The sequence below is a fragment of the Paenibacillus xylanexedens genome (assembly GCF_001908275.1).
Taxonomy (GTDB): Bacteria; Bacillota; Bacilli; order Paenibacillales; family Paenibacillaceae; genus Paenibacillus; species Paenibacillus xylanexedens_A.
The window spans coordinates 6,168,774-6,630,146 of sequence record NZ_CP018620.1 but is presented as its reverse complement, the minus strand read 5'-3'; the positions used below and the strand labels follow the sequence as shown (position 1 = coordinate 6,630,146).

The window sequence follows — 461,373 nt, the reverse complement described above, 5'->3', positions numbered from 1 at the left end:
GTTGCTGTATTTGAAGGGTTATTCATACACCATGATCATTACGAGAGAAGTTAACTCATTTGAAATACCGGTGGAAGAGGTTATTGAGAAGCTGCCAGAGTGGCTTAATACGTATGAGTTACCATCGGATGAAGATTCTCTCAGACTGGCTGAGAAGTACATTCGGGATACGTACAGGGATAGTACGGTGAACTTCTCACGTGGAGCAAGATTTGGTAAAATTCTAATTCAACTTGAACAGCCAAATATGAAAACTGTCCGCACTAAGGATAAGCGATAAATCGCATAAGCTTGGCACGAGTAATGATAATCAGGAATTGAGACGGAGACAATGTAGTCTAACGTCTAAGATGGCACTAGGAAGCATCACAACGCTGTGCCAAAAGATGAACGGTTGAAACATATAAGTTAAGATTGCAGAAGTGAAGATGTAAGTGAAGGGAGCAGGTTATGTGCTCCCTCTTTTTTTAAGCCACTAATTCATCAACCGCTATGAACCAGACCTCGTTTATTTAGAGATGTTCGATACTTCTGCTTTCTGCTTACGCTCCCGATACTGGCCGGGGGTGATTCCTTCCCATTTACGGAATGATCGGATAAAGTTTTGCGGATTGTTGTACCGAAGTCGTGCTGCGATATCTTTAACGGTTAGATCACTTTCGTCCAGCCATTTTTTAGCGATATTAAATCGGTACTTGGTCAGATATTCACTAAATGCACAGCCTGTCTCTTTGCGGAAAACACTACTTAAGTAGTTGGCATTGTAGTGAAGCTTAACAGCGCATTCCTCAAGCGTCAGATCCTTATCATAATCTTGATGAATCATGGCAATCATTTTCTCAGATATATACTGATACTGGGCATATTGTCTTGCTTTAAAAACCTGAATGACGGGCAAGATGACTTGATGGTTAAACCAATCTTCAACTTCAGCAGCGTACTGCAAACTATGAAGTTCATGAAACATCGAGCCACGACCTTGGGAGATCTGTCCGAGTCGTATGCCGGATTCCTGAGTCATTTGCAAAATATGTGTGAGTAGCCTCGTAAGAGCCACCTCATACTCCTCGGGTGTAACCTCCATAGCAAAGATCACTTCAAGCAGTTGTTGCAGAAGAGCAGAGGCCTGGACTTCGTCCGCACTTTGAATAGCTTGGATCAATGAATATTCCAATGATTCCGGGTAGGTCATGGACCAAGTGGGAGCGTAATGATCTATGTTCTCATATTGAAAAATAATGCCTGTTCCCAGCTTCATCCGATGCCTTAGTGCTTCCATGGCTTCTGTGTAAGCTTGAGAGATGTGATATAGAGAGCTGTGCGGCTGGCTGAATCCTATACTGACTTGAAGAGTTAGAATCTTATCCATCTGTTGTTGTAACTGGTCTGTTAATACATATAGCTGCTGTGAAAAAATAAACTGATCCTGTTCAACGCTCCCAATCACCGTGACTACTGTATGTTCCAGCACAATGGGAAGCAATTGTTGGTTATGCACAACTGTTTCCTCCAATATATTTTGAATAGCGAATAATAAGAGATCACGATCACTAGTTCTATATTTTGTATGATTAACGAGATCGGCCTGTAGTGTAATAACAGCAATTTGTTGCCATTCCCGAACCTGATGCGTGTAGCCATATTCATTCAGGGCGTCATGAAGAGTATGAACAGGGATCTTACCCTGGAACAGATTCATCATAAAATGATTGCGAATCTGCAATAGATGCACATTAAGTGTGTTCTCTAATTGGGAGTGAGAGGCAGATAATTGTGAGACCCCTGCTCTGATCTGTTCGAACTCATCAGAAAATGGTGGTGATTGCTGAGCTACCGTGTTTCCTTCTTTGGACAGGTGGTTGTCACCAAGTTGGGTTAAAAGTTTACGAATCGGGACATGCATTCGCTTGGAGCCGAGCCAGGCGAGTAATAATGAAAGTAAAAGTAAGCAGATACTGATATACAAGGTGTGTAATCCGATATCGATATATTCTTGTGTCAGAATATTGGTAGGTGAGATTAGAACATAAGTCCATCCTTTTAAGGTAGAAGGGCTATACGTCAGAGAATAATGTGTATCGGCGATCTTAACTTCCCGTTTTTCAAAGCCTGTTGAAAATGTGATGGGTGATAGTTTGGTTATGTTGGCTTCCGTATCCCGATCCTGTAATCCAATGGCAGACAACGGTTGTCCAATGTATATAGGATCGGGATGCACCAAGATACGTTGTTCCCGATTCAAAATGATCAGTCCTGAGGCAGCATTGCCTAAGGACGCTTCTCCTAGTGTGTTTTGCAAAGAACAGGCAGGGATTCCGGCAATCAGGGCAGCATCGGAAGACGTATTCAGATTCGGAATAGATCTCGCAAGGGCAATATGATAAATACAGCCTGTACCGGGTGAGCGCTCGTCATTACTGAACACCGATGAAGGGGAGAGCTGCCATCCAGAGGTTAACGTATCCGATATCAATTCCTTCATGGGAAGAGCCAGTGGAAAATCCGTATTACGATATAATCCGGCATGATCAATAAGCCAATTCTGAGATTGATTCACCAGAGTAATATCCAGCAAAGGTTCCCATGACCTCATATTCTGAAATTCGCTCTGTAGTTTGTCGGCAAGCAAAGGCCCTTTCCCTTCTAGTGAAGAAGAAGCAGACAGGGAGCGGAGGGTTACTGGAGAGCGAACGGCCTGATCAAGCATATAACTAACTGTAGCGAGTTTGTGTTCTACGTTGGATTGCATTTGTTCCAGCAACTGTCTGTTAGCCTGCGTACGATGCAGCTCTGTTTGGTTTGATGAATAGATAAATGCGGCAATTCCCGTTAACAAAATGGGCAGGGTGCTTAACAGGATTCCGAAGATGATCATTTTATGGAGATAGCTGATTGGTCGCACAGTTTCAGTTCCACCCCTGACATTAGAAATAGTAACACTTTCTATTTTAGTAAACGCTTACATATAGAACAATCTAAATTTTGTTTATTTGGATAAATAAGTAATTTTATGAGAGGGTATAGGAGCAGAGATAAGGGATTGCTGATAGATGAACTTGCAGAAAAGGCTAGAGAAACGGCTTGGACTGACTATCCAATACGGAATCATGAGAAACGAAATTGCAGTGTGAACGTAAATAGAGACATGGACAACATTCTCTCTACAGGTCGATATCTGCTAAAGGGTAGCCTGAATACGGGTAATAGAAGGTATCTGGAGTGCTATTCAGCTTAGGTGGAACGTTGGTCTTATATAGGGACAGTCAAAGGTCCAACTAGATCCCCGACCTGAGTCTAGGATGAAAAACCGTCCACGGTCTGTTTTGAAAAGTCGCGGAATCCCCTAGAATAAGGACATAAGGTTAAACAAGAAACACGGAAACAAAAAACAAGAAACACGGAAACAAAAAACAAGAAACAAACGAACAAATGACTCAACACATTAAAAGGAACGAATGGAAAGGGCGGTGAACAACAATTATGAGATTGAATAAGGGAAATGGCTGGGCGATTGTATTGATTGCGCTGGGTGCACTACTCCTCTTCGGAAAGTTAACTCCACTTCTTGGACACTTAATGGGTTATCTGATTCCTGTCCTGATGATTGCACTGGGATACTACGGAGTTAAACGAGGGAATGTGATGCTTGGCTGGATTGTTCTCATCATCGGTATCATCTCACTGATGGGTAAACTGGCATGGTTGATCGGACCGATCATCGCGATCGGGTTAATCATCTTTGGTATCTCATTGCTAAGCAATAACCGCAGTCGTCGTGGTCGGTACTAAGCTTTCACGATTATGAAAAGGAGGGACAGAACATAATGAGTGTATTTCGTCGAATGCGGGATATTACCGTAGCTAATCTGAACGAACATTTGGAGCAAAGTCAGGACCCAGTCAAACTGATTGATCAGTTCCTGGTCTCGACCCGCCAAGACATCGGTGAAGCCGAGAAACTTCGTCATCAATATGCAAGCCATACCAGACAAATGAAACAACAAGCCGATCAGGCAGCAGGTATGGTGAACAAACGGGAAGAACAGGCATCCATGGCTCTGAAAGCAGGGGAAGAACATCTTGCTAAGCTGGCCTTGCAGGAGAAAATCCTCCACGAGGAAAAAATGGAACAGTACAATGAATTGTATGCACAAAGTTATGCGGCATTACAGGAGCTGGATGAACAGATCGATCAGCTGAAGGTTGAATATCAGAATGTATACAGCAAACGCCAATATTACTACGCTCGTATGCAGACGATTCAGTTACAGCAACGTATGAACCAGAGAGGCAATCACAACGGTCAGAATGTACCCCGTATGTTCAACCGACTGGATGATCAAGTCTCTGATCTCGAATATGAAGCACAAAGTCTCCGCGATATCCGGCGGATGAATCAAGATGGTTCAGGAGTGACTGGCAGCATGTCATCCTCTACGCTGGATAAGGAACTGGAACGCTTAAGACAAAAATTGAACAATGACAGAAAGGAGTAGTCACAATGAATAAATTATACCGCTCGGCGCGTAATCGAAGGCTAACAGGTTTGATCGGCGGCATTTCTGAAAATCTCGGATTGAGTACTACGCTGCTACGTATCATTTTCTTCATCAGTATTTTCGCTACGGGAGGTACATCATTGTTGATCTACTTCATCGCTGCGTTGGTGGTACCCAAGGAATCCAATCACGTTGATCCATATGCTTATGATTCCAACGTAAGAGGATACAAGTAAACGAAAGGAGCAAGCACATGAGCAAATTATACCGCTCAACGCGTGACCGGATGTTAACCGGCTTGTGCGGCGGAATTTCCGAAACCATCGGAATGGATTCCACCCTGCTGCGTATCATCTTTGTTATCAGTATCTTCGTAACTGGCGGCACGTCGTTGTTAATATACTTTATTGCAGCACTGGTGGTACCAAAAGAACCGTATCCGCCTTATGATCCATATGGCTACGGTCCGGGCCAAGGCCCTGGTCCTGGCAGAGGATACGACAACTATGATCATCAGCCACCAAGAGGTCCTTTTCAAAATAATCACAACCAACAAGGTCCTGGTAACTTCGGTCCCGGCCCTGGATTCAACGGCAGACCTCAATCTGGTCCCCGTTCTTATGACAACAACGCCTACGGAGCAGGAGCACCGCAAGAAAGTGAACTTGATTCCATGATGAAAGATATCGAGAAAAAAGCACTGAAAAAAGAAGTTGAAGAGCTTCGCCAAAAATTATCTCGTTACGAGAAGGGAGAAAAGTAAAATGGGAGTATTTAAACGGATTAAGGATATGACGAAAGCATCGGTAAATGATATGTTGGATAAAGTAGAGGACCCGATTGTAATGTTGAACCAGTACTTGCGTGATATGGAGGCTGAGATTCATGAGGCAGAGGTAACTGTTGCTAAACAAATGGCAAATGAGCGCCGCATGAAACAACGTTTGGATGAAGCGGAGCGTACTTCGGTACAACGTGAGTCCCAAGCAGAAGCTGCTCTGTCTAACGGTCAGGAAGAAGTGGCACGCAAATTGTTGGAAGAGAAAATCTACTTTGATCAAAAAATTACGGAGTACAGCGAACTGCATGCACAGTCCGAAGCACAAGCAAAAGATCTGTTGCAACAGTTGCATGATATGAAAGATGAGTTCTACAAAATGCGTAACAAACGTAATGAACTTGTATCCCGTGCACAAATGGCAAAAGCTAAAAAACAAATGTCTTCCATCAACAGCTTGCATTCGATCGAAAGTGGCGGCGCATCACTTGGATTCCACCGCATGGAAGAGAAAATCATGCAGCTGGAGGCTGAGGCTGACGTAGCTCGTGCACCTTATCGCAACACATCATCCACGTATACGAATCCTGTAGATGTGGAAAAACAATTCAAAGTGGATCAGCAATTACAAGCCCTCAAAAATAAAATGGGCAATGGTTCCAAGAATGAAGCGAACGGAACTTCAAAAGAATAACTGTTCGCTTAGTGGACAATATGATATTCTATAAATCGTGTATAATGTACGGTTGGTAGAACAAAAGTTAAGCCATACAGGACTTCATTGCCTGGTATGGCTTTTCCGTTGAATAAAGAGAGATTAACTTACAGAGGAGGTGCGGCGGGGATGAATCAAAAGAGTAAATGGCTTGCAGTTGTCATTATGATTATTGGCACAATGATGTTATTGAATGACAATATTAACTTCCTGACCGCTGCCGCACTGATTCTGTTAACGGTTGGAATGCTTCAAGTCCGCAATGGGGATACCCGCAAAGGTCATCGGTATCTTGGCATTGGTGCGGCACTGTTATTGCTGGATAATTTAATGATTGTATTTTTGATTGTACTTGCTTCTTTAGCTTATTTTTATTCAAAAAACAAAAAGATTCATCTGGACGAAGGCGTTATGAAGAAACAGAATTTCATGGCTCGGTACTACTGGGATCAATCATCCTGGACGTTACGTAGTATGAGTCTGTGGCATGCCATAGGTGAGGTTAACGCGGATCTATCTCTTTCGATTCCGGAGGAGAAACAAACAATTGTGCTACTGCAAGGAGTTATGGGTAATGTTCGCCTTACACTACCAGAAGATTATGGTGTGGAGATTGAAGCATCGGTTCTTTTCGGCCGGATTAATCTTCTTGGAGAACAAGATAGCGGCATGATGAACAAATTAGTATGGAGAACGCCTGGATATGAATCCAGTGAACATAAAGCAAAATTTGTCATTTCTTATATTGTTGGCGACCTAAACATCAGTAATCCGTAGTAAAATAGATGAAGAGAAGGAGGAGACCCCGATGAAGACAAAACGACATACCGACATGGTAACCCGAAGTATGGGTGAAGGGATCCTCCTGGTTTTCATTGTGCTCGCTGTTATTTTGTATGTATTGTATACATATGGTTATCTTGCTCCGTTTACAGGCTGGCGGCATCTGATTCAATCGGGTCTGGCCTTATTGCTGCTTCTGATTGGAATCGGTGCGGTCTTTGGGTTCTATCAGAGTTACCGGGTTAAACGCCGGCTCGAACTGCTGCGGGAAACACTTCTACTGTGGGAGAAGGGCTCTCTATCACGCACTGTACCTGATCTGGGCGATGATGATGTGGGCCGTTTAAGTGAGCAACTCGGACGAATCGGCAAAAAGTGGGAAGATCAGATATCTACGCTCCAGCGATTGTCTACTCATAATGCACAGCTTGCTGAACAAGCCAGAATTACGGCTATTGTGGAAGAGCGGCAACGTTTGGCACGGGAACTGCATGATGCGGTATCGCAGCAATTGTTTGCGATATCCATGACAGCAACGGCCGTTGGACGGAAGATGGAGAAGGATTTTGAACGTGCTCAGCGGCAGGTGGCTTTGATTGAGGAGATGGCTTCGGTAGCCCAGTCCGAGATGCGTGCGTTACTGTTACATCTTCGTCCAGTCTATCTGGAGGGTAAACATCTCGAACAAGGTCTGCGTGATCTGGTGATGGAACTGAAAACAAAAGTACCCATGGACATTGTGCTCGAAATGGACGAAGACATTGATCTGATCAAAGGCATCGAGAATCATCTGTTCCGGATCGTTCAGGAGGCTATGTCCAATACGTTACGGCATGCAAAAGCGGAAAAAATGGAGATACGGATCCAGCGCCGTACTGATGCGATCCGGGTATTGATTCGTGATGATGGGCAAGGCTTTGATCTGGATGAGAATAAACAAGCTTCTTACGGTCTGGCTAACATGCGTGAACGTGTTACGGAGATTGGCGGGGCCATACATTTTGTAACAGCGCCTGGTAAGGGAACGCGGATTGAGATTACGATACCTTTGATGAACGATGAAAGCGAGGAAGAACATGTCAATGGAACCGGAAGTCGAAACGGAGACGGAAACGTCGATCAAAGTATTGCTCGTGGATGATCATGAGATGGTACGTATTGGTCTTGCAGCGGTACTGGATACCGAAGATGGAATTGAAGTTGTTGGTGAAGCAGGTAGTGGAGAGGAAGGCATTCGGCTCGCACAGGAATATAAGCCTGATGTTGTTCTGATGGATCTGGTTATGGAAGGAATGGACGGCATTGAGGCTACTCGTCAGGTACTTAAAATGTATCCAGAGTGCAAAGTCATTGTATTGACCAGTTACTTGGATGATGAAAAAATGTATCCTGTCATTGAAGCAGGTGCATTCAGTTATCTGTTGAAAACATCAAGAGCCAATGAAGTGGCAGATGCAATTCGCGCAGCCGCTCGCGGGCAATCCGTTCTGGAGTCACAGGTGGCTTCGAAAATGATGAATCGCTTCCGGCAGCCACAGGCAGCAGCTCCTTTGCACGATGAATTAACAGACCGTGAAATGGATGTGCTCCGGTTGCTCGCCAAAGGTAAATCAAATCAGGACATCGCTGATGATCTGATCATTGGTATCAAAACAGTCAAGTTCCATGTTACAAACTTACTGGCAAAATTGGGCGTAGACGACCGTACACAGGCCGCGATCTATGCTTATAAAAATGGACTTGCAGAGTAAAAACAAGAACTAAATGCAATAACATAATTAAGCCAAAGAACCGTGCATTAATGTGCGGAAGTTATAGATAAGAGATGATTTATATAAATTGAACTAAAGATTTACACAAAACGGAGAGGACAGAAGGAACCTGAAGAAGCGAAGCTAAAAGCTTTCTGAAAGAAAGCTACTTCGGAAGCATAAACTTCGCCTTTATCCCCAGATTTTCACCTTGAAAAAGGGAATCAAAAAATCTGGGGATAACAGCGATCAGAAGGTTGTTCTGTCATCGGAGTGGCGAGTGTAAATATTGTGTAGTTCAATTTATATAGAAAAGATGAATGGAAAGCTCTGATCTGCCATGCAAGTGGCGGGTGGGGCTTTTTTGTTGTGTGCAGAAGAAGTATAGCAAATATGCGAAAGGGGCATGCTGTTGATAGATTCATAGAATGCAAGAAAGAAGCGGGGGATTCAAATGTTAAATCGATGGATGACAGCAGGTATCTTGGCAATAGTTATCATAATTCTTATTGGTGTGACACAGGTATACGCAGAGAAGAACGAATCCAAAGCTACCCAACTGGAACAGTTAATCTATACTGCTGACAGTGTGATTGATAATGTGGATCGTCTAATTATTAAATGGCAAGGAGAAGGCAAGGGAGATGCACAAGCGCAGGCCGTGTTACTGGCAAGTCACTTGGGACTTGAACCACCTGTGCGGGTACGCCAGACGGGTCATGATGTTTACCGCAGTGAAGAGATTGTCGATACGGCTACTGGAGGTGCAGGCATGTTGGTCAATGTCGTCGATACAGGAGACAACGGATACTACGCCATCGTACAACTCTCAGGGGATGCACACACGGATCGGAAGGCATTAATGACATTACATGAAGAGGTCGATCAACTGCTTGTAGACTCAGGGATGAAGGCAACCTGGAATATGTCTGTGCAAGGTACAGCAGTTACTGCTACGGAACATGATGCGAGTCAGCAACTGGAACTGATCGAAAAACAGCTGTCCACAAAGGTGGATATCGCCTCCGTCGAACGTTATACAGATGCAGGCACTGCAAGTGTCTCTTATAAGGCGACTGAGCTGCCCTTGTCGATTAAGAGTGGGTCGCATATGTTGAATATGCAACTCGCAGTTCACCAGATTGGTGATGAAGTCGACAATCGAATTACAGTGGGGTTTCCGGTGATTACGATTGAATATTAAGGATGAATTTTTTATGAACTTGGAGCCGCTAGTGAGAATCTTTATCAGAAAAAAGAGTTTGAAATAGTGCATCCATTCAGTTGATATGCTAAAATGGCATCACATCCAAGAAGGAACTTGCTGGTAATTGACAGTTGTATGTCGTGCATATATAACACCATTACATAGCTCGGGGAGAGCGTGAAGGTTATCTTCCCGGAAGAAAGAGGAGCCCATGGTCGAAAAACAATCGCAAGATGAAGTACAGACACCAGGCGCAGTATTTTTCATTTTTGGAGCAACGGGTGATTTGGCCCGCCGGAAGCTGTTTCCGGCCATCTACAGTCTTTACCGTGAAGGCAAGCTTGCCGAAGACTTTGCGGTTATTGGCGTAGCACGTCGTCCGAGGTCCCCAGAAGAATTCCGGGAAGACATCTATGAATCCATTAAAGAGTTCTGCCGTTATCCAGCTGGGGAACCTGATGAGTGGAACGCTTTTGTCGATCATTTTGAATACAAAGCACTGGATATCAATAATGTGGAAGGATTCAAAGAGCTGCGTGCGCAGACGGAGCATCTGGAATCGAAGTTTAACACGCCGGGTAATCGGCTGTTCTATCTGGCATTGGCACCTGAGCTGTTTGGCAGTGTCTCGTACAGTTTGCGGGACGGCGGTATGTTGGAAAGTCAGGGGTGGAACCGTTTAGTGATCGAAAAACCGTTTGGTTATGATCTGCAATCGGCCGAACATCTGAATGAGCAGATTCGTGAGGTATTCCGTGAAGAGGAAATCTATCGGATTGATCATTATCTGGGCAAGGAAATGGTGCAAAATATCGAAGTCATTCGATTTGGAAATGCTTTTTTTGAACCGCTCTGGAACAACAAACATATTGCCAACGTTCAGATTACGCTGGGTGAGACAGTAGGCGTGGAAGAACGTGGCGGTTATTATGATCACTCTGGCGCACTGCGTGATATGGGGCAAAACCATATGCTTCAGATGCTGACGATGATTGCGATGGAACCGCCGAGTCGCCTGTTCCCGGAGGACATTCGGGATGAGAAGGTGAAGGTATTGCGCTCATTGCGAGCCTTTACTTCGGATGAGGAAGTGAGCAACAACGTTGTGCGGGGACAGTATTCCGAAGGGGAGTACCGTGGCAAGCAGCTTCCGGGGTATCGCCAGGAAGACAAGGTTGATCCGCAGTCGAATACGGAGACTTATTTTGCAGCACGTGTATTCGTGGATAATTTCCGCTGGGCGGGTGTTCCATTCTACATTCGGACAGGCAAGCGTCTTCCGGTGAAAACGACTGAGATCGTAGTTGAGTTCAAGTCGATGCCAAACAACGTGTACCTTGGGAAAAAATATAAGCTCGAACCGAACTTGCTGGTCATTCGGGTGAATCCGATGGAAGGCATATATATCAAAATTAATGCCAAGAAACCAGGCTCGGATTCTGAGATTCAGCCGCTCGCAATGGATTTCTGTCAGAGCTGCATGATTGGAATTAACTCGCCTGAAGCGTATGAACGTCTGCTGCACGATGCAGCAGAAGGGGATTCTACGTACTTTACCCGTTGGGATGAAGTGGCAACAGCCTGGTCTTTTGTGGATCGGATCGCAGCAGCCTGGGGACAGAATCAGGGAGAGCTTCATACGTACCCTGCTGGAACGTGGGGACCAGAAGCGACAGATAAGCTGCTGGAGCAGGATGGATTCCACTGGTGGCCGGTGAATGGTCAGGACGAGGACAGCGTGATCTGGCAAGTGAATGATTAGGTTAAGGGAATTAACAACATAAACAACATGACTAAGCCTGGGGATATCGCAAATTTGCGGTGTCTCCGGGCTTTTTAGCGGGGAAAAGGGAGGTATCCATCCTAAGGAAATAAGTAATTTAAATTAAGTTGTTGACAAAAAGTAAGTATGTAACTTATACTCAACACATGAGTTAAAGAGTTACGCAAATGACAAACTTCATTCGGGCAAACGTTTCGGATAAGTTATCATTCATGAGATAAAATGTAAACCAGTTGAAGGGGTTTGCGTCACAGAGAATCATGAAGAAAAAATGTGCATAATATCTTTAATCTAAGAATACTATTTTGTATATATCGAATGGAGGAAAAAGAAAATGATGTTGGATGTAGGATTGTTGTTGATTCGTTTGGTGATTGGATTGTCGTTCATGGCGCACGGGGCTCAAAAGCTGTTTGGTTGGTTCGGAGGTTACGGGATCAAGGGTACAGGTGGCTGGTTTGAGTCGATGGGCATGAAGCCCGGTGCATTGGTGGCGTTACTGGCTGGACTCGCGGAATTCGGGGGCGGATTGCTGCTGGCCCTGGGTCTGCTTACACCGGTAGGTGGCATTCTGATTGCATTGACGATGGTCATTGCGATTGTGAAAGTCCATGGCGCGAACGGATACTGGTCCACACAGAACGGATTCGAATATAATCTCGCGATTCTGGTGATTGGTGTAGCGCTGGCCCTGACTGGTGGCGGACAATACGCGCTGGATGCATTGATTTTCTAAAACCGATAAATAAAAATGAATGAGGAGTGCCTGGATGCCATGGAAATGGCTGAAGGGTGCTTTTTTTTGCAAGTGAAAAGAGAAGAATCTGCGGTAGTAATCGGTTATTTTCGGTACAGATTATGGTACAATAGGAGAGTTGGGTTAAGAAGCAGTTCACGGTATGCATGAAAGCACAGATTTGAGGAGGATGAACTCCATTGTAAATGTGTAAAATTAATCTAGTGTGTAAATACCTAGTACGTAAAAACTTGTGTACAATCAACCGGCCTCGCCGGATTGCATAAAGATTGAATGATGGACCGGCCATGCCGGATTAACGTGAATGAACGGACGAAAGGGATTAAACCTATGAGCAAAGCTGCAAATGATATTCTTCAACAGGAAGTGGACAAACGCCGGACGTTTGCCATTATCTCTCACCCGGATGCGGGTAAAACCACACTGACCGAGAAACTGTTGCTGTTCGGGGGCGCGATTCGCCTTGCGGGAACGGTAAAAGCTCGGAAAGCCAGCAAACACGCAACAAGTGACTGGATGGAAATTGAGAAACAACGGGGGATCTCGGTTACCTCTTCCGTAATGCAATTTGATTATCTGGATCATCGCGTCAACATTCTGGACACACCGGGTCACCAGGACTTCAGTGAAGATACGTATCGGACACTGACGGCTGCCGATAGCGCGGTAATGTTGATTGACGTGGCAAAAGGTGTCGAGGCACAAACGATCAAGTTGTTCCAGGTATGTGCGAAGCGTGGCATTCCAATCTTTACGTTTATCAACAAACTCGACCGTGAGGGTAAAAGCCCATTTGACCTGATGGAGGAACTTGAAAATGTACTGGGTATTCGTTCGGTTCCGATGAACTGGCCTATTGGTACAGGTCGCGAGCTGTGTGGTGTCTATGACCGGATGAAAAATCAGGTCGAATTGTTCCAAGGGGACGATCACTCCACGATCAAAGTACAAAAGGTAGATGGCTACAAAGATCCGATTATCCGTGAGATGGCAGGAGAATACCTGCATGATCAATTGTGTCAGGATCTGGAGTTGCTGGATATTGCGGGCGACCAATTCGACATGGAGAAAGTTCAACGCGGCGAATTGACACCTATTTTCTTCGGTAGTGCGATTAATAATTTCGGCGTACAGACTTTCCTGGAGAACTTCCTGGAACTGGCACCGAAGCCTGAACCACGTCGCAGTACGGCAGGAGAGATTCAGCCAACAAATGAGAAATTCAGCGGTTATGTGTTCAAGATTCAGGCAAACATGAACCCGGCACACCGGGATCGTATTGCGTTCCTGCGTATTGTGTCAGGCAAGTTCCAACGTGGAATGAGTGTGAAGCATACTCGTGTGGGCAAAGAAATCAAGCTGTCACAGCCACAGCAATTCCTGGCACAAGACCGGGATATTGTCGAAGAGGCATATGCTGGCGATATTATCGGTTTGTTCGATCCGGGTATCTTCCGGATTGGCGATTCACTGAGCCAAGGCAGCGAGATTGTCTTTGAGGAGTTGCCAACGTTCTCACCAGAGATTTTCGCCAAAGTTACCGTAAAAAATGCATTGAAACATAAACAGTACCAAAAGGGAATTGATCAGTTGACGGAGGAAGGAACCATTCAGGTGTTCCAGACGGCAAGTTTCGACGAGACAATCCTCGGCGTAATTGGTCAACTTCAGTTCGAGGTATTTGAATACCGGATGAAAGGCGAGTATGGGGTAGATGTGCAATTGCAGCGCATGCCTTATCAGTTCGCTCGTTGGATCGTGGACGAGAATCTGGACCCAAGCAAATTCCGGATTAACTCTGCGCTTGTAAAAGATAAAAAAGGGAATTATGTAGTGCTCTTCGAAAATGAGTACGCAATGAGAACGGCTATGGATAAAAATCCTACAGCTCAATTCCTGGAGACTGCGCCTTAAGTGAAGACAGAAGTCTTTCGTGGGAATTGTTAAAAGATTAGTTAAACGTGACAAGTTCATGTGATGAGATAGAGCTTGTTAAAAATAAGATCCCTCCGCCAATTGGCGGAGGGATCTATTGCTATACACCTTACCTGGAGGCGGGTATGATCCAGCCGAATAAGGGAAAGCTTTCTTTTGCAGACAGAACAAACGTAATGATGGTTACCTTACCCTCCACTGCTTCGATTAGCTAAGCGGTTGAACGGGAATGGTGTGCAGATGCTCTTGCGCGATTTGAATCAGTTCTTCCTGCTTGGCAGGTTCTGTGTTCTTCCAGATCATCTCGAAAATGGCGCCAAGTCCAGGTAATGCAGCTTCCGGTCCATCTACTGAACCTTCAATCATCTCCCGGAGCTGATCATCACTCTTGTCATGAACTTTATGAACAATCGCTTCACGCAGGCTTAATGTAATGGGCATCGCAATTCCCTCCTCGTATATTCGGCTGCTCTAATACTGTTCCCTGGGAAGCGCGAGCGCATTCAAGTTTATCAGGCTTTGTGGTATACTACGAAGGATTATTTACGTTAGCATGGGTATCCGTAATGATGCGTCATGCTGAAGTGCAGCGGGAGGTTAAGACCCTAATGGCCAAGAAACAATATGCCGTAATTGGCATGGGACGGTTCGGATCAAGTGTTGCCAATGCACTGAGTGGTATGGGATTTGACGTGCTGGCAATTGATGCGGACGAGCAGCGGACTCAGGAAATGTCCAATGTGGTGACCCATGCGGTATCGGCAGATTCAACAGATGAAGAAGCGCTGCGTGCGCTGGGCATACGGAATTTCGACGTTGTCGTTGTGGCGATTGGTGAAGATATTCAGGCGAGCATTCTGACAACCCTGATATTGAAAGATATGGGTGTACCGGTTCTGATCGTAAAAGCTCAAAATGAGCTTCATGGTAAGGTATTGCAGAAGATTGGCGCAGATAAAGTCATCTATCCTGAGCGGGATATGGGACTGCGCGTAGCCCATCATCTGACCTCGCCTAATATACTGGATTACATCGAGTTATCTGAGGATTACAGCATTTTGGAGATGAGAGCCTCCGAGCAAATGATCGGTAAAAACCTCATGGAATTAAACATCCGTGCACGTTTTGGTTGTAACGTGATGGCGATCCGCACTGGGAATTCGATGAACATCTCGCCGTACGCGGAGGACCGAATCGAAGCTGGAGATGTGCTGATCATTGTAGGTCACAAGGATCATTTGACGAAAATGGAACTTGCGTATCCGAAGTGATGGATGCAGATGGGAAGGATGGTAAGATGGATATTGTATCACCGCAAAATACACGTGTAAAAGAATGGGCGCAGTTGCTGGAGAAAAAGCATCGTACCCGTCAACATAAATATATCATTGAAGGCATTCATCTGGTACAGGAAGCACTGCGTGCCAGAGCAGATCTGGAGTGCATCGTGTACGATGGAGAGCAAGGCGTACCTAGCGAACTGGCTGGACTTGAGAACCCGCTACAGCGTGTGGAGTGGGTTAGTGTATCTCCAGCGGTTATCGCCAAATGTACGGATACGATGACGCCACAGCCTGTATTCGCGATTGTGCGTAAAGGCAGTGAGCCACTGGAAAGCCTAATTACCGGAGCGCGTGGGCTTGTTGTTGTGCTGGATGGGGTGCAGGACCCAGGGAATGTCGGGACAATCATCCGTAGTGCGGACGCAGCTGGAGCCGCGGGGGTTGTACTTGGTGCTGGCTGTGCTGATGTATATAACCCGAAGACGATTCGTTCGACGATGGGGTCATTGTTTCATTTGCCCATTGTGGAGGGCCAGTTGGAATCCTTGCTTCCCGAAGCGAAGGCTGCGGGCGTGAAGCTGGTAAGTACTTCTTTGCAGGCAGAGCATTCATGTTATAGTTATGATTTTACGCAGTCGGTATGGCTTGTCATTGGTAACGAAGGCAAAGGCATCTCGGATGCTACGGCACGTTTGGTGGATGATGCGATTACGATCCCGATGCAGGGACAGGCAGAGTCGCTCAACGCGGCGATGGCGGCAACGATTTTGTTATTTGAGGCGATGAGACAGCGGATGTTGTAGGTAGTGATATAACTCAAATTTTGTGGTTTATATCATCGAATGAGACAACTTATAACATAAAATGAGACAACATAAATACCTGGAAACCCTGTCAGGACGGGGATAAAGGATAAATCTATTCTCAAGTTCTGTTAATCGTCTAATTAAATATTTATTGTATTTGTACAAAAAAATCTCCTTTTTTTTTATATGATTTAGGTAAGATAAACTTCCTGCTGATAACAAACTTAATAACTAACTCGAACAGTCCCCATGAATAGTAATAATTCTTCGGGGACTGTTTGTTCTTTACATGTATTTATTAAATTTATTAATGAGTAATGAACCTTATCTGCCATAAGTAGCACATACGTGAATTATATTTACTTATACAACTTTAAAGGTAGTCTTATTAAAGATTGTCCTGCGGCAGAAGGAGTAAGATTATCTTCTAGTATGAATCCATCCACTGGCTCAATTTTGTTGAAAGTTTTTAAAAATGTAGTCAGTACAATTTTGCCCTCCAAGCGTGCCAAGGGTGCTCCCAGACAGAAGTGCGTACCAAAACCAAATGCAAGTTGTTTGTTATTGTTTGAGCGATGAATATTAAGTTTGAACGGATCTTCGAACATATTCTCATCCATATTGGCTGCGCTCATCCATGCTACGATGGCGTCTCCTTTTTTCATCTTAACTCCAAGCAGATCGTTATCCTCTTTGACCATGCGGTCCATTTTACTGATGTGAAAGCGATATCTCAGCATTTCTTCTACCGCAGCAGGAACCAGCTCAAGGTTATCCCTGAGTTCGACATACAATTCCGGTTGATCATATAAAAGGGCATAGAAAGAGTTGGCTAGCAAATTACTAGTCGTTTCGATGCCAGCTCCCAAAATGAACATGGTGGTACGTACAATCTCTTCATCTGTAAAGTGTTCGCCATCGTGCTCAACCTGGATTAAGTCTGATATGATGTCTTCTCCCAGATTAGATCGCTTGGACACGACGAAAGGATATAAGTACTTAAAATATTCTTCACCAGCAATTTTTTTTAATTGGTTAATTTGATCAAAGGTGGCATCGGTAGAGGGCATAAACATGGTATCCACCCAGCCCTTGAATAGATGATGATCATTTGATGGAATGCCAAGTAGATCAGACATGATAATGATAGGAAACGTACTAGTGTATGCTTTGATAATATCCACTTCCGATTGATGTTCAAATTCTCTGATCAACTCTTCGGCCACGGCTTCAATTCTCGGTTCCCAAAGCTTCAGACTTCTTGGCGTAAATGCACTTGCAAGTAAGGATCGCCGCTTGCGATGTTCCGGGGGGTCTACATTGTGTATATCTAGCTTGTCCGGTATATGATGCTCGCTATCCGTGCCTTCTTCTTCACTACTTGAATATCCCACGCTAGAAATAGATCTTTTTCTCACACTGGAGAAGTGCTCATGATCATTAAGCACGGTTTTTACCAGATCATACTTGAATACATGCCAGGAATCGGTCTCTTCATTGTAGATGACAGGTTCCTGATCCAGCATTCTTCGATACCAACGGTAGGGACTGAATTCTTCTTCTTTTGATTGGAAATTCGTGATTTCGGACAGAGAAATAATAGAACTCTTCGTCACTCGTTTCGCCTCCTTGGTTGGTCTCATTTACCAATATAACAAATAAAAGTACTTTAATTCAAGTATTGTGATTATTGTTTGAATACAATCCCAAAGATACAGAGTCTGTACATCAACCCGTTATGATATAAAATAGAACTCATGTGGGTAAGCACTACATAGAAGCCATACATAGAAGGGGGGCAGTCATAATGTCGATTCAAATATTTATACTTGGTGCACTTAGTGAAGGTAATTATTATCCCTATGATATTAAGAAACGAATTGGCAAACATCTGGATCAAACGGATGCTAAGATTACCGAAGGCACCATATATTATAATTTTGAAGTATTACTGAAGAAGGGTCTGATTGATAAGGTAGAAACAATACAATCGGAAAATAGACCAGACAAAACAACATATGGAATTACTGAGAAAGGACGAATATTTCTGGAAGAGAGTATATACAAGGCGTTCCAGAAGTTTACGAACGTGGAATCCTTATACGCTGCATTGGTACATCTGGATAAGGTGGATAATCAGAAGCTCGCTTATTTAATTATGGATATCATTGAAAAGTTGGATAGGAAGCTTGAATATATCGATCTTCATAGGCATGATGAGATTGATGCGCAAGAGGACTTAAAAGATGCACTGTTATTGATGAGAGATCATGCCTACCACTCAATTCATAATGATATGCTCTGGCTTAGGAAACTGTTGGATCATGTTCAGGGTAGAGTATTAAAAAGCACATGATGAACGGTATGCTGGGTCCTTGGCTTGTCTGCGCTCACAGGAACAAGCCGAGGCTCCTTACCGTTTCCCAAGAAATAGAATGCTCTAATTGTTTTACCTCAAAGAATAAGTCATTCCTCGGAATGGCTTATTCTTCGTCTCCCTCTCTGGGCTCCGCAAGCTCTGGGAAAAGAGCGGGGAGCATCAACTCACTTACGGCACCGTTATCGTTATAAAATCTCCAATGGGCCTTTCCTTCGTATAATAAGGAAAGACGTTGCACGGTGTTTCGGATACCAATATGCTCGCCGTCTCTGCCGGCTATAATTTTACCCTGATTTAATAGCTCCAATTGGTTTATGGGGTAACCGTTTCCTGTATCTGAAATGATGATTTTGGCAAACGGATAGAAGTCGATTTCGAAGTAGTCCACATTCACTGCTATATGAATGCACTTATTAGATTGCACAGAATACTTGATTGAATTTTCTACAAAGTTTTGAATCAGCATAGGGGGAACAAGCATATCTGCTATCATTTTGTTGATGTCAAGAGAATAGGTGAATTTATCCATGTAACGAATGGATTGAATCTGAAGATATGTGTCAACGTGTTTGATTTCTTCATGAAGCGGGACAAAATCGTTATCTACTTTGATCATGTACCGATAGAAATCAACGGAATGAACAATAAGCTTTTTGGCCGTCTGTGAATCTTTGTTCTCAAGCAGATTGTAAACCATATTCAGTGAATTAATAATAAAATGAGGTTGTATTTGCATTTGGAGACTTCGAAGGAGGGACTTCTGAAGCTTGATTTCCTCTTCGTATACGCTTATTTTTAAATGCTGAACTTCATCCATCATCTGATTAAAGGTTTGATTTACAATAGCAATCTCATTTGACACCCGGTAAGGTGAGATCCGATACTGCAGGTCTCCGCGTTGAATATGTTTCATCGCTTTGTTCAGCTTTTGGAGCGGTTGAACCACAGTCAATCTTACTAGGAAGAACAGGAACGGAAGCAGCGCTGCTACAATTATAGAAATCGCTAGCGTATACTTTTGCATAAAAGGAAGGGCCTTCAAAATGGTGTCTTCAGGTATAACTTCCACGAACGAGATTGGAGCCGAAGAAGAAGGGGCTGTAATAATCAGGTTGTTCTTAGGGATATCAGAAATTGCACGTTGTAAGTCGTTATTCGGTATAAGATATAAGGTGAAATTCGGATTATTTTTCGAATAATAGTTTAAAGATCTGTCTAGATTAACGTAAACTCCGGTTAGCACGCCATTGTCACCTTTGCTAAAGTGAATCATACTAGAGTGATTATAGATCTTTATGAATTTCCAGTCTGTTTTTAAGGATAAGTCACTTGTCTCCAAAGATGCTGCGGCTTGCATAACGTAGGATTTAACGGCGTTCCGCTCTTCCGGATTCTGGCTGGAGCTGGCTGATATATAAGCATTATCGGTATAGACAAAAAGAGTGTCGACTAGGTTAGTGCCATAAAGAATTTGCTTAGAGAGATTCAAGGATATTCTTTGCTTGGCTAATTCTGAATCGGATTCGTCGTTGCTTAACGTGAGTTGAAGATCACTTTCGAACCAGGCAGTATTGACAGCAAAAGTTACCGCATTATTGAGCTCGTTGTCTATTTGAATCCAATAGGACTGCAGCATATTCTGGTGGGTGTTCTCGACCTGCTTAACCAGCGTAGACCGGGCTTGATAGTTGGTGTAGATAAACATCGCAATCACAGGAATTAAAATAGCGAATATTCCTAATAACTTTATGAATATTGAGTTGTAAAATCCTTTGTGTCGAAGTCGTTTCATAACCAAGCTCCATATTGTAAAATTTAACCCGAACGGGCTATTATGATTATACTCTTAGATGAATGGATGTCAAAACGGCAGCAGGAGGATACAGACATGAATGTGTTAATCGTAGATGACGAAATAAGTGCGATTGAAGCTGTGAGAAATGGAATTCAGTGGGACAAGGTAGGGGTCCAGAATATTTATGTAGCTGCCAGTTTACAAGAAGCGATTCATAGATTCAGCGAATGTCTAATTGACATTTTACTTAGCGATATTGAAATGCCAATGGGTTCAGGCTTGGAACTGTTGAAATGGGTTAATGAGCACCACCCGCATGTAAAATGCGTTTTTATGACATGCCATGCTGATTTTCAGTTTTTGCAAAATGCCCTGCAACTGGGCAGTGTAGATTACATTCTGAAGCCGTTGGACTTCCTTAGAGTGACGGTTGTTCTTGAAAATACAATAAAGAAAATCCGAATGGAGAGAATTTTAAAAGAGAATAGCAACTCTTGGATTCAAAACAAGAAATCAGTAATTAAACATTTTTGGAAGGATTTTTTTCTCGGGGATATTGCACCCAATAAAGACAGCTTGACGAATTACTTGCGCCAGAAACGACTTGATATTAATCTCGAGAATTTCTACCTTCCCATCTTAATTGTTACCAAGAAATGGACTGAACAAGTTACGAAGGAAGATCAGAAGTTACTGCAGTATGCATTGAGAAACATAACGGATGAATTTCTCGTTATTCCGGAAACTGAAAAAGAAGTCATTCCTTTCACGGATACGTCAATTCTGGTTATGCTGAATATGGAAGCGAGTCTAGAGGAACAGTATCTATTTAAAAAGATTGACGCATCTTGCCGCAAATTAACGGATATGGTAAAAGGGCATATTAAAGAAATCATCTGTTGTTATATAGGAGAAATAAACAATATTTACGAAATGCCGGCTATTATTGAGTCACTGCAAGAGATGGATTTTAACAATATGATTCAAACGTCGGATATATTCTTTCTATATCAAGTACGCGACCTAAATGGCTTTATACTCACCGATACACTTATCAATCGATGGAGAGATTGGATGCTACAAGGCAGATATGTCCAGATTTCGAATGAAATAAGGGAAAAATTATTATCTCATGGTCAGAGAATCACACGTGGTTTTCTTAAAAAATTTACGATGGAATTTCACTTTTTGATTTTTGAATTTGCCAGAGGCCGAAATATTTTTGTGAACGAACTGTTTGGTGATGAGCTATCAAACCAAATATTAGGTGAAGCTTCAGAGTCGTTGGAAGCCCTCCTTCATTGGGTGACTTACGCCATGGATCGTATGCAGAACTTTGATAAGATGAACACAAACTGGGTTAATCCAGTCGATAGAACGAAGGATTATATTCATCTTCATTTATCGGAGGAGCTTTCGATGGAGCATATTGCTAACAATGTTCATCTGAATGCAGATTACTTAACAAGAATATTCAAAAGAGAAGTTGGCGTATCCATTAGTAAATATATGATTAATAAAAAAATGGAAGTAGCCAAAGAACTCCTCATTCATACGGACAAAAGTATTGGTGAAATTGCCATGCTGGTCGGTTATTATAATTATTCAAGTTTCAATCGCATCTTTACCAAAGAGACGGGAATGTCTCCCCAGAAGTTCAAAATTAGTAACGTCACACAGTAATTAGTCGGAATTCGGAATCCATTAAGTCGGATCATGTATAACGTTAACTGCCACCTGTTTTCTATAATAAAGACAAGATTGGAAAGAGATTTTGCCACTATAAGGGGGAACTTAAATGAAAAAGAAAATCACTCCAGTGTTATTGGCTGCATTACTAGCGGTGTCTTTAGTCGGGTGCAGTAGCAGTAACAACGGGAAAACATCGGCTCCCAATAATGGAAGCGCTTCAAACGGGAGTGATAGTGAATTATCCGGGAAAATTGATTTTAATGAAGAACCGTATACGATCAAAGTTAACTATGCGGTTCTGGGGCAAGAGCAACCAGACCTTCCGAAAATTGAAGAGAAGTTAAATGAGGTTACCTTAAAAGAGATTAATGCGAAAGTCGATCTCGAAGGCGTTAGCTTATACAACATGGCGAATGCCTACGCTCTCAAAGCTTCAAGCGGAGAGAAAGCAGATCTTTTGATGCTTATGCCGGGCAACCAATATCTCGCTCCTTTTGCTAACAATAAAATGATTCGTCCGATTGACGAGGAGCTTGGGAATTGGGGACCAGCGCTGAAAGAAACACTTGGCGACCTACTTGGTGCCGGCCAATTTAACGGGAAACAATTTGCTATTCCTCAAAAAATGGATCAAAAAAATACAATTGGCTTCAATATGAACAAAAGCATCCTGGATAAGTACAACATCGATATTAACTCGATCAAATCGATCGCTGACATGGACCCGATTTTTGCGAAAATTCATGAAGGCGAACCCGAGATGAGCATGATTGCGTCAGAAGTAAGCTCAGGCAATATTGCGAATAACTTAGTTTATTTCGATGGATTCGGCAATCAATATGGCGGGCTTATGGATGACAGTGGTATGAAGATCATAAATGAGTACGAGTCGGAGCAATGGATCAATGCGGTGAAAAAAGTTCGGGAATGGTACCAGAAAGGATACATTTCCAAGGACGTAAGCACCTCGCAAGACGATGGCGGCGCTTTGCTGCTCAATGGAAAGGTTTTTGCAACGGCGGCTAGTTCTGTGGGATTTACTGGCGGTCTTTCGAAACCAATCGAGCAAAAAACTGTAGCTTTGCATCAGCCTGTTCAAACTACCACTGACTCGCAGCTGTTCCTTTGGACAGTAGCATCGTCCAGTAAACGACCTGATAAAGCGATTCAACTTCTTAACCTGCTGAATTCCAGCGCAGAGCTATCCACGTTGTTACAATTTGGCATAGAAGGTGAACATTACGAGCTTAACGCAGATGGGACCGTGGACGAAAGCAAAAATGCGAATTACAATCAGAACAACTGGCTGATGTTCGGCGATTATGATAAAAAACCACTCAGTGCAGCATTTGTAGAAGCGAGTGGACTTAGCCCTGAAGATTTCAAGATTAAGCTGAAAGAATGGAATGACAATACCTTGAAATCTCCAGCGTATGGCTTTCTATTCGATCCGACACCTGTAAGAACAGAAATCGCGGCATTGGATGCGGTCTCTGAACAATATTCGAAGGTGATCGGCAATGGTTCTGTAGATCCAGATGAGTTGATAAAGAAATTTAACGACAGTCTTTATTCTGCAGGCCTGCAAAAGGTTATTGACGAAAAACAGCGTCAATTAGACGCCTGGCTCGCTGAGAACGGTAAGTAAAGGGGAATAATCCCTTCCTAAAATGAAGAGGCATGGAGCTGTCTTCCTGTAGTGTTTAATGCAGGTGGGGCAGCTCTTTTCTGTTCCCGCAAACGGAGAAATCAGCAAGTCGGAAAAGGATATCTTTTGCGTCGTCATAGGTATAACGTCAGGTTACGTTCTTTGTGTAAGATACAATTGAGAAGTCCAATAGTAGAACAAAACTTCAGAGAAAGCACGAATTGGGAGGCGGAGTGAGTGAAAGCATCAACAAATGTGAACTTGCCGAAAGCGCGTAAAAAAAAGATAAATTGGAAGTCTTATATTCCTTTGTATCTTATGGCTTTACCAGCGTTAATCTACTTATTCATTAACAATTATATGCCTCTGTACGGCATGCAGATCGCATTTCGGGAACTTGATTTCTCCGGCAGCATTTTCGATGGGAAGTTCGTATGGTTCGATAACTTTAAGTTCCTGTTCACGACTGACGATGCTTGGATCATGACACGGAATACAGTTCTGTACAATCTTTTATTTATCGTGGTGGGCACGATTTTCGCAATCGTGGTGTCGATTCTCTTCAATGAGATCATTAGCAAAAAACTTGCCAAGGCTTATCAGTCTGCCATACTGATTCCTTATTTTATCTCCATGGTCATCGTTAGTTATTTAGGCTTCGCGTTTCTCAGCAGTGAAACCGGGTTCATCAATCATTCCATCTTAAAACCGCTCGGAATCGATCCTGTCTCCTGGTATTCCGAACCTAAATACTGGCCATTCATTCTTTTGTTTGTGAATACATGGAAGGGTATTGGATACAGCTTATTGTTATATACAGCGAGGATTCTTACCATCAGCTCCGATTATTATGAGGCTGCCAAAATAGATGGAGCGACGAAGTTTCAGCAAATCATGAATATTACCTTGCCACTTCTTAAGCCGGTTATTATCTTGATGACAATCTTGGCCATCGGCAGAATATTCTATTCCGATTTCGGTTTATTTTATCAGGTTCCAATGAATTCGGGTGCACTGTATGACAGCACAACAACAATTGATACTTATTCATTCCGGGCGCTTATGAAGCTTGGAGATATTACGATGTCAACAGCAACGGGAGTATACCAGTCGTTTGTAGGTTTCATATTAGTTGTGGCCTCGAATATGGTGCTTCGCAAATATAGCAAGGAAGATTCCCTATTCTAATAATGGAGTGATCAACAATGATAGATATCAAAGAAAGAAAATGGTCCATTGCTGGACATATTCTGATGATTATCTTATCCGTACTGGCAATAGCACCTTTCATTTTGTTATTAATGTCCTCCATAACTGATGAAACTGCGGCGCTGAGAAATGGTTATAGTTTTTTTCCGGAAAAATTCTCATTGGACGCTTACAAATATATCGCCGGGCAATGGGAAGTCATCGGCAAAGCTTATCTGGTTTCAATTTTCGTCACCGTAGTCGGTACGATAGTCGGCGTGCTTATATCGGCAATGCTTGCGTATACCCTAAGCAAGCCTGATCTTCCGGGGCGTAGTTTACTGATGTTCCTGTTAATCTTCACAATGTTGTTTAATGGCGGATTGACTGCTACTTATATTGTATATACACAAATTTTTCATATCAAAGACACCATATTCGGCTTGCTACTTCCAAATTTATTAATGAATGCCTATTTTGTCGTCATGTTTAAGAATTACTTTGAGTATACCCTGCCGGCAGCGCTCGTGGAATCCGCACGAATCGATGGAGCTACCGAATTTAGAGTATTTCGCAGCATTGCGATTCCCTTGTCCATGCCAATGTTCGTCACGGTTGGGATGACAACCGCTTTGACATATTGGAACGATTGGACGAACGGGATGTATTTTCTCTCGACGAACAGTAAAATCCAAAGTGTTCAAACGATATTAAATAACATAAACGAGAATATCAAGTTCCTACAGCAGAATAATGTAGGCACTGCAGTCAGTACGGCGGATTTGCCTTCAGTTACCATCCGAATGGCCATTGCAATTGTGGGAATCTTACCGATGCTCGCGTTGTTCCCGATCTTCCAAAAATGGTTCGTTAAAGGGGCTACGGCCGGAGCAGTCAAAGAGTAAATGTGCCAATAACCAGGAGCATAGGAGATAATGCCTGGATTTCGGGTTCGCCATTACCCATGGCGATGCCGAGTCCAGCCATTTTTAAACGAGAATATGACAATTCAAGGGAGTGAATATAATATGTACGTTTGCAATCCTATTAACATGGAATATAAATATCAGTTTATCAAAGGACAAGGAAAAATGCTTACTTTTAGGGAAGCTGCTGATCCGTCTATGATTCTATTTCATGGAAAATACTTTATGTTTCCCTCAATGACAGCGGGATTTCTTGTAAGCGATAATCTGCATGACTGGGAATTTTATCCTTTGAAGGGTTTGCCCGTTCATGATTATGCTCCGGATGTGCGGGTTATCGGGGAGTATATGTATTTTTCTGCATCAAGTCGATCGAAGAATTGCTCTTTCTACAGAACAAAAGATCCGATTCGCGGTGAGTTTGAGGAAATAGAAGGGACATTTCCATTCTGGGATCCAAATCTATTTGTAGATGATGATGGTAAGGTTTATTTTTACTGGGGATGTTCCAGTCAAACGCCTATCTATGGGGGCGAGCTGGATCCAAGGGATATGAAACCCAAAGGGGAGCCGCTAGAACTGATCTATAGCAATACTACGGTTATTGGTTATGAGAGAAATGGCGAAAATCATATCCCGAAAACGCTTGAGCAAATTGAGGAGATAGTGCAAGGCTATGCAAATGCAAATCCGGGTATTACTGATGAGCATCTGAATATGATTAGGCAGGCGGTAGGGAATGATCCATACATTGAAGGCGCATGGATGGATAAGCATAACGGAAAATACTATCTTCAATATTCTAGCCCTGGGACGGAGTATAACGTTTATTCGGATGGGGTCTACGTATCCAATACACCATTAGGACCGTTTACGCTGGCGAATAATAATCCTTTCTCCTACAAGCCGGGGGGGTTCATTCCAGGTGCTGGGCACGGATCAACAATGGAAGATAAATACGGGAATCTTTGGCATACCTCAACCATGAGAATCAGCGAAAATTATATCTTAGAAAGAAGATTGGGGTTATGGCCTGCAGGTTTCGATAAGGACGGAGAATTATTCTGCAATCAGCGATTTGGAGACTGGCCTTTCAGGATCGAACAGGCACAGATGAATCCATGGGACAATCCGGAATGGATGCTGTTGTCTTACAATAAACCTGCTAAGGCATCTTCCTTTATAGAAGGAAAAGAAGCTTCGAAAGCGACGGATGAGAATGTTCAAACATGGTGGCAAGCAGGCTCTAATGCTTCTGGAGAATGGATCGAAGTAGATTTGAAGCATCCATGCGATGTACATGCCATACAAATCAATTTTGCCGATGATCAATTAGATCTTTCGCTTCCAGAGGGAGCGGCTATGATAGAAGGGCGATTCATCGACGAACGTCAGCATTATACCAGATGGATTCTCGAAGGATCAGTGGATGGAAAAGAATATTTTGTAATTGAGGATAAGTCGGATGCAAATACTGATTTGTCACATGATCTCATAGTGAAAGAAGACGGAATAAAGGCAAGGTATCTCCGGTGCATTGTAAAGGAGCTTCCTTTTAACCAACAGGCATGTATTTCGGGTCTTCGCGTGTTCGGGATTGGCGTAGGAACACTCCCTGATAAAACGAGCGAAATTCAACTCGAACTTTTAGGTGAACTTGATCTTTCGGTTTCATGGAAGAGTGTTGAAGCGGCTGGTTACAATGTGCTCTGGGGATTTGCTCCAGATAAACTGTACCATAGTCACATGATATTCGAAAGAAATCAGATGGTAATTAAGGCATTAATCAAAGGTCAGCCGTTATATGTCCGGGTAGATAGTTTTAATGAGATCGGGATAACTGAAGGTGAGGTTTACAAGGCGATCTAATAAGTCTAGCCCGAAAGGAGATGCTTAATATGAATAGAGATCTTAAAAAAATTATCTCACGGATGACCTTGGAAGAGAAAGTAAGATTATGCTCCGGAGTAGGCGCTTGGAATACAGCTACTCTTCCTGAACACGAAATACCAGCGCTAATGCTCACAGACGGGCCGCATGGTCTAAGAAAACAATCGGGAGCCCAAGATCATATGGGGCTCAACGACAGTGTGCCAGCAACTTGTTTTCCTACAGCAGCAGGACTAGCCAGTTCGTGGAATAAGACTTTAATAGAACAAGTTGGAGCTGCACTTGGCGAAGAATGTCAGGCAGAAGATGTTCACATTCTCCTTGGACCCGGGACAAATATCAAACGATCGCCGCTGTGCGGAAGAAACTTTGAGTACTTCTCTGAGGACCCCTACTTATCATCTGAATTAACGACCAGTTATGTTCAAGGCGTTCAAAGTCAAGGGGTAGGAACGTCACTTAAACATTTTGCAGTAAACAACCAGGAAACGAAACGGTTTAATATCAATGTCATTCTTGATGAGCGAACGTTACGTGAGATTTATCTTGCGAGTTTCGAAAATGTAATAAAACAAGCACAGCCGTGGAGTGTAATGGCCGTTATAACAAGATTAATGGTGAATATTGCTCACAGAACGAGAAATTATTAAATGATATTTTAAGAGAAGAATGGGAGTTTGAAGGAATAGTTGTCTCTGACTGGGGGGCTGTTAGTGAGAGGGATGTTGCACTGTCAGCAGGTATGGATCTGGAAATGCCCGACAGCAATGGTGTAGGTAGCGAGAAGATTATTAACGCCGTGCGCAGTGGTAATATGTCTGAAGAAATCTTGGATGTTGCTGTTGAAAGAATTCTTTCAACTATATATAAAGCGATAGACAATAAAAAGGATCACTCCACCTATAATCAAAAAGCTCATCACCAATTCGCTAGATCCGTAGCAGCAGAGAGCATGGTGTTATTGAAAAATGACGATCAGCTTCTCCCACTTCAAAAACAAGGAAAACTCGCAGTAATCGGCGCCTTTGCAAAGCATCCAAGATACCAAGGCGCAGGGAGTTCACGAGTAAATCCTACACAGGTAGAAGTTCCAATGGACGAAATAGCTAAAACAGCGTCGCAAGCACGAGTACAATATGCTGAAGGTTATTCATTGGACTCAGGCGAGATTAATGCTCAATTGATTCAGGAAGCTAAAAAGGTTACTGGGGAATCGGAAGTAGCAATTCTGTTCGTTGGACTGCCAGAGAAATACGATGCTGAAGGTGTGGACAGAGAGCACTTAAAGCTTCCAGATAATCAGAATGCTTTAATAGAAGCAGTTACCGAGATTCAGAGCAACACTGTCATTGTTCTATTCAATGGTTCTGCTGTTGAAATGCCATGGATTCACAAGGTAAAGGCGGTGCTTGAAGCATATTTGGGTGGACAAGGGATGGCCGGTGCTGTAGCTGATATTCTTTTTGGTGATAAGAACCCATCCGGAAAACTCGCGGAAACCTTCCCGGTTCAACTGAGCCAAACCCCATCTTACATTAACTTCCCGGGTGAAGGTGACAAGGTAGAGTATAGAGAAGGCCTATTCGTAGGTTATCGTCATTACGATAAAGTTGAGATGGAACCTCTATTCCCGTTCGGGCATGGTCTCTCCTATACCACGTTTGAATATTCTGAGCTTCAATTGAATAAGAAAGAAATTACAGATTCCGAAGAAGTCATCGTCTCGGTAAAGGTGAAGAATACAGGAGGCAGAGCAGGGAAAGAAATTGTACAACTCTACGTGCAGGATGTTGTGTCTAGTGTGATCAGACCTGTTAAAGAATTAAAGGCCTTTGAAAAAATCGAGTTGGCTCCAGGAGAGGAAAAGCGGGTTATTTTTAAACTGGGGAAACGTGCGTTTGCTTATTATAACGTTGAATTAAAGGATTGGCATGTGGAAAGCGGTGACTTTGAACTTCTTATTGGTAAATCCTCTAGAGAGATCGTTCTGCAAGATACAATTCAGGTCCATTCATCAGTTAGATTACGCAAGAAATATACCTTAGATTCTACCTTAGGCGATATTAAGTCTGAACCAGCTGCTGCTTCCTTTATTTCATCATTATTGACAGGGATGGGCTTCGGAAGCTCTGGATCTGAGGGGCCATTTGGAATGGACATGGAATCTTTACTGAACAGTATTAAGCTCAGAATTATTGAGAACCAAAGAGCAATGCCGCAGGAACAGCTGGAGCAATTTCTTGCACATTTAAATGAGGACTAGAAGGCTGGAAAATTAGATAAGCCCAGAGAGGGGTATTGTGATGATTGGAATTTGGAACAGTAAAATTGAAACGGAACTAGCTAGTATGAAATTTATCTTTCAAATTGAGGACCTGAACGAATTGCAGCTCCGTGTCTGGTCTGAGCCCGTCCCTATGGTTGAGATAGATGAGACGGTTATAGAGGGAAATCATCTTTTTGCTAAGGGACATAATAAATATGCGCCTGGTATCCTTACGTTCGATTTATATTTTGAAGAAAACTCTTTTACCGGAAAATTAAATATGATGGGTCAAGAACTTGAGCTGATTGGTGAAAAAGGTAGAGGAACCGCTCTGTCCGAAGAGTTCACAGCTCTAGCGGAAAAGATCCGTAAATCTGATCTAAGTCCCCGAACAGATGCGGAGATAAAAGAAGAAGTTGATAAGCTGCTAAGCAAGATGTCTCTAGAAGATAAAATTGGGCAAATGAGCCAGTGTTTATCGTCCAATCACTCTTTTGGCGGTGATGTGGAATCTGCACCACCTGAAGTATTAGTTGCAGAAGGAAAAACAGGCTCTATTCTTGGAGCATTTGATCTAAAGCGTATATATGAGCTGCAGAAGATTGCGGTAGAACAGTCTCCTCATAAAATTCCGTTATTCTTCAACGCGGATATTATTAATGGATTTCAGACTATTTTTCCTGTTCCGCTGGCATGGTCATGCAGTTGGGACATGGATTTAATTAAAGATGCTTGTTCCATTGCAGCAAAGGAAGCGACAGCTTCTGGCAATACTTATAATCACGGTCCTATGGTTGATTTGACCAGGGATCCACGTTGGGGACGTGTCGTAGAAGGAGCGGGAGAAGATCCATACCTTGGAGCTCAAATCGCTAAGGCTCAGGTTGAGGGATTTCAAGGAGATAGTTTGTTTAGCGACGAAACCTTGATTGCTTGCCTGAAGCATTTTATTGGCTACGGAGGGACTGAAGGAGGACGCGACTACAATACTGTGGATATCTCCGAGGGCACACTCCGGAATTTCCATTTGCCAGCATTCCAAGCGGGTATAGAGGCAGGGGCGGGTTCAGTGATGAATGCCTTCAATATTTATCAAGGTGTGCCTGTAGCCGGGAATTCATTCTTGCTTCGTGAGTTGCTGCGTGAAGAGCTTGGATTTGAGGGAATGTTAATTTCGGATTATGGTTCCGTGGAAGAAATACAGATTCATGGAGCAGCCCGGGATAAAAGAGAAGCGGCTGCTATGGCCATCAATGCTACGATGGATATTGAGATGGTCACAAGAGCGTATGCTGATGAGCTCCCTCGCCTAGTAGAAGCTGGTACTATTAAAGAGGAACAACTTGATGACGCTGTTCGTCGGATTCTAACTTACAAATATAAAATAGGAATTATGGATGATCCCTATCGTTATATCCAGCCAGAGAAAGAAGCTCAACTCCATCTTCATCCAGATCATTTGGAGAAGAGTAGAGAATTAGCTCGTAAATCGGTTGTAATGCTCAAAAATAACGGAGTGCTCCCTCTGGAAAGAGAACAAAAGGTTGCAGTAATTGGGCCTTTTGGTGCGAGCAGAGATTTGCTTGGACCTTGGCAATTCTCCCAATATGCTTACGAGACCATATCCTTATTACAAGGGATATCGGCTAAAGGGTTGGACAAGAGCCAGCTGAAATACGTGCAGGGATGCGGTGTAGAGGCTGGTATTGAGAACGGTATCGAGGAAGCCATTATGGCTGCCAAGGAGTCAGATGTCATTGTTCTCGCATTAGGTGAACACAGCGATATGAGTGGAGAAGCAGCTTCGCGGACGGATATTACACTCCCAGCGGTTCAGATGAAATTGGCTGAAGCGGTTGTAGCAACAGGAAAGCCAGTTGTTCTGGTATTAACTAACGGTAGGCCTCTTGCGCTTAATTGGTTTGAACAGCATACGGATGCGATTGTTGAAACGTGGTTTTTGGGTTCCCAGGCAGGTCATGCCATAGCCGAAGTTTTATTTGGTGACTACAATCCATCTGGTAAACTCACAATGAGCTTTCCACAGAACGTAGGACAAGTGCCGGTGTATTACAATCATTTTAAAACTGGACGTCCAGTGACGAATGTAACTCGGGATCAGAAATATATCTCAAAATATATTGATTGTCCTAATGATCCGTTATACCCGTTCGGATACGGACTTAGTTATTCCAAATTTGAATACTCGAATCTCCATATAGACTTACCAAAGATGACCCGGAAAGAAGTACTTCATGCGAGCGTGACAGTGACAAATACGGGACATTATGCCGGTGAAGAAATTGTACAGCTTTATATTCAAGATCTATACGGCAGCACCGTTCGTCCGGTCAAAGAACTTAAAAACTTCCGCTCTATCCGGCTGGAGTCGGGTCAAAGCCAAATGGTAGAATTCCAAATTTCGGAGCAAGATTTGATCTACTACACAGGCAATCATAGATACGAAGCAGAGCTCGGAGAGTTCAAACTTTATATTGGCTCAAATTCAGTTGATGTAATGGAAGTTGCTTTCGAACTGGTGTAGGTATCGGGAAACAATACGGAAGATGATCAACAAGAGTAAAAGTATGAATCAGGAGGTAAAAGAATGAATATCGAAACACTGGTCGGTACATTGACGCTTGAAGAAAAAGCGGGAATGTGTTCCGGAAAAGACGATTGGTTGACAAAAGCGGTAGAGCGGTTAAACATCCCTTCCATCCGTACAAGTGATGGACCTCATGGTCTACGGACGTTTGATGATCAGCCTGGTACAAATAATAGTAAGCCAGCAGTCTGCTTCCCGGCAGGGTGTGCCACTGCAGCCAGCTTTGACCGAGCGTTGCTGAGTAGCATGGGGGAGGCTTTAGGGAGAGAGGCTCAGGCGATGGATGTGCAGGTGCTGCTTGGACCTGGTATCAATATTAAACGCAGTCCGCTTTGTGGCCGTAACTTTGAGTACTTCAGCGAAGACCCTATGCTCTCCGGAGAACTTGGTGCTGCATTTGTAAATGGTGTTCAAAGCCAGGGTGTAGGCACAAGCCTTAAGCATTTCTTCGCCAACAATCAGGAGTACCGCCGCATGGACGCTTCTTCTGAAATGGATGAGCGTACCATGCGTGAGATCTATTTGCCGGCATTTGAACGGGTAGTCAAGCAATCCCAGCCGTGGACCATTATGGCTTCTTATAATAAAATTGGCGGCACGTACTCTACAGAAAACAAACAATACCTCACCGATTTGTTACGTGAGGAATGGGGGTTTGAGGGTCTTGTTGTCAGTGATTGGGGAGCGACGCACAACCGGGTCAAAGCCGTGGCCGCAGGAACCGATCTTACAATGCCTTCAGCTACCAAAACAGATCAGGAGATTGTAAAGGCTGTGCAGGAAGGTGAGCTATCGGAAAGTGAACTGGACAGAGCCTGCATTCATTTATTGGAGCTTGTCTTTAAATCAATGGATAACCGTAAAGAAGATGTTACCTTTGATTACGACAGCGACCATGCATTGGCGCGTAAGATCTCAGCTGAATCAATGGTGCTTTTGAAAAACGACAATAATGTATTACCGCTAAAGAAGAATGCAAAAATTGCATTTATAGGTGCGTTTGCCAAGGCGCCCCGCTATCAAGGCGGTGGTTCCAGTCATATTAACAGTTATAAAGTTACAAATGCTTTCGATGCTGCTTCTCAACTCATGTCTGGTAACTTAACCTATGCTCAAGGTTATCACTTGGACAGTTTGGAGCCGGATGCGAATTTAGTCCAGGAAGCAGTTGCTGCAGCCAAGGATGCAGACGTTGCTGTAATCTTTGCCGGATTGCCGGATGCGATGGAATCGGAAGGTTTCGACCGTGGTGACATGCGGATGCCACACAATCATAATGAACTGATTGCTGCTGTAAGTGCTGCCCAGCCCAATACTGTTGTTGTGCTGCATAACGGCTCGCCTGTGGAAATGCCATGGGTTAAAGCACCGAAAGCCATTCTCGAAGTATACCTCGGGGGGCAAGCGGTCGGCGAAGCAACAGTCCAGGTGTTGTTTGGTGAGGAGAATCCCTCTGGACGGATACCGGAATCGTTCCCGGTTCGTCTGGAGGACAACCCTTCCTATCTATTTTTTCCGGGGGAAAATGGGGTAGTGGATTACAGTGAACGGATGTTTGTTGGATACCGTTATTATGAGAGCAAAAAGATGGACGTGCTGTTTCCATTCGGTCATGGGTTGTCCTATACGACTTTTTCGTACAGTAACCTAAGGGTTAGTACAACAAACATGACGGAAGATGATACGGTAACTGTCTCGGTTGACGTAACTAACACTGGAAGTATGACAGGGAAAGAAGTAGTACAGTTATATATCGCACCTCATAAAGGGGGGATCATCCGCCCGGTACGTGAATTAAAGGGCTTTGAGAAAATTGAACTGAACCCACGGGAAATGAAAACGGTGACCTTTACACTGGGTAAGCGGGATTTTGCTTATTGGAACATGGCTGCGCAAGACTGGGCAGTAGAAACAGGTGAATACACTGTGCAAATTGGGTATTCCTCTTATTCGATTGCACAAGAAACCACATTGCATATCGAAGGGAAAGAGAACCCCGAAGGAATGGAATACACAATGTTCACACCTATAAAGGACTTTATACGTCATCCGATTGGTAAAACCTTTTGGGAAGCGAACTTTGGCAAGATGGCAGAAGGAATGGTGCGAACCGGCTTAGTCCAGGAAGAGGCGCTTGCAGCGGGTATGCAGCTTGGAAATAACGACTCAGCATTAATGATCCAGCCTATATCGATCATGACGGCCTTTGTTCCAGAGCTTGATGGCCAACCTATCAACGAAATATTAGAGCAAATGAACATCAAATACTCAGCTCACAAGGAGAAGTGATTCGTATGTATAACGCAATGGTACAACTTCTCGGAATTCGCAAAGAACGAATAGGATTGATATTATAACGTCCCGGCAGGGAGAATGTGCTATAGCAGCTCATTTCTCCTGATGGGCTTATTTTTTGTGCTGCTACTTTCTAATGCACAGACTTCCGGTAAGCGCGAGGCGGGATGCCATATTGATCTTTGAACGATTTCTGGAAGTGGCTTTGGCTTGAGAAGCTGAGATAATTACTGATTTCACTGAGACTTTTATCCGTAAATGCCAATAAGTCCTTGGCCTCTTCTAACTTGCAATTCTTAATAAAAGTACTCAGGTCAAAGCCAAGCTCCTTTTTCACTTTCCGTGAAAGGGAAGGGCGGCTGAAGCCTACGTAATCAGCTATTTCAGCAACGGTTAAATTCCTGTTGGTATTCTCACGGACATATTGTACGACCTGATGGAGAACTTTGTCTGCCGTGATGGGAACGATAGAATTAGCAACACGGTTCGTATAGTCCATCTGGACTTGGGCTAAAAGTGATTTCACATCTTCCGCATCCGTTAATCGTTCCGCCTGCTGCATATATATATTGGAGAGCTGGTAAGCAAGGCTGGGTGTAAGGCCGCCCTTCATGGCCGCACGGGAGGATAGAGTGACGGCTACTATGAATGTATTCTTCCATTGTCTGAGATTGTTATGAGCAATGGTGCCAAGCTTTAAGTTTCTGGCCCGGCTTGAAATTTTTTTCAAGCCTTCGACATTTCCTGTTTCAATGAAACGGACCAATTCTTGTTCAATAGCATAGTTGTTATATAAGAGTCCTTCTTCTTTCGCCTCATAAGATCGCTCTGTATACTTCTGATCTATGGGCTTATCTGTCTGGTGATCTGCCGCATGCTCAACCTCTTGTCTAGTAAGCTGGGTATGGTTCAAGGCGTAATGGAGAAATATCAGTGTCTTAATGAAATTATCCAGATTCTGTGTAGGAATGTTCCGGAAAAACTCAGCAAAATCATCAATATCGGATTTTGCAATGGAAAACTCCTTACTCATGGCTAACAGTGAATCGGAAGAATAAGGGAAGTCGTTGACAGGGCCGATGACGATACAGGCGTTACTGTCTTTCAACCGGAGGCATCCGTAATAGGAATAAAACTGGGTTAAAGTATAGGTTGCCGGCTTGTCTGATTCCAACAGTTTGGACAGGTAGGAGGAGGGTGGTAAGGTATTCAGATTCTGCTCCGGGTAGCTCGCAGTCAATTCCATATCATTATATAAATAAAGAGGGATATAGGAAGAAGCATATAGATTTTCACAGAATACGTTAATGTCGATCATAGATGATACCCCTTTTTAAAAGATAATACAATCTTATAATCCAAGTTACAAATATGCAATGCTATCTATTGTTATGGCATGATTTTGATTTATCTGTAACCCCTTTCAATGTGTTACCAATATATATTATAAGGTACACAAATGAAATATTATTCTGTTATTGTTTTTTAAAATAACAGTAGTACCTATTTATGCAGTTTATAATCACGAAAGGTGTTGTGAAATATGATTCGAGTTTCTTTCAATGAGGGCTGGACCGTTGGTCCGAATAGTGGATTCTTTAACATGGCTCCAGATCAAATGCCGGAGCAGGTTACTTTGCCCCATGATGCTATGATCTCTAAGTTAAGAAGTGAGAATGCCGTGAGTGGAGGCAAAAAGGGATATTTTCCTGATGGAACTTACGATTATGTAAAGAAATTTCATGTACCAGAGACCTATAAGGAGAAGAGAATCACCATTGAATTCGAAGGTGTATATATGAACGCCATGGTATACATCAACGGGGACTTCGCAGGACAGCATCCTTACGGGTATTCCAGTTTCTATATCAAAGCAGATCGATTTCTGAAATATGGGGAAGACAATGAGATTAAAGTGGTTACCAAGAGCAGTGACGATTCACGATGGTATACAGGAACAGGGATCTACCGTGATACAAAAATGATGGTAGCGAATCTGGTGCATTTCCAAGTGGATGGCCTTCAAATTACAACACCTGAAATTTCTAACGAGTATGCTATTGTGAACGTGGCAACGTTTGTAGAGAATGAGGGTGTGAATCCGCAAACGACCCGGATATCCACGGAAATCCTGGATGCTGAGGGCAACGTAGTAGCTTTTGACCATTCCCCATTAACTGTTTTTGCGGGAGAAGTTACAACAATGCGCCAGCGCCTGGTTGTAAAGCTGCCAAAGCTGTGGAGTGTAGAGACGTCGTATCTATACACCTGCAACAGCAGAGTAATGGATGGGGACAACATTCTGGATGAGGAGATGAGTACATTTGGAATCCGTTCTCTCTCTTTAAATGCTGAACAAGGTCTATCGATCAATGGAGAAATTGTAAAGCTCCGCGGAGCTTGTATCCATCATGACAATGGTGTGATTGGAGCAGCCACGATCGGCCGTGCTGAGGAACGCCGCATTGAGATTTTGAAAGAAGCCGGATTTAATGCCATTCGTAGCTCGCATCAGCCTTTGAGTAAGGCCATGCTGGATGCATGTGACCGTCTGGGTATGCTGGTCATGGATGAAAGTTTCGATATATGGACGAACACGAAATCAGATTTCGATTATGCCTTGAATTTCCCTGTATGGTGGGAACGGGATATCGAAGCTATGGTGAATAAGGATTTTAACCATCCAAGTGTGATCATGTATTCCATTGGAAATGAGATCAAAGAGACAGGGAGTGCCAATGGTGCGGCATGGGGCAGAAAGCTTGCAGAGAAGATTCGCCGTATGGATAGCACAAGATATGTAATTAACTCGATTAACGGCTTTGTTTCTGTCATGGATAAATTGAAGGATATCATGAGCAGCCAACCCTCAGGTGATGTCAATTCGGCCATGGCCTCTGCCGGCGATATGATTAAATACGTGCAAGGTTTGGAATTTGTTAAGAATGCAACAGCTGAATCCTTTGCGGCGGTGGATATCGCGGGATATAACTATGCGGACAATTGCTATGTACCTGATAAAGAATTTTATCCGAACCGGGTGATCTGCGGAAGTGAAACCTTCCCTAAAGATATCGCCAATAACTGGAAGTTAGTGCAAGAAAATGGACACGTCATTGGTGATTTCACTTGGACAGGATGGGATTATCTAGGGGAATCAGGTCTTGGCAGGGTTGAATATGGAGAGGTCAGCCGAGGGCTTGGGGCGTCCGGAGCATTTCCATGGCTGACAGCACATTGTGGCGATATCGACATTACGGGTCATCGTCTTCCTGTTTCTTATTATCGTGAAATTGTCTTCGGATTGCGCAAAGAGCCGTATATTGCCGTTCAGCGTCCTGCACATTACGGTGAGCAGCCTACAATGATGCCTTGGAGCTGGAGTGACGCCGTTTCCAGTTGGAGCTGGGAGGGCTTTGAGGGTAAGCCTGTTAAGGTAGAGGTATACTCTGACGCGACGGAAGTTGAATTGTTGATCAATGGAAAATCAGTTGGCAAGGCAGACGCCGGTGAAGCGCATGACTTTAAAGCATTGTTTGATACCGTATACCAACACGGTGAAGTGGTGGCAATCGCCTATTCGGATGGAAAGGAAACCGGACGTATGACCCTGGTTTCGGCTGAGAGCGAAGTGAACGTCCAGCTTGAGATTGACCGCAAGCAAATTAAGGCAGATGATACTGACCTGGCCTTTGTTACGATTTCGCTCGTGGATGATAAAGGAGTGGTGAAACCCCTTGCCGACCGGAAAGTATCCATCACCGTAAATGGTGCGGGAATCCTTCAGGGTCTGGGGAGCGCGAATCCCAAAAATGAAGAAAGCTATGTAAATTCTACGCACTTTACCTACGATGGAAGAGTCTTGGCTGTCATTCGTCCTACTGAGACCGGAAGTATTGAGATGAGGGTTGAGGCTGAGGGCTGTGCGACAAAAACTGCGAAAATTGAAGTTTGTAAATAGGGAGGTTTTGATATGAGACATTACCTACTAAGGACGATCATAGCAATGGGCGGGAGCCGCCTGTCGCGGGAAGAGTTATCTCAATTAGATTCACGAGGAGCTATATTATGAGCGATAATAGTAAAAAGTTAACCATGCAATATCAATTCCCAGACCAATTTTTATGGGGGGCTTCAACAGCCGCCCACCAAGTAGAAGGTACTAACACAAATAGCGATAGCTGGGTGATGGAAAACCTGAATGGCACGATGTACAAGGAGCCATCAGGAATTGCAGTAAATCATTATCGACTCTACAGAGAGGATATTGAACGTTTAGCTGCACTTGGCCTCAATTCGTATCGCTTTTCCATCGAGTGGGCCCGGATTGAACCGGAGGAAGGCCAATTCGATGAAGCAGCCATGGAACATTACCGGGATGTATTAAGAACTTGCAGCAACTTGAATGTAACCCCGGTCGTAACGCTTCATCATTTCACCTCCCCGCAATGGCTTATTAGCGCCGGAGGTTGGGAATCTGAAGGTACGCCAGCAAGGTTTGCACGTTATTGTGCTCATGTCATGAGCCAATTAGGAGATCAGATTCCTTATGTATGTACAATCAATGAGGCAAATATTTCTATTGGAATTGCAAAAGTTATGAAGCAGTATCAGCAGGGGGGATCTGCAGCAGTACAACTTGGCATGAACATGGATTTTCAAGAACAAATGCGGGACTACTATGCTGAATTGTCCAAAGCATTTGGTATACCACCCATGGAGGTGCATACCTTCCTGTCACCACGTTCCGAAAAAGGCCTGCACATCATCTTCCAATCGCATGTGGAGGCAAGGGCGGCTATCCGGCAGGTTAGTCCGAACACTAAAATCGGATTAAGCATGTCGCTCTTTGATTTTCAGTCCGTCCCTGGTGGAGAAGAACAGGCTGCTCATGAATTACATGAGGAATTTCTACAATTCCTTCCTTATATGGAGGACGATGATTTCCTGGCCTTACAGAACTATTCACGTGAGATCTACGGACCGGATGGTCTCATCCCTGTACCGGCTGATAGAGAGCATACCCAGATGGGTTACGAATTCTATCCCGAAGCTCTAGAGAATGTTATTCGTTGTGCTTCGAAACATCTGAACAAGCCGATTATCGTAACGGAGAATGGTGTTGCTACGGATGATGATACACGCCGTGTTGCTTTTATTGATCGGGCTTTAAAGGGTGTAGCTGCATGTATTGCTGACGGGATTCCAGTTAAGGGGTACTTGCATTGGTCACTACTTGATAATTTTGAATGGCAGCTTGGATTCTCCAAGCGTTTCGGGTTAATTGAAGTAGACCGGCAGACACAGGAGCGCACTCCTAAGCCTAGCGCTTATCATCTTGGAAAGATTGCCCGAGCTAATATTATTTATTAGTATGAAAGAGGGAATTTAGGCTTCCCGTTTTGTTAACGGTGCCGTGATTGACGCGGACGGCGGCAAGAAGGCATATTATTTTACATCTAACAAATCCACACCTGAATTAGGGGTGTGGATTTTCTATAACCTTACTAGCGGACGACATAGAAATAAACGGTAACCCCGCTGGAATGATGTGTTCTTGATTTGAGTATTCGAGATTTTCTGAACTATATTTATAATACATACATTTATTCATATAACTCACCTCAAAATAATGTTTAATTCTCGCTAGTATGGATCGCTATTTTTCCTGCTTATGTATGCATTAATATCAGATTTTTCTTGACGCCTTAAGTTTGTTATAACAACTTCCAGGGCTTCATCGGTAATGTTATTTTCATTTATAAAAGCTTCGTGTATTAGAAACCAGTATTTTGTCCGGATTTCTCTGAGTTCAAGATCCTTGATTTGAGCTAGCTCTTCTTGGTTCAATGTTTCTTTAAACTGTGCTTCATCACTCAAAAAGTCCAAATGGAATCAAGATTCGGAATACAATTCACAAGAATACTCGGATGTGTGTCTATATGTGGGAGCAGCCCAGGGTAATAAAGAAACGTTAAGAGAAAGAATCCTGTGCCGTTATAATGGTTCAATTCAAACATCTGCATTAAAATTGATTGGCTCAACATTAGAGAAGCAAAGGAAAGCTAATTCGTTAATTAAAGAATTTTTGGCAATAGAGTCAGAGCTTATTGATGACTTTAGTTTTGATATTTTGAGCTTTGTCCCTTGCGTTCTGTCTTATTTTTACTTCTTAAAATATTTTTATAACACCCGATTAATAATTATCATCAATCTCCCATTAACTACTCTCAAACCGGCTGAATACTGAATCGGCTAATCATCCGATCAATTCCAGTCTTTTTGTCTTTCTATTTGAAGCACCACAGCAGGGAATTTCCATTCAAATCCCGAATAGGTGATATAGTTTCTATCTCTTAAGCTGATGGGTAGGTGTTCATTTTGGAAATGAATAATGGAAAAGGAAACACTCTCTTTAGGGAATTTATGACTTGGGCCGGGGAAAGGGGCTGGGACATAATGAGTAAATCCGGTTCGCAGTCACATGTAAACAGCAGCATTACTTCAAGATATAAAGGACTTCCAGATGAATATTTAGAATTTCTAAATGTAGTTGAAAAATGCGTTGCACCGGATGAGCAAACCTGGTTTATTTGTGAGGCTGAGTTCAACAATAGCACGGAGACCGCATTCCAATGGAATGAATTTGAAATGCTTAGTTTGGAGGCAGCAGAGGGTGATTCTATTTGGCAGTCAGAGATAACGGCTTGGTGGGATCATCACTTACCGATCGTAATGTCTGTGGAGGATGGATATTCCTTCTATGCCATTGACTTAACAACCGACAGTGGAGCTATTGTCCGTGGATGTGAGCCTGAATTTGAAGAGGTTGAAAAGGTATCCGATTCGTTTGGAGAATTTCTGGGATGGATGATGTCGAATTCAGATTAGCGTAGCTAGGAAAGGTTGATGGTTATACTTGTGGCAATTGGCCTGACATTAGAATATTCAATGAAAGAAAAGTTAGTTCTGCTTAATTTATGATATAAAAAATGGCTTATATATCGTGATTTTAGTCTTATTTAAGTGTGTTCCAAGCATATTTTCTACATATAAAATAATTCTTTACTGTTCGTTCTAAAAATGATATGCTAACAGCAAGTTAGATCTAACTACTTTTTTTTACACATTAAAGAATGATCATTCTCAAAACTAAAATTACACTAATCTAAAGAATATAAGGGAGAGAATATGATGAAATACACAGTAATTACAGGAGCAAGTTCAGGAATTGGATATGAAACAGCATTGGCATTTGCATCACGGGGTAAAAACTTGATTTTGGTAGCTAGAAGATTGGATAAGCTTGAAGAACTTAAATCGACTATTCAGGATATCGACCCTAAAGTAAATGTTATCGTTCATACAAGCGACCTGTCTGTTAGCGCAGAGGCGTACACGCTATATAACGATTTGAAGGAATATCAGATTGAGACTTGGATCAATAATGCAGGGCTCGGAGAAGGCTCGTTCATTGCTGAACAGAATTTGGATAAAGTGGAGACCATGCTGCGTGTTAACATTGAATCTTTGACCATTCTCTCTACATTGTATGTGCGAGATTATGCAAATGTCGAAGGTACTCAATTGATTAACGTCTCATCCGCACTTGGATATGCCATTGCTGTAGGCAGTGTTGCTTATTCTGCATCTAAATACTACGTTAGTGCCTTCACAGAAGGTCTTGCCAAAGAACTGGAACTGAAAGGTGCAAAACTGAAAGCGAAGGTGCTTGCACCAGCGATCACGGAAACAGAATTTGTACAAAAATCAATAGATGCTGAGGGATTTGATTACAAAGCGAATATGCCCAAATACCATACAGCTAAAGAAATGGCAAGCTTCATGATTGATCTGTATGATCACAATGAAGTGGTCGTAGGAATTGTAGACCAGAACTATGAGTTCCAACTGACAGGTGCAATCTACCCGGTGATTTCAGAATTGAATTAATACAGCAGAATCTAGAGGATACATCTACAAAATCTCAAATAAGAAGAGGAGTACATCCCATTGGAAAAGATTTGGAGTAAAACAAAGATTGGCAACATGGAATTGCCTCATCGACTAGCGATGGCACCTATGACACGCAGTCGAGCACAAGAAGATGGTACACCTGGAGAGTTGGCGGCACTTTATTATGCTCAGCGTGCAACGATGGGACTTCTGATTACGGAAGGAACGCAACCTTCCGATGATGGACAGGGTTACTTATGGTCACCGGGCATCTACACCGATAAGCATATTGATGGATGGAAAAAGGTAACGGATGCGGTGCATGAAGCTGGCGGATATGTATATATCCAATTAATGCATGCGGGTCGCATGTCACATCCGGATAATACCCCGCATCATCGTCAACCGGTTGCTCCATCTGCAATCGCACCGGGTGTAGAAATGTTTACGGCTACAGGGATGCAGGATATCCCCGTTCCCCGGGAATTGAGTCAGGAGGATATTCAAACGACCATCTCCGATTTCCGAAAAGCAGCTGCCGCAGCGATCAAAGCGGGGGCAGATGGCGTCGAAATTCATGGAGCCAATGGCTATTTGATCAATCAATTTTTAGGAGGAAATTCGAATACACGCACAGATGAGTATGGCGGATCTATTGAAAATCGTACTCGCTTTGCGATTGAAGTAACCAAAGCCATCGTGGAGGAAATAGGTGCAGAACGGACAGGCTTCCGTATCTCACCAGGCACACCGCTGGGTGGAATTCAAGATGGCGAACAAGGTCCGCAACTCTATCGCTATCTTGTAAAAGAATTGGTTCAATTGGATTTGGCTTACCTTCATGTTATGCATCTTGGAGATGAACAACTGCTCCAAGACATTCGTTCGATCTGGCAAAATCCATTGTTGGTCAATCGGGCTGGAAGAACGTTGGAGGATCTCAGTGTAGATCTAGATCGTGGTCTCGCTGATCTGGTACCAGTGGGTGTATGGTCTTTAGCCAATCCGGATTTGGTGGAACGACTTCAACAAGGTGCGCCACTCAATGAAGCAGATCCGAAAACATTCTTTGGATTGGGAAGTAAGGGCTACACGGATTATCCTACGTTGGAAGAATTAAAGTCACATGAGGGACAGCACTAGCACAAAACATGGAGCATGGCGTACAACTGAATACTGCGCGCCATGTTCCTACATAAGTTGAACTAATCATTTACACATTAACGGAGAGGACAGAAAGAACCTGAAAAAGCGAAGCGTTCGCCTTTATCACCGGATTTTCCCTTTAGAAAGGGGATCAAAAAAATCTGGGGATAACAGCGATTGGAAGGTTGTTCTGTCATCGTAGTATCAGTGTAAATAATCTTTAGTTCAACTTATGTAGTCTATAAGCAAAGGAAGAGGATAAATGATGAGAGCAGCTCAAATAAAGAAATACTCCAAAGAAATCCATGTGGAAATTAATGATATTGCGACACCTCAGATTCAGAGCCATGAGGTTCTTGTCAGAGTAAAAGCAGCGGGTGTAAATCCACTGGATATCTTGAATATGAATGGCAGTGTTCGGATGATTGCCAACTATACGTTACCTTTAACTTTAGGGAATGAATTATCGGGTGTTATTGAAGCTGTCGGTGATGATGTTTTGAATTTTAAAGTGGGGGACTCGGTTTATACAAGGTTACCTCTGAATAAAATTGGTGCTTTTGCTGAATATGCGGCTGTACATGTGGATGCTTTATCCATGATGCCTGAAAATCTGTCTTTTATCGAAGCTGCTGCAGTACCCCTTACTGCCTTGACCGCGTATCAAGCATTGCATGATGTGCTCCGAGCGGAATCGAATAAAAAGTTGTTTATTCCTGGCGGAACCGGGGGATTCGGTGCGATGGCTATCCCGATTGCCAAGTCTATGGGATTAACGGTGATTACAAGTGGCAGTGAAAGGGGCAGAGCACGTAGTTTATCCATTGGAGCAGATCAATTCATTGATTATAAGACCGAGCAGTATGCTGATATTCTGTCCAATATCGATTATGTGATCGACACTTTGGGTGCGAACGAAATCAAAGCTGAACTGAGTATTTTGAAACCACAGGGGAAATTAGTCTCTTTGAAGGCTGGACCCAATTATCGCTTTGCAGTGGACAGTCAATTCCCGTTGTGGAAAAGAGCATTGTTTGGTCTCGTAGGTGCACGCCTGGATTCTTTAGCGCGTAAGAATCAAAATGAATATCGTTTTTTATTTGTGCATTCCAGTGGGATCCAATTGCAAGAAATCACTTCTCTTGTAGAAAAAGAAGACATTAAACCTTCGATCGATTCTACGTATACGTTTGATGACATTGAAAAGGCATTGATCAAAGTATCAACGGGTCACTCCCAGGGCAAAGTCATTGTTACCTTTTAAAGGCTCGTTAAGATCATGCTTATGCTATTCAATGTTCGTTTTCTGAACAGGAGGGAAGCCAATGGCGAGAAGCAAAGAGTTCGAAGAGTCTGTTGTACTGGATAAAGCGATGAGACTTTTTTGGGAACAAGGCTATGAGAAGACGTCTATGACGGATCTGGTTAATCATATGGGAATTCATCGTAAAAGCTTGTATGACACATTTGGCGACAAACATACCTTGTTTCTAAAGACAGTAGATCTGTATGATCACAAAATCAGCTCCGCCCTTGCAGCAGGTGTAGAGCGTTCTCAAACGGCAACGGAAGCACTTCAGTTTATATTTATTTCTTTAATTCATGGAGAGGAATCTCCAGCATCAGGCTGCTTCATTGTCAATTCGACGGTAGAATTGGCGGCACGGGATAAAGACATGAACCACCGATCGACGGAGATGTTTGCAAATACGGAGAAACTAATCAAGGACATTATGGTGTGGGGACAGCAAGAAGGTAAATTCACAACGGAGTACAACGCCGAGGTATTGGCGGAATATCTGCATAACGTAAGCATTGGGTTAAGGGGGATGGCCAAGACTTCGATGACCAAGGAAAAACTTCTTCGTATAGCGATGCTATCCATGGATCTTATACTAAGATAGTCTATTTTTTTCACTTTAAAAGAATGTTCATTCTAATATTGATGTTCCAGATGAAACATATGTTATAGAAAAGAGAGGTAGGCAACAACATGAGAAAGACAGTTCTAATCACAGGCGTATCGGGTGGGATCGGTAAAGAGTTAGCAGATCGGTTTGCCAAAGGTGGACATCATATTGTGCTGGTAGCACGAAGCAAGGGTAAAATACAGGATCTAGCTCAGGAGTATCAGAAAAAGTATGGCATTCAGGCGACGGTTATTGCCAAAGATGTAGCAGCACCTGGGGTACCACAGGAGATTTATAATGAGTTGAAGGAAAAGGGGATTGCTGTTGACTATCTTGTCAACAATGCAGGCTTCGGTCTGTTCGGGACGTTTATGGAAACGGATCTGGAACAAGAAGTTAATATGATTGACGTGAATATAACGGCTTTAACCGTCATGACAAAGCTATTCTTGCCGGATATCATCCAACGTGGGCACGGTGGTGTGATGAATGTGGCTTCGTTGGTAGGTTTTTTCCCTGGACCGATGATGTCGGTATATTATGCAACAAAGGCATATGTGCTATCGTTCACCGAGGCTTTGGAGAATGAAGTAAGCGGAACTGGCGTTACGGTAACGGCACTGTGTCCAGGCCTGACATCCACGGGGTTTGTTGATCGTTCGGGTATGGGTGTCTCGAAGATGTTGCAGGGCCCGATCATGGAAGCCGGACAGGTGGCCGAAGAAGGGTATCGAGGCTTTTTGCGTGGCAAGACGTTGATTATGCCTGGTGCTCGAAACCGATTCATCGCGTTTATACCGCGGTTGTTGCCGCGTAAGATGATGACCCGCATGATTAGATCCTCACAGGACAAGACAGGACATTAAACATTTATAGAGTGTGTCCTTCATCTTGTCTTTTACGACAAACATACACAAATACAGGAGGGAAGCTGAAAGGCACAAATTGAATTTTCTCCATCTCAAATAACTCAGCTAATTGTTTCCTCATATGAAGGGAGTACTGGTATAAAACTAACGTGCCTCCAGGTCGGAGCGCTGTATGGATCTGTGACAGGATGTTTTGTCTCATTTCTCTGGAAAAATTAAAAAAGGGCAGTCCGCAAACGATGCTATCCAACTGATGCACATGTTCTTGGTTGATCCTTTTTAAAAGATAAGATGCATTGGAATGGAACATGAATTCAGGATATGTTTTCTTCAGATTACTTCTCATTTTGGTGTCTCTTTCAAATAAAAACACGGTTGCCGATTTCGGTAATTGTGATCTTATGAGCCGGGTGATGGCCCCTGTTCCTGGCCCCAGCTCAGCAATGGTTCTTACCTCATCCCATCGTACAGACTGGACAATTTTCTTAGCCAAATATTTGGAGCTGGGGAGGACACTGCCTACTCGTTTGGGGTTTCTCAGAAATCCTTGCAGGAATAGAAGTGGTTCGGATGTTTTCATTGCTGTATCCTCCATTATCAATGCTATTGATGTTTCACTGGATGTTAGAAGGCAAGCTTAGTTGGAATATAAATACGTTACGCGTATGTTTTAGTGTTAAAGTCCCCTGATGTAAATCCGCAATGTTTCTCGCAATAGAAAGTCCCAGACCGGATCCTGATTGAATACCTTCGCTATTCCTCGAATAATCCACCTTATAAAAGCGATCAAACAATCTGTTTTTTTGTTCTATCGTTAGTGGTATGCCTTTATTCTCTACTTCAATGGTAACGTGATTATGCTGCACACTCATTCGAACATGAATCGTGCCCGGTTTAAAGGAATACTTGAGTGCATTCATGAGGAGATTGTCGATGGCTCGAGCGATCTTATTACTATCCAGGGAAACCATGATTGGAGCATTAGCGAGTGTTTTTTCAATACGAATCCCATGCTCCTGAGCTAAAGGTTCGAATTCAAACAACAATTGGTTCAATAGCTGACAGAGGTCAACATTTTTTAAATCCAATTGGGTGTTCACTTCGTTAAGACGCGTATATTCAAATAAATCATCGAGTAACTTCTTCAAATGCGTTGCTTTGTTATAGGTGTTTTGGATGAAACGGTCATACTCCGCTTTGTCTTGAAATGATTCTGATTTGAGAAGCTCAATATAGCCAATTATGCTGGTAAGCGGTGTACGCAGGTCATGTGAGATGCCAGTGATTAGGTCCATCTTGATTGCTCCAATTCACGTTCTTTAGCAATCTGTTGCTTTAACTGTTCTGTCATGTGATTAATGTTGGAAGCAACGCGTCCAAGTTCATCTTGTCGATTAACGGGCACCCTGTAATTCAAATTTCCTTCAGATATGATTTGAAGCCCTTGCTCTAATGTAATGAGATCTCTCACAATTTTTCGTGTGAAAAACAAAAAAATTAACGTGAAAATTACGATGAAGATTGGTGTTAGAACATAAGGAAAGATGTAGAGAAGCGAAGGCCAATCAAATCTTTCACTAATTTTTGCGGCAGCTATGATCAACATATTATTTACACCCACAGAGCCAACAAACGAAATCAATAAACTGATCAACATTTGATATAGGATGTTAATCTGTATCTTTTTTTTAAACTGTGGTAATAGTTTAATCAATTTTATATCCCACTCCCCATACCGTTTTAATGTACTGAGGTTCCCGCGGATTTACTTCCAATTTCTCTCGCAGGTTACGAATATGAACCATCACCGTATTATCCGAATACCCATAAGGTTCTTTCCATACGGTTTCGTAAATTTTCTCGGAGCTAAATACTTGTCCAGGATGGCTGGCAAGCAACACCAGAATGGAAAACTCCAGTGGTGTAAGCGAAATGTCATTATCTTTGAGCTTCACAGAATGTTTATTTGTATCAATGACAAGGTCTTTAATCAGGATAAGTGAATTGAATTCGGCTTTGCCAATCAGTGTTTGACGTCGTAACTGAGCTTTAACGCGAGCCAGTAACTCTAATGGATTAAACGGTTTGACCATATAATCATCAGCCCCGGTAGTCAGGCCCGTGATTTTATCAATGTCTTCTTCCTTGGCGGATAGCATTATAATCGGAGTGGCTGATACTTCTCTTATTTTGAAGCAGGCTTTGATTCCGTCCATGATGGGCATCATAACATCCAGTATTACGAGTTGGACCGATGTTGTTTTGATAATATTTAGTGCTTCCTCACCATTGGCTGCTTCAATGACCTGATATCCTTCGTTACGTAAATAGACATGAATGACATCCCGGATATCGGGTTCATCATCAACAACGAGAACGGTATTCATAATTCAACACTCCTTAAAAATTAGGATAACATCAGTGTAAACGATAGTCCGGAATGTTTAAATTGTTTCCTTTTTGCGACAGACATAAACGAACGCAGGTGGGATATTCAAAGGCACTAATTCTATTTTTTCGATGATAAAGTGTTCGGATAATGTTTTTTTCATTTGAAGTGAATATTGAAAGGCGATGAATAATCCTCCAGGTTTGAGTGCCTTATAGATCTGGTCTACCAACGTATTTCTTAATTCAGGCTCAAAGTTGAAAAACGGCAATCCGCTAAAAATGTAATCCAGTTGCTGAACGCCCTCTTGATTCATGGATTCTACCAATCGAGCGGCGTCTGGATAACAGGAGAACTCCGGGTATGCCGTCTTAAGAGTATTCCTCATCGTTTCGTTCATCTCAAACAATAGGACTTTGGTGGAATCCTGTACTTGTTGATGAATATAGCGAGTGATAGGACCTGTACCCGATCCAAGCTCGGCGACTGCTTTTGCCTCTAGCCAAGAGGCTTGCTTCACCATTTTACTGGCGAGAAATCGGGAACTGGGTATGATACTGCCCACATGTTTTGGGCTTTGCAGAAAGCTTTTCAGAAATAAAATGGGTTCATTAGAATTCATATTTGTGGTTCCTCCATATATGTGATGGTATGTTATCAAACCAGTTAGAAATGGAATAATTGCAGCGTAGATAGAATGGGACCGCCGAAGTAAGTTCCTGCTGTAAAATAGGTGATGGTCCATAACAAAGCACTGGAATATGAAATGAGAGCAAATTTCCGATACTGCACGCCGCTCATTCCAATAAGCAAAGGGAGAACATAACGCACAATTGGAATGAACAAACCGATGCACATCGCCCAATTGCCACTCTTATTCAGAATCAGTTCAGCCTTGACGAAGTATTTATGATGTTGAAACTTGTGTTTTATCTTGCTTCCAAATAACTTCCCTGCAAAATAAGCAAAGGTAATGGCCGTTAATAGTCCAGATAAAATACAGAAGTATGTGATCCATGAATTGATAACTCCTGTGTGACTCAGAATGGCACCGCTGATAATCGTGATCTCATTTGGAATTGGAATCCCGAAAGGCCCTAATGAGAAGGCAAAATAAAAAATCAGATATCCATACTGATGAAGTAGCTCTAAGATCGTATTACTGATCATTGTTTTGCCTCCTCTCTTGTTGATATAGCAATCTTAATGAAAAAAACTAAGGAATTAATGAGCATAAATCTGAAGAAAATCTAAAGAATACATAAGTAAAGCTAAACAACTTACGTTTAAGAGAAAAAAGCCTTGCCAACTTACTGGCAAGACTTGAACAGGTAGAACTATTCAGACTTCCATTTCTTCTAAATTCAACTGGGTATCATGGGAAGAGAGTCGGGCATGCTGGATTAGATTATTTATTAACTTTCGTAATTGAAAGGCAGCTGTATATGTTTCTTGTACAATTCGTCTATATTCTTTCGGGTTCGTAACTGAGTTGGTCTTTAACAACTCCACATTTTGAATGATCCCTTTGAGGGGTGCGTAAAGTTCATTCGATAAACCTTCGATCCATTCCCTTTTGGCAGTCTCGCACTCATGTTCTTCGATCATCTGTTCTTGTAATTGCTCCACTATGGAATGAAGTTGAGACGAAAATTTTCTTAATTCAACAAGTTGCAGTGAAGGCACTCGATAGCTCAAGTCTCCTCCCGAGATGATGCTTATCGCGTGATCCAAAGTGGCAATTTCCTTAACGATGCGATGAGTCAGAATGAAAAAAGATATCACAAAAAACGTAGTAAAAAGGATAAGAACAAGGTATGCCAGATGCAATTGTAATAGATGCAACTTGGCTAGACGATGAACTGCGGCAAGCGGAAGCGTGCATATGAAGGTCATGAGCAAGGCTATCAGAAAACTCAAACCAGAACGGATAAGGATATGGAAACGAATACTATGTTTTTGATAAAACCAGGGGGAATCTGTCAATGTTTATCTCACTCCAATCGAGTTGATTTAACACGTGATGAGAGAGCGTGGAGGGTTGTTCCAGTCAAACGGAAACAAAGCTCTCCCACCAGAATGCCGCCTGCAATATCTACGACGACATGTTGTTTCACCAATACGGTAGACATCATAATAAGAATGGAGAGGGTGGAAGTCATCGCCCATATCGCTCGTCCAAATACATGTGTTCCTCTAAGGATCAGATAACTGGTTAGCACATGAATGCTCGGAAAACAGTTGTATGGTTGATCGTTACGGTAGATGTAATCAACCATGGTGAAAAGAAAGCCTTTCTCACCCTGGATGTTCGGGCGCTCAATCGCTGTCTGGAACAGAGCGAAGAAGATGTACGAGATCACCAGACCGCTGCAAAGTGCAATGAGCGTTTGAAAATAGGTTCGCTTGTCCTTAAAAGCAAGTGCTATTAATGCACCTGTAATGAATGGGTACCATAATACATAAGGAATGATAAAGGCCGGGATAAAAGGGATCATGGAATCCAGGGATGTTGCAAGACTATAGACATGATCCCCAGACCGATTTAGTACACCATAGAAGATATTTAAGATTGGAACGGCTGCAAGCCAAAGCAGGGAAAGCCAGGCTGATTTGGTAGAGGACGGACTGTAAAGCTTCAAATGCTCAACTCCTATACGGATTTATCAATGTATCCATAGTAGAGATAAACTCTGAAGAACTTGAGAGGGATTTTCTAAAGAATTTCTGAATATCAAGTAAAGTTTGTCTCGAAAAAGAGTGGTATGAACAGATAGCATAAAAGAAGAGCCAAGACGTCATTATGACGTCTCGGCTCTTTTTTATGTCCCATGGGAACGGATTTTTCGAAATCAGATTAATTTAGGAAGTAGAACCATCTGAATCTGATACCAGCAACAAAAAACAAAACAATCCACCCCCACAGAAACAACAAACGTAGAGGTCGTGGAATCAGTAGATATTCTGAGTACAATTTACTGAAAAAAATCATCACAGTAATAACCACCCTTACTAAGTTAATCCCTTATATCTGCTTTCGAAAGAAAAAGAGACGATAAGATAACCAATATCCCAATAAGTCTGTATATCGTGGCGTAGGCCGCGAAGTAGCTTCTGGCGATTACCAATCCGATTATCGAAATAAGATAATAGCAAAAGACCAAAGGGGATCTTATAACTCAGATGCAGAACCTCCAATTATATCAAAATTAGGTATATTATATCATTATAAACACCAGAGGACCTTTTTGTATCAGATTCAGCCATACCTACTCATTCAATAAATAAATCGAACGATATGATGCTGGCATGCCAATATATAGTGTAAGGAGGAAGGGGATGGATAATGAGTGAGCAAGATGAGTACATAGAACTTGTAACGTTAATACGGGCTGGGCATGAAGAAGCGTACGGTGAATTATATGAGAAAACAGTGACGGGGGTATATCAAACTGTGCGATTTCTCATCAAGGACAAGTCTGATGCGGAGGATGTAGTACAGGAGATTTACATTCAGGCGTATCGATCATTGGCGCGATATGATGCGGAGCGTGCTTTTCGTCCCTGGTTGATGGGGGTGACGATGCGACAGGTTCAGAGTTATCGACGCAAAAGATTGATGCAGTTTCGGTTTGGCAAGCGGATCGAAAAATCTGACGTGGGACTAGAATATGATTTTTCCACTGATCTGGTCAACAAACTGGCAAATCGTCCTTTGCTGGAACAGGTACGCCGTTTGCCGTACAAGCTGCAGCAGGTGGTCACACTTCATTATTTGAATGAATATACGCAAGAGGAGATTGCTGACATATTGGAGATTCCGCTTGGAACCGTAAAATCGCGCATACATGCGGCGCTGGCGAAGTTGAGACAGAAAGAGAAGATGAATCCAAGATTGCGGGGAAAGGTGGAGGATCTGCATGAAACTCGATGAACAGTTGCGAACAGCCTACCAGGAAGAGACCAAAGACTGGTCCGTTCCTGTGAGAATTAAACATAAAATGATGGATGGTATTCGAAGTGATTCACACATCAGAAGAAATCGAAAAAAATGGCTGGTAACTGGGCTATTGGCTGTTGTACTCATTGTTCCCACCGGAGCCTACGCAGGATACACCTATCTCGCAGACGGAATATATGGTTCGCAGGAGAATATCAAAGCTATGGGGGGAACAGCTGAGGATTATATGAGGTTGGAAGCAAAGCTGCAGACGGCCAAGGCCCATTTCAGCGAAGAAGAATTTGTTCAATATATGGACTTGCTGAAGCAATTAGGGCAAATGGCCGTGAAGTATGCCGATTCTCAGGGCAATATGCATCCAGAGCAGTGGAGTACAGTAGAGCAAGAACAATATAACCTTCTTGTAGCTGAGCTGGAACCATTTTTTGAGAAGCTGGAAGCTGTGGGTGGAAGTTCCTCCAAAAAATTGATGGACGAGGAGCAATTTTGGAAGGAACAGTTGGAACGGGCAGAGAAAACATTTACCAAGGAACAATATCGTGAGTTCAAGTCTGTCTATGAACAAATGAAAAAATACAAAGTTATGGTGATGGACAAGGATGGAAGTACCCATGAGGAACGATTGTCAGCGGAGCAGAAGGATGATTTAAGGTATCTAGAGAGACGCCTAATTCCCTATTTGAAACGCTTGGAGCTCAATGTGCGTTGAGTCTGGTGAACTGTGAAAGAGGAGCAGAAGCGGAGAAGTGAATTCTTTCGCTTCTTTCTTGTTGTTGTGATCCCATTACTTCCTCCCCTGCACCTTCAGCCGATATTGATGTGGTGTAGAGCCTGTGGTAGTACGGAATACTTTGCAAAAGTAGGAGGGGCTTGTCATACCGACACGGTGACCGATTTCAGGAACGGTGAGCGAGGAACGGGTGAGCAACACACAGGCATGACGAATGCGGGTGGCTTGAGCATAAGCAACGATGGTGGTGCCAGTCGCTTTTTTGAATACATGAGATAGATGATAGGGGGACAGATGAAGTGTATCTGCGATATGCTCCAAACGGAAAGGCTCCTGGTAGTGCTGTTCAATCCACTGCATAATGGCTTCGGCATGAGGGTGGAGTACATTTGGACTGGACGAAAGTACATCTTGGGAACGGATTTGCTGCCCGTCTTGCCACAGATAGCGAAGTTGTGCGAGCAGATCCAATACAAAGAGGCGTGTATCCTCCTCTACTTCGTGGGGAAGCAGACCTGGATACGTATCTGCATATTGTTCCATTCGTTGAACGAGTGGGGATGTGGCAGCAAGTCGGATGGGCTGAATGGGGGATTGCTTTCCCAGCAGATCCTGTATGAAGTGGTGAGTAACTCTAAATTGCGACCAATGTGTCTTCAGTAGATCAAGCTCAACCATGAGTACATTTCGAATGAAAGGCTGCTGTCTGGATACTTGAATCTGGACGTGGTGCAATTGGAAAGGTCGAAAAACCATGAGCATACCGGGTTCAAGGGAGAAAACCTGACCTTCGGTTATCAACTGCCCATATCCTTCGTGGATATAGGTTATCTCCAGCTGCGAATGAGCATGGAACACTTCGCGAGACGTAGTGTTGGATGTACGACGACAGACCAGATTAAATTGTTCTCCCAGAAAGATGGACTTCATGAATGCCTCCCTTATCATGCGCAAGATAGTTTTATTTTAGCACAAGATGAACGCATAAAAGCGCTTTATTATTGTGTATTGTGAGGGGAATAAAGGAGGTATGCAACGATGTTAAAAGTAGCGATTATCGGAGCAGGTGCAATTAGTGGAGCACATATCTCAGCATATTTGGCGTTCCCTGAGCGATGTCAGATTGTTGCTGTGGTCGATATGTACGTGGATAAGGCAGAGAAGCAAATTAACGAATATGGACTGGAAGGTGCACAAGCCGTTACGGATTACACAGAGTTACTTGCCCAAAATATTGATCTGGTATCAGTCTGCACGCCGCCGTATACACATGCTTCCATTGCGTGTGATTTTATGCAAGCAGCTGCACATGTGTTGGTTGAAAAACCGATGGCCTCATCCCTGGAGGAAGCGGATCTGATGTTGAGAGCAGCGCAAGAAAGTGGCAAGCTACTATCCGTAGTAGCACAGAATCGGTTTACAACACCGATGATGAAGCTGAAAGGTGTGCTGGACAGTAAAAGGATGGGCCCCATCGTCCATGTGCAGGTTGATTCGTTCTGGTGGCGGGGCCACAATTATTATGATCTGTGGTGGCGCGGGACATGGGAAAAAGAAGGCGGAGGCTGTACCCTTAATCATGCGGTGCATCATATTGATGCCATGCTCTGGATGATGGGACCTCCAGTGGAACTACAGGCGATGATGGCAAATACGGCACATGATAATGCCGAAGTTGAGGATATATCCATGGCGATGCTTCGCTTCCAGGAAGGGGCGCTTGGCATGATTACCAGTTCCGTCGTACATCACGGAGAGGAGCAACAGTTAATTTTTCAGGGCAAAGAAGCCCGGGTATCTGCACCTTGGAAAGTGGTTGCTTCTACCGCGCGGAATAACGGATTTCCGGAACCAAATCGAGAGTTGGAACACCAGATACAGAAGCTCGCTGACGAATTACCGGATGTTACTCATGTCGGTCACGCTGGGCAAGTTGAGAATGTGTTAAATGCTATTGAGACAGGATCTCCCCTTCTGGTGGATGGCCAAGGCGGTCGGAATACGCTTGAACTGATTGTGGGTATCTATAAGTCGGCAAGTACGGGAGAAAAGGTTGTTTTTCCACTTGGGGCGGAAGACGCGTTTTACACAAGAGAAGGAATTATGCAACATGCCGTACACTTTTATGAAAAAAAGACGACGGTGGACAACTTCGAGGATTCGAGTATTACACTCGGGAGGAAGTTGGATTCGTAGTGTTTTCCGTGAAAAGGATGCCCCTCACATAAGTGAGGATGGGCATCTTTTTTTGTACTAGGTCGATTACACCTACATCATCATAAAAAATCAATACACTTGGTTTTTCCATCCATGTAACTCGTATTCGCTTCAAGATCATAATCTCCATAGTCAGGGATTGGATCAACAGAAAGAGGGTGCAAATGTAGCGCTTTCACATTTAGCGGATTCACGTCATTTTAGACACTTGGAGAAGATGATGTGGTGGATTGAAAAGCATTTGGATTATGAGATCAGATTGGGCAAGATGGCGGCAGATGTTCACCTGTCCAAATCGTATGCTTCCCGCATTTTTCATCAAGAGACAGGTAGCAGCATTACGGATTACGTCACAGCTCGAAGGTTGAAGCAGGACTACTTACGCCTTGATATAACAACATTTTCGGTGGAGGAGATTGGCAGACGTGCCAGATTTCCGAACGGATGTATTTCATCCAATTATTTCGCAAATCTGCCGGGACGAGCCCGTTGTATTATCGGCAACAATTTGAACGGTGCAGCAAGCATTATTTTAGTTTGCAAAATAATAGCGTTATTACGTCTCTATATACACAATTAGTATTTACCGTTTGAATTAAAAAAATCCCGGCTGTGGATTGCACTAGCCAGTTGCTAAATGCGAAACTCACCTCCGGGATTACACATCGGTAACCTTCAAGCTAAATAAACATTAAGGTTTTCCTCAAGCTGTTACAGCCACTTATCAGCCCAACGTTCCACGGCGCTTAGCGCTCTCCCCAGTTCCGTGCCTTTTCGTGACAACATATATTCAGTCCGAACTGGACGTTCCGTGACCACATGGCGAACCACAAGTCCTTCTTCCTCCAATTCCTTCATTCGCTCATTTAACACACGTTTGCTCAAGTCAGGGATATAAGCGTGAATCTCACTGAAGCGTTTGGGTTCCTCCATCAACGCATGGATAATGAGGGCTACCCATTTTCGGCCAATGATCTGATAAGATTGTTCCACTTTTGTACATATTTGCTTGGCATTCTCATCATCGCTCATGATTGTACTCCTTTGATTTAGTATTGCTTGTAATATCATTAGTATACTTATTGTAACCTACTTGTCCACAGGCCATATGTGTAAAATGTCACATACCAATTGTTCTTAATGTTACCATATAAAGCGTTATCATCAAATAAAAACCCTATAAACACTGGAGTTCACAGGTTCGACACGATTATTGACGAACTGTGACGACAGGTGTAATATGGGTAACGTTAATTCAAATGGTTACAATTTATAACCTAAACACAGGTTGTGGAGAGAAGGAATGTTCCATGGTTGAATTCAGGCGTGTTATATAAACGGAGGCAAGGCGGGGAACACACCCACTTATTCCGTCTTTTGTCATGCTTGGATTTGAACATTTTGCAACATCATATACTATACTGCACAGATCACAGGAGGCACTCCAATGGATGCAATGACATTTGTCCTGTTCGGGGCAACAGGCGATTTAGCCAAACGCAAGATTTACCCTGCATTATATAACTTGTACATGGATCAGAAAATGCCGAAATCCTTCTCCGTTATCGGTTTGGGACGACGTGAATTGTCGGATACAGACTTCCAGGCGAATGTGGAAAAGTCACTTCATGAATTCTCTCGTCAGACCCCTGAAGAAGCATCTCAGGTTCGTGATTTCATTGGAGCTTTCCGTTATTGTTCTTTAAATAATACGAAGCTTGAAGATTACACCAAACTGTTGGAGTTGGTTCAACAGCGTGAACAAGAGCTTAACATTCCCGAAAACCGCATGTTCTACATGTCGGTGGCACCGGAATTCTTTGAGCCAATCGCATTAAACATTCAAGAAAGTGGCCTGGGTAACACCAAAGGCTGGAAGAAACTGATTATCGAAAAACCATTCGGACATGACCTGCAATCGGCTCGTGATCTGAACGAAAAACTGAGCAATACCTTTGCGGAAGAAGAGATCTATCGCATTGACCATTTCCTCGGTAAACCGATGGTTCAAAATATTGAGACGCTCACCTATGCAAATCCGGTAATTCAGGCGTTGTGGTCTAACCGTTATATTGCCAATGTACAGATTACGGCAAGTGAGACGGTGGGTGTTGAAGAACGTGCCGCGTATTACGATCAAAGCGGTGCCCTTCGTGACATGTTCCAAAACCATATGCTTCAGTTGCTGATGATGATTGGTTTGCATTTGCCAAAACGTTGCACACCTGAAGAAATTCAATTCAAAAAGCAAAAAATTGCTGAAGCACTTCGTCCGTTGACAAAAGAAAATATCGCTTCTGAAGTTGTTCGTGCGCAATATGCAGCAGGTGAGCTGCAAGGTTCCTCGGTTGTTGGATATTTGGACGAGCCTGGCATTCCAGCCGGATCTCAGAACGAGACCTATGTTGCCGCAAGACTTTGGATCGATGATCCATTCTGGAGCGAGGTTCCATTTTATATCCGTACAGGTAAACGCCTGGCTGAGAAATCCACCAGAATCGTTGTTGAATTCAAGTCTCCACTCAAAACGGGGCATGAATCCGAGAATACAACGGAACCTAACCTGCTTACGATTGAAATTGGTCCGGGAGAAAGTATTTCCCTTCAATTAAATGCGAAGAATCCATTGAACCATGGTGAAGTGGAACCAATGCATATGACCTTCAACTCAGGTAAACGTAACATCCCTGAGGCTTACGAGAATCTGATCTTTGATGCGATGCGTGGAGATTCCACCTTCTTCGCTCACTGGAACGAAGTGGAGCTGGCATGGCAATGGGTGCAACCGATTCAGGAAGCATTCGAAGCTGGCAGCGTGCCACTGGATACGTACAGTGCAGGTTCGCATGGACCAGAGTCAGCAGATCGTCTGACCGCAGCAGACGGCTACCGTTGGTGGTAAGTGAAACGAAAGAGTGAGCATAAGAGAACACAACAGTAAAAACAACAGTACAATCCGTTCTGCTCACCCATGAACATTTTGCACAATCCAAATGAGTTTTCCAAGTCAGCAGGATATAGAACGAGATGTTTTATTACCTTAGAGCTTGTACTCAGAAGCGAGTTGGATCGAAGGTGTAAATTGTTGATATAACACAGTATCTATTACGAATATACCGTTCCAATTTTGCATAAGCCCTTCCGGTTATGTGGCCGGAAGGCCGTGAAAATTTTTGAATATAGATTAGCTGTTCAGTTTTGAAAATGGGTTGGCTTAAACGCTGAGAATGTAGTGTAAAGGACGAAATCGATTCTGTAGAAGCAAAGCGTTCGCCTTTATCCCCGGATTTTCTCCTATATAGGAGATTCAAAAAAATCTGGGGATAACAGCGATCAAAAGAACGATTCGTTACCGGAACGGTTACTTCGCCAAACGTTAAGCACTTATTTTTAATATTGAACGCAAATAAAATTTAAACATTGTTCATAACAGGAGGATTTTGAAATGAAACTTGGACTTGTCGGATTAGGAAAAATGGGATTGAACCTGGGTAGAAACTTGATTGATCACAAACACGAAGTGGTTGCTTTTGACCTGAATGCTGAAGCAGTAAATGAAATGAAAGAATACGGCGCTGAAGGCGTATCTTCATACGCAGAGATGGTGGCTTCACTCGAATCCCCACGTGTATTGTGGATCATGGTTCCCCACAACGTAGTAGACGCTGTATTGGCAGAAGTTAGCCCATTGTTGTCCAAAGGTGACATCATTATTGAAGCGGGTAACTCCCACTACAAAGAATCTATCCGTCGTTACGAAGAGATGAAACCTAAAGGCATTCACTACATGGATGCAGGTACATCTGGCGGTATGGAAGGCGCACGTAATGGCGCATGTTATATGATCGGTGGAGACCCGGAAGCTTGGGCAATCGTTGAACCGGCATTTAAAGATACTTCCGTGGAGAATGGCTACCTGTATGCTGGTAAAGCGGGCAGCGGTCACTTCCTCAAAATGGTTCACAATGGTATCGAGTACGGTATGATGGCATCCATCGGTGAAGGTTTTGACGTATTGGAGAAAAGTGGATTTGATTTCGACTTCGAACAAGTGGCTCGCGTATGGAACAACGGTTCCGTTATCCGCTCTTGGTTGATGGAGCTGACAGAACGTGCCTTCTCCAAAGATGCAAACCTCGATGAAATTAAAGGTGTAATGCACTCTTCTGGTGAAGGACGCTGGACGGTAGAAACGGCATTTGATCTTCAAACCGCTACACCGGTTATCGCTTTGTCCTTGTTGATGCGTTACCGTTCCCTGGAAACAGATACATTCACAGGTAAAGTGGTAGCAGCATTGCGTAATGAATTTGGCGGTCACGCTGTAGAGAAAAATTAATTTTATATATAACTGTTAACATATGATGAACATCGGGTAATGACTTATACGTGTTTACGAATTCATCAAGTGGAGGTAACATATCATGAAATTTTTCTTGGATACAGGGAATGTGGAAGAAATCAAACGGATCGAACGTTTGGGTCTGGTGGATGGAGTCACGACTAACCCGTCTTTGATTGCCAAAGAAGGTCGCGTATTTAAAGAAGTCATTCAGGAGATCTGTGGCGTGGTTAAAGGCCCGGTCAGTGCTGAAGTCATCGGTCTCAAAGCCGAGGATATGTTGAAGGAAGCTTATGAAATTGCAGAATGGGCACCGAATGTAGTCATTAAATTGCCGATGACCGAAGATGGGCTGTACGCTTGTCATGAGTTGACGCAAAAAGGGATCAAAACCAATGTAACGCTGATTTTCTCCGCAGCACAGGGCCTGATGGCGGCGAAAGCCGGTGCAACATACATCAGTCCATTCGTTGGGCGCTTGGATGATATTGCGGTGGATGGTATGAAATTGATTCGTGATCTGCGTCTTATTCTGGACATGTATGATCTGCCTTCCGAGATTATCGCAGCAAGCATTCGCAATATCAAACATGTAGAGGATGCAGCCCTTTCCGGTGCGCATATTGCCACCATTCCAGGTTCGCTTCTGCCGACACTTTGGAAACACCCACTGACGGACAGCGGGATTGAACGTTTCCTGAAAGACTGGGAATCTGTTCCGAAATAAAAGGATAGACATTACCTGAATCTTTGGGTAGTCTGAACATAAAGCCTTTTGCTTTGCAGAGTAATCTGCGGGCGAAAGGCTTTTTTTATCTCTGTTTACCTAGTTTCCGATTTGCGGTTAGGTTAGCCAATGAGGAGTAATTGTCCCTTTAATGTTGTTGTTACTTTCTGTCCGGTGTCCACGTACTGTCCTTCTTTTTCGGGACAACGGTGCATAAGGTTAACATATAGCCTATAGCTCATCCCGCAGGGGAGGGACACTTCGATGATGAGAAGAAAATGGCGAAGCCGGAGACGCCGTAAGCCGCCAAGCGGCAAGCGCAAAATGTGGTTGATCATTTTATTGGTCACTGCGTTTTGTTTGATGCAGGGCTTTGCTTATGTGGATAAAAAGATGAAGCCCCCCATCATGCACTTGGCCAAGATCAGAGTGAAGCAGATTGCAACTGAAGCGATCAACAAGGCGATTACAGCACAGGTTGCAGATGGCAAAACCAACGAAGGGCTGATTGACTGGAAGACGGATACCGCAGGGAAAGTGTCCGGTTTCATGCTGAACTACAATGAGCATATGCGAATCACAGCAAGTACGATGAATATTGTGCAATCCACGCTGCAGAATGTACACATGTTAAAAGAAAAAATCCCACTGGGGCAGGCGCTGGGCAGTCCGGTGTTGGCTTCATTTGGCCCGAGTATACCGGTTCGTATTGAGCCCCAAGGTGCTGTCAAAGTGGATCTGAACACCCGTCAACAGAATGCGGGTATTAACATGATTTTGGTGGAAGTGTACATTCACATCATTGCTGAGGTCGCGGTCGTGGTGCCCTTCGACATGGAACCCGAAACGGTCGATACGGAAATCCCGATTTCCTACCTTTTGGTTGTCGGGGATGTGCCAATGTATTATTACGATAATCAGGGCAAGCCAGTGGGCAGTAACGGCAGTAATGCCCCAGCTATTGCGCTGCCATCAGGTCATACGGGTGTATCAAGCGGTAATGGAGTAACTACGAATCCCCCTGGCCAGAATCAGCAACAGACGCCGTCAGACCATTTGCAAGGGAATGAACTTGAAATTGAGCCGGATGATCTGCCTGATGTGAATGGGGGATTGCAGCTCAATAAGGACGCGCACCCATGATACACACAAATTTGAATTACTAAGCAAAGAAAGGGGCTGTCTCATAAGTCATAAAAATGGCTAGGGACAGACCTGTTTTCCAAATTGTAAAACAAAAAGAAGCCTTTCCTTGGTAAAATGGAAGTGTCGAGCAACCATTTCTAAGGAGGGCTTCTTTTGTACATTCAATATACCATGGATCAACTTTTCTTGCCAATGGATTTGGAGACAGATATCCCCGAAAATCACCTCGTTCGTGTTGTAAATGACGCAGTCAATCGCCTGAGCGATTCCATTTTCTACTCGGCGTATCCTGGCGGAGGCCGCCATAGCTATCATCCCAAAATGCTCACCAAAATCATCATCTACGCCTACACTCAGCGCATCTATTCATCCCGGCAAATCGCCAAGACTGTTCGCGAAAATATCATGTTCATGTGGCTCGCTGGGTGGCAACAACCGGATTTTCGGACCATCAATCGCTTCCGTTCCGAGCGGATGAAAGAGGTACTGGAAACGGTGTTTACCCATGTGCTGGAACTGCTGGTTCAGGAGCAATACGTGTCCATGGATCACTACTTTCTGGACGGAACCAAGCTTGAGGCGAATGCGAATCGGTACACCTTTGTCTGGAAAAAGGCTGTCGTCAAGTACCAGGCCAAGCTGCAAGAAAAAGTACATACCCTGTTCCAAACCATCGAAGCGGCCGAAAGTGAAGAAGATGCGCTCCATGCGGGTACAGACCTCCCTGAGCTCGGGGAAGCGTCTGCACTCACGGCAGAAAAGCTAGAAAAAGCCGTTGAGCAACTGGAGGAATCTTTACAAGAAAAACAAAATCGTAAAGAAAGCCGTACGCCAGTTACGCAAAGACTTGCTACCGCGGCTGCAAAAGTATGAGCACCAGATCCAAACCGCAGGGGAGCGCAATAGCTATAGCAAAACCGATCCAGACGCAACGTTCATGCGAATGAAAGAAGATCATATGCGAAATGGTCAATTGAAGCCTGGGTACAATGTGCAGATTGGAACGGAAAACCAGTTTGTTTTGGGTTACACGGTGCACCAGCGACCCACAGACACGAAATGTCTGAAGCCCCATCTCGATCATTTCGAAGAAACGCTCGGCAAAAGACCGAAGACCGTCATTGCGGATGCAGGATATGGAAGTGAAGAGAATTACAGCTATTTCGAAGAGCAAAACATCCAGGCAATCGTCAAATATGGGACGTACCACAAGGAGAAAACCAGGGCGTGGAAGCAAGCGATTGGCAAGGTGGACAACTGGAGCTATAACGAAACGGAAGATGCATGGACCTGTGCAGCTGGGAAGACGTTACATTTTCGGTATGAAAGCGAGACGGTCACGGAAAGTGGTTACACGATTCGTACCCGCCATTATCGAAGTGAAGATTGTAGTACATGTCCTCTGAAAGCAACATGCACCAAAGCCAAAGGCAATCGGGAGATCGCGATCAGTCTGACCTATATGCGGCAAAAAAACGAGATGCGGGAACGACTGCGCAGCGAGGAAGGATACACCCTTTCTGTTCAGCGCATGACGGAGCCAGAGAGTGTATTTGGACAAATCAAAAACAACCGGGGATTCCGAAGATTCCTGCTTCGCGGCTTGCAAAAAGTAAGCCTGGAGGTCGGGTGGCTTTGCCTTGCCCACAATCTGCTTAAAAAAGCCGCAATGACGGAAAAACGCAAAAAGGACAAAGCAGGATAAACCTCTGCTTTGTCCTTTTTTGAACCTATGAGTGTTATTTCTTTTTGCCGATACGCTTTTAGGGGCTTTTGAGACAGCCCCTTTTTCGCTTTGCTGATCGTGCATATCCTCGTCTCACTTGCTTTTCTTGTTCTTTTGTTTGCGTTCATCCTGTTCCCAATGTTTCAGTTGTGGATAAGGGTCGAACGACCATTCGTGCAGTCCGCTATCCCGGTAGATTCCATAGTGCAGATGTGGAGGGAATTTACCCTGTGTCCCAGGTTTCCCGTAACCCGAACTGCCAACCCAACCTACGACCTGACCGGGGATCACAACTTCACCGATGCGTGCACTTTTGTCAAAACCCGAAAGGTGGGCGTAATAGTGATAATGATTGTTCAAATCACGGATTCCGATGCGCCAGCCGCCAAACGGATTCCAGCCTTTGATTTCCACGACCCCGTAACAGGTACTGCGCACAGGTAGGCCATGCGGAGCGAAGATATCCGTTCCCTCATGAATGCGATAACCGCCCCAGCTTCTTTTTGTCCCCCAGGTACTACGATAGGAGTAGTTGGTTCCGAGCGGGACCGGAAAGGCATGTCCGAATAGATCCAGATTGTCAAAATGCTCATATAACTTCGCGAATTGCTGAATCCGTTGCACAGCACGGGAGTTGTGATAATATTCCCACAAGGCAATGTTGAAGTCCTCTTGTTTGTTTCCGTAACCTTGAATAACAGAAGCCATGCTGTACAGCACATCCTGATCATTGTTGGCATCCGCTATACCGTCTCCTGAACCATCACGTCCATATCCTTTGAAAAAAAGAATGGATTCCGGATGTTGATCCGTCTCATCGGGATTTAGCCATCCTCTCCAGGCCGGAGGGGTCATGAAGATACCCGTAAGCCGCTCCGGATGCTTGCGATCCTTTGGATGTGCACGAGTAATCGTTCGTTCATACTGATCAATGGCAGCAAGCCTGTACCAGGGAATCTGGGTCATCTGACCGATGGTTTCATATAAATGGCGACGTGCAGCGAAAATTTCTGCGGGTTTTAACTCGGCAACCTGTGGTTTGGGAGCGGCCTGGGCGGGTTCACCGTAAACTTCAACAGGCAAGAATGGGAGAAGCAGAGTACCTGCAAGTAATGTTTTGATCCAAAAGCGGCACGTGTGCCTGAAGGTCAAGCGTTGTTGCACTGGGAAGCAACCCCTTTCCATTAGAATGATACAAGGTACCCGATGAACCAAGCTAAAGGTTAGCGTTCTTCAAAAGTTCTCATTTTATCCATGTAAGCTCTTGGGGGGGAATCCAATTATACAAATTGTCCATATCGGGCATGAATGCACAAGATGTGACAAATGGGGGTTTTTCCAGCGCTTTCATGGTATAATATGTTCCGAGCAACAGCCTAACTTCAGTAGAAAGAAGGTTTATGCATTGGCAAAACGTGTTAAAGAACCGAAGCCGGATTGGATTCGGATCAAATTGACAACCGGCGATAACTATCAGGAAATGAAAACGATGATGCGTTCCAAAACGCTGCATACGGTATGTGAGGAAGCACGGTGTCCGAATATTTATGAATGCTGGGCCAATCGAACGGCCACTTTTATGATTTTGGGCGATATTTGCACAAGGGCATGCCGTTTTTGCGCGGTGAATACAGGCTTGCCAACGGAGCTTGATTTGCAGGAACCAGAACGTGTGGCGGAAGCAGCAGAGCAGATGAATCTGCAACACTGCGTAATTACAAGTGTAGCCCGTGACGATCTGAAAGACGGGGGAGCTACGATTTTTGCAGAGACGGTGAAGGCCGTACGGCGGCGGTTGCCATTGTGCAGCGTTGAAGTACTCATTCCAGACTTTCTGGGCGATCGGGAATCTTTGCAGATTGTAATGGATGCCAAACCGGACATTCTGAATCACAATATTGAGACGGTTGAGCGGTTGTCAGACAAAGTGCGTGCCAAGGCGAAATATAAACGTTCACTGGAATTGCTTGCTCGTGCCAAAGAAATGCAACCTAACATCCCTACGAAATCAAGCATTATGCTTGGTGTAGGTGAGGAATATAATGAAATTTTATCAACAATGGATGATCTTCGTGCGGTGAACTGTGATATTATGACGATTGGTCAATATTTGCAGCCATCGGAGAAACATCTGTATGTTGAAAAGTATTATCCGCCAGAGGAGTTCGCTGCATTGAAACAGGAAGGATTAAAACGTGGGTTCAGCCACGTCGAATCCGGCCCGATGGTTCGCAGCTCCTACCATGCGCATGAACAGGTGAAATCGGCTACCAAACATGCTGAACAGGCGGCAACACACGCGTGATGGAGGATACCGGATTGGAAGAAGAAAAAATCACAGAACAGATTCAGGAACAACTTCAGGAGCAGATCCAGGAGCCGGTTCAGGAATCGGTTGTTGAATCAGTTGAGGAAAAGCCCAAAGAACCGGTCATTGTACAGATCGGCGGCAAAAATTATGAAATCGTCCAGAACCACAAAGAGGGCTGGAATCCAGAGGTCTTCCGCGATCGTTACAGTGAAGTGCTGGAGCGTTATGATTATATTATCGGGGACTGGGGTTATAGCCAGTTGAGGTTAAAAGGTTTTTACCGTGATAACCATCCAAAAGCGACGAAGGATTCCACAATCGCCAGTATGGTGGATTATATCAATGAATATTGTAATTTTGGCTGTGCGTACTTTGTGCTTCAGAAGAGCAAGGATCAGCCTCAAGCCAAAGCAAAAAGCGGTTCCTGAGAAGGACCGCTTTTTTGGTGTGTTTATTTTAGTCAAGAAATGCCGTGCGAACCCGGTTCCAGAATGGATAAGGGCGGAAACGTGCGAAACTGACCTTGTGACTGGATACCTGACAACGGACGGAGATCAGATCCTCCACCATCACGTTCACATGATCAATCGTCATCAATAACCGCTGATCCTTGCGGGAGAAAATATCACAATGATGATGCTTGGGCAAAATAACCGGTGAACCAAGTGTCCGATAGACCCGATTATTAATCGATGCAATCTCCGCAATCTGAATCGCCTCGATGGTTGGATGAACCATGGCACCGCCAAGGGCTTTGTTGTATGCCGTGCTGCCTGATGGCGTGGATACACAGATGCCATCTCCACGGAACATTTCAAATGTCACATCGTTAATATCGACCTGCGCCACAACGGTACCGTCTACACCTTTTAACGTAAATTCATTAAGGGCGATGTAAGAGGAATTCCCCGACTTTTTGCGAATCTCAAGCTCCAATAGCGGATATTGTACAATGCGTGGTTTGAGACGCTCCGGATCTCCTTTGCCACTCATCAGCCTGACTAATTCACGTAATTCTTCCTTCTTCCAATCGGCGTAAAAGCCGAGATGGCCTGTATGAACCCCAACAAAAGCAATATCCGGAATGCGGTCGATGAAATTGTGAAATGCCTGTAGCATCGTACCATCGCCCCCGATGGAGATAACAATCTCCGGCGATTCTGCATCCAGCTTGAACCCTTCTTCCTTCGCCAGCGCATGAAACTGCTGACTGAGATCAATCGATAACTGGTCTCCGCGGTCTTGAACATAGTATCTCAAGATGAAAGCTCCTTTGTGGTCATTATACTACCGATGATAATCAATTCCGCGGAAGAACACAACGTTTGGGCGCATATTCAGTTAAATATAGATGAATCGTTCACTTATTTTTAGCATGTCGTCTAGGCTTGAGAATGGAAAATAATATCGCAAGGAATAACAACAATACGATGAGGCTTACAAAAACAATCATTCCGGATAAGAAAATCAGTCCCCAGTCCGGTGTATACGTTGATAACGATGGGATGAAACCGGGCTCCATGAGAACGGGTGAAGAGGAACGCCCCATCATAGGTGTCCACAACATCAGGACAAGCACAGGTGCGATTAGCGCATGAATTGCTCTGGCAAATAGAAATGGACCGTATCTCATGGATGTGTTGCTCAGAATACTCATAATCTGTGCATGGACGGATAATCCGCCCCAGGAGAGAACAAAGGCTGCTGCTGCGACTTTATAGACGAGAGGGATGGATGCACCGGCACTTCCGGCCTCTTTGTTCCCCAGCGTTACTTCAAATAACCCCCCGACCAAGCTAGGAGATAAGGATGGAGGAAGCCCGCTATGTCGAAGCAATTGCTCGGTTATCCCGTATAATCCACCAAGCCAACCAGTCTGTACAAGCAGCTCCATCATGACCGAGAAGAATACAACCAGCCCTCCTACGATAATAATAAGGCGAAGGGATGAGGAGACTGCCTGGCGCAGCAGTTCACCGAATGCCCGTCCGTCAGCCTTTCTTGCCTCATGCATTGCATAGATGGCCCGGACCAGTCTGTTTCTATGTATTTCCCTCGGTGGAGATGCAGAAGAGATGTCTGGCTGTGAGCCTTTTGCTGTACCCCCGTGAAAACGCATGAGCATACCCACCAGAAAAGCTGCAGCGTAATGGCTCGCAACCAATACTGGGGCGATGGCGACATTATGGAAGAAGCCAACCGATACCGCTCCAATCATGAAGATCGGATCGGATGATGTCGTGAAGGCAACGAGCCGTTCTCCTTCTTCCCGGGTAACCAGCTTTTGTTCCCATAACTGAGCGGTCAGTTTCGCCCCTGTTGGATAACCGGATGCACAGCTCACGGCAAATACAAAACCACCGCTTCCGGGAACACGAAACAATGGACGCATCAGTGGATTAAGCAAGGTACCTAGAAAATGAACAATGCCAAAGCCGAGCAGCAGCTCGGACAGCACCAAAAAAGGAAAAAGGGAGGGAAACAATACGTCCCACCAGATGGACAGTCCGCGTACACCTGCATGCCAGGTTTCCGCTGGATACAAGACCATTAACACACAAAGGATCAGGAGAGCGAGTGTGACCAGGACATGGGTGAGTCGTTGTGAAGCAGCCATGAATTCTTCTCCTTTATTTTTGGAATGGTCGGTGTGCGGAAGTCTGTGATGCCTATTGCCATCAATATATGAAAAAAAGTGGACAAACAGTACAAAATTATACGTAGAAAGCGCTTGCAAAAGTGGCTGTGTTTTTGAGTGATGTATGCTAAAATGAGAAAAACGCCTGAACGTCACCTAATTGTCTCCAAGGTGGAATTCAATTCGGATGGAGTGATGATCATGAGTCTTGTCACCGGAATCCTGGTCTGTGCTTTTGTATATGTGATACGTGCCTCGCTGGTACGCTCTGAGGAAGAGGACTGGCGGAGTTATTAATGGAATATCTAGTGCGCCAACCTATGCGGTTGGCGCTTTTTTTTGTTATTTTTTGAAGAAGGTCCTATATACAGATGGTCAGGTTACATGTCCTGATGATTTCATGTTATATAGGACTTTTTGGTTTTTTTTGATAGAATGGAGATAAAGGCTTTTGGGGTCTTGATATTGTTACTGTTTTCACAATGTTCACGGAACGTGTAATATATGGCAAAATTCGACATCAGAAAGGGGAATCAGACGTATGAATCCCAGTTTGAGTATTTATGACAATCTTGGCGGTGAGAAAGGTGTTCGCGCACTGGTCGAGGCTTTCTATCCAATCGTTCAGCAGAATGAGCAACTGGCTCCGCTTTTCCCGGAAGATATTCAGCCGGTCATCGACAAGCAGTATATGTTTTTGTCTCAATTTTTTGGAGGACCAGGGCTGTTTTCCGAGGCATTTGGACATCCGATGATGCGTGCCCGTCATATGCATTTTGAAGTGACGGTTGAACGGGCCGAAGCTTGGCTTGCATGTATGGATCAAGCCTTAACACAGATTGGTGTGGAGGAGCCCTTGCATTCGTTTATCCTGCAGCGTTTATCCGGGCCTGCACATCATTTTGTGAATACACCGTAGATCCGAATATGATTACAAGCGTACGGGAGAGGGATGGAAGAGATTGGAATTAGAGCCGCTGTATAAGGTGAAAGTGACCTGTCATTATTGCGAAACCGAGTATGAAACCTCACGGGTAAGACCGAGTTTGAAAAGGCCCTACCGGACGGATTCGGATTTTTGTGCGTACTACAAGCTGGAGAATCCAGATTTTTATGTGGTTCGCATCTGTCCGCAGTGCGGGTTTGCCTCGACGGAGAACGCAACGGAGCATTTGAATGATGCTCAGCGCAAGGCTTTTAAGGAACAGGTCGGTAATCGCTGGGTAAAACGTGATTATAGCGGAGCACGAACACTGGAACAGGCTTTGGCAACGTACAAGCTTGCCTTGCTGTGCGCACAGGTTATCCGGGAGAAAGATCGTGTCGTTGCTGGTCTGTTGCATCATATAGCTTGGTTGTATCGTTATATGGAGGACCATACACAGGAACATCGTTTTCTTGAATTTAGCCTGGAAGCCTATGTGAAGGTGTTCGAACGTGAAGGAACGGGTGGCAATGAAGCGAAACTATTGTATTTGCTCGGGGAATTGAACCGCAGGGTAGGACGGTTTAATGAAGCAGTGCAATGGTTCAGCAAGGTCATTCATGACAAGCGGATCACAGATGCGGCCATGATTCGTGCTTCAAGGGAACAGTGGGCCGTGCTGCGTGAGCAGATGATTTCAAGTAAGTTGGAACTCCCTGAAGAGATGCTGGAAACAGACAAAGAGGCTGCAAAGCGCAGCCCCCTCTAGGTTGATTTTACATTAGTTACGGACAGGACGGCTGGATAACAAATAGTCACTGTCGTTGTCGATCACGGTCATGCTTGTATTACAGCAGGGAAAGACCAGTAATTTCTTTTTGCCTTCGCGAATGAGCACAAGCTCTTTGGGTTTGAGGGGGAGCAGCACGTTGCTTGCATGACAGTAGGGACATTGCTGTACATAGATGTCTCCCATCACAATATCGTAAGGCCAGCTGTTCTCAAACGGAATCATTCTTGTTCGCCTTCTGGTGCGGAAGGTTTGGAGGTTTCTTGTTTGGCGAGTTCCGCAATCTTCTGCATCAGGATATGTTGGGGCATGTGCATCAGGTGCTCCAAAGGTACGCCCAGGGATTCTGCTAATTTGACGGCTGTATCAGCCGATACTTGTAAAGGTTTCATACGTTTACCTCCTGAAAGTTACTATGAATACATGTTCAAAAAGTCTGGTTTTCAGTACCGAGAAGATGGAATGAAGCTAGAAATGGAGTAGCGGAGCGTAGGCAAACTACGTGAGCAACTACATTGTTTCCAAAGGAAACAACCTTCGTAAGCATCCGCTTATTTCGGCTGAATTTCATATTCGATGCTGATGATGCCGTTAGGCATGATTCGTAATCAAAAGTGGACTTTTTGAACAACCTCTGTAGCTATTTCTCTAGTATAGAGATATGGCACGCATAAAACCAGTTTTTAATTCAATCCTAACCATCCAATTTATAGAGAGAGGTGCCTTATTAAATGAAAACGCCATTACACCCCGTATGGGATCTGGAGTCCATTTTTAGTGGAGGTTCTTCCTCCGAGACATTTGCTGCGTATCTGATTGAACTGGAAGAGGATGTTCGTAAACTGCAACATCTGTTGAACGAAACAGCTGCACCGACTTCATTAGAAGAGACGGCAGCTTTTGATCCGATTTTGGAACTGCTGCAAAGCTGTTATATCCGCATATCGGAAGGATCTGCGTTTGTATCCTGCCTCTCATCGCAAAACCAGAAGGACAAAAAGGCAACGCAGCTTCAAGGCGCTATCAGTTCCCTTGGTGCGATGCTGAACGGCAGCAAATCGAAGTTTGATAATACACTCAGTCAGACATCGGATTCGGTGTGGGACGCTTGGATTGCTCGGGAAGATATTCAGCCGCTGGCATTTGTACTGAACGAGAGTCGCACGCTGGCTCGTGAGAAGCTGTCGCCTGAACTGGAAGGCCTTGCACTGGATCTGGGTGTGGATGGTTACCATGGTTGGGGCAAATTCTATAACACCATTGTCAGCAAGGTGAACATTCCATTTGAGCAAGATGGGGAAACGGTGATGCTCTCCGCAGGACAGGCTGCCAACAAGCTGAGCGATAGTGATCGGAATGTACGCGAGACGGTATTCGCAAACTGGGAGCAAGCTTGGACTGATGTCGAAGATTTCTGTGCTGACACGCTGAATCACCTCGCGGGATTCCGTCTGAAGTTATATGAGAAACGTGGCTGGGATGATATCCTCAAAGAACCTCTGGCCATCAACCGGATGTCACGTCAGACATTGGATACGATGTGGGATGTGATTAATGGTGCCAAACCTGCACTTGTTCAATATCTGGAGCGCAAGGCAGAACTGCTGGGGGTAGACAAGCTCAGCTGGAGCGACGTAGATGCACCTGTAGGTAAATCAAGTGGCAAAATCACTTACGATGAGGCAGCCATCAATATTGTTGAACAGTTTGCCAAGTTCAGTCCTAAACTTTCCTCGTTTGCAGAGATGGCTTTTGAGAAACGCTGGATCGAAGCAGAAGATCGTCCTGGCAAACGTCCAGGCGGATTCTGTACGTCTTTGCCACTTAGCAAAGCAACCCGGATTTTCATGACCTTCTCCGGGACACCATCTAATGTGTCGACTCTTGCGCATGAACTTGGGCATGGATATCATCAGCACATTATGGAAGAGTTGCCTGCATTGAATCAACGTTATGCGATGAATGTGGCTGAGACAGCGTCCACGTTTGCTGAACTGATTGTAGCAGATGCCCTGGTGCAGGCGGCAACAGATGAGCAAGAGAAGCTGGCTTTGCTGGAAGACAAGATACAGCGAAGTGTGGCTTTCTTTATGAACATCCATGCCCGTTTCCTGTTTGAGAATCGTTTCTATGAACAACGCAAAAAAGGCTTGGTCAACGCGGATGAATTATCCAAATTAATGGTGGAGGCCCAGCAGGAAGCATTCTGCGGTGTACTTGCATCAGATCATCCTCATTTCTGGGCATCCAAACTGCATTTCTATCTGACTGGTGTGCCATTCTATAATTTCCCATACACGTTCGGTTATATGTTCAGTGCGGGAATCTATGCGAGAGCACAGCAAGAAGGAACGGCATTTGCAGATAAATACGATGATTTGTTGCGGGATACAGGGCGTATGACGGTTGAAGAACTTGCTCAGAAACATCTGGGTACGGACCTGACACAACCGGAATTCTGGCAAAATGCTGCGGACTTGGTTATTGCCGATATTGAGCAGTTTCTGCAGATGACAGCAACCGAAAAATAGGTTGAATAGAATAGGTTGAATATACATGAAAAGGCTGCAATTCCGTGTTAACAGACACAGGATTGCAGCCTTTTTTTGTACAGAATCCTCATTTTTTGATTCTCGAAGATTTTGTCGTAATTAAGTGAAAAAGCTCAGTTTAAGGAAGTGAAATGGCAATTAATTGTGCAAATCATAGTTAGAAATACCCAACTTTGCCGTTCTTTGTTGAATGAGCACATATGATGTCATATAATGAGTCGTAAGTCCTTGCTGTATAGGACTATAAGCATATAAGGAGAGTGTTAATATGAAAATTGATGAGCTTTCATTAGCGAGACAGTTGGATCTGGTATTCAAAGAACTTGATCATGAGTTATCAGGGTTAGATTCAGGGGTAGTTTTTGTGCAAATACGAAACAACGTAATTGGGAAATTCGGTATTCGACATAATCCGATAGCTGGACGAGATGGGCAGATGGATGTGGAGGAAGGAGGGCTAAACGAAACCCAGAGAACTTCTTTCCGGGCAATGGCACTGGAGACGTTGAAATTCAAACGTAATTGGACACATGGCGAAATATCGTACGACTTCACAGTAAGACAAGGTATGATTTTGGTAGATGCAACGATGGAGTCTAATTACAATATGGCGAGCCTGATGATTCGTTACCCTAGAACCAATACATACAAGGATTCAGATATGGAGTCGACCTCCTAATTAGTTGCACAAGAGAAAGCGGCACTTCCGAAGAAGGCCGCTTTTACTTTTGGATTCTGCTTAGGCTCAAGCAATAATTACGAGCTTACGAACGACCCGATAATTGCTGCTCAGCGATTTGCACCAGACGTTTAGTGATGTATCCACCCAGAGAACCTGTCTCACGGGAAGTATAGTTACCGTAGTAACCATCTTGTGGAATAGTTACACCCAGCTCTTGAGCAGCTTCAATTTTCAATTGTTGCAATGCTGCTGTTGCTTGGGGAACGACCAGGTTGTTGGAGCGGCTACCGCTACCTTGGTTTTGACTTCCGTACATATGTGTCACCTCCTTATGGGTTGGTGATGTTAGTATGGTTAGAGAATACGGAAATATACATGATATGGCGTAAGGGAAAATATGGATAACTATCAGTGCGCAGGACACATAAAAAAGCCGACCCAATGCGGGTCGGCAAGTTGTATTTGGATATCAAAATAGAGGGTGATATGCGTAAAAGCAAAATAGAGAATGATCAGCTCGCTTAGTCTGTGGGAGGTATAACCTCAATACGTGTAAATAACTCAACAGGCTGTTCCGGTTCCAAGCGAATCAACCCGGTTTGTTCATCCGATAAAGCCAAATTAGGTGCATCCGGGAGCCAAGTGTACGGTTCAATGCACAAGAACTGATCGGATTCACCTTTGGTAAAGAGAACCCAATGTTTGAAAAATGCTTCATCTGCTGAATATTTCAATGTATACCCATCTTGCCTGCGTAAGTAAGCCGTAGCCGGTTCACCTTCGGTAGCTTTCAACAGGGTATCCCAGTTACGTCTCTGCAAATTGATGCCTTCGTTCAGAGCAGACCATTCACCCAGGGATTCCAATTCACCTGTCGGTAGTTGTTCTTCATTCTGTCCGTATATTCCGGAAACAGGCAGTTGCAGTGTCCAGTCGGCAGGTTTGCCGTCTAACAAAAACCATGTATGATATCCCATCCCAAAAGGAGCAGGTGTTGAGCTCAGATTGGTGACTCGCAGACGCTGGCTAAATACAGCGTTTTGCAGACTGAACGTCATCTCAAGTTTTAGGGGAATCGGGAATTGGGCCATCCAATGCTCTTCATTTTCGGTCAGTAATTCAGTCGTAATTGCACAGCCGTCTTCATCTTCCTCAATGTCACTGACACACCAGGATTGGGTACGGTGGAGACCGTGAATATGGTTGTCATTCGCCGTGTTCTGATCAAACTGGTAACGAACGCCTTCATATTCGAATTGTCCACGATGAATGCGCCCTGGTGGAATCAGGAGAGGAACGCCAAAATGGTACGGCTTCTGCAGATAAAAGGCAAGATCGTCTTCATCCGGACGGCGGACGACATCTCTGTCCTGCACTAAATCGCGAATAGAAATAATATTATTTCCAAGACGCGGCAGCAGGGTGATTTCCAATTCACGGCTATGTAGGATATACGTGTCGTAACCATTCCATTGGCCTTTGGTCACTTGTTTCATATCGATGCTCCTTTTCCCACTTGAAATCTGTCTGCAAGCAGTTGTGATGAAGCTACTGCTGCAGGCGTGTCGTTGTGTACATGCCAGCGATTTCCTGCGCTATTTCGTGTGAAGCAGGCAACAGGATAAGCAATTCCATCATAACAGATTTTGATGTCTCGGGTAAAAAAGTTCAACTCATTTTGACATTCATGCCTGTGCGCATTAAGATGGAACTCTGAAAGCATTTATTAGAATTAAATGACATGAAATCGATGACAGGGATAAGTAGGCCAAGAGAATCCTCTCCAGAAAGCCGGTGGTTGATGTGAACCGGTGTGAGCTCTTTACCGAATGGACCCTTGAGTGTAGGTTTGAACAGGCTAAGCCAGAGATGGGCTTGCCCCACTAGAGTCTGCCGTATAATCCACGTTACGGAACAATGAAGGCATTTCTTCAGCTTGACTTGATTTCAGGGTCAGGAGCAATCGAAGAAAAGCGAATAAGGGTGGCACCACGGTCTCACGTCCCTTGCGGATGTGGGGCCTTTTTGCGTTCGCAGAGAATGGCAGGAGTTTTTTATATACAATCAGGGAGGCGTTATGTGTAATGAAAACAGTACTTTCAGGTATTCAGCCAAGCGGTAAGCTCACATTGGGCAACTATATTGGTGCAATCAAAAATTTTGTAAAACTCCAGCATGACTATCAATGTCATTTCATGGTGGTTGATCTTCATGCCATCACCGTGGCTCAGGAGCCAGCAGCATTGCGTGAACAGTCTGAAGCGGTAGCCGCACTGTTTATTGCAGCAGGTATTGATCCGTCGAAATCTAACGTATTTCTGCAATCCCATGTACCGCAGCACGCGGAATTGGGCTGGTTGATGACAACGCTGACCTCCATGGGTGAGCTTGAACGCATGACTCAGTTTAAGGATAAATCATCCGGTAAAGATTCCGTTGGTGCCGGACTGTTTGTGTATCCATCATTAATGGCGGCTGATATTTTGTTATACAATGCTGACCTTGTTCCCGTAGGTGAGGACCAGAAGCAGCATCTGGAACTGACACGTGATCTGGCAGGACGTTTTAACCACCGTTATGGGGAGTACTTCACCATTCCAGATCCGTATATTCCGCAGGTGGGTGCACGGGTAATGTCACTTGATGATGCCTCTTCGAAAATGAGCAAAAGTAACCCTAACGCTGGCAGCTATATTGCCCTGCTGGATCCGCCGGATGTGATTCGCAAAAAAATCAGCCGTGCCACTACAGATTCGGGACGTGAAGTCGTATATGATCCGGCAAACAAACCGGAAGTCAGCAATCTGATGAGTATTTATGCTGAATGTGCAGGTATGACGCTTAAGGAAGTAGCTGAGCGTTATGAAGGCAAGATGTATGGTCCGTTCAAAAAGGAACTGGCTGAAGTGGTTGTATCTGTGATTGAACCGCTGCAACAACGATATAATGAGATTCGTGAGTCTGGCGAATTGGCGGATGTTCTGGATACGTCAGCCCGTCGTGCAGAAGAAGTTGCTGCTCAAACGTTGGATGCAGTTAAAGAACGTATGGGATTTGTTCCGAGACGTAAACAGTAGTCCTGAACAAAGATCTTCATTTCATGCAATGAATAGTTAACACAAATAAAGAGGAGCCCTATTGAAGGACTCCTCTTTATTTGTGCGTTCATTATTGAACTATCAAATGACCTGCTCAAGAAGTGGGCTCTGAAGCAGCCGAGCGAACTTCCTGACGTTCTTTTTTGGCACGAATCACAAATCCCCAGCCAATGTTGGCAATGGACAGGACAAACAGTAGTGCAGCAAACCAACCGGAGTAAGAGATCATAATTGCTGAAACCGTTAACAAGATAATCGAAGAGAATGCGAACCATAAAGACAAGCCTTTACTCATTGGGAAAAACCTCCATCTACAAATTTAGTAAAACTCCGTATAACCTGTAGCCTACGAGCCATAATAATCTTGCAAGCTTGCAATTACATTACAGACACAGATTGAAGGGAGATTATAAATATGGCTCAAGGATCTCGTTCTAACAACTTGGTGGTACCTCAGGCAAATTCAGCACTGCAACAATTGAAAATCGAGGCTGCACAGGAACTGGGTGTAACTATCCCACAAGACGGTTACTATGGTAACTACACTTCCCGTGAAACAGGATCTTTGGGTGGATATATCACCAAACGTCTGGTACAAATCGCTGAGCAGTCTCTGGCTGGGTCTGGCAAATAATTTATTTTAACCAACAGCAACAAAACAGGATAAACGGAAAGCCCGGAGCGGAAACGCTCCGGGCTTTCTCGCGTATCAGTTCCTATGTCTGATTGTGCCTTGCCATGCTCACTTCGTCAAGGGCGTGCAGATAAAAGTTTTTTATCCATTTTCTCATCGCTTAACCAGCCTACATACGTATCAATCGTTTCGAAATTCCGATCCATCACAATTACAGCGACAAATGGATATTGTTTCCGGTGTCGATAACGTACATCTGCCCAGCGGACCTTGTAACCGGCAGGCAGTTCTTCAACCTCTGCCACCGCATAGGAGGTGAAATAGAGGAAGGCACTGACTTCCGGCGATTTGCGTGAAGCAGCAACGGCCGCATGAGTAGAAGACGAGGCGTGCAGACTCCATACCAGATTAGAACCATCCATTTTACCGATCACATAACTGCCGTCCTCAACTCGTTTAACCACATGCCAGCGGTTCCAGGATATCGTTGGAATGACGATGTATCTTGCCTGCTCTGGGCTGTTGTCGAGACGTCTAACTTTTCTGACCGCTTGTGCACGAGCAATCGTTCGCCATATATAATATAAACCGGTCAAACTATACAACGTAACGAAGAGTGGTGCAGGGGCGATCAGATCAAAGGCCCATAACAGGATAGCTATGACATGTGTAGTGAATAGAAACGGATCAAAAATATGAATGATGTTCCAGGCGATCCAGCGTTCCGTAAAAGGCCGGGCGGCTTGGGTTCCATAGGTGTTGAACAGATCGGTGAATACGTGAAAGCCTACGGCCACAGCGGTCCAGGTGGCAACGTGTCCAATAGGGACACCAGGGAATATCAGTGCAATGACGCCGGTGATGAGCAAAACCCATAACAGGAGAAATGGCAGAGAGTGTGACAAGCCCCGATGATTCCGAATGTAAAGCGAATTGCTTTTGAGACGTAACGCAGTATCAATGTCAGGGGCCTGGGAACCGGCGATCGTGCCAACCATTACCGCAGCTGCAAGCATGGGACTCGCCGCGACGACAGGATCGACATAAGCCAGACCGGCTAGACCAATCCCCATGACAAAATGTGTAGAGGTATCCATAAACGTCTCCTTTGTGTGGTATATCGTTCTAAGGCATATTACTTCTCTATCTAGGTGATACCCATATATAGTGTATAATATCCGTTTGTCAGGATGCAAAACATCCCTAATTTCAAAGTTATGACAATTTCCTGTGCCATACCCAATAAATGTACGTAGTTTGTCAAACTATTTTGGCATTTCCTATGATAAACTTTATATCGGATACTGAGAAAAAATGCGGCAGACAATGTGGGGTCGGTTATATTACATAAATATTTATGGGCATTGTTCCTTTAAACCGTTACAATAATATAGAATCTCATAAAAAGTAGGTTTCTTTGAATACATATGTCACAGTAGATGGATAAAGCGAAACGAACGTGATTTTGGATTCACATATGTATGCGTATTCATAAGAAAAGATGCAGAAGGGACGAGGAAGATGCTTAAAAAGTACAAATGGACATGGATGCTGCTTGGGCTCGCACTTATTATGGCTGTGTATCTGATGTGGGGCACTGTATTTGCCAGTAAGGAAAAATTACCAGAGATTCGTGAAATCCAATCCTTTTCTATGGAAAATGTAGATGGCAGTACAGTATCACTGGAGGATACTCAAGGGAAAGTCCGATTGTTCTACTTTTATTTCACCAGTTGTCCGGATGTCTGCCCTATTACGACCTTTACGTTATCCCAGGTGCAGGATCTGTTGAAAGAGGACGATACCTTTGGTAAAGATGTCTCATTTGTATCTATTTCATTCGACCCCAAAGTCGATACAAGAGAGAAGATTAAGACGTTTGCAGACCGTTTCCACGCGGATTATTCCGGATGGTACTTCTTGCGAGGGGACATGGACAAAACCAAACAGTTTGCCAGGGAATCATTCCAGATCCTGATCGATGGGGAGAGTAAGGATGATTTTGCCCATATGAATATGATTGGTCTGGTGGATGAGAACAACCAGCTACGCAAGGTATATAATGCATTTAATACAGAGGACGTTGTGCCAGCTGTCATTGCCGAGGATATTCGCAATCTGATTAAGGAATAATCATCTGATACTCATATTGTAAAGGCTGCCTTAAGGTTGGATATCAACCCAAAGGCAGCCTTTTGGTATTTCATTTTAAAAGGAAGGATGTTCAGGGTATTGGATGTATGTCTCTAACCCGGCTTTCTCCAGCTGGGCAATGATATACTCATCAGGTGTTCCTTCCACACCCGCATATCCTCGTCGTGTATACATCTGTACTGCATTCGGGAAAGCATCTCGAAGGACACCTCTAATTTTTTTGCCGGAACTGTCATTATCCATAAATAAAAAGACTTCATCGTAACCGACTTGCTTGCGCAGGGTCTCCAACTTGAGGGAATTAAGTGTTCCAAACGTACATAGAATGTTGATTTCGGGTCCAACCAGACGTTTCAGTTTGCTTCGGTCATTCTTACCTTCCACAATGACATGAATAGGCATGATATTCACCTCTTGTTCGAGAGCTTATGTCGACATTCCCCGGGAAATGTTGCAGCGAAAATCGACTGATTATATAAAATGGACTCCTTTCTTTACACTATTCACCACGCGGACAGGAGCACCTCTGATTTCTAAATTCTTTTTCACGTACATCAGGAATTAATTCTGATCAGTAGTGGCCGTTACGGTTACGGATCGTTCCTTCGATCGCTGTTGTCTCCAAATTTCTGATTGATTTTATTTTTTATAGGTTGAAATATGGAGACAAAGGCGAACGCTACCGCTTCTTCAAAATCGATTCCGTCCCCTTCACTACTTCCAATGATCGTCCATACCTAATGATGATAATCAAGAAAAGATGAAATCTTAAAGACGGCGCTGATGATTCCTAGGCCGCTCCGTTCGAGTGTAAAACGTTAGTCCATTTTATATAGTTTAGCTGTAAATGGGGGAATGATGCAAAGCTAATGAAAATACTGGCCAGCCTAATTCAATATACTTTTTGGATCGGACAGGGAAGCTTCGCGTCTGGATGTATAGTATGGAAGCAGTAGCATACCAATCATTAACAAAAGAAACGCGATGAAATAGGGTGATAACCCGACACGAAGTTGCCCGGCTGTGATGGGGCCGATGAAAGAGCCGATGGAGGTGGCAATGGATTGCAACGAGAATATGCGGCCCAACTTGCTTCCTCCGCTCAGACGGATAAATAGGGTAGCCATAGCTGGAAAGATGATGCCTTTAGACATTCCGAGTACAAATAATACGGTGGACAACGGAATTTGCGGAATGGCTGCCATCACAAAAAAACACAAGGACATTAACAGCACGCCCGCAACCAGACGCAGCTTGGGGGAATACCGATTGAGAAATAACATGCTGAGTGTGAAGAGTGCCCCAATACTGATAATAGAGAACAGCAGTCCGGTAGACATGATGGACGATTGTCCTCCGCCCCGCAGGGGTAATTCGAAGAAGAGAATCCCTTGGGCACAGGCAATCACCAGAGGCAAGGCAAAGTATCGCCAGGACACCGGCAGGAAGGCACTTGTGGCATCTGCTGGTGAAATAGCAGGTTTCGCAGGTTCCGTTACTTTCTCATGCTGCTTGATGATGCCGCGAGGCATCGTCATGAAAGCAATGACACCTGTGAGAATAAGCAGATAGCCCAATCCTGAGAATGTAGCAGAAAATCCCATGGAACCCACAATGATCGCACCGGCTGCTGGTGATACCACAGACGCGAGGGTATGTACTACCCCGTGACCCGACATATACTTTCCCTGTTTCACCGGATCGCTGGATAACTGTGCAAGCAGGGCGAGACATGCAGGAGACAGGAAGGCCAGTACAAAACCGCTGATGGAACGCAGCGCCAGCAGTTGCCATGGTGTTTGGACATAGGCTTGTAAGAGCAGGATGAATCCTGCACCGAGCAGACTGAATACAATGTAGCGGCGACTGCCATGTTTATCGATTTGTGTTCCAGCAATCAGATTGCCAGGAAGATGTGTTAAGGAATAGATGCCCATCATCCAGCCAATGAAAGTAGGGGCGGCTCCCAGCGAGATGGCAAAAGGGGTCAGAATGGGATACTGAGCGTGCAAATCAAATACGGCAAGGAACAAAAACAGGTATAGCCAGATGGCCGTTTTCACATAAGCCCCTCCTTGTTAAGCGATGCATGTTCAAACTACAGGTCTTGAACGTGTTCCCCGTTCGCCCGGGAGAACCTCATGGTACTACTTGTACGCCCGGCGGGACGAACTTAGACCGTTTATTTTTAAGGGAGAGGGCTTAGCTGACAGCAGCTTCGGAAATCATGTATAATATTCGGGAGTGTTACGAATGAATTCTAATACGGAAGGTGTAGTCATGAACATAGAAGTAATCAAAGAGTTTGTGATGCAGAACTGGCTGGTGATCGTGGTTGCATTGATCATATTGTTCTTTGTTCTGAATGTGGTCAAAACCGTATTGAAATGGGCGATTGCCATCATCATTATTGCGGCTCTACTGATATACAGCGGCATCTCCATTGATCAGATCAAACAGACAGTGACAGACGTACAATCCAGCACGATGGACACATTGAAGAAGGAAGCAACCAGCATGATGCTGAAGGAGGCTTCCAAAGCAAAATACGTCAAAGGACAGGATGGAGCGTTCACCATCACAAGTCCCAATGTGGAGATTAAGGGCAGAACTCAATCGGATAAAGTTGATGTGACCTTCCGCGGAATTTCACTTGGCGAATGGAAACTCGACAATGAAACTATACGTACGTTTGTCGAACAGGCACAGGAGAACAAAACAGCACCAGCATCGTAGTAAAGGGGGAATCGGTACGTGCTGCAGAATTGGCTGGACAGCCTGAAGGAATTGAATGGCATCACGATTATGCTGTTGCTGATTGTGGCTGCTTCATTATTGCAGGGTTGGTCCAGAGGGGCTTCGCGTTCAGCAGGCAGACTCTTTGGGTTCCTGATGGATGGCATTATGGCGGTCATTGGTATTCTGTTGTCGATCGGTTTAACGTTGTGGCTTGCGCCATATGTACAGCAGTGGCTGTCTGAGTATGCTTCAGCCATGCCTAACCGTGAGTTGAACCGGTGGGAACAGATGTATTATACGTTGGTTACGGCGATTGCAGATTTTCCGCTGATGCGGTTCGCTGTATTATTTGTACTTAGCTATGGACTCATCCGACTGATTCTCGGGTTTCTCTCTTCATTTATTTTTAGCAACAGGCAGAGGTCAGCCGAGGAAAGTGCGCCTAAAGGTATGTTTAGTCGCTTGACGGGTGCATTCATTGGCACGATCATAGGCTCCGTCCGCGGAATGATTGTCATCGCAGTTTTGTTCATGATTGTCAGTCTTTACCCTGGAAGCATGTTCAGCCGATATGTGGAAGCATCCCCGATCTATATGCAAGGGGCCAAATCGGTTATTGAACCGTTGTCTGGCACGTTTATTAAGGACAAGCTACCCGTCTTTACGCAGGCTGTGCAGAAGGAACTGGGCGGCATCCTGCAACGTAAATATGAAGTCATCGACCACAATATTCCGACGGACATTGAATCAGCAGCGAGTGAGATTGTCAAAGGCCAATCGACAGATGAAGCCAAAGCAAGAGCGCTATACGACTGGGTAGGTTCACGTATTCAGTATGACTATGGTAAAGTGGATGACTATGAGCAAAAGGGCATATGGCATGAACAAAATCCACAGAATACATTTGATACACGCAAAGGCGTATGTATTGATTATGCCCGTCTTTACGCCGTGATGGCCCGTTCACAAGGACTTGAAGTCAAAGTTGTTACAGGACTTGGTTATAACGGCCAGGGAGGGTATGGTCCGCATGCGTGGAATGAGGTGTATTTGAGTGATTCCGAGAGCTGGGTTCCGCTTGACCCGACATGGGCGATCAGTGGAGACTGGTTTAATCCTCCGAATTTTGCCGACACCCATCTAAAGGATCAATCAGCTTAGCAATACAACGGACATGGGTCCGGAATATGACGACGTTGCCAGGTTATCATGCCGCGAAGAATCAGTTTGAGCGGTATGCATCAAGTCATGAAAGAGGTAGGATGGATGAAAAAACATTCCAATGAGAAGGATGAACTTACGGACAAACGGCGCTTCAGTTACCGAATGAACGTATTTTTCTTCGCTTCCTTTGTTATTTTTAGCGTTATTATTGTACGCTTGGCCTTTTTGCAATTCGTGGAAGGGCCTGAACTTAGCCAGGAAGAAGCAAGTAACATTACCAAGGATGTACCACTTCCTCCTGTGAGAGGCACGATCTATGATTCTACAGGTGAGGTGAAGTTGGCTTACTCCAAGCCCATTCAGTCTCTCTACCTGACACTGTATAAAAACTATGGGGATGTTGATGGGAAACCGAGTCCTAACATAGGGGAAGTGCAGGATATTGCAACCCGGTTGCATGATGTGTTTGAACAGTACAAGCTGAAGGACTCAGAGCCACTTACGGTGGAGAAAATTATTGAAGAGATGGACTTGAACTCCCGCAAAGCGAACGGTTTTATGCCACGTCTGATCAAGAGTGATCTGTCCGAGGAAGAGGTTGCTTATTTCCTACAGCACAAGGACGAGTTCAAAGGTATTCAGATCGTCGAGGAGAGTGTACGATTCTACGATCCGGATACGGTAGCGGTTCAGACCATCGGTTATCTGAAGAAGTTCAGAAGTTCGAAGTCCTTGAACAAATACAAAGAGGTGGACGAGGCCAATAAAACGCAAACGGATCCGGGCCTGGTGTATACGGAGAATGAATTTGTAGGCTTTGATGGACTGGAACTGCAATATCAGGATGCTCTCCGCGGCAAAAGCGGATATACATCCGTTGATGTTGATTTGCGTAACTTGCCTGAAGGTGTAGCAGGTTCTACCCCGCCGCAGAAAGGTTACGACCTGATTTCCAGCATTAACAAGAATGTTCAGGTGAAAACAGAACAGGCCATCCTGGATCAGTTGAGTTGGCTTCATCGGAATCAGGTTTCCGGTCGATTACATCCGAATGCCAAGACCGGATTTGCAGTTGCGATGGAAGTGGATACGGGGAAAATCGTATCTGCTGCCAGTATGCCAGATTATGATACCAACATCTGGAGAACAGGCAGTATCACAAATGATCAGTATGATGATATCAAATATGTGTATCAAAATGGTACGATTCGTTCATTCCCTCCGGATGACTCTAAAAAGCGAGCTGAATCGATCGTGCTACTCGGTTCCACCATCAAACCGCTTAGTGTCTTGATCGGTTTGAAAGAAGGTTTCTTCACTACCAATACGGTTTATTCGGATAGAGGTTCAACGACCTTTGGTGGGGACAATCGCAGAGTGCAGAACTCATCAGGGCATGTGTATGGTGCAATGTATCCTCGTGATGCGATTCGTCATTCCTCGAACGTATTCATGATTGATGAGATTGGGAAGAAGATGTACTCAAAATACGGTGCGACCGGAATTGACAAATGGGATGAATACATGAAGCAGTTCGGCCTTGGGGTATCTACAGGGGTTGATCTGCCGAATGAATTCCTTGGCATACGGGATTACATGAACGACACGGAAAGCTCGCTGACTCGTCTCGTGTATGGTTCCTTTGGACAGCAAGGGAAATACACAACCATGCAGTTAGCACAGTACACGACAATGCTGGCGAACAAAGGAAAACGGATGGAGCCACAATTGGTTAGAGAGTTCCGGGATTCGGAAGGCAACGTGGTCGAGAAAGTAAAACCGAAGGTACTCAGCACGGTGGAGTTTAACGATGCCTACTGGAATGAAGTACAACGAGGCATGGCAACCGAGGTATCTGCATTTAGCGGATTCCCTTATGACTTTGCTAGAAAAACAGGAACATCGACACAGGTAGTAGGCGGTAAACTGGTGGATAATGGTGTATTTATCGCCTATGCACCACGTAATAATCCAAAGCTTGCTGTCGCTGTGGTTATCCCCGAAGGGGGCTTTGGATCGAGCAGTGCGGCTCCGGTTGCACGTGCGATCTTCGATGCCTATGACGAGGAATTCGGTCTCGACGGTGTACCTAAGAAAGACAAAAATAAAGATTCAGATTCGGAATCAGGCACACAGTAATGTGAGGCATTGGTTACAGAGGGGACCCTTCGTGGGTCCTCTTTTTTGTTTTACGTGGAGCATGGATCGTAAGAGTGAACTAATTAATTGCATTAATATGTAACCATATGAGCTGTACCACGTTTATATAAGGGAAGGGTAAACGCGATCCGGAGAACGGGATGACGTTGATATGTCAGTGTTTACATTGAAATCGGTAGATGGGGTAGTGTAAAAGTTCTGTTTACGAAAATGTAACCAAATATTGAAAGACGTGACAGCTAACCTTTGGTAGACTTGTATGAGAAAGGATTAAAAATCGGATTGAACGCGTTCACAAGACGGATTAAATATTTTATTTTTATAGAGGAACGGGAGAGGCTTAAAACATGTTTAACCGATTGAGGAAGAAACCCATGACTGAGGAAGATACACCCGTCAACAAGCCTTCCACCGCAAGGCTGAATCTGTTTTTTTTCGCGGCATTTGTCATATTTAGTATCCTTATTTTCAGATTAGCCTTTGTGCAATTTGTGGAGGGTCCTGAACTGACGTATATGGAAACGAGTCGTAATACCAAAGACATTCCACTCGCGCCTGTTCGTGGTCCCATCTATGATGCGACAGGGGAAGTCGCGCTGGCTTATTCCGAACCTGTACAGTCCCTCTATGTGTTGTTATACGAGGATTATCGGAATGATGAACGTAGACAGGAAGCGGAGGAACTGGCTCATGATCTGGCGGCTGTGTTTAAGCAGTTTAATCCAGGGGACAAAGAGCAGCCGGACGGGGAAGAGATCATCAAACGATTGGATCTGGATTACCAGAAAACGTTTGGGTATGTGCCGAGGCTTGTGAAGTCGGATCTATCGACCAAAGAAATTGCCTTTTTCATGGAGAAAAAAGCGGAATATCCAGGCGTTATGGTGCTGGAAGAAAACATAAGAAAATATGACCCGGATGGTGTAGCGGTTCAGGTTGTGGGTTACACAAGAGAGTTCAAGCGAGCACCAGATTCCATTGCCAAATATAAGGCCATCCGTGAAGGAGCAAGTACCCAGCGTGATCCAGGGCTTGTCTATCATGAGGAAGAGAAGGTTGGCTTCGATGGGCTGGAGCTTCAATACCAGGAAGAACTCCGTGGACGAAGCGGATATCAGTCCATTGATATTGACGCACGTAATCTGCCAGATGGGACGATGTTACAAACACCACCAGAGAAAGGCTACAGTCTGGTTTCCACCATTAACAAGGAAATTCAGATGGCTGCACAAGAGGCGATAACGGACGAATTGCGCAGACTGCCTAAAGCAATTACCGGATACGCAGTAGCCATGGAAGTGGATACGGGGAATGTGGTAGCTATGGCAAGTATGCCAGATTATGATCCGAACGATTGGGATTATGACAAAATTAAGTTTGTATTCCGGAACGGAACCACCGAGTCGTTCCCACCGAATGATGCCAAGCCTAGTCGGGCGGAATCCGTTATACTTCTTGGATCAGTAATCAAGCCGCTAAGTGTGCTGATTGGATTAAAAGAGGGATTATTTACAGCAGGACAGACCTATCACGATCAGGGATATGCTATCTTGGGGAAAGACGGACGACAAGTGAAGAACTCGCATTCTGCGTATAATGGTTCTATCACGGCGAGAAGAGCGATCGAGAAATCCTCCAATGCGTTCATGATCGATATGGTAGGTAAACGTTTGTTAAGCAAATATGGCTCCACTAAGGGTATTCAAATCTGGGACGAGCATATGAAAGAATTCGGATTGGGTGTGTCCACTGGTGTAGATCTGCCTAATGAATTTTTGGGTAGGCTAGAATATAATAATGATGACGAATCAGCTCTAACACGTTTGGCATTTGCCTCCTTTGGACAGCAAGCCAAGTACACTACAATGCAACTCGCACAATACACGACGATGCTTGCCAATAAGGGCAAACGGATGGAACCACATCTGGTGAAGGAAATCCGTGACGCGGACGGCAATGTGGTGAAAGAGATCAAACCTAAGGTGCTTAATGAAGTTGATTTTGCCGAGGCGCACTGGAATGAAGTGCACAAAGGAATGGTTACCAAAGTAAGTTCATTTGACGGTTTCCCATACGATTATGCACGGAAAACAGGAACATCAGAGCAGGGGACCGGACCGAACAAAAAAGAGAACGGTGTGTTTATTGCCTTTGCACCACGAGATAATCCGAAGCTTGCTGTAGCTGTTGTTGTACCAGAAGGTGGATTCGGGTCAGTCAGTGCTTCACCAATAGCACGAAAAATTTTCGATGCATATGATGAAGTGTATGGTCTCGATGGAACGCCGAAAGGTAAGAAAGACGAAGGGAAAGACAAAGAGTAATGCAAAAGAACCTCGCGGAACTTGGCTCTTTTACCATCGTGACCAGAAAGTTAATGAAGTGAATTAAAAATATTTGGACAGGCAGGGGAAATAATCCCTTGCCTTTTTTTTTGGCTTCGGATAAAATTTGCACAAGGGAAACATTATTAGTCTTGATTAAAACTTAATACCTTGTACAACAAAATTAGATGCAGACAAGTATTTTAGGAGAGGGAAAGGGGACGGTTGAATTGTTAATGGTGAAAATGAGGAGTATTCAGAGGGGGTTCATCACGCTAGCGGCTCTGGTTCTGGTTGTTGTACTTACGGCATGTTCCAGTGATGCAGAGACAAGCAGTGGTGGCAAGCTGCAAGTAACCGCTACAACGGGAATGATCGCTGACGTAGCACGTGAGGTAGGCGGGGCATATGTTGATGTTACCGGGCTAATGGGCCCAGGAGTTGATCCCCACTTGTACAAGGCATCCCAAGGTGATATTCGCAAGCTGGAACAAGCAAAAGTCATTTTTTATAATGGACTGCATCTTGAAGGCAAAATGACAGACATTTTGGAGAAAATGTCCTCAAGCAAGCTGGTTACTGCTGTTACAGAGACTATTCCAGTCGAGGAGTTACACTCAGGCAAAGATACAGGCGGCACCGAATATGATCCACACGTCTGGTTTAACGTCAGCCACTGGATGCATGCGGCAGAAGCCGTACGCGATACGCTCGTGGAGGCGGACCCGGACCATGCTGAAGAATACAAGGCTCAGGCAGAGGCGTATCTGGCGAAGCTCGAAGTACTGGATGCCGAGGTGCGTGAGAAGATTCTGGAGATTCCGGAAGCAAGCCGGGTATTGGTTACGGCGCATGATGCATTTGGATATTTCGGGCAGGCATATGGCATGAAAGTGATGGGGCTTCAGGGCATCAGTACAGCAGCCGAATACGGAGCAAAAGATGTTAGCGAACTGCGGGATTATCTCGTAGATAACCATATCAAAGCAGTATTTGTTGAATCGAGTGTACCCGCAAAAGCGATGGAAGCCATCATTGCTGGAGCAGCTCAAAAAGGACATACAGTCAGCATTGGTGGAGAACTGTTCTCGGATGCCATGGGGGCTGAGGGAACGGAAGAAGGCACATACATCGGTATGATTCGCCATAATGTTGAGACGATTGTAGAAGCCCTGAAATAATGAATCACATGAAGAGAGGAGTTACAGGATTATGGAAGATACAACTTTATTGGAACAAACTCCTACGAAACTGAACAACAGTCACTTGCAGGGAACGCAGCCAACATCGGCTCCTCTTAGTGTGAGGGATCTGGCTGTTGCATATCACAAAAAGCCTGTGCTTAGCAGCGTATCCTTCGATATTCCGGAAGGACAGCTCATCGGAATTCTCGGACCAAATGGTGCAGGAAAATCCACCCTGATCAAAGCGGTTCTGGGACTCGTACCGAAGATGCATGGAGAGGTACGGATCTTTGGACAATCGTACAGGGAACAACGTCGCCGCATCGGTTATGTGCCCCAACGGGAATCGGTGGACTGGGATTTTCCAACGCATGCACTCGATGTGGTGATGATGGGACGGTATGGTCATCTAGGATGGTTCCGTCGTCCGGGGAAAAAGGAGCGAGACCTGGCGGCACACTGCCTGGAGCAAGTCGGCATGGGTGATTACATGTACCGCCAGATCAGTCAGCTGTCCGGTGGACAGCAGCAACGTGTCTTTCTGGCGCGGGCACTCGTGCAAGACGCGGATCTGTATTTCATGGATGAGCCATTTGCAGGTGTCGATGCCACCACGGAGAAAGCGATCATTTCGCTTTTGGAACAGTTGAAGAAACAAGGCAAGACGGTACTGGTTGTTCACCATGATCTGGCGACAGTCGAGGAATACTTCGACCATGTGCTGCTGCTCAATGGACGACTGGTGGCAGGTGGGCCGACAAGTGAAGTATTTGTACCGGATACATTGCAAGAGACGTACGGAGGCCGGATTGCGATGATCGGAAGCCGGACGGAGAAAGGCCAGGTGTAGTGCATGTGGAACTGGATCGTTGCCATCTTATCTGACCCCAATACACGTTGGATATTACTTGGCTGTCTGTTGCTGGGATTCAGTAGCGGAATTATTGGCTCCTTCACCTTTCTTCGCAAGCAGAGCCTGATGGGGGATACCCTCGCTCATGCTGCTCTGCCCGGGATCTGTATTGCATTTATGTTGACGGAAACGAAGTCGGTCGGATTGTTCCTGTTCGGTGCTCTGGTGGCTGGCATTGTTGCTACCTTCGGAATCTCGTGGATTACGCGCTACTCCCGAATCAAGCAGGATGCGGCGATGGGAATTGTGCTGACCGTCTTTTTCGGGGTTGGTGTAGTGATGCTGACGCGCATCCAGCATGGGGCGAGCGGAAGTCAAAGCGGACTCGATAAATATTTGTTTGGGCAGGCGGCATCCATGGTCATGACGGATGTGTATGTCATGGGTGGCGTATGTCTCGTATTACTGATTGCCTGTCTTGCCTGGTTCAAGGAATTCAAACTGGTGAGTTTTGACCCAGGCTTTGCAAGAGGTATGGGTCTGCCAGTTGCCATGTTGGAGCAGCTCATCCTGCTCTTAACGGTAATCGCGGTGGTGGCCGGAATACAAGCCGTTGGTGTCGTGCTTGTTGCGGCCTTGCTGGTAACCCCAGCAGCAGCGGCACGTTGCTGGACCGACTCACTCGCACTGATGGTGGTATTGGCTGGCATATTTGGTGCATTGAGTGGTGCAACAGGGACTATCTTCAGTACGCTTGTACCTAATCTGCCGACAGGACCTGTAACCGTTCTTGCGGCTACGGTGTTGTTTGCCGGGTCAGCCTTACTGGCTCCGCGTCGTGGATTATTAGCTCGACGTTTGCGTAGTATTCAGGCAAAATCGGCGTATATGCGTGAAGAGCGGGCTACACTCCAGACTCTCGCCACACAACGAAATCAGCAGGAACGGGGGGAGATGTAATGGCAACGTTTTGGATTATCTTAACGGCCGTATTGGTTTCTTCCGCCTGCGCCATCCTCGGTTGTTTTCTGATTCTGCGGCGAATGGCTCTGGTCGGTGATGCGATCAGCCATGCGGTTCTCCCTGGTATTGCGATTGCTTTCCTGTGGAGCGGTTCCAGAGATTCATTGTGGATGCTACTTGGTGCAACGGTGTTTGGACTACTGACGGTGTTCTTCATACAGAGTTTGCAGGCGGGAGGACTCTCGTCTGATGCCTCGATCGGAATTGTGTTCACAGCACTCTTCGCAGTAGGGGTCATTCTGATTAGTCTGAACGCCCAGCATATTGATCTGGATCTGGACTGTGTTTTGTTCGGTGAGATCGCTTATGTACAGTGGGATACGCTAACCCTTGGGGGTACGGATGTCGGGCCGAGGGCGGTCTGGATGCTAGGTATCACTTTACTAGTCATCCTCGTCGTCATTGGGCTGTTCTACAAACAGTTCAAGTTATGTGCCTTCGATCCGGCGCTGGCTGCGGCCTGCGGCATTCCAGTAGTGTTGTTCCACTATCTGCTCATGGGACTCGTTTCGATGACGTCCGTAGCTTCATTTGAGAGTGTTGGTTCGATTCTCGTTGTGGGCATGTTGATTGTACCTGCGGCAACGGCTTACCTGCTCACAGATCGTCTGGGCAAAATGATTCTGTATGCCGTCCTAATCGGAGCAGCATCCTCGGTTGGAGGTTACATCATGGCATACGCCCTGGATGCTTCCATTGCGGGCTGTATGGTAGCTGTTGCTGGAATTTTGTTTGTTCTTGCACTGTTGCTGTCACCGAAACATGGCATTGTATTCCGTTACGCTCGTCGCAAATTCGCGGCAAGGTAATGGAAGTTTAAGTGAATAACAGGTGAATAAATAAAATTATAAGAAGCCGTCTGCATCGCAGGCGGTTTTTTTGCGTGTCTGGTCGTATTACTTTGACAAGGGCAACCGGATATAACATATGCAATATAAATTGATAATGTAGCGTCATCCTGCCGATTACGGGTTATTTTGTTGCATACAGATGATCTGTGGTAAAATGTCGTTAGCTGTGACGTCCGGAGCGTCCGTTGTTACGGGTGCCGGGCGATCTTGTTGTGAGAGAATGTTTAAAATTAGGGAGAAATAGAGAGACAACTTAGGAGGAACTACTGTATGAGTGAACTGAAATACAAATTGCTTGCATTGGATATGGATGGAACATTACTTAACGATAATCATGAAATTACACAGGAGACCGCCAAGTGGATTCAAATTGCCATTCGTCGGGGTGTACATGTGTGCCTTTCTACGGGAAGAGCCGTATTCCACGCGATGCCTTATGCTGTCCAACTTGGACTGGAGACACCGATGGTTACCGTTAACGGTAGTGAGGTCTGGAAAGCACCACATGATCTGCATATGCGTCATCTGATGGACCCGGCATTGATTCGCCAAATGCAGGAGATTGGTGAGAAATATAACAGCTGGTACTGGGCATACTCCGTGGAAGAACTCTTCAATCGTGACCGCTGGACGGACAATATTGAAGGTCTGGAATGGTTGAAATTCGGCTTCAATACGGAAGTGGATGAAGTGCGTCACCAGATCATGATGGAACTGCAACAAATGGGCGGTCTGCAAATGACCAACTCCTCACCCGTTAATATTGAGATCAACCCTGCCGGCGTATCCAAAGCCAGTGGTGTAGCTGAAGTCTGCAAGCTGCTGGGCATCGAGATGTCCGAAGTTGTTGCTGTCGGAGACAGTTTGAATGATCTGGCTGTCATTGAGGCCGTGGGTCTTGGTGTAGCGATGGGTAATGCGCAGGAGCAGGTGAAGGAAGTGGCTGATCTGATCGTAGCGAGTAACAATGAAGACGGCATCGTCGAAGTGATCCGTGAACATATTTTGAAGGGGGAGTAACCTTTGCTCGCAACCGTTGCCTGGATTTTAATTGTGCTGCTGTTTGCAGTGGGGATGGCTGGAACGGTATATCCCATACTGCCTGGTGCTGTAGCGATTTTCTTCGCGTTTCTGGTCTACGGCTGGTTCTTCAGCTTTGATCCGTTTGGTGTGTGGTTCTGGATCATTCAGATTCTGATTGTTGTTGTGTTGTTTGTGGCTGATTATGTCGTCAGTGCATGGGGCGTGAAGAAGTTCGGTGGCTCCAAGTTATCAACAACGCTGAGTACCATTGGTGTTATCATTGGCCCATTTGTCATTCCGGCATTTGGACTGGTGCTGGGACCATTTATCGGTGCATTTATCGGGGAACTGATCGGAGGTTCTTCACCTTCCAAAGCGTCGAAAGTTGGATTTGGTTCCGTTGTGGGGCTATTTACGAGTACTGTGATGAAAATTATTTTGCAAATCGTCATGATTGTTCTCTTTATTATCTGGGTGGTAAGATTCGCCTAAACGTTCAGGATTAGCTTCAACGGGATGCACGTCCGGTGTGGAGGAAAGAAGGGGAATTCGTTTGTCTAAGAAAGAAACATTCATTAGGGGTACGCTCATACTGGCGGCCGCTGCACTGATCGCAAGAGTACTCGGATTGGTTCAACGGGTGCCGCTGGAGCATATCCTCGGCGATATCGGTAACGCATCTTTTACCATCTCCAATACGGTATATTTAATGCTGTTAACTGTAGCAACGGCGGGCATACCGAGTACACTTAGTAAGATGGTATCGGAACGCTATGCGCTCGGACGCGCGAGTGAAGCCCAACAGATCTACCGTGCAGCCCTGATCTTTGCCGCTGTGGCCGGGGTAGTCATGTCTGCTTTGTTGTGGTTCGCGGCACCTTATTATGCTACGTATGTGTCCAAAGTACCGGAGTCGGTCAGTGCCATTCGCGCCTTGGCTCCAGCGTTACTACTTTTCCCGGCTATTGCGATGATGCGTGGATATTTCCAAGGACGCGGCAACATGACAGCGGGTGGTATTTCACAGATTGTTGAACAGTTCGCCCGTGTAGGTACAGCCATTATCGTGGCTTATGTCATGCTGCAATGGAATTATGATGACCAGACGATTGCTGCAGGTGCTTCATTTGGTGGGGTATTAGGAAGTGTGGGTGCCTTCGGTGTCATGCTGTACTTCACCTTGAAGCTACGTCGTAGCGACCGTGCGGCCCAATTGAATTACGAGCGTGCAGAGCAGTTACCGATGCGAGGTATCTACAGTGATATCTTTAAGCTGTCTATTCCAATTGTGCTGTCTTCACTTGCGGTTCCAGCCATTAACTTCATCGATTCATCCCTTGTGGTACCACTGCTTAGTGGCCAGATCGGACTCGAAGAAGCGACTGGTGTACTTGCGATCCTGGGTGCGAAAGCCCAAAGTATTGCGGGTATTCCTCCGATTCTGGCTATCGCTTTGAGTCAATCGTTGGTGCCTGTCATATCGGCAGCATTTGCCCGCAAGGATGAAGCGCATCTGAAGAGTCAGGTTACACTTGCGTTGCGCATTTCGATTCTGACAGGTATGCCGATTGTCATTGCACTTTGTGCGGCAGCATATTCGGTTAACGGATTGCTGTTTACCAATCTGGATGGAACGCCGATCATTGCCTTGTTAACATTCGGTACCATTTTCCAGATTACGATGATGACCACCAACTCCATTTTGCTCGGGGTAGGGAAACCGCGGATTACGATGATCAGTGTCGCAGCAGGTGTTGTGATCAAATTGATCGCAAGTCTGATTCTGGCGCCGATCTTTGGCATTTACGGCATCATTATTGCAACGGCCCTTTGTTTCCTGGTTATCACTTACCTGAATCTGCGGGTCCTTCGCAAAATCGTTGATTTCTCCATCATGGGAGATCGTTGGAAAGGATTTATCATTACAGTGTTGCTTGCAGCAGGTGTAGGATTTGCAACGAACTGGATTGGCAATACGATCTTTGGACTGTTCCTGCCAGCGCGTGTATCCTTCTTGCTTACCTGCCTTGTGGTTGGTGTGCTTGTTGTGGTGGTGTATCTGGTTCTCATGGTTGTGCTGCGTGTACTGCGCAAGGACGAGCTGGGCAGTTACCCCCGTATTCTGCAAAAAATTCTTCGTCCACTTATGCGTCTTCAACGTGGAGCTGGGCAAAGAGGTTAAAAATGCAAAAAGCATCATCCATGCTCCAGAATTTTTTGTGAAAATAGGATACAAGCTCTGTCTGCTATTGAAGCAGACAGGGCTTTTTGTTTAGCTAAGGAGAGCTGAGCGACTGAACTCGACATTAGCCCAGCAAGCGAGGATTAGCGGTACATCGGATATCACATCATCCGTCTTTGCCTGCTCCATATAATCTTCAACATTAGTGTGTGATGGCTTTAGCATCATGAGCCAGTGCCGTTTTCAGCATGCCATACCGGTGTTCGTGACTCATCTCAAACAGCCATGGCCGACGCGGTGCCGTCAGATAACCGAGACTATCCCGAGTCTGAAGCCAGTCATGTCTGGTGATCGGTTCATAAGGCGTGTCCCCCCATACGGAAAGTAGTTCAGGACTATATAATCGTTGCCCTTCTGGAAGCCATTCCTCATCCAGTAACGCCTGAGCGTATAATGTATATTCACCCGCCTCGTCTTCACGAGTGGTAAACAAGCCAGGCCAATATTCAGCGCGCGAGCCACGATGGGGAACCAAACGTGCGAACTCCAACACTTGTGTGTGTACTTGCTCCACGCCAAACAACAAGGCATATAGCCCTTTGCCAAACATGATTCGCTCATCCAGTTTGCCAAAATGTTCAATGACGCGTCCTGCGAGTCCTGCTCCCCGTCCAAGAGGAAAGACGATATGATTCAGACCGGCCAGATTATGCAGATGGAATGCGGGTTTGGAAAGTGCTTCTTTTTGAAAATAAGGATGCTGCACCACCCGGCTCTCGATATAGTTCTGCTCATTAATAATTAATGCCACACTGAGCAGTGAACTGCAACGTTCCAGCCAAAAGCGTTCCCAAAACGGCGTCATAAACGCCGACACGTGAAAGTGCGACAAGAGATGGAAACAGCTTCGTCCGATCCGGCGACTGTTCATATACAGCAGAAGCTGGGGATATGCATCCTGGAAAATGAGTGCATTGCACCGCTCCAGCAGCCGATACATATGCTCGCGATCGCTTTGATTCTGTAGATTATGCATTAAGTCACTCTGAAGATCTGTCATGTGATATCCGCCGTTGCGAGAGACCATATGGGCCAGTAGTGCCCAATGCAGTTCGGGATATTGCTCATAACATTCCAGATAGGCTGTCGTGCGGGTGATATTACTCCGATTGTGCTCCTGAGTCAGTGTCTTAATCTCTTCCAGAATGATGCAATCTTCTTCGCAGACGAGTGCGCTTTGAACCTGGTCCGTGCGTGTAAAAGATTTGTTGCTGGTAGGTAACAAACGCTCCACCTCAGACTGTAAGGTAGCTGCCGTATCGGTATCCCACTCGATGTCACGCAATGGGTGACGAAGCTGTGCAGAAGCTTGCCATGCAGCCTGTTTGCCACGCCAGATTTCCCGGGCAGCACCCGGAATGGAACGGACCATCTGCAGGAGGGACCCGTGATGTTGTTCGCTGGAAGAATCGGTTCTGGTGGAAGTCATGATGTGACATCCTTTCATGATGTTCTGGGTTTAAATTCACAGACCATGTGGTTTATTCTAAGTATGCGCTGATTATTTGACTTCCACTCGCCAATTTGCTTCACTTAGGGTAAGACAAGGTACAGAAAGGGAGATGAACCGAATGGAACAGATTACTTCCAAACCGGCTTTTGATGTAGCCATCCAATCCCCACGTTTGACGATTGCCGTATTCAAGGCAGACTGGTGTGGTGACTGCAAATACATCGATCCGTTTATGCCTGAGGTTGAAGAGAAATATGCACGTGAACTGACCTTTATTGAGGTCGACGTGGATCAGGTTGGAACCGTTAGTGAAGAGCAGAATATTCTTGGCATTCCGAGCTTTGTGGCATATACAGATGGCCGCGAACTCGTGCGGTATGTGAACAAGCTGCGCAAGTCGAGAGAAGAGATTGAGCAGTTCCTGGATCGCGCAGTTGAGGTGTACAACACGATTCATAAATAATGTTATACAAGCTCAACTTTTACACAGGCACTCCGATGACAGAATAACCTTCCGATCGCTGTTATCCCCAGATTTCTTTGATCCCTTTTATAAAGGGGAGAAATCCGGGGATAAAGGCGAACGCTCCGCTTCTTCTGGTTATTTCTGTCCTCTCCGTTATTGTGTAAATGTTTCATGAACTTATATAAAAGTATGACAGGTTCATGTTGTAAAAGGGTATAATAAAAAGAACGCCATTTCTCTTGAAATAGGGAAATGGCGTTTGTGTGTTCGACACGTTCTATGTAAGAAACGTTTCTGTACATATCCTCAATGACCTGCGGGTCATTATTTCACCAGACGTTAACATTTTGTCACAAAGCGCGACGTCAATGAACATTTTATCCGGTATAATGAATTTAGTTGTGAAATAAGTGTCAAAGTACCGAAACAAGCGGAGAATATTCTTCGCCATCTTAAACCAACAGCGGGTGAGAAAAAATTGAAACACTTAACTTTGTTTAAATGGTTAACCGTATTAACCTGTCTTGTCATGTTTCTGGCCACTTTTGGTGGAGGCATCGTAACCAAAACGGAATCAGGCCTTGGCTGCGGAACAGAATGGCCTTTATGTAACGGAAAACTCGTTCCCGCACATACTGTGGCTTCACTCATTGAATATTCCCATCGCGCTGTAAGTGCACTGGCTGGACTGTTGTCCATTGCCTCGTTTGTTGCTTTTCTGCGGTTTGGCAAGTCACGCCGTGACCTGCAATTGTTTTCTTTCTTAACTCTGGTATTTGTTATCGTCCAGGGAATTATGGGGGCATTTGCCGTTGTCTTCTCCCAATCTTCAGCAGTCATGGCACTGCATTTTGGCTTTGCACTGATTGCTTTTGCCAGTTCTCTAATGATGGCGCTGGGCATAAGGCAAGAGGCAAAAGATGGCGGATTGGAGCGCCTGAATAAATACCCTCGGGTTAGCAAAAAATTCAGGAATCTGGTCTGGTTCTCCACCATTTACACATATCTCGTGGTATACACAGGTGCATTTGTGAGTCACACGGATTCTGCCGGCGGATGCTCCGGATTTCCGCTCTGTAACGGTCAGATTATTCCTGAGCTTTCGGGTGGGGTAGCGGTTGCCTTTGCTCATCGTGCAGCAGCTGCGTCGCTCGTGATTGTTATCGCGATCCTGGGTCATTTCGCTTACCGAAATCATCCAGATAACAAGGAAATGCGTAACCTTGGCGTGATATCCGTTGTTCTCATTTTGATGCAAGTAGTCATTGGTATTTTCATGATGGTGACAATGAGCCGTCCGGAAGTATACATGTTCGTAGCTCTCGCTCATATGCTGGATATCGCCATATTGTTCGGAGTCTTAACGTATATGAGTTTCCTGGTGTACAAGCTACATCGCCCGGCTAATCGTTTTTAAATATGAAAGTCCACCATCTAGTGATGTACATCATTGGGCAGGTGGACTTTGTTTGATGTCAGAGGGATCAGGGCAACCTATGGCAAGCAGCAATTACACGGAATGAATGATGTTACGTTTACGGTGATGAATTCTTGTTGATTTGGAAAAGAGGAGGTTAGATATGCTGCGAACGTTGTTGGGGGAAAAGCCACGTATAAACGAAGGTAAATTGAAGGCAGCGATGGACGCAATGGCGCATACGCTTGAGCTATTTCAACGACAAATGCATGTGGACCATGATCCCACGCATGACTATCGGAAGCTGTATGTGTGGACTCAGGGACTCATCTCCTCACTGGATGAACTGGAGCAAAGCTGTTTCGCTGCTGCTCATTTTCGCAAAAAGGTCGTTGCAGGTTCAACGGATGATATGACGCCGACTGAAAAAGCCGAGTATGCACGGTATGTGTATTTCTACAAAGATGGCTTTATCCGCTGCTTTGCCATTCTGGATAAAGTGGGCACGGTATTAAATGAAATATTCCAGTTGAATACTTCAAATACCAAAGCGCATTTTTCTTATTTTACTGTGTTAAGGCAGTTTGACTATGCGAGGGAACATCATGATCTTGCGTTGCAATTAATACAGATCAAGGACTCTTATCGTGAGCCGATGAGCAAGCTGCGCAAACGACGTAATATGGAAATTCACTACATGAACTCAGAAATGCACGATGACCTGTGGCAGTTACACCAGACCTTGCAAGGTAAAGTGAAATTGGAGGATCTGAATCAGCATGTGCAGGAAATGCGTCAGGGCATCGATATGGTCTGTGAAACGTTAACAGCCTCTTATAGTTATATCAACAAAATATGGAAAAGAAATAATTCCCTTTGACAAATCGGAATACTTGGAATATACTGAGTTTCAATCGAATGTTACATGGATATAACTGATAATTCGGAAGTTACGTTCACATTATAAAGCATAAACTACATGAACTTATAAAATCCTACAACAACATATTTCTTATCGAGAGCGGCGGAGGGACAGGCCCGATGAAGCCCGGCAACCGATTTGTAATGACATGATACATGTATCATTCGTTATAGATGTTAGGTGCTAATTCCTACAAAATGGTGCAAGACACGATTTTGGCAGATGAGAAGGTATATTCTTTCACGTGAAGAGCCCTCTTTGTATCTGCAAAGGGCTCTTTTTTTGTACTTTAAGGGGAGTTTTCCTTTAGATCGGGTAAAGATACATGTAGGTGGTTGGAAAGGGGCAAGTGCGATTGATTGAATTAAAAGGTTTAACGAAAACGTACGGCAAAGGGAAAAAATCTACAACAGCGTTATCCGAGCTGAATTTGAGCATCCAAAAGGGTGAAATCTACGGAGTGATTGGCCATTCCGGAGCGGGCAAAAGCACATTGATTCGCTGCATTAATTTGCTGGAACGGCCTACGGAGGGTGAGGTATGGGTTGACGGAATCAACCTGACTGAACTGAGCAAAACCGAATTGCAGCAACAGAGACGCAAGATCGGGATGATTTTTCAACACTTTAATCTGTTATCTTCGGCAACGGTATATGACAATGTAGCTTTTCCACTAAAGCTTGTGAATACACCCAAGGAAGCCATTGATCGCAAAGTGAAGGAAATGCTCGCACTGGTTGGTCTGGAGCACCATAGCAGCAAATATCCGGCTCAATTATCGGGTGGACAGAAACAACGTGTAGGGATTGCGAGAGCACTTGCAAGTGACCCGAATGTACTTCTCTGTGATGAGGCTACTTCGGCACTTGATCCGCAGACGACAAATTCAATCCTGAAGTTATTACTCGACATTAATGAAAAGTACAACCTTACGATTGTGCTGATCACACATGAAATGCATGTCATTCAGAATATTTGTGACAAGGTGGCTGTCATTCATCAAGGCGGCATTGTGGAACAGGGACCTGTAACAGACGTGTTCCTGAAGCCGCTGCATGCGATTACGCGGGACTTCATGATGCGTGACCATGAAGCTGGACTTGCTCTGGAAGAGACCGCTCTGGCAAATGCAGGCGTTGAATTGCAGGCAGGTGCTGCTTCCAAACTTGTGAAGATATCCTTTCTGGGTAACAAAACGTATGAAGCGATTTTGTCTAGAACGGTACGTAAGACAGGAGTGGATTTTGCCATCCTGCAAGGTACAATCTCTACGATCAAACAGGTTCCTTATGGGCAGCTGACCGTTCGGTTCGAGGGTGATTCAAATGCGATTGATCGGACGATATCAGAATTAACCGCTGAGGGACTTGATGTGGAGGTGCTTCGTTAGATGGATTTTTCAACAGTTCGCTGGGAAGAGGTTGGTAAAGCCTCCATTGAGACACTGCAAATTTTGGGTGTATCAGGCTTGTTCACCGTAATTTTTGGTTTACCGCTCGGAGTGCTGCTGTTCATGACAGCCCGATCTGCTTCGATCAAGTCACGGACGGTGTACATTATATTGTCCTTGATTGTGAATATTTTGCGCTCAGTCCCATTTATCATATTGATTGTTGCTCTTATACCGTTCACTCGTTCACTCGTCGGTACTGCTACAGGTGTGTTAGGTGTTATACCACCTTTAGTTATTTCAGCAGCTCCTTACTTTGCTCGATTGGTGGAGACGACGTTGCGAGAAGTTGATCGGGGTGTCATTGAAGCGGCACAGTCGATGGGTGCATCGACCGGACAAATTGTAAGACGGGTATTACTGCCTGAAGCGTTACCTGGTTTGGTTGCTGGTATTACCATTACCATCGTTACGCTTGTCTCTTACACGGCGATGGCGGGCATGGTTGGTGGTGGAGGTCTAGGAACGCTGGCAATCAACTATGGGTATTATCGTTATCAAAATGAAATCATGATTATATCCGTAGTATCGATGATCATTCTTGTGCAAATTCTCCAGATGGCTGGAGATCGCTTGGTTACATTTTTCACCAGGAAATAACACATAGATAACATGATGGTTATGCAATAATGCGGACGCCACATGACAAAAATGATTAGAGAAGGGGTTTTACACATGAAAAAATGGTCTTTTGCTCTACTTAGTCTTATGTTGATTGCGGTTCTCGCAGCTTGCGGAAACAACAAGGACGCCGATAGCGGCGCAGACAATTCAGCAGGTGCACCTCGTACAGTTGAATTGAAAGTTGGAGCTTCACCTACACCACATGCAGAGATTCTGGAAAGCATCAAGCCTGAACTGGAAGCACAAGGTATTCGTTTGCAAGTCGTTACGTTCAATGACTATGTACAACCCAATCAGCAACTTGCTGATAAAAAATTGGATGCGAACTTTTTCCAGCACCAGCCTTATCTGGACACAGAGAATAAAGAACGTGGATTCAACCTCGTTTCTGTAACACCTGTTCATGTTGAACCTTTTGGTGGATACTCCAAAAAGATTAAGTCTTTGGATGAATTGGCAGACGGCGCAAAAGTAGCAATTCCAAATGACCCATCCAATGGTGGACGTGCACTGTTGTTGCTCGCGAAGGAAGGTATCATTACGCTGAAAGACAACACAAATATTACATCTACGATTCAAGATATCACAGCCAATCCGAAGAACCTGGATATCATCGAGTTGGATGCAGCCATGATGCCACGTCAATTGGATGAAGCGGATCTGGTATTCATCAACGCTAACTATGCGCTCGAAGCGAACCTGAATCCGGCGAATGATGCTTTGCTGATCGAAGATCTGCAAGGTAACCCATACGCAAACATCCTCGTTTCCCGTGAGGACAACAAGGATGCAGATGCAATCCAAAAACTGGCTGCTGCTCTGCACTCCGAAGAAGTAAAAACATTCATCAAAGAACGTTATAAAGGTGCAGTTGAACCTGCAACTGAATAATTCACGATATGTATGATATGATGTGAAGCTATTAAGAATAAGCCGTATATCTCTTCTGAAGAGATATACGGCTTATTTTATGTTTCCTAATCTGCGCTGACGTGGCGATCAATAAGGGAAGGGTTAGGGCTTATCTTGTTTCTCCGCGTTGGATGGATGCCCAGATTGGCGGTAGTAGGGTAATTCATTCTGATCAGCATACTGCTGCTCATCTGCTTCTTGCAGGTACGTCCTCTCGGAGGGAGAAAGTTTTTCTTCTTCTCCATTTGAGCTTTTGATTTTGTATCTGATCCAACCGATTAGCCCAAGGACGATAACCAGGATCAAGGCCCATCCTTTTTTGAGCAGAAGAAGAGCACTGAATTTCTGGGAAGCCGTGTATCCGATCCCGCCCATCAGAAGACTGTTGAGCCCTATGGTGGATGTTTTGTCAGTCGAAGCATTGTACTCCTCGTAGGTATATCCTGCATTGATGCTAAGTTGATTAAGGACGGTTTCCTCGAATGCCTGGCGGCTCTGTTGAAAGTTGGCCGTATCTGTAACCAGAATGGCTGTGATGTACCCTTCGCGTGTCAGGAGTTTTACATTGTAATTGACCATGGCTTGCTGATCAGCATTCTTAAAACCAAGGGAGTAAACCAACTGATGTTTGGTACTGTCATATGCCGGTTCGATTTCCCACCCCGTTATGTACGTTCTATATTCAGGATCAAGTTCTCTGTTATCTTCTTCTGTGCCTCGGATATAACTGCTTAACAGTTCTTCGGCACTCAAATTTTGATCGTCATCGTGGATGTGACCTGTCTTCACGTACTCGAACACAACATACCACGAGCCGAATTCGCTATTGCTGGTTAGGCTTCCGATTTCATTCCCGTTAGGCTTCCCATCACTGTTAAGTATCGAGCGTTGGGTATTGGGCTTATCCAGATAGGAATGGCTTTCAGGGACTTCCAGGGTGGCCTTACCGTCCAGAGAGACAGATGCTGGTCCAGTAATCCAATCGTACTCATCAGGCGCTTGCTCATTCTCACTTGCCGCTGATACCTGTAAGGCACTAGAGATTGTGAATAAACTCAACATTAAAAGTGTAAGAAATGATATCCATCTTTTGTTCTTCATATTCATGTAGAGGTCCTTTCAGGTTATATCCTCGACAGTACCATAGGTGTTTGATTTCGATCAAGATATATTTGGAATTAAAGGTGGATAATCCCTTGTGAATAAGCGAGTTGTAGGAGGACGATAAATCTTTTATACTGGATAGTGACTGCTCTTTGAAGAGGGGGATGAACGTGAAGGGAAAGATTGCCCTCATAACGGGAAGTGCCAAAGGTCTTGGTAAAATGACGGCCCTCAGTCTGGCAGATCAAGGGTGCCATATTGCCCTGAACTATGTACACAGCAGAACAGAAGCTGAGGCTTTAAAGGCTCAGATTATAGCCAAGGGTGTGCGGTGCATTGCCATCCAGGCTGATATATCCAAGGTGGAAGATATCTCTTCATTGGTTGAGCAGGTGGAAGGTAACTTGGGCAGCATTGATATTTTGGTGAATAACGCAGGTCCATTTGTCCGTGAACGACGATTATTTGCGGATTATTCTGAAGCTGAGGTCCAGATGCTTGTGCAAGGAAATCTGCTGGGACCGATGTTGCTGGATCAGCGTGTATTGCCAGAGATGAGACGCAAGCAATGGGGACGCATTATCCATTTTGGCTTCAGTCATGCTGGAGAAGCGAGATCCTGGCCTCATCGCGCCGTATATGCGGCTGCCAAGGTAGGTCTGGTTTCGTTCACAAAGACACTTGCTGTGGAGGAAGCTCCTTATGGAATTACGGTTAACATGGTATGTCCAGGTGACATTCGTGGTGCGAACAAAGAGAAAACGATTGATGAAATGGCAGGCATCACCGACGAGGAAACGCCAAGAGGGCGCCCAGGCAGCGGTGAAGATATTGCACGAGTGATTACGTATCTGTGCCTTGATCATTCCGATTTTATAACAGGTAACATTATGGATGTATCTGGAGGACTTGATCCGATTCGTCCGACCATACAGCGTGAGGATACTTAAAAGGTGAATTGAAGGATTGTACGTGGAAACGGGTCAAGATGACTGTGAACATGGACTCTCTGCATATGCACACAAAAAAAGAGCCCTCCGCTTCATGCGAAGCGAAAGGCTCTTGAGGTTTATTTCGTGAAGGATTGATTAGAATACTTGTACGACTTCTTGTACACCCTCAACTTCTTCGAGAAGGGCACGTTCAATCCCGGCTTTTAAGGTAATGGTGGAGCTTGGGCAACTGCCGCAGGCACCGACCAGTTTCAGCTTAATAATGCCGTCTTCCACGTCGACCAGTTCCACGTCACCGCCATCGCGCTGCAGAAACGGACGAAGTTTGTCAAGCACATCAATTACTTCATCATACATGGTGCTTTGTGCGTTTTCGCTCATTTTTTTCAACTCCTTTCCCCTATATTATATTACAAATGGCCACAAATTAAAATGGTCAAACAAAGCAGGTGAACCTATATGAGACCGATTATTGAATTTTGTGCCAATAATATGCATTTTGGCACAGATGAAGTCATGGATCAACTGGAAGAAAATCCAGACTATGATGTGATTGAATACGGCTGCCTCACCAACTGCGGCCAATGTTCTATGACTCCTTTTGCACTGGTGAATGGTGAAGTTGTCATCACGGACAAAGTGGAAGATCTATATAACGCCATTCTGGCCAAAGTTGCCGAAGCCGATGTCTGGGACGAGCTCGATCTCGACTAACCGAGATGACGCTTGGACATCCAGAGCACACCACTTTTCAAAATACGAGGTACACGTCCCATCATGGACGTTTTGCCCATCAGCCCAAACCCAGACTTCTTGCCGAGTGCACCCAGTGTGCCACGAAGCTTGAGTGGATGTGGATTGGGCTTTTCGCCTTTCCAGAGGGCATGCTGAATATGGGCGATCTGCTCACCCTGTACTTCCGCAGCTTGACCGCTAGGTGCATAAGGTACACTGGCACAGTCACCAACGACATACACATCGGTATATTCCGGGATTTGGTAGTATTCATTCAAGACGACACGTCCTTGAGGGTCTTTGGTTACGTCCAGATCCTGTACCACTTTTACTGGTTGAATGCCTGCAGTCCATACGACAGCATCCGTTAGAATCTGTTCATCCCGGTTATAGATAGCATTAGGTTCAACGCGTGAAATGGCGATATGTCCGCGTGTCTCAACTTGATGTTCGTTGAACCATTCATGCACATACACGGATAGACGTTGCGGGAAGGCTGATAATACACGTTCACCACGATCCAAAATGCTGATGTTCAGATCTGGTCTGCTCTCACGAAGTTCGGCTGCTATCTCGACACCACTTAATCCGCCGCCTACGATATGCACATTGCCATAGGCTTTGACTTCATTAAGCCGCAGGTAGGTCTCGCGTGTTTTGCTAAAGCTCTGAATGGTACAGCTGTAGTCTTCGGCGCCTGGCGTGTTGTGGAAACGGTCTGTACAACCAAGTCCAATGACAAGTTTGTCGTACACGAGCGGGTCTTGGCCTTCAAATTCAATCTGACGCTGTTCCAGGTCAATCGAAGTAACTTCTCCATAACGGTAAGTGACTTTATCGCTCACTGGAAATTGGATACGCAGGTCATAATCAGATACGGTTCCTGCTGCGAGTGCGTAATATTCTGTCTTTAATCCCTGAAAGGGGCTGCGGTCTACCAAAATAATTTGTGTATCGGATGGAATTTTACCCTCCAGAAGTTCCTTGATGATGGTGAGGCCGCCATAGCCGCCTCCAAGAATGACGAAATTTTTCATGACTCGGCTTCCTTTCTGCATCAGTCCCACTGAAATGGGGCTGTAAACTGTGGAGCAGCTATGCAATAACATAGCTGCTCCTTTTGTTATGATTTGAATAATTGAAAAGTAGACATTGAAAATTGAAGATATTATTCAGCAGTTTGCACCACTCGAATTCAAACGTCTCCCTATAATGAAAGCTGCGTTCTGGAGTGGTGCTGGTGCAATATTGGTTGTGGATGGAATTATATCCTATTCGTACACTTGAATTTCATTGTAGAACGTATCACGTTCTACCGGAATACGTCCTGCACCCTTAATGAGCCATATGAGCTCTTTACGTGTAAGGCCTTCAGGTGTGAGTGCACCTGCCGCATGACTAATCCGTTCGCGAACGATTGTACCGTGTGCATCCGAAGCACCAAATCCAAGAGCAACTTGAGCCAGCTGTGGACCGATGTTAATGAAGTATGCTTTGATATGGTCGATGTTATCCAGCATCAGACGGCTGATCGCAATTGTTTTGAGATCTTCATAAGCCGAGTTACGACGCATAATGCTTGCGTTTTTACTTTTTGGCTGCATGGAAAGTGGGATAAAGACCATGAATCCGTTGGTCTCGTCTTGCAATTCACGGATCTGCACCATATGGTTGACGCGGTCCTCATAGGATTCAATTGATCCATACAGCATCGTTGTATGGGTACGCATGCCCAGGTTATGAGCAGTACGGTGCACCTCAAGATAACGATCGACGTTCGCTTTGTCTACACGCATTTTTTTGCGATATTCATCCGACAGAATCTCAGCGCCGCCACCAGTCAATGTTTTCAAACCTGCTTTTTGCAGCTCTTGCAGAACTTCCTTAATACTGAGTCCGCTGATGCGAGTGAAGAAATCAATCTCGGCTGCTGTGTAAGCTTTCAGTGTAACATCCGGATATTTCTCGTTTAAAGCACGCAGGGAATCGACATAATATTGAAAAGGAACATGGTTGTTATGTCCGCCTACGATATGGAACTCACGTACGCCTGGATGAATATGCTGTTCCACATAATCGATCATTTCCTGACCGGATAATGTATAGGAGCCTTCTTCACCCTGGTCTTTACGGAAATTACAAAAAGCGCAGTGGGCTTCGCATACGTTCGTAAAATAAAGACTCATGTTTTCGATGAAGTATACTTTCTTACCATTTTTCCGCAAGTTGGCCTCATTGGCCAGCTGGCCCAAAGTTAGCAGATCATCTGTTTCATACAGATATACGCCGTCTTCTACGTTCAGCCTTACGCCGTTCTGCACTTTCTCAACGATTTCAGCCATTCTTTTGTCTGTGAACGGTGTTACCAATGTAGACATACTGTTTCCTCCTGTTCTTAACCGGATTTGAGTTGTGTGTAGGATCTGTATACAGAACTACATAGCAAAGATGCGGTCAACTGCCGCCTTCTTATATGGACTAACTCTTATTTACCCGGTGCAGCGTGTGCTGCGTACGTAAAGCTAATTTTTTCATTAAAGTGAGTCTTGTGACTCTATATGCATTGGGGACTGCGGACAGTCTCGAAATGTGAAAAAAATTACAACTCTATATATGATCGTCACCTGAATTAGTCATGACAAAATATCGACATTTCAGTGCGACCACCTATTCATTATAAACCTCGTGTCGCGGGGGTTCAATACACTGGGAAGAAAAAGGAGTTCAGGGGGAACGCGGAAAGAGGCAAACATGACTTGAGACCCTTGACGGGGTGGAGTATAATTTAAAGAAGAGTTAATGAAAGGTAGTTCAAAAAGTCCGCTTTTGATTACGAAGGATGCCTAGCGGCATCTCAGCGTCGAATATGGGATTCAGCCGAAATGTCCGTTGCTCACGTAGTTTTGCCTACGCTCCGCTACTCCATTTCTATCTTCATCCCATCTTCTTGGTACTGAAAAGCGCCCTTTTTGAACATGATTTTATATGAAAAAGGAGAGTGACCTGGCATGATTAACATCAGCGAAACGGCTGCTGACAGATTGAAAGAGATGCTTGCACAGCAAGAGACACCCGGTATGTTCCTGCGTCTTGGCGTAGCACCGGGCGGTTGCACCGGATTTTCGTACGCCATGGGCTTTGACGATAAAGAGTCCGATGAGGACCTGTATATGGATATTCAGAACATGAAGGTTGTAGTCGAGAAGGAAAACCTGAAGTATCTGGATGGTCTCGAAATTGATTTTGAAGAGTCCGGTATGACGGGTGGGTTCACCATCCATAATCCTAACGCGGTAGCGACTTGTGGCTGTGGATCTTCTTTCCGTACGAAGGAAGATGCGGGTGTGCCTGATAAGGATTGTTAATCTGACGCGGGTTTGAGCGCATTCGATAACGGATGACGGACGCAAGCCTGTAACGGTAGCCTTAACGGTGCAGATTGTGAATTGCGCAGGTATTTCGGTAGGTTAACAACCCCGGACGATGAACGTTATCAATCCTTGAAATGGCATTTCAGGGTTGTGAATCACGGCCTCTATGGCGTATTAGTCTCGTACTAATTACGCTATGGAGGTCTTTTTGTTATGGCATTAAAGAAACGAGAAAGACGTGCTCCGGTCGGCGCGCGTGATGTAAAGTTGTTTCCGGAGCTGACATTAGAGCAAGCACTGGATTTTGTAACCAACGCGAAGAAAGTGGAGGGTTTACGCGAAAGCACCCTTAAGGATTACACGAAACATTACGGTTACTTCGTGAAATGGCTTGAGGAGTTTCATCCGGATATCACGCTAATTAAGCTCATACAGAAAACATGATGAAAGTTTTTATTGAGGAAGAAATCCTAAAAGTGTTGGATGGGGATGGCACCTCCGTTGCTCAGCAGATTGAATTGACTTCCCGCCTTGGGGCTACAGATGCAGCAAATGTTAGTATTGCTAATTTGTATGGCACAAATTTTCTTACCGTTGACAATAAGCTAGTCAGAAATATGATTTCATGTTCTGATGAATTAAGCAAAATTGAGAACGTTTACTATACCACACCTCTTCACAGAACTGACTAAAATTGAGTAGAAAAAGTTTTACATAAAATCAGTTTCTATAAATTTAAAATGTCCGGTATTAATTGATTCGATTCGTTAACCTCATAACGCAAACCCTAGCGCTCATCTCTTCGGAGGTGGGCGCTTTTTTTGTCTATGCACGCAGTATACACGGAAAAGACGCAGCCTTAAGTGACTACGTCTTGGGGTCTTGCGAGTGATCCCTATAAAAGTTATGATAAAACTGTTAACACGATGCGGTAGCAACTCTTGGTCGGGGACGCTACCGCTTTTTAATGAAAGTTAACATAGCCAAAATAAAAATGCCAAAAGTAAGCATAACGATTAGTGCCTCATACGTACTGATAAATATCACCTCCTCGATTCAGTGTAACTTAACCTGCCTAGAGTAGTCATTAAATTTTAGTAGCCGACTAAAAGTTGTTGACTTTTCGAGTAGGCCCAAAAAGGAGTAACTTCTACTAAGCAATTTGAGTATATGATTATCGAGGCGAGTGTGCAAATTCCATATTCGGCGATTTCGGTTTTGATTGCGAGTAAAACCGGATTCCCTGAATTATGTAAATAATATCTTTTAAAGTTATTTTATATCTAATAGCGATATTTTGTATCTTTATTAGTTATTTAAACCCTTCTTGTGTTAGTCCTCGTGCATAGATGGTGGCTCTCCAGTTCAAAATAAACTCTCGAATTCTCTCGTTCTCTCATTTTTTCAAAACATTAAAAAACCGTAGCCCGCATGCAAGGTTAACGGTTCTTTCACACTCGCTCCTTCCGCGCGTCCTCATCGCATTCGAGCGTGACATGGCGCGAATGCGGTGAGGACGCTTAAGACGCCGACCCTTTACGTCAATGTTATCGTGGAAGCCCAGAGTAAACTTACCGCAGACAGCTACGAGATCCGCAAGCAGTTTTGGATACGCGATATTAAAGTCTAAGAAGAGTTTTCGGACGGGGACAGTGTGGTTGCGCGCTATAAATGTCGCGGATACGAGCTCGAAGAAGTTCGTAGACCCGTCGGTAGCGGAACGGTTGCAATGTAGATGAAATGAAAGGACTACCGTGAATGTATTGTAAGTTGTATAATTTGGTATTAATTACTACTAATTGGAATGTTTTTAGGAGATATGTTATGAAAAATAAACTTAAACCCTCACTAATAGACTTGATTTATAAATCAGAGTCAGGAATCCACTGCATTGCATTCAAGTGAATGACTTAAATGAACTTAATACCGTTTTTTCACTCACTGTGCAATGGAATTTGATCTGGAGAGGACAGATGCTAAAAGATTGGAAGTTGGAGTCAACGTTATCAAGAGTAGTGAATCCCTTACCTGCTACTACCAATCTTGATGAAATTTTGGATAAGCACTTAAATAATTTCAAGTCTTTTTCAAGAGGCAGGAGAGGTTCCAATCCTCCTCTGGATATTGTGGATGATGAGTGGTGGGCTCTCGGGCAGCGCCATGGTTTAGCCACCCCTTTGTTGGGCTTTTTCTCCCTATGTTGCAGCGTTCTTTGCTTTCAGTAAAGAAATCTAGGAAACTAAAACTGAAAATAACTTGCGTGTAGTGTATGGGTTAGATAGGGCGGTTGTAAGAGAACTGTCCTCTTTTGCTGTTGAGTTTTATCCAGTAAACCATACTCAAACGAGAATGCATGTTTGATAAACCAAAATGGTTTGTTCTCATTCAATCCTTGGACTGTAGATTTGGAGACATGGATAACAACCCTATACGAGAAACTTTTTAACAATAAAACTATCCCAATTCTATATTGCCAAAGCCAGTAATGTATAAAATACTCATCAAGGATGATTTAAGAGAGCAAATTTTAATTAAATTAAATCGGATGAATATCAATTTATCTAACCTTGTATCCAGATGTAGAAGGGGCCTCTTTGCATGGCAACATGTCACTAAGTATCAAAAGATATATTCTTGATTAAAGATGATTATTACCTACGAATGGGCTACGTATATATGCGCTCTAAATCCGCTTCATACGCGCCGAGTCGCGTTTCATGCGTCCGCTGACATTCGATATCCAACTTTATACTGCGCAAATTTATCAGCGCGGAACTCGTCGGCAGCGACGTGATCGAAGATATTACGGAGGCCAGTGTTGTAGTGAAGGGCGAACTTTATATTCGCGGAGTTAAATATGCGGGATGAGCGCAAAAAAAGACCGGATCATCTCCGGCCCCCTATTAGTATATCTACTAATATTCTACGGTTTATTTTCGTCAGCGCTACATCTCTACGTAATGTGAATGATTATTTGTATCATTAATCGTTCTTTATTTTTGCATGAATATTATTTAATTCTGTACCTAATTCTTTTTGGTAACTTTCTTTTCTATCTTTTTCATAATCTTCCTCTAAAATTACTAAAATCGCTTCTTTAACTGGCTCAAAATATGAGAGACACTCTTCCTCGCTAAGCTCATGTATCCCTTTACTTAATATATTGTATAAAAAGCTGTTGTTAACTAAGAATTGTGGAAGAAGATGACTTACAGCGTTTATTTTATCTTCTATTCTATATTTTTTCACTTCCTGTAACATTGTATCGTTTGATACAAATGCTTTATGCAATTTGTCATATAAAAGTCTTTCGAATACGCGCCTCAGGTAGACATACGCTCCCACGCCGTTACCATGAGATTTTAATCCGATGGCTTTGTTAAACTCTCTACGATTTTCCTTAGTTAATATTTTTTTATAATGATGAGCTTTATTGTCAAATGAATACACTGCGGGGAATTGCCCGATTTTTTCTATATACATATCGGGACTTATACGGAATGTCACTGTAATTTTATGTCTTTTGGAAGCGGTACAGACAAGATGTCTAGTGAATGTATTACTTTCATCAAGATATTTACCGAAAAATTCTCTTATATGTTCTTTAAAATCTTCTTCTGCTGCTCCATTATAGAAATAATCCTCATTGTGACTAGTTGGTCTAGGAAATGAACTTATAATATCATTATCAAATTCTTTGTCTAATTGGATTTTTTCAGAATTTATGTACACTTCTTTTTCACATTCTGGGCAGTAATAATATGTGTTTATTTTTCCTGTTATAAGTTTTTTTAAGAAAGTTATGTCTTTGTTTTGCAAATAGTTAGTCAATGAATAGACATGGATTGGTTCTTCTCCAGGTTCGTCATAAACTGTTTCATAATCATCTTCAAGGGACATTTTTGTATTGATCTTAATTTTTCGGTAGAGAGGCTCCAAAAAAAGAAGATCTTTTGGTTTGGCCTCATATAGTGAAGTCATATGTATGTGCTCCTGTCTTTTAAAATATAGATACATAAGATCAGTATTTTAGCCCCCCCTATTATTTTCCGGTATGTATTCAATCAGATCTCCAGGAAGCACATCCAGCTTTTCGCAAAGTGTGTTTAGCGTTGGAAAGTCGATACGGGCGTTAGCATTAAGTGCTAGGGCCTTTACAGTGTTGCGGTTTATGCCGGTGATCTGAACAATATCCTTTTGCTCAAGTCCGCGCTCTTTCATTATCTTGTCAAGCGAAAAACGAATAGCCACAAAAACCCCTCCGAAATAATGTAGTAAACTAGTTGACAAGATTACCGATCATGAGTATATTGTTAAGTAAGTAATCTAGTTGACTAGATAACATATCAACATTTTATACATAATCGTAACAAAACGTTTCATAATTATCAAGCAACATCGTACTGTTCCGCAACAATCTTGAAAGGAGGAACGTAACAATCGTTACCAACCAGAAGACTGCGACGGACTATTTTTTGTCGAATTTTCCAATATGATGATAACCACCAATACGCGAGTTATATTGACAATGACATCGAGCGTGTTAGCTGTGATGGAGTGGAATACGTGACTACTTATTGGCTTGTCCTAAAAGTCAGGTCCCCCATTTTCATTGATAACATCCGTATATGAACATGATCGAACCAACATCTGAATTATTTTAAAAAGGAGATGCACAATATGAAACTCACCGTTAATAAGCCAGATATTTCATCTAACAACTTGAAATCAAGTCGATATCGTTGGAACTTCATACGTATGCTCAAATTCGTCTATTCGCTTATCATCTTCATGAAAGAATTTGAATCATGAACGGACATGACCGCTTCGAACATGCCTCAGTTGCTATCGCACCATTTGATGATGAGTACTACCATTACGATGGATGTGTTCTAAACAAACGCTACATATTTTTCATCGACGAGAATGTATTATGGCTTCGCGAAGTACAGCCGGACCCGAATGATCCAAGTCAATACATGGATGGAGAGAGTGGAGGGATAGCAATTGGGAATATTGTTAAAGACAATGTGCTTAATCTGACGACCGAGCTTGTTACTCACTTGCGCAGCATGGACGCATTGGATTTCCTGACGAAAATTCTGTTATGTACGCCTGAGCGATGTGACTTTAACTTGCAACTGGACCGTCTTATCTTAGATCAGAACCATCACCCACGTGGACAAACTGTACAGAATGTACTTTTAAAAAAACAAAGTCAAGAGCCCTTTTACTATCACAATAACTCTAACAAAAGAGTTCGCAGCTGAATACGCATTCCTTTTGGAAAGAGAAAAGGTTGACAAACTTAGTTGTAACAACTATAGTTACAATATAAAGTTCAAACATAAACAATATCGATAATTACAAAGGAGAGATCATGATGAACATTGCAATCATTGGTGCAACAGGCAAAGCAGGAAGTGTAATTTTGAAAGAAGCAGCAGACAGAGGGCATAAAGTAACGGCAATCGTTCGTAATGCATCCAAATTGGAAGATAAAAGCCTGAATACGCTGGAGAAAGATGTATTCGATCTTACAGCTGAAGATCTTAAAGCATTCGATGTGGTTATAAATGCATTTGGTGCTCCAGCTGGTAAAGAAAACCTGCATGTGGAAGTAGGACAAGCGTTGATCAACATCCTGAAGGATGCACCAAACACTCGTCTGATCGTGGTGGGTGGAGCAGGAAGCCTGTTCACAGACGAGTCCAAAACATTGCGTGTCTTTGAATCCCCAGGATTCCCTGATGCTTACAAAGCAACTGCAACGAACCAAGGCCAAAACTTGCAGGATCTACAAGCATCCTCAGGTATTCAATGGACATTCTTGAGCCCGGCTGGATTCTTTAATCCAGAAGGCGTACGCACCGGCAAATATCAAGCAGGCAACGACGTTATTCTCGTGAACAGTGAAGGTAACAGTTACATCAGCTATGCAGACTATGCGATTGCTTTGGTTGATGAGATCGAGAATCCACATCACAAAAACGAGCGCTTTACCGTTGTTGGCGAAGTGAAGTAACACTTTCAAATAATAATATGTAATATACAAACGGACGCTGATCTCCAAAGATTGGTGTCCGTTTTTTTTATGTTATCGAAGAGGGATGATCTGCAATAACGTTAGACATTAGATGATTATAGTTCAACTTCCAACTACTCCTTTGAATATATGTTATATTATTCTAAAGATGGGAAGGAAATGTGATTATATGAAAACCATCTTCTCTTCATTGGAATTTCTGCTAGTTCAAAAGTATGAGGGAGTGAACAGTTGTGAAGATGTATTCTAATGGAGTTATACTATTGATCTTTGTGGTTTTTATGATGAATGAATCGAGTGGTTCAGGGTTATCCCAATATCCAAACGTTAAAAATGCGCTGAATCAAATTCACATCTCTTCTCTTTATCCGAAAAATAAGAATGGACAGACATACGGTTCTAACATATATGCGACTTCTCCAGAAACGGAACCTGATTTAATCTTGGCTAGTGGTGTGGATGGTACAGAAGGATATCTGCTGAAAAAAGACTTGGATGGCGAGCAACCAAAAACACCTGAAGAAGCTATTACGATACAGAACAGCAGATCACCAGAAGGTCGTGATATTCCCCTGTATGACAAAGATGGTGAAACCGTAATTGGTGTGTTTCGTGTTGGAGGAGAGTAAAAGTAACCAAAATAGGATCAAATGTGACGCTACCATACATAGACGATTCTTTTCTGAATGGCTTCCTACTACAGGATATGAACAGGTCGACGGAATGGAATTTGAAATTACTGGAGTTAAAGATGGACTGAATTTTGTTGAGCTATGGTTTGCTGTAAGAAAAATATCTTAGTTTTATTTCTTTTAAATTATTCTGGGTGATAACTTAATAAACACAAATGGAGCAACCAACTGTGTCCGATTGGTTGCTTCGTTGTTTATTCACCTAACGGCCAGGGAAAATGCAACATTTTTCCTGTTAAACAGGTCAATAAAGATATACCAATTAACATTATGAGAAGAAGGTGGAAAAACTGAAGCTTCGTATATTCACGTTAATATGTTTTATATCTACCGTGTTTTTTATCTCAAATGCACAAGATGTTAACGCTTTGTCATGTGCTGTATCGGGAAGCCCCCAAGAAGAGTTAGAAATATATGATGGAGCTGTTTATGGTGAAGTAAAGCAAGTAAAGGTCGACTTGAAGCAAGAGGGATTTACGGGGACCAAAGAGAAAATTAGATATATTTTAGTGGAAGTTGAGAGGAGTTGGAATACTGAAGTTGACTCTCAACTAATTATTGCAACTAACTTCACATGGGGATTTGATTTCAAGGAAGGTAACAAATACTTAATATACTTTAGCGAAGTGGATGGTGAATTAAGTAGTAGTCCGTGCAGTTCAACCATCGAAATGAACAATATTAATCAAGCAACTGAATTATTCGGGGAAGGCTTTCCACCAAAACAACAAGTAAACTTAGAACACAAAATGTGGTTTATGTTTGAGCAAGATATGGATTTGTTTATTGTAGGTGTGGTCGTATTTGCGGCGATCTTTACCTTCATCATGAGAGTAAGAAAGAAAAAGCACAAAGTATAATTTGGTAGCGCTAAACGGGGAGTTTTGCTCAAAGAAAAAGTCATTTGAACTAGGGATGGATTCCTGTATGACCTATTACCCCCTTTACTTAAACGAGGATCGAGGCGTATAATCCGTTGAGATATCAGAGCAATAAGAGGGGATACAGTTATGAATAGTGGATTAATCAACGCGATCATTGCGTATATCATGTGGGGAGTTCTCCCGCTGTATTGGAAGTTGTTTGAAAATGTACCGGCAGGCGAGATTTTATCGCACCGGGTTGTCTGGTCATTTGTCTTTATGGGGATTTTCGTTGCCGTCCAACGTCGTTGGAGTGACATGAAGCGCATTCTGACCAGTCGTTCGACCCTGCTGTCCCTTACCGCGAGTGGGCTGCTAATTGCTATTAATTGGCTTATCTTCATCTGGGCGGTTAACAACGGTCATGTCGTTGAGACAAGTCTGGGCTATTATTTAAACCCGTTGCTGAACGTGTTACTGGCAGTTGTCTTCCTTCATGAAAAGCCAAACCGTGGACAATGGCTCGCGATTGCCATCGCTGGTGTCGCGGTGCTTATCATCGCTATCGACTACGGACGTTTCCCATGGGTTGCAATCTCACTGGCCGTGTCATTTGGCTTGTACGGTCTGGCAAAGAAGAAGATCAAACAAGACGCTTCAGTGGGGTTATTTTCGGAGACAGCTGTAGTTCTGCCCGTCGCACTCGGCTACTGGATCTACTTGGCCGTTGTAGGAAAAGCAACAGCATGGACGCTGCCTGCACCGATGTTCTTCGAACTGCTGCTTTCCGGCGTGGTGACGGCGCTGCCGCTGCTGTTCTTTGCACGGGCGGCTGCTCGAATGTCATTGTCCACACTAGGCTTCGTACAGTATATTGGGCCGACAATCATGCTGATCCTGAGTGTGTTTGTGTTCAAGGAAACGGTCTCGCCAGTTCTGCTCGTTGGTTTCGCACTCATCTGGACAGCGCTCATCGTATACGCTACCGCATCGATACGTGCTACGAGACTCGCTAAGGTAAGCTGAACAGAGGTATCTGGTATCGCCATAATTGCCCTTTCTGCCAATGAGGTGGAGAGGGCAATTTTTGTTTGTGGGGGAGTGATAGGTCGATAAAAACTAAAAAGGAAGGCTGATCAACGTTATGGTAAAATACAGGAGTAGTAATCAAAAATAGTAACCAAAAAGAGTAATAGAAAAACGAGGAGGCGACAGATATATGATGGTTAATAACAGTTACCGCAAACGTGATCCATTCTTTGTAAAGAAGGCTGTAGTTCAGATACTATTTCAGTTTGCAGTTTCAGCGATAATCGGTAGTATATATGGTTTCATGATGGTCAACGAGACGATAGGTGGATATATTAATAAACTATTACCGAGCACGGATGGTCCGGATCTTCATTTATATCTGCCCGTTGTGATAACAGTGTTCATCTACTCGTGTTTAATTCAAAAGAGACAACGGATTTTACTTGAAAAAATCTCATTTAGTTGTCTCCATATTTTGGTTGCCCTGCTAGGCTGTATTTCTTCAGTTGTTGTGTTACTGGTGATCTAAACCAAATCCTACGTATCTACACCTTCAGCACCATCAACTGCATCAATGAAACCGACAGCGAGTGTTGTTACCGCAGCAGCAGCTAAAAGATTCTTGGCACCAAGCTTGACTCTGTCCTTATCTTCCTCTTTCATGCCCACAACAACATCTTTACCGCTGTTATATACATACTTGGCTGATATCGCTACACCTTTTGCAGTATTGGTTACAGCACCTCCAATATCGGCAAGCCCCGCGTCTATGGCGGTATCATCTTTTCGAATTGCACCACTGGCAAGATCATATGTACCACTAGCCAGTTGTCCAACGGTTTTGCCTGTATTAATCGTAGCTTTCTCTACGCCGTTTCCGATTTCTTTGATAAAGGGGCTTCCCGCGATTTCACCAACAACCCTCACGCTGCCGCCCAACACTTTTCCGGTAACTTCCCCAGCTAACTGACCGATCCCTTTTAAAAAACTCATCCTTATGCCTCCTCTCCAATTAGAAGTTGATCCTATGTGTTATCTCAATAAACTTATTATATTCATATGTAAGCCAAAAGAACATCAGTCTCCAGCCCGAGTGATGAACCCCTCCTCGATTGATTGCGACACGCTTTAGGAGTGCCCGATCAGGAGCAGCAAGGTAGTGGAGGGGGCGGAATCGATTCTGAAGAAGCGGAGCGGTCGCCTTTATCCCCGGATTTTCCCCTTATCAGGGGAATTCATAAAATCTGGGGATAACAGCGATCATAAGAACGATCCGCCCCCGAGCGCCCAGCACGCTGTCCGCAAACACACAAAAGGCGCTACTCCCACCAGGAATAGCGCCTTCCGCTCTTCATTACCCTAATAACTTGCCTACACACGGTTTTAGAAGTGTCTCAAGGAGCAGCAACGTAGTGGAGGGGGCGGAATCGATTCTGAAGAAGCGGAGCGTTCGCCTTTATCCCCGGATTTTCCCCCAATAAGGGGAATTCATAAAAATCTGGGGATAACAGCGATCATAAGAACGATCCGACCCCGGAACGCCCACCACTGCTCCCACCAATACACTTCTACCCACCGTACCTAGTCAATAAATCCTTCCATGACAACAGTTGGCATCATATTCGACTGCCAAGCGCCCTTACCATATCCACTGTTATAACCTGGTGTAGCCTGAGGCTCCCAGTAGAATACACCTTTACCTTTGCCATTTGGCAGATTGCGGATTTGGTTTTTCATCGCGGCAACAAAACTTTTACCAGCGGCTGCCTGGTTATTGTCCATGCCAATTTCGGAGATGATGATCTCTTTGCCATAACGGTTGATCATATCCTTTGCGTTGTTTACCGTATTTGTCACAGCGGTGTTCCAGCCGGAAGCTGAAGGATAGAGAGACATGGCAATCATGTCAAAGTTAGCTCCGTTATTAATCAGACCACCAATGTTCCATACATAGAGGGCGTTATCATCTCCACCTGCCAGATGCACAATGGTTTTGGTACCGCTGCTCAGGGATTTCACTGCGTTATGGCCTGTATTCACCAGCCACGCATAGTTTTTCATGTTGGTGGATGCTTTACCATCTTCCCATAACATGCCGTTGCTTGTTTCATTACCGATCTGTACCCAGTCCGGGGTAACGCCTTTGCTTTGCATCGCCGTCATAACTTCACGAGTGTGGTTCCATACCGCATCCATGAGCTGTTGGAACGTATAGTTTTTCCAGGCAGCTGGTTTGGTTTGTTGACCAGGGTCTGCCCAGGAATCGCTGTAGTGCAGGGTAAGCATTACACTCATGCCAGCATTCTTGGCACGTTGTGCGAGTGCAGCCGCACGATCCTTATTCATGTAACCGTTCCCATAATCATTCGAAGGATTAACGAATACCCGAATGCGAACGGAGTTGATTTGATAGTCTTTTTTCAAAATATCAATGATGTCGCGCTGTACGCCGTTTTTATCTTTCCATTTGTAGCCTTGAGCTTCCATTCCGGGAACCCAACTGATGTCGGCTCCTTTGGCGAAACTTGGTGCTGCGCTAGCATGCTGACCTGCGGGCAACATGATGGAGGTGAATAACAAAACAAAAGCCAACATGATGGATATCTTGAAACCCCTTACATTTTTGAACATTACAAGATGCCTCCTCGGATTTAGGTTGAGTTGCATCTTCATTATAGCCATCCTGGTTTGCTCTACTAAAGGGTCTATTTCCAATATTTTGGGTGTTTTCTCAACCTCTCTACAGAAAATGAGAAAACAAAAAGCCGTCCGAAGACGGCTTTTCTACCCGTGGCGCTTTTTGAAACATTGATCCGTATCCCGCGCCTCCACCAGACTCTTTTAATTTGAGCTAGTGGATCGGGTAAGGGACACGTTCAACATGACATTAGAAATGTTGACGCACCTCCTTTCCTTGTGGCAAGAGTATACAACACCTTGTTTCGGAAAGCTAGTCTTTTTTTCGTATTTAAGCCAAATTATTTTTCAGTCTGGAACATCGTGATATCTCGTGCATAATGGCTCTTGGTTCCGTCATTGTTTCGAATGCGCACGCTGTCTTCACTGATCCGCTCCACAATGCCACAACCGACCTCGCAATAGACGCCAGCCGGGTCTTCCTGCCATGCGCTTACCATACATTGGGATAGTGCAGCCGTGAAAAACTCTATATTTTTTTGTAATGTTCTAGGTTTGTTGGATTTCATTATATACTCCTTTGATCAACTATATTTGGAATGAGAACAAGCAACCGGACCAAATCACACTGTACTTCACTTTACTCTGTCTATTGACCTTTGTAAAGGGATGGAAAAAGTTGCGCCCATGAGGTATCATTTACATAAATTTTACGTAGCGTTTACACTGCGCTGACGCTTGATGTTGATTACGAATAGTACAATTATAGGAGAACTTCTAACCAAGAATAGATATGCAACACATTCGGAGGCCATACATGCATAGAGACGTCAAAACAGGTAACTACGTTAATCGTGATTTGAGTTGGGTTGAATTTAATCGGCGCGTACTTCAGGAGGCCCAGGATCCAACAACGCCTCTGCTGGAACGCATGAGATTTCTCGGCATTGTCGCTAGTAATCTGGACGAGTTCGTCAGTGTAAGGGTGGCAGAGACAAAAGAGAAGATCAAAGCCGGATTCACGCAAAAAGATTTTACAGGATACACGCCTGCAGGGTTGTACCGCAGATTGATTAAACGAACCGGGACCATGGTCGCCGAACAGTATAAAACGTATCGTGAACTCATTCGTCTACTCGCCAAGAAAGGCGTGAACATTCAGGAATATACAGATCTTAATGTGACACAGCAGCGCGCAATGGACCAGTACTTTCATGAAATTATTTTTCCGGTACTCACACCGATGGCGATTGACCAGAGTCGTCCGTTCCCACTGGTACACAACAAGTCTGTCTATCTGTCCGTGATGTTACAGAAGGAAGGGGAGCAAGAGGGCGAGCCGTTTATGGCTATTGTTCAGGTACCTTCCAATCTGCCGCGGGTAGTTCAGGCTCCCATTCGGGCGAATAGCAAAAAGAAAACATTCATACTGATTGAAGATCTTATCAAACATCATATCCATACGCTCTTCAGCGGATATATCTCGCTTGCTGCACAGGAATTCAGAGTGACCCGTAATGCGGATCTGTTCATTAATGAAGAAGAAGCGGAAGATCTGCTTGAGGCTATTGAAAAAGAATTGCGACGCAGACGCCGCGGGGCTCCTGTACGACTGGAAGTTTGTAAGGATTTTCGTCCGGATGCCTTATTGGAATTGCAGGATGAATTTGATATTCAGGACCCGGTATACGAAATTGATGGACCACTTGATTTGAGTTTTCTGGCTGGATTCGTGGACAGTCTGGAAAGTTTCTCGCATCTGAAGTACAGTCCGGTGAAACCTGTGTATCCACTGGAGTTCCTACCCAGAGAAAGTCATTTTGAGCTGCTGCGCAAACGCGATGTACTGGTGCATCATCCATACGAATCGTTTGAACCAGTCACTGATTTTATATTGGAGGCTTCGGAAGATCCAAGAGTTCTGGCCATCAAGATGACATTATATCGGGTCAATGGCGATTCACGCCTTATTCCGGCACTTGCACTTGCAGCTGAGAGTGGTAAGCAGGTCACGGTGGTGGTGGAACTGAAAGCACGGTTTGATGAAGAGCGCAACATTGCTTGGGCGCGTAAGCTGGAGAAAGCCGGTTGTCACGTGGTTTATGGACTGGTTGGACTGAAGACCCATGCCAAAATCATTCTTGTTGTACGCAGGGAACAGCAGGGGCTGAGACGTTATGTTCATGTAGGAACCGGTAACTATAATGAGAGTACAGCCAAAGTGTATACGGACGTGGGACTGTTCACCTCTAATCCAATTATTGGGGAAGATGCATCCGAATTGTTCAATGAGATTACCGGATACTCCGGTCCGAAGGCATTGCAGGCGTTCCGTGTAGCTCCGGATGGTATGAAGGATGAGTTGTTTGCACTGATTCGTAGAGAAACAGAGCACGCGCTGAAAGGCAAACCTTCCAGAATCATTGCCAAGATCAACTCCTTATCCCATCAGGAAATGATTGATGAATTGTACGAGGCTTCTCAAGCCGGCGTGCAGATCGATCTGATTGTGCGTGGTGTATGTTGTCTGCGTCCGGGGGTAGAGGGGCTCAGTGAGAATATTCGGGTCATTAGCATTGTGGATCGTTTTCTGGAGCATTCACGGTTGTTTTATTTTGAAAATAGCGGCAACCCGGATGTATTCATCTCCAGTGCAGACTGGATGACACGTAACCTGAATCGAAGAATTGAACTGATGTGTCCCGTATTTGATCCAGAGCTGAAGAAAATGCTAGTGGATATCCTTAATCTGTCCCTTATGGATAATGTCAAAGCGAGACAACTTATGCCTGGTGGCAATTATGTATTTGTAGAAAATGAAAAGCCCCCGCTGAGAAGTCAGACGGAGGCCATGGGTATTATCCCTTGGAAGCCTGCTGAATGGAGTGCGTTAACGTAACTCCCCAGGCTTCCTTCAGATCCTTGACGGCCTCTTCCAGGCCATCAAGTTCCAGTAACGGCTCAGCTGTACAGGTGAATTGCACCTTCAGCGAGTCGTTTTCTTTTGTTGCTTTGATCGCAGCGATGCTCTCGGATCGATTGATGGCTTCAGCTACGCGGAGCAGAGAGCCTAAACGATGAGCATGCCGCTCATCCGAGTTTTTCAGAATGTCCCGGTGCTTATTCAGCAGCTGGGGCGTTCTTTTTTTGGGATGATAATCAGCTGCACTGGCACTTAGAATGGTCTCCCGATGAGAAAGTCCATAAATGCTTGAATTCATGATCCAATAGGCCGAGTGCTGTGTATAACGGAAATAGTTAATCTGTTTACCAGCCATGTGCAGCATGGAGGATGCATACAGGATTCGGGCATCTGCTTGATCAGGAGGGGTACCTTGTAATGCTGTATACAGGGTAACCATATCCTGATGAATCCGTTGCAGACGATTCTCTGGAATAGGTGGACCAAAATGGATAAAGTTGCGGATACTGTCCTTCAGCGCGTCTGGAACGACCGGCTGCCCTCCAGCCATGTAATCACGCAACAACCCGTCTCGTAGACCCGCGCCACTAACCACATAACGATCTCCCTGTATTATCTGGAAGACAGTTCGTAGGATCAGTACGCCGGGCACAATGATGTCAGCGCGATCTTTGGCGAGCCCAGGTACCTTTTTGCGCTGTGCCGAGGTGAGATGTGGCAAGGAGCGAGCGATGTTCTCCATCGCTTCCTCACTGATCTCATAATGATGGCTGACAGGCAAAGAATACTGGGTGCGCTTCTGTTCCACTTTGGCGAGTGTACGCATTGTGCCGCCAAGTCCGATGAGTGGCAGACCAGGATGCTCACGAATCCAATTCTGTCCACGGAGAGCCTCAGTGACTTCGTTGCATAATGCATTTGCATTCTCCTCAGTCCACTGATCTTCGCCCCCGTAACGGGCATGTGAATTCACAGCACCAATAGGGAGGGAGATGCTATGTAACCTTTTCCGATCCCGAAAGACCGTGATCTCTGTGCTGCCGCCTCCAATATCCACGACGTAACCGTCTGCCAGATCAATGGATTGAGTGACACCAAGGAACCCATAATAGGCCTCCCGATCTCCCGATACACATTCAATGGTAAGCCCCGTCTCGGTCTCCAGCCATTCAATAATCTCCAGGACATTGCTTGCATTACGAATAGCTGCGGTAGCTGCTGCGCGAATCAGTTTGGTCTGATACGCTTCACAGGTCGCTTTGAATTGACTCAAGATGGTGATGGCTTTATCCAGAGAATGGCGCAGAATGGTTCCATCGGACTCAACAACGCTGCTCAGACGAGCGGCGTATTTGTCTTCATGAATGATGCGATAGGCTTCGTCCTGGTCCAGTTCATAGATAACCAGACGAATGGAGTTCGAGCCGATATCAATAATTCCTAAGGTTTCATTAGTACGTGTCATAAGCATCTCCTTCTACAGAGGTTCAACTACCCGAAGTGAAGAAGGGCAGCCATGGCTTCCGGTGAACCCGGCGGTGTGGCAGAGAAGGGCGTAGTTAACATAACAACAATGATAAAGACGATGAAACAGGCAAATATAAGACAACTCACGGCAAAGCCGCGATTACGCTTTTGCATAAACAGTCGAATACCTGTGACAAAGAGAAGTACCGTAACAGCTACCAGAACGATCGACATTGCAAAATAGGCTACGCCATAAAGTGATTTGAAAAATGCTTCCATTTGTTCTTAACGCTCCTTAGATCCTCATATTTAAGCCCTTCCAAGCCATTCCTTAGTAGCATACGACAGATTGACTTGTTTGAAAAGTAAACCGGGCGCGTGTTCCCGTTTCCGCCATCACCCTGGGACAGGTTACATGGAAAAGGGGCCTTTGCCGTGGACAGACATCCAAGAAAGCAAGGCTTCTGTTGAGTATGTATAAGGAAGGACTATTGTTTCAAGGAAGGAGATCAACCCATGTCGAGACAACTTGCAAGCAAATGGCGGAAGACAGCGGCTCTGATGAAATACCCGGTAGCTGCTGTCCATATCCCACAGACCAAGGCATTCAACTCGGGTAATCTGCTGCAAATGCTCAGTCGTTATGGAATGGTGTATGTCAAACCTATTGTAGGAGGCGGAGGTTACGGTGTTATCCGGGTATCGGCCAGCGGTGGGGCTTATCGATACACCCATATGAAAACAACCCGTTCTTTCGCCAGTTTCAGCCAGATGTATCGCTCTCTGGTGCGTGTAAAGGCTAGACGCAAGTACTTGATCCAGCAAGGCATTCATCTGGCAACAATTCAAGGGAGACCTGTTGATTACAGAGTCAAAGTTGTCAAAACCCAACGAGGCTGGGTATTCCGTTCCTTAGTAGGACGACTCGCTCGTCCCGGACTCTGTGTGACGAATCTGAGCAAGGGTGGCACCATGTTATCAGGAAGGCGAGCTCTTGGTTTATCCCTGCCACATATATCCGGTCGGCACAAACGCCGGGAGATGCGTTCCCTTACAATGACATGTACGTACATTATGGAAAGTCAGTTCCCTGGTGTAGGTCAGCTTGGATTTGATTATGGACTGGATTATTCAGGCAAGATCTGGATTCTGGAAGTGAATACCAGACCCCAATAGAAAATGAATGGGAAAACTCAAGAAAATTCAAGAAAAACCGATAATATATAAAAGAAAACGGTATGAAAACCGTTTGAAATTTTACATTACCGGGTAATTTACTCGCAACAAGTCTTGAAACTATGAATTTATTCCGAAAAAAATACGCTGATAAACGTTCTGACAGTAGTACAAACTCCCTGTGCATAAATATTGTCCACACTATACACGTTGATTACTCTACATTTTTTCCATTTATCAACAAACTATGCACAGGATTTCCACATATCGTTGTGGATAACAAGAACGCTTGTTCTCTATATAAATCTCTGATATGATAGTTTTGAGGAAAAAAAAGGAAAGGTTGTGGCGGGAAATGGCTATGTTATCCGATGAGATGTTGTTGGATTCCTACCATAAAGCGATTGAGTTGAATCTCGAAAGAGATTTCATCGCACTGCTGTTGGCAGAAATCCATAAGCGCAAACTGGGTACCGACGTATCTGCCATTCTTCACTAGAGATCCTCATTGCAGGCAATGTTACAGGTTTCCGGACAAGTCCCATAGTGAGACTGGCCATGGCGTGCTCGTCTGACAATGGTGACAGTACATCACATGATTGCAAACGTTTTCGACTTCGTCTGCCGTGTCAGAGGAAGGTTGGAATACGTAGGGGCTGTATGGTCCGGTGTAATCATCCAATTTGCCGCATTCTAACAGTCCCTGAAGGCAGTGGGGGCAAGCCTGCTCCGGTACAACCAGACCGTTACACAGCGGGCATATATAAGACAAGGGTATCCCTCCTGATATGGATTCACTCAGGAGTAAGATACCCTTTTTTGTATCAATATATGTTATTTCAGCAAAACTAGCGTTTCATGTTACTGCTGTGTCCTGGGGACAACTTGGCATCCGGATCGAAGTATACCTTCGCATTGTTGACGGCTGTTGGAGCTTCGCCGAATCCGACAGCGATCAGCTTCAGTTTACCCGGATATGTTGTGATATCTCCGGCAGCGAAGATTCCTGGAATAGATGTTTCCATGCGGGAATCAACAACGATGGAGTTGCTATCAATTTCGATACCCCACTCGGCAATCGGTCCGAGAGAAGAGACAAATCCGAAGTTAACGATCACGTCATCTACTTCGATTTCCTGAGTTTCTTTGGTTTTCACATGAGAAAGGGTTACCTTGGTAATCGTGTCATCCCCATGAAGTTCCGTGATTTCGGTCGGTGTAACGACATTCACCTTGGAATTCATCAGGTTTTCGACACTGTGCTCATGTGCACGGAACTTGTCCCGGCGATGGATCAGTGTCACTTGCTCAGCGATAGGCTCCAGCATGAGTGCCCAGTCTACCGCGGAGTCACCGCCGCCACTGATCAGTACTTTTTTGCCAGCGAAGGCATTCAGATCACTGATGAAGTAGTGCAGGTTGCTCTTCTCGAACTTGGCAGCACCTTCAAGCTCCAGGCGACGTGGTTCGAATGCACCTACACCAGCTGTAATAATGACGGCTTTGGCATGATATTCATTCTCATCCGTCTTCACGACGAAATGTTGCTCATCCTTTTTCTCCACCGATACAACCTTTTCTTCAAGGCGGATGTTCGGGTTAAAATGACTCATTTGCTCAACCAGGTTATTCACCAGTTCCTGAGCTGTTACTTTCGGGAATCCGGCTACATCATAGATGTATTTCTCCGGGTAAAGAGCGGCAAGCTGTCCGCCAAGCTGTGGCATACTTTCAACCAGTGTAACGGATGCCTGACGCATCCCACCATAAAACGCGGCGAACAGACCCGCAGGGCCTCCACCGATAATAAGTAAATCAGTCATATCATGACTGGAATTTTGTGCAGTCAAGAATCAACAACACCTTTCATATTTTAATAGGTAGTTAACAGAAAGAATGTGCAGGCTACGTATCGTAACCGGCATTGGTGCTGAACTGTCTTTCCTATTATAAACGGTGTATTCAGGGTTGCAAAGTTAGCGGCGTCACGAAACTGGGAACAATTGATGAAGATCAGATGAGAATAGGATGAAATTGGAAATGAAAGGTTATGAAAAATAACAAAAAAAACCTTGATCTTTACTAGAAATACAGATATCCTTGACCTGTACTATGTGTTTTTTTGTCTAATTTAGAGTCAATATGTAATATGAAGACAGATCCCGTGTTTTGTAGAATCTTGTGGTTAATTTCACAACTTGAAACGATAACTTGCGTGCAAACGTATCAATTTCATAAACCCTTTAGTTGCTTCAATCAAGTCTAGATATAGATCAAAACGGTTCGATATGTCGATATCTAGTTTCATAAAATCCATTTTTAGTGAGTTATGAAATTGATGCAAACGTTTAAATAAATTCGCGAAGTTAACATTTGTCGTCATAATGGGCAAGACCTCATCAATATTTGTAAGTATGTGCATTTTGCATCTCACCCAAGATCGGGCTGATGCAAGTGAAACCGGAAGGGGTATAGACATGAGCAGTATTCCCAAAATCGTCATCCTCGGCGCGGGCTATGGCGGGATTCTGACAGCCCAGCGGCTGCAGAAGGAATTGAACTATAACGAGGCCGATGTCACATTGGTGAACCGGCATGATTATCATTATATTACTACACATCTACATATGCCGGCAGCCGGCACGGATACCATTGAGCATGCAAGAGTCCCTATTTCGAAGCTGATTGATGAGTTCAAGATTGATCTGGTCAAGTCTTCCGTGAAGGAGATTCGTCTGCAGGATCGAAAGATTATTCTGGAGGATGGCACGTTATCCTATGATTATCTGATTATTGGACTAGGCGGTGAGCCTGAGACCTTCGGCATTCCGGGGATGCTCGATCACGCCATGACGATCCGCAGCATTAACTCGGTCAGACTGATTCGAGAACACATCGAATATCAATTTGCGATGTACAAAAACGATAACAAACGAAATCGTATTCGGTTTGTCGTAGGTGGAGCGGGTTTCAGTGGCGTTGAATTCGTAGCTGAACTTGCAGATCGCATTCCACAGCTGTGCAAGGAGTTCGACGTGAATCCGAAACACGTGCATATCTACAATGTAGAGGCAGCACCTTCGGCTTTGCCTGGATTTGATCCAGAACTGGTAGAGCATGCGATGAATGTGCTCAAGAAGAAGGGCGTTACTTTCAAAATTGGTGTTCCAATCAAGCAATGTCTCCCGGACGGGGTTATTGTGGGTGAGGGTGAAAAGCTCGATGCGGCTACAGTCGTATGGACCGGCGGCATTCGCGGTAACTCATTGCTTGAACAGGCAGGTCTTGAAGTGATGCGAGGACGTGTGAAAGTAGATGATTATCTGCGTGCCCCTGGACATGAGCATGTTTATGTCATTGGTGATAATTCACTTGTGTTCAACGCGGAAGGGCGGCCTTATCCGCCAACAGCCCAGATTGCGATGCAGCAGGGTGTGAACTGCGCCAAGAACGTCGTGGCATCCATTCGCAAGAAACAGCCACAACCTTTTGTATTTACGAGCAAAGGCACGGTTGCATCACTGGGTAAAGGTGAAGCTATTGCCGTTGTAGGCGGCAAGAAATACAAAGGCTGGAAAGCGGCTCAGCTGAAGAAGCTGGTTGATCTGCGTTATCTGTTCATCATTGGTGGTATTCCGCTAGTCCTGAAGAAAGGGCGGTTTTTTGGATGAGACATTGCAGTGTTCAGGTCCGGGGACTATTAACGCGTGAAGAGCTGGATCGATACAACGCCCTGATGCAGGTCGGTGGTTATCTCGAGGAACAGGATCAATATGATCTGGCCTACATCGTGCAGAAAGAAGTGGATATTCTCATTATGCCTGCGATTGAGCGGCTTAAAGAGAAGGGTCGTGACCGTGACCGGGCCACAGCCGAATTCCTCGAATCGCTGAAAGCGGTAGATGATGAGGACGAGGATTAGAGACATAACCTTCCAATCGCTGTTATCCCCAGATTTTTTTGATTCCCTTTTGTTAAAGGGAAAATCCGGTGATAAAGGCGAACGCTTCGCTTTTTCAGTTTTTTTCTGTCCTTTCCGTTTTTGTGTAAATAAATAGTTCAAACAATATAGATCTAAATCAAGCTTGAGGTATTAGAATATTGATAGATAATAAAGCACCGCAGACAGTATCCTTTACAGGAGATGTCGCGGTGCTTTATTGTGCTTTGTGCTATTTCTACAGCTTAAGCATGTCTTCCAGTGTTCCTTCGTTCAACAGACTTCCCACATAGAACGAACCGAATTCGCCATAACGGGCGCTAACTTCATCGAAACGCATCTCATAGACAAGTTTCTTGAACTGAAGTGCGTCATCCGCAAATAGCGTAACGCCCCATTCCCAATCGTCGAAACCGACAGAGCCGGTAATGATCTGTTTTACTTTACCCGCATAGCTGCGGCCAATCATGCCGTGACTACGCATCATGGTGCGACGCTCGTCCATGGACAGCATGTACCAGTTGTCATTCAGCTCACGTTTTTTGTTCATCGGATAGAAGCAGATGTATTGTCGTTGTGGCAGAACAGGTTTCAGACGGGCGATAATATCCGGATTCTGCATCGGGTCTTCGCCTTCTTTGCCAAGGTAGTTGCTCAGTTCCACTACACTAACGTAGGAATACGACTTAGTTGTGTACTGGGCAAACATCGTTTTGTTAAACGCGTTCTCAACAGCCTTCAGATCTTCCAGCGTTTCACGCAGGTGCATCATGACGAGGTCTGCTTTTTGACCTACAACCGTATATACAACGGTACTTCCTTTGGATGAATCCTCGACTTCTTTCCATTCTTTCCAGAATTCCTGAAGCTCGTCCAGTGCTACAGCGCGTTCTTCATCATCTGCTGCTTTCCAGGCGGCCCAGTTAATCGAGCGAAAATCATGCAGGGCGTACCAGCCCTCCAGTGTTGATGCGGCTTCGTTCATTGGTTGTGTTCCTCCTGCAAGGTATATTTCCAAATCCCTATAAGAGGTTGTTCAAAAAGTCCGCTTTTGATTACGAATCATGCCTGGTGGCATCATCAACATCAAATATGGCATTCAGCCGAAATAAGTGGATGCTTACGAAGTATGTTTCCTTCGGAAACATTGTAGTTGCTCACGTAGCTCTATCTACGCTCCGCTGCTCCATTTCTAACTTCATTCCATCTTCTCGGTACTGAAAACCAGTCTTTTTGAACACGCACTATAAGGGACGGGTGATTGCTTTATCGTTTACATTGTATCCCAACATGAAGCAGAAGGGCAAATGAACAGAGTATAAATATAGGGAAATTTGTCCAGAAAGTTCGTTGCTTCGCCACATTTTTTGCGGTACACTAACTACTATCCAGAAGTGAAACCTGAATGTGTGAAAGAAGAGGTGAATGTCGCCCGATGCAATTTATACCTGTGTTGGTATTGATGGTATTATTTTTCGTTATGATGTTTGGTATCGGTTTCATTCTGAACATGCTGATGAAGACAACCTGGTTTCCTTCCTATCTGTTCATTATTGTAATTTTGCCTGTCGTCGTGTACTCTCTATGGGATCATTCGTCATCTCTGATGTCACATCTGGGTTCTTTCCAGCTTGTAGACTATATGACGGGCATCGCTGGACTGGCTGGTGCGGTAATCAGTGGCTGGACGATCCAGAAGTTGCGTTTGGGTGGGTACAGAATGTTTTAGATTGTTGGAAAGAGGTAGAACATGCCACTGTAATCGCGTGAAAGTCTTGTCTTTGTCGTAAACGCTTACGAGTACAAAGGGAAGGCTTTTTTGCTATTCATTTATATTAGAAGGATTATTGTACAGTTGTACTTCATATACATCTGGAGAACATTCTCTTCAGATATTCCCTTGTATTCTGCGGCTAGAGCTTTTATAGTATTCTAGCGGCTCTCGACATTTTTATTTTAGAAATTGCTGAATTCGGCGAAAACGTGAATGATGTCGACCTAGGATGAAACGGAGCGAGAACAGGCCATCTTTTTACCTGTTTTTGAGCATTTGAGGATCAGACATTTATGATAGAATAGATAAACATACTTTTGGGGAGAAGGAGATCAGGCTATGCGCATGAAGAATCTGCACCATTATACTGAACATCATCGCTACTGCGTATACAGGGAGTTTGGACTTAGCGCCCTGGATGACCGTATGCTTACAGGAGCATATCAGCCCATGGTAGGTGCTTTTGCGGTTGGCTTGTATCGGCTGTTGTTTCAGCATCTTCCCGGTGAACAGGTCGGTTATTCGCCGCTTGAACAGCAACGGAGGCTGTTCATGACGCTTGGCTTGGAGCCAAGTGAGAAGGGGCGCAAATATATGTTAGAGCAGACATCCAAGCTTGAGGCAGTGGGGCTACTTCAGACTTCACGGTTATATATACCGGAAAATGATGATTACATCTACGAATATGAGCTGCAACCGCCGCTCTCTCCGGCAGAGTTTTTCCGGACACAGCATTTGACACTGCTGCTTCGTGACAAGATAGGCAAATTCGCCGTCCTTTCCCTGCGTTCGGGTTTCTCGGCAGTGGAAAATGGGGACGCACCTTATCCGGCAGCCAATAAAGAGAATATTTCCGTTCCCTTTTACGATATATTTGAATTGAATACCCATGTGATTGATTACGAGTTGGAGCAGGCTTTGTCGGAAGTATCAACTACGGCTCAGCGGACAGGCACGAATGATGCAGCGGAAGAAAACAGTTTGAACTATGCCGACATTATTTTGCGTTTCCCGCGGGAGTCGGTCAATCGTCGTCATGTGGAACAATTGCGATTCGATCATGAACAACTGGGCATTGTAAATTATGTAGTGAACAAGTTTAATCTCAGTGTGCAGGATGTATGCCGACTCCTGGACGAAGATGATATCTTCAGCCCACAGGGCCAGCTGATTCTGGATGATCTTCAGCATAAGGCGAGCATGCAGTTCAGGCAGACCAAGAAGCGCCATGAGCAACAGACTGTACAGGCAGCCAAGGTCGTGGCACTGAGACAGCATATGGAGGAGCCTGAACGGAAAGAGGACTCTGGTGAACCACCTGTTGAGCATGGAGTGCAGATGGAATATTACGTCGAAGTACCTCCGCAATTTATGACCAAGTGTGATATTCATCAATACAATATGATGTTGCGGAATGAGCCGTATACGCGTCTGCTGCAGACGTTCTTCCCAGGTGCAGTACCAGACAATCTGATCGATATATTTGAGAAAATTGATCTGAGCTACAAGTTGCCTGGTGAAGTCATCAATGTATTGATTCATTATTTGATGGCATTGCTTGTATCCGGCGGAGAGCAGCGGATTAACCGTAACTTTGTTGAGGCAATCGCCTCCAACATGCTGCTTAAACAGGTAAACTCATATGAGAAAGCTGTTCAATATATTCGTGATCAGGCCAAGGTCAAAGGCAAACAGGCTGCTGGTGCAGCTGGAACCCGTACCCGTACATACGGCAAAGGAACCAAAGCCAAGCCCGAAATTCCGATTGTACAAGACATAAGCACCGATGGGGATGCCGTATCTGAGGAAGAGTTCGAAGAGATGATGAGATTTGCCCAGCAGATGCAGGCGAGTAAACAAAAAGGAACTTCTTAAATATTTATTATATAGCAAAAAGGCGAGTCCCCCGATTAATGGAGACTCGCCTTTTTGCTATATAAGTTGAACTGAAGAAACGTATTTTACGTTTAATCCATTTTTTTTATTATTTTGTAGGATATTTATCTAATTTAAACCACTGCTGAAATTCTTTTTTTGTGATTTTTTTTACAGGCTTAACTTTTTTGCTTTCTGTATCGTATCTGAAAAGAATCCATTGATCTGAAGGATACTCACTAATATAATCAATACTTTTTCCGTTCTTATGCCATAATATTAGACCTGTACTAATATAGTTGGTTGCCCGAGGGAGATAAACAACACTGTCTTTCTTAGTGTCGTATATTGCTAATGTGCTTTTATCCGTACTTCCATAAGAAAATGCAATGATGTCTTCTTTTGGTGACCAATTATATGATGAAATGGTTTCTACATTTTGTTTACCTGCTTTTTCAAGACGTTCGTTTATAATCGTGTACTTTCCTGTTTTAAGGTTCATGAGAATGAGGTTGCTGCCAGCACTTTTTTCTACTTGGATAGTAATCCATTCATTCGATGGAGATTCAGCAACACTAGTGATATCCAATAATTTAACTTCAAAATCTCCCGTTTGTAGGGTGTGCTTTTCTTTACCATGAGTAACTACAATGGTGTCAATGATGTTTTGCTCAAAATCAGCTGCAACATCTAGCTTTAAGGTGTTCGCGGTTATCGTGATGTCGTCACCTCTCCAGACAATTTTGTTTGAGCCTTTTGTTTTTTCAAACTTAGATATACTCTGGTATGTCGAAGAGTTCACAGATGTTGAGTTAGCAACAATATGTGCTATTTTATCTGAAGTATGAAGTGAAGATGATGCAGTTGATAACGTGCCTAAGCTACCTAAAACAATGACGCTTGATAATAAAACATTAGTGTATTTCATTATTATCTCTCCTTCATTTTGGGAAGGCGGGTACATGATGTGATTCCCTCCCGAACTATTCCAATCTTTGCTTATCATTATAAATTTGTAAAGATATGAAATCATAGAGATGATATGAAGTGAGATTTCAAAAAGGTGATTAGTCCTGTAAGTAACAAACCTGAAAGATTGAATACATATTTATTTTATATTTATGTGGCCTTCTGACTCTCTCTGGTGTCTAATTCATTGTAAATCAAGAGGAGGTTCTTACCATGTCAGGAGCTCATGACACAAAACCTGTTTATCCGGATAAACAGGAAAGTATCACTAACTTTGAAAACACTTATGAGCTGTATCGTCAAAGAATTTGCAACTACTTTTCCCTGAAATTGAACCCGATGGTTGCAGATGATTTGACTCAACAGGTGTTTTTAAAAGCAGTCGAGAATCTTCACCGATTCCAAGGGAAATCAAATTTATTCACGTGGATATTCAAGATTGCTCAGAATACAGTGAAAAACGAATATCGAAGATTATCGCGAAAAAAAGAAACGCCGTTTGATTTTACGGGATATGAATCACAGTCGATCTCCCTTGAATTTACGAAGTATGTTGATTTTCGAATTGATATCGGAGTTGCGCTGAAAAAGTTAAATGAAACCGACCAGGAAATCATTGCATTACGCTTTTTTGTGGACTGTACATTGCTTGAAATTTCTAAGATTGTAGGGATGCGTGAGAGTGCAGTCAAGAACAGACTCTATAGAGCTTTGGAAAAACTTAAAAAGGAACTGAAAGAATGGGGAGGCGTTACGATCATGTCTATTCAAGATTTGATTTCAATTGTTAATAAGGGTGAAAACGAGGGATTGAACAATACGCCTAATAAAGTACACCATGATTTGTTCAATGAACTAAGTGATCATATTGAACGAATCTCGTTAAAGTACAATTATCATCCATCGCGAAAAGTAACGATTGAAGTATATCCTGATATGCCATCGTTTCACCAAGCGGTCGGAGAGGCAGATGCTCCGAATTGGTTCATGGGTACCTATGAAGGGAGTATTCTTAAAATTGTATCTCCATTAAATCCAGGACCGGAGCATACCTATCAATCGATTCTTAAAGGTACGGTTCACTTGTTCACCATGTGGCTAATAAGTGAAATCAATCCGAAGGCTCCGAAATGGATAAGGCAAGGAATTGGTGGATATGAAGCCAAGGGGATGACTCAGGACTTTATTGAAGGTTCAACAGAAGAGTCTATTCACAATTTAGAGATCCCAACGTTCGAACAATTAGATAATGATACCTGGGAATTCGAAACGATGAAGGGTTTTCAGTTTTCGTTCCTATTTGTGGAGTTTGTTGTTCAACAATATGGAATAGACCAGTTAAACAAATTGATCCGTAACCCCCAGGATTTTAATGGTATCTTTCAATGTTCCGAGAAGGAATTGCATCAGAAGATGGTAGAGTTTATAAGTAAATGACTTATACAAAAATGTATGTTGCCCGGGGGAAGAACCGGGCTCTTTTTAACGTGGTTATAGCTATGGTAAATGCACTATCAATAAATTGGGTTATTTTGTATAATGTATATAAAAAGAGGTTGTCTATGAATCCTATGGATGAACGTAAAGAATACATATGGAGGTAATCAAGTTTGAAAACTCACTACTATTTCAGTTGGTTTAATCATTTCTTTCCTGAGAAGCTGGTCCATTATTTGCAGGAGGATATACAAGAGAGAAAATCGCTTGTTATGATTAGTGCTGATCCGTCTGGTTATACAGATGAGCAAATTAACATGGATGATATTTCTGAATGGACCTGGTTGAATCAGGCTAACATTATTTTTGATGAATATCATTTCATTGATTACCGCATGCAGAAAGAAGATGCTCAGCGATTCATTCAGAACGCTTCTGTCATTTTTTTATGCGGTGGATATCCTGTTCTGCAGAACGATTTTTTGTTGGATTATGAATTATCGAATGCGATTAAGAATAGCAATGCCGTTATCCTGGGGGCCAGCGCCGGTGCGTTAAACATGGCTGCAAAATGGTTAAGCTTGAATAACACTGATGAAGTTGAAACAAGTATTATTTATGATGGTATTGGCTTTGATCATTTTGCCTACGAATCTCATTCTCAACGCGATTACGCCACGTTTGTTCAAGGCTACCTGTTCCCCTTGTCTGAAGAGATTGATGTTTATGCGGCAGAACAGGAGAGCGCTATACGTGTAAAGGACGGAAAAATAGAAACAATGGGTCCTGTATATTTAATTTCCCACTCAAAGATTCAGAAGTTGGTTGAGACGCTCTAATTAGGGTGAGTGGCTGTGACCTTACATAAGTAATTCCTTTTGATGTATAAAATCAAGGCTAACAGGCGAATCATCTCAGGTCTCCTTTCTATGATTAGAATACTGTTTGTAAACAGATGCAATCTTAATATCCCTAGGACTTATAGTCGGCAGGGTATCGAAGTGATCAGTTGCTTATTTCAACTAGTGGACTGACAATAGGGATCGTTGCCAAAATGCTAACGATTCTTATTGGTATAGCTTTATAGAAAGTAGAGAACAGGAAAATTATATTAGGATGATGAGCTCCTTATTAAGCTAGCGGGCAGATTAGCTTAGCCATACAAGAAAAAATTAGCATTATGGGAGAAGGAGTAGCAGTATATTTTTGGAATATATTATTATTGGGAATTACTGAGATGGGATGTGTATAATATGGACAAGCATTACCAAAACCTTCTGTTAGCTTTTGAAGAAGCAGAAAAGGCTAGAGATGAGGGTACTTTTTCTATCGGTGCAATTATTGTTGATGCAGATGGTTCAGTTGTAAGCCGAGGTAGGAACAGAGTTTTTTCAAGCTGTGATTCTACAGCTCACGCCGAAGTGGACGCTATAAGAAAAGCTGGAAATGTTATACTTCATCTTGAGAGCAAGAAATTCATTCCTAAGAACGAACTTACCTTATATACTACCTGTGAGCCTTGTCCCATGTGCACAGGTACAATCGTATTGTCTTTGATTAAAAAAGTGGTTTGGGCTGCAAATGATAAGGATATAGGTGCATTTAAAAAATTCAAGGAATTAAATAGCGAATTACCTATTTATAATGATTTGTTCCACGACATCGAGTTTGTTGCAGCCCCTTACAGAGATTTAGAATTGAGACAAAGAAAAATGTTAGCAGAATGGAACAACAGCCGTGGGTATACCGATAATCATTGGAATGATGAATTAGTAAATGAAATTGTTCAATAATAAATGAAACTTTGCGCCTGATGTATTAAGCTAACGGGAAACGTTAGCTCAATAACAACAAGAAAGCAGCTGATCATTGTGATTAGCTGCTTTTACTCAACTAACGGGCAGTTTTGCTGAATAGATCTGCTGAGTATGTGGAGCATCTGGCCTCTCACGGTTGGTGGCGGACAAGAAAGATAAAAATCGTAAGGTAGAGGAGAAATCTGGCAGATACAATTGCGATTAAAAACTACCCATGACGCATATGCGTCATGGGTAGTTTTTAATCATTTCCATACGTTCAGGAGGGGGCCGTGTGAAATAGCGATGACCTAATCACTTCGTTGGACAGACAGAGTTTTGTGTAAAAATGGCCACCGCCCGGGAACGACTATTCTTCGTATACATTTCCGAACTGACTTACTTGACCGGCCCCATCCAGGTTGAAATCGTCTTCTGCTGGTGCGGCAACGGCGGTTTTAACTTCCCGTTATCGATCAAATGCTTCAAAATATAAGCGACAAGCCGGCCTCCGCCGGTGTTGCCTCTCACCATGTAAGCAAGCTGCGGCTCCAAATGCTTCGGCTGATTTTGCAGGAACAGCTTGAGCATTTTATCGTAGAGCTTGCCGACAGCAGGCGCATACAGAGCAGACAAATCCGGCATTGCCTTGTTCAACCGATCCAACGTTTGCGGAGAGTCGATCCAGACCGCATTGAACTTGTACCCCTCCTCCGTCTTGCGGATGTACCCCTTCTCCAGCAGGAACGAATATTGCTCGCTGTTCTCTTCGTTGTCGGGCAGTTCTCCTTGTTGGAACGCATGACAAATCTCGACATTCCGGTATTCCAGGGAACGCCAATCCACCTGGCGGTCGCTCCAGTACGTATTGAATTGCCACAAGTATAAGGGGCTGTCTTCGACGTAGCGGAGCGACGGACCGAAGGTGATGTAACTACTCAAATCAAAACCCGGATCGGCATTGCTGCTCGTGTTCAACGCCGCATAGGCAATATACTGACCTCCGTCCTTTCGCATTGGTGCGACCGCATCGAAGTTGTCGCCCGCCGGCATGCTCCGCCAAGATTGCTCCTCGACGTTCTTGGGCAGCAAGGTCCAGAGCAGGAAGTTATAGTCGCCGTCCGGAACGTACACTCCGCTTCCTCGACTTGCCGGCGAACTTCCATTAACGCGTCGAAATGAACATCGGCCACTTCGGCGGCGCAATCTTGCCAGAATTGATGACCAGCTACGGCTAACTCGAAGAGGTCCCAGACGATGGTATTGCTTTGATATTTGCCGGGAGAGGTTTGGATGAGAAAATTGTAATCGGCCAGGTGCCGGACTTCGCCTTCCAGCAAAGACGGCGGCATTCCGAGCTCCTCCGCGATTTGATGTACGGTACGCGCCTTATGATAAGCCGTGTAAACGATATTTTGCGCCAAGGCGCGTCCAAGAAAATCGTTGGTTTCGCCCAGGCTGCCGGCCGAACCGGAATGGCCCATTTCCCCCATGCTGACCGGATTGACACTTAAAGTTCCTGTTGCACGCATACGTTTCATCCCTTTCCGTAACTTCTTTTTGGCCTCGCTCAAATGCCACTTCACCGTGTTGACAGGAATGTTCAGAGCAATCGCGATATCGCCGATTTTAAGCTCGTCGTAGTAATGCATGACCACGATCCGGCGATGGATGTCGGACAGAAACGCGACTTCTCGGCGCAGCTCGCGGTAAGCTTCGGTTACCAGCAACCGGTCAAGCGGCTCCCGAGAAGGGGCGGCCGACAGTTCGGACATGCCGTTGATTTCGATCGCTTGGGGAGCGTGTGCACGCTTTTTCAACCAATTCACCCAAGTGTATCGGGCAACCGTCCATACGTAAGCGTCAAGGCTTCTAATGTCCCGCACCCCGGAGAAGGATTTCAACAACTGCAGCATAATCTCCTGAGCCAGATCCTCCGCCTCGGCCCGTTGCTTGACCCGGTTTAACGCAAAACCGAAGATCGGTTTGACATAGCTCCGAATTGCTTCCGCCGCTTCTTTTCCGTTTTTACCAATTGAATCCATCTTTTGCCTCCATAGTTGCATCTGTAATTCCTGACAATTATATAGTGTGCCAGGCGAAATAAAGGTTGGGATTATTTTAAAAAAAATTTGGACGTCCTAGCGGATCGCTCATACATGTATAATTACAAACATCATGAATAGATCATTTGAATGGTTAAAAAGACGTTATGAACTTTTTGTTAAGTATATTGGAAAAGAATTAAACAAGTTGAAGATTACTTTAGATGTAAAGGTCTCACTTTTAGTATATAAGATACTTTTTTTCGTTCAACTATGGGAGGACACAAACTAGGAGCTCGAGCCGAAGTTCTTCTTCGGGTACTTGGGGTACTCCTTCGTTCCGTAGTTAACCAGGAGTGGTCTCGATTAATTATTCAAATGCATAATTGAAATTCATTATACTAACGAGAAACGTTAGCTTAATGCTCAAAGAATCAACGTAATCAACTGCGGTTTACAACTAACGGATGACAATAGGGATCGTTGCAAAAATGCTAACAATCCTTATTGGTATACCTTTAGGGGGGATGTACTCCAGAAAATACGGACAAAAAAAAGCCCAAAAGGGCTACTTCCATAATTGTCATAATAAACTTTTCCTAGCACTCTCGTTGGTAAAAGAAATTATTTCCTTTAACTTTCCCTTGTAGGAGTATGAGTAGCAACTTTCCATTTACCTTCCTCATAGGTTAAAGTTATTTTTGCAGAGAGCGACCCCTCATTGGCACGATACTTACTGACCTCTATGGCAATGTTATTATCTGATTCATTCTCCTGCTTTTCAATTTTCAGTAAAATCCCTTTTAGCGTATTATCAGACTGTTCAGACAGTCCTTCTTCAATCAATTCTTCATAGGTTAGGTTATAAATTTTTACGTTATATTTGCTGTGAAGGTAATCCTCAATGCTTTTCTTATCAGAATCCTTTAATGGAATTCCTTTATCAAAATCTAATGAGATATACTCCATGTTTTCATTAAGAGCCGTATCTGTTGAAATTAACTCCTCCAACGCCATACGATAAGGTTCACCTAGTTCATTCTGCTGACTAGAGCCAGTAACACCACCTGCGCAAGCTGATAGTAAAAATAACGCTACAACACTGAGAATAAAATGCATTTTCTTTAACTTTATGACAATACCCTCCTTGGTACTCGTTTCCTAAATAAACGTAATGATAACGAGAAATGTTGGATTTCAGTTTAAAAAGCAGCCCAATTTGATCTGCCTAATTAAGCTAGCAAGGAGGTTAACGGCAAGGATCGTCTGTGGGCAGAACTGTAATATCAGCAGAATTTATGAGTTTAATAGGGGATAATGATTACTTATTATTCCAGATATATGCTACTCTCTTTTTATTCCATAGTTTTCTTAACGGAGAAATGGAAATTTAAATGTTGGGGGTAATTGCTTGCTTCTATCCGAACGATTGCCAATTGCAGCAAGTCTGTACCCTGAGGAACCTGCGTTAATGCGACATGGGCAAACGATGAGTTATGGGGAGCTTTACGGTCTAATTGAAAGACTCAGTCATGCCCTGTATGTTGAAGGACTCCGGGCCGGTGATCGCTTTGCCCTTTTAGGTGATCCAGATCCCCAGCTCGTTGTTGCGTTTTATGCAGCAGTTGGGATCGGCGCTATACCGCTCGTGCCGTCTCCTTTGCTAACAGTGCCTGAACTCGCTGCGATATTTCAGGATGCAGAACCCCATATGGTTATTCATGATGACCAACATGCTAAAGCAGCTATTGCCACGGTAAAGCTTCTTGGGTATTGTCCAAAACTGTTCACGACAGACGAAGAAGCGACGAATAACAGTTCGCTCGCTGCTCTTTTACAGCAGGAACCCGCGTTCTCTCCAAAAGACCATTTCAAACGAAGTGTAGACGATACGGCAGTCCTGATTTATACGGGGGGGACAACTGGTCGGCCAAAAGGGGTCATGCATTCGCATCGTGGTATGGCTGCTTGGAATCAACTTACGCCTTCTGCAGGCTTCGGTCATGATCTCAAGCGTCGTGTGTTAGTGCTCAACTTATCCCATCTGGTGGGTCAGTTCCAGCTGTGGGCGACCATGGCTGCCGGAGGCTGTCTTGTATTTCTAGACGAATACCCAGCGGATGTACACCGCATTATGGAAGCTATTGAACGTGATCAGATTACACAACTCAGCACAGTAGGCCAACTGCTTTGTGATCTTACCCGCGAGGCATCCGTAGGAGGTAGAAACTTGAAGAGTCTATCGCTTATTGGCTGCGGAGGGTCCATTATTTCTCCGGATACACTACAGGAGGTCGTATCGCAATTTCCTGAAGTTATCATTGTGAACAACTACTCACAAGCGGAATGTGGAATGTCCATAAGCCGCCTTTTTCCTGCTCAGTATATGGGCGATCCTCATCGCCTTCGATCCGTAGGTCGTCCTGCTGACTTGGCTAGCCCAAGGTGAGCAGGCCTTCGAAGTTCGGATATTAGATACGGACGGAAGTGAGACAGTTACGGGCGAGGCTGGAGAAATCGTTGTTCGGGGTGCACAGACCATGCTGGGGTATTGGCTCCAGTTGGAGGCTACTGCCGAGACCATGTCCGATGGCTGGATTCGAACTGGGGATGTCGGTTGTCTGGATGCCGAAGGTTACCTTTATGTGTTTGATCGCTTGAAGGATATGGTTATTGTGGGCGGTTCCAATGTGTTTTGCGCCGAAGTGGAGCATGTTATTGTGAGCCATGAGTCGGTAAGCGAGGCGGCCGTAATCGGACATTCTCTTCCTGACGAAGGAGAGGAACTCGTCGCTTTCATAGTGTTACAGGATGGTGAAAGTATGGATCTGACGCGGATGCGGGCGTTTTGTGAGCCACACCTTGCTCCGTACAAATGGCCGACTCAACTGTTCATTGTGGATACTTTGCCGAGAACAGCCGTGGATAAAATAGACAAAAAGAAGTTGCGCAAGCATCTATCCTCAATTTTATCCGAAGGACTATGCTAACGGGAATGCTGTTTAATAGCTGTTGGGCAGAATATTTATTGTTAGATCAACAAGAACAGCCCTTCAACTTCCTTTTGGAATTGAAGGGCTGTACGTTTTTATCTCAATTGGTATGCAGGCGGGCGAGAAAATACCTTGTAGTGTTACCTCAAAATCGTACTGGCCTGATTGCCTGCATAATCCTCAATGACCAGCTTCAAAGAGCTGTTGCTGGAAGCTGGCGTGAAAGTCAGTTCGCTCAGCTTTGTTCTTCCCCGAATGATATACGGGAATTTCTGCGAAACGTAAGTGACTCCGAACTCGCGTGGCACCCCGTTTTCATATACATAGATCTTGTACCAGTCCTCCAGATCCGGGAGGGCCAATGTGTACTTTCCATCTTTTACCGTGACCTTTTCCTTGGCGTATGGTGTAATCTGAAGATCTGCGAGCTGTCCGGTATGGGTTACCGGGTTCTGCCCGCCAATGGCGATGTTCAGCACGTAATGCTCACCGTTGGTCGGAAGTCCGGTCAGGACGGCAGATTGTTTTCCTTTTTTGACCTGAAGCGACTTGGTGAAGGGCTCTTTTGTGTATTCTGTTTCTAGTGTGAGCTGAATTGACTCGTTACCTTTGTCTTTATTTTTATCCTTGTCTTTACCGGTATTCTTATCTTTATCTTTGCCCGTATCTTTCGTTTTTTTCGGGTTTTTCCAGCTTACAATAGCATCGCCATTCTTTTTGAATTTCACATCAATATTCTGAACAGCTGTATTCAGATCGTAAGGCAGGACGGTTGCTTCACTTTCGGTACCATCTGCACCAACAGCACGAATGGACAGTTCACCAGAAGGCTGTTTTAGCGATTTGATATAAAAAGTGGAATCATACACGCCGCCAACATAGGCACCATTTTCATATAAATTGTATTGTTTGACCTCTGAATAGTCCTTCATGTCCCATGCAACAACCAGTTCATCGGTGTTGGTCAGTGCTTTGGCAATATGGAATCCGGTCGGTGCATCCGGTACAGCCGCTGAACCGTCGGACATACGGATCTCGCCTATATTCATCTGGTAATTCTCAATCTCCTTGCCATTCGGGTCGAAGGATAATCCCATAGCGGCAATGGTTTTGCCATGATATGCACTCAAATCCAGCGAAGTTGTCTTCCAACCTGTAGTATGCTGGCCTGACTGAGGCACTTCCACATTGACCACGTTGAATGGATCATCTTCGAAGATCAACCCAACATGCAGGGAGGAAGCGTCACTAGTCGACGGTTTGTTATACGTCAGTTCCAGTTTCGATTGTCCGTTGACGGACAGGTCGGTCTTGTACAGGCGCAGGAAGTTCTCCGCGTTCAGTGTGCCGTTCACCACGAGAGAGCTGCCGCCATTAAACGCACCAATGGAGTCATAGTTGTACCTTGCGCCTTTCTCATAAGAGGGACCATAGTCAAAATCAACACTGAGCTGGTCTCCTTCACTATCCATCCACCATTGCCAAGTGATAGGGATATCCTGAATGTTGATATTTGACCATTCTTTATCGTTCGAGACAGCCCCGTCTTCATAATATTTCAGGCCGTGGCCCGTATTGAAGTTGGTCGCAAAATTGGAGCCGTTGATGACGGATCGCTCGGTAAGATAAGCGGCGATTCCATCCCAATTTGCACCGGAAGCATACACATCCAACAGATCGGCAGACGCATTACGACGTGCATCTGTCGGGTCTTGATTTGGACCAGACCACCAGGCACGATCACGTACAAAGGTCATCCACTGGTACTCATCTTCCGCACGATGATTGGTGCTGCCATCGCCCATCTCTTCATCCAGAGCGTTGTGGGTGAAGTCGGCACCTAATGTCGCGATGCTGTTCATGGGTTGACCGTTCTCATCCAGGTTATGGCGCAGGTCATAGGATTGCTTCCAGCGGCCGAATTTGTCATGTCCACCTTCGACACCAGCAAATACGGTTTCCAGTGGATCCAGTCCCAGGCTAAGGGCATGATCACGGGAGTCGCGGAGCATCTTGTGGTTCCACACATAGTTCAGGAAGATGGAATCCGAGACTCTGCCGAGAACGGAATCTTGTACAAAGGGGCTGTTGAGCCCATTGAATTGGTTCTGGTATTGAATTTTGCCTGTTGTATTGATGGTGGAATCATACCACTGAACGTACAGGCCTTTATCTCTTAGATATTTCATGAATTTCTTGTAGGATGCGATATCTTCAGGGGCTACACCCCGGGCAACTTCTTCCTGATTGAAGAAATATCCATCGTAGTTGTAGTATTCTGCCATCTCGGCCAATTTCTCGGCCACAGGAAAATTACCGTTTTCATCCTGGATCAGCATTTGTTTATAGGTTTGTGGGCCACGGTCATTGTCCGAGAAAAAGATGTTAGCAATGGACTTAACGCCGTTCTTGTGGGCTGCATTGGTGTAGGCCGGATTCGGAATGTTCAAAATGCCAAACTCGAAGTATTTCTCCGTCCACTCTTTACTCGGATCGTACAGCTCCTCAGGTACTCCCGCAGAGGCCATGCCGTGCCAATAGCTGTAGTAGTCTGTATATTGCCAATAATTAAATAGATACTGGCTGAATTCATTGGTATAAGGTGTGCTATCGAAGAATGCATTGCCGTAATCGCCACTCATTGTGAATAACTGGGTGTCCGGACTAAGCTCAGGATAAGCCTGTGTGGCAGCGAACGCTTCATTACGGGGCTGCAAGGGAACATGGGCACGAAGTAAATCGCCATGGATATCACTTTCCGGTGTCCAGTTCAGAATCTGGGCCGAGGTGTATCCATGTTGATAGGGCTGATTCACCCCTTTGGCACTTTCACCGGTGTAAGGGAGCGTGTCTCCGGCATAAACGGATGATGCAACAACTTGTCCAAGCAGAGCCGTAGTCAGGATCATGGCGGTTACCTTGGGAATGAGGGCTTTTCGTTTGAGTTTGCGTGTCATGCTGTTCCTCCTTCAAGTGGAATGAATGTAAGGTATTCTTTTACACAAAGCTAAACTTATGGTTAACGATAGTGGATGAAAGCGTTTTTAAATAGGGTGAAATTAAAGAAACACAGATATAAACTAAAGAAAAGTTGCAGGTGACAAGTTAATGTCAGAAGCCTGATGGTATAATTCAAGTCAGGAAAACAGCATCGGAGGGAACATGCGAATTGAAAATTGTTAGCGTTTACAATAATTTCTTCAAAAATAATATGTTTATGAAAATGCTCCTGATTTTCTCGATGATATCCATTGTCACGATCATTACATTGTCTTATATCATCTTCCTGTCGGTGTCCGACTCCACGATTCGCCGGGAACTGGCGATCCAGAAAGCGGCGATGGAACATGTGGACCGGTACATTCATCAGCAGTATGAATCGGTACAAAACATGGTGAGGGACATGCATCAGAATGAGGCGCTGTCCGCCAACATTACGTACCTGATGAATCATTCGTACGCTGAATATGTTCAGCACATGACCAATGGATATTACGCCAATCAGGATGACTATTCGGCCGATGTATTGAAACATTTTCAAAATATTATGGATCGCAATTCGCAGATTAATCAACTCATGTTGTATAGCGCCGAACAGCAGGATCTGTCTACCTTTAATCAACACAAGCAGTTCCGCAAGCTGGACGCCAATGTAGCTCATTCCTATATTCCGGACGTGATGGCGATGGAAACGCCCAATATCAGTGCACCCAACTACTGGATTCGCAAAGAGATTAATCAATGGGACCCTGCGCTCTACTCCATCCGCGTACCGATTAACAATACACAGACTCTTCGGAATCTGGGCCAATTTCTTGTCTTCTTTGACTCAGAAGGAATCGGTAATGCGCTGGATAACTACGAGAGTAATCTCAAGGGAGACATCGTGGTGTTATCGGCGAAAGGGACAGTGTTATTTGACTCCAACAATCATTATTACGGGAAGAAGTATCCCTACGTGAATGTGGCCGATTCCCTGTTTGATCAGACGGATATGGATTCAATGAAAAAGGAGCAGAACATGTACGTGAACAAGTTTGTCTCCGCCGATCAGGGGTATGTGGTCATTGGCACCGTTCCGGTAGAAGAGATGGCTGAAACCTATGCGGGCATTCGCAATACCATTATCTCGATCAGTATCGTATGTATTTTGTTTGCCGTGCTGGTTCCGGCATTTTTCATTATTAACTTTGCCAAACGAACCCGTCGAATTATTCGCTTCACCCAGAAAGTAAAATACGGCAACTTCACGGCTCGCATCGACGATCCGCGTGATGATGAACTGGGGCAGATCTCACATAGCTTCAACGACATGCTGGACGAGCTGAATCTGTATATTGAACGGGTCTACAAAGCCGAGATCAAACAGAAGGAGACCGAGCTGGTTGCATTACAGGCGCGTATCAATCCTCACTTTCTCTACAATACACTTGAGGTGATTCGGATGAGGGCCATATCCCAGGGGGCGAGAGATGTTGGCGAGATGATCTATAGTCTATCCGTATTGTTCAAGAGCCTGGTACAGCAGAAGAAAAATTATACGCTGAAGGATGAGATGGAAGCTTGCCGTTTGTATCTGGAGTTATTCCGAATCCGCTACAAGGATATTTTTATATATACGATCCAGATCGACGCTGCTTATTATCAACACCCGGTGGTGAAACTTTCGCTGCAACCCATCATTGAGAACTATGTCGTACACGGCATTCAGACAGAACGTTCGGATAACCGATTATCGATTGTTGTGGAAGAGACAGATGATGTGGTGCAAGTGGAAGTCAAAGATAATGGCAAAGGCATTGATCCGGCACGCCTGACGGAAATCCTTGAAGAACTGGAACGTCCTGAAGAGTCTGGTCAGATGTTTGGGCTGCGCAGTGTCCATAGTCGATTGCGCTTCCTGTACGGGCCAGAGTTCGGTATCACCATAGAGAGTACCCTTGGAGAAGGAACACGGATCAGGGTGCGTTATCCACATACAGAAGGGACAGGTGTTTAACATGTACAAGGTGTTTATTGTGGACGATGAGCCATTCATCATTGAAGGTTTATACGATATTGTGGATTGGTCTTCATTTGGTATGGAAATTGTGAGTCATGCAGGTAATGGGCAAGCAGCGTTACAGGCGCTCTCTTCTCAGCCTGTGGACATTCTGATTACGGATATATCCATGCCACTCATGAATGGTCTCGATCTGATTCGGGAAGCAAGGCGTGTACAACCTGAGATTAAGGTCATTATCCTGAGTGGTTTCAATGAGTTCGAATATCTGAAGGAAGGCATGCAATTGGGGATCGAAAACTATCTGCTCAAACCGATTAATGTAGAGGAACTGGAATCCACGCTGAGCAACACCGCGTCCAAGCTGGATCATATGGTATCACCTCAAGCCGATGATGCGTATGGCATCCAGATTCTGAAAGATAACATTCTTCATCGATGGCTTACGGGACAGATTGCAGCTACTGAATTTGAAGAACGCGCCCAGTTTATGAACCTTTCGCTGGATGCACCGGACGTTGCTGTGGCCATTCTACGTGACAAAGGACAAGTACCCGGTATGTTTGAACGTGTAGAAGAGATGCTTAGAGACAGACGCCATCTGAACGTATTTCATGATATCGATGGAGACATCGTCATTATTGCCAATATTCAGGGTACGAGTGACGAGGAACAGAAGTTGATGGATGGCTTGCAGGCATTATCTGATGAGATAACCGTAACCCATCCGGCGGCACGCATTGGAGCAGGCAGATTGATGAAAGGGTTATACCAAGCGCCGACCAGTTATGCGGAGGCCAAAAAAGCACTCCAGTATGTGATGATTTATCCCGACCTTAAAGTGATCGACCATGCCATGTTGGAAAGGTGCGGAAATTCAACGGCGACCTTTTTCATTGAATGGAGGGAGTATGCCAAACTCATTCTGTCCCGCAATACAGAACAACTTGCCGACCGGATTCGCATGGATTTTGAACAGCATCGCGATGGGCTTACACCTGGGGAGTTACAGAACACCGCATTGGAAGTTGTGATTCGCTTCAAAATGGAGCTGGAAAGCATCAAACACTCGGATGAGTCTGCGATATACCAACAGGGGCTTCAACTTGTGCTGGACAGTGGCACTTTTGATGAGCTCGTGCTGGCACTTCAGCAGGTTGGGTCACAGACCATCCAATCCCTATTGCAGGATTTGAAAAATCCGATTGTGAACCAGGTGCTTCAGCATATCGACAAACACTACGCAGAAGAGCTCTCCTTGAAGCTATTGGGTGCCCATTATCATCTGCATCCGGTCTATTTGGGACAATTGTTCCATAAGGAGACAGGGGAGACGTTTGCCGAATATATCAACAAATACCGGATTGAACGTGCGAAGGAGCAACTACGCAATTCCAATCTGAAGGTACATGAGATCGCCCGAAATGTAGGGTATTGGGAGACGGGGTATTTCTATAAACAGTTCCGCAAATATGTGGGGATTTCACCGACTGATTTCAAGGTGTTTGGTTAATTCGGTGACGGGTAGATCCAACCATGCGGACAGAGAGCCAAGAGACATATCGGGAACAGGAATGGCATGGATGAAAATCATGGCATACGTTACCCGGCATGTCTCTTTCATGTAAGCGATTTATTTAAATAGGTACAAAATAGTTGCCCAAGGACGATTTCTCTTTAATTTGTACCTCGAAAACTTAAGTTTATCTTCTTTTTGTAAATGCTTTCATTCGATAAGGTTAAAGCAGTTAGTAAGTAGAGCCTAAGGGAACACGAAAAGGGAGGATCAAAGAAATGAGTAAACAAAGAAAACGCTTCTCACTCGTTCTTGCATTGTTAATGGCCGTTACACTTGTTCTTAGTGCCTGTGGAGGAAGCAAAGATGCTTCAGAATCGGGGGGAGCTGGAGATGACGCGGTAGAGTTGATCTGGTATACCATCGGTACCCCTCAGAAAGACGTCAACAAAGTGATGGAAGAAGTGAGCAAGTATACCAAAGAGAAAATTAATGCCACGGTAACGATGAAGATGGTTGACTGGGGTGACTACCCGCAGAAGATGCAGGTTAACGTAGCATCCGGTGAGCCAATGGACATTCTGTTCACTTCTTCTGGTGGATTCGATTATGTACAAAATGCCAGAAAAGGTGCATTCCTCGAACTGGATGACCTGCTTGCTGAATACGGTCAGGATCTTACCAAGACCATCGATCCTGCATTCCTCAGCGGTTCCAAGGTAGATGGACACAATTACGGAATTCCAGCCAACAAAGAGTTGCCACAACAAGAGGTATGGCGCTTTAACCAAATGCTGGTTGATAAATACAAGCTGGACATCTCTGGCGTTCGTACGTTAGACAGTCTGGAGCCTCTGCTCAAAACAATTAAGGAAAACGAGGCGAGTGTAACACCATTTGCCATGGATAAAAACTATGTTCCTTACGTGCCTTATGACTATGTCATTCAGAATCTGCCAATGGCAATCAAGCTGGATACAACAGACTATAAGCTTGTAAACATACTGGAAACACCTGAAATGAAAGAAGCACTTACCACAATGCACAAATACTACAAGGCTGGTTATGTATCGGCAGAAGCGGCAACAACAGGTTCCACGAACGACCTGACAACATCGGGCAACTGGTTCCTGGATCGTGCACAGACTCAGCCGCTCGCGGACAATCAATGGTCTGCAAGTTACGGTTATCAAGTCGTTTCAACACCTGCAAGTGAAGCAATTATAACGAATACATCTGTACAAGGTTCCATCATGGCCATCTCGGCCAACTCGGAATATCCGGAGAAAGCGATGGAATTCCTGAACCTGCTCAATACAGATCCTGTGCTGCGTAATATGGTGGACTCCGGTATTGAGGGCACACACTACAAAAAAGTGGATGACACGCATATGGAAAATCTGCCTGAATCGAAAAACTACGATATGCCTTCATACTCCCTTGGGAACAACATGCTGCTCTATCTGAACAGCAATGACCCGGATAACAAATGGGATGAGTTCAAGAAGTTTAACGCTGAAGGTGTCAATTCCCCGATCCTCAGCTTTAACTTTGATGCAAGCAATGTATCGTCCGAACTGACGGCGGTACAGAACGTGAAAGAGCAATATTGGGCAGCACTGATGACAGGTACATTGGACCCGGCAGCCAATCTGGATCAAGTGATTGAGAAGTTCAATCAAGCCGGACTGGAGAAAGTAATGGCTGAAGCCCAAAGCCAGCTGGATGCCTGGAGAGCGGAAAACAAGTAACAGTACATCGTAAGGATCGGGCGGCTGCTTATCGCGTCCGGTCCTTTTTCATTCAAGCCTGAAGGAGGATCTCCACAATGACTACATTTTTGAAAAACCTGATTAGAAACCGAGTCATGCTGCTCATGGTGCTGCCAGGCGCCATCTGGTTCTTCTTCTTCTCCTACTTGCCACTCGTGGGTACAGTGGCTGCTTTCAAAGAATATCGGTTCAGCCGTGAAGGGTTCTGGGCAAGTCTGATGAAGAGTGAATGGGTTGGCTGGGACAATTTCAAATTCCTGTTCAGCACAAGTGACGCATGGCTCATTACACGCAACACCCTCTTTTATAACATCGCCATTATCTTCCTGGGACTGGTATTTGCTGTGGCATTGGCAATCCTGCTCTCGGAACTAGTGAATAAACGACTCGCCAAACTGTATCAAACCGGCATGTTTCTGCCGTATTTTCTATCCTGGGTTATCGTTGGTTACTTCGCATTCAGCTTCTTGAGCATGGACCGCGGGATGTTGAATCAGATTATCGGCTGGTTTGGGATGGAACCAATTCAGTGGTACTCTGAGGCGAAATATTGGCCGTATATTCTGGTATTCGTAGCGTTATGGAAAACCATCGGTTATAGCAGCGTTGTCTATCTGGCTTCCATACTGGGAATTGATAAATCACTGTATGAAGCAGCCATGATTGATGGAGCAAGCAAATGGCAGCAGATTCGCAATATTACGATTCCGTTGCTGTCACCCATCATCACGATTATGACCTTGCTGGCCGTAGGCCGCATTTTCTATGCCGACTTTGGACTCTTCTATCAGGTGCCAAGGGATTCGGGTACGCTTTATTCCGTGACAAATGTTATTGATACGTATGTATATCGAGGTTTGAAAACTAGTGGTGAGATTGGCATGAGTACAGCAGCGGGATTGTATCAATCCGTGGTGGGCTTTGTGCTTGTTATTATCTCCAACTATGTTGTTCGCAAAGTAGATAAAGACAGTAGCCTATTCTAGGACAGGGAAAGGAGTGAACCACTATGGCTCAAGCAAGGCTCGTTAAAAAACGCGACTTCCACCACGTATCCAGCGGCTGGAACGTGATCATGAACATCATCGCCGGTCTATTCGCTCTGATCTGTGTATTTCCTTTTATATTTGTAGTTATCATCTCGTTTACAGACGAGAAAGCACTGGCCCGTGATGGGTATCGTCTGATTCCGGCAGAATGGAGTCTCGCGGCATATCAGTTTGTCTGGCAGAGTGGGGACACGCTGCTGCGGGCGTATGGAGTTACCATCCTGGTGACGGTACTTGGTACCATCATCAGTCTGATTCTCATGTCGCTGTATGCGTATGCGGTTTCCCGCAAGAGCTTCAGATATCGAAGATTTTTCTCCATCTTTGCAATTCTTACCATGCTGTTCAACGGCGGGATGATTCCAACCTATATGGTCGTATCCCAGCTGCTTGGGTTGAAAGATACGTTATGGGCACTGATTCTGCCGCTGGCGATGAATGCCTTCTATATTATGATCCTGCGTACATTCTACTCCACCAGTGTACCGGATGCAGTCATTGAATCGGCGAAGATTGATGGCGCCGGTGAGTTCTATACCTTTATGAAAATCGTGGTTCCACTCTCCTTGCCGGGGCTTGCAACCATCGGGTTGTTCAGTACACTCGGTTACTGGAATGATTGGTTCAATGCGTTATTATACATCGATAATCCGAATTTGGTACCGTTGCAATCCATGCTGATGCGGATTGAGTCGAGCATCCAGTTTATCCAGCAGAACTCTGCTAACAGTTCGATGAGTCTGGCAGCCATGCAGTCCATTCCGCAGGATACGTCCCGAATGGCGATGGTTGTGCTTGCTACGTTGCCAATTATATTCGCTTATCCGTTCTTCCAGCGTTATTTCGTACAGGGTCTGACGGTGGGCGCGGTCAAAGAATAATCGGATCACGTTATAGGATTGGAGAGATGCAGATTGATGACTTATAAGGACCAAAGCAAATCCGTAGAGGAACGGGTACAACACCTGCTTAGCCTGATGACTACGGAAGAAAAGGTAGGCCAACTTACGCAGCCATTTGGCTGGCAAACATATACGAATGATCAAGGGAACATCACGTTAAATGATTCCTTTAAACAGCAAGTGGAAAATGGGGGCATCGGCTCCCTCTATGGTGCACTTCGCGCAGATCCGTGGACGGGCGTTACGCTGGAAAATGGACTATCCGCCAGAGAAGGCGCTGAGGCGGTCAATCTGATTCAACGTTATGCAATAGAACATTCCAGACTGGGGATTCCCATTCTGATCGGGGAAGAGTGCTCGCATGGTCATATGGCTATTGACGGAACGGTCTATCCTGTCCCCCTTTTACTGGGGAGCACCTGGAATGTGGATCTGTATCGGGAGATGTGCCAGGCAGTAGCAAGGGAGACACGTGCTCAAGGTGGCGCGGTCACCTATTCTCCGGTACTGGATGTTGTGCGTGATCCGCGCTGGGGACGTACCGAGGAATGTTTCGGTGAAGATCCGTTTCTCATTGGAGAGCTGGCAGTTGCTTCCGTGGAAGGGCTTCAGGGTGAAAGTCTGGACCGTGGAGATACAGTAGCGGCAACGCTGAAACATTTTGTTGGTTATGGCAGCTCAGAAGGCGGACGTAATGCAGGGCCTGTACATATGGGCTGGCGCGAACTGCTGGAAGTGGATCTCTATCCATTCCGCAAAGCGGTGGAAGCTGGCGCTGCGTCGATCATGCCAGCATATAACGAAATTGATGGCACGCCTTGCACCGTGAATACGGAATTGCTGGAAGATGTTTTGCGTAAGGAATGGGGCTTTGACGGTCTGGTCATTACGGATTGTGGTGCGATCAACATGCTGGCAAGTGGGCATGATGTCGCGGCGGATGGAATGGCAGCTTCCGTACAGGCGATTGAGGCAGGCATCGATATGGAGATGTCCGGTGAGATGTTTGGGCAATATCTGGTGCAGGCGGTGGCAGAAGGCAAGCTTGATGTGCAGGTTCTGGATCAGGCTGCTTCTCGCGTGCTGGCGTTGAAGTTCAGACTGGGCTTATTCGAACAACCTTATGTGGATGCCGATCGGGCAGCAGAAGTAATTGGAAGTGAAGCGCATATTCAACTGGCACGCCAGTTGGCTGCGGAAGGCATTGTACTTCTCAAAAATGAGGCTGACACGTTACCTCTATCGATAACAAATGTGGGCCGGATTGCCGTCATTGGTCCCAATGCAGACCAAGCTTACAATCAACTGGGCGATTACACATCACCACAACCTAAATCCAAAGTGTCAACGGTGCTGGATGGTGTTCGTAGTAAGCTGGCTAGTCGTGTGCTTGAGCAAGCAAATGAGGTCGCTGATCGTCATGGTCATGGAATGCAGGATGAGGATAGCCACCCGGCTAGATATGGAGATCATCATGCTGCGATGAATGGGGCAAGCGATATAGAGCGTGATGCTTCCGAGGTACTCTATGCACCAGGCTGCCGGATTAAAGGTGATTCGAAAGAAGGATTCGAGCGTGCCCTTGAAGTTGCCAGCCAGGCAGATACGGTCATTATGGTGGTTGGCGGCTCCAGTGCACGTGACTTTGGAGAAGGAACGATTGATCTGAAGACGGGCGCTTCCAATGTATCAGATAACTCCTGGAATGATATGGAGTGTGGCGAAGGGATCGACCGGATGACGTTGGGGCTTGCCGGAGTACAGTTGGAACTCATTCAGGAGATTCACAAGCTCGGCAAGAAACTTGTCGTTGTTTACATTAATGGTCGTCCCATCACTGAACCTTGGGTGGATGAACATGCCGATGCCATTCTGGAGGCGTGGTATCCGGGTCAAGAGGGCGGGCATGCCATTGCAGATATTTTATTCGGTGATGTGAATCCATCGGGTAAATTGACGATCTCCATTCCAAAGCATGTCGGCCAATTACCGATCTATTATAACGGCAAACGTTCCCGAGGCAAGCGTTACCTCGAGGAGGATTTGCAGCCACGTTATGCATTTGGATACGGACTGAGTTATACCACATTTGAGTACAGTGAACCGCAGCTGAGTGCTGCATCCATGACAACTGATGATTCAGTTACGGTATCGGTGAATGTGACCAACACTGGCCGTTATGCAGGTGCAGAAGTTGTACAGATGTACATCTCTGACGTGGTTAGCTCTTTGACTCGTCCGGCCAAGGAACTGAAGGGGTTTGCAAAAGTGAACCTGGAGCCAGGAGAGACACAGACCGTGGAATTCCACATCGGGGCCGAGCAGCTGCAGTATATTGGTCGTGATTTGAAGTCTGTCGTTGAACCGGGACAATTCCATATTCATATCGGCAGCAGCGTAAACGATACGCAAATAACCGAACTGACCGTAAGGGAGGCGTAAGACGTTGGAACGTATCAGACGATTTATTCGCGAGTTGTCCGAACATCAGTGGCTGGAGCAATTACAGCTGCGCAGCTGGGGCATTACCCGCGCTTATTATCATGTGCCAGGACAGTATGAGGATCAGGGTGAGTACCCCGAAGGGCAAGATTTTGAGCGTTTTCCGAGCAAACAGGGAACGACTTATTTTTTCAGAACACGTTTGGAGATCCCTGCTACATGGCAGCAAGCACCTTATGGGCTTGTATTTGAGACAGGCGGAGAAGGCTTGCTTCGGGTAAATGGGAACTCTTATCAGGGCCTTGACCGCAATCATACCTACGTCACGCTTGATCCATCCAAAGTCGGAAACGCTCCAGAACTGGAGATCGAGATGTTTGATCCGGTACCTGAACCTGTAGACCCGTTGAATCAACAGGCGGTTATTCAGCCGCCAATCACATCAATTACGAGCTTGCTGGTGAGACCCAATGAAGCGGTTCGTAGTCTGATGTATACCGTCATTATTGTCCGTGATTCGGCTGTGTTGCTACCGGAAAGTGACTTTCGGCGGGTTCGCCTGTTAGAACTGGTGTATCGTGCGATGGATCAATTTGTAGGCATGTCAGCAGAAGAGATTGAGCAGGGAGAGGGTATTCGTCAGATTGAAAATAATCTGAAGCATCATGTGCGTGAGATTGGCGGAAACGCGGAAGGTCTGGAGCATATGGTAGGACAATCCCATATTGATATTGCCTGGCTGTGGCCTGTACGTGAGACGGTACGCAAAACGAGCCGTACTTTCTCCACCGTGGATGCACTCATGAATGAATATCCGGACTATGTTTATTCCCAGAGCCAACCCTTACTATATGCATTTCTGAAGGAGCATGATCCCGAGCTGTACGCGCGGGTGAAGCAGCGGATTGTAGAAGGTCGCTGGGAGCTGGTGGGCGGCATGTGGGTTGAACCCGATCTGAATATCCCAAGCGGGGAGTCCCTGATTCGCCAGATGTTATATGGTCAGCGTTTCTATATGGAGGAGTTTGGCAAGACATCACAGATTGAATGGCTGCCGGATACGTTTGGGTACTGTGCCTCCCTGCCGCAGATTTTGAAGCATGGCAATGTGGAGTATTTCATGACAACAAAGCTCGGATGGAATGACACAAATGTGTTTCCATATGATCTCTTCCACTGGGTGGGTATTGACGGCACACCGATCCTGTCCTACCTCAATCATGGTGTTAACGAACACACCCTGCCGAAGGACATTCATGATCACTGGCAGTCCTACCGTGAGAAAGCGGCTCATCCGGAGCATATGCTTCTATACGGACACGGAGATGGCGGCGGTGGCGTAACACGCGAGATGCTGGAGTATGTGGATCGCGCAGACCTGATGGTTGGACAGCCTGCGAGCCGTTATAGCACAGCTGGAGCTTTCTTTGCCGGAATTGAAAAGGAGCAACCTGTACTTCCGAAGTGGCATGGCGATCTGTATCTGGAGTTACATCGGGGAACCTACACGACACATGCGCGCAATAAGCGCAACAATCGGAAAGCGGAGGTTCTGTATCGTGAAGCTGAGCTGTGGAATACACTTGCTCAACCAGATATGGAGACGGACGCCGAAGCTGAAGTACGTTCGAATCTGCATGACGGCTGGAAATTAATTTTGCTGAATCAATTCCACGATATTATACCGGGATCGGCGATTACGGAATCCTACGTGACTTCAAATGAGGAATATGTACAGGTATTTAAATTGGGTAGAACTGGATTGAATCAAGGCGTTGCAGCATTGACAACGGGTATCAACACACAGGGGCCAGAAGGTTCAGTAGCCTATGTTGTATTCAACAGCTTGGGCTGGAAACGCAGTGCAGTCGTTCAACTTCCTGTGCAGGATGGCTTTGATCGTTACGGCATTGATGAAGAGGGCCAGCGCTTGCGGATGGATCGGGAGGATGGCAGCATGTCTATTCTTGTGACAGACATTCCGGCGTTTGGATATAAGACGATTTGGCTGGTACCGGAAAATACAAGGGAAACGAATGTACGGGAAATGACCACCCTTGCCGCACAATCAACCTTTAATGATACATGGGATACCGCCTTTTATCATGTGCAGTTCAACAAACGTGGGGAGATCATCCGCCTGTGGGATAAAACCGCGGAGCGTGAGATGCTGAAGCCGGGTGAACGTGGCAATCAACTTCACTTCTTCCACGATCGACCAACGCTCTGGGATGCATGGGATATCGACAGTCGTTATGAAGAACAGATTGCTGGCGAAGTGGAACTGTTGGAGAAAAAGCTGGTATTGGCGGGTACAACGAAAGATGTCTTGCGCTTCCGCTGGAAGCTTCATCAATCGGTGATTACACAAGATATCGTCTTTTATCATGACTCACGGCGAATTGACTTCCAGACACAGGTGAACTGGAATGAAGATCACAAACTTCTGAAAGTTGGTTTCCCAATTGATGTGGTGACCTCCAAGGCCACATTTGAGATTCCATTTGGCGCACTGGAACGTCCAACACATCGCAACACAAGCTGGGAGCAAGCCCAGTATGAAGTCTGTGGACATCGCTTCGCGGATGTATCCGAATATGGATACGGCGTGAGCCTGCTCAATGACTGCAAATATGGGTACGACGTGCAGGGAAGTACCATTCGTTTGTCCCTACTGCGTGCACCCAAATGGCCTGATCGTACAGCCGATCTGGGAGAACATGAATTCACCTATTCCCTTTATCCGCATGACGGAGACTGGCGAACTGCACACACCGTACGTCAGGCTGCCGAGCTGAATCATGAGGTGACGGTACAGCAGGTGAACCAAGGGCAACAGTCGCAGCAAGTGCAACAGATGGAGCAGGTACAACAGAGGCATCAAGTACACCAAAGTCTAGGAGCTGGAGTCGATCCAACCGCAGATGCAACTACTCATGCGGCACCTGTACGTCCAGCAACAGGCTCCTGGATTAACTTTAATAGTAATCACGTCATTCTCGATACGATCAAAATGGCAGAGGAGGGGCACGGAACAGTCCTTCGTTTCTATGAATCATCAGGCAAACGCGAAACCATCACATTGCAATGGCCGCATGCCTTTGAGCAAGCGTACCACTCCAATGCACTGGAAGAACCCGTCCAACCACTGGCCCATACCAATGGCCAGATTACACTATCTTTTAAACCTTACCAAATACAAACCGTGCTACTGCGGTAAACCTTTTTGAAATATTTTTGAGCTATACATGTTCAACTAAAAATTTACACGATAACGGAGAGGACAGAAAGAATTCGAAGAAGCGAAGCGTTCGCCTTTATCCCCAGATTTTACCCTTTAGAAAAGGGAATCAAAAAAATCTGGGGATAACAGCGATCGGAGGATATTTCTGACCGCGCAGTGGTCCCGTGTAAATTTTTTGTTTCATCCTGTATAGCTACACCATTCAATTTGTTTAAGGAGTTGCACTCATCCATGGAACAGTTCAGATTACCCAAAATACCCATGCCACCTGTTGCTTTGCCACAATCCATTCAGGCTGTGCTCGAAGAAGCAGAACAGAAACTGGCTCACCGACCAAAACTGCTTCAATTATTCAAAAACTGCTTCCCCAACACTATCGAAACAACAACCAAGTTGATGGAGGACGGTACGACTTTTGTTATCACAGGAGATATTCCGGCTTCCTGGCTGCGTGATTCCGTGGAGCAGGTAGTACATTACATTCCGTTTGCAAAAGAAGACGAGGACCTGCAACGCATCATTGGTGGGCTGATCAAACGTCATATCCAATATGTTCACATCGATCCCTATGCCAATGCCTTCAATGAGACGGCGAATGACTGGCACTGGAATACCACGGACGAGACCGAGATGTCGCCTTGGGTGTGGGAACGCAAATTTGAGATTGACTCATTATGTTTTGTTGTACGTTTGGCTTATTTATATTGGAAGGAAACCGAGCTGACCGACATTTTTGATTCAAGCTTCAAAGCAGCGATGCGTAAAATTGTGGACCTGTTCAAAGTCGAACAGCATCACATGGAACAATCTCCATATCGCTTCACTCGCAATAACGGTATCCCAACAGATTCCCTGCGCAATCACGGAAAAGGCATGCCAGTCAACTACACGGGTATGATCTGGTCCGGTTTCCGTTCCAGTGATGATGCGTGTGATTTCCACTACAATATCCCTGGCAACATGTTCGCGGTTGTAGCTCTGCGCCAAATGCAGGAGTTTGCCGAGTGGGTGTTCCGGGATATGGAACTTTTGCAGGAATTGAAGGATCTGGAGCAGGACGTAGATCACGGCATTCAGCTGTACGGGATTTATCGTCATCCCGAATTTGGACCGATCTATGCGTACGAGACGGACGGTTATGGCAACCACTGTCTCATGGACGATGCGGGTACACCAGGACTCATGTCCATTCCATATCTGGGTTACGTCACAGCGGATGATCCGATCTACCAGAATACGCGCCGTTTTGCCCTGAGCAAAGAGAACCCGTTCTATTATGAGGGCAAGGTTGCCAAAGGAATCGGTAGCCCGCACACACCACCAGATTATATCTGGCATATGGGCTTATCCATGCAGGGACTGACTGCGCAGTCTGCCGAGGAGAAACTGGAGATTATTCGCATGCTTGAAGCGACGGATGCGGATACAGGTTATATGCATGAAGGCTTCCACGCTGATGATCCGACGATTTTTACACGAAAATGGTTTGCATGGTCCAACAGCCTGTTCTCCCAGTTGGTCTATAAATCCATGAAGGATGGCCTGTTATGAGTATCCAACCTAATGATAAAAAGCTGATTATCTTCGCTGATCCTGCGTTTCCAATGGAAGGTGCTTCTCCAACTCAGGAGGCCCTGAATACATGGAAAGCAGTCGAAGAGATCACCGTTGTAAACGCCGAAGAACTCGCAGAGACTTTGAAGACTACAGCAGGTGAAGGATGTCTGGTCAATCTGCATGCACCCTATTTTCCCAAGTCCGCCTGGACGGAGATTGCAGCTTACTTGCATCAGGGCGGAAGCCTGATCAGTGTGGGGGGCGCACCCTTCAAACGTCCGGTTCGATATGAGAATGGGGCTTGGGTTGTAGAGTCCGAGCAGACCGCGTATCATCAGGAACTCTATATTCATGAGGCGTTGAACGTATCTTCTGCTGGCGTACAATCCTACACTTCATCCGAACAGCTCCCGCTTCTCACTGGGAAAGAGGGGCTGTTTGAGAAGGCAGATACATGGAATCTGGTTCCACATACAACCAAAACAAGTGATCTGCCTCATCAGATGGGTTCATCCGGCCCGATGAGTACGCAGATTTACCCATTACTTTGTGGCATGAGTAAGGACGGACGCAGCATCGCCGCTCCGGTCGTTCTGTGGGAAAACTCCCGCGGGACTTTCGTTGGTTCACGCTGGATGTTTGTGCATTTACCACTGACCACCTCATTCTGGACGCAGGATGGCGCTGCTGAGATTGTGAAGTGGGCGCAATTCTGTGCGCAAGGTGTAACTGAGTTATCCCTGAAAACGAATTATGCTTCGTATGAGCCAGATGAACGGGCTGTACTCACACTTCAAGTCCAGATTTTACAGCGAGCAGGCAATAGACTTACCGAATCCGAGCTGTGGGCATTCGACATAACAGTGGAGCATGAAGATCGCACAAGTGGCACGACGGAGAAGGTATGGAGCCATCGACTGGAGATGGAACTTTCCGGTGAGCAGCGTTTCGAACGTATACTTCTCCCGGTTTCCATTGAAAGTGGGCTGTATCGGATCATATGCCAAGCGCAGGCACCTGATGGAGAAGTTCGAACCTTGCGTCAAGGCTTCTGGGGACAGGATGCAGCATTGCTGGCAGAAGGGGAAGTGATTACCCGCAGCAGAGACTATTTTGTAAAAGACGGACGTCCTCTGCCTGTTGTGGGCATGACCTACATGACCTCCGATGTGGCACGGAAATTTCTGTTTTTGCCGAACGCTGATGTTTGGGATCGAGATATGGCTCAGATGGCGAAAGCCGGTATTAACTGGATTCGGACGGGAATCTGGACCGCCTATCGCAACATGATGCAGGTGGACGGACATATGGCAGAGGATGTGCTTCGTGCCATTGATGCATTTATTTTAACGGCGAAACGGCATGGCTTACAGGTCACGTTCACCTTCTTCTCCTTTACACCGGAGACATGGGAAGGCACGAATCCGTATTTGGACCCGCAGAGTGTCGAAGCACAGAAACGTTTCATCCGCAGCATCGTCAGTCGTCACACGCATACAACCCATGTGGACTGGGATCTGATTAACGAGCCATCCATGTTTGATCCGATGCGCATCTTCTCGGCTGGCCCACGCTCGGCAAGGGATTCATATGAACAGCAGGCTTATATCACTTGGCTTGAGCAGCGGCATCAGACGATTGAAGCGTTGCAGGAGGCATGGAACATGTCACCGAAGCAGCTTCCGAACTTTGCAGCCGCGGTCATCCCTGAGCCAGAAGAGATTAATTTTGATGTACAGGACATGCACAAGGCCAAAAAAGGAACGCGCTGGCTTGATTATTGTCTTTTCTCCATGGAAATGCACAATATATGGGCTGGAGAGCTTGTAAGTACAATCAAAGATATAGTTCCCGATCATCTCGTTACCGTTGGGCAGGACGAAGCGCTTGGTGCGCAGCGTCCGTCACCGTTCTTCTATGAACGTGAAGTGGATTATACAACCGTGCATTCCTGGTGGTTAAACGATGATCTGATCTGGGACGGCATTTTCGCTAAAACGCCAAACAAACCAAATCTCATTCAGGAGACGGGCATCATGTATGTGGAAACCCCGGATGGGCGAGCCAAACGTACGGAAGAAGAGCTTCGTGGCATTCTCGAACGCAAGTACGCGTATGCTTTCTCGACAGGCGGCGCAGGAGCGATGCAATGGATCTGGAACACCAACTTTTATATGGATAACGCCAATGAGTCTCATATCGGAGCCCTTCGTGCAGATGGTACGGAGAAGCCAGAGGCGGATGTGTCTTATGATTTTGGCCGATTCATGCATGGCATTCGTGATCTCTTTGAAGACCGCGAGCTGGAGGATATTGCAGTGGTGTTCCCGTATTCCAATGACTTCTCCAACCGTGCCCTGGCCTATGATGCCACAATAAAGCTTACTCGCGTGATGTCCTATGATCTGAAATTGCCATTCCGTGCGTTATCCGAATATCATCTGGAAGCGTTGGAGCAGCAGCCACCTAAGCTGATTATCGTGCCGAGTCCGCATAATATGGACAGCGATGCACTGCATCAATTGCTCACGTTTACAGAGAAGGAAGGCACAAGTCTGCTCATCACTGGACCGCTGGGGCTGGATGCATACTGGAAGGCAACTGACCGGGCAGATCATATTGTAGGCAAACGCAGTCTGGGTAACGTGCAGCGGGAGGAATTGCTGAATATTAATGGAGTGAATCACCGAGTGACCTATGGACGGCGACGTATCGCCGAGGTGGCGAAGGAGACGTTGCTTCATGGCGATATTGGTACACCAGATGAAGTACACGTTCTGCCTTTGGGCAAAGGGAAATTAATCTGGACCCCGCTGCCGCTCGAGTTAAACGGACGGGATGAACCACTCGCTGAATTGTATCGTTACGCCACTGAGATTGCTGGCATCGAACAGGAGTTGGAATGGATATCTGGCGGGGATGTCGCAGGAATCTACGGGCGGAAGCTGAGTTTTCCAAGAGGAAATCTCTATGTATTCGTATCGGAGTTTGCCTTGAACCATGAGGTTCACGTGAGAGATCAACGTACAGGTCTATCGTATGCGTTCCAACTGGAAAAAAATCGTTCGGTGCTGTTTGCCACAGATGCTTCCGGAAAGTTGACTGCGGTGTATCGCCCTGATGAGGTTGAGATTGTACAACAAGATGAAAGAGGTGGGATCACACGATGACCAAGAAAAAGAGAGCACATATTATTTCGCATACCCACTGGGATCGGGAATGGTACTTGCCGTATGAGAAGCATCATATGCGTCTTGTTCAGCTCGTCGATTCACTGTTGGATCAGCTGGATGAAGGATCAGACTATAAAAGCTTTTATTTGGATGGACAAACGATTATCATCGATGACTATCTTCAGGTTCGCCCGGAGCAGAAGGAACGACTGGAGAAGCATATCCGCAATGGACGGATTGTGATTGGACCATGGTACATCTTGCAGGATGCGTTTCTGACGAGTGGAGAAGCCAATGTGCGCAACATGCAGGTTGGACATAAGGACGCCAAGCGTCATGGAACCCCTTCGAAGATTGGTTACTTTCCCGATACATTTGGATTGGTTGGGCAGACTCCGCAGCTGATGCAACAATCAGGCATTGATAATGTATTCTTTGGGCGTGGTGTGAAGCCTACGGGATTTAATAATACGGTATCGGATGCCGGATATGAATCAAGCTTCTCGGAGCTGATGTGGGAAGGACCAGACGGATCGAAAGTGCTCGGCGTATTGTTTGCCAACTGGTACTCCAACGGAAATGAAGTTCCAGTAGGTGAGGAATCGGCCCGCAAGTTCTGGGAAACCAAGCTTGCAGATGCCGAGAAATATGCATCAACCAATGAGCTGCTGTACATGAACGGATGTGATCACCAACCGATTCAGCGAGACCTGCCAGAAGCTATTCGCATGGCTGAACAATTGTATCCCGATATCGAGTTCATTCACTCGAACTTTCCGGATTATCTGGAAGCTTTGAGAGCATCGTCTGAACATGAACTGTCCACGGTCAAAGGCGAACTGCGCAGCCAGCGTACCGATGGCTGGGGAACTCTGGTGAACACGGCTTCGGCTCGTGTGTATCTGAAACAGATGAACCAGCTGGGCCAGACGATCCTGGAAAAAGTGGCTGAACCCCTGGCAACCTATGCCTATCTGCTTGGGCATGCCTATCCACATGATCAACTGACCTATGCCTGGAAAACGCTGATGCAGAATCACCCGCATGACAGCATCTGTGGATGCAGTGTGGACGAGGTGCATCGCGAGATGGTGACACGGTTTGATAAGAGCCGTCATGTAGCAGAGGCTTTAATTGAAGAGAGCACCAGCCAGATTACTACAGCTGTCGATACCTCCATATTTGAGCGTTACGGCGAGCAGGCTCGACCTGTTGTGGTATTTAATACAACGGGTTGGGAACGCAGCGGTGTAGTTCAGATGGAACTGGACGCGGCTCGGTTGTATTTCCGGGATGGACATACGTTGGAAGAGATGGCGACGCAGATGAAAGCCGTTGACCTGTCAGACCGCGTACTTGTAGATGAAAATGGTAACCACATTCCATGTACGGTGGAGGATCTGGGTCTGCAATTCGGCTATGATCTGCCGGATGATCGCTTCCGCCAACCGTATAGCTGTCGGCGCGTTCGTATTCGTTTTGAAACAGAGAATGTAGCTGCATTTGGCCTGAAAACCTATGCATTGGTCAACGTTGCGGATGATGCTAAGAGTGGTACTCCGTCGAAAACGACTACGCTGTTGCGTGGTGAACGTGGTATGGAAAATCAATATATGATCGTCACGATTGCAGACAACGGTTCATTCACAATCACAGACAAACGAACAGGCCGGACTTATAAGGACCTTGGCGTGTACGAAAATGTGGGTGATATCGGTAATGAATACATGTTCAAGCAGCCAGAGAACGAAGTGGCACGGACAACTGAAGCACTTCAGGCTGAGATTCGAATCCTTGAGGATACATCGTACTCTGCCTCGTTCGAAGTGATTCATCATTGGGAAATACCGGAGTCTGCGGATGAGATGCTGGATCAGGAACAGCGAGAACTGATTTATTATCCACATCGCAAAGCCCAGCGTTCAACTAAAATGATTCCGCTCCAGATTCGTACAGTGATATCACTGAGTTGTAATGGAAAAGGAGTACAAATGGAAACAACCTTCAACAATCAGGCGAAGGATCATCGGGTGCGTGCTCTTTTCCCAACGGATCTTGTATCTGCTGTTCATCATGTGGATTCCATGTTCGAAATTGCAACGCGTGATAACAAGCCTGCACCGGAGTGGCAAAATCCAAGCAATACACAGCATCAACAGAATTTTGTGGATGTGAGTGAAAAGGACGCCGGATTGGTCGTTGCCAATCTGGGCCTGAATGAATATGAAGTCCTTCAGGATGGTCGCAACACCATCGCGGTTACGCTGCTTCGTGCTGTAGGCGAACTCGGAGACTGGGGTTTGTTCCCGACACCTGAAGCACAATGCCTTGGTGAACATACATTTCAGATCGAGATCATTCCGCATGATGGCAATGGTGCAGCGTCAGGTGCATATATCGAGGCCTATCAGTTCCAGGTTCCTTGGACGCTGGCACAAACCGAAGTACACACGGGTTATCTGACACCTAACAACACACCGTTTGCATGGCAAGGAGACGGTTTAGCATTTTCCTCACTCAAGGTAAATGAGGATTCCGGCGATGTCATGCTACGCTGGTTCAATATGACCACCGACTCTGCCACGTTGAAGCTTGCTGCTTCGCAAGCGAATGCACAGTCATTCGAAACGGCGTACAAGAGCAACATACTGGAGGAAGAGGGCGAAATACTTCATCTCAACAGCATAGAAGAGGCATCAACATTATCATTTGCCAGCAAGGAATGGAACATACAGACAGGTTCATGCGAGATCGTTACTGTCGGCTTGCGCCGCTGATAAAAGTTGTTTGAAGAGCCGAAAAACAGACTTTTGAACACACAGTAAAAGGTACAGAACTGCAAGTATGCTCTAAACTAGGCATTACGTACGGTGGCGGAAGGGTTACGCTATTTACCAGATCTATGAGTTGAGTTATTGGTTGTTTTTCTATAGAATGAACAGTAGAATTGCAAATGATCGAAAGTTCCTATGCCATCAAGATGGTCAGGGGTACACTTCATTGTTCATTCTATATTGAAACATTAAGGGGGCTTGAAGCCATGGAATCCTTGGGAGGACTGCTTCAGCAGCTGAACCCTGCCTTTCGTGAGCAATCGCGGCGGATTGCGGCGGAATTGATGGAAAATCCGTACGTACGTGAATTCCGCGCAGGTCATCCTGAACTGCAAGATGCACAGCTCATGACCGATCTGAGCAAGCTGTTTCAGTACGCTAAAGACTCTAAGAACTGTGCGAATTGTCCGGGACTCGACAACTGTCCTAACGATTTTCAGGGCCACTTTTGCAAACTGGAAGTAGAACATTTTAACGGTAAACCCGAAATCATAGATATAAAAGCACCTTGTTCCAAACATATCGCCCGGCAAAATGAACATATCATTAAGCAACGAATTCGCAGTTTCTATGTGGACGAGCGTGCGCTCAGTGCCGGATACAACGATGTAGAGATTATGGGCAAGGATCGGATGCGTGCTCCGGCAGTAAATCAGGTGCTTCGTTATATTAGCGAGACCAAGGAGAATGGATTATCTCCGCAAGGACTGTTTCTGGAAGGAACATTCGGGACAGGCAAGACGTTTCTGATGTGTTATCTGCTGCATGAACTGGCGGTTGCAGGCCACACGGGTGTCATTATTTATATGCCTGATTTTGTGGAGGATCTGAAATCCATGATCAGTGAAGGGCAGAAGCTGAAGGAAATGACGGATATTTTGAAAAGTTGTGATCTGCTTATCTTTGATGATATCGGGGCAGAGAATCTGAACCCTTGGGTTCGGGATCATGTGATGGGGTCCATTCTGAACTATCGGATGAATCGTAAACCTACGTTCTATACGTCCAATTACAATCTGGATGGGCTTGAGAAACACCTTAGCTTTACCAACCGGGACGGCGAGGAAATGAATAAAGGCCAGCGTCTCATGGACCGGATTCGTCCATTCGTGGATGTTATCTCCGTTCGGGGTGAGAATCAGCGCGGCAAACGTTGAACCGATCTAATTGAACGAAATGGTTCTGGACAAGGCTAATCTTCAAATTATCGGTGGAGTTTACGATTTAGAAGCTGAGCTGATTGCAATCAAAAGCTAAAGTAGTCCCAAAAAAAGCCTGGCTTTCGCATTGTTGCGAAAACCGGGCTTTTTTGGTCCTGCGTGAGCCTGGAAGCATCCTATTCAGTGAGGAATTTGAAGATAACCATACCGAAAAAGATCACTGTCATCAGACCGGCCATGCCGGCAACACCCGCGATCAGATCAAATAGATCGTTGCGGGGTTCCTCGTTCACATGTTCACGCGGGTCGTTGATCCGCACATTTGCATCCATGTTATTGCCTCCTTATGGGGAAACAGCTTGCCCGTATGGGGGCTGAAACCCGGAGTAATTTTAGTATACTTGGAAAAGAAAGCGTTTGTAAAGATTTTGCAGTTAGTATCCCACATCCTGTAATTGTGAAGATTTGATGTTGGGAAGATGAACATTACAGCGTTCAATTCACAAGTTTGACGTACCTGTGTTATACTGGAAGTGTCGTTCACGACGTTACAGGTTAAAATAAACCGTAAGTATATATAAGGAGGACAATTTCATGGCTATTGTTAACGTATCCGATCAATCCTTCAACGCTGAAGTAGAAGGCGAAGGAACGGTTCTTGTTGATTTCTGGGCGCCTTGGTGTGGTCCTTGTAAAATGCTCGCTCCAATCCTGGAAGAGCTGTCCACAGAAGTTGGCGATGCAGTGAAAATTGCTAAAGTTAACGTGGATGAAAATCCGGAATCAGCTTCCCGCTTTGGCGTAATGAGCATTCCAACTTTGATCTTCTTCAAAGACGGTCAACCGGTAGATAAAGTGGTTGGTCTGAACTCGAAAGATGCGCTCAAAGGAATTATCGCAAAACACCAATAATTTACAGGCTTACACATACGCCTCCGGTTTACATGCCGGGGGCGTTTTGCGTCGAATACCTTTATATAGGACAATATAAAGTATACTATTTATATAAAATGAAACTGGAAATTTACATGTTTAACGAAGAAGACAGAAATGAACTGTAGAAGCATAGCCGTTGCAATTTTTATCCGAGTTTCACTTTTAATATGTATTGCACTAATTACTCACACAATAGCGGAGAGAACAGAAAAAACCTGAAAAAGCGAAGCGTTCGCCTAAAAGCTTTCTGAAAGAAAGCTGCATCGGAAGCATAGGCTATCACCGGATTTTCCCCTTAAAAAGGGGAATCAAAAAAATCTGGGGATAACAGCGATTGGAAGGTTGTTCTGTTATCGTAGTGTTCGTGTGAATTATCTTTAGTTTAACTGATAAAAAGGTATCAAAATTCTTGTATTACAGCGATCAAAAGGTCATTCTGTCGTCGGAGTATTTCATGTAACGTGAGGATTTCAGCTTTTTCGGGAAGGAGGATTCACAGAATTATGGATCAATTCATGAATGATTTGCAGGATCAGGAGAAGGCATTGGAGCAGATTCGTCACAAACTCGCTTTGCTGCCAGACATGTCTGGATGTTACCTGATGAAGAACAGTGAAGGCACCATTATCTATGTAGGTAAGGCTAAAGTGCTGAAGAATCGCGTACGCTCTTATTTTATCGGCAGTCATAACGGAAAGACCCAGCGTCTGGTGTCCGAAATCCGTGATTTCGAATATATTGTGACGGGCAGTAACATGGAAGCACTCATTCTGGAATGTAACTTGATCAAAAAACATATGCCGCGTTATAACGTGTTGCTCAAAGATGACAAGACATTCCCATATCTTAAAATTACAAATGAAAGGCACCCCCGGCTGGAAGTAACCCGGCGTGTGCTGAAAGATAAAGCCAAATACTTCGGACCTTATCCGAACTCGTATGCGGCACACCAAACGAAAAAATTGCTCGACCGGATGTATCCACTGCGCAAATGTGGTGTAATGCCCAAAGAAGTGTGCCTGTATTATCATATGGGACAGTGTCTTGCCCCTTGTGTGAAGGAAGTGGAGAAGGAGCAGTACGACCAGATTTCCCAAGAGATTGGTTCATTTCTGAGCGGTGGTCACGAAGAGATCAAGAAGGATTTGCAGCGTAAGATGCAAGAGGCTGCGGAGGATCTTTATTTTGAACGTGCCAAGGAACTGCGCGACCAGGTAATCGCCATCGATGCGATGATGGAAAAACAGAAAATTACGATGGCCGATGCCAGAGACCGTGATGTATTTGGTTTTGCCATTGATAAAGGCTGGATGTGTGTCCAGATTCTATATATGCGTCAGGGTAAAATGATCGAACGCCATGTCTCCACCTTCCCGTTTTACGGTGAGGCGTACAGTGATTTCATGTCTTACGTAACACAGTATTACAGCGATAATCCGGCATTGCCACAAGAAATTTTGTTACCGGAAATGCCCAAGGATCTTGCAACGGATAACGACAGTTTGGATACAGTATCTGATACTGATGGATCGGTGCCTGCCGCAGTTACGCTAGAGTTCGATCGGACGGGACCTGTAGAGCACAGTAACGCTCCCCAACCAATGGTTGCTGAGGCTCGTGCAGCTTACGGAGGTTCCGCTGAGGCAGAAGGTGAACAACCTGATACTATGCAAGAGGATGCTCCAATAACGGATACAACTGCTTCAACTGAAAAGCTTCCATCAGGACTGGAAGATCCAACTCAGGTTGCTGCTGCTTTACAGGAGTGGTTGGAGATCAAAGTGCTCATCCCGCAACGTGGATTGAAACGCCAGATGATCACGATGGCCGTGGATAACGCACGAGTGGCATTGGAAGAGAAGTTCCGTTTGATTGAGCGAAATGAAGAACGTACATCCAAAGCTGCCGAAGGACTGGGACGTTTTATTGGATTGGATCAGCTTCACCGTATTGAAGCGTTTGATAACTCGAATATTCAGGGTACAAACCCGGTATCTGCCATGATTGTATTTACCGATGGTAAACCAGATAAGAAGGAATATCGGAAGTACAAGGTCCGTTCGGTTGAAGGGCCGGATGATTATGAAACGATGAGAGAGGTCATCCGTCGCCGTTACGAACGGGTATTAAAAGAAAACCTGACCCAGCCTGACCTGATTGTGGTCGATGGTGGTAAAGGACAGATTTCGGCTGCGGTCGATATTTTGGAAAATGAGCTGGGGCTGTTTATTCCGGTATGTGGTCTGGTGAAGGATGCGAAGCATAAGACTTCACAGTTGATGATCGGTAATCCACCGGAAGTCATCTCCCTGCCTCGGGATAGTCAGGAATTCTACCTGTTGCAGCGGATACAGGAAGAGGTCCACCGTTTTGCGATCTCGTTCCACCGGGAACAGCGTGGAAAATCAATGGTGACATCACGTTTGGATGCCATTCCGGGTATTGGAGAGAAGCGGCGTAAGCTGCTGTTGAAGCATTTTGGCTCTTTGCGCAAAATAAAAGAGGCCAGCGTCGAAGACTTCCGGCCTCTATCTATTGGTGACAAGTTGGCAAATCAGATTATTGCAGCACTTCGTGATGAGGAGTCGTAACATACGGCTTCTCTTTTTGTTTTGGATTGAATTTGTAGACCATATATCCAACGATGGCCGGCAGTACAATCCAGAAGAGTCCGGCAGCCATATTCAGGGCATCGCCCATAAATACCAAGCTGAGTCCCATCAGCAAGCTGTCGAAGATCACATGAGCGAATACAACGGCAATGAAGCCGTGACGCAGCATGATCAGACTAAACAGCAATCCAATCACCATCAGCTCAATGGGACGGGTGATTACTGGATAGATCGGATACAATGTATGTCCAAGTGCCCAGATGATGGTTGGGATCAGACATGCGATAAACGTATTACGCACAATCTTCTGCATCATACGAATGCCGAACAGTCGATAGACGGCTTCTTCACCAATACCGGCCATCCAGGCCATAATCGGGAAGATCCATGCGTAGCTCATATTAAATGTAGATTGATCTGCTGACGTCGTTGACCATGTGCCAATGCTTCGCTCTAGTATGAAGAACAGGATGGATTGCACACCCAGTAGAATGAATGCCCACAGGTAACCAGCATACATACTGTGAAGTACATATTTTCCGTATCCCGGTTCTTTGGCACGAGGCCAAGGGTTCAGACCGATTTTACGCCACATGCCGTCACCGGCAACGAGGGATAGATAGATGGTTGCACTCATGACCAGAGTAATGCCTATCTGAAATAACATCAGGAACGCTAACATGAAGTTGGAGAATCCCTGTGCCTGGAGCAGAGGAATCATGTTCAGCGTGCCAATCACCGAAGCTGCGAAATACACCACCGAGAGAATGATCCCGCGTTTGAAAGACGTATGTGTTCGGGTCAGAATGCTATAGATGATTGCCAGCACGCCCAGAACAAGGGTCAGGAACGCATAGCCGCCATAGGTCATCCAGTTGGCTTGACGCGTCTGAGCTTTCACATAATCGGTATGGGATTCAGGGACCGAGAAGCCAGGATCGAAGGATCGTACCGCACCCTCTTCAAACGTAAAATTCAATTCAAGCTTAGAGTCTCCAATGGCTTTTTCAGAATCCACATACTTCAGTCCCGCTTCACCATCGCGAGTCTCCAGTTGAAGTGCCGGCACTTCATAACCGAATTCGGTCAGAACGCCAGCCGCGAGCTGTTGTTTCTCGTCCAGAGATATATTGCCTTCAGCAAGTACTTGCGATGTGGTCACTCGTCCACTAACCTGCTCCGCCTCAATGGCGGTATAGAGTGAAGAAGGCAGTTCCCGTTTGAAGCCGACGACTTTTCCTGTTTTCATATGTACGTCAACATTAAGATATCCGCCTTTGTCTTGATCAGGCAAACGAACGCGGAATACATCGTATGGATAGCTTGTTTCCCATTTCTGGTTATAGGTATCAAGTTGTTTGGTTTTGGCCATATACCCGTAGATATCCGAATGTGTCTGGTAGGTTACCAGCGTTTTTCCGTCATCATTTGGCAGTTTATAGTCATTCACAGAAGCTGCGAATGATCGTGCGGATTGCTTCGCCTGCTCCTTGGTTATGAAGGACGTGGACGAAATCTCTGTCGTTTGTGATGAGGTAGCAGGAAAGATCTGAAATACAAAAAATAGAATCAGGCCAATCGCCGCAAGCAACCCCAGCCGCTTGAAGTTAGCCTTGAGTAGCAAAGGCTGCCCTAAGGGATTCATGTAATAGTGTTCCTCCTTAATCTAATATGGATATTAAAGTTAACATAGCACAGGCCAAGCACCGAATGCCAATGATGTAACGAAAACAGGTGTGAATCCTTGAAAATGAATGAAAAGGACCGAAAGAATCTGATCCATCCGTCGCCATATCTGAGTTCTTCCCTTTTTGGCTGAATTCGATCCGATTTACACAAAAAACGTTTTGTCTACAAACGTCGCAGCGCTTATAATTTTGAAACAAATGTGCAATGATTCGCATGTCTTTCGCCCAACAAGGGAACGAATAGGATATATTCCAACTTCATTATATATGTCGTTTTAATCTGAATCATACTTGTTTAACGTTTGGTAACAGCATTTCAAATGAAGAAGGCTCCACGGGGTGTGGAGTTATTTTCATTTTAGAAGAGGTGGAAGATACTCAAGTGAAACTGAATGTTCAATGGATGCGATTATCGCCACCCCGTATTCTTGTCTTAGGGTTTGCTGGCATCATATTGGTAGGCACACTGCTGTTAATGCTTCCGGCATCCAACCGTAACGGTGACAGTCTTGCATTTATTGATGCGCTCTTTACAGCAACTTCGGCTGTTTGTGTCACTGGGTTGGTTGTGGTCGATACAGGGACTCATTTCTCGGTGCTGGGTCAGATTGTGATCGCGATTCTGATTCAGATTGGCGGACTGGGCTTCATGACAATGTCCACATTGGTTGCCATTGCGTTCAAACGGCGGATCTCGCTCAGGGAAAGGTTGATTCTACAGGAAGCGATGAACCAGAGCACGATGGAGGGCATCGTCCGGCTGATCCGTAAAGTTGTGATCTACTCACTCATTATCGAAGGCATATGTGGCACACTGTTTGCCATCCGCTGGTCGTTCGACATGCCAGTCGGACAGGCGATCTATTATGGCTATTGGCATGCGATCTCCATGTTCAACAATGCGGGCTTTGATATGTTTGGGGATTTCCGCAGTCTGACCGGTTATGTGTATGACCCGTTGGTTAATTTTACAGCAATGTTCCTGATTGTCTCTGGTGGTATCGGTTTTGTGGTGTTGTCAGACCTGGTGGATTACCGCAAAACGCGGAAGCTGTCTCTGCACTCCAAAGTTGTACTGTTAATGACTGGATTGTTGATTGTGTTTGGTGCACTTGTCATTTTCGTATTTGAATTCAGCAATCCACGGACACTGGGTGGCCTGAACTGGGGTGGCAAAATTCTCGGTTCATTCTTCCAGTCCGTTACGCCGCGAACAGCAGGAGCCAATACGGTAGATATTGCCGGGCTCAGACAGGCAACACAGTTCTTTATGATCATTCTGATGTTTATTGGTGCTTCGCCAGGTTCTACCGGAGGCGGGATCAAAACAACGACATTTATGATTATGGCTGGCGCGGTCATCGCCATGATGCGAGGACGTGAAGATATCGTATTTTTCCGCTACCGGCTCGTACAGGAACGGATTTTCAAGGCGCTTACCATTACATTGCTTGCACTCTTGTTGATCATAGCTGTAACGATGGCACTGAGTACCACAGAAGACGCCAGTTTTATGATGATCTTATTTGAAACGACATCAGCCTTTGGTACTGTCGGATTATCGCTCGGACTGACGCTGAAGTTGACTACTTTGGGCAAACTCCTGATCTGTTTTACGATGTTTGCAGGAAGGCTTGGACCGATCACATTAGCGTATGCACTTGGGCAGAAAAAGGGTAAAGAGTTATACAGGTATCCGGAAGGCAAAATGATTATTGGATAAGGGGTTCGTGAAGAACAATGAAAACACAGCAGTTTGCGGTGATTGGGCTTGGGCGGTTTGGCTCCAGTCTGGCACAGGAATTAATGGAACTCGGCTACGAGGTACTCGGGATTGATAAAAATGAAGAAGTCGTCGAAGACATGAGTGAATTGGTCACCCATGCCGTTGTAGCCGATGCCACAGATGAGGAAGTGCTGCGCTCCCTGGGTATTCGAAATTTTGACTGCTGCATCGTTGCCATCGGGGATGATATCCAGACGAGCATTCTCACTGCGATTCTGTTAAAAGAGCTGGGTGTCAAGACGGTCGTGGCCAAGGCCATATCCGTCCTTCACGGACGAGCATTGGATAAACTGGGGATCGATCGTGTCGTTTATCCTGAGCGGGATATGGGCATTCGGGTTGCCCACCAGCTGGTTACCCCAAACTTGCTGGATTACATTGAATTATCCAATGATTACAGTATTGTCGAGATGAAGGTTCCCGCCTGTCTGCACAACAAAACCCTTTCTACCCTGAATGCACGTGTACGTTTTGGTTGCAGCATTGTAGCGTTACAGAAAGAAGCTGGTGTCATTATTGCTCCAACAGCACTGGACTCGCTTCAAATGGGGGATATCATGGTCATTATTGGTAATAATGCAGATATCGACCGATTTGAAGAAGAGGTTATCAGCCAAGAGAGCTGATAATTATCGTGAGTTAAATATGGAAGCCAGGCGCTGGAACCTGGCTGATTCAGATCAAGGCTAAGGCGTCGTAGTCCTCCGTGAGGGCAATGGCGCCTTTGCTGTAAAGAGTGCAGCCGTCTCCTTGACCCATTGTCTGGAGGTCTCGCTGAGGTCCTCTTTTTCCCCATAGATCATACAGGTTGTTCTGCGGGTCTGCTGTAATTGAGGCAAATGAACAGAAACAAGATCATTGTCCGCGAGCAATTGTGGACGAAGATATGACTTGGGCAATAGAGCAGCAGCTTTGGCGGAAGGCAGAAGTCGGATGATCGCTTCGAAGGAATCAATCTCCATGCGAATATCCGGCATCACGGCACAGCGCTGGAAGAGGTCGTCCGTTAATTTGCGGTACCAGGTGCCTTTGGAGAACGTGATCATCGGCAGATCCTGCAAATGCTCCATCCCGGCTTCCTTACCGGACAAGGGGTGTGTAAGTGGCACAACCAGTTCCAGGTGATCGTCAAAGAGCGGCACACAGTTAAGCCCCACTTCGCTGATGGAGGAGGCGACAATGCCCACATCGGCTTTTTTATCACGCACAAACGAGACAATCTCATGTGTTTTTCCCGTCAACAGTTTCAGTTCGGCATTTGGATGTTTCTCCATAAAGGCATTGACGAGAGGTGGTAACGTAGTTTGAAGTGTCGTCAGACTGGCTCCGAGTGTAATGGTGCTCTGTTCTTCGTCTTTATACTGGGCCAGCATGGTGAGGAACTTCTGTTGCTGCTGTTTCTGTTCTACAGCGTAGGTATAGGTGAACTGGCCCACACTTGTTAACTCCAGCCGTTTGCCACGGCGGTGGAATAGGGCAACCCCGAGTTCATCCTCCAATTTGGCAATTTTGCGTGAGAGTGCGGGTTGGGACAAGTTCAGTAACTTGGATGCACGGTTGAGGCTGGACTGCTCCACGACCGCTGCAAATGCATTTAACTCCTCAAACATGAACAATAACCTCTTTTCAATGAATGTGATTCTTGCCCTTGCTCAATCGTTTTCCATGTTGTATAGCCCGTAAACCCAATGTTTCACTGCTTATACCTATAGGTTATAACATTTAATAATTATATTGCAATTCCCTTATAAGAAAAAAAGGAGTAACATGAACCGTGACACAAGTTGTTCACACCTGGGGAAAACGGAACAATTTGTCGAACCTTTTCATGGAAAAGGATTCGTGTCATGATAAGTGAAATCATTTATGAAAACGTTGTATTTAGCGAAAGGGGATCGACATTTTATGAAAGGGTTTTACTCCAGAAAGCTGCACTCCTTGCTTGGCGTCATTCCGCTCAGTTTGTTTTTTGTTGAGCATTTGGTGACGAACTTCACGGCAGTTGAAGGCGGCAAAGAAGCTTTTTACGGTGCCGTTGCATTTCTGAACGGTTTGCCTCTTGTTATTGTGATCGAGGCATTACTTATCTGGTTGCCGTTGTTCTATCACGGTGTTTATGGTCTTTACATTGCCTATCAGGCCAAGCCTAATGTTGGGCGTTACGGTAATGAGCGCAACTGGCGCTACACGTTACAGAGGGTAAGCGGTATTATTACGTTTGTATTCGTCATCTGGCACGTATGGGAGACGCGAGTACAGATTGCGCTGGGTAATGTATCCCATGAAGAGATTGGCGGCGTCATACATGATGCGGTGACGAATCCGATAACCTTTGCGATATATATGATCAGTGTGGTTGCGGCGTCATATCACTTTGCCAATGGTCTGTGGTCGTTCCTCGTTAGCTGGGGAATTACGGTTGGTCCGCGTGCGCAACGTGTATCCTCTTACGTATGTATGAGCTTGTTCGCTATTGTTTCCATCATGTTTATTGCTTCACTATTTGCTTTCCGGAGCATTGATTTCCAAACGGCTACTTCGATGATTGACGCAGTAAAAACAGTTCTAATTTAAGCATTTAGCGTATAAATGCTGACTTATAAGGGAGTGAACAGCAATGGCATCAACGAATGTAATTATTGTGGGCGGCGGTCTCGCGGGATTGATGGCGGCGATCAAATCGGCTGAAGCCGGAGTCCATGTTCATTTATTTTCACTGGTTCCTGTTAAACGATCCCACTCTGTATGCGCACAAGGCGGCATTAACGGAGCGGTAAATACCAAGGGTGAGGGTGACTCCCCATGGGTACACTTTGACGATACGGTATACGGCGGTGACTTCCTTGCGAACCAACCTCCTGTTAAAGCGATGTGCGAAGCAGCACCTGGCATCATCCACTTGATGGACCGTATGGGCGTAATGTTCAACCGGACACCGGAAGGTTTGCTTGATTTCCGTCGTTTCGGTGGAACGAAGCATCACCGTACGGCGTTTGCCGGAGCGACAACAGGACAACAATTGCTCTATGCATTAGACGAGCAGGTACGTCGCTGGGAAGCAGCGGGCCTGGTTACGAAATATGAGAACTGGGAGTTCCTGCAGGCGGTTTTGGATGATGAAGGCGTATGTCGCGGGATCGTGGCTCAGGATCTGAAAACGATGAAGGTACAGACCTTCCCGGCAGAAGCGGTTATTCTGGCGAGCGGTGGTCCGGGGATCATCTTCGGTAAAACGACCAACTCTGTAATTAACACAGGTACAGCGGCAAGTGCGGTTTATCAGCAAGGTGTAAATTACGCCAACGGGGAGTTCATTCAGATTCACCCAACAGCCATTCCAGGGGATGACAAGCTGCGTCTCATGTCTGAATCCGCGCGTGGTGAAGGTGGACGGATCTGGACGTACAAAGATGGAAAACCTTGGTACTTCCTTGAAGAAAAATATCCATCCTACGGTAACCTGGTTCCACGTGATATCGCGACTCGTGAAATCTTCAGCGTCTGCGTGGATATGGGTCTGGGTGTGAACGGCGAGAACATGGTTTATCTCGATCTGTCGCACAAAGATCCGAAGGAACTGGATGTTAAACTCGGCGGAATCATTGAGATCTATGAGAAGTTCATGGGTGATGACCCGCGTAAAATCCCAATGAAAATCTTCCCGGCAGTCCATTATTCCATGGGCGGCATGTGGGTAGATTACAACCAAATGACTAACATTCCGGGGCTGTTCGCAGCTGGTGAATGTGAATATCAATACCATGGTGCGAACCGTCTGGGTGCAAACTCACTGGTATCTGCGATCTATGGTGGTATGGTGGCTGGACCAAAAGCGGCTGAATATATCAAAGGACTTAAAAAATCGTCCGCTGATATCCCATCTTCCGTATTTGAGAAACACACCAAACAACAAAGCGACAAGTACGAAGGCATCTTGAAAATGCAGGGCACGGAAAATGCCTATGTCATTCATAAAGAGCTTGGCGAGTGGATGACAGCCAACATGACGGTTGTGCGTTACAACGACAAGCTTGAAGCCACGATTGGCAAGATCAAGGAATTGAAAGAGCGTTATGGCAAAATCAACATGTATGATAGCTCTGGTTGGAATAACCCGAGCGCAGCATTCACTCGCCAACTGTGGAACATGATTGAATTGGCAGAAGCAATGACACTGGGCGCACTGCTGCGTAACGAAAGCCGCGGCGCGCATTACAAACCGGATTTCACGGAACGTAATGATGAAGAGTTCCTGAAAACGACCATCGCAAGCTGGTCGAAGGAAGGCCCGAAAATCTCGTACGAGCCAGTAGACGTATCCCTGATCCCACCACGTATCCGGGATTACTCCAAAGATTAAGAAGTGTCACACTATTCATGCAATGAATAGTTAAACACCTGAACGGAGAGGCAGGAGAACTTTGGAGAAGCAAAGCTTCTTCAAAGTTACTGCCATCAAAGTGATGGAGTGAAGGTTCTCAGCGAAGGTACTCTGTGTGCACAAAGCAGCAGAGGAAGCCAAAATACCTGTTCATAAGCAAGCAACGCATTTGCAAAGCTTGCATATTTAAAATTACCGCAATCCACAATGAATTGGAGTGCAGTTTCCAGCAAAGTGACCCAGTGCACAACGTAGCGGAGGAAGCGGAAATGCCCAGAAGAAGCGAAGCGCTCGCCTTTATCACCGGATTTTAACCCTGGGAAGGGTTGATCAAAAAAATCCGGGGATAACAGCGATCAGAGGGGCATTCCGCTGACGGAGCGCCACCCGTGCACCAAAAGATTAACTTTGCGCATCAGCAACACCAATCATCGTCACCAGAGGAGGGGACTACGATATGGCGGAACAAGCTACAGCCAACAAAACCGTCAAGTTTATCATCACCCGTCAGGATAGCCCGGAGTCATCTTCGTACAACGAAGAGTTTGAGCTTCCGTACCGTCCCAACATGAATGTGATCAGCGCCCTGATGGAGATTCAGCGGAACCCGGTCAATACAGATGGCAAATCCATTGCTCCCGTGTGCTGGGATTCCAACTGTCTCGAAGAAGTCTGCGGTGCCTGCTCCATGGTCATCAACGGCAAGCCACGTCAAGCATGTGCAGCCCTGATCGACAAGCTCGAACAGCCTGTTCGTATCGAACCGATGAAGACATTCCCAGTGGTTCGTGACTTGGTCATCGACCGTAGCCGGATGTTTAGCGCCCTGAAACGAGTAAAAGCATGGATTCCGATCGATGGTACCTATGACCTCGGTCCAGGTCCACGGATGCCTGAGAAGAAGCGTCAGTGGGCATATGAGCTGTCCAAATGCATGACATGTGGTGTATGTCTGGAGGCATGTCCGAACGTCAATGAGAAAACAGACTTTATCGGTCCAGCAGCACTGTCCCAAGTGCGCCTGTTCAACGCTCACCCAACAGGGGAGATGAACGCCGACGATCGTCTGGAAGCGTTGATGGAAGACGGAGGCATTGAGGGCTGTGGTAACTCACAGAACTGTGTGCAATCCTGTCCAAAAGGCATTCCACTGACAACCTCCATTGCCGAAATGAACAAACAAACGACCAAGCATATGTTCAAACGCTGGTTGGGTGTATAGTCTCGTCATAACATGTGCAGAAGTGTAATCTGCAACTTAGAAGAAGTCGTGATCCCGTGCAGCAACATGCCGGAGATCCCGGCTTCTTTTTGTAATGAAGCAGAGGAACCGGGCTACCCATGCAGAATATGATATACTAAGGGGATGGATTAAGAGCGTAGAAGGAGGGGGAGATATGGCAGAGACACCGCGTCAGGGCAGCAACAACTCGCCGTCCCAGCGCTCGCACAAAGCATCAGGTGCAGAAGAGTCTGTGTTTCCTGGGGAAGAAAAGGATCATGATCCCTCTCGCCGAAGTTTCTTATTGCGCATGGTTTTGATGACGGCGGGTGCCAGTTTGCTTACAGGAGGTTATGCCTGGTTATGGGAACCGCGTCGTCTGGAGATTAAGCAAGTGGAGTTGAAACTTCCGAAGTTTCCAAAGGCATTTGACGGTTTGCGTGTCGTTCAGTTCAGCGATGCCCATCTTGGTTTTCATACCGGGGTGAAAGAGCTGAAGAAGCTGGCAGCAACGATTGAGGAGCAGCGACCGGACTTGATTTGTTTTACCGGAGACATAGTTGAGAGGGAAGCAGAGCCGATGCGTGAATGTATTCCGGTACTCGCCTCCATGCAAGCGAAGTATGGCAAATTTGCTGTTTTGGGGAATCATGATTATCGGGGCGGACAGCAGAATGAAGTGACAACCATGTTCCGTGAAGCTGGATTCACTTTGTTACGGAACGAACATGTGGTGATTGAACAAGGGGGCGAACGTCTGGCCATAGCTGGTCTGGATGACGCACTTACGGGCAGGCCTGATCCTGCCCAAGCCATTAAGGGATTGGATCATGATGTGTGGAAATTGTTACTTATGCATGAACCGGATTATGCCGACATTGCCACTCCCTATGGTTTCGGATTACAACTTTCCGGTCATAGCCATGGTGGACAGGTACGTTTTCCCTGGATCGGGGCACTGACAACTCCGCGAGGTTCACACAAGTATGTTCAAGGATTGTATTACACGGATGTCCAGGGGGTATATTACACCACCCAGACACAGATGCCTGTGTATGTGAATCGTGGTTTTGGCATGACTCAACTGCCCATTCGTTTTCTGTGCAGACCAGAATTAACGATTTTTGAGCTTAAAGGATCAACCACATAAAAGAATATAAGATGAATATAAAACATAAAGGATTCAACATGAATGGAGGTTATCCAGATGGAACGAATTGCGATTATATCCGACATTCATGGCAACATGACTGCCTGGGAAGCAGTGTTAAAAGATATCCGAAGTCGTGGCGTGGAGCGAATCTTTTGTCTTGGTGACCTCGTGGGCAAGGGGCCAGAACCGGTCAAGGTTGTGGATCAGGTGAGAGCGACGTGCGAACTTGTTATCCGTGGCAATTGGGATGAACTGGTTGCGGTTAACCAAGACAACGAGAACTTTACGTGGCAAGCAGAGCGGCTGGGTGAGGAACGATTGGCGTACTTGGCGGGCCTGCCCTTCAGCCATCAATTTCAACTGAGCGGTCGCACCATCCGTCTGGTCCATGCTTCACCTCAAAGTGTATACCATCGTGTACAGCCGTGGGACGCGATGGAAAAGAGGTTGGCAATGTTTGATCCTCCGGCTGATGAGCCTGAGCAAGGTGTTGCAGATGTTGTAGGTTATGGGGATGTGCATAACGCATACTTGCAGTATATGAACGGTAAGTTACTGTTTAATGCAGGGAGTGTTGGTAATCCACTCGATCTTCCCCAAGCTTCCTACTGTATTCTGGAGGGTGAAGACAGCAACGATAACAATACCCCGTTCAATGTTCAATTCGTGCGGGTGCCTTATGATATTGAGCGAGAAGTACAGGTTGCACAGTCGGCGAATGTTCCTGCATTGGATTTCTATATTCGTGAGATTCGTACGGGTATCTATCGCGGGCTGCAGGAGTAGTCAGCATCTGGACCTTTTAGCGTGAGGAATTGAATGATGCAATATATTAATACTAAAATGCGAATACTAAAGTTCGTGGATCAGTTCAAATGGTATTACGCCGGATCATCATCAGAGCATGCTTGTCTTACCGGACTAGAGCCCGTTTAGGCAAAAGGAGCGATTGTCATGCTTACCCGAAAAATGCTGGTTCAAGGTCTGCCGGCTTTGTGGACAGAGCGGCTTGTCCTGCGATCATTACGTCAAAGTGATTACAGCACATTATCGGAACTCTTTTCCGATCCTCAAGTCATAAGATATGTGAATAGGGGAAGCCAGCCCACGCCAATCCGAGCGAGACGGTTATTGAACCAGATACGGAGCAGCAGCGCCAAGCTGGATTCGTTACATTATGGGATCTGCTGGAGAGGCAAAGAACAGGTGATTGGGATCACCTCATTCCAGCACTGGAATGATCAGAATGGTACCGCACAGATTGGTTATATCCTGAACAGGTCCTGTTGGGGCAGGGGTGTGGCTACCGAGGCGGTACAGCGGCTGCTGCAGTTTGGATTTGACGATCTTCATCTGGGGAGGGTGGAAGCACGTTGTTATGAGGCCAATGTATCTTCACAACGGGTGCTAAGCAAAATAGGGATGTCCTATGAGCGGAGTCTTCCCTCGTTCGGACTAAATGATGAGGATGACGAGGGATCAGAATCCCTGATGGATGTTAAAGTGTACAGTATGTACCGGGAACAATACGTCAGACCGCTTCAGGAAAAAGACCTGCAAACCCTGGTATCTGACAAGCCGCAATGACATAGAGTAGTCAAACGTGAATGAATCGAACTTCAATCATTTGTTACACAATTGAAATATAGCTGCAATTGAACTCTAACAGACAGGGGGTAAACTTATCTCATGACCCCCTTTTTGATAATAGATAATGCTGTTGGGACCCGCGCGAGCGGGTTCATTTTTTTTGTCCATATAAGTTAACTGTGGAATATTTACACTGGCCACTCCGATGACAGAATAACCTTCCGATCGCTGTTATACCCGGATTTTTTTGATTCCCATATTTTAGAAGGGAAAATCCGGGGATAGCGTATGCTTCCGATGCAGCTTTCTTTCAGAAAGCTTTTAGGCGACCGCTTCGCTTCTTCAAGTTATTTTTGTCCTCTACGTTATCGTGTAAATGTTCAGTTGAACTTATATAATATTTTTTTATTTAGAATTAAACCCAAAACCCCCACTGCGCTTGTTAACGCTGTGGGGGTTTCTCTGTGGTTCTATATTTTTTACAGTGGCACAACCTGCATCTGTTTCTGCTTGAAGTACACCCAGTCGGTGAATCCGATCTCCTTGAGACGTGTACGAACGTCATCCAGCTCGTCTGCCACCCGCTGTGGTTTATGCGCGTCCGATCCAAATGTCACCTTCACTCCATAATGATGGGCGCGTTCCAGAATGGCATCCGAGGGATACCAGCCACCGCTGAGTTTGGTTTTGCCAGATGTGTTAATTTCGATCGCTACGTTGGATTCTGCAATGACCTGCAACGTTTCATCAATGGCCTGATCAGCGATAATTTCGGAGAAAGGTGGATAGTTTCCTTTCATCGCATCAATATGTCCAAGAATCTGGAACATACCGCTGCGAGCCGATTCCCGAATTAATGAATAATAGCTTTCTTTCACTTCAACTTTGCGAGCATTGCTTAGACCATTCCAACGGGTTTTGTTGAAGATACTCACATCCTCGGTATGATGAACTGAACCAATAATATAGTCAAAAGGATACTGTCCCAGTGTGGTACGGTACAATTCTGCATAAGCAGGGAAGTAGTCGGATTCAATGCCGAGCAGTACATCGATTTTACCAGCGTACTCTTCTTTCAAAGCAAGGACTTCTTCCACATAATGCTGCAATTCAGACTTACCCATTGCGATCCGGGGAAATGCCTGCTCAAGCTCACTGCCAAAGTATGGCGTATGATCCGAGATTCCGATGGCCTGAAGTCCTACCTTAATACCTGCCTCTATATAATCGCGGATGTTGCCGTCTGCGTGACCACAACGAAAATGATGTGTGTGAAGATCGAATTTCATATGGAATCCTTCCTTTCTCATGGCTCATTGTCATTCTGAACTGATGAATTGGGTTTCCGGCATACCTTTGAGGTCACTTATGAATTGCTGCATCGCTGAGTTAAGGTACCGACTGGACTTATAGATAACACCTACAGGGTGACTGACCTCCAGCTCACTTAAGGGTATCATTCGCAATGTACCTTGACGCAGCTCATGCGCAACAGATTGTTTGGAGATGACAGCTGCCCCGAGATCAATCTCGACCATCCGTTTCACTTCTTCGCTGCTCGACAACTCCATTACAATATTAGGTTCAATATTATGTTTCTTGAAGATGGTTTCCGTAAACCTTCGTCCTACGGTATCAGGGGACAGCAGAATCAATGGTGTACTGCGGAGCACATCCACTGCAGCATGTTTTTTCTTCGCCAGCGGATGGGAAGGAGATACCACGAGTTCAAATGTGTCATAGTACAGCACAGATGTATTCAGGTTGGGATTACGCTCAGTGAGATAACCGATACCAATATCAACCAGACCATTTTCGACCTGGGTATAGATCTGTGATGACGGAAGGGATTGGATACTGGTTTTGATCAGCGGGAATTGATCTTGGAAATAGGATAACACCCTTGGCAAGATCTGAATAGCAATGGAAGTTGTTGTGCCTAATACGATACGTCCCTGAGGCGTTTCATCAAGATCGGACAATTTTTGTTTTAACTCATCAACGATGTCGAGCATCCGTTCAGCGTGCTCCAGGAATACCTGCCCACGATCTGTCAGGGTAACAGGTTGGTTCCGATCCACAAGAACGGTGCTGAATTCGTCCTCCAGACTTTTGATCTGGGCCGAGACGGCAGGCTGGGTCAGGTTCAGAAGTTCTCCCGCTTTGCGGAAGCTCATCGTTTTGGAAATGGTAATTAGTGTCTCCAGTTGGCTTATGTTCATAGGTGACCTCCTTGCAGGCAAAATTTCTTGATTATGTAGTGTTTGGTGTGATGTAATCCCGTAACTGGTTATTGTTCCGTTATCTTAAATTATAGGTGATTCAGGACAGCAGAGCAATGAAGGTAATTATCAGGATCAAAAGTAGTTCAAGAGACTGTGAAAAAAACGCGAATACAAGAATTTGATTTTTTTTACAATTGTGAAAAAGCAGTAATAAAGTCCTAAATGCCTTTTGCCACGCACAATGAACGAAAAGCTTTCTGCAAAAGAAGTGAAAAGCGCTGTTTATTCGCTAGAATCAGCTATAAACATTTGCCCCACGGATGACGATAAATTATAGTACACATGGTTTAACGAATTCTTAATGAATTCTTGTACGTGATAAAGTATAATAAATTTAATGAATATGGGACTTTTGGTGTGTGACCAATAACCCAGTGCGAGGGGGACATAGACAGTGAAAGCGGAAGTGATTAATCCTTTCCTGGAATCGGCACGGAACGTATTCGAACAGCTCATCCAGGTTTCGCCTTCCACCGGGAGTCTTGGCGTGAAAAATGTAGAGTACATTGCAGACCATGTCTGGATCGTAATCGGAATGACCGGACAACTTAGCGGAAACATTGTATTTGGAATTAATGAAAAAGTTGCATTGAAAATTGTATCTGCGATGATGGGCGGTTTTGTCATTACAGAAATGGATGAAATGAGCAAAAGTGCGATTTCCGAACTGGGGAATATGATCAGTGGTAATGCCAGCACCATCCTGTCAAACCAGGGTGTTGTGGTCGATATTACACCTCCACAAGTGATGAAGTCCGAACATTTGACTACATTTAGTGCAACGAAAGCACTGAGCATTCCTTTGCTGATGGACGGCATTGGTGAGATGGATATTCAGGTCATGATCTCGTAGAATAGAACCATACGCCTCAAAAGGCAATATGTGTTCAATACGGGAGGACATCACGGATGCTGAAAGATCAGGTAGTGTTTATCACAGGTGCATCGAGTGGTATCGGTGCGCTGTGTGCGCAGATGCTGATAGAAGAAGGAGCCATCCCAATTCTGGCTGCCCGTTCACGGGACAAGCTGGAAGAGATTGGTGCCTCGCTGAAAGGGCCGCATGAAATACTCACACTTGATGTTACGGATAGTGAGCAGGTTCAGGCAGCTGTGGATGCGATATTGCATAAATACGGACGAATCGACATTTTGCTGAACAATGCAGGTTACGGGAAATTCGCAGCGATGACAGAGATGTCTGTACAGGAATTCGATGAGATGATGGACGTTAATTACATGGGCATTGTCCGCTGTACCAAAGCAGTGCTTCCACAAATGCTGGAACGTGGCAAAGGTCAGATTGTGAACGTGGCCTCCATGGCTGGCAAAATCGGTACAGCCAAATCTGCTTCCTATACAGCTACGAAACATGCTGTACTCGGATTTAGTAATGCGCTGCGTCAAGAGCTTCGCAAGACTGGCGTCCTGGTGACAACGATTAATCCGGGTCCGATTGATACACCATTTTTCCATCGGGCTGACCCTTCTGGCAATTATGTGAATAATGTACGCTGGATGATGTTGAAACCGGAAGACGTTGCGGGTCATATGATTCGGGCGATGAAAAAGCGCAAGGAAGAAGTGAATCTGCCGAGACTTGCTTCTGCTTGCATATGGTTATACCAGCTATTTCCTCGTCTTGCAGATCGATTGTCGCACGGTGTAATGAATCAGAAGTAAATGTGATACGAGGCATCATATACGGAATGAAAGAAAGGCTCCGCCGAGGGGCTTTTCTTTTTTTTGGCGTGTATACATACAATTCTGGAATAAGATTTGGTACACAGGCTTTTTTCGCATATAATGAAAGGTAATGTGATGACAGGCTTCGGTAATATACAAGCAACTTATATGTTCAACTAAACTTTTACACAATAACGGAGAGGACAGAAATAACCTGAAGAAGCGAAGCGTGCACCTTTATCCCCGGATTTTTCCTTTTGAAAAAAAGGAATCAAAAAAATCTGGGGATAACAGTGATCGGAAGGTTGTTCTGTCCTCGTAGTGTCAGTGTAATTACTCATTAGTTGAACTTATATAACATCAAAATGAATAAATTAAAAGGATGGACATACATGACGAATCAAACATTTGCTTCAATTGGCGTGGAACAGGATCTGGAGGCCGTTTTGGCGAAACATGGCATTAACGAACCTTCACCTGTACAGGCTCAGACGATCCCGGTTATTTTGGAAGGCCGAGATGTCGTATCCAAATCCCAGACGGGAACAGGAAAAACGCTGGCATATCTGTTGCCACTGTTACAATCCATCAAAATGGATATCAAAGGCACGCAGAAACTCATTATTGCACCTACACAAGAGCTGGCGATGCAAATTGTACGTGAAGCGCAGCGTTATGCGGAAGAACGTAAGATCGGCGTATTGGGTCTAATTGGTGGCGCTGCGGCTAAACGTCAGATCGAGAAGCTGCGTGAGCATCCCCAATTGGTTGTGGGTACACCGGGACGACTGAAGGAATTGATTACACTCAAAAAACTGAAAATGCACAACGTCTCTACGATTGTTATCGATGAAGCAGACCAGGTGTTCCAACTTGGCGGCGTAAGTGACGTGAACTTTGTACTTAAGAGTGCATTGCGGGACCGTCAGCTGATCTTCCTGTCAGCAACCATTGATGAGCACACGGCTGGACTTGCAAAGCGTGAGATGAAAGAGCCTGTTCAGATCGGAATTGAACCGGATCGAGCTACGGCTGCGGGCCTTGAGCATTATTATTTTGTAGAAGAAAACCGCAACAAAATTGACATGCTACGTCGTCTGGTTAGACAGTACAATCCGGATCGGGCAATCGTATTTGTGAATGCAACCGAAGATATTGGTGAAGTTGAAGCAAAAATGAATCATCTGGGCTTGTCCGCTGCTGCGCTGTATGGAGATGCTGACAAAGTGACCCGTAGTAACGTATTGTCTGCCTTCCGTAATGGCAAACTTCAGTTGCTGATTGCCAGCGAAGTCGCTGCCAGAGGTTTGGATATCGAAGGATTGCCAATGGTCATTAACTATGACCCTGCCTTTGACTCGGAGCACTATGTTCACCGTGCAGGTCGTACAGGCCGGATGGGACGTTCGGGTATCGTTTTGTCCATTGTGGATGAAACACAGATCTTTATTATGCGTAAATTCGCACGCGAACTCGGAATCGAACTGTCAGAACGTGTACTCTTTGGCGGTAAAGTACTGGAGGCTGATCCGCGTCCGGACACGCGGCCTGAGGGACATTCGTTCTCCAGAAAACCAGGACAATCCAGAGATCGCAAACCAGGTCAGGGCAATCGTAATGGGGGAACCAGAGCTACAATCTCCAGTTCGCGTCCAGCAGGTAGCAAACCAACGGGTAATACAGGCCGTACGGAGCGCGACCAGGATCGTAAAAACAAAGGAGCACCCAAGTGGAGTAAAGACAAAACGCCACGCTCCGAAGAATAGAATCTGACGAAAGGGGTGCAGGGATAGATGGAAAACGTTCAATCGCCTGTTCTGCAAATCAGCGGGTTAAGCGGAGGTTATAGTGCCAAAAGGCCAGTCCTTCACGGCATCGATCTGGAAGTTGGACGTGGAGAGATGGTCGGACTAATCGGCTTAAACGGTGCTGGCAAAAGTACAACCATGAAACATATCCTCGGCTTGATGACCCCTCAACAGGGCGAAGTACGAGTGATGGGCAAAAAGCGGGACGAGGATGCGCAGATCTACCAATCGGCTATGGCCTTTGTACCGGAATCACCCGAACTGTATGATGAGATGACGGTGATGGAGCATCTGGAATTTACGGCAAGAGCGTACAATGTGTCGGAGGCTGACTTCAAACAACGTACGGAGAAACTGCTGGAACTGTTCCGTATGAATGAGAAAAGTACAAGTTTGTCGACTCACCTGTCCAAGGGGATGCGGCAAAAAGTTATGATCATGTGTGCTTTTGTGGCAGGACCACCACTGTATATCATTGATGAGCCTTTCCTGGGACTGGACCCGCTGGGTATTCGCTCTTTGCTTGATTTTATGCTGGAGATGAAAGCTTCGGGATCATCCATCCTGCTCAGTTCACACATTCTGTCCACGATTGAAAATTACTGTGACCGTTTTATCGTTCTGCACCGTGGGCAGGTTATTGCTCAAGGGACGCTGAATGAACTGCGCTCCCAATTCGGGGAATCGGATGCCACGCTGGAGCACATGTTCTATTCCCTCGTACAAGGCAGGGATTGAGCATGGATCTCAAGCTGCTATGGAAGCAAAGACGCACAGGATTCTGGAACGGAATTCTTCCTTATCTGGGTTATGTGATCCAGAGCGGTGTAGCTATGGTCTTTTTATTTCTCGTCATTGCGTTCTCCGCCTGGTATACATCGTTTGTCCAGAACATTCCGGCAGAATTTCCGATTCGCTGGGTTGCATTACTGCTGCTGGCACCGCTAGTGCTGTTTAGCAGTTATCGTACATATCTGCTTCCGGCAGATATTGTGTTCCTGCGACCACAGGAATACCGGATGCAGGAATATTTGAAGAACAGCTTTGCCCGGGGCATCATCTATAAAACTCTGGGATTGCTGCTTGTATTTGTTACACTGTGGCCGCTCTATGTCAGAGCAGATCTGGATGCACGGCCATTTGGCTGGTTCATCGTATTCCTGTTGCTGTGGAAAGGGTTGTCCAGTTATGGAGCGTGGCAAGAGCTAAGAATGGTTCAGGTCGGGGCAGCAAGAGGATACCGTCTCTTGCGATGGGCACTGGCTGTGCTGGCGGTTGGCGCCTGGTTATGGCAACCACCGCAGCGGAGCGTATGGTTCCTGCTGCTGCTGGCTGTTGTCTACATCGTCGCCTTGCGTATACCGGTGAAACATCGGGTAGCGTGGGAACGACTGATCCAGGTAGAGCAGGGTCAGGCTGGCAGGGTTATGCGGACGCTTGGCTGGTTTGTGGATGTGCCTTCATCTGGGCAGAAAGTAAGTTCGCGTCGCTGGCTTAGCAAATGGGGGAGCGGTCTTCCCTGGAATGCAGGGAAAGCTTACCGTTACTTGATAACCAAAACGTTTATTCGAACCGAAGTGTTCTCAATCGTGTTACGCTTAATTGTACTGGGCATGTTGCTATCCTGGTGGACAGCAGGCAGCTACTTTGGTGTCGGGGTGTATCTGTTCTTCCTGTTGCTTGCAGGTGTTCAGTTAGGTGCGCTGCGTCGCAGTCATAGTGAATCGTTCTGGATTATGATCTATCCAATCTCGGGTGAGAGTCGTCGTTCTCAGGTGTTGGGATTCATATTCCATCTGCACGCACTGGCTGCATTGCTTATGTGGTTGCCTATGCTGGCTGCCGGAGCAAGTGGACTGACTGTCACCGGAGTAGCACTTATTTTGGGTATACTGGTGATTGTGATCATGCGGCGTTCGCAAGGTAACAAGTGGTTGAAGGAAGAAGAGGACGAGTAAACGATCGGACACCTGACCAACTCGGATTATTACATTGGGTTCATCAGTGAGAGGTACAAAAAATAACAAAAGAAGGGTATGCCGGGCTGTGTCCCGGAATACCCTTCTTTGTGCTGTAATGGAATCATGCAATCAGATCACTTGGTTCTCTCGCAAGTGTGTATTGGTACTAACAGAGGAACGATTTAGTGATGATCACGAGCAAGATGAACAGAACGAGAATGGCACCTGTGTTTGTAAATCCTCCGCCGTAACCGCCGCATCCATAACCGCCTCTTGTATCTTCAACTCCAGACATGGTCATTCCCCTTTCAAGTGGTTGTTTGGCACGCCCTTGCGTACATCGTATATTATGTGCCGTGGGGGTAGGCTGATTGGGCCGATGCCCGGTAAAGTCAGAAATTAGAGCTTTTGGGCAGCTGTCCGGGGGAGTGGAGTAGTATCATGCGAGTTGCAAAACACAAAAGAACCCTTTGTATATCCAGAGACATGAAACGTCGCCGTTATACAAAGGGTTCTTATATCATTCAGGGTACAGACATGATCCTGTTTCCCCTGAGCTACTGAGATTGTTGTAACTTTGTTACGGTATTTTAACTAAGTCGTCTGCAGATCCTGAACTCCACGATAGATGGTTTCATACAGATCTTCCAATCCGGATTCTTCAATACAGGAGAAGGCGATTCGCAGATCCGATTCACCCAGCGCGATTGTACCCACACCATATTTGTGCAGCAAATGGCTTCGAAGTTCTTCAGCGCCAACTTCTTTTAGCTTCAGGCACATGAAGTAACCAGAGTTGAACGGATAATAGTCCCATGCATCTCCATACTTGCCGCTATCGAGAATGGCTTTTACCTTATTGGCGCGGCCTTTCATAATCTCGAACTTCTCCTGTTTCTGTGCTTCAAACTCCGGTGCTTTGAGCGCATCCAGTACAAAAGTCTGGGAAGGATGCGGGCCACTGGAGATCGTTGCCCGGATAATACCGAGAGTTTTTTGTTCCAATGCATGCAGAACGGCTGCATCTTCATGGGCATACGTAATGAATCCAACGCGGAAGCCCCATACGAACTCCTCCTTGGTTGCACCATCCACTTTTACGGTCAACACACGTGGATGAATGTTGGCAAGTTTGCCAAACAGGGATTCATGAATGGAATCTTCGAAGAACAGTCCAAAGTAAGCATCGTCTGTTACAGCAACTACGTTAACGCCGGCTTCAGCTGCCTGAAGAATCGTGTTCACAATTGCATCTGCTTCTTCGGCTCCAGGCGTATAACCTGTTGGATTATTCGGGAAGTTGAGCAGAACGATCGCTTTACCTTTGTCCTTTTGATCAAGTAAAGCCTGAAGCAGACCCTCACTGTTGAAGTTCAACTGATCATCAAACAGGGGATAATGAACCAACTGGCCATGACGACGAATTCCGAAGGTCAGCTCGTAATTTTCCCAGTTTTTATCCGGATATATGACAGCGTCCCCTTCATCGGCGAACAGGTCGGCTACGATACTTAGTCCATGGGTTAAAGCATTGGTTACAATCGGATTGCCAAACGTTTTGCCTTCCAGAGAAGGCGTTTCCTTCAGCATCTTGTCTCTCCAGACGGTCCGCAATTCAGGTTTACCTGCAGGTGGAGCGTAAGGATACAGATCCTTTGGCTGGAATGCAGATAGCTTCTCCTGAATAACCTGAAGATGCATCGGCACACCACCCTCCAGGGCGATACCAATCGTGGCATTATGGGTCTTGGCCAAGCTTGCTGCTTCAGCAGATTGACTCAAGATCCCCTCTTTAGGAAAATAAATTTCTTTGCCAAGCTGTGACAGCATGGAGTAGACGTGACTGCTGCCTGTCTGAATACTTTCGTTCAACTGTTCAGCCAGTGGATTCATTCTTTTCATCCTTCCAAGTCTTTGTGATTCAACTGCCTAACATTATATCACCTTGACATGCCCCCGTCACGGAAATTACGCAATATGACAGTTATATCGCTTTACCGCGTTGTTGCAGAGGGTTTTCGGGTGGGTTATCGTTGAATTCAACCTTGGAGTAATCCTCAAGAAATGAAACTTATTGCTGATGAAATGGACAGTATTTCCGCATCATTTCAGCAGTTTCGGCATCTCTTCCTTCATTGCGCTGTTCCAGTTCACCACTGATATGATCGAATCGTTCACTCGAGAGGTTTTGTCCAAATTTAAATTTGGCGCTGATACGTTCAGGACTAATTCGGACTACGGCTACAGCTTTGAGGTTTCCTGTGTAACGCGAGTCAGTAGCGTCAATGGGTACATATCCGCCTTGCGGCTGGAGTTTCTCCATGAATCGTTGCAGTACCTTACCTTTGATGTCCAGATCTTTAACCGGTTCAGCCTGACCAAAGGCCATAACACTTTTGAAGAAAGAAGTCGCTGGACAAGCAAGCTCAGGATCACTGAAGTAGGATGGAATCAGGGAGAACTCTTCAGCTACTGTGAAACTGACCGACGAATCCTGTTTGATCTGTTTCATCTTCTCGCCAGCCAGACTGCCGTGGAAATAAAAGCAACCGTCCATATATACGAAATTCAGCGGTGTAACCCGTGGTTGTCCGTCCGGGCTGACCGTGCCCAGAAACCCGAAGGAGCACTGATCCAGAAATGTGGTAATTTCCTGTTCTTCGTCTACTGTGAATTCTTTCCGTCTCATGTGTATTCCCCCATCATTGAATGTATAATAGAACGCCATATCTTATGGATAACAATAGTTCATACATTGACAATGAAATAGATCCAATTTACATTCACTTTAGTAGGCCAATTAGTCGGGGATCACAGATGAAGACAAATGAAGAGAGGTGCATGATGGAATTGTGGCTGCCGATGGATACCTATGAACTTCAGCATCGATACAAGTATGAGGCATTGTACCATGCGTTACGTGATGCTATTCATGCAGGCACATTGGTGGGGGGCACGCGGCTTCCTTCCACACGTGAGTTGGCAAAACAATATGAGATGTCACGTGGTTCGGTAGCTCAGGTATACGACATGTTGCTTGCGGATGGTTATGTCCATGCACATCGGGGAAGAGGTACATTTGTCACCGAAACATTATCCACTCAGGAAAATGAGAAACAGGAAGCCGTTCTCAAGCTGTCTGCCTGGGGCGAACGAGTACAGAGGTTGAATACACAACATGAAGTCCTGCGGACTCAGATGTCTTCTCTGAAGTTGTCCGTCATTAATTTTCAAATGCAGCGCATGCCTGCCGAACATTTCCCGTTAGGGGAGTGGAAGAGTGCACTCGCTGCGGTTCATCGCAGTGGTTGGCGAGAATCGAGTGGTGCAGCCGGTGATCCGGAACTGCGTGAGGCCATCGCCTCCCATCTCAGATGGACACGTGGTATCCAGGCTGAACCATCTCAGATTGTATTGTTCAGCGGTTCAATGCAAGGCATCACCTTGCTATCTCAATTGCTGATTACGGAGAATACAGCAGTTGTATTAGAGAATCCGGGATATCCGGGCATCGCCCATGCCGTCAAGTCCTGTGGTGGGAAAATCATCCCGGCAGAGGTGGATGCCGCAGGCATTATACCTCAGCCTTGGGAGGCACAGACGTTATTTGTCACCCCTACCCGGCAGTTTCCAACAGGGGCCGTGCTGGGATTGGATAGAAGACGTGCCTTGCTTGCGTGGGCCTCAAAGCGGAATGCGGTCATCATTGAAGATGATTATGACAGTGAATTCCGATGGGGCGGAAGACCAATTGAACCCCTCAAAGTGCTTGATCGTGAACAGCGCGTCATCTACGTTGGTTCATTCTCACAAACGATGGTTGCTTCGTTCCGACTTGGCTATGCCGTACTGCCGCCTGGCCTGGTAGAACCTCTCCTTTCCGCCAAGGCGTTGTATGAACCGGTACCTCCGGCGCTGTTAGAGCAGCGCGCACTGGCAAAATTTATGACCAGAGGAGGTTACCTGAGGCACTTACGACGGTTAACCCGGTTATATGGGGAACGGCATGATTTTTTTGTCCGCGAGATGGAACTACAGTTGCCGGAGGCATTCACAATGCAGCTTGGTGATGCAGGACTGCATATCTACGCTACCTGGAATGGCGATGTGGACAGTTATCAGCGATTTAAAAAGCTTGCTCAGGAGGATGGCATATTGTTCCGTGATGCAGAGCGATATCGGTTGACTTCAGGTCATCCGGCGGCCTGTTTTGCTTTTGCACATCTGGAGAAAGAAGAGATGACAGAGGGAATCCGGCGAATGCGGCTAGCCTGGGAGAAGTGCACATTTTCGTTTCGGTGAATTCCGCTGTATAATGGGATAAGACATTTCGCTCCTGTAGGAGCAGAGATTATATATGAGCAAGTTGTATTTAATCATGCTATACAAGTTGAACTAATTATTTACACGAAAACGTAGAGGGCAGAAATAACCTGAAGAAGCGGAGCGTTCGCCTTTATCGTCAGATTTTCACCTTTGTAAAAGTGAATCAAAAAATCTGGGGATAACAGCGATCGGAAGGTTGTTCTGTCATCGAAGTGGCAAGTGTAAATGTTCTTTAGTTCAATTTCTATAGATACTGAAATACATATGGCCTGGATTGAAGAAGTGAGATTCAGATCAGAATGATGCCATATGCAGAGAGATTAACTATCAAGGGGGAGTGGCGACATGCTGCAGGCATCGCCGTCATCATTTGTTATTTTGCCCGCTGTCGCCAAAATTGTCTGTGAACCGGGCTGGAAGTGGCAGAAACGGGAAAAACCGATGCAAAACTATGATTTATTTTATGTATGGAGTGGTGAAGGAACGCTTGTACTGAATGACCAGTCGTATGAAGTTGGCAAGGGTAGTTGTTTTTTGTTCAGGCCAGGAGATCATCCTACTGCAACACATAATAAGCAAAAACCGTTGGTACTTACGTATATTCACTTTGATGTGGACGTGCCTGTTGCTGACGTTCCCCAGTCCTATCGCGAGGTACAGGAAACGGTGGAGTTTGAGCACTTGCTGGCACGTTATGTAAGACTGTTCTTATCGGATGTGTACGGACGTGATGAAGAGAGTCGATTGATTCTGAAACAGCTGATGATTCATTTGCTGCGCGCCGATACGGAAGAACCTGTGGAGAAAAAGGTGAGCAATCAGTTGTCCGATGTCATCCAGGAGGTCGCCAATTATGTGCGTCAGCATCCGGGGATTACGCATCGGGTGGAAGACCTGGCTGCGCGGGCTGGCTTATCGCCCCGATACTTCTCGATCAAGTTCAAGGAACTGGTGGGATCATCGGTGCAATCTTATATTATCCGCATGCGTATTGAACGGGCGGAACATCTGCTGGTGCATACCGGCATGAATGTGACCGAAGTGGCGGATGCTCTGGGTTACCGGGATATTTTCTTCTTCAGTCGTCAGTTCAAGCAATATACCGGCAAAAGCCCGTCCGAGATTCGTTGAAATTCTGATGAGAAAAACAGGAAACCGTTTCAAATCTGGAATGCAAGGGTAATTATCTAGCATTCCAGATGACCAAAAGGGGGAACTTGTGATGAACGGAAAACGTCGGGTCCGCAACCGGGGATGCTCTACGAAGGGATGCAATATTTTCCGGAACCGTCTGCGTCGCTTCAAACCGGCAGAGGACTTGCAAGATGTGTGGTTTTGAGGAGAACTCAGCAGACCAATAACGACGGAGCGAAGCTTCGTATTGCATGTATATATGGATGAATATGAATTCATAAAGAGGATGGCGCAATACCTGGTTACAGGTGCTGCGCCATCCTCTTTATTTGCGTATGGACTCATTAGTTCTTCGGTTTCAAACGACCAAGCAATGCGCCCATTTTGACCGAATCGCCTGGCTGTAAGCCCGGGTTTGGTTCGAATGTGCCACTCTGCGTCAGCAGAACAACGGTGGAACCGAATTCAAAATAGGCCAGATCATCGCCTTGTGCCCAGGTACTTGTGTCCGTATCAGCATATTGTATGCTACTCACGTTCATCGCACCTACTTTGACAACCGCCACTTCACCGTAATCATGTGCGATATACGTAATGAGTCGTTCGTTTCGACTAAGCACGGATCTCATATGGGTCAGGCCAAAATCATTCACGGGATAAACTTTGCCTTTGATGTGCTCGCTCTCTATTTTGCGGCCGCTGACAGGTGCATGAATGCGGTGATAGTCGCGAGGGCTGAGATAGAGGACGAACCCGTACCCGTGCTTGTACTTCTCCAGATGGGGAGAATGGTTTAATAATTCAGCAAGTGTATAATTTTGTCCCTTAACATTCAGGAGTGTCCCTGCAGATATTGGACCGGCTGCCGTAATCTTGGCATCTACCGGGCTGATCAGTGCATGCTCTGAAAGTTCCAACGGGCGCATGCCCGGCTTTAATTTGCGGGTAAAGAAATCGTTCAGTGAACGGTATTCCTTCCAGTCTTTCTCGGCCTCCTGAACAGGGATGTCGTAGGTCCGGACAAAATAAGGGATAAATGCCTTACTTCCCCGGCTTTTGGAGAAGGCTCCCACGGTCCGGGAGATCCATTTGCGCGAAGAAAGCTCGGTCATTAATCGCAACAGCGTTTTTGCCATGAATATCCCCCTTAGGGTTAATGCGAACTTCAAGGCCGGCAAGACCGGCCGTTCTGCATAATATTGACACAGAATGCACACGAAATCAATATAGTCTCCTATCGTATGTCTGCGGTTGTCTCGGAATTCTCGAATTCTGTTCCAGCAGCAGACGCCCATAAGCCATCGGTTTGCTGTACGTTGCCTTCCAGTGTTCCGACATTCCCGCCTTGCGAAAACCGTAACGCTGATCCCGTCCATTGCATTCAATAAAATAGATCTGGCCGCTGCGCGTTATCCCGAGATCAAGACCCAGATCAGCCAGATGTGGCAGACTGGCCGCCAGGTTCTGGGCAATACGAAGTGCAACGAGTCCGATTCTGTATTCCAGTCGAGCCAGGTCAAAGCCAGATTCTCCTAATCCAAGGGCCTCTGCGAGCTTCATGACTTTACCGCCCTGGGCGATATTGCTGACAAACGTATGGGCAGGAGCCGCTTTGGCAAACATGCCTGTTATTCCCCAAAGACCATCGCTGCCCCGTTGTACAGATACCCGCAAATCTACCGGCCTGCCCTCATAACGTACCAGTGGGATACGCTCTTCAATGAGGTAGGCATGGCGAAAGATCCGCCTTAGGGTGGCGGAAGGAAGCTGTCCTTTGCTCAATCGGAAGGTAGCCCACCCTTTGCGTGCCGCCTTCGTCTCACAGGTTAGTTTCCACTGTCCATCTCGCTCAAAGACTCGCATAATCCCATGACCGATGCTACCGCTGCATGGTTTGATGACGAGGTCATCATATTGTTCCATCATATAGGCCAGAGACTCTGGCGTAGCTTTGACTGCACGGGGCAGGTGTTCTCGCAAGGCGAGGTCCTGATGAAGCATGTCATGAATGTGATCTTTACGGTACCGGTTGCGAACGTTGAATACCTGGATACCCTGCAACATCAGCTTGGTGATCTGATGCTGTTCCGTCCGGCGAAGCTGGAGTGAGCGGTTATGAATGACGGAGGGCAGTGGCATGCGCTCGCGAACATATCTGCCTTCTTTTTTTACATAGGCAAGACATGTTTTTTGATCCGAATCAATATCTTCCAGCCTCAAAAAGCAGGGAGTTAATCCATAACTGGCCGCTGCCTGTTCATAATTCGCGAGTGATTCCTGACCGGTCCTTCCGGCCGGTATCCCCCGGTACATGCGTGAATCGAACATAATGCCGATCGTTTCTTGGAGCATGACCGTTCCTCCTTCGATGTTATCGCGACCATGGAGCGTCCATTCATGGAATGCCGGCCTGTCACCGCATGGCTCAGACATCGCGATAACGCAGACCGGTGTGTAAGATGCATCGCCAAGCACTAGTGCTTGCTCAGGGCGTGTCTAAAACTCTGAAGGAAGCAGGTTTTGCCGAATTTTCGTTCCAAGCAAGGAAGTTTTCCGCAGGCGTGCCGGGGCACGTCAAGGGAAAGTGACACAGCAGGGGGCAAAAAGACGGTGAAAGATGCACTTCAGCGAGTTTTCAGACACGAACTAGATATAATATCCTATGACATGACTGGGACGGGGGCGTGGACAGCCGCCTTTCCTCTGCTGCCCTGACACGCCTATTTCCACGAAGATCATCGAACCTTCCTGTCTTGACGCCCGTACATTCGTGCTCTGGAATCCGCAAAAGTCATAAATGAAGTGGCAGATGCCCAGATGGAAGCATATGATGCCGGAGACGAACGTTAGAGGAAGGAGCAAGCTGCATGAGTAAAAATGGCAAAAAGAAGGTTCCGACGCCGAAACTGCGGCATGTGAGCCCGAAATACAAGGAATTGGAACTGACTGATCGCCGGGCAGACAAGATGAACTCAGGTTTCACTGTGAATAGGGAAGAACGCTTGAATACGAATAAAAGGGATTCGAGAGCTGTTCAGGAGTCGGAAGAATTCCTATTCGACTCAATGGAGCTACCTGCTTCAACAAACGAGCTGGAAGAGTTAGAGATCGAAGCCGAAATCAAGCCGGAACCCCTAGAGTCTGATAGCAAGGAAATCGAGACAGAAGATAGCTCGGATAAGCAGATTCAGGTTAGCAGCGTGGCTCCGCTTGTTCTGGAAGAAGAGGTGGGTATCATCAAACAAGAAACAACAAGCAAGGACCGGCTGCAGATCCTGAACCAGAACCAGATGCCGGGTCATACCGGACATTACATCTACACGGACGACTTAAGTGAATTTGCTGTTACGGAGAGCAAGTTGGCTCCTTTCTCTGTAGATGCCTCCAAGCTGAAACCGGATGCGGTCGGCAGTGAAGCATTACAGGATTATGCGGTGACCAGCATTCACATTGCAGACGGGGCCATCGTTTCAGCGAAACTTGCGGAAGCATCTGTATCTGAGGAGCACCTGATTGACGGTTCTGTGTCTGGTCACAAAATACGAAATGCTTCTATTGCAGGCGAGAAAATCAGAGATGGCAGTATTACTTCTCAGAAGCTTGGCAACCAGGCCATCGATTCGGCCAAAATTGCCGACGGTTCCATCAGCACAAGACATCTCAGCCGCATGCTGGTAACTGAAGAATTAATCAAAAATCATGCCGTAACTGGAGACAAGATCGCGATTAGCGGGGTGGATACAAGGCATCTCACGGGAGGAGCTGTGAATACCTCCAAACTGGCTGACGATGCAGTGACTACAACCAAAATTCGTGAAGCTGCTGTCACAGGCAGCAAAATCGAAGAACACTCCATCGAGTCTCACCATATTCAGGCAGGTGCTGTTAAACAGACACATCTGGCAGAAGGGTCTGTCGGTCGTTCACAACTATTAAATGGCAGTATTGGAAGTGACCAGATAGAGGATGGATCCATACAAACGAGACATTTAGCTGAGGGTTCATTAAGTGGAAGACATCTACTGGACGGTTCAATCGGTTCAAGCCAGATTCGAGCTCATTCCGTTGGCAAGGAGCAGATTGGCAATGGAGAAGTGGGCAGTGAGCATTTGACAGAAGGTGCAGTAACCAGCAGCAAACTGGCAGACCAGTCTGTTGGAACAGCAAAATTGCTGGAGCAGTCCATTACGGCATCCAAGATCTCTGATCAGAGCGTCATTTCTTCCAAAATTGCGGATGAAGCCGTACAGGGTAAACATCTTGCCAAAGGGTCCATTCGTGCGGAACACATTGCAAATCGGGGAATTACGCCGGTACATGTGGACAATTCCGCAATTCACTCTATTCACATTGCAAGTGGAAGCATCGAGGCAGCTCATCTATCTGCCGGAAGTGTGTCCGGAGACGCTCTTGCAGACGACGTGGTGTGTGAGCGGCATCTTGCAGAGTCGGCCGTGGGTACGTATGAATTGCAGGATGCTGCCGTTACAGACGTTAAACTCGCGGATGGAAGTGTGACAACAGAAAAGCTTGGAACGGCATCGGTGAGTAGCAGAGCGCTTGCCCCGGGAAGTGTTATATCCTCGCATCTTGCGAGTGGTGGAGTCACAGGGACACATCTGGCTCCAGGCAGCGTGGGTTCCGAGGCCCTGAGACCTTATGCAGTGAAATCGGAACACCTGACAGAACATGCCGTAAGTGTACCTCATCTTCAGCCGGGTAGTGTTGAAACGGATGCGATTGCACGGGCCGCGGTCACAACAGACAAATTGGCTATTGATAGTGTAACTTCAGCCCAGCTGGCTGGTGGGTCCATTTTTCCGCCTCATCTAACAGATCATGCGGTTACCTCCCCCAAGCTTTCACCAGAGAGTGTTGCAACAGATAAACTGGCGGATTTTGCTGTCACATCAGCTAAACTGGCAGACGGCAGCGTGACTTCTTCCAAGATTATGGCAGAGAGCATTAACGCCAAACATATTCCATCAGGAACCATTCGCGGATATCACCTGAAGCAGCATTCCGTTTCCCTGGAACATTTGTCGGAAGAAATACGCTCGCCCGAGTTATTCGCTGATGGCAGTATTACCGGCAACAAACTTCGGCATGGCTCCATAAGTGCGGACCATTTGACAGCAGACTCGGTATCCGGAGCAGAACTGCAACAGGCTGCTGTAGGTAGCGAGCACTTGCAGCCATCCGTTGTACAATCCGTCCATCTGGCTGAAGGCAGCGTGAAATCTGACCATTTGGGAACTCAAGTAGTGAGCTCAGAGCATCTGAAGGCAGACATCATTCATGAGGAGCATATTGCTGAACAGGTGGTCACATCGCATCACTTGGCACCCGGATCTGTCGAAACAGACCATCTGGCACCTTTATCCATTACAGCGGCTCACCTTCAGCCAGGTTTGATCAGTGGTTTGCATCTTCAGGCAGAGTCGACAAGTGCTGTTCACCTGCAGCAAGGAGCTGTGCATTCCCGTCATATTCAAGATGGTGAAATTCTTCCTCATCATATCCATGAACGCAGCATCGGAACATCTCATCTGGAAGAAGAAGCGGTAAGTACGATTATTTTGCAGGATGAATCTGTAACACGCTCCAAACTAGCAACGGGTAGTGTGGATGGCAGCAAATTAGCTGCAGGAACCGTATCCGCTACTCACATCGCCAATGAAAGTGTGCAAACCCGTCATATCCAAGAAGGAGCAATCCTTGCTGATCATATTCAAGAGTGCAGTATAGGCTCAGTTCATCTGGATGAGGAGTCTGTAAGTGCGGTTCATTTGCAAAATGGATCTGTAACGAGTGCCAAACTGGCGGATGGCAGTATCAACGGAAGCAAATTGCTTGAAGGAACCGTATCGGGGATTCATATTGCGTCCGAAAGTGTGCAACCCGGGCATATCCAGGCTGGGGCTATTCATGCTGACCATATTCAGGAGCGGAGCATCGGCACAACCCATCTGGAGGAGGAAGCAGTAAGTGCGATTCACCTGCAAAATGGGTCTGTCATCAGTACCAAACTGGCCGACGGCAGTGTAACCGGCAGCAAGTTGATCGAAGATGCGGTGTCGGGAATCCATATCGCATCGGAAAGTGTGCAATCCCGCCATATTCAGGAAGGAGCAATCTTTGCTGACCATATTCAGGAGCACAGCATCGGCATGCTTCACTTGGAACAGGAAGCAGTAAGTGCCATTCATCTGCAAAATGGATCTGTAACAAGTACCAAGTTGGCCGACGGCAGTGTAACCGGCAGCAAGTTGCTTGAAGGTGCAGTATCAGATATCCACATTGCAGACGATAGTGTGCAATCCAGTAAGATTCAGGCAGGAGCCATTCATGCTGATCATATTCAAGAGCGGAGCATCGGCACAGCACATTTGGAAGAGGAGTCTGTAAGTGCCATTCATTTGCAAAATGGATCTGTAACGAGTGCCAAACTGGCGGATAGCAGTATAACTGGCAGCAAGTTACTCGAAGGTACGGTATCGGGGGTTCATATCGCATCGGAAAGTGTGCAATCCGGGCATATTCAGGCAGGAGCTATTCATGCTGGTCATATTCAGGAGCGAAGCATAGGCACAGCCCATCTGGAAGAGGAAGCCGTAAGTGCGGTTCATCTGCAAAATGGGTCCGTCACAAGTGCCAAATTGGCTGACAGTAGCATTAGCGGCAGCAAATTGCTCGAAGATGCTGTATTGGGGAGCCATATCGCGTCGGAAAGTGTGCAAACTCGCCATATCCAGGCAGGAGCAATCCTTGCTGATCATATTCAGGAGCATAGCATTGGTGCGTCTCATCTGGAGGAGGAAGCAATAAGTGCGGTTCATCTGCAAAATGAATCTGTAACGAGTGCCAAACTGGCGGATGGCAGTGTGAGCAGCAGCAAACTGCTTGAAGATGCAGTGTCGGATGTCCATATTGCCAATGCAAGTGTACAATCCCGTCATATCCAAGAGAAAGCCATACATGCTGACCATATTCAAGAGCGAAGCATTGGGATCTCCCACCTCAAAGCGGAATCGGTAAGTGCGATTCACCTGCACAATGGTTCCATAACAAGTGCCAAAATGGCTGACGGCAGTGTAAACGGTAATAAATTGCTCGAAGGTGCGGTATCGGCTATCCACATAGCAGACAAAAGTGTGCAAACTCGTCATATTCAGGATGGAACCATTCTTGCTGATCATATTCAAGAACGCAGTATTCGCACAACTCATCTGGAAGAGGAAGCAGTAAGCGGGGTTCATCTGCAAAATGGGTCCGTCACAAGTGCCAAATTGGCCGATGGCAGCGTGAACGGCAGCAAACTGAGTGAGCAGAGTATTACCTCTAATCATTTGAATGCCGGGATTGTAGGTCCAGCGCATTTGAGCGAAGAGATATGGAATGCGATTCGTCAGTTCAGTGGAGAAACGCTGGAGCAGCTGGCAGCTATCAAAAGACAAGAGGGATTGCTTCAACCAGAAAATGAGGTTGTACAGCAATCACAGCAGGTAATCGTCGAGGAATTACCGAGTGCTGGTCTGGAGCAACAACAAGAGCTGATATCCCAAACAGATCAGCTTGGCGAACCATCGGCAGCTTTGTTCACAACTGAGCAGGCAGTGCAGGCAGATCAGGAAGATCAGGCTCAGCAACCACAGCTTGAACGGTCACAGGAGATCGTTGGAACTACGGAGTTTATGTTGAGTGAACAATCGATTACACAGGAGCATCTGTGTGATGATGCCGTGGGCAGCAACCAGTTGCAATCGGGTGCAGTTCAGGCCAAACATCTGGCCTTCCAACCCGTTCGCAGCGTAAGCAAGCAACCGGTTGTACAACAATTCGGGATGGAAGCTTTTGTACTGCCAGAGAGTGAAGTATGCACAGAGGTAACTGTTGTTTTTGAAGAACCATTTGCTTCAGAACATTATGTGATTGTGGGCATGAGTAATGATCGGGGATTCCAGATTTCCCTGCTGTCGCAGAGTGAGGATGAAGCGGTACTTGAAGTGTCACGTACAGCAGATTGCAAGCATACGTACGGGTTGTTGTCATGGATTGCTGCGGGACCTTCGCAAGGATAGTGCAGGATTGTATCCGTAATAAACAAATGACAAAAGCGGTGTCCAGAGTTGTCCGGGACACCGCTTTTGGTTGATCTAAGCTTAATCCGTTCGGACGGTGAGGGGTGTCTGAACGTTTTGTTACCATTATGATGAGTACATTATAAGTTCAACCACAATAAAATAAGATTTTACAGGCCTACAGCTTGATACGCTTTGGTAATAGCAGTAGCTTCAGCGGAAGTTGCTCCGTACAGATCTTTGGCTGCTTGAATGGTAGCAGTTTTGGCAGCGGCAAATTTGGACGTTGGTGTCAGGTAGTTCACCAGTGTGCTGTAGAAAATCTGGATCGCTTTATCCCGGCCGATTCCGGTAACAGTCACACCATTATGTGTTCCGCCTTGAGCAGCAAGGTAGTAAGCTTTGTTGATGATACCACTGTTGGTATGGACACCGCCGTTGTCCTGTGTGCCTGTGTAGCGATCGCTGTATTTGTCAGGTTGACCATACAACGTAGGATTGGAGAGGGAGCGTAGCGCATCTCCTGGAATGTTAGGTGTGTAGATATCATCACCGAGCAGCCAGTTTTTGCTTTGGATCGTATTACCGAAAATATCGGCGAAAGCTTCGTTGAGTGCACCTGGTTCATTGCGATATTCCAGATTGGCTGTATATTCAATAACACCATGCGTCAATTCATGACCCACAACATCCAGATCACCAGACAGGGATCGGAACGTCGTTCCGTCTCCGTCACCAAAGACAATCTGTGTCCCGTTCCAGAAGGCGTTATTGTAATTGGAGCCGTAGTGAACGGTCGATCTGATCAACAATCCGTTACCATTAATACCGTTACGGTTGAATTTGTTTTTGTAGAAATCATACGTAGCAGCTGCATGGGCGTGGGCATCTACACCTGCACGATCGGTCCATACATTATCCGAATCTGTGAGCAAGGTACCAGGCAGTGAGGAGCCATTGTTCGCCGTGTACGTTTGGATGCCATTGCCGCGAGTGGTGTCTTTCAGTTGGAAGGTGCTGCCGGATTGGGTGGTTGTCAGGGTTTTGGTATCTCCAAGCACGCCTGTACCTGTTCCAGTGGCAAAGTTAATGAGGTCAAACTGGGATACGATACTGCCATCCACTGCGTTAATGAAATATTTGGTCCGTAGAGGGGCAGGTTCCAGTACGTTTACTTCCGTAATGTAAACCAGATACGTCTGACCATCTACTTCATGATGATAGATGTTCAATTCAGCTTGAGGTGTGATTTCCGCGGCACCAAGCTCTCCAATCCGGGAAGTTGCTTCTTCGGTTGCAATACGGATCGCGTCTTCTCCGCTGATCTCGGCTACACCATCATTCGGAATGGACTGCTCTTCAATCGGTGGAAGATCGCCAAGTGCGGAGCTCACGGCTCCGGTTTTGTCCAGGTGCACCGTCTGTTCTGCACCATAAACCGGGATACCTTTAATATATTGTTTCAGGCGGAAGTGTCTTACGCCAGATGTATCTGTGTTTCTTTTAACAATTTTGAGCTGGGATTTCACATCGGTATTCAGAAATTGTTCCTGCTGTCCAAGATAATTAAAGATAGTGTCATCTGTTCCACTGTTCAATGGAATACCCTCCTCAGAGGCATAAGGGGCCTGAAGTGGAATGGATTGATCAGACACTGGAGCTGCAGTAGCAGAGGACACGGAAGCGAGCAAAAGAGCTCCTCCAAGAATTGTTGGCATAACTTTGGCGAATTTCATAGTAAACTCTCCCATTCTTAAATTATTTTTTTGTTGGAAAATGTTTATGCCTATCTCGGTTGGATTTCCGTCTGCAACTTGGGCAGCGCGGAGCGTGGGGCTGAACCTGAAGCGTGGAATGAGACAAGAAACGATTGGAACAAAATCGGCTTGGCCTTAGCTCGGGAAGTGTTAAGCACGACACCAAACAAAAAGGATAACCGTTTATTCAGCTCAGCCCGAAGGTTTAATCGTCTATTGTGTTCCTCTTTCAGAAAGCCGGGGGTTGTCCAATTGCGCAGGTAGAAGATACGTTCACGGAAAACTGGGGTGTTCAATCCGGGTTTGCGTAAATGACAAAGGCAGTGTGTTCTGAACGGCATCACTCCTCTCAAGAGTAGAATGAATCTGTTTAACAGGTTCTGTGAATGAGGTCATAATCTAATCAACCTAAGGTCAATAAATTGATTTAAAAAACATGTGGGAACTTATGTTCACCTCAAGGTTATTTTTGTAAATAAAACTGCTTGGAACGTATATTATCACAATGTAAAACTTTGGAAAAGATACAATTTTAGATTTTTGTTAAATTTGTGTCTGAAGTAGGGGAGAGGTAGCGTTTTTCACATATTTTGACGTATTTTGTCTAAAAGCAAGGCCTGTACCCTCGTGTTCACAGGGAGAACCTGCTTAGTGCAAGGACAAACGCCGTTTCCACTGCTCCACGAATACATAGAATAACGTGTACTCCCTTGGCATGCCGATGATCGAATGCGGGAGGTGAAACTGTTGCGCAAAACCCGTACCACAGCACGTTATGCAACCCGATCCAATGTGACACGAAGAAAAACAGTGCTGAAGAAACGAAGATGGAAGTCTGGACACAAAAAGGGTACAAAGGCCTATACGTTCGTTATTTCATCCAAACAGCTGATGTCACAGGCTAAGGATGGAGTAGAGAATGGCGCGGAAAATGGCATGAGTGATGCTCCTTCACACAGGGATGTTTCTCAGCGACCGATGCTCTCGGTCATTATCCCTGCTATGAATGAGGAGAAAAGGATTGGTGCAGTTGTACGTGAAGCGCTGCGGATATGCCGTGAAGCTGAAGTGCTTGTCGTTGTGAATGGTTCAACAGACGGTACAGCTAAAGCAGCCAAACGGGCTGGAGCACGAGTGCTCACGTATGCAGAAGCGCTGGGGCATGATGGAGGACGAAAAGTAGGCGCAGCGGAGGCGCGCGGTCAGGTGTTGCTATTTACTGATGCAGATATCGCAATTCCCGCAGAGCATCTTGCACCTTACGTGAAGGCTGTGCTGAAGGGAACGGATGTGGCGCTTAACGACTACCATGGGCCGGTCACTCATCATCCCGTTCATCCGGTAGTGGAGGCCAAACACATGTTGAACAGCATACTCGCAAGATCCGATCTCCGGGGGGCATCCATGACAGCAATTCCACATGCAATAAGCCGAAAAGGGCTTGAGGTCATGGGGATATCCTCACTGGAAGTTCCGCCACTCGCACAAGCGAAGGCAGTGATCGGCGGACTTCGGGTACGCGCTGTTCATCACGTACCTGTGGGTAGAATGAATGCAGTACGAATCAAGAAGCGAAGAGGACCTGATCCGCTCAGTCAAGTGGTACTGAATGATCATATGGCAGCGATTAAGTGGATTACGGATACGCTCGGTCCCCGCGGAGGTTATACCGATCTGAAACGTGTTCGCAACCTGGCGAGGTAAGCATGTCGCATCGGATGATGCAACATGCTGGAGGTGAGGAAATGAAGGGACGTTCAGGGGTTGTCCGCCGCAGGCGGACAACAAGTAGACAAATGACAGCAGGAAGAACAGTAATGAACAAGCGTCATAGGAACAAGAAGCATGTAGATATTCAAAAAAAAAGAAGAAGCCGAGCAAAGTCTGGCCCAGTAAATCTGCACTTGATGTGGAAAGCGGGGCAAGTTGCAGGAAGCGAGGCAGAGGCAAACAACACAGTATCAGAAGAACATGCACGTCTCGTATGGAATGCACACGCGGCGAACGTTGCGGAGCTAAGCAACTTCGAGCTAGCCCTGAAAGCGGGTAAGGCATTTATGCAGGGTTATGCTCAGGCCTCGGGACATTCATTCCAGATCGTGCCATTACCTCTTCGTCATTCAGCTGCTGCCATTGTCTGTGCCTGTAATGAAGAACACACACTGGGGCAGGTGTTATTGCAACTAAAGCGGTTGCCTCTGACGGATATTATTGTGGTACTGAATGGAACGACAGACGACAGTTTGAAACAGGTACTAAGGCAGCCGGGACTTACAGTAATCTATGAACCGGATCGTGCAGGACATGATGTGGGCCGGGCACTTGGAGCCAAGATGACGGATGCGGAGACGGTACTTTTTGTGGATGGAGATATGGTCGTCTCGGCTGAACAGCTTGCACCCTTTCTGTTCGCGGTTGATCGGGGACAGGATGTGGCGTTGAATAATCTGACGTCTTTGCTGCCTGCGTTTGCAGGGCAGGATGAGGTAAGCCGGATCAAAGCATATCTGAACCGGACATTAGGCAGGGCAGATCTTGGTTCCAATTCCATGACAGCCGTGCCTCATGCATTGTCTCGTCGTATGATTCAGACGGTGAAGCCAGCATCACTGGCCGTTCCACCTAAGGCACAAAGTCTAGCTATTCAGCATGGAATGAACGTCTCGGCACCAAGTCAGGTGGATGTTATTCGTTCCAATCGGTTGCGTCCTGGTAACACGGGAAGTGGGAATGATGTCGCCAGATTGATCATCGGAGATCATCTGGAGGCACTGGCTACATTGCTGGGTACAGGTTGGAATCCAGCCCAGGCACATACACTCTCCCGTGTAGAAGTGGCTTACAGGAGGAACGCCAGATGACACTGACGAGTATGATTATCCCAACTTACAATGGGCTGAATCTGATCAGGCCCTGCATCGATGCCATACGTCAATACTCGGGCGATCCTGCGTCATATGAAATTATCGTAGTAGATAACGGTTCGACGGATGGAACGGCTGAATATTGTGCGCTGGAGCGAATTCGATTTGTAAGGTTCCCGGACAATCGGGGGTTTCCGGCAGCGTGTAACGCTGGACTTCGTGCAGCTTGCGGGGATGAGTTGTTGCTGTTGAACAATGATGTTACGGTCACGCCCCGTTGGCTGGAGAACCTGCGAATGGCTCTGTACAGTGACGCAAGTATTGGGATCACGGGTCCTGTTACGAATTATGCAAGCGGCATCCAGCAGATTGAACTGGCGTTTCGGGATATGGAACATTTTCAGGAGTTGGCCAATTCCAATAATGTTGCGGATTCTTCAAGGTGGAGGGAAGTACGCCGGATCGTCGGTCTGTGCATGCTGATGAAACGAGATGTCGTGGAATCGGTTGGACTGCTTGATGAGGCATATTCTCCGGGACACTATGAGGATGACGATTATTGTTATAGAGCAAGATTGCAGGGATACCGCCTGCTGGTATGTGGAGATGTTCTCGTGCATCATCAGGGAAGTGCCAGCTTCCAGAAGACAGATCCGGTAGCGTGGAAACAGCTGCTTGAGCGTAATCGTTCGATTTTTATGAGCAAATGGCATGTCGATCCGCTTGAATATATGGACATATCCGATGAAGGAGGGAACGTGGAATGAAAGGTGTAATTCTTGCCGGCGGAACAGGAACTAGACTGTATCCGCTGACCCGGCTCATTAACAAACATCTGCTTCCAGTCGGTAAACATCCGATGATTATGTATGGCATCGACAGGCTCCGCCAGGCAGGCATTGATGAACTATTGATTGTGATCAACAAACATTCCGCCGGGTTATATACAGAGTATCTTGGTGGCGGAGCAGATCATGGCGTGAAGTTGACTTATCGCATTCAGGAAAAGGCAGGCGGGATTGCGGAAGCGTTGGATCTGGCGACCACTTTTATTCTTCCTGGCGAAAAATTCGTTGTGCTTCTCGGAGATAATCTCTTCAGCGATGATCTGAAGCCTTATGTGGACCGTTACATGCAGCAACCTGCTGGTACAGCGCGAGTTCTGCTCAAAGAGGTGGATGATGCTCGACGTTACGGGGTGCCTGTTTTTGATCCAAAGCATCCAGAGCGAATCTCGTATATTGAGGAGAAGCCAAGCCAGCCGAAAACCTCTTATTGTGTGACGGGCATATACATGTATGACGATCATGTATTTAACCTGATTCGCAACATTGCGCCGTCTGCGCGTGGAGAACTTGAAATTACGGATGTGAATAATCACTACGCGTCTGCTGGCGGACTGGAATACGACATTTTGCAGAAATACTGGAGTGATGCAGGTACATTTGAATCGCTCCAGGAAGCAGCTGTCCGTATGAAAGGACAATTGCCCTAAAATATATGCGACTGATGCTGCCGCTGTGCGGTGCCCCATGGGAGCAGAACACTCTGCGCCGGAGCTGGAAGGATGCTCCGGCGCTTTGCGCAGCGACAATCCTCGTGCATGCCAAAGGAGGGAATGGCGTGAGAGTAGTGACACGCACCGGGGCCGCTAAGGCCTCCGTGTCGGGTAAGCCCCGGGGCATCCACCCGGCTGTATTTATGGGCAGTGGCACTCCGGCAGCAGCAGGTACAGGGTCTGCTGGAGTCAAAGGTGTGAAGTCAGGGAAACGTAGTACCCCGACCAAAGCGGGTACATCTGCCGGCGCAGCGCATAAGGCTGCTGCAAGGAAAGCTAGCAGCACAGGCAGTGTTGTTGGCAGAGCAGGCAAAGCTGGCTCTGCGAGTGCGAGCAGAGCGGCAAGAGCCAGCCGCACCGGCAAAGGCAAAGCCGGCCTGCGCCAGGCCACTGCTGGGCGCAGGCCGGCATCAGCGCGGGGCCGGCGTGCCGCTGCCCGCGCCAAGCAGCGCACGGCGATGCGCCGTGCGCCCTTGCCAGCACCGCAAGCCAGCACGCCACAGGCGATGCCTGCCAGCGGTGCTGGCCCCGCCCCGCGCCAGGCGACACACCCGAAGGGTGTCGCCCCCGCGGGGCGGGGAGGCGCTGCCGGCGCGAAGGCGGGCAGCGCGAAGGGTTTGCCGCCTCCGCCCGCGGAGCACGCAGTGCAGGCGGAGGCCGTGCCCGGCGGCTACGCCGAGGGCTACCGCGACGGCGTATTCGCCGGCGGGGAGGCGCTGGTGGCGCAGCACATCCCGCCGGATCACATTCTGCCTGCCGTGGCGGCGGCAGATCTGATCGCGGCGGGATTCCGCCAATATGCGCCCAGCCTGGCCCGGCTGTCCAGCCCTCATGAGATGGCTGGACACATCACGGCGGCGCTGGATGCGCAGCGCCCCTTGTCTGTCGTTCGCCTCGGAGATGGCGAACTGCTCACGCTGGCAGCCGATACGGTGCTGCCAGGCCAGGAAGTGCAGGAGCTGGCACCGTTTCTGCCCTATGCAGGGGTGCCATGCTCAACGCCAGACATCCGCGCGATGCTTGCGGAAGCCATACAGGCCGCCGACTGGGTTGGCGTGCCGATCTCACGGGCACCGACATTCCAGGGGTTGTTATTCCCGGTATTGCGCCACTTCGGGATCGACTGGTCTCGGCTGAAATTGACCAGTTCCACGATCAATTACAGTCTGCATCAGTCCGGCCTGGTGTTGCCCTTGCTACAAGGACGGCGGGTTCTGCTCATAGGCAGCCAGGCACCAGAGCTTGCGGCACTGCTGCATAACCGGGGGATTCATGTCACAGGCATTATTGGTTCTGTGGCGGGAGTCATGGATATTCCAAAGGTGATGCAGCAAACCGCAGAACATGCTTTTGATATCGCGTTGGTGGCGGCGGGAATTCCGGCGGTCATTCTGTGTCGGCGAATTGCAGGTGAACTCGGCAAGGTCGCTCTGGATTTTGGACATTTGGCTGACAAACTGGTAACAGGAGAGCTTCAACTCTAGTGGACCGTCCGGGGGCTGGTTATGTGCGTGTTGGCCTCACGGACAAGTGGAAATGGAGGGAGCAACATGAACACACCCGATCAACATCGCGGGGAAGGACGTCATGGTCGTAACAACAAGGTTAATGCTCGAAATGTTGTCCGTCGAAAAGGTCACAGTCATCACAACATCACTCCAAATATCAGCACTCACAGTGACAACAGCCGCAGTGAAAACAACAGGAATGGCAGCATAAGCAGCGAAAAAAAAGCGGCCCGCCGTGCCACACAGCACGATCTCTCGCGACCTGACATGGCAGTCCTGCATGCAGCAGGTCGTCGCTCAATACGGAAATCCAGACGTAAAGGCAAAAGCAGGCGCACAGCCAAAGGCGCCAGGCTCTACAAACAGGGGTATACCAGAGGATACAACGAAGGTATCCGCCAGGGACAGAGCTCGTTTGGTCTTGTTTTTGAAGGGGTCAGCATCATTATCCCCACGTACAATCAGCGGGAGTATGTGCTGAAATGTGTGTCCAGTATCGAAAAGCATACCCCTGCCCCCTTCGAAATCATTGTCGTGGATAATGCCTCCAAGGATGGAACTGCCGAGGCGATGCTCCGCAAAGGCGGCATGGTGAGGGTGGCTGCCCTGGATAAGAACCGGGGGTTTGCTGGAGGTGTCAATCATGGGCTGATGATGGCGAGAGGACGACATATCATCGTGCTGAACAACGATACGCTCGTTACTCCGGGCTGGCTGGATAACATGATGACTTGTCTTGCCAGTGATCCGAAGATTGGTGTGGTGGGTCCGGTGACCAACTATATTGGCGGGGATCAGCAGATTCAGGTTCCGTACCGTGAGGTAGAAGAGATGTGGTCTTTTGCCGCCACACATAATCGTCCGGATGCAGACAAACATCGAATAACCGATCGCTTGGTCGGATTCTGCTGGCTGTTCTCACGGGAGCTGCTGGAACGGGTAGGTTATCTGGACGAAGGGTACGCGGTGGGCAATTTCGAAGATGATGACTGGATCATCCGGGTGAAGCTGGCAGGATACCAGCTTGCGGTAGCCGGGGATGCTTTTATCCACCACTTTGGAAGTGTCAGTATGAAAGCCTTGGGTGAGCAAGACTTTGCTGTAGTGAATAAGGATAACGAGCAGTTTTATAGCCAAAAGTGGGGAGATCCTCATGCGCTGGTTGCCGAAACCTCCCGCTTGGCTAGACAACAAACCTCTGGTACCCCATCCGGTCAACAAGAGGAGGGTGATACAAACCCAATGGATCCGCGTCAGCGAATCTCAACGCAGGGCAGCCAAGATCCAGCATTACATTTCAGACACAGTTATGACTTCTACCCGGAAGGTTCGTTCCTGTCCGATGCCAAAGGAGATGTCTATACTTTAACCGGCGGTCGGCGGCGGAAGCTGAATATCCCTGTACCGCGTGGAATATCTCCTGTTCAGGTTGCCAAACCGGACCTGCTCGCCATTCCTGCCGAAGAAGCACTGATATCAGCGGGGGACGTGCAAGGATGGCCGAGGGAATCACAACAGGTGCATACGACAGCGGTTCATGGTTCTCACCATGGTTGGGCAGAAGGAAGTATTGTTGCCGCAGTGGACGCACCCGAGATTCGATATCAGATCAGCGGAGACAAGCGGAGACGATTTGTATCGGTCTATGCGGCAGAACGTTGGGGTGTACATTCTGGGCATATTATCAGCGTGTCTGCGGACCAACTGAATTCGATGGAAGAAGGCTGGCCCATTATCGCCCCACCTCAGCTCTTGAACCCAGATCTGTAATGTCAGGCGATCTGTTTATGCGAATCAGCAGCATGATGCGGAATGGAAAATGTAGCGGTGTCCTGTTTAATCGCTCTGATTCATTCCGCATCCGAATATTACATATGAGTTGGTAGCTAGACTACTGAAGCAATAGCGATTAATTCCTGTAAAATAAGCGATCTTTCAAATTTATAATTTAATCTTTCTATTTGGTTATAGGTTTATTCTATTAGCAGATCCATTGACGCAGGAAGGGCACAGGAGTACATTTAGAGCCATAATTCTTATTTAACAGATGGGAATTGAAGGTCTAGGGCGTTCATATTCAATCGCCCAGATCTTGATCTTAAAACTAATCAGGAGGTATGTCGATGTCATCATCAACCAAAAAAGTCGTGCTGTGGAGCAAAACAGGCTGTCATTTCTGCGGGGAAGTGAAAGCATTTCTGACAGAGCGAAACCAGCCTTTTGAGAACATTGAAGTGCAGGGCAATGACGTGCTGCGTGATGTGCTTGAAGCAAAATATGGCATTCGGCATGTACCCGTTATTGAAGTGGGAGGGGACGGCAAGTTTGAAGCCTTGCTGGAACCTGATCTGGAGAAGCTGGCGGAACTTCTGGCACGAGCGGACGAAGCGGCAGCAGTCTAACGGGAGTGGATATATACCTTTGAAGCAAGCCGTTCCGGCTGTTGTATGATGCACGATCGCATTTGTACAGCAGCTGGAACGTTCATAAGTTATAGCTCTCTTGGGATGTAAATGGTCTTATTTACATCTTCAATGTTCATATAGAAAAAATCTATTAGTCACGCTGTTGACCCTTTTACGGGGCAGTGATAAGATTTGTGAAATTAAAACAAACCAAACTCATAGGAATAGTTAACTTTTAAGTTATTTTGCATACGTAATCAGTTCAGTTGGCCCTTGATCATTCTTTTGAAGATTCTAATCCAAGGAAGGCGGAGTGCATATGACAGCGAAACGCAGTTTGAAATTTGGAGCCATTATTCATGGGGTTGGAGGAAGCAACACCACATGGAGACACCCGGAGGTTCTGTCGGATGCCAGCGTTAACTTTGGATTCTACAAACGTCAGGCACTGAAAGCGGAGGAAGGCAAGTTCGATCTGGTCTTTATCGCAGACGGTCTGTATATTACCGAGAAATCCATTCCGCATTTCCTCAATCGCTTCGAACCAATCAGTATCCTCTCCGCTTTGGCTGCCGTTACTTCACATATTGGACTGGTAGGCACCCTCTCGACATCCTATAGTGATCCGTTCACCGTAGCCAGACAGTTCGGTTCCCTCGATCAGATCAGTGATGGCCGTGCAGGCTGGAACGTCGTGACTTCTCCGCTGGAAGGTACAGCGAAGAACTATAGCAAGAGCAGTCACCCTTCGCATCCGGAACGTTATCGCATTGCCGCGGAATATTTACAGGTAACCAAAGGGTTGTGGGACTCTTGGGAAGATGATGCCTTTGTGAGAGACAAAGAGAGCGGTGTCTTCTTCGATCCATCCAAGCTGCACACGCTTAATCATGAAGGAGAGTTTTTCTCCGTACAAGGTCCGCTCAATATTGCCCGTTCACGGCAAGGACAGCCGGTGATTTTCCAGGCAGGTTCATCGGAAGATGGCAAAACGCTGGCGGCGCAAGAAGCGGATGCTGTCTTTACTGGACACGATACGATTGAAGATGCACAGGCATTTTATAAGGATGTGAAAACACGAGCGGCTTCCTATGGACGTTCTGCACAGGATATTGTTATTCTGCCAGGCATCAATCCTATTGTTGGACGGACGGAAGAGGAAGCTGAACAGAAATATCAGGAGATCGCAAGTCTGGTTACCATTGATAAAGCGCTGGATTACCTGGGACGTTTCTTCGAACACCATGATTTCTCCCAATATCCGCTGGATGAACCGTTCCCGGAGCTGAATGGCATTGGAAGCAACAGCTTCCGCAGTGGAACCGACAAGATCAAGAAGGATGCCAAAGAGCAAGGATTGACGTTGCGTGAAGTGGCTCTGCGGGCAGCAACACCGCGTAGCAAATTCCTGGGCACACCGGAGCAGGTTGCTGACAAGATTCAGGAATGGTTCGAGACGGAAGCGGCGGATGGTTTCATTATTGCTTCGGAGCTGCCAAGTGGATTGTCTGATTTTGTGGAACTGGTTGTTCCGATTCTGCAAGAACGCGGTTTGTATCGTACGGACTATGAACACGATACATTGCGAGGTAACCTTGGCGTGCAAATTCCGGTTAACCGTTATACGGCTGCGAAGAAGCAAGTTGTATCTGATTTGGCATAACGGATAGGGAGCGAACGAGCATCTGATTTTGTCTGGCTGTTTTCTCCAACCGGTAATAAAATCAATTACTACGTTTCGTACTGTTTTAAAACCGACTTAACTCATAGGATATATAGAGTATTGGTATAAACATTAATTTAATGACACCTGTATACACAGAGGGGGAAGCGATATGAACAGGTCTATCTCATGGATGAAATATATGGCATTGGCAGCAGTATTGGTGATGGTATTATCCGGTTGCGGAGCGACGGGAGGCAGCACGAACAGTACGGCACAGGCATCAGGTGGGGGGCAGGCCGGGCAAGCCGAAGGAGGCAACCTGACTTTTGCACTTGCCACTTCACCGGATACGCTTGACCCTCATCGTAGTGGGCTTGCCGTAACGGTACGCGCCATCCGGACGATCTACGACAATCTGGTAGTACAGTTGCCGGACGGTTCCATCAAACCTTGGCTCGCCACGGAATGGAGCGTATCCGAGGATGGCAAGAGTTATACGTTCAAGCTGCGTGAAGGCGTGAAATTCCACGATGGCACACCGTTTAATGCGGAAGCCGTGAAATACAATCTGGACCGGGTGATTGATCCGGCCACCAAAGCTGCCAATTCTCTGGCCCTGATTAGACCGTATAGCTCCTCCGAAGTCATTGATGAATATACCATCAAGGTAAATCTGGAATCACCATCGCAAGCCTTTCTCGGTAACTTGAGCCAGGCACTTCTGGGGATCGTATCCCCTACAGCTGCCCAAAAATATGGTGACCAGCTAGGTAAAAATCCGGTGGGCACAGGTCCGTATACCTTTGTGAAATGGGATGAAAATGCGGATATCGTCGTTGCCAAAAACAAGGATTACAATTGGGGACCTGAGACGGTTGAAAATAAAGCCGCGCCCCATGTGGATACGATCACATTCAAGATTGTACCGGAAGAAGCAACGCGTATCGGAAGTGTACAGAGTAGTCAGGTACTCGCTGCCGAGACGGTTCCACCGCAGAATATCGCTGCATTGAAAAACGATCCGAACCAGCAATTGCTACAGGCCAATACGGTTGGACTGCCGTACACACTCTTTTTCAATCTGCGTAAAGCGCCTTGGGATGATGTGAAAGTAAGGCAGGCAATACAATCCGCTGTAGATGTGGAATCGATTGTCAAAACATTGTATCTGGGCAACTACGAACGAGCGTGGTCCGCACTGTCTCCTGGAATCCTGGGTTATAATGCATCGCTGGAAGGTAGCATTAACCCGGACATCAACAAAGCCAATCAGCTGCTCGATGAACAAGGCTGGGTGAAAGGCGCTGACGGTATTCGTGCCAAAGACGGCCAGAAACTGACCCTGCGTTATGTCGATGGTTCGCCCAATCGGGAGAAACGCAATGACATTGCCGCCATTATCCAACAACAGTTGAAACAGGTTGGCATTGCCGTTGAAGTCGAGATTACAAAAGATATCGCAACAGTCATCTATCAGAACTGGGATTATGATCTCTATGGCAACAGTCAGGTCAATTCTGATCCCAATGCCTTGTACGCTTTCTACCATACGAGTGCAGAGGGCGAGCGTCCCACATTATCCGGTTTGTCTGATCCAAAGATCGATGAACTGTTAGAGCAGGGAGCGGTTGAGAGTGACGCGGATAAACGTGTCGAGATCTACAATCAGATCCAACAATACCTGATTGAGCAAGCGGTAATTCTGCCGACCTATGTATTCCCTTATACTGTCGCAGCATCCAAAAAGGTCGAAGGCATCAAGTTTGATTCATTGGGTTATCCACTCTTTAACGATGTTCGCATTCAGCCCTAACAGAGGTTGTTCAAAAAGTCCACTTTTGATTACGAGTCATGCCTAATGGCATGATCAGCATCGAATATGAAATTCAGCCGAAATAAGCGGGAGGCTTACGAAGTATGTTTCCTTTGGAGTCATTGTAGTTGCTCACGTAGTTTCCTACGCTCCGCTACTCCATTTCTAGCTTCATTCCATCTTCTCGGTACTGAAAACTGGTCTTTTTGAACACGCACTATAGGAACGGTCAATCCAGATTCAGGAAGGAGATATCCCGGTATGGTTCAAACGATACTGTCACGACTCTCAACATCGCTTCTGGTTATTTTCGGAGCTTCGGTGCTGGTGTACTGCATCATGTATCTTCTGCCGGGTGATCCGGTTCTGCTCATGCTGGACCCGTCCTCGGCTACCCCGGAGATGATCGAGAATCTGCGGGTCCAGCTTGGACTGGATCAGCCGTTTTACATCCAGTTTGCGAACTATTTCGGTGATATGCTGCGTGGGGATTTTGGCAAATCAATGATCAATTCGGATCCGGTTTTGCCAAAAATACTGGAACATTTTCCAGCGACACTGGCTTTGACCGCACTCAGCTCAATTATTGCCATCACGATCGGAATTACACTTGGTGTATTGTCTGCGATTCATCGCAATGGCGTGATTGATTTCGTTGCTCGGCTGGTTGGACTGTTCGGCATTTCTATGCCAACCTTCTGGACGGGGATACTGCTCATCCTGTTATTCTCGGTACAGCTTGGCTGGTTCCCGGCGATGGGGTCCGACGGATTCAGTTCACTGGTTCTTCCCGCAGCTACGCTGGGTCTCGTGGGTGCAGGGTTTATTGTACGGATGGTGCGGAACAGCATGTTGGAAGTGATCAATGAACCGTTTATCGTGGCGTTACGGGCCAAAGGGCTTTCGGAACGTGCCATCATGTATGGTCATGCACTGCGTAATGCCCTTATTCCTGCTGTAACGGTAATCGGCATGCTGATTGGTGATCTGCTCGCGGGAACCGTTGTGGTGGAGACCGTCTTCTCCAGACAAGGAATCGGCCGAATTATTGCGGATGCGCTAATGGCTAAGGATCTGCCCGTGGTGCAAGGCGTTGTTTTCTTTACATCAATTATCTATGTGGTCTTGAATTTGCTGGTGGATATCTCGTATTCGTACATTGATCCCCGGGTTCGGCGTGCAGTCCGAACATGATGACAGCTGGAACAGTCAGAAGTGTCCTGACGCGGAGTATGGAAGGAGGAGTTGTTGCTCATGAGCATGAAACCTTTGGTTGGTGACAAAAAAGCATGGGCGGGCGTAGGACGTATCCGTCTGTGGAATCGCCGCCCTTGGCGCTATCGCATCTCATTCGCGGTATCCCGATTATTCTTTTATGCAGCATTGCTGGTGGTGGTGTTTACCGTGGCATGTGCGATTGTACCAGGCTGGATTGCACCCTATGATCCAACTCAGATGATGACGGATGCTATCGTGCAGGCTCCTTCTGCTGCGCACCTGTTCGGGACGGACTATTTTGGCAGGGATATCTTCAGTGTGGTTGTGCATGGGAGCAGAGATTCATTGCTCATTGGATTCGCCTCGGTACTTGTAGGCGGTATTGTTGGCAGTGCTCTTGGTATTATCTCCGGTTATGCCGGAGGTATTGTTGATACCATCACGATGCGGGCTGTTGATATTCTGATGGCTGTACCTGGCGTGCTCCTTGCATTGTCTGTTGCAGCTGCTCTCGGGCCAGGACTGATGAACATTGCACTGGCTGTTGCGGTTTCCTCCATTCCGGGCTACGCACGGGTGATGCGTGGGCAAGTCATATCAGTTAAAGGTCTGCCTTTCATTACAGCGACACGTTCACTGGGCGGTTCCAATACACGTATTTTCTGGAAACATGTACTGCCACATTCGTTGTCACCCTTGCTGGTCATGGCTACGCTTGGCGTAGGGACATCGATTCTGACGGGCTCCGGACTCAGCTTTCTGGGACTTGGGGTGTTGAAGGAAATTCCGGATTGGGGCGCCTTACTCTCGCAAGGTAGAGGTTATCTGACGGTTGCCTGGTGGATCTGTACGTTCCCGGGGCTGGCGATCACGTTGTTTGTACTGGCGGTTAATCTGATTGGAGACGATATTCGCGACCGGTTGGATCCCAAAGTAAAAGGAGCGGCTTGACCGCTATTCCAAAATATAAGAATTTATAAGTTTCACCTTATCCATTTTTATATTTCACTGCGAAACGGTAGCTGTGCCACCAGAGGACGGCGACAGCCGTTTACGCTTGAGGAGGAGAAATTCATGTCACATGTTGTCATTATTGCAGGATCACCATCCAAGCGTTCGCGTTTGACAGGTCTGACGGATTACAGTAGCCAAAAATTAACGGAGGCAGGCATCACCGTTGAAGTCATTCATGTTGTGGATCTGCCTGCTGAGGATCTGGTGCAAGCTCGGTTTGACAGCTCATTCATTCGTGATGCACTGGCTGTCGTGGAAGCGGCGGATGCAGTTATTGTGGCTACACCGGTATACAAGGCATCGTACTCAGGAGTACTCAAGCTGTTCCTGGATCTGATTCCGCAAGAAGGGTTGCGGGGCAAGTTGACACTTCCGCTCGTTATCGGTGGCTCTATAGCTCATCTACTCGCGATTGATTATGCATTGAAACCTGTTCTGGCAGCCCTTGGTGGAAGACATATCTTGGGTGGGGTGTACGCTGTGGATCAGGGGATTGAACGACTGGATGATGGAAAGTTCGTACTCTCGGCGGATATTACTACACGTCTGGATCGCTCGCTGGATGAATTGATATTGACACTGGAAAAGGATGGGATTACGATATCATAAAACCAAGTAAATATATTGGATAAATCAATATAAGATCAAACGTCTGCGGACGTGGATACGGAGGCGCTCATGAATATCGAGAATATTGAAGCATTTGTATATATCAATCATTATGGAAGCTTCAATAAGGCTGCCGAAGTACTCTTCTTGTCCCAACCTTCGGTCACAGCTCGCATTCAGTCACTGGAAAGGGAGCTGGGCTGCAAGTTGTTTGATCGGCTTGGCAAGCAAATTGTGCTGACAGAAGAAGGTCGGAAATTCCTTCCATATGCGCAGCAAGTGCTGCAAGTGATTCAGAAGGGCAAGCAGAAGATTCAGCAACGGCGATCAACACCGGATGCTCTTCGGCTCGGTAGTACAGTATCGGTATCCAATTATGTCATTCCCGATTTTCTACCCAAGATCAAGGATGCTTACCCCGAAATTAATATCAAATTGACTACAGCAACGACGGATCAGCTGATTGCCAAACTGCTTGGTCAGGAGATCGATCTTGCTTTTGTGCGCAAGGTCATGCATCCTGCGATCCGTACGGTTGCTTTTTATGAAGATCCGATCCAGCTCTATGTGTACAAAGGACATCCATTCATTGAGAGCGGGCATGTCAGCATGGAGGCGATCCGGAATGAGCAACTGGTCTTTTTCGAATGTGGTTCACTGGACTGGCTTCGCATTCACCGGGCTTTCGACTCGCTGGAACATCCGCCGAATATTACATATCATGTCGATAATTCGGAGACGGCGAAGAAACTGGTTATGCAAGGGGCAGGCATTGCCTTTCTCCCGGGACTCACGGTGAAGAAGGAAGTGCAGAATCAGGAGTTGTTCCCCATTCAGGTACATGAGGTGGCAGGTGTATCGTTGCAGATCAGCGTCGTTACTTTAAAGGAAGAATATTCGCCATTGGCAGAGCCCTTCGGGGAACTGCTGCGGCAACTATAAAGCGTCTAACGTTGAATCTGACTTTTACACCAAAACGGAGAGTGCAGAACCAATCTGAAGAAGCGAAGCGTGATCGGAAGATGGTACTGCAATCGGAGTGATAAAGTGTAACATCTCCAGTTCAACTTAATAGTGATTCAAGAACAGCGGTTCAGCACAATCAAGGAGGAGAAGCATATGAGTATTCGTGTTGGCATTTTGGATCAGACCCCGATCTATGAAGGGGAAACGGCGGTGGATGCTTTTCGGCATACGATTGAGCTGGCACAACGGGCAGAGCAGCTTGGATTCCATCGGTTCTGGGTATCGGAGCACCATGATGGACAGCATGTTGCAGGTTCCTCCCCGGAGGTACTCATCTCCCACTTGCTTGCGCATACGAAACGGATTCGTCTGGGGTCTGGCGGGGTGATGCTCCAACATTACAGCCCATATAAAGTCGCCGAAAATTTCAATATACTCGCAGCGCTCGGACCTGGAAGAATCGACTTGGGAATTGGTCGTGCGCCGGGTGGATTACCCCGTTCGACACAGGCATTGCAGGAAGGTATTCAGGGAGCTGCATCCCTGAAAGAGAAAATTGTTCAAGTGAAGCGATACATCCACAATGAACCGCTTGAAGATCAATCGCATCCACTTGCGGGTCTCACTGCTTCGCCCGTATCCGACATTCCAGCGGAGCTGTACGTGCTTGGAGCCAGTGTCGATAGTGCGGGCATGGCCGCGGAACTGGGACTTCCATATGTCTTTTCACTGTTCATTAACAGTAATATAGAGGTAGCGCTTGAAGCCATTCGTATATATCGGGAACAATTCGATCGTTCCCAGGGGCGGGAGCCTTACGCTGCACTGGCTTTATCCCTGATTGTGGCCGAGAGTGAGGAAGAAGCGGAAGGGCTTGCGGGTGAACATAAGCTGGTGAGAATTCACATGGAGAGTGGCAAAGTGCTGACAGTCGGTTCTGTTGAACAAGCGGAAGAATTCGGACGTCAATCCAACGAAAAGTACCGACTCGAAATTCTTGAACCAAGCGTGACCCGGGGCACGAAAGCAACGGTAGGTCAGGCACTGCTGAAGTTCCAGCAGGATTTTGCTGTGGAAGAGTTAATTGTGACTACAGCTACACGGGACTTTGCCAAGCGAATTCATTCATTTGAATTATTGCGTGAAATTCTGGCAGAGCAGGGACTAAGTGAATTTGCACTGGAATCCAAGGAACAGGAAGCAGCAATCGGATAGAAGTGAGACCGTTGAATATATACGAATGGGAGGCCATGTGATGAAAAGTGATCTGGAACAGCCCAAACAGCATTCTGAGCAACAAGTACAGGGCCCCGAGCATGAGCTTCACGGTGAACGGGCGGAAGCATTCGCGGAACGTTTAATCACTATTCGGCGACACCTGCATCGTAACCCGGAATTGTCCGGCGAGGAAAGGGAGACCACGGCTGCCATTCGCAGTTGGCTGGAAGAGGAAGGCGTCCGTATTGCAGACGAATATGTGCTGCGGACAGGGCTCATCGCTGAAGTAGGCCAAGGGGACGGACCTGTGGTTGCCCTAAGAGCGGACATTGATGCGCTGCCCATTCAGGAAGAGACGAAGCTGGATTTTGCCTCCCAGGTAGATGGAAAGATGCATGCTTGTGGACATGACGCACACACGGCGATTCTAATTGGTGCTGCACGATTGTTAAAACAGCGTGAGTCCATTCTACCGGGAAAAGTACGGTTGATATTCCAGCCATCGGAGGAAAAAGCAACGGGTGCTCGGCAAGTGATCCAGAGCGGCGCATTATCCGATGTTCGGGCCGTATTTGGTTTGCATAACAAGCCTGATCTCCAGGTAGGTACGGTGGGCATTCGGGAAGGTGCATTGATGGCAGCAGCAGACGGTTTTGTTGTCAAAGTGGAAGGTGTAGGCACCCATGCAGCTGTGCCTGAAGCCGGCATTGATCCAATTGTGGTTGCCGCACATATTGTTACGGCATTACAGGCCATTGTAAGCCGCAATGTGGGAGCACAGGAGAGTGCTGTAATCAGTGTCACCAAGCTCCACAGCGGCACAGCCTGGAACGTTATTCCGGATGAAGCGATTCTCGATGGCACAGTGCGTACCTTTGATGAGAAAGTGCGTTCACGAATTCGTGAGCGTTTCAATCAGGTAGTCGCCGGTGTGGCGGCAGCCTATGGCACACGGGCTACGGTCCGTTGGATTCAGGGACCACCTGCCGTGGTCAACGATGAAGCTCTCGCATCTGCGGCGGAGCAAGTTGCAAGTCAGATTGGACTGAATAGTGTTAGACCGCTACCTTCTCCAGCAGGTGAGGACTTCTCTTTTTATCAAAAAGAAGTTCCGGGCCTGTTCCTCTTCCTGGGCACCTCTGGCCCGCATGAGTGGCATCACCCTGGCTTTGATGTGGATGAACGGGCACTGCCGCTGGGAGCACATCTTCTGGCTGCACTAGCTGAACAAGCACTACACAATGTGCAATCACATCAGGATTGATGGATGCAGTGAATCACTGGATCATATTCAGATCGAAACGGTTCCGTTCTGCGGCAACCGTTTTTTTGTATTTCTTTTTTGGGTAAGAGCGGGGTAGAGACGACGAGTCGTTGAGTCTTATCGAACGATAGGGTGGTGTGTCCATCAGACCGGTCGCGGACTTCTCTTTCTATTCATTAATGTACATGATGTATGCTATCCTAGGAGCGGTGATGATCGTTTTTGCCTATGAACGGCCTAGACCCGTGACAGGTACATCTATGAATTGAATGCCAGAAGAGAAAGTGGTGACGAACGTTTGAAGTCTACGATGAATGCAACATTCAATGGAAAATTAAATCCGGTATCCTTTTCGTTTATCCGGTTTTATATGCTGGCCTTTTTATTTTTTGCGGCGAATTCAGCTTTGACGATTATTCTTCCTTTGCGAAGCGAAGCCGCCGGATTGAACCAGGCTGAGATTGGTCTGATGATGGGGGCATATATGTTCACCTGTATGCTCTTGAGACCTTTTGCAGCACAGCTGCTGGGTAAGCATGGGCCACTTCGTGTGATGCAATGGTTATTGCTTTTGCATGCGGGTACGCTGCTGCTGTTTGTTGTTTTTGGTGTGGAGACGTATCTGTGGTTGCGAGCCCTGCAAGGGGTGGCTACGGCGTTTTTCTCCATGACGATGCAGGCAGGCATTGTGGAAAAGCTGGAGGACAAAGACCGGGCACAAGGGCTGTCCATGTACACCCTTTTTACGATGGTTCCTTCTCTGGTCATTCCGATCCTTGCCATACAAATCTGGGAAAATGCCAGTGATCTGGCGTTTACGCTGCTGATGATCGGACTGGCGGCATTGCCACTTCTGATTGGATATAATGTGGATCTGCCACGGAGTACCGTGCAGAATAAATCGTACACCTTGGGCGATATGTTTCGTTCATTCGGCGGCATCTGGCGCAGTACGCCACTGCTGATTAGCAGTGCGGTGATGTTGTTTGCGTCCTGCGTCTTTGGGGCCACAGCGACCTTTCTTCCCCTGTATATGGTATCCACCGGAATGGCGAGTGCAGGCGTATTTCTGACGATTCAGGGATTAGTTGTAATCCTGTGCCGGTTTATTTTGCGTAAAAAAATTCCGTCCGATGGTAGCTGGAATACCTGGCTGATGGCAGGGTTAATGCTATGTGCTGCACTGGGAACACAGTTGCTCAGTCTAATGGAGACCATCGGGCCGCTAGTGTATTTATCCGCGGTGTTTAGCGGTTTTGCCCTGGCACTGTTGTACCCGACATTAACCACATATCTGTCTTTTGTGCTGCCTGCGGATTCCAGATATGTACTCATGGGGATTTTCATGTCCTCGTATGACCTGGGATTCTCTCTGGGAGGACTGGCGATGGGGCTTATTGTACAGGTGAGTTCGTATTCGACCATGTTTATGATCTGCACGTTGCTCTCTGTTGCAGCGATGGTTCTGGTGTTGGTATTCAGGCAACGCATGGAAGCGGGCAATAAGGTCAGATCTGGGGTGACTATATAAATTGAACTAAAGAACATTTACAGAGGAGGTTTATGACTCACTTCTTGCCAAAACGTATCCTCAGGATGCAAAAGTGTAAGGGTCGGTCATCAGCCTTTTTTTTGTTTTTTTGCAGGTTGAATCAAAAATAGTTTGACAACGACCGTCTAACAGGATTATAGTCATTGTCGTTAATCGTAATAATTACTATTAAAGTCTGGATTACGCAGACTGCACATATAAGGAGTAGATTTCTATGATACAAAAGCAAGTTCCGGTAACCGTACTGAGTGGTTACCTTGGTTCAGGAAAAACAACGTTTCTGAATCACGTGTTGAACAACAGACAAGGGCTCAAAGTTGCGGTGATCGTCAACGACATGAGTGAGGTGAACATTGACGCTGCGTTGGTCAAGGGGGAGGCAACCTTGTCTCGAACGGAAGAGAAGTTGGTGGAGCTGTCCAACGGCTGTATCTGCTGCACCTTGCGGGATGATCTGATGCAGGAGATTGAGAAGCTGGTGAACGAAGGCAAGTATGACTATATTTTGATCGAATCCACCGGAATCAGTGAACCTGTTCCAGTTGCACAGACCTTTACATATGCCGATGAGGAGTCGGGTATTGACCTGACTAGTCTGGCCCGATTGGATTGTCTGGTAACGGTGGTGGATGCCAATCGATTCTGGCATGAGTTTGGATCAGGACAGAGTCTTCTGGATCGTAACCAGGCGACCGGAGATGAGGACACCCGTGACGTTGTAGACTTGTTGATTGATCAGATCGAAACCTGTGATGTGCTGCTGCTGAACAAATGTGATCTGGTCGATGACACCGAGCTGAACAAGCTCGAAGGTATCATCCGGAAGCTACAGCCTAACGCCAAGATCATTCGGACTGAGAACGGACAGGTGAATCCGTCTGAGATTCTGAATACATGCCGCTTTGATTTTGAGAAAGTGAGCATTTCCGCTGGATGGATTCAGGAACTGGAGAAGGAGTCGCATACACCGGAAACCGAGGAATATGGTATTGGTTCCTTTGTCTATCGCCGTAGAAAGCCATTCCATCCTTCCCGTCTGGCTGAATTCATGAGTTACTGGCCGGAAGAAGTGGTACGTGCCAAAGGTTTGGTATGGCTCGCGGCCGAGGGGGATGTTGCGGCAAGCCTCAGTCAGGCAGGGCCATCCATTCAGTTCGGTCCTGCGGGACATTGGGTCGCGGCGTTGCCGGAAGCGGACAAAGAAGAGATTTTAGTTAACGAGCCGGATTTTATGGAAAAATGGGATGCCCAGTGGGGAGATCGTCAGACGGAGCTTGTCATGATTGGGATCGAAATGGAACGTGCCAGCATTGAAGACGAGCTGGACCAGTGTCTGCTCAATGATGAAGAAATGCTGGCTGACTGGGGCCATTTCGATAATCCACTGCCATGGCCTGTGGAAGCCGTATAACTCGGAAGTTGATGTTCTGCATTGAGAGTAGCGCTATATAAGCAAATCTATATAAATTGAAATAAACATTTACACAAAACGGAGAGGACAGAAAGGACCTGAAGAAGCGGAGCGTTCGCCTACAAGCTTTCTGCAAGAAAGCTACATCGGAAGCATACGCTATCCCCGGATTTACCCTTTGTAAAAGGAATCAAAAAAAATCTGGGGATAACAGCGATCGGAAGGTTGTTCTGTCATCGGAGTGTGCAGTGTAAATATTCTTTAGTTCAATTTATATAGATAAATAAATAAATATAAATTCAATCAATAAGGAGCTGTAATTCATGGCTAAAAAATCTAAAGTGGTACGTGAGAAGCAACGTCAGGCGATCGTGGCCAAATATGCGGACCTGCGCCGGGAACTGAAGGAAAAAGGGGATTACGAGGCATTGCAGAAATTGCCGCGTAATGCATCTTCGACCAGATTAAAGAACCGTTGCGAAGTGACAGGCCGCCCGCGGGGTTATCTACGCAAGTTCAAGGTGTCTCGAATTAAGTTCAGAGAACTGGCTCATCAAGGTCAGATTCCTGGTGTAACAAAATCCAGCTGGTAAAATGATCAAGGGATGTAGCTGACACCTTTGCATGAAGGCAGGTTGTTGTGAGCTGGAAGCTGTACGAGTCGGTTAAAACAGGGGCGTATTTTGCTGAGAGGATGTGCATCTCCATGTTGGACTTGTTTACACTAAAAAGGATTCAGTAATGAACGGATATATTCACGAGAAGGTACCCGCGCCACTACGTACGATGGTGAAGTTGACATATGAGATGAATGACAATGAATTAATCCTAACCGAAGAAAGACCCGCCGAGGAACGGTATCAATGGGACAAGATGCATATTGCCCGATTTTACTGGGAAGAAAATCAGTGGAAAGTGTATGCCAGAGATGAACAGAGCAGCTGGAATCCGGTAGATGTTATTACACCTTGTTCCGATTTTGAGAATGTGCTTGAACAGGTGGAAAGGGATGAGGCTGGGCTGTTCTGGCGTACGTGAGGTTGACGAGGACGAAGATACAAATGAACATTTATGAAAAATGAGCGAAGAAGACTCTGCATGTTGTATGCAGAGTCTTCTTTTGCGATAGCATTATGAAGTAACTTTATGCCTATAACGAATGATTGTGCATCATTCGAAATTGCATAGGTGTTACGTTTTCCTGGGTTTTGAAACAGCGGATGAAATAGCTTGACTGTGAAAATCCCGTTTCCAGCGTAATTTGTTTAATGGAAAGGTTGGTTGTTGCGAGCAGCTGTTTCGCATGTAATAACCTGGATTCCATCAGGAATTCAGGGAAGGAGATTCCAAACGTCTGACTGAACTTTCGGCTAAAGTATGTTGTACTGTATCCGGCAATCCCGGCAGCGTGGTCAAGTGTAATGTGCTCGTTACTATGGGAACGAATATAATTCCCTGCTTCTCGAATTCGCTCTGAAGTGTGATTTAAAGAAACATTGATTTGGCTCGCTGCGGATTGCAATCGGGTCAGAAGCTCATATAGAGTAGCTGCCACACTGTGCTCGTCCTCAACCTGATAGCCTCTGCCTAGCTCCAGCAATCGATCCATGAGCGCGGTAACCACCGGAAAGTTGGAACATTGAAACAGCCAGGGCTCGTCAACGCCTTTTCCATTTAACAGTTCTTCGAGACGAATACCGTAGAAGTGAATCCAACGAATACTCCAAGGGTCATTCAAATCTGAATAGTAGGTTTGTCTGAGACCGGGACCGTAGAGGAATCCCTGCCCTCGTGTTAGCTCATAACGAGTGGTTCCCGTGTCCAGAAATCCTTTACCTTCAAGTACAAGGTGCAGATTATAGCATTGATCCAAATTGATTTCGGTTGTGCCATATTCTCGATGTACACGATGTTTCGGAAAGTCACTGTACCCTCCAATAAAATCGGGAAAGCATACATGTCTGGGGAAAACCGGCTTGGGGAGAAAGATGTGTTCTTTCACGTGCATCCTCCATTTAAACGCAATATTTTTATGTAATGAACTGAAATAGATTCAGCCTACTGTTATTTGAATCTTGGACAATGACAATATTTTATTATAAGTCGCATAATCTTGTCATTTATTATATGTGAAGGTTCCAATAGAATGGAGGCAATATGGCAGGTTAAGGGGGCAATTAAAGGTGGCAAAATCAATCCAATTGGATGAATTAAAAATGGGGGTCTGTTATTACCCTGAGCACTGGTCGGAAGCGTTGTGGGAGGACGATTTCCGTAGAATGAAAGAGATGAATATCACAGTTATTCGGATGGCTGAATTTGCATGGTCCATCTTTGAGCCGGAAGAAGACCAGTTCGATTTTAGTTTTTTCCAGAAGGCACTGGATCTGGCGCATCAATATGGTTTGAGCGTTATTTTGGGAACACCTACTGCAACTCCACCAGCGTGGTTAACATCCAAATATCCAGAAGTATTAAACGCAAATAAAGACGGGGTGTTGTATCAACACGGTATGCGGCGTCATACCAACTACAGCAGCCCAATCTACAGACAGCAATGTGAGAAAATCGTGCGTAATATGGTGATTGCCTATAAAGATCATCCGGCTCTCATTGGATGGCAGATCGATAACGAATTCAATTGTCATATGGATGTTTTCTATGCTGAGGCTGACCATGTCGCCTTCCGTGAATGGTTAAAGGATCGTTATGAATCGTTAGAGAATCTGAACCAAGCATGGGGAACCGTTTTCTGGAGTCAGACCTATACGGACTGGGAGCAAGTTCACCTTACCCGAAATATGGTCAGCCAATCGCCAAATCCTCATTTGGCATTAGATGAAAAGAGATTCATCTCAGCTAATACCATTTCATTTGCCAAGCTTCAGGTGGACATCATTCGGGAACTGGACCCGGAACATTGGATCACAACAAACGGTATGTTTGGACACTTGGATAATCATGAAATGACAGAAGACCTGTTGGATTTCTTCTCTTATGATTCGTATCCGCAGTTTGCTACGATCTTTCCAGGGACAGACGACAATTCATTGCAAGATCGGGCCTGGAGCATGAAACTGTCGAACGTACGCAACATGTCACCGAACTTCTGCGTCATGGAACAACAGTCTGGGCCAGGAGGCTGGGTTGACAGTATAGGCATGGGTACGCCAAGACCGGGACAGATCCGATTATGGTCGTATCAATCTGTTCTTCATGGAACAGATCTGCTCGTCTACTTCCGCTGGCGGACGGCAACATTTGGCACGGAGATGTACTGGCATGGCATCAATGATTACCATAATCAACCCAACAGAAGGGTACGCGAGGTTGCACAAGTAGGGGAAGAGTTTGCCAGGATCGGGCGTGTTATTGCGGGCACTACATATCAAGCCGATGTTGCGATCCTACAGGATTACGATAACATCTGGGACGGAGAGTTGGACGAGTGGCACGGTCCGCTTCAGCAACAGAGTGTACGCTCCTGGTATAAGCAGCTTCAGTATCGTCATATTCCGATGGACATGGTTACACTGCAACCAACGACTACACTGGAAGAGTTATCTGAATATAAGGTGATCATCTATGCTCACCCGGCCATCATGACAGACGAGACAGCAGAACTTCTGCAAGCCTATGTCAGTCAAGGAGGCACTCTGTTTTTTGGTGCTCGCACCGGATATAAGGATCTCAAGGGGCATTGTTACATGAGACCGTTCCCTGGGGCTGTCGCTGAGTTGTGTGGTGTAACCGTAGAGGACTTTACCTTAATCAAAGGAACCATTCCAGCAGCCAAACTGCAATGGAGTGGGGCGAGTGAGCGGCTTCAGGAGGGAACGTCAACGGCCGGATTTAACGAAGTTCTTCATGTGGAGCATGCTGATGTGCAGGTCATGGCTGAGTATACATCTGAATATTATGCAGGTAGTCCTGCATTGACCAAACGTACGGTAGGTCAGGGGCAAGTATGGTATTATGGAGCGGCTTACAATGAACCGGTCGTAGATGCTCTCCTGGAAGAAATAGAGCTATCTTCACCTGTGGGTGATCTGGTAGAGGTACCGTCCGAAGTTGAGCTTGGTATCCGTTCTGGTAAGGATAAAGCTTATGTCTTTTTACTCAACTACTCGGATCAACAAGTCCCCATTAAGCTTAAGAAACAAGCAAAAGAGTTACTGTCAGGTACAACACTTCAGAATGAGATCAACATGCCCGCGTATGGTGTGTTCATTTTTGAGATCGATTTGCCACATTAAGCAATCCATTCATCGATATCATGCGTTATATATAGAAAGAAACACCAAAAACGCCTTGCAGCCCTTGCAAGGCGTTTTGTATATGCATGATGTAATGTTGAATACACGTTGAGCATGGGCTGTTATTGTCTACATTTTGTATACCTATGCTTCGTACAAAATCTCACCTGTCCGGGATACATCATATCCCTCGAATGATTGCAGTTCCTGTCTGAACTCCGGCGATTGGAGAATTCGCAGGACAGATTCTGTCCAAGCTTCATTACCTTGCTTCCTAAGCATGACCAGATCATAACGTTCCTGAATGAGCGGGATAAAATCAACCTGTCCCACAAGTCGTGCAGCTTTCTCAATGCCAACTCCGACATCAGCTTCTCCTGAACTGACTTTGGCCGCCACGCCCATGTGGCTGGTTTCTTCGACTTGATATCCGATCAGACCTGCGGCAGGAATTCCATGCAGTCGAAGTTGCTCATCCAGCAATACTCGCGCACCAGAACCTATCTCCCGATTAGCTAGTCTCAGTTCAGGCTTGCTCAGATCGGTCCAATTCTGCAAGTTCTGTGGATTACCACGTTGTACATACAGTCCGGCAGGTCGTGATAGCAAGTTCACCACAACATAAGATCGTCCCGTCAGAATTTTGCGAATATACGGCAGATTATACTCACCGGTATCTCCGTCGAGCAGATGGGTGCTGACCAGATCGGACTCACCGCGATACATCGAGATAAGCCCATCCAGACTACCCATGAACGAGCGTAGCGGACGAATGTCCCGAGTTTGTTTTTCTATATGGCGCATTAGAATATCCAGACTGACATCCTGACCTGTTATGACCAGATGCCGTGATAAAGCAGTCATTGAATGAGCAGAACTCGCTGGAGTAATCACATGCGCAGACCCAACGGGTATAGTCGATTGTAAGGAAGTTCCCTGAAAATCATCCTGACCTGGCTGAGTTCCTGATGCCGAGGTCTGATGAGGAGCCGGGATACGCTGAGCTGAGGACTGAAGTTGCTTGGAGCGACGTTTATATGCCTCCAGATCGGTTGCATCAATTCGCATTTGTTTACCTACACGGTATGCGACGAGGTCTCCTTTTTTGATTAGGTCATAGACCGTCAGTTTTGATATTTTGAGCAGCTTGGATATTTCTTCGGTTGTGTAGGATTGCTCCTCCGTCATAAGTGAAGATCCTCCTTCAAAGGTATAGAGCAATTATGGTTTTGTTATGAATGTTTCTTGTACTATATCATTAATTGAGGGATGCCATAAACCTGAGAACGCGCAATACACGCATAGGACAGATAAAAAAATCAAATGTGATCTTAATCACCTTTCCATTTTTTTTGTCTTGTGTATAATTAGATATAATCAATTATAACTAGTTATATCTAAAGATAACGTTGGGAGAGAAATGAATGAGAAAGAGAATCGGATATGTGTTGGGAAGTATGTCACTGGGACTGGCTCTTGTATTGGCTGGTTGCGGCGCAAACACGGGCACTACGGATACATCCACAGGTGCAGAACAAACGACCTCAACGCCAGCGGCATCAGGTGAAAGTTCATCAGCAGGAAATACCGATCCGCAGGAAACGGTAGATCTGACAATCTCTGCGGCGGCCAGTCTGACCGATGCGATGAAAGAGATTGAAACCAATTATGAGTTAGCTAATCCTTATATAGAACTTAATTTTAACTTTGGCGCCTCGGGTGCCTTGCAACAGCAGATTGAACAGGGTGCCCCGGCTGATGTCTTTGTATCGGCGGCAACAAAAAATATGAATGCGCTAGTGGATGAAAACCTGATTGCATCGGGCGATCAGAAGAATCTGCTACAGAATTCACTGGTGGCCATAGTGCCAGTAGATGGGACCCACACAGTAACCAGTGAAACGGATCTCACCAGCGACTCCATCAAGACGGTAGCCATTGGTATTCCGGAAAGTGTTCCTGCGGGAACCTATGCCAAGGAAGCTCTTACCAATGCCAAGCTGTGGGATGAACTGGAAAGCAAGCTTGTGCAGGGGAAAGACGTTAGACAGGTTCTTCAATATGTAGAGACAGGCAATGCAGATGCAGGATTTGTATATAAAACGGATGCTCTTACTTCGGATCAGGTGAAAATTGCGTTTGAGGTGGACAAGAACAGCTACACACCAGCCAACTATCCAATAGGCATTATTGAAGGAACCAAACACCGTACAGAGGCCGAACAATTTTATGCGTATTTACAAACCCCTGAAGTGCTCGATATCTTCGCTAGATACGGATTCACAATTCCGGAATGAATGTGAACGCCATAGACTGGTCCGTATTCTGGTCACCGGTGCGCCTATCTCTTCAGGTAGCGTTATTATCCAGCGTAGTGGCCACTGTGCTCGGAATTGCGATAGCCTGGAAGATGTCACGTTCTTCATTTCGGGGAAAGATTCTGCTGGAAACGGCATTTATGCTACCGCTAGTCCTTCCTCCGACGGTGGTTGGATTTCTGTTACTTGTCATATTGGGGCGTAAAAGTCTGTTTGGACAATGGATTGAAGCCATATTCTCCGCACCGGTTATTTTCACCTGGTGGGCTGCGGTGATTGCTTCGGTGGTGGTTGCTTTTCCACTCGTGTATCAGACGATGAAATCGGGATTCAGTGGTGTGGATCGTGATCTGGAGGATGCGGGTCGTTCGATTGGGGCGAATGAGTGGCAGGTCTTTCGTTACATTTCCTTGCCGCTCGCAGGCAGAGCATTGATGACCGCCTTCATCCTGGGCTTTGCCCGGGCACTCGGTGAATTCGGAGCCACACTTATGATTGCAGGCAATATTCCGGGCAAAACACAAACGGTACCCACGGCAATCTATGTCGCTGTGGATTCGGGCAATCAGACCATGGCTTGGGCATGGACTGTTTCCATTATTATCATCTCGTTTCTCATGTTACTGATGACCAGACAGCAGCGAGATGGAAAAAATGACTGATTTGATATGTGTTAATATTATATATAAAATGATGAAAAACCCGTTTTGAGGAAAGAACTTTTTTCCTTAACGCGGGTTTTTATTACCAATTTCATATGTACCAATATCAATATCCTGCCTAATTGGTCTTAATGGAAATGTAAAGCTGTTTTAACATAAAAAAATAAAAATTTTCCCAAAATTTAATCGTTCAGCACTCGCTTTCAGTGGGCTTGATCCTGTAAGATAGAAGTAATGGATTCCAGCCAAGTACTGAAATAAGGAGAGACGACGATGAACACTAAATCTGATTGCGGCGTTTCGTTGCAAATTGATGACTATCTGGATCTTTTGCATTTTGCCATCCAAATTCAGGATCAGGAATGGCAACAATCCCTTATCCGCCAACTCAAAATATTTCAGACGGCGACGGAGCAGCAACGCACACCTGAAGAGGAATTATGGACACGGTTTGATTACATTAACAGCAAACTGACAGGTCTGTGCCACCAGATTCATGCCGCTCATTCCATGGACGAACGCAAGAAGTTCGAGGAACGGATCGGTCTCTTACAATTACAGCGAGTGGAAGTTGCGCGTAAAATTAAATGGGCGAGTCGCAGATAGATGAGTAGTGTATACACCAAGTGATGCACCGCCAAAATGGTATAATCAATGAGAGTCATACAAGAAGAAGCCATCCGCCAATCGATATGGGGGATGGCTTTTTCTTGTACTATAGAGAAGTCCTATAACCATATCAGGATGTCCTATTAGTTTAGTTATTGCCCTAAGATGATGTGTAATGATATTCTTTGTTCAACCTAATTCCGACTATACAAGTAAGAATGGTTTGTTAATAGGGAGAGGAATGGGAGTACACATCATATTCGCTGTGATAACAGCCTGTGGAGGAGATTGGGAATGGTTAAAAAACGGGGGATTCAAAAATTCCGGACAGCACTGCTGTTCATTACAATGCTGGCGGTACTGGCTGGATGCAGCACAGGAACTGCAAGTAATGATTCAGAATCTGCTTCGGCAGCAGGCGACACCAAAGTGAAAAAGATCATTGTAGGAACAGGTACACAGTTTCCGAATGTCTGCTTCATTGATGAGAATGGCAAGTTAACAGGTTATGATGTGGAACTGATCCGGGAGATCGACAAACGTTTGCCTGAGTATGAATTCGAATTCAGCACGATGGATTTCAAAAATCTGCTGCTGAGTCTGGAAACGAAAAAAATTGACCTGATCGCTCACCAGATGGAAGTGAATGATGAGAGACAGGCCAAGTTCCTGTTTAATGATGAAGCCTATAATATTTTTCCAAATAAAATCGTCGTAAGTCAGAAAAATGAGGAAGTAAAATCGATTGAGGATCTCAAAGGAAAAAAACTGATTGTTGGTGCTACAAGTAATGCGGCTGTACTTGCTGAGAAATGGAATGCAGCGAACGGCAACGGGATTGATATCGTTTATTCCGGAGCGGGTGAGGATACCATTACTCAGATTAAAACAGGCCGGGTGGATGCCACCATCAGCACTCAGTTTGCCATTGATTATCAGAATAAGGCGGTTGATGCTCAGCTGAAAACGGTAGGAGATGCCCTCTCTAACTCCAAAGTGTACTTTATTCTGAACAAAGATGAGCAGGAGCTCAAAACCAAAGTGGACGAAGCACTCAAAGCGATCAAAGAAGATGGAACGTTAGGCAAACTGAGCACAGAGTGGCTTGGAGCTGACTATACGGTTGAAGAGTAGTCTGAGAAAGGTGTGCGGCGGTAATGGGAAAATCATTTGATCTGTCATTGGTTCTGGATTTCATCCCGGAACTGCTACGATATTTGCATATAACACTGATTGTACTGGGTGGTTCCATCGTGCTTGGACTGGTGGGCGGCGTGCTTCTGGCCGTTCCCCGGCTGTATCGGATTCCGGTACTAAGCCAGTTGGCTACCCTGTACGTCTCATTCATGCGGGGCACACCGATCCTGATCAAATTGTTCCTGGTGTATTACGGACTTCCCGAGTTGCTCAAACCCATTGGCATCGACCTGTCGAGGACCGACCCGTTGTTATTTGTCATTGTGACCTATGCGCTTAGTGACGCGGCATCCTTTGCCGAGATCTTTCGCGGAGCGGTGCGCAGTGTGGATAAAGGTCAGACGGAAGCTGCCTATGCTGCGGGTATGACCACATTCCAGTCTTTTCGGCGGATTGTTGTTCCGCAGGCACTGATTGTTGCTTTTCCGAACATGGCCAATACGTTAATCGGTTCATTGAAGGATACTTCTTTGGCCTTCTCCATTGGTGTCATGGATATGGTGGGCAGAGGGCAGACGTTAATTTCGGCTACATCGCATGCACTTGAAGTGTATATCAGTCTGTCTGTGGTCTATTATGTCATTGTTATTGTGCTTGAAAAAGGATTCGCCTTTGCAGAACGCAGACTCCAGCGTCATGAACGCAAAAGAGTTGTACACAAACCGGCAATTCGAGCCAAACGCCTGAAAGAGGTTGTTCAAAAAGTCCGCTTTTGATTACGAATCATGCCTGGCGGCATCTTCTCGGTACTGAAAACCAGACTTTTTGAACTCTCACTGAAACGAATAGCGGGGTGAGCATATGTCGATTGATCTCCAGTTTATCTATACATCTTTTTTTCAAATCCTGAAGGCATTGCCACTGACACTCGTCATTACGATTGTTCCGTTGATTGCAGGCTTCGGAATCGGTCTGGCTACAGCTCTAATCCGTATCTATCGCGTGCGGTGGATTCACCGCATTGCTGACTTCTACGTTTCATTCTTGCGTGGAACACCGATGCTGATGCATCTATTCCTCATCTATTACGGTATTCCGATGATTATCGATAAGCTGTCGGAACGTTACGGTTGGGCTTTCCAATCCTCGTCGATTCCAATTCTCGTATTTGTACTGATTGCTTTCTCCCTCACTGCGGGCGCTTATATGTCCGAGATTATCCGTTCAGGCATTCTTGCTGTGGATATCGGCCAGATGGAGGCGGCTCACGCTGTAGGTATGAGCACATTCCAGGCTTTAAGGCGCATCATCATCCCTCAAGCGATCGGGGCGGTATTGCCTAACCTGTGCAGTATGTTTGTTGGGTTCCTGCATGGATCAACACTCGCTTTTACCGTGTCTCAGATGGATATACTCGGTAAAGCGGATGTGGTGGCATCCGTCAGTCTGAAGTTTCTGGAGGCCTTTATCGCCGCAGCGTTTATCTATTGGGGGCTGACCATCATTGCCGAGCGGATCACTGCTCTGCTTGAACGTCGGGTTGCCGTGTACAGCAAAGGAGGCGTGTCATGATTACACTAACCAACATACACAAAACTTTTGGCAAGCAGGAAGTATTGAAGGGAATTGATCTGACCGTGGAACAGGGCGATGTCGTAGCGATCCTTGGACCGAGTGGATCAGGCAAAACAACGCTGCTGCGCTGCGTCAATTTTCTGGAACGTGCCGATGAGGGCGAGGTTCAGATCAGTGGATTGACCGTCGATTGCAAGCATGCACGCAAACATGACATTGTGCAGTTGAGACGAAAAACGGCGATGGTATTCCAGCATTATAATCTGTTCAAACACAAGACGGTGCTGGATAACGTAACGGAAGGTTTAATTATTGCCCAGAAAATGTCCAAAGCCGCTGCCCGTACGCGTGCCTTGCGCGTGCTTGAACAAGTCGGACTGTCTGCCAAAATCAATGAGTATCCAAGTATGTTGTCAGGTGGACAACAGCAACGGGTTGGCATCGCCAGAGCATTGGCACTGAATCCCGAAGTGATTTTGTTTGATGAACCGACCTCGGCGCTGGACCCTGAGCTTGTGGGAGAAGTGTTGTCTGTCATCCGCTCCATTGCTCAAGAGGGGATTACCATGATTGTAGTCACCCATGAAATGGGGTTTGCCCGTGAGGTGGCAAATCGGGTTGTTTTCATGGATGGAGGTTCCGTTGTGGAGGAAGGAACCCCGGAAGAGGTGTTTGTACGTCCCAAGCAGGAACGTACTCGCCAATTCCTCAGTCGATATTCTTCCGACTGGAGTTATGTCATCTGACGATATAGGCGCAAGCTTTAGTAACTGACGATCCCGGCCCGGCATATGCTGTAACAGGCAAATGCTGATAGGCCGGGTTTTTCTATGGGTGAAGCAGGCCGTGACGGTAAGGAGGAGGACCATGCAGAGCAAAATCGATGAAATCATCACACATATTGCACACTCTCACCAGCAGATCGCACGTGTGCTGGATGCCAAACGCCAAGTCGCTGTACGCATGTCTGAAATCATCAATCATTTGCCAGATATCGAACCGGAGTTGGATGGCGTTGACGGTCTGCTGGATAGCTCTGGGCAAATCAACAAAAGCATTATCTCTTACTTGGGGGGCCTTGCAGATCTGGAAGAGGCTGTAGCCGAAACGCTGACCCAAGTCATGCGGGAGATCGCGGTTCAAGAGGAAGAATAAGCCCGGAAGGCGGGTGATGGAACATGAGTAGAGAACAGAGTCTCATTCTGATGCTGGACGCAGCAGCCAAAATGCAGTGGAATATTGCCCTGATTCTGGAGGCAAAGGCGATTGAGGCCGAGAAGGTACGGAACTGGACGCTGAATCATTTGAATGGGGATACCTTTCTGACGCATGGGGATCAGGTAGGCGAGCCGCTTAAAATGCATGATCAGCTGGTGGAATTGCTGGAAGGATTAACCCGGATGGAGACCGGACTGTGCAACAATCTCAAAGCGGTGATGGTGCAGAACGATAGCGAAGATGGCGGCGGTATGGACGGTGGCATGTTTGGCGGCATGGATCTGGGAGACATGGGAAAATGAGTCTGATGCGGCGTGAGCAGGAAGCCAAACTGGCGCTCATTGAATCCATTGCACACAGTCAGCAGGCGCTGGCACGCATTCTGGACAGTGTAGCCAGTGTAACCGCTCATTCGGAAGTATCCGCCCGCAGTCTGGCCGAGAACATTCGTTTGCTGAGTCGCTATCAGGCAGAAATGTCTCGTATGGTTACGGGAATCAGGCTGGCCCGAATCCAGCATGGGGAGCCTGGCTTGCCGTGGCTCAAAGACCCCGGGTGTGCAATTCGTATCGTTCGGGACATACAGGAGGAATGTTGACATGTTAAAGAAGAAGAAAATACGACTGAGAACCAAAAGAGCTTTGTTAACCCGTGGAGCCCGTCTGCGCAAAATTCGCAAGCTGCGTGCGCTCAGAGCCAAACGTGTTCTTCACAAACGCCCACTTAAAGGACGCAGTGCGTGGCTCAAAAAAAAGAAACGTACGGTACGGCGGCACCGGAGTCCAAAGCCCGTACAACCAGTCGTCCCGGCTACCCCTACCGATCCGAACCCGGACGGTGCGTACAGCCAGGGATACAACGAGGCGTACAACGAGGGATTCAACGCGGGTTTCGCCAAGGGATTCGAGGACGGACATCAGCTGGCATACAAAGCACAGTAACCGAGTAGATAGGATTATTCCTGCATGGAATGATACCTGTTTAACAGTTAGCCCGGGGGGACAGATCCCTCCGGGTTATTTGCATCGCCGCAAAAGCGGACATGCCCGTACAGGCGGATGTGGAGGGCAAGCGCCAATTTTGCGCCTTGCAGGACACCCGTCCATGATGCATCTGACCCCGAGGCATATCCTTTAGAGGGAAGACCAATCTCGGGGAGAGTCTGGAAGTGAGATCTCCTGAAGGAAGACAGGGTGAAGAATGTGGCAAAACGAAGGCACCGTCCGCTGACCGAAGCGGAAACGGCTTACCACGGCGGATATGCAGAAGGCCGCAGATTCGGCGGCTGTCAAGCCATGATGGAGCGGGTGCAGATGTTTGAACCGATCCTGCGGGACATGAAGGTGTTATATATCCCGCAAGGATTCGATGCCATCGATGAAGGTGTCACCTTGGCTCTGCAGCAATCTGTACGTGAATGCGTTGTTGGATCGCCAGCAGCGATGTTGCAGGAAGCCAGTCAGCATCGGCCCGATGTCGTGCTTGTCATGAATGGTCTGCATGTATTCCCCGCAGATCATGTAGAGCAGGTGAATGGCATACGTGCACTCGGTATCCGAACTGCCGTGTGGTTTGTGGATGATCCGTATTTCACCGAAGATACAACGTTCCTTTGCCAGCACTATGATATCGTGTTCACGCATGAAGAGGCCGCGGTGCCCTTCTACCTGGGACATGGAGCGAACCAGGTCATCTATATGCCACTCGCGGTGAATCCAGGCATGTTTCAACCGCGGCGCGCGGCACCGCAGCATCAGCACGACATTTGTTTTATCGGTACCGGATTCTGGAACCGGATTGCCTTGTTTGATGAGCTGGCCCCTTTTCTTGCGGACAAAAAGGTATTCATTGCGGGTAGCCAGTGGAATCGGTTGACACGCTATGATGTACTAGGCCGTTTCATCCACGAAGGATGGATTGCTCCTGGAGAGACAGTAGATTATTACAATGGCGCCAAGATTGTCATTAACATTCACCGGACTTGCGAGAATGGGGAAGACAATCGCAATACACATCATCTTAAAGGTCACTCGATTAATCCACGCACGTATGAGATCAGCGCATGTGGCACAATGCAGATTACGGATGCACGTGCAGATTTACCCCGTTATTATAAGCCGGGATATGACATCGAGACGTTCACCAACGCAGCAGAACTTCAGCGCAAGATCCACTATTATCTGAAGCATGAAGAAGAACGACAGGCGATGGCGTGGCGTGGACTTCTCACCACGATGAACCAGCATACATTCACTCGCCGGATCGGTCAGTTGCTGGAACATTTGTAATCCCCGTCTGAAGTGCAGCATCAACAAGAACACTATCCCAAAAAATAAAGGAGTGGCGGTATGTCTCTCAAACACCGTAAAACCAAAAAGATTCATGCACCCGTACTGAGCCTGGCTGATCAAGCACGCAAAAATGGGCAACATGCCGGATATGACGCAGGTAAGGAAGAAGGATATCTGCGTGGTCGCGCCAACTATATTGTGAATTGTGCACAGGAACCGTTGCCTTTCCGACAGCTTCACGTGCTGTATGTATCCTCGGGTAAAGGCTTCCCTTACTCCCCGTTGGATGAGGCTATTATGGCCACGCTACAGGGTATGGTAGCTCAAGTAACCCTCTCTGATCCGCGTCAACCGATTTCTGAAATTGCGCTGCAGACGCGTCCTGATCTTGTGCTTGTGCTGGATGGAATGGATATCCCCATCGATCATATCGATGCGATTCGCCAAGCGGGCATTCAGACGGCGATCTGGCTCACAGATGATCCGTACTATACAGATATGACGCTGGATATTGTGACACATTTTGACCATGTCTTCACGTTGGAACTGAACTGTATCGATCTATATCGACAAATCGGATGCGCGTCCGTTCACTACCTCCCTTTTGCCGCATTCACTAATCATTACTTTCCGATTACAACTCCTTCCCCGTTAAAACGGGATGTCAGCTTTATCGGCTCGGCCTACTGGAACCGGGTATACTTCTTCAATCCGATCATGCCTCAGTTGATGTCACACAATACGGTATTTAACGGAATTTGGTGGGACCGTCTGCCTGACTATACTGCCTATGGCGAGAAGATTGAGCTCGGGCGCTGGATGAGTCCGCCGGAGACCAATGATGTGTACAATGGCACCAAAATTGTCATCAACCTGCATCGATCCCACGAAGATGATTCCGTCAATAATAATCACCTCAAAATCCCGCCAGCTTCACCAAACCCGAGAACGTTTGAAATTGCCGCGTCCACGACGCTACAGCTGACCGACGCCCGGGATGACATTGCGCGCTTCTACAAACCGGGTGTGGAGATTGAGACATATTCCTCGCCGCAGGAGTTACTCGACAAAGTGGAATATTATCTTACTCATGAAAAGGAACGCCGTGAGATTGCACTTCGTGGACTTGAACGTACACTGAAAGACCACACGTATGGCAAAAGAATTAATGAAATGTTAACCATCATATTCCCTTAATTCTGGCCGGGAGGAGGTGTGCACAGTACCCTGTATCGGATACCCGTATACAGGGTCCGTGCGGCCATGGCAACGAAACCAAAGATGATGTTATTTTCACATGTGTGCAATACTCGCAGCATTACAGGCGCCGAGAAGCTGCTGCTTCATTTTATGAGAGAGATCGGTACGATCTTTGAATGTGTGCTCGTAGTCCCTCAGGAGGGGAAGCTTGCGGGGCTTGCGCGGAGATTCGGCATTCAGGTCAAAATATGCACTCTGCCGATGCTTCACGGTGTGTACACACCTTACCTGGGCATTGCAGATGATGCGGAGCATCTTCGCCATACGCCAGCGTATCAGGAAGCAGTCTCCCTAATACGGGAGACTGCTCCCGATATAGTGTTAACGAACACCTGCGTTAATGTGATGCCGGCTGTAGCGGCAAAGTTCCTTCAGATTCCGATCATCTGGAAGATTACCGAGATTATTCATACGAATGAACATACAACCGAGGCGATCCAGATGATTGGTCGTTACGCGGATTGGATTATCGGTATATCCGAGACAGCGGTAGCCCCTTTCCAGGAAGCCGGCATGGGTGACAAAGTGACCATCATATCCCCAACTTGGGAACCCGCGCTACCAGCACCGGACCGCTGGGTTCATCTGCGCGAACGCAAGCGTAAGGAGCTCGGTTTCAAATCATCGCAGACCTGTATCGGTTATATTTCTTCATTTATATATGATGCCAAAGGGTTGAAACCTTTTGTGGATATGGCCTTGAGGATCTGTGAAACACATTCGCGCTGTCGCTTCTGGATCATCGGGGCAGCATCGGATAAAAAGTATTACGACGAGTGTGTATCACGGGTGAAAAAATCCGGGTATTCACGCCGGTTTACCTTCACCACATTTGAAGAGAACGTATCTCTGGCATATACCGCGATGGATATCCTGGTCATCCCAAGCATGGTCAAAGAAGGATTTGGCATGACCGCACTGGAGGGTCTCTATTTTGCCAAACCGGTCATCGCTTTTGCACAGGGTGGACTGAAGGAATTAATGGAATCCGTAGGCAGTGATGCATTTCTGGCCCCGCCGGGTGATACCGAAGCGCTTGTCACCTTGGCAACAACCTTGCTGAATGATGCAGAGCTGGCCTCGAATACGGGGTGGCGTAATCGGACAGAAGCGGAAAGGCTCTACGGCGTTGAAACCTACCGAACGAAACTGCATACGATGGTGACACAGTGGTTATTGCGTTTTCCCGGATGGTTTGCTTATATCCAACCTCCGAATGGACCTGTGTATACCCATGGGGAGGGAGGACTACGCACTTTACTGGTTCTGGAGCCGACTACGGTTCGAGCACTATTATTCCCACTGACCGTCATACAGGCGTTGCCACATTCCTCATTACCTCCAATCGCATTGGGTCACGATGCTCCTGCTGCCTCAGGTACTGTCCCGGCTGCAAAGCCGATTCAACAGAGGGGCAAAACGCGGAAACGTCGTCGCAAGCCACTTGCACCTCATTCTCGCCGAGACCGTGAGGGGCTGAAACGTACTTCCGGAACTGGCAGACGTAAGGGGAGAACCCGTACAACGAAGGGACCGCGTCCGCATATGGGGAAATCGGCTAGTCGCAGACGCAAATCTGCCAAAGCGGGACGTAGCCGAGCAGGGCGCAAGGGTTCCAATACAAGATGAAGGCAGGGATTACGATGAAGATCATGACGGTGCTGGGTACGAGACCTGAGATCATACGGCTCAGCCTGATCATCTCCAAGCTGGACCAGTACGCGTCCAAACATATTCTGGTGCATACGGGACAGAACTTCACGGAAAGTCTCAGCGGTCTCTTTTTCAAGGAAATGGGCCTGCGCGCACCGGATTACGTTCTTCAGGATGAAGCGGCCACTCTGGGACGACAGCTATCCTCGATGTTTACGCAGATGGAAGATCTGATATTGCAGGAGAAGCCCGATAAATTGCTGCTGCTCGGCGATACCAATAGCGCATTATGTGCAATATTGGCTGAGCGCATGGGTGTTCCTGTTATTCATATGGAAGCAGGCAATCGTTGCTTCGACCTGGATGTGCCTGAGGAGAAAAATCGTAAGGTTATTGATGCCATCTCCACCGTTAATATGCCTTACACGGAACAGAGCAAGAAACATTTGGTCAGTGAAGGGGTACCAAGCAGGCGCATCGTGCTAACGGGCAATCCCATCTATGAAGTCATGCAGCACTACGACGCGCAAGTAAGTTCCAGCAAAATACTGAAGAAGCTCAAGCTGAAGTCCGGGCAATACTTCCTGGTTACTGCCCATCGAGCCGAGAATGTGGATCATGCCCCTCATTTGCTGGAGATTATGAAAGGACTGAACCAGGTCGCAGAAGAACACGGATTGCGTGTAATCTGCAGTATTCATCCGCGTACAGCGATCCGGATTGCGGAGCATCTGCATCTGGAGATGAACCCGTTGGTGGAGTTTCACGAGCCGTTTGGATTCTTCGACTTTGTAATGCTTGAACGTCATGCACGTTGTGCGCTTACGGATAGCGGTACCGTGCAGGAGGAGTGTTGCATTATGGGCGTGCCGACCGTAACGATGCGTGGAACTACCGAGCGGCCGGAAACGGTCGATTGCGGCAGCAATGTAGTCTCCGGTCTGGATGCCGCGCGCATCGCTGATTGCGTGAAAGTCATGACAAAGATGTCTAGCGACTGGGATTGCCCGCAAGGTTACAAAGCCACAGATGTATCCAGTAAAGTGGTTAAATTTCTGCTTGGAGGGAAAATGCATGTTTGAAAATAAGCGTATACTCGTGACTGGCGGTACGGGATCATGGGGTTATGAACTTGTGGCTCAACTACTGCCCCAGCAGCCCAAAGAAATTATTGTATATTCCCGGAACGAGTCTAGCCAAGTGGCTATGAGTCGTGAATTTGAAGACCCGCGTCTTCATTTCCGGATTGGAGATATTCGTGACAAGGACGCCTTGACGGCGGCTTGCCAGCATGTGGACTATGTATTTCATCTGGCAGCGCTCAAGCATGTTCCGGTGTGTGAAGACCAACCGTACGAAGCACTCAAAACCAATGTGATTGGTACACAGAACGTAATTGAGGCCGCTATTGAGAACAAGGTGGAAAAAGTAATCTATATCTCGACTGACAAGGCTGCCAATCCGTCCAACTTCTATGGCATGACAAAAGCGATCGGCGAGAAATTAATTGTATATGCAAACTTGTTACACAGCGATACCAAGTTTGTTACGGTACGGGGCGGGAATGTACTGGGAACAAACGGAAGTGTGGTACATCTGTTCAAGAATCAGATCCGCCAGAAAGGGCAGGTCTCCATCACGGATATGAGTATGACTCGATTCTTTCTTACGCTGAAGGACGCAATTACCTTGCTGTTCAAAGCTTCGGTGGAAAGTGTCGGTGGAGAGATCTTTGTCATGACAATGCCTACCTGCAAAATCGTTGATCTCGCGGAAGTACTGATTGAGGATTCCGGTGTGGAGAATGTGAGCATTGTGGAACGGGGCATTCGTCCAGGGGAGAAAATCCATGAAATATTGATGAGTGAATTCGAGAGCATGACCACCGTTGTCTACGATGAGCAGTACCTGGTAATTCTTCCTACCCTGGGCATACCGGGCCTGCGTGAACATTATACCAATTGTCCTCCGGTCTCCTTTAACAGTTTCAGTTCTGAACACCAACTCATGACCAAAGAGGAGATTCGTGAAATTCTGAAACGCGGAGGATTCTTGTCATGAAACTGCTGATACTTGGTGGAAACGGAATGGCCGGCCATATTTTGGTCGACTATTTCCGCCGTCAAGGTGTACACAGCGTCTTCTACACATCTCGGGATGTAACGGACCCCAATGGTCTGCTCCTGGATGTGAACGACAGCTTCATGGTTGATCGATTGGTAGAAGCTGTGCACCCGGATGTGATTATTAATGCTGTAGGTGTGTTGAACAACTTCGCAGATGAGGACAAAATTACTGCATATCATATTAACGGTTTCCTGCCACATCGTCTGCGGCGGGTTGCAGATACGATTGGTGCACGCCTGATTCATATCAGCACGGACTGTGTGTTCAGTGGAGAACGGGGAGCATATCGGGAAGATGATGTTACGGATGGGACTTCAGCTTACGCCATCACCAAAGCACTTGGCGAAGTTCAGGATGAAGGTCATCTGACGATCCGTACGTCCATCATTGGACCCGAGATTCGCCAGGGCGGCATTGGTCTGATGCAATGGTTTATGTCCAGCACAGGTGAAGTTGGGGGGTATACCCGCGTATTCTGGAACGGTGTGACCACCCTTGAGCTGGCCAAATGGGTAGACCATTACCTGGCCTCATCGGTTAGTGGTCTGATCCACTTAGCTCATCCGGCACCTGTCAGCAAGCATGACCTGCTTGTATTGTTCAAGCAGACCTGGGATAAGCAGGATGTGACGATTGTGCGCGATGACAGTGTAGTGCAGGACCGTACGCTGGTGTCCACTCGCGAGGATGTGAAGACAGACCTGCCGGATTATTCTACAATGCTGAAGGAGTTGGCATTATGGATGGAGCAGAGCTGAGAGGCAAAAAAGTGCTGATTACAGGCGCTTCCGGTTTTACCGGGCGACATGCCGTATCTTATTTTCGGGAAGCGGGTGCAGTGGTTGCAGCGGTAGTCCGGAGGCCGGATGTGTATTCATTCGGTAAAGGTGCACAAGTCCATGTCTGTGATCTGAACGATAAACAGCAAGTACGTCATCTGATCGGCGAGGTGCAGCCCGACTATGTGCTGCATCTCGCTGGCAAAAATTCAGTGCCTGATTCGTGGTCTGATCCACTACTGGTCCTGGAGACCAATGTGATGGCCGTGCTGTATCTGCTGGATGCGCTTCGCAGTTGTCCGACAGCACGAACCGTTATTGTAGGATCGCGGTTAAAATATACGCCGGAACCTGGCCAGATTCCCCAGCCTCCGCATCCATACAGTCTCAGTAAAGCGCTGGAAGAGATGGTCTCCTTGTCGTGGATGTCGCTCTTCGGACAACAGATCATGCTGGCGGAGCCAGGCAATCTGATTGGTGCGGGTCCTTCCACAGGCATCTGTTCACTGCTTGCACGCCATGTTGTTGCCTGTGAGCAGGCGGGCAAAACCGAGGCATTCCGTCTGTCCGGACGGGACAATACCCGTGACTTTCTGGATGTGCGGGATGCCGTCAGAGCGTATGCGACCCTCCTGGTACACGGGTCCAGCGGTACAGTATACCCGGTGGTGTCTGGAGTTGAGCGCAGTCTTGGTGAAATTGCAGATCTGCTGTTATCCATGACAGAAGCGGAAGTTCCTGTTCGCTGGGATGGGGCATCTTCTGGTCCGGATGGTTCGGGGAAACAGGAGGAATTATCACTGCTGCGCAAGCTTGGCTGGCAGCCGATGATTCCATTTGCCACATCACTTCAGGATATCCTGAGTGATGTTCGTGTCCAGCAAGGGAGGACGACAAGTTGAATCCGAGAGTATCCATTGTCATTCCATTCTACAACTGCCCTTATGTGCCTCAGGCGATTCAGAGTGCGCTGAACCAGACGTATCCCGATGTGGAAATCGTTGTTGTGAATGACGGTTCAACCCGGCATGCAGAGTTGCTTCAACCCTATCTTCCTTATATTAATGTGCTTGGCAAAAGCAATGGCGGGACGGCTTCGGCACTTAATCATGGCATCCGCCATGCCTCTGGTGATTATGTAGCCTGGCTCAGTTCGGATGATTATCTGTATCCGGATAAAATTCGTTATCAGCTGGAGTTTATGCAACGCGAGAATGTGCTCGTCTCCCATACGAACTTTCATTATATCAACGAGCATTCGGCAGTTACCAAAATGCATGGTGGGCCTGAACCGATGTCGGATATGGATTTACTACGACGGTTTGTTAACGGCAATCCGGTGAATGGCTGCACGGTCATGATTCGCAAGGATCTCTTTAGCGGAGTGGGGCTGTTCGATGAACTTCTTCCCTACACCCATGATCTGGATCTCTGGATGCGTATTGTACTGAACGGTCATCGGTTCCCATATCTGAATGAACCGCTTACTGCCTATCGGTGGCATGGTGGAATGGGATCGGTACGTCATGCGGATGTCATCGGCAGAGAGGCATCCATGGTATGGTCCAGATATCGGGAACCGCTGTTGCAGCGAATAGCGACGCTTGGCGGGTAGCGTAGGGAGGGCAGTTAAGAAAGCCAAAAGATGGCTGATTAACGCCCTCTTTGCGCAGCATTTCACCTAAGACAGTAAGAGGAGGGGAAGGCCCGAATGGAGCCAAAAGTATCGATCGTCATTCCTTTTTACAATTGTGCTTATATCGAGCAGGCTGTTCACAGTGCCATTCACCAGACGTATCCGCATATCGAAGTCATCGTGGTGGATGATGGGTCAACCGAGCACGTGGAGCGGCTACAGCCATTCATGGATTCCATCCGCTATATTCGCAAAGAAAACGGTGGAACCGCGACAGCATTAAATGAGGGCATCAAGCAGGCAACAGGGGATTACTTTGTCTGGCTCAGCTCAGATGATGTGATGTTGCTGGACCGGGTGGAGAAACAACTGACGTTTATGCGCGAGGTCAAGGCTTCATTCTGCCATGGTGCCTACCATTATGTGAATGAGAAGAGTGAATGGTTGGATACGGTGCATCCGGAAGTGGGAAGTCGTCTGGAGATGTTGCAGGTACTACTGGAAGGTTGTCCGATCAACGGCTGTACTGTCATGTTAGAGATGGAAGCATTTGAGCGGTTTGGACTGTTCGACACTGATTTTCGCTACACCCATGACTATGAGATGTGGATGAGGCTGTTTCCAATGTATGAGCTGTTCTACTACAATGAACCTCTGATGTGTTACCGATTGCATGAGGCGATGGGAACCAAACGTCACTTCAAGGCACTGGTTGCCGAGATGGAAAAAGTTCAAGAGAAGCATCGGCCTATTCTGTTTAACTTGCTTCAGGTTGGCGGGTACTGGAAGTAGATGGATTTGGCAACGATGGCTGAAATGGAATAGGTGTTAAATGGACAGGAGAGCACCCTTATGAAGCACTTTTTAAGTGTTATAAGTGGAAGCTCTTTTTTTGCTCTATGGACAGATACGTGGACAGAAAGGGTGATCGATTGCTGAAGTCTCTGTATAATGAAATGATTCATACACGGAAGGGACTGGACTATGCGCAGATATCAATATCTTAAACCCAACTATTAATAAACTAATGGAGGTAAGAGTATTGATTACAGAGTTACACACAGAACGGTTATATTTGCGAAAAATGAACGTATCGGATGCGGCCAGCTTGTTTAAAATTTGGTCTGATCCGGATGTAACTAGATTTATGAATATCACTCATTTTACGGATGAAAATCAAGCTATAGCCATGATTAATCTTCTGAATGATCTTGCTCAGGAAAACAAGGCCATTCGGTTCTCTATCCTTGTGCAAGAGTCCAACGAAATCATAGGTTCATGTGGTTATAATTCACTGGATTTTGACAATCTTAAAGCAGAAATCGGGTATGACATTGCCAGATCACAATGGGGGAAAGGATATGCTACGGAAGCGATCTCTTCTTTATTAGCTCATGCATTCTCGACTATGAAGCTGAATCGTATTGAGGCAAAGGTTGACCCCGATAATGTGAATTCTATCAAGCTATTACAAAAGCTCAATTTCACATATGAAGGTACTCTCAGAGCATACGAGAGGGTAGGCGAAACGTTCAGTGATCTGAATATGTATTCCAAGTTGGCGACAGATTAGAGAGATCTGTAATAGAGTGTTCTCGGTCCGTTAGAACACATTTGAAGCGAACAAAAGGGGTGCCCTCAGTCATTCATATGACAGATGGGACACCCCTTGTTTGATATTTCGGCATGTTATATGAAGACGGCATATCAATGGACAACTCAATCTTTTGAATTCATGATCGCCATGGATGCAGGATCGGGAAATATATATCCTTTAGGCAGCTTTTTCATCAATTCATTCATTACAGCGTAATCCACGTTGATGTGAGGTGTGGAAACAGGAGTCGAAAACCAGCGATTGTATAGATCACTCGGTACAAGTAACGTCATATGGTATGTCCTCCTCTGTAAATGGCTTCTTGGTAGACTTGAAATGTACGAAATCCCATCACTTCCAGTGATCGGTGTTGTTCAGCCCAGGCTTTCGCCGCCGCACCCACTGTTCTTCGGGTAACATCATCCTCAAGTAGTGCATCCAACAGTTCACGGAGCGAGTCGACATCCTGCGGAGGAACAACCCATCCCGTACGTCCAGGTTCAACCATCTCGGGCATGCCGGCTGTGCCACTGACGATAACAGGTACACCCGCCAGTTGCGCTTCAGTAACGGAGAACGGCTGGGTGTCCTGCAGACTGGGCTGGACATAGATATCTGCATGGCGCAGGAAGGAAGGAATATTGTCCAGCTTGCCCCAGAACACAACATCGGCTCCAATCCCCGTTGACGTGGCCTGTGACCGCAATTCATCGGTTAGATTGCCTTCTCCTGCGATCCAGCAGACCCAATCGGAACGTTTATTTTTCAGACTCGCTAAGGCCTTGATTAACACATGAACGCCCTTGATGTATTCAAGTCGTCCGGTAAAGGCAATGACTTTCTTGCCCGCAGGTGGTCGCTGGCGGAACTTCACAGCTGCTGAGGCACGGTAGGCTGGCAGATCAACAGCATAGGGAATCTGTCTGAACTTTGATTCAGGAACGGCAAGTTCTGTAAGCGTACTCTTGATCCAGTGGCTTGACACGAGAATGAGCTCAGACTGTGCTGCACTTCGTTCTTCCAATGAGAGAAAATAACGTCCACGCTTGGATTGCAAATATGAAGGGAGAGTAAGCTGTGGGTTGGAATTTTGAGCATCGTAAAAGGCTTCACGTGCAAGAGCGCCATGATAGCTTGTAACCAGTGGGATATTGCGATTCAAGATGCGTTTTATGGCTACGGCAGCTACCGGATCTTGCGCATGAATAACGTCATAGTGGTCCACTCCCAGATAAGCGGCTGCCATCTCGAAGGCATATCTATTCAGTTCATAATAAGCGAGAAGAGGATCAGCAGTGAATTGTGGCAGATCAGTCGGATTGAGTTTGGCTTGCAGCATGGGCCACACCTTATCCTTGGAGAAAGCTCGGTTCAGATTACGAACATATACTTCGTTATTGGCACCATTTGTGCCCATGATATCAACCTCTACACCAAGTGCGATTAACCTGTCGGCCAGTTGTTTAACATATGTCCATATGCCTCCCATATGTGTAAGCTCCCAATACGTAACGAGCAGAACTTTCATAGCGACCTCCTTGTCACGGCCTGCACCGGCCGAGCTTCTATCCTTTTATTCTATGAAAAAAGAGGACCGGAAGGTCGGGCATTTCCGTGTAATTGGTCGAAAATGGGTGAATGCAAATGGCAATGGACGAGATGAAGCATATCCTATGTACAGGAAGGTTCATGTGCTCCGAAGGAGGGATCTACAGTGGCGGTATATTTACTTGAGATTCATGAGAATCTGTTACAGACATTTGTTCCCGTCAAGTACATGGATGTGGAGTTGGCCTATGTGGGCGGCGAGGAAGGGACGGATGTATTTGTTGGTGGAGCCAGTATTCACGGAGAACTGTATCGACACCTTTTTCACCTAACGTCAAATTCGGGGGGAGCGAGCGGTAATCAGGTCATTCATAATCTGGATGTGTCATCCGAGCCTTATGAACTGAGGATCATCAGCAACAGTTCTTCACCGAAGCATCTGGTTATTCGAATATATTGCAGAAGTATTCACGGTCAGACATTGGGCATACTGTCAGAATATCAGATGATGAAGCTTGCGGATTGATATGGACATCATTGCATAATCATGATTTACCAACGTGTGGAGCAGGGAAGGTGCCTGTTCCATTTTTTTGTGGTGCATCCATAGTAGAATTGTCTGAAAAAATAGCTTGACAGCAAAGGTATTTTCATTAGAATTAGATCAGTATTAAACGAAAGTTTAAAACGACGATTTAAAACGATAGTTTGAAATTAGTCGTCAATATAGGGCGAGTGAGACGCATGGCTAAGCCTGCGATCTCCTGGCTGGAAAAGAGTGTGGAGAACGTGAAAGAACAAACAGCAGTATCCCAGGAGCCCGCAGAGTTTTCAATCAAAACGATTATACTGCCACTCCTGGCTATTATCGTCGGTATGATCATGGTTATACTGGACAGCACGGTGGTGAACGTGGCCATTCCGAATCTGGTTCAATATTTCGAGACCGACCTGAAGACCATTCAATGGACGGTTACGGGTTATACCCTGGCTTTGTCTGCGGTTATTCCACTGGCAGGCTGGTTAACGGACCGTTTTGGTGCCAAAAGAGTGTTTCTGTTCACCATTGCCATGTTTACCTTGGGTTCTGTATTATGCTCGATCGCTCAATCACCTGAGCAATTAATCATTTACCGTATCATTCAAGGCCTTGGTGGAGGCATGGTTGCTCCTATTGGTATGGCGATGGTCTTTCGTCTGGCTCCTCCTGAGCGAAGAGGTTCCATCATGGGGATGCTGGGAATTCCCATGCTGCTTGCCCCCGCATTGGGTCCGGTGTTGTCCGGGTGGTTTATTGAATCACTGAGCTGGCACTGGATCTTCCTGATTAACTTGCCCATTGGTATTGCAGCTTTCATTCTATGTATCAAGTTTTTGCCGGATACAGATCGTGGACGCACACCTGCACTGGATCTGCTCGGCATGATTCTGGCGCCAATTGCGTTCTCGATGCTGGCTTACGGTGTGAGTGAGGGTGGAACGAGCTGGACGTCTGCAACAACTTTGACGGGTGTCATTGTGGGTGGTGTAGCGCTCATTTTGTTCATTATTGTGGAGCTTCGTCATCAAAATCCATTGCTCGAACTCCGGGTATTCAAATCATCTGATTTCTCACGGGGAATTATTCTCGCATGGGTGTCACAAGTGGCGCTGTTCGGTGCGATGATCCTGATCCCGCTTTATTTGCAGCAGATCAAAGGTTACACTGCACTGGAAACAGGATTGATTCTACTGCCACAGGCATTGGCTTCCGGAGTGGGTATGCCGCTTGGTGGTCGATTGTTTGATAAAATCGGTGCTAGACCTCTTGCCTTCGTGGGTCTGGGTATTATCTCGGGAGCATTGTTTATTCTGTCCTCCATCACGGCAGAGACAGGTCTTGGCCTGATTATAACGGCTCTGGTCATGATGGGTCTGGGTATGGGCTTGTCCATGATGCCACTCAATACGCATGTATTAAATGCTGCTCCGCGTAAGTTGGTTGGACGGGTGACACCGCTCACGGCTGCTGCACAGCAAGTAGTCGTGTCCTTTGCGGTTGCAGGGCTTACAGGCTTCCTGACTTCAAGAATCGCAGACAATACAACGAGTACAGAGCCGACCGCTATCGTGCATGGTTTGGTGGCTGGTTTCAATGATACGTTCTTCCTGGCCGCTTGTATTGCATTGTTCGGATGTTTGCTCAGTCTGATTCTGCGGAAACCAAAACCGATGCCGGAAGAAGAACTTCAAAATGGCGACAAGCCTGATCCCGCGATGATGATGGGACACTAAGACTCTATAAAAACCATAATAGGGCAGTTCAGAGAAATTTTGCTGAACTGCCTTTTTTGCTATGCTCAATGGAAAATTCGCAGTGCTGTCATCATTTCACGGAAAGAAATGGCATATCGATCTGGTGAAAAAGACAAGCTCATATGCTGTCTGCCCTGAATGCGAATATACTCACGCAGTTTCTTGTTTTTCATGAGGTCCTTTGCTTCGGCTACAGCTGCCTTGACATCGCCAATCGGATAAAACTTTCCAGTCTTATTATGTGTGATAAATGAACGCACACCGTCCGAATCCGTACTAAGTACAGGGCAGCCACAAGAGATGGCTTCAGCGACGGCATAACCGAATCCTTCGAGCAGAGAAGTGGACAACATGATACCTCCTGAAGCCGCGATCATGGAATAGTAGGTAGGCATCTGAGAATGGGGAACATTGATAAAGATGCCAATTTTATCTTCAAGCCCGTATTCTGCCAGCATGTGCCGGAACATGACTTCATCTTCTGGATTAGCCAAAGTTGGATCGTGGAACAACCATAGTCTGGCTTTTGGATTTTTTTTGACGAGTTCACTCGATATGATTAAATATTCACGCCAGTTTTTGTTGTGTTCAAGTCGTCCTACCCAAGCCAGCACCGGATAGGGTGGGGTATCCACCAAGATTGGTGCGAAGGTGTCGGTATCCAGCATATTGGGAATAACAAACCGATGAAGCCAAGGACAGATATGAATGAACATATCCAGCAGGTGGTCTGTGGGAGGTATAACGGCAGCATCACAATGAGCTTGAAGGTAAGGGACACCCATCTGTATCGTTTCCAGAGCTTGATCGCGTGTTCCGAGTCCCTGCGCTTCAAAAATAATTCGTCCGGTATAACCAAGTCCTCTCAAGCGGCCGGGCATAGCGATGTCTGAAGTGGCAATGATGGCATCATAATGATGAGTATGGATGATATGATGGATATCCTCGTCACTGGACGCGGTGAAAATGGGTGTATCACTGTTGTTCTGCAATCCCGAGCCTGTGCTGAGATACAATAGGTGCGCTTCAATGCCATGGCGTTTCAGAACAGCGGTGCGCAGTCGATTTAACGTATCCACGCCACCGCTCGGAACATAAAACGTGAATAATACTTTCACACGATTCACCCTCTGACTTTTGGTCAGGAGCACATTCTCCTGTACTCTATGTTACGTTGGCTTTAAGCGCAGGGTGTGGGTGTTGGTCGGATTGTTCACATTTTGGACAAATATTTTTAAGCTCCCTTTTAAGTGTCATTAAGCTGAGGCTAGGATAGCTCACGTAAGATACAAGGAACTTCCCGTGACCATCATCTATAACCTGAACGATGGTGCACGGGTATTTTAACGGGAAAGGATGAATGATGTGCTCGAAGTGAAACAGGTCAGCAAAGTCTACGAAGGACAACGCGGCGTACATCAACTGGATTTCACCATGGAACGTGGTGAGATTGTTGGCTTTCTCGGACCCAATGGTGCCGGAAAAACAACAACGATGCGTATGATTACGGGTTATGTGCATCCAACCGCGGGTTCCATTATGGTGGATGGGGCATCGGTGCATGAGCAGGGTCAGCGTGTTCGTTCCAAGATTGGGTATCTGCCTGAAACTCCGCCACTGTATCCGGATATGACGGTGCAGTCCTATCTTAAATTCGTAGCCAATCTGCGAGATGTCCCGGCACGTGAGGTTAAGCTGCGTGTCAGTGAGATGGTTAGTAGATTGGGACTTCAGGGTCGGGAAAGGCAAATGGTACGTGGGTTATCCAAAGGATACAAACAACGCCTTGGGCTGGCAGGAGCCATTATTCACAAGCCGGATCTGCTGGTTCTGGATGAGCCAACATCGGGCCTTGATCCAAATCAGATTATCGAGATCAGAGATCTGATTCGGGAACTGGGAGAGAATCATACGGTGCTGCTCAGTACGCACATTTTGCCTGAAGTGAGCGCGCTCTGTAATCGAATGTTGATCATCAATCAGGGACAGCTCGTGCTGGATGGTTCACCTCAGCATTTCGGATCAGCAATGGGGGATCAGTTCAAGGTGTCGATTGAAGTGAAGGCCACTGCGGAGCAATTACATAATGTGCTGACCCCATGGGAGAAGGTGCGGAGTGAAGTCATTCAAGCATCGGATGCGAATCCCACCAAAGATAGTTCACTTAATTCAGATTCAGCGAATACGGTTAAAATGCTCCTTACTGGAGAAAACTCGGAAGATTTCCGGGAGGAGCTGTTCTACCTTTTGTCTGGTGCAGGATTACCGATACTGGAGATGAAGAAAGAGAACCTAAGTCTGGAGCAAATCTTCCTGAAGTTGACGACAACCGAGGCCACAGACACAGACGAAAATTCGACAGATGTGGATAAGGTTGCTGGGGCAGAGATGGATCAGAACGTAACTTCGGACATCGACTCGTCGAGTATATCAGAAACATCAGCCGATACTTCGCCCCAAGCTCACAAAGGGGAGGATTCCAAATGAGACGAATGATGGCGGTATGCAATAAAGAGCTACAAGCTTATTTTCTGTCACCAACGTCCTATTTTGCTTTTGCCGTATATGTACTGATGACCAGTCTGCTGTTCTACTCCAGTTTCGTATATTACCAGCCGAGTATTGTCGATTATCGTCTCGTGTTGGGCGATACGTTGTCCATGCTGCTGTTTGTCGTGCCATTGTTAACGATGCGACTGGTTGCAGAGGAATTTAGACAGGGAACGGATGAGTTGTTGCTTACTTCTCCGGCACGTGTAACAGAAATTATTTTTGGCAAATATCTTGCTTCTCTGGTCATTCTGGTCGTGCTCATCCTGTGTAGTCTGATGTATCCATTCATCATGTCGTTCTATGGGACATTGGATATGACGACAGTATGGATGTCTGCGCTGGGGTTATTTTTCCTGGGCGGAAGCATGATGGCGATTGGACTGTTCGCTTCTACATTATCCCAGCATCAGATGGTGTCTGCGGTGGCGGGTTTTATTATTTTGCTCGTTTTGTGGATGCTTGATTCATTCGCAGGCAATACGGGATCTGCTTTGCAACAGTGGCTGGACCCATTTGCTCTGACCAACCGGTTCGACAGCTTCATGAAAGGTGTGCTTAGTGGGCCAGATATCTTGTATTATGTCACCCTTTCGGGTGTGTTTCTGCTGTTAAGCATTCAAATTGTGGAACGGAAGCGGTGGAGGTGAGAAGATGAAAAAATGGTTAAGTCATACCAACAGTACCGTGCTGTCCGTAGCGGTGATTGGCATCTTTATTTTGCTAACACTGTTCCTGAATTCACTTGGCGGCTTCCAGCTGGATCTGACCTCGAACAAACAATACACGTTATCTGACCAGTCCCTTACTGCGATCAAAAATGTGAAGGATGACGTCAACATTCTGGTGTTAACGGTCGAAAATGCCAACAACACCGTCCTGAACCGTGAGGTCACGGATATGGTCGAGGAATACACGAAACGTAACAGCAAGTTGAAAATAAAACAATATAATCTGACGCAGGAACCTGCGCTTGCATCCAAATATGGCATAACAGGCAGCTCCATTGTGCTGGAGCAGGGAGATCAACACAAAGTGATTGATATCGCCAGTCTGTTCACCGCGACAGGTGACGGAAGTGACGGATCATATCAGTTCACAGGTGAGGAAAAACTTACGCAGGCGCTCATGAATATGTCATCCACGGAGATGCACAAAATGGTCTTTTTGACTGGGCATGAAGAGCTGAGTCTCGCTCAGATGACTACGCTGCAATCCTCCTTGGAACAAAATAATGTGCAGACGGAAGAGTTACAGCTGAATCAAGCCGGAAAGGTTCCGGAAGATGCAGATGTGCTCGCCATTATTGGCCCACAACGTGATCTCAGTGATACCGAAATGAAAGCCATTCGCACGTATCTGAGTAATGGAGGCAAGCTGTTATTATCCCTCGGATTTGTGGAAGATATGAAATCCAGTTGGAAAAACATCGATGCCCTCATGGCTGACTATGGCGTCGTTGATGAGCATGCGGTCATGGTGGATAATCAGCAAGCCAGTACGATGGGGCCACTCTGGGTGGTGCCGGAGTATGGTATACATGCAATTACGGACAAACTCGCTGCGAGCCAATTGTATCCGATGTTGTCGTTGTCGATTGCGTTGACCAGCAAAGAACAGGATAAATATACGCTTTCACCTTTAATGCATTCTTCGAATGACAGTTATGGGGAGACGAATATCGGCGGCTTATTGCAGAATGAAACAACCAATGATGCCGAAGAGGACATTCAGGGACCCGTTGAATTAGGATATGCAGCCGATACGACGGATGGTAAACCGAAGGCAGTTATTCTGGGTTCGTCCATTTTTATGCAGGATTCGGAAATTGCGAATGGTGGCAATCGGGACTTTATTTTGAATACGGTAAACTATCTGAGTGAGAAAGAAAATGGATTGACGATTCGCCCACGGGTACAAGCTGGGTATGAGATGGCATACCTGAATGGCGAACAGGCCAGAACGATTTTCTTCGTGGCTATTGTAGCATTCCCACTCATCTTTGTTATCATTGGTGTACTCTTATGGTGGAGGCGCAGACGAGTATGAGAAAATGGGTTCCAACGATTCTGGTGGTTATCGTACTAATTGTGGGCTGGGTGTACGCGGCCAGTCAAAATTATTTTCGGGAAGAAGAAGCGGTTCAAGCCAAGTTACTTGGTATTCAATCCGGGGATATTCAATCTATCACAATACATGATACAACGGAGGAGACATCCGGTGCAGCAGCAACTTCGACTCTGACGCTTGATAATGGCGTATGGCAGATGGTTGAGCCAAAAGCCTATCCTCTGAACGGTTACAGTGTCAACAGCTGGTTAGATGCTCTGAGTGGTGCAAATCAGGAACTGGTGGTGGAAGAAGCGCCGACGGATCTGGATAAGTACGGATTAGGAACAGATGCTACACGTATGGATATCAAACTCAAAGATAATCGGGAGTTTAAACTGGCTATTGGCGGCCAGCTTCCAGCAGATGATGCACGTTATGTGCGTGTTGATTCGGGCCCTGTGGTTGCTGTGCAGACAGAGGCGATTAACAGAATGGCCTTGTCTCGTCGTGATTTATTGGACACTACACCTTTCAACGTGGATGAGACGAATGTTGAGTCTCTGGAGTGGGAAGGTGAAGCAGCTACCTGGATGTTAACATCGACATCGGAGAACGATGCGGCAGAGCAGACTTGGACACTGAATGGAAAAACGATTGAAGCCACAGATGCCGTATCTCTTATCGGCAAAATCAAAAACCTGTCGACAGCAGATGATGTGCGCAAAGCGTCCGAGCTGAAAGGTACTTTTCCACGATTCACTCTGTCTGTTGAACAGACGGTTGATGGGCAACAAGTTAGAGACGTGTATCGGGGAATTACCGTGCCATCCGAATCGGATCAGATCTGGGTCATTACGCCGGATGGTCAATGGGCATATGCCATGGATGCGACTAGCCTAACGGAAGCTGAGAAATTCCCGGATACAATTAAAGCATCCACAACTTCGTCGGAAGAATCGGAAGAATCATCGAGTTCTACAAATGACGAAACGACTTCCTCATCAACAGACGGGAAATGAGCGGGGCGGAAGTTAAGTGATATTATTGTGTTGAGATGCAAATATTATTTCGAGGCAGTGCTGCGAACAAGCAGCACTGTTTTTTTATTTTATTGGTGAAGCCCTTGAAGCCCTCACTGTCCAGAGATCAAAACTCAAAGACCAATAAACAAAGACCAAAACCCGAACACCCAAATCTACAGGGAAAGGTACCATATCCTTTCAGCATATCGCTACGTACAGAAGCGCATCCTATCTTTGTGACCAAAACCAACAAACATTGGAGGATGAGTACATGCCAGCAGTCAAAAAGGCAACAGCTATTACGTTATCATTATCTACTGCAATCTTTGTAATGGCCGGTTTGACAGGTTGTGGCACGAATCGGGATACCAACAATATGCATACGCAAAGTGTTCGTCAGCAAGCCAACGGCATTAACCGTTATGGTGTGGAAACAAATGGAATGGATGGCATCCGTGCGAAAAGTTACCGAATGCACAATGTTACTGACCTGAAATCCAGTGAAGAGCTGGCAAAACGTATCACGGAGATGAAGGAAGTAAAATCCGCCCGTGTCATGTTAACGGATCGTAATGCTTATGTGGCGGTTCGTTTGGCAGATGGTCATGCAGGCAAGTTGGAGAGCAAGTCCAATGGTCGTACGAGCATGCTGAATGGAACGATGCGTAATCATGCCAGTGATACCATGCGTGGGGGCAACATGAATCACGATATGGGTGGTATGCGTGTGAATGGCGGTACGGGCACAATGTCTCCGTACAGCACTAGCGGAATTGCTCCAGGACTGAACACAAATTCGGCAACGGATCGCAGCCATATGGGGAATGACCGCAGCATCTATGGAACCATGGGCACAGGCGCCGTTGGCATGATGCGTGGTCTGACAAATAGCGGTAAAGCACGTGGGACAGACGATGGGCATTATGGTATGAAAAGTGAAGGACAACGTGTAGATAGCACGGACGATAACACATCAGCTGAGATTAAGGGTAAGATTTCAGCCAAAATCAAACAGTTTGCACCAAATATCGAGAATGTATATGTATCAGCCAATCCTGATTTTGTGGAGCATGTCGAGAACTATGCCACAGATATTCGTAACGGTAAGCCCGTTAGTGGCATGATCGATACGTTCCAATCGATGGTGGAGCGCATTTTCCCAACGAACGGAACAGATACGAATCACCGTGATGGCATCCTTGATGATGGCCTGATGAACCGTAATCACAACGGTGGTGTCATGAATCGAATGAATCGGTAGTTTTTGACATGAACAAGTGTGCCTTTGCGCAGATGGTAACATCTGCTGCAGGGGCATGTTTGTCTTACATAATCTCAAATATATTGACAACTGCTCACGTTCTCTTTGGACAATGAATAACATGTTTACTGCCCATTTTTCTTATAAAACTGAACCAACGCCCTTGACCTGACATAAGATGAGTTGACTGTATCCCCTTAACCTTGTTACACCAACACAACCCGAGCAAGGAGGGGTGAACATTGAAGGGTATCGATCATAAAAGCAAATTTTTGTTGACCCACCGTGAACGCGAAGTATTCGAATTACTGGTTCAAGACAAAACAACGCGTGACATCGCAGGGCAGTTATTCATCAGCGAGAAAACGGTGCGTAACCATATTTCGAATGTGATGCAGAAACTCAATGTTAAGGGTCGTTCGCAGGCAGTTGTCGAGCTGATTAAGCTTGGAGAACTGAAGATTTAGTTGCGAATTACAGTTAGGATTAAGTAGCAGCATGAAAGCCTTTCTCTATTCTTTGTCATGAAGAATGGGGCAAGGCTTTTTTGCTGCAATGGACCATAAAATAAGGGAGTTAACAATAAATTGAGGGAAGATCCGAAACGTAGCATCGCTTGTTTTCATTTTTTAGTAGACCATAATGATTACATATATGAAGATAAGGCAGTAGAATTGAAACAATGGTTTTAACGGACGAATGGGTTCTTAAAACATATTTCCATGAGTTAGACTACACAGTTACACTAGAACGTAGAGGACAGAAATGACCTGAAGAAGCGGAGCGTTCGCCTTTATCCCCAGATTTTCACCCTTATAAAAAATGATTCAAAAAATCTGGGGATAACAGTGATCAGAAGGTTATTCTGTCAGCGAAGTGGCAAGTGTAACTACTCCGTATTTCAACTTATAATAGTAATGAAAGGATGAGCTGAGTGAATCGCTTTTTAAGTGAATTTGAAAATCAATTTCGAGCGGGTTTTCTACCTGATCTGGAACAAACGCTGGCTAAGGTGCAGCATGAGAAAGTATATGCTTGTGCATTCGGAACAGACAGTGATTGGATTACCCTGTTTTTGGCGGTAAATACAGAGGAATCCCTGACTAGGCATATTACCAATATGAAGGAACAGGGGTTGTGCGACAGCGAGCAGGACGAGATCTATTACAGATGGGGCTGCTCCGAATATCAATATGGCGAGGATACGCACTTTAACCACATCAGCCGATTGTTGTACGCAACAGAAGAAGTTCAGGAGTATAAGGATGGGATCATTCGAATCATCGCCAAAGTTGTGAATGAGACAGTAGATGACGTTTTTGCCCGATATGGACAAGCCAAAGCAGACATTACGTTCTTTGTTTCTCTAACAGATGACGATCTGGCAGAGGAGATTGAGAATCAATCGGTTCATCAAATGACTGTCCCCAGCTTAGCCAGCAAATTCTTAAAACGATATGATGGCATCAGTTAGAACGAGTTAACTTGAGTTAAATTGAATCAAAATGAATTGAATCGTTGTACCGCGAAAGTCTTTCCTATTCTTTTATCCAAAGAAGGGGAGAGGCTTTTTTTGTTTTAGCGTGAAAAATGAAATAACCGAATTCATATCACTTATTGATTCCTATTCATTTGGATGAACATCCTCCATCTTTTCTTCGAAAATGGCTGATAAAATAGCTGCTCCAATTCCTCGAACTGTGTTTCATTCAGATGAAGATGGAGGGCTCTTTTCGCTATTTTGGCGGCAGGCTGGGAAGAAGATTTCCTGCCTCCGGCTTTTCGTTTGATCGGAATATGAAATTGCAGCAAGTCTTCAAGTTGATTCCAGCCTTCCCAACTCAGCCGACCTCCGCGTTTCCAGTCAATAGCATAGAGGGTATAATAGGCGCGTCCTTCTGTTTGTTTGGTGGCAATAATCCAGGTGGAAGGAATGAACTTTCTCCGTTGTCTTCGATTCATTGAATTGCTCCTTCTTTTGTTATTGCAAAAGTCATGTTAAATTCCTCTTGATTTGCAGGATCGTCTTGATTAAAATGAAGTTATAAAAATGATTTTCTTAATTTATTAAAAATAAATAAAAATAATTTTCATAAGCGAGGTCCTCATGGCAGCCATATTACGTGCGTTGCAACAAGAACTGAATAACCTTCCGTCTCAGGAGCGACGTATCGCCGAAGTCATTATGCAGTCTCCATCGGATATTCCCGGCTGGACGATTAGTCATCTGGCAGAGCAGAGTGGCACAAGTGCGGCGACGGTGACCCGCTTTTGCAAGTCGTTTCATTTCAAGGGATTTCCCGATTTCAAAATGAAGCTCGCCGCAGAATTGTCCCACGCATCTGATGAAACGGCGTATCAAGATATTGTAGCGGGCAATTCACTATCCAAAATTGTTGAAGCTATTGAAGCCAACCATCTCGCGTCGATTGCAGATACCACCCGTTTGCTGGATTTGGGCAGATTGGAGCAAGCAGTGCAATTATTGTGCCAGGCTCGCCGCATCGACCTGTACGGTGTGGCCACCTCTTCGATTGTTACACAGGATTTCTATCAGAAATTGGTGCGGATCGGCAAAAGCTGTACCGCTTTCTCCGACTCACACATGCAGATTACATCCGCATCTTCGCTCGCCGAGGGAGATTTGGCGATGGCCGTATCCTATTCAGGCGAAACACCAGAAACCATCGATGCGCTGCATTGTGCCAAACAGGCCGGAGCTTCTACGATTTCACTGACTTCCTATGGCAGCAACACGCTTGCAACGGTATCGGATATCCCACTATTCACCTCTTCTCTGGAAGAAGGCATGAGGCGTGGAGATATGGCTTCACGTATTGCACTGCTGCATGTGGTCGATATTTTGTTCACAGGCATGGTAAGTGCCGACTTCGACCGTTTTATCCCCAGACTGGAACAATCCTATCACAATGTGCAGTCCTATCGAGTCCAACACAACGGAGGTGCCTGACAGATGAAGATGAATATACGCATTTTTGAAAATGAAGAAGATTTGAACGCCACAGGTGCTGGCCTCATTGCCAGCTTGTTGCAAACCAAACCACGGGCTGTATTGGGGCTTGCGACAGGAAGTTCTCCTGTAGGCATATATAAACAGCTTATCACGTTATATCAGAAGGGGCTTGTCAGCTTCTCACAGGCTTCTTCTTTTAATCTCGATGAGTATGTCGGACTTCCAACAGAACATCGCGAAAGTTACCGCAGTTTCATGAACGAACAATTATTCAATCATATCGATATAGATATTGCTAGAACGCAAGTGCCTGATGGTCAGGCTGCAGATCTGGAACAGGAATGTAATTCCTATGAACAAAGGCTGGACGATCGTGGACCGGTAGACCTTCAACTGCTGGGCATCGGACATAATGGTCATATTGGCTTCAATGAACCGGGAACTGAACTTACAGGACGAACACATGTCGTGGATCTGAAAGACGAGACGCGAAAGGCGAACGCACGTTTCTTTGATAGCATTGATGAAGTTCCGGCTCAGGCGATTACGATGGGTGTCGGTACCATTTTGAAAGCCAAACAGATTCTGCTTATTGCCCGTGGCGAGGAAAAAGCCGAGATTATTCGCGAAGCGTTCATGGGCCCAATCACAACGGCCTGTCCTGCATCGCTTTTGCAATGTCATCCAAATGTGGTGGTATTGCTGGACCATGCGGCAGGGAGGCTGGTGAGATGACCGGAGCGAATAGCCATGAACCTGGGAGCCAGCGTGATGAAAATATTTCTCTTCTTCGGGGCAAGCTGCTCCTTTCAAATGAGATATTGGAAGATGGTGTAATAGCCTGGAGGGGCGAGAAAATCCTCTATGCTGGGGTACCGGAAGGTCTGCCTGAACAGATTCGGCGAGAGGCTTTGCCGCTGTCTGTACCGGAACGCGGCCTCATTGTGCCTGGATTCATTGATATTCATGTGCATGGTGGGAACAGAGAAGATTTTATGGACGCAAGCCCGGAGGTGTTGGACAAGATCACTTCTTTCCATAGTACACAGGGCACAACAGCGATGCTTGCGACTTCCATGACGGCTCCAAAAGAGCGACTGGATAGCGTACTTGCTGAAGTGGAACGCTACCGTTCGAGTGAAATGCCATATGCACAGCTTGAGGGTGTGCACTTGGAGGGTCCATTTTTCAGTCCGAAATGGCCTGGTGCGCAAAATCCGGAACATATCATGCTGCCTGATGTATCCTGGCTTGAAGCATGGGAGAAGCAATATCCCGGCCTTATCCGTCAAGTTACGTTGGCACCGGAACGTGAAGGGGCACTGGAAGTCATCTCGTGGCTGCGAGAACAGCGGATTACAGCGGCACTCGGCCACACGGATGCGACCTATGAAGAGGTGGAGCGGGCAGTGGAAGCAGGACTTCATCATGCGGTACATACGTTTAATGCCATGACACCGCTGCATCACCGGCTACCCGGGGCTGCCGGAGCCGTGCTGAGTGATCCACGTATCAGTGCTGAGGTGATTGCTGACGGCATTCATGTGCACCCTGCGGCGATATCAATCCTCGCTCAATTGAAGCAACATAACGATCAACTCGTGTTGATCACAGATGCCATGTCTGCTGCGGGATTGGATGACGGAGAGTATAAAATCGGCGATCTGCCCGTAATCGTGAAGCATGGCGAGGCCAGACTGAAGGACGGCGGCGCACTGGCGGGAAGTACGTTGACAATGATTCGCGGTTTCCGTTACCTGGTACAGGAAGTGGGCTTGAGCCTGAACGCTGCATCACGTGCAGCAAGCCTGACCCCGGCACGCCTGCTCGGCATTGATCATCGGACAGGTTCCCTGGCTCAAGGAAAACAGGCAGATATTGTTTTGCTGAATGCGGAGCTGGATATTGAGGGTGTATGGGTCAAGGGAAGACGGATCGGCGAGTCATATTAGATATAGAAAATTAGTATCGTGCGAATAACTCTCATTTTTGATGCATCAGTCTTCGAAGTTAAAACTTGGCTTTTATCTGTGTAGAGGCAACACCTTGCGCAATATGTTAAAATAGATCTCAAAAAGACGGGATCTGCGGATCACGCATAACGGAGGCGTGAAACATGGAACGTAACGCTATGCTCGAACATGATCCGTTCATCACAGTGTTGGCGGAGAAGCTGCACATACACGGATATTATGCCTTTTATGGCGAGCATTACAATGAGACCGATATGGAGTTGTACCGCAGGCATCTGTTCACATCATTTAGCAACATCGTATGGGTAGAGCTGGATGCACGCAAAAAGTATATGATTGTCGATCATCGTGGACGCAACACAGTCATGAAACTGATCGAGGGTATGCTGAATACACGTAGAACGCTGCGAGCAAATCAGGCAATGGCAGGTACGGACACCTCTGGAGTCCAGCAGGAGATCGCACATTTATCCAAGCTAGTGCACATGCTGAAATTTACGACTTTCCGCACATAAGTGTGCTTTAACCTATCAAACAAGTTTAAAAGATAGACGGTATTTCTTGATTTTATTAATCAGGATACCGTCTATTTTTTTTTTTTTGTAACAAAGTTATATCTTGTATTTACTGAAAACAGTGCGTGAGTAGGTCATAGCCCAAGCAACTGCCTGATAGATGAATAAGATGTTGGCACCTAAATAAAAAATGTGCTCATGGTTAGGAGATAAAAATGATTATGCGTCGTATCCTGTTTTTGGAGAAACACCCGATGTGGATTTATGGTTTACCCAAAGGATTCGAGAAATTAGGACATAAAGTGAAAATCTGTGCAACAGACCAGCATGCTGCCCGAACCATTCGGAGCTTTAAACCTGATCTAATCATTGCTATGGGATGGACACCTTCTAACAGTACACCTGAGAAACAGCGGCTTATTGCTCGATTAGTTCAAGCATCAAATGCTCCGCTCATATATTGGTCAACAGAAGATCCGGGTTATACGGACGTGTTCTCATTACCACTCATCCGAAGAACGCGTCCTGCTTTTGTGTTTTCCATTCATCGTCCAACAGTCCAACGATTCAGAAAATTAGCCATATCAGCGGCTCACTTAGATTTTGGAAGTGACCCAGATACACATCGCAGATCTAAACAAGTAAAGAAGTATAGAGGGAATGCAGCATTGGTAGCCAATGGATACCCAAAATTGTATCGTGAGAAGCCAGAACATTATCGTTTTAAATCTGTGCAGCGACTTATGAATCCTTTTCTGGAAAAAGACTTAAAAGTAGATATTTATGGGCGAGATTGGAACAAGATGAAGAAGCTGTTCAACCGAAATGTTCCAGCTAAACAGATTCATGGCTATCTTCCATATAAGGAAGCTGTAAAAGTGTACAATTCCGTCGATTTTGTGATTGGTCCGCAGAATGCTGAAGACCGTCTCACTCAAAGAACATATGAAATTCTTTCTTCTGGAGGATTGCTTATCACGGATGACACACCAGAAGTACGCAGATGGTTTCGTCCAGGCAAGGATTTGCTCGTATCTTCATCTGAGCGTGAGACAAGGAAATTGATTGCAAAATATCTGCTTTCTCCCCAGAAGCGAGAGCGAATCAGGGACAATGCGGTAAAGGTGGCAGCTCAACATTCCTATAAGAAGAGAGCAGCTTACATTCTCCGTACTTTGACGAAAAAAGGGATCATCTAGTACGCATACTCAGTAGTTCAGATACAGTGACAAATACAAATCCCTGACGGCGAAGCTTGCGGACAATAAAAGGAAGTGCCCTAGCTGTCTGACGAGCCGAATCGCTTGCATGCAACAACAGAATATCACCGGTTTTTACTCCATTAGTGGAATTACGAATGATGGTACGAACTCCCGGATTTGTCCAGTCCATAGAGTCTTTGCTCCAGTGAATAGTTGAATATCCAAGAGAGCCGAGCAATTGAATGACACGCTGGTTCATATCGCCGTTTGGTGTGCGGATGAGCTTACATTTAACCCCTGTGGCCTTCCGAATGGTGGTTTCTGCGGCTTTGACCTCACGGGTGATCCAACGATTACTATGCTCCGTGTAATTTTGATGAAGACGTCCATGTGAGCCAATTTCATAACCATATTGTTTAATTTTTCGAGCTAACAGCGGGCGCTCCAACACCCATGTACTAGATAGAAAAAAAGTCGCTTTCTTAACTCCATTGGCTGATAGAGCATCGAGGACAGGTATGGGTACTTTACCTCCCCAACCGATATCAAATGTAAAAGCTATACATTTTTTGTGCGTATTCACGCGATATGCCGCTTCGAATCGTGGATTCATCGAATGCCTCCTTTGCAACATATATATGTCAACCGGAAAGATTTGATTATGCACTTGTCATTGAAAATATAGGACGGTGGTTCTATTGAGAATATTATTTTTAGAGCGGGGAAAGTTGTGGTCGTATGGTCTCCCGCATGGTCTGCGAGATCTTGGCCACCAAGTACGAGCATCCGGCCCGGTCCAAGAGCGAACGCTCCGTCAACAATTACGATCTTACAAGCCACATTTGCTGGTGTCCGTAGGATGGGGACCTGATCATACTCGAAAGCAACAAAGATTAGTTAGGAGGTTAGCGACAGAGTATCGTACCCCACTCATTTATTGGTCAACGGAAGACCCTAATTTTACAGAGGTTTTTACTCTTCCTCTTCTTAAACGGATGAAGCCTGATTATACGTTTACCATTTCGGAGAAGACGGCATACAGATTTCAACAGATGGGTTATCCGGCAGCGTATCTTGATTATGCTTTTCACCCCAAGGTACATTACCGAACTCGCATAAAAAAGAAATATCAGACAGATATTGCAGTTGTAGCCAACGCCTATCCGGATGTTCTCAAGAAATATCCGAAACTTTATCGGAATAAATCCCTGCGCATTCTTGTACGTCCCTTACTTAAGGAGGGTTATCGTATTCACTTTTATGGGCACAACTGGTCGCGCATGAAATCTATTCTGGGATGCGATATTCCGTCCAAATGGATTAAGGGGCACATTTCCTATAAAAATGCAAATCAGGTATTCAGTTCAGCGAAAATCATGATCGGATTACAAAACTACACTGATATGCTAACTCAGCGAACATATGAAACCTTGGGCTCATCCGGTTTTTTCCTGACTTGTGATACACCTGCGGTCAGGGGCATTTTGAAGCCGGGAAGAGATGTAGCTGTAAGCTCTACTCCAGCGGAGACATTGAGGAAGGTACGTTATTATCTGAAGAATGAGAGCGAAAGAGAGCGAATTAGACGTAATGGACGGTCGGCGATTGCACGTCATAATTACACTGCCCGTGCACGGTTCATGTTGTCCACTTTGAGAAAAAAGGGAGTGATCGAATGAAGATCAATACCCATTCGACATACAGAAGGCACGATAAGATCGCATATCTGACATTTGATGATGGTCCATCTACGTATACGAATCAAATATTAGACATTTTGAAGCAGCACAACATTAAAGCTACGTTTTTTGTAGTGGGTAATTCAAGTCCTCATGGATTGAGAATGTACAGAAGACTAAAAAAATTAGGTCATAGCATAGGAAATCATACGTACTCACATCGTTTTGAACATATCTACCGCAGTCAAGCGGATTTCCTTGCGGATTTCTACCGTATGGAACGATTCATAAAACGTGTCATTGGGATAAGGACACGTTTGTTCCGTTTTCCCGGTGGTTCAAATACTGAACGTGGGTACAACATTGGCGGACGCAGAACGATGGTGTCCATTAAAAAGAAGCTTAGTGCCCGAGGCTACCGGTGCTGTGATTGGACAATTGATTCTCAGGACGCATTGTTCCCCGAGCGTACACCTGAGGAAATAACTGCCAAAGTACTGCGTGAGAGTAGAAACCGTCGGCGTTGCATCATTCTATGCCATGATTTCTCTGATCGCAGTACGCTAGCTTTACCCTTCATCATTCGCGGATTGAAGAAGCAGGGGTATCGATTCGATAAGCTCTCTACACATTCCTATAACTATCAAATTAAGGAGGAGCATTCGTGAAAATATTGTTCCTTGAAAGTCACCCTATGTGGATACACGGTCTTCCCAACGGATTTAAGGACGCAGGTCATACAGTGAAAATTTCTGGTTCCCTTACCCGAAGCAAGTTGTCCAGATTGATTAAGGATTTTAAGCCTGATCTCGTCATAAGCATGGGCTGGACGCCTGAGCATACGGTCCACAAGCAGAAATGGATGAGAAGATTTATCGGAGATACTCGCATCCCCCATGTGTATTGGGCAACAGAGGACCCTACGCATCATGAATCATTCTCACTTCCATATGTCCATGTAGTCAAACCTGACTTTGTATTTACCATATGCCGGTCCATGGTGAGAAAATATAAACGTATGGGCATAAAAGCAGCGCACATGGACTTTGGTTATCATCCTAAAGTGCATCGTAGAGGAAAAATTGTTCCTCATTTAAAAAGTAATATTGCAGTGGTGGCCAACGGTTATTCTAGAATTCTCAAGCTGTACCCGGAGCATTTTCGCATTAAATCGTTACATCATCTTATTCGTCCGTTGGTACAAGATGGTACGCGAATCGATTTTTGGGGAAGGCAGTGGGATGAGATGAAGCCTGTTCTGGGAACTCGTATTCCACGCAGTTGGATACATGGTTACCTAGAATACACCGATGCACGTAAAGTGTACAGTTCGGCTAAAATTGTCATTGGTCCGCAGAATCAGCTTACTCAGGTGACACAGAGAACTTATGAAATTTTGGGTTCAGGAGGATTTCTCATTACAAGTGATACGCCCGAAATTCATCGTCTGTTCACTCCTGGTAGGGATCTTGTTGTTTCGGATTCTGCTGGCCAGACTCGCAAACTTGTCCGTTACTACCTCAAGCACCCCAAAAAAAGGGAAGAGATTCGCAAGCATGGCCAACGCACCGCTCGGAAACATAATTATAAGTCACGTGCTCAATACATGATCCGGCAATTGAAGAAACATAACATCCTTTGAATATACGATCACTTTAAAAGAGAGGTTGGACTCAGTAATGAAGAAGCAACAGGTTCTCAGCCGAATTCCCACGAATCAAAAGCGGATTGCTTTAACTTTTGATATTGCTAACGGTCATGAAGTACCCCAGCGGATGTTGCCTCTTTTGCAAAAGCTTGGAGTATACAAAGCTACATTTTTTATAACAGGCATTTGGGCTGAGGACCACCCACAGATCGCGAAGCGGATTAGGCAAATGGGTTACGAGATTGGGTCGCATGGATATAGGCATCAGGATTACAGGAAACACAACAACACATGGATCGAGAATGAAGTGAGATTAGCTCAGAAGGCGATATGGCGGGCGACAGGAGTGTGGCCTCGACTTTTACGTACACCCGGAGGTGATATGGACCGGCGTGTCATTCAGAAGCTTCAGTTAATGAATATGACTATTGTACATTGGGATGTAGACTCGTTGGATTGGAAGCTCCGACGAATTCATACCATTGTAAAACGGGTTGTTCCGTATACGCGTCCAGGTTCCATTATTTTGCTACATGCGAATGATCCTTGGGATCAAAGTTTGAAGGCAGTGCCTATTATCGTTCGTAAACTAAGACGTAAGGGCTACCGATTTTCAACGGTCTCAGAGCTGTTGTAGCAGTGACAAATTTTGTGGGATTCAGGAGCCAATTTAATGAAGATAACTCGAGAAGAAAATCGTGCAAGACAATTTCAATCAGAAGATGTGTCCGTTATCGCTTGCACAAACCGTGCAGAGCACTTTAATAGATTGCTTGCAAACTATAGTCGGCAAAAGTATGTTGCCAAAGAACTAATCATCATACTGAACAAGGATTCCATGGAACTGAAAGATTATATGAAAAAATCCAAAACAAAAAACGATGTCCGGCTGTATCAAGTCCCCGAAAAAAAGTCACTTGGCCATTGTCTGAATTATGCTGTTAGTCAGGCGAAATATCAAGTCGTAGCAAGATTTGACGACGACGATTATTACTCACCCTATTATCTGAACACAATGATGTATACATTGAAACAATCCAAAGCAGACATTGTGGGAAAAAGAGCTTGTCTCGTATACCTTGAATCCAGTTCTAAACTGTTATTACGTCATCCAAAGGAAAAGAATCGTCCTGTAGACCAAGTTTCCGGGGCCACGTTGTTATTCCGAAAAAAGGTATTTAACAAAGTTCGATTTCATTCGGTGTCGCTTGGAGAATGTGTAGGGTTTTTGATACGGTGTAAGCGGAGTGGTTACAAGATATATGCATCGGATTGTTCCCATTACGTCATCAGACGTCGTGTCCATAAATCAAGCCACACATGGAAAATCAGTGATCGAAAGTTACTTGCCCAGAGTGTTGAGCTAAAAGGAAGTGGTAGAGATTACAAGAGATATGCTTTATTGCAATATTATGCAAACAAATGACGCCCGATTCTCAATTGGGGGCGTAGTCTCTTCACCCATGTTGAGGTGGATTTGTCAGGATTGAAGAAATAGAGAGAACCAGATGAGGGATCGCGTCCCTTTAGCGCTTCCTTTGCGGCTCGATAGGCTCGTTGGTCAGGCCTAAGCCAGAATTGACCATTGCTAACTACAGTAAATGCAAGAGGTTCAGTAATAACTTCGACAAGAGAGTTGGGGAATTCGGGTGATTTTAACCGATTCAACACAACTGCACCGACAGCGACCATTCCACGGTACGGTTCACCTCTAGATTCACTATAAATTGTTCTAGCTAATAGATTTAACTGGAGGTCTCCGGATGTTAGTTCTTTCAGACGAGGTATGGTCAAGCGATGTAATTCTTGTTTAGGACTTATTTTGAAATCATGCTGAAATGCAATCAAATTGGCACGTAACGTTTTTTTATTATATCCCAACAACATCAATCGTTCTTTATGCGTCATCACACAACCTCCTAAATAAACTTGGAATCTTATATGATTAATCTATGAAAAGGAAAAGCATTGCGAACCTCCCTATACCCATCTTCAGTCCAAAGGAGGAAGAACATGAGTAAGCCAATCATTGCGATTACAGGCAGTTCGGGTAAGACTACAACGAAAGAGATGATTGCATCCATCTTGCAAACTCGTTGGAGGACATTCAAGTCTATAGAGAATGGGAATGATACCTGGTTTACCTCTCAATATAAAAAACAAATCAACTCCTACTATAAGGCCGTTGTCTTAGAGTATGGGATGAAAAAGAGAGGGGATATCAAACGCCATTGTGAGCTAATTCAACCGAACATCGGAGTAATCACTAATGTAGGTCGTGCCCATATCGCTCATTTTAAAAACGGAGTGCGTGGTATTGCGACAGCTAAATCGGAGCTTATTACTGGGATGAACCGTAAGGGGATGCTATTTCTAAATAAGGATGATCACTATTCCAAACTACTGAACCTTAAGTCTTTCCAAGGCTAAATGATAACAGTAGGAATACGAAACAAGGCGGATTTCAACGCATGGCATATTCGATACAGCTCAAAAGGGATGATTTTTAATGTTCGGTTAGGCCAAAAGGAGCATATGTTTCATATTCCTTGTTTTGGAAAATGTAATGTATACAATGCTGTATTTGCTATCGCCGTTTCGCATCATCTTGGTTGTTCGGTTACAGAGATAAAACGAGGATTTTATAAAATGAAAAATCCCTATGGTCGCCTGTCTGTGAGCAAGATTCGCCGTAAAATGATTGTGATTAATGATAGTTTCAATACGAAGCCTGAACTTGATTCGGCGCTTGATGTTTTGTTACATGTTGGATCAAATGGGGGGAGAAAGATTGCAGTTCTGGGTGACATACGGGATCTGGGGGAACATGCTAAAAAGATTCATTTGGCACAAGGCCGCAAGTTGGGAACGAAGAAGCTAGACTTGTTATATACGTACGGTCTTCACTCTAAATACCTAGGCATTGGAGCACAGCAAACAGGCATGTCAGCACAACAAGTGAAGCATTTCACTCGAATATCCTCATTAAAAAGAGCGCTAGCTATGCAAAGAAGAACAGGAGATTCTTTTTTGCTAAAAGGTTCGACCAATGGTCATCCTGTCAAATTGATGCATCTGGCGGAATGGCTTATTCGCTAATCATGAAACTATATATCGTAGAACATAAATAAAACAAAAGAAAGGAAAAAGGTACCTTTCTTTTGTTTTGTCTTATCATAATATCTATATTCATTAGCGTCGCTTTAAACGAAACACATCAAATAATACTATCTTTTATGGTTCATTATTTTGGCTTTTTCTGGATAAATCGTATCTGGATTGCAAAAGGCAACAAACATGTAAATGAAGTTTGATTCCTCTCAATTCCTCTGCATTCTGGATTGATTTATGGATAAAGCAATTATCTAAACGAAGTCACAAAACTACTGAACAGCGTCCGAACATCATACTGATACTTATTGATCGGCTCAATCGGCCGGTTCTCTCCGAGAAGAGTGTATACCGCGATTCGTGCTGCTCGGACCGAATATTCTTCTGTGAATACCACGTCATCGGGAATCTCGCAGAATTGGCTGATGAAGGCCAGGTTGGTGGAGCCTTCAGGTACAACCTTCGGTCTGTCGCTGTTTAGTCTAGGCATGAATTGCGCTGTAATGTATGGCATCATGCAAGGAATGCAGTTGGCGGTAGCCATGATGTCCTCTTGATGTTCCTGAAAATGAAGATGGCCGATCAACTCCTGCATAATCTCTTCCCCGGTACAGTCGCACATTCTTTTCTTCACGTAATCGCCCACGTTATCCGGGGATAATCCGTATCCCCAGAATACGTTGACATGCTCCGGCTGACCACGGAAGTGCGGCTGGAAGGCGAGAACGACAGACATGAACCAGCTGGAATCCTTGAAAGTAACCAGAGCACCGGTACCTGCCCGGTTGCGTGTGAATTTCTCCATCAGATCAAAGAAGACCGAATCCTGGAAGGTGACCGTAAACGATTCCCATTTGGACTCATCCACATGATCATTAAATGAAGAAGGATTGCCCAGCAACGGTTTCTTGGCGGCAATGTTCTCCCACAGCTTCCATGAGCTGCCCTTGCCGTTCAGTTTCGGTGCGGAAGTCATTGAGCCGATATCGGCCCCTTCGGTCATCGAACCGTTTGTGACAATGACGAGATCACCTTCGAGGATGTCAATGACTTCCTCTTCACCTCCCCTGAGCACATGCATCCGACTTACCGTAATGCCGTCTCCGTCTTTGAAATCCAGATCGGTAACCGTACATTTCAGCGTGAAATCTACGCCAAACGGCTCCAGGTAGTTATGCAATGGCAGGATAATTGAGTCATATTGGTTGAACGGTGTGCGGGTGACACCTTCCAGCGTTTGAATTCTTGGGAATTCGTGAAAAAAGCGAAGCATGTATCTTTTGAATTCCACGGCGCTATGCCAAGGCTGGAAAGCGAAGGTGGTCGCCCACATATACCAGAAGTTTGTTTTGAAAAAATGAGGGCCAAACCAGTCGTTGATTCGCAATTTACCCAGCGTGTCTTCAGGAGTAATAATCAGTTTGCCCATCGTCAACCGGTCCGCCATATCAAAACCCATGGAGAGCACATCTTCGACCTTGCCGTCACGGTTGATGAGCCGCGCATTGGAATGTGTGGGATTGGCATCGTCAAATTCGGTGATTTCCTGTCGGACAGATATGCCCGGACGGTCGATGGAAGGGATGGAAGCCAGCAACTCCCACAGATTCTCATAGGCCTCGTCATTGAGCATCCGTCCGCCGCGGATGATATATCCTTGATCGGGATTACCAGCTCCGTCATTGCTGCCGCCGAGAATCGGCATTTCTTCGATAATGTGAATGTGTTCTCCAGGAAAGCCACAATCTCTAACCAGATAAGCTGCACCCGCCAAAGATGCAATGCCGCCGCCTACAAAATAGACCTGCTTATTACCGTGTTCTTTCTTCACGATCATTCGCCTCCAAAAGTTACTGTAATCACATCCCTAATGTAAACCTTGCAGGTTCCGTAAGGTATGATCAAAAGAACGGGAGTGTCCAATTTTTGGTCACTTTTGGAAAAGTGTCAAAAACCTAGGCTTAGATCACATGTGAAAAAAAGCCGCGCATCCTTAAGTGGATGGTAGCTTATTCTCATATCTGTGCAGTGCCCTCAGGACATTGCCTTCGATTAGCTCACTGAGCTTCTCAATAATCTGTTTTGGCGGTTCTTGCATGTCACCTCTCATCCACTGAATGACTAGCCCAGTGAAAGCAAGGGTATAGAAGTTGGCGACAAACTCTTTGTCTTCACCGCGGACCTTAATCCCACAGGCCAGTTCATCAATAACACCCATGATCAGATCATGGGTTACTTCATAGAGATATACATCCAAGTGGGTGCGCCCGAGCGAGTCGAGTGTGTTGCAGCAAAACGTTTTGTTGCTCTCGATGTAGCAAAAGATTTTATAGAATCCGTCCGTCCATGTGCTGTAGCTTCGGTACTCCGTAAGGCTCTCCACCGCTTCAGTCTGATAGATCCACCCAAGCAGTGCGTAAATATCCTGAAAATGATAATAAAAGGTTTGCCTGTTCACGCCGCAATGATCAACCAGATGTTTGACCGTAATTTTGTTCAGTGGAGTATGCTCCATCAGTGATTTAAGCGAGTGAGCCAGCGCATTTTTGGTCAGGTGAGAAGCAGACACAACATTCACCTCATCATTTTGGATTAGCTTGCTGGGGCGCAACAGCAGGTGAACACTCATGGCAAAAGCCCCGCAGCGAAGTCCTGAATATAAGCTAGTCAAAACGCAGGAATCCCGAAAGATCCCCCATCCAGAAATACCTCTGTAGCTATCAACATCTCCGTTACCCGATCCACATCATACTCCATAAGGGTGCATTCTAAATATTGAATATCAAGATTCAAACAAACCTCCAAAGGCCACCTCTTGTCTTGTCTCTATCAAAACCCTTAAAAGTTAGCCGTCGTCTAAAACCAGTCACAATAAAGCAACCACGGTAAAAGCTGAAATCTAGTTAAGGAGACCGAATAAAAAAAAGACTATAAGGTCGCGTATGTTATCTCTAATACACTAAACCATTAAGATCGAGACCCCGTCTATAAAATCAGTCATAGGAAGAACGATAACGAACTTATCGAGAAAAAAATCTAAAAAGTGTTCAGCAGCCCATCGTTTGGGTTATCTATCACACTAACCCATCATAGTCAGACCCATTCCTTCGAAGCAGCCATGATAAAGCAAGCTGTACGTAATGATCGAGACAAAATCAAAGAAACGTCCTATAGGGCTGCCATGTTGTTACCTCTGATACACTAACCCATTTAAAAGTAAGCCTCCATCGTCTCCATCATAAGAAGCAGCCATGAAAAAACTACAACGTCACCAAAGAACCAAAGAACAAAGAACCAAAGAACAAAGAAAAAAAACAAAGAATAAAGAATAAAGAAACAAAATAAATAACAAAAAAACGACCCGAAGGCCGTCCTTTTGTTCTCCTAATTACACTAACCATTCAATAGTTAGCTCAATCTTAAAATCAGTCATGCGAGAAGCTGCAACGTAGTGGAGGGGACGAAATCGATTCTGAAGAAGCGGAGCGTTCGCCTTTATCGTCGGATTTTACCCTTTGAGAAGGGGAATCCAAAAAATCCGACGATAACAGCGATCTAAAGAACGATTCGGCACCGGAACGTCCACTCAGCACGCCCTCATGAACTGGTTTTAAACACGACGAGTCCGAACTATTACAAACTCTTCAAAAACTGAACAATCGTCAACAACCCTTTATCAAAGTTCTCCAGGTTGAAGTGCTCGTTCGGAGCATGCAGATTCTCATCCGGCAAGCCAAAGCCCATCATGACAGCAGGGATTTCGAGTACACGTGAGAGTTTTTCAACAATCGGAATGGAGCCGCCATCTTTGGTAAAGAGGGCACGAACGCCATACACGTGCTCATATGCATCTGCTGCTTTTTGCAGAATTGGATTGGAAGGATCAGTGTTGAAAGCAAAAGCTTTTTCGATCTGTTTCACATGCAGCGTTGCACCCGGTTGAACGTGAGCGCGCAGATGTGCTTCGATACGGTCCAATACATGTTGTGGATCTTGATCCGCCACGAGGCGGCAGGTGATTTTGGCATGAGCTTCCTTCGGAATAACCGTTTTGCTACCTTCGCCTTGGAAACCACCCCATACGCCGTTCAGTTCCAATGTTGGACGAGCGCCGACACGTTCCACGAACGAGTAACCTTCTTCACCGTACAATTGCTCCAGCCCGAGGTCTTGACGAAGCTGTTCTTCATTGAAGCCCTGTTTTACAAATTCTTCTCTCATCTCAGGAGATAGTGGCAGAACGCCGTCGTAGAAACCATCTACGCTTACACGTCCTTGCTCATCATGCAACGAAGCGAGCAAGGATACGAGTGCGTGCAGTGCGTTGGGTACACCGCCGCCAAATGATCCGGAGTGCAAGTCGGTATTGGCTGTATTGAGATCCACATGCATAGAGCATAAGCCGCGCAGGCCTGTGGAGATTGCCGGTTTACCTTTTTCAAGCAAGGACGTATCCGAGATCAGTACCATATCTGCACGCAGCTTGTCTGTATGTTCATTCAGATAGATGGGCAGGTTCGGGCTGGAGATTTCCTCTTCGCCTTCAATGCAGAACTTGATGTTAACTGGCAGTTCTTTGTTTTCGGCGAGAATGGCTTCAACTGCCTTGATATGTAGGAAGATCTGTCCTTTGTCATCCGTTGCACCACGGGCATACAGCTTGCCATCACGAACGGTCGGTTCGAAAGGAGGCGTGTCCCACAGGTTAAGGGGGTCTACAGGTTGTACATCATAGTGTCCATAGATCAGAGCCGTCGGTTTGCCGGGTGCATGCAGGTGATCTGCATAGACAATCGGATGTCCAGCCGTTTGAATGACCTCTACGTTTTCCATACCTGCACGTGTGAGCGCATCTGCTGCCCATTGTGCTGCACGGTTAATATCTTCTTTATGCTCTGAAATGGCGGAGATACTCGGAATGGACAACCATTCATTCAGTTCTGCCAGGTGTTTTTCTCTATTTTGTTCAAAATAAGTCTGTTCTTTCATTAAAAAGGCCTCCTTCATGTTTGCTATATCTCATTGTAATCCATTTTGTCATGTTAATAAAACATTGGTTAAAAAAATGATCGGTTACAGATCGTTTCATTCACCTGAGGATTGTGCGTATAATACAAGAAAAGGATTTCATCCATATATTCTCAGGGGAGTTGAGGAAGTTTCCATGACAGTCAGACTCGATGCAAGCAGGCAGGTGAGCAGCGATGGAACCGACTAGGAGCGATCGAATATTTGGCAGATTCAAGCGGTTATCCGATCTGAAGGCTGGAAGGCATAAAGGACGATTTTATCGAAACAGCCTCATGCTTATTTTACTCATTGCCAGCATTCCCGGACTAATCACAGGTATCGTCATGTATCAACAGGTTGTTGGCCGGATGGAAACCGAGTTCAATCAGATGCACCAGAACCAGATTGAGAACCGGGCACGTAATGTGGATGACCAGCTGGCTTATCTGGAGATGAACTTATCCCATTGGGCTTTTGAACCGAGGTTTGGCAATGCTTTGCGAACGTTGGATTTTGTATATTATTTCAATGAAACGCAGGAGATTGTGACTACCTTATACGTATTACAAGGTTCTCATCCACTGATCAAGTCAGCACAGCTGTATTTGCAGGAACCGAAGCCAATCTTGTTTAATCGGGATTATACCGAATTGAACGATGAAGCCAAAGTACAAGCCTATGATCGATACCTTTCTATGGGCAACCACGTGTACTGGACAGATTGGGTTTCCAGTAGCAACAGAGATACCGAACCTTCGACCAACGATAGTCCACTGCATACGGATGCAGGCAATGCACTGGTTCTTGTACATAAGATTCCGGGGGAGAGTATTAATCCATTTGGTGCACTGATTATTACGTTGGATAACGAGAAAGTCGCCAGTTTATTGAAAACGCTTACTCCGTATGACGAAGGTTTGACGTTCCTTATGGATCAGGAAGGAAACACACTGGTTACCGGGAATCCGGGAACGGCGGGAGAGACTTCTGCTTTTGAGCAGCAGCTAAAAGAAGAAGTTGCCCTGCATGCGGGCAACCGCTCATTCCTGTTCCGATATGAGGATCAGACCTATTCTGTCTCATACGGTTCATTGAGTCGGATCGATTCAGACTGGACTTACGTCTCCGCAGCGCCTTTGACATCAGTCACTTCGCCAGTCAAACTGGTGTCCAAAATCATCGTCATTGCGAGTATAGGCAGTCTCATCCTGGGATTATTGTTATCCTGGTTTGCTTCACGCCGCATATATTCACCTGTAGCGCGGATGCTCCATCTGCTTACGCCTGGCAGAAACGAAACAACACCAACGGATGCCAAGCTGGATGAGTTTGAGCTGCTGGAGCAACAGTGGAACGAACTGACCTCCCGCAGTGTTACGGCACATCGCCAGTTGCAGGAGCAGCTCCCCCATCTGCGAGACAGCTTTGTCCTACAACTTGTACAGGGGCATCTATATGCCTATAACGAGCAGGATCTCCAGCAGCGCATGCGTCATCTGGGATTTGAGTTGGAGGGCCAGCAGTTTTTGTTGGTGCAGATGTATTTTACGGGGTACGAGCAGCTGCAAGGCAGATTTGGAAGCCAGGACACGGGATTAGTCACCTTTGCAGCAGTGAATATTACACAGGAAGTTGCGAAAAATTATTTCAGGCAGATCAGTGTCATGAACTTTCATGACTTGTCTTCCGCCATGCTTGTGATTGCTCCCCAGGATGAACCTGTCAAGTCACAAGCGCTGTTATGGGGACAGGAACTGGTGGAGGTCATTGGACGAACGCTCAAAATGAAGGTGACCTTGATGATCAGTCGCCCAGCAGCTTCACTTCAGGAACTGCCCGGACGATTCGTTGAGATGGAACAGGCCGTGGCTTATCGCAGTGTGGAGGAAGGAAGTCAGATTCTCGATCTGGAGGATGAGGCGTGTTTCCGCAGAAATGAAGCAGCTTCCTATCCACTTGGGCTGGAACGGGAGTTGTTACAGGCGGTCAGGCTGGGCAAACAAGCCGAAGCAGAACGTGTGCTGGAACAATTCATGAGTGAGATTACGCGGACGGGCAGTACCGAATTTCAGGTGCAACAGATGATGCTTCAATTGCTCGGCAGTATTCAGCACATGATGTTGCAAACGGGTGTCACACCTTATAAGCTGTTTGGTGGTTACAACATGTATGAGCAACTATCCGGTATTCGTGAACCTGTACAGATGAGGCAGTGGATGATGAATGAGGTATTCATACCGTATATACAAGAGGTTGAGGTACGATCGCAGGAACCGCTGAAACTGGTGGTGGAACGAACGATGTTGTATATCGATACACATTACCGCAGCGACATTTCGCTGGAAAACTGTGCTGACGAGGAGCAGATGACACCCTATGCACTGAGTAAGGCTTTCAAACAGGTATCGGGCATCAATTTTATTGATTATTTGACACGTGTGAGAATGGATGCTGCGAAGCAATTGTTACGTGAGACAACGATGAAAATTAATGATGTTGCGGCGGCTGTGGGATATCAGCACAGTTATTTTAATCGGATCTTCAAGAAACAGGAGGGAGTTACCCCGAGTCAGTATCGCGATCAATGGTTTGGACAATAACCTTTTATATCTTTGTCATTTCAAACCGGCATTCAGCTTTAACTGATGTCGGTTTTTTCTTTTTTTTACCGTGATACAAAGAAGGATAAACCCGCAAAAATGTGCAATTCTACCTGCTACGTTATGTGCAATTTCTTGTGAAAATGGCGTTATAGCGGGCTTTTCGGCCATCATATCGTAGCAATGCAAAAAATGAAGGTTGCCGGAAACCAGGCGTCTGTATAGTCTGAATAACAGGTTAATTGATAACGCTTACATCGTTGAGAAAGGGGAGACATGATGAACGGGAAGACGGACTGGAATACCAACGGCACTGCAACCACCCAAGCGGATAGGGCCACAAGGCCCATGAGACGAGAGTCCAATTGGAAAAGGCAGATTAAACGAAACAAATGGTTATATGTGCTTGTGCTTCCCGGCTTTTTGTACTTTGTCATCTTTAAATACTTGCCCATGTGGGGGATCATCATTGCTTTTCAGGACTACCAGCCTTTCCTGGGCATCCGGGAGAGTAACTGGGTGGGGTTAGAGAACTTTACGAACTTTTTCTCCAACCCGGACTTCTTCCGACTATTACGTAATACATTGGTCCTTGCCCTGTATGATCTTATCTTCTTTTTTCCGGCACCGATCATTATAGCCTTGTTATTAAATGAAATTCGGGTCGCTTTCTTCAAAAGAACGATTCAAACGCTGGTTTATGTACCCCATTTTGTATCCATGGTGATTATCGCCAGTATCACGTACGTGTTCCTGACCCCACAGGGCGGGGTGTTATACGACCTGATCGCCTGGATTACAGGCAAGCCCATTGATGTACTTTCCAGCCCGGGTTCGTTCCGCCCGCTCATTATTGTTCAGATGATGTGGAAGGAGATGGGTTGGGGCACAATCATTTTCCTTGCTGCCCTCGCAGGTGTCGATACGGAACAATATGAAGCCTCCATTGTGGATGGCGCCGGACGATTACGGCGGATGTGGCATATCACACTTCCAGCCATTCGTACGACCATAGTCATTTTGCTCATTCTCAGACTGGGGAACTTCCTGGATACCGGATTTGAGCAGATCTATCTGATGACCAACTCCCTCAACCGGGATGTGGCAGATGTATTTGATACGTATGTGTACACGGTGGGGATTACGCAAGGTGCATTCAGTTACAGTACCGCTGTTGGGCTATTCAAGTCTGTGGTGGGGATTATCCTGGTGCTTGGCAGTAATAAACTTGCGAAAAAATTCGGCCATCCCGGAATTTATTAAGGAGGAGCGCCCATGAACAGCCGTCTATACAACAGCCCTGCCGGCAAGGTATTTGATATCTTCAATTACGTCATGCTGGGGATTCTGGGCATATTAACCGTCCTTCCGTTCCTGTATATTATAGGGAATTCTTTCGCAACGGAAGCCGAGATCACCGAACGCAGTTTTTTCCTCATTCCGAAGGTGTTTTCCTTCAGCGCGTATGAGTATATCTTCTCCTCGTCCACGATCTTTCGCAGCATTGGTGTTTCCATTTTCATCACGGTGGCAGGCACACTGGTCAATCTGTTCTTCACACTAACGATGGCCTATCCACTATCCAGAAGTGACTTCTGGGGCCGTAACGTCATGATGAACATGGTGATTTTCTCGATGTTATTTGGCGGTGGCATGATTCCAACGTACCTCGTCATTCGTGGACTGGGACTGCTCGATTCTTACTGGGCCCTTATGCTTCCTGGCGCGATCAGCGCTTTTAACTTAATAGTTGTCAAAAACTTTTTTCAGCAAATGCCGCCCGGGCTGGAGGAAGCGGCCCGCATCGACGGCTGTTCAGATCTCGGGGTGCTGTGGCGAATTGTTCTGCCTTTATCCAAACCGGTCATTGCCACGTTTGCCTTGTTCTACGCCGTAGGCCACTGGAACAATTTTTTCTCCGCACTGCTGTACATTTCCGACAGTGACAAATGGCCGTTACAAGTCATGCTGAGACAGATCGTGTTACTCTCGCAAGCCAGTGTCGGAGATATGGCAAACATGGACCCCAATTTTGTACAGCCACCAGAGCAGTCGATCAAAATGGCGGTGATCGTTGTAGGTACCATTCCGATTTTGCTGGTGTATCCGTTTTTGCAGAAGCATTTTGCCAAAGGTGTCATGTTAGGTTCAATCAAAGGCTAAAGCCAAGGGGGAGAACGTATGGGACAAAAAACGGGATTCAAAAAAGGTGCACTGTTACTCTCTGCGTCACTGGTATTGAGTACAATTCTGGGAGCATGCTCCACGGATAAAACAGGTTCAGGAACCGCTGCCGGTGGAACCGACGAAATTACCATTATGCTTCCGAACTTCGAAGCGGAGAATCCGCCGGAGAACAGCCCGGTCATACAGAAGCTTGAAGAACTGACCAAGGTGGATGTAAACCTGCAGTGGGTGCCGAGCAGCTCGTACGAAGACAAATTCAACATCTCACTGGCCTCGGGAAAGCTGCCTCAGATTATGGTGGTGTTAGGGAAGTCCCCAAGTTTTATTAATGCGGCCCGAACCGGAGCATTCTGGGAGCTTGGTCCTTATCTGAAAGACTATCCGAATCTGAGCCAGATGAATGAAATCATCACCAATAATGCGTCAATCGATGGCAAAACCTATGGGATCTACCGGGCACGCGCCTTAGGACGTAATGGGGTCACAATTCGCAAAGATTGGCTGGAAAATCTGGGGCTGGAAGAGCCAAAGACGATTGATGAATTTTACAATGTATTGAAAGCGTTCACGAAGGATGATCCAGACGGTAACGGCAAGGATGATACGTACGGTCTGGTTGCCAGCAAATTCACGGGCCCGTGGGATAACATGCAGGTATGGTTTGGTGCACCCAACAAATGGGGAGATGATGGCAGCGGAGGTCTGATCCCGGCGCATGAGACACCAGAATACATGGAAGCCCTGAAATTTTTCCGTCAAATCTATAGCGAAGGTCTGGTGAACAAGGACTTTGCCGTGATGGATGCAACGAAACTTCCTGATCCATTTGTGAATGGGCAAGCCGGTGTCATGGTGGATGTAGCAGATAATGCGCAGCGGATGGATCAGAAAATACTCGATAAAGACCCCAATGCGACAGGACGTGTGGATGTGCTGCAAGCGATGGAAGGTCCAAAGGGATTACGTGATATGCCAACGTCCGGTTACTCCGGCCTGATTGCGATCTCCAAAAACAGTGTCAAAACGGAAGAAGACTTGAAGAAGGTACTGAACTTTCTGGATCAGCTGAATGAACCGGAGTTGCAGGCATTGTTGTACAACGGACTGGAAGGCAAGCAGTATGAGAAAAAAGAAGACTACATCATACCGAGCACTGACAAGCTTGCGCTCCGCGACCTGCAAGGCTTAAATCAGATTTTGATGTTTGTGCCGGAAGACAGAACGCTTCGCGTCCAACAGACACCTGTCCGTGAAAAGGTTGCACAGGTGCAGAAAGCCAACGAAGAGATTGTCATTGCCAATCCTGGCGAACCGCTGATCTCTGATGTTTACGCTCAGAAAGGACCACAGCTGGACAATATCATTAACGATGCACGGATCAAATATATCGTAGGCCAGATTGATGAGAAAGGGTTCGATGATGCTGTTGCTCTGTGGAAGAACAACGGCGGAGACGATTATGTCAAAGAAGTTAATGAACTGTACGCTGCATTGAATTAGTCGTATAAGCCTGAGCCCGGCAGCCGTGCTTTCAGCGTAACGGAAACAGCCGGGGTTTTCTTATCGCTGTAATAGCTTGATCCGTGAACCAAATTTCATCCAACTTTATGGAAATTATGACTTCCTGAATATGGTTTTTGATGTATAATCAAAGCGAAACAAACCTATATGAACTTAAATGAACGTTATTGGTAAAGCTGGACACCACACACTCTTGGACACGCAGGGAGGAAGGCAACATGTGGAACGGGGATGCTTTTGAAAATCCCGAGGCGCAGTACAGGGTCCATCCCTTTTGGTTCTGGAACGGGGATATGGAAGAAGAGCAGGTTAAGCGGCAGGTGGCTGAGATGGCCACGCAAGGCGTAGGCGGATTCTTCATCTGTCCACGTCAGGGACTGCAAATTCCCTATCTGTCGGAAGCGTGGTTTGATAAGGTGCGGATTGCAGTGGAAGCGGCGGATGCTCACGGCATGCAGGTATGGTTATATGACGAATATCCATATCCAAGCGGGATGGCTGGTGGGGAAGTGACCCTTGATTTTCCTGAAGCGAAGCAGCGACAGCTGATGCATCATCAGTTGGTGGTTCAGGGCGGAGAAGCTATGGATCTGGAATTGCCGTGGGGACGAGTCTTGGTTGCCAAGGCGATTCCCAAGGATGCACAGGGCAAACGGTTGTGGCATGAATCCATTGACTTGCACAGCAAAATCGGCAATATCCAGACCGATCAGGTTTATCAGGAGACCGGACTCACATCGTATAACCGCAAGCGGTTCTTCACCTACCGAACAGCGTTCCGCTTGTTGTGGGATGTTCCCCCAGGTGATTGGGAGTTGATTATATTTCAAGAAATGGAGATCGATGATTTCAAATATTATGGCAACTTTGTTGATCCTTGCCACAAGGAAGCGATGAGTCGTTTTATTGAACTGACACATGAGCGTTATAAGTCAGCGGTTGGAGATCAATTTGAAAGCGTAATCAAAGGCATGTTCTCGGATGAGATTGCACCGCTGGGTCGTATCCCCTGGTCACCACAACTTCCCCGTTATTTCAGCGAGCGTTGTGGTTATAGTCTGATCGATTCGCTACCGGCCCTGTTATATAGTGATGTTCCGGACGCGCATCGGATTCGGTATGACTATTACCAGTCCCTGCATCTGCTTCTCCGGGAGTCCTATCACAAACAGGTGCATGACTGGTGTGAGGAAGCAGGAATCCAGTATGCGGCTGAAGTGCCTGGTGTACGGATGACCACCCAGTTGTTCAGTCATATGCCAGGTGGTGATTCAGCACATGAGAAAATCGGACGATCCTTATCGTGGATTCTGGAACGATACGGCCAAAAGATGCGTGACAATCCCAAGATGGTCAGTTCGCTTGCCCGGCAATTGGGCCGAAGCCGCAATCTGATTGAATGTTTTCACAGTGTGGGCTGGTCCATGACGCTACAGGATGCCAAGTGGATGATTGATCGCATGGCTGCCATGGGCACCAATTTTTATAACTTTCACGCCTTTTTCTATACGATTGGTGGGCTGGCAAAACATGACGCACCACCGTCTCAATTTTTGCAGAATCCCTACTGGAAGCATTTCCGGCAGTTAGGGGATTACACCGGACGTTTGAGCTATCTCATGAGCACCGGAGCAGCAGATATTCGTATTGCTGTGCTTGACCCAACGACGACATTCTGGAGTCTGATGGGTAATCCGCTGCATGGATTTGAGTATAGCGGCGAGGACGAATCAGAACGGGTGCAACTGGAGCGCCTGACGAAGGACTGGATGAGGATCACGACACATCTGCTCGAAAACAGACGTGACTATGATCACCTTGATCCAGAATTGTTGGCGGAAGCTGACTTAACGGATGGCATCATTCAGATCGGCGTGGCCCGTTATGACGTACTGATTCTCCCACCGATGCTGAATCTGGAGGCCGCGGCCTGGGAACAGGTGAAGCGATTTGTTCGGCAGGGAGGAACGGTCATCTCTGTTGGGATGCCTCCGCATATTGCGATTCAGTCGGGAAGTCCGGAGGGAGATGAAGCTACCCAGTTCTTTGGCGCGGGCGAGCAGCCGCAAGAGGTGTACTGGGGCCGTAGCGTGATAACAGATCACGATAACCGTGAAACCATGTGGCATCAGGGTGAGGGGAATGCCTATTTTCTACCCGCAGGAACAGGGCAAGGAGATGACTTTTCGCTGGAGCTGATCTCCCTCCTGCTCGATCAGGTATTGCCCGAACCCATCTGCTGGATCATGGAGGAGGAAAGCGCCTCCCTGCTGATGCATACCCGTCAATTGTCGTCTGGGGAGCATATGGTTTTCTTGACCAATCAGGAGGGTCAGGACCTGATTGGTCAATTGAAGCTGGTCGCCAGACAGCTGTGGGATGGAACGGAGTTGACAGAGGGTGCTTGTATTGTGGCAGAACGACTTGATCTGGAAACAGGGCGGCTTCAGACATTGCCGTATACGAGCAGTGGTGGGGAATGGTGCATTTCACTAACACTGGCGCCTTATGAAGCGCATGCTGTTCGTCTTACTTTACAACCTGCGAAGGAAGAGGCATTAACAACGAAGGTGGATGTAACAGACAAAACGGGTTCGGCGTTCGTAACGGATGTATTGGCAGGAGCTAATCAAGCCTGTAAGATCATGGTCCCTTCGGAAGGGCCATGGCGACTGGAAACGGTGCAACCTAACATTTTGCGAATGGGACAATTCCATCTTCAGGCTTCCAATGTTAATGGTGTGATTCTGGAAAGCCAGCATGTAGCTGTAAAACCGTTTATAGATCAGGCGGCAGAATTATCGGAGCAGTATCCTCTGCCAGTCCAGTTTAATCAGGTATTTGGCACACCGAAAAAAGCATCTATTGCTTACCCGATCGAGTGCAGATATACGAGCACATTTGAGCTGAGAACAGCTTTGCCTGCATGCCTGTTATTCATGGACAGAGCGGCGATCTCGGGCAGCTGGTCCATGGAGATTAATGGGCATCCACTTGGAAAAGAACAATTCGATCCAATCGAAATAACCGACCACAATAACATCGCTTGTGATATCACGGAGCTACTGCACAGCGGTCTCAACGAAATGACGGTGATTGTGCAGGTAACGAAAGATGAGGATGGCATCGTTGATCCCTTGTATCTACAAGGTAGATTCGGCGTGGAGTTCCATCATGAAGGCATGGCTTCGCTCGTGCGGGAACCGGACACGGCCCTTCGCATCGGACCTGAACCGCAACCGCTGTATCCCCATTTTGCCGGGGAAATAAGTTATAAACGCACGTTCTGGCTGGATGAGTCGGGGGAAGATGTTGCCTCATTTGAACTGGAATTTAGCGATTGGCGGGTGCAGGATGTGACGGAAGTGCGGGTGAACGGATATAGTCTTGGTGTGCGATGCTGGTCTCCGTATCGCTGGAAGGGAGAAGCCTCCTGGCTTCGTCCAGGGGATAACGACATTGAAGTTCGCGTTACCAACACGTTGATTGGCCTGCTGGAAGGTACGTATTTTGATTCGGAACATCATCGATTACAGGATGCAGGTCATGTACCTGTTGAAGAATTGGGATAAAGGAGTGGAAGTAAGGAATGGGACATCGTATTCAGTTTGACCGTTATCCAGGTGGTGTGATGAAAGCGTTGACGCTCAGTTATGACGATGGAGTGGTGCATGATCGCAGACTGGTGGAAATCTGTAATCGGTATGGCCTGCGAGGAACATTTAATCTGAACTCTGGTACCCTGGGTAATCCAGGCCGCATTGAGACTGGGGAAGTCGCTGAACTGTATGCGGGGCATGAAGTGGCCGTTCACACGGTTACTCACCCTACGCTACCTTATGTTCCGAATGAACTACTGACCGAAGAGATTATGGAGGACCGAAAAGCATTGGAGCAACTTGTCGGTTATCCAGTACGAGGCATGGCCTATCCCAATGGAGGGTACGACCGTGCGTTAAGTACGAAGCTGGAGTGGCTTGGCATCGATTATGCTCGTACCGTTGAATCACATGGCAGATACACGTTGCCAGACCGACCCCTTGAATGGCATCCGACCTGCCATCATAACCATGATTTGGCGGCGCATGCCGAACGTTTTATCCAACATTCCAAAACAGGTACGCCACTATTACTCTACGTTTGGGGTCACAGCTATGAGTTCAATGACAACGACAACTGGCAGATCATCGAACAGTTTGGTGAGCAGATTGGCGGCAGGAACGACATCTGGTACGCGACGAACATTGAAGTGATTGCCTACTGGAAAGCGGTGCAACGACTGGAGTGTTCAGCTGATCGATCCATCATCCATAATCCGTCTGCCATCCCGGTTTGGTTCACGGCAGATCAGCAGGTTGTTGAAGTGCAAGGCGGAGAGACATTGCGGCTAAGCGAACGAATCAAGGTATAAGGAAGGGAGCTGACGATCATTCGTTATTTTCATGAGAACGAGGCGATTGCAGGCAAGGTGTACGATTCAATTCCAGATATATTGACAACGGTGGCCCAGCGTTATATTGGCGATCATCCCAAACATTCATTTTTGTTCAGAGCCTATCATCAGGGAGGTTTTCGCAGGCTAGGGGATTATCGCTACGACCTGAATTTGAATGAGAAATGCGTAGAGGCTCGTGCAGGGCAGTACGTATATGTATGGGGCAAGTTATGGAGCGAGCAGAATGCAACGTTAAATACAGGCCTGAACTGTTATAGTCCGGTGACAATCTATGTGAATGGTGAAGAGGTATTCAAGTCTGAGCTATTGCAGGAATTATTTCCAGAGCGAAGAACCCAGATTCCGATTTCCGTTAACTATGGCTGGAATGATGTGTTGTTATGTTTTGTCAAAACAGAAGTGGGATTCGGCGGTATCTACGGAACAGCCTCGTTCAAAAATTTCCCGCTACACTTCCTCACTCCTGGACAGGATCGTCAGGGACAGGAGGGCTGGTTATATTCGGAACCCGTCGATGAACCTGTATTATCTCTTCCTCGTGACGGCATGACGGAAGAAGAAACAGGTCTTACCTGGTATCCGCGCAAGGCGTGGACAGACGAGGAGCAAAGCGCAGGTTCATTCGCCCGCATCTTCGGCACGAAACAGCCCGCTGTGGCCTACGCATGGTCCAGACTGGATGTAACCTTGCCAGGATCAACACCAGTTATTTTAAAAGGACGTCATGATGGAGCTTTGACCTTGTATGTGGCCGGAACGGAAGTATACTCTGCTGGAAATAGCGGTAGTTTCCGCGTTGAACTCCCACGCCGTTACGGTTCTTCGGATCTGGTCGTGAAAGGTGTAATCCAGGTAGCAGGTGGCTCGTGGGGATTCACCTTGGAAGATGCCGAGCGTTCGGGTTCCACAGGCTGGAGACTGAAACCGCCTCATCCGGTTGCAGGATGCTCTGACCCATGGCTGTACACAGGTGTGTTTACTCCCGGTGCTGAACCATCCCACGCCGACATCGTGCGAACCGATACCGTATTTGATGATGGTGCAAAAGGTGTGTATTGGCGGGTAGATCTTCCCGACACCCGTGTGCGTCCTTACCTGGAAAATACACATTACGGAAAGTGGAATTATCCGCTCGGCGTCACCCTGCTTGGACTTCTCCAGACGGGACAGGAATTGGGACGGAATGATTACATTCAGTATGTACGGCAACATATTGAACTGAGTACTTCATTTGATCGCTACGGTCTGTGGGATCGGGAAGGGTACGGTGCGGCAGGAATCAATAATCAGCTGTCTGCCATAGACAGTCTGGATGATTGCGGTTCGTTCGGATCTACACTGCTCGCTGCGATGGAGTTGGGCGATATTCGTGGGGGAAGAGATACCGCGGATCGGATTGCGGGCTACATTACGGATGAGCAGGAACGTCTGGAGGATGGTGCCTTTTACCGAGTTCGTGGCAGTGGGGAGATGCGTCAGGAGACGATGTGGTGTGATGACTTATACATGAGTACACCTTTTCTAATGAGGTATGGTCAGTTGACAGGCGATGGGGCGTATTGGGATGATGCGGTCAATCAGTTCCTGATGTTCCGTAAGTACCTCTATCTTCCCGAACAACAGATCATGTCCCATGTGTATGATTTTGTGCGTGGTCGGGCGACAGATATTCCGTGGGGACGCGGGAACGGCTGGGTGCTCTTCTCATTAACCGAATTGTTATCCATCCTGCCACATGATCATGTGAAACGGCCGGAATTGCTACGTTTCTATCGTGATTTAAGTCAAGGTTATTTGGCGCTACAAGGGGAAAATGGACTGTGGCATCAGGTGTTGAACCGCCCGGATTCGTATGAAGAGACTTCCTGCACATCCATGTTCATCTACGCCTATGCCCGCGGCATTCGGGAAGGGTGGCTGGAGCAGCCCGAGCCCTATCTGGAAGCAGTGCGCAAAGGATGGGAAGGCATAACGCGCTTGTCGATTGATTATAAAGGCAATATATATGGGGTATGCCGGGGCTCCGGGTACTCGTTTACCGCCTTGTATTATCGCGATGATCTGGGTTGGAATCTGAACGATACCCATGGGATCGGGATTGTGCTCTTGGCTGGCATTGAGGCGCATAAAATGAACCAGCAGCTACGCGAGGTGCCTATCGATTCTTCGGTTACAGCCGCGCAGCGCTGATGTTTGACGCAACGGAACGGATGTATGTGGATAGCCTTCTATAGGTAGATAACCAGCTAAAGAAAGCGGCAATGCCCTCTGGCTTGCCGCTTTTAGTTTTATTCCAATCCCGAATCTGATCTGCATGATAGCAATAACATACACGTACCTTCACCCAATAATATGAATAACTTCGTTTTCAACACGCATTAAAATAACTCCAGCTGCTCCGGTCCTTCTTCCTGCTCTGGTTCAGTACGATCAGGAAAAGGCTTTACTGGCAGATCCAGCATATTCATCATCATCTGTGCATTCGCTGCTGCATCGCCACCGGAGTTGTTATTGAAAATAACATAGACATCCTTGCTCTGCTCCTGCAATTGCTCTAGATATCCTTTCCACTCCAACAGTTCTTCTTTGTTGTAACGGTACAAATAACGGGTCTCGCGCCAATTGGGCGCACCATTCTGATGCCAGCCGGACACGTTGCGTCCGTGCATGCGAACCAGTGTCATCTCCGAATCCGTCGCCTGTGGCACGATGGGAATGGAACCTGGACCGGCCTGAGGTTCATCACAGACACTGTGAATCCAGCCTTGCTCTTTCAGGAACGCAAGTGTTCGCTCACGCATGCCATCTTCATACCAGCTGCGATGGCGGAATTCGAGTGCGCACGGAATGCCTTCCATTCGAAGTTTCACTTCACGAAGCTCTTTCACGTTGTCTTTATTACATTCAAACCAAGGTGGATATTGAAACAAGGCTGCCTGCATTTTGCCAGCTTCAATGACAGGCTCCAGTGATTCCCGAAAAGCCTTATACATCTCCGACGTACTGGTGAAGTAGGGCTTGCCCCGCAGATGTCCGGTCATTCCCTGATAGGCTTTGATGATAAAAGCAAAGGATTCGGGCGTCTCGGCGGCCCACCGTGCCATTCGATCCTGCGGCTGAACAGCATAGAAGGAACTATCCACCTCCACGGTGGAGAAGTATTTCCCGTATAGACCGAGCTTGTCTTTAGCTTTGGTGCGGATGGGATAGAGATCTTCCTGATCCCCCCATCCGGTAAGTCCGATGTGAATCATAAGAACACCTCCTGTTGCTTTTTGAACAACCTCTTATAATTAACCGATTTGCAGGCGTATGTCTAACATTATATCGTGTGCATTTTGGCTCTTCAATGTTGGAAACTTACTGGAATTTTTTGAGTTTGCAGAATAAAGACGTTACAATACATTAAAGCTAGTGGAAATGATCAGGCCTGTACATAGCGTACTACAGATAGAGAGCCAGTGACCAAGTGGAGGGCGAGAATGGATGACGGAATGGTATGAAAAGAGTTTTGGAGAAGATTATCTTCTCGTATACAAGCACCGGGATGTGCAGGGTGCCCATCAGGAAGTACATAAAATGATCAATTGGTTGAAGCTTGAGCCCAATGCTGAAGTATTGGATCTATGCTGCGGTATGGGACGGCACTCCATGGCACTTGCTGACGCAGGATTGCGAGTGACCGGAGTTGATCTGTCCGATGTGCTTCTACGTGAAGCGCGCCTAATGGACACTGAACACCGAGTATCTTGGTGTCACGCAGACATGCGTGAACTGCCGCTGAAAGGTGGCTTTGACGCTGTAGTTAATCTGTTCACATCGTTTGGTTATTTCCTGGAGGACGGAGAACAACTGAAAGTATTACGTGCCATTCATCGTATGCTTCGCCCGGGTGGCAGCTTTATAATTGATTTTATGAATACGGCTTATGTGACTCGGCATCTGGTGCAGCACTCCGTTCGAGAGGATGAGGGGCAGCGGATTGAGGAGTATCGCAAGATTGAGGAAGGGTTTGTGCAAAAGGAAATTCGCATTACGGATACCACATCCGGACATGAACCGCGGGTATATCAGGAACGTGTGAAGTTGTACACACGTGAACAACTGAGTCAGATGTTAAGTGCCGCCGGACTCCGGGTAGATCAGGTACATGGCGGCTATGACGAAGAGAAATATGACGAGCAGACTTCTCCGCGCATGATTTTTGTTGGTCGTCGTCCTGTGGAGTGAACAGAGACAGTTTGGAAGGGGGATAACATGAAGCGCACAGAAGAGATGCCCATGACAGAGGGCATGCACCGGGTCAAGATCAGCATGTCGTTTCCCTTACGATGGGTGAACAGTTATGTGTTTTCAGAACCGGATGGGAAGATAACTATTATAGATCCGGGACCGCGTAATTCGGAAACAGAACAGGAGTGGAGTGAAGCGCTGGCAGATCTCGGCCTGACCTTTAGCGATATTCGTCAAATTGTACTCACCCACCATCACCCCGATCATCTTGGGTTGTCGGGTTGGATGCAACAGATGACGGGGGCACCCGTTCGAATGTCCACACGCTCCCGCCAAGAGGCCGACTATATGTGGGGACCTGATTCACGTATTAATACATTATTACCTGATTATTATGGAAGCCACGGAATGCCGGAAGACAAGACTGAGCAGATACATGAACATATGAAGGCATTTACTTCGCAGATCACACCACTTCCGAAGGTGACACCCATTGAAGATGGCGAGTGGCTTAATATGGGCGGGAAACGTTGGGTTGCTGTGGAGACGGGTGGACATGCCCCAGGCCATTTATCCTTTTATGCGCCGGAGTCCATGGAGATTCTGTGCGGAGATGCAGTTTTGCCACAGATTTCACCGAATATTAGTCTGCAACCCGGCAGTGACCCTCAGCCATTATTGTCTTATATGGAAGGATTACAACGTCTCGGGGGGCTAAATGTCAAACAGGCGTATCCAGGGCATCGGAATCCTTTTGCCCAGTTCAACGAACGGACAGTTCAATTGCTGGCTCATCACGAGGAACGTCTTCAGAAGATGACGGAACGAATTCAGGAGTCACCGGCGAATGCGTATGACATCTGTGTGCACATGTTTGGCAATCGGCTGGGTACCCATCAACTGCGGTTTGCCATGAGTGAGACGTTAGCCCATTTGCAGGAGTTAATTCGACGCGAACTAGTGAAGCAAGAGCAGCAACCGGATGGCACGTTCTATTTTCAAATCTAAACGGAATGATGATATCGATATGAAATGATAATACGATCTTATATAGAGGCTCGGGACAGGAAATCCACCTGTTCTGGGCCTTTTTAGCCTCTCTTAACGGTTCATTCATCTATTTTTAAGCCAGCGCGCCTATGATACATCTATGAACTTCGCTAGGGCGTGTCTTAAGACACACCCTAAAGAAAGCAGGGAAGAGCGATGACCAGAAGAAAACGGAATCAATGGAGAAAATGGCAAGCTTCAGCGGCAGCAACGTTGACTGTGGCTGCACTTTTTCAATATGTAAGAACTTCGGATGCCTTTGATGTGGCCTATGCAGCAGCAAATGGCACAGATACAAGCGTTACTGCTTCAAGCCAAGTGGATACGCATGATGATGTGATGGATGAATGGATCAACAGTACAACGGACAGCAACAACTGGAACACGCAGGACAATGACAATAATGATAGTCAATATAATGGAACATCCGATAGCACACAAGCAGCTCGGCCAGATCAGAGCTCGAGTAACGAGGGGAATTATTCAGATTCTCAGCGTATCGGGCAAAATAACCAGGGTACAGACTCCGGATACAGCAGTGGCAACTATCAGTCACGTACAGGTGCATCATGAGCCGCACGGAGCAAGTTGCTCGTCCGCTCCGATTTCAATTCCGTGCGATGAACACGGATGTTGAAGTGCAACTGTCAGCTGGGCGGGAAGAAGCTGAACATGCAGCAACCGTGGTGAAGAATTGGTTTGAGACGCAGGAGCAGCGCTTCAGCCGATTTGTTGCAGACAGTGAACTGAATCGTTTGAATGCTTCAACCGGATGGATGCCCATCTCCGCTGCGATGGATGAAGTTTTGAGTTTGGCCTATGGATATATTGGCCTGACCGAAGGGATTTTTCAACCGGGTATCTCGCAGGCTCTTCAGGCTTCAGGATACGATCTAAGCTTCGAGAAGGTGCAGCAACGACAATTGAAACGTCCATTAATTGAACGCATATTGCGAACGAGAACACCTGAATCATCAGGCTGGATGGAAGATCGATATGACCACAGCCGTCCGAGCTGGATTCAGCGGGAAGGTAGCCGGATGGTTCATCTGGACCCCGGAGCTGAGTTGGACTTAGGAGGCATTGTTAAGGGCTGGGCAGTAGAGCGTATCGCAGACTGGTTGCAGCGAACATTGCATATTCCAGCGGGTTTGATTAACGCGGGTGGAGATATTCAAGTATGGGGTTCACCAGACCATTCCCAATGGACCTTGCAAGTAGCAGATCCTTTGCAGAATCAGGGTGCTATGTCGGGAGCGATCCGTTTACAGCGAGGAGCTGTTGCCACTTCGGGTATTTCCCGCAGACAATGGCAGAATACGGATGGAAGCTTTGCACACCACCTCATTGACCCCCGGACGATGGAGCCGGCAGATACGGACGTATTGCAGTGTACCGTTCTGGGACAGCATGCTTCGCAATGCGAGATCATTGCCAAGACGGTATGCATTCTGGGGAGTGCCGAGGCGGTGGGCTGGTTAAACCGACATTACGATCGGCATGACGTCCTGTGGATGACACGGGATGGGAGTAATTATTTTAGAGGGAATACGGATACGCTTGCTGAGCACTGGCCCGGTTTTGATCCGGATCATCGCTTCAGTCTATTATAAACGAGGACAAGTCTAACAGATATGGGGGAGCCGGTTATGGCACAATGGATTGTAGATTACCTGCCAACGTGGAATATCATTCGAATTAGTGGAATTGCTGCTTATGTGTTGCTCTTTGCCGGTGTGTTTCTGGGTATTGCGCAAGGGATGCCTATGGCCAAAGGCAAACCAAAAGCAGCCATGTTCAAATGGCATACCCGAACGACCTGGCTCGCCTTCGGACTTGGACTCGTGCACGCATTAACGTTATATATTGATCATTACAGCCCATTTACCTGGGGAGAACTTCTGATTCCTTTTACCGCCTCCGTACATCCGATCGGCAGTGGTCTGGGAACGTTAGCCTTCTACGGATTAGTGATTGTCCTGTTATCCAGTGATCTGCGGAACAAGCTGGGCCGTAAATGGTGGTTCATGTTCCACATGTTGTCCTATCCGGTGTTCATTGGTCTGCTGGTTCACGGCATGGTTACCGGAACGGATTCTGGCAACATCATCATGCGGATGATATATGTATTTACCGGACTCAGCATTCTCGGTATCACGGTGTTACGTGGCATGTTGCGAGAGCGCAAAGGCCCGGAAATCACGATTGGACCGAAACGGGTAACATCTGGTTCACCTTCCGAGCAGAATTGGGTTGAAGGTTTTGGTTTGGTGGGAACGGTACGACCTAAACATCTGAAATAATAACATATGGATGATCAAAAAGTATCTTACACATGCAAAAAAGCGGCCATCTGGCCGCTTTTTCCATGAACAGTTATTTTATTGAACAGTTATTTCACGAAGCATCCATACACATGTCCAATGTTCCACATAGCTTCAGGTATGAAACGAGTTACGCACATTATACGGCGTCATCACTAACAGGTTTTTCTCCCAGTGCTTCTTCAAGCTCGGATTGTTTGCGATGGGCGATCCGACTGCTCGCTGCTGATGCAATCGCACCGACAATATCATCGAAGAACGTGTGGACAGGGCCCAGGCTCTTGTCATTCAGTCGTTCAAGCACCCCTGGTTTCAGCTTGTCCACATAACCATAATTCGTAAATCCAATGCTGCCATATACATTGACGATGGAGAATGCCAAAATCTCATCCACGCCATACAATCCTTCATCGTTCTCAATCATCTCCTGCAAAGGAGATATGAGCTGCCCCTGTTCTGCCAGAATATCAAGCTGAATTCCGGTCAAAACAGCATTCTGTACCTCACGTTTACGGAGAACCATCTCCACATTTTCGATACATTCTTCCATCGTAAGACCTGGATAATATTTTTGCTGCAATAACATGACCAGTTCTGCGATCTCAGGGATCGTGACGCCCCGCTTATGCAGCCATTCCCTTGTGGCCTCCGCGACCTTGCGGCTATTCAGGCTGTAAGGGATTTTTTCTTGCTCAGGATGTTCCATGGGCGATTCCTCCTCTGAAGTTAGCAATGTCCCTACTCTTGCTTCCTAATACGTTATTAACCTGGTTTACGTTTCTTTAAGATAATAAAAATATAAGTTTCAGTGAAGTTGAGCAATTCGATTACTACATGGAAAATTTCAGCTAAACACGGTCTGTCTTCCGTGAAAGTGCGTTGATAGACATTTTTCTTATTATCTTTTAGTTATTTTTTGGACAAAGGCTCGTATACATGGTAGTACAAACTGTAAAAATGATGAGGGGGAACGTGATCATGAGAAAGATCCATTCTTTGCGTACGGTATCGGCAGCAGCGCTGCTGAGTATTCCTATGGTATTGTCAGGCTGCGGCATGTTTGGAGCACAGTCTTCCGAAGCTGTTGATCCACCACCGCCCATCCAGGAAGCGGCTATGATTCAAGCGGCCGAAGGGAATGGAGCACTCGCAATGCTCCCGTTAACGACGGTATATCTGCAAGACCAGCAGGGGCTGCTCGCTCCGGTATCCCTGACACTTCCTTCTGGAACAGACGCAAGCAGTCCAAAGACAGCTCTGGATACACTTGTCACAGGTGGGGCCTACGCGGGTATGCTGCCTGAAGGATTCCAGGGCGTTCTCCCGCAGGGAACGGTTGTGCAGAATGTAACGATTCACGCGGATGACAAGCTGGCGGTTGTTGAGTTCTCGGGTAATTTTGCCAAGTATGATGCGAAGGAAGAACGGAAAATGCTAGAAGCTGTCACGTGGACATTGACGGGAACGCCTGATGTGGAGAATGTGCAGATTTGGGTGGATGGCAAAAAGTTAACACAAATGCCGGTGAACAGCACGCCGTTGCCTGAACCGCTGAATCGGGCTGTGGGAATCAATCTGGATCTGGGTGATACGTTTGTGACGAACAGCAGTCCGGTCACGGTCTATTTCTCCGCTGCTTCGCCAGCAGGCATCCAATATTATGTTCCGGTGACACGTCTGGTTACACCTGGTGAAGATCGGGTGCAGGCAGCATTGAACGAACTGATCAAAGGACCTGACAAAGGTGGAGAACTGGAAGAGGTCATGACAGGCGGAACGGAGCTGCAATCGGTCAAAACGGCAGAGGATGGCACGGTCACGGTTGCCTTGAAAGATGATATGTTTGCCGAAGGGGATATCGTGCCAAGCGAGCTGTTACAGTCTGTCGTATTAACCACTGCGGAGAACACAGCCAGCAAGGATGCCAAAGTACAGATCGAGTGGAACGGCCAAAAAACAGTCATGGGTGACGACAACAGGGATTACAGTGCGCCGGTTTCCAAGCCTGAATATATCAACGAAATTCCGATTTAATGAGCAAGGAATGCTTAAGGATGCTTTTAACCGAACTCTTTGGTAAAATATAAGGGATTCGTAAAAGTGTGAATAAGTTCAACATTACAGGATGCTTAAGTCGTAGGAGGCAGAAAATATGAGATCAAACGGACGAACCAGCGAACAGCTGCGCCCGCTGAATTTAACAGTGAACACGAATAAATACGCCGAGGGCTCTGTACTGATTGAAGTTGGAGATACAAAGGTGATCTGTACAGCTACAGTAGAGGAACGTGTACCTCCCTTTATGAAAGGGCAGGGTAAAGGCTGGGTAACAGCTGAATATTCCATGTTGCCACGTGCAACACATACCCGGAACCAACGTGAAGCCAATCGTGGCAAATTAACTGGACGCACCATGGAAATCCAGCGTCTGATTGGTCGGGCACTGCGCTCGGTAGTTAATCTGCAGGCTCTTGGTGAGCGTACCATTACCTTGGACTGTGATGTTATTCAAGCTGACGGAGGCACACGCACAACGTCCATAACCGGTGCGTTTGTAGCGCTGGCGCTTGCCGTGAACAAGATCTCCCAACAGCACAAACTGCAAGTGTTCCCGATTACGGATTTCATTGCCGCAGTAAGTGTGGGTGTTGTGGGTGAACAGCCTGTACTGGATCTGAACTATGATGAAGATTCCAAAGCCAAGGTAGACATGAACCTGGTGATGACAGGTGGCGGTAAATACGTCGAGCTTCAGGGAACAGGTGAGGAAGCACCATTTGATCGCCGTGAGCTGAACGCCATGTTGGAACTGGGCGAGCAGGGGATTTTGGAGATGATCGAGCGTCAAAAAGAAGTGCTTGGACCGATTGCGCTCAAGATCGGCGCGCGTGGATTAGGGGAAGCCTAAGATGAGTTTGGACAGCCCAATCCTCATTGTTGCAACCCGCAATGCGGGGAAAGTCCGTGAATTCGCTCATGCTTTCGCACCGCTTGGCAAAGAGGTTAAGAGCATGTTTGACTATCCGGAGCTGCCGGATGTGGTAGAAGATGGCGTAACGTTTGCGGAGAATGCCTGGAAGAAAGCCAAAGCGGTTGGTGATGCGCTTGGTTTGCCCGTTCTGGCAGATGATTCAGGTTTATGTGTAGACCTGTTGGATGGTGAGCCAGGGGTATATTCAGCGAGATATGCAGGCGAAGGAGCAACGGATGCACAGAATAATGCGAAGTTGCTGGAGACGCTGGAATCGTTGAAATCCGGTGAGGACACCGAGCAGCCGCTACTAAGTCCGGCTCGTTTCGTTTGTGCGCTGGTCCTGTACGATCCGACAACAGGTGATAAGTATGAATCAGAAGGCACTGCGGAAGGCTGGATTACGGCTCAAGCTGCAGGTGCTGGCGGTTTTGGATATGACCCACTCTTCTATGTACCTGAATACGAGATGACGATGGCAGAGCTGACGCTTGAGCAAAAGCAAGCGATTAGTCACCGTGGTCATGCGCTGAGAGCGCTTGTATCCAGACTTGAAGGCTAAGACTAAACGAAACATCTTGATTTAACTTCATGATATGTGAACATCAAAGCGTTAATGGAAGGACAGAAGCATTCCGATGGGATGCTTCATCCGCCATTAACGCTTTTTCTATGAATTGAAGTGTTTGATCGGGTTTGGTGAGGGTCCATCCATATACCTAATTGAAGATAGCTATTTCTGCGACTATACATCAGAACGTACGTTCTTGTACCTACATGAGAAATGGTTTATATTGCACGATTGGGAATCTCATTGGGACTGGAGTTGGAAGAAGTTGCAAGCCTTGTGTGGTATGGGTTAACATTCAAACTAACGAATCACATATGAACCTTAAACGGAGGGATCTACTCATGCAAGAAGTGAAGCTTGTTGTATCTTACGATGATTATGAGGACGGCATTCGTATGGAAAAGTTAATTAAGGAACTGGCAGCTAAACCGGAGGCTAGCTCATTGGAAAGTCTGGTCATCGGAGATTGGGGACAGGCTTATGAAAATTCGCCTGATGAGTTCATAGGTACGCTCGTCGAGTCTGCTCCAAGCTTTCCGTCATTGAAGAAACTGTTCATCGGAGATATGGGATTCGAAGAATGTGAAGTATCGTGGATTATCCAGACAAATCTCACACCACTGTTAGGTGCTTTTCCAGAATTAAAATCATTCTCTGTAATGGGCAGTAGCGGCCTCAGTCTGGAACCACTCCAGCATGCCAAGCTTGAAGAATTAATTATTATTTGTGGTGGTCTCCCGAGAGAAGTGTTATCTTCAATCACCCATGCCAAGTTGCCTGAATTGCGTAAACTGGAACTGTACCTGGGTGTGGATAATTATGGTTTCAATGGATCACTTGAAGATGTACTCCCTTTGTTAGAAAAAGGATTATTTCCAAAGCTGGTTTACTTGGGTCTGAAAGACAGTGAAATTCAGGATGAGATTGCCAAAGCAGCAGCTGAAGCACCTATTCTGGATCAACTTGAAGTACTGGATCTATCGCAAGGAACGTTGTCCGATGAAGGGGCTGAGGCGTTGCTTGCCAGTGACAAGATCAAGAAACTGAAACATCTTGATCTGAGTTACCATTACATGACCAATGAAATGATTAGTCGATGGAACCGATCGGGTATATCTGTAGATGTTAGCGACCAGCAACAGAGTGATGAGGATGACTGGCGCTATCCATCGTTAACGGAATAGTCGATGTCAGGTGTAAAGGAAATGAATGAGAGTTTGCATCAACCAATAGATGTACCTGATCTAACGCAAGATCAGCCTTTTTTATTGATCGGAAACCCTGATAACCGACGAACACAAGGGCTGCAAGAGGCTAGGCATAGATTGGGTTTGAAACCTGCGGTTGTACTGCCATATGCTCAATTGCTGCAGAATTGGAGACACGGACGAACCATCGCTGATACAGTAGATTTCAATCTGCCTGTACCCCTGATTCGGATCGATGCTCCTGGTGAGGATTGGGACGTGGAGCGTGAACTACTGTTCCTTGGAGCTATGAATGATTCGTCAACATTAACGGCTGGGATGGGTACAGAAGCATTTTCCGCAGAACAGGCACTTGCGCTGGAACAGGAGTGGGGAAGAATATACGCTCCCGCCCAGTGGTTTCGTGGCTGGAAAGCATGTCTGGATCGAATCGGCCGTGAGTCTCGGGAAATCTGGCCTGAAGTCCGATTCTTGAATGATCCCGCCGATATCCAATTGATGTTTGACAAGAGAACATGTCAGCAGCATCTATCTTCACATGGAGTTGATGTACCCCCGGCGCTTCCATCTTCGCAGCCAATCCGCGATTATATGGACCTGCGTAGCTCAATGAAGGCTGCCGAGATGCATCGTGTGTTTGTGAAGCTTGCGTACGGCTCCGGGGCTTCAGGAGTTGTTGCCTATCAAGTCAATCCCCGAACGGGTGATGAAATTGCTGTAACAACGATGGGAATGGAACAGTCGCGGGGCAAGACGATTTTCTTCAATGAAGGACGTCTACGCAAGTATACCCGCAGTGAAGAGATTGCTACGCTGATGAACTGGTTATGTGCAGAAGGTGCACAGATTGAACGATGGATGCCAAAAGCCACGCTTGATCAGCGGGCCTATGATATTCGCCAACTGGTTGCAGGTGGACAGGCAGGTCACGCGATTATGCGGCTGAGCCGTACCCCGATTACCAATCTGCATCTGCGCAATGAGCGTATGCTGCCTGCTGAAGCAGGCCTGGATGAACAGCGGATGTCGCTGGTACGGTTGGCAGCGCAAGCAGCCATGTCTGCATTTCCCAACTCGTGGTCAGCCGGGATTGATGTGATGCTTACTAGTGGTTCGAATCCGCGTGCCTATGTGCTGGATGTGAATCCGTTTGGAGATTTGTTATACAGAGTCGAGCATCATGGCCTGGGAACCTATGAGTGGGAAATGGAACTTTTACGAAAGGAGCCTATTCAACATGCCTGATATGAACACCATTGTGGGCTCCCATGATCTGTTAATGATTACGCTGGATACGTTACGATATGACGTAGCCAAGCTGGAAGAGGAGAATTGCCCTAATCTGTGTGGTTCGGGTCCGTGGGAGAAGCGTCATACTCCGGGCAGTTTTACATATGCGGCGCACCATGCTTTTTTTGGTGGTTTTATGCCGACCCCTGCCAATACAGATAAGGCATCTCATGTAAGGCTGTTTCATTCCCGAAATACCGGGCTCAAGACACATCCGCACACCTGGCTGTTTGATACACCGGATATCGTATCCGGGTTCGCAGCTGAAGGTTACCGTACCATCTGTATTGGCGGCGTCATCTTTTTTACGAAAAAAAACCCGCTTGCGAAAGTATTGCCTGGCTATTTCCAACAGAGCTACTGGAGAATGAACTTTGGGGTAACCAACCCCAAATCGACAGAGCATCAGGTACAGCATGCATTAAAGTTGCTTGAACAGACAGCGCCGGATGAAAAGATATTTATGTTTTTGAACGTGTCTGCCATTCATGGACCCAATCGTTACTTTGTAGAAGGAGCGAAGGAGGACTCGGTGGAGACTCAACGTGCTGCACTTCGATATGTAGATGAGGCTCTTGGACCATTGTTCGAGGCGATGAGGAAACGCGCCCGGCCTGCGTATTGCCTGGCTTTTTCCGATCATGGTACAGCTTACGGTGAAGACGGGTATCAAGGACACCGGCTTGCACATGATGTCGTCTGGACGGTGCCTTACCGTGAATTTTTAGTATAGAATGTATTGATCTTATGAGGACAACAACCGGAGACAGGAGGAAACCGATGGAGAAACATATACAACATACAACAACAGGCCATTCCACACAGCCCGGATCCAATATAGCTACAAGTCTCAGTGAAGTACTGGCATTCCCTTATCGTTCTTACTTATACTCGTACCCACACAAGACCGCCTATCGGGAGCTTGACCCACCACTGCCGTTAGGGCCACTGTGGGAACGAGAAAATACCGATACGTATTTTTTATATATGCATATTCCCTTTTGTGCTGCTCGTTGCGGATTCTGTAATCTGTTCACACTGCCGGATCGACGGGATGATACGCATGAACGCTATGTGGATGCGCTGGAACGTCAGGCGAAGCAGTGGGCACCCATTACATCTCGAAGACCGTATTCGCGGTTCGCGATTGGTGGGGGAACGCCTACATTATTAAATGAGGTTCAGTTGAATCGTCTGTTTGATATTGCTGAACATGTGATGGGGCTGGACCCTGCGCAAGCATCGATTTCGGTGGAAACGTCGCCGGATACCGTTACGGAAGCCAAGCTGGCCATCATGAAGGAACGAAGTGTGGATCGTGTCAGTATGGGCATCCAGAGTTTTATTGAAGCTGAAGCATCTGCCATCTATCGTCCACAAAAACCGCAGGAAGTTGAACGAGCGCTTGAGAAGCTTACTCGGTATGATTTCCCATTGTTGAATCTGGATCTGATCTATGGTTTGCCGGGTCAAACGGTGGAATCGTGGATCTATTCATTGGAAAGAGTTCTGGCCTACGAACCGGGCGAAATCTTTATCTATCCCTTGTATACACGGGAAAATACAATCGTGAAGCCTGATGATATTCGCCGTCAGGGACCGGACATGCGGATGGAACTGTATAAAGCTGCACGTGAGACTTTAAAAAGTAAAGGTTATGTTCAATATTCGATGCGCAGATTTGCCAAAGAACAGTCGTCCTCCAAAGTGCTTCTGCCTTATAGCTGTCAGGAGGAGGGCATGGTTGGTCTGGGGTGTGGCGCACGCTCTTATACGAGTGAAGTACATTATGCTTCGAAGTATGGCGTGAGTTACAAGGCCACACAGAGCATCATTGCCGATTATGTGGCAACTGAGCGCTACGATGTGGCGGATTATGGCATCGTGTTAAGCCGTGAGGAACAGAGACGGCGCTTTATTCTGAAAGCCTTGCTGCATCGCGAGGGATTGACACTGTCTGACTACCAACAGCGCTTTGGTACCGATGTGATGTCCGACTATATCTGGTTGGCTGAACTGTTGACAGAGGGCATGGCGGAGTTGGAGAGTGATGAGGACAAGCAGGTGCTGCGTCTGACAGAAGAAGGACTAGGTTACTCCGATGCGATTGGAGATTGGCTTATATCTGCCGAAATTCGTGAACAGATGGAAGGGTTTGTTTACTCATGAGAGCGACTTTGTATTATCGGGGGAAGTTGTCTTCCTGTAATTACGACTGTCCATACTGCCCTTTTAGCAAAACCGTGGATTCCAAAGAGACGTTGGAAGTGGATGAACAACAATTGCGTCAATTTGTGAATTGGGTCAGGGAGCAAGAGAGTGCTGGGCATCAATTTTCGATTTTCTTCAATCCCTATGGTGAAGCTTTGGTGCGTCGGTGGTACCGGGAAGCGATGGTTGAGCTGTCACATATGCCACATGTGGATAAGGTTGCAATTCAAACCAACCTGTCCGTCAAACTGGATTGGGCGAGGGAGTTGGATGCGAATAAAGCGGCCTTTTGGGCGACGTATCATCCTCGTGAGACAAAAGAGGCTTCTTTTGTTAAACAATGTCTGACCTTGCGTCAGATGGGACTTGCTTTTAGTGTCGGTACTGTCGGACTCCGTAGTGCTTTCCCCGCAATTGAGTCCATGAGACAGGCTTTGCCGGATGATGTGTATATGTGGGTTAATGCCTTCAAAGATCGGCCCAAGTATTACACACCGGAAGAGATTCAGTTTTTATGTGGGCTTGATCCGCTTTTTGAAGGTAATCTGCAGGATTATGAGAGCTTGGGCAAACGATGTGCTGCCGGTTCCGAAGTATTTTATGTACAAGGGTCAGGGCATGTGAAGCGTTGTTACAAGGATCGCCGGATCATTGGACATCTGTATCGCGATGGTTTGCAGGCTTTGTCTGCGGATCGGCCTTGTCGCATGAAAAAATGTGGCTGTTATATCGGTTATATCCATATGGAGGATTCCCCGTTCAGGGAAACGTTTGGCAGCGGGCTGCTTGAACGAAATCCGGAATTGATCAATCGTTAACTTTGAATTGAAATGCGCTGAAATTGATAAAGATTTTACACCAGTAAATACTGCTGGGTAAAGTCTTTTTTTTTTATTTTGATCTAACGATTCAAAATGTGTAATTTAGGATAAAAGAGATGTAGTATATTGTCGGTTAGGTATGAATAAAAACCTAAATTATAATATGGGTAGATACTATAGACCTATATTTGAATGCGCAAGTATGCTAACCTAATTTAAGTAGTCTCATATTTATCCATTTTATTGAAGTAAAAGGAGGGGAGATTTTAGCATTCAGACTGACTACATAATTCATGATTAAAATATATTGAAACGTATGGGGGAAATGAAATGAAAAGAGTATCCATTAGTAGGAAATTGCTTTTAGGTTTTGGTTCTGTACTTCTTTTATTGGTAGCCGTTGTAGTCATCTCATATACTCAGTTTATCTCGGTTGAGAAAACGTTTACGGATTTAATCCGGGAGCGTACCGCGAAACTGCTCACGATCAAAAACATGATCATCGATGTGAAATCACAGCAGGTTGCTTTACGGAATTTTGTGACGGAAGAGAATGATCAAAGCGAGCAACAATTCAAGTCTTTTTATGAAGATTACCGTAAAACCAGCGAAGAATTAAGATCAGGCATTCAAACCCCAACGATGATTGATTTTCTGGATCGTTCAGACCGCAGTGCGGAGGAATATTATGCTTTTGGACAGAGTGTCATTGAATTGAAAAAACAAGGCAGAACTAGCGAGATCACAAGAATGCTGTTAGATACAGGTCCAACGATCATATCCGGATTTGAAGAAACGGTAACTGCCATGGAACAACATCAGCAAAATACATTGAACACTGGCATTGTAAATGCCAATCAACTCATTCAAAAAGTACTTCGTTTAATCATGATCATTGGTATCATCTCGATCGTTTTAGGCATGGTAATTGCATTGATCATGGGGAGAATCATATCCAAACCAGTTGCACATGTGGCAAGGGCTGCAAGCCGAATTGCTGATGGAGACCTGACGGGTGAGGCGATTGTTGTTCGTAATCGGGATGAGATCGGAGAACTGGCGGAATCCTTCAACAAGATGATGGAGAACTTGCGCCATTTAATCCATCAGGTGGGTCATAATGCAGATCGGGTAGCTGCTTCTTCTGAGGAGTTAACGGCAAGTACAGAGCAGACGGCGACAGCGACCGAACAGGTAGCTACAACGATGGAAGAGATTGCTACGGGTATGGATACGCAGGTGAGTATGGTTGGAGACGGGTTTCATACGATTAATGAATTGTCCACAGGCTTTCAGCAGATGACAGTGAATACACAAAATATGTCGGATGAAGCAACCAATGCGTCAGCGAAAACCATATCTGGTAATGATGCGGTTCAATCGGCTGTTGGGCAAATGAACTCGATTCATCAGACTGTACGTGTACTCGCTAAGGTTATTGAAGAACTGGGCAATCATTCAGATGAGATTGGATCTATGGTTGAAAGTATCTCCGAAATATCGGCACAAACAAATCTGTTGTCTCTTAATGCGGCTATTGAAGCTGCAAGAGCAGGTGAGCATGGTCGTGGATTCGAAGTGGTAGCAACCGAGGTGCGCAAGCTGTCTGATCAATCTGCGAAATCAGCGGAACAGATCAGTGTACTTGTAGCTGCCATACGCAATGGCATGAATAATGCATCACAATCCATGGGAGAAGTAAACGCTGAGGTTCAGGAAGGCATAGAACTTGTCCGTAAAGCAGGAGGTACTTTTGAGGAGATTCGTGAAGCTGTTAGCAATGTCGCAGGTCAGACTCAGGAGGTATCTGCATCCATTGAACAAATGGCGGCGGGTGTCGAACAGATCAATGTGTCGATGAAAACCATCATGGAAGTAACAGAGAATGCGGCTGCCGGAACAGAGGAAGTTAGTGCAACGTCCGAGGAACAACTGTCTGCCATGCAGGAAATCGCTTCGGCGGCTAATGACCTTTCCTCTATGGCGGAAGAGTTACAGGAGTCAGTCAGTCGATTCAAAGTGTAATCATGGATATACTTCTGGGTGAAGTTCAATATTTATGAATGATCATATCGTGTATGTAAAACAAGTGGGTGCCAAGGAGAACAACAGTTATGCTGTTCTTCTGGCACCCTTTTTTGATGAAGTAGCGATCAGTGGGTCATTCTAACGAATAGCGACTTTATATGTTCGCAACCAGGTATTGATCTGAGTCAGATAAGCAAATAGCTGGGGACCGGACATTAACTGCCCGAACCAGGGAAGATTGGAAGCTGCATCTGGTGAAGACGCGAGATTGCGGATCTGAGTTTTGTCGATCAAAGGCAAAATCGGCGAAGTGGGATCATCCAGGATATCAAGTACCTGTTGTTTGACCGCGGCCAGATATTGCGGATTATGTGTTTTCGGGTATGGACTCTTTTTACGATATAACACATCGTCAGGCAGGACACCTTCGAGTGCTTTACGCAGAATACCTTTTTCCCGACCACCCGTTATTTTCATTTCCCAAGGGATGTTAAACACATACTGGATCAGACGATGGTCACAGTAAGGTACCCGCACTTCCAGTCCTGCCCCCATGCTCATCCGGTCTTTGCGATCCAGAAGTGTAGGCATGAAACGTGTAATGTTCAGGTAGGACATCACCCGCATTTGTGCAGCTTTACCTGTTTCCCCATCCAACAGAGGCACTTCAGCCACTGCATCCGAATAGCGGTCTGCCAAATAATCGAGTGGCCGAATCCATTCCCGAATATCCGGGGATAACAACGCTGCTCGCATATCAGGCGCTACAGACCACGGAAACGTACCGGAGTTCAGCATATCTTCGCGATGGAACCAGGGGTAACCGCCAAACACTTCATCCGCTGCTTCGCCTGAAATGGCAACGGTCGCCCCTTTTTTGATTTCTTTACAGAACAAATAGAGCGAGGAGTCTACATCTGCCATACCTGGCAGATCCCTGACTAACATGGCCTGTGTCAGTGCATGAACCAGTTCTCCGTTCTCAATCTCAATCCAGTGATGGTCGGTCTTGAGTTCATCCACCATTCGCTTAATCCAGGGTCCATCTGCACCCGGCTGAAAGGAATGCGCCTGGAAATGCTTGGCGTTATCCACATAATCGACAGAATACGTACTGACTTGGCCTTGCCCGGTCCGCTTGTAATAATCAACGGCTAATGCAGACAAGGCACTGGAGTCCAGTCCTCCTGATAAAAGAGAGCATACTGGAACATCCGAAGCCAACTGGCGCTCCAGTGTATCTTGCAAGAGAGATCGTACCTCGGCTGCCGTCTCTTCCAGGTTATGTTCGTGATTCTGGCTTTCCAGTTTCCAGTAGGCATAGGTTCGGATCCCGTTTCGGTTATAGATCAGCGCGTGCGCAGGCTTGAGTTCGCTCAGTGAAGAGTATACGCCGTGTCCTGGTGTCCGTGCAGGCCCTACGATAAACACTTCGGCCAATCCTTCCGGGCCAACAGCGGCTTCCACATCAGGGTGAATAAGCAGAGCTTTGGGCTCTGAACCAAATACGAGAGTGTCTTTGTTATTACTGTAGAACAGAGGTTTCACGCCGAGGCGATCTCGTGCGATAAAAACCTGTTCGCGTCCCCCATCCCATATGGCAAAAGCAAAAATACCGTTAAACCGGTCAACACATGCCGGTCCCCACTCAATATAAGAGGCGAGCAACACTTCCGTATCACATTGCGTGCGGAACTGATGCCCCCGCTGGAGCAATTCCTTTTTCAACTCGGGTGCATTGTATAGTTCTCCGTTATACACGACGGTATAGGAGGTATCTCCCTGTAACGCATGCATGGGTTGTGCGCCGTTCTCGGGGTCCATTACACTAAGACGCCGATGTCCAAAGGCACAAGGATTGGAGATCCATGTACCTGAAGCGTCGGGCCCCCGGTTCGACAAGCTATCCGTCATACGGACCAGCAGCTCTGATTCCTGGGTCAAATCCCGATTCCACTGTATGAAGCCGGTAATACCGCACATGGTTTGTTCATCCTTTCTTGGTCGAGTCATTCATCCGTATGGCTGCTTAGTTACTGGCAACCAGCAAATGTTGTCTTTTCGTCAGAGGTCGTAACAAATATATGCCGAAAGCAGGCATAAAATGTCTGTCCTCTTCGGAAACTAGTTCTAGGGACAACGGCCTCAACATGCCTGTGAAGGAGAGAACATGCAATGGACAGTATGAAGTATTATGTGTCTGTCATGGGCCGCTCCGTTATTCCGGATCCGTCGGTAACATCATATGAATGGATCATTCAGGCAACGCCGCAGGAAGCGGAGCAATTACTGGGACTGCTGAGCCTCATGCAGGAAAAGGAGGAAGAGGCCTTTCCTGGCATGGTATTCCCATGGCCAGATACACCGGAGGAGTCCGTAAACCGAGCTTATGAAACGGTATTACAACAGGTGTATCGAGAGATTTACCGATTGGGCACACCAGAGACACGATACCAGATTGAACAAAGTACATGATAAGCACAAAGGAAAAGGAGCGCGATGACGAATGTATGCCATTCAAGATGCCAAAATACGCAGATTAACCGAGGTGGATGGATTGTCTTGTGCAGAGGTTGAAGTGCAACCTGGAAATGCCGGAGATCCATCGTTACTTGTATACGTGGCCTCAACACAGCCCGGAAATTCGCTGGAAGTTGTTCGGATTGTACGCAATCACTCCGATTCGGCGATCGACTGGTATAACAATAATATGCATACTGCGTTTGAAGAAGCGACAGATACCGCATTTGAGAACAGCGAAGGTATGACAGTAGAAGAAGATAAAGCTCGGTTTCAAAGTGAGTTGTTTTCCTTTGGTCTGCTTGGTCCAACACTTCAGCGTTATCTGATCGGGCAGGCTTAACAGGCAACGCTCCAGCAACACATGTAGCGATAGTGGGATAGAGTTCGATGTTGAGCTATATGTAGATGTGCCTGTTGCTGTTGCTCTGCTCTGACTGTATCTGTAACTGGAAAAACCCGCCGTTGTTGAACGGCGGGTTTTGTTATGCGATGGTTAGATCAGGTGGAGATGTTGATCAAGCATACTCGCGGAGCACTTGAATCCCTTTGACCACGTTGTACACAAAGCTTAATCCGTAAATCACAAAGAATAGAATGACAAACCCGACGGCGGAACCCAGACTATGCGCAGTCACGAAGAAATAAAATAACGGAATGGCAGCAAGAAAGGGGAATACATGTGAGAATAAGGCACGTTTTGCATGTCCCTCAATGTAATCATCCTTGGCAACAATCCATATAATGATCGGAAACAGGAACGGGGCAAAGAAAATACTAAAGTAGGATAGGGCTGATAAAAGTTGTCTCATGACGATTCTCTCCTTCAATGGAACATTGAATGTATGTATGCAAAAGATTACCCAGCAATTCTGACATTGAAAATGTCTGATGTTAATCTTACTCTAAATGTCCCAATCTCCTCAATATAACCTGGTTCAAGCTATCATATTCTCATAGGGGCTGAAGTATGAGAATAACACCGAAAAGTACATTTATCGCCTTTGATTACGAAGGATGCCTAGTGGCATCATCAACATCGAATATGGAATTCAGCCGAAATGTCCGTTGCTCACGTAGTTTGCCTACGCTTCGCTACTCCATTTCTAGCTTCATTCCATCTTCTCGGTACTGAAAACCGGACTTTTTGAGCCCGCATTTAAGTATAATTATTAATTTTTTTATAAAACTATTGAAAAATATAGAAATCAGAGTATAATAAGAACCGCGCCGAAAATTTATTATACATATTTGTCTCAGTAGCTCAGCTGGATAGAGCAACGCCCTTCTAAGGCGTCGGTCGGGGGTTCGAATCCCTCCTGGGACGTAAAAAAAGAAGAAGCTTCCTTCGGGAAGCTTCTTCTTTTTCGTTCAGGGGAAGAGAACCCCCAATGGTTCGTCGAAGCATCCGCTTCGTTAGCGCTACATCGCAGTCTCGACTGGAAAGAGAGTATCCCTCCTGGGACGTATTAAAAAGAAACTTCCTTCGGGAAGTTTTTTTTGCGTTCAGAGGAAGTCTTCTATTGGTTTTACCTATGAACAATATAGAATTTATATATTTAAAGAATAAACAATTCTATGCCACAATGAGGATATCAATAACGAAAGCGACGGTGGTATCCATGAAATCATTAAATCAATGGCAAGCAGATGAGTATGACAACAAACTGGCTTTTGTGTCCGGATACGGCAAAAACCTGATCTCTTGGCTTCAACCCCAAAAAGGGGAATACATTCTTGATCTGGGTTGCGGGACGGGGGATTTGACGCATGAAATTTCTCTGGCCGGAGCTGAAGTTATTGGCATGGATGCATCGACGGACATGATTCGCCGTGCGAGGGAGAAATTCCCTGAACTTGAGTTCGTGGAAGGAGACGGTCATCAGTTTGAGACGAATAGACTATATTATGCCGTCTTCTCCAATGCAGCCCTGCACTGGATGCGAAGCCCGCGATTAGTGGTGGATAGTATATGGAAATCTTTGAAGCCCGGAGGGCGTTTTGTCGCAGAGTTCGGTGGTAAAGGGAACGTGCAGACCATTGTGAATGCATTAGAGCAGGTTATGGAGCGAAACACGGGTATTCGTGCATCCGAACGCAATCCTTGGTATTTTCCTTCGATCGGAGAATATAGCCATATTTTAGAGCGAAGTGGATTTATGGTGCGTCATGCCTATCACTATGACCGTCCTACCAGATTGGAAGATGGTGAGCAAGGTATAGTAGGCTGGTTGACTCATTTTGGAGGGGACTATTTTGAGGGTTTCAGTCATGAAGAGATACAACAAATATGCCATGAAACCAGTCAAATCGTGATGTCTCACCTTTGGAAAGATGATGCGATGTATGCCGATTACAAGCGCCTGCGTATTGAAGCCGTGAAGCCAGAATAAAGTAGAATTTTGTGATTTGTAGCAATTTATAACGATGTTAAACGAATTATCGTGATTCTTTGTATACTAACCACGCTTCCCCTATACACCAGGAATCTCTTTCGGATAAAGAGGCTCTTGGTCTTTTTTTGATGCATTATTTTAAAAATGAAATATTCAGACGACAAATAATTACAAATGGATATTTTTATCATACTCAAGACCCATATAAGTAATTTCTATATCATATTTGTAAGTATTTAGAAGGAGAATGTGGTATTTTGATAGAATAATTTACCAAGGGTCAATCTTCTTGCAGATAGGCGGTGAAATTGGAGTGTGTATTGCAGTACGCACAAACACAGCAGGAACCCATCATTTGGTGACGTATTCACATTTAAAAGGAGGGGCAAAGCCTTGAGTAAACGATTGATATCCACGTTATTAAGTGTTCTGATGGTCTTTTCCATTATTCTCCCCGCGGCTGGAGCCGCTCCCGCAGATTCAGTTATTCAGCTTGACAACTTACCCAGTACAGCCGAAGCCAAACAATGGAGAGAGATTCTTGCAGGACGGGAAGCAAAACTTGCGGCAGATCCATTTTTGGATAAAAGCTTGGAAGGTCTGGGTGGCGAGAACACCCGAGTGATCGTTGAGCTTTCCAATAAACCTGTTGCAGTAGCGCAAGGTGAATCAACCCTCTCCGGAAAATCTTTTACCTCCTCTATGGAAACAAAGGCTGTGACTCAAGTTGAGCAACAACAACAGTCATTTGTACATAGCCTCACTCAGAAGAAAATCAAACATGAAGTATTGGAAGAATATGCATATGCCCTGAATGGTGTAGCGATTGAGCTTAAAGGAAACCAGGTGGGACAATTGCTTCAAATACCTGGCGTGGTCAGCGTATATCCTGACCTTGAAGTTACAATAGCGCCCGAGACAGATGAAGTGAACCCGTACATGAAAGACACAGCGCCTTTTATTGGTGCACCTGAAGTATGGGATCTGGGTTACAAAGGAAATGGCATCAAAGTGGGAGTCATCGATACAGGGATTGACTATGAACATCCTAATTTGCAGGAAGCTTACAAAGGCGGTTGGGACTTTGTTGGAAACGACAATGATCCGTATGAAGCGACATATCAAGAATGGAAAAGTTCAGGGGAACCTGAGTTTAACGAAAGGGGAAGTGCCTTTTACACATCCCACGGTACGCACGTAGCCGGTACCATTGCTGCTCGTGAAGCAGGGGATTACGGGATTGTTGGCGTTGCTCCTGAAGCAGATATCTATGCATACCGTGTACTTGGGCCGTATGGTAGTGGTCAAACCTCATGGGTGCTCGGAGGAATTGATCGTTCCGTTGAAGATGGCATGGATATAATTAATCTCTCTTTGGGGAATGCCGCTAACGATCCAAGTTATATTACCTCGGTAGCCCTGAATAATGCGATGTTGTCTGGTGTGACAGCAGTAGTTGCCAGTGGAAATGACGGACCCAACCGGTATACACTCGGTTCTCCGGGGGCATCTGCAATGGCCATCACTGTAGGTAACTCCACAGGCCCTAGTCAGCTTATTACAGCGGATACTCACTTCTGGATTGGTGAGGAAGGCGAAGAGGCACAACCTGAACAACAACCGGTGCCAGAGGTTGAACCATCTCCTGAACTGGGGACGGCACCTGGAACAGAAGAGCCTGAAGATTCAGAGCAAGGTGTACCTGCAACTGCTACTGAAGATAGTGCAGCAGGAGTAGAGGATGCAGTTTCTGACGAAGCTGGAATTCCGAACGTAGAAGAAACTACAACTGAAGAAAATACGTCATCTGCTTCACCTCCTGCACCGGTTGAAGCTGCTCCTGAAGCTGCTCCTGTGGAAGAAGAGTCTGTAATTGCTCCGACTGAAGCTCCACTGGCTATTACAGAGTCGGTTTACCGTCTGGATCTGATGGGATGGAGCCTGTCGGCAGACCCTGAAACTGTTTTGACAGGGAAATATGAGCTGGAATTTGCAGCACTGGGTAAGCCAACTGATTTTGAAGGTAGAGATTTTACAGGTAAAGTGGCATTAATACAGCGTGGTGAACTCGCATTTGTAGAGAAAATCGCCAATGCTAAAGCGGCCGGAGCCGTGGCTGTTATTGTATATAACAACATTCCTGGCCCAATTGGTGTAAGTCTGGGCGATAACTTTGAACTCATTCCAACACTGAGCATGTCCAAGGAAGATGGAGATGTGATCAAGGCTGAGCTGGACGCAGGCCAAGCCGTTGAAGTGAGCTTTAGTGATTTTGAACGTTCCCAAACTCCGGGCGATGAAATGAGTTCATCCAGTTCACGTGGACCTGCAAAGGTAACACTGGACATCAAACCGGATATTGTTGCACCCGGTACAAGCATTTTGTCTACGATTCCTGCCTACGGCAAGGATGAGCCAGACGCAGATTACGCACAAGCTTATGATCGTAAATCAGGTACAAGTATGGCTACACCTCATGTAGCAGGTTTGATTGCTTTGCTGATCGAGAAGCATCCCGAATGGACTCCATTTGATATCAAAGTTGCACTGATGAACAATAGTAAGGTGCTGGATACAACCAAGTTTGATGTATTTGATCAAGGTGCTGGCCGTATTCAGGCTGTAAATACCATTGATCCTGCTGCTTTTGTCAAAGTGCTTGATGTAACTCAATACACAGAAAGTGGCTCTGTTGTTGAAAAGGAAAATATCACCGGAAGTATCAACTACGGTAATTTCCTGAGCACAGATGAAAAGACGATTACCAAAACAATTAAAGTTGAAGCGCTGAATGGTAGTGGCGGGGATTACACCGTAAATGTGAATCCAACTCGTAATGTCGCTGGTGTATCCGTTGCCGTAGACAAGAATTCCTTTACATTGAATGGTGAGGAAGAACTTGCAGTGACAATCACCGTTCCACGAGGGGTTACTGCGGTTACAGAAGCACAAGGATACATCGAGTTGTCGAACGGAACCAATACCTTTACGGTGCCATATGTTGCTCATTTCAACGTTACGTTGAGTGGGGTTAAATATATTGAAACCGTAAAAGGCACTGAAAAAAATCCATTCCACTATCCATTGAAGGCTGATGGTACGTTGGATACCCTTAATGTAGCGATGGAATTTTATAACCCGATGACATTTGCCCTGATTGAAATCTATGATGGTCTTAATCCGGAAGGTGGATATTATCAAGATGGTTATATTGGCTCCATCTTTGGTAACTATTTTAACTTCAATGCCAATGCAAGATACAACCTTGCTTGGGACGGCTCATATGCAGATTACACAACCGATGAAGTGACTGAGATTCCGGATGGTTTATATACGGTAGACATCACTACCATTGGTACGGACGGTAAAACCTATAAGGAAGACACTTCGCCATTTTTGGTGAAAAAGACAGCTCCGGCTGTAACTGCACCAGAAGCGTTGAAGTTCAAAGAGGATGAGTCTGCTGTCCTTAATGGTAGCGTGGAAGACTTGTACTTCCGTGTAGCTCCTGCGCTTGCCAGCGGATGGGACATCACGTTTGATCCGGCAGCTTCCCTGGAAGCAACGTATGTTGTGAAAAAAGAGGATGGATCGGTTTATAAAGAAGGAGTCTTTGAAGTACAACCTGATGGTACCTTCAGCCTTCCTTTGGAGGGAATTGGAGCAGGCGAGTATGCTGTTGAACTTACGGTAAAAGACCAACAGGGGCTTTCGGGTACAGCCAATACGGCACTGAAATTGGAAGCGGTGGAGACCGAACCTGAAACTCCGGCAACCAAGGCCCCAGGTACGCCTGTATTGTCTCACAATAACTGGGTAGGCAACGGCTTACCAGAGGGCGCGTATATCGTTACAATGAACCTGTGGTGGGGCGAGAACGGAACTAGCTACAAGTTATATGAGGACGGGGTTTTGGTTGATACGCAGAAGTTGACTTACAACGCGCCTTGGGCGCAGTTTGCTCAGACGAAGATCACGGGCAAAGCCAATGGCACGTATACGTACGTGGCTGAGCTGACCAACGACAAGGGAACAACGCGTAGTCAGACGTTGACTGTTCGGGTTACCAACGCAACGCCAGGCAAAGCGGTTCTTTCTCACGATAACTGGGATGGCGATGGCCATTATAAGGTGTCTATGAACCTGTGGTGGGGAACCAACGCTACAGAGTATCGTCTCTATGAAAATGATAAGTTGATCGATACGCAAGAACTCCGTTCGGCTACACCTTATGCACAAAGTGCTGTGACTACACTGTCCTCTAAAGCATCGGGCACGTATACGTATCGGGCAGAGTTAATTAACGCAGCCGGAGTTACCAGCACAGACACAATTAAGGTAAAAGTGAAGTAAGTTCATTTCTCATTGAAATTGATTAAAATGGATTAAATTAATGAAGGAATTGTTCTATGAATAAACGGCCTCCATCCTGATTTGCAGGATGGAGGCCGTTTTGTTTTTTTTATAAATGAATTATATGACTAACCGATCATTCTATTTTTGCTGGCCTGAATCCCTGCGATTAACAAAGCGATGGCCAGAATGACCTGTATTAACAACGGAAGGGTCCATCCTTTTGTCCAGTCATGAAGCATACCGAATAGTAGAGGTCCTACTGCGGCCAGCATATATCCGAAGGACTGAGCCATACCGGACAGGCTGGCAGCTTGTCTGGCATCTTTTGTGCGAAGGACAAAGAACATCGTTACCATGCCAAATGAAGCTCCAGCGCCTATTCCTGCCAACGTGACACCAATGGTAACGAGCGAAGCGATACCACTTAACAATAAAGCATACCCGACAATTAAAGAAGAGCACGTTATCGCGGTTAGAACACGCTGATCTCGCGTTCGGCCGGCAAGGATTGGAACGATAAAGGTAGCTGGTACACTAACCATCTGCATCAGGGAGAGCATCCACCCTGCTGAGGTGGGGCTGAATCCTTGCTCAGCGAGAATCTCGGGAAGCCAGGTAATCGTTGTATAGAATATTAGAGATTGAAGACCCATAAATAAAGTAATGAACCAGGCCAAGGAAGAGGTCCGTAGACGTACAGGCGTCCCTTCACTCTGTGTGGCTATGAATAACATTCGCTGACGTCCTGCGGCGATCTGGGGGAGCCACAAGAGAAGTGCCAGTATGGACAATAAGGCCCACATGCCTAACGAAGCACGCCAACCCATAGATGTAGCTCCTGCTACTGGCACACTCACACCGGAGGCGATGGCGCCAAATATGTTCATGGATACAGAGTATAATCCGGTGACGATACCTACCCGCAATGGGAAATCACGTTTGATCAAACTTGGCAAAAGCACGTTGCTTAATGCAATGCCGCACCCCAAAATTGCGGTTCCTGCATATAAGGAAAGAACGGAAGGCAACAAGCGTAATGCCACCCCAATGGTTACAATCATAACAGCCAATAGCAGAGCAGATTCGAGTCCTAAACGTTTGGCAAGACGTGGTGCAAAGGGGGAGACTGCTGCAAAGGCGAGCAAAGGAAGTGAGGTCAGAAGCCCGACCATCGTATGGCCGATACCTGTATCTGAGCGGATCATCTCCACTACAGGTCCGGTTGCTGTAATCGGTGATCTCATGGTAGCGGCGATGACGATAATGCCTGCTAACAACAGGCCGAATCTTTTGGATGTCAAAGAATGTTCTTCCTCGGTATGGATAGATGAGTGTTGCTGTATTGAAGATGACATTGATAAAATCTCCTGTTTCCTAAGAAGTTAATATGTATGGATTGTTACATTACCCACTGGGTAAGCATAACATTCTATGTCAATATTGAGCAATGAAATGAAAAAACACCCAATCGACAATGGGTGCCTTGACTAACCTGTGAACTCTAACGAATCCACGAGGTCTTATAATGGGTAAAATCGCAATTTTCAAATTCTAACGAACCTCAGCGACGTTAATCAGGCTACGAAGTGCGAATAAGTGAGTTAATACCCCAGAATGGTGAAATAAGCTCTCTAAGATTCGTTAGAATTCCACAATGCTGAATTTGCAGCAAATAAAGTGTCCTATGTTCGTTAGAACGTCGGTACTTTCAACGCGTTGCTTATTAGAGTGAGCAAACGCGGACGCTCCAATGCAGCGACATAGAGCATGTAACGAAGTGAATGCTCCGACAAACTGTTGGGGCCCCATCCCTTGAACGCAAGAAAACTTCCCGAAGGAAGTTTCTTTTAATACGTCCCAGGAGGGATACTCTCCTTGCAGTCGAGACTGCGAAGTGTTGCTAACGAAGCGAACGCTCCGACGAACCGTTGGGATTCTCATCCCCAGAACGCAAAAAAAACTTCCCGAAGTGGTCATACCCCTGTCAAGTAGACAGATGAAAAAAGCTATGCTGCCAGCGCGCATCGATATTCAATCGGTGCGCGCTGTTTGAGTTTGGCTTGAAAACGTCGGTAATTGTAATTGTACATATAATCTTCCACGGCTTGTCGAATCTCTACTTCTGAATTACACTGATTAAGGTACAGCTTCTCTGTCTTGAGATGCGAAAAGAAGGATTCGATGCATGCGTTATCCAGGCAGGTTGCTTTGCGAGAGTGGCTGCCCTTAATGCCGAATGCTTCTAATCGTGTGTTGTACGCCTGAGACGTATATTGGAAGCCCTGATCCGAATGGAGCACGGCTTCTGAAACGTCTCTTTTTTGTGTCCATTGTTCCACCGTATCCAATACGAGCTGAACATCGTTCCGTTTAGATAACTGCCAAGCTACAATCTCGTTGTTGAACAAGTCTTGAATCACGGACAGGTAAACGAATGAATTCCCATCCGAAATATAGGTAATATCCGTCACCATTTTTTGCTGGGGTGCTGTAGCATGAAATTGGCGCTTTAGGCGATTCGGATAGATCACAGATGGCGTATAGCTGGACTTCTTCCGCTTCTTGCGAATCACTGATTGGATCGATAGTTCCCGCATGATTCGATATACTTTCTTGTGATTCACGTTCAGGCCAGACTCCCAGAGCGCCGTTGTCATACGAGGATAACCAAACTCTCGGTTTTCAAAATGAATAGCCATCATGTGTTCTTTGATCTCACGGTCACGGTCTTGTCTTGCATCTCGCTGCGGCTGTGTTGCTCGCCATTTGTAGTAACTGGAACGGGGTATTCCTGTAATCGATAATAGGCGTGTAATGTCATGCGAGCAGCGCAATTCATCTATGATATCGTAGTTCTCCCGTTGGCTCAGCGCTTCTCCTTTACTAGATTTGGATACCGCTTTTTTAAATAATCCACCTGTGCTTGAAGATAGTCTCGTTCTTCCTCCACGCTGCCAAAGGCTTTACGGGGACGTCCCTTCAGTGGATTGGGCACACTGTTTTTTCGCTCATCGAACGCTTCCCCGTTTTTCCACTTTTTCACCCACACCTTCAGTTGTGAACAGTTTCGAATCCCCTCGCGCTCAGCAACCACCTTGTAACTTGAAGAACCTTCGACATAGGATCTAACTGCATTCAATTTGAATTCTTCCGTATATGTCTGAAATGTTTGCCCTTTTTTCGCCATAAAAATATCCCCTCCAAGTATCACTTGAACCTCCATGATAACATGAAGTTTTTTTTTAGTGTCTACTTAAAGGGGATAATACCAGAAGGAAGTTTTCTTTTAATACGTCCCAGGAGGGATACTCTCCTTGCAGTCGAGACTGCGAAGTGGTGCTAACGAAGCGAATGCTCCGACGAACTGTTGGGGTTTTCATCCCCAGACGCAAAAAAGCTTCCCGAAGGAAGCTTCTTTTTATACGTCCCAGGAGGGATTCGAACCCCCGACCGACGCCTTAGAAGGGCGTTGCTCTATCCAGCTGAGCTACTGAGACATGAATTTTTTCAAGCAAAATTGATTTTATCATATGCATACAGGAATATCAAGCATTTTATTTTAAACTATTTTTCGTATATGATATTTGGCGGCAGTAACGTTTTTTTCATTATATTTAAGGTTATGTTAGAATATCAGGAGAACTCAGAAAATAGATCGACAATCGTTTTAATATATACATCTATTTATGTTGATTCCGACTGGAGATTCAGGATATAGAGGAGGTGCTCCCATTAAGGAATCCACGACCCCGGAAACCGAGCATAACAACAATATTGTGCTGTTTCCTAAGACGCTGGACTATTACCAGATTCAATTGACAGTTATGCTTGAAAATGAACGGTATGGTGAAGCGATGAAATTGCTTCACTTTTTGCTGCAATGTCAGGGACAGGAAGAGCGCCACTATGATGAATGGCGGGCTCTGCTCGAATGGCTTCAGGCTGCGTTTCCTCAATATGAAGAAACCTCGCCTACCGTTCTTGAAGAACGAGAAGAGGAAGAAGAGATTTGTGAGGAAGACATGGCACGGCAGCATGCCCGAATGAAGCTTGAACAGGATGATGGTTATGCAGATAAGATGCTTCGCACAGTAATGGAGGAGCCGCTGTCTGAACAGACGATGCTGGCTTTGGAGCAGCTGGCCTATCTTGATCTACCGAAGATTGACGAGGCACTTACGAGTTGGTTAAAAGATAAGTCGCTTCACCCTCTGCTTCAATTCCGGGTGCTGCAAACCTTGCGTCGCCGAGGTGTTCAAGGTATGATCCTGTTTACGAGAGGCGAAGAGCAGGTTGAAGTCGAGATCGACACCGTGCCTCTTAGACCAGAGGAATTCCCGCTCCAAATCGTTCAGATTCTGGAACGAGTGGCAGATCAGACGGAGGTTCATGAACCTACGCTCTTTTATTTTGCCCAGGAACTGTGGATACAATATGTCATGGCGGTGTATGGAACCCGTGATTATGTATCGATGCTGGAAGAAAATGATTCCATGACAGATATATGGGCAGCAGCTCTACATATGACCGTTGCAGACAGTCTGGGTGGTTCGCATGATGAGGAGAATACCCGCTCAATGTATGCTGTGACAGGCGCGATGCGCTTTCGACTGGAGCAGGCTTATCGTTCCATGAAACAGTTCGTATCTGCCGGTTTGGATGGTTAATCGAGGCCGGAAACGTTTTCCTTAAACTGTATCAAGGGATTCCCCTTGAAAAAGAATCTAATCTTGTTTATACTAAAATGGTTATTTTGTACGTGATTGCCTACGTGAACATGTGAATTTTGGAGGGGAAAGTATACAATGAAAGCAACTTGGGAAAAGATAGAGAAGAACCTTGGGGTTCTTGAGGTTGAAGTGGATGCAGATCGTGTAACTGCAGCACTGGACAAAGCTTTTAATAAAGTGGTTAAACAAGCAAACGTACCTGGATTCCGTAAAGGTAAAGTACCACGTTCCATCTTCGAAGCACGTTTTGGTGTAGAGAGCCTTTATCAAGAAGCAATCGACATTTTGCTTCCTGAAGCTTATACAGAAGCAATCGACCAAACGGATATCTTCCCGGTTGATCGTCCTGACGTAGATGTTGAACAATTTGCTAAAGGACAAACATTCAAGTTCAAAGCAAAAGTAACTGTGAAACCAGAAGTTACCCTGGGTGACTACAAAGGAATCGAAGTTGCTGTAGCAAAAGGTGAAGTAACTGACGCAGAAGTGGCTGAAGAACTTGAGCGTCTTCAACAACGTCACGCTGAACTCGTTGTAATTGACGAAGGTTCCGCTGCTAATGGCGACGTTGCAGTAATCGACTTCGACGGTTCCGTTGATGGTGTACCTTTCGAAGGTGGACAAGCTGAGCGTTATTCCCTGGAACTGGGTTCCAACACATTCATTCCTGGATTTGAAGAACAAGTTGTGGGTCTGTCCACAGGTGACTTCAAAGACGTAGAAGTGACTTTCCCAGAGAGCTACCATGCAGCAGAACTTGCTGGCAAACAAGCGGTATTCAAAGTGAAAATTCACGAAATCAAACGCAAACAACTTCCTGCATTGGATGATGAGTTTGCTAAAGATGTTAGCGAATTCGACACTCTTGAAGAGTACAAAGCTGACCTGAAAACACAATTGGAATCCCGTAAAGCTGACGAAGCCAAAGCTGCACAAGAAAATGCAGTTGTAGAAAAAGTGGCTGAGAACGCTGAAGTGGACATTCCTGCTGCAATGGTTGAGAGCGAAGTACAAAACATGATGCGTGATTTCGACAACCGTCTGCGCAACCAAGGTATGAACCTTGAAATGTTCCTGAGCTTCTCTGGCCAGACTCAAGCTGACCTGAGAGGGCAAATGCAAGAAGATGCTTCCAAACGTGTTCGCAACAACCTGGTGCTTGAAGCTGTAGGTAAAGCGGAAAACATTGAAGTATCTGACGAAGAAGTGAATCAAGAACTCGAGAAAATGGCTGAATCTTACAAGCGTCCTGCTGATGAGATCCGTGGCATCCTCGAAGGTAATGGTTCCCTGGACAGCCTTCGCGATGAAGTTAAACTGCGTAAAACGATTGACGTTCTTGTTGAGAACAGCACAGTTGTTGAACCAGTTGAAGCTCCAGCTGAAGAAGTTGTTGCAGAAGCTGACGAAAAATAAGACAAGCTGTTATCAACTTGTCAGTTGAATAAACGATAAGGCACGTGAATTATTGCGTGCCTTATTTTTAAATTATGACATCCATTTTATAGAAAATGAAGTAATTATATGGATGGATACTAATTTTATTGATCCGCGTACACTTTATACATACCTATGTACTTCATGCAAATAAAAAACGGCAAGACGGCATAGGATGGCTTCAATTTGCACATACATAGAAAACATGGTTAAATATGATCAGGCTAAAAAAGTAAACAAATTGATGTCTGACCCCTCTTGTGAAAAATGACATTGTCACAGGAAAGTGGTAGAATGAATTTGGGTTTGCTTTACAGGTGGCCTATGTCTAATTACATGTAGAAAAGAGGTTGGTCTCATGAGTCTGGTGCCAATGGTTATAGAACAAACCAATCGAGGCGAGCGGTCTTACGATATATATTCACGTTTGCTGAAAGATCGCATTATCTTTCTAACCAGTGCGATTGATGACGATGTAGCCAATCTTGTCATAGCACAGCTTTTGTTTTTGGCAGCCGACGATCCTGAGAAGGATATCAGCTTGTACATTAACTCACCTGGTGGTTCTGTCACCGCAGGGATGGGTATATACGATACGATGCAATTTATCAAGCCGGATGTATCTACCATTTGCGTAGGGATGGCAGCAAGCATGGGCTCGTTATTGCTGACAGCCGGTGCACCTGGCAAGAGATATGCGCTGACAAATAGCGAAGTAATGATTCATCAGCCGCTTGGCGGCATTCAAGGACAGGCTGCGGATATTAAGATACACGCAGAATGGATTATTAAAACACGTCAGAAACTGAATCAAATATACGTCGATCGTACGGGTCAGCCTCTTGAGAAAATTGAGCGGGATACCGACCGTGACTTCTTCATGAGCGCTGAAGAAGCTAAGACGTACGGCATTATTGACCAGGTGCTCAGTAGACCGATCAATTCCTAAAGGGGTGGTTTCATGTTTAAATTTAACGATGAGAAAGGGCAATTGAAATGCTCTTTTTGCGGTAAATCTCAGGAGCAGGTACGCAAGTTGGTCGCTGGACCAGGCGTGTACATCTGTGATGAATGTATCGAACTTTGCACCGAAATCGTTGAGGAAGAACTTGGTCATGATGAAGAAGTAGACCTGAAAGATATTCCGAAACCAAAAGAAATTCGTAATATTCTGGATCAATATGTTATTGGACAGGAACAAGCGAAAAAATCATTGTCTGTTGCGGTGTATAATCACTACAAACGGATCAACACACAAAGCAAAATTGAAGACGTTGAATTGTCAAAGAGTAACATTTTGCTGTTAGGACCAACAGGTTCTGGTAAAACGTTGCTTGCGCAAACGATGGCAAAAATTTTGAATGTTCCTTTTGCTATTGCGGATGCTACGTCATTAACAGAAGCGGGTTATGTGGGTGAGGATGTAGAGAACATCCTGCTCAAACTGATTCAAGCTGCTGATTATGATGTGGAAAAAGCAGAGCGTGGCATTATTTATATCGATGAGATTGATAAAGTAGCGCGTAAATCCGAAAACCCATCCATTACTCGTGATGTATCGGGCGAAGGTGTGCAACAGGCTCTCTTGAAAATTCTTGAAGGAACTGTGGCTTCTGTACCACCACAAGGTGGTCGTAAACACCCTCATCAAGAATTCATTCAGATCGATACAACGAACATCCTGTTCATTTGCGGCGGTGCCTTTGATGGTCTGGAGCAAATGATCAAACGCCGGATCGGTAAAAAAGTCATTGGCTTTAATACCGTTTCTGAGCAAAAAGATCTGAAACCAGGTGAATACCTGGGTATGGTATTGCCGGAAGATTTGCTGAAATTTGGTCTGATTCCGGAGTTTGTAGGCCGTCTGCCAGTCATCTCCACTTTGGAGCCGCTGGATGAAGATACGTTGGTACGGATTCTTTCCGAACCAAAAAACGCGCTTACCAAACAGTACCAAAAACTGCTTGAGCTGGACAATGTGAATCTGGTATTTGAACCAGCTGCATTGCTCGCGATTGCAAAAGAAGCAATTAAACGTAACACAGGTGCACGTGGATTACGTGCCATCATTGAAGGTATCATGCTGGAAATCATGTATGAAGTGCCTTCACGTGAAGATGTTACGAACTGTGTCATCACGGAAGAAGTTGTTGAGAAAAGAGTCGTGCCTGAACTAAGCCAATCGAAGGACGATAAGCAGGAAGAGAGCGCCTAATAAAAGGCCTGAATCCCGTTGAACTCTGAAATATAGACTTGTCAGTTCTCCACTTTGGCAGAAGGCGAATTCATGTCTCTGTCAGGGTGGAGCTTTGACGTTGTGGGGAGAGAAATCACTCATGTATTTAAGACAGGATACACGTCCCGTGAAAGTGGGAAACGTAACGATCGGTGGCAGTAACGAAGTCATTATCCAAAGTATGTGTACAACCAAAACGGCAGACGTTGAAGCAACGGTTGCAGAGATTCTGCGACTGGAAGAAGCGGGTTGTCAAGTGGTACGGGTAACGGTGAATAATGAGGAAGCTGCCGCAGCCATCAAGGAAATCAAAAAACGCATTAATATACCGCTCGTAGCGGACATTCATTTCAACTATAAGCTGGCTTTACTTGCGATTGAGAACGGCATTGATAAAGTTCGGATTAATCCAGGTAACATCGGTAAACGTGCTAAAGTGGAAGAAGTGGTTAAGGCTTGTAAAGACCGCGGTATTCCGATTCGGATTGGAGTAAATGCGGGGTCTTTGGAAAACCATCTCCTTGAGAAGTATGGGTATCCTACGGCAGATGCTATGGTAGAAAGTGCATTGTATCACATTGGTATTTTGGAAGAGCTTGATTTCCATGATATCATCGTGTCTCTCAAAGCTTCGGATGTGCCGATGGCGATTGAGGCGTATACCAAAGCAGCTCAAATCATTCCGTATCCGTTGCATCTCGGGATTACCGAAGCAGGTACACTGTTCTCTGGTACGATCAAAAGCTCCGCAGGTATGGGAGCTCTATTGTCCATGGGTATTGGTTCAACGATGCGTATCTCACTGAGTGCGGACCCGGTAGAAGAAATCAAGGTTGCTCGTGATCTGCTCAAAACATTTGGACTCATTACAAATGCAGCCACATTGATCTCCTGCCCAACGTGTGGACGTTTGGACATCGACCTGTTCTCCATTGCCAACGAAGTGGAAGAGTATATCTCCAAACTGAAGGTGCCGATTAAAGTATCGGTGTTGGGTTGTGCGGTTAATGGTCCAGGTGAGGCCAAAGAAGCGGATATCGGAATTGCCGGTGCTCGTGGAGAAGGTCTTTTGTTCCGTCACGGCAAGATGATCCGTAAAGTGCCTGAAGAAATCATGGTTGAGGAATTAAAAAAAGAGATCGACAAAATCGTCGAAGCCTACGAAGAGACAGGTGTTATTCCTGGTCGTTCGCACTGATTGATTCATATCTTGTTACAGCAAAAGCTCGCCAGCGATGGCGGGCTTTTTATTTTCTCGCATACAAATTCCGCATCGCCCGTTTACGTCGCGTTGAAAAGGCTATACTACCAAGTATTAGCATGATCTCATATGAGAATAGCGACAAAATAGGAGGATGTGAAGACATGGAATTTGGTATGGTCATCATGTTGATTCAGTTATTTTTTGGAGTGGTGATTGGTTTGTATTTCTGGAACCTGCTGCGTGGTCAGAAAACAAACCGCAGTGCCGTTGAGCGTGAATCTCGCAAGGAACTGGAGAAGCTGCGCAAGCTGCGTTCGATCTCACTCACCAAGCCGTTGTCGGAGAAGACGCGTCCAGCTACCATTAACGATATTGTTGGGCAAAAAGACGGGCTGCGTGCCCTTAAAGCTGCTTTGTGCAGTGCTAATCCGCAACATGTTATCATTTATGGCCCTCCCGGAGTCGGGAAGACAGCTGCGGCAAGGGTCGTTTTGGAAGAGGCTAAGAAGAATCCAACATCTCCTTTCAAGCCAGACGCGAAATTCACGGAGTTGGATGCAACAACAGCTCGTTTTGATGAACGTGGTATTGCGGACCCCTTAATTGGTTCGGTTCATGATCCGATATATCAGGGAGCAGGAGCTATGGGCGTTGCTGGTATTCCCCAACCAAAACCGGGCGCTGTGACGAAAGCGCATGGGGGAATGCTTTTTATTGATGAGATTGGTGAATTACATTCGATTCAGATGAATAAGCTGTTGAAAGTATTGGAGGATCGCAAGGTGTTTTTGGAGAGTGCGTACTATAACTCGGAAGACACGCATACTCCTGCTTATATCCACGATATTTTTCAAAATGGCCTGCCGGCCGATTTCCGCCTTGTTGGAGCAACGACACGTTCGCCTCATGAACTGCCACCAGCTTTGCGTTCCCGCTGCATGGAAGTTTATTTCCGACCTTTGTTGCCTGAGGAGATTGGGCGAATTGCAGAGGATGCTGTTCAGAAAATAGGGTTCAGTCCATGTCCGGATGCCGTTGATGTGGTCAAGCGATATGCAACCAATGGACGTGAAGCGGTCAATATCATCCAGCTGGCTGCTGGACTTGCGCTGACAGAGAAGCGTGAGACGCTTCAGGCGTCTGATGTGGAGTGGGTGGCGGGTAGCAGTCAGATTCAGCCACGGCCTGATCGGAAGGTCCCTACACAGCCGCAGGTGGGTTTTGTTAACGGCTTGGCGGTATACGGACCGAATATGGGAACCATTTTGGAGATCGAAGTATCTGCTGTTCCGGCTCTTAAAGATCAAGGCCGAATTAACATTACAGGCGTTGTGGATGAAGAAGAGATTGGAGGCGGTTCGCGTACACTCCGGCGAAAAAGTATGGCCAAAGGCTCGGTTGAAAATGTGTTAACCGTATTAAAAGCCATGGGTATTCGTCCGAATGATTACGATTTACACGTGAATTTCCCAGGTGGGACGCCTATTGATGGTCCATCCGCCGGGATTGCGATGGCGACTGCCATTACATCAGCCATTCAGAGGCGTCCTGTGGATCATGAGACAGCGATGACTGGCGAGATCAGTATTCATGGTCGGGTTAAGCCTATCGGTGGCGTGCTGGCCAAGGTCGAGGCTGCCTTTCAGGCAGGAGCGAAGACCGTTATTATTCCTGCGGAGAACTGGCAGTCCATTTTTGAGAATCTGGATGGCTTGCGCGTTATCCCGGTAGATACGGTGCAGGATGTATTCCGTGAAGTGTTCGCCTGGGTTCCGGAATCACAACAGATGGAACAAACGAAGCTTGCAGAGGAGACAGTTGCACCTGCACCGGAGATTTTTCCACCGGCATCCGCTTCCTATTTGCGTGCGGACGTGCCTCGTCCAGGACAGGTTACAGATTCGGGAAGCTGCTAAGCGCTTCCCTTCATTGGTTTTTTATGTGAACATTTGATAGAATAATGAATGACTACAACCTGAGAGCCATTGGAGGTGCGAAAGCGATGGGACCGAGCAAAGCGAAAGGTCGTCGTTTTCCTTTACTGCCTTTAAGAGGACTTCTCGTCTACCCGAGTATGGTACTGCATCTCGATGTGGGCCGGGAGAAATCGGTCAAGGCTTTAGAAAAAGCGATGGTAGAAGAACATCTGATTCTCCTATGTTCCCAAGCCGAAGTAAATATTGAAGAACCAACACAAGAGGACATTTTCAGAATCGGAACCGTGGCCAAGGTCAGACAGATGCTGAAGCTTCCGAACGGTACGATTCGTGTACTCGTTGAAGGCTTGGAACGGGCTGAAATTATTGAATATACGGACAATGAGGAATATTATGAAGTACTGGCTAAAGAGCTGCCTGAAGAGGAGAATACCCATCCGGAGACGGATGCCTTGATGCGTACCGTTCTGAACCAGTTCGAGAATTATATTAATCTGTCCAAAAAAGTGACACCAGAGACACTCGCAGCGGTGTCTGACATCGAAGAACCAGGGCGTCTGGCCGATGTTATCACGAGTCACCTGTCCTTGAAGATCAAGGATAAACAGGAAATTCTGGAGACCATCGACGTTCGGGAACGTCTGGAGAAATTGCTGGATATCCTGAACAATGAGCGCGAAGTGCTGGAGCTTGAACGCAAGATCAGCCAACGTGTAAAGAAACAGATGGAGAAAACGCAGAAGGAATATTATTTGCGCGAGCAGATGAAAGCGATCCAGAAAGAACTGGGTGAAAAAGAAGGCCGTGCGGGTGAGGTCGAGGAACTTCGCACTCAGATGGAAGAACTCGGCTTGCCGGACAAGGTGAAAGAAAAGGTCGAGAAAGAAATTGATCGACTGGAGAAAATGCCTGCAAGTTCAGCCGAGGGCGGAGTCATTCGCAACTACGTGGATTGGCTGCTTGGCCTTCCTTGGAGTCAGATGACAGTGGATGATCTGGATATCCAAAAAGCCGAAGATGTGCTCAATGCAGATCATTACGGACTGGAAAAGCCCAAAGAACGTGTGCTGGAATATCTGGCTGTCCAGAAGCTCGTCAAGAAGCTCAAAGGACCAATTCTCTGTCTGGTCGGACCTCCAGGGGTCGGTAAAACATCACTTGCTCGTTCGATCGCGAGATCGCTAGGTCGGGAGTTTGTAAGAATATCTCTTGGCGGCGTGCGGGATGAAGCTGAGATTCGTGGTCACCGACGTACCTATGTCGGCGCCATGCCTGGACGTATCATCCAGGGGATGAAAACGGCAGGGTCACTTAATCCGGTATTCCTGCTGGACGAGATTGATAAGATGGCTTCAGACTTCCGCGGAGATCCTTCCGCAGCGTTACTTGAGGTACTTGATCCGGAACAAAATAATACGTTTAGTGATCATTTTGTAGAATTGCCGTTTGACTTATCCAACGTTATGTTTATAACAACTGCCAACACGGTACACAATATTCCGCGTCCATTGCTGGATCGGATGGAAATGCTCAACATCCCTGGTTATACGGAGCTGGAGAAGCAACAAATTGCGAAAAACTATTTGTTGCCCAAACAGAAGCAGGACCATGGTTTGGAAGAAGAGCAATTGGAAATCCCGGATGACGCGTTGTTGCGTGTAATTCGTGAATATACACGGGAGTCAGGTGTGCGTAATCTGGAACAGCAGATGGCTTCGTTGTGCCGGAAAGCTGCCAAGAACATCGTATCGGGTGTGGAAGGTCAGATTAACATCTCATCCGATGAGATCAAAGACTACCTTGGACCTGGCAAGTTCCGTTATGGTATGGCCGAACTGGAAGATCAGATTGGTACTGTAACGGGTCTGGCGTGGACTGAAGTGGGTGGAGATACCCTGATCATTGAAGTGACTGTTGTGCCTGGAACAGGTAAATTGACTCTCACAGGTAAACTGGGGGATGTCATGAAGGAATCGGCACAAGCCGCATTCAGTTACACCCGTTCCAAAGCTACACAGCTTGGAATTTCGCCTGACTTCCATGAGAAGAACGATATTCATATCCACGTTCCGGAAGGAGCGATTCCGAAGGATGGTCCATCTGCCGGGATTACGATGGCAACAGCGTTAATCTCAGCCTTGACGAACAAACATGTGTCCAAGGATATCGCGATGACTGGTGAAATAACACTGCGTGGACGTGTGCTGCCGATTGGTGGCCTGAAAGAGAAATCACTGGCGGCCCATCGTGCCGGCTATAAAAAAATATTATTGCCTAAGGATAACGAACGGGACCTGCGTGACATTCCAGACAGCATCAAGGAAGATGTGGAGTTTGTCCCTGTAGCCCATATGGATCAGGTATTGCAGCATGCACTTGTTGAGCAGACAGGAATTCACCTGTAATCCACGTATCCGAAAGGTTCGTATGAAGATTAGACCGTTCTGCGGAGGCTTCGGCGTCCGCTGGAACGGTTTTTTTGGTATGATAGAACAATCCATGGCATAATACCTTCAACAGGTGATGCATAGCACAGGTTTTCAAGAGAGGAAAGATACAATATGAAAGTAAATCAATCTGAATTTATTATCAGTGCCGTTCGGCCTGAACAATACCCCGAGGACGGTCTGCCAGAGATTGCTTTGGCGGGACGCTCCAATGTGGGGAAATCTTCCCTGATCAACCGTTTGATCAATCGTAAAAATTTAGCTCGGACGAGCTCAACACCGGGTAAGACACAGCAACTCAACTATTATAAAATTAATCAGGATCTATACTTCGTCGATTTCCCGGGATATGGCTACGCTAAAGTTTCCAAAGAGCAACGCTTTGCCTGGGGTAAAATGATGGAGAAATACTTGTTGGGACGCGAGGAATTGAAACTGGTCATGCAGATGGTGGATATGAGACATGAACCGTCCAAAGAGGACAAGATGATGAACGAATGGCTTCGTCATAATGGACTGCCTTTGGTTGTCGTAGCAACCAAGATGGACAAGATTCCAAAAACACGTAGAGCCAAATATATCAAAGTCATTAAGGAATCACTGGGTCTTCGTTCAGGAGATTTGTTTGTGCCGTTTTCATCCGAAGAGGGATTGGGGAAAGAAGAGTTATGGGACATCATTACCCGCCATGCCCGCATAGATAAGTATGCACCAGTGCTGGATGCAGAGGGTGCTTCTGATGAGGAAGAAACCAACGGAATTAACGGATAACCGAGATAGTATACCGTTTTAGTGCAGGAAAGTGAGCATGCTAAATGAATCTTTAATGAGATCCAGATTAATCCGGTTTTTTAAGGGATTTCGTGACAATTCATCATCTGGGTCTGGAGAAAAATAACGTTAGGGTAGTGTATAATGAGCATAGGTGCATATTGCCAACAGTAACAAAATTACCGGCCATGCCGGCCTGAAGAATTTTGAGATGACTGCTACATGTGCAGGAAGACAAAACAATCGGGAAAGAATTGAGGGATTTGTATGGCTCAGCGGTTAGCCACAGAATACGTTAAGGCCACTATGAAATTGTCAGAACCCCAGATGCATCAGTTTTTGCGCATGACAGAAGACGGCAGGCTTCATCACCGGGTTAAGGTGTTGGACAATGGTTGTCAGGAGGTTGTGCTGGGGGATGTAAGTGGAGAAGAAGTGCATTTTCCTTTTGACCGCATAGAAGGGTTTTATATCTGTGAGTTATCTTGCCGCCTGGTGAATCTGCATCTGACCAACGTTGTCCGGAAGCTCTTTGTGACTTTTAAGGGTGACGGGGTCGTTCATCGGATCTATAAAGGGTTCACCATGACGTATGTTTATGCTCAAGGCACTGTCCGCAAAATTGTGGAGAAGACCGGGGAGAACACCCGAGTGATCTATGAATACAAAAACACGTTGCTTGAATTGCAGCATCTGTTCCAGGCCAGAGCTGTAGAACGCGAAATCAACCGTGTGTATGCCGAGATTGATTCACTGCTGGATACTAGAAAAGATGCGACTGCTGATCAGCTCCATCAGATTGATGAGACCCTTGCTCGTCATCAAAAACGGTTGTTTGAGCTTGAAGCTTATTAACTTAAAATTGTATGTTTATAAACGTATATGTATATAATGAATTCCCTTGTATCTTCCGGGCAGTGGCACTCGCCAATGTGGAGGTTTCAGGGGATTTTTTGATGTGAAATCGAATATTCCGATTTGGAAATATTTATTTTACAATCTTCTGGAAAAGGGTTGATTTCACTCTGATTCAATGTTATTTTTAATCTCGTTGAAAACAATATAGGAACCAGGATTCACTCAGGACATTATATGTTGCGAGAGATTTTTCCCTCGGGAAGTGAATGACGTAGGTCCTAGCGGATGAAATTTTTCAAACATTTTATTCCTAGGAAGGGGGAACCGAAGGATGGAATATTCAACTTTCGGAAGACACGTTGCTGTTGATACTTGGGGTGTCGACCTTAATCTACTGAACAATGCAGAGTATCTGGAAGCCCAAATGGTTGAAGCAGCGGAGGCATGTGGCGCGACAGTGATGTCCGTACAGTCCAAGCAGTTTGATCCACAGGGAGCGACCGTACTTGTACTATTGTCTGAGAGCCATCTCTCCATTCATACGTATCCTGAGAGAGGTTTTGCAGCGATTGATTGTTACACTTGTGGGGAGACTGTAGATCCACAGCTTGCTATTGACTACCTGGTATCCGTATTAAAGCCTGAAAAAACGTATGCAAAGAAGTTGGTACGTGGTTTGGGCGAATTGCAAGTTGAAACACCAGACATGAACAACCAGATTGAACGGGTTTAAATAAAAAGTATATTGCATACACAATGTTCACATATCGGGATGGACACATAACCTCCCAAACTCTAATAGTCATGGAATAATTCCATGGCTATTTGTTTTAATATGCGTATCGTTATGAATATTCATAATCGGCACTTTTTAACGCATAACGGTGAACTTTGGTGAGACACTACAATAAATGACAGTGCATATGATGATGAACATGGTGATTTCATAAACATTTCATAAAAATGACCCGGTCACGGCTATGATGTGTGATATAATTAACCTTGTCAATCATAAATGGATAGACATATGCAGTAAGCACTTTGATTGGAAATTTATTAGGCAGGTGAACTTGCAATGCACATCGTTGTCGTTGGTTTGAATTATCGCACGGCGCCTGTAGAGGTTAGGGAACGATTCACATTTGCAGAAAAGGATTTGTCTGAAGCGCTGCAGCAGCTCAAGCTGACCAAGAGTGTATTGGAAGGTGTAATCGTAGCCACATGTAACCGTACCGAGTTGTATGTTGTGGTGGACCGTCTTCACATGTGTGGTTATTTTATTCGAACATTCATGGAACAATGGTTTAACGTACCACGGGAAGAATTTACGCAACACTTATATATATATGAAGATGATCAAGCCATGCGCCATTTGTTCCGCGTCATCTGCGGACTAGATTCTATGGTCATCGGTGAGACTCAGATTCTTGGACAGGTGAAACAGGCTTTTCTTAAAGCGCAGGAAGAGAAATCAACAGGTACCTGGTTTAATATGCTGTTCAAACAGGCAGTTACGCTGGGCAAACGGGCACATTCGGAGACTTCCATCGGGGAGAGCGCCGTATCTGTCAGTTATGCTGCTGTTGAACTCGGTAAGAGGATCTTTGGCATGTTCACAGACAAGAAGGTGCTCATTTTGGGTGCCGGCAAGATGAGTGAACTTACCGTGAAACATCTCTACGCCAACGGGGCATCCGAGGTTATCGTGGCGAATCGAACGCTCGCAAGAGCTGAAGAATTGGCAGCCAAGTTCCGGGGCACACCTTGTACCATGGAACAGGCATTAGGTCGACTTAATGAAGTTGATATTGTGATTAGTTCCACTGGAGCTGAACGTTATGTCATGGATGCAGCAGTGGTACGGGAGAGCATGAAGCGTCGGCAATCTCGTCCATTGTTCCTGATTGATATTGCGGTTCCACGCGATATTGATCCGGCGATTGGTGAATTATCCAACGTATTTCTCTATGACATTGATGATCTGGAAGGAATCGTGGAGAGCAACCTGGAGATGCGTAAGGTGGAAGCTGCCAAGATTGAGAGAATGATTGAGCTTGAGATGGAGGATTATTACCATTGGCTCAAAACATTGGGTGTTCGTCCCGTTATTCGCGCTTTGCAGGAAAAAGGTGTCTCCATTCATGAAGAAACGATGGATAGCCTGTTTAATAAACTGCCTGAGCTCGATGAACATCAACGTAAAGTCATTCGTCGTTTGACCAAGAGTATTGTGAACCAAATGACGACAGATCCGATTAATCGGATTAAGGAAATGGCAGGCACGAAGCAAGGTGATGAAGCTCTGCGCATGTTTACTCAGATTTTCGCTCTGGAAGATGCAGTAGAGATGGCCGCTGAAAAAGTGAGTCAGAGTGATGCTACAGCTCTGGCGAAACCAGCCGCTCACCTTAACGAAAACCGGCAAGACCCCGTGCCGGCTTATGCTCCGGCAGGCGTATAAGGCGGGTGGGCAGCTTGACCCTTGCTGAACAAGTTTATGAAGCTCTAATCTATATGTATGCCCTGAGCCTACTGTTCTATTTCTCGGACTGCATTCGACGCAATGCGGGGGCGAAGCGGACAGGCACAGGGTTTCTTGTCGTTGTTTGGGGATTGCAGGTAACGCATGTCATATTGCGCATGTGGACTGAAGGCCATTTCCCTATCTATACCACCTTTGATTTTTTGTTTATATTTTCATTCAGTATTGTGCTGATGTCTCTCGTCATGACTCGCATCCAGCGTTCCGAATTTGTGATTTTGTTGCTGAATGTTGTAGGTTTTTCCGTTACGGTATTAAACCGACTGTGGTTTACGGCCGGAGAGATATCACTGCATAACTGGCAAACGGTACATGGATTACTCATTATGCATATTACCTTGGCGAATCTTGGTTTTGCGGCGTTAACCGTTGCTACGGTATTTGCCATGTTATATCTGTTCCTGCACCGTAAGTTGAAGAAAAAAAAGTGGAATGATACGATGCGACGGATGCCAAGCCTGGAAGTGATCGGCAAATACATGGATGGTGCTAATTTCATAGGTACACCGCTCCTTGGTGTTTCTGTGATGCTTGCGGTATTGTCCATCGTAGCGGAAACACGCTGGGTCCTGCTCTTGGATCTCAAAGTTATTGCGACAGGTCTTGCCATTGCCATCTATGTGGGTTACTTCGTATCCAAGAGAAGGAAACAGTTCTCTACAATTATCATGGCAAGATGGACACTGATCGGGTACGGATTTGTCATTATAAGTTTTTTATCCAATGCGTATTCAGCGTTTCATCGTTGGACGGGAGAGTGAAGGGGATGGACCGTTACACGCCGATATTTGTGAATACTTCAGGCAAGAAGTGCTGCGTGGTTGGTGGTGGACGTGTTGCCGAACGTAAAATTAAGGGATTACTGCATGCTGAGGCACAGATTACGGTCATTAGTCCGGAGCTTACTCCCGTATTAAAACAACTGCATCATGAATCCCGAATTCAATGGATAGACCGGTCCTACCGCAATGGTGATTTGCGGGGGGCCTTTCTCGTATATGCAGCGACTGACCATTCAGAGGTCAATTCAACTGTGGTTCGGGATGCGGAGGCTGCGGGCATATTGGTGAATGACGCAATGTCTTCGAAGCACAGCAGCTTTATTACGCCAAGCGTGGTAAGGCGTGGGAGATTAAGCATAGCGATATCCACAGCAGGAGCGGGACCGGCAGCAGCTGCGGAGATACGTGCAACACTCGAACGACAGTTCGGTGATGAGTATGAGACGTACCTTGAGTTTTTGCACCAGATGAGGACCGAGGTGAAGGCACGCGTATCTTCTTCAAGTCTCAGAAGCACGTTGCTTCGGCAGTTAACTGAAATGCACATATTAGAAGATATTCGTACAGGCCATTTTCGGTGGTGGACCGAAGAAGAAATCGGGGACTGGATATCCCGTAATCAGGAGGAAGTGTAGATATGCGTACAATTAAAGTTGGAAGTAGACAGAGCGCGCTTGCGCTAACCCAGACAGGCCATGTCATTCAGGATTTACGCGATATTTGTGAGCGGGAAGGATTAGCTTTTGACTTTGAAGTACATAAGATTGTTACCAAGGGAGATCTCATTCTGGATGTAACGTTGTCAAAAGTGGGAGGCAAAGGTTTGTTTGTCAAAGAGATTGAACAAGCGATGCTTGATCGTACGATTGATATGGCAGTGCATAGCATGAAGGATATGCCTTCCGAGTTACCCGAAGGATTAATCAATGGTGCTATTCCCCGTCGTGCAGATCCACGGGATGCGCTGATCTCCAATGGTGGACTTACTCTGGATCAACTGCCAGAAGGAGCTAGAGTCGGAACAAGCAGTCTGCGCCGGTCGAGTCAATTAAAGGCCTATCGTCCAGATTTGCAATTGGAATCGATTCGCGGCAATATTGATTCCCGTCTGCGGAAGCTGGAGACTGAAGGATTCGATGCGATTATTCTGGCAGCTGCAGGATTGTACCGTATGGGCTGGGAAGACCGGATCACAGAGTACCTGACGGAAACAGCTTGCCTTCCGGCAGTGGGTCAAGGCGCGCTTGGTATCGAATGTCGTGAAGACGATGAGGAACTGTTGCGCTTACTGCAGCTGTATAACGATCCCGAGACAGCATTTCCTGTACAGGCGGAACGCCGTTTTCTCAGTGTATTAAATGGGGGCTGTCAGGTTCCGATCGGTGCTCATGCGGTGTGGGTGCCTCAGCAAGATGCAGATTCCCTGAATGGTGAAAACACGTTACAATTAACAGGTATGGTCGGCACGCCGGATGGTGGACTGATTCTTAAGGAAGCTATGATCGGCAAGGACCCGGTTCGTCTGGGTGAAGAAGTGGCGTGGAGATTGATTGAACGGGGAGCAGAGCAGATACTGGCAGAAGTTAGGGGATGAAGACATGGTGGGAAAGGTCTTTTTGGTAGGGGCAGGTCCTGGGGATGCAAAGCTGATTACGGTAAAAGGGTGGGAATCCATCGGTAAAGCCGATGCTGTAGTCTATGATCGTTTGGCAAGTCCGAGATTGTTGAAACAAATGAAACCCGGCGCAGTCAAGATTTACGTGGGCAAGCGCCCGGATCGGCATACGATGAAGCAGGAAGAGATCAATCAACTGTTGGTTGATCTGGCTCTTGAAGGCAAGGTTGTGGTTCGGCTTAAGGGCGGCGATCCAACGATCTTTGGACGTGTGGGCGAAGAGGCGGGTTTGCTGCACAAAAACGGAATTCCGTTTGAGATTGTACCTGGGGTTACCGCTGCAATAAGTGTACCTGCGTATGCCGGAATTCCTGTGACTCACCGTGACTATGCATCTTCCATCTCTATTATTACGGGGCACGAGAGTCCGGACAAGCTTGATCGCAGTATCCATTGGGATAAAGTGACGAATGCAACGGGCACACTTGTATTTATGATGGGGGTTGCCAAAATTGGATATATCAGCGAACAACTGATTCGTCATGGTCGTCCAGCGCAAACACCGGTAGCTCTGATTCGTTGGGGAACACGAGCGGAACAGGATACCCTTACAGGTACCCTTGAAGATATAGAAGCGAAAGTGATCGCAGCCAATTTCCAACCACCAGCTGTTATTGTGGTGGGAGATGTCGTCAATCAGCGGGAACAGTTGAAATGGGCAGAAGCGCTGCCGCTGTTTGGCAAACGAATTCTGGTAACCCGTGCTCGCAGTCAGGCGAGTGAACTGGTGAATCGCATTGAGGAACTCGGCGGCGAACCGTATGAGTTTCCGGTTATTGAGACGGTCATGCCATCCAGTGAATCTGCCAAGCAAAGTGTCAAAGACGCCTTCAGTGCTTTAAATACCTATGACTGGGTGTTTTTCACAAGTGTGAACGGCGTGGAGTTTTTCTTCCGCCATCTGGAACAGGAAGGCAAGGATATTCGCTCGATTCATCAAGCGAGAATTACTGCCGTAGGACCTTCCACAGCAGATGCTTTGCGCAAACATGGCATCGTTGCAGAGGTTGTCAAAGGTCCTTTCCAGGCCGAAGGCATGCTTGAGGCTTTTGAAAGTGAGCTGAAGGAAGGTCAGAGAGTATTGCTTCCGCACGGTGATCTCGCACGTACATGGTTACGTGACCAGTTGAGAGAACGAGGACTTCAGGTCACCGAAGCCATCACCTACGATACGATCCTCGCTGGTGAGGATGATGACGAACTACTCAAGCTACTTGAAGAAGGTGGAATTCATGCGGTGACCTTTACAAGTTCATCGACGGTTACCAACTTCATGAGTATGTTGAAACGTATGGGGTTGCAAGATCCACTGCCTTTATTAAAAGATGTGGAGGTTGCGTGTATCGGACCTGTTACAGCGAAGACGGCAGAAGCCGCTGGACTGAAGGTTACACTGATGGCAGAGGAAGCAACGATGGATAGCTTGATCACAGTGCTATGCGACTGGAAACGGACAGGCACCAAAGAAGGCGCTCTTCGAAATTAATACACATGTAATCATGTCAACATATGAAGCGTGCTGAATTCGATAGGATACCAGCGCGCTTCCCTTTTTGCTCTATTTAACTTTTTCAAGGAGGTTTTACTCGTATGAGTTTTCCAATTGTACGGCATCGCCGTTTACGTCAATCCACAGGTATTCGCAATATGGTCAGAGAGACCCATCTAACCGTGGATGATTTTATTCAACCGATTTATGTTACGTATGGAGAAAATGTAAAATCTGAAATTAAATCCATGCCTGGCGTATTCCGCTTCTCGCTGGATCGTCTTCAGGAGGAAGTAACGGAAATTGCCGAGCTGGGAATTCCAGCCGTGTTATTGTTCGGTATTCCGGAGACTAAGGACAGTGTGGGTTCATCTGGCTTCGCTGAAGATGGCATTGTGCAGGAAGCGACGAGATTAATCAAATCCTGGTACCCGGAACTGCTGGTTGTTGCAGATACTTGTCTGTGTGAATTCACGGATCACGGTCACTGCGGTATGGTACACACCGTGGAGATTGACGGTCACATCTGCGGAGATGTGTTAAATGACGAATCACTTGATCTGCTCGTGCAAACGGCAGTTTCTCAAGCCAAAGCAGGAGCGGACATTATTGCTCCATCCAACATGATGGATGGATTTGTACAAGCGATCCGCGCGGGACTGGATGAGAATGGATTCAGTCACATTCCGATCATGTCCTACTCTGTTAAATATGCATCTGCATTCTATGGCCCATTCCGTGAAGCAGCGGATTCCACACCACAATTCGGAGACCGCAAGTCGTATCAGATGGACCCGGCGAACGCGCGTGAAGCCTTGCGCGAAGCAGAGACGGATGTGCTCGAAGGAGCGGACATGTTGATGGTAAAACCATCCCTTTCCTATCTGGATGTTATGCGCACCATCAAGGATCAATTTGATCTTCCGCTTGTGGCCTATAATGTAAGTGGCGAGTATGCCATGGTGAAGGCGGCGGCGATTCAAGGCTGGATCGATGAGAAAAAAGTTGCCATGGAAATCCTGCTCAGCATGAAACGCGCAGGTGCAGATATGATCATTACCTACTACGGAAAAGACGCTTCACGCTGGTTGGCTGAGAAATAAAATAAATTACATTAAGGAGGACATTCATGACTGCACAACAAGGTAATCGTCGCAATGATGAGCGCTCACGCAGCGCGTTTGAGGAAGCTAAGCAGTACATACCCGGGGGTGTGAACAGCCCTGTACGCGCATTCAAATCGGTGGGACTTACTCCGATCTATGCAGAACGCGGTGAAGGGTCCAAAATCTACGATATTGATGGCAATGTTTTTATTGACTATGTAGGATCGTGGGGCCCCCTCATTATGGGACATGCACACCCTGACGTTGTAGAAGCTTTGCGTGAGACAGCCCTCAAAGGAACAAGCTTTGGTGCGCCTACCTTGCTGGAGACCGAGATGGCAAAACTGGTCTGTGAGCGTGTACCTTCTATCGATATCGTGCGGATGGTTAATTCCGGTACGGAAGCAACGATGAGTGCCATTCGACTGGCACGCGGGGTAACCGGACGCAGTAAAATTCTGAAGTTTGAAGGATCATATCATGGACATGCGGACAGCTTGCTGATCAAGGCGGGTTCAGGTGTTGCAACACTGGGTCTACCGGATAGTCCAGGTGTTCCTGAAGGTGTAGCTGTGAATACAATTACGGTACCTTATAACGATCTGGAGTCTGTTACGCTTGCTTTTGAACGTTATGGTGAAGAACTGGCCGCTGTTATTGTGGAACCTGTGGCAGGTAACATGGGGGTTGTTCCTCCGGCTTCCGGTTTCCTTGAAGGCCTGCGCAGTTTGACGACTCAATATGGCAGCCTGCTTATTTTTGACGAAGTCATGACCGGTTTCCGCGTAGGGTTGAACTGTGCTCAGGGACGGTATGGGGTTACACCTGACCTGACTTGTCTGGGTAAAGTTATCGGTGGCGGACTCCCGGTTGGTGCTTATGGTGGCCGTCGCGATCTGATGGAACAGATTGCTCCAACAGGACCGATCTATCAGGCAGGTACACTTAGTGGGAACCCGCTGGCTATGGCAGCAGGATATACCACGCTCAAATTGTTAACACCAGAGGTCTATGACCGTCTGGAGACATTGTCTGCACGTCTGCAAGCCGGATTCGAGAAAAATGCAGCTGAGACAGGTGTTGCGATAACCATTAACCGTGTGGGTTCCATGGTTTGTCCATTCTTCAGTGCCGTTCCAGTAACCAATTATGATATTGCCAAAGAAAGCAATCTGGATCAATTCCGTCGTTATTTTGCGGCCATGATTGATCAAGGTGTGAGTGTTGCACCTTCGCAATACGAAGGCATGTTTGTCTCTGGTGTGCACACGGAGCAGGATATTGACGATACGATTGAGGCGAATCGTAAAGCTCTTCAATCGCTATGACCATCAAAAGTTGGAAACGCCGCGGGGAATGGCTTGAACTGATGCCAGGGAAAGCCGTAACAGGCAGTTCGGACAAACCGATGGCCGCAGAGCAATGGTTATTGTCTGAGCTGCAGTTTCCGGAGAAACTGCTTCGTCAGCTGAAAGCAAACCGAGGAATACAACTTGCAGGGGACCGGCTTCGGCTGGCCCTTTTTGCGTCCCAGCCAATCGATGTTGAGCCACGCTGGGCTGATGTGGGTGTATTGTATGAGGATGATTTCTGTCTGGTTATGCACAAACCGGCAGGCATGAAACTGCATCCGGATGGAAGCCGTACCGATCAGGCCATCACGCTGGATCATGTGGTTGCCTCTTATTACGAAATGAACGGAATCCAGGCGAGCGTTCGCCATGTTCATCGACTGGATGAGGATACAACCGGACCTGTCCTGTATGCCAAAAATGCTTTTGCCCTCGCCAAACTGGATGAAGCGATGCGTCGCAAAGAGATTGGCCGCCATTATGTAGCCATTGCAGGTGGACAAATCCCCCTTGAACTCCACAAAATTGATGCTCCCATTGGCAAGGACAGACATCACAAACAGCGCAGGCGTGTCTCGGAAGGTGGACAGGAAGCTGTTACTCATGTGGAGATCGTCGAAGTGTGGGAACGAGCAACCCTTGTACGATTAAAGCTGGATACAGGACGAACACACCAAATTCGTGTACACCTGAGTTACGCGGGACATCCGCTTATTGGTGATGCGTTGTATGGTGGTAGAGCGGATGCCATTGGGCGACAAGCACTTCATGGAGAGTTGCTTAAGTTTAGTAATCCTTTAACCGGAGCGATGATTGAAGTGAACGACCCATGGCCGTCCGATTTCACACAATTGGCAGAACGTGAAAAGATGTATTCATAAATGATATAGAGCGAACTTTAATAGTTACACGAGAACGGAGAGGACAGAAATAACGTGAAGAAGCGGAGCGTTCGCCTAAAAGCTTTCTGAAAGAAAGCTGCTTCGGAAGCATAAACTATCCCCGGATTTTCCCTTTGAAGAAGGGAATCAAAAAAAATCTGGGGATAACAGTGATCGGAAGGTTATTCTGTCATCGAAGTGGCTAGGTGCAACATTCTCTATTTCGCTTTATATAACAAGGTTTTTCAAAAGGTGGCATGCTCCCCTCATTCAAGGCATATAGATGGGGTAACGAAGGATTTGGACCATGGATCAGTCCCATGAGAAGGATCATGGTGAACATATGCCGAAAGGAGGACGCCACCTTTGTTGAATCAACCTTATGGTTTGCGGTTCGATATTTATGAGCGCGTTCATTTGTCTGAGGGAGTTCCTGCGATTGAGGAATTGGAGGAGATTGAACTATACCCGCGCATTCAAGTCATAGGGCAGGATGATCATGCCACGTTAAGAGGGCATCTTTTACTTACAGGTGCGTACAGAGGAGAAAATGAGGCTTCAGAGGAGCTCAAACATTTCATTCCCGTGGAGATCACAGTGCCGCTGAACCGGGTCAGATCGATTGAGGATATTTCCATCGAGATCGAAAATTTTGACGTGGATCTGTTATCCAATCGCAGTCTGAACATTACAGGCGTATTGTCGTTGCGAGGCATCGAGGGCTTTCCTGTTGAAGAGCCACAAGTGTGGTCAGCAGATGAGTTTACAGTTGTTCATTCACCTGATGCTCAGCAATCCAACCGTTCCGATGAAGCAGCACAGACAGGCAGCGACCCCAACACATTTGCACAAGAGTACCTGCTCCAGCGGAGTGAGGAAGAGAGACTTGCGAATGCAGCAGAACTTGCATACGGTGCTCCGGAATTCGCTGACCTGTCCGTAAGGGAAGAGACATTAAGGAATAGCGAAGAATGGCAGCAGGATTATGCGAATGCGTCATCGGCCGAGCCAATTCAATCTGAGGAGCAAAGTGCGGAGTACGTTAACGAAAACAGACAACCTGATGCAAACGAAGATCCCGCATCTCTGACAGCGAATGGAGATGAATTGGCATCTCATGAGCACTACAGCGAACCTTCTCCGATCTCGTCATTTATGGCTGAGACCGCTGATCGGTTAGCTTCTTACCCTGAGTCGGAACCATTGTTGCCTCTGGAAGATGAGTCTTCGGGTTGGTCCGAGCCTTCCGTGGATGCATTGCCTGCGAACTCGAGAAGTGCAGATCAAGCAGTCTCAGAGCCTACTGCTCAATCATCTAATGAGTTGGCAGAACCGGATGTACCGGACGCACCAGAGGTATGGCACTTCGAATCAGCGAGATCTGTACCTCAGCAGGAGAATCAGGCAGTTGCCGATGTCCCGGTTGAATCACAGGCGGAGAACTGGCAAGGTGTATTTGCTTCGTCTGAACCAGGCAACGCTGAGGAAGACCGACCGTCTTTTGAAGCGACTGGGGTAGACGAGTTCGTACAGAACGAAGCATTTGTTCCTGAACCTGTGGCTGAGACGGAAGACAAGCCGGAGCTGAAGGTTGCTTTTGGCAGCAAAAAAGAATCCGCACCACGGCAAGAAGAGGGCGTAGGTATCTCTTCCTTGTTATCCTCCGGTAGAGCGGCACGCGATGCTGAAGTGGAGCGAGGCGATGAGGTTCCTGCGGGTGTGGTACAGGAAGAAACGTATCCAGCTGATGATGTGGAATGGAAGAACCTGTTCCTGGGAACGATCGTGGACCAGACCCCATTCCGCAAGGTGAAACTGTGCATCGTTCAGCGAGAAGATACACTGGATGCCATTGCAGATCGATATCAATTGAGCACGAGGGAACTTCAGTTGTATAACCGATTATCTGAGCAGGTTGTGGAAGAAGGTCAGATATTGTACATCCCTTAATACGTAGTTAAAGCCTTCGTTACGACCCGTGATCCCCTTGAGGATTGCGGGTTTTTGCATGATTCGTCCCAAACCTGCATTCCAGCGCTCTTTATCCGCTGTTGTCAGGTTGACTATCGCGCACGAGCAAGGTATGATGTGTGTAGGTTTTTTGAAGAACAACGTGGAACGGGAGTAGTAGACAGTATGACCTTTCAGAGAGTGGAATTGCAACGCTGTGAGATTCCGCAGGAACCAACTGATCGAAGTCGCCCGGGAGTTGCCTGTTTGAATACAAGGGATGAATGAGATCTATCGTCATTTATTTCTGAGGTAGGATGGGCCGGTAGCAGCCGTTATATGCTTGAAGTGTCACGTCATGTACAGAGGGTGAAGTCTATCTTGCTGTCGGCGTGAAACAAAGGTGGTACCGCGAAAGCTAACCTTTCGTCCTTTGATGGATGAAAGGTTTTTTTTGTTTTTTTTGGCGAAGATGATGAAGTAACGGAGGAATGACACATGTCTGAGGAAAAAAAATCAGCTGCAACAGAAATGCCGACCACTTACGATCCTAAGGCGGCAGAGGATAAATGGTACTCCACCTGGATGGAGCGTGGATATTTCAAAGCCGGTCAGCGTAAAGATGCCGAGCCGTATACAATTGTAATTCCACCCCCAAATGTGACCGGGATGCTGCACATTGGGCATGCGCTCGATTTTACACTGCAGGATATTCTGATCCGCACCAAACGGATGCAAGGTTATGACGCACTGTGGCTTCCGGGTTCCGACCATGCAGGTATTGCTACCCAAACCAAAGTGGAGCAGAAGCTGCGTGAAGAAGGTCTGACTCGTTATGATCTGGGACGTGAGAAATTTCTGGAGAAAGTATGGGACTGGAAAGATCAATATGCCACTACCATCCGTCAGCAATGGGGCAAAATGGGATTGTCGCTTGATTACTCACGTGAACGTTTTACGCTGGATGAAGGTCTGTCCCAAGCGGTTCGCAAAGTATTTGTTCAGCTGTATGAAAAAGGCCTTATTTACCGAGGCAAACGCATCATTAACTGGGACCCGGTGAACCGGACAGCTCTGTCCGACATTGAGGTTGAATATAAAGAGGTTCAGGGTCACTTGTACCATCTGCGTTACCCGCTCAAAGACGGAAGTGGCTACGTTACAGTGGCAACAACGCGTCCTGAAACGATGCTGGGTGATACAGCGGTTGCTGTTCATCCGAAGGATGAGCGTTATGCAGATATGATTGGTAAAGTACTTGTACTGCCTATCATTGGACGCGAAATTCCAATTATCGCTGATGATTATGTGGATAAAGAGTTTGGAAGTGGTGCTGTTAAAATCACGCCTGCGCATGATCCAAATGACTTTGAAGTAGGTCTTCGTCATGATCTGCCTCAGATTACGGTAATGGATGAGAGCGGCACAATGAATGCTGAGGCAGGCAAGTATCAGGGACTGGATCGCAGTGACTGCCGCAAGCAGATTGTTGCTGACTTGAAAGAGCAGGGCGTATTGATCAACATTGAGGATCACACGCATCAGGTTGGACACAGTGAACGTACCGGAGCTGTTGTTGAGCCGTATCTGTCTACACAGTGGTTCGTTGAGATGAAGCCACTTGCAGAGAGAGCGATTAAAAAACAACAGAGCGGCGAAGGGGTTAATTTTGTTCCAGATCGTTTTGAGAAAACCTATCTGAACTGGATCGAGAACGTTCGTGACTGGTGTATTTCCCGTCAACTGTGGTGGGGGCATCGTATACCTGCTTGGTATGATGAAGAAACAGGTGAAATCATCGTATCTGCTGAAGATCCAACAACGCTGCCAGAGTATGCTGGACGCAAGCTCAGACAGGACGAAGACGTACTCGATACTTGGTTTAGCTCCGGCTTATGGCCATTCTCCACACTAGGCTGGCCGGAAGATACGGAAGACCTGAAACGTTATTATCCGACAAGTGTACTTGTGACAGGGTATGACATCATATATTTCTGGGTTGCACGTATGATTTTCACTGCACTGGAATTCACCGATGAGATTCCGTTCAAGGATGTGCTGATGCATGGTCTTGTTCGTGATGCAGATGGACGCAAAATGTCCAAATCACTGGGCAACGGTGTAGATCCGCTGGATGTGATTGAGAAATACGGCGCAGATGCAATGCGTTACATGATCTCAACCAGCAGCACGCCAGGTCAGGATCTCCGTTTCCGTTGGGAACGGGTGGAGCAGGCTCGTAATTTTGCCAACAAGATCTGGAATGCTTCGCGCTTTGCATTGATGAATCTGGAAGGATTCACCTATGAGGAACGTGACATCAGCGGAGAGCTTGGTACAGCGGATTATTGGATTTTGCACCGTCTGAACGAAACTTCCCGCGATATTACGCGTCTAATCGAAGCGTATGAATTTGGGGAAACAGGTCGTGTGTTGTATAACTTTATCTGGGATGACCTGTGTGACTGGTACATCGAGTTTGCTAAGCTGTCCTTCTATGGGGAAGATCCGGTTGCCAAGAAGAAAACACAATCCGTGCTTGCTTATGTGCTGGATCAGACCATGCGCCTGATTCATCCGTTTATGCCATACATCTCCGAAGAGATCTGGCAGCATCTGCCGCATGAAGGTGAGACCATTACGCTGGCATCATGGCCGGAATATGATCCTGCTCTTGAGAACCCAGAGGCTGTTGCCGAGATGAACCTGCTGATGGATACCATTCGTGCAGTTCGAAACATTCGTGCAGAAGTGAACGTGCCGATGAGCAAAAAGATCGAGTTGATGGTCAAAGCAAACAGTCCTGAGACGTCCAGCATCATTGAGCGTAACAGTCACTACATCAAACGTTTCTGTAATACGTCCGAGTTCGATAGTGGGCTGGATTTAAACTCACCGGACAAGGCAATGACTGCGATCATTACGGGGGCAGAACTATACTTGCCGCTCGCAGGTCTTATTGATATCGAGCAGGAAGTGGCTCGTTTGGAGAAAGAGTTGGAGAACCTTGAGGGCGAAGTTCTCCGTGTAGAGAAAAAACTGGCGAACGAAGGCTTTGTTGCCAAAGCTCCTGCCAAAGTTATTGAGGAAGAGCGCGCCAAGCAAGCAGATTATTCCGATAAACGGGATAAAGTGATTGCACGAATCAAGGAACTTAAAGGTTAATATATTTGGGTCGGATGGAGAGCCATTATGCCATCCGGCCGCTTTTTTCACTCAAACTCGGGACCGAAGGTGAATCAGATGACGGAATTAGACGGGACAGATGCAGCAGCTCCTTTACTTACGTACAACGAGGCCGTGGACTGGATCAATGGCCTTATTCCTTTTGGCATCCGACCTGGATTGGAACGAATCGAGAGTCTGATGTCCATGTTAGGCAATCCACACCAACGTCTCAAATTTATTCATGTCGCGGGAACGAACGGCAAAGGTTCGACTTGCGCTTTTTTGACGTCAGTGCTTCTTCAGGCTGGATATGATGTGGGTACCTTTACGTCGCCTTATATCACCAAGTTTACAAACCGTTTTCAATACAATGGTGAGGATATTCCGGAAGAAATCCTGCTTAAGCTCTCGAACCGATTACATCCACTGGTCAAGGAAATGGCCTCCACTCCGCTTGGATCACCCACGATGTTTGAGGTGTCCACGGCTCTCGCGCTTCTGTACTATGCAGAGGAGTGTTACCCTGACGTTGTGGTATGGGAGACGGGGCTAGGGGGAAGGATGGACGTAACGAATATTGTCGCACCTGTTGTGTCCGTCATCACCAACATTGGTATGGATCATACGGATGTGCTTGGAGATACGATTGAGCAGATTGCTGGAGAAAAGGCAGGTATTATCAAGCCGGGAGTACCCGTTGTGACTTGCGCGACTCAACCCGAAGCTGTGAAGGTGATTCAGGAGAAAGCACAGCAGCTTCAATCAAGCGTGTATTTGGCTGGAGATCAATTCTCTTATCATAGACTGGACAGCAATGAGAACGGACAATCTTTTCATTTTACAGGCCCGTTCCGTGATCTGGACGTTCGCATACGCATGCAGGGCTCACATCAATGTGACAATGCAGCGGCCGCACTTATGGTGCTTGAATTGCTTAGACAATACATGGCATTTATGCTGGATGACAACGATATTGCACTTGGACTGGAGAATGCTTTCTGGGCAGGAAGATTCGAAAAAGTCGTCGATGAACCCCGAATTGTGCTCGATGGAGCACATAATCCGGAAGGGGCAGAGTCACTGGCCAAGAGCATTATGGATGTCTATCCGCACAACAAGTTAATTTTGATGATGGGTATGTTGGCAAATAAGCATCACGAAGCGTATTTGCAGCATATACTGCCACTAGTGGATACGCTGATCCTGACCGAGCCAGATTTCCGACGCAAAATGGATGCAGCCGAATTGCTGCAGATTGTCGAACGGGTACGTCCCGCCATTGCGAAGCAGGAACTGGAAATCATCGTCGAGCCCGAATGGGCAAAGGCACTTGATCTATTGAAGTCACGGACGGAAGCGGAAGATCTGGGGGTGGTCTCCGGCACACTGTACCTGATTGCGGATGTGCGGGCAGCCCTTTTGCATCAAACCGATTCTGAAAAAGGTTGGTGAAAGTTTTGTTAAATACATCGGAACACGTTCATTTTATAGGGATTGGCGGATATGGCATGAGTGCCATCGCAAGAGTTATGTTGGAAATGGGATACACCGTTACCGGATCGGATGTCGCTTCACAGGAGTTGACCGAGAAGTTGGCAGCCAAGGGAGCGAAAATATATATCGGACATACGGCAGAGCACGTCACTGGAGCAGACCTGGTTGTCTACTCTACGGCAGCGCCTGCTGATAATGTGGAACGGGTAGCAGCTGCAGAGCTGAACATTCCGATTCTGCATCGTTCCCAGATGCTTGCACGTTTGTTGAACGAACGTAAAGGTGTGGCTGTAGCTGGGGCTCATGGTAAAACAACCACTTCATCCATGATTGCACTTGTAATGGATAAATGTGATACAGATCCGACATACATTATTGGCGGAGAAATCATGAATGTGGGTACCAACGCCAAGGCAGGCCAAGGCGACTGGGTAGTCGCTGAAGCGGACGAGAGCGATGGTTCGTTTTTGCAGTACCATCCATGGCTCGGTATTGTAACCAATATTGAGGCAGATCATTTGGAGAATTACAACAGTGATTTTGAGGAGCTCAAAAGGGCTTATGTGCAGTTCCTGAGCCAGATTCGTCCGGAAGGAACAGCGATTGTGTGTTCTGACGACGAGAATGTTCAAGCGATTTTGCCAGAACTCAAGTCACGGATTACAACCTATGGTATTGATCGTGCAGCAGATTATACGGCAACGGATATTGTACTGGGCGATCGCCGTATCTCCTTTACGATGAATCATCAGGGTGCTGCTATGGGCACGGTGGAACTATCAGTGCCGGGTAAGCATAACGTTTATAATGCGATGGCTACTGTGATTACCTGTCTGGAAGCAGGGATTCCATTTGAGAAGATTGTGGCAGCCATCATCCAGTTCCATGGAGCCAAACGCAGATTCCAGGTATTGGGCGAGGCGCGTGATATGCTGATCATCGATGATTATGCTCATCACCCGACTGAGATTGAAGCTACCATTAGTGCCGCCAAAGCAACAGGCAAACGTATTATTGCGGTATTCCAGCCACAGCGTTATACGCGGACGTTCTTCCTGCTGGATGCGTTCAGTCGTGCTTTTGCGGAAGCGGATGAGGTACTTATTACGGATATCTATTCTCCTGCGGGCGAAAAACAGATCGAAGGGGTAACCTCAGCCAAACTGGTTGAACTGATCGTTCAAAACAGTAATGCTTCTGCACGTTACCTTCCTACAAAAGAAGAAGTTGTAGCTGACCTGCAGCATCGTCTGCAGCCAGGAGATCTTGTGATTACGATGGGCGCAGGTGATATTTGGAAAGTCGGCGATACACTTGCCAAAGGTTTGAAATAGATCTATTGAGAAATCGCCTGTCTCCGATACGAAGCAGGCGTTTTTTGCGTTATATGGAATGTATTCTCCAGTCTCTGCATATAGCTTATATAAATGGGACAAAGGAGAGGGTACGGGTGAGCAATGCTAGAATGACGTTTCGCTTCGGGGATCATGAGTCGGACAAGCCTGAAAACAAGAGGATATCCGCGTCCAGTCCATTGGTGACGTTAAGTGAAGAATTACCGCATAATCAACCGCTAACGCCTAAGCAGATGGATACAACCCCATCATGGACGCCTGAGGATATCCCCGGAGACTGGGGAGAGACGGTGCTGACAAGCTCTACTGTACCTGAACCTGACGAGCGGGTGACTCATGATTCGAACTTGAACTTGGATGAGGCCCATTATTTTGGGAACCGTTCCGGTTACGGTTATGTTAATCACACCGATAATCCGGAGGAAGAGCGTCGTGATCTGTCCAATACCCATGATGATCAAGGCCACGACTGGCTTGCAGATTCGGAGAACTATTCCTATAAACGCAATCGCCCTCCAAGAGGCTGGAAAATGATTGGTTCTGTCACTGGGGCACTTGTTACCGGAGCACTTTTTGGTATGGTTATTCTTTCATTTTTTAATAAAGAAGGAGCCGCGAAGCCAGGCGATCTTCTGCCCGTCAATCAGGCAGTTTCTACTGTGACGGGTCAGGAGGGGACTGCAGGTACAGAACAGCAACTTCAGACAGTTACGACTGGCAGCACGTATTATGCACTTCAATACGGCGTGTTCAGTTCTCCTGAACGAGCTGAACAGGCCAAGCTTGAACTGGCTCAGGCAGGTATAGCCGCAGGTTCTGATCCTGAAGATGGCAATCGAGTATATGCAGGCATTTCGGCTGATCGTGAAGAGGCCAAGCTACTTAGCTCTAGGCTAAAAGCCCAGGGAGTTGAACTGTATGTCAAGGAGATTGTGAACCCTGAGATCAATCCGGCTATATTCGGTGGCAAACAAGAGGATGTGCAGCTTTTCTTCACAAACAGTTCTGCGCTGGTGGAACAATTATCTACCTTGTCCATTCAGCAGCTGGGACAGTCTGCTCCGGCAGCAGTCTCTTCAGAAACGATGACGGCGATTCAAAATAAGCACGAGTCATGGCTGACGGGATTGAATAGTCTTACACCTGGCCTGACCGCAGATGTACAACCTATTATTGGTGGAATGGAGAAATCAATGAACAGTGCAATTACGGCTATCGCGGAGTACAACAAAAACCCGGATGATGTACACATGTGGTCCGTGCAGTCCGATCTGATGGATTATGTACTGCAGCAGAAAAAATGGCTTGAAGCGATAAAGCAATAACATGCTCTTTCCCATAACAACGCTTGGAAATACCCATCCGGCAAGGAACTGGAAATAGTTCCCCTTGCCGGATTTGTGTTTGTATTGACGTACAAAACCCCGTATAATAATGTGGGTGTCAAAAAATGGCGAGGGAAGATTACCGATGAAAAAAAACTTCGGCATGTTATTGCTGTTTCTGCTGCTCGGCTGGATGGCCGGAGCGTGGATCGCCAAGGCACTGCAGCCTGTAAAGGCAGTAGCCTTTCTTACGAAAGCCACGACCATACGTTGGTCGCCACAGGCTGATCTGGATATTATCAGTTATGATATTTCACTTCAATTTCAAATGAGCCTTCTGAGTCTGATCGGTATGATTGCCGCTGTGTGGCTTTATCGCAGACTGTAGGAGAATGACGAGTTATGACGAAAAAAAATTAAACCAGTGACATCTATTATCGTGATCCGGACAGGATGTTGCCGTGGCATAAGGAGCCGTTCATTTTGGATAACACACAACAGCGCCCTATTATTCTGGCCTCCACATCGCCTCGGCGCAAAGAACTGATCGCATCACTCCACCTAGCGTTTGATGTAATACCAAGTCATGCCAATGAAGATACACCACCAGAGTGGACACCTGAACAGACGGTACAGGAACTTGCTTTGCGCAAGGCGCTTGCCGTGTTTCGCGGGCTTGAAGGCCGCGAGCAGGAAGCCATTATTGTTGGTAGTGACACCGTTGTTGTTCTGGATGGTGAGATTCTAGGCAAACCCTTAGACGAGGCGGATGCTGAACGTATGTTATCCCGGCTGCAGGGCCGCGTACATCGGGTGTTTACGGGCGTCGCTTGTATTGATGCGGGCAATGGACAGTCGTTAGTTCATTACCGCCAGACCGATGTAACGATGAAAGAGCTGTCGGATGCGACCATCCGTGCTTATGTGCAGACAGGTGAGCCTTCAGATAAGGCAGGATCATATGCCATTCAGGGCATTGGTGCTTCACTGATCGACCGCATTGAAGGATGTTATTTTAATGTGGTTGGCTTGCCGCTATCTTTGTTAAGTGATATGTTGGACGGGTTCGGCGTACATGTGTTGCCACGAACATGAATGAAGCCAAATGTTGTGAAATGAAAAGAGGGAACATATGGAGTCGCCTCAATACATGATGCGCGACATCCCCCAGGAAGAACGCCCGAGAGAACGCATGATGGAATACGGGGCGGGCGCCTTAAGCCATGCTGAATTGCTGGCAATTTTACTTCGAACAGGCACAAGACAGGAATCCGCGGTGCATATGGCACAACGGATTCTGGCCGAAGCGGGTGGCATTCGCTCGTTGATGGATTTGAGTCTGGAAGAATTGACCACGATGAAAGGGATCGGCAATGCCAAGGCTGTGCAATTGAAAGCTGGCATTGAGCTGGGTCATCGGATTGCCAAAAGCAGACTCACACAGTCGACTTCAATTCGTACACCGCGTGATGCAGCTGATATCCTGATGGAACAATTGCGTTACTTGCAAAAAGAACATTTTGTGTGTCTCTTTCTGAATAGCAAAAATCATATTATTGCCCAGGAAACACTCTCCATGGGCAGCCTTAACGCTTCGATTGTACATCCACGTGAAGTGTTCCGGGCTGCCATCAAATGCAGCAGCGCATCGATTGTGTGCGCACACAACCATCCGAGTGGTGATCCTACGCCCAGTCCGGAGGATATCCAAATAACCAAGAGACTGATTGAAGCAGGCGCTATTGTTGGCATTGACGTGCTTGATCATATTATTATCGGAGATGGAACGTACGTAAGTTTGAAGGAGAAGGGCTTAGTATAATATAATGGTTGGCGTTGATGTTTTCCTATGAATGTTAACGGCGTTGTCCGTAAAAGATAGGTTCACTTTACAAATGCAAAAAAACAAATGCGAATATTAGCTCCACGTATTGCGTGGGAATAAAATTATTACGCTCTGGATCAGAATGGGGCGGCTATATGAGGCAGAAAAGGAGATTATGTTATGTTTGGTGGTTTTACGAAAGATTTGGGTATTGACTTGGGGACAGCAAATACGTTGGTTTATGTACGAGGAAAAGGAATTGTGGTGCGAGAACCTTCGGTTGTCGCTATACGGACAGATACAAATAGCATCGAGGCAGTAGGTGAAGCCGCCAAAAAAATGATTGGACGTACACCAGGTAACATTCGTGCCATTCGTCCAATGAAAGATGGCGTTATTGCCGATTTCGATACAACGGCAACGATGATCAAATATTTCATCCGTGAGGCGCAAAAACAACGCTCTATGTTCCAGCGTCATCCAAACGTGATGGTATGTGTACCATCCGGGATCACGGCAGTAGAACAACGTGCGGTTGAAGATGCAACCAAACAGGCTGGGGCACGTGAAGCCTATACGATTGAAGAGCCTTTTGCTGCTGCAATCGGTGCAGATCTGCCTGTATGGGAACCAACGGGTAGTATGGTTGTCGATATTGGTGGAGGTACAACGGAAGTGGCTGTTATCTCTCTTGGTGGTATTGTAACGAGCCGTTCGGTTCGTGTAGCAGGTGACGAGATGGATGAATCCGTTATCCAGTACATCAAGCGCCAATACAATCTCATGATCGGTGAGCGTACATCGGAGCAATTGAAGATGGACATCGGATCAGCTATGCCATTGGAACAAGTAGAAACGATGGAAATTCGTGGACGTGACCTTGTAACAGGTCTGCCGAAGACAATTACGATTACTTCGGACGAGATCAGTGAAGCGCTGGCTGATACCGTGAATGCAATTGTTGAAGCTGTAAAAGTAACACTGGAAAAATGCCCGCCTGAACTTGCAGCCGATATCATGGATCGGGGTATCGTTCTTACAGGTGGTGGGGCGTTGCTTCGCAACCTGGACAAGCTTCTTGCTGGTGAGACAGGAATGCCTGTCATTGTGGCTGAGAACCCGCTGGATTGTGTAGCAATCGGAACAGGTAAAGCGCTAGAGAATATTCATTTGTTCAAAAGCAGAAGCAGTTCGGCAGTTCGTTCCAAACGTTAATTGGTATTTGCCTAACTTGGCATAGCGACCAAGTGGCAAGATATCTTTATAGAGGACCCGGTTAACCCCGGGGATGAGCTATTACCCGCTTAACAGGGGAGGATCGGCTGATATTCTCGCAGGGACTACAGGTCTGACAGTCTCCCCGCCGGGCATGGCTCGGAAGAGAATATGGATGTTAGAGGGTGTTCGAACTGTTTAAACTGCTAGGCAACAAAAGACTTTTTGTTTTGCTGGTGGGCCTTGTTACATTTATCGCGTTAATGGGCTTTACGCTCAGTCCGCGAACCACTCTATCCTGGCCGGAGAAATTCCTGAAGGATTCAGTTGGATTTGTACAATACGTATTTTACAAGCCCGCTTCCTATGTAGCGGGCTTTTTCAAAGATGTAGCGAACATGCGTACGGTATATGATGAGAATGAAGAGCTTCGCATCGCAATGGGTCACTATACCCGGGATCGGCTGAAGTACAATGATATGGAGCAAGTGAATGAGCAACTTCAGAAAGCGCTCAATTTCACAGAAGAACAGAAGAATCGCTATAATTACGGTTCACGAATTGCTCAGGTTATCAGTGCCAATTCGGATCCAAATAGCAGAACCATTAACATTGATATCGGTGAAAATGCGGGAATCAAGCCGGGGATGGCCGTTACCTCCCAGGAAGGGCTGGTCGGCGTGATCAGTCATGTCAGCTCATATACATCAACGGTTAATCTGTTAACGTCCATGGACGCCAATGATCCGACATCCAATGCCATTGCAGCAACGGCGGTAGGTAAAGAGAAAGTGTTTGGTATGATTGAGAGCTACGATCCGAAGACGGGCATGCTCAAGATGACCAAAATCTCAGAGGATTCAAACATCCAAGAGGGTGATGAAATCATCTCATCCGGAATCATCAATAACTTTCCGAAATACATGCGGATTGGTGAAGTGAAGAGTGTCGAGAAAAGTGAGTATGGTTTAACAAAAACAGCTACAATTGATCCATATGCTAGCTTCCTTGATTGGAAAGAGCTGATTGTCATTATCCCGCCTGAGGTAAAAGAATAATGGTAACACGTAAGCAAGTTTTGTTCCTGTTACTATTCCTTTTGTTCATTGCGGAAGGCACAATTTTGCCACTGCTCATCCCTTCTGGCTGGCAGATGCGTATTTCTGCCAATCTGGTCTATATCGTAATTTTGTTTATCGCTGTATATCATCATCGTCACACGGCACTAGTACTCGGTATATTTTTTGGACTATTGCATGACGTTGTATTCTACGGCGAGATGATTGGACCTTATGGATTCTCGATGGGATTATCGGCATATATGATGGGACTCATTTTTCAAGCACCGCGTGCACCACTGCCGGTTATGGTATCGGTTGTCATTTTGGGAAGTCTGCTTAATGACACCATGCTATTTTTCCTGTACAAGCTCTTCCAACTTAACCACGTGACCTTTGACTGGGCGTTGATTGAATACATGATTCCTAATTTGTTCATTCATTTTGTGTTTGCCTTGATCATTTATGTCCCGCTTCGGAAACAACTGGAGCGGATCGGCAAGAGACGGAGCAAGACAGAAGAAGCTTCCTAAATACATTTATGGAGCGCAAAGCAGGAACTTGGGGCCCCGGGCACGAAATGTAATGAGATGGGAGGGACAGGCTTATGACGGTAAAATCGAATCACGTAACGATTAAAGGCATCCGAGACGGCCTGGTTTTCCTGTTGGACGATCAATGTGAATTCGAGGAATTGCTCTATGAGCTCCGCTATAAGCTGGAACACAGCCATCAAAATATTTTGACCGGACCGATTGTTCATGTGGATATCAAGTTGGGTGCCCGCGAAGTGACAGAGGACCAGAAAGAAGCAATCCTCGATATATTGAAACAAAAAGGGAATTTGCTTATTCGATCCATCGACTCACCTGCACTCCAACCGGAGGTTAAAGGACCACCGCCGATTGTAACCATGTGTGGTATGGTGCGTTCAGGTCAGGTGCTTCATCATGAAGGAAATCTCCTGTTTCTTGGGGATATCAATCCGGGGGGCACAGTGACGTGTACCGGAGATATATATGTGTTGGGTTCACTCAGAGGTATGGCTCATGCCGGAATTGGCGGGGACGAGGAAGCGATTATTGCCGCTTCGGTATTTGCACCGACGCAGCTACGGATTGCGGATATCATCAGTCGTCCTCCCGATGAATGGGAGAGCCGAGAGACCGGAATGGAATTTGCTTACTTACAGGACAATCAGATGCAGATAGACAAAATGAGCAATATCGTTCGGTTACGCCGAGATTTTAATGTGTTTAAAGGAGTGTAGCTCATGGGAGAGGCGATCGTGATCACTTCGGGTAAAGGCGGCGTGGGTAAAACAACCACCTCGGCAAACATCGGGACAGCGCTGGCGCTGCTCGGCAAAAAGGTTTGTCTGGTAGATACCGATATCGGCCTTCGTAATTTGGATGTCGTGATGGGACTCGAAAACCGTATTATTTACGATCTGTGCGACGTTGCAGACGGCCGCTGCCGTCTGAATCAGGCTTTGGTCAAAGACAAGCGTTTCGAAGAATTATATATGTTGCCTGCGGCGCAGACGAGAGACAAAAACTCAGTGTCGCCAGAACAGGTCAAGGATATTATCCTTGAATTAAAAAAAGATTTTGAATACGTCATTATTGATTGCCCAGCCGGTATAGAGCAGGGTTTCAAAAATGCGGTAGCAGGAGCAGACCAAGCCATCGTAGTCACTACACCGGAAAATGCTGCAGTACGTGATGCGGATCGTGTCATCGGCCTGCTGGAGAGTTCGCACATTCAATCACCAAAGCTGGTGGTGAATCGAATTCGCAATAATATGGTTAAATCGGGTGACATGTTAGATATCGATGGTATTTTACAAGTACTTAATATTGACCTGATTGGCATCGTGCCTGATGATGAACTGGTCATCAAAGCGGCCAATTCAGGAGAACCTACGGTCATGAATCCGGATTCACTTGCGGCAATTGCGTATCGCAACATTGCACGACGCATTCTGGGAGATACGGTCCCATTGATGCAGCTGGAGCAGAAAAAGGGAGCTTTTACTCGTTTCAAAAAGTTCTTGGGAATGGGTTAACTCATTTAAATGGACTTATTCATTATCTGATTACATGACAGCCGTGGCTTATAGCCCGGCTTTTTTTGTTACCTGCGGGCAGGCTTGTTCATATTATCAACCACCTCTTCATAGGATGTAGTAAACAAGCCTCGGCGGGAGGACATTCCATGAACACGAAACTCAGAATCAAGCAGAGACGAGAAGAACGCATTCGGCGACTGATGGATGGTGCCACTGTGGAGGTCTTACAGGAGCAGAAATTAGGTTCACTGTTGGACAAGAATGAGATCATACACCCAAAACCATTTACGCCTAGTGAGGGGATACAGGAAAGAGATCCGGAATGGTTGTGGAAAAAAGAGAATGGTCATTTCGTTCCAGGGGGGCATTCGAGATTTAACCTGTTCAAGTCACTTTTCAAACGGACGGTTATTAGCGCTTTGATATTTGGCGGAGTATGGGGTCTATTTCAGTTGGATACATCGTGGACGACATCACCCAAAACAGTAATTGCGGATGCACTCCATCGGGATATGGATTTTGCCTCAGCAGCGGCTTGGTATGAACGGCATTTTGGAGGAACGCCTTCGTTTCTTCCGGTCCTCGGACATACGACGGATGCCGTGAACGGATTGAAAGTAAGGCAGTTACTGGGCAAACCGATCTCAGGCACAGTGGTTCAGCCATTCGCGCTGAGCATGAAGGGAATTGAGATCGTTCCGGATGCCGCAGGTGCAGAACTTATACAGGTCGCAAGTTCTGATGCTGGGCGTGTCATGGAGGTTATCGGAGATGCAGCAAGTGGATTCACAGTTGTCATCCAACATACAGGCAATGTCACGGCAATATATGGTCGGCTGAACGAAAGTGAAGTGAGCGTGAATGATTGGGTGGAGGCGGGGAATCCAGTGGGGAGTCTAAAGGCTACGGGTGGTGAACAACCGGCCACGCTCTATTTTGCAGTCAAAGAGGGGGAGGAGTACGTAGACCCGGCGGAAGTTGTTGCCCTTGATTAGGGTGTGGGGAGTCCGTATTACGTTTCATCCGTTTTTTGTAATTATTATGATGGCCTCCCTTCTGACTGGACATTTTATTGAACTTATTACGTTGTTTGCCATCGTATTCATTCATGAATGTGGACATGCTGCGGCGGCGGCACTTCTGGGCTATCGTGTCTTGTCGATCCAGATGCTTCCTTTTGGAGGAGTAGCGGTTATCGAAGATGGAGGTACGATCACGGCCTACCGGGAAATCATAATTGCTCTGGCTGGTCCATTACAAAACATCCTGATGGTTGGCGTGGTTATGCTGTTGCAGTATGGCAATCTGGGCGATCCGGTATTTCTCAACTATATCATTCAGGGGAATCTGCTCATTGCCCTATTTAATCTGCTGCCTGTACTTCCTCTGGACGGAGGTAAAATTGTTCAGGCACTTGTCAGTCTGTGGGCACCCTACTATACAACATTAATGTGGACTTACAGAATTAGCATTCTGTGTAGCGTAGGGGTTATTTTATATGCTATCAGCCGATGGTTTACTGGAGACTACGGCCTACCGCTCAACATTCTGTTAATCGGCCTTTTTTTGTTCTATTCCAACGTAACGGATTACCGAAATGTACCCTATCGCTTTATTCGTTTTCTTATGAATCGAGAGGGTGCGTTCGCTCGTCACGCGGCTACTGGCAGTTTGGCGCAGCCAATAATCTCATTTCCGGCGAAACCTTTGGACACTATTTTGCGTCTATTAAAGAGAGAAAGATACCATATGGTATACGTGATGAACAGACAGGGTCGAATTATGGCCGTCTTGCCTGAGCAACGGATTATCGGTTCCTATTTTCAACAAAATGGTGATCAATTGTAGTGTTCTGGTGGACCTGTTCTGAAATGGGTTAATATATGTACAATGAGAATTGAAAAGATACTGAAATGGATGTGGATGATTTGAATTGTCTTCTAGAGGTGAAGCCATGAAACAAATGATAGTACATAATGAACATAACCTCATGCAAATGGCGCTTCTGGAAGAAGGCAAAGCTGTGGAATTTACGGCAGAGCGTACACGCGATCGTGGACTGCTGGGTTCCTTTTTCAAGGGACGGGTCGTGAATGTGTTACCAGGTATGCAAGCTGCTTTTGTGGATATTGGTCAGAAAAAGAATGCGTTCCTCTATGTGGACGATGTGTTGCATCCCCATCTGGAGAAGCAGCCCAAGGTGAAGCCTTCCATCTCGGAGTTGCTTCGTCCGGGTCAGGAAGTCATTGTTCAGGTTCTGAAAGAACCGGTAGGAGGCAAGGGAGCCCGGGTGACGACTCATTATTCACTCCCGGGCCGTTGGCTTGTCTACATGCCTGTTGCTGACTATGTAGCGGTATCCAAGAAAATTGCCCGTGAAGGGGATCGTTCCCGTCTTAAGGCACTTGGGGAGCAACTGAGGCGGGATGAAGAAGGACTTATTATTCGAACCGTATCTGGAGAAGAGCAGCATGAAGCCATTAAGTCGGACTTGGAAACATTACGTGCGCAGTGGTATCTGATTCGTGAAAAAGCGGACAGTTTGCCTTCACCAAGCCTCTTGCATCGGGATCATAGCATGGTACAGCGAATCATCAGAGATGTGTATACGCCAGGGAGTGACGAAGTCATCACTGATAGTGAAGGACAAGCCCGTGAGGTAAAAGCATTGCTCGAAGAAATTAGTCCTGGTCATCAACCCAAAGTACAGGTGTACCGGGGAACAGAATCCATCTTTGCTGCCTATGGTGTGCAGGAACAGTTGAATAAGGATTTTGCCCGGAAAGTGTGGTTGCCCGGAGGCGGATACATTGTCATTGATCATACCGAAGCTCTGACTGTAGTGGATGTGAACACAGGCAAATATACGGGAGCTGGCGGTGACAGTCTGGAAGAGACCGTGACAGAGACCAACATACAGGCAGCAGTGGAGATTGCCCGTCTGATGCGCCTGCGAGATATCGGTGGCATGATTATTGTCGACTTCATTGATATGGAGGAAGCCTCGAATCGGCATGACGTCGCAGCAACGTTGGAGGGCGAGCTCAAGAAGGATCGGACCAAAGCGTTTGTAATGGGGTGGACCAAGCTGGGTTTGCTCGAACTTACCCGTAAGAAAGTGCGGGAAGAAAGTACGTTACCCTATGTGGAGCCGTGTTCTTCCTGCCATGGTACGGGAAAAAGATATATTTCACCTTGCATTGATTTTTGATATATTGCGTGATATAATCTTCAAGTATGTGTTTAGCCTAATGGTCTTGCACATGCTGTAACCGCACTGGCCGGGTATAAGAACAGTTCCGCAAGGACACTGTCACCTGAGAACGGGCGAGTCTGAGACATGAGGAGGTGCAAGGCAAATGTACGCAATTATTGAAACAGGCGGCAAACAGTACAAAGTCCAAGAGGGCGATGTTCTGTTCATCGAGAAATTGACTGCGAACGATGGCGAAAGCGTAACGTTCGACCGTGTCCTGGCTGTATCTAACGATCAAGGTTTGACAGCAGGTACACCATTGATTTCTGGAGCTACTGTAACGGCTAAAGTGGAGAAACATGGCAAAGGACAAAAGGTTATCGTATACAAATACAAACCTAAAAAGAACTACCATGTGAAGCAAGGTCACCGTCAACCGTACACTAAAGTAACTATCGAAACAATCAAAGCGTAAAGAAGGTGCGATAAGTGATTATCGTTCAAATCTTTCGTGATGAGGACGGGAACATCGAACGTTTTTCCATTGAAGGGCATGCTAATTTTGCCAAGCGGGGAGAAGACATCGTATGTGCCGGGGTATCCGCTGTTACAGTGGGTACGGTGAACTCGATTGAAACATTGACCGGTGTCGAAATGGATGCCAAGATGAAGAATGGCTTTTTAAGTGGTTCTTTACCTTTGTTAGAGAGAGGGGAAACTTGGTCCCAGGTACAATTGTTACTCGAATCCATGGTGGTTATGCTCTCTAATATTGCAGAGTCATACGGGAAGTATATTAAAATACAGCAATTCAAATAAGCAAAGAAGGAGGACAACCAATCATGTTGAAATTAAATCTTCAGTTATTCGCATCGAAAAAAGGTGTAGGTTCCACGAAGAACGGACGTGACAGTAATGCTCAACGTCTGGGTGTTAAACGTGCTGATGGTCAAACTGTAACTGGTGGTAGTATTCTCGTTCGCCAACGCGGAACGAAAATTCACCCAGGAACTAACGTTGGCATCGGTAAAGATGACACTTTGTTCGCGAAAATCGACGGCGTTGTAAAATTCGAACGTTGGGGACGCGATCGCAAAAAAGTAAGCATCTACCCTGTTAATGTTGCTCCTGTAGCAGCTGCAGTAGAAGCGTAATATCGGCATTCCGCCTAAGGAGCCTTCGGCATTTTTGCCGAAGGTTTTTTGTATTCAACGGTTATTCGATAATGAACTGGCAGAAAAGACATGTTATACTTGGTTACGGTGGGTGTAGACCAACCGAGTTTTGTAGAACGGGGAGAAGCCATGAAATCTTGGAAAAGAGTGCCGTGGATTGCGGCATGTTCACTTCTGATTCCTTTGGTTTTCGTTATGTTGTATCCGGCGATGATCTCAAGCGTCGTGTGCGCATTGTGGTCCGTCGCAGTATTGCTCATTTCTGTGAATGCGATGAAGAAACAGGCGGAGGCGGAACGCAGAGCCATCATACAATCCATGGAAAAAACAGCAATTGCTTCATTAAATCATCATCGACACGACTGGATGAACGACCTTCAGGTGTTATATGGATATCTTCGGCTGGGCAAACTTGATAAATCCTTGCAATGTGTGGAAAGAATAAAAGAGCGGGTTACAGAAGAAAGCCGAATCTCCAGATTAGGTATTCCTTCCCTCGTATTTTATCTTCAGTCTTTTCGCGCCAGTGGAATTGCGCTGGACTTGCATGTGGAAATAGAAGATGAGTTGCAGCTTAGTGCTCTGGTCTCTCCCGAGGATGGCGAGTCACTTACCGGGGCGATTGCTGATGCAATCAGGGCCTATCAATATGGCGGCGGCCGGTCTTCTTGGGGAGAGGTTCGCAAACTGACCTTAAACTTCGGACAGGATCATGGAGATGTGGTTGTCCGACTGGACGGGGATCAAACACCCGATCCGGAAACACTGCGGCAGCTTACTGCCGTACTCAAAGGAAAAAAAGTCAGAACGGAGCAGTTTCCGTCTGAGGATACGTTTATACAATTCAGAATGCCGTGTGGAATATAGGAAGAAGGGGTTAACCAATGTTTGTAGATAAAGCGAAGATTTATGTAAAAGCCGGAGACGGAGGGGACGGAATTATTTCGTTCCGTCGTGAGAAGTATGTACCAAACGGCGGACCTGCCGGGGGCGATGGAGGCAGAGGAGCTGACATCATTTTCCGCGTGGATGAAGGTTTGCGTACGTTGATGGATTTTCGTTACCAGCGTCACTTTAAGGCCCCACGTGGTGAGAAGGGACGTAATAAAAGTCAGCATGGTGCAAACGCGGAGAACATGATTGTGCGCATTCCACCAGGAACTATCATCTTGGATGAAGACAGTGGAGAAGTACTGGCGGATATGACACGTCACGGTCAACAGGTTGTTATTGCACGTGGTGGACGGGGCGGACGGGGTAACATCCGATTTGCTACACCGAACAATCCTGCACCTGAACTTGCTGAGAACGGTGAAGAAGGACAAGAGCGTTACATTGTACTCGAACTGAAAGTTATGGCAGATGTTGGTCTGGTTGGTTTCCCGAGTGTCGGGAAATCCACATTGCTTTCTGTCGTTTCGTCAGCCAAGCCAAAGATCGGGGCATACCATTTCACAACCATTACACCGAATCTGGGTGTAGTCGGTGTAGGAGAAGGCCGAAGCTTTGTCATGGCTGATCTGCCTGGACTGATTGAAGGTGCGCATGAAGGTGTCGGACTGGGACATGAGTTCCTGCGTCATGTCGAGCGTACTCGTATTATTGTTCATGTCGTAGATATGTCGGGTTCGGAAGGACGCGATCCTTTTGAAGACTGGCAGAAAATCAATGACGAATTGAAGTTGTACAATCCGCTTCTCGCCGAGAGAACGCAAGTTGTAGCAGCTAACAAGATGGATATGCCAGACTCTGAAGCGAATCTGGAGCAATTTTTACAGCAAGTTCGTGAAGTGCAACCTGATATTGAAGTGATGCCAATTTCATCCTTGACTCGTAAAGGGATTCAAGAACTTCTGTATCGCGCAGCTGATCTGCTGGATCAGGCTCCAGACGAGCGAGTGGTTGAAGAGGTAGCAGATGTATCTGAACGTAAAGTATATAGTCTGGACAAAAAAGAAGACGATGGTTTCAAAATTGTGCGTGAGAATGAAATGTTCGTTGTCGAAAGTGCCAAGATTGACCGCATGATGAAACGGATGCAACTGAACTCGCACGAGGCTATACTGAAACTCGCACGTACACTGCGTTATATGGGTGTGGATGCTGAGTTGCGTAAGCGCGGAGCTGTAGAAGGCACCATCGTTCGTATTGGAGACTTTGAATTCGAATTCGTGGAAGGTAGCAGTTACTACTAAGTAGCCGTCTTCCGTGGAGAGACAGATTGATATAGGAACGCAGAGAAGTGGGAAGTTGACCCGCAACTCTGCGTTTTTTTTGTTTTTTCCTGACATGGGAGAGGGATAAACTTGTATACTGTGAGGAACGTATTTCAAAAAATAGGCGTGTCATGTATTGCCCTTTTGTCATAGATCCTATATAATGTCCACTATATGAATACATGAGTCTTTGAGGAGAGGACGTTCTGTGAACGAACGCTATTACTTAGTACGGGAAGATATTTTACCAGAGGCAGTGGTGAAGACCATGCAGGTAAAAGAACTACTGGCTTCTGGTGATGTTAAAACAGTGCATGAGGCGGTTGAACAGGTCGGATTAAGCCGGAGTGCCTTTTACAAGTACAAAGATGGAATTCATCTGATCAACCAGCTTGAGCGCGAGAGAATTGTAACGATCTCCATTGATCTGGAGCATCAGTCGGGTATCTTGTCTCGTGTGCTTGGACATGTAGCTGGTTATGGAGCTAATGTACTCACGATTAATCAGAGTATACCGCTTCAGGGAAGAGCCAATGTTGTCATTTCGGTGGAAACAACACATCTTCATGGCGAAATCGGTGAAATGCTGGATCGAATGCAAGATATGCCTGGAGTAAGACGCACGCGTATTGTAGGCCAAGGGTAATTAGGCTTTAACATACAGGACTGACAGACAAGAATAGACATTAGGGGGTAGATCGTTAGTGAAACCAGTAAAAGTCGGATTGTTGGGTCTGGGAACTGTCGGAACGGGAGTCGTTCGCATTGTGGAAGGGAATCAGGAGGATCTGAGCAGTCAGGTTGGATCGCCGATTGTCATCGAGAAGATCGCAGTGAAAAATACAGAGAAAGAACGTGTTATTGCTGTAGACCGTGCCAAGCTTACGGAAGATCCTTGGGAAGTCATTCGTCATCCGGATATTGATGTCATCGTTGAAGTCATGGGCGGCATTGACCAGACGAAGGAGTATATTCTTGAAGCATTGGAACGTGGGAAACATATCGTAACTGCAAACAAAGATCTCATGGCACTGCATGGTACAGAGATTTTGGCGAAGGCACAGGAAAAACAATGTGACGTGTTCTATGAGGCGAGTGTTGCTGGAGGGATTCCGATCATTCGTACGCTGATTGAAGGTTTCTCTTCTGATCGGATTACCCGCATTATGGGGATTGTGAACGGAACAACGAACTTTATTCTGACCAAAATGAGTCAGGAAGGTGCATCCTATGAAGAAGTACTGGCTGAAGCACAGGCTCTGGGATATGCCGAATCGGATCCAACTTCCGATGTGGAGGGACTTGACGCAGCTCGCAAAATGGCGATCTTGAGTACACTCGGTTTCCGTACCAATGTGGAGTTGAAGGATGTAACCGTTAAAGGAATATCCTCCGTAACTCGTGAAGACATTATGTATGCCAAAAGACTGGGCTATGAGATGAAGTTACTTGGTATTGCGGACCGTATTGGCGATGAGATCACGATCAGCGTTCAGCCGACAATGGTTAGACAGAATCACCCGATTGCTTCAGTCAACGGTGTGTTCAACGCAGTATATGTACACGGTGAAGCTGTAGGGGAGACGATGTTCTACGGTGCTGGTGCGGGAGAACTCCCAACGGCAACTTCGGTTGTAGCTGACATTGTGGCGGTTACCAAAAACCTTAAACTTGGCGTGAACGGTCTCAAAGCCATTGTGCCTTATAAGATTAAGCGACTACAAAGCGACGAGCAGATCGTGTCGAAAAACTTTATTTTACTACACGTAGACGACAAAGCCGGTGTATTGGCACAAATCACACAAATTTTCGCAGAATATGATGTCAGTCTGGCGTCGGTTGTTCAACAGCCGAATGAGCACAACCCGGATGCCGAGATCATTATCGTTACACATAATGCAAGTAAGGCAAGCATGGATAAAGTGTTAAAACATTTTGAATCACTCAGCGTCATTCGCCGCATTAAGAGTGTCTACCGGGTCGAAGGATAATTGTCCTTATCCCATACGGCATCTCAATTATTTCAGTTATAACGTACAAGTTAATCATATCCGGTTCAACAGGTCATCATTTCAGATTATTAAAACATAAAGGAGTTTACCCACAATGAGATATCAAGGACTTTTGCAAACGTACAGAGAGCACCTTCCAGTTAATGAAAATACACCCCTGCTTACACTTCAGGAAGGAAATACACCGTTGATTCATGCAGAGAATCTGTCTGAGGAACTCGGTTTGAATGTTTATTTCAAGTATGAAGGTTTGAACCCTACGGGATCTTTCAAAGACCGCGGTATGGTTATGGCTGTTGCCAAAGCTATGGAAGAGGGCAGCCGTACGATCATGTGTGCATCCACAGGTAATACGTCAGCAGCTGCAGCGGCCTACGCCGCACGTGGTGGCCTTAATTGTATCGTACTGATCCCGAATAATAACATTGCACTGGGTAAACTGGCCCAAGCCATGATCTATGGAGCTAAGGTGATCGCGATTAATGGTAACTTTGACCGTGCACTGGAGATTGTGCGTGAGATCACAGCCAAACATCCGATCACGCTTGTAAACTCTGTGAATCCGTTCCGGATTGAAGGACAGAAGACAGCAGCGTTTGAAGTAATTGAACAACTTGGCGAAGCGCCTGACGTTCTGGCTATTCCAGTCGGTAATGCGGGTAATATCTCGGCTTATTGGAAAGGCTTCAAAGAATATAAAGAGGCAGGCAAGTCCAACACGCTTCCACGTATGGTTGGTTTCGAAGCAGAAGGTGCGATGGCCATTGTCAAAGGTGAGCCGATCCTTGAACCTGAAACAGTAGCAACAGCAATTCGAATCGGTAATCCGGCGAGCTGGAAAACGGCAGTAGCTGCAGCTGAGGAATCTGGTGGACAGATCAACTATGTAACGGATGAACAAATCCTGACAGCGTATCGTACACTTGCTTCTCGGGAAGGGATTTTTGCTGAACCTGCTTCTGCGGCTTCCCTTGCCGGTGTATACAAACTGAAGAGTGAAGGGTACTTTAAAGGCGGAGAGACTGTAGTTTGTGTACTGACAGGTAATGGCCTGAAAGATCCTAATATTGCGATCAAAACAGTAGCGACTGAGCCACTTGTTGTTGAAGATACGGAAGAAGCAGTAATGGCGGCTATTGCACAACTGGAGCAGCAATCTGTATGAGTTTGCGTGAAAAGGTAACCGTAAAAATACCTGCAAGCACAGCCAATCTCGGTCCGGGGTTTGATACCCTGGGAATGGCATTGTCTTTGTATGCCTGGTTGGAAATGAAACCTGCCGAGCAGACGTCATTTCATCTTCACGGCAATCATTTGACAGGTCTGCCAACAGATAAATCGAATTTGATTTACGAAGTGGCACAGATGGTATTCAATGAAGCTGGGGTATCCATCCCTGAATTGGAGATTTCCATGTATTCCGATATTCCGCTTACGCGGGGACTCGGGAGCAGTGCATCAGCCATCGTTGGTGCATTGGCAGCAGCGAATGCATTAATTGGTGCTCCTTTATCCGATGCGAAGCTTCTGGATATGGCCACATCCCTCGAGAAGCATCCTGATAATGTGGGAGCATCTCTGTATGGCGGTATTATTACGGCTGCATGGAATGGTCAACAGGTAGATCATATACGTATTGAACCACACCAGGATTTGCAGGCTTTGGTTATTGTACCTGAATTCCAGCTGTCTACTTCAAAAGCAAGGAATGTAATTCCAGAGCAATTTGGCATGTCTGATGTGGTGCATAACATTAGCAGATCCTCACTGCTCGTTGCCGCTTTGGCGAGTGGACGACTGGATATGATTCAGAAGGCGATGTCAGATCGAATTCACCAACCATATCGGGCATCATTGGTGCCAGGCATGGCTGAGATATTAGAACATGCTGTTGATCATGGAGCGTTGGGAGCTGCCCTGAGCGGAGCTGGCCCGACCGTATTGACTTTGGTAGATCGTCATGACACCCGGAAAGCGGGATTGGAACAATATTTGCTGGACACTATGGAGCGGGAGGGCATATCTGCTTCTGCACTGTGGCTCGATCCGGATTTGGACGGTGTAACCGTGCTGCCTGATCAAGACGAACGTCCTTTTCTGGACAGAATCAAAGGGGAAGTTAATGCATGAAACGAATTGCAGTATTACCTGAAGGCTCAGTCTCTCATGAGGCAATTGATTTCCTTTTCAACGGGGAACCATTAGATTTGCTTCATTCCAAGCTGATTTCGGATGTGTTTAGAGCAACGGATAGCGGGAATGCACAATACAGTGTCATTCCGATTGAAAATACCATTGAGGGTTCCGTTAGTCTTCATATGGACTGGCTTGTAAATGAAGTGGATATTCCAATGCAAGCGGAGTGGGTATACCCATCCATCCAGAATGTGATTGGACATGGCTCGGAATTTAAGACAGAGAGTGGCGAGTATGACTTTGGTAGAATTACCAAGATTATGTCTCACCCTGTGGCTATTCCGCAGTGTCAGAATTTTATTCGGCTGCATTCACCCGGGGCGGATCTTGAAGGTGTGAACAGTACAGCCGAAGCTGTAGAAATTGTGAAAAAAAATCCAGGTAAGGGCTGGGTGGCGATCGGTACAAAGCTTGCTGCTCAGAAGCATGGCTTGGACATTATGGCTGAACGGGTTACAGATCATGACAACAACTACACCCGTTTTGTGCTCATTGGCCATGAACCTGTGAACATTCCACGTGAACCCGATCATGTAAAAACCAGCTTGCTGGTGACGTTGCCAGAAGATGCACCGGGTGCATTGCATCAGGTATTGTCGGCTTTTGCATGGCGGAAGCTGAACTTGACCCGTCTCGAATCTCGTCCAACGAAGAAACGATTGGGCAGTTACTATTTTTACATTGATGTTGTGGAAACGGTCGATTCGGTATTGCTTACCGCAGCCATGGCAGAGATTGAAGCATTGAATTGTCAGGTGCGTGTTCTGGGTAGCTATCCTTGTTATACATATCCTTCGAGGTAATCGACCTTTATGCTGGTTGTGATTGTTAGAAGGTTGTCATAATTCTGGGTAGAGTGAACAAGTAAGGGCTTGTCATTTTGGTGTACAATGGACGGGTTAATAAACGTTTCGGAGTACAGTGAATGGATATTTTATGGAGGTGCAGTCATCGGTGGCAGAACAATGGATCTATTTGGATGGTCAGTATGTGACCAAAGAGAACGCAACCGTTTCGGTATATGATCATGGATTTTTGTATGGAGACGGGATTTTCGAAGGTATTCGGATCTATAACGGAAATATTTTCAGATGTAAGGCCCACTTGGATCGTTTGTATGATTCGGCAAAATCCATTAGTTTGAACATTCCGCTGTCCATTGATGAGATGCTGGAAGTCATGGCTGAAACGGTGCGCCGCAATGATATGCGTAATGGTTATATTCGTCTTATTGTATCGCGTGGCCCTGGTAATCTGGGGTTGGACCCGTTACGTTGCCCTAAGGCATCCGTAATCATCATCGTGGAGCAATTAGCGATCTATCCGGAGGAAGCTTATCTTACTGGATTGAAAGCAGTTTCTGTATCCCAACGCCGGAACATTCCGGACGCATTGAATCCGAAAATTAAATCGTTAAACTATCTGAATAACATCCTGGTTAAAATCCAGTCTAACTATTCAGGTGCTGGTGAAGCAATTATGCTGAACTCCCAAGGTTACGTAACTGAGGGTTCAAGTGACAACATTTTCATCATCAAAAATGGTGTAGTGTACACGCCGCCTTGTTATCTCGGAGCACTTGAAGGGATTACACGTCAAGCGATTATTGATCTATGTGGCGAACTGGAGCTTGAATTAAAAGAAGTGCCATTCACCCTGCATGATGTGTATATCGCAGACGAAGTCTTTTTCACCGGGACAGCTGCAGAAGTTATCGCTACATATGAAGTCGATGGAAGAACAATTGGCACGGGGGTAGCAGGTCCGGTAACGCTGAGACTGCTGGAAGCATTCCGTCAGATTGTTGACAAAGATGGATATAAAGTGTGGGAATCTTAAGTTAGAATTGCATAACATAGGGAACAGGAATCCTCCTTGTCCGATAAAATTCTGCATACCTGGTGTATGGGGATTTTGGAGACAGGAGGATTTTTTTTGTTTAGTTGATGTCATTAGCCCGGTTTCTGCATAGGATGTAGTAACGGTATGGGCGAATGTACTGCCCAAGTATGACGTCTAGGAGGTTAGTTCCCTGTGAAAATACACATGGTGAAAAAAGGCGACACATTATATCTGCTGTCCCAAAAATACAATGTAGCGCTGGACAAATTGATCGCGGCTAATCCGCAAATCACAAATCCCGACAAGCTGGATATTGGCATGAAGGTCAAAATCCCTGCAGAGCCAGTAACACCGAAACCGGAGGGCGTGCTTCACAGTCATAAGGTACAGCAAGGAGATTCGTTATGGAAGTTGGCACAAGCCTGGGGAGTTCCTTTAAAAGACATGGTCAATGCCAATCCACAGTTGAAAAATCCGAACGCTCTGTTGGTGGGGGAGACAGTTTATATTCCATCTATGCACGCACAAGGAAACAGCACATCTAATTCGGGTGCCGGTAACATTGCTGCTCATGAAAAGTTGTCACCTGAGGGTAAGGAATACACGGGAGTCAAAGAACCGGAACCACCGACTCCAGTAGCGCCAACTCCCCCTGCTCCGGTAGCAGAGGTTCCTGTTCCTGTCCCGGTGCCTGCTCCACCACCAGCCAATACGGAGAAGCCGAATGTGAAGCCTGAACTGGAGGTACTGCCGCAGTTACCGGAGCTTCCTGAAGTGAAACCCGAAAAGGAAACGCATAAAAAAGAAGAGGTTAAACCCGAAGTTTATGTAAAACCGGTAGCAGAATCCAAGAAATACACAATGCCTAATCTTTCGCCTGAAATTATGCCTTTGCCTGTAATGCCTAACACAAAGTCTCCAACTGAGGTTGCACCAGCAACGAAAAAGCCTTGTGGTTGTGGTAATAAGTTGCATCATGCGCCAGCCGAGCAGCCTTATGTTCAAATCCCGGTTCCTGTACAAGAGGTGTACGGTGCTCAGCAAGACATGTACACGGCAGGAGCGAGTAACAATGCGTCGTTTCCAGGGATTCCGGAAGTTAGTCCCTATGGTGGCAGTGATCTGCCTAACAGTCCGTGGACTGGCGCGGAGCAGGGTTATAACCACAATAACGTTATGCCGAATCTGTCCGTAGAAATGCAAAACAACTCATTTCCGATTGCGCCAGCTGGCGAAGTGAATAGTCCATTCCCAACGTATGCAGCACCTAGTCATATGAATCATCAGCCGCCTTTCATATCTCCATACTCAATGCTTCCGTACCCTCCATGCGGATGTGGCTCACATACACATATGCCTCAGTATACTTATCCTTCTCATAGTTATCAGGATCCGGCTTGGAATATGTACGGTCCTTCGTACGGTATGCCGCCTGAAATGTCCACATCAACGATGCCAAACCAGCCTATTGAGTATGCTTATCAGAATCCGTACCCTACTCAGAACATGGTCCCGCCGTCCCCGCTTGGAGCATTTGGTGAAATGTATCCTCATCAAGAGCAAGGCAAGGGTGGTAAAAAAGGGGGGCGTGAAGACGCTAACTTAAGTCAGGTAGCAATTGAAGAGGTTGGATCAGATTCGGATGGGAAGTCCAAACAAGCAGGGAATAAGCCGGCAGCTGCAAAACGCAGAACAAGCAAGGCTCCTCTGAAGAATAAATCCAAGGTATCCGTGTCCGGGAAAACATCCAGAGAGGGTGCAGCTACTTCCAACCAACGGAAATCCGATAAAAAGCGTCGTAATCCATGGATACAAAACTAACCTGGGGATTGTGATTGAACAATAAGTGAGGTACCTGTTATATAAGCGGGAAGCCAGCTCTGTAATAGAGAGCTGGCTTCCCGCTTACCTGAGTAAACATTGAGTTGCACATAACGGCTCAGGAAATAATAGAAAGCATTTTATTAAGAAGTTATTGAAAACCTTTTCATAAATGTGTTAAAATATTTGTACCCTATGAGCGTAACCTAATATGATAGGACAAGATAGGGAACGGATATGATAGCTTTAGCTAATGCAAAACTACTAAAGAAAAGAAATGAAAAAAACTGTTGCATTACATTCAGCCGTATGATATATTATTTAAGTCGCCGCTGAAACACAGTGCTGACACGGGAAACACAAGAGATGATGAAACAAGTTTGATCTTTGAAAACTGAACAACGAGTGAGTAAACATTCTGCTTGCAGAATGAACGCGAAAGTTGAGACAAGCCTTGGCTTGAATCGGCTGGAGCACAAATGAGATTTTTAATCTCGTCAGATTCAAAATGAGCTTATCGCTCTTTTCAATACTTTATTGGAGAGTTTGATCCTGGCTCAGGACGAACGCTGGCGGCATGCCTAATACATGCAAGTCGAGCGGACTTGAAGAGAAGCTTGCTTCTCGGATGGTTAGCGGCGGACGGGTGAGTAACACGTAGGCAACCTGCCCTCAAGTTTGGGACAACTACCGGAAACGGTAGCTAATACCGAATAATTGTTTTCTTCGCCTGAAGAAAACTGGAAAGACGGAGCAATCTGTCACTTGGGGATGGGCCTGCGGCGCATTAGCTAGTTGGTGAGGTAACGGCTCACCAAGGCGACGATGCGTAGCCGACCTGAGAGGGTGATCGGCCACACTGGGACTGAGACACGGCCCAGACTCCTACGGGAGGCAGCAGTAGGGAATCTTCCGCAATGGGCGAAAGCCTGACGGAGCAATGCCGCGTGAGTGATGAAGGTTTTCGGATCGTAAAGCTCTGTTGCCAGGGAAGAACGCTTGGGAGAGTAACTGCTCTCAAGGTGACGGTACCTGAGAAGAAAGCCCCGGCTAACTACGTGCCAGCAGCCGCGGTAATACGTAGGGGGCAAGCGTTGTCCGGAATTATTGGGCGTAAAGCGCGCGCAGGCGGTCATTTAAGTCTGGTGTTTAATCCCGGGGCTCAACCCCGGATCGCACTGGAAACTGGGTGACTTGAGTGCAGAAGAGGAGAGTGGAATTCCACGTGTAGCGGTGAAATGCGTAGATATGTGGAGGAACACCAGTGGCGAAGGCGACTCTCTGGGCTGTAACTGACGCTGAGGCGCGAAAGCGTGGGGAGCAAACAGGATTAGATACCCTGGTAGTCCACGCCGTAAACGATGAGTGCTAGGTGTTAGGGGTTTCGATACCCTTGGTGCCGAAGTTAACACATTAAGCACTCCGCCTGGGGAGTACGGTCGCAAGACTGAAACTCAAAGGAATTGACGGGGACCCGCACAAGCAGTGGAGTATGTGGTTTAATTCGAAGCAACGCGAAGAACCTTACCAGGTCTTGACATCAGCATGACCGGGCTAGAGATAGTCCTTTCCTTCGGGACATGCTAGACAGGTGGTGCATGGTTGTCGTCAGCTCGTGTCGTGAGATGTTGGGTTAAGTCCCGCAACGAGCGCAACCCTTATATTTAGTTGCCAGCACTTCGGGTGGGCACTCTAGATAGACTGCCGGTGACAAACCGGAGGAAGGTGGGGATGACGTCAAATCATCATGCCCCTTATGACCTGGGCTACACACGTACTACAATGGCCGGTACAACGGGCTGCGAAATCGCGAGATGGAGCCAATCCCAACAAAGCCGGTCTCAGTTCGGATTGCAGGCTGCAACTCGCCTGCATGAAGTCGGAATTGCTAGTAATCGCGGATCAGCATGCCGCGGTGAATACGTTCCCGGGTCTTGTACACACCGCCCGTCACACCACGAGAGTTTATAACACCCGAAGTCGGTGGGGTAACCGCAAGGAGCCAGCCGCCGAAGGTGGGATAGATGATTGGGGTGAAGTCGTAACAAGGTAGCCGTATCGGAAGGTGCGGCTGGATCACCTCCTTTCTATGGAGAATCGTTTCCTGCAACGGAAACATTCAAAACCGCAGCTTAGCTGCAACACTCACTCGTTGTTCGGTTTTGAGAGCTCAAACTCTCAAACAGCTTGCTTTTGCATGGAGCTTGTTCTTTGAAAACTAGATATCGAAACGAAACAAACGCGAATTAGAACATTCCTTTTTAGCTGAACTTGTGTTAAACAAGTTTCAATAAAAACGGTAGATTGCTGGAGCGAGTGATCGAAATGGAGCGACTTTTGGATTTGGACGTAGTCCAAACCAAGCGGAGCGACAGCTCGAACACGAGCGCAATGGTTAAGCTACTAAGAGCACACGGAGGATGCCTAGGCGCTAGGAGCCGATGAAGGACGTGGCGAACAACGAAACTGCCTCGGGGAGCTGTAAGCAAGCTTTGATCCGGGGGTGTCCGAATGGGGAAACCCAGCTGGGGTAATTTCCAGTTACTCACAACTGAATACATAGGTTGTGTAGAGGCATACCAGGGGAACTGAAACATCTAAGTACCCTGAGGAAGAGAAAACAATAGTGATTCCGTCAGTAGCGGCGAGCGAACGCGGAGAAGCCCAAACCAGAGAGCTTGCTCTTTGGGGTTGTGGGACGTCTCACATGGAGTTACAAAGGAACCGGTTAAGCGAAGAGGTCTGGAAAGGCCCGCCAAAGAAGGTAAAAGCCCTGTAGTTGAAAGTCTGTTCCCTCCGAGACGGATCCCGAGTAGTGCGGGGCACGTGAAACCCCGTATGAATCCGGCAGGACCATCTGCCAAGGCTAAATACTTCCTAGCGACCGATAGTGAAGCAGTACCGTGAGGGAAAGGTGAAAAGCACCCCGGAAGGGGAGTGAAATAGAACCTGAAACCGTGTGCTTACAAAAAGTCAGAGCCCGTTTTAGGGGTGATGGCGTGCCTTTTGTAGAATGAACCGGCGAGTTACGTTCCCGTGCAAGGTTAAGGTGAAGAGCCGGAGCCGCAGCGAAAGCGAGTCTGAATAGGGCGACATAGTACGTGGACGTAGACCCGAAACCGGGTGATCTACCCCTGTCCAGGGTGAAGGTGCGGTAACACGCACTGGAGGCCCGAACCCACGCATGTTGAAAAATGCGGGGATGAGGTGGGGGTAGCGGAGAAATTCCAATCGAACTCGGAGATAGCTGGTTCTCCCCGAAATAGCTTTAGGGCTAGCCTCGGAAAACAGAGTCGTGGAGGTAGAGCACTGATTGGGTGCGGGGCCCGCAAGGGTTACCAAGCTCAGTCAAACTCCGAATGCCATAGACTTACTTCCGGGAGTCAGACAGTGAGTGCTAAGATCCATTGTCAAAAGGGAAACAGCCCAGACCATCAGCTAAGGTCCCCAAGTGTGTGTTAAGTGGGAAAGGATGTGGAGTTGCACAGACAACCAGGATGTTGGCTTAGAAGCAGCCATCATTTAAAGAGTGCGTAATAGCTCACTGGTCGAGTGACTCTGCGCCGAAAATGTAACGGGGCTAAACACACCACCGAAGCTATGGCTTGATGCTTTGCATCAGGGGTAGGGGAGCGTTGTATAAGGGTTGAAGGTGTACCGTAAGGAGCGCTGGACATTATACAAGTGAGAATGCCGGTATGAGTAACGAAAAGATCAGTGAGAATCTGATCCGCCGAAAGCCTAAGGGTTCCTGAGGAAGGCTCGTCCGCTCAGGGTAAGTCGGGACCTAAGGCGAGGCCGAAAGGCGTAGTCGAAGGACAACAGGTCGAAATTCCTGTACCACCGTAAGCCGTTATGAGCAATGGGGGGACGCAGTAGGGTAGTGACGCGGACTGATGGATGTCCGTCTAAGCAGTGAGGCTGATGTGTAGGCAAATCCGCATATTGTAAGGCTGAGCTGTGATGGGGAGCGAAAATTATAGTAGCGAAGGTCATGATCTCACACTGCCAAGAAAAGCCTCTAGCCAGGTGAAGGTGCCCGTACCGCAAACCGACACAGGTAGGCGAGAAGAGTATTCTAAGGCGCGCGGAAGAACTCTCGTTAAGGAACTCGGCAAAATGACCCCGTAACTTCGGGAGAAGGGGTGCCCCGGTAGTGTGAATAGCACGAGGGGGCCGCAGTGAAAAGGCCCAAGCGACTGTTTAGCAAAAACACAGGTCTGTGCGAAGCCGTAAGGCGAAGTATACGGGCTGACGCCTGCCCGGTGCTGGAAGGTTAAGGGGAGTGGTTAGGAGCAATCCGAAGCTGTGAACCGAAGCCCCAGTAAACGGCGGCCGTAACTATAACGGTCCTAAGGTAGCGAAATTCCTTGTCAGGTAAATTCTGACCCGCACGAATGGCGTAACGACTTGGGCGCTGTCTCAACGAGAGATCCGGTGAAATTTTAATACCTGTGAAGATGCAGGTTACCCGCGACAAGACGGAAAGACCCCATGGAGCTTTACTGCAGCTTGATATTGAATTTGGGTACGATCTGTACAGGATAGGTGGGAGCCTTTGAAACGTGAGCGCCAGCTTGCGTGGAGGCAACGTTGGGATACCACCCTGATCGTATCTAGGTTCTAACCTGGTACCGTAATCCGGTGCGGGGACAGTGTCAGGTGGGCAGTTTGACTGGGGCGGTCGCCTCCTAAAGAGTAACGGAGGCGCCCAAAGGTTCCCTCAGAATGGTTGGAAATCATTCGAAGAGTGCAAAGGCATAAGGGAGCTTGACTGCGAGACCTACAAGTCGAGCAGGGACGAAAGTCGGGCTTAGTGATCCGGTGGTACCGCATGGAAGGGCCATCGCTCAACGGATAAAAGCTACCCTGGGGATAACAGGCTTATCTCCCCCAAGAGTCCACATCGACGGGGAGGTTTGGCACCTCGATGTCGGCTCATCGCATCCTGGGGCTGAAGTAGGTCCCAAGGGTTGGGCTGTTCGCCCATTAAAGCGGTACGCGAGCTGGGTTCAGAACGTCGTGAGACAGTTCGGTCCCTATCTGTCGTGGGCGTAGGAAATTTGAGAGGAGCTGTCCTTAGTACGAGAGGACCGGGATGGACGTACCGCTGGTGTACCAGTTGTTCCGCCAGGAGCACCGCTGGGTAGCTATGTACGGACGGGATAAACGCTGAAAGCATCTAAGCGTGAAGCCCCCCTCAAGATGAGATTTCCCAGTATGTAAGACCCCTTGAAGACGACGAGGTAGATAGGCTGGGGGTGGAAGTGCAGCAATGCATGGAGCTGACCAGTACTAATCGGTCGAGGGCTTATCCAAATATGCAAGTTGTAATTCGCGTGTTTCGTTTCGAATCTAGTTTTCAGAGAACGATCTCTGAAATGTAAGCTACGCGTTTGGTGGCGATGGCGGAGGGGTTCCACACGTACCCATCCCGAACACGACCGTTAAGCCCTCTAGCGCCGATGGTACTTGGACCGCAGGGTCCTGGGAGAGTAGGACGCCGCCAAGCGAACTCTTTCATCATACATAGAAAACAGGCTCCGCATGTTGATGTTGTACGATGAATTGCATTTGCACTGCAAATGCATATATTCCCTGATAGCTCAGTTGGTAGAGCACTCGACTGTTAATCGAGTTGTCACAGGTTCGAGCCCTGTTCGGGGAGCCAGTAAGGCCCGTTGGTCAAGGGGTTAAGACACCTCCCTTTCACGGAGGTAACAGGGGTTCGAATCCCCTACGGGTCATAATATGGAGGCTTAGCTCAGCTGGGAGAGCATCTGCCTTACAAGCAGAGGGTCGGGGGTTCGATCCCCTCAGCCTCCACCATATAACTTTATAACGACGCGGGGTGGAGCAGCCCGGTAGCTCGTCGGGCTCATAACCCGAAGGCCGCAGGTTCAAATCCTGCCCCCGCAATTATACTTTCCTTTGAGAAAGTGATCTGGAACCGTGGTGTAGTTGGCCTAACATGCCTGCCTGTCACGCAGGAGATCGCGGGTTCGAATCCCGTCGGTTCCGCCATTTTTATATTTATTAATACCGTATGCGGAAGTGGCTCAGCGGTAGAGCATCGCCTTGCCAAGGCGAGGGTCGCGGGTTCGATTCCCGTCTTCCGCTCCAATATTTGCGCCCTTAGCTCAGCTGGATAGAGCGTTTGACTACGAATCAAAAGGCCGGGAGTTCGAATCTCTCAGGGCGCGCCATTATAACTTCAAATTTGCCGGCGTGGCGGAATGGCAGACGCGCTCGACTCAAAATCGAGTGGGAAACCGTGGAGGTTCGAGTCCTCTCGCCGGTATATATAACGGGATGTAGCTCAGCTTGGTAGAGCACCTGGTTTGGGACCAGGGGGTCGCATGTTCAAATCGTGTCATCCCGATCTCTAAAAACACTATCTATAATTAGATAGTGTTTTTTTTATATTTATCTATATAAGATTCTATAAATGCAGGTTCGATATTAACTATGACAAATTCTTTAAGCTAACACATGCGTGTTCCTTCTTCAGACAACAAGTTAGTTGTGCATAAAGCCTCAATCTTTAGGTCACAATAGGTTTAAAAAGTGATAGAAGGGGTTCATGTGAACACGTTTAACTTCAGAAAACAATTCAAGAGACGCTGGAGACGGTGGAAACGAACAGTATGGATGACGGCGGCTCTGCTTGCAGTTACGATATTGGCTTACAGCGGGTTGTCTATCTCATCGGCGATAGAGCGTTTGCTGACAACTAATTTTAGTGAGGCAACGAGTGTGATGGGCCCTGTTACGCAGGAAGCAAGATCTGAACAGGAGATTCAGGCGTTAGTAGAGCAACTTGATTCTGATCCGGATCATTTAACGAGTGTGGTTTTGGAGACACAGTACATCTGCGGAGTGGAGACAGAGCAGTTAGGCAAGATGGCTAGACCGCAGTTGAAGATGCTTCTGGCTCAACATCCGGAATGGGATGCTACCGTTGGAACATCAGATGAGTTACATTTGAAGCAACGTGTAGATGACCTTTCACCGCTTTGTAAACAGCAGGCTTATATCAGCATAGATGCTGTAGGGAACCTTAATTTGTACGAGGGTAAGCCTGGAGAAGAGAAGGTTATTCGTACGTTCTTTCAATTGGATGTTGGGACGTTGGAAAGTTCTTTGCCTGAAGGGGTGTTGGAGCAATTGCAGCAGGGTATTCGGATTCAGGACAAGGATGAATATGATAGCGTGATCTCTACGTTCAGTGACTATGCCGTGGATGAAGACCATCATTTAATCCGCAATGGCGGTTAATCCAAACGTCTTCACCTACAGTATTAAGATTGTGAAGTACTGAAACGATGGTGGCAATAGCAATAACATTGGTGGTTTACGTAACCAAGCGATAGAATCTAAAATACGTGGAATGTGGTGAAGGACATCGAAGAGATGTCCTTTTTGTCGTTTGAATTGAAATAGATGAAAATACGAATAAACATGTAAAAAATCCACGAATAAAGACGAGTAATCAGTTAGACAAAGTTTTTCCTGCCGCAGGGTCTATCTTTTGTTATAATGAAATGAACGATACATATGTTCGCTTTTGTGAGGGAGAGATGGTTTTGCGTTTTTTGGGAATTGACCCGGGGATTGCGATTGTTGGTTTTGGTTTTGTGGATAAAATCGGCAGTAAGGTGGTACCCGTACAATATGGATGTATTCAGACGGAAGCTCATACCCCTGAAGAGGAACGGTTGCTTCACGTATATGAAGGTATGGTGCAATTGATTGATAAATACAAACCGGACGCAGTAGCGCTGGAGAAACTTTTTTTCAATCGGAACGTTACAACAGCGATGTCTGTCAGTCAGGCTAGAGGCGTCATGGTACTCGCTGCCGCACAGAAGGGTTTGCCTATTGCAGAATATACGCCAATGCAGATCAAGCAGGCTGTTGTTGGATACGGTAAAGCAGAGAAGAAGCAAGTACAGGAGATGGTCAAAATGTTCTTGCGTCTTCAGGTCGTTCCTAAGCCGGATGACGTAGCGGATGCATTGGCTGTAGCCGTGTGCCACGCACACTCTTATACATTAAATTCCAAGTTGAATGAGGTATTGCGAAAATGATTGATTTTCTAAGAGGACAGTTCATTCATGTAGAGAATGATTATATTGTGCTGGATGTTCATGGTGTAGGGTATCGCGTATTCTGTCCAAATCCATTTGCGTTTGCGAAGCAAGAAGGCGAAATTACCGTGTACACTCACCATCATGTGCGTGAGGATGCGATGTTGCTGTTTGGGTTTGTGACACGGGATGAACAGCGTTTGTTTCGTAAACTGATTGAAGTATCTGGTATCGGTCCAAAAGTGGCACTGGGCATACTCGCTGGAGGTACACCAGAACATGTGGTTACGGCGATTTATCAGGAGAATCTTACGTTCTTGACCAAATTGCCGGGCATCGGCAAGAAGACTGCACAACGCATGATCCTGGATCTCAAGGATAAGCTGGATAGTTTTGGCGCGGCAGCGTATGCAACAGGTTTGTTCGCTCCTCCATCGGAAGAGTCGGGAAGTGGTTCAGCCTGGGATGAGGCACGTGAAGGTCTCAAGGCACTTGGGTATACTGACAGTGAGCTTGATAAAGTATGGCTCAAATTGAAAAAGGATGTTACTACAGCAGATTCCGTTGATGTGTTGATGAAAAAGGCGCTGCAAATGCTGTTTACGGGATAATACAAATTGCATATTATAATATAGCTGTAGCCTGCAAAAAAAGGTAGGGATGAACATGGATGATCGGATTATTTCCGCGAACCTGATGATGGAGGACCAAAATGTTGAGTTGAGTCTTCGTCCCCGGTATCTGAATGAATATATCGGGCAGAATCAGGTGAAGGAAAATTTAAAGATATATATTGAAGCTGCTAAATTTCGTAATGAGGCATTGGATCACGTTTTGTTATATGGACCACCTGGACTTGGTAAAACAACACTTGCCAATATTATTGCCAACGAATTGGGCGTTAATTTACGAACTACGTCAGGCCCGGCCATTGAACGCCCGGGTGATCTTGCAGCATTGTTAACCAATCTGCAGGAAGGCGATGTCTTGTTTATTGATGAGATTCATCGTTTGCATCGTACGGTTGAAGAAGTCATGTACCCCGCTATGGAAGATTCGGCATTGGATATTATGATTGGTAAAGGTCCAAGTGCACGTTCCGTTCGGCTGGATCTGCCACCATTCACTCTGATTGGGGCTACAACGCGTGCTGGCTTGCTGTCTGCTCCACTTCGAGATCGATTTGGTGTTATCAGTCGATTGGAATTCTACACGGTTGATGAGCTGGCTTACATCGTCTCACGATCCACAGAAATTTTGGGTGTGGAGATTGTGGGAGATGCTGCTGAAGAGATTGCATTACGCTCACGTGGGACACCAAGGATCGCCAACCGTTTGTTAAAACGAGTACGCGACTTTGCACAGGTACGTGGTGATGGGATTATAACGCAGACACTGGCGGAAGAAGCGCTGCAACGTCTCCAGATCGATCCACGTGGCTTGGATGACATTGACCATAAGATGCTCAAATCGATGATCAACAGCTTCCGGGGAGGTCCCGTAGGATTGGATACCATTGCTGCTACAATCGGTGAAGAAAGTCAGACGATCGAGGATGTTTATGAACCGTATCTGCTTCAGATTGGTATGATTCAGCGTACACCAAGGGGCAGGATCGTAACAGATCTCGCCTATCATCATTTGGGTCTTCCTGTTCCACCAAGAGATGGGAAATAATCGAATCTGTTGAACATGCTCATTTTAACGTTAACCATAAACATTGAAATAATCACGTGTTAATCCGATATAAAATGAAAGAAATGCATGGAGAGGAGTCTGATTGTGGGAAAAGCAATACGAACGAAGAAGTGGAGTCGTCGATTGAAGGTACTGGCGGCAGCTCTTTTGACAGTGGGTTGTCTGCAAGTGCCTGCATATGCAGCAGGAAATGATGGACAGACGATCCGGGTAGCCATGTTTGCGAATCTGGGCAGTACGTATAAATCAACTACACCACTCATTACGCTTGAATCGACGGGACAATGGAGCATCCAATCGGAGAGTGGCGCAAATGTAAGCCTTCCGGCAGGACAAGTCCGTTTCAGTGCAGATGGATTCCGAGTAAAGGTGTTGGAAACAGCAGACTTTAAGGCAGCATCTGCAGCAGCAAAATTGTTGCAGGCAACCGCGGATAAGCCGTTGCTGTTTACAACGTCTGTGAATGGAAATGCCAGCTACCAGCTCTACACAGGTAACTATGCAACGGAGGCACTGGCTGGACAAGCTGTTACACGAGTACAAAAGGTAGCAGCAGCTCAATTGGCTGGTCAAAAGCCAGCTGTAACGGGAAGTAAACGCCTGTCTGCTGGAACCTATGGCTCGATTCAGGAAGCAGAGGCAGCACAAGCCAACCTTTTATCAACAGGAGTTAGCAGTGCTTATCCCGTCCTTCAACTGAGTGGAGGAAGTCAAGCATATGCGGTATGGGTGGGTGAAGCTTCAACAGATGCGGAATTATCTGTATTGAAGAACAGTGTGGAAGCCAAAGCTCCGGGGGTAAGCCTTTCACCTGTCAACAATAGTGCAGGGCTCATCATCCGCCAGGATGCAGGATTAAGTACGGATGCACTCAAAACAGCTCCGCATTACACTATTGCAGGTACTGAATCCAAAGCATTAGTACAAGGGAATGGCAATGGGATCAAAGTAGTGGAACGTTCTCAGCGAACGTATCGTGGAGATATGGAAATTAGCATCGTAAGTGGTGATCTTGCGTTGGTAAACGTCGTTCCACTGGAGCAATACCTGTACTCTGTCGTAGGGGCAGAGGTGTATTCCTCCTGGCCTGCTGAAGCTCTGAAAGTTCAAGCCGTAGCTGCTCGATCCTACGCGCTTCAACAGGGTGAACGTTTCAAAATTGCCAATGTCGTGGATACAACGCTCAGCCAAGCCTATAACGGGATTGGTTCGGAGAACGATAAAGTAACCAGCGCAGTGGATGCAACTGCGGGAGAAGTGGTCAAGAGCGGTGGTAAAATCATCGAAGCTGTGTTCTCCTCCAATGCGGGCGGCCAGACGGCTCATCCTTCTGAGGTATGGAACGGTGGAGCAGGTGTTTTCACTAATGTAGTTAGCTCGGGGGATACATCAGCCCAGGCAGGATTACATACGTGGTACCATGTGCTGCTCAGTTCAGGCGTTAGCGGGTACATTCGTGAGGATAACATCAAAGAATTAACGACCAAGACCAATGCGGGACTGGCAAAAGTGACGGTAACGGCTCAGAATACCAATGTGCGTGCCATTCCGTTAATTCAATCCACTGTTGAACCTGTAGCCAAAATGAATCCAGGCAACGAAGCTGTTGTGCTGGCAAAAGTGGCTCAATCCAACGACTATGCTTGGGTGAGAGGACCTTTTACGTCTGCCCAGTTGGTTAAATCCCTTCAGGGTAAAACGACAGCGTCTGTTCCTGCTTCAATCTCAACCTTGGAAGTAACCAAGCGTGGACCTTCCGGAAGAGCACTTGAAGTCACTGCCAATGGACAGGCTATGACGGTGAAATATGCCGATACATACCGCTCTGCGCTCGGTGGATTACCGAGCACTTTATTTGATATTGCAGGGACCGGAAGTTATACTGTATTAGGCGCTAACGGCAAAACAGCCAGTAAAACCGGCTCAAATGGTGCCTCTGTATTGTCTTCTTCTGGCGCAGGAACATCATCCGGTAATGCACTTGTAGTTATGAGTGGTGATGGTCAAGCGAGAGCGGTGACACAGGGTCAGACCTACATGTTCATCGGTCAGGGCAATGGCCACGGATTGGGCTTGTCCCAATGGGGAGCCAAAGGCATGGCAGATGAAGGGTATGATTACCAGACAATATTGAAACACTATTATCAAAATGCGACTATTGTTAAGGAATGAAACTAAAATGAATGTGAACTTATATGATTTTGAATTACCAGAGCAATTGATAGCACAGACGCCGTTGCTTGATCGCACGGCATCGCGTTTGCTCACCTTGAACAAAGATAGTGGTGAGATTAATCATCAAACGTTTCCTGATATTATCGATTTTCTGAATCCCGGTGATACATTGATTCTGAATGATACACGTGTTCTACCAGCCCGTCTGTTCGGTACAAAGGAAGATACCGGAGCAAAAGCGGAAGTGTTATTGCTCAAAAATGTGGAAGGCGACAAGTGGGAAGCACTGGTTAAGCCGGGTAAAAAGCTGAAAGCCGGTTCAGTCATCGTATTTGGTGATGAATTGAAGGCAATCATTGAAGAAGAGGGCGAGATGGGGGCACGTACACTTACGTTTACGTATGATGGAATCTTCCAAGAGATTCTGGATCGTCTTGGTGAGATGCCGTTGCCACCTTATATCAAAGAGACATTGGATGACCGCGAACGGTACCAGACCGTGTATGCCAAGCATGAAGGGTCGGCGGCTGCACCTACAGCGGGACTGCACTTTACGGATGATTTGTTGGATCAGATTCGAGCCAAGGGCGTAAATGTCGCCTTCATTACGCTTCATGTAGGACTAGGAACATTCAGACCAATGTCGGTTGATGTTGTTGAAGATCATGTTATGCATGAGGAGTATTACTCCTTGTCACAAGAAACGGCAGATCTGATTAACCAGACCAAAGAGAATGGACACCGTGTTTTTGCGGTTGGGACAACGAGCTGCCGGACTTTGGAAACGGTAGGCAGCAAATTTGAAAATGGAATACTGCAAGCGAGCAGCGGATGGACCAGCATTTTCATCTATCCGGGCTATTCCTTCAAAGTGATCGATGGGATGCTTACGAATTTTCATCTCCCGAAATCCACGTTGGTTATGTTGGTTAGTGCACTAGCAGGCAGGGAACATATTATGCAGGCATATGAGGAAGCCATCCAAGAGAAATACCGGTTCTTCAGCTTCGGCGATGCCATGTTGATATATTAGTATAACGGTATAACGATTAACTTTTAGAGGATGATTAAAACCAATGGCAGCAATTACGTATGAACATATCAAAACTTGCAAACAATCCGGTGCACGTCTGGGACGTGTACATACACCTCACGGTGTTATTGAGACACCAACCTTTATGCCTGTAGGTACACAGGCGACTGTCAAAACAATGAGCCCTGAAGAATTGAAAGAAATGGATGCTCAGATTATTTTGAGTAATACCTATCACCTGTTTCTGAGACCAGGACATGAAATCATCCGTGAAGCTGGCGGATTGCACAAATTCATGAACTGGGATCGTCCAATCCTGACGGACAGCGGCGGATTCCAAGTGTTTTCTCTTAGCGAGATGCGCAAAATTACGGAAGAAGGCGTTAACTTCCGTTCTCATCTGAATGGAGACAAAAAGTTCCTTTCTCCTGAGGTGGCGATGGAAATCCAGAATGCACTTGGCTCCGATATTATGATGGCTTTTGATGAATGCCCACCGTATCCGGCTGAATATGAATATGTAAAAAAATCACTCGAAAGAACAAGCCGCTGGGCAGAACGTTGTCTCGAAAGTCACGCTCGTCCGCATGACCAAGGTCTGTTTGCCATCGTACAGGGAGGCATGCATGAAGATCTTCGCCGTCAGAGCGCCGCAGATTTGACTTCCATGGATTTCCCGGGGTATGCTATTGGTGGACTGAGTGTTGGAGAACCGAAACATTTGATGTATGGTGTACTGGATTATACGTTACCTTTGTTGCCGTCCAATAAACCACGTTATTTGATGGGGGTAGGTTCGCCCGATGCGTTGATTGAGGGATCAATTCGTGGAGTGGACATGTTCGACTGTGTTCTGCCAACTCGGATTGCCCGTAACGGAACAACGATGACCAGCCAAGGACGTCTGGTAGTTCGTAATGCCAAGTTTGCAACTGATTTTGGGCCACTTGACCCTGAATGTGATTGCTACACTTGTCGCAACTATTCCAGAGCTTATCTGCGTCATTTGATCAAAGCAGATGAAACATTTGGCCTGCGTTTGACAACGATCCATAATCTTCATTTCTTGCAGAATTTGATGCGTAATGTACGTAAAGCCATTATGGAAGATCGTTTGCTTGATTTCCGGGATGAATTTTTCGATCAATATGGTCTTCATGACAATGACAAAGGTTTCTGAATGAGGTTCTAAGGAAACCGGCGTAACAAGCAATATCTGTATGTATAGTCGATAAGGGGGAGTTTGAATGTTTCAGGGAATGACTCTAGCAGGAGCGCAAGGAGGTGGAATCGTATCATTGATTGTACCTTTGGTACTCATGGTTGCGATTTTCTACTTCTTGATGATTCGTCCACAGAACAAAAAGCAAAAGCAACGGAATTCCATGCTGAGCCAATTGAAAAAGGGCGATAAAATTGTAACGATTGGTGGCCTTCACGGTACGATCGCTGAGATTACGGACGATGTGGTTGTATTGCGTGTAAACGATGTAACTAAGCTTACATTTGATCGTAATGCAATCAGCACGGCTGTAGCTCGTGATACAGCTGTTGAATAGTTACTGTAACATAGAATAACGAGGGTGCGTTTGTGGCGTATTCCCTAGTAGAGAACCGGATCTCCTTGGAGACCCGGTTCTCTTTTTTGATTTATGAGGGAAGGTCGGTGTTCTTTACGAGTCAGTTAGGAGCGATGCGTATTAACACCGAACATGCCACCGAGAGCTGAAATGAAGAACGCGCTAAGCAGTTGTAAACTATCCTTCCAATTAAACGAAGCATCCAGCGCGAGAAATCCGATCAACAGCACAAGGAGTCCATATACGATTCCGGTAATCCCTCCGTAGTACCATCCTTTTTCACCTGAACGTTTGCCTGCCACAAAACCACCAACCAATAATGACAAGCCATGAACAACATAGGTATACAACGAGAGGTCCTGTTCCCGCATTCCGCTCATCCAGAGAAACAAGGAGAGAATAAATGCCCCGATAAACATCCATACAAAAGCCTGACAGAGGCCTGACAGAATCGGATTGGACACTCGAAACGAAACCAAGCGGCGGATCAATTGCATGAAGCAACCCCCTTGTACAAGTTATAAGTTAATACAGTGTATGGTCAAGCCTTCGGACTTATGAACTGTTTTCCATTAAATGAACGGATTATTTCTGCATGAGCATGTAAGGTTCAGGTCAAAATAGGGATTGCACTACCCAGCTAACTGTTAAAAACTCAGTTTCGAAGGAGGACCCCTGTTGTGAACTTCCCAGATGTCGGATCACATATCTTTCGAACCATTCTCATGTACTTTCTGGTGTACTGTGCAATGAGGGTTATGGGTAAACGTGAGATTGGTAAGCTATCCATGTTTGATCTTGTCGTGTCCATTATGCTTGCTGAAATGGCTGCTTTTGTCATTGAAGATATTGATAAACCACTCTCTTATGGGATTGCCCCCATGCTTACCTTGATCATTGTACAGATCGGAATGGCCTTTATAGGTCTTAAAAGTCGGCGTCTTCGCCTGATGATTGATGGCAAACCTACTGTTTTGATCTCCAAAGGCGTTCTTCACCGAGATGAGATGCGGAAGCAACGATATAATCTGGATGATCTATTGCAACAACTCCGTGAACAGAATGTAGATAGTATCGGTGAGGTTGATTTCGCTATTTTGGAGACCACAGGCAAGCTGACCGTTTTTCCCAAGGATGAGAATACTTCTAACGACAGCAATTCTTCCGGTTCTGACTCAGAAGATTCTTCTTCCAGTAAATCCAAAACAGGAAAAAACCAGATTGACGGATTTCCAAATATCAAATATGAAGGTCTGCCACTCCCCTTAATTATGGACGGAAAGGTCCAGGATCAGAATCTGGAGATCATCCAGAAAACGAGATTTTGGCTGAAAAATCAAATTCAACATAACGGAATTCTGGATTTCAAGGATGTATTTATATGTTCCATTGACCACAATGGGAAGATATATGTCAGTCCAAAAGATGATAAAAAATGAAAATCATTTGCCTGAGCGGCGCTTGAACCATGAACCAATCAAAGGAGCACGGGACAGATCATGAAAGTCAATCATTTTCGTCCAGCCCATGACGATGAAATACACGATAAGCCCGACAAAAGGAGCGAGAAGCATCCTCACCCAAAAAGGCAATATCATGGCAGTCTCTTCGTATACGAGTAGGGTCGCCGCTCCCATGATAAACATTCCTGCACCCGTCTTGACCCAATCCAAAATTTTGAAGCGGAACTGTAGCAGGCTACGTACGCTTTGGGCATGTAACAGGGTAACTACCGTAGAATTCACACAGATGGCGATGACTGCACCGAAGATGCCATATTCAGGCTGGGAAGCAAGCGTTAAAATCAACGTGATTTTGATAACAGCACCGATAAACGTATTTAGCAATGCTTTACCCGGACGGTCAAGAGCTTGTAATGCAGCTTGAAGAGGAGCTTGAATATAAATGAACAAAGCAAAGGGAGCCATTAGTTTCAGCATGCTTCCGATCGATGCATCATTATACAGAACAAGACACATCGGTTCGGCAAGCACATACATAAACACGGAAAACGGAGCACCTGTCACAAGTGCCAAACGTAAGGCCTGATGCATTCTTTTGTGAATCAGTGTGCGATCTCCCTGAGCAGAAGCTTCGGACAGTGAAGGCACAAGTGATGTCGCGAGCGATGAGGTTAGTGCCCCCGGCAGCAGCAGCAGAGGAATAATCATACCTTGTAATGCACCATATTGTGCTGTAGCGAGCCCTTTGGATATGCCTGCCAGAGCCAGACTCTGGGCAGTAACGATGGTTTCGGCCAGATAGGATAAGGAGCCAACCAATCGGCCTGCTGTAACAGGAATAGAGATTGCAAGCAAACGCCGGATTAATCCGGGCTGTGGAGTACCCGCCTCTTTCAGAACTGAAGGTATTGGGTTTAAAGGTTTGGCTGAAGGTTTGGTTGTGAGATTGGACATGTTCTGTTGCATAGCGAGCGGTAATTCTTTCTTCTGCCTGTTATACTTCCACAAGAGTACAAGCATACCGCCGAATTCTCCAACGAGCGCTCCCAGCATGGCACCAGCAGCAGCTTGGGCAATACCGTGGGGGAGGAGAAGCCAGGCAAACCAAATGACACAGACGATACGAATGATGGTTTCAACAATGGATGAAATGGCAGTAGGCATCATGTTTTGCTTACCTTGGAAATACCCTCTGTAGACGGCTGATACGGCGATAATGGCAATCATGGGGCTCATACTAACGAACGTATGGTATACCCGCTCATCTGTGAGCACGTACTTGGTAACCCAGGGTGCAAACAGGATGCACAAAAACATGAATACAACACCCAGGGTCAACGTAAAGCTTAAGCTTACTTGCAGGATTCGCTGGGGGGAATAACGATTGGCACCGGTATCAGCTTCGGCTACGAGCTTGGCTACGGCGAGCGGAATACCACCCGTAATTAATGTCACCAGTACGATAAAAAAGGGATAGCTCAATTGGTAGATGCCAACACCTTCTGCACCGATGACTCGTGGCAGCGCAATGCGCGGGATGAAACCAAGTATTCGATTAATTATGCCTGCCGCGAGCAGGATCATGGCCCCCTGGATAAATGTCTGTTTCTTCAAGACTACCCCTCTTTCCCGGTTGAAAGTACAGGCTATCAACATAAACGGGACAAAGCCGTTGTTCTTCATCCTATGCTAGTCCTTTATCTTCTCATGACAACTTGGACACGATTAACAAAAAGAACCATATTCAGCAAGAAGGAATATGATCAGGCGAAGTCGAATCATGTAATATTGATGCCGCATAAAGGCTTGGATGTACGAAGGGAGGCTCCCCGTTGGAAGAAATGAATGATGTGGAGTTGGAACAGTCAATAGAGATGCTCTGCCGTAGCAAAGCGGAGGAATTAAGGCTTGTCGGTTACGAATATGTCACCAGCAAAGATGTCTGGAATTGCGTCAGTCATAAATATGAAAAACAGGGCATTCCACCGCTTCACCAGCTGGTGAACGACATTTTGTCACTGAAAGCAACAAGCTTTATGAACTTTATGACCGTGTCTGCATACCGGGGGTCCTCTTTCTAGACGAAAGGGATCTTTTTTGTTGAAAATTGACTGCTTTTTACGGCATCGCTATAATAGGAATATTGAGAACGAAAGGGGATCTAGGAACGGCATGAAAAGAATTATCAGTTTCATTCTGGTCGTGCTTGTCACCACAGGGGTAATGGTGGGAACAAGCCCGGAACTGCTCAAAAATATACGCTTGGGCCTTGATTTAAAGGGAGGCTACGAGATCTTATATGAAGCAGAGCCGCTCGAAGCAGGTCAACAAGTCACCAAAGCATCTTTGGTGCAAACGGCCAAAAGTCTTGAAAGCCGCGCCAATGCGCTCGGAACAAGCGAACCGGAGGTAACCACTGAAGGAAGCAACCGGATTCGATTGAAGTTGGCAGGGGTTACGGATGAGGCTGAAGTTAGAGCCAAAATGAAAGAGCCGGCTGTTTTGACCTTCCGTAGTAAAGCTGAGAACGACAAGGAAGGCGAATACACCAAAATTGAGCTTCGCGGAAATGAATTTGTTGAGAATGCAGCCAAAGTTGTGTTCACTCAATTGAATGAGCCGATGATTGACATTCAAGTGAAAGATAAAGCCAAATTTTCCGAGATTACCAAACGTTTGATCGGACAACCTCTCGCGATTTATTTGGACGATGAGCTTCTATCTGCTCCAACCGTTAGACAACAGTTGACAGATGGTTCCGCTCAGATTTCGGGTGCTTACACACGTGACGAAGCAAACCAGCTTCGTGACACCATTAACTTGGGTGCATTGCCACTGAAACTTACAGAGAAGTATTCACAAAGTGTTGGTGCAACACTTGGTAAGCTTTCTCTGGATCAGACCATTAAAGCAGGATTGATTGGTTCCGTTATTATTCTAGTGTTCATGATTGGGCTTTATCGCATTCCTGGTATAATCGCGAGTTTTGCCTTGATCACACATACGTGGCTGGTACTTGCAATCTTCTATTTAGGAGAATTCGTGCTTACCCTTCCAGGTATTGCGGCGTTTATCCTGGGTATAGGGATGGCGGTGGATGCCAATATCATCACGTACGAACGGATTAAAGAAGAGATGCGCAGTGGTAAGTCGATCTTGTCTTCGGTTAAAGCGGGTGGTAAACATTCCTTCCGAACAATCATTGACTCCAACATCACAACCATTATTGCTGCGGCTGTTATGTTCTTCTTGGGAACAGGTGCGGTTAAAGGTTTTGCACTCGTGCTGATTTTTGATATTGTCACCAGTATTATCACGAATATTTTCTTCTCCCGCTTCCTGTTGACCCTGCTTGTACGGGGTAACGTGTTGAAGAAGCCTAAGTACTTCGGAGTGAAGGAGAGTGAAATTCGTGCGCTTTAATTGGAATTTTGATTATGTTAAAGGTAGTAAGATTGCCTATATCTTCTCGATTATTCTGACGATTACGGGGATCATCAGCATTCTGGCTTTGGGTTTGAATTATGCGGTTGATTTCCGTGCTGGATCGAATGTGGATATCTCGGTATCCAAAGCAATCACAGCGGAGCAGATTAAACCTATCGTTAAGGACATCGGTGTTGATGAGGGTGATGTTACCATTACACCGGGGGCTGACCGTGTAAATGTTCGTTTCTCCAATGAATTGGATGAGACCCAAGAGAGCAAATTTAAACAGGAATTTACCAAACTGGATGCATCGGCTTCCTATGAAGTAAATACCGTTGATCCGGAGATGGCCAAAGAATTGGAGCGCAACGCGATCTACGCGGTACTCATTGCAAGTATCGGGATCATGATCTATGTTGCAATCCGGTTTGAGTGGCGCTTTGGTTTGGCTGCGGTTATCGCACTCTTCCATGACGCATTTGTCGTAATAAGTGTGTTCTCTATCTTCCGTTTGGAAGTCGATCTGACCTTTATTACTGCAGTATTGACCATTGTCGGGTTCTCGATCAACGATACGATCGTTATCTTTGACCGGATTCGTGAGAATCTGCGTTTTGCCAAAAAGACAACCAAAGCCGACCTACGCGAGGTAGTCAATCGCAGTTTGGCTCAAACGATGACACGTTCCCTGAATACAACATTCACGGTGTTTGCAGCTTCAATCTGTTTGTTCATATTTGGTGGAGAATCCATTCGCATGTTCTCACTTGCGATGGTTATCGGAACACTGTTCGGTGCATATTCTTCAATCTATATCGCCGCTCCACTATGGCTGATGCTCAAAGGTAAACAAGTGGATAAGCCAAAAACAGTAGCTAAAGAATCTAACTAAACATCTTATTGTGAAGCCGCGTCTGCCAGGCGCGGTTTTGCAACTTTATGTACAGAATTAAGGGGGAATATTCATGACCAGAGAACATATCCCATCTGCTCAGGCTGCCACATGGAGCGGTATTGCCGGTAATATGGGACTTGCGGTGATCAAAGCGGGAGTCGGTTATATGGCAAACAGCAAATCATTGCTCGCTGACGGCTTGTATTCTGCTTCTGAAGCTGGTTCTGCCCTGGCTGGTCTCTTTCCCTCCAAGTCTGTACGCGATAAGAGCAAGGCTCGCAGGGAACGGTTTAGAGAACATTCACGTGTTGCCAGACCGGGAATTTCAGTATTGTTATCTGTCCTGATCCTCATGGGTGGATTGCAGCTTGCCATCTCTGCATTGGGTAGCCTCTCCGGAAGTGAACCGGAAGCACCTGGCAAGTCAGTACTTTTGGTGGCTGTTGCGGCTCTGGCTGTGAAAGAAGCGATTTTTCAATTTCAGTACAGATATTTCCGTAAACGAAACCAGTCTCAGGCGCTGGCCTATGCACAGCAACATCGCCGTGCACTCTATTGCTCGCTCATCGTATTAATCGGTATTGTCGGTTCGATGGCTGGTGAAGAGACGGGTTTGAGCATGCTGCTCTACCTGGACCCCACGGCTGCGTTGATTGCTTCCTGTTTTGTTCTTCACAAGGGTTACCGAATGATTGTGGACACAGTCTATGGTTCACTCGTTCAGGAGCTGGAGCAGGAAGAAGCGTCCGATTTCAAAGAGACCGTACAGCGGGTATATGGCATCATTACCATTGAGCATTTGGTTGCACGTGAACAGGAACATGACGTTACGATTGAGCTGGTCATTAGTGTGAACCCGAGAATCTCAATACTGGAAGCACAGGAGATTGCTAATCGGGCCAAGACATTACTGCTCACCCGGTTCAGTCATGTGAAAGAAGTACAGATTCAAGCGATACCTTATGATCCAGGTTATCCCTATAAATCCAATCATGAACTGCCCGATCACGAAGCGACATTAATTCAGTAGTGAAGCGCGGGTCCAGTAGATCAGGAAAGGAGCGTTATCATTGCTTTATTCGCAATACCGGTGGAATACACCGAATATCGATTTGGAGGCGGCTGCGGGACTCTCGCAGGCGCTTTCCGTTTCACCCCTTGTTGGACGTTTGCTTGTGAGTCGAGGAGTGCACAATGAGAAGGAGGCCGAACGTTTTTTGCATCCTGATCTGAATCAGATGCATGATCCCTATCTGCTCCTCGGCATGAATGAAGCTGTGCCACGTATCAAGCTGGCATTGGAGCGGGAAGAACATATTTTAATCTACGGGGATTATGACGCTGATGGCGTATCCAGCACATCGCTCATGATCCATTTGATGCGTCATCTTGGGGCTTCGTACGATATATATATCCCTCATCGCTCGAATGAAGGGTATGGATTGCACAACCATGCGTTGGATTGGGCCCATCAACAAGGCGTTTCATTGATTATTACCGTGGACACCGGAATCAGTGCTGTTGAACAGATTGCCTATGCGGCAACACTGGGCATCGAAGTCATTGTGACAGATCACCACGAGCCACCTGAAATTTTGCCCGAAGCCTTTACACTTATTAATCCAAAACTTCCGGGATGCCCTTATCCTTTTAAAGGTTTGGCAGGAGCGGGAGTAGCCTTGAAGCTCGCTCAGGCATTAATCGGGGAAGTGCCCGGTGAATGGATGGAGATTGCCGCCATCGGCACCGTTGCTGATCTGATGCCTTTGGAAGGGGAGAACCGGGTTATCGTCAGTTATGGAATAGAATCGATGCGTGGTTCACGTCTTCCCGGTGTAAGTGCATTGCTGGAAATCAGTGGTGTGGATCAGAGTCAGGTGACTTCGATTAATATTGCCTTTGCCATGGCACCTCGTATTAATGCCAGTGGACGTTTGGATCATGCCGGGAGAGCGGTATCGCTTCTCACCACCGAGAATCTGGATGAAGCTCATACGCTTGCGGGCCAGCTTGATCTATTGAATCGGGAGCGACAGCAAGTCGTAGAGGGCATATTACAAGAAGCAACGGCACAGTTGGAACAAAAGATACAGCTTCGTTCAGGATCCGTTCCAGATGTAATCGTATTGGCTGGTGAGGGCTGGAACGTTGGAGTGGTTGGTATTGTGGCTTCCAAATTGCTGGAACGTTATTACCGACCTACACTTATCCTTGGGATCGATCCAGAGAGCGGTGTCTGCAAGGGCTCTGCTCGCTCCATTGAGGGCTTGGATATCTATCAGGCACTCACAGTCAATAAACACACTATGGACCATTACGGGGGACACCCTGCAGCAGCAGGTATGACCTTGCATCGGGATCAGCTGGAAGAACTTGAGGCTGGTTTGAATGAGTTTGCTGCATCCGTATTAACTGAAGAGGACTTTGTACCTCAACGTCTTGCGGATGATGAATGCAGAATCAGTGATGTTCCGCTGAAAGTGATCCAGGAGATCGACAGATTGCAGCCTTTTGGGATGAGCAATCCTTCGCCACGGTTTGTATTGAGAAGTGTGACTGTGAAGGAAACCAGAACAATGGGACGAGAGAAACGCCATCTGAAACTGGTTCTGGAACAGGATGGTCAGCAACTGGAAACCGTCGCTTTTGGCAAGGGAGCGTTGGCAGAGTTTCTTCTCCCAGGTTCCGTTATTGATGTGATGGGAGAACTGTCCATCAATGAATGGAATGGGATGAGAAAACCTCAATTGATGCTTCAGGACATTCATGTTCCTCAGGTCCAAGTGTTTGATTTGCGCGGTAATGCCGAGCCATTAAATGCGATGAAACATTTCTTGAGCTCACTTGAGGTGCATCTGCGATATAAATCTGGTTCTGTTGGTGCTATTGTTCGGAAAGAAACAGATGTTTCCGAGGGAAATTCATTGTATGAACCTTGCCTTTGGGTATATGATAGAAAGGTCGGGTTATTTCCGTGTAATGCTGCTGCACAGCATTATGGACAGGAACAAGTCCGGACGTTATTTGTGTTTGATACGCCGGAAACCCCGGAACAACTTAATGCCATGCTGGCTTTGTTCAGTGGAGCTGAGAATATCATCCTTCTGCACGGATCAGGCAACCGCCGAGATCGCCTTCAAATGCCTTCCAGAGAACTCTTTAAGCGTATTTATATGCAGGTGTTGAAATGGAAAGCTGAACCCGTGGAGGAACAAGAGATTACTCCTGTGCTCAGTCGTCAGTGTGGTTGTTCGCCGCGCATGATTACGATGATGTTGGATGTATTCGAAGAGTTATCCTTCATTACCCGTGATAACGGCAAAATTGCGTTTGTGGATAACCCGCCTAAGCGTGAACTAACCGCTTCACGTCACTATCAGGCGATCGAAAATATGGCCGAGATAGAACAGGTGATGCTGGATGCAGCCACACCGCAACTGACACAATGGATGATATCCCGGATGAAGGGCGTATCTTAGATGGAAGTTTGTGTATTTATTTTAGGAGGAGATTATTTTGGATTTTAAAGATTATATTCGTGTCATTCCTGACTTTCCACAACCGGGAATCAGCTTTAAGGACATTACAACATTGTTGAAAGATGGAGAAATGTACCGCAAGGCGATCAATGAACTGAAAGTGATGGTTTCTGATCTCAAAATTGACGTCATTGCTGGACCTGAAGCACGTGGTTTCGTTGTGGGCGCCCCTCTGGCATACGCTCTTGGTGTCGGTTTTGCTCCGATTCGCAAAAGTGGAAAACTGCCTGGAGAGACGATTGAAGTTGGTTATGATCTCGAGTATGGCAAGGATACACTCGCGATGCACACAGATGCGATTGAAAAAGGTCAAAATGTCCTGATCGCAGATGATCTGCTCGCAACGGGTGGAACGATTGCAACTTCCATCAATTTGATTGAACAATTGGGTGGGAACGTTGTCGGTGCTGCATTCCTGATCGAGCTGTCTGATCTGAATGGTCGTGCTAAATTGCCAGAGAAAATCGATGTATTCACATTGATGAACTACTAAGTTTAAAATCTCCACTTGGAGTGTTGTGATTAAAACCTGAATTGCTTTTCCCTTTTCCCGGGAAATAATATACAGCATTAATGATTGCGAAAAAGCCTGTTCTCTCCATCCGTTAGGGTTGGAAAGAACAGGCTTTTGATGTATATACGATGAAATTAATGTGGCGTTTTTTCAGTAATAGGCTGTTTTTTTGAATCATCATTCAACCAACCCAGCACTTCAAACAGTTTGAACAACAAGCTCATCAGGATTCCGACGATGGTTGCCAGTGCCATCCCTTTCAGATGAACGCCGTAGAAGGTAACTTCTGTACCACTTAGTCCGATGACCAATACAAGTGTAGTAAGCAGCAGATTGGTCGGTTTGGCAAAATCGACTTTCTGTTCAACCAGAATACGCAGACCAGATGCTGCAATAACCCCGAACAGAAGCAGGGATACACCACCCATAACAGGCACAGGAATGTTAGCTACAAGTGCCGAGAATGTTCCTGAGAAGGAGAGTACGATTGCAATGACTGCTGCGCCTCCAATGACATATGTGGAATATACGCGAGTCAGGGCCATAACACCGATGTTCTCACCATAGGTTGTATTGGGAGTTGATCCTACAAACCCGGACAGAATGGTGGAGACCCCATTACCAAGCAGGGAACGATGAAGCCCAGGGTCTTTCGAAAGATCTTTGCCTACAATGCTGCTCGTTACAAGCAAATGTCCAATATGTTCAACGATAACCACAAGCGCTACAGGTAAAATAGTGAAAATAACGGACCAGTCAAATGTAGGCGTTGTTACGGTTGGTAGTGAGAAGAAATCAGCGTTTCCAATAGCCTGTTTATCAACCAGACCCATAGAATAGCCAAGGATATAACCGACTACAATACCGATTAGAATATGAATGATTTTGGGGAATCCACGGAACGTTACGGCCCCAATGACAGTGATACCAAGCGTGGCCATGGATAAAATAATGGGTTTGGCCTGCGGCACCCAGTTCGGGTTAGCAACAGGATCAGAGTTAATCAATCCTGCCATTCCGGCAGCCACGGGTACAAGCTCCAGTCCGATCAGAGCAACGATGGCGCCCATAACCGCTGGTGGGAAGACTACGTTAATCCATCCGGTACCCGCAAATTTAATAATGAGGGCCACGAAACAGAAAACAAGTCCTGTTATGATAAAAGCTCCAAGTGCCATGGAGTAGCCATTCTCAGGATGTTGTTTTAATACCATTGTGACAGGTGCAATAAAGGCAAAGCTTGATCCGAGATATGCTGGAATCTTTCCTTTACACATCAGTATGTACAACAGTGTTCCAATTCCGTTCATCAGCAGGATCATACTTGGATCAACACCGAACAGGTTTGGTACAAGCACCGTGCTGCCAAACATGGCGAACAAATGCTGAAGGCTAAGCAGTGAACCTGAGCCAAGTGGCATCTTTTGATTAACCTGAATTTCGCGTTGCAATGAATTTCATCTCCTTTTCCGAAACACAAACTTTCAATAGATTACAGAGTTTCTCTTAATTAAGCAATAACATTTTTGACGTAGCAGAGCGATGGAATTTATATTTTCATGAATTTTCCTTCTATTTCAGCAAATAACGGCAATAATACATAAGAAATAAGAAATACATCCAATCCCCTGTGAGTCATAGGGAAATGGGATAGAAGTAATTCAGATCACCAATATAAAAATTGGATAAGCGCTCTTATTCGTCAGCAGTTGACGGGAAACGGGCGAAGCGTCATAATTATAGGAAATTACTTTTACGGGGAACCTGTGTTGCAGCACTGTCACGGGTTCCATTTGGTATAGAAAGGACACGGAACAGATCAGAATGGGCATAGAGCAATTACTCGAGAAGGCCGGGGCATATATCAAAGAACCCGATCTGGTGCGCATACGAGAAGCTTACGAATTTGCTGATCAGGCCCACCATGGACAGACGCGAAAATCGGGAGAACCGTATATTCTGCATCCGCTTGCGGTTGCCGACATTGTTGTGAACATGCAGATGGACACCATCTCCATAATAGCAGCGCTTCTTCATGATGTAGTAGAGGATACTACGGTCTCACTTGAAGAGATCCGCAATCATTTCGGCAATACGTGTGCCATGCTTGTTGACGGCTTGACGAAGCTGGAACGTATTCAGTTTCGCTCCAAGGAAGAACAGCAGAACGAGAACTACCGCAAAATGTTCATCGCCATGGCGCAGGACATCCGTGTCATCGTGATTAAATTGGCTGACCGTCTGCATAATATGAGGACACTCAAGTTTCAGTCGGAAGAAAGCCAGCGCCGGATTTCATATGAAACGCTGGAAATTTTCTGTCCGATTGCAAACCGTTTGGGTATCTCTGCAATCAAATGGGAAATGGAGGACATCGCCCTCCGTTATTTGAATCCGCAGCAGTATTACCGAATTGCAAACCTGATGCACAAAAAACGTGCAGAACGTGAGCAATATATTGATACGGTTATGGATGGAATTACGAACAAGCTGGATGAGATGGGAATTCAGGCAGACCTTTCGGGACGCCCGAAACATATCTACAGCGTGTTCAAGAAAATGACCACCAAAAACAAGCAGTTTAACGAAATTTATGATCTGCTTGCCATTCGTATTATTGTGGATAATATCAAGGATTGTTATGCTACCTTGGGAATTATACACACGCTATGGAAACCGATGCCTGGACGCTTCAAAGACTACATTGCGATGCCAAAGGCGAATATGTATCAATCGCTGCATACAACGGTAGTTGGTCCCAATGGCGAACCAACAGAAGTACAGATCCGGACATGGGATATGCACCGGACTGCTGAATTTGGTATTGCTGCTCACTGGGCCTACAAAGAAGGCGCTGCGAACGGAAATCATTTTGAAGACAAGATTACGTTCTTCCGTGAAATTCTTGAACTTCAAAACGAAGCACAGGATGCATCAGAATTCGTAGAGTCACTCAAAATGGATTTCTTCTCGGATCTGGTATTTGTATTTACGCCAAAAGGAGAAGTCATCGAATTGCCAATCGGCTCTGTTCCTTTGGATTTTGCTTATCGAATCCATACGGAGGTTGGTAATCGGACCATTGGTGCCAAAGTAAACGGTCGGATTGTTCCGCTCGATTATCATCTGAAGACAGGTGATATCATCGAAATTTTGACGTCCAAACATTCTTACGGACCGAGCCAGGACTGGATGAAAATTGCGAAATCTTCTCATGCACGAGCGAAGATCAAGCAATGGTTCAAGAAGGAACGTCGTGAAGAAAACGTTGAAAAAGGTCGGGAGAGCTGTGAGCGTGAACTGAAACGTATGGGGCTTGATCCTTCTGCGTGGATGACGGATGACAAGTTGATGGAAGCTGCCAAAAAATATGCGTTTAACGATATTGATGACATGCTTGCGGCTGTTGGATTCGGTGGGATTACTGCTGCACAGATTGTAACCAAAGCAACCGAAAAACTGCGTAAAGAGCAGGAAGAGTCCAGTTTGCTGGAATTAAATTCCGCGATGCGCGAGCTGAAACCTGCGCCCGAGCGCAGAAATCGACCAACCAACGGTATTCGTGTCAAAGGCATCGATAATCTGCTTGTTCGATTCGCACGATGCTGTAATCCTGTACCTGGGGATGACATTATCGGATACGTTACACGCGGACGCGGCGTTTCCGTACACCGTAGTGACTGTCCGAATATCCCGACAAGTGCAGACGGAGAAGAAGCAGCACGTGTTATTGAGGTCGAGTGGGAAGAGAATATTGAAGCGAGTTACAGTGTGGATATTGAGATTACAGGTCATGATCGGAATGGCTTGCTCAACGAGGTACTTCAGGCTGTATCTGAAAGTAAAACCAATATATCTGCCGTTACAGGACGGACAGATAAAAATAAATTAGCATTGGTGCACGTCACAATTCTGATTCGTAATACGGATCATCTGCAATCCGTTGTAGAACGGATCAAACGTGTGAAAGATGTCTATTCGGTGCATCGGATTATGCAGTAAGGAGCCTGTAAGATGAGGGTGCTTGTACAACGCTGTAAAGAGGCTCAGGTGACTGTGGGAGACGAGCTGACAGGTAAGATCGAATCCGGATTAATGCTGCTCGTAGGCATTACCCATGAGGACACCGCGAAGGATGCCCAGTATCTGGCTGACAAAGTTAGTGGGTTACGGATATTTGAGGATGATCAGGAGAAGATGAATCTCAGTCTGCTTAACGTTGGCGGTGCTGTATTGTCTGTTTCCCAGTTCACCCTGTACGGAGATTGTCGCAAAGGAAAGCGTCCGAGCTTTGCGGCTGCGGCCCGACCTGAAGCGGCAGAACTGTTATATGAAACGTTTAATCAACTGCTACGGGATAAAGGTATTCAGGTGGAAACCGGGCGTTTCGGAGCGATGATGGATGTAACATTTACCAACTGGGGACCCGTGACTTTGATGCTTGAAAGTCCGGTTCGTCAGGAACCACGTGCATAATTTCATAGGGTTCAGGCAATAATAAAGGATAATTCGTTGATGACTATTTCATGATCAAAGGAGTATCCATCCAATTATGCGCCAATCTGCGAAAGAAACACGTACCCGTACAGAACCTTTGTTACTCCCTGGCAACCTGTATGAATCATTGCACCTTGCCCGTTCGGCTGCTGAGTATGTTGCAACGATCTGGGCACTTCAGGATTCGGACAAAGGGAAGCAGAGTCATCTTCCGCGATCTTGAATGTTTACACAGGTATATAAACATCCGATATTTGGATTATACAGATTCTAAAAAAAGTCCTGATTCCTTCCCGAATCAGGACTTTTTGTCGTGAGTAGAACTTTTTAAGTGTTCGTTTGACGACTTCGTTACAAAATGAAATTAAATTGAATTGTTATAAATTGCTCTGGTGAGGGTAATAACAAAACGAGGCACAACGAAGTGCCAATGTACTGCAAGACCCGATTTTATAAAGAAAGTTCGAACACGGAAAGGAGAACATACGTTATGAGTAAAGTTGCTTTTTTATTGGCGAATGACTTTGAAGATTCGGAGATGCAGGTCCCGTATGACGAAGTAAAAAAAGCTGGACATGAAGTGGAGATTATCGGATTAAAAGCCGGTGAGACCCTTAAAGGTAAAGGAGGAAAGGCCTCCTATACCACAGATAAGGCGATTGGTGACGCATCCGCTTCAGATTATGATGCGGTCGTGATTCCTGGTGGATCATCCCCTGAGAATTTGCGAAGTGATGCGCACATCTTGAAGTTTGTCACCGAGATCAACAGTGCGAAGAAACCAATCGCAGCGATCTGCCATGGTCCTCAGATTTTGGCTAGTGCCGGTCTGTTGAAAGGCCGCACGATTACATCCTATCCACCGCTTAAGGATGATATGGTAAACGCAGGAGCAGAGTTCAAGGATCATGAGGCCGTTGTGGATGGAAACTATATTACATCCCGTACGCCTGAAGATGAGCCAGCGTTTGTACGTGAACTGCTAAAAGTTATATAACTTCAGCCAGTACAACTGACATACATTGATGTATCTTAACTACGTTACATCGTGACTACGTTACATCGTGACGTTTACAAACTTCACGTTGCATTTCATTCCGAAAAAGGAGGGTTTGACATGACAAAACATATTCAGGCGTATTTTCGAACCGAGGACGAGGCAGAGGGAGCAAGAACTTCACTTCAGACGTTTCGTACAGAGCATTTGGAAGTAGGTCAACTGGACAGTGCGATAGGTAGAGACACGCGTGTTATGGTGCCACTGGTGCCTTATAATACAGCAGGTGGCGTAGGTACCAATGGTGCAATGGGTGTAGGTGCAGCCCCTGGTGTTCCAGCCAGCGAAAATGTGATCCCTGTGGTAGCCAATGTGGACCGTGATGCAGAACGGGATACTCGTGACAGAGAGAATGAGGATGGAGACATGCTGAATGCTGCAGATGTGTCTTCGGCCGATTATGATGATCTGCATTATGTTCTGTCTGCCAAAGTAAGGGATGAGGACTATGAGGAGATTGTTCATAAGCTTCGTTCCAACCATGCCTATGTGGAAGATTTGAATTAACGTGTAGATACTTCTTGGCCCTTGCACTGCTCGACCATACAGTCGAGTGATGTGCAAGGGCTTTTTAATCAGGAGGATATTAAAAAACTAATTTATAAAGCGCTATCATTTTTGTAATATTACTGTAATATTAGATACATAAGCCTTTAACATAGTGGGCTTATAATAACATACATGACCCCCTTTTTTTATATATCCTTTGAGCCTGCACACCGTGTGCAGGCTATTTTTTTTGAGCTGAGAATATGTATGTTTTGGGCAGAGCTTACCCCTTTATTCAATTTTTGCTAGAATAGAGAGATGGGTTTATATATTCTACAGCGAATTGTAGGAATTCATCGCCAGAGTGATCCGTCATATTCCAGATGAACATATACTCGCTGAAACGGCCCCACTTTTTTTATATAAGTACGGGACAGCCGTTTCTGCTTGATCGATGGAATTTGAAAGTTATATAGAATGCCTCGTTTGAGAAATGACACCTACAATGCTAAAGCAACAGAGTTCTCATGCGAATGGCTAGAGACAGATTTAAGGGGGAATTAGTTTTGAGTAAGGTTGGAAGAAATGATGTATGCCCATGTGGTAGTGGGAAAAAATATAAGAAATGTTGTCTGAACAAGGAGTCCTCTGCAGTAGAATCCATACTGGGGATAATATCAACGGAGAAACCGGTCCGGGAAGCCTCCATTCAGCCTGAGAGCAAACTGACCTTGACCAAGCTGAAAAAGATGGTGGCAAGCGATTTGAGATGGGAGCACCCGGCTCACGAACAGCTAGCCCTGCAGACTATTGAGAACATGAGCAACCAATATGAGCCAGAGGTAATTTTGGAAGCTCTAGTGTTATGGAACGGCTACTCCCGTCAGACCCGCCCTACTGTGAAGAAGACAGGCTCGTTCTCTGCTGCAATTGAGTTTTTGCTGTCCGAGGAATACGGCTTCAATGTCACAAAGGCTGAGCTGGCTGATAAATATGAGGTAACGACAGGCACGATCTCCCGGAAGGTTAAGGAGATGAATAGTTACATCGAAGAATACGGCATGGGCGGTGAAACGGACGAGCTATTGATGCTGAACGGTCCAGGCACATCGAGAGACAAAGCACAGGCTCTGCTGTCTAAGGCGAGGGAAGCGAGCTCTTCCAAACGGAGAGTACATCTGGCGGAAACAGCGATTGAGATGTATCCTGACAGCTCTGATGCGTATCTTATTCTAGCTGAGGAATCGGACAATGAGAATGATGCGCGATCTTACCTCAAGGAAGGAATCGCTGCTGGCAAACGTGAACTGGGCGAACTGTTCTTTGAGGAGAACAAAGGGGACTTCTGGGGGCTTCATGAGACTCGTCCCTATATCCGGATATGCAAAAGTTATGCCGAATCCTGCTGGTTTGGCGGAGATACGAAAGAAGCAGCACAGATTCTGGAGCATATGCTGGAGCTTAATACGGAAGACAATACCGGAGCACGTTACCTGCTCGCTGCTGTGTATTTGTACAGCAACCAATTGGAACAGGCAGAGCAATTGCTGGAGGAGTATGGAAGAGGTGACACCGCAACGGCCTTTGCCTATGACAAGATCATTCTGGAGTATAAGAAAAACGGAATCACCTCCCAGCTCAAAATGCTGTACCGTGTAGCCCGGGGTGTGAACAAACATGTGCCTGATTACCTGTTGGGTTTGAAACGGCTGCCTCATAACCTCCCTGACTTTGTCGGCATGGGCGACTCCGACGAAGCGATTGAATATGTCATTATGCATTCCCGTTTATGGGCGAGCGCGCCGGATCTGTTGAAGTGGATGCTGCAACAATAGAGGAATAAGAAGCGAATAGAAGTTGGAATTCATATGATGAATCCAGCTTCTATTATCCGTGATTTCTGTCACTCCCCCACCCGGTGCAGTGTGTTAGCAAAATTTTTTTAGAGCTATCTTTTCGTGTTAACCCTTGACTTTAGCACTGCGGTTCATTACAATCAGAAAATAATACGTTGACTATAGTCAATACAAGTCGATTTTTGAACTATATTACTGATTTGATGACGGGACCAAGTACTCCGTGCCCACATGACCAGAGAGGAATCCCCAGGCTGTAAGGATTCTCTTGATGAGCGGACGAATGACTTCCCCGAGAACAGACGGCGAACACAGCAGATATGATCTGTTGACCAGTAGCTGGCCTGCGCAGGACGTGCGTTACACGTAGAGCGGAATATCTGCTTGATCAGAATGCCTTGGGCAAACCTGAATCATCAGAGATCGCCTGAACGGCTAAAGTGTCAGGTTTCCGGAATGTGGGTGGTACCACGGGTGAATGTATATTACACAATCTCTCGTCCCTTTGTTTGCTGTATACACAGCGACAGGGCGAGGGATTTTTTTGTTATATAAGTTGATTTAAAAGAAATACACGAAAACGGAGATTGTAGAACCAAGCTGTAGAAGCGAAGCGTTCGCCTAAAGGCTTTCTGAAAGAAAGCTGCATCGGAAGCATATGCTATCACCAGATTTTCACATTATAAAATTAATTCAAAAAATCTGGGGATAACAGCGATTGTAAGGTTGTTCTGCCCGCGCAGTGATCACGTGTAGAATTTTTTAACTTTTAGAGAAAAAAATCAATGCTGGAGGGATCAAGATGGCTTTTCAAAAACCGACTGGAACGCAGGACTTACTGCCTGGAGTTGTCGAGAAATGGCAGTACGTAGAAGAAAAAGCACGAGATCTGTGTCGACGGTTTAATTACCGTGAGATTCGTACACCGATCTTCGAACAGACTTCTTTATTTGTACGCGGTGTAGGAGAGACTACCGATATCGTTGAGAAAGAAATGTATACCTTTGATGACAAAGGCAATCGCAGCATGACTCTTCGTCCAGAGGGAACAGCAGGTGTTGTCCGTGCGTATGTGGAGAATAAAATCTACGGTGAACCGGATGTGAGCAAGCTCTATTACATCGGTCCGATGTTCCGGTATGAGCGTCCGCAGGCAGGCCGTCAGCGTCAATTTCACCAGTTTGGTGTAGAAGCCATCGGTGCGCTGGACCCGGCAATTGATGCGGAAGTAATCGCACTAGGTTACCAGTTGTGCGTCGAGCTCGGCTTGAAGGATGTCAAAGTGGAGATCAACTCCGTTGGTAACTCAACCAGCCGTGCAGAATACCGGGAGACGTTACTTGGGTTCCTCAGACCGATGAAGGACAGCCTGTGCAAGGACTGCCAGTCCCGCATGGAGCGTAATCCGCTGCGTGTACTCGACTGTAAGGTCGATCAGGACAAATTCGTTGGGGCACCATCTATACTGGATAGCCTGGATGAAGAGTCTTTGAATCACTTTGCCAAGCTGCAGGCATACCTGGATGATTTCGGAGTAGATTATGCTGTGAACAATCGTCTGGTACGGGGCTTGGATTATTACACGCTAACTGCGTTTGAATTAAAAGCCCAAGGTATTGGAGCAATAGATACGGTTGGCGGCGGTGGTCGGTACAATGGTCTGGTTGGAGATATTGGCGGACCTGATCAGCCGGGCATCGGCTTCGGTATTGGTCTGGAGCGTATTCAACTGATTCTGGAGCACCAAAACATTGAGGTTACTACGCTGGCTCCACTGGATGTATACTTTGTTGCTCTGGGAGAGGCTGCTGATCGTGAAGTGAACCGTCTGTTGTTCAAACTTCGTCAGTCTGGACTGTCTGGGGAACGTGATTATCTGGGCCGCAAGATGAAAGCACAGATGAAATCAGCTGACCGTTTCAAATCCCGCTACACTGCCATCCTTGGTGATGACGAGCTGGAGCGTGGTGAGATCGCCCTCAAGTCGATGGATACGGGTGAGCAACAAACCGTGAAGCTTGATGATCTGGTAGCGGCAATTCGCGAAGGTAAATAAGCATGAGGTGTTACATTAAATCTTAAACATTCAAGTAAAACAATTGATCCGGCAAAAGTAATGAGGTTCACCGACGTTTCCAATTAAGCGGAAGTTGGCGAGCCAGAGGTAACATGCCTTTTCGAATACATGATCTACACGTAACCGGACTGTTGAAGAGCAGGCACTAACTGCCCATACAGAACGGAAATTCACATAATGAGGAGTTTGGTTATGAAAAGAAGTCATCATTGCGGCGCATTAACACCCGCACACATCGGTGAAACAGTAACATTGAACGGTTGGGTTCAGACCCGTCGTGACTTGGGGGGCGTACTCTTCATCGACCTGCGTGATCGCAGCGGGATTGTACAAGTTGTCTTTAACCCGGCTTACTCCGGTGAAGCTCTGCAAATCGCAGATCGCGTACGTAGCGAGTATGTTATCGCTGTAACGGGTAAAGTCGTTAAACGTGATGCTGAAACAGTTAACAAAAACCTGCCTACTGGCGAAATTGAAGTTCAAATCACAGAAATCGAAGTGCTCAATGCAGCCAAAACACCTCCATTCTTCATTGAAGATGGTGTCGAAGTTGATGAATCCCTTCGTTTGAAATATCGTTACCTGGACCTGCGTCGTCCGGAAATGTTCGAAACACTGAAACTGCGTTCCAAAGCATCCAAAGTGTTCCGGGACTACCTGGATGGAGAAGAGTTCGTTGAAGTGGAAACACCGATCCTGACTAAGAGCTCCCCGGAAGGTGCGCGTGATTATCTCGTACCGAGCCGTGTGCATGAAGGTGAATTCTTCGCCTTGCCACAATCCCCACAAATCTACAAACAGTTGCTGATGGTGGGTGGCGTTGAGCGTTATTATCAGATCGCTCGCTGTTTCCGGGATGAGGATCTGCGTGCAGACCGTCAACCAGAATTCACTCAAGTCGACATCGAGACTTCTTTCTTGCAACAGGATGATCTGCTGCCAATGATGGAAGAACTGATGGCCAAATTGCTGCGTGAAACCAAAGGTATTGAGCTGGAACTACCTTTCCAACGGATTACGTATGCAGATGCAATGGGTAAATACGGTTCAGACAAACCAGATCTGCGCTTTGGTATGGAACTGGTTGAAATGAACGATATCGTAGCGAACAGCGGTGTGAAAGTATTTGCTTCTGTCATCGAAAAAGGTGGAGAAGTGAAAGTGCTGAACGCTAAAGGCTGTGGCACATGGAGTCGTAAAGAGATCGATGATCTCGGACCATTTGCTGCACGTTACGGTGCGAAAGGTCTGGCTTGGATTCAAGTAAAAGACGGCGAGTTCAAAGGGCCAATCGTGAAGTTCTTCACGCCTGAAGAAATCGAAGCTGTCAAAGAACGTACAGGTGCTGAAGATGGCGACTTGCTGCTCTTCTCCGCGGACACGAAAAAAGTGGTTGCTGACGTTCTGGGCGCTTTGCGTCTGAAAATCGGCCGTCAACTCGGTCTGATCGATGACAGCAAATTCAAATTTGCTTGGGTTGTGGACTTCCCACTCCTCGGATACGATGAAGATGCGAAACGTTATGTGGCAGAACACCATCCGTTCACACGTCCAAAAGACGAAGATGTACATCTGTTCGACACTGATCCGGGTGCAATCCGTGCTCAAGCCTATGACCTTGTTCTCAATGGTTATGAAGTAGGTGGCGGTTCGATGCGTATCTATAAACGTGATGTTCAGGAGAAAATGTTTGCTGCCCTTGGACTTTCTACAGAAGTAGCGAATGAGAAATTCGGCTATCTGTTGGAAGCATTCGAATATGGAACTCCACCGCATGGTGGTATTGCCTTTGGTCTGGACCGTTTGGTGATGTTGCTGGCGGGCCGCACGAATCTGCGTGAAACGATTGCCTTCCCGAAAACGGCAAGTGCAACGGATCTGCTCATGAATGCACCTTCCGAAGTAGATGACTCACAATTGGAACAACTTCACATCCGCGTAGCCCGTAAACCGGTAGCGGAAAAGAAATAAAGGAGGCATCGATTCTCAATGCTCCATCAATTTTCAAGGACAGAACTTGCGATCGGACCTGAAGGTCTGGACACATTGAAGAATAGTACAGTCGCTGTGCTCGGTATTGGCGGCGTAGGTGGAATTGCTGTAGAAGCTCTTGCCCGTAGCGGCGTTGGGCGCATCATCCTGATTGATAAAGACGTAGTGGACATCACCAACATTAACCGCCAGATTCATGCTCTGACCACGACAGTAGGGCAGAAGAAAGCGGACCTGATGGTGGAACGTGTGAAACTGATCAATCCGGAATGTGATGCGATTGCCCTGAATATGTTTTACACGGAAGAAACGTATGAGGAATTGTTCAAATATGAACTGGATTATGTGCTGGATGCATCCGACACGATTATCTACAAAATCCATCTCATTAAAGAGTGCCTGAAACGTAAAATTCCGATGATTTCCAGCATGGGTGCGGCGAATAAAATGGACCCTACGAAATTCCAAGTTGCAGATATTTCGAAAACGACCATGGACCCGATTGCCCGTGTTGTGCGTACCACACTTCGTAAAGACGGCATCAAAAAAGGTGTGAAAGTGGTCTTCTCGACTGAAAAGCCGATGAAACCGCGCGAGGACGTAACACAAAAAATCGTTCCCGAGAATGCTCCGGAAATTCGTAAGGCTAAACAGCCACCTGCGAGTAACTCATTTGTGCCTCCGGTAGCTGGACTGATCATGGTCAGTGTTGCGATTAAGGATTTGTTAGAAATTGCAGAGAACGAGCAGCAGTAACTTGCTGCCAACTGAAGAAGCGTGGATGCTGATAAGGCATCTGCGCTTTTTTGTGTGATCATACTTCGCAAGAGAGGGGCTGATGGGACGTCAATCGTCTATGATAGCCGAACTGTATCCCTAGATAAATGTCAGAGTTACATCATGTACTTCAAAGTCAAAACCGTGTATGATATTCACTGCTGCGCGAAATGATGATACATACATAAAGAATTTGCGGCTAAAGAGAGGGGAATAGAACGAAATGAAACACGGATGGATGACCAGACGTCTTGGCATGGAGCCAGGAGACCAGTGGAAGAAGGAAGTTGTGGCGGGAGCCATTTCCTATTTTGCCGTGGTCTATATCGTTATGGTCAATGCTACAATTCTTTCCGATGCCGGGATGCCTTTGCAGGCAGCTATGGTTGGAACACTGCTGACGTCCATTGCAGGATGTTTGCTCATGGCATTTGGCGGAAAATCACCGATTATCGTGGTACCCGGAATGGGGATTAATGCATTTTTCACGTATACACTTGTACATTCCATGAAATTAAGCTGGCAAGAAGCGCTGGCTGTTGTAACCGTTACAGGTATACTGTTTGCCATTGTTGCGTTTACGTCACTATACAAAATGATCAGCGAAGCAATCCCGAAAAATCTGCAGCATGGCATTACGGTCGGGATTGGTTTGTTTCTGACATTTATCGGTTTGCAAAAAAGTGGAATCGTTATCGCACATCAGACCACGTTTGTTGCGATTGGGCATTTCAATGATCCCAATGTCATTACAGCCTGCGTTACGCTGGTGCTTGCCTTGATTTTATTTATACGTAACGTACAGGGTGGACTTCTGATCAGTATTCTGGTCGGGACAGGCCTTGCCTATGTACTTGGTGCAGTGAACCCGGGTGAGTCCGTATCAGCTATGGATGCGCTGCGTCAATACGGCGGCTTGTTTGGCGAATTATCTTTGATGAAACTGGCTGATGTCGCATTCTGGATCGCGGTATTTTTGCTACTGCTGATTGTGGTGTTCGAAAATATCGGATTAATTACGGCTCAGACACAGATGATTGGTCGTCCAGAGCGGTTCAAAGGAAGTTTGCGCGCACTATCCATTAGTACCGTGTTGGCAGGCATATTCGGAAGCAGTCCTCCAGTTGCTGCAGCAGAGACTACAGCCGGAATTGCGGCAGGCGGTCGCACAGGTTTAACTCCGCTCGTTACAGCTGTGTTATTCGGGGCTACTTTTTTCTTCATCCCGCTACTCGGTTACATTCCGGACAGTGCGATTGCACCCATTTTGATCATTATTGGTGGGCTGATGGTGCAAGGTGTGAAGGATATGGATTTTGGTGACTTCACAGAGGCATTCCCGGCATTTCTGATCATGGTCATGATTCCATTTACATATAGCATCGTGGACGGTATGGCGTTTGGATTTATTGCCTATCCCTTAGCGAAGCTGGCAGCAGGTCAAGGTAAACAGGTGCCTGTGGTCATGTATGGCATTTCCATCCTCTTTTTAGCCAACTTTGTGTTGCATGGAGTTTTGTAATAACAAAAGGCAACGTCATGTAAGTTCATACGTATGATCTCTGGTGAGCAGATGGAGAACGGGAGGAACGGGAATGGAAGAGCAGCAACAAGCAGGGCAGAATGAACCGAAGGTAGGAAAAAAGGGATTTAAGGATTTCGTCAAGCTTATCGCCTCCACGAACCCGCCAAAACTGATCTTGATTCTGGCCCTCATCTTAACCCTGATTCAAACTACAGCCGGACTGATCGTGCCATTGATGACCAAAGGTCTGATTGATGGATTAACCACTTCGGCATTGAACAAATCTGTTATTTTGTTATTGCTTGGGGCATTTGTGATTCAGGCGATTGCCTCGGGTATTAGCATTTATATGTTAAATTACGCCGGACAACGCGTCGTCGCAACACTTCGCACCAAGCTGTGGAACAAGGTATTGTCGCTACGAATGCCGTATTTCGACCGCAATCGTACAGGCGATACGATGAGTCGGATTACGAATGATACAAGCCAGATCATGACATTGATCGCAGACTATCTGGTTTCCTTTGTGTCCAACATCGTTGCTGTAGTGGGTGGCGTGGCGTTATTGTTCTATTTGGACTGGGTGATGTCGCTCATTATTCTGAGTCTGGTGCCACTTACGATGTTGATCCTGTTGCCTGTGGGTAAGAAGATGTACAAGATCTCGAAGAAACAGCAGGACGAGATGGCAGGTCTTACGTCCGTGCTCAGTCAGGTTATTGGCGAGATCCGTCTGGTCAAAGCCTACGGCACGGAGAAACAGGAAGTGGAAGCAGGGGATTCCCGGATTCGTAAAATGTTTGCTTTTGGCTTGCAGGAAGCACGCATTCTTGCACTGATCGGTCCTTTGTTTACATTTGTCATGACTGCCGTACTGGTCGTTATTCTGGGTGTGGGGGGAATGCGCGTAGCGTCTGGACTGTTGTCGCCTGGTGAACTGGTTGCGTTCATTTTGCTGTTGTTCCAGGTCATTATGCCAATGGGACAATTCACGACGTTATACTCCCGTTTGCAAAAAGTCGTAGGTGCAACGGAGCGCATACAAGCGATCCTTGCCGATGAGGAAGAGCCACATGACAGCACTAAGGTAGCTCCAAAAGGAAATGAGACGATCGCATTCCATGATGTGCACTTTTCCTATATCACAGGTGAGGAAGTGCTGCACGGGATTAATCTGACGGTACCTACACAAAAAGTGACAGCCATTGTCGGTCCCAGCGGTAGCGGAAAATCAACGCTGTTCTCCTTGATGGAGCAGTTTTATATGCCCGATTCAGGCCACATTTCATATGGGGGACAAGCCATAACAGATTATTCTTTGGCCTCCTGGCGTAGCAAGATCGGGTATGTATCTCAGGAAAGTCCGCTTATGGCGGGTACAATCAAAGACAACATCACGTACGGATTAGGTCGTGAGGCCACGATGAATGAGATCCGGCGAGCTGCTGAGATGGCCTATTCTGCCGACTTTATCGACAAGCTGCCACAGGGTTATGACACGGAAGTGGGCGAGAGGGGAATCAAGTTATCCGGGGGCCAACGTCAGCGGATTGCTATTGCTCGTGCCTTACTGCGCAGTCCGGATATTCTTATGTTGGATGAAGCGACATCCAGTCTGGACAGCACCTCGGAGTATGAAGTACAGCAAGCATTGTCCAATCTGATGGAAGGAAGAACTACGATCGTGATCGCGCACCGATTGTCCACAGTGGTGGATTCCGATCAGATTGTTGTATTGGAGCATGGGCATGTTACCGGAACAGGAACTCATACGGAATTAATTAGCAATCATCCGGTATACCGTGAATTAGCGCAGAAACAGTTTGTGGCACAGGAAGGCAATGCAACTACAGTACAAAACGAAGAGTAATTCTCATTAATGCAGGGTCTCCGTAATACCCATGAGGTATTTCAACGGAGATCCTTTTTGCTCATCCTTTAAATTCCTCATATTTACAATAAGACCAACATACTCTATATTATAGATACCGACCGTTGGTATGTATAAGGAGGAACTTATGGCCAGAAATAAATATCCTGAGCAGACACTGGACCTGATTCTGACTGTCTCAACTCAAATGTTTACCGAAAAGGGATATGAAAAAACCAGTATTCAAGACATTATAGATGAATTAGGTATGTCCAAAGGTGCAATATATCATCATTTCAAATCCAAGGAGGATATCCTTAGTGCTGTGATGGAGAAGGAGCTTGGGCGGGCAGAAGACATGTTTATGGAACTCATCCAGAACACGCATGCTCCGAATGCCAGGCAGAAGCTCATCAGTATTTTGGAAAATATTATCGTTGATCCTGGAATCCAGTCCAACTCAATTGATCAGGTTCTAAGCACTCAGATCAAGAATCCGCAGTTTGTTCTTGGAGGGATCAGAAAAGGTGTTCTGAAGGATGCGCGAATTATTTCCAATATTATGGAACAAGGCAAGGAAGATGGGTCCATTTCAGTCGAATATCCGCTGGAGTGTGCTGAAATCTTCATGTTGCTCGTTAATATCTGGATTAACCCTCTACTTTTTGGACGGGATCAGGCACAGACATTGGAAAGGCTTAAGTTTTTGCAACACATGATGAAGCTCTTGGGAGCAGATATCGTTAGCGAACAGCTCATTCAGCGAATTACGAATCGCCATGCCAGCACAGGAGGTTATGCGGAGGCGGAATAAACATATACCTGATTGTTTGAAATGGAGAGGGAAAAGATGTTGAAAAGTAGTGAGCTTGCAATATGCAAGAGCATGGACATTGATCAACCCATTCATGATATACAGTTAAATTGGTTGTCAGGAGATATCAGAGTTCTTCCGAGTGTGGATGAACTGATTCACGTTATGCAATATGCGGATGCGTGCTTTTCCAAGCGAAGGCTGATGCAAGTTAACATACGAGGGGATACCTTAAGCATTGTGGACGGGAGAAAAAGGAGAGGCCTCGTTGGAATAAATATTGCTAGAACAGCATTGGAGATTCAGCTTCCTGATCGGGTTTTTGATCGTATTTTACTAAACTCCACAGGAGGACAACTCCGGTTGAATCGGCTTCTGGCCACTCGCTGTCAATGTAAGATCACCTCAGGTCGTGTAGATCTATCAGGGAGGATGGAGGAGCTTGAACTGTGCGCAGTGGCATCCATAGTGAAAGTAAAACACCTTAGTGCAGATAAGCTTAATCTTCAATCCAGTTCAGCCAAGATCGACATTTCGGGGGAGTTTCGTCACTTGCAAATTACCACAACAGGCAGAAAATTAAATATGGACTGTCTCAAGATGCCAGAGAAATTACATTCTGTATCCACAGGGGCAAAGGCATTGGTTTCCATTCCAGATAACGAAGGTTTCCGAATTTTAATTATAAAAGAAGATCAGGAGCGTTAAAAAGTGAATTTGATTTGATTACCCTTCATGGGGACAGCAATAATCTAATACACAAAAGTGGAAAAAGTGAATTTCAAGTGGATATTCGAGGAGGAGCTTTTCATCTGAAATCCAGGAAATGAGAGACTGTTCGTGTGTAGTGAAAACAAAGGGGGGCGGTAGGTATAATGGCTGGTTGGATCGTAGGAATTAGCTTTTCCACCATCGTACTGCTAATTGGGATTTACGGCGCATTGAACAGCAGGCGCAGGCAGTCCAGAAACAAGTGGGCCTGGTGGTTTATTTTGTTTGGTTGTTGTGCGCTTGTCAGTGCCATCATTAATTATCAATTCAGATGAGCTTCATTCCTTACAAAAGTAAGCCTACAAAACGGATGTGGCTTTCAATTGCCCTATGTGATATAGTAAGTATCCTTTTGTATTGCCAGATCTAGGCGATGCAGAGCAAAACATATTCTTAGGAGGTAACTGAAACATGTCAGACAGCTTTCAAAGTGCCTATCAAGAAGAAGAGTACAGGTTAGAGCGAACGATGGAGGAAGTGGATAGTCAGCTGGAACGACTGCAGAACATTCCGGTATACACCGGCCACGACTTCACAGAACAAGTGCTGGAAGCTGGACGCGAAGAGCGCCGCACCGCCTTGTCCAAGAGCGCGCAGCAACCCTATTTCGGACGCTTGGATTTCGAAGAACAGGGCAGTGGTGCACGGAAACCGCTGTATATTGGCAAAATTGGCGTAGACCGCGAAGAGGTGGGAGAGCATCCGCTCGTCATCGACTGGCGTGCTCCTGTCGCAAGCCTGTTTTACTCATTTACGGGAGGGGAAGCCTCCGCTACGTATGAAGCCCCGGAAGGGCTTATTGAAGGTCTCGTATATCTGAAACGAAACGTTGTCATTCGGCAGCGGATATTGGAACGTGTGGCGGATACATATAACCGTGACAGCGACCAGCCAGCGGTATCTGATGAATTCCTCGTTTATCGTCTGGGAGAGAACAAGGATAACAAACTGCGTGATATCGTATCTACGATTCAAGCGGAGCAGGATCTGATTATTCGTGCGGCGAGAAACACTGCATTGATCATTCAGGGTGTAGCTGGATCCGGGAAAACGACGGTTGCCCTGCATCGGCTTGCCTTTTTGCTATATCAGTACAAGGAGCAAGTATCTGCGGAGAAAATGGTTATTTTTGCACCCAACCATATGTTCCTGGATTACATCTCGGATGTGCTTCCGGAACTTGGAGTAGGGGACATTCAACAGCGGACATTCCCGGATTGGGCGATGAACCTGCTGGGGCTGGAGATGCCTTTGGCGAATACGTCGGATACTTTGAACACCTGGTTCGAAAAACCTGATGCACGACCTGAATTGAATGATGATGTACCTGGACGTTACAAAGGATCTATCCGCTTCATGGAGCTTATTCGAGAGTGGCTCTCGGGCATGGAAGCGGATTCCGTACCGGATATGGACTTCAGTCCATGGGATGGTAAGGTGCTCAGCAAGACGGAGATCGAGAACTGGTTCGGTGAGGAATACAAACATTATCCGTTGGCCAAACGCAAAGAACGGGTCATGGCGCGGGTTCACCGCTGGATTGAGATGGAACTTAAGAAACCGATGCCAGAAGCTGTGCGCAAAGAACGCAAGAAAAAAGCGTCTACTCGTGAGAAAGCTTATGCCAAAAAATGGCCTCAATACGAGCCGCTTACGATATACAAACAGCTGTTCAAAGCTGCAAAGGGCGGCTCTGTGCCAGCCTCGCTCAGCGGGCTTATTCCAAAACTGGTCATGAAACAAACCGCAGCAGATCTGAAACAGGATATCGTCCGTGAAGAGGATTTACCTGCATTAGTATACATTCATACACTGGTCCATGATATCGAGGGTTCGGAGCGATTCGACCATATTGTGATCGATGAAGCGCAGGACTTTTCCCCTTTTCATGTGGCGTTATTGGATCAGTTTGTCAAAGGGCATTCCTTCACCATACTGGGTGACTTGTCCCAAGGCATTCATGAGTACCGTGGTGTTCATGCGTGGGAAGAGATGAGTTCTCTGTTTCCTGAGGAACAGAATGCATACTTTGCATTGACCCGAAGTTATCGTTCGACGATGGAAATTATCGATTATGCCAATACGATTCTGGAACGTGGCGTCAAGAGCGGAATTACGGCGATTCCTGTTTTCCGTAGTGGTGATCCGGTTCGGACGCTGGCTTATGGAGGCGAAGGGCGGACGGCGAGTCTGGAGCAGGCTTTAAAGGTGTTAACGGTCAAAGACTACCGAACAGTCTCCATCCTGACCCGTACACTGCATGAAGCAGAGGAACTTCATCGTGAACTTCAGGACGCAGGCTGGGATCTAAACCTGATTGATGGTGGCAAAAAGCAGTACACAGGTGGGCACTCCGTTTTACCGGTCTATCTGTCTAAAGGGTTGGAGTTTGATGCCGTTATTGTGGCAGACGTAGACCAGAAGCATTATTTGCCAAATGCGGGTGATGCAAAGCTGTTGTACGTTGGTTGTACACGTGCCTTGCACGAGTTGTGGTTGTTCCATGACGGTGTACTGCCGATCTATGCGGCTGCAACACATAATCCCGATGGCGAGTCCGTAACCATTCAGGGTTGGCCAGAGCTTGGCTAGATAAAGTTTGTTATACAACAAAAGGCATGACGTTCATGGGAAAGTCCCATAAGCGCATGCCTTTTGTTGCTTTTGTGCGAAAATCGCTTGATTTTCCAAGGAAGAACGATGAAGAAGTTCAAGTTATGTTACGCTATTTCTCATTCTGGATGAGCGACGGTTCACCAGGAATATGCCAACACCAATGAGTAAACCGCCTGCCAATGCAAACCACTGAACGTGCTCCCCCAGCAAAATCCAACTCGACATTACACCAAAGAACGGTGCCAGAAACAGATACGAACTGGTTTGGGCTGGGTCACTATTCTGAAGCAGATAAAACCAGAGTGAGAACTGAATGATGGAGCAAACAAGCGTTAACCAGAGCAGCGCCATAACCGAGGTGGTATTGACCATAAAGTGAGGCTGTTCAGTCCATACGCTCAGCAGAAGCAACGCAGCACCTCCAGCAAGCATCTGATAGGCTGTTAAGACAAAAGTATCATAGCCATTGCCCCAGCGTTTGATGAGCAATGTGGACACGGCAAAGGAGATCGCACCACCAAATCCAATCCAGGTTCCGGGGCTAAAGCTCATCTGCATTCCAAAAGTTAACATAATCCCGATGAAACCGAGTATAACACCGATCCACTGACTGAAACGGTAGGTCACTCTATATAAAAGAGCACTGAGGATAATGACCAGTAGCGGATTGGTAAACGTAATAATGGCGGATTCACCGGATGTAATCCAGTTCATGCTGTAGTAGGCGCAGCCCATCACTCCTGCGGATTGGAACAGGCCAATGAGGATTATTTTCAACCAAGACTGCCATCCAGTAGGCAACGGACGTTTACGAAGGAACAAGGCCATCAAGCCACCTGCCAGTATATAACGTATGCCCATGAGCAGGAAAGGTGGGGCATATAACATGCCGATCTTGCCAACTGGAAAAGAAGTGCCCATGATTAACGTTGTCAAAATGATCAATAGTGTATATTTCAATGGTTTGATGATCCGGGTATCTTTATCATGACTGGAGCTCATAACGTCTGTCCGCTATCTACAGTAATTAGTTGCCCGGTCATAGATTGCTGTTCCAGCGCAGCACAGATCATGTGTGCGATATCTTCAGGTGAGGCAATATGCTGTAATAACACTTCTCCGCCGAGACGATACATTCGCTCCTCGTTTCCAGCCCACCACCTTGTAGCAACTGCGCCAGGGACGACGGCATTCACCCGAATGTGTGGTGAGAGTGCGTGCGCAAGTGATAAGGTCAGCCCATGAACTGCCGCTTTGGAGACGGCGTAAGGGAGGCAGGAGCCCGAGCCCGTACTGCCTGCGATGCTGCCCAAATTCACGATAGAACCACCGCCAGCCTGTCTCATGCCTTCCGTCACTGCACGAGCGCAATGAAACATGCCTTTCACATTCACATCAACCAGCTCATTCCAGATGTCATCTGTAACAGACTCCAGATCGTGCATGGGGATATGACGCGTGATTCCGGCGTTATTTACAAGTGCAGTGATCGGGCCATAAGTTTCAGTTATTGTAGTGACCATCCGCCGGACATCAAGATCATTGGCAACATTAGCTTGAACAGCGAATGCCTGGCCTCCCGTATCCATAATGTGTTGAACAGTCTCTCTTGCTACATCTTGTGAGCGGGAATAGTTGACAGCGACCAAGGCTCCGCGTTCAGCGAGCAACTCACTTACAGCACGTCCTATACCTGTTCCACCACCTGTGATCAGAGCAACTCTATTTTTCCAGTATGTCATGCTGAACACTCCTTATCATCATCCAGTCAGCTGACTGGTTTGGGATCTACATGAATTGTAGTCCGGTTTACACATGAAGTATAATGATTGGTAATGAAGCGGATATCATTTTGAATGATGTCAGAGTGGGGGGACCATGGAAAGCGGGGATCTTAGAATATTTCAGTGTGTTGCACAGGAAGGGAATCTGACCAAAGCTGCTTCTAAACTGGGGTATGTTCAATCCAACGTAACGGCACGAATCCGGCATCTGGAAGCAGAAGTAGGTACAACGTTGTTCATTCGTCATAACCGAGGCATGACGTTATCTCCAGCCGGAGAAATGTTGCTGACCTATGCAGATAAAATTATTGGTTTGCTGAATGATGCTTCCAAGGCGCTTCGGGCAACGAGCACACCGTCGGGTCCAATGCGAATAGGGTCTACACAAACCGCAGCGGCCGTGCGACTACCTGAACTTTTCGTCAGATATTATAAACAGTATCCAGATGTCTCCTTGTCACTGGTTACTGGCAATTCGCAGATGCTTATGGATCAAGTGATTGGGTATGAATTGGAGGGAGCATTTATAGGCTGTCCCTGTGATCATCCTGATCTCGTTTCTATTCCCGTATTTGATGAGGAACTATTTGTTGTCTATTCTGGTATGGGTCCTACGGATGAAGATCTTAAGAGTAAACCCATTCTTGTCTACAGTATGGGGTGTTCCTATCGTCAGGTTTTGGAGGAATGGTTAGAGGTGGGTGGTGTTACCCGCCCAGTAATTATGGAATTCGGAACCCTTGAAGCGATTATTAGTGGAGTTACGTCCGGTATGGGAATTTCCTTATTACCAGAGATTGTGATTAGGCATCAGATCGAAAATGGATTATTGCGCACGCATACACTCCCCGTAGGTATGAATCGCATGATGACTCATTTTATTACTCGCAAGGATGCCTTTGTCAGCAGTGCACTTCATGCATTTATGGCTATGTTACCGCGAGAGTATGATATGATAGAGAGTGGAGAACCATCTGAAGTGTAATTGTACTCAAGGCAAGGCAATCCGTTAAGGAAGTGATGAGCAATGGATTTATTTTCGTTTCAACAGGACTCAAAACCACAAGCTAGATTGCTCGCGGACCGCTTGCGGCCAGAGCATCTGGATGAATATATTGGACAGGAACATATTATTGGACCGGGGAAATTACTCCGGCGCGCCATCGAGGCTGATCAGATTTCGTCCATCTTGTTATACGGCCCTCCGGGATGTGGCAAGACAACCTTGGCACATATTATTTCCCAGCAAACGCAAGGACAGTTCGTACGTCTGAATGCAGTGGAAGCTTCCGTCAAGGATGTGCGTGAAGTCATCGAACAGGCCCAAACGAACAAACAGCTGTATGGAACCAAAACCATTCTGTTCCTCGACGAGGTACATCGGTTTAACAGTTCACGTCAGGATGCGCTATTGCCAGCGGTAGAGAAGGGCACGATTATTTTTATCGGCGCGACAACAGAGAATCCCTTTCATTATGTCAATGGAGCCTTGATGAGTCGCTCCACCCTCTTCCAGCTGGAATCACTGAACAAGGAGCATTCGCTTATTGCGATGCGCAGAGCATTGAGTGATGCGGACAAAGGTCTGGGGTTCATGGAGCTACAGGCGGACGATGAGGCGCTTGAACATATTGCTACGATGGCCAACGGGGATATTCGGCGTGCGCTTAACGCGCTTGAACTGGCTGCGTTGACCACGCCACCGGAGAAGAATGGGTCCATTCATATTACGCTTAGTGTAGCTGAAGAGTCTATTCGACGCCCCATTGTGAAGGCAGATGAATCCACCCAGTATGATGTGCTGTCTGCATTTCACAAGAGTATTCGGGGTTCCAGTGATGCGGCGCTGTTCTGGTTTCTATACGCGGTGGAGAAGCTCGGCATGGACCCGATGACCTTTATTCGGCGCCTGATTGCAGCAAGCAGTGAAGACATTGGACTTGCGAACCCGCAAGCCATGACCCAGGCCATTGGAGCACTTGATGCGTACCGGAATAACGGCTGGCCCGAAGCCAAGCTGAACATTGCACAAGCGATTTTGTTTGCAGTAGAAAGTCCGAAATCCAATGCGGTGTATACCGCCATTTCCAAAGCCATGAACGCGATTGATGAGGTGAAATCGGCAGAAGTTCCGCTTCACTTGCGAGATACGCATTACTCGGGTGCCGTGAAGCTTGGACATGAGGGATATCAATATCCGCACAATTACCCTGGGCATTACGTGAAACAAGAATATTTGCCAAAGCAGCTCTCACGGAGAGTATTCTATGAGGCAACGGAGCAGGGTAACGAATCGAAGATCAGGCTGAACCAACAGCGGCGCAGAGATCTATAAGATCAGTCAGATCACTCGGGAGATGCACACAACATGAAAGAGCTTTTGTATATAGGGGCGGGTGGATTTCTCGGTACATTAACCCGATATGCCATACAGTTAGCGTTACCAACTGTCCATGTGGGCTTTCCTTGGGCGGTACTGTTAATCAATGCGATGGGTAGCCTTTTTTTGGGTTGGTTCTTTACCATAGCTGTTCCAGGCAAAATAACACCACAACTTCGACTGGCGATTGGCACAGGTTTTACTGGCGCATTTACGACATTCTCCACGTTTACACTGGATATTTTTCGTTTATCCGAAGGGGGCGAATGGATCAGTGCCGCTATTTATATGATCGTGAGTCTGTTGGCAGGATTGTTGCTCTGTGCGCTGGGAATGAGCCTTGGACATCGTATGTTGGGAGCACAAAGACAAGAGGGTGATGCCTCATGATCCTGTGGATTGGTTTTGCAGGTGTGCTGGGTGCGGTACTGCGTTACAGTCTGGGAAAATGGGTCTCTGGCTTGCTGGGAACGGCTTTTCCATGGGGAACATGGATCATCAACATCAGTGGTTCATTGTTGCTTGGGTTGTTATATGGGTGGCATGAATCTGCAATGATCTCAGATGGAATCTGGGTGATGTGGGGAACCGGATTTTGCGGTGCTTACACCACATTCTCCACCTTTGGCTATGAGACGTTAGGACTTATGGGTCGACAACGATATGCAAGCGCGGCGCTCTACGTCATCAGTTCGGTTGTAGTTGGGGTGTTGGCCTGCTTGGCAGGAGTCTGGTTGACTGCATAACGAACTATTTTTAATTTTCTTGCAAAAATAAGCAGGAAAAAAGCCATCCTTCATGGTATACATGAAAGACGGCTTTTTTAATAGGGATACACGGTATTGTGTATAATCTGCATTTTAATGGACAAGCTCTATTATTGCATTGCGGGTACAGGTACTTTTTGCACCTGATCGATCGTACCCCCACCCAGGCAGACCTCTCCGTCGTAGAAAACAACGGCTTGTCCTGGCGTAATGGCTTTTTGTTGCTGGTCAAATTGTACATCTACACTTCCATCTTCTTGCCAGGTCAATGTTACACCTTGATCCGGCTGACGATAGCGGAACTTGGCAGTACAACGGTATGGCACATTAGGCATGTGCTCTGCACCAGCAATCCAGTTCACACCCGTTGCGGTTAGACCTGTGGAGTATAGGCTTGCATGGGCATCGCCCTGAACAACAAGCAGTTGATTCTTCTCCAGGTTCTTGTCTGCAACAAACCAGGGTTCACCATTACCGGAACCGCCAATGCCAAGACCTTGGCGCTGTCCAAGTGTGTAGTACATCAGACCGTCATGACGGCCTTTGACTTCACCGGTTGCGATATCAACCATGTCTCCACCTTTGGCAGGCAGATAGTTACACAGGAACTCTTTGAAATTACGCTCACCGATGAAGCAGACACCTGTGCTGTCTTTTTTCTTGGCGGTATACAAACCAGCCGCTTCTGCGATTTTGCGTACTTCCGGTTTGGGCAGATGACCAATCGGGAACATGGCTTTGGACAGCTGGTTCTGATTGAGCGCGTTAAGGAAATAGGTCTGATCCTTATTGTTGTCCACACCACGAAGCAACTTGAGTGTGCCATCTTCTTCAATCAGGCGAGCATAGTGTCCTGTAGCTACATAATCTGCGCCGAGATCCAGAGCTTTGTTCAGGAATTCACCAAATTTGATCTCACGATTACACATGACATCCGGATTTGGCGTGCGGCCCAACTTATATTCATCAAGGAAATAGGTAAATACTTTATCAAAATACTCTTTCTCGAAGTTGACAGTGTAGTAAGGAATGCCGATCTGTTCACATACGCGGCGTACATCCTCTGAATCTTCTTCAGCGGTACAGTGGCCGAACTCGTCGGTGTCATCCCAGTTTTTCATGAAAATGCCGATGACATCGTACCCTTGCTCTTTCAGCAGCAGTGCGGTAACGGAAGAATCGACACCTCCGGACATGCCAACGACGACCCGTGTATTTTCAATTGTTTTGGACATCGTTATCACCATTTCTATATATAAATGTGTTTCGTTTCTTATTCTAGCATAACCGGACTCAAGATACGATACACCCGGCCAATTTTGGATAGTGTCCGCCACAGACGCACATTTTGGAATATCGTCAATCTTTCTTTTCCATAAAGCATGCAGATATGTTAACATTAGCTGAGGGTTATGATCGGAATACGGAGGATTAGAAGGTTTATGCTAATCTCAATGCATCTCCGCTGTGGACAGATCGTGAAACATACGGTCATGGACCATAGGATTAAATATAAAGTTTCCAATCGTTTCTGAAAATTGAAAGAGGTGACTCCTTTGAAAATATCGACAAAAGGCCGTTACGGCCTCACAATCATGATGGAGCTTGCTGCCAGAATAGGCGAAGGCCCTACATCACTTAAAAGCATTGCTGAGCGCAACCAGCTCTCGGAGCATTACTTGGAGCAACTGATTGCTCCACTACGTAATGCAGGACTGGTGAAAAGCATTAGAGGTGCTTACGGCGGTTATATCCTTGCGGGTGATCCTGCAACCGTAACTGCAGGCGATGTAATCCGTGTACTGGAAGGGCCAATCTCTCCAGTAGATTTCACAGAGGAAGATGATCCGGCGAAGCGTGATCTATGGTTGCGTATTCGTGACGGCATTGCGGAAGTGTTGGATTCCACAACACTGAAAGACCTGATTACCTTCCAGGATCAGGACAAAAAAGATAGCTACATGTTTTACATTTAAGATCATTAATTCGCATCACAGAAGACACAATAAAGCCCCCAACTTGGGGGCTTTAGACATGCCAATGGGTACTTTGTTCTTCAATTTCTACAGATTATTTTAATTGAGCAGGGCTATGTATTCAGCCGCGGAATTTACAAGATGGTCAAGTGTGAACTTAACTGGATCACTTGTAAATCAGCGACTTTTTAAGGTTTCTATATCGGCTTCCATGCGTAACTGACGGCGATTCAAAATATCAATGCTGTGCTGATGTGTATTCAATTCGGTAGTTACTTTGCGTTCAGAGGCGGAGTGGGAAGCGTCAAGACGTTTAGTAACGGTTAGTGTTTCCAGAACAGCTTGTTGAAGAAGCGGTATGTTTTTAGTTTGTTCCTCGATGGTATCCAATCTGCCATCTACCTTATTGAGCCTGTCGTCAATAACATTAAGTGTGCGATCAACAGTGTCGAGTCTGTTCTCTACGGCACCGAGCCTCTCTTCCATAACATCGAGTCGGTTGTCTATTTTTCCAAGATGTCCATCAATGTTGTCGAACCGCTTGTCCATTTGTTGAAGCTGATTCAGAATCTGACCGAGAATGGGATCACTCATGTCTCTCTCTCCTTTTTGAAATGGATATTAGAACATTATACACGAAGATGTGACAATAGAGCATCCGTTTCAGTTTCCAATTTTGACAGTTTGCCATCAGATAGAAATTTAACATATAACGGAGTGAAGATAAATGAAACGAATTTATTTGGATCACGCCGCATCGACACCTATGCATCCACAAGTCGCAGAAGCGATGATGAACGTCATGACAGGACAATTTGGCAATGCATCAAGTATCCATGCCTTTGGGCGTGAAGCCAAACGGACTGTCAGCGGAGCAAGGGATGTCATTGCGGCGTCTTTGGGCTGTTTCCCGGACGAATTGGTATTCACCGGAGGTGGCACGGAGAGCGACAATCTGGCAATCTTTGGAGCAGTCTCATCCAGGCAGGATAAGGGGAAACACGTCATTACGACCGCAATAGAGCACCATGCTGTCTTGCATACGTGTCAGGAATTGGAGCGGCAAGGTTATGAAGTAACCTATCTATCTGTTGATCATTATGGACGAATAAATCTGGATGAGTTGCGAGAGGCTATTCGACCGGATACGGTGTTGATTACCATGATGTATGCCAACAATGAAGTAGGCACAATTCAGCCGATCTGTGAGGTGGGTGAGCTTGCACGTCAGCATAATATCCTTTTCCATACCGATGCAGTTCAGGCTCTGGGCAGCCAGAATATTTCCTGTAAGGAACTGCCTGTGGATCTGATCAGCTTCTCAGCGCATAAAATCAATGGACCTCAGGGCGTAGGTGCACTCTATGTACGACGAGGAATTGTGCTGGAAGCAAGAGCTCACGGTGGATTGCAAGAGCGTCAGCGTCGTGCTGGTACGGAAAATATCGCAGGTATTACCGGATTTGCAGAGGCGCTCAAGATTGCATCAGCACAGACGGAGGCGCATCGTCAGCATGATTTGGAATTGCGTAAACTTTTGTTGGAACAGCTTGAAATTCATGTGGGAACGGAGCACTTTCACGTGAATGGACACCTGGAGCATACGCTGCCAAACATCCTGAATATCAGCTTTCCGGAAGTGTCCACAGAAACGATGTTAATGAATCTGGATATGGAAGGGATTGCTGTTGCAAGCGGTTCTGCCTGCACTTCCGGTTCACTTGAAGTCTCTCATGTGCTCAAAGCGATGAAATTGCCTGAAACATTTTTACACTCTGCGATTCGATTTAGCTGGGGATTGGGTAATACTACGGAAGAAATCATGATAACCGCCGAAAAAATTGGAACCATTCTTGGACGACTGCGTAATAGACCCTAAGGGGAACTTTACACATGGAACAGAAGGAGGGAAGAAGTTCCATTTCATCGGTTGGATAGAAGCGGTTTTGATGATCGGCGTCTGATTGCCACTCATCAACTTTGGGCATACCTAGCAATAGCGCCGCGCCTATTTAATGATAAGAAGATGAGGGGGACCCAGCGATGAAGCTTCAGGAAATGATCGGACTTGCCGTTTTTGATGTTGAGGACGGGAAGCAGGTCGGTAAAATCCAGGATTTCATTGTGAATGATGATTGGGAGATCGAAGGCATTGAGCTTGAGAACAAAGGTCTGTTTACCAATCATGTCAAAATCGTGCAGTGGCAAGATATCGTTGCCTACGGCGAAGATGCCGTCATGATCCGTAATCAACAGGCTGTCCGCAAGACGGGAGCCGACGACATAAAATACACGTACCTCCTCGGTCGGTCTAAATTGAAGGAGATGTCCGTGCTCACCGAAGAAGGTTTGCTGCTTGGGCGTGTCTCCGATGTTTATTTTGACCAAGAGTTGGGAAATACAATAATAGGGATTGAAATTACGGACGGTTTTGTGTCCGATCTGATCGAGGGCCGCAAATGGCTGCCATGTACAAGCGATATGTCCATCGGGGAAAGTGCCATTATGGTGCCGTCTCTGAGTGAACAACGCTTGGAAAATGCCATTCATTCTGTTAATGGATAGGTGAATGAATATGAAATGTCCAAACTGTAGTTCCAAAGATATCGGGAAAATTGGTTCCCACCAGTTTTATTGCTGGGGATGCTTTATCGAATTAACGGTGAACGGTGAGAAAATGTCTGTATATCAGGTGGAAGAAGATGGTACGCTGAGCTCCCTGGATGATCTGTTTTTCGGGGACGAGCTGCCACAAGACTTCCCTCATCTTCACGCTTCTTCTTAATAAGCAGAATAACTTCCTCTATATGCGGTTTCATGACAATGTCTGTCATGGGAGGCTGTCGTTAATTGTTGGCAGATGTATATAGATGCGGTTACATAGTGGTTCGGCTGGTGTATGGTTGATTATATGCTAACCCGTACTGCAAAATGCGCTTCCTTCTCTGATGAAGGAGGCGTTTTTTGGTTTGAGGAAAAAATGTTCGGATTGCTCCTTTCCACTTCTGCGATGTGTTAATAAATATTACCTTTCCTACATATACTGACTCTCAGAGCCAGTCCAAAAGGAGAGATGCAAGTGGAGCAATTAACCAAAAACAAGCTGTTCCGTTACGCGATCTGGCTGCTGCTCGGATTGATCATTTTATATTTTATCTGGCTGCTGCGGCCTTTACTGCTTCACATATATGCGTTCCTGAAAACAGTGCTGGCACCCTTTATCGTAGCCCTTATCATATCCTATGTACTTAATCCGATTGTCAGCATGCTGGGAGGGCGCAAGGTGCCGCGTACAATTGCGGTACTACTCATTTATGCCTTTTTCCTTACCTGCCTCGGTGTCATTCTGATGAATGTCATTCCGGTTTTGATTGAACAGCTGGGGGAACTCAACGAGCATATGCCGGAACTGTCCATGCGTGCCCAGAGCCTGATGAACAATATGGATCACAAATTAATGCCGCCAAGTGTGCGAACAGGCATGAACAGCTGGTTTTTTCAGATGGAGGATCGACTAACTCAGGGAATTGCTGTGCTCATGGACAATATCGGGGCGACCATTAATGTGTTATTCAATGTGTTTATCGTGCCATTTCTGATCTTTTATATGTTAAAAGACTTTGAGGTGTTTGAACGCACCATTGTGGCGTATCTTCCTCGTTCACGTCGGAAAGCGATTGTCTCGGTAATGAAAGAGATCGATACTGCACTGGGGAACTATATTCGGGGACAGTTTATTGTCTGTGTCATTGTTGGTATCTTTGCCTACATTGGTTATATCATCATTGATATGCCGTATGCCCTGCTGCTTGCAAGCATTGTAGCTGTGTTTAACATTGTGCCCTACTTGGGGCCGTTCCTCGGAGCTGCTCCTGCTGTGGTCATGGCATCAACCGTATCGTTTAAAATGGTACTACTTGTTGTCATTGTGAACACACTGTGCCAGGTGTTGGAGAGTAACGTTATTTCTCCTCAGGTGGTGGGACGTACGTTGCATCTGCATCCACTGTCGATTATATTTGCACTGCTCGTCGGAGGTGAATTGGCAGGCATTGTAGGTTTAATTCTGGCAGTACCCGTTTTTGCCGTGCTGAAGGTGATTGTGCAACACTTTTTCGCCTATTACATCAAACGAAGGACCGACTAATTATCAGGGGGAAAACATCAAAGAGGTCGCGTTGACACCCGCTTGTGCTATCGATATAATGAGTGTGTATGTTGAGAACATGAAATCGATGATGAAATAAAGTACGCCGAGGGTTCCTTTCCTCAGAGAATAGACTTCATCGGATCAGGGTGAGCCTGAACTGATGGCTGGAAGAGTCTTGAAAGATGAAGCGGCGGAAAGCTAATTTCGGAGTGCAGGACAACCCTGCCGGGAGCGACCGTTATTTCGCATGAACGAGGAGATTGTTTGTTTGTCCGGGCAGCAAGGGATGAACAGCAATAACCAGGGTGGTACCGCGATAACATCGTCCCTGATTATTCAGGGGCGTTTTTTGTGTTTATTTTTACAAAAACAATGTTGACCAACCGGAGCGAATACGCAACGGACTATTATAATTTAATGGGGGCATCCAGTATGAAAGCCAGTGAAATCCGGTCCAAATGGATAGAGTTTTTTGCAAGTAAAGGTCACAAAATCGAGCCGAGCGCATCGCTCGTACCTCACAACGATCCTTCTCTTTTGTGGATCAATGCAGGTATGGCACCGCTCAAACCATATTTTGACGGACGTGAGAAGCCGGAGAACCCGCGTCTAGCGAACTCCCAAAAATGTATCCGTACCAATGATATCGAGAATGTTGGTAAAACGCGTCGTCACCATACGTTCTTCGAAATGCTTGGCAACTTCTCTATTGGAGATTACTTCAAGGAGGAGACCGTAACATGGGCTTGGGAATTCTTGACCAGCAAAGAGTGGATCGGATTCGATCCGGAACGTCTTTCCGTAACGGTATATCCGGAAGATGAAGAAGCTTTCAAACTGTGGAACGAAAAAGTAGGACTGCCTGCTGAGCGTATCATTAAATTGGATGAAAACTTTTGGGATATCGGCGAAGGCCCATGTGGTCCTTGTACCGAGATCTTCTATGACCGCGGCGAAGCTTATGGTAACGACATGAGTGATCCTGAAATGTATCCAGGTGGGGAAAACGAACGTTATCTGGAAGTATGGAATCTGGTATTCTCCCAGTTCAACCATAACAAAGATGGTAGCTACACACCGCTTCCTAACAAAAATATTGATACAGGTGCAGGTTTGGAGCGTTTTGCTTCCATTCTGCAAAATGTGGATTCCAACTTCGACACAGACCTGTTCCAACCGATGATTCAAAGAACAGCCGCTCTTGCGGGTGTGAAATATAACGACAGCGTAGAGATTGATGTTGCACTGAAAGTCATTGCCGATCATATCCGTACGGTTGCTTTTGCAGTAGGTGATGGCGTTCTGCCAAGTAATGAAGGACGTGGATATGTCATCCGTCGCTTGCTTCGCCGTGCAGTTCGTTATGGAAAAGTGCTTGGGCTTGACCGTCCATTCCTGTATGAATTGACAACAACCGTTGGTGAAGTGATGGGCATGTACTACCCTGAGGTAGTAGACAAACAGGAGTTCATCGCCAAAGTAATCAAAACCGAGGAAGAGCGTTTCCACGAAACACTCACAGATGGTCTGGCTATTCTGGCTGATATCAGCGGCACAGCCAAATCCGAAGGACGCACCGTTATTAGCGGACCTGAAGCTTTCAAACTGTATGATACGTACGGTTTCCCGTTTGACCTGACAGAAGATTATGCCGCAGAGCATGGTCTGACTGTGGACCGTGAAGGTTTTGATGCTTCCATGCAGAAACAACGTGAGCTTGGACGTGCTGGGCGCCAAGAGAACGAGAGCATGAAAGTTCAAGGCGGACCACTTGCTGATCTGGAGGTTAAAAGCGAGTTTGTTGGTTATACTGACCTGTTGACGGAAGCAAAAGTGGTAGCCATCGTAGCTGGTGATGCCCTTGTTGAATCTGTAGGCGAAGGACAGACGTGTCAGGTTGTTCTGGACAAGACTCCGTTCTACGCGGAAAGTGGCGGCCAAGTGAGTGATCAGGGCTTGTTGCGAGGTGCTGGTGTATCAGCGAAAGTACAAGGTTTGTTCAAAGCTCCACTTGGACAACATGTACATCTGGTGACTGTGGAGTCTGGTGAACTGCGTGTAGGCGATGTGATCAATGCCGAAGTGGACTCAGCGAAACGTGGCGACATTATCAAAAACCATACGGCTACCCACTTGCTGCACAAGGCACTCAAAGATGTGCTCGGAACTCACGTAAACCAGGCGGGGTCGCTCGTAGAGCCACAGCGTCTGCGGTTTGACTTCTCTCACTTCGGTAGTATTACGCCGGAAGAGTTGACAGAAATTGAGCGTCAGGTGAACGAACAGATCTGGAATCGTCTGAACGTGAACATTGAGCTGAAGGCTATTGATGAAGCCAAAGAAATGGGTGCGATGGCCCTGTTTGGCGAAAAATATGGAGATATTGTGCGTGTCGTTCAAGTTGGAGACTACAGTTTGGAACTTTGTGGCGGCTGTCACGTAAATAATACTTCAGAGATTGGAATCTTCAAACTGGTGAGCGAGAGCGGAATCGGCTCCGGCGTTCGTCGGATCGAAGCTGTAACTGGCCGTGGCGCATATCTGTATGTGGAAAGCCAGTTGGAACTGCTTAAACAATCAGCAGCACTGCTCAAAGCAAATGTGGCTGATGTACCTAAACGGATTGAAGGTCTGAACCAACAACTGAAAGAAGCAGCCAGAGAGACTGAATCCCTGCAAAGCAAGCTGAGTGCCATGGAAGCGGGTCAATTGACCGATCAAGTGGTACAAGCAGGAAATACACAATTGCTGGCAGCACGCGTAGATGCTCCGAACATGGATGCGCTGCGTACAGTGGCAGATGAGTTGAAAGTAAAATTGCCTAACGCGGTACTCGTATTGGGTGCTCCAGCGGACGGCAAAGTGAATTTTGTTGTAGCAGTACCTGCTGAACAAGTGAAACAAGGATTACACGCAGGCAAAATCGTCAAAGAAGTCGCAGCAGTTTGCGGCGGCGGTGGCGGTGGACGTCCAGATATGGCGCAAGCCGGAGGTAAGGATGCGACCAAGCTGGATGAAGCGCTGAAACTGGCAGTTTCGCTGGTTAGCGGGCATAATGCATAAATCCATTGAACGGCTTTCAATCGTCAAAAAATAAATCGAAATGGTTTTGTTCGTTTATTTTTTGTACCCGAGAGCGTGTGGAATCGAATGATGCAATATGCTGAAGCCAGTAAAGGACAAGCAAAAAACACAATTGCCTTATCCTTTGTTTACTTGTGGCAGTCAGAATATGTTATTATATAAACAGAAATCAATTCGGCAGGACATGGTCCCCATGTTCATGCAGGAGCGAGGTGTCATCAATGGACTCCATGGATAAGACGGTTAAATTTAATGTGAAAGGTGACGAACAGGAAGCATCATCCAAAGAGATTCTTCTCACGGTATATGATGCATTGGTCGATAAGGAGTATAATCCGATCAACCAGATTGTTGGGTATCTGATTTCCGGAGACCCGGCATACATTCCTCGTCACAACAACGCACGTAGTCTGGTCCGTAAAAAGGAGCGCGATGAGCTGATTGAAGAGCTTGTACGTTCCTATCTGGCCAATCACCGGTAATGTACGCCGCTTCCGCTGTGTTGCAGCCTTGCAGGCAGCGGGAAATGAACCGACAGAAGACAGCCTGAAGCTTGAGAAGGCGATTATTTGTAATCGACCTGAGCAGGCCCCAGGATGGGAGAGCATGGATGAAAATATTAGGTTTGGACTATGGGGACCGAAGAATCGGAGTTGCCGCGAGTGACGCCTTCGGTTGGACTGCCCAGGGATTGGAAGTGCTAGAACGCCGCCGTGATGAAGGCGAGTTCGCTCGGATTGCCGAACTTGTGCGTGAGCATGAGATTAGTGAGATCGTAGTCGGACTTCCCAAAAACATGAACGGCACCGTAGGACCGCGCGGTGAGATATGCATTGCTTTTGCCGATCGCCTGCGGGATGAACTGAATTTACCTGTTCACCTTTGGGATGAACGGCTGACAACCATGGCAGCAGAACGTACGCTGATCGAAGCGGATGTCAGTCGGAAAAAACGCAAGCAGGTTGTGGACAAAATGGCCGCAAGCTTGATTTTGCAAAATTATTTGGATGCCAATAGTAGAAGGTGAGGGGGATCAACAATGGCTGAAGATCAACTGGGTATGGAAGAAGAAGCGGAAATTATTTACATTGCGGATGACGAGGGTAATGAAGAGGAATTTGAAGTCATCATGAAGTTTGAAGTAGATGGTTCGGAGGCCAAGTACATGATGGTTGCTCCGGTTGAACCTGAAGATGGCGAAACGGATGTATATGCATTCCGTTATGAAGAAGAGGGCGACGATATTAAACTTTTCGTCATCCAAGATGATGCCGAATGGGATATCGTCGAGGAGACGTTTAATACATTTCTTGCTGAAGATGAAGAGGAAGCGAACTAAATGACGGAATATAGCCGCAAAGACCTGAAATGGACAGATTCACTGCGTCTGGCATTCGGTGCTCATGTTGAGCTCGAAGAAGAGAACGGTAAATCACAACCGTATGACTTGTTGGCTGAGTTCGAAGTGAACGGTCAGCAGTACGCGGTGCTCCGCAGTTCGTTGCGACCTTATGACGAGGTTGAACTTCTGCGGGTATCACCTGGAAGTGAAGACCAGATCATGCCAGAGTTAGTTACGATCGACGATGATGATGAGTGGGAGAACATCTCGGAGCTTTATGATGAATGTACTCTCCCCATTGACGAAGATTAATCAGCTTCAAATTGAAGAAACCGGGAGGGCGGAGAAGTCCGCTCTTTTTGGTTGTGTAAAGGAGTTGTTTCTTTTTTGAAAGGGAAAGCAATAGTAGTCATACTGCTTATCATTGTAGTTCTTGCCGGAGGCGCAGGCGGTTACGTATGGAGTATGATGCGTCCTGTGGAAGCTTCTACAGAACCGGTCGTATTCGAGATTAAGAGCGGATCGGGAACTTCGAAAATCGCGGATCAGCTTCAAGAAGAAGGCCTCATTCGAAGCGGGCTAACCTTTAAAGGGTATTTAAAGTGGAAGAAACTAGGTTCTAATTTCATGGCGGGTACATATTCTATGAATCCTGGCGTGACATATGATGAGATTGTTAACAAGCTGAGTAGTGGCGAAGTTGTACCGGAAGAAATGGTGAAATTTACGATTCCGGAGGGTTATAACGTTCTGCAAATGGCGGGTAAGCTTTCTTATGAGCATGTTGTAGATCGGGATGAATTCATCAAGCTGGCCAATGATCCTTCGGCCTTTGATGTAGATATCATCAAAGATATTCCAGTGGATGAAGAACTTCGCTACGTATTGGAAGGGTATCTGTTCCCGGAGACGTATGAGCTGAAAAAGGGAAGTTCCACGCATGATGTGATGCAACGGATGCTGGAAGAATTCCAGACCAAGATTAATTCCATTCCTGATTTGGAAGCCAAGCTCCAGGAAAAGAACCTTTCCCTGCATGAACTGCTGACGATCGCGTCACTCGTGGAGAAAGAAGTTGTAGTGGACGAGGAACGTGCTCTGGTTGCAGGTGTAATCTACAACCGGATCAATCAGGATATGAAGCTGGAGATTGATGCTACCGTGCAATATCTGCTCGACAGACCGAAGGAACGATTGTTTTTCAAGGATCTAAAGGTGAAAAGTCCCTATAATACGTATCTGAACAAGGGCTTGCCACCAGGTCCAATTGCCAGTCCAAGTCTTCCGTCCATTGAGGCAGCGCTAAATCCGGAAGCTTCGGAGTATCTGTTCTATGTGACAAAAAAGGATGGCTCGTCTGGACATCTATTTGCCAAAACGTATAAGGAACACCAGCAAAATATAGCCAAAAGTAAGGCTGCGCAATAAGCGGAGGGGATTATATGAGTAAGAAACATGAACTGCTCGTTACAGCAGCGAATGTGAAAGAGGCAGAAGTGCTTCTCCAGGCTGGAGCAGATGCTCTGGTCATTGGAGATGATCGATTCGGCATGCGTCTTTCAGGCAGCTTTAGCGTGGAAGAGACAGCAGAGGTGGTTGCCATTGCAGCCAAACATCAGGCGCGTGTGTATGTATCCATGACTAATCTGATGTCCAACGAACTGTTGAAAGAATTGCCTGAATATGTTCAAGCACTTGGCAGAATCGGTATTGATGGTGTGGAGTTTAATGACCCATCCGTGCTGGCCACCATGAAGGAATACGCGCCACATGTGAAGTTGCACTGGAATGCGGAGATGACTTCAACGAACTATGCGACGGCCAACTATTGGGGAACCAAGGGAGCTAGTCGTGTTGTGCTTGCCCGTGAGTTGAATATGGACGAGTTGACGGAAATGGTCCCTTTTCTGAAAGTGGAAGCTCAGGTTCAGGTGCATGGTATGACGAATATTTATCATTCCAAGCGCAGTCTGGTGCAAAGTTATATGGCTCATCAAGGGCGGCCGGTTGAGGGAGATCTGGGCAAAGAACGGGGATTGTTCCTGATCGAGGCTGAACGCCGGGATGAGAAATTCCCGATCTATGAGGACATTAACGGCACACACATTATGAGCTCTGAGGATATATGTATCCTCGAAGATCTTCATCTGTTGATGGAGGCGGGTGTGCACAGTTTCAAAATTGAAGGTATGTTAAAATCACTCACCTACAATGAAGCTGTTGTACGTGCATATCGGACAGCGATTGACAGTTATGTAGCCGATGCTGATGCATATGCTTTCTCTGAAGAGTGGCTCGCTGAGGTGCGCAAGTTACAGGACCCTGAACGTGAATTGTCGTTTGGATTTTTCTATAAAGAACAAGTGTATTAATAGACGAGGTGAACAGAATGGAAACAGTGGCGGTACAGCGGAAGTTTTCGGGTAAACGTAACCGTCTGGACAAACCGGAGCTGCTAGCTCCGGCGGGTAATCTGGAAAAACTGAAATTTGCGATCCATTACGGTGCAGATGCCGTATATATCGGTGGACAAGCCTATGGACTGCGTTCCAACGCGGATAACTTCAGCTTTGAAGAGATGCGTGAAGGTGTGGAGTTTGCCAAAAAGTATGGAGCCAAGGTGTTCGTAGCGACAAACATCTATGCACATAATGAGGATGTTGAGGGTATCGAAACGTATCTGCAAAACCTCTATAATGCGGGAATCTCTGCGATCATCGTAGCCGATCCGGCTATTATTGAAGTAGCGCTTCGTACTGTGCCAGGCCTTGAGGTACATCTAAGTACTCAACAATCCACACTCAACTGGCAAGCCGTGAAGTTCTGGAAAGATGAAGGACTTCCACGTGTTGTTCTCGGACGTGAGACCAGCTTTGAAGAGATTGAAGAGATCAAGGCCAATGTGGATATCGAAATTGAAGCCTTTATTCATGGGGCGATGTGTTCGTCGTATTCCGGACGTTGTGTGCTCTCGAACCATTTTACGGATCGGGACTCCAACCGGGGCGGCTGTTGCCAGTCTTGTCGCTGGAAGTATGATCTGTTCGAGGATGCGAGAGAAGATACGGTGTGGGTCAGCGAAGAGGACATGCAGACGAAGGCACCTGCACCATTCAAACTGGGTGAGAACCAGCTTCCCCTGTTCGAGGAACAGGATAATTCATTCTCCATGGGATCTAAGGATCTGTGCATGATTGGCCATATTCCCGAGTTGATTGATGTGGGTGTGGACAGTTTCAAGATCGAAGGACGTATGAAATCGATCCACTACGTGGCAACTGTGGTTAACGTCTACCGTCAAGCTATTGATTCCTATATGGCAGACCCGGAAAATTATGTTCTGAAACCTGAATGGGTTGAAGAAATGAACAAAGCGGCGAATCGCCCGCTGAATACCGGATTTTTCTATGATACACCAGACCATGAAGATCATATCTATGAACCGGAAGAAAAGGCCGTACCTTTTGACTTCGCTGGATTGGTTATGGGGTATGATGCTGAAACAGGAATGGCAACCATTCAACAGCGCAATCACTTCAAACCAGGACAGGAAATCGAATTTTTCGGTCCGGGAGGTCACTTTTTCAAACAGGTGGTCGGCGAAATACAGGATGAAGAAGGCAATGTTCTGGATGCTGCTCGTCACCCGTTGCAACTGATTAAAATGAAGGTAGATCAACCGGTTTCGTACTTCGATATGATGAGAAAAAAGAAGTAGGCTCAAATACCTACATTGTGCCAATATTGTATTATGATTTAACAAAATAGTGTTATGAAGTTAGCATGTAGGACCTCCGTTTATCGGCATATGGGGGTCTTTTTTTTATAGAAAAATAGGAATAAAGTTGTAAAATATTTCTGGGAAATGAAAGGGGAACGAAGAAAGCTGTCGAATACTACATATTTATAGGGGAGAGAAAGAAAAATCTAACAAGTAAATAACTGGCAGGTGAATGGGAATGGTTCAAAAGAAGCAGAAAGACAGTGGGGAGCAAGTGACAAAAGTCGAGCAGGTTAATCCTGAGAAGGTTCAGAAAGTGAAGAAAGAAAAAGTAGGTAAAAGTAAAATTACAGGGAATGGGATAAAATTACTTAAGTTTGACCGTAGTAAATTGAAGCTGGGCTGGATCAAGACCGATTGGGTAAAAAAACAATTAGAAAACCGGGATTGGAAAAACCTTGGAGGGTCTTCTTTCCAACAGATTAAGAAGGCAAATCCGGTTAAATCCGTAGGGGTTAAACTGTTTTTGATCTTTTTTGCGGGAATTATGATTTTTGTAGTGAGTTTAGGTCTATTATCCTATTCGAAGGCCAAAGGTACGATAGAGAAAAATGCCTCGCGTGCCAATCAGGAGACAATTGATCAGACCAAACAAAAAATGGACATTATTTTGGAGAGATTTGTGGATACATCCACACAGATTTTCTTTGATCCGGAAATGCAGTCCTTGCTACAAAAAATGTCAGATACGAATTTGACTGCGTATGATACATTCGTGAACTCAAGTTCAATCAACAAGCAACTGTCCAATGTTGCATTTACAAATAAATCTATGGAAGCGATTTATTTGGTACCTACGGACGATACAAAGTCCATTATGGGTACCGGCAGCAACAGTTCATCCATGGGCAGCATTCGCCAGGAAGCATGGTACAGTGAGTTAATTGAGGCGGGCGGTTATCGCTGGCTTCCAACAGAGGTCAAAGAAGATGGCTCAACGCCAACGTTTAAAATTGCACGTTCAATGAAAAACCTGCAAGGAACGACCCAGTCGTATGTTCTGGTTATTGAACTGAAACTGGAAGTTCTGGAGGAACAATTGAAATCGCTTGATTTGGGTTCAGGAGCTGTTCTTCAACTGATTGCTCCCGATAATAAAGTGGTTGCATCCTCCATCTCGGATCGTACGGGACAAGATACAGAGCTTGCATTTGTCAAAGAGTTGACCGAACCAGCAGGTAGCACGAATACGGAGTATACGGTAGATGGCAAATCTACGGAAATGCTGGCTGTATACAGTACGATGGATACATCCAATTGGAAACTGGTTGGTATGATACCTACCTCTGTTTTGGTTCAGGATGCAAAGGGCATTCTGACCCTGACCCTGTGGATGGCGCTGATTGATGCGGGGATTGCAGTATTGATCGGGATCTGGATGGTGCGTATGATCGCTCGTCCACTCGGCAAATTGAAAGACCTGATGCAGGAAGGTGCGAAAGGTAATCTTAAAGTTCGTACACCATATAGCTCCCAGGATGAAATCGGTCAGCTCTCATCCGCCTTCAATCTGATGATGGAGCAGATTACTAAGCTGGTTGAACAAACCAATCGTTCTGCGCAGGAAGTATTGGATACGGCCTCTGAGCTGAGCAGTGCATCCAAGAAAACGGCTGTGTCTGCTTCGGAGATTGCCGTAGCTACAGAAGAGATCGCAGGCGGTGCAGGCAGTTTGGCAACTGAAGCGGAACGTGGCAATGAATTAACTGACAATATCTCTCGTCAGATGCAGAGTGTAATCGCTGCTAATGAACAGATGGGTGATTCTGCTCGTCATGTAGAGAAGTCCAGTCAGACAGGAACACAACATCTGAATCAGTTGATGACCAAAACACAGAAGACAGAAGAAATGATTGGTGCACTGGTGAATAAGGTTGATTCGCTGAAAGAGAGTACGTCTTCTGTTCTGAAAGTGCTTGAAGTGCTGCAAAACATAACGAAACAGACAAATATCCTTTCCCTGAATGCAACCATTGAAGCAGCACGTGCCGGTGCAGCCGGACGCGGATTCATGGTGGTGGCTGATGAGGTGCGTCAGCTCGCGGCTCAATCCAGACAATCCATTGAGATGGTTGGAGAGATTACAGACAAAATCATGACTGAAATGAATGAGACCGTGGATGCTTTGTCGGCAGCTTATCCGTTATTCAAGGAACAGATGGATGCGGTTAAAGACACCAACGTCATCTTTGCTTCCGTACAGGAACAGATGGGTGCCTTTGTGGAACGTCTGGGCATGGTGACAGGTTCTATTGGAGATTTGAACAAATCTCAAGGTACGTTGTCTGAAGCCATGAGCAATGTCAGCGCTGTAGCTGAAGAATCTTCTGCAACGTCCCAAGAAGTAGCTTCCTTGAGCAGTGAACAGCAAAATATCAGTAACCAGCTGGTTAATCTGTCTGGCAAACTGGAGAATGTGTCTACTGAACTGAAAGAAACTTTGTCACGCTTTACGGTGTAACAAGCCAGGGTTGAAATGAGGAGAATCTGTCCCGCACATGGGACAGGTTTTCTTTTTGTTTACCGGATAATTCCAAGCCATATCAGCAATAATATGTCAAAACGACAAAAGGTGAGATTGGGATGCATCTCCTTGCGAAACGGCGAATCTATATAACTTGTATTCTTCTAACTCTTGTCTTTGGATTGCTTATATTACGATTGGGATGGGTTCAGATCGTTCAGGTGAATCAGACGATGCCTGGATTTCAGCGAACGGTACGTGAAATGTCTGTATTGCAGCGTGAACGCGGGGTGATGCTTGACCCGGGGCGGGGACAATTTACGGATTACAAGGGTGAGGCATTGACCGGTAAGCTGCAATGGGGACTGGTTATTTTTCCACAGGCAAGTCCATTAGAGACATTACGCAAGCATGGGGCATTAGAAGGCTCCGAGATGATACAGTTGGCAGCTATATTACATACCGATCCGGATCAATTGAAGAAGGAATGGAATCAGGAAAGTATACCTCATTTCTGGACAGCAGGTACACATCAGCCTGTTCATTTGACCGCTGCTCAGGTGGAACGCCTACGTAGTTTGCACCTGCAAGGAGCTGGCATCTATCCGATGATGACAAGATATCTTCAGGGGCATACGGGAATGCAGTGGATGGGTTATCTGGCTGAACAGCCTGAGTCCTCCAAAGTTCTAACTGGGCATCAGGATGAAGTAAAACAGCCATTTGCCATAAAATCAGGAGCAGCTGGACTGGAGAGGACACTTGAACCGCTGTTAAGGGGAATTGGCCCAACGCTTGTATCACGCATGGTCTCGGGTGGTGGAGAGATTATCCCTGATATCCAGCCACACGTCATTGCACCGACCAATAGCCATTATCCTTTACGAGTAGAAACCACAGTGGATGCTGAGTTACAGCGTGGGTTGGAGAAGTTGACGCAAGAATCTGGATTACAAGAAGGGGCCATTGTTGTGTTAGATGCCGCTAACGCAGATGTTCGCGCCATGATCTCCCGCCCTTTCTATCAGCCACAACATGTGGACCCTAAAGAATCGTCCTGGGGGAATCGTGCAGTACAGGGAGCTGTACCGGGTTCCATTTTCAAAATTGTCACTGCGGCAGCTGCTTTGGAGTATCATGCGGTTTCTAACGGAGAAGAATTCCATTGTGGTGGTGAGTACGGAAGATATGGGTTGTCTTGCTGGAAGGAGCATGGGCATGGAGACCTGAATCTGGAGCAAGGATTCGCTGAGTCTTGCAACATCGTATTCGCGGAAACGGCACGCAGGCTTAGTATGGAGCAACTGGAGAACACGGCTGATCGTCTGGGACTCGCGCGTCCGATTGGCTGGGAGGGGAAGCAGATGGCAGGAATGACTGTGTTACGACACTTTGATCATGAGGATCACGGGCGTGTGAGAACAGAGGCTGTTTCTTCTGCTGATGAAGGTGCAAAAATACAGACAGCAATTGGCCAGCGCGATGTCTTGGTCACACCGCTGCAAGCTGCCAATCTGATCGTTACACTGTTACATGATGGAAAGGTTAGTGCCCCACGTCTCGTTAAGCGCATCCAATATGCAGATGGTGACACCATGCTGGAGATGCCCTTGCATGATTCACCTTCAGCATCAGGACAGATTGCTCCCGCAACAGCGCATAAACTGTTATCCTGGATGAATAAGGTAGTTCGTGAGGGAACAGGAAAATCCCTGCAGCGTGCGCGGTGGCATGTTGCAGGGAAGTCAGGTACAGCTCAGGTACAGAAACATGGGGAGAAGCGTAACAATCAATGGTTCATTGGTTATGGACCGATAGAACAACCCAAGTACGCCGTAGCTGTTCTTGTCCAAAACGTCTCTCCAAACAGCCATCATCAGGCGACAGCTCTCTTCAGGAAGGTGATGGACTATTTGGCGGAGTCCTCATGATCCTTCGCAGGAACGGGACGTTGTACAGTAGACTCGGCAAAATTCGCTGAGGCCTTATTAACGGGTGGGTCCATGACTAATGGAGAGGACTCAAATTCATCTTTTGGCAGGTGAATCCACTTTTGCAGGTATCCTTGTTGTAACAGTTCTTTCAGAAGGATCAGAAGCACTGGAGATAACACTACACCAGCTAGGCCAAAGATCGAAAGGGAGATCAGCATAAACGAAAGCATCAAGTACGCCGAGGATACACCAATCGAGTTACCCGATATTTTTGGTTCCAGCAACTGCCGTGTCAGCATCGTTACTGCCAGAATCACAATCAGGCCAATCGCCAGGCTACTATTGCCAATAATGAATAAGTAGACGATCCATGGAATAAACACAACAGGGACGCCAAGCAATGGTACCAGATCAAAAACCGCACAGACTGCTGCGATGGTAAAGGCGTTAGAGGTTCCCAAAATCAACAAACCTGCATAAATCAATACAAACGTAATGAGCATCATGATCATCTGTGCCTTCAGATACGAGCGGATTGTTTTGAACACGTGATTACGCATGAATTCAATAGCTAACTTTAATGTTTTGGGCGTTTTCGCACGGGCGAACTTGCGCCAGGATTCAATCTCGATACTGAGGAAAAATGCCAGAATAATCGCAATTCCGAAGTTCGTAATAAACGAAGAGAATGAACTGAGGAAACCTACGACGAACTGTGCGCCGCTAGTTACCCATTTGGACAGGAACCCGGTCAGTGTTGCAAAATAATCATTCGCTTTTTCCATAACTCCATCAGGGAGAGCGTCTGACTTGTCCTGAATGAATAACACCAGATTGGTGAATTCACGCTGTATCATTTCAATGTATACGGGAAAATTATCTTGAAGATTGGAAATTTGTGAAATGATAATCAAGCCTACCCCAAAAAAGGCAGCGACAATTAATGCAAGAAACAACAAGACGGAGATGGCGGCTCCAAGTGTCTTGGGCAATCCTTTGCGATGTAAAAATTTGGCCAGCGGTTCAATCATCCAATACACAATGAATGATAGAAAGACCGGTGCAACCACATGGTATAATTGACTGAAACCGTACATGATCACATACACGGTTAATACGAGCAACGCGATGTCAAAGACAGTTCGCCCGTATTTTTTGTAAAGCGGTAGCATGGACATGGCTCCTTTGATGGCAATAATTAGATTGTATTTATTGTACACGATAGCTATCTTTTTGGGAAAACAGGATTCAAGAAAAGTCCGAACTATGATAAAATTAAAGGCGGTTTATTTTAGATAGTGCCCATAGTGCACCGTAATTCAGCAGGAGAAGTGGGGAGCTTGCAACATGACAACGATACTTCAGAGTATTCTACTGTGGTTATTGTATCTTTCATCTTTTTACGCCTTTATTCCAAGTTTGATCAGCAGGCTTTTTGGTTTTCGTGTATTTCGACGGGGAAGAAGTGATACACAATTTGCATTAACGTTTGACGATGGGCCAGATCCACATTATACGCCAAGACTGCTCGATCTGCTTCGTCAGCATCAAGCAAAAGCCACATTTTTTGTCGTTGGAGAACATGCAGCGAGTCATCCTGAACTCATACAGCGCATACATGAGGAAGGTCATCTTATTGGCATTCATAATTATATTCACAAGACGAACTGGCTCATGCGGCCACGTACCGTTCGCGATCAGATTCAGCGAACAGGTCAGATTATTCATGAAGTAACCGGCGTGAAGACTTGTTATTATCGTCCACCGTGGGGAATTATGAATTTGTTTGATTTTTTCAGCAAGAAAGAAAGAAAGATTGTACTGTGGTCCTCCATGTTTGAAGACTGGAGAAGCCGAGTAGGTGCCCAGAGATTGACTGAACGGATGCTGAAGGAACTGAGAGGCGGAGAGGTCATGCTGCTGCATGATCGAGGAACGACCCTTGGTGCTGATGCACACGCGCCGGAGCAGATGCTTCAGGCGCTGGAAGTCGTATTACAGGAAGCTGAACGGCTAGGCCTGCAAAGCGTACGCGTTGATACGTTGATGGGAGGTATCATAGTGAGCGAATCTCAGAACAAAACACAATTACAGACTCCATTGAAGCTATGGAAACGAATCGTTGTTGCCTTATGGCTGGGCTGGGAGAAGTTGTTCCACTGGGTATACCATCTACGGACGGCTTCGCCAGAGGACCCCATGCTGCACTTCAGATCACGTGTGTATCACGGAGCACGGGTGGAGATGAATGATGGCCATGTCATTCAAAATGGAGATCCGGTGATAGAACTACATTTTGACAATCAGAAGTTGTTTGAACTTGGAGTGACGTCACGTTCCAGTATGCATTTGGCTATTCGCATGATTAGGACGATGGAACAGCAATTGCCGGATTTGGCACGCATGGTGGCACTCGAACCTGAGTTACGCTCTGCCAAGGCCATATACGGTGTGAGTATGATTAACAGAGGCCCAGAAAAATTCGGATTTACCATACAAGAATTGCCTCCTGGACCGTTCAGTGCTGCATCCAAAGTATACTTGAAGTTGCTGTTAAGTGTAATCCACCCGGCAGGAACCAAACGTTTGAAACAGCGTACTGAACAACTGGTACCCAAGATGATTGCCATGCCGCTGGATCTATTATTGGAACGTTACGGTCAACATACGATGCAGGTAGCAGCAACGGTAGAAGAATCCAGAGATGAATCGTTGTTAATTGAACAAGATATACTGCCAGAGCGGAACTAAACGGACTGATCACACCAACCAGCAAAAGAAAAGGGTTGCCCTTCGCCAGATTTGGCAGAAGAGCAACCCTTTATTTATTAGTGAATTAGATACTCAGTACGCCACCGTTGCTTGCATTGGTAACCAGTTTGGAATAACGAGCCAAGTAACCGGTTTTTACTTTCGGTTCAAAGCCTTTCCAACCTGCGCGACGACGTTCAAACTCTTCGTCACTGATGTGCAATTCGATGATACGGTTGTTCAGATCCAGCTCGATGATGTCTCCTTCTTCAACAAAGGCGATTGGACCACCCTCAGCTGCTTCCGGAGAGATATGTCCGATACTGATTCCGCGGGATGCACCAGAGAAGCGTCCATCGGTGATCAGACCAACTTTGGCACCAAGACCCATACCTACGATCTGGGAAGTAGGAGCCAGCATCTCAGGCATACCTGGTCCACCTTTTGGTCCTTCATAACGGATAACAACAACATGTCCTTCTTTTACTTTGCCGTTAGCAATACCTTCGAGCGCTTGCTCTTGGGAGTCAAAGCAGATGGCAGGACCTTTGTGGTATCCACCAACCGAAGCATCAACAGCACCAACTTTGATGATAGCTCCTTGTGGTGCAAGGTTACCAAACAATACAGCCAGGCCGCCTTTTTCGGAATGCGGGTTATCCAGATGGTGGATGACATTGGTATCCTGGATTTCTTTTCCTTCAACGTTCTCACGGATTGTTTTACCTGTTACTGTAATACAGTCACCATGAATCGCGCCTGGTTTCTTGAGCAATTCGTTCAGCACTGCGCTTACGCCGCCTGCATTGTGAACGTCTTCGATGTGAAGATCGGAAGCAGGTGCAAGTTTCGCCAGATGCGGAACGCGGTTAGCTACTTCATTGATCCGTTCGATTGGATACTCGATACCTGCTTCATGAGCCAGTGCCAGCGTGTGCAGTACTGTATTCGTAGATCCACCCATAGCCATATCCAGTGCAAACGCGTTATCGATCGCTTCTACAGTAACGATATCACGTGGTTTCAGATCCATTTTAATAAGTTCCATCAGTTGTTTAGCGGATTGTTTAACAAACTCACGACGCTCAGGAGCAACAGCCAGGATGGTTCCGTTACCTGGCATAGCCAGTCCCATCGCTTCAGCCAGACAGTTCATGGAGTTCGCTGTGAACATACCGGAGCATGATCCACATGTTGGACAACCGAACTGTTCAAGTTCAAGCAAGCTCTTGTCATCAATTTTACCCGCTTGATAAGCGCCTACGCCTTCAAATACAGAGGTCAAGGACAGAGCTTTACCATTGCTGTCACGACCGGCTTTCATCGGTCCACCGCTGACAAACACGGTAGGGATATTACAACGGAGTGCACCCATCATCATGCCGGGTGTAATTTTATCGCAGTTCGGGATACATACCATGCCGTCGAACCAGTGTGCAGATACAACGGTTTCCACGGAATCCGCGATAATGTCACGGCTTGGCAGCGAGTAACGCATACCAATGTGTCCCATGGCAATACCATCATCTACTCCGATGGTGTTGAATTCGAATGGAACGCCACCGGCTTCACGAATAGCATCCTTTACAATTTTACCGAATTCCTGAAGGTGGACGTGGCCGGGCACGATATCGATGTAAGAGTTACATACGGCAATAAATGGCTTGCCGAAATCCTCTTCTTTAACGCCCGCTGCGCGGAGCAAACTCCGGTGCGGTGCACGGTCAAAACCTTTTTTGATCATATCGGAACGCATCTTCTTGGCTGACATGGTGTGTTTCCCCCCAAATATATAATATTGAGCAACATGAATGGAAAAGTAAATGGCAGTGCATCTGTCGTTTAATTTCATCCGTACTCTAAAAAAAGGTCCGGCTTGCCGGTGTCGAGCTCCCCGTAGTTTGTGAAATTCTTTGCTGCTTTAAACCCGTGAACACCCGGTTTTTCTATTGAGTCTATCACAACCGTCGTCATATTTCTACAATCAATAGAAAGAAGCCTCAAACCATTTTCATGGAATTAGACTTCTTGATTTGCGGGAAAGCTATGATCATGTTTCGATGTGGCGAGCGGAATTCATCAGTTGCTTCCGCCTTTGCGTCCAATCTCACGATAGAATTCCTTATTATGGGTTTCGGAGGTTGCTTCGCCGCCCTTGCGACCAATCTGCTTGTAAAAGTCAGTATCATGGGCATCTGAAGTCGCTTCTCCACCTTTTTTTCCAATCATCTGGTAGAAGCTTCGATCATGGTTTTTGGAAGTGGCTTTACCACCTAATCTACCGGCTTCCTCACGGCTCATCTTGCGTTCTGACGTCGGTTGACGTGCCATTACAAATCACTCCTTACAACGATAAGTTGTTTTTTGTAGCGCGTATCCCTAATTTACCACATCATTTCCAGCCTGAAACAACACACCAGGATGGAATCGATGGTGAAGAGATCCGTCAGAGCGTTAGGGCGACCGTTTGAACACCTCATGCCGATTGAAAGAAAAGCGGGATATATCCGGTTCAATTAAGGGTTTGAACGTGTGACGTACAGCCGGCAGAGCCAGTGTGACTGCAAAGAGTACGGCGATGACAAGTATGACTGGGATATACGCCGAACTTCCCATATAACTGTAGACTCCAGACCAGATCGCGAGCCGAACGAGAAAACCATGCAGCAGGAATACATAGAGTGTGCGTCGTCCAAGGTCCGTCAGTCTGGAAGTCAGGGAAGGTACCCAGGCCAAGAAAAGTGTTGCCGATGCGATTTCCAATAGGTAGACACCAAGTCGGAAGATGCCGGCATACCATTCGTGGTGACCCAGTTCGGCGTACGTCATGCTGCCAAGTAACCATCCCGATGAAATATTCATACCCCCATACCCGATCCATACCAACAGTGCAGCGGAGAGGATGGCTGCGGTTTTTCGCCCCCAACCGGATAATAAACGAGAACGAATGGATGCTCCATAGTCATAACCGATGACAAAAAACGGCAGAAATACAAACGTACGGCTGAAGCTTAGCCAGAATCCGTCGATGGGCAAATACCCGGCAATTACACCGAGCGCAATCGATCCAATCAGCCGATATATCGGTTTCCATGAAATCGTCAGACGAAGCAACAGTCGCCAGCAGAAATGACTCGCGAGAAACCATAACAGCAAGTAAGGTGCAAAGAAGGATAGCCGCATATGGGGTGTGTGGAAGACGGTAAAGTCCATTAATGCGTATAAGGACTGAAACAGTACATATTGTAAGGCAATCTGCTTCAGGACATTTCGCCCAGAGGCACCTTGAAGTGAGTGTGTCGCAAAATACCCGGTTACCCATACAAAGAGTGGCATGTGAAACGTATATATCCACAGGAACAGAGCTTCTGCTCCTGCAAAGCGTGTGATGAGTGGTTCCAGTGCATTACCAGCAAGGACACAGACGATAAGCATAAAGCGCAGATTGTAAAAGAAAGATTCCTGATCATCCCGGATCAGTGTCTGTTTTTTCATGGTGTAGCCCCCTTATAGACCCTAGTTGCAAGGTCATTTGCATCTGTAATAAGGGTAATACGGATGTACATTATCTATTGTGATTTAATTCACATTGGTAAGCGTTATCTTTTCTCAAAGCTGTGACAACAAAATGAACGCAACGGGATTGACAACGGTTGCATAGAGGATGACAATAGTAAAAGAAGATGAGGGAATGTAAATACAAGGAGGGAAGAAATCATGTCAACGAGTCCCTATCCAAGCCCGGAAATTATTACGTTTGGGGAAAGTATGGGTTTGCTGACCGCCAAGGATACAAGAGGGCTGGAATATGCAGCCACACTGGACAAGTCTTTCGGGGGTGCTGAGAGCAATCTGGCTATCGGCGTATCCCGCCTGGGGCATACCAGTGGTTGGTTTGGACGCTTGGGCAATGATCCGATCGGCAGTATGATTCTGAAAGCCATTCGCGGTGAAGGTGTAGATGTATCCCGGGTAAGCTTAAGTGATGACGAGCCTACTGGTTTGATGATTCGTGAGAACGCTTCCGGGAAAGCCTCGGTGCATTATTATAGGAAGCTATCTGCTGCAAGTGCGATCACACCTGATGATCTGGATCCCGACTATATTGCCGGGGCGAAGATATTGCATGTTACGGGTATAACGGCAGCGATAAGCCAGTCCGGACTTGCAACCGTAGAGGCTGCCATACATATTGCCAAACAGGCAGGGGTGAAAGTAAGCTTTGATCCAAATCTGCGTCTCAAACTATGGTCTGCGGAAGAGGCCCGTCCAGTTTTACTGCGTTTAGCTGAACTGGCGGACTACTTTTTACCGGGTCTGGACGAGATGAAACTTCTATATAACGAAGAAAATGATCAAAAAGTACTTGAGCGTTTATCTGCCATGAATGCTGTGTGCATTGTGAAGGGTGGCCCTGATTTGACCTACGTATTGGCGAATGGTACCCTAACGGAAGTTCCGTACTTTAAGGCGGATTATGTTCTGGATACGGTAGGTGCAGGAGATGGATTCTGCGCGGGATTTTTATCGGGTTTGTTAAAAGGATACTCCCCGCAGGAAGCAACCCGTCTCGGCAATTTGACCGGTTCCATGGTTATACAGGCTGTTGGCGATTGGGAGGCGCTCCCGACGTGGGAGCAGGTCGAGGCCAAGCTGAACAACGTTGCCCATGTTGAGCGCTAGTCGCTGCTGAGATCATATATGGCTCATCTTCGTTCTTAAATGTAAGGCTTGTATACACAACCACCACATTGACAAGGGAGAGAATGAAATGAAGAAGCTTCAGCTGTTGCAAAAGATTACGGACAATGGGGTTGTGGCAGTTCTGCGTGCAGATTCTGCGGATCAAGTCATTGCCATGGCCGAGCAAGCGATTGCGGGTGGCATTAAAGTTATCGAGATAACGATGACAGTACCCAGTGCACTCAAAGCCATTGAAAAATTAAGCCGTGTATATCATTGGAACACACAAGATCCAGAGAAATTCGCGATTATTGGTGCGGGAACGGTGCTCGAACCGCAAACGGCAAGAGCCGCCATCATGTCGGGTGCCGAGTTTGTCGTTGGACCTTCCCTGAATCCGGATACCGTCCAGATCTGCAACCTGTATCGAATTCCGATTCTGCCGGGTGTGATGACGATTGCTGACGTTCAACGCGCATTGGAACTCGGCGTGGACATTGTGAAGTTGTTCCCGGGTAATCTGTACGATCCTTCGATTATCAAAACGATGAAGGGCCCTATGCCGCAGGCGAATTTTATGCCAACTGGCGGGGTATCCTTGTCTAATCTGGGAGATTGGATCAAGGGTGGAGCAGTGGCTGTAGGGATCGGTTCCGACTTGACATCGGAAGCTGTGAAGACGGGTGACCTGAGTCATGTCCGTCGCAAAGCGGAACAATATATGGATGCTTACCGCAAGGCCAAGGCTGAATAATATTTTTTTAATTCGTAGAAGGGGAGCCTGACAGACAAAGGCTCCCAATTCTGTGAGCCGCGGCACCTGCGGAAGTGAAGAAAGGTGATTAACGTTGAGAAATCGGTATAATACAGGGCGCAAGAAGAGGGGCATTGGGAAATTCCTGCTCGTACTTCTGGCGCTCATTGTCATTGGATGTGGATTTGTTGCGTGGAAATTATTCACACCATACGGTCCACAGGAAACAGCCCAAACAGCTATGGAAACAGCCAATAAGGTGACCGTGAGCGAACAAGAGAACTGGATTGATTTTGTGCCAGATAAACCGACTGGGAAAAGTGTACTTTTCTACCCTGGTGGACTGGTAAAACCTGAAAGTTATGCACCACTTGCGCATGAGCTGGCTGCTGCGGGTCATCACACGATTATTGCCAAGATGCCAGTTAACCTGGCAGTGCTTAAGCCAAACTTGGCAGATGAGATTCTGGCCGCATATCCAGAAGAACAATTTGTTATGGGTGGACACTCTCTCGGCGGGTCGATGGCTGCACGTTATGTAGCCGCACATGCTGATGCACTTCACGGGATATTCTTCTTGGCATCTTACCCGGATGAAAAAGGAAGCGTAAAGTCACTTGGAATACCTGCTTTATCTATTCTGGGTACTAAAGATGAAGTCGTGAATGCTACGAAGTATCAGAGTGGACGGATGTATCTTCCAGAAGACACGGTATATTACACCATTGAAGGTGGTAACCACGCCCAGTTCGGTGATTATGGTCATCAAAAAGGAGATGGCGAGCCGGAAGTGAGTGGAGAAGAACAGCTGAATCAGACGGTCAAGACGGTACTGGCTTGGTTAAGTACCATGAAGTAATTATTGCTAGACTCATCTTCGGAGGTGGTACGGATGGCTAGGCTTCAAGTGAATGGAGCGCAGATCCCATGTAAAGGTATCCTGTTTGATAAAGATGGAACACTGCTGGAATTCCTCCAGCTATGGGGGCCGTGGGCAGAGGCATTACTGGATCAGTTGCAATCACGTATGAATGAACTCGGAGCTTCATTTACGGTTGAACGGGAGCACGTCTTAGGCACCATTCATAATGCAGAAGGTCACATTGTCGGCTATGATCCGCAAGGCCCGCTGGCCATTGCGACTGTGGATGAGTGCACGGGATTGCTTGCCGGGCAACTATATGCAGCAGGCATACCATGGAATGAAGCGATCACAACGATACGCAAATTTTCAAGTGTAGCCATGAGATCGGTAAGAGAGCGCAAATCCGCTGAACCCATGTCAGGATTGCTGGAATTCTTGCAGAAATGCAGGGCAGCAGACATACCACTGGCGGTCGTCACTTCAGATAGTACAGCGGCAGCAGAAACACATCTGGATTGGATGGGGATTCGTTCCTTTTTCACATCCATTGTGGGCTGTGATCGGGTGACCCAGGGCAAACCGGATAGAGAAGCAGCACTCTTGGCTTGCCGTGAATTACATATCGATCCTGCGGAGGCCGTTGTAATTGGAGACAGCAATGGGGATATTCAGATGGGGCGGCACGCAGAGGTATCCTATACGCTCGGTTACTGTCCGCAGTTAGATCAAGGATCTCACCTGGTTGATGCCCATGCCATTATTCGTCATTATAATGAGATAAGCATTATTTTATAAGTCACCCTGGCTTGGTTGAACGATATAAAAGGAGGAGAGAGGATGAACGCAACAGAACAACTGGCTGCCTGGATTCAGGAGAGCTCCCGGATTGTTTTTTTCGGAGGGGCCGGGACTTCAACGGAAAGCGGGATTCCCGACTTCCGCTCGGCTGCGGGTCTGTATCAGACGGAGCAGCATTCGCCTTATCCACCGGAAGAGTTATTAAGCCGGCATTTTTTTGATCAACATGCTGATATTTTTTATGATTTTTATCGTGGAAAAATGCTTCATCCAGATGCGGAACCGAATGGGTGTCATCGACTATTGGCCCGTCTGGAGCAGGCGGGAAAGCTTCAGGCAGTGATCACGCAAAATATCGACGGACTACATCAGAAGGCAGGTAGTAGCAATGTTTTTGAACTTCACGGTTCAATTCATCGTAATGCCTGCATGGATTGCAAGCAGTTCTATACGCTGAATGATATTATACAGTCCCAAGATACCGTGCCTCGCTGTAACACATGTGGTGGTGTGATCAAACCGGATGTGGTGCTGTACGAAGAGGAGCTGGATCAGACGACATTGTATCGTTCCATTGATGCACTGTCTTCTGCAGATCTGTTACTCGTGGGAGGCACGTCACTGACGGTATATCCGGCGGCCCAGTTAATTACGTATTTTCAGGGAAAACATACCGTTCTGCTCAACGCTACACCTACCGCTTACGACAGCAGGGCTGATTTGCTGATTACAGAGCCGATTGGTGAGGTAATGAATAATGTGGACCAGCTTCTTGGTTGAACGTATGGACTGAATAACCGCATTCTCCGGTATAGACCGGATACAAGAGGCGGAACCTGGGGAAAGAAGGGATTCATAATGGTCTACGTAGCAAGCGATACTCGCTATGAAACGATGAAATATAACCGCGTTGGACGTTCAGGTTTGAAACTGCCAGCGATTTCACTGGGGCTGTGGCATAATTTTGGCGGTATCAATAACGCTGAGAATGGTCGTAATATGATTACCCGATCATTTGATCTGGGTATTACACATTTTGATCTTGCCAACAACTATGGCCCACCGGCAGGTTCGGCAGAGCAGTTATTTGGACAGGTACTGGCCCAGGATCTGAAACCTTATCGTGATGAACTGGTGATCTCCACCAAAGCGGGGTATTATATGTGGCCCGGACCGTATGGCGAGTGGGGTTCACGCAAAAATCTGGTATCCAGTTTGAATCAGAGCTTGAAGCGTATGGGCCTGGATTATGTAGATATTTTCTATTCACATCGTTATGATCCCGAAACACCTTTGGAAGAAACGATGATGGCACTGGATCATATTGTTCGCTCGGGCAAAGCCCTTTATGTGGGGATATCCAACTATCCCGCAGAGCAGACAAGACAGGCTGCCGAAATTCTGAAAGGTCTGGGTACGCCTCTGTTAATCCATCAACCGAAATACTCGCTGCTGGACCGCTGGATTGAAGATGGTTTGCAGGACGTGCTGGATGAGTATGGAACAGGCAGTATTGCATTCTGTCCATTGGCACAAGGTGTGCTCACGAACAAATACTTGAATGGTATCCCGGAAGACTCACGTGCCAAAGGACCGTCGGTATTCCTGAATGAAAACAACATCTCTCCAGAGACGCTCCGCAAAGTGCGTGCGCTGAACCAGATTGCAGCAGCCCGTGGTCAGAGTTTGGCCCAATTTTCACTCTCCTGGGTGCTGCGTAATGGCAGGGTAACTTCTGCGCTGATTGGCGCAAGTCGTCCTTCCCAGATTGAAGAGAATGTGGCTGCACTCAGTCAGCTGGATTTCTCTACAGAGGAATTGGAACGGATTGAATCCATCCTGTCTCCGTAGCCTGATGACAAATAAATAAAGTGCAAAAGGTGCATCTTAGCCATAATGGCGGAATGCACCTTTTTTTGTCTTACGTGGTTCCGTCCGTTAAGTTGCTTACCGTTTGTTTTGTTGAGCATTCTTCTGTAACCCCTGGTTTAGTGGGCGGGACAGTATTTTCTCTCGATACAAGCTAGGCGCTTCACCGTGAAATCGTTTGAACTGTTTGGAGAAATATAGCGCGTCTGGCAGTCCAACCGATGCAGATACCTGTTCGATGGACAGATCCGGGCGTTCTCTCAGGAGTTGGCGCGACTTGTCGATCCGTAGTTTTAGCAGATAGGTGACTGGGGAAAGTCCAGTTTCCTGTTTGAAAATACGGGATAAATACGCGCGGTTGTATCCAAGACTCGCAGACATTTGTTCAATGGAGACAGGGTAGGCATATTGGGTAGACATATATTGAATCATCTGTTTCACCGTACGTCGGATGGAGGATTCACCGGGAATTAAGGTTTGACCCTGCGAAAGGTGATTCTGTGCTTCGGCTAGAATCATATATAACGTACCCAGTGATGTGAAATGGGAGCTTTCTTTGCGCTCCGCAAAAGCATCCTGCATCACGGATAGCCAATCGGATATTCCACAGGATGGTCCAGCATGAAAAACGGACTTCTCCGGGCGGAATCCAGCCTCCTCGGCATGCTGGGCAGCCTGGCTGCCTGTGAAGGCGATCCAGCGGTATTGCCATGGGTTGCGGGCATGGGATTGGTAGCTCACCAGTTGCCCGGGATGAATGAGGAAACAATCACCTGCGGATAAATCGTAGGTGTGCAGTTCGGTACGGAACGTACCCGCCCCTTTTTCTACATAGTGCAGCAGATAATAATCAAACAGTTTGGGTCCGACGGCATGACCCGGAAGGGTCTGGCTTGCTCCGGCAAACAGGACATGCAGTGCGCCTTGTTCGTAATAGACCGGATTGGAGGCAACTGAATAACTGAGTGCTCCGCTTTTACCGGAAGGTGATTCCTGTATTTTTTCGTTAGAAGATGCAAGGGATTCTTTCTTGGGGTTGGATTGATCTGACATGGTCGTTTCCTTCTTTCCGGGATGCTCCGATCATTATACGCCTTAAGGTCACATTTATCCATATGAAACACACATGGTTGCATTACAAGAGGCACCGCTTTCTTATATAATAACATTAAGAAAACCACAACAACGAGGCGAGGTGCATCAGCAGTGAACGTAACTGAATTGAAACAAAAGTTTATTGAGAAGTACGGAGAGAGTGGAGCGGACATCCGTGTATTTCATGCCCCTGGGCGCGTGAATCTGATCGGTGAGCACATTGATTATAATGGTGGATACGTGCTTCCGGCAGCACTTGAATTCGGAACAACATTGATCATTCGTGAGCGTCAGGACAACAAGTTGCAACTAGCTTCCACGAATATGTTTTATGAAGGGGTACTAGACACTTCCTCCATCGGTAAGGAAAAAACCGGAGAATGGACCGACTATCCTGTTGGTGTCATGGTTGAATTGCAAGGCAAAGGCGTGAATGTAACAAAAGGGTATGACTTCCTGTACCACGGGGAGATTCCGAACGGGGCAGGACTTTCATCATCTGCATCTCTGGAGGTACTCACCGGATTTGCGATTCAGTCTCTGGAGGGTGTGTCGGATATTGATACGGTTCAACTGGCGCTTTTGTCCCAGAAAGCGGAAAATGAGTTCGTAGGCGTCAACTGTGGAATCATGGATCAGTTCGCTGTCGCAAACGGTGCTCAGGATCACGCGATTCTGCTGATGTGTGACACACTGGAGTACGAAAAGGTTCCTTTCCGTACAGGCTCCTACAAATTGGTCATCGGTAACACGAACAAACGCCGGGGTCTGGTGGATTCGGCTTACAATGAACGTCGCTCCCAATGCGAGCAGGCACTTGCCATCTTGAAGGAACAGCTGCCTGCACTGAATTACCTGGCTCAATTGACGCCAGAGCAGTTCGTAACACTACAAGATCAGATCAAGGATGAGAAAGTAAGACAGCGTGCACAACATGTTGTGGAAGAGAACGCGCGTGTGCTCGCATCGGTCGAAGCATTGCAGGGTAACGATCTGGAAACCTTCGGCAAGCTGATGAACGCTTCTCATGAATCGCTTCGTGACTTGTACGAAGTAAGCTGTGATGAGCTGGACGTTATGGTTGAAGAAGCTCAGCGGATTCCAGGCACGCTTGGTGCTCGGATGACTGGCGCAGGATTTGGCGGTTGTACCGTATCACTTGTGCATGAAGATGATGTCGAGCGTTTTGTAAGTGAAGTGGGCGCTGCATATGAAGCGCGTACCCGTCTAAAAGGTGATTTCTATGTATGCGGTGTAGGCGACGGTGTTAAAGAATTGAAGGAGGCGAAGTAAAATGGCAATTTTGGTGACAGGTGGAGCAGGGTATATTGGATCTCATACGGTAGCAGCATTGTTGGAACGTGGAGAAGAGGTTGTTGTACTGGATAACTTGCAGACAGGGCATCGTGAAGCGTTGCTCGGCGGTAAGTTGTATGAAGGGGATCTGCGTGACAAAGAAATTCTGGCGAAGCTGTTCGCTGAGAATTCAATCGATGCAGTCATTCACTTTGCAGCCAACTCACTCGTAGGCGAGAGTATGAAAGACCCGGTTAAATATTATGACAACAACGTGTTTGGTACACTCTGTCTGTTGGAAGCGATGAATGCAGCGAACGTACGCCGCATCGTCTTCTCTTCTACAGCAGCTACCTACGGTGAGCCTGAGAAAGTGCCAATCGAAGAGAGTGATCGTACAGAACCAACCAACGTATACGGCGAAACAAAGCTGATGATGGAGCGCATGATGTCATGGTTCGATAAAGTTCAGGATATCAAATACGTTTCCCTGCGTTACTTCAATGCAGCCGGTGCTCATGAGAGCGGCAAAATTGGTGAAGATCACCAACCAGAGAGTCATCTGATTCCACTCGTTCTGCAAACGGCTTTGAAACAACGTCCACACATCGCAGTGTTTGGTGACGACTATGCAACAGAAGATGGAACATGTATCCGTGACTATATCCACGTGAGCGACTTGGCTGATGCACATCTGCGTGCAGTAGATTATCTTCGCAAAGCTGAGAACAGTAATGTGTTCAACCTGGGTAACGGCACAGGATTCTCTGTAAAACAAGTGATTGAAACAGCTAAAAAAGTGACTGGCCTGGATATCCCGGTTGTACAGGAGCCACGTCGTGCAGGTGACCCGGCTGTGCTGGTAGCTTCATCTGCAAAAGCGAGATCTGTCCTGGGCTGGAACCCGAAATGGACCAATCTGGAAGATGTCATTCAAAGCGCTTGGAGCTGGCACCAATCACGTTCTGACGGCTACGGAAAAAACTAGGAGGCGAACAACCTTATGTCACAGACTCATATTGCAGCAGGTGCCACAGAGCGGACACCGGAGCAGCAGGAAGCACTGCATGCCATTGAACGTCTGGTTGCATTTGCCTTGCAGAAACAATTAATAGAGGAAGCGGATTGGGATTATAGCCGCAACCTTCTGCTGGAACAATTCGGATTCTCAGAGCCTTATGCCGGTGAGTTGGACACGACTGTGCCCGATGGCCCACAGGCGATGCTGGATACATTGATTGATTATGGATTTTCCATTGGACTCATTCCTGAAAATAGCGATACATTCCGTGATTTGCTGGATGCCAAGATCATGGGTCATTTGATGGCACGCCCATCCGAAGTGGTACGCGCCTTCCGCCACACGGAGCAGACGGAAGGCATTGAGGCGGCCACATCTCAATTCTATGACTTGTCGATTAACTCCAACTATATTCGGATGGATCGGATCTCGAAGAACGTTTACTGGACTCAGGACACGGCCTATGGCGACATGGAGATTACTATTAACCTGTCAAAACCGGAGAAAAGTCCAAAGGAAATTGCCATGGCGAAATTGCTTCCGCCACCGGTATATCCAAAATGCCAGCTGTGTCGTGAAAATGTAGGTTACGCTGGTCGGGTGAATCACCCGGCCCGCCAGAATCTGAGAGTCATTCCGCTGGAGCTTAACAACGAGCCTTGGTTGTTCCAATACTCGCCGTATGTGTATTACAACGAGCACTGCATCATTTTCCATCATGATCATGTGCCGATGAAATTAACCAAAGATACACTGCGCAGACTGCTTGCCTTTGTTGGGGAGTACCCGCATTACTTTATCGGATCTAACGCGGATCTGCCGATCGTGGGCGGTTCTATCCTGACACATGACCATTTCCAAGGCGGACGTCATACATTCGCCATTCAAAATGCACAGCCAGAGGCTGTCTTCCGCCATGCGGGTGCACCTGGACTTACATTGAGTCTTGTAAAATGGCCGATGTCCGTAATGCGTCTGGCCTCACACGATCCTGCAGAACTGCTAGAAGCTGGTAATGCTGTATATGAAGCGTGGAAGGTCTACAGTGATTCTGCTGTGGATATCGAAGCATTCAGTGAAGTGGACGGGGAACAAGTACCACACAATACGGTAACACCAATCGTTCGTCGCAGTGCAGATGGTGGTTATGAGATGGATCTTGTATTGCGTAACAATCGTACAAATGATGTGCATCCTGAAGGGATTTTCCATCCTCACCGTGAGATGCACCATCTGAAGAAAGAAAACATTGGTCTGATCGAAGTGATGGGGCTTGCCATCCTGCCAGGTCGTTTGAAAGAAGAACTGGACAGTATCGCGGATATCCTCGCTGGAGATGCCAAACTTGCTGAAGCCGCCAAAGCTTCTGATCATGTGTTGAACAAACATCTGGGCTGGGCGGAAGAATTGATTGAACGGTTTGGTCCTAACCTGGACAAAGAACAAGCCGTTGCCATTGTACAACAGGAAGTTGGCTTGAAATTTGCCGAGATTCTGGAACATGCAGGTGTTTACAAATATGATGAAGCAGGACGCCAGGCTTTCCATCGTTTTGTAAGCAGCATGGGATACACTGAATAGACATGTATAACGATGAACACCAGCCCATAATACAAGGGCTGGTGTTTTTTTGAATATGATTTTTAACGGAGTTGTGAGCCAGTCGTTTGTTCTGTTGGAATTGAACGATAGATCAGGGCAGCCAGCTCCGCTCGGGTTAGGGAGTCATTTGGCCTGAACTGTCCTTGATATCCCACAACCATCCGAGTCTCGGCCAGTGTGGCTATGTAGTCGTGAGCCCAGTGGGAGGAGGGCACATCCTCAAAAGAACTCGTTTGGATCAGCGGCAGGTCCAGCGCGAGTACCAGAATTTTTGCTGCCTCAGCACGTGTAAGTACAGCATCCGGATGGAAGAAATCATTTAAGCCGTTCGAAATATGGAATCCATCAATAAGGCCGACCTCTTGTAGTCGAGATATAGCATCAAAGTAAGGATGTGTGGGCTCTACATCTTCAAAGGGAGCAGCCTTTCGGATTAGTGGTAGCTCAAACGCTCCGTTGATTATACGAGCCATGTGTTTACGCAAGATTGGCTTGTTAGGCCTGAATGTGGCATCAGGATATCCCGTTATCAGACCACGTGAAGCGATACTTTCAATCATCAAGCGTGCCCAGTGGGTTGAAATATCACTGAACACAACTGGGGTCAATGATATTGTTGGCACTTTAGGTTCAGGTTCAACTTTAAGTTTAGGTTCGGTTTTAAGTTCCGTTCCTGTATAAGGTTCCTGGGATGATGCGGCCGTAATAGAGCTACTGGTCCAGAAAGAAGGACTGCCACCATGGTTTTCAGAGCTATTAGTCTTTACCCATTTGGCATATAGCGTTATGTCCCGACTTACGGTATCTCTGTCAAAATTCCAGGGAAGAGATAATGCCGAATCTATATACCATCCATCAAATGAAAACCCGCTTTTTCTGGGCTGAGTGGGAGGTGGTGCTATTGCTTGATTATTCCTAGTAATAGTAGAGGGAACGGGGCTTCCGCCTTGAGAGTCAAAAGAGACGGTCAAAGCGGAAATGGGATCTTCCTTATTCGTATATTTGGACGCAGTTGTCACTGAACTCGTCCACTTGGCGTACAGCGTGATGTCCCCAGTCACGGTATCTCTGGCAAAATCCCAGGGAAGGGAGTATACCGAATCTATGTACCAGCCTTCAAACAAAAACTCGTCCTTGGTAGGCTGAGTGGGGGGCACAATGGTTTGCCCATAAGTGGCTTGAGTGACCGCAACCGGGGTCCCTCCATTGGAGTCGAAGGAGACGACCATATTCAATTTTTGAAAGGGAATGCTATAAAAGTTAGCGAAGTTTTGAGCCTCTGAAGGATCAAAACCCGTAATAATAAGGGATGAGTTACCATCAAACGCTAAGAAACCAATTGACAAGACACTAGCTGGAATGAAGACAGACGCCAACCGATTGTCCGCAAATGCCATCGCTCCAATAGAGGAGACACTATCCGGAATGACGACAGAAGTGAGTTGATTGTCCATAAATGTAGCATGTCCAATGGAAGAGACACGATTTGGAATAACAATGGAAGTCAGCTGGTTAGATGCAAACGCCCAGTATCCAATAGTTGAGACATTCTCTGGGATAACGACAGTAGTCAGTTTATTGTTTGTAAATGCACTATTTCCGATCGACATAACAGTCTCGGGAATAACGACAGAGGCCAGTTGGTTGTTAGTGAATGTGGAGTTCCCAATTGTGGATACACTGTCCGGAATGACGACAGAGGTCAGCCGGTTGTATGCAAATGCCAAGTCTCCAATAGTCGTGACAGTCTCTGGAATGACGATAGAAGTCAGTTGATTGATTTCAAATGCCCTTTCTCCAATAGTGAAGACGGTATGCGGAATAACTACAGAAGTCAAATGATCGCTGTAAAATGCTTTTTCACCAATAGAAGTAACTGGTTGACCGCCAATGGTTTCGGGAATAATGACATCTTTCGAAGTGCCCACATAGTCGTTTATTGTGATTCCATGAGCATTAGCGCTCGTTATGAAGTCTTTTTCTTTATTCGGCTCAGCATACATAACCATCTGTCCCCAGGGTACGAGGAACATTAGCAGAGCAAAGACGAAGATGCTTGCTTTTTTCAATCCAATAACCTCCTTATATTTATATTAAGAATTTTGAAGTTCTTTTGGTTACAGTACAACTGTTAGATGATATTAACAATACTGAATCTCCAATAGGTGACCCGAGGGGACATGGGGGCGCGGTATTTGAATGACGGCACTCATATTCGTTCTCAGAAATGGAAGATGTCAGTTCCCGCATGTATAATGGTGGAAAGCCATTGAATACATAACTCAATGAAGAAACGGGGACGAATAATTGGAAAAGAAGGCATTGAATATTCCGTTGATTACAGATGCTGAGGAACTGCAAGGCATGGTGGGTGAACCGCATGAACATGTGCGTAACAAGGCAATTTCATTTGTGGATTCACATGTTCAGAACTTTATATCCATGTCACCATTATTTTTCCTCTCCACCTCCGATCGTGATGGAAAAAGTGATGTGTCACCTCGGGGTGATGGAGCAGGATTTGTGAAAGTCTATGATACATATCGGCTCGTTTATCCCGAACGCCCAGGCAATCGGCGGATAGACTCGTTGTTGAACATGTTGTCGAACCCTGGTATTGGCATGCTCTTTTTGATTCCGGGTATGAATGAAGTGCTGCGTATTAATGGCACAGCATCCATTACTAAGGATGAGGAATTCATCGCCAGTATGGGCTGGAGTGGTAAAACCATAGGTGCGGCTGTCATTGTAGATGTGGAAGAGTGTTTTATCCATTGTCCGCGGGCATTCAAACAGGCTGGATTATGGGCCACAGAAACATGGGTGGATGCTGAGAATTTGCCTTCATCTAGCGAGATGTTTCGAGCTCATTTGGAGATTAACGGGTTGTTATAAAGTGAGTGACTATCGATTTGTTTTTCTATAAACAGGGTACTATAATTGGAGTTGCACAAAAATACTAAACTCCATTGGAGGCGACAATAGATATGAGATCTTTCCAATTCTATAATCCAACCCGGCTGATTTTCGGCAAAGGACAACTGGAAGCATTAAAGACAGAAGTGCCGAAATACGGTAAACGGGTTCTGCTTGTATATGGTGGCGGCAGTATCAAACGCAGTGGTCTGTACGATCAAGTGATCGGTTTGCTTAAGGAAGCTGGAGCAGAAGTGACTGAACTGGCAGGTGTGGAACCTAACCCACGTCTTTCTACGGTGCATAAAGGGGTAGACCTCTGTAAAACAAATAACATCGACCTGATCCTCGCTGTAGGTGGCGGCAGTGTACTGGACTGCTCCAAAGCTATCGCTGTAGGTGCCAAATATGATGGCGATATGTGGGATTTTGCTCAGCGCAAAGCCGTTGCACAGGATGCTCTTCCACTCGGTACCGTATTGACCATGGCGGCAACTGGTTCGGAAATGAACTCCGGTTCGGTTATTACGAATCAGGATACACAAGAAAAATTGGGCTGGGGTAGCGCATACTCATTCCCTGCATTCTCTA

400 protein-coding genes, 11 tRNA genes, 3 rRNA genes, 4 pseudogenes, 1 riboswitch and 3 other annotated features (2 of these 422 running past the window's edge) are annotated in these 461,373 nt (G+C 46.5%); of the genes and pseudogenes, 327 read left to right on the top strand and 91 right to left on the bottom strand.

Features of this window, described 5'->3' with window-relative positions; translation table 11 throughout:
- A protein-coding gene (locus BS614_RS28900) for a class I SAM-dependent methyltransferase (protein ID WP_084174811.1) crosses the window boundary here: on the top strand, positions 1-280 show its final stretch. The gene continues 647 nt to the left of window position 1, outside the view; only the last 280 of its 927 coding nucleotides appear in the window; its start codon lies off the left edge, out of view; the stop codon is at positions 278-280.
- Positions 281-508: 228 nt separating this feature from the next.
- On the opposite strand, the gene BS614_RS28895 is transcribed toward BS614_RS28900, so the two are convergent.
- Entirely contained in the window at positions 509-2,902 is a 2,394-nt protein-coding gene (locus BS614_RS28895) for a helix-turn-helix domain-containing protein (protein ID WP_074096427.1), read from the bottom strand.
- Positions 2,903-3,480: 578 nt separating this feature from the next.
- On the opposite strand from BS614_RS28895, the gene BS614_RS28890 reads away from it, so the two are divergent.
- From BS614_RS28890 to BS614_RS28835, 12 genes are all read left to right on the top strand, one after another.
- Positions 3,481-3,789 carry a LiaF transmembrane domain-containing protein gene (locus tag BS614_RS28890; protein WP_074096426.1) on the top strand — a complete coding sequence of 103 codons (309 nt, stop codon included), beginning with the start codon at positions 3,481-3,483 and terminating at the stop codon, positions 3,787-3,789.
- 35 nt (positions 3,790-3,824) lie between these two features.
- Positions 3,825-4,496 carry a PspA/IM30 family protein gene (locus BS614_RS28885; protein WP_017692312.1) on the top strand — a complete coding sequence of 224 codons (672 nt, stop codon included), beginning with the start codon at positions 3,825-3,827 and terminating at the stop codon, positions 4,494-4,496.
- 5 nt (positions 4,497-4,501) lie between these two features.
- The gene (locus BS614_RS28880) at positions 4,502-4,735 is read left to right on the top strand and encodes a PspC domain-containing protein (protein WP_036673255.1); all 234 of its coding nucleotides are present in this window, start codon (positions 4,502-4,504) and stop codon (positions 4,733-4,735) included.
- A 17-nt stretch (positions 4,736-4,752) separates the two neighbouring features.
- A complete protein-coding gene (locus BS614_RS28875) occupies positions 4,753-5,262 on the top strand; it encodes a PspC domain-containing protein (RefSeq protein WP_017692314.1) in 510 nt (169 codons plus the stop codon).
- A 1-nt stretch (position 5,263) separates the two neighbouring features.
- Complete coding sequence (locus tag BS614_RS28870) at positions 5,264-5,971, top strand: PspA/IM30 family protein (RefSeq protein WP_017692315.1); 708 nt, start codon at positions 5,264-5,266, stop codon at positions 5,969-5,971.
- 150 nt (positions 5,972-6,121) lie between these two features.
- On the top strand, positions 6,122-6,769 hold the full coding sequence (gene liaF / locus BS614_RS28865; RefSeq protein ID WP_036605686.1) for a cell wall-active antibiotics response protein LiaF: 648 nt from the start codon (positions 6,122-6,124) through the stop codon (positions 6,767-6,769).
- A gap of 31 nt (positions 6,770-6,800) precedes the next feature.
- Positions 6,801-7,916 (top strand): sensor histidine kinase, encoded by a 1,116-nt coding sequence (locus tag BS614_RS28860; RefSeq protein ID WP_036605687.1) that lies wholly within the window; start codon positions 6,801-6,803, stop codon positions 7,914-7,916.
- Entirely contained in the window at positions 7,858-8,526 is a 669-nt protein-coding gene (locus BS614_RS28855) for a response regulator transcription factor (RefSeq protein ID WP_091020933.1), read from the top strand. Before BS614_RS28860 ends, BS614_RS28855 begins: the two co-directional genes overlap by 59 nt.
- A gap of 454 nt (positions 8,527-8,980) precedes the next feature.
- A complete protein-coding gene (locus tag BS614_RS28850; RefSeq protein WP_074096425.1) occupies positions 8,981-9,730 on the top strand; it encodes a YwmB family TATA-box binding protein in 750 nt (249 codons plus the stop codon).
- Between the two features lie 214 nt (positions 9,731-9,944).
- Positions 9,945-11,495, top strand: coding sequence for a glucose-6-phosphate dehydrogenase (gene zwf, locus BS614_RS28845; RefSeq protein WP_074096424.1), 1,551 nt, complete (start codon positions 9,945-9,947; stop codon positions 11,493-11,495).
- Between the two features lie 358 nt (positions 11,496-11,853).
- Entirely contained in the window at positions 11,854-12,252 is a 399-nt protein-coding gene (locus tag BS614_RS28840) for a DoxX family protein (protein WP_024634146.1), read from the top strand.
- A 351-nt stretch (positions 12,253-12,603) separates the two neighbouring features.
- Positions 12,604-14,187, top strand: a complete 1,584-nt coding sequence (locus BS614_RS28835) for a peptide chain release factor 3 (RefSeq protein ID WP_074096423.1) — start codon at positions 12,604-12,606, stop codon at positions 14,185-14,187.
- Positions 14,188-14,415: 228 nt separating this feature from the next.
- Here BS614_RS28835 and sspI read toward each other — a convergent pair whose 3' ends face one another.
- Positions 14,416-14,649 (bottom strand): small acid-soluble spore protein SspI, encoded by a 234-nt coding sequence (sspI, locus tag BS614_RS28830; protein ID WP_017692323.1) that lies wholly within the window; start codon positions 14,647-14,649, stop codon positions 14,416-14,418.
- A gap of 167 nt (positions 14,650-14,816) precedes the next feature.
- On the opposite strand from sspI, the gene BS614_RS28825 reads away from it, so the two are divergent.
- Entirely contained in the window at positions 14,817-15,479 is a 663-nt protein-coding gene (locus BS614_RS28825) for a potassium channel family protein (protein ID WP_244898227.1), read from the top strand.
- A 26-nt stretch (positions 15,480-15,505) separates the two neighbouring features.
- Complete coding sequence (locus tag BS614_RS28820) at positions 15,506-16,294, top strand: TrmH family RNA methyltransferase (protein WP_074097040.1); 789 nt, start codon at positions 15,506-15,508, stop codon at positions 16,292-16,294.
- Between the two features lie 362 nt (positions 16,295-16,656).
- Here BS614_RS28820 and BS614_RS28815 read toward each other — a convergent pair whose 3' ends face one another.
- Positions 16,657-17,940: a cytochrome P450 gene (locus tag BS614_RS28815; protein ID WP_074096422.1), complete on the bottom strand. Its 1,284-nt coding sequence runs from the start codon at positions 17,938-17,940 to the stop codon at positions 16,657-16,659.
- A 164-nt stretch (positions 17,941-18,104) separates the two neighbouring features.
- Between BS614_RS28815 and BS614_RS28810 the strand changes: the two genes are divergently transcribed.
- The gene (locus tag BS614_RS28810) at positions 18,105-18,653 is read left to right on the top strand and encodes a PadR family transcriptional regulator (protein ID WP_074096421.1); all 549 of its coding nucleotides are present in this window, start codon (positions 18,105-18,107) and stop codon (positions 18,651-18,653) included.
- 127 nt (positions 18,654-18,780) lie between these two features.
- On the opposite strand, the gene BS614_RS28805 is transcribed toward BS614_RS28810, so the two are convergent.
- Entirely contained in the window at positions 18,781-20,469 is a 1,689-nt protein-coding gene (locus BS614_RS28805; RefSeq protein ID WP_074096420.1) for a sensor histidine kinase, read from the bottom strand.
- A gap of 96 nt (positions 20,470-20,565) precedes the next feature.
- Between BS614_RS28805 and BS614_RS28800 the strand changes: the two genes are divergently transcribed.
- From BS614_RS28800 to BS614_RS28765, 8 genes and pseudogenes are all read left to right on the top strand, one after another.
- A complete protein-coding gene (locus tag BS614_RS28800) occupies positions 20,566-22,155 on the top strand; it encodes a response regulator transcription factor (RefSeq protein ID WP_074096419.1) in 1,590 nt (529 codons plus the stop codon).
- A 115-nt stretch (positions 22,156-22,270) separates the two neighbouring features.
- Entirely contained in the window at positions 22,271-23,812 is a 1,542-nt protein-coding gene (locus BS614_RS28795) for an ABC transporter substrate-binding protein (protein ID WP_074096418.1), read from the top strand.
- Positions 23,813-24,049: 237 nt separating this feature from the next.
- Positions 24,050-25,000, top strand: a complete 951-nt coding sequence (locus BS614_RS28790; protein WP_244898225.1) for an ABC transporter permease — start codon at positions 24,050-24,052, stop codon at positions 24,998-25,000.
- 17 nt (positions 25,001-25,017) lie between these two features.
- Positions 25,018-25,905 carry a carbohydrate ABC transporter permease gene (locus tag BS614_RS28785; protein ID WP_074096417.1) on the top strand — a complete coding sequence of 296 codons (888 nt, stop codon included), beginning with the start codon at positions 25,018-25,020 and terminating at the stop codon, positions 25,903-25,905.
- A gap of 30 nt (positions 25,906-25,935) precedes the next feature.
- The gene (locus tag BS614_RS28780) at positions 25,936-27,795 is read left to right on the top strand and encodes a family 43 glycosylhydrolase (protein WP_244898224.1); all 1,860 of its coding nucleotides are present in this window, start codon (positions 25,936-25,938) and stop codon (positions 27,793-27,795) included.
- A 29-nt stretch (positions 27,796-27,824) separates the two neighbouring features.
- A pseudogene (locus tag BS614_RS28775) lies at positions 27,825-30,079 on the top strand (glycoside hydrolase family 3 C-terminal domain-containing protein).
- Between the two features lie 40 nt (positions 30,080-30,119).
- Entirely contained in the window at positions 30,120-32,627 is a 2,508-nt protein-coding gene (locus BS614_RS28770) for a glycoside hydrolase family 3 N-terminal domain-containing protein (RefSeq protein ID WP_084174808.1), read from the top strand.
- Between the two features lie 63 nt (positions 32,628-32,690).
- A complete protein-coding gene (locus BS614_RS28765) occupies positions 32,691-34,979 on the top strand; it encodes a glycoside hydrolase family 3 C-terminal domain-containing protein (protein ID WP_074096415.1) in 2,289 nt (762 codons plus the stop codon).
- 139 nt (positions 34,980-35,118) lie between these two features.
- Here BS614_RS28765 and BS614_RS28760 read toward each other — a convergent pair whose 3' ends face one another.
- On the bottom strand, positions 35,119-36,303 hold the full coding sequence (locus BS614_RS28760) for an AraC family transcriptional regulator (protein WP_074096414.1): 1,185 nt from the start codon (positions 36,301-36,303) through the stop codon (positions 35,119-35,121).
- A 225-nt stretch (positions 36,304-36,528) separates the two neighbouring features.
- On the opposite strand from BS614_RS28760, the gene BS614_RS28755 reads away from it, so the two are divergent.
- Positions 36,529-38,946: a glycoside hydrolase family 2 TIM barrel-domain containing protein gene (locus BS614_RS28755; RefSeq protein ID WP_074096413.1), complete on the top strand. Its 2,418-nt coding sequence runs from the start codon at positions 36,529-36,531 to the stop codon at positions 38,944-38,946.
- A 107-nt stretch (positions 38,947-39,053) separates the two neighbouring features.
- Positions 39,054-40,358, top strand: a complete 1,305-nt coding sequence (locus tag BS614_RS28750) for a glycoside hydrolase family 1 protein (RefSeq protein ID WP_244898223.1) — start codon at positions 39,054-39,056, stop codon at positions 40,356-40,358.
- A gap of 273 nt (positions 40,359-40,631) precedes the next feature.
- Here BS614_RS28750 and BS614_RS28745 read toward each other — a convergent pair whose 3' ends face one another.
- Entirely contained in the window at positions 40,632-40,865 is a 234-nt protein-coding gene (locus BS614_RS28745; RefSeq protein ID WP_244898222.1) for a hypothetical protein, read from the bottom strand.
- Positions 40,866-40,929: 64 nt separating this feature from the next.
- Here BS614_RS28745 and BS614_RS31690 point away from each other — a divergent pair, with 64 nt between their 5' ends.
- The 7 genes from BS614_RS31690 (at position 40,930) to BS614_RS28715 (ending at position 46,863) form a co-directional block, all read left to right on the top strand.
- Positions 40,930-41,235 carry a hypothetical protein gene (locus tag BS614_RS31690; protein ID WP_157116246.1) on the top strand — a complete coding sequence of 102 codons (306 nt, stop codon included), beginning with the start codon at positions 40,930-40,932 and terminating at the stop codon, positions 41,233-41,235.
- Between the two features lie 209 nt (positions 41,236-41,444).
- On the top strand, positions 41,445-41,876 hold the full coding sequence (locus BS614_RS28740; RefSeq protein ID WP_244898221.1) for an SMI1/KNR4 family protein: 432 nt from the start codon (positions 41,445-41,447) through the stop codon (positions 41,874-41,876).
- Positions 41,877-42,179: 303 nt separating this feature from the next.
- On the top strand, positions 42,180-42,938 hold the full coding sequence (locus BS614_RS28735; protein WP_074096410.1) for an SDR family NAD(P)-dependent oxidoreductase: 759 nt from the start codon (positions 42,180-42,182) through the stop codon (positions 42,936-42,938).
- 60 nt (positions 42,939-42,998) lie between these two features.
- Positions 42,999-44,084 (top strand): alkene reductase, encoded by a 1,086-nt coding sequence (locus BS614_RS28730; protein WP_084174806.1) that lies wholly within the window; start codon positions 42,999-43,001, stop codon positions 44,082-44,084.
- Positions 44,085-44,352: 268 nt separating this feature from the next.
- Positions 44,353-45,351 carry an NADP-dependent oxidoreductase gene (locus BS614_RS28725; protein WP_074096409.1) on the top strand — a complete coding sequence of 333 codons (999 nt, stop codon included), beginning with the start codon at positions 44,353-44,355 and terminating at the stop codon, positions 45,349-45,351.
- Between the two features lie 61 nt (positions 45,352-45,412).
- Positions 45,413-45,991, top strand: a complete 579-nt coding sequence (locus BS614_RS28720) for a TetR/AcrR family transcriptional regulator (RefSeq protein WP_074096408.1) — start codon at positions 45,413-45,415, stop codon at positions 45,989-45,991.
- An 89-nt stretch (positions 45,992-46,080) separates the two neighbouring features.
- The gene (locus BS614_RS28715; protein ID WP_074096407.1) at positions 46,081-46,863 is read left to right on the top strand and encodes an SDR family NAD(P)-dependent oxidoreductase; all 783 of its coding nucleotides are present in this window, start codon (positions 46,081-46,083) and stop codon (positions 46,861-46,863) included.
- Positions 46,864-46,867: 4 nt separating this feature from the next.
- Here BS614_RS28715 and BS614_RS28710 read toward each other — a convergent pair whose 3' ends face one another.
- From BS614_RS28710 to BS614_RS28680, 8 genes are all read right to left on the bottom strand, one after another.
- Positions 46,868-47,446, bottom strand: a complete 579-nt coding sequence (locus BS614_RS28710) for a class I SAM-dependent methyltransferase (RefSeq protein ID WP_074096406.1) — start codon at positions 47,444-47,446, stop codon at positions 46,868-46,870.
- Positions 47,447-47,480: 34 nt separating this feature from the next.
- Positions 47,481-48,161, bottom strand: a complete 681-nt coding sequence (locus BS614_RS28705; RefSeq protein WP_342351880.1) for a sensor histidine kinase — start codon at positions 48,159-48,161, stop codon at positions 47,481-47,483.
- Positions 48,152-48,580 carry a HAMP domain-containing protein gene (locus BS614_RS32495; RefSeq protein ID WP_342351879.1) on the bottom strand — a complete coding sequence of 143 codons (429 nt, stop codon included), beginning with the start codon at positions 48,578-48,580 and terminating at the stop codon, positions 48,152-48,154. Before BS614_RS32495 ends, BS614_RS28705 begins: the two co-directional genes overlap by 10 nt.
- Entirely contained in the window at positions 48,573-49,253 is a 681-nt protein-coding gene (locus BS614_RS28700; RefSeq protein WP_074096405.1) for a response regulator transcription factor, read from the bottom strand. The genes BS614_RS32495 and BS614_RS28700 overlap by 8 nt, the downstream gene beginning before the upstream one ends.
- Positions 49,254-49,310: 57 nt before the next feature.
- On the bottom strand, positions 49,311-49,877 hold the full coding sequence (locus tag BS614_RS28695; RefSeq protein WP_074096404.1) for a class I SAM-dependent methyltransferase: 567 nt from the start codon (positions 49,875-49,877) through the stop codon (positions 49,311-49,313).
- A gap of 44 nt (positions 49,878-49,921) precedes the next feature.
- Positions 49,922-50,425 (bottom strand): DedA family protein, encoded by a 504-nt coding sequence (locus tag BS614_RS28690; RefSeq protein ID WP_074096403.1) that lies wholly within the window; start codon positions 50,423-50,425, stop codon positions 49,922-49,924.
- Positions 50,426-50,596: 171 nt separating this feature from the next.
- Positions 50,597-50,953, bottom strand: coding sequence for a histidine kinase dimerization/phospho-acceptor domain-containing protein (locus tag BS614_RS31890; protein WP_167544433.1), 357 nt, complete (start codon positions 50,951-50,953; stop codon positions 50,597-50,599).
- Between the two features lie 296 nt (positions 50,954-51,249).
- Entirely contained in the window at positions 51,250-51,897 is a 648-nt protein-coding gene (locus tag BS614_RS28680) for a phosphatase PAP2 family protein (protein WP_074096401.1), read from the bottom strand.
- Positions 51,898-52,601: 704 nt separating this feature from the next.
- Here BS614_RS28680 and BS614_RS28675 point away from each other — a divergent pair.
- Positions 52,602-53,189 carry a sigma-70 family RNA polymerase sigma factor gene (locus BS614_RS28675; RefSeq protein ID WP_074096400.1) on the top strand — a complete coding sequence of 196 codons (588 nt, stop codon included), beginning with the start codon at positions 52,602-52,604 and terminating at the stop codon, positions 53,187-53,189.
- The gene (locus BS614_RS28670; protein WP_074096399.1) at positions 53,176-53,925 is read left to right on the top strand and encodes a DUF3600 domain-containing protein; all 750 of its coding nucleotides are present in this window, start codon (positions 53,176-53,178) and stop codon (positions 53,923-53,925) included. Before BS614_RS28675 ends, BS614_RS28670 begins: the two co-directional genes overlap by 14 nt.
- 75 nt (positions 53,926-54,000) lie before the next feature.
- Here BS614_RS28670 and BS614_RS28665 read toward each other — a convergent pair whose 3' ends face one another.
- Entirely contained in the window at positions 54,001-54,876 is an 876-nt protein-coding gene (locus BS614_RS28665) for an AraC family transcriptional regulator (protein WP_074096398.1), read from the bottom strand.
- Between the two features lie 108 nt (positions 54,877-54,984).
- Here BS614_RS28665 and BS614_RS28660 point away from each other — a divergent pair, with 108 nt between their 5' ends.
- Both BS614_RS28660 and BS614_RS28655 read left to right on the top strand, forming a co-directional pair.
- A complete protein-coding gene (locus tag BS614_RS28660; RefSeq protein ID WP_074096397.1) occupies positions 54,985-56,142 on the top strand; it encodes a Gfo/Idh/MocA family protein in 1,158 nt (385 codons plus the stop codon).
- Between the two features lie 238 nt (positions 56,143-56,380).
- Positions 56,381-56,743, top strand: a complete 363-nt coding sequence (locus BS614_RS28655) for an AraC family transcriptional regulator (protein ID WP_157116239.1) — start codon at positions 56,381-56,383, stop codon at positions 56,741-56,743.
- A 131-nt stretch (positions 56,744-56,874) separates the two neighbouring features.
- Here the strand turns inward: BS614_RS28655 and BS614_RS28650 are convergent, their stop codons facing one another.
- Positions 56,875-57,195 carry a winged helix-turn-helix transcriptional regulator gene (locus BS614_RS28650; protein WP_036605715.1) on the bottom strand — a complete coding sequence of 107 codons (321 nt, stop codon included), beginning with the start codon at positions 57,193-57,195 and terminating at the stop codon, positions 56,875-56,877.
- Positions 57,196-57,610: 415 nt separating this feature from the next.
- Between BS614_RS28650 and zwf (BS614_RS28645) the strand changes: the two genes are divergently transcribed.
- The 5 genes and pseudogenes from zwf (BS614_RS28645) to BS614_RS28625 all read left to right on the top strand — a co-directional run bounded on the left by zwf (BS614_RS28645) (position 57,611) and on the right by BS614_RS28625 (position 64,083).
- Positions 57,611-59,065 carry a glucose-6-phosphate dehydrogenase gene (gene zwf / locus BS614_RS28645; RefSeq protein WP_074096395.1) on the top strand — a complete coding sequence of 485 codons (1,455 nt, stop codon included), beginning with the start codon at positions 57,611-57,613 and terminating at the stop codon, positions 59,063-59,065.
- Between the two features lie 543 nt (positions 59,066-59,608).
- A complete protein-coding gene (gene gnd / locus BS614_RS28640; RefSeq protein WP_017692367.1) occupies positions 59,609-60,502 on the top strand; it encodes a phosphogluconate dehydrogenase (NAD(+)-dependent, decarboxylating) in 894 nt (297 codons plus the stop codon).
- Between the two features lie 85 nt (positions 60,503-60,587).
- A complete protein-coding gene (fsa, locus tag BS614_RS28635; RefSeq protein ID WP_036605718.1) occupies positions 60,588-61,232 on the top strand; it encodes a fructose-6-phosphate aldolase in 645 nt (214 codons plus the stop codon).
- A 264-nt stretch (positions 61,233-61,496) separates the two neighbouring features.
- Positions 61,497-62,375, top strand: a complete 879-nt coding sequence (yunB, locus tag BS614_RS28630; RefSeq protein ID WP_074096394.1) for a sporulation protein YunB — start codon at positions 61,497-61,499, stop codon at positions 62,373-62,375.
- A 156-nt stretch (positions 62,376-62,531) separates the two neighbouring features.
- A pseudogene (locus BS614_RS28625) lies at positions 62,532-64,083 on the top strand (IS1182 family transposase).
- Between the two features lie 114 nt (positions 64,084-64,197).
- On the opposite strand, the gene BS614_RS28620 reads toward BS614_RS28625, so the two are convergent.
- Complete coding sequence (locus BS614_RS28620) at positions 64,198-65,268, bottom strand: M23 family metallopeptidase (protein WP_074096393.1); 1,071 nt, start codon at positions 65,266-65,268, stop codon at positions 64,198-64,200.
- 241 nt (positions 65,269-65,509) lie between these two features.
- Here BS614_RS28620 and lipA point away from each other — a divergent pair, with 241 nt between their 5' ends.
- Together lipA and BS614_RS28610 are read left to right on the top strand one after the other, a co-directional pair.
- Complete coding sequence (gene lipA / locus BS614_RS28615; protein WP_017692371.1) at positions 65,510-66,409, top strand: lipoyl synthase; 900 nt, start codon at positions 65,510-65,512, stop codon at positions 66,407-66,409.
- Positions 66,410-66,423: 14 nt separating this feature from the next.
- A complete protein-coding gene (locus BS614_RS28610; protein ID WP_244898220.1) occupies positions 66,424-66,843 on the top strand; it encodes a YutD family protein in 420 nt (139 codons plus the stop codon).
- A gap of 28 nt (positions 66,844-66,871) precedes the next feature.
- On the opposite strand, the gene BS614_RS28605 is transcribed toward BS614_RS28610, so the two are convergent.
- Together BS614_RS28605 and ylbJ are read right to left on the bottom strand one after the other, a co-directional pair.
- On the bottom strand, positions 66,872-67,675 hold the full coding sequence (locus tag BS614_RS28605) for an NAD kinase (protein ID WP_036673293.1): 804 nt from the start codon (positions 67,673-67,675) through the stop codon (positions 66,872-66,874).
- A 100-nt stretch (positions 67,676-67,775) separates the two neighbouring features.
- Entirely contained in the window at positions 67,776-69,032 is a 1,257-nt protein-coding gene (ylbJ, locus tag BS614_RS28600) for a sporulation integral membrane protein YlbJ (protein ID WP_074096392.1), read from the bottom strand.
- 153 nt (positions 69,033-69,185) lie between these two features.
- Here ylbJ and BS614_RS31685 point away from each other — a divergent pair, with 153 nt between their 5' ends.
- The 3 genes from BS614_RS31685 to BS614_RS28590 all read left to right on the top strand — a co-directional run bounded on the left by BS614_RS31685 (position 69,186) and on the right by BS614_RS28590 (position 70,747).
- Complete coding sequence (locus BS614_RS31685) at positions 69,186-69,350, top strand: hypothetical protein (protein ID WP_155984997.1); 165 nt, start codon at positions 69,186-69,188, stop codon at positions 69,348-69,350.
- Between the two features lie 244 nt (positions 69,351-69,594).
- Positions 69,595-69,972: a globin domain-containing protein gene (locus tag BS614_RS28595; protein ID WP_036605723.1), complete on the top strand. Its 378-nt coding sequence runs from the start codon at positions 69,595-69,597 to the stop codon at positions 69,970-69,972.
- A gap of 43 nt (positions 69,973-70,015) precedes the next feature.
- Positions 70,016-70,747: a DUF2225 domain-containing protein gene (locus BS614_RS28590; protein WP_074096391.1), complete on the top strand. Its 732-nt coding sequence runs from the start codon at positions 70,016-70,018 to the stop codon at positions 70,745-70,747.
- Positions 70,748-70,759: 12 nt separating this feature from the next.
- Here BS614_RS28590 and BS614_RS28585 read toward each other — a convergent pair whose 3' ends face one another.
- On the bottom strand, positions 70,760-70,993 hold the full coding sequence (locus BS614_RS28585) for a hypothetical protein (RefSeq protein WP_017692378.1): 234 nt from the start codon (positions 70,991-70,993) through the stop codon (positions 70,760-70,762).
- Positions 70,990-71,160 (bottom strand): YycC family protein, encoded by a 171-nt coding sequence (locus BS614_RS28580; RefSeq protein WP_074096390.1) that lies wholly within the window; start codon positions 71,158-71,160, stop codon positions 70,990-70,992. The genes BS614_RS28585 and BS614_RS28580 overlap by 4 nt, the downstream gene beginning before the upstream one ends.
- Positions 71,161-71,499: 339 nt before the next feature.
- Here BS614_RS28580 and BS614_RS28575 point away from each other — a divergent pair, with 339 nt between their 5' ends.
- Together BS614_RS28575 and BS614_RS28570 are read left to right on the top strand one after the other, a co-directional pair.
- The gene (locus BS614_RS28575; RefSeq protein WP_074096389.1) at positions 71,500-73,299 is read left to right on the top strand and encodes a M3 family oligoendopeptidase; all 1,800 of its coding nucleotides are present in this window, start codon (positions 71,500-71,502) and stop codon (positions 73,297-73,299) included.
- 289 nt (positions 73,300-73,588) lie between these two features.
- Positions 73,589-73,999 carry a hypothetical protein gene (locus BS614_RS28570; protein WP_036605727.1) on the top strand — a complete coding sequence of 137 codons (411 nt, stop codon included), beginning with the start codon at positions 73,589-73,591 and terminating at the stop codon, positions 73,997-73,999.
- A gap of 85 nt (positions 74,000-74,084) precedes the next feature.
- On the opposite strand, the gene BS614_RS28565 is transcribed toward BS614_RS28570, so the two are convergent.
- On the bottom strand, positions 74,085-74,318 hold the full coding sequence (locus BS614_RS28565) for an alpha/beta-type small acid-soluble spore protein (protein WP_047841310.1): 234 nt from the start codon (positions 74,316-74,318) through the stop codon (positions 74,085-74,087).
- Positions 74,319-74,523: 205 nt separating this feature from the next.
- Entirely contained in the window at positions 74,524-75,498 is a 975-nt protein-coding gene (locus tag BS614_RS28560; RefSeq protein WP_047841309.1) for an aldose 1-epimerase, read from the bottom strand.
- A gap of 245 nt (positions 75,499-75,743) precedes the next feature.
- Positions 75,744-76,012 (top strand) — a binding site (T-box leader).
- A 74-nt stretch (positions 76,013-76,086) separates the two neighbouring features.
- Between BS614_RS28560 and trpS the strand changes: the two genes are divergently transcribed.
- Entirely contained in the window at positions 76,087-77,079 is a 993-nt protein-coding gene (trpS, locus tag BS614_RS28555; RefSeq protein ID WP_036605729.1) for a tryptophan--tRNA ligase, read from the top strand.
- A 115-nt stretch (positions 77,080-77,194) separates the two neighbouring features.
- Here trpS and BS614_RS28550 read toward each other — a convergent pair whose 3' ends face one another.
- Entirely contained in the window at positions 77,195-77,395 is a 201-nt protein-coding gene (locus BS614_RS28550) for a hypothetical protein (protein ID WP_017692385.1), read from the bottom strand.
- A gap of 120 nt (positions 77,396-77,515) precedes the next feature.
- Between BS614_RS28550 and BS614_RS28545 the strand changes: the two genes are divergently transcribed.
- Positions 77,516-77,734: an alpha/beta-type small acid-soluble spore protein gene (locus tag BS614_RS28545; RefSeq protein ID WP_017692386.1), complete on the top strand. Its 219-nt coding sequence runs from the start codon at positions 77,516-77,518 to the stop codon at positions 77,732-77,734.
- Between the two features lie 116 nt (positions 77,735-77,850).
- Here the strand turns inward: BS614_RS28545 and BS614_RS28540 are convergent, their stop codons facing one another.
- Entirely contained in the window at positions 77,851-78,831 is a 981-nt protein-coding gene (locus BS614_RS28540) for a metal-dependent hydrolase (protein ID WP_036605731.1), read from the bottom strand.
- 424 nt (positions 78,832-79,255) lie between these two features.
- Between BS614_RS28540 and BS614_RS28535 the strand changes: the two genes are divergently transcribed.
- Positions 79,256-79,867, top strand: coding sequence for an SCO family protein (locus BS614_RS28535; protein ID WP_036605732.1), 612 nt, complete (start codon positions 79,256-79,258; stop codon positions 79,865-79,867).
- Between the two features lie 75 nt (positions 79,868-79,942).
- On the opposite strand, the gene BS614_RS28530 is transcribed toward BS614_RS28535, so the two are convergent.
- Together BS614_RS28530 and BS614_RS28525 are read right to left on the bottom strand one after the other, a co-directional pair.
- Complete coding sequence (locus BS614_RS28530; RefSeq protein WP_074096388.1) at positions 79,943-80,290, bottom strand: toprim domain-containing protein; 348 nt, start codon at positions 80,288-80,290, stop codon at positions 79,943-79,945.
- Between the two features lie 485 nt (positions 80,291-80,775).
- Positions 80,776-81,951 (bottom strand): MFS transporter, encoded by a 1,176-nt coding sequence (locus BS614_RS28525; RefSeq protein WP_074096387.1) that lies wholly within the window; start codon positions 81,949-81,951, stop codon positions 80,776-80,778.
- A 190-nt stretch (positions 81,952-82,141) separates the two neighbouring features.
- Between BS614_RS28525 and BS614_RS28520 the strand changes: the two genes are divergently transcribed.
- The 11 genes from BS614_RS28520 to BS614_RS28470 all read left to right on the top strand — a co-directional run bounded on the left by BS614_RS28520 (position 82,142) and on the right by BS614_RS28470 (position 95,391).
- Entirely contained in the window at positions 82,142-82,624 is a 483-nt protein-coding gene (locus BS614_RS28520; RefSeq protein ID WP_174806458.1) for an ATPase, read from the top strand.
- 18 nt (positions 82,625-82,642) lie between these two features.
- Positions 82,643-83,788 carry a transglutaminase domain-containing protein gene (locus BS614_RS28515; RefSeq protein WP_157116236.1) on the top strand — a complete coding sequence of 382 codons (1,146 nt, stop codon included), beginning with the start codon at positions 82,643-82,645 and terminating at the stop codon, positions 83,786-83,788.
- 105 nt (positions 83,789-83,893) lie between these two features.
- Positions 83,894-85,930 carry a peptidoglycan D,D-transpeptidase FtsI family protein gene (locus BS614_RS28510; protein WP_047841307.1) on the top strand — a complete coding sequence of 679 codons (2,037 nt, stop codon included), beginning with the start codon at positions 83,894-83,896 and terminating at the stop codon, positions 85,928-85,930.
- Between the two features lie 395 nt (positions 85,931-86,325).
- Positions 86,326-88,275, top strand: a complete 1,950-nt coding sequence (locus BS614_RS28505; protein ID WP_167544432.1) for a peptidoglycan D,D-transpeptidase FtsI family protein — start codon at positions 86,326-86,328, stop codon at positions 88,273-88,275.
- 236 nt (positions 88,276-88,511) lie between these two features.
- On the top strand, positions 88,512-89,456 hold the full coding sequence (locus tag BS614_RS28500; protein WP_074096385.1) for a metal ABC transporter solute-binding protein, Zn/Mn family: 945 nt from the start codon (positions 88,512-88,514) through the stop codon (positions 89,454-89,456).
- A 31-nt stretch (positions 89,457-89,487) separates the two neighbouring features.
- Entirely contained in the window at positions 89,488-90,309 is an 822-nt protein-coding gene (locus BS614_RS28495; protein WP_244898219.1) for a metal ABC transporter ATP-binding protein, read from the top strand.
- A 3-nt stretch (positions 90,310-90,312) separates the two neighbouring features.
- Positions 90,313-91,272 carry a metal ABC transporter permease gene (locus BS614_RS28490; RefSeq protein ID WP_017692397.1) on the top strand — a complete coding sequence of 320 codons (960 nt, stop codon included), beginning with the start codon at positions 90,313-90,315 and terminating at the stop codon, positions 91,270-91,272.
- On the top strand, positions 91,272-92,144 hold the full coding sequence (locus BS614_RS28485) for a metal ABC transporter permease (protein WP_047841304.1): 873 nt from the start codon (positions 91,272-91,274) through the stop codon (positions 92,142-92,144). Before BS614_RS28490 ends, BS614_RS28485 begins: the two co-directional genes overlap by 1 nt.
- A 312-nt stretch (positions 92,145-92,456) precedes the next feature.
- The gene (locus BS614_RS28480) at positions 92,457-93,206 is read left to right on the top strand and encodes a Cof-type HAD-IIB family hydrolase (protein ID WP_074096384.1); all 750 of its coding nucleotides are present in this window, start codon (positions 92,457-92,459) and stop codon (positions 93,204-93,206) included.
- Between the two features lie 54 nt (positions 93,207-93,260).
- Positions 93,261-93,701 carry a DUF456 domain-containing protein gene (locus BS614_RS28475; RefSeq protein ID WP_047841365.1) on the top strand — a complete coding sequence of 147 codons (441 nt, stop codon included), beginning with the start codon at positions 93,261-93,263 and terminating at the stop codon, positions 93,699-93,701.
- A gap of 61 nt (positions 93,702-93,762) precedes the next feature.
- A complete protein-coding gene (locus BS614_RS28470; protein WP_074096383.1) occupies positions 93,763-95,391 on the top strand; it encodes a putative polysaccharide biosynthesis protein in 1,629 nt (542 codons plus the stop codon).
- 202 nt (positions 95,392-95,593) lie between these two features.
- Here BS614_RS28470 and BS614_RS28465 read toward each other — a convergent pair whose 3' ends face one another.
- Positions 95,594-96,880, bottom strand: coding sequence for a DUF2515 family protein (locus BS614_RS28465; RefSeq protein WP_074096382.1), 1,287 nt, complete (start codon positions 96,878-96,880; stop codon positions 95,594-95,596).
- Between the two features lie 142 nt (positions 96,881-97,022).
- On the opposite strand from BS614_RS28465, the gene BS614_RS28460 reads away from it, so the two are divergent.
- The 6 genes from BS614_RS28460 (at position 97,023) to BS614_RS28435 (ending at position 102,674) form a co-directional block, all read left to right on the top strand.
- Entirely contained in the window at positions 97,023-97,367 is a 345-nt protein-coding gene (locus tag BS614_RS28460) for a thioredoxin family protein (RefSeq protein WP_074096381.1), read from the top strand.
- Positions 97,368-97,848: 481 nt separating this feature from the next.
- Positions 97,849-98,787, top strand: a complete 939-nt coding sequence (locus BS614_RS28455) for a COX15/CtaA family protein (protein ID WP_074096380.1) — start codon at positions 97,849-97,851, stop codon at positions 98,785-98,787.
- A gap of 163 nt (positions 98,788-98,950) precedes the next feature.
- On the top strand, positions 98,951-99,667 hold the full coding sequence (locus tag BS614_RS28450) for a Cthe_2314 family HEPN domain-containing protein (protein WP_074096379.1): 717 nt from the start codon (positions 98,951-98,953) through the stop codon (positions 99,665-99,667).
- A gap of 129 nt (positions 99,668-99,796) precedes the next feature.
- Positions 99,797-99,938: riboswitch (SAM riboswitch) on the top strand.
- Between the two features lie 126 nt (positions 99,939-100,064).
- Positions 100,065-101,099, top strand: a complete 1,035-nt coding sequence (locus BS614_RS28445; RefSeq protein WP_074096378.1) for a methionine ABC transporter ATP-binding protein — start codon at positions 100,065-100,067, stop codon at positions 101,097-101,099.
- Positions 101,100-101,759, top strand: coding sequence for a methionine ABC transporter permease (locus BS614_RS28440; protein WP_047841298.1), 660 nt, complete (start codon positions 101,100-101,102; stop codon positions 101,757-101,759).
- Between the two features lie 75 nt (positions 101,760-101,834).
- Complete coding sequence (locus BS614_RS28435; RefSeq protein ID WP_036605748.1) at positions 101,835-102,674, top strand: MetQ/NlpA family ABC transporter substrate-binding protein; 840 nt, start codon at positions 101,835-101,837, stop codon at positions 102,672-102,674.
- A 123-nt stretch (positions 102,675-102,797) separates the two neighbouring features.
- On the opposite strand, the gene BS614_RS28430 is transcribed toward BS614_RS28435, so the two are convergent.
- Entirely contained in the window at positions 102,798-103,796 is a 999-nt protein-coding gene (locus BS614_RS28430; RefSeq protein WP_167544431.1) for a DUF2167 domain-containing protein, read from the bottom strand.
- Between the two features lie 173 nt (positions 103,797-103,969).
- Here BS614_RS28430 and BS614_RS28425 point away from each other — a divergent pair, with 173 nt between their 5' ends.
- Positions 103,970-104,749: an SDR family oxidoreductase gene (locus tag BS614_RS28425; RefSeq protein ID WP_017692411.1), complete on the top strand. Its 780-nt coding sequence runs from the start codon at positions 103,970-103,972 to the stop codon at positions 104,747-104,749.
- Positions 104,750-104,887: 138 nt separating this feature from the next.
- Here the strand turns inward: BS614_RS28425 and BS614_RS28420 are convergent, their stop codons facing one another.
- A complete protein-coding gene (locus tag BS614_RS28420; RefSeq protein WP_017692412.1) occupies positions 104,888-105,133 on the bottom strand; it encodes a NifU family protein in 246 nt (81 codons plus the stop codon).
- 78 nt (positions 105,134-105,211) lie between these two features.
- On the opposite strand from BS614_RS28420, the gene BS614_RS28415 reads away from it, so the two are divergent.
- On the top strand, positions 105,212-105,466 hold the full coding sequence (locus BS614_RS28415) for a YuzB family protein (RefSeq protein ID WP_074096376.1): 255 nt from the start codon (positions 105,212-105,214) through the stop codon (positions 105,464-105,466).
- Here the strand turns inward: BS614_RS28415 and BS614_RS28410 are convergent.
- Together BS614_RS28410 and mqnE are read right to left on the bottom strand one after the other, a co-directional pair.
- Positions 105,463-106,524, bottom strand: a complete 1,062-nt coding sequence (locus BS614_RS28410; RefSeq protein WP_036605751.1) for an NAD(P)/FAD-dependent oxidoreductase — start codon at positions 106,522-106,524, stop codon at positions 105,463-105,465. The genes BS614_RS28415 and BS614_RS28410 overlap by 4 nt on opposite strands.
- A 234-nt stretch (positions 106,525-106,758) precedes the next feature.
- The gene (gene mqnE, locus BS614_RS28405) at positions 106,759-107,865 is read right to left on the bottom strand and encodes an aminofutalosine synthase MqnE (RefSeq protein WP_047841294.1); all 1,107 of its coding nucleotides are present in this window, start codon (positions 107,863-107,865) and stop codon (positions 106,759-106,761) included.
- Positions 107,866-108,495: 630 nt separating this feature from the next.
- On the opposite strand from mqnE, the gene BS614_RS28400 reads away from it, so the two are divergent.
- Positions 108,496-108,852, top strand: a complete 357-nt coding sequence (locus tag BS614_RS28400; RefSeq protein ID WP_074096375.1) for a HesB/IscA family protein — start codon at positions 108,496-108,498, stop codon at positions 108,850-108,852.
- Positions 108,853-109,071: 219 nt separating this feature from the next.
- Complete coding sequence (locus BS614_RS28395) at positions 109,072-109,302, top strand: chromo domain-containing protein (protein WP_074096374.1); 231 nt, start codon at positions 109,072-109,074, stop codon at positions 109,300-109,302.
- Between the two features lie 510 nt (positions 109,303-109,812).
- Here the strand turns inward: BS614_RS28395 and BS614_RS32680 are convergent.
- The gene (locus BS614_RS32680) at positions 109,813-109,869 is read right to left on the bottom strand and encodes a putative holin-like toxin (protein WP_074097034.1); all 57 of its coding nucleotides are present in this window, start codon (positions 109,867-109,869) and stop codon (positions 109,813-109,815) included.
- A 962-nt stretch (positions 109,870-110,831) separates the two neighbouring features.
- Here BS614_RS32680 and BS614_RS32675 point away from each other — a divergent pair.
- Positions 110,832-111,083: an FRG domain-containing protein gene (locus tag BS614_RS32675; protein ID WP_074096372.1), complete on the top strand. Its 252-nt coding sequence runs from the start codon at positions 110,832-110,834 to the stop codon at positions 111,081-111,083.
- A gap of 757 nt (positions 111,084-111,840) precedes the next feature.
- Here BS614_RS32675 and BS614_RS28375 read toward each other — a convergent pair.
- Positions 111,841-112,839, bottom strand: a complete 999-nt coding sequence (locus BS614_RS28375) for a hypothetical protein (RefSeq protein ID WP_074096371.1) — start codon at positions 112,837-112,839, stop codon at positions 111,841-111,843.
- 48 nt (positions 112,840-112,887) lie between these two features.
- On the bottom strand, positions 112,888-113,109 hold the full coding sequence (locus BS614_RS28370) for a helix-turn-helix domain-containing protein (RefSeq protein WP_244898218.1): 222 nt from the start codon (positions 113,107-113,109) through the stop codon (positions 112,888-112,890).
- A gap of 557 nt (positions 113,110-113,666) precedes the next feature.
- Between BS614_RS28370 and BS614_RS28365 the strand changes: the two genes are divergently transcribed.
- The 5 genes from BS614_RS28365 (at position 113,667) to rarD (ending at position 117,485) form a co-directional block, all read left to right on the top strand.
- A complete protein-coding gene (locus BS614_RS28365; RefSeq protein ID WP_074096370.1) occupies positions 113,667-114,128 on the top strand; it encodes a hypothetical protein in 462 nt (153 codons plus the stop codon).
- A 113-nt stretch (positions 114,129-114,241) separates the two neighbouring features.
- Positions 114,242-114,883, top strand: coding sequence for an NAD(P)-dependent oxidoreductase (locus BS614_RS28360; protein WP_074096369.1), 642 nt, complete (start codon positions 114,242-114,244; stop codon positions 114,881-114,883).
- A gap of 254 nt (positions 114,884-115,137) precedes the next feature.
- Positions 115,138-115,533, top strand: a complete 396-nt coding sequence (locus tag BS614_RS28355) for a hypothetical protein (RefSeq protein ID WP_157116229.1) — start codon at positions 115,138-115,140, stop codon at positions 115,531-115,533.
- A 344-nt stretch (positions 115,534-115,877) separates the two neighbouring features.
- Positions 115,878-116,456, top strand: coding sequence for a hypothetical protein (locus BS614_RS28345; RefSeq protein ID WP_074096367.1), 579 nt, complete (start codon positions 115,878-115,880; stop codon positions 116,454-116,456).
- A gap of 150 nt (positions 116,457-116,606) precedes the next feature.
- On the top strand, positions 116,607-117,485 hold the full coding sequence (rarD, locus tag BS614_RS28340) for an EamA family transporter RarD (protein WP_074096366.1): 879 nt from the start codon (positions 116,607-116,609) through the stop codon (positions 117,483-117,485).
- 543 nt (positions 117,486-118,028) lie between these two features.
- Here the strand turns inward: rarD and BS614_RS28330 are convergent.
- The 3 genes from BS614_RS28330 to BS614_RS28320 all read right to left on the bottom strand — a co-directional run bounded on the left by BS614_RS28330 (position 118,029) and on the right by BS614_RS28320 (position 120,697).
- On the bottom strand, positions 118,029-118,484 hold the full coding sequence (locus tag BS614_RS28330; protein WP_074096364.1) for a hypothetical protein: 456 nt from the start codon (positions 118,482-118,484) through the stop codon (positions 118,029-118,031).
- Positions 118,485-119,072: 588 nt separating this feature from the next.
- Positions 119,073-120,122, bottom strand: a complete 1,050-nt coding sequence (locus BS614_RS28325; RefSeq protein WP_157116227.1) for a glycoside hydrolase family 53 protein — start codon at positions 120,120-120,122, stop codon at positions 119,073-119,075.
- A gap of 347 nt (positions 120,123-120,469) precedes the next feature.
- Entirely contained in the window at positions 120,470-120,697 is a 228-nt protein-coding gene (locus BS614_RS28320) for a hypothetical protein (RefSeq protein WP_017692425.1), read from the bottom strand.
- A 248-nt stretch (positions 120,698-120,945) separates the two neighbouring features.
- Between BS614_RS28320 and ppk1 the strand changes: the two genes are divergently transcribed.
- Complete coding sequence (gene ppk1, locus BS614_RS28315; protein WP_074096363.1) at positions 120,946-123,027, top strand: polyphosphate kinase 1; 2,082 nt, start codon at positions 120,946-120,948, stop codon at positions 123,025-123,027.
- Here the strand turns inward: ppk1 and BS614_RS28310 are convergent.
- The gene (locus BS614_RS28310; RefSeq protein ID WP_074096362.1) at positions 122,987-124,516 is read right to left on the bottom strand and encodes a Ppx/GppA phosphatase family protein; all 1,530 of its coding nucleotides are present in this window, start codon (positions 124,514-124,516) and stop codon (positions 122,987-122,989) included. The two genes, ppk1 and BS614_RS28310, sit on opposite strands and share 41 nt — an antisense overlap.
- 26 nt (positions 124,517-124,542) lie before the next feature.
- Complete coding sequence (locus BS614_RS28305; protein WP_017692428.1) at positions 124,543-124,797, bottom strand: hypothetical protein; 255 nt, start codon at positions 124,795-124,797, stop codon at positions 124,543-124,545.
- Between the two features lie 237 nt (positions 124,798-125,034).
- Here BS614_RS28305 and BS614_RS28300 point away from each other — a divergent pair, with 237 nt between their 5' ends.
- Both BS614_RS28300 and sda read left to right on the top strand, forming a co-directional pair.
- Positions 125,035-125,694 (top strand): YheC/YheD family protein, encoded by a 660-nt coding sequence (locus tag BS614_RS28300; protein ID WP_036605763.1) that lies wholly within the window; start codon positions 125,035-125,037, stop codon positions 125,692-125,694.
- 355 nt (positions 125,695-126,049) lie between these two features.
- Positions 126,050-126,193: a sporulation histidine kinase inhibitor Sda gene (gene sda, locus BS614_RS28295; RefSeq protein ID WP_017692430.1), complete on the top strand. Its 144-nt coding sequence runs from the start codon at positions 126,050-126,052 to the stop codon at positions 126,191-126,193.
- A 21-nt stretch (positions 126,194-126,214) separates the two neighbouring features.
- Here the strand turns inward: sda and BS614_RS31675 are convergent, their stop codons facing one another.
- The gene (locus BS614_RS31675) at positions 126,215-126,466 is read right to left on the bottom strand and encodes a hypothetical protein (protein WP_074096361.1); all 252 of its coding nucleotides are present in this window, start codon (positions 126,464-126,466) and stop codon (positions 126,215-126,217) included.
- Positions 126,467-126,542: 76 nt separating this feature from the next.
- Complete coding sequence (locus tag BS614_RS28285; RefSeq protein WP_210437008.1) at positions 126,543-127,517, bottom strand: NAD(P)/FAD-dependent oxidoreductase; 975 nt, start codon at positions 127,515-127,517, stop codon at positions 126,543-126,545.
- Positions 127,518-128,171: 654 nt separating this feature from the next.
- Here BS614_RS28285 and BS614_RS28275 point away from each other — a divergent pair.
- Positions 128,172-129,365: an NAD(P)/FAD-dependent oxidoreductase gene (locus BS614_RS28275; RefSeq protein ID WP_036605766.1), complete on the top strand. Its 1,194-nt coding sequence runs from the start codon at positions 128,172-128,174 to the stop codon at positions 129,363-129,365.
- On the top strand, positions 129,362-129,616 hold the full coding sequence (locus tag BS614_RS28270; protein ID WP_036605767.1) for a hypothetical protein: 255 nt from the start codon (positions 129,362-129,364) through the stop codon (positions 129,614-129,616). Before BS614_RS28275 ends, BS614_RS28270 begins: the two co-directional genes overlap by 4 nt.
- Positions 129,617-129,872: 256 nt before the next feature.
- On the opposite strand, the gene hemQ is transcribed toward BS614_RS28270, so the two are convergent.
- Positions 129,873-130,619 (bottom strand): hydrogen peroxide-dependent heme synthase, encoded by a 747-nt coding sequence (gene hemQ / locus BS614_RS28265; RefSeq protein ID WP_036605768.1) that lies wholly within the window; start codon positions 130,617-130,619, stop codon positions 129,873-129,875.
- A gap of 450 nt (positions 130,620-131,069) precedes the next feature.
- Between hemQ and BS614_RS28260 the strand changes: the two genes are divergently transcribed.
- Both BS614_RS28260 and BS614_RS28255 read left to right on the top strand, forming a co-directional pair.
- Complete coding sequence (locus BS614_RS28260; RefSeq protein ID WP_017692435.1) at positions 131,070-131,363, top strand: YuiB family protein; 294 nt, start codon at positions 131,070-131,072, stop codon at positions 131,361-131,363.
- Positions 131,364-131,747: 384 nt separating this feature from the next.
- On the top strand, positions 131,748-133,283 hold the full coding sequence (locus BS614_RS28255; RefSeq protein WP_074096359.1) for a replication initiation and membrane attachment family protein: 1,536 nt from the start codon (positions 131,748-131,750) through the stop codon (positions 133,281-133,283).
- Positions 133,284-133,392: 109 nt separating this feature from the next.
- Here BS614_RS28255 and BS614_RS28250 read toward each other — a convergent pair whose 3' ends face one another.
- Positions 133,393-134,211: a hypothetical protein gene (locus BS614_RS28250; protein WP_074097031.1), complete on the bottom strand. Its 819-nt coding sequence runs from the start codon at positions 134,209-134,211 to the stop codon at positions 133,393-133,395.
- Positions 134,212-134,465: 254 nt separating this feature from the next.
- Here BS614_RS28250 and BS614_RS28245 point away from each other — a divergent pair, with 254 nt between their 5' ends.
- The 3 genes from BS614_RS28245 (at position 134,466) to BS614_RS28235 (ending at position 137,482) form a co-directional block, all read left to right on the top strand.
- Positions 134,466-135,689, top strand: coding sequence for an RNA polymerase sigma factor (locus BS614_RS28245; RefSeq protein WP_074096358.1), 1,224 nt, complete (start codon positions 134,466-134,468; stop codon positions 135,687-135,689).
- A 173-nt stretch (positions 135,690-135,862) separates the two neighbouring features.
- Entirely contained in the window at positions 135,863-136,528 is a 666-nt protein-coding gene (locus BS614_RS28240) for a type 1 glutamine amidotransferase family protein (RefSeq protein WP_074096357.1), read from the top strand.
- Between the two features lie 414 nt (positions 136,529-136,942).
- Entirely contained in the window at positions 136,943-137,482 is a 540-nt protein-coding gene (locus BS614_RS28235) for a nucleoside deaminase (protein ID WP_074096356.1), read from the top strand.
- Between the two features lie 402 nt (positions 137,483-137,884).
- Here BS614_RS28235 and BS614_RS28230 read toward each other — a convergent pair whose 3' ends face one another.
- The 3 genes from BS614_RS28230 to BS614_RS28220 all read right to left on the bottom strand — a co-directional run bounded on the left by BS614_RS28230 (position 137,885) and on the right by BS614_RS28220 (position 140,649).
- On the bottom strand, positions 137,885-138,502 hold the full coding sequence (locus BS614_RS28230) for a hypothetical protein (protein WP_167544430.1): 618 nt from the start codon (positions 138,500-138,502) through the stop codon (positions 137,885-137,887).
- Positions 138,460-139,530, bottom strand: a complete 1,071-nt coding sequence (locus BS614_RS28225; RefSeq protein WP_074096354.1) for an RNA polymerase sigma factor — start codon at positions 139,528-139,530, stop codon at positions 138,460-138,462. Before BS614_RS28225 ends, BS614_RS28230 begins: the two co-directional genes overlap by 43 nt.
- A gap of 633 nt (positions 139,531-140,163) precedes the next feature.
- Positions 140,164-140,649 carry a hypothetical protein gene (locus BS614_RS28220; RefSeq protein WP_074096353.1) on the bottom strand — a complete coding sequence of 162 codons (486 nt, stop codon included), beginning with the start codon at positions 140,647-140,649 and terminating at the stop codon, positions 140,164-140,166.
- Positions 140,650-140,941: 292 nt separating this feature from the next.
- Between BS614_RS28220 and BS614_RS28215 the strand changes: the two genes are divergently transcribed.
- Together BS614_RS28215 and BS614_RS28210 are read left to right on the top strand one after the other, a co-directional pair.
- Positions 140,942-141,979 carry an AMP-binding protein gene (locus BS614_RS28215; protein WP_074096352.1) on the top strand — a complete coding sequence of 346 codons (1,038 nt, stop codon included), beginning with the start codon at positions 140,942-140,944 and terminating at the stop codon, positions 141,977-141,979.
- 91 nt (positions 141,980-142,070) lie between these two features.
- On the top strand, positions 142,071-142,520 hold the full coding sequence (locus tag BS614_RS28210) for a class I adenylate-forming enzyme family protein (protein ID WP_074096351.1): 450 nt from the start codon (positions 142,071-142,073) through the stop codon (positions 142,518-142,520).
- A 143-nt stretch (positions 142,521-142,663) separates the two neighbouring features.
- Here BS614_RS28210 and BS614_RS28205 read toward each other — a convergent pair whose 3' ends face one another.
- Entirely contained in the window at positions 142,664-145,480 is a 2,817-nt protein-coding gene (locus tag BS614_RS28205) for an endo-beta-N-acetylglucosaminidase (RefSeq protein WP_074096350.1), read from the bottom strand.
- A 212-nt stretch (positions 145,481-145,692) separates the two neighbouring features.
- Here BS614_RS28205 and BS614_RS28200 point away from each other — a divergent pair, with 212 nt between their 5' ends.
- The 11 genes from BS614_RS28200 to dnaI all read left to right on the top strand — a co-directional run bounded on the left by BS614_RS28200 (position 145,693) and on the right by dnaI (position 167,171).
- Positions 145,693-147,522 carry a sensor histidine kinase gene (locus BS614_RS28200; protein WP_074096349.1) on the top strand — a complete coding sequence of 610 codons (1,830 nt, stop codon included), beginning with the start codon at positions 145,693-145,695 and terminating at the stop codon, positions 147,520-147,522.
- A 1-nt stretch (position 147,523) separates the two neighbouring features.
- A complete protein-coding gene (locus tag BS614_RS28195) occupies positions 147,524-149,038 on the top strand; it encodes a response regulator transcription factor (RefSeq protein ID WP_074096348.1) in 1,515 nt (504 codons plus the stop codon).
- Between the two features lie 281 nt (positions 149,039-149,319).
- A complete protein-coding gene (locus BS614_RS28190; RefSeq protein ID WP_036605779.1) occupies positions 149,320-150,792 on the top strand; it encodes an ABC transporter substrate-binding protein in 1,473 nt (490 codons plus the stop codon).
- A 77-nt stretch (positions 150,793-150,869) separates the two neighbouring features.
- Positions 150,870-151,799 (top strand): ABC transporter permease, encoded by a 930-nt coding sequence (locus tag BS614_RS28185; protein WP_036605780.1) that lies wholly within the window; start codon positions 150,870-150,872, stop codon positions 151,797-151,799.
- Positions 151,800-151,822: 23 nt separating this feature from the next.
- Positions 151,823-152,743 (top strand): carbohydrate ABC transporter permease, encoded by a 921-nt coding sequence (locus BS614_RS28180; protein ID WP_074096347.1) that lies wholly within the window; start codon positions 151,823-151,825, stop codon positions 152,741-152,743.
- A gap of 36 nt (positions 152,744-152,779) precedes the next feature.
- On the top strand, positions 152,780-155,206 hold the full coding sequence (locus BS614_RS28175; protein WP_074096346.1) for a glycoside hydrolase family 3 N-terminal domain-containing protein: 2,427 nt from the start codon (positions 152,780-152,782) through the stop codon (positions 155,204-155,206).
- A gap of 4 nt (positions 155,207-155,210) precedes the next feature.
- On the top strand, positions 155,211-158,426 hold the full coding sequence (locus BS614_RS28170) for an alpha-mannosidase (RefSeq protein ID WP_074096345.1): 3,216 nt from the start codon (positions 155,211-155,213) through the stop codon (positions 158,424-158,426).
- Between the two features lie 255 nt (positions 158,427-158,681).
- The gene (locus BS614_RS28165) at positions 158,682-160,001 is read left to right on the top strand and encodes a glycoside hydrolase family 125 protein (protein WP_074096344.1); all 1,320 of its coding nucleotides are present in this window, start codon (positions 158,682-158,684) and stop codon (positions 159,999-160,001) included.
- A complete protein-coding gene (locus BS614_RS28160; RefSeq protein ID WP_074096343.1) occupies positions 159,998-163,177 on the top strand; it encodes a beta-galactosidase in 3,180 nt (1,059 codons plus the stop codon). The genes BS614_RS28165 and BS614_RS28160 overlap by 4 nt, the downstream gene beginning before the upstream one ends.
- On the top strand, positions 163,174-165,957 hold the full coding sequence (locus BS614_RS28155) for an alpha-mannosidase (protein WP_074096342.1): 2,784 nt from the start codon (positions 163,174-163,176) through the stop codon (positions 165,955-165,957). The genes BS614_RS28160 and BS614_RS28155 overlap by 4 nt, the downstream gene beginning before the upstream one ends.
- Positions 165,958-166,220: 263 nt before the next feature.
- Entirely contained in the window at positions 166,221-167,171 is a 951-nt protein-coding gene (gene dnaI / locus BS614_RS28150; RefSeq protein WP_036605787.1) for a primosomal protein DnaI, read from the top strand.
- A gap of 179 nt (positions 167,172-167,350) precedes the next feature.
- Here the strand turns inward: dnaI and BS614_RS31670 are convergent, their stop codons facing one another.
- Complete coding sequence (locus tag BS614_RS31670) at positions 167,351-167,506, bottom strand: YqzM family protein (RefSeq protein WP_143781130.1); 156 nt, start codon at positions 167,504-167,506, stop codon at positions 167,351-167,353.
- A 262-nt stretch (positions 167,507-167,768) separates the two neighbouring features.
- Here BS614_RS31670 and trxA point away from each other — a divergent pair, with 262 nt between their 5' ends.
- Entirely contained in the window at positions 167,769-168,086 is a 318-nt protein-coding gene (gene trxA / locus BS614_RS28145) for a thioredoxin (RefSeq protein ID WP_017692451.1), read from the top strand.
- Between the two features lie 527 nt (positions 168,087-168,613).
- Entirely contained in the window at positions 168,614-170,701 is a 2,088-nt protein-coding gene (uvrC, locus tag BS614_RS28140) for an excinuclease ABC subunit UvrC (RefSeq protein WP_074096341.1), read from the top strand.
- Here the strand turns inward: uvrC and BS614_RS28135 are convergent.
- Positions 170,670-172,367 carry a CPBP family intramembrane glutamic endopeptidase gene (locus BS614_RS28135; protein ID WP_074096340.1) on the bottom strand — a complete coding sequence of 566 codons (1,698 nt, stop codon included), beginning with the start codon at positions 172,365-172,367 and terminating at the stop codon, positions 170,670-170,672. The two genes, uvrC and BS614_RS28135, sit on opposite strands and share 32 nt — an antisense overlap.
- A gap of 446 nt (positions 172,368-172,813) precedes the next feature.
- On the opposite strand from BS614_RS28135, the gene BS614_RS28130 reads away from it, so the two are divergent.
- Together BS614_RS28130 and BS614_RS28125 are read left to right on the top strand one after the other, a co-directional pair.
- Positions 172,814-174,133, top strand: a complete 1,320-nt coding sequence (locus BS614_RS28130) for a TrkH family potassium uptake protein (protein WP_074097030.1) — start codon at positions 172,814-172,816, stop codon at positions 174,131-174,133.
- A gap of 17 nt (positions 174,134-174,150) precedes the next feature.
- Entirely contained in the window at positions 174,151-174,822 is a 672-nt protein-coding gene (locus BS614_RS28125; protein ID WP_074096339.1) for a potassium channel family protein, read from the top strand.
- A gap of 60 nt (positions 174,823-174,882) precedes the next feature.
- Here BS614_RS28125 and BS614_RS28120 read toward each other — a convergent pair whose 3' ends face one another.
- A complete protein-coding gene (locus BS614_RS28120; protein WP_074096338.1) occupies positions 174,883-175,806 on the bottom strand; it encodes a LysR family transcriptional regulator in 924 nt (307 codons plus the stop codon).
- 295 nt (positions 175,807-176,101) lie between these two features.
- Between BS614_RS28120 and BS614_RS28115 the strand changes: the two genes are divergently transcribed.
- The 6 genes from BS614_RS28115 (at position 176,102) to BS614_RS28090 (ending at position 182,539) form a co-directional block, all read left to right on the top strand.
- Entirely contained in the window at positions 176,102-176,770 is a 669-nt protein-coding gene (locus BS614_RS28115) for a succinate dehydrogenase cytochrome b558 subunit (protein ID WP_036605792.1), read from the top strand.
- Between the two features lie 43 nt (positions 176,771-176,813).
- Entirely contained in the window at positions 176,814-178,556 is a 1,743-nt protein-coding gene (sdhA, locus tag BS614_RS28110) for a succinate dehydrogenase flavoprotein subunit (protein ID WP_036605793.1), read from the top strand.
- A gap of 478 nt (positions 178,557-179,034) precedes the next feature.
- A complete protein-coding gene (gene sdhB / locus BS614_RS28105; RefSeq protein WP_036605794.1) occupies positions 179,035-179,799 on the top strand; it encodes a succinate dehydrogenase iron-sulfur subunit in 765 nt (254 codons plus the stop codon).
- Between the two features lie 175 nt (positions 179,800-179,974).
- Positions 179,975-180,949, top strand: coding sequence for a metallophosphoesterase (locus BS614_RS28100; RefSeq protein WP_074096337.1), 975 nt, complete (start codon positions 179,975-179,977; stop codon positions 180,947-180,949).
- Between the two features lie 57 nt (positions 180,950-181,006).
- Positions 181,007-181,738, top strand: coding sequence for a metallophosphoesterase family protein (locus BS614_RS28095; protein ID WP_074096336.1), 732 nt, complete (start codon positions 181,007-181,009; stop codon positions 181,736-181,738).
- Between the two features lie 168 nt (positions 181,739-181,906).
- Complete coding sequence (locus BS614_RS28090; protein ID WP_053061418.1) at positions 181,907-182,539, top strand: GNAT family N-acetyltransferase; 633 nt, start codon at positions 181,907-181,909, stop codon at positions 182,537-182,539.
- A 482-nt stretch (positions 182,540-183,021) separates the two neighbouring features.
- Here BS614_RS28090 and BS614_RS28085 read toward each other — a convergent pair whose 3' ends face one another.
- On the bottom strand, positions 183,022-183,831 hold the full coding sequence (locus BS614_RS28085; RefSeq protein ID WP_074096335.1) for a histidinol-phosphatase: 810 nt from the start codon (positions 183,829-183,831) through the stop codon (positions 183,022-183,024).
- Positions 183,832-183,861: 30 nt separating this feature from the next.
- On the bottom strand, positions 183,862-184,764 hold the full coding sequence (locus BS614_RS28080) for a LysR family transcriptional regulator (protein WP_036605798.1): 903 nt from the start codon (positions 184,762-184,764) through the stop codon (positions 183,862-183,864).
- 457 nt (positions 184,765-185,221) lie between these two features.
- Between BS614_RS28080 and BS614_RS28075 the strand changes: the two genes are divergently transcribed.
- The 5 genes from BS614_RS28075 (at position 185,222) to BS614_RS28055 (ending at position 190,279) form a co-directional block, all read left to right on the top strand.
- On the top strand, positions 185,222-185,680 hold the full coding sequence (locus tag BS614_RS28075; RefSeq protein WP_074096334.1) for a chemotaxis protein CheX: 459 nt from the start codon (positions 185,222-185,224) through the stop codon (positions 185,678-185,680).
- A 56-nt stretch (positions 185,681-185,736) separates the two neighbouring features.
- Entirely contained in the window at positions 185,737-186,510 is a 774-nt protein-coding gene (locus tag BS614_RS28070) for an SDR family NAD(P)-dependent oxidoreductase (protein WP_074096333.1), read from the top strand.
- Between the two features lie 395 nt (positions 186,511-186,905).
- Complete coding sequence (locus BS614_RS28065; protein WP_074096332.1) at positions 186,906-188,279, top strand: DEAD/DEAH box helicase; 1,374 nt, start codon at positions 186,906-186,908, stop codon at positions 188,277-188,279.
- Positions 188,280-188,306: 27 nt separating this feature from the next.
- Positions 188,307-189,059, top strand: a complete 753-nt coding sequence (locus tag BS614_RS28060; protein ID WP_036605802.1) for an ABC transporter ATP-binding protein — start codon at positions 188,307-188,309, stop codon at positions 189,057-189,059.
- Positions 189,060-189,061: 2 nt separating this feature from the next.
- A complete protein-coding gene (locus BS614_RS28055) occupies positions 189,062-190,279 on the top strand; it encodes an ABC transporter permease (RefSeq protein ID WP_074096331.1) in 1,218 nt (405 codons plus the stop codon).
- A gap of 169 nt (positions 190,280-190,448) precedes the next feature.
- Here BS614_RS28055 and BS614_RS32005 read toward each other — a convergent pair whose 3' ends face one another.
- From BS614_RS32005 to BS614_RS28045, 3 genes are all read right to left on the bottom strand, one after another.
- Complete coding sequence (locus BS614_RS32005; RefSeq protein WP_017692471.1) at positions 190,449-190,577, bottom strand: hypothetical protein; 129 nt, start codon at positions 190,575-190,577, stop codon at positions 190,449-190,451.
- A gap of 299 nt (positions 190,578-190,876) precedes the next feature.
- The gene (locus BS614_RS28050; protein WP_074096330.1) at positions 190,877-192,175 is read right to left on the bottom strand and encodes an aminotransferase class I/II-fold pyridoxal phosphate-dependent enzyme; all 1,299 of its coding nucleotides are present in this window, start codon (positions 192,173-192,175) and stop codon (positions 190,877-190,879) included.
- Positions 192,176-192,353: 178 nt separating this feature from the next.
- Positions 192,354-192,971, bottom strand: coding sequence for a pyridoxamine 5'-phosphate oxidase family protein (locus BS614_RS28045; RefSeq protein ID WP_074096329.1), 618 nt, complete (start codon positions 192,969-192,971; stop codon positions 192,354-192,356).
- Positions 192,972-193,099: 128 nt separating this feature from the next.
- Between BS614_RS28045 and pdxR the strand changes: the two genes are divergently transcribed.
- Complete coding sequence (pdxR, locus tag BS614_RS28040) at positions 193,100-194,584, top strand: MocR-like pyridoxine biosynthesis transcription factor PdxR (protein ID WP_342351878.1); 1,485 nt, start codon at positions 193,100-193,102, stop codon at positions 194,582-194,584.
- Positions 194,585-194,953: 369 nt separating this feature from the next.
- A complete protein-coding gene (locus BS614_RS28035) occupies positions 194,954-195,739 on the top strand; it encodes an AraC family transcriptional regulator (RefSeq protein ID WP_036605807.1) in 786 nt (261 codons plus the stop codon).
- Positions 195,740-196,086: 347 nt separating this feature from the next.
- Here BS614_RS28035 and asd read toward each other — a convergent pair whose 3' ends face one another.
- Together asd and BS614_RS28025 are read right to left on the bottom strand one after the other, a co-directional pair.
- The gene (asd, locus tag BS614_RS28030; RefSeq protein WP_047841263.1) at positions 196,087-196,878 is read right to left on the bottom strand and encodes an archaetidylserine decarboxylase; all 792 of its coding nucleotides are present in this window, start codon (positions 196,876-196,878) and stop codon (positions 196,087-196,089) included.
- A gap of 85 nt (positions 196,879-196,963) precedes the next feature.
- Positions 196,964-198,094, bottom strand: coding sequence for a YheC/YheD family endospore coat-associated protein (locus BS614_RS28025; RefSeq protein ID WP_074096327.1), 1,131 nt, complete (start codon positions 198,092-198,094; stop codon positions 196,964-196,966).
- Between the two features lie 515 nt (positions 198,095-198,609).
- Here BS614_RS28025 and BS614_RS28015 point away from each other — a divergent pair.
- Positions 198,610-203,823: a WIAG-tail domain gene (locus tag BS614_RS28015; RefSeq protein WP_074096325.1), complete on the top strand. Its 5,214-nt coding sequence runs from the start codon at positions 198,610-198,612 to the stop codon at positions 203,821-203,823.
- 170 nt (positions 203,824-203,993) lie between these two features.
- On the opposite strand, the gene BS614_RS28010 is transcribed toward BS614_RS28015, so the two are convergent.
- Positions 203,994-205,559 carry a M4 family metallopeptidase gene (locus tag BS614_RS28010; protein WP_074096324.1) on the bottom strand — a complete coding sequence of 522 codons (1,566 nt, stop codon included), beginning with the start codon at positions 205,557-205,559 and terminating at the stop codon, positions 203,994-203,996.
- Positions 205,560-206,327: 768 nt separating this feature from the next.
- Between BS614_RS28010 and BS614_RS28005 the strand changes: the two genes are divergently transcribed.
- From BS614_RS28005 to BS614_RS27915, 19 genes are all read left to right on the top strand, one after another.
- Positions 206,328-207,284: a glycosyltransferase family 2 protein gene (locus BS614_RS28005; protein ID WP_084174796.1), complete on the top strand. Its 957-nt coding sequence runs from the start codon at positions 206,328-206,330 to the stop codon at positions 207,282-207,284.
- A 41-nt stretch (positions 207,285-207,325) separates the two neighbouring features.
- A complete protein-coding gene (locus tag BS614_RS28000; protein WP_167544429.1) occupies positions 207,326-208,441 on the top strand; it encodes a glycosyltransferase family A protein in 1,116 nt (371 codons plus the stop codon).
- Positions 208,438-209,211 (top strand): glycosyltransferase family 2 protein, encoded by a 774-nt coding sequence (locus BS614_RS27995; RefSeq protein ID WP_074096323.1) that lies wholly within the window; start codon positions 208,438-208,440, stop codon positions 209,209-209,211. Before BS614_RS28000 ends, BS614_RS27995 begins: the two co-directional genes overlap by 4 nt.
- Complete coding sequence (locus tag BS614_RS27990) at positions 209,208-209,939, top strand: sugar phosphate nucleotidyltransferase (protein ID WP_074096322.1); 732 nt, start codon at positions 209,208-209,210, stop codon at positions 209,937-209,939. Before BS614_RS27995 ends, BS614_RS27990 begins: the two co-directional genes overlap by 4 nt.
- Before the next feature lie 941 nt (positions 209,940-210,880).
- Complete coding sequence (locus tag BS614_RS27985; RefSeq protein WP_243391498.1) at positions 210,881-211,486, top strand: GT-D fold domain-containing protein; 606 nt, start codon at positions 210,881-210,883, stop codon at positions 211,484-211,486.
- Between the two features lie 66 nt (positions 211,487-211,552).
- Entirely contained in the window at positions 211,553-213,280 is a 1,728-nt protein-coding gene (locus tag BS614_RS27980) for a glycosyltransferase family 2 protein (protein ID WP_244898217.1), read from the top strand.
- Positions 213,281-213,633: 353 nt separating this feature from the next.
- On the top strand, positions 213,634-213,912 hold the full coding sequence (locus BS614_RS27975) for a glutaredoxin family protein (protein WP_036605813.1): 279 nt from the start codon (positions 213,634-213,636) through the stop codon (positions 213,910-213,912).
- Positions 213,913-214,234: 322 nt separating this feature from the next.
- The gene (locus BS614_RS27970) at positions 214,235-215,578 is read left to right on the top strand and encodes an LLM class flavin-dependent oxidoreductase (protein ID WP_074096321.1); all 1,344 of its coding nucleotides are present in this window, start codon (positions 214,235-214,237) and stop codon (positions 215,576-215,578) included.
- A gap of 172 nt (positions 215,579-215,750) precedes the next feature.
- The gene (locus BS614_RS27965) at positions 215,751-217,394 is read left to right on the top strand and encodes an ABC transporter substrate-binding protein (protein ID WP_074096320.1); all 1,644 of its coding nucleotides are present in this window, start codon (positions 215,751-215,753) and stop codon (positions 217,392-217,394) included.
- A gap of 261 nt (positions 217,395-217,655) precedes the next feature.
- Entirely contained in the window at positions 217,656-218,588 is a 933-nt protein-coding gene (locus BS614_RS27960; RefSeq protein WP_074096319.1) for an ABC transporter permease, read from the top strand.
- Positions 218,589-218,648: 60 nt separating this feature from the next.
- Positions 218,649-219,563 carry an ABC transporter permease gene (locus tag BS614_RS27955; RefSeq protein WP_157116223.1) on the top strand — a complete coding sequence of 305 codons (915 nt, stop codon included), beginning with the start codon at positions 218,649-218,651 and terminating at the stop codon, positions 219,561-219,563.
- 123 nt (positions 219,564-219,686) lie between these two features.
- Complete coding sequence (ssuE, locus tag BS614_RS27950) at positions 219,687-220,235, top strand: NADPH-dependent FMN reductase (protein ID WP_074096318.1); 549 nt, start codon at positions 219,687-219,689, stop codon at positions 220,233-220,235.
- 69 nt (positions 220,236-220,304) lie between these two features.
- Positions 220,305-221,177: a LysR family transcriptional regulator gene (locus tag BS614_RS27945; RefSeq protein WP_062837890.1), complete on the top strand. Its 873-nt coding sequence runs from the start codon at positions 220,305-220,307 to the stop codon at positions 221,175-221,177.
- Positions 221,178-221,354: 177 nt separating this feature from the next.
- Entirely contained in the window at positions 221,355-222,416 is a 1,062-nt protein-coding gene (locus tag BS614_RS27940; RefSeq protein WP_074096317.1) for an LLM class flavin-dependent oxidoreductase, read from the top strand.
- Between the two features lie 40 nt (positions 222,417-222,456).
- Positions 222,457-223,683, top strand: a complete 1,227-nt coding sequence (locus BS614_RS27935; RefSeq protein ID WP_244898216.1) for an amidohydrolase — start codon at positions 222,457-222,459, stop codon at positions 223,681-223,683.
- Between the two features lie 265 nt (positions 223,684-223,948).
- Positions 223,949-225,214 (top strand): staphylopine family metallophore export MFS transporter CntE, encoded by a 1,266-nt coding sequence (gene cntE / locus BS614_RS27930; protein WP_425320265.1) that lies wholly within the window; start codon positions 223,949-223,951, stop codon positions 225,212-225,214.
- A gap of 235 nt (positions 225,215-225,449) precedes the next feature.
- The gene (locus BS614_RS27925; RefSeq protein WP_074096315.1) at positions 225,450-226,646 is read left to right on the top strand and encodes a GTP-binding protein; all 1,197 of its coding nucleotides are present in this window, start codon (positions 225,450-225,452) and stop codon (positions 226,644-226,646) included.
- Positions 226,647-226,969: 323 nt separating this feature from the next.
- The gene (rpsN, locus tag BS614_RS27920) at positions 226,970-227,239 is read left to right on the top strand and encodes a 30S ribosomal protein S14 (RefSeq protein WP_074096314.1); all 270 of its coding nucleotides are present in this window, start codon (positions 226,970-226,972) and stop codon (positions 227,237-227,239) included.
- Positions 227,240-227,387: 148 nt separating this feature from the next.
- A complete protein-coding gene (locus BS614_RS27915) occupies positions 227,388-227,684 on the top strand; it encodes a DUF3024 domain-containing protein (RefSeq protein WP_084174792.1) in 297 nt (98 codons plus the stop codon).
- Positions 227,685-227,796: 112 nt separating this feature from the next.
- Here BS614_RS27915 and BS614_RS27910 read toward each other — a convergent pair whose 3' ends face one another.
- Complete coding sequence (locus tag BS614_RS27910; RefSeq protein ID WP_074096313.1) at positions 227,797-228,654, bottom strand: helix-turn-helix transcriptional regulator; 858 nt, start codon at positions 228,652-228,654, stop codon at positions 227,797-227,799.
- A gap of 175 nt (positions 228,655-228,829) precedes the next feature.
- Here BS614_RS27910 and BS614_RS27905 point away from each other — a divergent pair, with 175 nt between their 5' ends.
- Positions 228,830-230,902: a beta-galactosidase gene (locus tag BS614_RS27905; protein ID WP_074096312.1), complete on the top strand. Its 2,073-nt coding sequence runs from the start codon at positions 228,830-228,832 to the stop codon at positions 230,900-230,902.
- 144 nt (positions 230,903-231,046) lie between these two features.
- On the opposite strand, the gene BS614_RS27900 is transcribed toward BS614_RS27905, so the two are convergent.
- Positions 231,047-232,090, bottom strand: coding sequence for a substrate-binding domain-containing protein (locus BS614_RS27900; protein ID WP_074096311.1), 1,044 nt, complete (start codon positions 232,088-232,090; stop codon positions 231,047-231,049).
- Positions 232,091-232,326: 236 nt separating this feature from the next.
- Between BS614_RS27900 and modA the strand changes: the two genes are divergently transcribed.
- The 21 genes from modA (at position 232,327) to BS614_RS27795 (ending at position 249,740) form a co-directional block, all read left to right on the top strand.
- On the top strand, positions 232,327-233,199 hold the full coding sequence (gene modA / locus BS614_RS27895; RefSeq protein WP_074096310.1) for a molybdate ABC transporter substrate-binding protein: 873 nt from the start codon (positions 232,327-232,329) through the stop codon (positions 233,197-233,199).
- Entirely contained in the window at positions 233,196-233,882 is a 687-nt protein-coding gene (gene modB, locus BS614_RS27890) for a molybdate ABC transporter permease subunit (protein ID WP_083669918.1), read from the top strand. Before modA ends, modB begins: the two co-directional genes overlap by 4 nt.
- 273 nt (positions 233,883-234,155) lie before the next feature.
- A complete protein-coding gene (locus BS614_RS27885) occupies positions 234,156-234,488 on the top strand; it encodes a hypothetical protein (protein WP_017692504.1) in 333 nt (110 codons plus the stop codon).
- Between the two features lie 315 nt (positions 234,489-234,803).
- Positions 234,804-235,625, top strand: coding sequence for a transporter substrate-binding domain-containing protein (locus BS614_RS27880; RefSeq protein WP_036673581.1), 822 nt, complete (start codon positions 234,804-234,806; stop codon positions 235,623-235,625).
- 23 nt (positions 235,626-235,648) lie between these two features.
- Positions 235,649-236,404 carry an amino acid ABC transporter permease gene (locus BS614_RS27875; protein WP_036605839.1) on the top strand — a complete coding sequence of 252 codons (756 nt, stop codon included), beginning with the start codon at positions 235,649-235,651 and terminating at the stop codon, positions 236,402-236,404.
- 85 nt (positions 236,405-236,489) lie between these two features.
- Positions 236,490-237,200, top strand: a complete 711-nt coding sequence (locus BS614_RS27870) for an amino acid ABC transporter permease (protein ID WP_074096309.1) — start codon at positions 236,490-236,492, stop codon at positions 237,198-237,200.
- A complete protein-coding gene (locus BS614_RS27865; protein WP_074096308.1) occupies positions 237,197-237,949 on the top strand; it encodes an amino acid ABC transporter ATP-binding protein in 753 nt (250 codons plus the stop codon). Before BS614_RS27870 ends, BS614_RS27865 begins: the two co-directional genes overlap by 4 nt.
- 121 nt (positions 237,950-238,070) lie before the next feature.
- On the top strand, positions 238,071-238,358 hold the full coding sequence (locus tag BS614_RS27860) for a hypothetical protein (RefSeq protein WP_017692509.1): 288 nt from the start codon (positions 238,071-238,073) through the stop codon (positions 238,356-238,358).
- A 23-nt stretch (positions 238,359-238,381) separates the two neighbouring features.
- Entirely contained in the window at positions 238,382-238,723 is a 342-nt protein-coding gene (locus BS614_RS27855; RefSeq protein WP_017692510.1) for an alpha-helical endospore appendage domain-containing protein, read from the top strand.
- Complete coding sequence (locus tag BS614_RS27850; RefSeq protein ID WP_017692511.1) at positions 238,720-239,019, top strand: hypothetical protein; 300 nt, start codon at positions 238,720-238,722, stop codon at positions 239,017-239,019. The genes BS614_RS27855 and BS614_RS27850 overlap by 4 nt, the downstream gene beginning before the upstream one ends.
- Before the next feature lies 1 nt (position 239,020).
- Positions 239,021-239,362, top strand: a complete 342-nt coding sequence (locus tag BS614_RS27845; RefSeq protein ID WP_084174788.1) for a hypothetical protein — start codon at positions 239,021-239,023, stop codon at positions 239,360-239,362.
- 252 nt (positions 239,363-239,614) lie between these two features.
- A complete protein-coding gene (locus tag BS614_RS27840; protein WP_074096307.1) occupies positions 239,615-240,709 on the top strand; it encodes a CgeB family protein in 1,095 nt (364 codons plus the stop codon).
- Positions 240,710-240,769: 60 nt separating this feature from the next.
- On the top strand, positions 240,770-241,909 hold the full coding sequence (locus BS614_RS27835; protein WP_074096306.1) for a CgeB family protein: 1,140 nt from the start codon (positions 240,770-240,772) through the stop codon (positions 241,907-241,909).
- 66 nt (positions 241,910-241,975) lie between these two features.
- Positions 241,976-243,601, top strand: coding sequence for a glycosyltransferase family 4 protein (locus BS614_RS27830; RefSeq protein WP_157116222.1), 1,626 nt, complete (start codon positions 241,976-241,978; stop codon positions 243,599-243,601).
- Between the two features lie 14 nt (positions 243,602-243,615).
- The gene (gene wecB, locus BS614_RS27825; RefSeq protein WP_074097022.1) at positions 243,616-244,707 is read left to right on the top strand and encodes a non-hydrolyzing UDP-N-acetylglucosamine 2-epimerase; all 1,092 of its coding nucleotides are present in this window, start codon (positions 243,616-243,618) and stop codon (positions 244,705-244,707) included.
- Positions 244,700-245,686 carry a polysaccharide biosynthesis protein gene (locus BS614_RS27820; RefSeq protein WP_017692517.1) on the top strand — a complete coding sequence of 329 codons (987 nt, stop codon included), beginning with the start codon at positions 244,700-244,702 and terminating at the stop codon, positions 245,684-245,686. The genes wecB and BS614_RS27820 overlap by 8 nt, the downstream gene beginning before the upstream one ends.
- Positions 245,683-246,510, top strand: coding sequence for a dTDP-4-dehydrorhamnose reductase family protein (locus BS614_RS27815; protein WP_036605842.1), 828 nt, complete (start codon positions 245,683-245,685; stop codon positions 246,508-246,510). Before BS614_RS27820 ends, BS614_RS27815 begins: the two co-directional genes overlap by 4 nt.
- Positions 246,492-247,433, top strand: a complete 942-nt coding sequence (locus tag BS614_RS27810) for an NAD-dependent epimerase/dehydratase family protein (protein WP_036605843.1) — start codon at positions 246,492-246,494, stop codon at positions 247,431-247,433. Before BS614_RS27815 ends, BS614_RS27810 begins: the two co-directional genes overlap by 19 nt.
- The gene (locus BS614_RS27805) at positions 247,430-248,146 is read left to right on the top strand and encodes a glycosyltransferase (RefSeq protein WP_074096304.1); all 717 of its coding nucleotides are present in this window, start codon (positions 247,430-247,432) and stop codon (positions 248,144-248,146) included. The genes BS614_RS27810 and BS614_RS27805 overlap by 4 nt, the downstream gene beginning before the upstream one ends.
- A gap of 96 nt (positions 248,147-248,242) precedes the next feature.
- Complete coding sequence (locus tag BS614_RS27800) at positions 248,243-248,959, top strand: glycosyltransferase (protein ID WP_074096303.1); 717 nt, start codon at positions 248,243-248,245, stop codon at positions 248,957-248,959.
- Positions 248,960-249,209: 250 nt separating this feature from the next.
- The gene (locus tag BS614_RS27795) at positions 249,210-249,740 is read left to right on the top strand and encodes a GNAT family N-acetyltransferase (RefSeq protein WP_074096302.1); all 531 of its coding nucleotides are present in this window, start codon (positions 249,210-249,212) and stop codon (positions 249,738-249,740) included.
- Positions 249,741-249,886: 146 nt separating this feature from the next.
- Here BS614_RS27795 and BS614_RS31885 read toward each other — a convergent pair whose 3' ends face one another.
- Entirely contained in the window at positions 249,887-250,057 is a 171-nt protein-coding gene (locus BS614_RS31885; RefSeq protein ID WP_164783209.1) for a hypothetical protein, read from the bottom strand.
- Positions 250,054-251,292 carry a glycosyltransferase family 4 protein gene (locus BS614_RS27790; protein ID WP_074096301.1) on the bottom strand — a complete coding sequence of 413 codons (1,239 nt, stop codon included), beginning with the start codon at positions 251,290-251,292 and terminating at the stop codon, positions 250,054-250,056. Before BS614_RS27790 ends, BS614_RS31885 begins: the two co-directional genes overlap by 4 nt.
- Positions 251,293-251,478: 186 nt before the next feature.
- Here BS614_RS27790 and BS614_RS27785 point away from each other — a divergent pair, with 186 nt between their 5' ends.
- Both BS614_RS27785 and BS614_RS27780 read left to right on the top strand, forming a co-directional pair.
- The gene (locus BS614_RS27785) at positions 251,479-251,838 is read left to right on the top strand and encodes a hypothetical protein (RefSeq protein ID WP_074096300.1); all 360 of its coding nucleotides are present in this window, start codon (positions 251,479-251,481) and stop codon (positions 251,836-251,838) included.
- A 218-nt stretch (positions 251,839-252,056) separates the two neighbouring features.
- Positions 252,057-253,586, top strand: a complete 1,530-nt coding sequence (locus tag BS614_RS27780) for a DHA2 family efflux MFS transporter permease subunit (protein WP_223199769.1) — start codon at positions 252,057-252,059, stop codon at positions 253,584-253,586.
- A 65-nt stretch (positions 253,587-253,651) separates the two neighbouring features.
- Here the strand turns inward: BS614_RS27780 and BS614_RS27775 are convergent, their stop codons facing one another.
- Positions 253,652-254,725 carry a glycosyltransferase family 4 protein gene (locus BS614_RS27775; protein WP_244898215.1) on the bottom strand — a complete coding sequence of 358 codons (1,074 nt, stop codon included), beginning with the start codon at positions 254,723-254,725 and terminating at the stop codon, positions 253,652-253,654.
- A 247-nt stretch (positions 254,726-254,972) separates the two neighbouring features.
- On the opposite strand from BS614_RS27775, the gene BS614_RS27770 reads away from it, so the two are divergent.
- The 7 genes from BS614_RS27770 to BS614_RS27740 all read left to right on the top strand — a co-directional run bounded on the left by BS614_RS27770 (position 254,973) and on the right by BS614_RS27740 (position 261,966).
- Complete coding sequence (locus tag BS614_RS27770) at positions 254,973-256,094, top strand: ABC transporter ATP-binding protein (RefSeq protein WP_074096298.1); 1,122 nt, start codon at positions 254,973-254,975, stop codon at positions 256,092-256,094.
- A complete protein-coding gene (locus BS614_RS27765) occupies positions 256,091-256,807 on the top strand; it encodes an ABC transporter permease subunit (RefSeq protein ID WP_074096297.1) in 717 nt (238 codons plus the stop codon). Before BS614_RS27770 ends, BS614_RS27765 begins: the two co-directional genes overlap by 4 nt.
- Positions 256,808-256,811: 4 nt before the next feature.
- On the top strand, positions 256,812-258,206 hold the full coding sequence (locus tag BS614_RS27760; RefSeq protein ID WP_074096296.1) for a GldG family protein: 1,395 nt from the start codon (positions 256,812-256,814) through the stop codon (positions 258,204-258,206).
- Positions 258,203-259,228 (top strand): DUF4340 domain-containing protein, encoded by a 1,026-nt coding sequence (locus BS614_RS27755; RefSeq protein ID WP_074096295.1) that lies wholly within the window; start codon positions 258,203-258,205, stop codon positions 259,226-259,228. The genes BS614_RS27760 and BS614_RS27755 overlap by 4 nt, the downstream gene beginning before the upstream one ends.
- A 274-nt stretch (positions 259,229-259,502) precedes the next feature.
- On the top strand, positions 259,503-260,492 hold the full coding sequence (locus tag BS614_RS27750; protein ID WP_074096294.1) for a YhcN/YlaJ family sporulation lipoprotein: 990 nt from the start codon (positions 259,503-259,505) through the stop codon (positions 260,490-260,492).
- 242 nt (positions 260,493-260,734) lie between these two features.
- Entirely contained in the window at positions 260,735-260,959 is a 225-nt protein-coding gene (locus BS614_RS27745) for a helix-turn-helix domain-containing protein (protein WP_017692532.1), read from the top strand.
- Positions 260,960-261,426: 467 nt separating this feature from the next.
- Complete coding sequence (locus BS614_RS27740) at positions 261,427-261,966, top strand: DUF4303 domain-containing protein (protein WP_074096293.1); 540 nt, start codon at positions 261,427-261,429, stop codon at positions 261,964-261,966.
- Between the two features lie 140 nt (positions 261,967-262,106).
- On the opposite strand, the gene BS614_RS27735 is transcribed toward BS614_RS27740, so the two are convergent.
- Positions 262,107-262,454 (bottom strand): hypothetical protein, encoded by a 348-nt coding sequence (locus tag BS614_RS27735; protein ID WP_074096292.1) that lies wholly within the window; start codon positions 262,452-262,454, stop codon positions 262,107-262,109.
- Positions 262,455-262,599: 145 nt separating this feature from the next.
- Here BS614_RS27735 and BS614_RS27730 point away from each other — a divergent pair, with 145 nt between their 5' ends.
- The 5 genes from BS614_RS27730 to BS614_RS27710 all read left to right on the top strand — a co-directional run bounded on the left by BS614_RS27730 (position 262,600) and on the right by BS614_RS27710 (position 267,153).
- Positions 262,600-263,463: a MurR/RpiR family transcriptional regulator gene (locus BS614_RS27730; protein ID WP_074096291.1), complete on the top strand. Its 864-nt coding sequence runs from the start codon at positions 262,600-262,602 to the stop codon at positions 263,461-263,463.
- Positions 263,464-263,472: 9 nt separating this feature from the next.
- Positions 263,473-264,201: a glucosamine-6-phosphate deaminase gene (gene nagB, locus BS614_RS27725; protein WP_074097020.1), complete on the top strand. Its 729-nt coding sequence runs from the start codon at positions 263,473-263,475 to the stop codon at positions 264,199-264,201.
- Positions 264,198-265,418: an N-acetylglucosamine-6-phosphate deacetylase gene (gene nagA / locus BS614_RS27720; RefSeq protein WP_074096290.1), complete on the top strand. Its 1,221-nt coding sequence runs from the start codon at positions 264,198-264,200 to the stop codon at positions 265,416-265,418. Before nagB ends, nagA begins: the two co-directional genes overlap by 4 nt.
- Before the next feature lie 164 nt (positions 265,419-265,582).
- Positions 265,583-265,954 carry a hypothetical protein gene (locus BS614_RS27715; RefSeq protein WP_074096289.1) on the top strand — a complete coding sequence of 124 codons (372 nt, stop codon included), beginning with the start codon at positions 265,583-265,585 and terminating at the stop codon, positions 265,952-265,954.
- A 215-nt stretch (positions 265,955-266,169) separates the two neighbouring features.
- Complete coding sequence (locus BS614_RS27710) at positions 266,170-267,153, top strand: CgeB family protein (protein WP_084174784.1); 984 nt, start codon at positions 266,170-266,172, stop codon at positions 267,151-267,153.
- Here BS614_RS27710 and BS614_RS27705 read toward each other — a convergent pair.
- A complete protein-coding gene (locus BS614_RS27705; protein ID WP_074096288.1) occupies positions 267,146-267,769 on the bottom strand; it encodes a polysaccharide deacetylase family protein in 624 nt (207 codons plus the stop codon). The two genes, BS614_RS27710 and BS614_RS27705, sit on opposite strands and share 8 nt — an antisense overlap.
- Positions 267,770-267,854: 85 nt before the next feature.
- Here BS614_RS27705 and BS614_RS27700 point away from each other — a divergent pair, with 85 nt between their 5' ends.
- Genes BS614_RS27700 through BS614_RS27680 form a run of 5 tightly spaced genes read left to right on the top strand, consistent with a single transcriptional unit; the run spans position 267,855 to position 271,909 of the window.
- Complete coding sequence (locus BS614_RS27700; RefSeq protein ID WP_074096287.1) at positions 267,855-268,835, top strand: CgeB family protein; 981 nt, start codon at positions 267,855-267,857, stop codon at positions 268,833-268,835.
- Positions 268,832-269,503, top strand: a complete 672-nt coding sequence (locus tag BS614_RS27695) for a polysaccharide deacetylase family protein (RefSeq protein WP_074096286.1) — start codon at positions 268,832-268,834, stop codon at positions 269,501-269,503. Before BS614_RS27700 ends, BS614_RS27695 begins: the two co-directional genes overlap by 4 nt.
- Positions 269,500-270,477: a CgeB family protein gene (locus BS614_RS27690; RefSeq protein ID WP_074096285.1), complete on the top strand. Its 978-nt coding sequence runs from the start codon at positions 269,500-269,502 to the stop codon at positions 270,475-270,477. Before BS614_RS27695 ends, BS614_RS27690 begins: the two co-directional genes overlap by 4 nt.
- A 37-nt stretch (positions 270,478-270,514) precedes the next feature.
- On the top strand, positions 270,515-271,120 hold the full coding sequence (locus tag BS614_RS27685) for a polysaccharide deacetylase family protein (protein WP_074096284.1): 606 nt from the start codon (positions 270,515-270,517) through the stop codon (positions 271,118-271,120).
- Between the two features lie 36 nt (positions 271,121-271,156).
- The gene (locus BS614_RS27680; RefSeq protein WP_074096283.1) at positions 271,157-271,909 is read left to right on the top strand and encodes a glycosyltransferase family 2 protein; all 753 of its coding nucleotides are present in this window, start codon (positions 271,157-271,159) and stop codon (positions 271,907-271,909) included.
- Here the strand turns inward: BS614_RS27680 and BS614_RS27675 are convergent.
- Positions 271,894-272,391: a cell wall hydrolase gene (locus BS614_RS27675; RefSeq protein ID WP_074096282.1), complete on the bottom strand. Its 498-nt coding sequence runs from the start codon at positions 272,389-272,391 to the stop codon at positions 271,894-271,896. The genes BS614_RS27680 and BS614_RS27675 overlap by 16 nt on opposite strands.
- A gap of 105 nt (positions 272,392-272,496) precedes the next feature.
- On the opposite strand from BS614_RS27675, the pseudogene BS614_RS32670 reads away from it, so the two are divergent.
- Together BS614_RS32670 and BS614_RS32665 are read left to right on the top strand one after the other, a co-directional pair.
- Positions 272,497-273,021: pseudogene (locus BS614_RS32670) on the top strand (Mur ligase family protein); the annotation flags it as partial.
- Entirely contained in the window at positions 273,019-273,582 is a 564-nt protein-coding gene (locus BS614_RS32665; protein WP_425320286.1) for a glutamate ligase domain-containing protein, read from the top strand. The pseudogene BS614_RS32670 and the gene BS614_RS32665, both read left to right, overlap by 3 nt.
- 262 nt (positions 273,583-273,844) lie before the next feature.
- Here the strand turns inward: BS614_RS32665 and BS614_RS27660 are convergent, their stop codons facing one another.
- The 3 genes from BS614_RS27660 to BS614_RS27650 all read right to left on the bottom strand — a co-directional run bounded on the left by BS614_RS27660 (position 273,845) and on the right by BS614_RS27650 (position 278,583).
- A complete protein-coding gene (locus tag BS614_RS27660) occupies positions 273,845-275,431 on the bottom strand; it encodes an oleate hydratase (RefSeq protein WP_074096279.1) in 1,587 nt (528 codons plus the stop codon).
- Between the two features lie 156 nt (positions 275,432-275,587).
- A complete protein-coding gene (locus BS614_RS27655) occupies positions 275,588-276,265 on the bottom strand; it encodes a TetR/AcrR family transcriptional regulator (RefSeq protein WP_244898214.1) in 678 nt (225 codons plus the stop codon).
- A gap of 962 nt (positions 276,266-277,227) precedes the next feature.
- Positions 277,228-278,583, bottom strand: coding sequence for a dipeptidase (locus tag BS614_RS27650; RefSeq protein ID WP_074096278.1), 1,356 nt, complete (start codon positions 278,581-278,583; stop codon positions 277,228-277,230).
- Between the two features lie 215 nt (positions 278,584-278,798).
- On the opposite strand from BS614_RS27650, the gene BS614_RS27645 reads away from it, so the two are divergent.
- The 7 genes from BS614_RS27645 (at position 278,799) to BS614_RS27615 (ending at position 291,558) form a co-directional block, all read left to right on the top strand.
- Positions 278,799-281,204 carry an AraC family transcriptional regulator gene (locus tag BS614_RS27645; protein ID WP_084174778.1) on the top strand — a complete coding sequence of 802 codons (2,406 nt, stop codon included), beginning with the start codon at positions 278,799-278,801 and terminating at the stop codon, positions 281,202-281,204.
- Between the two features lie 276 nt (positions 281,205-281,480).
- Positions 281,481-282,467, top strand: a complete 987-nt coding sequence (locus tag BS614_RS27640; protein ID WP_084174776.1) for an ABC transporter permease — start codon at positions 281,481-281,483, stop codon at positions 282,465-282,467.
- 12 nt (positions 282,468-282,479) lie between these two features.
- On the top strand, positions 282,480-283,367 hold the full coding sequence (locus BS614_RS27635) for a carbohydrate ABC transporter permease (RefSeq protein WP_017692544.1): 888 nt from the start codon (positions 282,480-282,482) through the stop codon (positions 283,365-283,367).
- Between the two features lie 18 nt (positions 283,368-283,385).
- Positions 283,386-284,891: an extracellular solute-binding protein gene (locus tag BS614_RS27630; protein WP_074096277.1), complete on the top strand. Its 1,506-nt coding sequence runs from the start codon at positions 283,386-283,388 to the stop codon at positions 284,889-284,891.
- Between the two features lie 239 nt (positions 284,892-285,130).
- Positions 285,131-288,484 (top strand): glycosyl hydrolase, encoded by a 3,354-nt coding sequence (locus BS614_RS27625; RefSeq protein ID WP_074096276.1) that lies wholly within the window; start codon positions 285,131-285,133, stop codon positions 288,482-288,484.
- A 17-nt stretch (positions 288,485-288,501) separates the two neighbouring features.
- A complete protein-coding gene (locus tag BS614_RS27620) occupies positions 288,502-289,323 on the top strand; it encodes a polysaccharide deacetylase family protein (protein ID WP_074096275.1) in 822 nt (273 codons plus the stop codon).
- Between the two features lie 57 nt (positions 289,324-289,380).
- Positions 289,381-291,558 carry a glycoside hydrolase family 88/105 protein gene (locus BS614_RS27615; protein WP_244898213.1) on the top strand — a complete coding sequence of 726 codons (2,178 nt, stop codon included), beginning with the start codon at positions 289,381-289,383 and terminating at the stop codon, positions 291,556-291,558.
- A gap of 188 nt (positions 291,559-291,746) precedes the next feature.
- Here BS614_RS27615 and BS614_RS27610 read toward each other — a convergent pair whose 3' ends face one another.
- Positions 291,747-292,622: a DUF72 domain-containing protein gene (locus tag BS614_RS27610; protein ID WP_074096273.1), complete on the bottom strand. Its 876-nt coding sequence runs from the start codon at positions 292,620-292,622 to the stop codon at positions 291,747-291,749.
- 232 nt (positions 292,623-292,854) lie between these two features.
- On the opposite strand from BS614_RS27610, the gene BS614_RS27605 reads away from it, so the two are divergent.
- The 5 genes from BS614_RS27605 to BS614_RS27585 all read left to right on the top strand — a co-directional run bounded on the left by BS614_RS27605 (position 292,855) and on the right by BS614_RS27585 (position 296,954).
- A complete protein-coding gene (locus BS614_RS27605; protein WP_074096272.1) occupies positions 292,855-293,598 on the top strand; it encodes a class I SAM-dependent methyltransferase in 744 nt (247 codons plus the stop codon).
- 27 nt (positions 293,599-293,625) lie between these two features.
- The gene (locus BS614_RS27600; protein ID WP_074096271.1) at positions 293,626-294,609 is read left to right on the top strand and encodes an MBL fold metallo-hydrolase; all 984 of its coding nucleotides are present in this window, start codon (positions 293,626-293,628) and stop codon (positions 294,607-294,609) included.
- Positions 294,610-294,807: 198 nt separating this feature from the next.
- Positions 294,808-295,224, top strand: a complete 417-nt coding sequence (locus BS614_RS27595; RefSeq protein ID WP_036605873.1) for a hypothetical protein — start codon at positions 294,808-294,810, stop codon at positions 295,222-295,224.
- Positions 295,221-296,264 carry an FAD:protein FMN transferase gene (locus BS614_RS27590; protein ID WP_074096270.1) on the top strand — a complete coding sequence of 348 codons (1,044 nt, stop codon included), beginning with the start codon at positions 295,221-295,223 and terminating at the stop codon, positions 296,262-296,264. The genes BS614_RS27595 and BS614_RS27590 overlap by 4 nt, the downstream gene beginning before the upstream one ends.
- Before the next feature lie 36 nt (positions 296,265-296,300).
- Entirely contained in the window at positions 296,301-296,954 is a 654-nt protein-coding gene (locus BS614_RS27585) for a ferric reductase-like transmembrane domain-containing protein (protein ID WP_074096269.1), read from the top strand.
- A 160-nt stretch (positions 296,955-297,114) separates the two neighbouring features.
- Here the strand turns inward: BS614_RS27585 and BS614_RS27580 are convergent, their stop codons facing one another.
- On the bottom strand, positions 297,115-297,681 hold the full coding sequence (locus BS614_RS27580) for a phosphatidylglycerophosphatase A family protein (protein WP_017692570.1): 567 nt from the start codon (positions 297,679-297,681) through the stop codon (positions 297,115-297,117).
- Between the two features lie 272 nt (positions 297,682-297,953).
- Here BS614_RS27580 and BS614_RS27575 point away from each other — a divergent pair, with 272 nt between their 5' ends.
- The 9 genes from BS614_RS27575 (at position 297,954) to BS614_RS27535 (ending at position 308,072) form a co-directional block, all read left to right on the top strand.
- A complete protein-coding gene (locus tag BS614_RS27575) occupies positions 297,954-299,009 on the top strand; it encodes a GerMN domain-containing protein (RefSeq protein ID WP_047841205.1) in 1,056 nt (351 codons plus the stop codon).
- Positions 299,010-299,127: 118 nt separating this feature from the next.
- Positions 299,128-299,883: a ribonuclease PH gene (gene rph, locus BS614_RS27570; RefSeq protein ID WP_017692572.1), complete on the top strand. Its 756-nt coding sequence runs from the start codon at positions 299,128-299,130 to the stop codon at positions 299,881-299,883.
- A 1-nt stretch (position 299,884) separates the two neighbouring features.
- Positions 299,885-300,508: an XTP/dITP diphosphatase gene (locus BS614_RS27565; RefSeq protein WP_017692573.1), complete on the top strand. Its 624-nt coding sequence runs from the start codon at positions 299,885-299,887 to the stop codon at positions 300,506-300,508.
- Positions 300,509-300,858: 350 nt separating this feature from the next.
- Positions 300,859-301,701 (top strand): STM4015 family protein, encoded by an 843-nt coding sequence (locus BS614_RS27560; RefSeq protein WP_074096268.1) that lies wholly within the window; start codon positions 300,859-300,861, stop codon positions 301,699-301,701.
- A gap of 21 nt (positions 301,702-301,722) precedes the next feature.
- Positions 301,723-302,970 (top strand): STM4014 family protein, encoded by a 1,248-nt coding sequence (locus BS614_RS27555; RefSeq protein ID WP_074096267.1) that lies wholly within the window; start codon positions 301,723-301,725, stop codon positions 302,968-302,970.
- Positions 302,963-303,748 (top strand): STM4013/SEN3800 family hydrolase, encoded by a 786-nt coding sequence (locus BS614_RS27550; RefSeq protein ID WP_074096266.1) that lies wholly within the window; start codon positions 302,963-302,965, stop codon positions 303,746-303,748. The genes BS614_RS27555 and BS614_RS27550 overlap by 8 nt, the downstream gene beginning before the upstream one ends.
- Positions 303,749-303,795: 47 nt before the next feature.
- A complete protein-coding gene (locus tag BS614_RS27545) occupies positions 303,796-305,184 on the top strand; it encodes an STM4012 family radical SAM protein (RefSeq protein ID WP_074096265.1) in 1,389 nt (462 codons plus the stop codon).
- On the top strand, positions 305,181-306,044 hold the full coding sequence (locus BS614_RS27540; protein WP_074096264.1) for an STM4011 family radical SAM protein: 864 nt from the start codon (positions 305,181-305,183) through the stop codon (positions 306,042-306,044). The genes BS614_RS27545 and BS614_RS27540 overlap by 4 nt, the downstream gene beginning before the upstream one ends.
- 333 nt (positions 306,045-306,377) lie before the next feature.
- Entirely contained in the window at positions 306,378-308,072 is a 1,695-nt protein-coding gene (locus BS614_RS27535; protein WP_074096263.1) for a methyl-accepting chemotaxis protein, read from the top strand.
- Positions 308,073-308,213: 141 nt separating this feature from the next.
- Here the strand turns inward: BS614_RS27535 and asnB are convergent, their stop codons facing one another.
- A complete protein-coding gene (asnB, locus tag BS614_RS27530) occupies positions 308,214-310,058 on the bottom strand; it encodes an asparagine synthase (glutamine-hydrolyzing) (protein ID WP_074096262.1) in 1,845 nt (614 codons plus the stop codon).
- Between the two features lie 192 nt (positions 310,059-310,250).
- Between asnB and BS614_RS27525 the strand changes: the two genes are divergently transcribed.
- Both BS614_RS27525 and BS614_RS27520 read left to right on the top strand, forming a co-directional pair.
- Positions 310,251-310,550 carry a hypothetical protein gene (locus BS614_RS27525; RefSeq protein ID WP_017692581.1) on the top strand — a complete coding sequence of 100 codons (300 nt, stop codon included), beginning with the start codon at positions 310,251-310,253 and terminating at the stop codon, positions 310,548-310,550.
- A gap of 31 nt (positions 310,551-310,581) precedes the next feature.
- Entirely contained in the window at positions 310,582-310,938 is a 357-nt protein-coding gene (locus BS614_RS27520; protein WP_036605881.1) for a hypothetical protein, read from the top strand.
- A 175-nt stretch (positions 310,939-311,113) separates the two neighbouring features.
- On the opposite strand, the gene BS614_RS27515 is transcribed toward BS614_RS27520, so the two are convergent.
- On the bottom strand, positions 311,114-311,407 hold the full coding sequence (locus BS614_RS27515) for a magnetosome magnetite crystal formation protein family (protein WP_017692583.1): 294 nt from the start codon (positions 311,405-311,407) through the stop codon (positions 311,114-311,116).
- Between the two features lie 441 nt (positions 311,408-311,848).
- Here BS614_RS27515 and BS614_RS27505 point away from each other — a divergent pair.
- The 3 genes from BS614_RS27505 (at position 311,849) to BS614_RS27495 (ending at position 317,344) form a co-directional block, all read left to right on the top strand.
- Positions 311,849-311,922, top strand: a tRNA-Arg gene (locus BS614_RS27505).
- 295 nt (positions 311,923-312,217) lie between these two features.
- Entirely contained in the window at positions 312,218-312,988 is a 771-nt protein-coding gene (locus BS614_RS27500) for a class I SAM-dependent methyltransferase (protein WP_074097015.1), read from the top strand.
- A 396-nt stretch (positions 312,989-313,384) separates the two neighbouring features.
- Positions 313,385-317,344: a S8 family serine peptidase gene (locus tag BS614_RS27495; protein ID WP_074096260.1), complete on the top strand. Its 3,960-nt coding sequence runs from the start codon at positions 313,385-313,387 to the stop codon at positions 317,342-317,344.
- 128 nt (positions 317,345-317,472) lie between these two features.
- Here the strand turns inward: BS614_RS27495 and BS614_RS27490 are convergent, their stop codons facing one another.
- The 4 genes from BS614_RS27490 to BS614_RS27475 form a co-directional block, all read right to left on the bottom strand.
- Complete coding sequence (locus tag BS614_RS27490; RefSeq protein ID WP_074096259.1) at positions 317,473-318,702, bottom strand: CynX/NimT family MFS transporter; 1,230 nt, start codon at positions 318,700-318,702, stop codon at positions 317,473-317,475.
- A gap of 651 nt (positions 318,703-319,353) precedes the next feature.
- Positions 319,354-320,190, bottom strand: a complete 837-nt coding sequence (locus BS614_RS27485; protein ID WP_425320279.1) for an IS3 family transposase — start codon at positions 320,188-320,190, stop codon at positions 319,354-319,356.
- 23 nt (positions 320,191-320,213) lie between these two features.
- Positions 320,214-320,534 (bottom strand): transposase, encoded by a 321-nt coding sequence (locus BS614_RS32660; protein ID WP_074094027.1) that lies wholly within the window; start codon positions 320,532-320,534, stop codon positions 320,214-320,216.
- 236 nt (positions 320,535-320,770) lie between these two features.
- Positions 320,771-320,844, bottom strand: a tRNA-Arg gene (locus tag BS614_RS27475).
- A gap of 234 nt (positions 320,845-321,078) precedes the next feature.
- Between BS614_RS27475 and BS614_RS27470 the strand changes: the two genes are divergently transcribed.
- The 66 genes from BS614_RS27470 to yajC all read left to right on the top strand — a co-directional run bounded on the left by BS614_RS27470 (position 321,079) and on the right by yajC (position 387,268).
- Complete coding sequence (locus tag BS614_RS27470; RefSeq protein WP_210437006.1) at positions 321,079-322,014, top strand: hypothetical protein; 936 nt, start codon at positions 321,079-321,081, stop codon at positions 322,012-322,014.
- Between the two features lie 138 nt (positions 322,015-322,152).
- A complete protein-coding gene (gene tig / locus BS614_RS27465; RefSeq protein ID WP_074096258.1) occupies positions 322,153-323,493 on the top strand; it encodes a trigger factor in 1,341 nt (446 codons plus the stop codon).
- A 379-nt stretch (positions 323,494-323,872) separates the two neighbouring features.
- Entirely contained in the window at positions 323,873-324,463 is a 591-nt protein-coding gene (gene clpP, locus BS614_RS27460; RefSeq protein ID WP_036605886.1) for an ATP-dependent Clp endopeptidase proteolytic subunit ClpP, read from the top strand.
- A gap of 12 nt (positions 324,464-324,475) precedes the next feature.
- Positions 324,476-325,729 (top strand): ATP-dependent protease ATP-binding subunit ClpX, encoded by a 1,254-nt coding sequence (gene clpX, locus BS614_RS27455; protein ID WP_036605887.1) that lies wholly within the window; start codon positions 324,476-324,478, stop codon positions 325,727-325,729.
- Positions 325,730-325,850: 121 nt separating this feature from the next.
- Positions 325,851-326,948 (top strand): flavodoxin-dependent (E)-4-hydroxy-3-methylbut-2-enyl-diphosphate synthase, encoded by a 1,098-nt coding sequence (gene ispG, locus BS614_RS27450; RefSeq protein WP_017692591.1) that lies wholly within the window; start codon positions 325,851-325,853, stop codon positions 326,946-326,948.
- Positions 326,949-327,115: 167 nt separating this feature from the next.
- Entirely contained in the window at positions 327,116-328,870 is a 1,755-nt protein-coding gene (lonB, locus tag BS614_RS27445) for an ATP-dependent protease LonB (RefSeq protein WP_036605888.1), read from the top strand.
- 86 nt (positions 328,871-328,956) lie between these two features.
- Positions 328,957-331,296, top strand: a complete 2,340-nt coding sequence (gene lon, locus BS614_RS27440; protein WP_074096257.1) for an endopeptidase La — start codon at positions 328,957-328,959, stop codon at positions 331,294-331,296.
- Positions 331,297-331,452: 156 nt separating this feature from the next.
- The gene (gene yihA / locus BS614_RS27435) at positions 331,453-332,109 is read left to right on the top strand and encodes a ribosome biogenesis GTP-binding protein YihA/YsxC (protein ID WP_036605890.1); all 657 of its coding nucleotides are present in this window, start codon (positions 331,453-331,455) and stop codon (positions 332,107-332,109) included.
- 267 nt (positions 332,110-332,376) lie between these two features.
- Positions 332,377-332,964 (top strand): non-ribosomal peptide synthetase module, encoded by a 588-nt coding sequence (locus tag BS614_RS27430; RefSeq protein ID WP_074096256.1) that lies wholly within the window; start codon positions 332,377-332,379, stop codon positions 332,962-332,964.
- 334 nt (positions 332,965-333,298) lie between these two features.
- A complete protein-coding gene (speD, locus tag BS614_RS27425) occupies positions 333,299-333,700 on the top strand; it encodes an adenosylmethionine decarboxylase (protein WP_074096255.1) in 402 nt (133 codons plus the stop codon).
- 342 nt (positions 333,701-334,042) lie between these two features.
- Positions 334,043-335,428 carry a glutamyl-tRNA reductase gene (gene hemA / locus BS614_RS27420; RefSeq protein WP_074096254.1) on the top strand — a complete coding sequence of 462 codons (1,386 nt, stop codon included), beginning with the start codon at positions 334,043-334,045 and terminating at the stop codon, positions 335,426-335,428.
- Positions 335,429-335,442: 14 nt separating this feature from the next.
- Positions 335,443-336,270: an ABC transporter permease gene (locus BS614_RS27415; RefSeq protein ID WP_415841522.1), complete on the top strand. Its 828-nt coding sequence runs from the start codon at positions 335,443-335,445 to the stop codon at positions 336,268-336,270.
- A gap of 5 nt (positions 336,271-336,275) precedes the next feature.
- Positions 336,276-336,926, top strand: a complete 651-nt coding sequence (locus BS614_RS27410) for a precorrin-2 dehydrogenase/sirohydrochlorin ferrochelatase family protein (protein ID WP_074096253.1) — start codon at positions 336,276-336,278, stop codon at positions 336,924-336,926.
- Positions 336,927-336,928: 2 nt separating this feature from the next.
- On the top strand, positions 336,929-337,885 hold the full coding sequence (hemC, locus tag BS614_RS27405; RefSeq protein WP_074096252.1) for a hydroxymethylbilane synthase: 957 nt from the start codon (positions 336,929-336,931) through the stop codon (positions 337,883-337,885).
- A gap of 4 nt (positions 337,886-337,889) precedes the next feature.
- The gene (cobA, locus tag BS614_RS27400) at positions 337,890-339,452 is read left to right on the top strand and encodes a uroporphyrinogen-III C-methyltransferase (protein ID WP_047841188.1); all 1,563 of its coding nucleotides are present in this window, start codon (positions 337,890-337,892) and stop codon (positions 339,450-339,452) included.
- 104 nt (positions 339,453-339,556) lie between these two features.
- Positions 339,557-340,558: a porphobilinogen synthase gene (hemB, locus tag BS614_RS27395; RefSeq protein WP_017692601.1), complete on the top strand. Its 1,002-nt coding sequence runs from the start codon at positions 339,557-339,559 to the stop codon at positions 340,556-340,558.
- Between the two features lie 26 nt (positions 340,559-340,584).
- Positions 340,585-341,889, top strand: a complete 1,305-nt coding sequence (gene hemL, locus BS614_RS27390; RefSeq protein ID WP_074096251.1) for a glutamate-1-semialdehyde 2,1-aminomutase — start codon at positions 340,585-340,587, stop codon at positions 341,887-341,889.
- Positions 341,886-342,794: an RluA family pseudouridine synthase gene (locus tag BS614_RS27385; RefSeq protein WP_074096250.1), complete on the top strand. Its 909-nt coding sequence runs from the start codon at positions 341,886-341,888 to the stop codon at positions 342,792-342,794. Before hemL ends, BS614_RS27385 begins: the two co-directional genes overlap by 4 nt.
- Positions 342,795-343,160: 366 nt before the next feature.
- The gene (locus tag BS614_RS31335) at positions 343,161-344,744 is read left to right on the top strand and encodes a LysM peptidoglycan-binding domain-containing protein (protein WP_084174772.1); all 1,584 of its coding nucleotides are present in this window, start codon (positions 343,161-343,163) and stop codon (positions 344,742-344,744) included.
- 155 nt (positions 344,745-344,899) lie between these two features.
- Positions 344,900-345,181 (top strand) — a binding site (T-box leader).
- A gap of 61 nt (positions 345,182-345,242) precedes the next feature.
- Positions 345,243-347,909, top strand: coding sequence for a valine--tRNA ligase (locus tag BS614_RS27370; protein WP_074096249.1), 2,667 nt, complete (start codon positions 345,243-345,245; stop codon positions 347,907-347,909).
- A 78-nt stretch (positions 347,910-347,987) separates the two neighbouring features.
- Positions 347,988-349,364, top strand: coding sequence for a bifunctional folylpolyglutamate synthase/dihydrofolate synthase (locus tag BS614_RS27365; protein ID WP_074097012.1), 1,377 nt, complete (start codon positions 347,988-347,990; stop codon positions 349,362-349,364).
- Positions 349,365-349,420: 56 nt separating this feature from the next.
- The gene (gene murC / locus BS614_RS27360; RefSeq protein ID WP_244898366.1) at positions 349,421-350,740 is read left to right on the top strand and encodes a UDP-N-acetylmuramate--L-alanine ligase; all 1,320 of its coding nucleotides are present in this window, start codon (positions 349,421-349,423) and stop codon (positions 350,738-350,740) included.
- A gap of 116 nt (positions 350,741-350,856) precedes the next feature.
- A complete protein-coding gene (locus BS614_RS27355; RefSeq protein WP_074096247.1) occupies positions 350,857-352,086 on the top strand; it encodes an SPOR domain-containing protein in 1,230 nt (409 codons plus the stop codon).
- Positions 352,087-352,231: 145 nt separating this feature from the next.
- Positions 352,232-352,474, top strand: a complete 243-nt coding sequence (locus BS614_RS27350; protein ID WP_047841183.1) for a DUF4321 domain-containing protein — start codon at positions 352,232-352,234, stop codon at positions 352,472-352,474.
- Between the two features lie 95 nt (positions 352,475-352,569).
- Positions 352,570-353,181: a Maf family protein gene (locus tag BS614_RS27345; RefSeq protein WP_074096246.1), complete on the top strand. Its 612-nt coding sequence runs from the start codon at positions 352,570-352,572 to the stop codon at positions 353,179-353,181.
- 37 nt (positions 353,182-353,218) lie between these two features.
- Positions 353,219-353,908, top strand: coding sequence for a RadC family protein (radC, locus tag BS614_RS27340; protein ID WP_074096245.1), 690 nt, complete (start codon positions 353,219-353,221; stop codon positions 353,906-353,908).
- Between the two features lie 183 nt (positions 353,909-354,091).
- Positions 354,092-355,126, top strand: a complete 1,035-nt coding sequence (locus BS614_RS27335) for a rod shape-determining protein (RefSeq protein ID WP_017692612.1) — start codon at positions 354,092-354,094, stop codon at positions 355,124-355,126.
- A 185-nt stretch (positions 355,127-355,311) separates the two neighbouring features.
- A complete protein-coding gene (mreC, locus tag BS614_RS27330; protein ID WP_074096244.1) occupies positions 355,312-356,184 on the top strand; it encodes a rod shape-determining protein MreC in 873 nt (290 codons plus the stop codon).
- Positions 356,184-356,717 carry a rod shape-determining protein MreD gene (gene mreD, locus BS614_RS27325; RefSeq protein WP_036673543.1) on the top strand — a complete coding sequence of 178 codons (534 nt, stop codon included), beginning with the start codon at positions 356,184-356,186 and terminating at the stop codon, positions 356,715-356,717. The genes mreC and mreD overlap by 1 nt, the downstream gene beginning before the upstream one ends.
- Positions 356,718-356,791: 74 nt before the next feature.
- Complete coding sequence (minC, locus tag BS614_RS27320) at positions 356,792-357,454, top strand: septum site-determining protein MinC (RefSeq protein ID WP_017692615.1); 663 nt, start codon at positions 356,792-356,794, stop codon at positions 357,452-357,454.
- 3 nt (positions 357,455-357,457) lie between these two features.
- Positions 357,458-358,252 carry a septum site-determining protein MinD gene (gene minD, locus BS614_RS27315; RefSeq protein WP_017692616.1) on the top strand — a complete coding sequence of 265 codons (795 nt, stop codon included), beginning with the start codon at positions 357,458-357,460 and terminating at the stop codon, positions 358,250-358,252.
- Between the two features lie 149 nt (positions 358,253-358,401).
- Positions 358,402-359,250, top strand: a complete 849-nt coding sequence (locus BS614_RS27310; protein ID WP_074096243.1) for a M23 family metallopeptidase — start codon at positions 358,402-358,404, stop codon at positions 359,248-359,250.
- Entirely contained in the window at positions 359,243-360,103 is an 861-nt protein-coding gene (locus BS614_RS27305) for a M50 family metallopeptidase (protein ID WP_074096242.1), read from the top strand. The genes BS614_RS27310 and BS614_RS27305 overlap by 8 nt, the downstream gene beginning before the upstream one ends.
- Before the next feature lie 106 nt (positions 360,104-360,209).
- Entirely contained in the window at positions 360,210-361,466 is a 1,257-nt protein-coding gene (locus BS614_RS27300) for an Rne/Rng family ribonuclease (protein ID WP_074096241.1), read from the top strand.
- 49 nt (positions 361,467-361,515) lie between these two features.
- Positions 361,516-361,600 (top strand) — a sequence feature (ribosomal protein L21 leader region).
- A gap of 14 nt (positions 361,601-361,614) precedes the next feature.
- Positions 361,615-361,926 (top strand): 50S ribosomal protein L21, encoded by a 312-nt coding sequence (gene rplU / locus BS614_RS27295; protein WP_017692620.1) that lies wholly within the window; start codon positions 361,615-361,617, stop codon positions 361,924-361,926.
- Positions 361,927-361,940: 14 nt separating this feature from the next.
- Positions 361,941-362,270: a ribosomal-processing cysteine protease Prp gene (locus BS614_RS27290; protein ID WP_036605912.1), complete on the top strand. Its 330-nt coding sequence runs from the start codon at positions 361,941-361,943 to the stop codon at positions 362,268-362,270.
- Positions 362,271-362,293: 23 nt separating this feature from the next.
- The gene (gene rpmA, locus BS614_RS27285; protein WP_017692622.1) at positions 362,294-362,605 is read left to right on the top strand and encodes a 50S ribosomal protein L27; all 312 of its coding nucleotides are present in this window, start codon (positions 362,294-362,296) and stop codon (positions 362,603-362,605) included.
- Positions 362,606-362,695: 90 nt separating this feature from the next.
- Positions 362,696-363,493: a Spo0B domain-containing protein gene (locus tag BS614_RS27280; RefSeq protein ID WP_235193928.1), complete on the top strand. Its 798-nt coding sequence runs from the start codon at positions 362,696-362,698 to the stop codon at positions 363,491-363,493.
- Between the two features lie 17 nt (positions 363,494-363,510).
- A complete protein-coding gene (gene obgE, locus BS614_RS27275; protein WP_036673545.1) occupies positions 363,511-364,821 on the top strand; it encodes a GTPase ObgE in 1,311 nt (436 codons plus the stop codon).
- Between the two features lie 229 nt (positions 364,822-365,050).
- Positions 365,051-365,488: an ACT domain-containing protein gene (locus tag BS614_RS27270; RefSeq protein ID WP_017692625.1), complete on the top strand. Its 438-nt coding sequence runs from the start codon at positions 365,051-365,053 to the stop codon at positions 365,486-365,488.
- 58 nt (positions 365,489-365,546) lie between these two features.
- On the top strand, positions 365,547-366,833 hold the full coding sequence (locus BS614_RS27265; protein WP_017692626.1) for a homoserine dehydrogenase: 1,287 nt from the start codon (positions 365,547-365,549) through the stop codon (positions 366,831-366,833).
- A gap of 115 nt (positions 366,834-366,948) precedes the next feature.
- A complete protein-coding gene (gene thrC, locus BS614_RS27260; RefSeq protein WP_036605915.1) occupies positions 366,949-368,019 on the top strand; it encodes a threonine synthase in 1,071 nt (356 codons plus the stop codon).
- Positions 368,016-368,984 (top strand): homoserine kinase, encoded by a 969-nt coding sequence (gene thrB / locus BS614_RS27255; RefSeq protein ID WP_074096240.1) that lies wholly within the window; start codon positions 368,016-368,018, stop codon positions 368,982-368,984. The genes thrC and thrB overlap by 4 nt, the downstream gene beginning before the upstream one ends.
- On the top strand, positions 368,981-369,853 hold the full coding sequence (gene pheA, locus BS614_RS27250) for a prephenate dehydratase (RefSeq protein WP_074096239.1): 873 nt from the start codon (positions 368,981-368,983) through the stop codon (positions 369,851-369,853). Before thrB ends, pheA begins: the two co-directional genes overlap by 4 nt.
- 151 nt (positions 369,854-370,004) lie before the next feature.
- Positions 370,005-370,889 carry a branched-chain-amino-acid transaminase gene (gene ilvE / locus BS614_RS27245; RefSeq protein WP_074096238.1) on the top strand — a complete coding sequence of 295 codons (885 nt, stop codon included), beginning with the start codon at positions 370,005-370,007 and terminating at the stop codon, positions 370,887-370,889.
- Positions 370,890-371,084: 195 nt separating this feature from the next.
- Positions 371,085-372,713 (top strand): LysM peptidoglycan-binding domain-containing protein, encoded by a 1,629-nt coding sequence (locus BS614_RS27240; RefSeq protein ID WP_074096237.1) that lies wholly within the window; start codon positions 371,085-371,087, stop codon positions 372,711-372,713.
- Positions 372,714-373,247: 534 nt separating this feature from the next.
- Positions 373,248-374,800, top strand: a 16S ribosomal RNA gene (locus BS614_RS27235).
- 306 nt (positions 374,801-375,106) lie between these two features.
- Positions 375,107-378,032: ribosomal RNA gene (locus BS614_RS27230) — 23S ribosomal RNA — on the top strand.
- Positions 378,033-378,108: 76 nt separating this feature from the next.
- Positions 378,109-378,225: ribosomal RNA gene (gene rrf / locus BS614_RS27225) — 5S ribosomal RNA — on the top strand.
- Together the 16S, 23S and 5S rRNA genes with 9 tRNA genes alongside form the textbook arrangement of a ribosomal RNA operon.
- A gap of 83 nt (positions 378,226-378,308) precedes the next feature.
- Positions 378,309-378,384: transfer RNA gene (locus BS614_RS27220), tRNA-Asn, on the top strand.
- 4 nt (positions 378,385-378,388) lie between these two features.
- A tRNA-Glu gene (locus BS614_RS27215) sits at positions 378,389-378,460 on the top strand.
- 6 nt (positions 378,461-378,466) lie between these two features.
- Positions 378,467-378,542, top strand: a tRNA-Val gene (locus BS614_RS27210).
- Between the two features lie 16 nt (positions 378,543-378,558).
- Positions 378,559-378,632, top strand: a tRNA-Met gene (locus BS614_RS27205).
- 27 nt (positions 378,633-378,659) lie between these two features.
- Positions 378,660-378,737: transfer RNA gene (locus tag BS614_RS27200), tRNA-Asp, on the top strand.
- Positions 378,738-378,761: 24 nt separating this feature from the next.
- Positions 378,762-378,836 (top strand) — tRNA-Gly (locus tag BS614_RS27195).
- Positions 378,837-378,842: 6 nt separating this feature from the next.
- Positions 378,843-378,919: transfer RNA gene (locus tag BS614_RS27190), tRNA-Arg, on the top strand.
- A gap of 16 nt (positions 378,920-378,935) precedes the next feature.
- A tRNA-Leu gene (locus tag BS614_RS27185) sits at positions 378,936-379,014 on the top strand.
- Positions 379,015-379,021: 7 nt separating this feature from the next.
- Positions 379,022-379,095, top strand: a tRNA-Pro gene (locus BS614_RS27180).
- A gap of 203 nt (positions 379,096-379,298) precedes the next feature.
- The gene (locus BS614_RS27175; protein WP_074096236.1) at positions 379,299-379,991 is read left to right on the top strand and encodes a BofC C-terminal domain-containing protein; all 693 of its coding nucleotides are present in this window, start codon (positions 379,299-379,301) and stop codon (positions 379,989-379,991) included.
- Between the two features lie 308 nt (positions 379,992-380,299).
- The gene (ruvC, locus tag BS614_RS27170; protein WP_017686765.1) at positions 380,300-380,803 is read left to right on the top strand and encodes a crossover junction endodeoxyribonuclease RuvC; all 504 of its coding nucleotides are present in this window, start codon (positions 380,300-380,302) and stop codon (positions 380,801-380,803) included.
- A complete protein-coding gene (ruvA, locus tag BS614_RS27165) occupies positions 380,800-381,414 on the top strand; it encodes a Holliday junction branch migration protein RuvA (RefSeq protein WP_036616866.1) in 615 nt (204 codons plus the stop codon). The genes ruvC and ruvA overlap by 4 nt, the downstream gene beginning before the upstream one ends.
- Positions 381,415-381,469: 55 nt before the next feature.
- On the top strand, positions 381,470-382,480 hold the full coding sequence (gene ruvB / locus BS614_RS27160) for a Holliday junction branch migration DNA helicase RuvB (protein ID WP_017686767.1): 1,011 nt from the start codon (positions 381,470-381,472) through the stop codon (positions 382,478-382,480).
- 105 nt (positions 382,481-382,585) lie between these two features.
- Positions 382,586-384,673: a SpoIID/LytB domain-containing protein gene (locus BS614_RS27155; RefSeq protein ID WP_157116219.1), complete on the top strand. Its 2,088-nt coding sequence runs from the start codon at positions 382,586-382,588 to the stop codon at positions 384,671-384,673.
- Between the two features lie 7 nt (positions 384,674-384,680).
- Complete coding sequence (queA, locus tag BS614_RS27150; protein WP_074096234.1) at positions 384,681-385,709, top strand: tRNA preQ1(34) S-adenosylmethionine ribosyltransferase-isomerase QueA; 1,029 nt, start codon at positions 384,681-384,683, stop codon at positions 385,707-385,709.
- 43 nt (positions 385,710-385,752) lie between these two features.
- Positions 385,753-386,889 (top strand): tRNA guanosine(34) transglycosylase Tgt, encoded by a 1,137-nt coding sequence (gene tgt, locus BS614_RS27145; RefSeq protein ID WP_074096233.1) that lies wholly within the window; start codon positions 385,753-385,755, stop codon positions 386,887-386,889.
- 67 nt (positions 386,890-386,956) lie between these two features.
- Positions 386,957-387,268: a preprotein translocase subunit YajC gene (gene yajC / locus BS614_RS27140; protein WP_074096232.1), complete on the top strand. Its 312-nt coding sequence runs from the start codon at positions 386,957-386,959 to the stop codon at positions 387,266-387,268.
- Positions 387,269-387,393: 125 nt separating this feature from the next.
- On the opposite strand, the gene BS614_RS27135 is transcribed toward yajC, so the two are convergent.
- Positions 387,394-387,786, bottom strand: coding sequence for a TIGR04086 family membrane protein (locus tag BS614_RS27135; protein WP_036616878.1), 393 nt, complete (start codon positions 387,784-387,786; stop codon positions 387,394-387,396).
- A gap of 228 nt (positions 387,787-388,014) precedes the next feature.
- On the opposite strand from BS614_RS27135, the gene BS614_RS27130 reads away from it, so the two are divergent.
- Positions 388,015-388,728 carry a YetF domain-containing protein gene (locus BS614_RS27130; protein WP_074097011.1) on the top strand — a complete coding sequence of 238 codons (714 nt, stop codon included), beginning with the start codon at positions 388,015-388,017 and terminating at the stop codon, positions 388,726-388,728.
- 3 nt (positions 388,729-388,731) lie between these two features.
- Here BS614_RS27130 and spoVB read toward each other — a convergent pair whose 3' ends face one another.
- Positions 388,732-390,366: a stage V sporulation protein B gene (gene spoVB, locus BS614_RS27125; protein ID WP_074096231.1), complete on the bottom strand. Its 1,635-nt coding sequence runs from the start codon at positions 390,364-390,366 to the stop codon at positions 388,732-388,734.
- Positions 390,367-390,593: 227 nt separating this feature from the next.
- Here spoVB and BS614_RS27120 point away from each other — a divergent pair, with 227 nt between their 5' ends.
- From BS614_RS27120 to BS614_RS27095, 6 genes are all read left to right on the top strand, one after another.
- On the top strand, positions 390,594-390,833 hold the full coding sequence (locus BS614_RS27120; RefSeq protein WP_036617497.1) for a post-transcriptional regulator: 240 nt from the start codon (positions 390,594-390,596) through the stop codon (positions 390,831-390,833).
- Between the two features lie 91 nt (positions 390,834-390,924).
- Positions 390,925-392,175, top strand: coding sequence for a protein translocase subunit SecD (gene secD / locus BS614_RS27115; protein WP_051447453.1), 1,251 nt, complete (start codon positions 390,925-390,927; stop codon positions 392,173-392,175).
- On the top strand, positions 392,165-393,073 hold the full coding sequence (gene secF / locus BS614_RS27110) for a protein translocase subunit SecF (RefSeq protein WP_074096230.1): 909 nt from the start codon (positions 392,165-392,167) through the stop codon (positions 393,071-393,073). Before secD ends, secF begins: the two co-directional genes overlap by 11 nt.
- A gap of 73 nt (positions 393,074-393,146) precedes the next feature.
- Entirely contained in the window at positions 393,147-394,106 is a 960-nt protein-coding gene (locus BS614_RS27105; protein WP_074096229.1) for a cation diffusion facilitator family transporter, read from the top strand.
- Between the two features lie 40 nt (positions 394,107-394,146).
- Positions 394,147-396,555: a single-stranded-DNA-specific exonuclease RecJ gene (recJ, locus tag BS614_RS27100; RefSeq protein WP_074096228.1), complete on the top strand. Its 2,409-nt coding sequence runs from the start codon at positions 394,147-394,149 to the stop codon at positions 396,553-396,555.
- A 37-nt stretch (positions 396,556-396,592) separates the two neighbouring features.
- Positions 396,593-397,108 (top strand): adenine phosphoribosyltransferase, encoded by a 516-nt coding sequence (locus tag BS614_RS27095; RefSeq protein ID WP_047844084.1) that lies wholly within the window; start codon positions 396,593-396,595, stop codon positions 397,106-397,108.
- A 155-nt stretch (positions 397,109-397,263) separates the two neighbouring features.
- On the opposite strand, the gene uraA is transcribed toward BS614_RS27095, so the two are convergent.
- The gene (gene uraA / locus BS614_RS27090; protein WP_074096227.1) at positions 397,264-398,580 is read right to left on the bottom strand and encodes a uracil permease; all 1,317 of its coding nucleotides are present in this window, start codon (positions 398,578-398,580) and stop codon (positions 397,264-397,266) included.
- A 373-nt stretch (positions 398,581-398,953) separates the two neighbouring features.
- Between uraA and BS614_RS27085 the strand changes: the two genes are divergently transcribed.
- The 15 genes from BS614_RS27085 (at position 398,954) to BS614_RS27025 (ending at position 417,446) form a co-directional block, all read left to right on the top strand.
- Positions 398,954-401,131: a RelA/SpoT family protein gene (locus BS614_RS27085; protein WP_074096226.1), complete on the top strand. Its 2,178-nt coding sequence runs from the start codon at positions 398,954-398,956 to the stop codon at positions 401,129-401,131.
- 12 nt (positions 401,132-401,143) lie between these two features.
- A complete protein-coding gene (dtd, locus tag BS614_RS27080) occupies positions 401,144-401,605 on the top strand; it encodes a D-aminoacyl-tRNA deacylase (protein WP_074096225.1) in 462 nt (153 codons plus the stop codon).
- Between the two features lie 76 nt (positions 401,606-401,681).
- A complete protein-coding gene (locus tag BS614_RS31665) occupies positions 401,682-401,849 on the top strand; it encodes a hypothetical protein (protein WP_156946186.1) in 168 nt (55 codons plus the stop codon).
- Between the two features lie 267 nt (positions 401,850-402,116).
- Positions 402,117-402,623 carry a type 1 glutamine amidotransferase domain-containing protein gene (locus BS614_RS27075; protein ID WP_036616900.1) on the top strand — a complete coding sequence of 169 codons (507 nt, stop codon included), beginning with the start codon at positions 402,117-402,119 and terminating at the stop codon, positions 402,621-402,623.
- 120 nt (positions 402,624-402,743) lie between these two features.
- The gene (locus BS614_RS27070) at positions 402,744-403,190 is read left to right on the top strand and encodes a hypothetical protein (protein WP_074096224.1); all 447 of its coding nucleotides are present in this window, start codon (positions 402,744-402,746) and stop codon (positions 403,188-403,190) included.
- A gap of 548 nt (positions 403,191-403,738) precedes the next feature.
- Positions 403,739-405,007 (top strand): tetratricopeptide repeat protein, encoded by a 1,269-nt coding sequence (locus BS614_RS27065; RefSeq protein ID WP_074096223.1) that lies wholly within the window; start codon positions 403,739-403,741, stop codon positions 405,005-405,007.
- An 823-nt stretch (positions 405,008-405,830) separates the two neighbouring features.
- A complete protein-coding gene (gene hisS / locus BS614_RS27060) occupies positions 405,831-407,084 on the top strand; it encodes a histidine--tRNA ligase (protein WP_017686789.1) in 1,254 nt (417 codons plus the stop codon).
- A gap of 213 nt (positions 407,085-407,297) precedes the next feature.
- The gene (gene aspS, locus BS614_RS27055; RefSeq protein WP_036616911.1) at positions 407,298-409,076 is read left to right on the top strand and encodes an aspartate--tRNA ligase; all 1,779 of its coding nucleotides are present in this window, start codon (positions 407,298-407,300) and stop codon (positions 409,074-409,076) included.
- A gap of 18 nt (positions 409,077-409,094) precedes the next feature.
- Complete coding sequence (locus tag BS614_RS27050; RefSeq protein WP_017686791.1) at positions 409,095-409,853, top strand: tRNA threonylcarbamoyladenosine dehydratase; 759 nt, start codon at positions 409,095-409,097, stop codon at positions 409,851-409,853.
- 244 nt (positions 409,854-410,097) lie between these two features.
- Positions 410,098-411,396 carry an NCS2 family permease gene (locus BS614_RS27045; protein WP_074096222.1) on the top strand — a complete coding sequence of 433 codons (1,299 nt, stop codon included), beginning with the start codon at positions 410,098-410,100 and terminating at the stop codon, positions 411,394-411,396.
- Between the two features lie 73 nt (positions 411,397-411,469).
- Entirely contained in the window at positions 411,470-413,269 is a 1,800-nt protein-coding gene (locus BS614_RS27040; protein ID WP_074096221.1) for an ABC transporter ATP-binding protein, read from the top strand.
- A gap of 148 nt (positions 413,270-413,417) precedes the next feature.
- Positions 413,418-414,083 carry a TetR/AcrR family transcriptional regulator gene (locus tag BS614_RS27035; RefSeq protein WP_074096220.1) on the top strand — a complete coding sequence of 222 codons (666 nt, stop codon included), beginning with the start codon at positions 413,418-413,420 and terminating at the stop codon, positions 414,081-414,083.
- Between the two features lie 36 nt (positions 414,084-414,119).
- Positions 414,120-414,791, top strand: a complete 672-nt coding sequence (locus BS614_RS27030; protein ID WP_167544427.1) for a DUF4097 family beta strand repeat-containing protein — start codon at positions 414,120-414,122, stop codon at positions 414,789-414,791.
- A gap of 167 nt (positions 414,792-414,958) precedes the next feature.
- A complete protein-coding gene (locus BS614_RS31880) occupies positions 414,959-415,129 on the top strand; it encodes a hypothetical protein (RefSeq protein WP_167544426.1) in 171 nt (56 codons plus the stop codon).
- A 136-nt stretch (positions 415,130-415,265) separates the two neighbouring features.
- Complete coding sequence (locus BS614_RS27025; RefSeq protein WP_074096218.1) at positions 415,266-417,446, top strand: HelD family protein; 2,181 nt, start codon at positions 415,266-415,268, stop codon at positions 417,444-417,446.
- Positions 417,447-417,569: 123 nt separating this feature from the next.
- On the opposite strand, the gene BS614_RS27020 is transcribed toward BS614_RS27025, so the two are convergent.
- Both BS614_RS27020 and BS614_RS27015 read right to left on the bottom strand, forming a co-directional pair.
- Positions 417,570-418,472, bottom strand: coding sequence for a DMT family transporter (locus BS614_RS27020; RefSeq protein ID WP_074096217.1), 903 nt, complete (start codon positions 418,470-418,472; stop codon positions 417,570-417,572).
- A complete protein-coding gene (locus BS614_RS27015; protein ID WP_074096216.1) occupies positions 418,469-419,212 on the bottom strand; it encodes an SDR family NAD(P)-dependent oxidoreductase in 744 nt (247 codons plus the stop codon). The genes BS614_RS27020 and BS614_RS27015 overlap by 4 nt, the downstream gene beginning before the upstream one ends.
- Before the next feature lie 136 nt (positions 419,213-419,348).
- On the opposite strand from BS614_RS27015, the gene BS614_RS27010 reads away from it, so the two are divergent.
- From BS614_RS27010 to crcB, 4 genes are read left to right on the top strand one after another with little or no spacing between them, the layout of a single operon-like run.
- Positions 419,349-420,239, top strand: a complete 891-nt coding sequence (locus tag BS614_RS27010) for a LysR family transcriptional regulator (protein WP_074096215.1) — start codon at positions 419,349-419,351, stop codon at positions 420,237-420,239.
- Between the two features lie 42 nt (positions 420,240-420,281).
- Positions 420,282-421,589, top strand: coding sequence for a replication-associated recombination protein A (locus BS614_RS27005; RefSeq protein WP_074096214.1), 1,308 nt, complete (start codon positions 420,282-420,284; stop codon positions 421,587-421,589).
- A gap of 33 nt (positions 421,590-421,622) precedes the next feature.
- The gene (locus BS614_RS27000) at positions 421,623-422,024 is read left to right on the top strand and encodes a fluoride efflux transporter FluC (RefSeq protein WP_074096213.1); all 402 of its coding nucleotides are present in this window, start codon (positions 421,623-421,625) and stop codon (positions 422,022-422,024) included.
- Positions 422,021-422,380, top strand: a complete 360-nt coding sequence (crcB, locus tag BS614_RS26995; protein ID WP_074096212.1) for a fluoride efflux transporter CrcB — start codon at positions 422,021-422,023, stop codon at positions 422,378-422,380. The genes BS614_RS27000 and crcB overlap by 4 nt, the downstream gene beginning before the upstream one ends.
- A 131-nt stretch (positions 422,381-422,511) precedes the next feature.
- On the opposite strand, the gene mnmA is transcribed toward crcB, so the two are convergent.
- Positions 422,512-423,636, bottom strand: coding sequence for a tRNA 2-thiouridine(34) synthase MnmA (gene mnmA / locus BS614_RS26990; RefSeq protein ID WP_074096211.1), 1,125 nt, complete (start codon positions 423,634-423,636; stop codon positions 422,512-422,514).
- Between the two features lie 321 nt (positions 423,637-423,957).
- Between mnmA and cymR the strand changes: the two genes are divergently transcribed.
- On the top strand, positions 423,958-424,377 hold the full coding sequence (cymR, locus tag BS614_RS26985) for a cysteine metabolism transcriptional regulator CymR (RefSeq protein ID WP_017686811.1): 420 nt from the start codon (positions 423,958-423,960) through the stop codon (positions 424,375-424,377).
- 177 nt (positions 424,378-424,554) lie between these two features.
- Here cymR and BS614_RS26980 read toward each other — a convergent pair whose 3' ends face one another.
- Positions 424,555-424,971, bottom strand: coding sequence for a hypothetical protein (locus BS614_RS26980; protein ID WP_074096210.1), 417 nt, complete (start codon positions 424,969-424,971; stop codon positions 424,555-424,557).
- 133 nt (positions 424,972-425,104) lie between these two features.
- Here BS614_RS26980 and BS614_RS26975 point away from each other — a divergent pair, with 133 nt between their 5' ends.
- The 14 genes from BS614_RS26975 (at position 425,105) to BS614_RS26910 (ending at position 441,129) form a co-directional block, all read left to right on the top strand.
- Complete coding sequence (locus BS614_RS26975) at positions 425,105-426,256, top strand: cysteine desulfurase family protein (RefSeq protein ID WP_074096209.1); 1,152 nt, start codon at positions 425,105-425,107, stop codon at positions 426,254-426,256.
- Between the two features lie 164 nt (positions 426,257-426,420).
- Complete coding sequence (locus BS614_RS26970) at positions 426,421-426,942, top strand: PRC-barrel domain-containing protein (protein ID WP_017686814.1); 522 nt, start codon at positions 426,421-426,423, stop codon at positions 426,940-426,942.
- A 10-nt stretch (positions 426,943-426,952) separates the two neighbouring features.
- Positions 426,953-427,162 (top strand): hypothetical protein, encoded by a 210-nt coding sequence (locus BS614_RS26965; protein WP_017686815.1) that lies wholly within the window; start codon positions 426,953-426,955, stop codon positions 427,160-427,162.
- A gap of 294 nt (positions 427,163-427,456) precedes the next feature.
- The gene (locus BS614_RS26960; protein ID WP_074096208.1) at positions 427,457-428,524 is read left to right on the top strand and encodes an AI-2E family transporter; all 1,068 of its coding nucleotides are present in this window, start codon (positions 427,457-427,459) and stop codon (positions 428,522-428,524) included.
- Between the two features lie 435 nt (positions 428,525-428,959).
- Complete coding sequence (gene alaS, locus BS614_RS26955; RefSeq protein WP_074096207.1) at positions 428,960-431,590, top strand: alanine--tRNA ligase; 2,631 nt, start codon at positions 428,960-428,962, stop codon at positions 431,588-431,590.
- Positions 431,591-431,832: 242 nt separating this feature from the next.
- Positions 431,833-432,093 (top strand): IreB family regulatory phosphoprotein, encoded by a 261-nt coding sequence (locus tag BS614_RS26950; RefSeq protein WP_036616950.1) that lies wholly within the window; start codon positions 431,833-431,835, stop codon positions 432,091-432,093.
- A gap of 128 nt (positions 432,094-432,221) precedes the next feature.
- Entirely contained in the window at positions 432,222-432,638 is a 417-nt protein-coding gene (gene ruvX, locus BS614_RS26945) for a Holliday junction resolvase RuvX (protein ID WP_036616953.1), read from the top strand.
- Positions 432,639-432,650: 12 nt separating this feature from the next.
- The gene (locus BS614_RS26940; RefSeq protein ID WP_017686820.1) at positions 432,651-432,950 is read left to right on the top strand and encodes a DUF1292 domain-containing protein; all 300 of its coding nucleotides are present in this window, start codon (positions 432,651-432,653) and stop codon (positions 432,948-432,950) included.
- Positions 432,951-433,265 (top strand): DUF1292 domain-containing protein, encoded by a 315-nt coding sequence (locus BS614_RS26935; protein ID WP_047844066.1) that lies wholly within the window; start codon positions 432,951-432,953, stop codon positions 433,263-433,265. It begins immediately after the preceding gene.
- A 75-nt stretch (positions 433,266-433,340) separates the two neighbouring features.
- Complete coding sequence (gene mltG, locus BS614_RS26930; protein WP_244898211.1) at positions 433,341-434,381, top strand: endolytic transglycosylase MltG; 1,041 nt, start codon at positions 433,341-433,343, stop codon at positions 434,379-434,381.
- Positions 434,382-434,395: 14 nt separating this feature from the next.
- The gene (locus BS614_RS26925; RefSeq protein ID WP_074096206.1) at positions 434,396-435,325 is read left to right on the top strand and encodes a peptidase U32 family protein; all 930 of its coding nucleotides are present in this window, start codon (positions 434,396-434,398) and stop codon (positions 435,323-435,325) included.
- A 17-nt stretch (positions 435,326-435,342) separates the two neighbouring features.
- On the top strand, positions 435,343-436,671 hold the full coding sequence (locus BS614_RS26920) for a peptidase U32 family protein (protein WP_074096205.1): 1,329 nt from the start codon (positions 435,343-435,345) through the stop codon (positions 436,669-436,671).
- A 235-nt stretch (positions 436,672-436,906) separates the two neighbouring features.
- Positions 436,907-439,195 (top strand): methyl-accepting chemotaxis protein, encoded by a 2,289-nt coding sequence (locus BS614_RS26915; RefSeq protein ID WP_425320264.1) that lies wholly within the window; start codon positions 436,907-436,909, stop codon positions 439,193-439,195.
- A 122-nt stretch (positions 439,196-439,317) separates the two neighbouring features.
- Entirely contained in the window at positions 439,318-441,129 is a 1,812-nt protein-coding gene (locus BS614_RS26910; protein WP_074096203.1) for a peptidoglycan D,D-transpeptidase FtsI family protein, read from the top strand.
- Here BS614_RS26910 and BS614_RS26905 read toward each other — a convergent pair.
- Positions 441,108-442,304 (bottom strand): AI-2E family transporter, encoded by a 1,197-nt coding sequence (locus BS614_RS26905; RefSeq protein WP_074096202.1) that lies wholly within the window; start codon positions 442,302-442,304, stop codon positions 441,108-441,110. The genes BS614_RS26910 and BS614_RS26905 overlap by 22 nt on opposite strands.
- Positions 442,305-442,479: 175 nt before the next feature.
- Between BS614_RS26905 and BS614_RS26900 the strand changes: the two genes are divergently transcribed.
- Complete coding sequence (locus BS614_RS26900) at positions 442,480-443,883, top strand: polysaccharide deacetylase family protein (protein ID WP_074096201.1); 1,404 nt, start codon at positions 442,480-442,482, stop codon at positions 443,881-443,883.
- 85 nt (positions 443,884-443,968) lie between these two features.
- Here the strand turns inward: BS614_RS26900 and ilvD are convergent, their stop codons facing one another.
- From ilvD to BS614_RS26885, 3 genes and pseudogenes are all read right to left on the bottom strand, one after another.
- Positions 443,969-445,654, bottom strand: a complete 1,686-nt coding sequence (ilvD, locus tag BS614_RS26895) for a dihydroxy-acid dehydratase (protein ID WP_074096200.1) — start codon at positions 445,652-445,654, stop codon at positions 443,969-443,971.
- Positions 445,655-445,971: 317 nt separating this feature from the next.
- Positions 445,972-446,214 (bottom strand): annotated as a pseudogene (locus tag BS614_RS26890) (KGG domain-containing protein); the annotation flags it as partial.
- 123 nt (positions 446,215-446,337) lie between these two features.
- Entirely contained in the window at positions 446,338-447,378 is a 1,041-nt protein-coding gene (locus tag BS614_RS26885) for an acyltransferase family protein (RefSeq protein ID WP_074096198.1), read from the bottom strand.
- Positions 447,379-447,600: 222 nt separating this feature from the next.
- Between BS614_RS26885 and BS614_RS26880 the strand changes: the two genes are divergently transcribed.
- From BS614_RS26880 to mgrA, 6 genes are all read left to right on the top strand, one after another.
- Complete coding sequence (locus BS614_RS26880; protein WP_074096197.1) at positions 447,601-448,566, top strand: sugar kinase; 966 nt, start codon at positions 447,601-447,603, stop codon at positions 448,564-448,566.
- Positions 448,567-448,654: 88 nt separating this feature from the next.
- A complete protein-coding gene (locus tag BS614_RS26875) occupies positions 448,655-449,320 on the top strand; it encodes a bifunctional 2-keto-4-hydroxyglutarate aldolase/2-keto-3-deoxy-6-phosphogluconate aldolase (protein ID WP_017686833.1) in 666 nt (221 codons plus the stop codon).
- Positions 449,321-449,414: 94 nt separating this feature from the next.
- Positions 449,415-450,179 (top strand): alpha/beta hydrolase, encoded by a 765-nt coding sequence (locus BS614_RS26870; RefSeq protein WP_074096196.1) that lies wholly within the window; start codon positions 449,415-449,417, stop codon positions 450,177-450,179.
- A 33-nt stretch (positions 450,180-450,212) separates the two neighbouring features.
- Positions 450,213-450,980 carry an HAD family hydrolase gene (locus tag BS614_RS26865; RefSeq protein WP_074096195.1) on the top strand — a complete coding sequence of 256 codons (768 nt, stop codon included), beginning with the start codon at positions 450,213-450,215 and terminating at the stop codon, positions 450,978-450,980.
- Positions 450,981-451,022: 42 nt separating this feature from the next.
- A complete protein-coding gene (locus tag BS614_RS26860; RefSeq protein WP_074096194.1) occupies positions 451,023-451,763 on the top strand; it encodes an NAD-dependent protein deacylase in 741 nt (246 codons plus the stop codon).
- 78 nt (positions 451,764-451,841) lie between these two features.
- Positions 451,842-452,834 (top strand): L-glyceraldehyde 3-phosphate reductase, encoded by a 993-nt coding sequence (mgrA, locus tag BS614_RS26855; RefSeq protein WP_074096193.1) that lies wholly within the window; start codon positions 451,842-451,844, stop codon positions 452,832-452,834.
- A 96-nt stretch (positions 452,835-452,930) separates the two neighbouring features.
- On the opposite strand, the gene BS614_RS26850 is transcribed toward mgrA, so the two are convergent.
- Positions 452,931-453,905 carry an AraC family transcriptional regulator gene (locus BS614_RS26850; protein WP_244898210.1) on the bottom strand — a complete coding sequence of 325 codons (975 nt, stop codon included), beginning with the start codon at positions 453,903-453,905 and terminating at the stop codon, positions 452,931-452,933.
- Between the two features lie 153 nt (positions 453,906-454,058).
- On the opposite strand from BS614_RS26850, the gene BS614_RS26845 reads away from it, so the two are divergent.
- From BS614_RS26845 to BS614_RS26835, 3 genes are read left to right on the top strand one after another with little or no spacing between them, the layout of a single operon-like run.
- Positions 454,059-455,240, top strand: coding sequence for a galactokinase (locus BS614_RS26845; protein ID WP_074096192.1), 1,182 nt, complete (start codon positions 454,059-454,061; stop codon positions 455,238-455,240).
- A 1-nt stretch (position 455,241) separates the two neighbouring features.
- Complete coding sequence (galE, locus tag BS614_RS26840) at positions 455,242-456,231, top strand: UDP-glucose 4-epimerase GalE (protein WP_074096191.1); 990 nt, start codon at positions 455,242-455,244, stop codon at positions 456,229-456,231.
- A gap of 15 nt (positions 456,232-456,246) precedes the next feature.
- Positions 456,247-457,845: a UDP-glucose--hexose-1-phosphate uridylyltransferase gene (locus BS614_RS26835; RefSeq protein ID WP_074096190.1), complete on the top strand. Its 1,599-nt coding sequence runs from the start codon at positions 456,247-456,249 to the stop codon at positions 457,843-457,845.
- A gap of 62 nt (positions 457,846-457,907) precedes the next feature.
- On the opposite strand, the gene BS614_RS26830 is transcribed toward BS614_RS26835, so the two are convergent.
- A complete protein-coding gene (locus BS614_RS26830) occupies positions 457,908-459,935 on the bottom strand; it encodes a leucine-rich repeat protein (RefSeq protein WP_074096189.1) in 2,028 nt (675 codons plus the stop codon).
- A gap of 238 nt (positions 459,936-460,173) precedes the next feature.
- On the opposite strand from BS614_RS26830, the gene BS614_RS26825 reads away from it, so the two are divergent.
- Both BS614_RS26825 and BS614_RS26820 read left to right on the top strand, forming a co-directional pair.
- On the top strand, positions 460,174-460,761 hold the full coding sequence (locus BS614_RS26825; protein ID WP_235193972.1) for an MSMEG_1061 family FMN-dependent PPOX-type flavoprotein: 588 nt from the start codon (positions 460,174-460,176) through the stop codon (positions 460,759-460,761).
- Between the two features lie 92 nt (positions 460,762-460,853).
- Positions 460,854-461,373 carry the beginning of an iron-containing alcohol dehydrogenase gene (locus BS614_RS26820; protein ID WP_074096188.1) on the top strand. It continues 644 nt past the right edge of the window, so only the first 520 of its 1,164 coding nucleotides appear in the window; it begins with the start codon at positions 460,854-460,856; its stop codon lies beyond the right edge, outside the window.

Bases quoted from the DNA above. Each gene is read 5' to 3' on its own strand.
- BS614_RS27830 (WP_157116222.1), top strand. From the start codon at position 241,976: ATGGCAACGAAACCAAAGATGATGTTATTTTCACATGTGTGCAATACT.
- BS614_RS28795 (WP_074096418.1), top strand. From the start codon at position 22,271: ATGAAAAAGAAAATCACTCCAGTGTTATTGGCTGCATTACTAGCGGTG.
- BS614_RS27650 (WP_074096278.1), bottom strand. From the start codon at position 278,583: ATGAAAGAACAGACTTATTTTGAACAAAATAGAGAAAAACACCTGGCA.
- BS614_RS27790 (WP_074096301.1), bottom strand. From the start codon at position 251,292: ATGAAAGTTCTGCTCGTTACGTATTGGGAGCTTACACATATGGGAGGC.
- BS614_RS27760 (WP_074096296.1), top strand. From the start codon at position 256,812: ATGAAAAAATGGTTAAGTCATACCAACAGTACCGTGCTGTCCGTAGCG.
- BS614_RS27685 (WP_074096284.1), top strand. From the start codon at position 270,515: ATGAAGAAGCAACAGGTTCTCAGCCGAATTCCCACGAATCAAAAGCGG.
- asd (WP_047841263.1), bottom strand. From the start codon at position 196,878: ATGGCAAAAACGCTGTTGCGATTAATGACCGAGCTTTCTTCGCGCAAA.
- modB (WP_083669918.1), top strand. From the start codon at position 233,196: ATGAATGTGAACGCCATAGACTGGTCCGTATTCTGGTCACCGGTGCGC.
- rph (WP_017692572.1), top strand. From the start codon at position 299,128: ATGAGATCAAACGGACGAACCAGCGAACAGCTGCGCCCGCTGAATTTA.
- BS614_RS27535 (WP_074096263.1), top strand. From the start codon at position 306,378: ATGAAAAGAGTATCCATTAGTAGGAAATTGCTTTTAGGTTTTGGTTCT.
- BS614_RS27500 (WP_074097015.1), top strand. From the start codon at position 312,218: ATGAAATCATTAAATCAATGGCAAGCAGATGAGTATGACAACAAACTG.
- fsa (WP_036605718.1), top strand. From the start codon at position 60,588: ATGAAATTTTTCTTGGATACAGGGAATGTGGAAGAAATCAAACGGATC.
- BS614_RS27845 (WP_084174788.1), top strand. From the start codon at position 239,021: ATGTTAAAGAAGAAGAAAATACGACTGAGAACCAAAAGAGCTTTGTTA.
- BS614_RS28175 (WP_074096346.1), top strand. From the start codon at position 152,780: ATGACTTATAAGGACCAAAGCAAATCCGTAGAGGAACGGGTACAACAC.
- BS614_RS27715 (WP_074096289.1), top strand. From the start codon at position 265,583: ATGGAACGTAACGCTATGCTCGAACATGATCCGTTCATCACAGTGTTG.
- ispG (WP_017692591.1), top strand. From the start codon at position 325,851: ATGTATTTAAGACAGGATACACGTCCCGTGAAAGTGGGAAACGTAACG.
- BS614_RS27680 (WP_074096283.1), top strand. From the start codon at position 271,157: ATGAAGATAACTCGAGAAGAAAATCGTGCAAGACAATTTCAATCAGAA.
- BS614_RS28695 (WP_074096404.1), bottom strand. From the start codon at position 49,877: ATGAATTCTAATGAACCCATTTTATTTCTGAAAAGCTTTCTGCAAAGC.
- BS614_RS28585 (WP_017692378.1), bottom strand. From the start codon at position 70,993: ATGATTCCGTTTGAGAACAGCTGGCCTTACGATATTGTGATGGGAGAC.
- BS614_RS28070 (WP_074096333.1), top strand. From the start codon at position 185,737: ATGCTGAAAGATCAGGTAGTGTTTATCACAGGTGCATCGAGTGGTATC.
- trpS (WP_036605729.1), top strand. From the start codon at position 76,087: ATGAAAACAGTACTTTCAGGTATTCAGCCAAGCGGTAAGCTCACATTG.
- BS614_RS27300 (WP_074096241.1), top strand. From the start codon at position 360,210: ATGAAACAAATGATAGTACATAATGAACATAACCTCATGCAAATGGCG.
- lonB (WP_036605888.1), top strand. From the start codon at position 327,116: ATGGAATTTGGTATGGTCATCATGTTGATTCAGTTATTTTTTGGAGTG.
- BS614_RS27035 (WP_074096220.1), top strand. From the start codon at position 413,418: ATGGCCAGAAATAAATATCCTGAGCAGACACTGGACCTGATTCTGACT.
- BS614_RS28725 (WP_074096409.1), top strand. From the start codon at position 44,353: ATGAGAGCAGCTCAAATAAAGAAATACTCCAAAGAAATCCATGTGGAA.
- BS614_RS32665 (WP_425320286.1), top strand. From the start codon at position 273,019: ATGTTTCATATTCCTTGTTTTGGAAAATGTAATGTATACAATGCTGTA.
- BS614_RS26860 (WP_074096194.1), top strand. From the start codon at position 451,023: ATGAACGCAACAGAACAACTGGCTGCCTGGATTCAGGAGAGCTCCCGG.
- BS614_RS28050 (WP_074096330.1), bottom strand. From the start codon at position 192,175: ATGAATCCACTGGCTGAACAGTTGAACGAAAGTATTCAGACAGGCAGC.
- BS614_RS28045 (WP_074096329.1), bottom strand. From the start codon at position 192,971: ATGAGACGGAAAGAATTCACAGTAGACGAAGAACAGGAAATTACCACA.
- rplU (WP_017692620.1), top strand. From the start codon at position 361,615: ATGTACGCAATTATTGAAACAGGCGGCAAACAGTACAAAGTCCAAGAG.
- BS614_RS28565 (WP_047841310.1), bottom strand. From the start codon at position 74,318: ATGTACGGAAGTCAAAACCAAGGTAGCGGTAGCCGCTCCAACAACCTG.
- BS614_RS28490 (WP_017692397.1), top strand. From the start codon at position 90,313: ATGTGGAACTGGATCGTTGCCATCTTATCTGACCCCAATACACGTTGG.
- BS614_RS27765 (WP_074096297.1), top strand. From the start codon at position 256,091: ATGAGACGAATGATGGCGGTATGCAATAAAGAGCTACAAGCTTATTTT.
- BS614_RS27835 (WP_074096306.1), top strand. From the start codon at position 240,770: ATGTCTCTCAAACACCGTAAAACCAAAAAGATTCATGCACCCGTACTG.
- BS614_RS28780 (WP_244898224.1), top strand. From the start codon at position 25,936: ATGCCTGGATTTCGGGTTCGCCATTACCCATGGCGATGCCGAGTCCAG.
- BS614_RS27815 (WP_036605842.1), top strand. From the start codon at position 245,683: ATGAAACTGCTGATACTTGGTGGAAACGGAATGGCCGGCCATATTTTG.
- BS614_RS28165 (WP_074096344.1), top strand. From the start codon at position 158,682: ATGGAACAGTTCAGATTACCCAAAATACCCATGCCACCTGTTGCTTTG.
- BS614_RS27970 (WP_074096321.1), top strand. From the start codon at position 214,235: ATGACAGCGAAACGCAGTTTGAAATTTGGAGCCATTATTCATGGGGTT.
- tig (WP_074096258.1), top strand. From the start codon at position 322,153: ATGAAAGCAACTTGGGAAAAGATAGAGAAGAACCTTGGGGTTCTTGAG.
- BS614_RS27900 (WP_074096311.1), bottom strand. From the start codon at position 232,090: ATGACGGAGGAGCAATCCTACACAACCGAAGAAATATCCAAGCTGCTC.
- BS614_RS28870 (WP_017692315.1), top strand. From the start codon at position 5,264: ATGGGAGTATTTAAACGGATTAAGGATATGACGAAAGCATCGGTAAAT.
- BS614_RS28750 (WP_244898223.1), top strand. From the start codon at position 39,054: ATGAGCGATAATAGTAAAAAGTTAACCATGCAATATCAATTCCCAGAC.
- BS614_RS28880 (WP_036673255.1), top strand. From the start codon at position 4,502: ATGAATAAATTATACCGCTCGGCGCGTAATCGAAGGCTAACAGGTTTG.
- BS614_RS27735 (WP_074096292.1), bottom strand. From the start codon at position 262,454: ATGAATCGAAGACAACGGAGAAAGTTCATTCCTTCCACCTGGATTATT.
- clpX (WP_036605887.1), top strand. From the start codon at position 324,476: ATGTTTAAATTTAACGATGAGAAAGGGCAATTGAAATGCTCTTTTTGC.
- BS614_RS27070 (WP_074096224.1), top strand. From the start codon at position 402,744: ATGACAAAACATATTCAGGCGTATTTTCGAACCGAGGACGAGGCAGAG.
- BS614_RS28480 (WP_074096384.1), top strand. From the start codon at position 92,457: ATGAGTGAACTGAAATACAAATTGCTTGCATTGGATATGGATGGAACA.
- BS614_RS27105 (WP_074096229.1), top strand. From the start codon at position 393,147: ATGACCAGAGAACATATCCCATCTGCTCAGGCTGCCACATGGAGCGGT.
- zwf (WP_074096424.1), top strand. From the start codon at position 9,945: ATGGTCGAAAAACAATCGCAAGATGAAGTACAGACACCAGGCGCAGTA.
- BS614_RS28535 (WP_036605732.1), top strand. From the start codon at position 79,256: ATGCTTAAAAAGTACAAATGGACATGGATGCTGCTTGGGCTCGCACTT.
- BS614_RS27910 (WP_074096313.1), bottom strand. From the start codon at position 228,654: ATGCACGTGAAAGAACACATCTTTCTCCCCAAGCCGGTTTTCCCCAGA.
- BS614_RS28840 (WP_024634146.1), top strand. From the start codon at position 11,854: ATGTTGGATGTAGGATTGTTGTTGATTCGTTTGGTGATTGGATTGTCG.
- BS614_RS27625 (WP_074096276.1), top strand. From the start codon at position 285,131: ATGTGGAACGGGGATGCTTTTGAAAATCCCGAGGCGCAGTACAGGGTC.
- BS614_RS28450 (WP_074096379.1), top strand. From the start codon at position 98,951: ATGCTGCGAACGTTGTTGGGGGAAAAGCCACGTATAAACGAAGGTAAA.
- BS614_RS28125 (WP_074096339.1), top strand. From the start codon at position 174,151: ATGAAAACACAGCAGTTTGCGGTGATTGGGCTTGGGCGGTTTGGCTCC.
- BS614_RS27710 (WP_084174784.1), top strand. From the start codon at position 266,170: ATGATTATGCGTCGTATCCTGTTTTTGGAGAAACACCCGATGTGGATT.
- murC (WP_244898366.1), top strand. From the start codon at position 349,421: ATGAGTGCCATCGCAAGAGTTATGTTGGAAATGGGATACACCGTTACC.
- BS614_RS28330 (WP_074096364.1), bottom strand. From the start codon at position 118,484: ATGAGTTTTTTAAAAGGGATCGGTCAGTTAGCTGGGGAAGTTACCGGA.
- BS614_RS28715 (WP_074096407.1), top strand. From the start codon at position 46,081: ATGAGAAAGACAGTTCTAATCACAGGCGTATCGGGTGGGATCGGTAAA.
- ppk1 (WP_074096363.1), top strand. From the start codon at position 120,946: ATGCATAGAGACGTCAAAACAGGTAACTACGTTAATCGTGATTTGAGT.
- BS614_RS27520 (WP_036605881.1), top strand. From the start codon at position 310,582: ATGTATGCCATTCAAGATGCCAAAATACGCAGATTAACCGAGGTGGAT.
- BS614_RS27545 (WP_074096265.1), top strand. From the start codon at position 303,796: ATGGAGAAACATATACAACATACAACAACAGGCCATTCCACACAGCCC.
- BS614_RS27645 (WP_084174778.1), top strand. From the start codon at position 278,799: ATGGAACCGACTAGGAGCGATCGAATATTTGGCAGATTCAAGCGGTTA.
- cobA (WP_047841188.1), top strand. From the start codon at position 337,890: ATGGTGGGAAAGGTCTTTTTGGTAGGGGCAGGTCCTGGGGATGCAAAG.
- BS614_RS28250 (WP_074097031.1), bottom strand. From the start codon at position 134,211: ATGAAATACACTAATGTTTTATTATCAAGCGTCATTGTTTTAGGTAGC.
- BS614_RS27490 (WP_074096259.1), bottom strand. From the start codon at position 318,702: ATGTCATCTTCAATACAGCAACACTCATCTATCCATACCGAGGAAGAA.
- BS614_RS28320 (WP_017692425.1), bottom strand. From the start codon at position 120,697: ATGAAATCCAACAAACCTAGAACATTACAAAAAAATATAGAGTTTTTC.
- BS614_RS28675 (WP_074096400.1), top strand. From the start codon at position 52,602: ATGAGTGAGCAAGATGAGTACATAGAACTTGTAACGTTAATACGGGCT.
- BS614_RS26965 (WP_017686815.1), top strand. From the start codon at position 426,953: ATGAAATGTCCAAACTGTAGTTCCAAAGATATCGGGAAAATTGGTTCC.
- BS614_RS28275 (WP_036605766.1), top strand. From the start codon at position 128,172: ATGAGCAGTATTCCCAAAATCGTCATCCTCGGCGCGGGCTATGGCGGG.
- BS614_RS26905 (WP_074096202.1), bottom strand. From the start codon at position 442,304: ATGCTACCGCTTTACAAAAAATACGGGCGAACTGTCTTTGACATCGCG.
- BS614_RS28505 (WP_167544432.1), top strand. From the start codon at position 86,326: ATGACTGAGGAAGATACACCCGTCAACAAGCCTTCCACCGCAAGGCTG.
- BS614_RS27695 (WP_074096286.1), top strand. From the start codon at position 268,832: ATGAAGATCAATACCCATTCGACATACAGAAGGCACGATAAGATCGCA.
- BS614_RS27945 (WP_062837890.1), top strand. From the start codon at position 220,305: ATGAATATCGAGAATATTGAAGCATTTGTATATATCAATCATTATGGA.
- liaF (WP_036605686.1), top strand. From the start codon at position 6,122: ATGAATCAAAAGAGTAAATGGCTTGCAGTTGTCATTATGATTATTGGC.
- BS614_RS28230 (WP_167544430.1), bottom strand. From the start codon at position 138,502: ATGCGAAAGGACGGAGGTCAGTATATTGCCTATGCGGCGTTGAACACG.
- BS614_RS27575 (WP_047841205.1), top strand. From the start codon at position 297,954: ATGAGAAAGATCCATTCTTTGCGTACGGTATCGGCAGCAGCGCTGCTG.
- BS614_RS27515 (WP_017692583.1), bottom strand. From the start codon at position 311,407: ATGAGACAACTTTTATCAGCCCTATCCTACTTTAGTATTTTCTTTGCC.
- sdhB (WP_036605794.1), top strand. From the start codon at position 179,035: ATGGCGGAACAAGCTACAGCCAACAAAACCGTCAAGTTTATCATCACC.
- BS614_RS28395 (WP_074096374.1), top strand. From the start codon at position 109,072: ATGGCATTAAAGAAACGAGAAAGACGTGCTCCGGTCGGCGCGCGTGAT.
- BS614_RS28225 (WP_074096354.1), bottom strand. From the start codon at position 139,530: ATGGATTCAATTGGTAAAAACGGAAAAGAAGCGGCGGAAGCAATTCGG.
- BS614_RS27310 (WP_074096243.1), top strand. From the start codon at position 358,402: ATGAACACGAAACTCAGAATCAAGCAGAGACGAGAAGAACGCATTCGG.
- ssuE (WP_074096318.1), top strand. From the start codon at position 219,687: ATGTCACATGTTGTCATTATTGCAGGATCACCATCCAAGCGTTCGCGT.
- lon (WP_074096257.1), top strand. From the start codon at position 328,957: ATGGGACCGAGCAAAGCGAAAGGTCGTCGTTTTCCTTTACTGCCTTTA.
- BS614_RS27600 (WP_074096271.1), top strand. From the start codon at position 293,626: ATGAAGCGCACAGAAGAGATGCCCATGACAGAGGGCATGCACCGGGTC.
- BS614_RS27565 (WP_017692573.1), top strand. From the start codon at position 299,885: ATGAGTTTGGACAGCCCAATCCTCATTGTTGCAACCCGCAATGCGGGG.
- BS614_RS26900 (WP_074096201.1), top strand. From the start codon at position 442,480: ATGACAACGATACTTCAGAGTATTCTACTGTGGTTATTGTATCTTTCA.
- rarD (WP_074096366.1), top strand. From the start codon at position 116,607: ATGAATAGTGGATTAATCAACGCGATCATTGCGTATATCATGTGGGGA.
- BS614_RS28575 (WP_074096389.1), top strand. From the start codon at position 71,500: ATGAAAACGCCATTACACCCCGTATGGGATCTGGAGTCCATTTTTAGT.
- BS614_RS27705 (WP_074096288.1), bottom strand. From the start codon at position 267,769: ATGAATCCACGATTCGAAGCGGCATATCGCGTGAATACGCACAAAAAA.
- BS614_RS26925 (WP_074096206.1), top strand. From the start codon at position 434,396: ATGAGTAAGAAACATGAACTGCTCGTTACAGCAGCGAATGTGAAAGAG.
- BS614_RS27370 (WP_074096249.1), top strand. From the start codon at position 345,243: ATGTCTGAGGAAAAAAAATCAGCTGCAACAGAAATGCCGACCACTTAC.
- minC (WP_017692615.1), top strand. From the start codon at position 356,792: ATGACGGTAAAATCGAATCACGTAACGATTAAAGGCATCCGAGACGGC.
- BS614_RS27675 (WP_074096282.1), bottom strand. From the start codon at position 272,391: ATGACGCATAAAGAACGATTGATGTTGTTGGGATATAATAAAAAAACG.
- BS614_RS28500 (WP_074096385.1), top strand. From the start codon at position 88,512: ATGGTGAAAATGAGGAGTATTCAGAGGGGGTTCATCACGCTAGCGGCT.
- BS614_RS28690 (WP_074096403.1), bottom strand. From the start codon at position 50,425: ATGATCAGTAATACGATCTTAGAGCTACTTCATCAGTATGGATATCTG.
- BS614_RS26910 (WP_074096203.1), top strand. From the start codon at position 439,318: ATGCATCTCCTTGCGAAACGGCGAATCTATATAACTTGTATTCTTCTA.
- galE (WP_074096191.1), top strand. From the start codon at position 455,242: ATGGCAATTTTGGTGACAGGTGGAGCAGGGTATATTGGATCTCATACG.
- clpP (WP_036605886.1), top strand. From the start codon at position 323,873: ATGAGTCTGGTGCCAATGGTTATAGAACAAACCAATCGAGGCGAGCGG.
- ruvX (WP_036616953.1), top strand. From the start codon at position 432,222: ATGAAAATATTAGGTTTGGACTATGGGGACCGAAGAATCGGAGTTGCC.
- BS614_RS27850 (WP_017692511.1), top strand. From the start codon at position 238,720: ATGAGTCTGATGCGGCGTGAGCAGGAAGCCAAACTGGCGCTCATTGAA.
- BS614_RS28135 (WP_074096340.1), bottom strand. From the start codon at position 172,367: ATGAATCCCTTAGGGCAGCCTTTGCTACTCAAGGCTAACTTCAAGCGG.
- yajC (WP_074096232.1), top strand. From the start codon at position 386,957: ATGTTTCAGGGAATGACTCTAGCAGGAGCGCAAGGAGGTGGAATCGTA.
- BS614_RS28195 (WP_074096348.1), top strand. From the start codon at position 147,524: ATGTACAAGGTGTTTATTGTGGACGATGAGCCATTCATCATTGAAGGT.
- BS614_RS27280 (WP_235193928.1), top strand. From the start codon at position 362,696: ATGTTATACTTGGTTACGGTGGGTGTAGACCAACCGAGTTTTGTAGAA.
- BS614_RS31670 (WP_143781130.1), bottom strand. From the start codon at position 167,506: ATGGATGCAAATGTGCGGATCAACGACCCGCGTGAACATGTGAACGAG.
- BS614_RS28835 (WP_074096423.1), top strand. From the start codon at position 12,604: ATGAGCAAAGCTGCAAATGATATTCTTCAACAGGAAGTGGACAAACGC.
- BS614_RS27980 (WP_244898217.1), top strand. From the start codon at position 211,553: ATGAACACACCCGATCAACATCGCGGGGAAGGACGTCATGGTCGTAAC.
- BS614_RS28710 (WP_074096406.1), bottom strand. From the start codon at position 47,446: ATGAAAACATCCGAACCACTTCTATTCCTGCAAGGATTTCTGAGAAAC.
- BS614_RS27430 (WP_074096256.1), top strand. From the start codon at position 332,377: ATGGCTCAGCGGTTAGCCACAGAATACGTTAAGGCCACTATGAAATTG.
- BS614_RS28825 (WP_244898227.1), top strand. From the start codon at position 14,817: ATGGCCAAGAAACAATATGCCGTAATTGGCATGGGACGGTTCGGATCA.
- hemA (WP_074096254.1), top strand. From the start codon at position 334,043: ATGCACATCGTTGTCGTTGGTTTGAATTATCGCACGGCGCCTGTAGAG.
- BS614_RS27020 (WP_074096217.1), bottom strand. From the start codon at position 418,472: ATGAGCTCCAGTCATGATAAAGATACCCGGATCATCAAACCATTGAAA.
- BS614_RS28510 (WP_047841307.1), top strand. From the start codon at position 83,894: ATGAAAAAACATTCCAATGAGAAGGATGAACTTACGGACAAACGGCGC.
- BS614_RS28130 (WP_074097030.1), top strand. From the start codon at position 172,814: ATGCGATTATCGCCACCCCGTATTCTTGTCTTAGGGTTTGCTGGCATC.
- BS614_RS26875 (WP_017686833.1), top strand. From the start codon at position 448,655: ATGAAGAAGCTTCAGCTGTTGCAAAAGATTACGGACAATGGGGTTGTG.
- BS614_RS27085 (WP_074096226.1), top strand. From the start codon at position 398,954: ATGGGCATAGAGCAATTACTCGAGAAGGCCGGGGCATATATCAAAGAA.
- BS614_RS27030 (WP_167544427.1), top strand. From the start codon at position 414,120: ATGTTGAAAAGTAGTGAGCTTGCAATATGCAAGAGCATGGACATTGAT.
- BS614_RS27750 (WP_074096294.1), top strand. From the start codon at position 259,503: ATGCCAGCAGTCAAAAAGGCAACAGCTATTACGTTATCATTATCTACT.
- BS614_RS27800 (WP_074096303.1), top strand. From the start codon at position 248,243: ATGGAGCCAAAAGTATCGATCGTCATTCCTTTTTACAATTGTGCTTAT.
- BS614_RS27990 (WP_074096322.1), top strand. From the start codon at position 209,208: ATGAAAGGTGTAATTCTTGCCGGCGGAACAGGAACTAGACTGTATCCG.
- BS614_RS28415 (WP_074096376.1), top strand. From the start codon at position 105,212: ATGAGACCGATTATTGAATTTTGTGCCAATAATATGCATTTTGGCACA.
- BS614_RS28855 (WP_091020933.1), top strand. From the start codon at position 7,858: ATGGAACCGGAAGTCGAAACGGAGACGGAAACGTCGATCAAAGTATTG.
- BS614_RS27560 (WP_074096268.1), top strand. From the start codon at position 300,859: ATGCAAGAAGTGAAGCTTGTTGTATCTTACGATGATTATGAGGACGGC.
- BS614_RS28160 (WP_074096343.1), top strand. From the start codon at position 159,998: ATGAGTATCCAACCTAATGATAAAAAGCTGATTATCTTCGCTGATCCT.
- BS614_RS27620 (WP_074096275.1), top strand. From the start codon at position 288,502: ATGGGACATCGTATTCAGTTTGACCGTTATCCAGGTGGTGTGATGAAA.
- BS614_RS27005 (WP_074096214.1), top strand. From the start codon at position 420,282: ATGGATTTATTTTCGTTTCAACAGGACTCAAAACCACAAGCTAGATTG.
- BS614_RS28095 (WP_074096336.1), top strand. From the start codon at position 181,007: ATGGAACGAATTGCGATTATATCCGACATTCATGGCAACATGACTGCC.
- BS614_RS28120 (WP_074096338.1), bottom strand. From the start codon at position 175,806: ATGTTTGAGGAGTTAAATGCATTTGCAGCGGTCGTGGAGCAGTCCAGC.
- BS614_RS26880 (WP_074096197.1), top strand. From the start codon at position 447,601: ATGTCAACGAGTCCCTATCCAAGCCCGGAAATTATTACGTTTGGGGAA.
- BS614_RS28820 (WP_074097040.1), top strand. From the start codon at position 15,506: ATGGATATTGTATCACCGCAAAATACACGTGTAAAAGAATGGGCGCAG.
- BS614_RS27120 (WP_036617497.1), top strand. From the start codon at position 390,594: ATGAATGATGTGGAGTTGGAACAGTCAATAGAGATGCTCTGCCGTAGC.
- BS614_RS28595 (WP_036605723.1), top strand. From the start codon at position 69,595: ATGAATCCCAGTTTGAGTATTTATGACAATCTTGGCGGTGAGAAAGGT.
- BS614_RS27855 (WP_017692510.1), top strand. From the start codon at position 238,382: ATGAGTAGAGAACAGAGTCTCATTCTGATGCTGGACGCAGCAGCCAAA.
- BS614_RS27875 (WP_036605839.1), top strand. From the start codon at position 235,649: ATGGGAAAATCATTTGATCTGTCATTGGTTCTGGATTTCATCCCGGAA.
- dtd (WP_074096225.1), top strand. From the start codon at position 401,144: ATGAGGGTGCTTGTACAACGCTGTAAAGAGGCTCAGGTGACTGTGGGA.
- rpmA (WP_017692622.1), top strand. From the start codon at position 362,294: ATGTTGAAATTAAATCTTCAGTTATTCGCATCGAAAAAAGGTGTAGGT.
- gnd (WP_017692367.1), top strand. From the start codon at position 59,609: ATGAAACTTGGACTTGTCGGATTAGGAAAAATGGGATTGAACCTGGGT.
- BS614_RS28015 (WP_074096325.1), top strand. From the start codon at position 198,610: ATGAGTAAAAATGGCAAAAAGAAGGTTCCGACGCCGAAACTGCGGCAT.
- alaS (WP_074096207.1), top strand. From the start codon at position 428,960: ATGAAAGCCAGTGAAATCCGGTCCAAATGGATAGAGTTTTTTGCAAGT.
- hemC (WP_074096252.1), top strand. From the start codon at position 336,929: ATGCGTACAATTAAAGTTGGAAGTAGACAGAGCGCGCTTGCGCTAACC.
- BS614_RS27580 (WP_017692570.1), bottom strand. From the start codon at position 297,681: ATGGAACATCCTGAGCAAGAAAAAATCCCTTACAGCCTGAATAGCCGC.
- hisS (WP_017686789.1), top strand. From the start codon at position 405,831: ATGGCTTTTCAAAAACCGACTGGAACGCAGGACTTACTGCCTGGAGTT.
- BS614_RS27335 (WP_017692612.1), top strand. From the start codon at position 354,092: ATGTTTGGTGGTTTTACGAAAGATTTGGGTATTGACTTGGGGACAGCA.
- BS614_RS32660 (WP_074094027.1), bottom strand. From the start codon at position 320,534: ATGGCGAAAAAAGGGCAAACATTTCAGACATATACGGAAGAATTCAAA.
- BS614_RS28740 (WP_244898221.1), top strand. From the start codon at position 41,445: ATGAGTAAATCCGGTTCGCAGTCACATGTAAACAGCAGCATTACTTCA.
- BS614_RS28760 (WP_074096414.1), bottom strand. From the start codon at position 36,303: ATGATCGACATTAACGTATTCTGTGAAAATCTATATGCTTCTTCCTAT.
- BS614_RS27610 (WP_074096273.1), bottom strand. From the start codon at position 292,622: ATGATTCACATCGGACTTACCGGATGGGGGGATCAGGAAGATCTCTAT.
- BS614_RS28475 (WP_047841365.1), top strand. From the start codon at position 93,261: ATGGCTGGAACGGTATATCCCATACTGCCTGGTGCTGTAGCGATTTTC.
- BS614_RS28285 (WP_210437008.1), bottom strand. From the start codon at position 127,517: ATGACTGATTTACTTATTATCGGTGGAGGCCCTGCGGGTCTGTTCGCC.
- BS614_RS28205 (WP_074096350.1), bottom strand. From the start codon at position 145,480: ATGACACGCAAACTCAAACGAAAAGCCCTCATTCCCAAGGTAACCGCC.
- BS614_RS27940 (WP_074096317.1), top strand. From the start codon at position 221,355: ATGAGTATTCGTGTTGGCATTTTGGATCAGACCCCGATCTATGAAGGG.
- BS614_RS28435 (WP_036605748.1), top strand. From the start codon at position 101,835: ATGAAAAAATGGTCTTTTGCTCTACTTAGTCTTATGTTGATTGCGGTT.
- BS614_RS27075 (WP_036616900.1), top strand. From the start codon at position 402,117: ATGAGTAAAGTTGCTTTTTTATTGGCGAATGACTTTGAAGATTCGGAG.
- BS614_RS28255 (WP_074096359.1), top strand. From the start codon at position 131,748: ATGCGCATGAAGAATCTGCACCATTATACTGAACATCATCGCTACTGC.
- BS614_RS28115 (WP_036605792.1), top strand. From the start codon at position 176,102: ATGAAAGGGTTTTACTCCAGAAAGCTGCACTCCTTGCTTGGCGTCATT.
- BS614_RS28650 (WP_036605715.1), bottom strand. From the start codon at position 57,195: ATGAGCGATGATGAGAATGCCAAGCAAATATGTACAAAAGTGGAACAA.
- BS614_RS27040 (WP_074096221.1), top strand. From the start codon at position 411,470: ATGGAAGAGCAGCAACAAGCAGGGCAGAATGAACCGAAGGTAGGAAAA.
- BS614_RS28465 (WP_074096382.1), bottom strand. From the start codon at position 96,880: ATGACTTCCACCAGAACCGATTCTTCCAGCGAACAACATCACGGGTCC.
- nagA (WP_074096290.1), top strand. From the start codon at position 264,198: ATGACCGGAGCGAATAGCCATGAACCTGGGAGCCAGCGTGATGAAAAT.
- BS614_RS28155 (WP_074096342.1), top strand. From the start codon at position 163,174: ATGACCAAGAAAAAGAGAGCACATATTATTTCGCATACCCACTGGGAT.
- BS614_RS28210 (WP_074096351.1), top strand. From the start codon at position 142,071: ATGCTGGGGTATTGGCTCCAGTTGGAGGCTACTGCCGAGACCATGTCC.
- BS614_RS28485 (WP_047841304.1), top strand. From the start codon at position 91,272: ATGGCAACGTTTTGGATTATCTTAACGGCCGTATTGGTTTCTTCCGCC.
- BS614_RS27660 (WP_074096279.1), bottom strand. From the start codon at position 275,431: ATGATCGTGAAGAAAGAACACGGTAATAAGCAGGTCTATTTTGTAGGC.
- BS614_RS28655 (WP_157116239.1), top strand. From the start codon at position 56,381: ATGATGTGGTGGATTGAAAAGCATTTGGATTATGAGATCAGATTGGGC.
- BS614_RS28180 (WP_074096347.1), top strand. From the start codon at position 151,823: ATGGCTCAAGCAAGGCTCGTTAAAAAACGCGACTTCCACCACGTATCC.
- mnmA (WP_074096211.1), bottom strand. From the start codon at position 423,636: ATGTCCAAAACAATTGAAAATACACGGGTCGTCGTTGGCATGTCCGGA.
- BS614_RS27955 (WP_157116223.1), top strand. From the start codon at position 218,649: ATGAGCATGAAACCTTTGGTTGGTGACAAAAAAGCATGGGCGGGCGTA.
- BS614_RS26980 (WP_074096210.1), bottom strand. From the start codon at position 424,971: ATGAGTGATCCCATTCTCGGTCAGATTCTGAATCAGCTTCAACAAATG.
- aspS (WP_036616911.1), top strand. From the start codon at position 407,298: ATGAAAAGAAGTCATCATTGCGGCGCATTAACACCCGCACACATCGGT.
- BS614_RS28100 (WP_074096337.1), top strand. From the start codon at position 179,975: ATGGCAGAGACACCGCGTCAGGGCAGCAACAACTCGCCGTCCCAGCGC.
- nagB (WP_074097020.1), top strand. From the start codon at position 263,473: ATGAATATACGCATTTTTGAAAATGAAGAAGATTTGAACGCCACAGGT.
- BS614_RS27010 (WP_074096215.1), top strand. From the start codon at position 419,349: ATGGAAAGCGGGGATCTTAGAATATTTCAGTGTGTTGCACAGGAAGGG.
- BS614_RS28035 (WP_036605807.1), top strand. From the start codon at position 194,954: ATGCTGCAGGCATCGCCGTCATCATTTGTTATTTTGCCCGCTGTCGCC.
- trxA (WP_017692451.1), top strand. From the start codon at position 167,769: ATGGCTATTGTTAACGTATCCGATCAATCCTTCAACGCTGAAGTAGAA.
- BS614_RS28360 (WP_074096369.1), top strand. From the start codon at position 114,242: ATGAACATTGCAATCATTGGTGCAACAGGCAAAGCAGGAAGTGTAATT.
- BS614_RS27045 (WP_074096222.1), top strand. From the start codon at position 410,098: ATGAAACACGGATGGATGACCAGACGTCTTGGCATGGAGCCAGGAGAC.
- BS614_RS28430 (WP_167544431.1), bottom strand. From the start codon at position 103,796: ATGAAGAACAAAAGATGGATATCATTTCTTACACTTTTAATGTTGAGT.
- obgE (WP_036673545.1), top strand. From the start codon at position 363,511: ATGTTTGTAGATAAAGCGAAGATTTATGTAAAAGCCGGAGACGGAGGG.
- BS614_RS28890 (WP_074096426.1), top strand. From the start codon at position 3,481: ATGAGATTGAATAAGGGAAATGGCTGGGCGATTGTATTGATTGCGCTG.
- hemL (WP_074096251.1), top strand. From the start codon at position 340,585: ATGACTGCACAACAAGGTAATCGTCGCAATGATGAGCGCTCACGCAGC.
- BS614_RS28770 (WP_084174808.1), top strand. From the start codon at position 30,120: ATGATTGGAATTTGGAACAGTAAAATTGAAACGGAACTAGCTAGTATG.
- BS614_RS27410 (WP_074096253.1), top strand. From the start codon at position 336,276: ATGGACCGTTACACGCCGATATTTGTGAATACTTCAGGCAAGAAGTGC.
- BS614_RS26885 (WP_074096198.1), bottom strand. From the start codon at position 447,378: ATGAAAAAACAGACACTGATCCGGGATGATCAGGAATCTTTCTTTTAC.
- BS614_RS28810 (WP_074096421.1), top strand. From the start codon at position 18,105: ATGTCGATTCAAATATTTATACTTGGTGCACTTAGTGAAGGTAATTAT.
- BS614_RS28860 (WP_036605687.1), top strand. From the start codon at position 6,801: ATGAAGACAAAACGACATACCGACATGGTAACCCGAAGTATGGGTGAA.
- BS614_RS28220 (WP_074096353.1), bottom strand. From the start codon at position 140,649: ATGCATTTTATTCTCAGTGTTGTAGCGTTATTTTTACTATCAGCTTGC.
- BS614_RS28080 (WP_036605798.1), bottom strand. From the start codon at position 184,764: ATGAACATAAGCCAACTGGAGACACTAATTACCATTTCCAAAACGATG.
- BS614_RS27595 (WP_036605873.1), top strand. From the start codon at position 294,808: ATGACCAGAAGAAAACGGAATCAATGGAGAAAATGGCAAGCTTCAGCG.
- BS614_RS28540 (WP_036605731.1), bottom strand. From the start codon at position 78,831: ATGGATACCTCTACACATTTTGTCATGGGGATTGGTCTAGCCGGTCTG.
- BS614_RS28785 (WP_074096417.1), top strand. From the start codon at position 25,018: ATGATAGATATCAAAGAAAGAAAATGGTCCATTGCTGGACATATTCTG.
- BS614_RS28375 (WP_074096371.1), bottom strand. From the start codon at position 112,839: ATGACTTCACTATATGAGGCCAAACCAAAAGATCTTCTTTTTTTGGAG.
- mqnE (WP_047841294.1), bottom strand. From the start codon at position 107,865: ATGTCTACATTGGTAACACCGTTCACAGACAAAAGAATGGCTGAAATC.
- BS614_RS28090 (WP_053061418.1), top strand. From the start codon at position 181,907: ATGCTTACCCGAAAAATGCTGGTTCAAGGTCTGCCGGCTTTGTGGACA.
- tgt (WP_074096233.1), top strand. From the start codon at position 385,753: ATGGCAGCAATTACGTATGAACATATCAAAACTTGCAAACAATCCGGT.
- BS614_RS26975 (WP_074096209.1), top strand. From the start codon at position 425,105: ATGAAACGAATTTATTTGGATCACGCCGCATCGACACCTATGCATCCA.
- BS614_RS28060 (WP_036605802.1), top strand. From the start codon at position 188,307: ATGGAAAACGTTCAATCGCCTGTTCTGCAAATCAGCGGGTTAAGCGGA.
- BS614_RS28670 (WP_074096399.1), top strand. From the start codon at position 53,176: ATGAAACTCGATGAACAGTTGCGAACAGCCTACCAGGAAGAGACCAAA.
- BS614_RS28495 (WP_244898219.1), top strand. From the start codon at position 89,488: ATGGAAGATACAACTTTATTGGAACAAACTCCTACGAAACTGAACAAC.
- BS614_RS27365 (WP_074097012.1), top strand. From the start codon at position 347,988: ATGACGGAATTAGACGGGACAGATGCAGCAGCTCCTTTACTTACGTAC.
- ylbJ (WP_074096392.1), bottom strand. From the start codon at position 69,032: ATGGCTGCTTCACAACGACTCACCCATGTCCTGGTCACACTCGCTCTC.
- BS614_RS28755 (WP_074096413.1), top strand. From the start codon at position 36,529: ATGATTCGAGTTTCTTTCAATGAGGGCTGGACCGTTGGTCCGAATAGT.
- mgrA (WP_074096193.1), top strand. From the start codon at position 451,842: ATGGTCTACGTAGCAAGCGATACTCGCTATGAAACGATGAAATATAAC.
- BS614_RS27385 (WP_074096250.1), top strand. From the start codon at position 341,886: ATGACCATCAAAAGTTGGAAACGCCGCGGGGAATGGCTTGAACTGATG.
- BS614_RS27870 (WP_074096309.1), top strand. From the start codon at position 236,490: ATGTCGATTGATCTCCAGTTTATCTATACATCTTTTTTTCAAATCCTG.
- hemB (WP_017692601.1), top strand. From the start codon at position 339,557: ATGAGTTTTCCAATTGTACGGCATCGCCGTTTACGTCAATCCACAGGT.
- BS614_RS27965 (WP_074096320.1), top strand. From the start codon at position 215,751: ATGAACAGGTCTATCTCATGGATGAAATATATGGCATTGGCAGCAGTA.
- ruvB (WP_017686767.1), top strand. From the start codon at position 381,470: ATGGATGATCGGATTATTTCCGCGAACCTGATGATGGAGGACCAAAAT.
- BS614_RS28800 (WP_074096419.1), top strand. From the start codon at position 20,566: ATGAATGTGTTAATCGTAGATGACGAAATAAGTGCGATTGAAGCTGTG.
- BS614_RS28550 (WP_017692385.1), bottom strand. From the start codon at position 77,395: ATGAGTAAAGGCTTGTCTTTATGGTTCGCATTCTCTTCGATTATCTTG.
- BS614_RS28310 (WP_074096362.1), bottom strand. From the start codon at position 124,516: ATGACACGTACTAATGAAACCTTAGGAATTATTGATATCGGCTCGAAC.
- BS614_RS28190 (WP_036605779.1), top strand. From the start codon at position 149,320: ATGAGTAAACAAAGAAAACGCTTCTCACTCGTTCTTGCATTGTTAATG.
- BS614_RS27350 (WP_047841183.1), top strand. From the start codon at position 352,232: ATGAAAAAAAACTTCGGCATGTTATTGCTGTTTCTGCTGCTCGGCTGG.
- BS614_RS28520 (WP_174806458.1), top strand. From the start codon at position 82,142: ATGAATTCTAATACGGAAGGTGTAGTCATGAACATAGAAGTAATCAAA.
- BS614_RS32005 (WP_017692471.1), bottom strand. From the start codon at position 190,577: ATGTCTGGAGTTGAAGATACAAGAGGCGGTTATGGATGCGGCGGTTAC.
- BS614_RS28700 (WP_074096405.1), bottom strand. From the start codon at position 49,253: ATGAATACCGTTCTCGTTGTTGATGATGAACCCGATATCCGGGATGTC.
- BS614_RS28410 (WP_036605751.1), bottom strand. From the start codon at position 106,524: ATGAAAAATTTCGTCATTCTTGGAGGCGGCTATGGCGGCCTCACCATC.
- BS614_RS28705 (WP_342351880.1), bottom strand. From the start codon at position 48,161: ATGGACCTAATCACTGGCATCTCACATGACCTGCGTACACCGCTTACC.
- BS614_RS28805 (WP_074096420.1), bottom strand. From the start codon at position 20,469: ATGAAACGACTTCGACACAAAGGATTTTACAACTCAATATTCATAAAG.
- sda (WP_017692430.1), top strand. From the start codon at position 126,050: ATGGCTATGTTATCCGATGAGATGTTGTTGGATTCCTACCATAAAGCG.
- BS614_RS28440 (WP_047841298.1), top strand. From the start codon at position 101,100: ATGGATTTTTCAACAGTTCGCTGGGAAGAGGTTGGTAAAGCCTCCATT.
- BS614_RS28570 (WP_036605727.1), top strand. From the start codon at position 73,589: ATGAAAATTGATGAGCTTTCATTAGCGAGACAGTTGGATCTGGTATTC.
- BS614_RS27550 (WP_074096266.1), top strand. From the start codon at position 302,963: ATGCCTGATATGAACACCATTGTGGGCTCCCATGATCTGTTAATGATT.
- BS614_RS27135 (WP_036616878.1), bottom strand. From the start codon at position 387,786: ATGCAATTGATCCGCCGCTTGGTTTCGTTTCGAGTGTCCAATCCGATT.
- sspI (WP_017692323.1), bottom strand. From the start codon at position 14,649: ATGCCCATTACATTAAGCCTGCGTGAAGCGATTGTTCATAAAGTTCAT.
- BS614_RS28025 (WP_074096327.1), bottom strand. From the start codon at position 198,094: ATGCTCCAAGAAACGATCGGCATTATGTTCGATTCACGCATGTACCGG.
- BS614_RS27635 (WP_017692544.1), top strand. From the start codon at position 282,480: ATGAACAGCCGTCTATACAACAGCCCTGCCGGCAAGGTATTTGATATC.
- BS614_RS28010 (WP_074096324.1), bottom strand. From the start codon at position 205,559: ATGAAATTCGCCAAAGTTATGCCAACAATTCTTGGAGGAGCTCTTTTG.
- BS614_RS28085 (WP_074096335.1), bottom strand. From the start codon at position 183,831: ATGAAATTCGATCTTCACACACATCATTTTCGTTGTGGTCACGCAGAC.
- BS614_RS27975 (WP_036605813.1), top strand. From the start codon at position 213,634: ATGTCATCATCAACCAAAAAAGTCGTGCTGTGGAGCAAAACAGGCTGT.
- BS614_RS28235 (WP_074096356.1), top strand. From the start codon at position 136,943: ATGGACAAGCATTACCAAAACCTTCTGTTAGCTTTTGAAGAAGCAGAA.
- BS614_RS27780 (WP_223199769.1), top strand. From the start codon at position 252,057: ATGGCTAAGCCTGCGATCTCCTGGCTGGAAAAGAGTGTGGAGAACGTG.
- BS614_RS31685 (WP_155984997.1), top strand. From the start codon at position 69,186: ATGAGAAAAACGCCTGAACGTCACCTAATTGTCTCCAAGGTGGAATTC.
- modA (WP_074096310.1), top strand. From the start codon at position 232,327: ATGAGAAAGAGAATCGGATATGTGTTGGGAAGTATGTCACTGGGACTG.
- BS614_RS27755 (WP_074096295.1), top strand. From the start codon at position 258,203: ATGAGAAAATGGGTTCCAACGATTCTGGTGGTTATCGTACTAATTGTG.
- hemQ (WP_036605768.1), bottom strand. From the start codon at position 130,619: ATGAACGAAGCCGCATCAACACTGGAGGGCTGGTACGCCCTGCATGAT.
- uvrC (WP_074096341.1), top strand. From the start codon at position 168,614: ATGGATCAATTCATGAATGATTTGCAGGATCAGGAGAAGGCATTGGAG.
- BS614_RS28325 (WP_157116227.1), bottom strand. From the start codon at position 120,122: ATGTTCAAAAATGTAAGGGGTTTCAAGATATCCATCATGTTGGCTTTT.
- BS614_RS28765 (WP_074096415.1), top strand. From the start codon at position 32,691: ATGAATATCGAAACACTGGTCGGTACATTGACGCTTGAAGAAAAAGCG.
- BS614_RS31885 (WP_164783209.1), bottom strand. From the start codon at position 250,057: ATGACGTTACTTGTACCGAGTGATCTATACAATCGCTGGTTTTCGACT.
- rpsN (WP_074096314.1), top strand. From the start codon at position 226,970: ATGGCTAAAAAATCTAAAGTGGTACGTGAGAAGCAACGTCAGGCGATC.
- BS614_RS31880 (WP_167544426.1), top strand. From the start codon at position 414,959: ATGGCTGGTTGGATCGTAGGAATTAGCTTTTCCACCATCGTACTGCTA.
- BS614_RS26915 (WP_425320264.1), top strand. From the start codon at position 436,907: ATGGGAATGGTTCAAAAGAAGCAGAAAGACAGTGGGGAGCAAGTGACA.
- BS614_RS27555 (WP_074096267.1), top strand. From the start codon at position 301,723: ATGAATGAGAGTTTGCATCAACCAATAGATGTACCTGATCTAACGCAA.
- BS614_RS26950 (WP_036616950.1), top strand. From the start codon at position 431,833: ATGGACTCCATGGATAAGACGGTTAAATTTAATGTGAAAGGTGACGAA.
- BS614_RS27630 (WP_074096277.1), top strand. From the start codon at position 283,386: ATGGGACAAAAAACGGGATTCAAAAAAGGTGCACTGTTACTCTCTGCG.
- BS614_RS28850 (WP_074096425.1), top strand. From the start codon at position 8,981: ATGTTAAATCGATGGATGACAGCAGGTATCTTGGCAATAGTTATCATA.
- secD (WP_051447453.1), top strand. From the start codon at position 390,925: ATGAAAAGAATTATCAGTTTCATTCTGGTCGTGCTTGTCACCACAGGG.
- ilvD (WP_074096200.1), bottom strand. From the start codon at position 445,654: ATGTCAGCCAAGAAGATGCGTTCCGATATGATCAAAAAAGGTTTTGAC.
- BS614_RS26920 (WP_074096205.1), top strand. From the start codon at position 435,343: ATGGAAACAGTGGCGGTACAGCGGAAGTTTTCGGGTAAACGTAACCGT.
- mreD (WP_036673543.1), top strand. From the start codon at position 356,184: ATGGTAACACGTAAGCAAGTTTTGTTCCTGTTACTATTCCTTTTGTTC.
- yihA (WP_036605890.1), top strand. From the start codon at position 331,453: ATGAAAGTAAATCAATCTGAATTTATTATCAGTGCCGTTCGGCCTGAA.
- BS614_RS27865 (WP_074096308.1), top strand. From the start codon at position 237,197: ATGATTACACTAACCAACATACACAAAACTTTTGGCAAGCAGGAAGTA.
- BS614_RS28400 (WP_074096375.1), top strand. From the start codon at position 108,496: ATGATTAACATCAGCGAAACGGCTGCTGACAGATTGAAAGAGATGCTT.
- BS614_RS28270 (WP_036605767.1), top strand. From the start codon at position 129,362: ATGAGACATTGCAGTGTTCAGGTCCGGGGACTATTAACGCGTGAAGAG.
- BS614_RS27000 (WP_074096213.1), top strand. From the start codon at position 421,623: ATGAAAGAGCTTTTGTATATAGGGGCGGGTGGATTTCTCGGTACATTA.
- BS614_RS28720 (WP_074096408.1), top strand. From the start codon at position 45,413: ATGGCGAGAAGCAAAGAGTTCGAAGAGTCTGTTGTACTGGATAAAGCG.
- BS614_RS27540 (WP_074096264.1), top strand. From the start codon at position 305,181: ATGAGAGCGACTTTGTATTATCGGGGGAAGTTGTCTTCCTGTAATTAC.
- BS614_RS28000 (WP_167544429.1), top strand. From the start codon at position 207,326: ATGAAGGGACGTTCAGGGGTTGTCCGCCGCAGGCGGACAACAAGTAGA.
- dnaI (WP_036605787.1), top strand. From the start codon at position 166,221: ATGGAATCCTTGGGAGGACTGCTTCAGCAGCTGAACCCTGCCTTTCGT.
- wecB (WP_074097022.1), top strand. From the start codon at position 243,616: ATGAAGATCATGACGGTGCTGGGTACGAGACCTGAGATCATACGGCTC.
- BS614_RS31665 (WP_156946186.1), top strand. From the start codon at position 401,682: ATGCGCCAATCTGCGAAAGAAACACGTACCCGTACAGAACCTTTGTTA.
- BS614_RS27820 (WP_017692517.1), top strand. From the start codon at position 244,700: ATGTTTGAAAATAAGCGTATACTCGTGACTGGCGGTACGGGATCATGG.
- BS614_RS28815 (WP_074096422.1), bottom strand. From the start codon at position 17,940: ATGAGACCAACCAAGGAGGCGAAACGAGTGACGAAGAGTTCTATTATT.
- asnB (WP_074096262.1), bottom strand. From the start codon at position 310,058: ATGTGCGGTATTACCGGCTTCATACAGTGGAATCGGGATTTGACCCAG.
- BS614_RS27050 (WP_017686791.1), top strand. From the start codon at position 409,095: ATGCTCCATCAATTTTCAAGGACAGAACTTGCGATCGGACCTGAAGGT.
- BS614_RS27960 (WP_074096319.1), top strand. From the start codon at position 217,656: ATGGTTCAAACGATACTGTCACGACTCTCAACATCGCTTCTGGTTATT.
- BS614_RS26970 (WP_017686814.1), top strand. From the start codon at position 426,421: ATGAAGCTTCAGGAAATGATCGGACTTGCCGTTTTTGATGTTGAGGAC.
- thrC (WP_036605915.1), top strand. From the start codon at position 366,949: ATGAGATATCAAGGACTTTTGCAAACGTACAGAGAGCACCTTCCAGTT.
- crcB (WP_074096212.1), top strand. From the start codon at position 422,021: ATGATCCTGTGGATTGGTTTTGCAGGTGTGCTGGGTGCGGTACTGCGT.
- BS614_RS28660 (WP_074096397.1), top strand. From the start codon at position 54,985: ATGTTAAAAGTAGCGATTATCGGAGCAGGTGCAATTAGTGGAGCACAT.
- BS614_RS26835 (WP_074096190.1), top strand. From the start codon at position 456,247: ATGTCACAGACTCATATTGCAGCAGGTGCCACAGAGCGGACACCGGAG.
- BS614_RS28875 (WP_017692314.1), top strand. From the start codon at position 4,753: ATGAGCAAATTATACCGCTCAACGCGTGACCGGATGTTAACCGGCTTG.
- yunB (WP_074096394.1), top strand. From the start codon at position 61,497: ATGATGAGAAGAAAATGGCGAAGCCGGAGACGCCGTAAGCCGCCAAGC.
- BS614_RS27935 (WP_244898216.1), top strand. From the start codon at position 222,457: ATGAAAAGTGATCTGGAACAGCCCAAACAGCATTCTGAGCAACAAGTA.
- BS614_RS28545 (WP_017692386.1), top strand. From the start codon at position 77,516: ATGGCTCAAGGATCTCGTTCTAACAACTTGGTGGTACCTCAGGCAAAT.
- BS614_RS27915 (WP_084174792.1), top strand. From the start codon at position 227,388: ATGAACGGATATATTCACGAGAAGGTACCCGCGCCACTACGTACGATG.
- ruvA (WP_036616866.1), top strand. From the start codon at position 380,800: ATGATTGATTTTCTAAGAGGACAGTTCATTCATGTAGAGAATGATTAT.
- BS614_RS27130 (WP_074097011.1), top strand. From the start codon at position 388,015: ATGTACTTTCTGGTGTACTGTGCAATGAGGGTTATGGGTAAACGTGAG.
- BS614_RS26865 (WP_074096195.1), top strand. From the start codon at position 450,213: ATGGCTAGGCTTCAAGTGAATGGAGCGCAGATCCCATGTAAAGGTATC.
- BS614_RS27860 (WP_017692509.1), top strand. From the start codon at position 238,071: ATGCAGAGCAAAATCGATGAAATCATCACACATATTGCACACTCTCAC.
- BS614_RS28065 (WP_074096332.1), top strand. From the start codon at position 186,906: ATGACGAATCAAACATTTGCTTCAATTGGCGTGGAACAGGATCTGGAG.
- BS614_RS27015 (WP_074096216.1), bottom strand. From the start codon at position 419,212: ATGACATACTGGAAAAATAGAGTTGCTCTGATCACAGGTGGTGGAACA.
- BS614_RS28530 (WP_074096388.1), bottom strand. From the start codon at position 80,290: ATGCCTATTCATGTCATTGTGGAAGGTAAGAATGACCGAAGCAAACTG.
- BS614_RS28305 (WP_017692428.1), bottom strand. From the start codon at position 124,797: ATGGAAGCATTTTTCAAATCACTTTATGGCGTAGCCTATTTTGCAATG.
- BS614_RS28460 (WP_074096381.1), top strand. From the start codon at position 97,023: ATGGAACAGATTACTTCCAAACCGGCTTTTGATGTAGCCATCCAATCC.
- minD (WP_017692616.1), top strand. From the start codon at position 357,458: ATGGGAGAGGCGATCGTGATCACTTCGGGTAAAGGCGGCGTGGGTAAA.
- BS614_RS27810 (WP_036605843.1), top strand. From the start codon at position 246,492: ATGGATGGAGCAGAGCTGAGAGGCAAAAAAGTGCTGATTACAGGCGCT.
- BS614_RS28365 (WP_074096370.1), top strand. From the start codon at position 113,667: ATGAACGGACATGACCGCTTCGAACATGCCTCAGTTGCTATCGCACCA.
- BS614_RS28885 (WP_017692312.1), top strand. From the start codon at position 3,825: ATGAGTGTATTTCGTCGAATGCGGGATATTACCGTAGCTAATCTGAAC.
- BS614_RS28245 (WP_074096358.1), top strand. From the start codon at position 134,466: ATGTCAGGAGCTCATGACACAAAACCTGTTTATCCGGATAAACAGGAA.
- thrB (WP_074096240.1), top strand. From the start codon at position 368,016: ATGAGTTTGCGTGAAAAGGTAACCGTAAAAATACCTGCAAGCACAGCC.
- sdhA (WP_036605793.1), top strand. From the start codon at position 176,814: ATGGCATCAACGAATGTAATTATTGTGGGCGGCGGTCTCGCGGGATTG.
- pheA (WP_074096239.1), top strand. From the start codon at position 368,981: ATGAAACGAATTGCAGTATTACCTGAAGGCTCAGTCTCTCATGAGGCA.
- speD (WP_074096255.1), top strand. From the start codon at position 333,299: ATGGAATATTCAACTTTCGGAAGACACGTTGCTGTTGATACTTGGGGT.
- BS614_RS28665 (WP_074096398.1), bottom strand. From the start codon at position 54,876: ATGAAGTCCATCTTTCTGGGAGAACAATTTAATCTGGTCTGTCGTCGT.
- BS614_RS26940 (WP_017686820.1), top strand. From the start codon at position 432,651: ATGGCTGAAGATCAACTGGGTATGGAAGAAGAAGCGGAAATTATTTAC.
- BS614_RS32675 (WP_074096372.1), top strand. From the start codon at position 110,832: ATGCTAAAAGATTGGAAGTTGGAGTCAACGTTATCAAGAGTAGTGAAT.
- BS614_RS28580 (WP_074096390.1), bottom strand. From the start codon at position 71,160: ATGAAACCTTTACAAGTATCGGCTGATACAGCCGTCAAATTAGCAGAA.
- BS614_RS27585 (WP_074096269.1), top strand. From the start codon at position 296,301: ATGGCACAATGGATTGTAGATTACCTGCCAACGTGGAATATCATTCGA.
- pdxR (WP_342351878.1), top strand. From the start codon at position 193,100: ATGAAGACAAATGAAGAGAGGTGCATGATGGAATTGTGGCTGCCGATG.
- BS614_RS28560 (WP_047841309.1), bottom strand. From the start codon at position 75,498: ATGAAACAAGTGACCAAAGGCCAATGGAATGGTTACGACACGTATATC.
- BS614_RS27590 (WP_074096270.1), top strand. From the start codon at position 295,221: ATGAGCCGCACGGAGCAAGTTGCTCGTCCGCTCCGATTTCAATTCCGT.
- BS614_RS28735 (WP_074096410.1), top strand. From the start codon at position 42,180: ATGAAATACACAGTAATTACAGGAGCAAGTTCAGGAATTGGATATGAA.
- BS614_RS28300 (WP_036605763.1), top strand. From the start codon at position 125,035: ATGTCGAGACAACTTGCAAGCAAATGGCGGAAGACAGCGGCTCTGATG.
- zwf (WP_074096395.1), top strand. From the start codon at position 57,611: ATGGATGCAATGACATTTGTCCTGTTCGGGGCAACAGGCGATTTAGCC.
- BS614_RS26935 (WP_047844066.1), top strand. From the start codon at position 432,951: ATGACGGAATATAGCCGCAAAGACCTGAAATGGACAGATTCACTGCGT.
- BS614_RS28260 (WP_017692435.1), top strand. From the start codon at position 131,070: ATGCAATTTATACCTGTGTTGGTATTGATGGTATTATTTTTCGTTATG.
- BS614_RS27605 (WP_074096272.1), top strand. From the start codon at position 292,855: ATGACGGAATGGTATGAAAAGAGTTTTGGAGAAGATTATCTTCTCGTA.
- BS614_RS27995 (WP_074096323.1), top strand. From the start codon at position 208,438: ATGACACTGACGAGTATGATTATCCCAACTTACAATGGGCTGAATCTG.
- queA (WP_074096234.1), top strand. From the start codon at position 384,681: ATGAATGTGAACTTATATGATTTTGAATTACCAGAGCAATTGATAGCA.
- BS614_RS27525 (WP_017692581.1), top strand. From the start codon at position 310,251: ATGGACAGTATGAAGTATTATGTGTCTGTCATGGGCCGCTCCGTTATT.
- BS614_RS28185 (WP_036605780.1), top strand. From the start codon at position 150,870: ATGACTACATTTTTGAAAAACCTGATTAGAAACCGAGTCATGCTGCTC.
- BS614_RS27025 (WP_074096218.1), top strand. From the start codon at position 415,266: ATGTCAGACAGCTTTCAAAGTGCCTATCAAGAAGAAGAGTACAGGTTA.
- BS614_RS28420 (WP_017692412.1), bottom strand. From the start codon at position 105,133: ATGAGCGAAAACGCACAAAGCACCATGTATGATGAAGTAATTGATGTG.
- BS614_RS27730 (WP_074096291.1), top strand. From the start codon at position 262,600: ATGGCAGCCATATTACGTGCGTTGCAACAAGAACTGAATAACCTTCCG.
- BS614_RS27925 (WP_074096315.1), top strand. From the start codon at position 225,450: ATGATACAAAAGCAAGTTCCGGTAACCGTACTGAGTGGTTACCTTGGT.
- BS614_RS27640 (WP_084174776.1), top strand. From the start codon at position 281,481: ATGATGAACGGGAAGACGGACTGGAATACCAACGGCACTGCAACCACC.
- BS614_RS26850 (WP_244898210.1), bottom strand. From the start codon at position 453,905: ATGTCAGATCAATCCAACCCCAAGAAAGAATCCCTTGCATCTTCTAAC.
- BS614_RS28055 (WP_074096331.1), top strand. From the start codon at position 189,062: ATGGATCTCAAGCTGCTATGGAAGCAAAGACGCACAGGATTCTGGAAC.
- BS614_RS27885 (WP_017692504.1), top strand. From the start codon at position 234,156: ATGAACACTAAATCTGATTGCGGCGTTTCGTTGCAAATTGATGACTAT.
- radC (WP_074096245.1), top strand. From the start codon at position 353,219: ATGGAGTCGCCTCAATACATGATGCGCGACATCCCCCAGGAAGAACGC.